This is a genomic window from Aliarcobacter vitoriensis (assembly GCF_048320235.1).
Classification (GTDB): domain Bacteria; phylum Campylobacterota; class Campylobacteria; order Campylobacterales; family Arcobacteraceae; genus Aliarcobacter; species Aliarcobacter vitoriensis.
The window spans coordinates 1-461,373 of record NZ_CP182882.1; the positions used below are offsets into that span (position 1 = coordinate 1).

The following is a 461,373-nucleotide window of genomic DNA, read 5'->3' on the forward strand; positions in this document are numbered from 1 at the left end:
ACTAATATTTAATCTTTGACATAAATCACCTTGTTCAAATTCACTTAAAACAGATATTGTTTCATCTATTAGTTTTCTATCTTCTTCTATTCCTGCTTTTGTTTTTATAATATTCTCATTTACTACTTTTGCCATCTGTCCAAATTCATCTTTTGAACTATCTTCTAAAAGTTTTGTTGTATTTGATTCTCTATTTAAGTATGCAAAAAACCCCAATAATCCTTCTTTAAAGTTATTTATTGATCTTATTATTGAGTTTGATATTAACATTGATATTATTACAAATGTTATTATTGAAAATATAGCAAGAATTACTAAATCTATATTAAGTGTTTCATAAGCTTCCTCTCTTAGTTCTACGGCACTTGTATTTATTTCAATAAGTTTATTTTCTAATTCTAAACCTATATTTACCATTTCAGATATTCTATTTTGTATCTCTAATGATTCTTCTAAATTGCCAACCTTAAAGTTTTCTAATCGTTCTTGTGATAAATCATCAAAAAACTTCATATAATTATTTGATAATTTTAAGACTTCTTCACTTAACTGAATATTTTTTTTATCTACTAAAATAGATTTTAGTTTTATAACATCTTCATCCAACTTTTTAAAGTTATTAACAACATTTTGTATATTATTTTCGCTAGGTGTTTTTAAAAACTGATAAACAGAAATTCTACCTTTTAAATTTTGCTGTATAAATTCTTCTGTTGATATTGCAACATTATTTCTTGCATTTGCTATAGAACTAAAGTAGTTATACACAAATCCTGAAAATATAACTATTAATATAAATAGTATTGGAAACAAAAATAGTTTCCCTCTTGTGTTAAATTTTCCTAACATCTTTTTTATCCTTCATCATTTTTTTTTCTATTCTTATTCTTACATCATGAACTTTTTCAATGCTATCTTTATAAAACATTTTTTTGGATATATCATCGAAATTATATTTATGTATTGAATACTCTTTTTCAAGACATTCTAGTAATTTGATAGTTAGGTTATAAATTTCTAAAGTTTCTTTATTTTCCATATTCCCCACCTTGAGTTTGTTTAAATCTTATCTTATCTTATCTTTCAATTAATGAACCATTTGAATTTAGTAAATATTTTATGTCAAAATATATATTTAGATATAATACAAATTATGAGAAATATTTCGTTTTATATAATAATAAATAAGCTATACAATATAAGTCTTTTTAAATATATCAAATATTTAAAAGAAGAAGTTTTAAATACACAATGGTTTAAAAAAGCGTGTAAAGAGAAAAAGATAGTTGTTAAATATCTATCAAAAGATTATTTTACAAATTTATCATCAAATATATATTTGAAATATGATAATAACAAAAGTTTTTTTTATAAACTATTTTTATTAAAATTTGAATACAAGAATAAATTAGAAGATAATAATCACTTAAAACTATTAAATATAAATATAGTAAATGAAAGTAGATTTTATGTTATAAATTATTTATTAAATTTACAAAAAGGTTTTTTAGATACAAATCACTTTTTTAATATGAAAATAATATGTAAAGAAGAATTTATAAATAATTATAAAAAAATATATAATAGATATTTAGATAAATCTATATTGTCAAGGATTCTGACTAATACATATTTTTTATTCAATAAATCTATTCATAAAATAAGTCATTTAATACCTAAAAATAGATTTATATATTCAATTTATATAAAAGACATAATAAATAATAATTTTGGTGTACTAAAAAGTGATAATGATATAGCTAATATTTTATATGAAAAATATGGTATCAAATTAACAAGAAGAGTTGTATGTGATATAAGAAATCAATACCTGATTCCAAAAATTAGAGAAATAGATGTATTACAAATCTCAAAATTTTTTTCAAGTAAAAAGGTATTAAATAAAAAAAATATATCTTTATTGTCAAATAACATTCAAGGAGTTTATGAAATATCATCAAATAAAGATATTATGTATCCATTTTTAAAAAATAAGGTAATTTACATTGGGTCATCAAAAAATTTAAAAAAAAGACTTAAAACTTATACTACAAAATATGTACATATAGAAGAGATTAAAAATATATTAGAAAAAGGTGATGTTTTATATTTTAGATTTTTTAAAAGTTTTGAATATAGAGATTTTGAAAGAAAAATTATAAATCATTTTATATATTTTTATGGAGATTTACCAAAATTAAATACTCAAAGAATTATTTCTTGATTTTGGCAAATTCTTACTTTATCTATTGAAAAACAATCATTTGATATATTTCTAACACTAGTATCTTTATATAAATTAACTATTTTATGTATAGATCTTAACTCATCTTTTGAGAATATTCCTTCATCAAAATCCTCATCTAATTTTGCAAATCTTAACTCTTTAAAATTGTCTTTTTCTACTATCTCAATATCTAAAAAATCCATAAGTTCTTGTATAAAATATACTCTATCATCATCTTCTTCTAAAATTTCTTCATTTAAAATGATTTCAAAAAGTTCACTTAGAACCAAAGCTTTTACACCTCTTTTATCTTTTATAAATATTTCATTTATGATTTTAGAGTTACAAAAATTAAAATGATTGTATTCCATAAAAAATAGCATAAGTTCTATTTTTTTATTATTTAAAGCTTTTGTTTGTTTGTGTAACATATATAAAATAATATTTGCAACTTTTGTCATATCTATCATATAAAATCCTTAATTTCCATAAGTTTGTACTAGAATATCTCTATATTCATTTAGTTTTTTCATCTTTTCATCATCTCCACCATTCAAATCAGGATGGTATTGCTTTGCTAACTCTTTATATCTTTTTTTTACTTCTTCTTTTGTAGGATTTGTAGTAAACCCAAAAAACTCTTTTGCTTCATCTAATTTTGAACTTTGTGTATAAAAATTCCCTTGAAAATTACTATTATTGAAGCTATTATAGTCAAAATTTTTAAATTCATTGAAGTTAAAACCTTGGTTTGAAAAAGATGAACTATCAAATCTAAATTGATATTGTTGAGCTTTTTTTAGTAATTGTTTTTTTATATAGTAAATCAATAGTGCAATTACCAATATAATTCCACCTATAATCATCAAAAATGTTCCAAAATTTGTAAATATTAAGTATAAAATTCCAAAAAATATTGCTAGTCTTATAACAGAAGCTAAAAAATCCATAAAAATTGCCTTTAAATAAATTTGGGTATTATACAAAAAGAAAATTAATTGAATATTTATGAAATAAAGGATTTTTGTGGATTATAGTGAGTTTGAAAAAGCTGTTGATATGTTTGGTATTTTGACAAGAATGTCAAAAAAAGATTTGAAAAGTAAATATTTGAAATTATCAAAAAAATATCATCCAGATATGAGTGATGGAAGTCATGAAAAATTTACAGAACTAAAAAAGAGTTATGATTTGCTTTGTGAGTATATGGATAATTATAGCTACTCTTTTGAAATAGAAGAGTTTAAACATCAATTCCCATCATTTACAAGCTATAAAAATTGGGTTAAATAGGAGAAAAAATGAGAATTTTTATATTATTGATATTGTTTGTAATGTCAAGTTTTGCACAAGGTTATTCAAAATCTGATATTGAAAGAATGATAGCAAAAATGGTTATTTTAGGATTTAATGGTGAAAATGTAAGTAAAAATAGTCAGATTTACAAAGATATTGAAGCTGGACTAGGTGGAGTTATATTGTTTGATAAAGATCCAAATGATAAGAATAAAGTTAAAAATATACGAAATAAAGAACAACTAAAGAAACTAAATCAAGATTTACAAGCTATATCAAAACAGAAGTTACTTATATCTATTGACCAAGAAGGTGGAGTAGTACAGCGACTTAAAACAGATATGGGATTTGTAAATACTTTAAAAGCTAGTGAAATTGCACAAAAAGGCGAACAATTTGCTAAAAATAGTTATCAAGCAATGGCAAAAGATTTAAAAGATGTTGGTATAAATGTTGATTTTGCACCTGTTGTTGATTTGGCTTTAAATAAAGATAATAAAGTTATTGTTACACGTGGAAGAAGCTTTGGAGAAAGTTCAAGTGAAGTTACAAAATATGCTTCTATTTTTGTAGATGAATTAAAAAAACAAAATGTAATTTCAGTATTAAAACATTTTCCTGGACATGGTTCATCTTTGGCTGATTCACACTTAGGTTTTGTTGATATTACAAAAACGTGGAATAAAAAAGAGCTTGAACCATATAAATATTTTATTAACAATAAGAAAGTAGATATGATAATGACAGCTCATGTTTTTAACGAAAACTTAGATAAAAATTATCCTGCAACTTTGTCATACAATGTAAATACAAAACTTTTAAGAGAACAATTAAAATATGATGGGGTTTTGATAACTGATGATTTACAAATGAGTGCTATAAGCAAACATTATGACTTAAAAACTACTTTGAGATTGTCTATAAATAGTGGTGTGAATTTGCTACTTTTTGCAAATCAACTAGCAAAACCAGTAACTTTAAAAGAGATTGTCGATACTGTTTATAGTGAAATTTTGAGTGAAAATATAAGTTTAGAAAAAATTATAGAGTCAAATAAAAAAATTGATAAATTATTAAATAATATATAAAATACAAGGAAATAAAATGTTTAAAAATGAGATAGAAACATCTATAAAAATAAATTCAAAATCAAATAAAATATGGCAAGAGCTTATAAATTTTGAAGAATATAAAAATTGGAATCCATCTATTATAGATGTTAGTGGAGAATTGGGTGAAAATAAGACTCTAAAAATTGTAGTAAAAATAGATGAAAAAACTATGATTTTTAAACCAACTATTTTAAAATGTGAAGAAAAAAAAGAATTAAGATGGCTTGGAAAACTATTATTTAGTGGAATATTTGATGGTGAACACTATTTTTTAATAAAAGAAAACAGTGATGGAACTTGCACTTTTATTCAAGGTGAAAAGTTTTGTGGAGTTTTAATACCATTTTTTGCAAAAACTATTTTAAATACAAAAAAAGGCTTTGAAGCTATGAATCAAGAATTAAAAAAAAGAGTTGAAAGAGTTTGAAAGTTTAAAATGAAAGAGTTTTTGGAAGAAACACAAATAATTGACTTTAATAACAAAGAAGTTTTTAATCTTGCAAAAGAATTATCAAAAGATTGTAAAACTGATGAAGAAATAGCAAAAAACTGTTTTTTGTATGTAAGAGATAATATCCATCATAGTGGTGATTTTAAAGATGAAATTACAACTTACAAAGCAAGTGATGTTTTGAAATACAAAACTGGTTGGTGTTATGCAAAATCTCATCTTTTGGCTGCACTTTTAAGAGTAAATGGTATTCCAACAGGATTTTGTTATCAAAGATTATCTTGTAATGAATATAAAAAAGATATTTATTGTTTACATGGATTAAATGCAATTTATTTAAAAGAATTTGGTTGGTATAAAATTGATGCAAGAGGAAATAAAAAAGGTGTAAATGCGCAGTTTACTCCACCTTTGGAACAACTTGCTTTTAAACTAAAAAAAGATGAGTTTGATTTACCAAATATTTATTCAAAACCTTTAGATGTTGTAATTGAAGCTTTGAAAAAAAATAAAACTTATGATGAAATGATAGATGTTTTTCCTGATATTTCATTTTTAATAGTTGATTATTATAAAAAATATTTAAAACAAATAGTTGAGTTATTTACAAATACAGTTCATCATATAAATAAAAAAGATTACACAAAAGAGCAGTTAAATTCTTGGGCAAATCTAAAATATGATTTAGAAATTTGGGAAAAAAGATTTGAAAAATCAAAACCATATATTTGCATTTTAGAAGATCAAGTTGTTGGATTTTGTGAGTATTATGATGGATATATTGATTGTTTTTATGTACATTATGAATATCAAAATTGTGGTGTTGGGAAACTACTTTTAAATCATGTATTTAAAATAGTAAAAGAAGAAAATATAGATAAAATCAAAGTAGATGTAAGTATCACTGCAAAACCATTTTTTGAGAAATTTGGATTTAAAGAAGTTAGAAAAAATTTAGTGCTAAAAGAAAATGTTGAGCTAGTAAATTTTAGTATGGAGTTAAAATGGAAATAAAAACAGAAAGATTAACTATAAGAACTCTTCAAAATAGCGATTTGAATGATATTTTTGATATTTATAAAGATGAAGAAACTTGTAAATATTTACTTCATAATGCTTGGAATGAAAATAATAAAAATGAAGAATTCAAAGAAAAATTATCAAAACAAAGCCTAGAAAAAGATTCTGCTATAAATTTAGCTTGTACTTTAGATGATGTTGTAATTGGTGAGATAAATATTTGGAAACTTGATATGAAAGATAGTATTGAAATAGGATATGCTTTCAGTCCTAAATATAGTAACAAAGGTTATGCAACAGAAACTTTAAAAACTATTGTAAAATATCTATTTAAAAACAAAAATATTCATAGAATACAGGCAAATATGGATGCCAGAAATTTAGTATCTGCAAAAATTTGTGAAAAAATAGGAATGCGAAGAGAAGCTTATTTTATAAAAGATTTTTGGAATAAAAATGAGTGGACAGATAGTTTTATATATGGAATGCTAATTTCTGATTTAAAATAAACTGGTAAATGTATAAAAAAATATATGAAAACTATTTATATAATTCGGCATTTCAAAGTAAAAGATATTACAAATAAAAGATTAAATTCAAACGAATTTGCACATTGGATAGAAAAGTATGATAACTTTGATTTAGAATATTTAAACCTAAATCTACCAAAATTTGATAAAATTTATGTTAGTTCACAAAATAGGGCTATTAAAACAGCAAATTATTTAAATCTTGATTATGAAATAAGTGATTTGTTAGTTGAAGTTGAAGCTTTTGCTTTTACAAAAACAAAACTAAGATTTTCAAAATCTTTTTGGTTAGTTATATCAAGAATACTTTGGTTTTTTAACTTTACTAAAAATGAAACCAAAAAAGATACAAAAAATAGAGTAATGAAATTTGTATCTAAAATAGAAAATGAAAAGAATGAAACTATTTTAATAGTATCACATGGATTGTATTTAAAAGTATTGATTGGACTGTTAAAAAAGTTGGATTATAAGTGCAATGATGATTTTAATATAAGAAATGGAAAATTATACAAGTTATATAAATGATTTTTAAAGGATAAAATATGGCATTTTCAAAAGAAGAAAAAGAAGAACTTTTAAAAGTAAAGTTTGTAGGTGAAACTGTAATAAAAAGATTTGAGCAAATAGGAATTGACTCTTTAGAAAAGCTTTCAAATAGTAGTGTAGAAGAGATAACAGATATAGTTTCAGATATTTTAGGAAGTTCTTGCTGGAAAAACTCTCCACAAGCAAAAAAAGCTGTTTCTAATGCTATTCTTTTTGCGAAAAAACAAGAAATAAGATAATTATATTTAATATATGTAAATTTTGATAGAATAAATTTAAAACAAATAAAAGAGAAGGAAATCATATATGGACTTTTCAGAAGCTAAAATTAATTATTTAATTATTCACGAAATAGGAAATAAATTAAGAGATGAAAAGCTTTTTTTATCATCTGAATTACAAGACTTAGATGATAATTTAGAAATGATATTATTAAATTATTTTCTTAAACCTTTTATGGTAAATCAGGAGTTATTTAGTTTTTTTCATAATACTAATTTGAACTTAAATGAAGTTTATTCTTATTCAAGCAAATTTTTTAATGATAAAAATGCTGATATATTTATTAAAAATTCAAAAAATATTGCTTTACATCTTTATGAGTATACATTACATCCTAAGATTACAAGAGGTGAATTAATTATTACAGAAATTACAGATGTAAAATATAATGATGAAATAATTAATTTAATAGGTATCTTTAAATCAGAGAATAAAGATTCTTTTCTAAAAGTAATGAAAAATAATAATAAGATTAATCTATCAAGTGATAAAGGTATTAATATTTCAAAAATAGAAAAAGGTTGTTTAATTTTAAATAGTGATATTAATAATGGTTTGAGAGTTTTAAATATTGATAATACTAGTCAATCTACAGAATATTGGACAAATAAGTTTTTAAATATAAGACCTATAAAAAACTCTAGTCACAAAACAAAAGAGTTAATGAAAATATGTAAAGCTTTTTCTAATGAAGTATTATCATCAAAATATGACAATGAAGTAGAGTTTTCTTTTAATAATGACTATATAAATTATTTTGAAGATAATGAGTCTTACGAAATAAATAAGTTTGCAGAAACTATATTTAAAAATGATGACATAAAAAATGAGTTTTTTAGTTTTCATGAAAGGAATAAAGAGTCTTTTGATATAGATTTATTAGATTCTTTTAGTGTATCTCAATCAGATGTTAAAAAAGAAAAAAACAAAATAAAGAACATAATTAAACTTGATACAAATATGGAATTAAAAGTATTACTTAATAAAGAAGATGGAACTAAGAATATTGAAAAAGGATTTGATAAAGAGAAAGGAATGTCTTATTATAAGATATATTTTAATGAAGAAATAAATTAAAAAGGAGTTGATAAATGGGTGAAACATCAAAAAGTTTTGGAGAATTAGGTGAAGAAATAGTTGATAAGTTATTAGATTTAGTTGGTTGGAAAAGTACTCCTATTAATGAAACATTGCCGTGTATTTATTCCAAAAAACATAAACGTCAAAGTGCTAAAGGTGATAGGACAACTCATGGGGAAGATAGTTTTTACATTTACAAGTCACCATTTTTTACGGGACAACTTAACCACATATTGATTTCATCAAAGTACACAGACAAAGCTTATCCTGATGAAAATTCAGCAACGTTAAATACAGATTTTTCTAAACATTTTAAAGATTTAGCCGAAACAATGGAATGTTATAGCCGTTCGACATTAAAAAATGAAAACTCTCAGTTTTTTTCAGGTATTGATTATGAAAGAATATATGGAGTTTTATTTTGGACTTCAGGAGATGAAAATACTTTTCAAAAGTCAATATTCCCAAAACTTAATTCAACATACATACAAGATTTGAAATATAGTGCAATTTATTTAATAGATTCTGCCCGAAGTGCTTTTTTATACAAAACTGTACAAATAATTGAAAATAATTATGTTTCAAAAGGTTATAAACCAAGCTTTTATTATATAGATACTGGTAATAATCCTTCAGATAAAAATAAAAAATATAAGGATAACTTTTTACCATTAGAACTGTTGTTAAGTGATATTCAACTTTTACTTTTAGAAAATGAAAGTGAAAAAATATTAGCAATGATTGTCAAAGATAATTTTTCAATTGAATCATTAAACCGTATATTTGGTTTAGCTCATAATATAACAAAAGGGTTAGCAAAAATTAATATTCATTTTCCAGATTACTCTACAAATAAACATGGAAATGATGTAAAAAGAGTTAAAAGAGGATTTCAAAATTCAAATATAGTTGATAGTATAAATGTCTTTTCATATAATGATAATATATTAAGTTTAGCTAATGATGATACTAGCTTATCTTTGCCTTTAACTATAGCTGATGAAATTGAATTAACACATGAACAAATTTTACCGTATGGTAATGAACTTAGAGATTTATTAAGTCGTTCTGTAATATCAAAAACTGAAATGAATAATTTGTTAAAGGAAAAAGGTGTTTATATTTCAGAACCGTCAAAAGAAAATATTTTACCAATTTTATCATCTATTTTACTTAGTCCTAAAGAGTTTGATAGATTAAAAGAGAATCAAACAACAAGAGAAGATGGAGAAAAAAGAAGATCAAGTCCTCCTTTAAAATTAACTAATGAAGTAAAAGGTAAAACTTTAATTGAAATATTGCCTGAACTATTAAATTTAAATGATATTGCAAAAAAACAGTTTGCAAACTATGATTTTCATAATGCATCAATGAGTTTTGAAATGATTGATAATAATCCTAATAAAGTGCAAGCAAATTATAAAATTACAAAACATGAAACTAACAAAATATGGTTTCAAAGTAGAAATGAATACAAGGGTGGACTAATTTTAGAATTGGTTGAAGATAAAATTGAATTAAAATCTACAATGAAAGATACTTCTAGTGATACTAAGTCTATCAATAACTCTATAAAAAAAGCAATAATTAAAGATTTTAAGAATAAAAAGTTTGTTGATGAAAGTACTGTTGAGAAAAAAATATTGATTAGTGACTTTTCAAATCAAGAAAGAATAGATTTTATTTTAGCATTCACAACTACTGGTTCAATTGAAGTTAGTTTTCAAAATATTTCAAATATAGATATTGAGTTAGATGGTAAAGAAATTCTTCCTAATGATAATAAAATAAAATGGATGGAGAGTAGGGTAAAAAATTTAAGATTTGATGGTAAAAAAATTGAAGAAATAGAGTTAATAACTGAAATAAAAAATAGAAAGTATTTGATTTGTTGGGGTATTGTTGCTGAATATAATTTTGATTATAAGGGAAATGAAGGAAGTTGTAAAATTGATTTGTCATTTCAAAAAAATGGTGATAATGAATTTGAAATTCATATTCTTGAAAATACAATAAAATTTAAAATTGGAATGATGAGTAAGAAAGATTTAGGTAATTATATATTTGATTTATTAGATAAAATAAAACTAGAAAAATATGAATCTATTCTAAATACAAAGAATAATAAATAAAATGCCTCTAACCCTTGAGAATATAGCAATAACTGGAAGAACTTTTGAAGAGTATAGTTCTTTTTTTGATTTAAAACTTGAAGATTTAAAAGGAAAAAAGTTTTAGATTGTCCAAGTGGAGCAAGTTCTTTTGTGCAAACTTTAAAACAAAATGTCATTTTTGTAAAAGGTGTTGATATTATTTATGAATTTTCTAGAGATGAAATAGAAAAACAAGGAATAAAAACTTTAGAAAAAATCTATGAAAACACTTCTTGGATGGATGCATATAAAATGGATTTTTATAAAACAAAAGAAAATCATAAAAAGCATAGAGAAGATGCTTTAAAAGGTTTTTTAGAAGATTATAATTTGGATGATTATATCTATTGTGAACTTCCAAATTTACCTTTTAAAAATAAAGAGTTTGATTTGCTCTTATCTTCTCATTTGTTTTTTGTATATGATGATAGATTAGATTATGATTTTCATAAAAACTCTATTTTAGAGATGATAAGAGTTTCAAAAGAAGTTAGACTTTTTCCACTTGTAGATATGCAAAATAGTAAAGTTTTAGAAGAAAAAAACTTTTCACCATTTATCTATAAAATAATAGAAGAGTTATCAAAAGATTTTAAATGTGAGATTATAAAAACAGATTTTGAGTTTCAAGTAAAAGCAAACTATTATTTGAAAATATTTAAATAAAACAAAAGGAAATACAAAATTGAAATCAATAACATTAAATCTAGCCATTAAAGATATAAAAGAAACTATAAAGTATTATCAAGAAAACTTTGATTTTAAAGTACAAATGTTAGTTGATGAATCAAAAACTATTTTTGATACACAAATCAAAGAAGATTTAAACTATGTTTGGGCGATGATATATAAAGATAATGTTTCTTTAATGCTTCAAAGCATAGAAAGTTTGAAAGAAGATATAGGAAACTTTTTTGAAAATATTGGAGCTTCTTTGACTATGTATATTGAAGTTGAAGATGTAGATGAATTATATTTAAAAATAAAAGACAAAGTAACTATCTATAAAGAAATCGAAACTACTTGGTATGGTAAAAAAGAGTTTTATATAAAAGATATAAACGGGTATATTTTAGGATTTACAAGCAAAAATAGTTGAAAAAAACTATATAATAAATAAAATTTAAAAGGAAAAGACGATGAATACTCTATTTTAATTCAAGGATAAAATCTAAAAATTACAATTATCCTTGATACTCAAACGGCAAAAATCAAGGAATTCTATGCAACATTTACAAATAAACAATCTTACATTTAAATATCAAGATACAGATATTTTTACAAATTTCAATCTCAGTTTTGAACCTTTTTCTTGGAATTGTATAGTTGGAAATAATGGTTCAGGAAAAACAACACTTTTAAAACTTATTGCAAAAAAAATCAAACCAGAAAGTGGAAACATAGTTGGAAATGATTTGGTCTATTATTGCGAACAAAATCTTGATAAAACTCCTGATAGTTTTGAAGAGTTTATCTACACTTTCAATAGTAAAATTTTAGATTAAAAGAGTTATTACATATCCAAGAAGAGTGGTTTTATAGATTGGAAACTTTAAGTTATTGTGAGAAAAAAAGAGTACAAATAGCAATTGCTTTATATCAAGAAATTGATGTTTTACTACTTGATGAGCCTACAAATATATGGATATTGATTCTATTGAAGCTCTTGAAAAAGCTTTATTGGTTTATGATAAGGCTTTGATTGTTGTAAGTCATGATAAAACATTTATTGAAAGACTAGAATTGAAATTGTGGAGTATTACTAAAGAGAATACTCAAAAATTTACTTTGGCTATTTAAAGTATTAAATAACTTATATAAGATAACATAAAATAGATACAAAATAATCTTTTTAAATTGTAAAATCAAATAAAAAAGGTTCTATTATGATTTTGGGAGTTTCATCTTGTTTGTTGGGAAATATGTGTAGATATGATGGGCATGGTGCAAAAGATGATTTTGTATTTACTCATTTAAAAAACTATTTTGAACTTTTACCTTATTGTCCTGAAAACTCTATTTGGAAAGCTCCAAGAGATGCAATTAGGCAAGTTTTGATTGATGATAAAATAAAAATAGTTACATCTACAAAAGAGCAAAAAGATGTTACAAATATACTTGAAGAAGCTTGTAAAAATATGGTTTTAAAGGCACAAAAAGATGATTTATGTGGGTTTATTTTAAAATCATCTTCTCCATCTTGTGGAATGGATAGAGTAAAAGTTTATAAACCTTTTAATGCTCCAAGTGTTAAAAATGGTGTTGGTGTTTTTGCAAAAAAGCTAAAAGAGAAGATGCCATATCTTCCTATTGAAGAAGAGGGAAGATTAAATGATGCGTGGCTTAGAGAAAACTTTTTGATGCAAGTTTACTCTTATGGTGATTTAAAAGATTTTTTTAAGCTTGAGAAAAAAATATCAAATTTAGTAGATTTTCATACTTCATACAAATATTTAATATATTCAAAATCTCAAAACTCTTATAAAATTTTAGGAAATTTAGTAGCAAATCAGCAAAATCAAAATATAGAAGAACTTTACTTTGAGTATGAAAAAGAATTTTTAAAAGCAATAGCTATAAAATCGACTTTAAATAAAACTTTTAATATCTTACTTCATATTTTTGGATACTTTAAAAAACATATCACAAAAGAGGAAAAAGCAGATATTTTAGAAAGTTTATTTGATTTTAAAAATAGAGTAATTCCTTTGATAAGTGTAATAAAAATATTTAATATTTATATAAATAAATTTGATATAGCTTATTTAAAAAATCAGAAATTTCTAAATCCATATCCATCAAAACTTGCTCTTAGAAGTGATTTGGGAGCTTTTAAGTGAACAATTTTGATTTAGCAGTTATTGGAAGTGGAATTGGTGGAAGTTTAATATCTTTGATGAATAAAGATAAAAACCTTGTATTGTTTGAAAAAGATAAAAATTTGGGTGGAACAGCATCAACTTTTAAAAGATTTGGAAACTATTTCAACACAGCAGCTACAACTTTTGTGGGATATGAAGATAACAATATAATAAAAGATATATTCGATAGTGTAGGTTTTATTCCTGATATACAAGAGAGTTCTTGTGCATATAGAACAATTATAAATGGTAAAACAATAGATAGGAAAAGAGATTTTGAAGAGTTTTTGGATAGTTTAAATAGGGTTTTTTATCATAAAAACAATAGATATTTTTGGCAAACTTTAAAAGATATTGATGAAAGATTTTGGAGCTTAAAAGATATATATTTTGCAAAACATAGTGTAAATTCATATTTTAAAACCTTAAAAACTATCGAAACTCTTTTTAAAGAGTATAAATTTTTGATGTTTAAAACAGCAAATAGTTTTATTAAGGATATTTTGGGTGATATTTCAAAAGAGTATGAGGATTTTATAGATGCACAACTTCAAATTACTCTACAATCTACTTCAAAAAATATTCCACTATTATCTTTTGCTATTGCTTTCTCTTACCCATTTCATAAGGTTTTTTATCCAAATGGTGGAATGGGAAAATTTTTTGATGATATGTTAAAAGATATAAATCTTAAAAGAAATGAAGAGATAAAATTTATAAAAAAAGAGAAAAATTTATATAGATTAATCTCTTCAAAAGATGAATATTTAGCTTCAAAAGTTGTGTTAAATATACCTGTTTTTGAATGTAGCAATATTTTTTTAGATGAAGATATAAAAAACTACTATAAGAAATTTAGTTTTTATGATCAAAGTGCTTTTGTAATCTATCTAAAAATAGACTCAAAAGAAGATTTCTTAAATCATTACCAAATAATTTTAAAAGATATTATCCCAAATACTGTATCGAAAAGTTTTTTTGTATCATTTAGTAGTAAAGATGATAAAAAATTGTCTCAAAATGGTTATTCTGTTACAATATCTTGTCATAGCAAAGCAATAGTTTGGAGTGAAATGTCAAAAATTGAGTATGAAAACAAAAAAGAGTTTACAAAAAATTATATTTTAGAAGAGTTTTTAAAAAATTTTCAAAATATCAAAAAAGATGATATAAAAATAGAGTTTTGTGCTACAAGTAAAACTTTTAAAAGGTATATAAATAGATTTAATTGTGGTTCATCTCCTTTAAATTTGAATAATATTTTAAAAATTCCAAGCTGCACAACACCTTTTAAAAATCTATACAATATAGGTGATAGTGTTTTTGCTGGTCAAGGTTGGTCTGGAGTTGCTTTGGGAGTAAAAGTCTTAAACTCAAACCTAATTTAGATAATATTAGAAAAAAGGTTAAAGATGTTAAAAAATGAACTTCAAATATCTTTTAAAGATTGGTTAAATATTATTGTAATTGGAGCTTTTTTTGGCTTTTTCCAATCTTTGATTTTATATTTTTTAAATGAAAAATTACAAAATATTTTTACTGTTATTTTTAGTATTTGCACTGCATTTTTTATAACTATTTTTGCTGTTTTTTTGATAAGTATTTCAAATAGATATTTTCTTCCCAAAATAGATAAAAAATATTGGTACTTTTTTAGTCTATTTTTCTCTTTTTTATCTGGATTTTTTGGATTTTGTTTAAGTTTTTTTATATTTTTTGATGTAGATTTTGAACTGATTTTTTTGATAAAAACTTTTTGGCTTAATATTGCAGTTATTATTGGATTTTTAACTTTATTGATAGCTTTGATTTTACATAAATTTGTATCATTGAAAAATAAAAATATTGAAATCGAAAAAGAGATATTGGAAACAAAACTAAAATCACTCGAAAATGAACTAAATCCACACTTTTTATTTAATGCTCTAAATTCTGTATCAGAGCTTATTTATATAGATAAACTAAAAGCAGAAAATGCAGTTTTACAGCTATCTAAATTCTTAAGAAATGCTATAAATAAAGAGAGTTTAATCACTCTTGAAAGTGAGATTTTTATGGTTCAAACTTATGTAAGTATTGAAAATATAAGATTTGACAATAAAATAATTTTGCATATAGATGATTATGATGAGTTTAAATCTTTTAAAATACCAAAATTCTCAATACAACTTTTGGTTGAAAATAGTATAAAACATGGTTATTTAGGAGATATTTTAAATATTCATATAAAATTTGAAAATAATTATATAAAAGTTTTAAATGATGGAAAAATAAGTGAAAATATTGAGTTTAAAACAGGTTTGAATAACTTAAAAAATAGGTTGAGTTTATTGAATATTGGAGAATTAAAATTTAATACGGATGGAAAATTTATGATTTTTTCTATAATTTTAAAGGATAAATAGTGAAAGCACTAATAGTTGATGATGAAAAATTGGCATTATCAAGATTGAAAAGAGTTTTAAATGAGAATAATATTTTTGATATAGTTGAATTTATTAATCCTCTTGAAGCTATAAAAGAGATATCAAAAACAAAGTTTGATGTTGTATTTTTAGATATTTCTATGCCAAATTTTAGTGGTTTGGAACTAGCAGAACTTATACTAAATATTGAACCAAAAACTTTTATAGTATTTCAAACAGCTTATGAAGATTATGCTTTAGATGCTTTTAAAAAGGGTGGAATTGGATATTTATTAAAGCCAATTGATAGTTTAGAAGTAAAAAAGATATTGGAAAAAATATATCTATATAAAGAAGAGAAAAAAATATCTAAAAAGATATTAGGAAAAGTTTCAAATAAAATATATTTAGTTGAAATAGATGAGATTTTTTATATAAAAGCTGATTTAGATGAGATTATGATACGAACAAAAGATAATTTTATTTATGCAAAAAAGAAAATAAGTGATATTGAAGAACTTTTGCAAGATAGAGATTTTTTTAGAGTTCATAGGTCATATATTGTAAATGTTGATAAGATAAAATCTGTAAAAAGTGTAGAACAATCTAAGTTAGAGATATATTTTGATGATATAGAAGAGTTTATTGTAAGTTCAAAAGATGGTGCAAAAGATTTTAGAGAGTATTTGGATAGAAAAACAATATAAATAGTAGATATATTTCATATATCAATTAACAAAAAGTGGCTACAAAAAAACTTTAATATATTGTAAATTATCAAAAAATAGGAGAGTTTATGAAAAAGAGTTTTAACTTTTTATTGCTTGTATTTGTATCTATATTTTTTGTATCTTGTAGTGCAAAACGAAGTGATTTAAAAACAGTAAATAGTGTTGATTTACAAAGATATATAGGTTCTTGGTATGAAATAGCAAGATATGAACACTACTTTCAAAAAGATTGTAAAAATGTAAAAGCAAATTATACTTTAAGAGATGACAATAAAATAAATGTTGTAAATAGTTGTACAAAAATAGCTACAAATAAATACAAAGAAGCAAAAGCGATAGCTTATAGTATTGATGATACAAATAGCAAATTAAAAGTTAGTTTTTTTAGACCTTTTTATGCAGATTATTGGATTTTAGAACTTGATGAAGATTACAAATATGCTATTATTGGTACTCCTTCAAAAGAGTATTTATGGATAATTTCAAGAGAAAAATATATGAATGATGAAATTTTAAATAAATTGTTGCAAAAAATTACAATTTTAGGTTTTGATAAATCAAAACTTATATATACAATACAAGAATAAAAGGAAAACTTATGAAAACTATCGCAATATCAGGGGCTAGTGGATTTGTAGGGCAAAATTTAACTGAGTTTTTTTCTAAACACAACTATAAAGTAGTATCGATAAAAAGAGAAATTTTAAAGGATAATCAAAAACTAGATGAAATAATACAAAATATCGATATTTTGATAAATTTAAGTGGTGCAAATATCATAAATAGATGGAGTGAAAGTTATAAAAAACTTCTTGTTTCTAGTAGGATTGAAACTACAAAAAATTTAGTTAATTCTATAAATAGAGTATCTAAAAAACCAAAACTATTTATATCAACTTCAGCTGTTGGAATATATGACAATAAAGCAAAATATGATGAAAATGGCTCTTTTTCAAATGATTTTTTATCAAATCTTTGCCAAAATTGGGAAAATGAAGCTTTAAGGGCAAAAAGTGATTTTACAAAAGTAGCTATTTTTAGATTTGGAATAGTTTTAGGAAAAGATGGTGGGGCATTTAAAAAAATGATAACTCCTTTTAAACTAGGACTTGGTGGAGTAATTGGAAGTGGAAAACAGCACTTTTCATATATTCATAAAGAAGATTTGTTAAGAGCTTATGATTTTGTAATAGAAAAAGAGTTTTATGGAGTTTTTAATCTAACTGCCCCAACTCCTACAACAAATGAAGAGTTTACAAAAACTTTAGGAAAAGTTTTAAATAGACCAACAATTTTTACTGTTCCAGAGTTTTTATTGAAACTTATTTTTAGTGAAGGTGCAAAAGTTTTAAGCGATGGACAAAGTGCAATTCCTAAAAAACTTCTTGATTTAGGCTTTGAGTTTAAGTATAAGAATATAGAAGAGACTTTGAAAAGTTTGGCAAAATGAAACAAATTTTATGGTTTAGAAGAGATTTAAGAGTTGAAGATAGTGCAATACTTTCAAATGCCCAAAATGAAGTTTTACCTATATTTATTTTTGATAAAAATATATTGGAAAAGCTTACAAAAGATGATAAAAGAGTAACTTTTATATATCAAAGTGTTTTATGTTTAAAAGAAAAATTACAAAAAATAGGTCTAGATTTAGCAATATTTTATGGAAATCCAAAAGATATTTTTACAAAATTAAAAAATTATGGGTTTGATGAAGTTTTAACTTCAATAGATTTTGATAGTTTCGCAAAAAAAAGAGATGATGAAATATCCAAAATCATCCCTTTAAAAAGATATATTGATTCATTTATTTTAAATCCAAAAGATGTTTTAAAAGCTGATAAAACACCATACAAAGTATTTACAGCTTTTTACAACTCTTTGGATTATCTACATCAATCTAGTAAAATTGAAGAGTTTTCAAATAAGACAAATTTAAAAAAATTAGATTTTGATTATAGTTTTATACCAACTTTGAAAGATTTAGGATTTGATAAGCAAGATTTACCAGATTTTTTATATAAAAATCCTGATAAACTAATAGAAGATTTCTCAAAAAAGATTAAAAACTATCAAGAAAATAGAGACTACTTTTATTTAGATGCTGGGTCAAATTTAAGTGTTCATTTAAGATTTGGATTAATTTCCCCTAAAATGCTTTTTAATAAAATAAAAAAGCTAAATGCCACACAAAAAGAGATAGATTTTTACATAAGAGAACTATTTTGGAGAGAATTTTATAACTATATTTTATACCATTTTCCACACTCTGAATTTGAAAATTTTAGTGATATAAAAGTAAATTGGAATAAAAATGAAGATGATTTTATAAACTGGTGTGATGGGAATACAGGAGTTCCTATCATAGATGCAGCTATGAAATACTTAAATCAAACTGGACTTATGCACAATCGTTTGCGGATGATCGTATCTTCTTATCTTACAAAAAATTTGCTTATTGATTGGAGAAAAGGAGAAAAATATTTTGCTTTGAAACTTCTTGATTATGAAGCTAGCTCAAATATTGGTTCTTGGCAATGGGCTTCAAGCACGGGAGTTGATAGTGTGCCTTATTTTAGGATTTTTAATCCATATTTACAATCAGAAAAATTTGATAAAGAAGCAATTTTTATAAAAAGTTTTTTAACACAATTAAAAGATATTCCAGCAAAATCAATACATAAAGAAAATGAAGTTCAATCAAATCTATTTTTAGATTATCCAAAACAAATAGTAGGAATTTCTTATTCAAGAAATAGGGCTATTGAAGAGTTTAAAAGAGCAAAAAATTAACTTAATTGTTGATTTACAAACTGTTTATAATGCCCATTTATCTTCTCTAACTCTTCATGTGTTCCACTTTGCACAAGCTTACCATCATCAAGCATATAAACAAAAGATGCATTTTTAACTGTACTTAATCTATGTGCTATTGTTATAACAGTTTTATTTTTTAAAAACTCTTCTAAATCATTAAATAACTTTGTTTCTGTTTGTACATCAAGTGCAGAAGTTGATTCATCGAATATTACAACACTAGGATTTGCTATTATCATTCTAGCAATAGATAATCTTTGTCTTTGACCACCACTAAGCCTAATTCCTAATTTACCTACAATAGTATCAAGTTTTTTAGGCATATTTTCTACAGTTTCTAAAAGTTGAGCTATTTTTAGTGCTTCATAAATTTTTTCATCACTTATATTTTCTTCACCCATTGTTATGTTAAATCTTAAAGTGTTATTAAATAAAATTGGCATTTGTAAAACTAGGAAAATATTCTCTCTAAGGCTATGTTTATCGATATTATCGATACTTATATTGTTATATAAAATATCTCCACTCTCTTTTGCATAAAATCCAGCAATGATTTGTGAAATTGTAGTTTTTCCACTTCCACTTGCTCCAATAATTGCTACTTTTTCTCCTGATTTTATATCAAAACTTATATTATTTAGAGTCTTTTTCTCCTTTGTATATGAAAAACAAAGGTTTTGTATAGAAATATCTATTTTTTGTGAATTTCCTAGTTTTATATTTCCATTATTTTCACATTCTAAATCTAATACTTTATTTATTCTTCCAATAGCTGCTTTTGCACTTGCAAGTGAGTATTGAATAGATAAGATATCTTGAACAGGAGTCATAACAAACCAAATATATCCAAACATAGCGAACATTAGTCCAATAGATAAATCACTATAAGCTACTAGTAAAAGACCAGTTGCTCTAAAAATTTCAAAGGCAAAAAGAAAAATTGTATATGAAAACTTTTCATAAGCAACACTTTTATAATTGTATTCATTTGAAGCTATTTTTATTGCATTTGCTTTTGAAATTGATTCTTTGAAAAATTGTTGTTCTTTATTACTTGCTTTTATTTGAGAAAATAGATCTAAAGTTTCATTTATATTGCTTTGGAAAGCTTCTATTGAAGCATTTTCTTCTTTTTTTAATTCGCCTGTTTTTTGTGCAATTTTTTTAGAAATTATTGCTAATATTGGTTGTATTAAAAGTATCATAAGCCCTAAGATTAAATCTATTTTTATAATTACAATGGCAACTGCAATAAGTGTTAAAACAGAAGTTACAAGTTTACTAGCTATTGAAACTATAAAATTATCCAAAGTATTTACATCTGTGATTAAATTTGCAGCTATTTTTCCACTTCCTAAAGACTCGTATTCATTCATAGTTACTTTTTCCAAGTGGTTTAATAATCTTTTTCTTATATCAAAAATAACTATTTTTGATATTTTTGTAAATATTTTTGTTGTAATAACACTGAAAACAAAGTGTAAAAATCTCAAAATTATAACTACAACTGTAACAAGAGCAACGTAGTAAAAAGCATCACCACTACCTAGAAATCTATCTATATTGTTTACAAAAAAATCTGGTTTATCTAGTAAAACTTCATCGACTAAAAGAGGTAAAAGTAAAGGTATAGGAACACTTATTAAAATTGCAATTACTGTAAAAAATTGTCCGATAAGTAAATATTTTTTATTTCTAATAAGAAGTTTGTATATATATTTTAAAGATATTTGTTCATTCATAATCTTATTATACTATTTTTAGATATAATCTATCTACAATTATTATACAGTTCTTATTTACAATAAAAATAAAAATCGGGGATTTATGAAAAGGCTTTTTATTTTATTTGTTTTATTGACAAGCTTTTTATTTGCAAAAGAGAACTTTAGCCAGATGAGTACTCAAGAGCTCATTGAAATTATTGGGTTTGTTAGTGAAAAAGACAAGGCATCTTTTCTAAAAGAGTTAGAATTAAGAGTTCCAAAGATGAATATTAATGAAAAGGCTCAATATGAAAAGAGATTACAAGAAATACCAGAAAGTAAGCCAATAGAAGATGAAGAGTAGAATTTTATTACTTGAAGATGATTATAATTTAAGTGAAACTATTGAAGAGTATTTTGAAGAACAAGGCTTTGAAGTAGTTTGTGTATTTGATGGTGAAGAAGCTGTTTTTAAAGCTTATGAAGAGAATTTTGATTTATATCTATTTGATGTAAATGTTCCTAAGAAAAGAGGCTTTGAAGTCTTAAAAGAGTTAAGAGATGAAGGAAAAAAAACTCCAGCCATATTTATAACTTCTTTAAACTCTATGGATTCTTTAGAAGAGGGCTTTTTAAGTGGTTGTGATGATTATATAAGAAAACCTTTTGAATTAAAAGAGTTACTTTTAAGAGTACAAACATTGATAAAAAAAGAGTTTTCAAAGAAAAACGAAGTTATACAAATTTTGCCAAATGTAACTTTTAACTCTATTTCAAATGAGTTAAGATGTGATGATGAAGAGGTAAAATTAAATTTAAAAGAGTTAAAACTTTTGAAACTATTTTTGCAAAATCCAAATGAACTTTTATCACATGAGAGGATTTATGATTTTGTTTGGGATTATGATGAAGAGTACAGTGATAACTCTTTAAGAACTTATATTAAAAATCTTAGAAAATTTTTAGGAAGAGATAAAATTGTTAGCCTTAAAAAGCTCGGGTATAGATTTAACCAAGAGTGAAGCTAGAACCCTTTTGGGTTTTAGTCTTTTATACTCTTTTTTAGTTTTAGTTATATTAGGTGTAATTACTTTTTTATATTATAAATTTCAAAAAGATTTAATGCTTCAAGAAAAAAGACAGATTCTTCAGAATTATTCAAATAATCTTATCTCACATTTAAAAGAACTACATATAAATATAGATAAATCAAAAATTTATCCACGAGATGAAAGATTTAACTCAGCTATTTTTGATAGTTCAAAAAAAGAGATTTTTTCAATTTTAGACCTAAAACATATTAATTTTAATGAAGTCATTTATTTAAAAGATGATTATATTCATTTTATAAATGAACCTGAATCTTACTATTTAGGAAGTAAATATGTGGTTGTTGAAATACTTGATGATAATGTTTGGTTTGAAAATATTAAATACAAGATGATAAGTTCATTTTTCATATCTTTTTTATTTATGATGATTATTGGTTACTATATAGCAAAAATGTTTTTAAAACCAATGAGAGATGCTTTGCATCTACTTGATAGATTTATAAAAGATACAACTCATGAATTGAATACACCTATTGCAGCAATTATTTCAAATATTCAAATGATAGATAAAAATAGTTTAGATGAAAAACTAGCTAAAAAGATTAATAGAATAGAAATTGGAGCAAAAACTATTTCTAATATTTATGAGGATTTAACATTTATTTCTTTAAATAATCAGATAATTTCAAATAATGTAGAACTAAACTTAAGTGAACTTTTGAAACAAAGAATAGAGTTTTTTTCTAGTATTGCAGGTTCTAAAAAAATATCTTTTAAGTTAAATATTAAAGATAATATTCTTATTATTTGTGATCAAAAAAAACTATCAAAATTAATAGACAACCTTCTTTCAAATGCTATAAAATACAATAAATTCCAAGGATTTATAAAAGTCACATTAAAAGATAGAATTTTAATTATTGAAGATAGTGGAAAAGGTATGAGTAAAGATAATATAAAAAATTTATTTATACGATATAAAAGATTTGATACAAGTGTTGGTGGATTTGGAATAGGGTTAAATATTGTATCTATGATTGCTAAAGAATATGATTTTAAAATAGATGTTATATCTAAAATTGAAGTTGGAACAAGGATAAAAATAAGATGGTAAAAATTGCTTTTTCTTTAATGTTAATATTTACTTTTTCATTTTCAAACCCAAAAAATATATATGAACGAAACTGTGTAACTTGCCATAATAGAATATCTGTAACAATAGATAAATATTTTTATAGATATTTACTAGAATATAGTAGTGAAGAAGAAGTTAAGAAGGCTATGTTTGAATTCATAAAAAATCCTACTAAAGAAAAAAGTTTGATGTCTGAAGCACTTATCAAAAGATTTGGATTAAAAAAGAAAACTAGATTAAGTGATAAAGAGCTAAAAGAAGCTTTAGATATTTACTGGGATGAGTACAATTTGATTGGAAAGCTAAAATAAGTTTTAGGTTTTTCCTAAACTTATTTCTCTTTTTCTTTTAACTCTTTATATAGTTTAGTATACGTTATTATTTCTTCTTCACTAGCTTTTCTTCTACAAGATAAAAAACCTTTTGTTCCTTCACTAGTTGTTGTAGGAAAAATTGTAGCATATACCCAATAGTAATCTCCACCTTTTGTGGCATTTTTAACATATCCTGTCCAAACTTCACCTTTTCTTATTGTTTCCCATAAATCTTTAAATGCAGCTTTTGGCATATCAGGATGCCTTACAATATTATGTGGATGACCTATTAACTCATCTACGCTATATCCAGCTATTGTGCAGAAATCATCATTTGCAAATAAAATAATTCCTTTTTCATTAGTCTCACTTACTAAGAAAGCGTATTCATCTAAAATTATCTCTTTTGACATTTTTAATAATCCCTTTAATTTATTTTTTTTGTTTTAGCATCTTGTACTAAGACTTGAGCCATTTGAAGAGTTTCATTTGCTATAGATGCTACATTATTTGCCTCAGAAGCATTTTCTTGAGTTACTCTATCCAATATAGAAACAGTATCATTAATTTGTTCAATTCCTTTTAACTGTTCATTTGAAGCCTGACTAACATCTTGAATAATAGTTATTGTTTCACCAATTAAGCTATTTAAATTGTTATATCCATCTCTCATTTCATCAGATATCTTTTTACCTTCATTTGTTTTAGAAGTTGCATTTTCAACTAAATCTTTTATTTCTTTTGCAGCTTGAGCACTTCTACCCGCTAAGTTTCTTACTTCTTGAGCAACAACAGCAAATCCTTTTCCAGCTTCTCCAGCTGTTGCTGCTTCAACAGCTGCATTAAGAGATAAAATATTTGTTTGAAAAGCTATTTGATCTATTACTTCAATGGCTTCATTAATAGATTCAACTTTAGAGTTGATTTCATCCATAGAAAGAGCAGTTTTATTTGCTAGATTTTCGCCCAAAATCACAGAATTTTTTACATCTTTACTTAAATTTGCCATTTTGAAAGCATTTTGAGTATTGTTTTTTGTAATTGAAGTGATTTCTTCAAGTGCAGCAGCAGTTTCTTCTAAAGAAGCAGCTTGAGAGTTTGCCTTTGAAGCCAAACTTTCAACACTCTTATTCATAATTAAAGAATTCTTCTCTAAGAGATTCCCATTAGTAAGGTTTAATTTCGCATTGTTATTTAATTCAACACCAAGTTGATTAATTTGTTCCATTGCAAGCTTCATTTCACCTTTGAGAATAGGATTAATATTTACTGATTTTCTATAATCGTGTTCAGCATAAAGTCCAACAATTTCAACTAAATCTGTCATATTTTGATTTGATCTTTTTAACATATTGTTTACAATATTCTTTAATGTATGTACCATAAAGTTATTTGTATTAGAGTGAATTTGAGTTGCATATATACCTTGTGCTACTTTATCCAAAGCAATAACCATTTCCCCAAGTACATGCATATCATCTTTTCGCATTTTATCATACTTATCAAAATACTGATTTAATTCTCTTAAAATATCACCAATATCATCATCTTTTATATATTCTGCTTTTCTAATATGGTTTGTTCTGAAAAATACGAAGTCCATTAAATCTTCAATATATTCTTTTATTCTATTGATTCCTCCAACAACTCTTTTCATAGAGTTATAACTAATATATCCAACAATAAGCGCAAAAATTAGATTTACTACTATTATAGAAGTAATAGTATGATCACTTAAAATAGCAACAACACTTATAATAGTGAAACCTAATTGAGCAAGAATCATATTTAAAAGGAATCTTTTTTTTGTATGTAAATTGGGAAACATTTTGTAGCCTTAATGTTATAAAGTAATTTCGGAATAATATCACAAAAATTATTTAATTTATATAAACACTTTATAAATAATTATTTAAGTTGTTACAATTCATTGTAAGTGTTATTTTTTAAATAAAGTTGAACCAACTCTAATCATATTAGAACCACATGCAATTGCCAATTCAAAATCGCTACTCATCCCCATAGAACAATATTTTGCTCCAAATGGAGCTAATTCATCGAAGATTTTTTTTGTAATATTAAATGATTCTTTTATAAGTTTTGTATCAGTTGAATTTGCTCCAATACACATAACACCTTTTAATATTATGTTTGGACAAGTTTCCAAAATCTCTTTATATATTTTTACTGCATCTTTTACTTCAACTCCTGATTTTGTATCTTCATTTGCAGAATTTATTTGAAGTAGAGCTGATAGTTTTTTATTCTTTAGTACTAATTTTTTATTTAACTCTTGAGCTAAATCTAAAGAGTCTAAAGAGTGAACTAAAGTAGGGTTTAAATCTATAAGGTTATTGATTTTGTTTTTTTGTAAAGTTCCTACAAAATGCCATTCGATAGGAAGTTCTTCTAACTCTTCACTTTTTTGTTTTAAATCTTGAACTTTGTTTTCTCCAAAAGCTCTTTGTCCTGCTTCATAAAGTGTTTTTATATCTTGTGTTGTCGAGTATTTTGAAATACCAATAATTTTTACAATGTGGTGCTCAGATATTTTTAATCTTGCCCCTTCAACTTTAGTTATTAAATTATCTAAATTTTTTGTTGCTGTTTTTTTATCCATCTTACCCTCTAATCATTCAAAAATATTCTATTAATATTGTAAATAAATACTAGACATATCCTATATAATAGTATTTATTAGTTTAAATTAATCCCTACTAAATTAAATATTTTAAATAAAAAGTAGGGATAATATTGCATGTTGTACAATATTATCTAACATCAAATTAAATGTACATAATTATATAAAATATACTTTATTAATAGGATATGATTTTTATTGTAATCAATTTCAAGAAATATTTAAATACAAAATAAGTGAAGTAAAATATAGTTTTGTTAATGAACTTAGAACTTATGAAAAAAGTTTTGATCTATATTTTTATGTTTTAAATTTTTAATAAAACTCATTTCTTCTTTTTATATAAACTAATCACATATTGTATATAACTTTCTACTTGACTCCTTTTTTTAATTAGAAAGTTTTACGTATATTAATTATTAAAATTTAAAGTATATATCTACAATTAGTATAAAATAAATTATTAAATTCTATTAATAATTATATAAATAGTATTTTATTATTTAAAATTAATAATTATTAAATTTAATTAGTATTTTTAATAAAATAATTAGTATAATATAAGTATATAAAATTATAATAATCACTACAAAAAGGCTATAAAAGGAAATATATTGAGGAATATAAAGTTAATTTTAACGGATAATCTAAATAATACTACTATTTCTGGAAATGGAAATGAGGTATACAAATTCGATGTACTTGAATCAGATGAAGAAAAATTAAAAAAAATTGTTATTGATATAAATAAAAGTCAAAATGAAATGGTTTATTTAATAACTAATAAAAAAGATTTATTTGAATTTTTTAATAGAAATATTACTTGTGAATATTTTGATTCTGATAATGATGGCAAAAATTCAATTCCACAAAGAGAAATCAAAATAAATATTAATTCGTGGTTTCCTGGAATATTCCAAAATGTTAGAAATATTTTTTTTAATAATGCAAATGAAGTATTATTTAATTATGGAGATATTTTTCAAATTGATATAGAAAAACTAGTTAAAGGTACAACATACAATGTTAGTAATAGGAATGATCTTTCTAATTTACTTATTGAAGATTTAAATTTGATAAACTTCAAAGGAATTGTTACTTCAAGATTATGTGTTATTTTCTATAGATTGACATATTTTGATTTAAACGCATCAAAAGCTTCTATTGGTAGATTCTTTGCTAACCATTTTGAAAAGAGCAAATCATTTAAAATGAATTTGAATGGAAATCCTAATGGTTGGTTTTTTACAGAATTAAACAATAAAATTTTTAGAGGTTATAAAATAAAACCTTTAAAACTTGAAATACCAGATTCTACATTTGATTTAAAAATCAAAATAGCAAAGAATTTACTTCGTAATGATGTAAAACTTAAAATAGTTGCTGAATCCTTAGAAATCTCAGAAGAAGAACTTAAAGATGTTATTTATAACCAAACTAAAGCTTTATTCCCCATCTTATGATCCTTATACATATAAACGATAAAATTTGATTGGAGTAATCTGATTACTCCAAACCTTCTTTACTATCAAAAGCTCCAATAGTATTAGCAACTAAAAATCTAATAAGTTCAGTTCTACTTATATGGATTTTCTTTCCAATTTTTACAACTTCTAATTCGTTATTGTAAATCAACTTCTTAGCCATATCACTTTTTATAATCTTCATTTCTTCTATTTCTTTAAGATTAAAGATTACTCCTTGAGGTATTAACATATCGTATTTTTCAAACATTTTAAACTCCTGTGAATATTTTTTCACTAAAGAGGTCTGTAAATATTTTTTATAAATTTTTTAATTCCAATTTTTTTCAATCACATATCATAAGAGTAGACAAGGATAAGAATAAGTCCTTGTAAATAAAAATCTTAGGAGATGAAATGCAAATAGGAAAAAATCTAAAAAAGTGTAAAGAGGAAAATGGTTTGGTATTAAATATTCCTTCAAATTTAAACCAAAAACTAATTGATGGCTATAGAGTTAAACTCTTTTCAAAAATGAAAGATAGTTTGGAGAAGAAAAAATTATCTTTAGAAAAAGAAGAATTAGAGTTAAAAAAATTGGTAAGAGAAAATAGGGTTATAGATATAAAAAACCTATCCATAAATAATAGTTTTTATACTCCAATCTTAGGAGCTTAAAATGTCTCCTATGACAATACTATCTGTTGTAATTGCTATTGCAACTGCAATAAAAGAAGTCTTAAAAGATGAAGATAAAAAATAAGTTCAAAATGTTATGTATTTAAGTTGGTTAATTTACTTACAAATAGTAATTAAAAGATAAACCTAACAATTTAAAATCAAAAAATAAATAAGGAAAAATCCATGTCAAAAAATATAAAACCACTAACAAATGAAGAGTTAATTAGTGTTGCTCCATCAATTTTTAGTGAAAATCCAATTGAAGGTGTTAGTGATAAATATGCTTTTGTTCCAACATATAAACTTCTTGATACTTTTAGAGATGCTGGATACTATCCAATAATGGCTAGTGAAAGTAAAGTAAGAGATGAAGAAAATCAAGGTTATCAAAAACATATAATCCAATTTAGAAGTTTAGAAAATCTTCTTAGACCAAATGCAAAAGATGAATATGAAGATATTGTTTTAACAAACTCTCATAATAGAACATCTAGCTTTATTGTTGATTTGGCAATTTTTAGAATAGTTTGTTCTAATATGCTTGTTGTTCCATCTAAAAGCTTTATTCATACCTCTATTGTTCATGTTGGCTTTACTCAAGAAAAAGTAAAAAATGCAATTGAGGAAGTAACAAGCTATATTCCAAAAATAAAAGAGCAAGTGTCAACCTTTAAATCAATATATCTAACAAATGCAGAGATGCAAATGTTAGCTAATGCTGCAATAGATATTAGATTTGATACAAATACACACTATATTAAAGCTGATGAACTTTTAAAAGTAAACTATGAAGAAGATGAAGTAAATACTCTTTGGAGTGCTTATAATAGAATCCAAGAATCAATGATTAGAGGTGGTGTAAAGATGAAAAATCTAGTAACTAATAAAAACTTCACTTCAAAAGCTATCAATGGAATTGATGCAACTATTAAGTTTAATAAAGAACTCTTTAGTGCAGTTGAACAAGTTGCACAACTTAAATGTGATGGTTATTTAGTAGCTTAAAGGATTGTGTATGAGATTAGTAAATTATAAACTTCAAACACAAATGGAGAATTTAAATGAAAATAGTGATAATAAATACTTTAAAGAGTATTTAAAATCTATTTTAGAAGATCCAAATATACCTTACTTTCAAAAAGCTGATTATATTGGATTGTGCTTACAAGAGATAAACTCAAAAGTAGAGTATATAGCTAATGATATAAAAGAGCTACAAGCTTATAAAAAGAGACTTCAAACTGCACTAACTCTAGCAAAAGAGTTAGTTGCAGATGTTTTAATTCAAAATGGTGTAGATAGAGTTGATGGAAATGTAATATCTTCAATAACCTTACAAAGTGAATCAATAACTACTAAACAAGAGATTGTTGTTCTTGATGAAAATGCTGTTATGACTTTGGGATATGTAAAGTTTGAACCGGATATTGAAGCAATAAAAGTAGCACTAGAAACCCCAAAAGGGAAAAAAGAGTTAAAAGATATTGTAACAACGATTACAGAAACTTCAACAAATAAAGCAAAAGTTAAAGTAAATGCTAAAAAGAAGAGTTCATCTAATGAAGCTATAACTATTGAACTTCTAAGTAATGACATAGATGACGGCTCTTTAAAAGATGTTGCTTAATTAATATTCCTCTCAAATAAGCAATAACTAAAAACTTTAACTATTTTCAAAAACACATAATCATATAAAACGCATAAACAAAAATCAATATAAAAAAAATATATAAAGGAGAATAAAATGTTCACAAAAGAACAAATAGAGTCTTTAAATAAAGAACTTGATAGTAAAAGAGTTAAAAATAGAAGTAAAGGAAATATCAACCTTTCATATTTAGAAGGATTTGATATATTTGAAACTGCAAACTCTATATTTGGATTTGGTAATTGGAGTTATACAATTACTAAATTAGAACAAGTAAGCCAAGAGTATAATCAAAATGAAAATGTAGTCTTGTGCTATAAAGCAATAGTAAATTTAAAAATTTATAACCAAACTCATACAACTTTTATAGAAAAAGAGGATGTAGGATTTGGTACAGGAATTTCAAAAACTTTAGCAGATGCAAATGAATCAGCCTCAAAAGAAGCTGTAACAGATGCAATTAAAAGAGCTTTTAGAAGCTTTGGTAATCAGTTTGGAAACTCTTTGTATGATAAGAGTAGAAATCTAAATCAAAGTGATACATCATCTACTTATCAACAAGAATCAAACCATAATCAAAGCCAACAAAGAAATAATCAATACTCTCATCCAAATATAAAACAAAATCAATCAACTTCATTTAACCAATATGAGTATCAATCACTTTATAATCTTGGATTAAATATTGTTGAACAAAATGGATTTTTAATTGTAACAGGTGATGATATATACTCTAAGAAAGATTCAATTAAAGCTTGTGGATTTAGATTTGATAGTAAATCAAAGAGTTGGTATAAAGCCATAGAAAATGTTGCTTAAAGTGGAGCTTTCATGAAAAACTATATATTTTACACTCAAGAGGGATTTACTTATGATAAATCCCATAAGCTTACACATAATATGCAACTGTTAGGAACTGGAAAAGGAAATAATATTGATGAAGCATTTAAGAATTTCAAAGAGGAGCAATCTTATTTATTACATCAAGATTATGACAAAGTAATAGCTGTACAAATAGTTTCTAGTTCAATAATGAATTTAAGATTAAAAGGAGACAAATAAATGAGTTTAATACTACAACATATAATTAATAAAATTCCAAATCTATATGAAACTGAAAATGAAGAAGAAAAAATATGTTATGTAAAATTATTTTTGCCAAGCTCTAACTGGACTTGGTACATAATAGAAATTGATAAATCAGATAATAATACTTGCTATGCTTTAGTAGATGGCTTTGAACAAGAACTAGGATATTTCACAATTCGTGAGCTTGAAAATCTAAAAGGTCTATTTGGATTAAAAGTTGAGTTAGATACAAGCTTTAACACCACAAAATTATCAAAGATTAAAGGAGCTAAAATGTTGGCATTTGACTATTACATAATCAAAGAGAGTAAAAATAAATTCAAAGATTGGACTAAAGCAGGACTTGGGAATTTACAAAAACAGTACAAAAAACTTCAAGATAAAAAAGAGAGAAAAAGAGTTAAAAAAATATTGGATGATTTTAATAAGATAGGAGATAAAAATGAGTACAGATTATAATTTAATAATCCCAAATAAAATACTTTTTAATTTAAAAGAGATTGAAGAAATTGGGTTAATAAAAACGGATATGGCAAAAAAGCTAGTTTACAATGGATATTTAGAAGTTGTAAAAATTGGAAATAAACTTCATATTTCAAGAGAGCAGCTTATTAATTATCTAGAATTAAATACACATTCTTCCAATAAAATAGCCTAAGCCTTAAATGGTTTAGGCTATATAAATATAATTTATTTTTTCATGATGTCTTTTAATTGGAAAAGATTTTATTGAAAAATATTAGAAAAATTAAAATATTTTAAATTTATAAAAAGCCAAATATTACAAATATTTTATATGTGTTTATAATAGCTGGTATCTATAACCAAATATTATAAATATTCTGATACTGATTACATATTATCTTCTATCTTATATTAGAGGTCATATTATGATTAGTGTTAATAATTACAAAGCATCTTATAATGTTGTAACAGGGTTAGATAGAATAAAGTTAAGAGTGGAGTTCTTTGATTTAAAGGAACAAAGTGAAATTATTACTGCTCTAAAAAGTTTATTATCAGATGGTATAGAGAAAATGTATTTTAAAGATACTTTTAACAATAATTCCTTGTTTATAAATGGATATTATCAAAAAAATAAGTATTTATCAATTATTGGTAGTTCTTATAACAAAAGTATATTTATAAAGAAGAAAAAAAATATAGTCCCTATATTTTCAGTTACAGTAGAGTTCGCAGGACTTAAAAGTTATAATTACAAAAAAGATAATCTTATGAATAAATATCTAATGAAGGTTATTAGTTATTTAAATTTAAATTTTATTAATTTTGAAGTAATAGGACTTGATTTGTTTGTGGATGTGGATAAACCATTTAAAAATATGTTTGCATTTTGTAATAAAAAAGTAGGTAAAGTAAAATATTACAAAACATTAGAAAAACAGTATAACATAGGAACTCACTACATAGAGAAATTTAATAATACACATAAAAATGTAATGAAAAGAGCATATCTGTATGATAAAAGCTTAAAAGAGAATCTATTGTTACCAATAACTAGATTTGAACTTAAAATTCAAACTCGATTTTTTAATAGAAATAAGATTGATGATCTTTTTGATAAGAAGATATTTTATACTAACTTGCTAAATAGATTAATAGAAAGCTATCATATCTTATATTTCAGAAGTATAATTGTAAAAAATATAGAACTTGATTCATATGCATTTTTTGAAGATACTATGAGAAGAAGAGATATATATAAGTTATTTTTAAATAATTATAGAATTATTCCAGATATTAGCAATGTAGTTGATGATTTAATTAATCTTCTTGTTTATTGTAATCGAGACTTACACATATGAAAATTTTAGTAAATTGGTTTTACTTAGGTTATTTTTTTGTTAAAACAAATAAATATTTAGTTGATTTTATTTTTTTCATAAAATATTGATACATAAAACAAATATTTATTAAATCAAAATTAATAATAAAGTTATTTAAAACATATTTTAGATAGGATTAAGGTATAAATTGTTTAGGAGACTTTGAATATATGGTAAAAGAAAATGAAATTTTATAGAAAAATTAAAAGAAGTTTTACTCTAAAAAATAGCCACTATTGAGTGATAAAATGGCATATATAAACTCTAATTTAATTTCTGCTGGAAAACCTATATTACCAATTGATAGAATAAAGTTAATGTCTCCTGATGATTGGGAATCATTAATTGAAGAATGGCTTGAAACGAAAGATACATATTATTTAAAAAATATAGAACGACTTGGAGGTGCAGGAGATTTAGGAGTAGATGTTATAGCCTATATTTCTGATCCAAAAACAAATCCAAATAATTATGAGTGGGACTGTTATCAATGTAAAAGATATTCAGCTCCACTAAGTCCTAGTAATATGTGGGTTGAGTTTGGCAAAGTTATTTATTATTCTTATAATAAAGATTATCCTGTACCAAATAATTATTATTTAATTGGAACAAATGGAATTGGAACTAAATTAAAAAAGTATTTGCAAGATTCTAAAAAATTAAAAGATGAATTAAAAAAACAGTGGAATTCTAAATGTAAAAATGAAATTACTGATACAAAGTCAATTCCACTAGAAGGAAAATTACTCGAATATTTTGAAAAGTTCAATTTTAATATTTTTAGTAAAATTGAACCCAAAATAATAGTTGAAGAACATAGCAAACATAAAAATCATTTGATGCGGTTTGGAGGAAACTTTCCTAAAAGAGAAGTATTGTCTATACCTGAAATTAAACAAGATGAAGAGCTAAGATATATTCAACAATTATTAAAAGCTTATAACACAGAAATAAAAGATAAAATAGAAACAATTCAAGACATAGTCACTACAAAATATAACAGACATTTTAATGATACAAGGAAAAGTTTTTATAAAGCAGAAGAATTAAGGGTATTAACAAGGGATAATTTACCTGATGAAATTTTTGATAATTTAAAAGAAGATGTTTATGATGGAATAATAAATACTTACGAAGATGAACACGATAATTCTTTTAAAAAAGTTAAATCAGTTGAAAACGAAGCAAGTAAGCTTGTTATAGATTCAAATCCCTTAAAAGAAATTTGTAGACCAATAGATAAAAAAGGGCTTTGTCACCATCTAGTTAATGATAATAAAATTAGTTGGGTTGAAAATGAATAATAAAATAAAATTATTTAATAATGAAATTGAAATGAGTTTAAGAATTTTGATCATATTAGAAAATATATATCCACAAAGTTTTGATATAGAAATGATAAATTATTTTGATTATTTTACTTTACATACAAAAGATATTGGAGGAGAAGAAAGTATTCATCCTGAACTACCAAATCGTTTTGGTGAATTATTAATCAAAAGAGATTTGATTCATTCTAGTTTGAAGCTTCTTATTTCTAGAGGTTTAGTAGAAATTAATTATACAGATAAAGGTATAGAGTATTTAGCAAGTGAACTTACAAGCCCATTTTTAGATAATCTAAATGAAGAATATACAAAAAACTTATCTAACAAAGTTAAATGGGTATGCGAAAAATTTAAAGATTCAACATATGAAAATATCAAACAATTTGTTGCAGAAAATAAATCAAAATGGGGTAGTGAAATATCATATTGCACGATAGGATTAATAAATGAGTAAATATGGATTTTTTATAAAGAGATTAGAATTAAGCGGTTCAGCTGTTGAAACAAAATCTATTCAGTTTGAAAAGGGGTTAAATGTAATTTTTGGCTCATCAGATACTGGAAAAACTTTTATATTTCAATGTATTAATTATATGTTAGGTGGAAGTACTCCCCCTAAATCTATACCTGAATCAGAAAACTATAATCTTGTAAGCTTAATAATTGAAACTTATGATGGTAAAGAATATAAATTAGAACGAAGTTTACACGGTGGAAATTTTAATTTATTTGATAACTCTACCAATAGTAGTAGAGTTATTGAAGCTTCAAATCAAAGTAATAATGAGACAATTTCTAGTTTTTTATTGAATATTTGTAATATTAATGGCAAAAAAGTAGGAAAAAATAAAAAGGGTACAACTCAAAATTTATATTTTCAAAATTTAAAAAAATATTTTGCAATTGATGAAGTTGCTATAGTTACTGAAAATTCTTTACTTACGACAGGACAATATATAGAAAAAACTTTTGATAAAAATACTTTAAAATTTTTGCTTACAGAAGAAGATGATAGTTCAATCGTATCAAGTCAAGAAAATAATAGTATTGATTTCAAAAAAGGAAAACTCGAACTATATAATGAGCTTATAATCCAACTTAATGAAGATTTGAAAGATTCTGAGTATGAAAAAATTGATGAACAAATTGAAAAGTTAGATGATTCTATTAAAAATTATAAAGAAATATATCTAAGTTCAAAAAGTGAATTAAATAAATATGACAATGAAAAAGATAGTTTAGTTAAAGCTATACATTTACAGGAAAATAAGTTAATAAATAAACAAGAAATACTTACAAGAGCTCAGTTGCTCAAAAAACAATACATTAGTGATATTGGTAGATTAAGAGCAACATTAGAGGCTGGACAGTATCTTGATGACACAAAAAACAAAAATTGCCCTGTATGTGATTCTGATATAAAAGAGATTGTCAATATCCCAGAACTTACAATAGCAACAAATGCAGAAATTTTGAAGATAAATTTATTATTAAAAGAGCTAGAAGAGAGCCAAAAAATTTTTATATTTGAAAAAGATGAAATTGAGACTAGCCTAGGGTCAAATAAAAAACGTTTAAACGAAGTAATTATTAAGATTCAAGAGGAAATAAAAGTTTTTTTAGAGGATTTATCCAAAAATATCAAGATATATTCTGATAAAAAACAAGAATTGTCTAGGGTGAAAACATTAAAAGAAAAACTAGATGAATATGTTCAAAAAAGAGATGCAATAAATGTTACTGATAAGAAAAAAGATGCTTCAAAAGTTGTTTTTCAAGAATTAACAAGTGCTTTGATGGTTCCTATTATTCAAGAGATAGAAGATATATTAAAAGCAATTAGTTTTGATAATCCAAAAGACCCAAAAATTGGATTTTCTGAAACATTACTTGATTTTGTAATTGATACAAAAAATAGAAAAGATTATGGTAAAGGATATAGAGCAATTTTATATGCCTCTTTTGTAATTGCTTTGTTGCAATATTTTAGAAATAAATCTTTTCAAATTGGATTTGTTTTAATTGATTCCCCATTGAATCCTTATAAAGGAGATGAAACAAAAGATGATGGTCCAGTACCAAATAATCTAGCAGATAATTTTTATAAATATCTTTATGAAAATGTTAAAAATGAACAAGTAATTATAATAGAGAATACACCATTATCACCAGAGTTGAAAAAATTGGTAAATCATTATGAGTTTACAAGAGAAAATGGATTTTTACCGAAACTTTCAAGTGGAGAGGCGAAAGTATAAATATGAGTAATAAGTTAGAAAAAATTGAAATAACAAACATTAAAGGTATTTCTAATAAACAGTTTAATGTTGATTTACATCCCAATAAACCAGCAATTTTTGTTGCACCAAATGGATTTGGAAAAAGTTCAATAGCATGTGCATTTGAATCATTAAAACCATCAAAATTAGAACTTGAAGAAAAGAATTTTCATCTAAAAAACGCAAGTTTACAGCCAGAACTAAAAGTTACATTTGACTCATCAAGTTTTATGGCAACTAATACTACAAATAGTATCACTAATAAATTTGATTATTATGTAATCAATAGTCCTTTATATGCAAAATGTACTAAGAGAAATACAGGAAGATTTACCGCAGTTTCTTCATCATTAGAATCAGAAAATATAGAATTAATATCAACAATACCTGATAGAATTGAATTTGAATATGCTATAAGTACAATGAGTGGTAAATTTGGAGTTAATGGGAAAATATTACCGAATATAAAATCAACATTGATGACTAACTTCGAATTTTGGTATTTATTTAGTAAAAAAGTAGATATAAAAGATTTTACTAAAAAAACAACTTTTGAAAATCCTTTAAATTCAATTATTGAAAGAATTAATACTCAGACAGGAACTTCTGAAGTTGTAAAAGATTTTATAGTTACTAATGAATTATCTAATTTATCAAATACAGTGCCATTAAAAAATTTAGCTGATATAATTAAAAAATTTGTAGATATTGAAATTGATTCATATTTAATGGCAATTGAAATTGTTTGGCTATCTCAAACAGGAACTTTTAAAAAGGCATTAGAATATTTATTATATACAAGAGAGAAAAAGTTATATAATGAACTTTTGAGTACTATTGATACAACAAGACATAAAATATCTGTTACTGAAAAGAAAAAAACTGCAAGTGCTTCTAAAAAAAGCTTGATTATAGAATTTCCTAGTGCAGACCAAATGTCAAATGGACAAAGAGATATTTTATCGTTTATTGCTCAAATTCAAAAAGCAAGAAGAGATTTTAAAAAGCAATATTGTATTTTAGTTATAGATGAAGTTTTTGATTATCTAGATGATGCCAATTTGGTGGCTTTTCAATATTATGTTACAAAATTAATAGAGGAATTTAAAGTACAGGATAGATATTTATATCCAATACTCTTAACCCATCTTGATCCAGTTCATTTTCAGCATTTTAGTTTTAATAAACATAAACTTCAGATAAGATATTTAGCTAGTAACACATCTAGAATATCTTCTGTCTTTTTAAATATAGTAAAGCATAGAAAACACCCTTCAATACAAGAAATAGTAAGTAAACATCATTTTCATTTTCATCCAGATGAAGTAAATTTAGAAAATGAATTTCAAACTTTAGCTCTAAAAAAATCATGGGGAAAATCACATAGTTTTTATACCATGGTTAAAAATGAGGTTGGTAAATATTTATCTTCCCATGATTATGATTCAATCGCAGTATTACTTGGAGTTAGAATTGAAATAGAAAAATTAGCATATGAAAAGCTATCAACACAGTTACTAAAAGATAAATTTATAGCTACACATAAAACAAAATTAAAATTAGAATTTTGTGAAGAAAGTGGAATTTCTATCCCTGAAATACATTATCTTTTAGGGTTAATTTATAATGATGATTTACATTGGCATGATCATAGAGATTATGAAACACCTTTAATTTCAAAGCTTGAAAATATGACTATTAAAAAAATGATACAAGAAATTTTTTTATGAAATTAGATTTTATATATTTTTATTCAAGCAAATTTTATAAAGGCATAATATGGGTTCATATACAGAATTAAGAATAGATGGTTATCCAGTTTATTCATCAAAAAGTTACTCAAGATATTAATATTTTAAATATATTGTACAAAAAATTAATATTAAATTAAATATTAAGGCTTATAATAATCTCAAATAATGAAGCAAACACTTTTATAAGTAAATAGTATCATGAATTATATTTTAAAGAATAAAGTTAATAAAATTTAAATGGCAAGGGTTGTAAGTGGCAAAAATGTATCCAAATAATATTACTATTTGTAATTCTCCAGCAGAAAAAAAATTATTTAATATATTTAAAAACTTTTCAGATGATTATCATATTATTCATAGTTTAGCATGGTTATCAAAAGAGATGATTAATACTACTAGATATTCTCCTGAAGGAGAAATTGATTTTGTGATAATAAATAAAGAATTTGGTATTTTGTGTATAGAGGTTAAAGGCGGTATAATCACATATAAAGAACATGCTTATTTCACTTCTAATAATACTCAAATAAAGAATCCATATCATCAAGTGAGAACTAATACACATTTTGTTAGGGAAAACATTACTACTATATTAAAAAATTATCTTATTGGTTATGCTGTTGGATTTCCTGATTGTATTGCTTCAAAATTAAATGACGATCATCCATTTATAACTTTTGATTTAAATGATCTTTCTAATTTAGAAAAGAAAATAGAAAATATTTTCTTTTATTGGAAAAAATCTTTTCCATATAAGAGTGCAATTAATGAATTAGATATGAAAAATCTTATTTCTTATCTTATGCCAACATCAATTGATGAATTAAATAATAAAATCATTTATGATAATAAAACTTGGCTAAGTTTATCTGAGCAACAAACTGATTCTTTAGATATTGCACTTAATAATGATAGGTTTTTTATTTCAGGAAGAGCAGGAACAGGAAAAACAATTATTGCAATTATATTAGCTAGATTATTATCTGAAAAATATAAAATTTTATTTTTAACATTTAATAAAATAATTAGTGAAAAAATATCAGGTGAATTGTCAGAAACAAGAAATGTGGAATGTAGTACTTTTCATAAATTTTTGATGAATTATAATACATTAGAGGATATAACAAATTCAGTAAATAATGAGAATAAAATATTTAAGCATATTATTGAATCGCAAGAAAATAATTTTGATGTTTTAATTATTGATGAAGCTCAGTCATTTAGTGCAGTATGGCTTACTTATTTATATAAATATTTTGAAAATAGAAAAATATATATATTTTCAGATGAATTACAATCTTTTACTCATGAAGGTAGAATCGATAATAATCAAATGAAAAAGATTTTATCTATTGAAAAAGAAATTACATTAACGCTAAATTATAGATCACCTTACAAAGTGTATAAAAGGTTACTTGAAATGTTTGATTCTTCTATTCAACAAGTTACACCTAGAAATCAAGATATTCTTGATTTAATAGAAATAGTTACTGATAATCCAAGACAAACAGTTCTAGATTGTATAAAAAATCTTGAAGAAAAAAATATTATAAAAGATAATATTACAATTTTAGTTTCTTCTATAGAAAGAAATAATTTAAAAAGTTTTAATTATGGTATAGAAGTACAAACTGTTCAAAAATATAGAGGAATGGAAAAACCAATAATTATTTATATTATGACATCGGGAAGTGAAAAAGATTTACATGAATTGTATGTCGCTTATTCACGTTCTACAACACAAACAATTGTAATTATTCCTGAACATATTTTTGCAAAGGGAAAATCTATATTTGAAGAAATTTTATTAAAATCAAATTTAACAGATGATAGTTTAAAAAATGAATTATCAAATAGAGGAAAAGTTTTTATTGATAAATTATTATCAAATTATAAAGAAAATAAGTTTAAAAATTTTTCAGTTTATTATAATGATAAATATTTCTTTTTTCCTAAAGAAAATCTTAATTTTTTGCAATCACTTTTAATAGATTATGTAAATTATAAATCAATATTAGCTGTAAAAGTAAGTGATTATAGTTTAAATAATGCTTATTTAATATTTGATAATAAAAGATATAATTTAGATTATGATTATTGTAAAACATGTAATACTCAAACATATAAATCAAAAGATTTTTGTTTTGGTTGTGATGAAAATCAATTTAGAAATATAGATATTGAACCAATAATTGATAATTTAAATAGTATTTATAATATAAAAGAAAGAAAAGAAAGAATAAAAGATTCTGAAATGAATGATTCTTTTAGAAGTTTAGGCAGACTCATTTTTACTGAGATAATTAATAAATTAAGTGATAAGACAATACTAATGCTTAATGAACAAAATAATTTAAAGTATATTAGCTGTATCATAGAATTTCTAATATATATTTATTATGAAAAAAATAGTAGTAATTTTTTTGATTTAGATGAATTAAGAATTTCAAGTAGAATAAAAATGTTAAATGGAATGGATGAAAATTGGGAAGTAACCTCAGGTTATTGTATAAATATATTTTTGTTACATAAATTATTTAAGAAAGCTGAAAAGAAGAAAAAATATTTTTTTAAATTTGATGAACTATTCAAAATATAAAAGATTTTTCTAATTTAAATAAGAGTTCTATTTATAGTAAGATGAGGTAAAAAAGTAAAAGTTATGATATATAGAATTCAAAATATTTTAGAATTAGAATAATTTAAATCTATTTTTAGTAGATATTATAAAAGTAAAAATAAGTTTTACTATATCCCTTCCTTAAAAAACTCACAAACATCAACTTCTAGAACATATGCTATTTTTAGTATATGTTCTATATTAAAATGGTTATTTTTATGATTTATCTCTGCACATGATATGATACTTACAGATTTATGTCCAATTTTATGGGCTAAATCTAATTGACTTATTCCTTTTTCTTTTCTGATTCTTTTTACATTTTGTCCAATAATCTTATGAAAATTATTTATATAAGTATCACTCATCTCATCAATATGTTTCAATTTAAACCTTTTTTTGACTTGTAATAGCAAGTTTTAAGTTTAATAAGATAGAATTTTTTATACAACTTGTAGTAACAAGAGAAATGCTAATAGAGATAAAATGAGGATTACTAATTTTAGTATTTAGAATTGTAGATATATACTGTAGCTATGACTTTTTAATAAACGTGCTAGTGTGTAGATTATAATGTAATGACAAAAGCTAGTAATACCTGTAAAATGAATCCTTATTGTAGTATCAGAGAATTATCTTTTAATTGCTAATGGTTTATATTTACCAAAAATGTATAGAAGTGATATAAAAGAACATTTGATAAAGTTTTTAGATTTAAAAAATAGGTGGATTGTATGTTTAGATGGATAAGTTATTTTTTTAACCACCTTTTTAATAGTGGAAAAGGTTTCTGTATTGGACCACCTGCGTCTGGAAAAACGACTTTAGTTAATTTTATACATAATAAAAAATTGATTGAAAGTCATATTCCTACAAATCAGGCTACAGAAGTTGGTAAAATGCTTGAATTAGGTGGAGATGAAACATTTGTTAAAAATCATTGGGAAAGATTAATGAATGATGATAAATATAAATATGTAGTTTATGTTTTTAGTACAGCAGATTATATTAAAAATTATATTATTGATGCAGATAATCAAAAAACATATCAAAAAATAGTCTATTTGCATTTATATTTTTTAAAAAATATTAATAAAGCTAAGAAGAAAATTATTATAGTTGGTACACATGTTGATAAATTGCCAAATGAAAAGGAAATTATTCAGAAAATATCAAAAGATTTAAATAATGTTATAGATGTCACTTTAACAAAAATATTTTTTGGTAGTTTTAAAGATATTGATGATGCAAAAATAATAACAAGTGATGTAGAAAAAACAACAAGTAATATATAAAGGAGTTTTTATGAGTGTTATAGCTTTTGTTCAGAGTAAAAATAATGATGGTATATTAATAGCAAAAGATGCTACTTTAGTATCAAAAGATGAAAAAGCAAAATTAAAATTAGATATTGAAGAGATATTTTTAAGATATAAAAACGTTAAAACTAGACCATTTTTTTCTACATATAAAAATAAGTATATATTTTTGGGAAAACATAAAATCATAGATACAGTTGGAAGAACTAGAGATTTTCTAATTTATTGGGATAAAAATGTAGATAAAGAATTAATAAATAAAACTGCAAATTTAATAGAAATTAGTGATGAATTTGATGTAAATAATTTACCAAAGCAAAAAAATATTAATTTTAAATTTATAATAGTAATCTCAATTATTATTATAATTATGTTGTTAATAAAATTATAAGAGGGGCGAATATATGATACTACCACTAAACGAAGAAAAATTATATTTAATGGAAATGACAGAGGATGGTAAAAGACTAAAAGAAAGTGGAATAGTTCCAATACTAAAAGAAAATAGTAATTTAGAAGAGGGTGTTGTGTATATAAAGTCACCATTTCAAGATAATGAATATTTTGATGTAATGAATTTTGATATATCTTCTTTTGAAAATTGGAAAAATATTTTATTTAAATTAGTTTCAAAATTGGGTGCTACAAAAATTAAAACAACTTTGGCTGTTGAATATAAATCTGTAGAAAATATTAATAGTAAAAATAATTTGGATTTAAAAGTTGATGGTAAAAAAAAGCTTATTTCAGGTCAAGCAACTTCAGAATATGAAAAAGAAAAAAATGAATTAAATACAAAAGAGATTAAACATATTCTTGAAGATGAAAAAGAAACTAATGGTGTTAAATCTTCACTAGAAAATCTTGAAACTTGGATATTGACTGAAAAAATAAATTTGAAAGCTCATCCGTTGCTTTTAGAACTTTATGAAGATTTTAAAGATGGAAGAACAATAAAAAGAACTAGTACAATTGAAATTAAAAGTATTATAACTGGTATAAATGATGTAAATAACGTATTAAAAGTTATGGCTGATGTATCAATACCATTATTTAAAGCTGGAGTAACTGCAAAATTATCTAATCTTGAAACAAGAAAATTTGAGAAATATGAAAATAAGAATTTAATGATAGAAATTATTTGTTAGGTTAATTAATATTTTGGTTTAAATAAATGCAATTAGGATTCATAATTTTTATATCATTAGGCTTTATATTAAGATTTACTATGTACAAAGAATATGAAGCCCTAATACTAGTTTCTACAATTTTTGTATTATGGAGTGAATTTACTAATTATGTTTGGGGAAGTTTGGCACTCTTTTCAATGATGATTGGTTATTTTATTGCAAGAATTTTTAAAAGAAGATAATTGATGTTCAAATTTATAATATTTTTCCATATTTAAATCTTTGAGTCGAATAATTAATATAATAGTGTCATAGAATGAGCCGATTAATGATTGTACTTGAGGGGGTATTCAATTTATCTAAGTTTATATGTATAAAATATTTGACAAAGATTAATATAAATAGTATTATTGACTAATATATTATACAAAAGGTTTTTCATGGATTTTTATGAATTAGGAAAAGAACTAGCAACTTTACGAAAAAGTAAAAATATATCTCAACAAACTCTAGCAAAAGATTTACATATTTCAAGAGCAACTATAAGCAATTTTGAAACAGGAAATAGTGTTGATATTGGTTTAAAAAAAGTATTACAAATTATAGATTATTTGGGCTATGAAATAAACATAAAAGAAAAACCACCATTTCCAGTTTTTGAAGATATTGTAAATGTAAAAACCTTATTTTAAATTAATTTCATACCTAACATTTCGACCAGCAGTACCATCTATTTGTTTTATACAACCAAATTCTACAAGGGCAGTTATATCTCTAACTGCTGTAGCTTTACTAACTTTTGTTAAAGATATATATTTTTTGGTATTTAATCCACCCTCAAAATTTTCATTTCCCACATCAAGTATTTTATTTAAAACTTTTATTTGTCTTTCATTTAGTCCTTTGCCTCTATGTTTATCCCAAAATTTTGTTTTTATTATAAGATACTCTATATTTTTTAGGGATTGTTTGATTGCTTCATTTAAAATATTTAAATGCCAAACAATCCAAGAAGTCAAATCAAACTCTTTATTTAAAAATAAATTTGTAGTTCTATCTAAAATGTCGTAATACCCTTTTCTATCCTTATTTATTGCTGTAGAAATAGAGTATAACTTAAATTGCATATTTGAGTTATTTTGTGAAAGAATATAATCTGTAATTGCTCTTGCAATTCTTCCATTACCATCATCATAAGGATGTATTATTACAAACCAAATATGAGCAAGTGCGGCTTTTATATAGATATTTTCAGAATTTTCATTACAATATTTTAAAAATTTTTTAATATCTTCATCAATTTTTTCAAGTGGAATTGCTTTATAGTGAACTTTTTCATGTCCTATTGCACCTGATACTACTTCCATATTACTATGACTTCTAAATTTTGCAATGTCAATTTTCTTTAGTTTACTATATTGTGTATGTTCAAATAGACAGTTATGCCAACCATGTAGTCTATCCAAATTTAAATCACTTTTATTTAAATTTGAATCAATTAAAATTTCTACTAAATTATCAGTTGCAATAGTTGAATACTTATCATTTTTTATATCAAAATCTTTATCTAGTTTTTTCTTAAAAGAAGAATGAACGCTTTGTCTTTTTAAAATCTCGCCCTCTATTAAAGATGTATTAATAGCTTCATCTGTTAATGTTTCAATTTCAATCTTTACTATATCATCACCACTAAATAGTTTTGAAATACCATCAAGTATTCCTCTATTGTACTCAATTTGAGTAAGTAAATCTGTTAGCTTTGATTTATCATATTTAAAATTCGGATAATCTTTATGTTGCCATATCCATTTTATAATAGTATTTTCCATTTTTTAACCTTTGAGCCGAATAATTAATATAATAGTATCATAAAATGAACCGATTATGAAGTCTAATCGTATCATTTTAAAAAATTATTAAACTAATTTTGTTCTAATATAATAATTGCTTGATTAATTTGTTCTTCTGTTGCGTTAGGATAAAGTTTTTTTATAGCCAAAAATTTATTATCTTCAATTTCAACATCAATTATATTTTCATTATTAGAGTTAATTAACATTTCAATAGTAGTTTGAGCTCCTAGAGCTAATTCAGAACCATCTGTTAGATAAGAACGCTGAGTTGTACTTAAATTTGTATGTGATAACATTTTTGAGACTGAAAATATATCTGCACCATTTCTTAGTGAAACTACTCCTACCATACTTCTTAAATCATGCATAACCATATTATGTATATCAATACTTCTCATACATTTTTTAAAATGATAAATTGCATTATCTCTTCCCATAGGAAAAATTTTACCAGTTGTTGTTTTTTGTTCTTTAATTGCATTTAATAAAATTGGCAGTAGTTTAAAAGTATGTTCTTTTTTATTTTTTGAATTTTCAGCAACTATTGTAAAAGCATTATTTTTGTAGTTTATATGTTCATGTTTTAATTGTAGGACTTCATTAATTCTTCTTCCTGTAAGTAAAAATGCAAATATTCCTCTCATAATTGGATGTTCATATGATAGTAGAGCTTTTGAGATTTTAATTGCATCTTCATCACTTCCTTTAAATTTTCTTTCACTTGTATGCTTAGGAAATACAATCTTTTTCCAATTTAACATTACATCATTAAGTTCAAGAATAGGCTGCATTACTAATTTAATTGTTTTTATTGTTGTAGGTTTTTTCTTTTTCTCTATAGCTTCATTTATTAAATTTTGTATATGAGTTTCTGTTATATCATCAATAAGCATTTTGTCAAAAGCTTTCGACAAATAGTTTTTATAACAAACTTCATAAACTCTTATTGTGTTAGCTCTTTTATCAATTTTTTTAACATTTATCCAAGCTTGATATACATTTTCAAAACTTCTATCTTTGGGATTTATTTTGGGCAATTTTATACTTTCTGTTTTTAAAGTACCTTTTTCTTTTAATATCGTAATCATTTCATTTCGTTTTGAAATCATACTTTCAATAGCTCTTATAATAGATGTTCCTTTGGTAATATTAAAAACTTTCTTACCTCTACATCTTTTATTTTTGTATATTGCTTCAACTGCTATTTCAATTTTATAATTTCTATTTGGTGTAGATGTTACACCTTTAGATGTATATTTTTCTTCACTAGGTTTTAAAAGAATATACATTCCTTGAGCTCTTTTATCACCAGCTTCTAATTTAATTTTAAATGGTAAGATTTTTTCTTCTAAAGTAGCCATATTTACGCCTTTGGAGTTCAATCCCTACTTTTTTATGATTTTTTATAAAAAAGTAGGGATAATTGTAAATAATTGTATTTTAATATAGCTTAATGTATCTTTGTTAGAAACTACAAAAGCCTAAAAATAGGTATTTGTAGTTAGTTGTAATTATTTGTATTAGTTATTTAAGAATATTCTATTGATATCATTGTAAATTCCAAGAATCATCAAACATCCTAAAATTATCCATCCCATAATTGTTAAAAACATAAAAACTTGTTCACTCGGTTTTTTTCTAGTAATCATTTCATAAAGATTGAACATAATATGACCACCATCAAGTGCTGGAATTGGAAGAAGATTTAAAACTCCTAAATTTACAGAAATTAAAGCGGTAATTGTAAGTAAAGCTATAAATGAACTTTCGCTAGCATCACTTATAACCTTTCCAATAGTTATCACACCACCAATTTCACTAGATGGAATAATCCCTGAAATCAATTTTTGAATACCCTGAAAAATCATAGTAGAAGCAAAAATAGTTTTTTCATAAGCATATACTAAAGCTTGAGGAATAGTCAATTCTAGTGTTATTACTTTTCCTGAAGGAGCTATTCCTATCATCCTTTTTTGAATTTTTTCATTAAATATATTTTGGCTATCACTAATTTGCGGAGCTATTGTTTTTACTAAAATTTGATTATTTCTTTTTACAAAAAATTGTAAAGCACCTTGTGTTGTTGTTATGATTTTTCCTATTTCATCCCAAGATTTTATTTCTGATTCATTTATTCTTATTATCTCGTCATTTGCCATTAAACCAGCATAAAAAGCAGGAGAATGTTCTTGAACATTCCCTATTTGAGCTGCCCATGTGTTTGCTCCCATTAGTGCAATAGTAAAGTAAAGAATAGCAGCTAAAATAAAGTTTGCAAAAGGTCCTGCAAATAAAATTATAATTCTTTGCCAAGGTTTTTTAGTGTTGTATGAATCATTCCCAGTTTCAACCAAAGTTGGTTTTGAATCATCTTGACCTTTCATTTGAACATAACCACCAAGAGGAATCATTGCAAATTGCCAAGTTGTTCCAGCCCAATATTTAGAATATATTGCTTTTCCAAAACCTATTGAAAACTTTTCAACTTTTACTCCAAAATATCTTGCAGCTAAAAAGTGTCCTAATTCATGAAAAAAAACTAAAAAAGATAAAACTAATATAAAAGTTATAGTTCCCAAAAAAAGCCCTTAATGTTTGAAATAATCTCTTGTATATTCATATCCTGAATATATAGTTAAAATAACAGCTAACCATAAAATATACGTTGCATAAGGCCAGTTCATAGTTAAAAATCCAATAGCAATCATTTGTACAACAGTTTTTATTTTTCCAGCCATTGTTGAAGCTACATCTTTTCCTTCACTAACTGCAACAACTCTAAGTCCAGTTATGAAAAATTCTCTTGAAAGTATTAAAAATACAGCCCAAGCACTTGCTCTATCAATTACCATAAGTCCTAAAAAACCAGCTAAGACTAACATTTTATCTGCAAGTGGGTCTAAAATACCACCCAATTTTGTCATTTGATTCCAAGCTCTTGCTATATAGCCATCAAAAAAGTCTGTAATAGAAGCTATTACAAAAATTAAACCTGCAAAATAATCAAACCAAGATATATGCCAAGATGAAAAAATAGGATTTTGTCTATCAATAAAAAACCATAGCATTAGCGGAGCTAATGCTATTCTAAAAAGTGCTAAAGTATTTGGAAGATTTAATGATTTTCTCATTACCTAAAAGTTGTCCCACCATCAACGATCAATGTATGTCCTGTTATCCAAGAAGCATCACTTGTACATAAAAAATAACAAGATTGTGCTAAATCTTCTGGCTGACCAATTCTATTTAAAGGAGAGTATTCAGCAGTCTTTGCTTTTACTTCTTCATAGTTTGTAAATGCTTTAAGTGCATCAGTATCTATTGGACCTCCTGAAACTGCATTTACTCTAATATTAAATTCACCTAATTCATTTGCAGCATATCTAACCATTGCTTCAACAGCTGCTTTATTTGTTCCATGACCTGCATAATTTTCAATATAAACTAAATTCCCAGTAGAACTTAAACTTACTATTGCTCCACCACCAATTTTTTGCATTCTTTTTGCTGCTTGTTGTGCTCCACATACAAAAGCGTTTACTGTTGCAGTATAAATATTGTTTAATCCTCTAGGTTTTAATTTCATAAATTTACCATAACCACCAACAACTGCTCTTCCATAAATCATAGCATTTGATATGAAAAAATCTACTCTATCAAAATCTTTATCTATTTCCTCAAATAGTTCTGCATATTTTTCAGGTTCTAAGATATTAAAAGGATATGCACAACATTTTACACCAAATTTATCTTCAACATCTTTACAGATTTCTTTGGCTATTTCGCCATTTGAATTGTAAGTAAATGCTACATTTATACCATTACTTGCGAATTTATAAACACACTCTTTACCAATACCTTTTGTTCCACCAGAAATTACTAAAGTTTTCCCTTGCATGTTATTACTCATTATTTAATTACCTCATATTTTATTAAAATCTTTTCTAAGTTTTTTATAGTTTCAGAACTTGGTTGTGTCAATGGAAGTCTAAATTCTAAAGTATCTAATAATCCAGATAAATACATTGCTGCTTTTATTGGTATTGGATTACTCTCACAAAATAGAATTTTATTTAATGGATAAAGTTCATTATGAATTGCTAAAGCAGTTTTAAAATCTCCTGATAATGCACTACTTACAAGTTTTGATTTTAAATTTGGAAGTAGATTTGATGTTACAGAAATTATCCCTTTTGCACCACTTGCAAGCATTGGGAAATCTACACTATCATCACCAGAAATTACTACAAAATCTTCTCTTTGAGAGATTATTGAAGTTGCTCTTTCTAAAGAACCAGTTGCTTCTTTTATACCTTTGATATTATCTATATCATCAAAAAGTCTAATGGCTGTTTCAGGAAGTAAATCAACTCCTGTTCTTCCAGGAACATTGTATAAAACAAAAGGAATATCTACAGAATTTGCTATTGCTTTGTAGTGTTGATATAGTCCTTCTTGTGTAGGCTTATTGTAATATGGGGCAATTGATAAAATAGCGTCTGCTCCAATATCTTGTGCAAATTTAGCAATATCACATGCTTCATGAGTTGCATTTGAACCAGCACCAGCAACAACTCTAACACCACTATTTTTACATGTCGCAACCGCAACTTCAATACACTCTTTATGCTCTTTGTGTGATAAAGTTGCACTTTCTCCTGTTGTTCCAACTGGAGAAACAGCATCTATTCCTTGTGCTATTTGTCTTTTAATTAATTGTTCATATTTTACTAAATCTACTTTACCATTTTTAAATGGGGTAACAAGTGCGGTCATCGAACCAATAACTGTTTCCATACTTTTCCTTTATTTATTTTCTTTTTTTAAAATAAGAGTTGTTGAATTTGATTTTACTAAATATTTTTTAGCAACTTCAACAATATCTTCAACTTTTAAATTTTCAAGTTTTTTTTCATAATCTAAAAGGGGTTTTATATTATCTCTTACAAGATAAGTTCCGTATAAAGATGCTACTTCACTTGAGCTTTCTAGTGAGAAGATAAAATCTGCTTTTGTATTTATTTTGATTTTATCTAAATCTTTTTGTGAAATTTCACCTTTTTGAATTTTTGCAATTATATCTAAAATCTCTTTTTCTATTTTTAAAGCATCAATATTTTCATTTGCAACAGCTAAAAACATAAATACACCAGGGTCTTTTAACTCCATATTATAAGCATAAACTGTATTTACTAATCTTTTTTCATCAACTAAATTTTTTTGTAAAATAGAGCTTTTACCACTACTTAGAAGTTGAGATAAAGCTGAAAGAGCTACTTGATCTTCATGTTCAAAATTTGGAATATGATAAGTCATAGCCAACATTTCAACTTCTGAATCTTTATATATAGTTACTTTTTTTTCTCCATCTTGCTTTGGTTCATTAGTATGAATAGCGTTTGGAATCTCTTTTGTATTTTTTATATTCTTAAAATGTTTTTCAACAAGTTCAAAAACTTCATCTTTTTTTATATCACCTGCAACAACTACAATCGCATTTTTTGGTTGATAGTAAGTTGAATGAAAATCTCTTATATCTTCTATTGTCCAGTTTTGAATATCACTCATAAATCCAATTGGAGTCCAGTGATATGGATGATAAATATAAGTGTTATTGAATAATCTAAATTGTAGATAACCCATTGGATTATTGTCTGTTCTCCAACGTCTTTCTTCAGCTACAACATCACGTTCTGGTTGAAATTCTTCATCTTTTAGAGTTAAATTTTGCATAAGTTCTGCAAATAACTCCAAAGATTTATCAGCATTTTTTGAAGATGATTTGATAAAATAGTGTGTATAATCAAAACTTGTTCCAGCATTGTTTACTCCGCCAAAACCTTTTACTATTTCATCAAATTCTCCTGATTTTAGATTTTTTGTAGATTTAAAGTTTAGGTGTTCTAGCATATGTGCTATTCCACTTTTTCCCATAACTTCATTTCTACTTCCAACTTTATAAAAAACATCAGTTGAAATTACATTCGAGCCATTCTCCATTGGAATTGCTACTATTTGTAAACCATTTTCCAAAGTTTTTGTGTAATATTTTGGCAAACTATTTGCACTCATTAATTCTCCCATAAAAATAAAAAATATAAAAAATTTAAAAACAAAATTCATTATCTTAAATTTGCTCCAATTGCTTCACTAACTGTTTCAAAACCATCTTCTTTTAAAAGTTCTAAAATCTCTTGATTTATTTTTCTTACCATTGAAGGTCCTTCAAACACAAGTCCAGAGTAAACTTGAACTAAAGATGCACCGTCTTTTATTCTTTCATATGCTTGTTTGCCATTTGAAATTCCACCAACACTTATTAAAATAGCTTTTCCAAACAATTCACGTGCAATTTCTTTAAAAAGTTTAGAAGATTTCTGTGTTAAACAAGCACCACTTAATCCACCAAAATCTTTACAATTTGGAACTAAACTATAATCAATAGTTGTATTTGTAGCAATTATTCCAGCTGCTCCACTTGAAATCGCAGTTTTACATAACTCAATTGCCTGATTTGCTTCCATATCAGGAGCAATTTTTAGTAAAATTGGTTTAGATGTCAAAATTTTTGCCATAGTGAAAAGTTCACTTATAAATTTTTCGTTTTGTAAATCTCTCAAATTTGGAGTATTTGGGCTAGATATATTTATAACCAAATAGTCATTATATTTTTCAAATTTTTTAATTAAACTTTTATAATCACTTAATGCAAACTCTTCAGGTGTATTTTTGTTTTTACCAATATTTACACCAATTGGTATAGAAAACGGATAAACTTTTTTCAAATTTTTTAAAACAGCATGAGAACCTAAATTATTAAATCCCATTGCATTTTGAACAGATTTTTGTTCAGGATATCTAAACATTCTTGGTTTTGGATTTCCATCTTGTGGCATTGGTGTCATTGTCCCAATTTCAGTAAAACCAAATCCCATACTTTTCATAGCTTTTATCATTGTTGCATTTTTATCAAAACCAGCTGCAAGTCCTACTGGATTTTCAAATTTTAAACCAAAAATTTCTTGATGAAGTTTTTCATCATTAATATAGTTTTTTTTCTCCATATAAGATTTTAAAATCTTGCAAGAGCCAACTGTCTTTAAACCACACTCTGCAATATGATGAGCTTTTTCTGGGTCAAATAAAAATAGTATTTTTTTTAGTGTTTCATAGCTAAACAAAATCTTTCCTTTGTAAAAAATTGAATTATATTATCAAAAATTTGCTGAATTATATAGTCTTTGATACTCTTGGCTACTTTTTAAAAGTTCTTCTTGAGTTCCAATATCTACTATTTCTCCTGCTTTAAATACAGCAATTTTTGAAGCATTTTTTATTGTACTTAGTCTATGTGCTATAACAATAGTTATCCTATTTGGACTTACTTCATTTATCACTTCACTAATAATTGATTCACTTTTATTATCAAGTGCTGAAGTTGCTTCATCTAAAATTAAAATTTTTGGTTCTTTATATAAAGCCCTAGCAATAGCAATTCTTTGTCTTTGACCACCACTTAAATTTGTTCCAAATTCGTCTAAAGTAGTATGAATACCTTTTTTCATTTTTGACACAAAGTCATAAGCATGAGCTTTTTTTAATGCTTCTATAACTTTTATCTCATCTAATTCTTGTCCATAAGCAACATTTGAAGCGATTGTATCATTGAAAATATAAACTCTTTGAGTAACTATTGAAACACAATCCCTTAATGCTTGTAAATCAAAATCTTTTATATTTTTATTATCGATTTTTATTTCGCCACTATTTACATCATAAAATCTTATAAGTAAATTTATAAGTGAAGATTTTCCACCACCACTATCTCCAACTAAAGCAAGTATTTCGCCTTTCTTTACTTCAAGATGTATATTTTTAAGTGCTACTAAATCATCATATTTTAAACTTACATTTAAAAAATTTATATTTTTAATATCTTCTATTTGAGTGATATTTCCAGATGTAATATTTGGTTTTATTGCAAAAATATTATTGATTCTTTCATTTGCAGCAAAGGCATCTTGCATTTTGTTGTATAAAGAAGATATTCTTTTTATTGGAGTATATAGCATAAAAAGTGCTGCAATAAATGAACTAAATTCTCCTGTTGATAGCTCTCCACTTACAACTTTACTTCCACCTACTAAAATAACAGCACCAAAAGCAATAGCTCCTAATGTTTCCATAACTGGAGAAGTTAAGGCGTTTGTTTTTACAGCTTTCATATTATATTTAAAAAATATCATATTAAAAACTGAGAATTTTTTTGTTTCCATATTTTCTGTTGAGTTTGCTTTTATAATTTCAATATTATTAAAAGATTCTGTTAAAGATGAAGTGATATCAGAGTTACTTTCTTGAGATTTAAAAGATAGTTTTTTCATCCTTTTTGCTAAACGAGTAAGCGGATAAACAGCAAGAGGAAGAACAACTAGACCATAAAAAGCAAGTTCAGGAGAACGATAAATTACTAAAGACACCAAAGCAACAATTGTCAAACTTTCTCTTAGAATCTCTGCTAAATTATTTGAAACAGCTGCTTGAATTCTATTTATATCATTGATTATTCTACTTACAAGTTCTCCACCATGTGTTTTTTGAAAAAATGAAATATCAAGTTTTAAAACATGAGAAAAGAGATTATCTCTTACAATTCTTGTAATATCTTGACCTATATATGAAATAAAATATGTTTGAATATATCCACCAAAGCCTTTTGTTGCATATAAAGCTATAACTATAAAAGGCATTATATAAAGCATTTGCTGGTCTTTATTTATAAAAATATCATCTAAAAGTGGTTGTATTGCATAAGCTGTCCCAGCTGTTGCCAAAGCAACCATCAATATTCCTAAAATTGAGTAAAATATTTCTAATTTATAATTTTTATAAAATGGTGAGTATTGTTTAAAAAAATCTTTCATATATATCCTAAGTAAATTGCATAAAAAAAGTCATAGATTTTAACAAAAATTAGCTAAATTAAGACTTTTTAAACATTTTAATAAACTTATCAAAGCCAAAAGCTTTGATAGTAAGATAAAAAAGAATAAAACCACTAAGAGTACTTGCAAACGCCAACCCAGCTGCTTCATAAGGATATATTAAAGCCAATGAAAATATGATATTCCAAAGTAAACTTTGCATAGATATTTTGGCACTTAACATTTGTTGTTCTTTTGCATAAAGCCAAAGTGAAAATATTTTTGCTAAACCAAATGGTAAGAGACCTATTAAATACATAGTCAATATTAAAGCTGTATTTTTACTATCTTCACTTGTAAAAGCACCTCTTTCAAATAGAAGTTTTATTATAAAATTATCAAATAATATTCCTACAATCATAGATATAGTTAAAACACCAAATAAAATAAAAGATGATTTTTTCATCAATTTTAAAGCTTGATTTTCATCTTTATTTTTTATTGCACGTGCGACCATTGGAAATAGGGCTATTGAAGTTGCTATTGCAAAAATAGCAAGTGGTAATTGAAAAACTCTATTTGCATAATACAAATAAGATATTGAACCACTTACTAAAAAAGATGCCAACCAAGTATCAATAAAAGCCGAAATATGTAAAGTTGAAGAACCAAATGTTGCAGCTAAAAAGTTTTTATAAAATTTGCTTTCTTCTTTTTTCTTATGTTTTTTAAAAGTGAATATTTTACATAAATTTGCTCTTTTTATCGCTATTAAATGCACTAATACTTGTAAAATTCCACCAATTATAACTCCAAAAGATAGATAAAAAGTGATTGTATAACTATCCATTCCTTGTGCAATAATCAAACTAGCAATCATCGAAAGATTTAAAAGAGCAGTTGAGTATGCAGTTGTTGCAAAATGGTGTTTATATTGAAGCAATGCTCCCATAAAAGTAACTATAAATATTAAAGGTAGATAGTAAAAATTTATAGCAAAAAGTGGAGCTGCTAAATCAATAGTTTCTGCACTAAATCCAATAGCAAAAGCTTTTGCTACAATATGGGAAAAAAGTGTTACAAACAAAGATAAAACAAGCAAAAAAGCAATCAACTGTAAAAATATGATAGATGAAAATCTAACTTTATGCTTCGATTTTGCATAAGATGGTATAAAAGCTTGTGTGAAAGCTCCATCTGCAAATATACTTCTAAACAGATTTGGGAATTTAAAAGCAATAAAAAATATATCAGAGTATATATTTGCTCCTAGTATTGAAGCAGTCATCAAATCTCTTACAAATCCAGTAATTCTTGAAACTAAAATCCCACTACTATTTGTAAAAATAGATTTTAATAATTTTATATTTTTCATTTTTCTACTTTATAATCTGTTTTTTTATGAAAAATTATTTGCATATTTCCTTTAAATGAACCCAACTGTGCTTCTAAAATATTTATTTTTTCACCATCTTTAGGAAGAATTGATTTATCTTTTGCAAAAAGGTTTATAGTTTTGTTATTGAAAAACAACTTTCCTTTTCGTATTTCACCACTTAGATTTGTTATAACTTCATTTTCATATTTAAAGTCAAAAATATCAATCTTTGAAGCATCTAAAAATAAAGTTTTATAATCATTTACTTGATTCTTTTCTTTTAAAATGACAAACTCTTTTATCTCTTTTAATCCATAAAAATCATATATTTCATTTACTTGAATATCATAATAATAACCTAGTTTTAAATCTTTTGCATCTTTAAAAATATATATTGCACGACTATTTTTTTGTTTGATTATAGCTTGATTTTCATTTTTATAAATTACTACAATATCATCTAAAAATGCAGGTAAAATAAGTTTATTTTTATCATATAAAGTTGCAATATCTGTGATTTTTTTATCTAAATTTAGGCTATTTATAGGATTTGTATCATTTTCTTTTAAAGAAAAGTTTGCAAATATTGGAAGATGGTCTGAATATCCTTCCCCTTTATGGATTTTGTTTTTTATCCCTTGGCTCATTTGCCATCTTACTATTTGACCATTTTTATAAAGATAATCTGGCTTAAAAATAGTAAAACTATTTGGAATATATGATAGTTTTTTATTATCAAAAAGTGCAGGAGCAACTATGATATTATCAGGAGTATTATTTTGATTTTTAAATTTTGTTGAAAATCTTTCAAAATTTTTTACTTCAAGCCATAAATTATAATGAACTCTTTTTTTATTTCCTAAAATATCATCTAAAGTTACAAATTTATCTTCAATAGTTGTGTTTAAAATATGATTTATTCCAGTTATTCCATTTGTTTGGTTTAGTTTTAAGTTTTTCTTAAAAGTTTGAAATTCATTGTAATCAGAGTTAAAATCTCCAACTAAAATATAGTCATAGTCATTTGGTAAATCTTTTAGTCTATCTTGCAAAGTTTTTGCATATTTTACTCTATAAGTTTCACTTGCTCTTTTTGATGGCCAATGATTGTTAAATATCTTGAATTCAATATCATTTTTTACAAAAGTTGTTTCTAAAATAGGGCGATAAATTGCATTTGTAAATTTTACATCAATTGAAGCAGAATTCTTTATCTCTACTTTTGACAAAATTCCCAAACCAACAGAAGATTTTGGATATTTTATAAAACTATAATAACTATATTTTGGAAGTTTTTGTTTTAAAAGTTTCATTAAACTTTCATTCTCTATCTCTTGTAAAGCTATGATATCAGCATCAATATCTTCAATAACTTTTATAATATTGTTTAGTTTTATATTAAAATTTCTTTGATTCCATAAAAAATTGCTATTTGGTATAAACTCATCATACTCTGTTTTATCATAATTTAAATCAAAGAAATTCTCAACATTGTATGAAGCAACTTTTATATTTTGGGCATTTAAAACTATACTAAAAATAAAAATAATCAAATATTTATACAAAACTTATTCCTAATTTTTTTGAAATATTAGCTAAATAAAGTTTTTTAAGAGTTAAAAATTGGATATTTAATTAAATATTTTTTAATAAGATTTATTTGTAAATTAAAGAAAGGTAAAAAATGTTATACTAGTAAAACAATTAATTAAATGAATATAATTTATTAAAAATTTAAAGGAAAATAATGACAAATTTTGCAAATTTGCTAAAAGAATATGATTTGAAAGTAACACCTCAAAGAGTGGCTATTGTAGAAGAACTTTATAAAAATGGACATATGAATATAGATGATTTATATAAAAAATTATTAGATAGATTTCCATCTGTTTCATTAGCAACAATTTATAAAAATATCAATTCAATGGTTGAAAAAGTTTTTTTAAGTGAAGTTAAGATTCCAAATTCAAGAACTGTTTATGAGCTAGTAAAAGCTGAACATGCACACTTAGTTTGTTCTAACTGTGGGTACATTGAAGATATAATACTTGATTCAAGCGATGTTCTTGAGCAAGTTTCAAAAATAAGTTCTTTTAAAATTGAGACTACAAATATAGTTTTAAATGGTATTTGTACAAAATGTTCTAAATAGTCTAATTTTAGACTATTTATGAATTTCTAATTATCAGGCTATCTGGAAGATTAAACTCTTTTATCAACTCTTCTTCTTTTTGTCTATGTTCACCCTTATCAACTTCATGGTCATATCCTAAAAGATGTAAAATTCCATGAATAAATAGTAAACTCAACTCTTCAATTTCACTATGTCCATACTCTTTGGCCTTGTCTTTTACAAAATCTATTGAAATTATTATTGTTCCTAAAGGAATATGTGAAAAATCTCCTTCAAAAGGAAAACTTAAAACATCAGTCGGTTTATCTTTTTGTCTATATTCTTTATTTATTTCTTGTATTGTTAAGTTATCTACTATTAAAAGTTCTATATCTTTTTGTGTAAGCTTTGAAGATATATTTTCTATTATTGCTATATCAAATTCAAAATCTGTTTGATTGTCTAAATCTATCAATTATTTATCCTATTTTAAAACTTTTTTTGTAGTATATACTTTTTACTATAAATCTAAGGAGAAATGATGATTTTAGAAGTAGGAACAAAAGCGAATATAGAGTACAAAGTATTGAAAAAAGATTTAGCTGCAAATCTTGAAATTTCAAAAGATGATGGTTTTCCAGAAGTTTTTGCAACTGCTAGAATGGTTGCATTGATGGAGTGTAGTGCTGCAAAGATGATGATACCTCTTTTAAAAGAAGGTGAATTAAGTGTTGGAGTAGAAGTTGATATAAAACATCTTGCCCCAACTTTGGAAAATGATATAGCTATTTCAACTGCAACTTTTATAGGAATGGAAGGAAAACTTTATAAGTTTGAAATAGAAGTTATTGATAGTGGAGGAATTTGTGGAATAGGTACTCATACAAGAGCGATAGTTTCAAATGAAAGACTTATGAATGGTGCTAAAAAAAGACTTGAAAAGTAGGGCTTTATGATAGAGTTAAAATAACTCTATCATTTTAGATACTTCATCAACTTCAAAAGTTTTGATATCTAGTTTTAAATTTGTTTTTTGAGCAATTACAGCTTTTTTTATACCTTGTGCTTGAGCTTCTTTTAGTCTTAAATCTATACTATAAACATCTTTTATTTCACCAGTTAAACTAACTTCACCTATAAAAACTGACTCTTTTGAAATAGGTCTATCTCTAAAGCTAGAAATTATCGCAGCAATCACAGCTAAATCAGCACTACTCTCCTTTATCTTTATTCCACCGCTAATATTTATAAAAACATCATAGTGATTAAAAGGTAAATCAAGTTTTTTTTCTAAAAGTGCTAAAAGCATAGTTAATCTATTTGTATCAAATCCTGTTGCACTTCGTTTTGGATTAGGGAAAGTTGTCTCGCTTACAAGTGCTTGAACTTCTAGTATTATCGCACGACTTCCTTCCATAGATACAGTTAAACTTGAACCACTTTGTGATTTACTTTTATCAAAGAATTTTGAAGCTATATCTTTTGCACTTATTAGTCCTTCAGCAGTCATCTCAAAAATACCAATTTCACTCGTACTTCCAAAACGATTTTTAAAGCCACGAAGCATTCGCAGTTCTCTACTTGCTTCCCCTTCAAAATATAAAACTGTATCAACCATATGTTCTAAAACTCTTGGACCTGCAATACTTCCATCTTTTGTAATATGTCCAATTATAAACATAGCAATATTTGACTCTTTTGCTTTACGCATTAGTTCAAAAGTTATCTCTCGAACTTGACTTACACTTCCAGGAGCTGATGTTAAATTTGAAGAATAAATAGTTTGAATAGAGTCAATAATACAAACTTCATAATCAACTCTAAGAAGTTCATCCATAATCTCTTCAAGTTTTATCTCACTTAATAAAAATAGATTTTCACTATTTGCTTCAAGTCTATTAGCTCTTAGTTTTATCTGACCAGCACTCTCTTCTCCTGATACATAAAGGACTTTTTTACCACTGATTGCGATACTTCCAGCAACTTTTAGTAAAAGTGTAGATTTACCAACGCCAGGGCTTCCACCTATCAAAGTTAAACTTCCAGGAACTATACCTCCACCTAAAACTAAATCAAATTCATAATTAAATGAAGAAAATCTTGTAACATCATCTTGTAAAATTTCAGTTATTGGTTTTGCTTTTGAAGTTGAACTTGAAACTTTTATAGATTGTTTTAAAACTTCTTGTTGTTCTTGATTTAACTCTATAAAACTATCCCAAGAGCCACAATTTGGACATTTACCAAGCCATTTTGTAGATTGTTCTCCACAATGCTGACACTCAAAAAGTGTAATTTTCTTTTTTGCCATAAAAAAACCTTTTAAAATTTAATGGATTCTAACATAATAAGTTTATATCTTTTAAAAATATTACAAATTGTAATAAATTTATCAATATAAATTTTACTTCTTTAGAAACTAAATTAAAATTATAGATGTAATAATTTACTCATTTTTGTTACCAAAAGTAACTCTAACTAACAAATTTCAAAATTCTTTTGTAAAAATTGTCCATTTTTTTCATTTAAATCGTCTTACTATATAGAGAAACAAATTCTCAAAATTAATACAAAGGATATAAGATGAAAAGAAGAGTTTTCATGTCAGTTGTAACATCTTTGATGTTAGGAAGTTCTTTTGCAAATGCAAAAGAGATAAGTTTGCAAGAAGCAGTAGAGAATATAGTAAAGAAATATAATGTAACGTATATTTCAAAATCAAAAGATTTGAAGAATAAAATAGTAGATTCGGAAAAGTTAGGTTTCGGGGGGGGGTACGGTATTAGATAGTTTAAATAGGGTACTAAATCCAAATGAATTAAAAGCAATTCAAGAAGATGGTGTAATATATATAATAGAAAAACCAAAATATCAAAACTTTGGTAATACTACTGTTTTAGATGAAATATCTGTTTCTAGTTCTAATTATAAAAATGGTTCTGCTGATTCAGGCTATCTTGTAGAAGATGTTAAAACTCTAGGAGTTTGGGGAAATTTATCTCTTCAAGATACTCCATATTCAATGAGTATTATGTCAAGTGATTTTATAGAAAATACGATTTCAAATACTGCGGATAAAATAACAAAAATAAATCCCATATTAAAAAATACCGCAGATAATTCAAGAGATGGAACATTAGCTACTCAAATAAGAGGATTTGGTATTAGTTCAGCTTTAATAGATGGAATACCACTTGCAAACTCATATTTTGGAGTGGGTACAAATGAAGTTGATAGAATAGAAGTTATAAGTGGGCTTAGTGGGTTTTTATATGGAAGTGGAAATGTAGGTGGAACTATAAACTATGCTTTAAAATATCCTACAAATAAGCCAATTACGAAAATATCAGTAGGGAATAATGGTGGAGAAAACTACTATACTTCAGTTGATACTTCTCAAAATATCACTGATAAATTAAGTGTTAGAGTATTTGGTAATTATCAAGGTGGAGATACAGCAATAGAAAATCACGAAGATGAAGAAAAACTTATAGGAGTATCTTTTGCCTATAAACCAACTGATAATCTTGATTTAGGACTATACTATGCTCATAGAGAATCAAAAATAGGAACTACACCTTTATGGATTATAACAGGGAAAATGCCAAATGCAAAAGATTTTGATACTTCAAAAAGTTATGCTCCTGATTGGGCAAATTCTGAAGTAGATTCGGATAAAATTGAACTAAAAGCAAACTATAATTTTAGTGATAATTTAAGATTTAGAACAGCATATATTTATAAGGAAGCAAAAAGAGAAGCTCCATATTTTTATAACTATCTAAATACAAGTACAGGAAGTGTAAAAAATGCTTTATATTGGTTTTATAAAGAAACAGCCAAAAATGATGGTGCTTATGCTTACTTAGATGGAGATTTTAATACAGGTTCTATTCATCACTCTTTAACTTTTGGTGGTTCTTTTGGAACTGAAAAATATTATCTTGGACAAAGTTATGATGATTGGAATATTCCTGCGAATAGTATAAATGATTTTAACAACTGGAACTATACAGTTCCAAATCAGACAAAATCTCCAACTTTGAATAGAAAAAATCTTAATACAAATGTAGTTTTAGGAGATAATATAACTTTCTCTGAACAGTGGAGTGCTTTAGTTGGAGTAAATTATGCTTCAATGGAAAATAAAAATGGACAAGGAGTTACTCAATATGATAAATCAGAATTAACACCTACATTATCACTTATATATAAACCAATAGAAGATTTAACGACTTATGCTACTTATATTGAAGCTTTACAAAATGGTACTGTTGTAGGAAATCAGTTTATAAATGCAGGAGAAGTTTTTGATCCACTTAAAAGCACTCAATATGAAGTTGGAACAAAATGGAGTATAAATCCAGATTTACTTTTAAGTACTGCACTTTTTAGAATAGAAAAAGCAAATGATTATCAAGTAGATACTCCAACTGGAAAAAAATTAACTCAAGATGGTGAACAAATAAATCAAGGCGTTGAAGTTTTAGTAACAGGAAAAGCAACAGATAGTTTAACTTTAATGGGTGGCATTACTTATCTTAGTCCAAAAGTAGAAAAAACTACAAATAAAGCACTTGAAGGGAAAGAATCAACAAATGTAGCAAAATATCAAGCAAAAATGTATGCAGAATATAGACTACCAATAGAGCCTAAAATATATCTAAATGGTGGAGTTTATTATACAGGAACTCAATGGAGAGATGGTGCAAACACTGAAAAACTTGATGCTTATACAACTGTTGATTTTGGTGCTAGATATGAAACAAAACTAGATGGTTATGATACAACATTTAGAATTTATGCTTCAAATTTAACTAATGAAAAATATTGGGCAAATACTACAACTTTAAGTGACCCAAGAAGTGTTGCTTTTAATGTAACATTAAAATTTTAAGCTATAAATTTTTATGAAAAATAGTTTTAATACAAGTATGAGTAAAACTCATACTTGGGTTTCTTTGATAGTTGGTTGGGCGATATTTTTTATACTTGTAACTGGAACTCTATCTTTTTTTATGTATGATATTACAAGATGGTTAGAACCTGAACGACCACTTGAAGTAAATCTAGTGCAAAAACCACAAGATGAACAGTTAAATGCTATGTTTGATTTTTTAAGTAAAGAATCACCTGAAGCTAAAACTTGGATGATAAAACTTCCCCATATAAAAAATCAAACTCCAAATGGAGCTAGTAGAACACAAATAGTTATAAGAAATTCTTTAAATTGGGGTAAATATTGGTATTTTAATCCTTTAACTTTAGAAGAGATAAAACCAACACAAGTTAGGCAAACACATGGTGGAGAACTTTTTATAACATTACATCATCAGTTTTTTTATATAGATAAATATTTAGGGATTATCCTTACTGGAATTTTGGCTTTTTTGGCTTTAGTTACTGTTGTTAGTGGAGTTATAATCCATAAAAGAATCTTTAAAGATTTTTTTACTTTTAGAAGTAATCGTAATAAACGCTCTTGGCTTGATATTCATAATATTTCTGGAGTTTTAACTCTTCCTTTTGTAGTGATGATACTTTATACTGGACTTGTATATTATAGTCCTTATTATGTGACTATTCCATATAAGATGATAGCTGATAAAAAAGAAGAAAGAAAAGAAACAAAAAAAGCTTTAGAGGATAGTAGTTCTTTGACTATTTTGGAGCGACCAACAGCAAATATAAAAGATATGCTAGTTGAAGCTGAAAAAAAATTTGGAGTTGGAAATATAGCTTATATAGAAGTTGGTAAAAATATAACACAAGGTTTATTTATAGATTTAAAACCACCTTTTGGAAGTGAACTTACAAGAAGTCAATCATCAGATACAACTATGAGATTTGATGCAATTACGGGTGAAAAATTAGAAATTATTGATAGTTATAGTACAGGAACAAAACTTTTTAGAAGTTTAGTTTCACTTCATGAAGCTTGGTTTGCTTCATATCCTTTAAGATGGTTATTGTTTATCTGTGGAGTTATGTCTTGTATTATGGTAGCAACTGGCTTAAATCTTTGGGTATTAAAAAGAAAAGAGAAAAATATCTCTTTTGGTTTTAAAGTTGTAGAAAAACTAAATATTGGTGTTTTTGTAGGACTTTTAGTTGGAGTTGCAGGATTTTTTATAGCAAATAGAGTTTTGCCAACTATTATGTTTGAAAGAGCTAATTGGGAAGTTCATATTCTATTTTTAGTTTGGCTTTGGTTTATTCTTTATTCTTTTGTGCGACCAGTTAAAAAAGCTTGGGTTGAGAGTTTTTATATAGCTAGTTTTGCTTTTGCAATGATTCCAATCATAAACTTTTTAACTACAAATAGACATTTAGGAGTTACTTTAAAAGAGGGTGATTTTGTACTAGCAATGCTAGATATAACTATGATTTTATTTGCTTTATGTTTTGCACTTTTTGGATATAGACTTCAAAAAAAATGGCAAAGAGTTGAAAAGGAGCAGTTATGAAAAATATGGATATGTTTTTTAGAGTTTTAGCTGCTACTTTTGGAACTTATTTTTTATCTTCTGCAATTACTACTTTTATTTTAGTTCTTTTAGAAATAAATCCAAATATTCAAGAGATAGTTGAAGCTTTTAAAATAGAGTTTTTAATAGGCATTGCAGTTATACTTTGGGTTTTTTATACAAAAAATATAATTAAAACTTGGATTTATATAGTTGTTTGGACTTTGGTATTTTTTGCTTTGAGTTTTTATTTACTTAAAGGAGGTGTTTTATGATGCCTAATGTTTCTATCTTTGGATATTTATTTATAATAATTTTGGCAATTTTAGGCTTTTTATTTTTGGCAATGGCAAGAAAAAGAGAGAGTGAAATTTTGCTAAATAGAGAAGTTTTAGAGAAAGAAAAAATGTTATTTAAAACTTTTGCTTGGGCTTTTTTAGTAGTTACTTTTTTTATTTGTGTTTATCTTTGGAGTTTTTCTTATGGAATGTTTTTGTATTTAGCAGTTTTGATTTTTGCTTCACTTTTGGTGATAGTTTTTATAGGATTTAAAGCTTATAAAAAAGAAAAAAATAACTTTGAAAATATAAGTTCTAAAGAGCAAAATAAGAGTTTAGAAAAGTTTAGTTTTGCAAAAATTGTAGGAATAATAGCTTTAGTTTTATTGCCTTTAGGTGTTGCTTATAGTTTATATACACTTCCTAAATATCCACTTCAAAGTGAAAATGCAATAAAAGATAAAATAGGTGAATTTGAGTTTGTGTTAGCTGAACATATAAGTGGAAAAGGATTTGTAACTGTTCAAGGTATGCCTATGCAAACTTTTCATTTGAGATTTTGCCAAGAATGCGATTTGAAAATAAAATATGCCTATTTAAGAATAAATAAACCAAGAAATTTAAGTAATGTAGGAATAGTTTTTGATTCACCATATTGGGATAGGACAAGTACAATTCAACTAAATAATCTAAATGAAAATAGTGAACTATATCTTACAGTTGTAAGTAGCAATGGAGAAGTTTATCAAAAATCTTGGAGTGTAAAAGAGACTTTTCCAAAAACTTTGGAATGGCTAGAAAAATATAAAATGGAGAATATGAAATGATAAAGATGATAAAAAGATTTATGTTTTTAGGTTTGTTTGCAGTTTTACCAAATGTTGCTTTGGCTCATTCACCTTTTTTTATGTGTGAATATGATGGTGAGAAAATCACTTGTGAAGGTGGATATTCAGATGGAAGTAGTGCAAGTGGAGTAAAAATAAAGCTAATGAGTGATGATGGTAAGGTTTTAGAAGAAAAAAAGCTTGATAAACTTTCAAGTATTTCTTTTGATAAACCAAAAGGTGATTTTTATATCTTGTTTGATGGTGGAACTGGACATAGTGTAGAAGTTGAAATGGGCGATATTTCGGGATTGTAAAAGTTAGCGAAAAAGAGAAAAGAGAGTTTAGGCTCTCTTTTTATTACTTATTTTGCCATTTAAAAATATCAAGAATAACTATAATAGATAAATTTTCATCTATATAATAAGGTATGGTATAACCTTTGAAGATTAAATCTCTTGTATTTTGATCATCAAAATGAAATGATTTTCTAGCTTTAAAAGGCATATTTGGAATATTTCTTATTTTGTTATCTATTTGGATTTTGAAGTTTTTTGCTCTTGAGGGAGAATCTTTTGCAATATACTTTAAGATTGAAAAAAGACTATCATTGAAAGTTATGTTCTTTTCTATTTTGAACATTAGACAGTTTTGAGCCAATTATCTATTTTATCCATACCATCTTCATAAGGTACAGTTTTTAATTCACCTTTTTTATATGCTAAAACAGATTCAGATACTCTTTTGTGAGCCTCTTCTTTTGAAATACTTGGATAACCATCATCAAATAAATCATATAAAAACTCTTCAAATTGTGATTGAACATCTATTTTACTATTTACTAATTTTGGATATAAATTATCAGGAATATTTAATTTTATAGTGTGCACAATAAACTCCTAAATGTTTTTTAATATTATATATTTTAATTATTAAATAAAACTAATACTGAATCTTTTACAAAAAGTATTTCTGACTAATCGTAAGCTTTGTATATTAACAAATTTTTTGATAATCTAAAGAAAATATAAATTTTTAAAATATTTTTTAGTAATATTTAAAATTAATAATAAATTATGGGAAATAATAAGATGATAATATATATTCACGGGTTTGCAAGTTCTGGTTTTGGAGGAAAAGCACAAAAATTTAAAGAGTATTTTGAAGATGAAATTATAACTATTTCTCTTCCAACTATTCCAAATTTGGCTATTGATACATTAGAGCAAATAATAGAATTTTCTTTAAATAAAGAAGAGAAAGTTTTTTTAATAGGCTCATCTTTAGGTGGATTTTATAGTTTATATTTAGCAAATAAATATGATTTAAAAGCTGTTTTGATAAACCCAGCAGTTAATCCTTGGGGAACTTTGCATCGATATGAAGGTGTAGAGTTTGTAACAAATTATTATGATAATTCAAGATTTGAATTTACTCAAAATCATATAAAGTCTTTGAAAAATTATGAAGTGAATTTTATAGAAAATCCCAAAAACTTTATAACTTTATTACAAAAAGATGATGAAGTGTTGGATTTTAGTGAAGCTGCAAATAAGCTAGAGAATTCAGAACTTATAATAGAAGAGGGTGGAAACCACTCTTTTGATGGAATTGAGAGATATTTTAGAAAAATAAATAGTTTCTTTTATAATTAAAACTCTATTTTCATTCTATAATATCTTGGAAAATTGATTTTTAAAGAATCATCTATAGTTAAAGGGAATACTTGATCTATAGAGTTTCTTATTTTGTTAAAATAGTCTTGGTTTCCATCAACAAAAGTAAGTTGCTCATATCTTCCATCTTTCAAAATAGTAACTCTGATATTTATAAATTCTCCTTTTTGTAAAGTAGATTTATCAATATTTTTTTCTATATTCGAGTTTACTTTTCTTTCAAAATCTTGAAAAAAAAGATCTATATCCCTAATAGATACAGAGTGGCTAGTTTCATTGTCATCATTGTTCTCATCAGTTTTTACTTCTATTAGTGGTTTTGTTTGAGTAACTTCTTCTTGAGTGTTATTAATTGTTTGTTGTGTTGTAGAAGGTTGAATTACATTTTCAGTTTTATTTTCTACTTGTTCAGTTTTTTGTTCTTCATTTTTATCAAAATTGTCACTTTCTATAACATCATTTGTTTGTGAATTTTCTTCATCATTTTGATTTAAATGTTGTATTCTATTTTCAGCTCTTTGTAGATGAATATTTGTTTGATTATCTTCAAATTTATTCTCTACTTTTTCTAAATCTTGATTTTGAGTTACAATAGCTTCTTTTTGTTCTTCTTCCTCAAATAATTTTTCTTTCAAATCTTCATATACAGATAATAAAAAGCTTTTTTCAGTTTCTGTTGAATTTGTAGAAAGTACAGTGTTATCTGTTGTATTAGTTATTTCTAAAGTATCGGAGTCATTATTTTTAGAAAATATAAAAAAATAGAGTAAATATATCGCAAATAATACGATTATAACAATAATTGCATCTTCAATAAAATTTTTTGTTCTTCTTTTCATATTCTCCCCTTAACCTTACTCTTTTATATAAATTTCATCTAATAAACTATCTACAAAATTATCTGGACTAAACTCTATTAAATCATTTTCTTTCTCACCAATACCAATGTAAAAAATAGGTAATTCAAGTTGATTTGATATAGAAAATAAAGCTCCACCCTTTGCTGTTCCGTCAAGTTTTGTTACAATTATACCATCTATTCCAACAATTTCATTAAAAGCTTTTGCTTGAGCTATTGCACTATTTCCTTGAGTTCCATCTAATATCATAAGTTTTTGATGAGGAGCATCAGGAAGTGCTTTTGAACAAACTTTTACAATTTTTTTTAATTCATTATTTAAGTTTGTTTGAGTCTGTAATCTTCCTGCTGTATCAATTATGACATTGTCTATATTTCTTGATATTGCAGCACTGATTGTATCAAATGCAACAGCACTTGCATCATGTCCTTGTTTTGTTTTAATAATAGGAATATTTAGTTTTTCTGCCCAAGTTGAAAGTTGTTCTATGGCTGCTGCTCTAAATGTATCTCCAGCTCCTAAAATAACACTTTGCCCATTTCTTTTTAAATTATTTGCAAGTTTTGCAATAGTTGTTGTTTTTCCTGCACCATTTACACCAATTATAAGTCTTACAAATGGTTTAGTATTTTGTAAATTTACTTCAGGAGCATGTTCGAAAAGCATTACAAGTCTATGTCTTAATTGCTTTCTTGTAATCATATCTGGCAAGCCATTCATAGCTTTTTCTATAATTTCATACTCAACATCTGATTCGATTAATAGTTCTTCAATTTCATCAAAAGATATTTTCTCTTTTTTTTGAGGAACAACATTTTTTATTGATGAAAATGTCTTACTAAGAGCTTTTGATAGAAAGTTTTTACTCTCTTCTTGAGTTTCTAAAGTTTTATTTTCTTCATTTTTATCTTTTTTTAAAAAGCTAAACATATATTTATCCTATTTTTCTAAGAGCTTTTTTATATCTATTTCTAGCATTTCATTTGGAACAATTCCTACATATTTTTGGAAAATATTTCCTTCTTTATCGACTAAAAATGAAGTTGGAATAGATTTTAGTCCACCTAAAGTTTTTGCTAAATCAAATCCTTCAACAGCATTTGTAACTGAATAATTTACATTATATTCTTTTAAAGCACTTAGTATCTCTTCATTTGATTTAAATTCTTCTAACAATATCCCAACAACTACTAAATCATTTTGAAAATCATCTTGTAGTTTTACTAAATTTGGTATTTGTACTTTACAAGCAGGACACCAAGTTGCAAAAAAATTAACTAAAACTAATTTATTATTTGAATCTTTTAAAATCAATTTATTGTCATTGAAACCAATTTCTATTGGAATATTTTTTAAAGTATTTAAATTAAACTGAGATTGAGAGTTGTTTGAAGGTTGAATATCTTGTTTCTTATCATCTTTTGAGTCACATCCAGCAAAAAATAAAATTGAAAAAATTGAAAAAAACACCAAAGTTTTAAACTTCATTTTAATTCCTTTAGGTAAAATTATTAATTAGGTAGAGATTTTACCTAAGTGAGGCTTAAATGAACACAAATCACAAAAGTGATTTTCGAAAATTGTGTATGAAAAGATTGAGATCTACTGCACTTTATTCAAAGTATTACAAAAATAAAATAGTTGTTAAGAATTTAAAAGAGTTTATTTTAAAAAATGAGTTCCAAAATATACTTTTATATATACCTTTAGATATTGAAGTTGATACAAAACCATTGATTAATAGTCTAAGAAAGATGAAAAAGAATATTTATGTTCCATATATGAAAGGTGATAGTTTTAAAATAGTAAAATACAGACTACCACTAAAAAAGAAGAAATTTGGTATATATGAACCAAATAACTCATTTTTGAACCCAAGTAGAATTGATATTGCAATAGTTCCAGTTGTTGGAATAGATGCTTTAAATAAACGAATTGGATATGGAAAAGGAATGTATGATAGATTTTTTTATAGGCTAAAATATAAACCAGTTATAGTTTTTACACAATTAATACTTTGTAAAAGTAAAGAGATTTTAAGTGATAATTACGATATTAAAGCAGATTTTATAATTACGGGATAGGAAATAAATGGAAAATATAATAATAGCTTTAGTTGCTGGATTTTTTAGTTCAGTAATTACTGTTTTTGTTACAAAGAAGATAAACAAGGCAAAGTTTGAAGTGTTTATCGAACAAGCAAAAGCAAAAGCAAAAGTGATAGAGCATGAAGCAGAAGTTGCTTTAAAAGATGCTCAGTTAAAAGCAAAATTTGAGTGTGATAGAGAGTTTAAAAGTGCTAGAAAAGAGTATGAAACAATGCTCTTTAAAATAGAAAAAAAAGAAAAAGATTTAAATGAACATTTAGAGAATGAATTAAAGCTTATAAAAAAAGAAAAAGAGCAAATAGAAGATAATAATAGAAGAATCACTATTCTAAAAGATGGTATTGAAGAGCAAAAAAGAACTTATGAGCAAAAAACTTTAGAAGCTATAAAAATACTTGAAAATGCAAGTGGTTTAACTCAAAGTGAAGCAAAAGAACTTATGCTTGAAAAAGTAAAAGAGGATTCAAGAGCTCAAATAGCTTCAATTTTTAGAAAAAAATATAAATTAGCTGAACAAAATTCAAAACAAGAAGTTAATAATCTTTTATCTCAAGCTGTTACAAGATATGCAGGAGAGTTTGCAGCTGAAAGGCTTATAAATAATATTCCTTTAAATGATGAAGAGACAAAAGGAAAAATTATAGGAAAAGAGGGAAGAAATATAAAAGCATTAGAGATGCTTTTAGGAGTTGATATTATAATTGATGATACTCCAAATACAATTACTGTTTCATCTTTTAATTTATATAGAAGAGCGATTGCTACAAAGACTATTCAAGAATTATTAGAGGATGGAAGAATACAACCAGCAAGAATTGAAGAGATTTATAAAAAAGTAAAATCAGAATTCGATAAAAACATCCAAAAAGAGGGTGAAGATGTTATTATGGAATTAGGAATAAAATCTATGCATCCAGAACTTATTAAACTTGTTGGAAGATTAAGATATAGAGCTAGTTATGGTCAAAATGCACTTGCACACACACTTGAAGTTGCACATTTAGCTGGGCTTATTGCTGCTCAAATGGGTGGAGATGCTATTTTGGCAAGACGGGCTGGAATTATGCACGATATTGGAAAGGCTTTAACACATGAAGCACCAGGTAGTCATGTTGATTTAGGTGCAGAGATTTGTAAAAGATATGGGGAGTGTGAAACTGTTATAAATGCAATTTATGCTCACCATGGTCATGAAGAACCTATAAATGTAGAAAGTGCTGCTGTATGTGCTTCAGATGCTTTAAGTGCAGCTAGACCAGGGGCAAGAAGAGAAGTTTTAGAAAGCTTCCTAAAAAGAGTTGAAGAAGTTGAAAATATATCTACAAGTAAAGTTGGAGTTACAAATGCCTATGCTATAAATGCAGGACGTGAAGTAAGAGTTATTGTGAGTGCAGAACTTATAAATGACGATGAAGCAATACTTTTAGCTACAGAAATAGCAAAAGATATAGAAGAAAAAGTTCAATATCCTGGGGAAATAAAAGTTAATGTTATAAGAGAAATAAGAGCTGAAAGTTATGCTAGATAGAAAGGTCTAATATGAAAAATGACAAACCAACAACAAAAATAATAGCTGGTAAATATAAAGGTAAAGTTTTAGAATTGCCATCGCTTGATGTTACTAGAAGTTCAAAAGCCATGCTTAAAGAGTCAGTTTTTAATGTTTTACAGTTTGATATAATTGATAAAATATTTATTGAATCTTTTGCTGGAAGTGGTTCTATTGGACTTGAAGCAATTAGTCGTGGAGCAAAAAGGGCTTATTTTATAGAGCTTGATAAAAACTCTTATTCTATTTTAATTAAAAATTGTAAATCAGTAGATATTGAAAAGTGTCAAACTATCCAAGGGAATGCTTTTGTACAAACACCACTTATTTTAGATTTTATGAAAAACTCTAAAGATGAAGTTATTTTATATGTTGATCCACCTTTTGATTTTAGGGATGGAATGGAAGATGTTTATGAAAAATCATTTAGAATGATTGCAAATATAGAAGTTGATAATATATTTAAAGTAATAGTTGAACATCTTTCAAATATTGAGATACCAGAAGTTTTAGGTAAATTTTCTTTGGAAAAAACTAGAAAATTTGGTAAAAGTTCAATATCTTATTATAGCTATACGGTTTGATGTTTAAATTTTCTCTTTATTTACTTATATTTACAATTTTGGCAATATTTTTATTGCCATTTTTTTATACTGTATCTGCTTATGAATTAAATCCTCAAAAAATACTTTTATCACCTTCATTTGAACATATTATGGGAACAGATAGATTAGGACGAGATGTTTTTGCAAGAATTTTAGTTGGGGGTCAAACTTCACTTATTATTGGATTTTTAGCTGCTAGTTTTTCTTCTTTTTTAGGGCTTATTATTGGTATTACAGCAGGGTATTTTAAAGGAAATATAGATAAAACTATTACAATAATAATTGATTTATTTTTAACTTTTCCAACATTTTTCCTTCTTTTGGCTTTAGTATCTTATATTGAAGCAAATGCTGTTATTTTAATATTTGTTATTTCTATAACTGGTTGGATGGGAATGTCAAGAATGATAAGAAGTGAAAGTTTTGCAATAGGAAATAAGCCATATATAAAAGCTTTAAAATTAGCAAATGTTAGTAATATAAAGATTGTTTTAAAATATTTTGCACCACTTTTAGCTCCTATTTTTTTGATCTCTTTCTCTTTTGGAGTTGCTGGAGCAATATTAGCTGAATCTGGATTGTCATTTTTAGGACTTGGAGTAAATCCACCACAGATGAGTTGGGGAAGTTTATTAAGCGATGGAAAATCTGTAATGGATATAGCTTGGTGGGTTAGCTTTTTTGCAGGACTTATGATATTTATAATAACTTTTTGCTTGATACAAATAAGTGATTATTTACAACATATTGCAAATAAAAAAGAAGTTTTAAAATAGAGTAGAAAAAATTCACTCTATTTTATATAATTTAAAATTTATAAATTGCACCAATTCCAAATTTTCGTGGTTCATTAAAGCCTATCCAAGCATTACCATCTCTTTCCATAAATGAAGTTACATAATCTTCATTTGTAATATTTTTAATATATCCATAAATATCCCAATATTTAAATTTATAACCAATCTTTGCATTTGCAGTAATTCCACCATCTGTTTTTATTATTTTCCCTTCTCCACTATTGTATGATGAGTTGAAAAAATTATTTGAACCTTGTGCATATAAATCCATTCTTCCATAAATTCCACTATTAGTTAAATATGAAACTCCTAAATTTGCAGTATACTTTGGAGTTTCTTGTATTCTTTCTCCATTAAATTTTCTTTTTCCATTATCAAAATCATCATATTTTGCTTGAATTAATCCTAAACTTCCAAAAATACTCCAATTATCAGTTAAAAAATAAGTTCCATCAACCTCTATTCCTTGTGAATGACCTTTTTTAGCATTATCAACAAAGAAATTACCAATATTATCAACATAATAAGCATGAACATCTTTTATATCCATTCTAAAAATAGCACTGTTTAAAGCAAAATTATCTCCTATATATTTTGCTCCTATTTCATAGTTTATAGATTTTTGAGGTTCAAAAGTGTTTTCTTTACTTAAATTTGTTGTAGCATTTGAAGGTGTATAGTTTAGTCCACCAGGTAAATAACCTTTTGAGATTGATACGTAAGTTGTTAGATTATCATTTATTTTATATGTAAGAGCAGCTTTTGGTAAAAAATAATTCCAAGTTTTTTCATCTTTATATGAAAGCTCTCCTATTGGATTGCCACCCCAAATTCTTTTTACATCAGCATCAACTTCTTTTTTAATTCTTTGATATCTTCCTCCCAATGTTAAATCAACTTTTTCTATAATAGGGATTATAACTTGTCCAAAAACTGCTTGAGTTTTACTTTTTGCAGAAGATTTATAGTTTGCTTGATATACAGAACCATAATAATCACTTTCATAGCCATATGGTCCTTGCTCTCTATCTTCTTTATCTAAATATAGTCCAGTCACCCATTTTATATTTTGATTCTTACTTGAAAGTTTAAATTCTTGAGTTGTTGTTTCAAAATCTGTAACATTCCATTGTTTTAATCCATCAAAAGAGTTTCCAGACATATTATCCACATCATAATCTCCATCAACTTTTACTTTTTTATGAGTTGTAGTTGAGTTAAATTTTACTTTTTCTGTTTCATAAGATAGATTGAAAGCTTGTGAATTTAGTTTTGTTTTTTCCGAAGTTGGCATTTCAAAACTCACATTTTCTGCATCTTTTCTTTTTAGGCTATTAAGAGATGTGTTTGGGTTATCTACAACCATACCATTTACGCCATAATTTTTTTCGTAGTTATTTGTTATAGTTAATTTTGTTGATAAATTATCTGTTGGTTTGTATAGTAAAAATCCACTTGCTTTTCTATCATTATATTTATTAGCATGTTTATTCATATTTGGGTAATGATTTTCTATCCATCCATCGCTATGATCAAATGAACCATTTATTCCTGCAAATAATTTATTATCAATTATAGCTCCACTTGTATTTAGCTTTGTATTAAAAGTATTGTCATTGCCATATTCTGCTCCTATACTTCCACTCCACTCATTTTTAGGAACTTTTGTAACTATATTTATAACAGCACCAATTGCATCTTTTCCATAAAGTGTTCCTTGAGGTCCTCTTAAAACTTCTATTTGTTCTACATCTGCTAAAGATGGATTATAATCAAATTTATCATAATATGGTACTCCATCAACATAAATAACAACTGGATTGCTATGAGTGAATTGAGAAGTATTTAATCCCCTAAAAGATGTGTTACTTCCTATTGTGTTTTGATTATACATATTTGGAATTTCTTTTACAACATCTCGAATAGTCTTAATTCCTTTTTGTTCAATATCTTCTTCAGATATTACAGATATACTTTGAGGAACATCTTTTATATTTTCCTCCATTTTATTTGCACTAACTGTTATCTCATCTAATTTTGTAGTTTCATTTGCATATAACAGTGAACTTACAAATAGTGATGCAAGTATTAACTTTCTTTCCATTTTTATTCCTTTCACCCGATTTTAAATAAGTTTGAATTATAATGATAAACACTATTTGTTTCAAGGAATATTTTAGTAATTTAGAATTTTGTTTGAGTATAAAAGGATAAAAATGTCAAGTAATTTTATGTTAAATGATATAAATAGTTTTTATGATACTAGTTTTATAAAAAATTATTCTATAACTTTTCCTAAAAATAGTGGGATAATGATGTGTGAAAAAAATATTTTAAATGATGATATTCTTATTTATAAAACTGAAGTTAAGGCTAATGAAGAATTATCAATTTCATCTCATTCTAAAATTGATAGTTTAATTATAAATATTGTACTTGATGGTAAAATTTCATACATAGATAATAATCTTGATAAAATCGAAACTCTTAATAAAAATGAAACATATATAAAATATATAGATGATTATAAATCAACTACTATTGTTGATAAAAATAGTTTCTCAAAAGGATTAGCAATATCTATAAAAAATAGTTTTTTAGAAAAAAATCTTTCTTCAAATAAATCTTTATTAGAAGAGCTACAAAATCATCAAAAATCCACAATTATTCATAAACAAGATAATCAAATAAATATAAAACTTGCAAATGAACTTTTCCATTCTCCATTTTATAGTGATTTACATAATATTTATATACAAAGTAAGGTTTTAGAATTGATTTATAATCAATTTAGTTCTTTATTAGATGATAAAAATAAATTATTATTTTATGATAGAGTAAAACTTTCAAGTGAAGATATAGATGCTTTACATAAAGCAAGAGATATTATTTTGGTAAATCAAGAGTTTTATGATTTAACAACATTGGCTAGAAAAGTTGCAATAAATGAGTTTAAACTCAAATATGGTTTTAGACAACTTTTTAATACAAGTCCTGGTCAAATGATATTAGAACAAAAAATGATTTATGCTAAAGAATTACTTGAAAAAAGCGAGTATTCTATTTATGAAATTTCACATTTTATAGGATACAAACACCAAACAAGTTTTACAAATGCTTTTATTAAGTTTTTTGGTGTACGACCAAAAGATATTATGCTTAAGAGAAAATATTACTTTAAGTAATATTTTATATCTTAGTAAGTATTTTATCAAGCCAATTTTGGCTCAAAACTCTTTTTGCAAAGCCCAATATGTAAGTAGCTTTTGTTACATAGTATCTTGGTTTGGGTTTTTTACTATTTAGTATTTTTAGAACAATGTTTGCAACACTTGTAGCTGGAAGGTTGAAAGTTGATTTGTCTTCTGTACTTTCAAGTCTAGACTTTACTTCATTTTTGTAAGTATTTTCCCAAAAACTTCCTTCGATTTTAATATTCTTTATAAAACTATTTAAAGAATTCTGTCTAAATTTTGAAGTAACTGGTCCAGTATTGATTGTACTTATAAAAATATCACTATTTGAAGTTTCAAGCCTTAACGTATCACAAAGCCCTTCAATGGCATATTTACTAGCATTATATGCTCCTCTAAATTTTAAAGCTATTATTCCTAAAACAGAACTATGTTGTATGAGTTTTCCATATCCTTGATTTCTAAAGATTTTCATTGTTTGAATAGTTAGTTCATGAAGCCCAAAAACGTTTGTATCAAACTGTTCTTTTAAAACTTCAACACTTATATCTTCAACGGCCCCTGGTTGCCCATAACCAGCATTGTTAAATACAGCATCTATTTTTTTATCAGTTTCTAAAATTGTTTTTAAAGCATAACTTATCTCATTTTTATTTCTAACATCAATTTTAAAAGTTTTAAAACCTAAATCTTCAAGCATTTTCACATCTTTTTCATCTCTTGCACTTGCATAAACTTTTATACCATTATCTTTTAGTGTTATTGCAGTTTGAAGACCAATTCCGCTTGAACAACCAGTAATTAATATATTTTGCATAATATTCCTAATAAAATTTTGGCTATTATATCAAAAAATAGATTTTAGGATAAAAATGACACAAGAAGATATAGAGCTAAAAGAACTTTTAGATATAGAATCAAATAGCAGAAATACAGATTTTGAGTTAAGTTATGAAAAACCAGATCCATTGTTGATAGCAAAAAGACAAAGTGATGATGAAGCAATACTATTATGTGCTTTATTTGCTTATGGAAATGCTAAATTGATAGTAAAATTCTTGGATAGTTTGGATTTCTCACTTTTAAATGAAAGTGAAGAAAAAATAGAAAAAGGGCTAAAAAATCACTACTATAGATTTCAAAATAGTCAAGATGTAATAATGGCTTTTAAAAGTTTTAGAAGATTAAAACAAGAAAGTAGTTTAGAAGAGTTATTTTATCAAGGATATAAAAAAGAAAATAGCGTTTTAGAAGGGATAGATTTTGTTATACAAAAGATAAAAGAAAAAGCAAATTACTCTTCACAAGGTTTTGATTTTTTAGTTGGAAATTCACTAAAAAGAGATAAAAATGGATTTATAAAAGAGATGGGAAATGCTCCATATAAAAGATGGAATATGTTTTTAAGATGGATGGTAAGAAAAGATAGCCTTGATTTAGGGCTTTGGCAAAAAATAGATAAAAAAGATTTAATATTACCATTAGATACTCATACTTTCAATGTATCACTAAAACTTGGTTTATTGTCAAGAAAAACTTATGATTTAAAATCAGCACTTTTGATAACAGAAAAATTGAAAGAGTTTGATAAAAATGATCCTATAAAATATGATTTTGCTATTTATAGATTAGGGCAAGAAAAAATGATATAAATATTAAAAGTACCAAAATGGTACTTTTAATTATCTTTTATCAAGACTTATTTTTCCAGCACCTAGGAACATCAAAGCAACAGCTCCAAACATAAATAGTAGTTGTAGTTCGATAATTAATCCACCAGTTTTTTCATTTAATGCGAAAATTTGTGATGAATGAGCTAAGTAAATAGCAAATACCATAGTTGATGCATATATAAAACTACTTATTCTTGTATAAAAACCAATGATAATTAAAATAGGAACAATAATTTCTCCTAAGTAAACTCCATAAGCCAAAAATTGTGGTAAACCATTACTTGCAATTAAAGATTTAATACCATCAATGCCATTTAATTTATTAAGTCCATGGAAAATCATTAAAATCCCAAGAGTTAATCGTAATATTAATTTACCTATATCATCACCTAAAACTCTAGCCAAAAAGTTTTCTAAACTTCTCATATCTTTTACTCCTGTACAAATATATTTGCTTGGAATTGTATCAAAATGAAAATAAAAAAGGTTTTTAATAACATTTTGTTAGAATAATTGATAAATAAAAATAAAAGCAAAGGGGGTGTAAATTAGTGAATAATGATTTAAAAAATTTGTCAATATGTAAATATATACAATATCAAGAACAACAAAAAAAAGAAGTTTTTATTTCTACAAATATTTTAATTTTTGTTATAAAAGGTACAAAAATTTTACATTTTAATGATCAAAAAATAGTTGTAAATCCTAATGAAGTAATATTTCTAAAAAGTGGATATTATGTAATGAGTGAAATATTAGATCAATATTTTGAGTCAATACTTTTTATGTATGATGATACTATTCTTTTGGATTTTATTCAAAAATATGATTTAAATTTTGAAAATATATTCTCATTCGATGATAAATATTTTAAGATTAAAAAAACATCTATTTTTGAGATATTTCAAGCGTCAGTTTTATCTTATTTAGTTGAAAATTCATCAAATAAAGATTACTTAATTAAATTAAAACTAGAAGAAGTTTTTTTTAATATACTAGAATCAGATTCTAAAGAGTACTTTAAAATATTTTTATCTTCAATTTATAATGAATATTTTTTTAAAATAAAAATAGAAAAAGAGTTTAATATAAATGAAAATATTTTACTATTTGCAAAAAAATTTAATATGACAGATTTAGCATTTAGAAAAAAATTTAAAACTATTTTTGGAACAACACCAAAGAAATGGCAAATTGAGAAAAGGTTTGAAAAAGCTAAACTTTTACTAGAAACAACCAATTACAATGTAACTGAAGTTTGTTATAAAAGTGGATTTGAAAATATATCTTGGTTTATACAAACATTTAAAAAGAGATACAATATTACTCCAAAACAGATAAAAAACAATAAAAATTAACTATTTTCTAATAGAATTGAATTTTATATTTGTATATAATTATAAAAATAAAAAGGATAATAAATGATTAAAAAAATATTATTAGGAGTATTTTGTTGTGCAAGTTTTATATTTGCAGATAATTTTACTTTAAAAAGTAGTGATTTAAAAGGACAATTGACATCTAAAGAAGTTTTTAATGGTTTTGGATGTGTAGGAGAAAATATATCTCCTCAATTATCTTGGGAAAATGCTCCAAAAGGTACAAAATCATTTGCGATTACAGTTTATGATCCAGATGCACCAACTGGTTCAGGTTGGTGGCATTGGATTGTTTTTAATATTCCAAAAGATAAAACTTCAATTCTATCTGGATTTGGAAATAGTGATTCAAAAGATGCTATTCAAAGTGTAACTGATTATGGAAAAAGTGGATTTGGTGGTGCTTGTCCGCCTGTTGGAGATAAAGCTCATAAATATATTTTTACAGTTCATGCACTTGATGTTGAAACTTTAGGTTTAGATAAAACTGCAACTCCTGCTCTTGTAGGATTTATGTTAAATTCTCATACAATTTCTAAAGCTTCTTTAATTTCATATTACGGAAGATAGAATTCCTAAAATCTACTTTTTATAAAATCTTTAAAGGTTTCAAAGAGTAGATTTTTTGATTTTTCTTTATGATATATAAGATAAAATTCTCTTTGAATTTCTAAATTTTTTAGTTTTATTTGAAAAAGCTTTTTTTCTTCTAACTCTTTTTTTACCACAACTTTTGATATAGTTGTAACTGTTTCTTTGTTGCTTAAAACAATAGATTTTATGTCTTCAAAATCATGTAGTTGCATAAAGATATTAAGTTCTTTTGAAATATTACCAATTTTATTCATAAATATCTCTCTTGTTCCACTACCAATTTCTCTTAAAATCCATCTTTTTTTAATACTATCTATAAAAGCAATTTTAGGATGTTTATCATCGCTTGTTACTACTATTAACTCATCATCTGCTAATTTCTCTTTTATTAAATTACTATTTTGAGTATCCACTTCAATAAGCCCAATATCAAGTTCACCTTTTAAAACTTTATCTATGATTTCACTTGAATTTATAGTTAATATATCAAGTTTTACATCTTTATATTTTGATAAAAAATCATAATAAATATTTGGCATTATGTAGTTCGATATAGTTTTACTTGATGCTATACTTACATTTCCTGCTAATTTATTTTCTTGAAAAATATTTTGTGCGTCAATAAGTGCTAAATAGTGTGAAAAAGTTTTTTCTTTAAAATATTTTCCTTTTTCATTTAATATTAGTTTTTTCCCAATTCTATCAAAAAGCTGTTCATTTAGACTATTTTCAAGTGATTTTATAGCAAGTGAGATAGCTGATTGGCTTATATTTAATTCACTTGCAACTTGAGTAACTTGTGGATTTTCACTTAGTTTATAAAAAAAATTTAATTCTTTTAAAGTCATATATTTTACCTTATTAAAAATATTTATTATTATATTGAAAATAATATATTTTACAAATTAAATAAATGAAGTTATACTTACAAAATCAAAGGAGTAATATTATGAAAACAAATAATAAAAATATCATTAATACCTTTTATGGAGTTCTATTTGTATCTATTTTTACTTTGATTGCTATGTTTTTAGGTGAAATGAAGTTTTTTAAAGAATTAGGAGTAAGTCCACTTATAATTGGAATAATTTTAGGAATAATTTATGCAAATAGTTTGAAAGAAAGATTTAATTTTTTTCAAAGAGGAATAAACTTTTCTACAAAATATATTTTAAGATTAGGAATTATTTTATATGGATTTAGGCTTACTTTTCAAAATCTTGTAGAAGTAGGGGTTAGTGGAGTTTTTATAGCTCTTTGTATAGTTTTTTTTACTTTTATATTTGGATATATTATTGGAACAAAAGTTTTAAAAATGGATAAGGAACTAACTATTTTATGTAGTGCAGGAAGTTCTATTTGTGGAGCAGCAGCAGTATTAGCAACACAAAGCGTTTTAAAAAATGAAGCATATAAAAGTGCAATTGCTGTATCTTTTGTAGTAATTTTTGGAACAATTGGGATGTTCTTATATCCATTTATGGACAAACTTGGGATTTTTGGTTTTACAAATAATGAAATAGGTATTTTTTTAGGTGCAACACTTCATGAAGTAGCTCATGTTGTAGGTGCAAGTAATGCTTTGGGTGAAGTAGTATCAAATAGTGCAATTATAGAAAAGATGATAAGAGTTATATTTTTAGTTCCATTTTTGATTGTATTATCTATTTTTTTAATAAAAAGTGGTTTTCACAATAAAAAAGAGAAATCAAAAGTAGTTATTCCTTGGTTTGCAATATTTTTTATTGTTGTTGTAGCATTGAACTCTTTTGAATTCTTAAATAAAAGTACAATAGAAACTATAAATTTTATTGATACTTTTGCTTTGACTATGGCTATGAGTGCTTTGGGAATGGAAACGAGTTTTGATAAGTTTAGAAATACAGGCATGAAACCTTTTTATATATCTTTGATACTGTTTATTTGGTTAAGTGTGGTTGGATATTTTTTAGTTGAGTTTTTCTTTTGAAAATAAGTATCTTTTTAAAGATACCTATTTTCTACCAGTTATTTTTGATTAAATCTTGCTCTTTCATAGCTTGAGTTAAAACTTCATAACCTTTTAGTTCTTCATTTGTAGTTACAACCCATTTGTTTAAACCTTCAAGAAGCATCATTTTTTTGATGATTGGATCATTTGGATCTTGGCTTAAAAGCATATCAACAAAAGTTTTTTTGATATTTTCATCTAAAGAGTTTAAAGCTGTGAAGTTACAATGGCAATAACCTTCACTTGTATAAAAAGACTCTATTTCACCTGCTGGAAATAGACCTTCTTCTAAAACTCTAACCCAAGTGCTAATCCCAATAGCACCAGCATCAAGCTTACCATTTTTTATATCTTCAAGTACATCAAACTCACTTCTTCCTGTATCTCCATGTTTACCTAAATCTGAGTTATATCTGATTATTTCAACATCTTTTATATTTTCACCTAACTCATTTTCTAAATATTTTAAAGGTAAAATAGCTGCTTGTGCAGAATCAGCACTTCCTAATCCAAACTTTTTACCTTTTAAATCTTGAATTGATTTGATACCACTTTTTGCTTTTGCAATAAATACAGATTTAAAATCAATATCTGTATCTCTCATCAAAAGTGCTTGAGCTTTGCGATTACTTAATTCATAGGCTCTAACCCACGCAACATTTGTATTCCAAGCAATATCAATTTTTCCACTTAATAAATATTCAATTTGTGCTTCATAATTTGAAAAAAGCATATAATCAAGTCTTACACCATTGTCATTAAAATAATCTCTGATAATATCCCAAATTGTTACGATTTTTGGGTCATAAGCAACTGAACCTACTACTATTGGTTTTTGCATTTTTTCTCCTTAAATTATCTCTTGATTTGTTAAAGCTTTTCCAAGCCAAGTTGTAAGAACATCTGTACTTGGAGCCATAACTTGTGCTGCTAAAGAGTCTCTTAAAAGTCTTTCAATTGTTAATCTTTTTGCATAAGCTGTTCCACCACCAATTTTCATAGCTTTTGTACAAACATCAACTGCAAGTTGTGAAGCATTTAATCTTGCTGCAATTACATTTGCTAAAGCAGCAGGGTCTGCTTCAACTACACTTTTTGCAGCACTAAGAGTGAAGAATTTTGCACTTGTAGCTTTTGTATAAATATCTGCTATATGGTTTTGAACTGTTGGAATATTGCAAAGTGCTGATTCATCACTATATTTTCTATTAATTGAATATTCAATAATTGTATTACTTGCATTTAATGCAACACCACTATAAACAGCAGCTAATCCCATAATAAAAAATGGACCAACAGTATTCATAATCTGTTCTAATCCTGAACCACTAGCACCAATTCTATATTTATCATCTATACTTACATCTTTTAATATCATAGGACAAGAAGCATTTCCTCTCATTCCAAGTCCATTCCAAGCACTATGTTCAAAAGTAATACCCACTAAATCTTTTGAAACTATCCAATTATCTAATCCTTCATTATCAAAAGAGTTTGCATCAATTAAATAATAATCAGCATATTGTGCAGAAGTAACAAAACTTTTTCTTCCATTCATTTTTAATGAGTTTGATTCTTTTGTAACTTTTATTTCTGGAATATAAAAATGTGTTCCTGTCCCACTTTCACTATATGCCAAAGCTAACATAATTTCACCATTTGCAATTTTTGGTAAGATTTCTTTTTTTAATTCATCACTTCCATGAGTTGCTAAACAATTTGTAGCAACATTGTGCATCATATAACATAAAGCAGTTGTTGCACAATAATTTGCAAAAGCTAATATCGTTTGTGTGTGTTCATAAAATCCAAGACCCATTCCACCAAACTCTTTTGGTACAAGTAAACCAGTAAGTTTTTTATCTTTTATAGCTTTAAAACTATCCATTGGAAATTTAGCTTCATCATCAATTTCCTTAGTAAAGGGTGCAATATTCTCTTTTGCAAAACCCAACATTTCATCATATAAATTTGACATTCTTTCTCCTACATAAAATTTGGTGTATGAACTTTAGAAATATCATTTGCTAAATCTTCATCCATACCTATATTTACTAATCTTTTTACTCTATTTTCATTCATTTTTTGTTTTAATTCTTCAACTAAATCAAATCCTTTTTTATAATCATCTGGCTCATTGCTACCTCCTGCTAAAATAGCTAAAGATTCAATTAATAAAGATGATTCACTATTTATTTCATCCATAAATTCTTTTCTTCTATATGCAGTATTTTTTAAAGCATTTATTCTATTTGGATTTTGTTCGATTGCTGATTTTACGTGTTCTATTCCATAAGCAACATGTCGCATTTCATCTCTTTTTGCTAGTCTTATAATCTTTTTTGTAGCTTCATCGGGCATATATTTTTCTAAGAAGCTTAATAAATCAACAAAAGTTCCTTCTCCCATAACATGAAGTAAAAAAGAACTTTTTATATAATCATCTTCTTTAAATAATGAAAAAAGTGAACGTTGAGTAACTTCACTAGAGTATTGGAATCCTCCACCATTTGCATTAGCTCTTTTTGTAAATACTTCTATATGTCTTGCTTCATCGTTCATTAAAGATGATAAAAATAGTGGAACTTCCATATAATAAGGATTTATTTTACTTATAAATTTTCCAGGAATATATAAAGCTGAAAACTCATTTTCAACTAAATAAGTCATTATTTGACAAATTGCTTTTTCTAAAACTGGATTTAAATCTGGAATCTCATTCCAAGCTATATCTGTTGTTGCATTCCATTGAAGATTTTTCCCTTCTTCATATAAAACTGATATTGGATTCGACCAAACTTGTTCTTTAAAAGATAGCTCAAAATCATAAATGGGACTATTTTCTTGAGTTATTATTCCTCTTGTTAAAAGACCATTACTCTCTGGTGCTTTTGTAAGAATTTCTTCGCTTAGATTCAAATCTTTTAGTTTTGGATTAGAAGTTTCTATCCCTTGCATCTTTTTACCCCAAGATGCCTTTTGTGAAAAACTATTTTTAGATATCTTTTGAATTTTATAAGAGTATTGATTTTTTAGACTTTCTCTACCTAAATATAAATGTCCTCTTAATTTTGCCCATCCACGAAGTTCAGTTTCGATATTTGCTTTTTGTGAAATAATTTCTATTATTTCATAAGTATTTGCTAGTAAGAAAGTATTTTCTAATTTTAAAAATAGAGATTTTGATGGTGGAATATCACCTGTAAATATAGATATACAGTGATTTAAATTGTCCAAATGAATCTCCAAAATTATATTTTAATTTTGACTACACATTGAGTTTATAACTAACGTGTAGAATATCAACCTGATATCTTAGATCGAAATTCTAACACAAAGAGATAAAAAAGTAATTAAAAATTTACCTTTTAGTTTACTTCAATTCCATATCTATTTAGTAATTCAACCCAAATAACACTATTTCCATTTTTATCAAATAATGCTGGAGTTCCTTGCACATTTAGAGTTTGTCCTAAATTTATATGCTCTTGAAGTTTATTTTCTAGTTTATTAAGTTCAGATTTTGAATATTTTGCATTTTTAACTTTACTTAAATCATCTCCAATATTAAACTCAAACATAGCATCTGTTTTTTCCTGAGTTGTTTTTTTACTCAAAATGTATAAAGATAAATCTTTTGCATTTTCATGAAAATCTAAAGGATATAAAAATACTTTTATTTTAACTTTATCTTTTATTTGTGGTAAATAAGATTCAAACTTTTTACAATAAACACACTCTGGATCAGTAAATAGAATAAACTCGTCTTTTCCATTACCATAAGTAAAAGCTTCTTTATCTTTTGTTATAGATAAATCAACAGGAATAGCAAGTTGAGAACCTGTTTTTGCATTGATAACAGCACCAGAAATTATATAATTTTTGTCTTTTGTTAAAAATATCTCATCTTTTTGACCTTTTACTTGGATACTTAATATGTATAAATCTCCAATTTCAAAGCCTTTTAGAACTTTTATATCATTTCTTTTTAAAAGTTCTAGTTGTTCTATTTTTGATATTTCAGATTTTGAAATCTCTTTTAAATTTGCAAACATAAAGCTTGATAGTAGTAAACAAGCTATTAAAATTTTGAACATAAATTTTCCTTTAAAATTTTTTCGTATTGTATCTATTTAATATTAAAAAATGTAAAGTTATTTTAACTTTACATTATAAGAATACTGAATATATAAGTTGTAGCAAAAGATATTATGATTCCATACCCCACAATAGCTGAACTAAGTCTTGGTGCAAGACCAGCCATAGCAGCAATTGCACCTGCATTTATCATAGGAGCCATAGCTGCTTCAAGTATTGATACTGTTCCTGCTAGATTGTTCCAACCAAATATTTTACATACAATAATGGCAACTATTGGAGCAAAAATAAGTTTTATACCTAATCCAATACCAAATGGTTTTATATCTTCTTTTGGAAGTTTTAATTGTAGTTGAAGACCAGCAGCAACTAGTGCTACAGGAACAGTTGTAAGAGCAAAAGCTTGTAAAACTTTGGTAATAGTTGGATTGAATTCAACTCCAACTAAAAATAAAGCTATTATTAAACATAAAAATGGTGGAAAGATTAAAACTTTTACAATCATCAATTTAAATGTAACTTTTGTTTTACTTGTATAAATAGATACTATAAAAGTTCCATATATTGCAAAAGCTAAGAAAGTTCCTAGTTGATCATATACAAGTAAATAAGGCATAAAATTTTCATTTGGTAAGTATGTATCAAGAAGAGGAATACCTAAGAATGAACTATTTGTCAAAACTGCAACAAGCATCAAAGCACCTGTCACTTCTTTTGTGAAATTGAAAACTTTAGATAATATGATAACTAAAAAAGCACTCAATGTCATAACGATCCATGCAACAATGGCTGGTATCATCAAATCAAGTGAAAAGTTTATTTTAGGAATTTGTAAAAATATGATTGCTGGATATGATACATAAAGTACAAATTGATTTAAAGCAACTGAACCATCTCTTTGCATAATCCCTAAACGATTCAACATATAACCTAAAAAAAGAGCTAATAAAATTAAAATAATATTTTCCATTTTTTACTCACATAAGTTATTTTGACAGGCATCGTCTGAAGTTATTTTTCCAAACTCTTGTACATAGTCTATTCCCCATTTATGCATATTTTCTAAAACTGGACGCAATCTTTCTCCACTAGAAGTTAGACTATAAACTACTTTGGGTGGAATTTGTGGAAAACATTCTCTATGAATAATATTTTTTTCTTCTAATTCTTTTAATTTTATTGTTAGAGTTTTTTGAGTTATTTCACTAATTTCTTCATGTAACTCTTTAAATCTTTTTTCACCATCTAGTAGATGCCAAATTATTGATAATTTCCATCTATCATTAAAAATATCAAGAGTTACAGATACACTGCATTTGTACTCTTTATCATTTATATAATACATAATTTAAATCCTTTTATCTCGAAAAGATTATAACATAGAAAAAATTAAATTCTTTTACTTACCTAAAGTAAAGTAAGAGAAATTTAAGTTTATGATATATATAATTTTCAAATATTTTAAGGAGTAATAAATGAAAAAAGTTTTAATTTTAAATGGACATCAGTATTATGATGTAGTTGCACTTGGTGAATTAACAAAAAGCTATATAAATAAAGCAACAAAGTTTTTTTTAGAAAATGGTTTTGAAGTGAAACACACTGATATTGAAAAAGGTTATAATGTAGAAGAAGAGACTGAAAAATTTGAATGGGCTGATTATGTGTTATTTCAATATCCAGTTTATTGGATGGGTGTTCCATGGATTGCAAAAAAATATTTTGATGAAACTTTTACTCAAGGAAGACACTATGCAAATGATGGAAGAAGTAGAAGTGATGCAAGTAAGACTTATGGAAGTGGTGGATTATTGAAAGGTAAAAAATATATGTTAAGTGTAACTTACAATTGTCCAATAAGTGAATTTGACAATCCAAAAGGTTTTTTTGATGGTTTATCTTTAGATCAAGCTCATGTTGCAACTCATAAAACTTTTGAATTTTGTGGTTTAAAACCATTAAAAACTTATTCAGTACACGATATTTTTAAAGGTGATTTAGATTTAACAAAAGAGTTAGAAAAATTTGAATCAGTTTTAAAAGAGAATTTTTTATAGGAAAAAAATATGAAAAATATTGTAATAGTTGCAAGTATAAAAGTAAAAGAAGCTTTTAAAGATGAAGTTTATAATGAACTTTTAAAACTTCATAAAGCAACCCATGAATTTGATGAAGGTTGTATTCAATACGATTTACATAAAGATTTAAGTGATGATTTTAGTTTTACTTTTGTAGAAACTTGGGAAAATGCTGAATTTTTATCAAAACATGAAGAAAAAGAGCATTTTAAAACTTTTGTTTCAAATATTGATGGAAAGATAGAGAATTTAAATATTCAAAAATTGGAAAAATTAGATATTTAAAAGGATTTTTTTATGAGCCTATTATTAAAAAGTGGAAACATAGGAAAGATTGAATTAAAAAATAGAGTTATTATGCCTCCTATGTGTATGTATAAAAGTGATAACAGTGGAGAACTTAAAGATTTTCATTTTTATCACTATATTTCAAGAGCTTTAGGTGGAGTTGGTTTGATTGTAGTTGAAGCAACTGCAGTTGAACCAAAAGGACGAGTTACTAATAGTGATTTAGGTCTTTGGGATGATTTATTTATTGAAAAGCATAAAATTTTAAATGAAAAATTACATTATTTTGGTGCAAAAACAGCAATTCAAATAACTCATGCAGGAAGAAAATCTGAAACAGATGAAATTTGTGTGGCTCCTAGTGCAATATCTTTTAGTAAGAAAAACCCAAGAATTCCTAAAGAACTAAATATTGATGAAATAGAGTATATAAAAGAATTATTTTTAAAAGCAGCTTTTAGAGCAAAAGAAGCAGATTATGATTTTATTGAAGTTCATTCTACACATGGTTGTTTATTAAATCAATTTTTATCACCTTTAACAAATAATAGAATAGATATTTATGGTGGAACTTTAGAAAATAGATGTAGATTAATTTTAGAAATAGCCAATGAGATTAAACAAAAAGTAAATCTGCCGTTAATTTTAAGAATTGGTGCAGATGAGTGGATGAAAAATGGTTGGAATATAGAAGACGCAATTTATTTATCAAAAGAGTTAGAAAAAGTTGGTGTTGATTGTATAGATGTATCAAGTGGAGGAAATATAGAAAATCCAGATAATGCACCAAAAATTGAACCTTTATATCAAGCTTCTTGGGCAAAAAAAATAAAAGAAAATTTAAATATTCCAGTAATTGCAGTTGGATTGATAACTACACCAAAAGAGGGTGAATATTTACTTGAAAATCAATTTTGTGATTTTGTGGCTTATGGAAGAGAATTACTTAGAAATCCAAATTTTGTATTTTATGTAGCAAAAGAGTTTGATAAAAAAGATACAATAAATATTGCATATCAAAGAGCATTTTTATAATAAATTTAATTTAAAAAAGGAGAAAATTATGGAAAAAACTTTTATGGAAGCTATGGATTTTAGACATGCTTGCAAAATTTTTGATGAGACAAAAAAAATTAGCGATGAAGATATAAAATATATCTTAGAAGTTGGAAGAAAAAGTCCAAGTTCATTTGGTCAAGAAGGATGGAAATTTTTAGTTATTACAAATGAAGAGTTAAAATCTAAATTACGTCCACATTGTTGGAATCAAGTACAGATAACTTCTTGCTCACATTTAGTTATAGTTTTAGTTGCAGTTGATAATTTAAAACCAGAGAGTAAAGTTCCTGCAAAAAGATTCTCAAGAAGGGAACTACCTCAAGATAAAATAGATGCTTATGTTGAACTTTATGGAAATCATTTAAAAGCTACTGGTGTTTTAGATAGTGATAAAACTTTATATTCTTGGGGAGCAAGACAAACTTATATTGCAATGGCTAATATGATGACAGCAGCAGCAACAAAAGGTATAGATTCTTGTCCTATTGAAGGATTTGATAAATCTGAAGTAGAAAAAGTTTTAGCTTTGGATACAAAAGAGTATCAAGTAAGTGTTATTTTACCTTTTGGATATAGAATAAATCCACAATCAACTCAAATGAGATTAGCTCTTGAAGAAGTAGTAGAATTTATAAAATAATTTATAAAAGAAGAAAATTTTATTTTCTTCTTTTTCTTCAAACCATACAATTAATAAACTAAGTAAAAATATAGTAGAATAGCCAACATTTCACAGTATAAAAGGTAAAAAATGTTTAGTATTAGTGATATTGAAAATTGGCTAAGAGATTATGGAATAAACAATTATCATATATCAGAAGATTTTTATGTTTCTGTTCAAGGAAATGTTAATTTAAATGAAAAGTTAAAAGGTGAAAAACTTCCAGTTAAGTTTGATAGAATTGATGGATATTTTGACATAAGCAATAATGATTTACCAAGTTTAGAGGGATGTCCAAAAATTGTTATGAAAGATTTTAATTGCTCATACAATAAATTGACTTCATTATTTGATTGTCCTGTTGAAGTAGGTGATTTTGATTGTTCTCATAATAATTTAAAAAATCTATCTTATGGTCCAAAGGAAGTAAAAGGATTTTATGATTGCTCTTACAATGAGTTATCATCTATAAAAGCAAGTCCTAGAACAGTAAAAGGGCATTTTAAATGTAATAATAATCGTTTAACAAGCTTAGAAGGTGGACCAAAGACTATTGATACATATTTTGATTGTTCTAATAATATTGTTGAAGGATTAGTTGGTGGACCAATTACTGTTAAACAAGACTATATTTGTAATTCAAATAGACTAAGTGATTTAGATGGTGTTGCAGATGAAATAGGTGGAGATTTAGTAACTGATGTAAAGTTAAATATCAGTTCAAAGTTTGATGATGAAGGACAATATTATCGATATAAGGGAAGTGAAGCAGTTTCACATATATACAGACCTATTGTTGCTTTAACAAATACTGAAGATATACAAGCTTGGCTTGATAAATTTGATATAAAATCAACTACAATTTTACCAGATAACTCTGTTGATGTTCATGGAGATGTAAAATTATCAAACAGATTACCAAACTTGTCAAAATTGCCAATTAATTTTAACTATGTAGATGGAGATTTTGATATAAGTGAAAATGAACTTGTATCTCTTGAAGGAAGCCCTACAAAAGTTGGTGGAAGTTTTTTTGCTTATAAAAATGAACTAAATTCGCTAAGAGGTGGTCCTAAAGAAGTAAAAGGAAGTTTTGTAATTTTACACAACAATATAACTTCATTGCAAAATTCTCCAACAATAGTTAAAGATGATTATATATGTTCTCATAATCCTTTAAGAACTTTAGAAGGGATAAATACAGTTTTAGGATATTTGTTTACTGGAGTTTATGTTCCAAGATTGAAGTGTCAAAAATATAATTATAAGGGCATTACAACATATAAATATCCTGGTGATGCAGTTATGAAATATCTTGATGAAGAGTATATTTCTTTAACAGATGAAGAGAAAGCTTTTGAAAGTACTAAGAAAAATCTAGAGAAAGTTATCAAAAAAATGTTAAATGCAAATACTTTAACAAAAGAGATGATAACTGATCAATTAATTAAAAACCTTACAAAATATCAACTTGACCAATTGAAAACTAAAGTTTTATGGATAAAGAATCCACCAAATGAAGACAATAGTGATATTATAAGTGAAGATGATATTATGAAACTGGCTTTTGAAAAAGAGTTATAGGCTCTTTTTAAGCCATAAAACTTAATTTTTTGCTATAATCGAGCAAATTTTACAAAATAAATAATTTAAAAAATGGAGAAATTTATAATATGGTACAAACTGTAAATCTTAAAAAAGCTTTTGGTGCAAGAGTTTTATTTCAAGATATAAATTTAAAATTAGACACTGGGAAAAGATATGGTCTTATTGGAGCAAATGGTGCTGGAAAAACAACTTTCCTAAAAATTCTTTCAGGGCAAGAAGATGCAACTGAGGGAGAAGTACAAATTCAAAATGGTAAAAAAGTAGGTGTTTTATCACAAAATCAATTTGCTTTTGAAAATTTCACTTTATTTGATACAGTTTTAATGGGAAATAAAAGACTTTATGATGCAGTAAAGGAAAAAGAAGAACTTTATATGAGTCCAGAATTTACTGATGAAGTAAATAACAGACTTGCTGAATTAGAGATAATTTGTTGTGAAGAAGACCCCACTTATGAGTATGATATTAAAGTTACAAAGATTTTAGAAGATTTGGGATTCTCTTCATCAATTCATCAAAATTTGATGAATACTTTAACTGGAGGAGATAAAGTTAAAATTCTTTTAGCTCAAGTTTTATATCCAAAACCTGATATTTTATTCCTTGATGAGCCTACAAATAACTTGGATATTGAAACTATTGGTTGGCTTGAAAATCAGCTTCAACACCACGATGGTACAATGGTTGTAATATCTCACGATAGACACTTCCTAAATGCTGTTTGTACAAATATTTTAGATGTTGATTTCAAAAAAATAAGAGAGTTTAGTGGAACTTATGATGATTGGTATATCGCTTCAACGCTTATAGCAAAACAACAACAAGCAGATGTAAATAAAAAACAAAAAGAGAAAGAAGAACTTGAAAAATTTATTGCTAGATTTAGTGCAAATGCTTCAAAAGCAAAACAAGCAACTTCAAGACAAAAACAACTTGATAAACTTGATATTCAAGCTATTGAAGTATCAAGTAGAAGAGATCCTTCTATCATTTTTAGACAAAAAAGAGAAGTTGGAAAAGAACTTTTAACTGTTAAAAATATATCAAAAGCTTATGGTGATAAAGTTGTATTAAAAGATGTTTCCTTTACATTAGAAAAAGGCGATAAAATTGCACTTATTGGACCAAATGGTATAGGAAAAACTACATTATGTGAAATCTTAATGGGTAATATAATTGCTGATAGTGGAGAAGTTTTATGGGGAGCAACTATTCAAAATTCATATTTTCCACAAAATACAACAGATATTATAAATGGTGATTTTACACTTTATGATTGGTTAAGAGGTTTTGATAGAGATGCTGATATAGCTGAAATTAGAAACTGCTTAGGAAGAATGTTATTTAATGGTCAAGAGCAAGAGAAAAAAGTAAATTCTTGTTCAGGTGGAGAAAAACATAGAATGATGTTATCTAAAATTATGTTAGAACAAGGAAATTTTTTAGTTTTAGATGAACCTACAAACCACTTAGATTTAGAGGCTATTATTGCTTTAGGAGAAGGATTACTTGAGTATGCTGGTTCTGTTATATGTGTTTCTCATGATAGAGAGTTACTTGATGCATATGCAAATAGAATTATAGAAATTCAACCAGATGGAACAATAATTGATTTTAAAGGTTCTTATGAAGAGTTTATGGAGTCAAAAGTATCTTAATATTTTAGATATATCGTTCTTTATAAAAAGAACGATATTCTCATTGATTAATTACTGTTTTGCATGTCTTGATGACATTCTAATTTCTCTTCTTTGTAACGCGTCGTTATATCTTCTTTTATCATCTTCAGTTATTAGTTCAAGTTTTGGAACAGGTACTGGTGTACCATTTTCATCAACGGCCACCATTGTAAAATAACATACATTAGTATTTTTTATTGAATTATCTTTTATATCTTCAGATATTACTTTTATACCTATTTCCATAGATGTTCTTCCTGTGTAGTTTACAGAAGCATGAAAAGTTACAAGTGAACCTATTTTTATAGGATTTTTAAATAATACCATATCAACAGATAGTGTAACAGCATAATGACCTGTATATCTAGCAGCACAAGCATAAGCTACTTGATCTAACATTTTTAAAATCTCACCACCATGTACATTTTTACCAGAAAAATTTGCTTTCTCTGGAGTCATAAGCATTGTCATTGTAAGTGATTTTTCTCTTTTTAAATTTTCCATATTTATATACCTTATTAAAATTATTCAAAGATTATAGACTAACTTTATAAAAAAAACTTTTAGTTAATATACTTTTACCAAAATTAATTACTAAATAATTAAGAAAAGTAACAATAATACTAATTTTTGATTAGTTCATACATTTCATTTTCAGTTAATATCTTTATATTTAGTTCTATTGCTTTATCATATTTACTTCCAGCATCTTCTCCAAATATAACAAAATCTGTTTTTTTTGATACACTTGAAGATATTTTTGCTCCAAGATTTTCTAAAAGTTCTTTTATTTCATTTCTATTTTTACTCATAGTTCCTGTTACAACTACAGTTTTATTTTTAAATATATTTTCTTTTGCTTCTATTTTTTGTGTAACAGTTGGTTGAATAATTTTAAATAATTTTAAAACTATTTCTTTATTTACTCTCATAAATTCTAAGAATGAATTTGCCATTTGTTCACCAATTCCATCAAGAGTTATTAACTCTTCAAATGTTACATTTATTAAATCCAAGCCAAATTCAAAGCATAGTTGTTTTGATGCAACTTCTCCAATATGTTCTATTCCTAAAGCATTTATAACTCTATGAAGTTCACTTCCTTTTGTATTTTTTATTGCATCTATAAGATTTTGTGCTTTTTTTTCTCTAAAACCATCTAAAATATTTAAATCTTCAAATTTTAAAGAGTATAAGTCCAAAATATCAAATATTTTTTGTTCACGAACCAATTGTTCTACTATTTTATCTCCAAGTCCATCTATATTCATACAATTTTTGCTTGCAAAGTATATTATTGAACTTACAACTCTTGCTGAACAATCAAGATTTTGACACTTTATCATAATATCTTCGATTAAAAGTTCGCTAGAACAAACAGGGCAAAGTGTAGGTTTTATTATCTCTTTTTCATCACCTGTTCTTCTATCTTTTAAAACTTTTGTAATCTTTGGAATTACATCTCCACTTCTTATTATAATTACACTATCATTTATTTTTAAATCAAGCCTATTTATCTCATCAAAGTTATGTAAACTTGCTCTTTCTACGTTAGCACCTTCTATTGAAACTGGCTCAACAATAGCAACTGGTGTTACTACACCTGTTCTTCCAACTTGTAATATAATATCTTTTAATTTTGTAGTTTTTTCTAATGCTGGAAATTTATATGCACAACTCCATCTAGGAAATTTTTGAGTAAAACCTAAATCCTCTTGTGTATGAATATCATCTATTTTTATAACCATACCATCTAAAAGCATAGGAAAACTATCTCTTTTACTTACCATATTATTATAAATATTTTCTATCTCTTCAATAGATTTTGCCAAAGTTTGCATAGGAGCTTCTATAAATCCTAATGAAAATATGTATTTCATCATCTTGGAAGTTTTTTGTAAATTTAGACTATTTTGTCCTACTCCCCAAACATTAAAAAATAGTTTTCTTTTTGCTGTGATATTTGAATCAAGTTGTCTTAAACTTCCTGCACTTGCATTTCTTGGGTTTGAAAAAGGTGTTTCACCATTTTTTATTCTATCTTTGTTTATATTTTCAAAATCACTTTTTTTGATTACAACTTCACCTCGGATTTCAATCAAAGATTTTTCATCAATTTTTAATGGAATAGATTGAATGGTATAGGCATTTTGTGTAACATCTTCTCCTATTTCACCATCTCCTCTAGTGATTGCTTGTTTTAATATACCATTTTCATAGATAAGATTCAAAGATACCCCATCGAACTTTGGCTGACAAAAAAACTCCAAATTATCACCAACTTTTGAAGCTCTTTTTATCCAATCTTCAAGCTCTTTTGTGTTAAAAATATCTTCTTGTGACCACATACGGCTTAAATGATTTGCTTTTGAAAAACCATCTAAAATAACTCCACCAACTCTTTTATTTGGAGAGTTTTGGTGTGTGAGTTCTGGGTTTTTATTTTCAAAATCTAAACACAACCTTGCTAATTTATCATACTCTTCATCACTTGCAATTGGTTCATCATAAACATAATATGCCTTTGCCCAAGTTATCAATATTTCTATATTTTTATCATACTCTTCTTTTGTCATACTTTTCAACTTTTATAAAATTATTTTATGATATGCCCTACAAATTTTGACATATTATTCAAAATCTTTCCACCTCTTCTAAATCCTAAAGCACAAGCTTCATAAGCATAAAAAATTCCAGCTTGATAAAAATTTCCTTTTTCATCTTTTGGAAACTCTACATATTCTTGATATATAGCCTTATGTCCTTCGTATTCTCCACTTGTTTGTTCATCTATGCTACCATCAGCATTTACTATTTTTGTATTTGCTCCTTCTCTTCCAAAAGCTCTTTTTTCTACGTATTTCTTACCTTCTAAAGGTTCAAAAGATGTTTCAAGTAAAAGTGGGTGATTTGGGTATAAATCCCATAAAATTTTCATAAATGCTTTTGATTGAAATATCAAAGTATATGCAGGATTAAAAACAATAGCTTTTTTCTCTTTTATAATTTCAGTTAAAATAAGTGCTAATTGACTCTCTTCAATAGCTATATCTTCCCAAGGAATAAGTTTGAACCAAAATTCAAATAGTTCATCATCTTTAAATATTCCATCATCACTAAACTGCACATTTTCTATAAATTCAAAATCAGTGTTAAATCCAGCTTCAGAAGCAATATGTTGTAAAAGTTTTGTAGTATTTATATCTTCATTTGAACTTGAAATACTAGAAAATAGTATTTTCCAACCAAGTTTTGAGTAGTACTCATCAAATTTTTCTATATCACTATTTAAAGTTATAATTCTTTTAAAATTATTTTTCAAAGCTTCATAAAGATTGTTAAATTGGCTCTCTTCATCTAAGCCATTTTTCTTTAACATTGCCCATTGTATGATAGCTGTTTCAAAAAGTGATGTTGGTGTATCAGCATTGAATTCAATCAATTTTATAGGTTTACCATCAATTCCACCTGCTAAATCAAATCTTGAATACAAATGCCAATGAACATCATTTTCCCAAGACTCTTTTATAATATCAACCAAATTAAAAGGAATATTTAGTTCGTGAAACAGGTCATTGTCTATTACAAATTGACCAGCCTCAGAGAACATATCATAAAGTTCATTTGTTGCTTCATAATACCTTTCTGCTTCTTCTTCTGAAATAACTACTAATTCATCACTGATATATGAACTATTATCGCTATCTGTATGCCAAACGAAACCGATACTTTCTAAATAATCATTTGTTAAAGGGCTTAATTTTTCTAATTTCATTATCATCCACCTGTTGAACTTGAACTATTTGATGAACCAGCAGTTGAAGACTTGTTCCCAAAGAAACCACCTTGTTTTGAAGCTCCACTTTTTCCAGTTGTTCCTGCTGGTTTATTGAATGAACTTTGAGATTTACTATACGTTTGTGGAGATTTGTATTGAGCTGCTTTTTGATTTTGGAAATTTTGGTTATTAAAAAGTTTATTCCCAAGCCAAGAACCAATCATTGCCCCTGCAATAGAAGATAGTAAAACTCCACCAAGTCCCATTCCCCCACTACTTAATTGTGAGTCTGGATTTGTAAGAGGAGATGTACCAGCATCTATTTTTGCTTCTTCTTCTTTTACCAATTTATCAATCTCTTCTTGAGATAATATTCTTTCGCTTCCATCGGGGCTTCTTAAAACAATAGTAGTTTTACTAGCTGGAAATTCATCAGCAATTTTGTAACTACCATCTGTTGCTTGTTCTATTACTACAAAAGCACCTTGTTGTTGAGAAGCATTTGTTAATGTTCCACTAGATTGATTTTGTTGTTGATTTGTATCATTACACCCAACTAATCCAAGCACTAAAACAGCACCTAAACCACCAACCATTGAGTAGTCTGAAATCTTTTTAATATAATTTCTCTTTTTCAATTTTAAATCCTTTAGGTTAAAAGTCATAGATTATACCAAAATAGATATGAAATTTCATAAATCGATGATTTTGTACGGCTTTCAATAACAAATAAAGAAATTCCAAAATTTCTTTTAAAAAAATCAAAAAATTTTACATTTTATTACACTCTTTGATTAAAATGTTCAAAAATGAATATGAAAAGATTAAAAATGTATAAAAACAATGAATATAAGAATAGGTTTAGAATACTAAAAGGTGGATTTATTTACCTTGTATTTGCTTCAAACTTGTATTCTTCTCCAAGTGGTGGAGTTGTAACAAGTTGAACAGCAAATATTTCTCAAAATGGAATATAACAAATATAAATCAATCAACCAAATGTAAATAGTATAACTTTAAATAGAGTTGTAGGAACTGAAAAGTCTATTTGGGCGACATTCTACTATAAATATTTTTTTGCAAAAGTACAAATGGCATTGAATTTAAACTCAAAACCAATTGAAAGTGAAAATAGTTCACATAAAAATTCTAAATTACTCTTTCAAGCTGGCTGGGTGTTTTAGGGATAAATAATAAATAATGAAAAATTATCACAATTTTTATATATAATTATGTTTTAGCAAACAAAATAATAGGAGGTTATTATGTTGGCGAATAATATAGATGGTGGAAAAGAAATAATTTTGGATGAATATACATTTATTGTCAGTGAAACTGATGAAAAAGGTAATATTTTATTTGCAAATGAGGAGTTTTGTAAAGTTGCTGGATATAGTGTAGATGAACTAATAGGAAAACCACACAATATTGTAAGACATTATGATATGCCTAAAATAGCTTTTAAAGAGTTATGGGAAACTATAAAGAAAGGTGAAACTTGGAGTGGACTTGTAAAAAATACTTCAAAAAGTGGTGATTATTATTGGGTATATGCTACTATTTTTCCTACAATTACAAGTGAAGGAACAAAAGGTTTTTTATCTTGCAGAAAAAAAGCTACTGATGAAGAGATAGAAATACATAAAAATCTTTATAAAGAGTTAAAAGATAAAGAATAGTTGCGGGAATTTCCCGCAAAAAATTAGATTTATCTTTCTTATAATATAATCCCCTAAAAAATATGGAAAATTGTATAAAATGAGTTCTTTAATTCTTAGTTTAATATCATCTTTATTGGTTGGCTTTTATATAAAATATCTCAAAATAGCTACAAAAAAAAATCTTTTTTTATTTATTTTATCAAATTATATAATGGCTAGTTTTCTTACATATTATATTTTCAATTTATCAATTTTAACTATAGATTTTAAAGTATTTGATTATAAATTAGTTATTTGTTTAGCGATTTTACTTCCTACTGTTTTTTATTTTTTACATAAATCATTAGAATTTTCTGGACTTGCAAAAACTGATATTTTTCAAAGATTATCTTTAATTATCCCAATAATTTTTAGTTTTTTATTATTCAATGAAGAATTTTCTTATATAAAAGCTTTTGTGATCATTTTAACTTTTGTTAGTATTTTTTTGATTTTAGGCAAAAAATCTACTAATAAATCAATAAATATTTTTTATTTAATAGCTGTGTTCTTGGGCTATGGGATTATTGATACTTTATTTAAATTAATTGCAACAAATAAAGATATAAATTTTTTAGAATTACTTTTTGTGATTTTTATATTAGCTTCTTTTATATCATTTATATATATTCTTATTTTTAAAGGTAAAATAGATAGAAAATATTTTTTATATGGACTTTTATTTGGAGTTTTAAACTTTTCAAATATCTATTTTTATATCAATGCACATAAAATATTTTCGCAAACACCAACTTTGGTATTTGTTACTATGAATTTGGGAGTTATAATTGGCGGAGTATTTATTGGAAAATATTATTTTAAAGAAATTCTATCAAAACAAGTTATATTAGGAGTTTTACTGGCTATTTCATGCATAGTTTTACTAGCTTTAATCCAATTAAAAATAATATAAAAAGTTAATATTCGTTAATATTTTGTAAACGAAAAATAAAATAGGAATAAAATGCTTACACAAAGTAAATTTTTCAAAGATGCATTGATATTGGGATTTGCAATATTTTCTATGTATTTTGGTGCTGGAAATATCATATTTCCACCATATTTAGGGCTTACATCTTCAAGTAACTGGGATTTGGCATTTATGTCATATTTTATAGCTGATATTGGTTTTGCAACTTTAACTATGTTTGCACTACTTAAAGCTGGTGGTAGAGTTGAAAATCTGACTCATAAAATAGGAACTATTGCAGGGATATTTTTAACTTCAGCAATTATTTTGTGTATAGGACCACTTATAGCACTTCCTAGAACTGGTGCTACAACTTATGAGATGTTGATTGTACCATTTTTCGGTGCTTCTTTTTCAAATTCTCTTATAACTTCAATTATTTATTATAGTTTAATTTTGATTTTTACACTAAAACCAACAACAATGATAGAAATTTTGGGTAGATTTTTAACTCCTGCACTTTTTATAGGTTTACTTATTTTAATAATTAAAGGTGTGTTTTTCCCTATTGCTGATGGTGAAATTGCACAAAGTGAAGCTACTACAAGTAATATTATATTTGATGGAATGTTAGCTGGATATCAAACTTTAGATGTTTTAGCAGCTCTTGCTTTTGGAATTATTATTTTAAAAGCAGTTTCAGATAAAGGAGTTTATACAGAACATAATCAACAAATAAAACTTGTAGCTTATGCTTCTATTGTAGCGGCAATTTGTATATTTATAATATATTTTGGACTTACATATTTGGGAGCTACAACTTCGACAGTTTATGAAAGTAATATCGATAGAGCAACTTTGTTGAATAATATTATTTTCTCACTATTTGGAAGTGGTGGGAATTTGCTTTTAGGAATAGTGGTATTTTTAGCTTGTTTTACAACAGGAGCAGCACTTGTAAGTGTAACATCTGAATATTTTTCAAGATTGTCGCATAGAAGAGTATCTTATAAAACTTTGGTTGTAGTTGTGACAATATTTAGTATAATTCTTACAAATTTTGGTTTAGAATTTATTATATCTATTGCTTTTCCGATTTTAACTGTTGTTTATCCTGCTGCGATTATTTTGGTTGTTTTATCATTTTTCGATAATTTTATAAAAAATGACAATGTTTATAAATTAGCAAGTTTTGCTGCTATGATATATTGCGTTGTAGAAGTTATTTCTAAAAATATACATGAGATTTCATTTTTAAAGATTATTCCATTTTATGAAATAGGGTTTGCTTGGATTATCCCTGCAACTGTTTTTGGGATAATAGGATATTTTGTAAAACCTAAAAAAGAGGATTGATTATCCTCTTTTTGTTGTTTTTCTAAATTTATTTGTTTTTTTTACTTTTTCTTGTTTTTGAGTTTGTTTTCTCGCTTCTGGTTTTTTTTGGGAAAGTGGTTTTGGCTTTGGTTTTCTATTTCTTGGTTTTTTCTCAGTTGTTTCAAAACCATCAAGTTCTACTCTTGGGATATTTATTTTTAACTCTTTTTCTATCTCAGCCATAAGTTTATAATCTTTTACACTTAATAGAGTTATAGCAAGACCTTCTTTTCCAGCTCTTCCAGTTCTTCCAACTCTATGTGTGAAATCTATTATTGTTTCAGGTAAAGCATAGTTTATTACAACTGGTAAATCTTCTATATCTATTCCACGACCTGCAATATCAGTAGCTACTAATACTCTAAGCTCTTTTTCTTTAAATTTTCTCAAAGCCAAGGCACGACTACTTTGTCTTATATCTCCGTGAATACAAGCTGATTTTAATCCATCAAGTTCTAAATTTTCAACTAAACTATCTGCTTGAGCTTTTTGATTTACAAAAACTAAAGATTGAGAAAAGTTTTTTGAACCAATAAGATATGATAGAAGTTCTTGTTTTTTATCTTCATCTACTAATATTATTTGTTGTTCTATAAGTTTTACACTACTTCTTTGATTTGTTACTTCTATTACAACTGGGTCATTTAAAAACTCTTTTGCTAGTTTTTTTACTGTTGGGTTGATAGTTGCACTAAACATCATAATTTGTCTATTTATACCTATATTTGGCAAGATTTTTTCAATCTCTTCTAAAAATCCCATATCAAGCATAGTGTCAAGTTCATCTATTACGACATTTGTAACACTATTTAGATTTATTGTTCCATTTTTTAAATGCTCTAACAATCTTCCAGTTGTGCAAACAGCTATATCTATACCATTTGTTATTTTTTTTTCTTGATCTTTTGCACTTACTCCTCCAAAAATAGCAACTCTTTTTATTGGGATATATTTCGAGTAGTCATCTATTGCTTTTATGATCTGTTTTGCTAGTTCTCTTGTTGGAACAAGTATTAATCCTCTTAATACACTATTTGGATTATTTTCTTTCTCTTTTATAATTTCTTCTAAAATAGGTAATATAAAAGCACAACTTTTTCCAGTTCCACTTTGAGATATTCCTATAATATCCCGTTTTTTTAAAGCTACAGGAATAGCTTTTTCTTGAATAGCAGTTGGGGTTTCATATCCTAAATCATCTATTGCTTTTAATATATTATCACTTAAGTTTAAGTCTGAAAAAGTTTTTATAAGAAGTCCTTTTTTTGGTAAAATAATGTAAAAATTGTATCCAAATTGAAATTAGAGATAAATTTTTATAAAAAAACTTATTTTTTCTAAAATTATTATTTTCTAAATAATACTAATTTTAGGTAGAATTAACAGTTATCACTAAAAAATAATAAAAAAATAATAAAAAGTGTTATAAAAATAAGTTTTTTATGTTACAATTACATAATCAAAATTACAAATAAGGTAGAAAATAATGGTTAAGTTAAGAACTAAAAGAAATTTACTTAGTATAGTTGCAAGCAGTTTTTGTTTAATAGGTGTAAACTTAAATGCTTTAACTTTACAAGAAACTTTAGTTGAAGTTATGAACACTAACCCAGTAGTTCAGGAGAGATTAAAAAACTTCAATGAAACACAACAAGATTTAGAAATTGTAAAATCTGAATGGTTGCCTTCTTTAGATTATAGAGGAAGTTTTGGAAGAAATAACGGTGGAGATATCAAAGATAATGGTAACTCAAAATATGATTATACAGCAAGAGATTCTACTTATAATCACTATACGAACTCTTTAAAACTTACTCAAAACCTTTTTAATGGTTTTAGTACAACAGAAAAGATAAACTATCAAGAAGCTAGAGTTCTAGGAGCAGCACATCACTATTTAGAAAATGCAAATGATATATCTTTTCAAATGACTGGAGCATATATAGACTTATTAAGAAGTTATCAATTATTACAAAATGCAAAAGATAATGTTACTATAAATAAAAAGATTTATGAAGATGTACAGTCTTTATATGATCAAGGATTAACAACAAAATCTGAGATGACAAAAATTTATGCTTCATTGTCATTAGCAAACTCTAATTTAACAGTTCAACAAAATAATACTATGGATAAAGAGTTTAAATTCAAAAGATTATATGGAAGAACTGTAAATGTTGGTACTTTAGAAGTTCCAAATTTAAATTTAGCAATGCCTGAAAGTATCCAAAGAGCTACAATGGTTGCTATACAAAATAATCCATCTATGATTGTAAGTAACTTTAACATAAAAGGTGCTCAAGCTTTATATAGAGAGAAAAAAAGTAAATTTTATCCAACATTAGATATTGAAGCAGAACAAATTTTTAATGATGTTTCTCGTGATAACAATGGATATGATAATCCAGATGATAGACAAAAAATATATGCTGTAATTAATTGGAATCTATTTAAAGGTGGAGCTCATGTTGCTGATTTACAAAAAAGTAGAAGTACAATAAATAAAGAAATAGAATTGCAAAGAGATTTAAAAAGACAAACTATTGAAAGTTTAGAACTTTCTTGGTCTGCTTACTCAATGCTTGGTAAACAACTTGAAGATTTATATAAATATTATGAATATTCTGAAGAGACACTTTCTAGTTATCAAAGTGAATATGAAATGGGAAGAAGAACACTTCTTGATTTATTATCAGCTCAAAATGATTTAGTGAGTTCTAAAGCACAAATTATAAATGCACAAATGGATAAGCTTTTTGCACAATATAGAATCTTAGATGCTATGGGAATGTTAGTTAGTTCAGTTTTAGATGAAAAAGATTATGCAAATGTTATTAAAGTAACTACAAATCCATTTGATGTATTAGAAGATGAATTGCCTGTTTATCTTGATGTTGATAAAGATGGAATTGTTGATCATTTAGATATTTGTGATAATTCTGTTGTTGGGAATGATGATATAACTCCTTATGGATGTAACGCAGAACAAAAAGATAGTGATTTTGATGGAATTCCAGATAGTAAAGATAAATGTCCAGATACTCCATTTGGTGCTGTTGTAGATGCATCTGGTTGTCCTGTTGGAAATGAACAAAAGTTCAATATGACAAGTGGAGATTATATAAATAATATATTAGCTTACAATGAAGAAAGTCCGAAAAAAGCTCCAAAATTAGGAATTTATGATTATGAATTCAATGTGGCAGCAAATAAAAATATTGCATCAACTTCTTTAGATAAGCATTTAATGTATGATGATTTTGCAATGATTAAAAGATTTGAATTCTTAAATATGGATGATTTAAATTCAAATGACTTAGATAATATAGCAAAAACGTTAAAAGATTATAATGGTACAAATGCTGTTGTAACTTTAATTGGAAATACAAAAATTACAAAAGATAAAGAAGCTAGTTTCAATAAAGGACTAGAATATGCAAATAGCGTAAAAGATGAATTAGTAAATAGAGGTGTTGATGAGAAAATATTAGTTACTCAATCAAGAGTTGATTATGATAAAACATTCTTACAAACGGTTATGGGAGATGGAAAATTAAATAATATTGTTTATGCTTCTTTATATGTTCCAAAATCTACAAGTCTAGCTAATGATGATGACAATGATGGTGTAATAAATGATTTAGATGAGTGTCCAAATACTCCAGCAGGGCAAACTGTAGATGAAAAAGGTTGTCCAAGCGTTATAAATCTTGAAGTTTTATTTGAAAATGACTCTGCTAAAATATTACCAGCTACTTTAAGTAAAGTTGTAGCATTTGCAAAATATTTAGTTGCTAATCCAGAGTTCAATACACAAATTATTGGACATGCAAGTGATCTTCCTTCTAGTACAACAGTTAGAACGAAGAAAAATTCAGCAGAATATAATATAATGTTATCACAAAAAAGAGCAGATGCTATAAAAGATGTTTTAGTGAGTAATGGTGTAGAAAAATCAAGAGTTTCATCTGTAGGTAAAGGGTTCTCTGAACCAATCGTTACAAATGAAACTGCAGATGGAAGAGCACAAAACAGAAGGATAGAAGCTGTTCTTATAAAAAAATAATATAAGGACACATAATGATAAATAAAAGTTTAAGAAAGAATGATACATTACTTGATTCATTAGTTCTTTATACAAGACTTTTCCACAAGCCATTTTCAGCTGAGTCTTTGCTTCAAGGTCTTCCATTAGGAGACAATGAAGCAGACCAGCTTCTTTTTTCTAAAAATAGTTCAAAGTCAATGTTTAGTAGGGCTGCTGCTAGAGCAGGGCTTAAAACAACAATTATTGAAAAATCAATAAAAGATATTTTGAATCTTCAACTTCCTGTTATATTACTTTTATCAAATGAAAATAGTTGTATTTTAGACTCATTTAATGAAGATAGAACAAAAGCTAAGATTATATTTTCTGGTATTGATGATCCACTAGAAGAGTGGGTAGATGTTGAAAAACTAGAAGATGAGTATTTAGGTTATTCTTTTATGCTTAAAAAGGTTTATGAATATGAGCATGATAATGGTAAAAAAACATTATCAATTGATAATCAAAAACATTGGTTTTGGAGTACTTTAGGCTTTTCTAAAAAAATTTATATTGATTGTATCATAGCTTCTATATTGATAAATTTATTTGTTTTAGCAACACCACTTTTTACAATGAATGTATATGATAGAGTTATACCAAATAATGCTCAAGAGACATTATTAGTATTTACAATAGGTATAGTCGTTGTATTTTTCCTTGATGCTACTTTAAAATTTGTTAGAACATATTTTTTAGAAATGGCAGGAAAAAAAAGCGATATTATTATGTCTTCTATAATTTTTGAAAGAGTTTTAGATATGCAAATGAGTGAACATCCAAAATCTGTTGGTTCTTTTGCAAATAATCTTAAAAGCTTTGATAGTGTTAGAGGATTTTTAACAAGTGCTACTTTGAGCGTACTCATAGATTTTCCATTTGCAATACTATTTTTGATGGTAATTGCTTATCTTGGAGGATTTTTAGTAATTGTGCCTATTTTTATAATAATCTTAATTATAATTTATGCAAAAATTATTAAAGACCCACTTAAAAAAAGTATTGAAGAAACTTACGAAGCAAGTGCTAAGAAAAATGGAATTTTGATTGAGTCTTTACAAAATATTGAAACAATAAAAGCACAAGGTATGGCTGGAAATGTTCAATATTCTTGGGAGGAATCAACAGGAGAAATAGCAAATAAAGGTTTGAAATCTAAACTTATATCTGCTTCAATTCCAACTGTAACTGGACTTTTAGTTGGACTAAACACTGTTTTAATAGTTGTTTTTGGAGTTTATTTAATCCAAGATTTTCAACTTACTATGGGAGGATTGATAGCAACTATGATACTTTCAGGTAGAGCTATTGCTCCTATGGGACAAATTGTTTCTTTAATTACAAATTATGAAGATACAAAACAATCTTTTAAAATGTTAGATGATATTGTAAATAAACCACAAGAACGTCCATTTGCAAAAGAGTTTGTAAAAATGCCTTCTATTAGTGGAAATATTGAGTTTAGAAATGTTAGTTTTAAATATCCACAAAGTGATGCTTATGCTTTAAAAGACGTAAGTTTTAAAATAAAAGAGGGTGAAAAAGTTGCATTTATTGGAAGAATAGGAAGTGGTAAATCAACAATTGCAAAATTGATTTTAAAACTTTATGAACCAGATGAAGGTTCAATTCTAATTGATGGTATAGACATCTCTCAAATAGATCCTGCTGATTTAAGAAAAGGTATTAGTTATGTACCTCAAGATATTCATTTATTTAGAGGCACTATTAAACAAAATATACTAGGTATTCATAAGTTTATTGATGATAGATGGATGTTAGAGTGTTCTCAAACAAGTGGAACTGATGAGTTTGTAAGATTGCATCCAGCAGGATATGATATGCCAATAGGTGAAAGAGGTCAAGGATTAAGTGGAGGTCAAAGACAAAGTGTTGGAATAGCAAGAGCTTTAGTAAATAATTCTGATATTTGGATGTTTGATGAACCAACAAATGCTATGGATCAAACAAGTGAATCTATTGTTCTTAATAATTTGGGTGAAAAAATAGATGGTAAAACATTGCTTTTAGTTACTCAAAAGATGAATATGATTGATTTAGTTGATAGAATTATTGTTATGAATTTTGGTGAAAAAGTTTTAGATGGTTTAAAAGAAGAAGTTATAAAAAAATTAGGTGGTGAAAAATGAGTAAAATAAAAGATTTTCTTAACAGTCCACAAGTTAAAAAATATAAAGATATTTATAAAACTTTTATGGATAAAGATAATATAGCTCTTCCAAAAACTCCATTAAATCAAAATGATTATGAATATATGAAGTCTTTAAGTGCAGCAGTTGTTTTTAGCTCTTCAAAAAAGCTTCATTGGGTTTTAATTTCATTTTGTGTAACAATGTTTTTATTTATAGTTTGGGCTGCATTTGCTGAAATTGATGAGATTGCAAGAGGAACAGGAAAAGTAGTTCCAAGTGGGCAAAATCAAATTGTTCAAAACTTAGAAGGTGGAATAGTTCAAGAAATTTTAGTAAAAGAAGGAGATACTGTTGAAAGAGATGAAATTCTTATTAGAATTTCAAATGAAAAAGGTACTTCAACTGCTATGTCAAATGAACTTAAATCTTACTATTTACAGGCTCAAATACAAAGATTAAACGCAGAATTATCTCGAATTCCTTTTGAATATAAAAAAGGTGATAATCAAGAATTAAATGAGTTTTTAGACAATGAAAATGAGTTGTATATAACAAATCAAAAACAATTAGAATCAAAGATATCTATTTTAAAAGAGCAGATAAAACAAAAAGAAAATGATTTAAAAGATGCTCAACAAACAATTTCTCATATGAAGTTTTCTGTAAATGCTATATCAAAAGAAGTATCTATGACTAAACCAATGGTTGAAAGAGGAATCAGATCTCAAGTTGATTTCTTAAAGCTTCAAAGAGAAGAAAGCGATGCTAAAAATAAACTTCAAAGTGTTACATTATCTGTTGATAAAATTACTTCTGAAATTGCAGAATTAAATAGAAAAATTGATGAAACAAATGAAGTAAATGATGCACAAGTTAGAGAAAAATTAAATGAAGCTGTAAATCAACTAAAAGATGTTGAAGCCAATAAACTAGCTTCAAGTGATCAAGTTGCAAGAACAGTTGTTAAATCACCATCAAATGGAATAGTTCAAAAACTACATATAAATACTATTGGTGGAAGTATAAAACCAGCTCAAGATTTGTTAGAAATAGTTCCAACAGACCATAAACTAATAGTTGAAGTAAAAATATTGCCAAAAGATATAGCATTTATCTATCAAGGGCAAAAAGCTATTGTAAAATTTTCAGCTTTTGATTTCTCTATTTTTGGTGGACTAGATGGGCATGTTATAAATATAAGTCCAGATACCGTAGTAGAAAAAGATGAAAAAACATTTTATATTGTGAGAATAGAAACAGAGAAAAATTATATTGGTGAAGGTGATAAACAAAAGCATATTATACCTGGTATGATAGCAGATGTTGATATTTTAACAGGTAAAAAGACTGTACTTGATTATATTTTAAAACCAATATTAAAAACAAAAACATATACGATGACTGAAAGATAATTAAATAAGGAGAGAATTTTATGAAGAAAATATTTTTATCTACATTTGTAGCCGGTTCATTACTTTTTGGTGCTACTATTAAAGATGGACATTTGGCAATAGATAATCAAAATTATGGACAGGCTGTGACAATTTTCCATGATTTGGCTACAAAAGGTGATGTAGAAGCAATGTTCAATTTAGGGCTTCTTTATTTAGGTGGAGATGGAGTTAATCAAAATTATTCTGAAGCAAAAAAGTGGTTTGAAATGGCAGCCAAACAAAATGATACTATGTCTTTATATAATTTAGGAGTTATTTATAATAAAGGTTTAGGTGTAAAAGAGGATAAAAAAGAAGCTTTCAAATATTATGATTTATCAGCAAAACAAGGTTATTCACAAGCACAGTATATGGCTGGAACTATGTTAGAAAAAGGTGAGGGTACTAAAAAAGATCTAAAAGAGGCTTTTAACTATTTTCTAAAAGCTGCAAATCAAGAACATGCAAATGCGGCTTATAAAGTTGGAAAAATGTATAGATTAGGTGAAGGTGTTACAAAAAATGATAATGAAGCCTTTAAATGGTATGAAGTTTCATCTAAAAAGGATAATTCTTTTGCTCAAGCTAATTTAGGACTTATGTATAAAAATGGTATATCAGTTCCACAAAATTATAATGAAGCTTTAAAATGGTTTGAGAAATCTGCAAATAGTAAAAACACTTTAGGACAATTAAACCTTGCAAGTATGTATCATAATGGTTTAGGAGTTCAAAAAGACTTAGTAGAGGCTTTTAGATTATATAAAATGGCTGCAGATGATGGAAATAATTCAAATGCACAATTTAACGTGGGTCTAATGTACTTAAAAGGTGAAGGCGTAACTCAAAATAATGAAAAAGGATTTGAATATTGGACAAAATCTTCAAATCAAGGAAACGAGGTAGCTAAAAAGAATTTAGATATTCTTTGTAAAGAGTCACCAACTGTTTGTAAAAAATAAGATAATTTATAATTATTTTATAAAGTATTTATATAAATTATTTTATAATCAAAAACTAAAATTAGGGGAGGAGTAGTGATTTATGAAAAAATTGGCACTATTTACAAGTTCTGAACATATTTTAAATAGATGGAAAACGAATCTTAGTGATTATGATTACATGGTTATTAGTAGTTTGGATGAACTATTGAAAATTAAAGATGTATTGGTTGTTTTTAGCACTTGTGTGAAATTAAAAAGTGAAGATATAGCTATATATAATTTATTGAAAAATAATAATAAAGTTTTAGTTTTAGATAGTTCTCCAAAATTAGAAAATGCTCAAAAATGGTTATCTCTTGGTATAAATGGATACGGAAATAGTTTTATGAGTAAGATTTATCTAAATTCAGCTGTTGAATCTATATTTAATGATTTGATTTGGATAGTTCCTGAAGTTACTATGCAACTTTTAAAAGAGTTTTCTAAAACAGCAGTAAATAACGATGATACAATACTTAAAGATTTGACAAAAACAGAGTATCAAATTGCTATTTTGTTAAAAAATGGATATTCAAACTCTGAAATTGCTGATGAATTGAGAAGTTCTATAAATACAGTAAAAACTCATATTAAAAATATATATTTTAAGTTAGACGTAAATGATAGAGTATCATTTATAAATCTTTTTACAAATAAAAGCTAGGAAAGAGTTTCCTACTTTTATTATTGCTTTTCACAGCTTCAATTATAGATAGTTTAGCTTTGTTATTTGTGATTAATTAAATAGCCAAAATTTAATCTAGCAAAATTTTAAGACTTTTTACACTAAAGAGTCTTAAACTCTCATTCTTTAAAGTTTTTAGTTCATTTGTAAAGCCATTTTTTGCAAAAAGAACTACAATATCAAAAACTATATCTGCATTTTTACAATCATCTAAAAGTTTATTTAGTTCACTTTTTTTAATCTTTGCTTCTGTATATTTACAAGTTCCAACTATGATTTTTCCAGAAACTGTTTTTGCAACTATTGGAATTTGTATTTTTTCGTCCCAATATTGTCCATATTGTTTTATAGAGTCTTCAATAAAACTATCTTTTAAAGATGCTAAAGCTAACTCTTCAAATATAAAATCACTAAAATCAGATTCTCTACTTTCAAATTTTTTCTTAAACTCTTCATAGTTTCCATCTTTGATTCCTTTATAAATAGGAGATATAAAAGCAAACCAAAATCGAATAAAAGGATTTGTAAAGATTAGTTTTTTTGCTACTTTTGAGTCACTTCTTTTTCCTAAAAGAAAGTTTTGAGAAGAATCTATTTCTATAATATCTTTTTCACAAAGAGAATCTACACATTTCATACCCTCTTCAAAACTTACATAAGCCCTTTTAAAAGCATTTGTTGTTTTTCTATCTCCTAGTGCTATTCCTGAAAGAATTGCACTATCTACATGGTATCCTCCTGTTAGATAGTTTATTTCACTTTTGTAGTAGTTGTAATTATTTAAAATATTTTTTTCTATTAGTTCTACAATAGGTTTTGTTGTATCAATTTTTATATCAAGTCCACCAAATACAGTAAAATATTTTATTGCTATTTGCATATATTCTATATTATTTGCTTTACAAAAAATTTTGAACTGCTCTTTTATACTTTTATCTAATATAATCATTCGTTTTAGCCTTTTTATTTTTTATATTTGAATGCTACATAGTAGACTTTTTCAATTACTTAACACACTTCAGGTTGACTAACATCTCATTGTATCTTTTTTCAAATTCATTTGGATTTAGTATTTTTTCTTTTTGGAATTTTTCAATATGTTTAACCATATTAAAATCATGATTCTTTTCTAAAGCATTACTATATGTTTTTTCAATAATTTCAATTGAGTTATACTATCAAATTATTGTTTAATTGATGTTATCTTATTATTTTTATCAAAGAAATATTCAAAATCCAATAGATTTGTATAGAACTATATCCTAATAATTATTCTATATTTATTGTGTAATTTTAACCATTGATATGTAAATATAATTAAAAAACAATAAATGTAATAAGAATGTAATTATATTAATGTATAATGCTTAAATAATTAATTACACAAGAATTTGAATATGAAGATTTTACATACATCAGATTGGCACTTAGGTCAAAACTTTATGGGGAAAAGTAGGGTAGAAGAGCATCAAGCTTTTCTTTCTTGGCTTTTAGAAATTATAAAAGAAAAAGAGATAGAAGTATTACTTGTATCTGGAGATATTTTTGATACAGGAACTCCTCCCAATTATGCATTAGAGCTTTATTATAATTTTTTAAAAGAACTATCAAGTATAAAAACACTTATTACTACCATTATAACTGCTGGAAATCATGATTCAGTATCAACTCTAAAAGCACCAAAACAACTTTTAGAAGTTTTAAATGTTCATGTTATTACAACTGGTGATGAAGATGAAAATGTAATTATTCCTATAAATAAAAATGATGATTTAATATCTATTGTTTGTGCTGTTCCATATTTAAGAGATAGTGTTATTAGAGAATCTTTAAGTGGAAAAACAATAAGTGAAAAAGAAAAATTAGCAAATAGTGGTATTAAAGCTTATTATGAAAACTGCTACTCAAAAGCGCTTGAACTAAAAGAAGATAAAAATATCCCAATAATTGCAATGGGACACTTAACAACAGTTGGAAGTAGAAGTTCTCAGAGTGAAAGAGATATTTATATTGGTGGAACTATTGATATTGGAGGAGATTATTTAGCTAGTATGTTTGATTATGTTGCTTTAGGGCATCTTCATATAAATCAAGTTGTTGGAAATAATGAACATGTTAGATATTCAGGTTCTCCAATACCTCTTAGTTTTTCTGAATCAAAAAACAGTCAAAAAGTAAATCTTGTATCTTTTACTCAAAATGAAATGAGTATAGAAGAAATAGAAGTTCCACTTTCTAGAAAACTACTTGTCATCAAAGGCAATTATGAAACTATAAAAAATGAACTTACTAAAATAGAAGATAAAAACTCTTGGATAGAAGTTCATATATCTGATGATAATGCAATGTATGCAAATAATGAAATTAGACAAGTTGCTTCAAAACTTGAACTAACACTACTTGCAGTAAAAATAGATAAAAGTGAAAAACAATTAAAAGCTAATGAATTAAAAGTTATAAGTTTAGATGAATTGTCAGTTGAACAAGTATTTGAAAAGAGATTAGAACTTGAAAAGTTAGAGGATAAAGAGTTTGAAAAAGAACTACTTTTAAACTTTAAAGAAATAGTTTCTAAGGTGCAAAGCCTATGAAAATATTAAAAATAAAATCATTAAATATTAACTCACTAAAAGGTGAGTTTGAAGTAGATTTTGAAAAGTTTTTAAAAGATGAATCATTATTTGCTATTACTGGACCAACTGGTGCTGGGAAAAGTACTATTTTAGATGTTATTACTTGTGCATTATATGGAAGAACAGCAAGACTTACAAATCCAAATGAACTTATGAGTAGGCATACTGGTGAGTGTTTATGTGAAGTTGAATTTGAAGTAAAAGGAAAAGTTTATAGAAGTTCTTGGAGTCAAAAAAGAGCTAGAAAAAGTTCTGATGGAGCTTTTCAAAGTGCTAAGATGGAAATTAGTGAAGTTGAATCGGGAAAAGTTTTAGAATCATATCTTTCAAAAGTTCCAAAATATATAGAAGAGTTATCTGGACTTGATTTTGATAGGTTTATTCAATCTATGATGTTAGCTCAAGGAAGTTTTGATGCATTTTTAAAAGCAAAAGAAAATGAGCGTTCAAGTTTACTTGAAAAAATTACTGGAACACAAATCTATAAACAAATATCTCAAGAGATATTTAAAACTTATACTAGTAAAAATGATGAAATTAAATTAGATGAAAATTTATTAGGAAATATTGAATTATTATCTAATGAAGTGGTTGCAGAAAAGACTTTAACTTTAAATAATTCAAAAGCTCAGAAACTTGAACTTGATACTAAAGGAAATGAGCTAAAAAAAGTAATTAATTGGCTTGAAAACTTACAAAAATTAGAAGCTGATAATACTAAGTATATACAAGAGTTTGAGAAAATTACTCTTGAAAAAGAGAATAAAAAAGAAGACTTTATTAAATTAGATTTAGCAAATAAAGCTTTAAATGTTCAACCAATTTATCAAGAAAAGAACTCTTTAACTCAAATAATAAATCAAGATAAAGAAAAACTAGAAAAACTTCAAAAAGAGTTAGAAAATTTAAAACAACTCTTACAATCAAAAACAAATGAATCATTAAAAATAAAAGATGAATTAGATAAAGAAAAAATTTTATTTGATAGGAACTCTAAAAAGCTTCAAGAAGTGAGAATACTACAAACTAAAATAGAATCAAAACTTCAAAATATTAAAGAGTTAGAAAATAAAATAAGCTCTCAAAATGAACAAAAAACTAAACTAAATGAAGATTTAAAAGTACTAAAAATAAATCAAGAAAAAATTGAAAATGATTTAAAAACTATAAATGATTATCTAATTAAAAATAAAAATGATGAATCATTAAAAGAAGAGATATCTTTAATCTCAAAAAATGTAAATGATTATAAAGATGTAGTAAAACTTTTAAAACAAATAGAAGAAAAACTTCAAAATAATAGTTTAAATGAAAAGACTTTACAAGATAGTTTTACTAAGGCAAAAAAAGAGTTTGATGAGATAAAAGTATTATTTGATTCTAAAGATAAAGAGTATAAAGAGTTAGAAATTCAAACTTCAAATTTCAATCAAAAAGAATCAAATAATAGAAATAGATTAAAAAGTATTGAAAAACTAATTACTTCTATAGATGAGTATAAAAGATTGTTGGAATCTATTTTAAAAGAAGAAAATATCATATCTTCTTCAAAAGATGAATCAAAAACTATAAAAACAAATATAGAAGAAAAAACAAAACTAATAAATGAAATTCAAACACATATTCAAACTCTAAATGATAAAAGAGAAGCAGAACTTTTAATAGCAAAATACGAAAGTGATAGAGTAAATCTAAAAGAAGGTGAAGAGTGTTTTTTATGTGGTTCAAAAGAACATCCATTTGTAGATCATAAAATAAGTGTAAATGCTGATGAAACAACTTCAATAATCGCTCAAAAGAAGCAGATATTTGATGAAGAAAATAAAGCTTTACGTACTATTGAATTAAACTTATCAAAATTAGAAACTAAAGTAGAAAATTCTACTTTAGAACTAAACAAATTATTAAAAAATAAAGAAGATATAGAACAAGTATTTAGGTCATTAAATTTCATTTTAACAAATGATTCTAAAACAAACTTAGAAGAAGAAAAGCAACTTTTAGAAGAAGAGTTAAAAAATATAATAAAAACAAGAGATGAAAAAGAAAAAGTTTTAATTCAAAGGGATAATCTTCAAAAAGAGTTAAATACTAAACAAACTTTAGTTTCTCAAAATGAACAAGAACTTTATAAACTAAAAAGTTCAATAGAACAATTACAAAATGAACAAACTCAAAACATATCTAAAAAGCAAAGTTTAGAGGAAGAACTTTCAAAAGTATATAGTAAATATGAACTTATATTTGATGAAAAATTTGAAGAAAATTTTAGAACAATAGTCTCAAAAAAAGATAGTTTTATTAAAAATGAAACATCAAAAAAAGAGCTTGATACAAAGCTTCAAAGCTTAGTAGTACAATTAAAAGAGCTTGATACAAAAATCATATCAATAGAGTCAAGTCTAAAAACAGATGCTGAACAACTTTCTAAAATCTCTAATGAAACAACAGAATTACAAACTCAAAGCAAAGCTATTTTAGATGTATCTGATTTAAATATTTTTGAAAAAGAGATAACAGCTAAATTTGACACTATTAATGAAAAATATAACTCTTTATCAAAAGAGTTAGTAAATCTAAATTCAAAAAATGAATCAGTTAATACTCAAATAGTAGAGTTAAATCAAAAACTTATAGATAATAGTACAAAACTAGAAGAGATAAAACAAAATTTCAATAATGCTTTACTAGAAAACAATTTTAGTTCAAAAGAAGAGTTTGAAAAAGCACTTTTAAGTAAAGAGCAAAGAGAAGAGTTAGCTTTGATGTGTAAAGCACTAGAAGAAAAATATACTCAAATCCAAACTCTAAAAATAGATATAGCAAAAAAACTATCTGAACAAAAAGAGTTAAACCTAACAGATAAAGAACTTCAAACTTTAAATGATGAATTAAAAGAGTTGCAAACTATTATTGATGAACTTCAAAAATCAATAGGTAGTTTAGAAAAAGAGCTTGAAATCAATGCTTCAAATATGAAAAAACATGAAGATAAAATCATAGAGTTAGAAAAGAAAAAAGAAGCCTTTAAAGTATGGATAAAACTAAATGAAATGGTAGGTTCTGCAAGTGGTGATAAATTTGCCAAATTTGCACAAGGTATCACACTAGACCAACTAATCTATCTAGCAAATAAACATCTACAAATATTAAGTCCTAGATATGAACTTCAAAGAAGTAGTGATTCAAATAAGCTATTAGAAATAGAAATAATAGATGGTTTCCAAGGGGATGTAGTAAGACCTGTAAGTACACTTTCAGGTGGTGAAAGCTTTATAGTAAGTCTTTCACTAGCACTTGGACTTTCAGCCCTTGCAAGTCAAAAGATAAGTATAGATTCACTTTTTTTAGATGAAGGGTTTGGAACACTAGATAGTGATAGTTTAGAGTTAGCACTAAATGCACTAAATCAACTTCAAAGTTCAGGAAAGATGGTAGGTGTGATTTCCCATGTGGAAGCACTAAAAGAGAGAATTCCATTGCAGATTAGGGTTATGCCTAAGGGTGATGGGACGAGTTGTTTAGATCTGGATGAGAAGGAGTTAAATGCCTAAATATTTTGATGCAACATTTTCTTGGAGTGGTTATTCTTATCAAGGTAAAGTAGGAATATTTGTTACTTTAAAAGAATTAAATAAATATACGGATAATAATATAGAAACATTTTTTAATGATTGGTCTCTGGAGTTTGAATGGCTAGAAGATTTTTCAATTAGGCAAGGAAGAATTTATAAATCATTACATCAAGTAAAGACTTTAAAAAGTAGAAATATTGATTCTTATACTAAAGCGATTAATCAAATACTTGAAAATGCATGGTCAGAATATACCTATTATATAAAACCATATTTCCATGTTTCTAGTAATGTGAATAATCCTCATAATATTTTTTACCAATATACAATTGATAATACTAATAAAAAATATTGCCCTTTAGATAAAATAGATAATTTACTTAAAGATGAAGTTAAATTGTTTTTACAAAGACATAATGTTCCTGATTATAATGGACATTCTGAAGATTTACATTTTTTTAAATTGTTATCAATTATAGATAATCATGTAAAAAGAAGACATCAGAATATACAGCGTGTTGGTAGAAATACTTTTCCTGAACAATTGGAATTTATAACTATTATAAATTCTTTAAAAACAGATAGTAGACAATTTACAAATGAGAGAATGATATATGAAAAAAAAGCCTATTTTTCATTAGTATTGGATAAGTTTCTACAAAATAAGAATGACGATACAGTTAATAAACTAAAACTTTTTGCAAGAGAGTCTTTTGATTTAGATTCTGATTTTGTAAAATACTCTAAGTCTATTTCTCCTCATATTCTAGCAATATATGATAATGAAATAACTATAGTTAATTTTCAAGATATATTAAATGCTGAGTCTTTGAAAGGAGTTTTTTTTAAAATAGTCGAGCAGGTAGATAGTAACTATTTATGGCAAGGACATAAAGTTATTTATGAAAAAATAATTGAAGAAGAAAATAGAAAGTTTTTACCTACTACTATAAATAGAGATCAAGATGATTGTGATGAAGTTTCTGCTGATATTTTAACGAATCCATATGCAATAGAAGATTTATATGAAATGGATTATTTTATTACAGGAAGAATAAACTGCGAATCTATAGAGGAAGAGGCAAATAACTATACTGAAATTAGAGATGAAGATTTGCCTAATGTAGAAAATAAGGAATATAAAATAAATGAATTAAAAAAAGTACAAATGATTGATAGAATTAGTGCAGAAAGGATATTAAATGATTGATAGATTAAGTGGAATTTTTCAAGATAATGGTTTTCAAATTTTTGAGAACAATGATGATTTAAAGATTTTAAAGAGAAATGATAATAAAAAATTTGAATATTTTTTATTGGTTCAACTAACTAATCTTACAAATATACTGGAAGAAAAACAACTTCAATATTTAAAAACTTTAAAAGATAAGATTAAAGATAAAGAAGTTGATAAAAACACTACATTGGTTATATGTTTTAAGTCAGAAACTTTGCCTTTAAATTCTGAAATATATAAACAGATTTTAAAAATAGAGGAAGATCCTTATTTTTTTAGAAAACTTGTACTTCCATATACTCAACAACAAGTAGGTTTTCTTGATAATCCTGACACGTTTAAAGATGTAATAAAAGATACAAATAGTTTTGAAAGATTTAAAGTTGCTTGTAAAAATAAAGATTTAACTAGTTCACAATATGAAATAGTTTCTCAATTATATATTAAATTGCCATTTTTTAAATTACCTATAATATCTGATGTAAAAAATATTGTTTTAGATGATTATAAAAGGTCTCTAGATGATATTCAGAAAAAGACTTTGAGTTTTTTAGAAGAAGTAAAATTAGATGAAATAGTTGATAATGAAAATTTTTTTAAAAGTCTTGAGGATTTAAAATGAATGGATATAAACTAAAAAAACTGTATATAGAAAATTTTAAATTAATTACAAAAAGAGAGATTGACTTTAATTCTTTAGACCTTTTGATACTAGATGGTCCAAATGGTTATGGTAAAACAACTATTTATGATAGTTTAGAGTTGTTATTTAGTAAAAAAATATCTAGAATTAATGATAATGATGTAGAAGATAATAAAAATAAGCATGAAGATTCATTATTTGCCAAAGATAAAACTAAACCTATAATAATAAAAGCTGAATTAGAGAAAGAGAACCAAGGTAGTTTATATTTAAGTATATATTTGCCAGCAAATGTAAATTCTAAGAAATGGGAAAATTACCAACAATATCAATTAAATTCATACGAACAAAATATTTTAGATGGTATTAAATTTAATACTTTTGATGAGTTATTAGGTTTAAATATTGATAAAATAGTGTTATCGGATGATTTTAAAAATTTTTATTATATTCAGCAAGAAAATAATACTCAATTTTTTAAGAAAAGTGAAAAAGAAAGAATAAAGTTACTATCAAAGTTTTTTGGGACAGAAGATGCTGAAGAACTTAAAGACGACCTATCAAAAAAACTTAAAAAAATAAAAGAATTAAAAACATTCATAATAGAAAGTCTCAAAACAAAAAAAGAAGATTATAAAAAACTAGAAGAACAAAGTGTATCTGTAGTAAATAAAGATGCTAAATATATTTCTTTATCTACTGATAAATCATGGGATAAAGAAGAATTCATACCACCTAATAATGAAAAATTAAAAGAGATAATTGAAGAAGTTTCAGAAATAGAAAATTTAATTAAATATTTTAGTACTCTTGAGATATATATTAAAAATGAAGAGATTAAAGGGATTAAAAGTCTAGAAGATGATTTAAAAAGATTTATAGTTTTTGCTAACTTCAAGGATAAGTTTGATGATATAAAAGAATTATATGAAAAAGAAAAAAGATATAGAACTATAAAAAAAATCATTGAAGAACAAGATTATGAGAATTTAAAAAAACAAAAATTAAAACAATTATTTAAATCATTTAGTATTGAAGAATGTGAAAAAAAAATAGAAGATATATACAAGATAATAGATAATATTGATCAATACATAAAAGAATCAGGTGAAATGTCAGATGTATCTAGATTAATTAATGAGGCAAGAGATTCTTTATTTGAAGAATATAAGAAGTTTGATGATACTACTAAAGTCAATGGAGAGTGTCCTTTATGTGGTTATGATAAATGGACTTCTTTTGAAAAATTTGAAGAAGAATTTAAAAAGAAAAAAGTCTTTTTTGAAGAGTTTCAAGATGAAAAAACAAAGTTAGCTAAAGACTTAATAGAAGATTTATTTAAAGCTAAACTAAAAGAAATACTTGAAAAAACTAATCAATACTTAGCAGTAGAAGAAAATTTAGTAAATAAAGAATTCTATCTTCAAGTTAGTGAATATTATGATGAAACTAAATATGCTTTATTCTTAAATAAAATTATGAAATTAGAGATTTATGAAGAACTATTAAAGTTTGCAAATAGTGAACAAAAAGAAGTAGAAGACTTTGAAAGTATTTTGCAGAAAATATTTGAAGTAATTAATTCTAAAATTATTATGATAACTGAAGAAGAATTTATTGAAAAGAAAGAGAGTGTTTTTAGAGGATTTAAAGCCTATAATATAGCTCTAGAAAAAATTAAAGAGTTTAATTTAACAGATGAAAAAGTTAAACAGAAAAAAGAATGGCTGGAATTTAAATATTATTCAAATGAAGAAGAGAAAAAAAACAATCTAAAAAAGGAAATAGATAAATTAGAAAAGAAAAAAGAGTTATTGAATAAATTAATGACTTCTTCAACAAAAGGTATCACTAAAGATTTACATGACAAGTTAGATAATAAGATAAAAAAACAATGGAAAGATGTTATTAAACAAATTGAAATACCACTTTATATTTATTCTGGAAAGATTTTACAAGATACACAAAGAGGAAATGGAATATTTATTGACTACGATACTAAGAAAAAAGAAAGTCCTTTGAAGTTTTTATCTGCTCTTGATAGTGATTATGATGCAACTTATTCAATGAGTACGGGTCAGCTATCTGCATTAGTCGTTTCTTTAACTCTTGCTCTAAATAAAGTATATGGGAAAAATGATAATGGGGGATTACTACTTATTGATGATCCTATGCAAAGTATGGATGAAATGAATGTTACATCATTTATTGAATTAATAAGAAATGATTTTGAAAATACACAATTTATTTTATCTACTCATGAATCTAAAATTTCAAGGTTACTACATTATAAATATTTGAAATATAATAAACAAGTTAAGTCTTATTCTGTTAAAGATGAATTTTTTAAAGAAGGAATTTAAAATGGGTATTACATCAAAAACTCGTAAAATGCTTTGGGGTAAATCAGGTAATAGATGTGCAATGCCAGATTGTAAAAAAGAATTAGTTGTAAATATTTCAGAAATAAATAATCATTCGATAATTGGTGAAGAGTGTCATATCATTGCTCAAAGTCCTGATGGTCCAAGGGGTAATAAAAATTTTGATATTAATAAAATTGATGATTATGATAATCTTATTTTGATGTGTGGAGATCATCATACTATTATAGATGATAAATCCAATTTAGCTCTTTTTACAGTTGAAAAACTACAAAATATGAAAAAAGAACATGAAAACTGGGTTTTTTCAAAGTTTACATTTGAAGATAAAAAAAAGTTAGATGATGATTTATTTTATTCTGAATATATTGATAATTGGACAAAGTTTATATATCTTAACCATTGGAAGGAGTGGACTTATTATTTATTGAATACAGATTCTCCTTCTCTTTATCTTGAAGTAAATAATAGTTTAGAATTATTAAATGAATATAATTTTACACGGTTTTGGCCTCAAAGATATATTGAGTTGGAAAATTCTTTCTTTAATTTTGATTTAATATTAAAAGACTTTATAACTCAATTTCATAGGCACTCCATACATTTGCATTCTTATTATAATACAGAGAAATTTCATAAAAAAGAATGGCATGAAGATCAAAGAGTTTTTAATAAGTTATATGAAGAGTATCAATTTCATGTTTTGTTGGTTCAAGACTTAGTTTTAGAATTAACTCGAGCTGTAAATTATATTTGCGATTTAATTAGACGTGATATTGATCCAAGGTTTAGGATACAAGAAGGGAAAGTAATTGTCCAAACAAGAGACTTTTTAGATGAAAACATACAATTATGTGCACAAATACTTTATCCTACTTATGGTTTTAAACAATTATATCGTGGTCTAAAAAACTTTAAAATGGATAGAATAATAAGAGATTTCTATTTTGGAATAGGCAATAGTCCTAAAGATGAAACACATTTACGAAAAATATATAAGCATAATTATGCATTTATACAATGAACCTATCTAAATCTCTCTACACAAAAGGCATTCAATGCCCCAAAGCACTTTGGCTTAAAAAATATAAGCCAAGTGTATTAACACCACCAGATGAATCAGCTCTTGCCGTATTTGATACTGGAAACATAGTAGGAGATTTTGCTTGTCAGCTTTTTCCAAATGGAAAAGAAGTCTCATATTCAAAAAACTATGATGAGATGATAGCTACCACAAAACAGTGGCTTGATGAGAAAGTAGAAACTATCTATGAAGCTACATTTAATTTCTTTGGTATTTTAGTAATGGTAGATATTTTAACTATTCAAAATAATGAAGTATCTATTTATGAAGTCAAAAGCTCTACAGAAGTAAAAGATATATATTTACATGATGTATCTATTCAATATTATGTGCTTAAAAACTTAGGTTTTAAAATAAAAAGTGCAAATGTAATTCATATAAATAATGAATATACAAGAGGTGATGAATTAGATATAAATCAACTTTTTAAAATAGTTGATGTTACAAATAATGTTAAATCAATGCAATCAAATATTCCAAATATTTTAAAAGAGTTTGAAACATATTTAGAAGATAAAGAAAATGAACCAAATATAGATATAGGTAAACATTGTAATAATCCTTATGAATGTGATGCAAAAGAGTATTGTTGGAAAGTTCAAAGACAAATACCTGATTATTCTATATTTAATATTTTCAATCTTGGAAGTAAAAAACAAATTGAACTTTATAGTAGAGGTATTATAAATATAGCTGATGTTCCACATGACTTTGATATGACTTCTATTCAAGCTCAAGCAGTTGAAAACTATAAATCAAAAATTACATATATAGATATAGAAAATATCAAATTATTTTTGCAAAATCTAACTTATCCAATATATCATTTAGACTTTGAAACCTATCAACAAGCAATACCTTTATACAAAGGCCTAAAAGCTTACGAACAAATACCATTTCAATACTCACTTCATATTGAGTATGAAGATAGAAGATTGGAACATAAAGAATATTTAGCACAAGATAGTCTTGATAGTAGATATGAACTTGCTCTTAGACTATGTGAAGATATTCCAAGTGATGTAACTGTATTAGCTTATAACATGAGTTTTGAAAAAGGTGTTATAAAAAGACTCTCATCACTATTTGAAGAGTTTGGTGAACATCTTTTAAGTATAAATGATAATATGCAAGACTTAATGATTCCATTTCAAAAGAAATGGTATGTAACCCCTCGTATGAATGGAAGCTACTCTATAAAATATGTTTTACCAGTACTTGTACCTGAGTTTGAAAAAGCATATAAAGAACTTGATGGTGTTCAAAATGGAAGTCAAGCTATGAATACTTTTGTAAGGCTTGCTTTTCTTGAAGAAGCTGAAAAACAAAAACTTAGAAACTCACTTTTAGAGTATTGCAAACTCGATACTTTGGCGATGGTTAAGATTCTAAATAAATTAAGAAATGTAATAAAATTAAATTATTAAGGTAGCTATAGGGTATATAAGAAAAGAATTTATTCTCCTCTTAGCCCTTTTCTCATTGCTTCAACTACCGTATTATTAGCCTTTGTATTTGTAAATAATTCAAATGCTAAAACACCTTGATACAAAAGCATGTCCTCTCCGTCTTTTATTTTATTATCTAAACTTTTAGCAAGAGCCAAAAATGGAGTAGTTTTTCCATAAATACAATCAAATGCAAAAGAACTTTTATTTAGTATCTCATCTAAGATTTCTTTTGGTGCTGGTAACAAATCATCTTTTAGTCCTGCACTTGTAGAGTTTACAATCAAATCAAATTTATCTACTTTAAAATTTTCAAAATTAAAAGCTTTTATATTGTGATTTTTAAAAAACTCTAGTTTCCCTTGGCTTCTATTTAAAACTGTTACATCAATGTTTTTTTCTTGTAAAGCTAAAGCTATTGCCTTTGCTGTTCCTCCAGCACCTAATATTAGCACCTTATTTATTTGTCCAAAATTTTCAATAGCTTTTAAAAATCCAGGTGCATCTGTATTATATGCTACAACTTTATCATTTTCTAAAATATAAGTATTTACAGCTTCTATTTTTTGTGCTATTCCTTTTACAATATCAGCATTTTTAAAAGCTTTTTCTTTGTGAGGAACAGTAATATTTGCTCCACTATAAGCATTTTTTAGAAACTCTTCTTTTATTAAATCACCATTTTCTAAGTGGTGTTTTTCATAAAGAGCATCAAAGTTTAGATGTTTAAAACCTGCATTTTGCATTTGAGGTGATTTTGAGTGAGAAACTGGGTTACCAAAGATACAGAACTTTTTCATTATTCACCTTTCTTTGCATAAAAATTAAATAGTGGAAAATCTCCATAATCTCTTTTATAAATAAAAACTCTCTCATATAAGAACTCTTTAAATCCTACTTTTAAAGATTCTTGTTCTAACTCTTCTTGTGTAAATCCAAAGTGATAAACTCCAGCATTATTATGTTTTTTATGAAAAGTTCCATCCTCTTTTTCTAAGTCATTTATGCAAAGATATCCACCATTTTTTAGTGCTTTAAAACTTTTCTCAAAAAATATTTCAAGATTTTCTATATGGTGAAGTGACATAGAAATAACTATCAAATCAAAACTATATTCTTCTAAGTTATCATTTAAAATATCGTGTTTTAGTGCTTTGATATTTGATAGATTTTTATTTTTTGCTTTTTTATTAAACTCTTCTACCATTCCAGTTGAACTATCAAGCCCTAAAACTTCATTTGAATTATTTACTAATTCAAAAGCTATAAGCCCAGTTCCACAACCATAATCGAGTATTTTTTTTATTTTTGTAAAATCTAAAATGTCTTTTAAATGATTCAAACAAGCTTCACTTTTATCATGACTTAGCTGTTTTTTATCCCAATCTTTTGCTCTTTCGTCAAATCTACTCAAAATCCTATCCTTAAACAAATTTTGGCTAAATTATATCAAAAGCAAATAAAAAGAAGAAAAAATGAAAATAATTTATGATTTCACAACATCAAAAGATGGAAATTTAGCTTTTCATACTGGTGATGATAAAAACAATGTTATAAATAATAGGCAAAAATTATCTTTAAAAATGGGTTATGACTATGAAAAATTAGTTTATATGAATCAAACTCATGGAAATAATGTAGTAAAAGTTGATGAAAACTCTCCAAAATTGATAGAAGATTGTGATGCTATCATCACAAATTGTAAAAATCTACCTCTTATGGTAATGGTTGCTGATTGTATTCCTATTTTAATGTTTGATGTTAAAAAAGGAGTTGTTTGTGCTATTCATTCTGGAAGAAATTCTACTTTTCTAAAAATAGCTCAAATTTCAGCAAAAAAGATGATAGAAAAGTTTGCTTGTAATAAAGATGATATAAAAGTTATTTTAGGACCAAGTATTCAAAAATGTTGTTATGAAGTAAGTTCTGAATTAGCTTTGATTGTAAAAAATTCTTTTGGAAATGAGTTCGTAAATAATAGAAATATCGATTTACAAGGAATAAACAAAAAACTTTTATCTGAAATTGGAGTAACAAATATAGAAATATCCGATATTTGTACAAAATGTTCAAATAAGTCATATTTTTCATATCGAAAAGACAAAAACACAGGAAGATTTGCAGGAATTATAATGATAAAGGATTAATCTTTAAAATGTTAAAATCCAAACTTTATGTAAACAAAATGGGATAAAAATGGAACAATATATACTTTTAATATCTACACAAGATGCGAAAGGTTTGATTTATAATATTTCAAAAATTCTTTTTGCAAATAGTATAAATATTGAGCAAAATGCTGAATATGTAGATCCTGAAACAAAAAACTTTTTTATGAGAAGTGTTTTGAGTGGAAAAATCTCTGAAAATATATTATTAAAAGAACTAAAAGAGGTTTTACCTGAAGGTTCATTGATAAAACTAAATAAAAAAACAAAAAAAGATGTTGTTTTATTGGCTACAAAAGAGAGCCATGTTTTAGGTGATTTGCTTATTCGTTATGTATCAGGTGAATTAAATGCAAATATAAAAGCAGTTATTGCAAATCACAATACTTTAAAAAGTTTGGTTGAAAAGTTTGATATTCCTTTTATTTGTGTAAGTGCTGAGAATATAAGCCGTGATGAACACGAAAATAAAATGATAGAACAAATATCTCAATTTAATCCAGATATTATAGTTTTAGCAAAATATATGAGAATTCTAACATCAAATTTTGTAGAAAAATTTAGTGGAAAAGTTTTAAATATTCATCACTCATTTTTACCAGCGTTTATTGGAGCAAATCCCTATAAACAAGCATATGAAAGAGGGGTTAAAATCATAGGAGCAACAGCTCATTATGTAACAAATGATTTAGATGAAGGACCAATTATTTATCAAGATGTTGTAAGAGTTGATCATAGTTATTCTTGGGAAGATATGAGAAATGCTGGTCGAAATGTAGAAAAAGTTGTATTATCAAATGCTTTTGAACTTCTTTTAAATGATAGGGTTTTTGTTCACAGAAATAAAACGGTGATTTTATAATGTTTAATATCGTACTTCATGAACCAAGAATTCCAGGAAATGTAGGCACTATTGGAAGGTTGTGTTTTGCACTAAATTGTAAACTTCATTTGATAAAACCTTATGGTTTTGGTGAAATAACTGAAAAAGAGGTTCGTCGAGCTGGACTTGATTATTGGTTTGATTTAGAAGTTTATGAATATGAAAATATAGAAGAATTTTGGGATAAGAATCCATTTTCTTTAAGACATTTTTTTGCTACAACTAAAACAACAAAAGTATATTTTGAAGAAAAATTTGAAGTAGGGGATTACTTTTATTTTGGAAGAGAAGATGCAGGATTGCCACAAAGTATTTTAAATAAAAGCCAAGAATCTTGTATAACTATACCTATGACAAATAATGCAAGAAGTTTGAATATGGCGAATTCTGTATCGATAATAGCTTACGAAGCTTTAAGACAAAACTTCGCAAACTTTAAATAATCAAATAAGAGCTTCACTTTTTTTGATTAGTTTAGCAATAGCTTGAAGTTTTTTTTCAAGCTCATCTTTTTTATTTATCTCTTTTATATCTAAAGATTTTATCTCTTCTTTGATCTTTGATCTTTTTTCTTTTAACTCTTCAATTATTTTTAAAACTTTTTCTTCTTGAGACTTTTTTAAATCATCTTTTTTTAGGTATTTTTTGATTTTTTCTACTATTTTACTTAGTTTCATTTGTTTCTCCTATTTGTTTTAATAAGTCGTTGTGCATAAACAGAATATTTGCAACTTCAACAAGTTTTTTCTGTATAGAGTAACCTGTTGCACTATCATTCATATATGATGTTGCCATTGTTGCTTTTATCTTATCTTCTCTAATCAATGCATCTATTTCTTCACTACTTGCTAAGTCATTTTGCGCTAATTCATTTTTTATAACTTCAAGTTGAGTCAATTTATCAGCATCATTTTCTAAAATTGATAATGTATTGATATCTATTAAAATTTCAGCAATTTCTCTTCTTAGGATATTATACTCTTCTTTTATATATTCGTTTTTACTTTTTAGATAAAAATTAACATTTTTTTGAATATCTCTTGTATCTTTTAAAACTTCAACTATCAAAGAAGCACTTCTTTTTAATTCACCAATTTCTGTATGTTGAAACTCAAACATATTTTCTTGAGCAAAAGAAGAATACTGAATAATTTCACTATAAAGAGATTTTAAATTTGTTTGATAAATCTCATCTAAATTTGTATCAATTATTGTAAAATCTTTTGAAATTTGTTCTTGTAAACTACTTTTTGTAAGATTTGTTGTATGAAAACTTAGAGCATGAAGCATAGCTTTTTGGCAGTTTTCATATAGATTTATGATCTCTTTTCTAATAGAAACTAAAGCAGCATCAGGATTTTGCATAGCTGATGTATTAAGATATTTTGGTTTTGAAGCTGAAGATACTTTTTTCTTGATAAGTTTTTCAGATAATTTTACTAACAATGGAATAAATGGAGTTAAAAGTAAAATTCCAATTGCACTAAAAATAGTGTGGAATAGGGCTAGTTTCATACCATAGTTTTTATCACTAATTCCTAAATATGGAGCTAAGAAATCTACTAAATCTTTAAAGTTAAATATAAAGATAGTTATAAATATAGCAGACACAATATTGAAAATAAAGTGAACTAATGCAACTCTTTTCCCATTTTCATTTGAAGTAAATGATGCTAATATAGCTGTTAAAGTTGTACCAACATTTGCTCCAATAGCTAAAGCTAAAGCATTTATATAAGTTATACTATCAGCATTTAAAGCTGTAATAACAATAGCTAAAGTTGCTGCACTTGATTGAATTACTACTGTTACAACGATACCTATTAAAATATATATTACTATCCCTAAATATCCATCCATTGCATAAGAAGCTAAATCGATAGAGTTTTTCATCACATCGAAACCATCTTTCATATATGCAATACCTAAAAAGATAAAACCTAAACCTAAAAGTACATTTCCCGTACCTTTTGATGCATTTGTTTTAAAAAATCTTAATATTACTCCAAATACAATCATAGGAAAAGCATAAGCAGAAATTTTAACATCAACTCCTAAACTTGAAACAATCCAAGCTGTTGTTGTACTACCTAAATTAGAACCAAAGATAATCCCTATACCTTGAACTAAAGTTAGTAGTTCAGCACTTAAAAAAGATATTACAACTAAAGATATAATAGTTGAACTTTGAACTATTGAAGTTGATAAAAATCCAGTTAAAATAGCATATAAAGTATTGCTAGTAAACTTTTGTAAAAGTTTTTCTAAAATACCACCTGAAAGTTGTTTAAATCCATCTTGCATAAAAAACATACCTATTATAAAAATGGCAATACCACTTAAAATAACAGTAAAGTTTTCATAAACAACAACTACATACCCTAAAAGTATTAAAAGCAAAGATATAGAAATATTTTTTACCAAATCTGTTTCCTTAAAATTATTTGTAAAATGCGAAGATTATATCTAAAAATCAATTAATATTAATAAGCAATATTTTGTTAGAATTATAGGCAAAATTATATTTTTTAAGAAAGCAATAAAACTATGTATAAAAAGTATCAAATTGAGATAAATTTGGCAAAAGAGAAATTATCAACTATTAATTTTATTTTAGAAAAAGATGATGATTATAAAGCAACTTTTGGAGATGGCTCTATGTGGAAAATAGAGTTAAATGGAAAATGGTATGATAACTACTGTTATATAAGTATTAGAAATGAACTTGAAAAATATGAAATTTCAGCTAAAAAAGGTGTACCTTTATGGATGTTTATGAAAATATTTGGAGTTGAAACACAAAATAAAACTACTCAAGAAAAACTAGATTTTATTATTGAGTATAAAGATAAAATTTTTGATGATAATTTTAAGTATAAACAGATATTTGATGATATAAAAAAGCGTAAAGGGTTGGAATGAATACAACTGATACTTACATCATAATAATCTCTATTTTTGTTATGCTTTTTGTTATAAAAAAGTTTAATATTTTAAGAACAATATCTTATGGTGGAAGGGTGGAGCATGATTTTAGCGAGTGTTATATTATAAGTTATCCAAAGAAAGATGAACTTCATAATAAGGGTGAAGTTTTTGACATAGATGTAGAAGAATTTTTTAAATTAAATCCTAAATTAAAAGGTAAAATTCCAATCGAAAAAAGAGAAGGGATAAAAAGTACAGACTCTTTAGATGTTCAAATGGAAATCAAAGAAAGAAAAAAAATCAAACAAAAATATTCAAAATTAACTAGACAAAAAGGTAAAAAGAAAGAGAAAGAAAATGCCTAATATTTTAGTATTAGAAGATGATATCCTTTTTGCAAATACTTTAGAAGATATCTTAACAGAGCAGAATTATGTTGTTGATTTAGCAAGAAGTGCAAAAGAAGCATTGGATTTTAACTATGAAAAAAATTATGATTTATATTTGTTTGATATAAATCTTCCTGGACAAAATGGAATAGAACTTTTAAAAGATTTAAGAGATAGCCAAGATTTGACACCTACAATATTTATAAGTTCATATAAAGATAAAGATGTAATTAAAGATGCGTATATAAATGGTTGTGATGACTATATAAAAAAACCAGTTGATTTAGATGAACTTCTTTTTAAAATAAGAGCTATTGTAAATAGATTTAGTAAAAATTTAAAAGTTATAAAACTTAAAAATAATATTCAAATTGACCCCGTAGAAAAAAGAGTTTATAAAGATGAAGTAGATTTAGAAATACCACAAAAAATAGTTGAATTACTTTTGATATTTTTAGAAAATAAAGGCAAAATTGTAACAAAAGAGATGATTATACAAAGACTTTGGAATGTATCAGAACATTATAGTGAAGGTTCTATTCGAGTATATGTAGCAAAAATAAAAAAAATACTTGATTGTAAAGATTGTATAAAAAATATTAAATCTATTGGCTATAAATTTGAACTTTAAAAAAATATATTTTTTTATTTCAATATCTTTAGTTTTTTTTATATCACAAGTTATCACTTTTGGTTTGTACTATTTTTTAATTCTTGAAATAGAGTTATTTTCACAAAATATATTGGTTTATCTATTTTTTATATTATTTGAACTTATACTTTTTCTACTATTATCCAAAGAGATTTTAGAACCAATTTTTAAAAGTGAAGAAAAGATAAAGAAAACTATTAAAAATACTCTTCACGAACTAAATATTCCTGTTTCTACTATAAAATTGAATTTAGATTTATTGAGAAATCTAAAAGATGAAAAAAATGTCAAAAGAGTTGAACGAATAAAACAAGCAAATGAAAATCTAATAAAATTGTATAACAATATGGAATATGAGTTAAAAAAAGAGTTAGAAAAAGTTGATTTAGAAGAGTTCTATTTTGAAGATGCACTTAAAAATTCTCTTGAAAAATTTGAAGAACAACTTGAGAAGATAACTTTGGATATAAATATAGAAAATCCTACTATTTATTGCGATTATTATGGTTTTATAATAGTGTTAGATAACTTGATATCAAATGCTATAAAATACAATTCTAAAGAAAAACCATATATAAGAATAGAGCAAAAAGGAGAAATTCTATCTGTTTATAATGATGGTGTTGCTATCTTGCCTGAAAATATTATGTTAGTTTTTGAGCGATATTTTCAAGAAAATTCTTTGAATAAAGGTTATGGAATAGGGCTAACAGTTGTAAAAGAATTTTGTGATAAGTATAAAATTTCTATAAATATTAATTCAAAAGAGAGTGGAAATATCATAATACTAAATTTAAAAAATATTATAAAAAATTAAAAATATAGAAATTATTTAAATAACTAAAAAAATCTATCCAGAAAACTAAAATATTAGTTTTATCTGGATAGTTTAATTTAAAATTTAGTTTTTAGTTCAAACCAAATATTTCTACCTGGTTCATATATTCTTTCTTGAGCCATAAAAGTTGTAGCACTTGAAATATCTGAATTACTTAAATGTTCCATATAGGCTGTATCAAAAATATTGTCTATTCCAAAAGAAAGTGAAACATTTTTATTATATTTATACCCACCATTTATAGAGAAAATTGCTGCACCAGGAGTTTCTCCTTTATCAACTCCATTCATAACTATACTTCCTGCTCCAATGTCGTATCTATCTTGTTTTGAGATAAATCTTGCAAGTATACCAGCTGAATATTCTCCATTGTCATAAATAGCAGATAGTTTGGCTTCTAGTGGTGGTTGTTGTGCTAAAGGTTTATCATCTGTATCATTTTTCCCAATAACATGTGTTAATGATCCTATAATTTTATAATCGCTTGTTATTTGATAACTTGCACTTAATTCTCCACCATAAATAGTTGCATCGATATTAGATACTGTTGTGTATGATGTTGTTCCCATCATATAAGGAACAGTCATTGGATTTCCATTTTTATCAAACCATCTATTTAATATATAATCATCAACTTTACTATAAAACATAGAAGCTGAAGCTGTTAAATCTCCATTTGTCCAACTAGCCCCAATATCAATTTGATTTGTTTTTTCAGGTTCTGGAATATCGATTGATGTTATCGCATTTGGATTTGCTTTATTTGAATTATTTATACCTTCAAGGTTATATTTTGTTCTTTCCCAATAATCAGGAAATCTTTCAGAGTGTCCAAATCCAATATATGTTTTTAAACCATAATCTGGGATGTCTTTTTCATATCTTAAAAATCCACTTATGAGATTTTCTTTATCTTTTTGATTATAATTTGGGTTGTTATAAATCAACATTCCAAATTTTGTTCTTTTATCAATTGCTTCATGTTTATCTAATCTAAGCCCAGCAATGATTCTATTATCTTCATTTATATCAAGTGTAGATTCATTAAAAAATCCAATTTGAGAAAAATCAAAGTCAGTTTGTCTTGATGCAGAACTCATACCGCTATTTGCTAAAGAAGAAGATGCTTGTCCCATAGAACTTCTTGCTGTGTGTTCATCTTCTTTAAAATCTATACCAGATACATTTGTTAATAAAAGAGATGGTATTTCAGTAGTAACTTTTATATTTCCACCAATTGTTGTTCTATCTGGATTCATTCCAGAATATGCTTTTTTACCTGTCATAGGACTAATAGGAGCTTCTCTTAGTGAATAATTATCCATGATATGATCTACATAGTTTCTATAAACTTGCATTTCAACTTTACCTATATTTTTTGCAATGTTATATTTTATTACTTTTAAAGAAATATTTTCTCTAAGTAATTTTGAAGCATCCATTGTTCTATCGGCATATTTCGCTTCTCCATCCCCTTTTGAACCTGAAATCTCAATAGTAGTATCATCTGTTGGTGTCCATCCTAATGCAAGGCTTGTATTCCATCTTGTATATTCAGAATCTACAATATTACCTTTACCATCTTTGTAATTATTTGAATGAGAACGAGTTGCAATTATTTGAGCATATCCTAAAGGACCTCCTCCACTAATATCAATAAATTGGTCACTTCGTCCAAAACTTCCTTGTTTTAAAGAAGAATATATATCATAATCAGGAGTAGAATAATATTTAGGTTTTTTTTCAAATTGGACTATACCAGCGGAAAAACCAGAACCTGCTAACACAGTTTGAGGACCTTTTGTAATAACTACACTATCATAAGACTCAGGAAAAATATATGCTGTAGGTGGATCCATTCTTCCTCCACATCCTCCATATACTTCTTGCCCATCAGAAAATATTCCAAGTTTAGAACCAGACATTCCTCTAAATATTGGATCTCCATCTGTTCCACCTTTTCTTTTAACAGAAAAACCTGGAATGTTTTTCAAAAAATCAGCTCCATCACTAGCTGGAATTGGTTGAATTGGATTTTTAGGATCCGTTATAATTTTTAATGGATTGTCAGATTCAACAATAGAAACAACTTCTATTTTTTCTAAAATGGTAGTTCCCTTTTTGTCAGTAGTCGTCTCTTCTGATAAGAGTAAACTTGTACATAAAGCCAGACATAAAACAATTCTCTTTTTTTTCACAATAAATTCCTTTACTAAAAATTTGATTTATTATATAAACGAAGTGTTAATTTTTTATTAATTAATATAATAATTTAAAATATAGCTTAAAAACTATATTTTAAATTTACATATCCATATCGACCAGGGTCATTGAATAAGATTTGATCTTGTCCAATTTTTACATAATTTACATCTTGATAAGTATTTGTTGAATTATAAACTTTATCAAATAAGTTATCAACTCCTAAAGTTAATTCAAAGTTTTTAAATAACTCTTGAGAATATTTCAAATTTACAACAGAATATCCAGCTAACTCTTGCTCTTTTGCACTTTCATCAAAATCTTTCCATCTATCAACAGCTATTACTTCTGCTTTAAATTTTGCTTGTTGGTATTGGTAGTTTAAAGCTAGATTTGCTTTTAGTGGTGGAATTTCTGCTAAATCTTTATCATTTCCACTATAATTTCCATCTTTTTTACCCTTTAAGTAAGCAAGACCAAAATCAAATGAAAAATCATCTGTAAAGTAGTAATATCCACTAATATCTGCTCCATATATTTTTGCATCAATATTTTCAAATTTGCCACTATTATAAATATAATCTTTTAGCTCTGAGTAGAAAATCTTTGGTTTTATATTTAAGTTTCCAATATTTGCTTCATATCCAAAATCTATTTCATAGTTTTTTGTTTGATCTAAATTTGGGTTTGAAGATGCAGTTTGCTGATATAGTTCTCTAGCATCTGGAACTCTTGAAGATTTACCAATACCTGCAAAGATTTTGTTTTGTTCATTTATATTGTATGTACCAAAAATATATCCATTTAAAGCTATAAATTTTTTATCATCTATGTTTGGTCTTTGAGTTTCTATATCTGTATAATCATATCTAAGTCCTGATTCTATATCTAAATTTCCAAATGATTTTTCAGCTTTTACAAAAATTGCTTTATTTGTAGTATCTGTATCATACATTTTATTCATAGTTGGATTTGGAGTAATTACACCAGTGTTCCTATTTGTAGAGTACATTCCTCCTTCCCAATTTCTTTTACTTGTATCAAGTCCAAAAGTTATTAAAGAGTCACCAACTTCTAAAGAGTTTTTAACCGTTGCTCCCCAAATTGAAGTTTTTAAGTGGTTTGTCATATAAGTTGGCATTGTTCCACCGTTTCTTAATTGACCACTCATAGGATGATCAACTTTTGAGTAGTAATAATCTAAATTAAGCTCTTTTGAAAATAACCCTAAATCTCTAATAGTATATCCAATAGTATAAATATCGCTATCATCATAATCTGCATCCATAGGTCCTGCTGGATATAATATACCATCACTTCTATTTGCTGTATATGATAGTTTTAAATCTTGATTATCTGTTAGATTAAATTGAAGTTTTGATAAAACACTTTTTTTCTCAAAAGCATCAATATTTCCATCTCTATATTGATTAGCCGTTGGTACACCTTTTTTTATCTGTTGTTCTAAAAAATTATCACCATTTCCATCTTTATATGCTTTACTTTTTTCAATAGAAGCCGAAATCAAAGCTTTTACTTTGTCATTACCCCCACTAACAGTTGCATTTACTTTTTTATATCCAAAATTTCCAGTATTTAGGTTTATTTCACCATTTATTTCCTCTTTTGGTTCAATCGTTTTAACTTGCACTAATCCACTTAAAGTTCCAAAATTTTCAACATCATAAGGACCTTCAATTATTTTTACACTTTCAATATTGTTTGTAACAATATGAGAAGTTGGTGGATCCATTCTATTTGGACAAGCTCCATATATTTTTGTACCATCGATTAAAACATTTATATTGTCTTTTTTTTGTCCTCTTAAAATAATATCATTTGCTATACCATTTCTTCTTACAATTGAAATATTTGGAGAACTTTTCATCAAAGCTTCTGATAAATCTGCACTTTTTAACTCTTCATTGCTAATATCTTTTATAAGCTTTGAATTTGACTTTTCAACTACACTTACAGTATTTAAAGTTGTAGTTTCATTTGAAAACAAAGACCCACAAAGTATTATTGAATAACATAATTTTTGTTTCATAATGTTCCTTTTTTTGAAATTTGTAAAATTATTTCAAATAAGTGTTAATTATCTATAAATTTATAATAAAAACTATTTTTAATTCTTACTAAACTATAATATATAAATTTATAAAAAAGGGCTAAAGATGGAAGAGAGCATAATATTTGCTATTACAATAATATTTTTTGCGATAGTAATAATATCAAAAGGTGTAAAAATAGTATCTCAAGCAGATTTATATGTTGTTGAAAGACTTGGAAAATTTCACAAGGTTTTACACGGTGGATTTCACCTGATAATCCCTGTTATTGATAAAGTAAGAATAACATTGACTTCAAGAGAACAATTAGTTGATATTGAAAGACAATCTGTTATTACAAAAGATAATGTAAATATATCTATTGATGGAATAGTTTTTTGTAAAGTTGATGATGCTGTTCAGGCAACTTACAATGTTATGAACTTTAAACATGCGATTGCAAATCTTGCTATGACAACTTTAAGAGCAGAAATTGGTGGAATGGATTTAGATGATACTTTGTCAAATAGAGAAACATTAAATGCAAAACTTCAAACAGAACTAGGAAGTGCAGCATCAAACTGGGGAATAAAAGTAACAAGAGTTGAAATAGCTGATATTTCAGTTCCTCCATCGATTGAAAAGGCTATGAATATGCAAATGGAAGCTGAAAGAGAAAAAAGAGCTATTCAAACAAGAGCCGAAGCACAAAAAGAAGCACAAATAAGAGAAGCAGAAGCATATAAACAAAGTGAAATTTTAAAAGCAGAAGCAATAGAAAGAATGGCAGATGCAAAAAAATATGAGCAAGAAAAAGTGGCAGCTGGTCAGCAAGAAGCTATGAGATTGATAAATATATCAATGAGTGAAAATGAAAAAGCGGCTGAGTTTTTATTGGCAAAAGATAGAGTTGCTGCATTTAAAGCTTTGGCTGAAAGTAACTCAACAGATAAGATGATTTTGCCTTATGATGTAACTTCTATGATTGGTTCAACATCTGTTTTAGGAGATTCATTTTTCAAAGGAATAAGCAATGCAAACACTAATAACTCTTAGTGCATTTGATTTTTATATACTTTTTGCAATAGCTATTGCTTTAATCACTTTAGAGATATTTTTATACTCTTTTGTAGTTATCTGGTTTGGTTTAGGATTTATAATAGTTGGAGTTTTAAGCTTTTTTTATCCATTTGAGAGTGCTATTTGGCAAATAGCATTAGTTTCTATTTTGTCTTTGATTTTTCTATTTTTATTTAGAAAAAAACTTTTAGCTAGATTTTCAAAGTCACAAAGAGAAGTAAAAGACAATTTTTTTGATGAGAGTGGTTTTGGAGAGTTTAAACAAGGAAAGATATTTTTCAAAGGTACATTTTGGGAACTTGAACCAAATTTTGATGATAAAACTTTGAAAGATGGAGAAAAAATAAAAGTTTTAAAAGTAAAGAATAATTTTGCTTTTATAGAAAAAATATCATAAATAGTGGATTTACAATCCACTATTTAGATTAATAACTTAAAGTTTGATACTATTTTTTTTAATATTTTTTATTTTAAAGTAGCTTTTAAATCATTTACCAGTTGTGCAGATTCAACATCACCTAAAGCTGCGGCTTTTGAGTACCATTTTATAGCTTCAGGAATATCTTTTCTAGTTCCTTTTCCTACTTCATACACTAAACCTATATTATAAAGTGCATCAATAAAATCTTGTTCAGCAGCTTTTAAATACCAATTCATCGCTATTGAATAGTTTTGTTCGACTCCATGACCTTCATCATACATACTACCTATGTTAAATTGGCATTGTGCATCATCTAAATCGGCACATTTTTTATACCATTCATAAGCTAATTTTAAATTTGGAGTTATACCTTGGTGAACTTGTACATTATCGTATATAAATCCTAATTGATTCATTGCATCAAGTTTTGTAACTAAATCTGTACTATTTGTCGCTTTTGTGTAGTATTCAATAGCTGTTTTATAATCTTGCTTTTCATAAGCTTCATCAGCTTTTTCAATATCATTAGCAAAAATATTTAAACTGATTAATAACACAAATGCTATAATTTTTTTCATAAATATCCTTTTTGTTGAGATTTTGCTGGGATTATACAATAAAATTTGAAAGATTATAATGATAAAAAAAGATAAAATAGTTATATATTATGATAAAGACTGCCCATTTTGTGATAATTATGTAAATTTTTTGAAATTAAAAGATAGATATGAGCTTATATTAAAAAATGCAAGAGAAGAAAGAAATGATACAAATTTTGATATAAATGATGGATTTATAGTTATTTCGAACGATAAAGTGTATCAAGGTTCAAAAGCTTTAGAGTTTTTAAATAGTATTGTAAATAAAAATACAATTTTAGGAAAATTGCATTTTTTCTTCAAATATGACAATATTTTTTCAAAAATATTATATAAAATACTATTTTTATTGAGAAAAATATCACTTATTTTAATTGGTAAAAAATCAAATATTTAAGATTTTAAAATCTTAAAATACTCTTTACGGCTTATCTCATAAGCTCCAAGGCTTTCCAAATGTGGATTATAAACTTGACAATCTATCATTTTTATACCATTTTGTTGTGCTTGTTGGCAAAGATGATAAAAAGCTACTTTTGAAGCATCACTTACAATAGAAAACATACTTTCACCACAAAATATATCATTTATCAAAAGCCCATAAAGTCCACCTACAAGTTCATTATCTAAATATGTTTCAATTGAGAAAGCAATACCCAGTTCATGTAAATTTGTATATGTTTTAATAAAGTTATCATCTATCCAAGAACTATCTTCATGCTTTCTTTTTACTTTAGCACAATAGTTTATAACTCTTTCAAAATTTTCATTTGATTTTACTACAAAACCTTTATTTAGTATCGATTTTTTAAGACTTTTTGACACTTTCATATCATTTGGATATAGAACCATTCTTTTATTTGGGCTATACCAGTTTATATATCCATAATCATCTATAAACCAAGGGAATAAGCCATTTTCATAAGCATTTATAACTCTTTGAGGGTGAAAATCTCCACCAATAGCAACTAAATCATCATTCATCATATCTAAAGTTGGAAAATCAAAGTTGTTTTCATCTAAAAGCCAAATTTTATGTTTTTTATCTAGTAGTTTCATATTTGTATTTTATATCAATAATGCTAATATCCAAATTTTAAAGGAAAAGTTATGAAAAGAATAGATGCATATTTATCAAGTTTGGGGTATTGTTCACGAAGTGAAGCAAAAAAGTTTTTAAAAATGAATGATGTTTGTATAAACCAAAGTAGGGTTTTTAATACTTCAATAAAAGCAAATCATAGTGAAATCAGTGTAAATGGTGAAAAATTAGATGATGAAAAATTGCTTATTTTACTTCATAAACCAGATGGATATATTTGTTCTCATAATGATGCTGGAAAATTGATATATTCACTTTTACCACAAAGATGGCAAAACAGAAATCCAAAAATATCAACTATTGGAAGATTGGATATTGATACAACAGGAGCTATTTTATTAACTGATGATGGAGAATTAAATCATAAACTATCAAGCCCTAAAAATAGTGTTCCAAAAATATATGAAGCAAATTTAGAAAAACTTTTAACTCAAGATATTATAGATATATTTTCAAGTGGAGATATGATTTTAAAAGGTGAAGAAAAAGCACTTAAACCAGCAAAACTAGAAATTATAAATCCAAATTTAGCAAGATTAGAAATAGTAGAAGGTAAATATCATCAAGTAAAAAGAATGTTTGCTTATGTAGGAAATAAAGTCTTAAAGCTACATAGGGTAAGTTTTTATGATTTTAAAGTTGATGATTTAAAAGAGGGTGAATACAAGCTAATTTCTATTTAAAGAATTTAGCTTTTATTCTATCTTCTAGTTCATAAACTGTTTCGATAGCTTCATCTACATAATTAGAAAAACCCCAATTTACTAGTATAGAATCAACTCCAGCATTGTTTGCAGCCATAATATCTTTTTTTGAATCACCAACCAACTGAGCATTTTCTTTTTTGATATTATGTATATCTAAAATTTTATTTATCATATCTGGATTTGGTTTTGGTTTTTCTACATCGTTGTAACCCAAAATAGATGAAAAATAGTGATTTATTTCAAGATGATTTAGCATTTTATTTGCATAAACTGAATTTGCATTTGTAGCAACTGCAAATTTAAACTCACCTTTTAGATTGTCTAAAAGATTTTTAATTCCGTCATATAATACTAAATCAGTCAAACAGTTTTTGTTATAATAATCTTTAAAAAGCTCTTCTTGATGTTTTGTAAACTCTTTTGTTCCATAAAAAAATTCTGCACTATTTATGTTTGGATCATTTACATTTTCTAAAATATAATTTTTATGCATTGGTTCAAATCCCAAATTTTCTCTTACATAATTCACTGTATTAGCAATAGAATAACCACTATCTAAAAGTGTTCCATCCATATCAAAAATTATTAACTTCATAAAATTTTCCTAAAATATTTAATAAAACATTATAATATTTATATGATAAACAGAAAGTTAAAACATTTTTTTCAAAATAGGACAAATTTTATCTTATTTTAATATTAGAAGTATTATAATTCTTTCATAGGATATTTGTATTGAATCCTCCTACTACTAAATACAATGTTTTTTAGTATCCTATACTTTTTTTGAAATGAATTGAATAATATATCGGGCTTTACAGTTTTCCCTCTGTAAAGCCTTTTTTTATGCCAAAATCTATATAATCACAGATTATTTTTAAATTTCTAAGGGCTTATATATGGAAACATTTAGCTTAATATCTATTATTAGCATTGCACTTTTAGGTTCTTTCGGACATTGTATTGGAATGTGTGGTGGAATAGTAGTAGCATATTCAAGCTCGAAAATAAAAGATGATTATACAAAAGTAAGACAAATTATTGCACATTTAATGTATGGATTTGGAAGAGTTACATCTTATAGTTTTTTAGGTGCTATTTTTGGATTTTTAGGTTCAATTGTAGCTTTTTCTTCTATAACAAAAGGTTTTTTATTTTTTTTAACAGGAATTTTACTTGTCATTGTAGGATTTTCTCTTTTAGGAAAGTTAAAATTTCTTACAAAAATTGAACACTCTTTTTCAAAATCTGTAACTTATCAAAAAATATTTAGAAAAGTAATATCTAGTGATTCATTTTTTAGTTTTTATTTAGTAGGAATATTGAATGGATTTTTACCATGTGGATTTGTATATGTTTTTGCAATAACAGCTGCTAGTACTGCGAGTGCTTTACAAGGTGCTTTTATTATGTTTATATTTGGGCTTTGTACTATTCCTGCACTATTTGTATTAGGATTTTTTGTAGGAATTTTTAAACAATCAAATTTAAGAAATATTTTTATGAAACTAGCTTCTATTTTAGTAATAGTTTTTGGACTTTTTACTATGTATAAGGGATTTATATTTATCGTAAATCCAGATTCTACAATGATTAATCATATGAATATAAGTGAAGATAAAAATCACAATATGCAACATCATTAATATAAAAATTTTATAAAGGAGGAAAAAATGGTTAAGAATATAAAAAAATATTTTAGTTTTTTTGGGATTTTATTTGCAACTGTAAGTAGAAAACTCTTAAGTAGTTGCTGTAAAATAGACTCGGTTTTGTCTAAAATACCAAAAATAACTAAAGAGTTATTAGAAAAACAACTAAAACCAATAAAACTTTATTCAACAAACAATATATAAAAATAGGAAGAAAAATGAAAAACAAAATATCTACAAGCTTAGTTGCTGGGCTACTTATAGCAACAAATCTTTACTCAACAGACACTTTAGAAACAATAACTGTTACATCAAATGCAATAGAAACTGATGAAAAAAAAGCAACATTTTCTACTGAAATATATACAAAAAAAGATATAGAAATATCAAAATCTAAAGATATATATGATTTTTTAGCTTCTCAAACTTCGGTTAATGTTATGCCAAATTTTGGAAACAAATTTTCTCAAAGTTTAGATATAAGAGGGTATGGATTAGAAAATGGAAATCAAAACTTGATTGTTAATGTAAATGGAAGAAGATTAAATAATATTGATAATTCTCCACAACTTTTGGCTTCAATTCCATTAGAAAGTATTGAAAAAATTGAGATATTAAAAGGTAGTGGTTCGGTTGTTTATGGAGATGGAGCAAATGCTGGTGTTATAAACATTATAACAGATAAAAAAAATAGTAACTATATAAAAACATATTTAGGGAATAACACTTCAAAAGGTGGAGTTGTAAGTTTAGGATATGGAAATGAATATATAATAGCAAATGCCTATGTGGATTATAGTTCTACAGATGGAAGTATTGAAGATATAAATGAAAATAAAGATGAGAACTATATAAAAAATAAAAATTTTAGTTTAGTTTTTACTCCAACTGAAAGTTTAGAATTAAGTTTAGGAAGAACTTATTCTAATATGAATACAAAATATGGAAATCCAATAACTTTAAAACAGTTTAATGAAAATCCAAATAAAACTTCATCTCTTACAGAGCAATATTTTAGTTCTTATGTAACTACTGTTGGAGCAAGATATGATTTTAATCCAAATTTTTGGATAGATGCAAATTTTAGTGATGAAGATAAAAAAAGTAAATTTGTAAATTTTAATAGTGAATCAAAATACAATTATAAAACTCTTTCATCAACTATAAATTATAAAGATAATATGTTTAAAGTTGTTGCTGGTATAGATGGATTTGATGGTGATAAAAAGGAAAATGGCAATATAACTACAAAGAAAAATAAAGCAGCTTTTACATCTGTTGAACTTAATGCAACTGAAGATTTGACATTTTCAACAGGATTTAGAAGAGAAAATATAGAGTATGAATATAAACCTCAAGGTAATACAAACTTAAAAAAAGACCATTATATAAATGCATATGATTTTGGTGTAAACTATGTTTTAACTGAAAATCAATCAATTTTTGCAAATTATAATAGAAGTTTTCAATCACCAAATATTGATATGTTCTTTTCAAAGGATTATTCTAATTTTCCTTTAGTTTCTATAAAATTCAATGATTTTATTGAGCCATCAAAAGTTCAAAATTATACAGTTGGATATAACAATTTTCAAGAAAACAATAAATTAAAAGTTTCATTATTTAGAGCTAATTTAACAAATGAAATGTTTACAGACCCAAATACTTGGGAAAGCACAAATATAGATAAATCATATAAATATGGATTTGAACTATACGATAAGTTTTTAATCAATGAAAATTTATTTACATCTTTGAATTATTCTTATATTATCTCAAAAATTGATAGAGAAAATGAAGGTAATGGTGCTTATAATGGTAAAAAATTACCAGGGGTTTCTAAACATAATTTAACAGTAGGTTTGGGATATGATTTCTATAAATTTTCAACTTTTGTATCTCACTCATACAAAAGTAGTGCATATGCTTTAAATGACTTTGAAAATAGATTTAGTCAAAAACAAAAACATTATCATTCAACAGATTTATCTTTGACTTTTACTCATAAAAATTTAGAAATATTTGGAAAAATTCAAAATCTATTTGACCAGAATAATGGTATTTGGGTTCAAGATGATGGGATTTATCCAGTTAATTTTGAAAGAACATTTTATGCTGGTATGAAAGTAAGTTTCTAATATGAAAAAGCTACTTTTATCTTTTTTATTTTGCACTTCATTGTTCTCTTATGAGAGAATTATAACTTTAAGTCCATCAGTAAATGAGATAGTTTATGCCCTAAATTTAGGGCATAAAGTAGTTGCAAATACAGAATTTTGTGATTATCCACTAGAATCAAAAAATATACAAAAAGTTGGTGGATATGGTAATGTTTCACTAGAAAAGATAGTTTTATTAAATCCAGATATTATAATAACTCACGATTTTGATGAAAAGTTAAACTCGAATTTAAGAAAATTAGGCTTTGACACTAAAGTATATACTACAAAAACTATGAAAGATATACAATATACTATTACAAATCTAGGAGAAGTTTTTGAAGAAACAAAAAAAGCAAAAGAGTTAAATCAAAAAATAAATGATTCTTTAAAATCTTTAGAAAACATAGTAACTAATCAAAAAATCTTAATAGTAATAAGCCCGCAAAACACTCTATCAAATCAGATTTATGTAGCTGGAAATTATGTGTATTTTGAAGATATCATAAAAAATAGTCAAAATAAAAATGCATATTTTTCAAATTCAAAAGCACAACCTGTTTTAAATACGGAGAAGATAATAAAATTAAATCCAGATATAATAGTTTTATTAGCACCATTTTTAGAAGATAAAAAAGACGAAGAATCAAAAATAATAAAGCTTTGGGAAACTTTACCTATTAATGCAAGTAAAAATAAAAATATATATTCGATTTCAAAGGAATATGCAGGTATTCCAAGCCATAGAGTAGAGTATTTTATAAAAGATTTTAAAAAGATATTAGAAGATGTTAGAGATAAAAAACTACAATAATTTTATATTAAAAAATATATCATTTTGTCTAGAAAATGGTGAGAATTTACTAATTCTAGGAGAAAATGGAGCTGGAAAATCAACTTTAGCAAAAGTTTTATCAAATTTAATACCAAATGACAATGTAAAAATATTTCAAGAGAGTTTATCAAAAATTTCAAATAGTAAAAGAGCTGAATATATAAATTATATACCACCAAAGTTTGAGATTTTTGATGAATTTATGACAGTTTTAGAGTTTTTAGAAAGCTCTTTTATTAAAGATTTTGATGAAAAAAAGTTAAATGAAGTCTTAAATATATTAAAATTAGATAAATTTTCACAAAAATCTTGTAAAAACTTAAGTTCTGGAGAAAAACAGCTTTTGCTAATGGCTAGTTCTATATTACATAATGCAAAAATTACAATTTTTGATGAATTAACAGCAAATTTGGATATAAGTAGGATAAAAGATATTTTTTTACTTCTTAAATCTGATTTGTTAAATCAAAAAATTATCATAACCCACAATCTTGATTTTGCTTTTGCACTTAAATATAAAGTTTTGTTTTTAAAAGAAGGAGAAATTGAGTTTTTTGGTGAGAGTGAAGAGTTTTTTAATGATGAAAATTTAGAAAAATTTTACAATAAAACTATAAAAAAATTGCAAAATCACTTGGTGGTGGATTTATGAAAATACTACTATATATTTTCTCTATAATTTTAATCTTTATATCGCCATTTATGGGTGAAATCTCTCTAAATATTCAAAATATAGTTGATTTTACACACAAAGAAAATATTATATTTTGGGAATTAAGAGTTCCAAGAGTAATTTTAGCCTTTTTTGTTGGAGGAATTTTAGCTTTGGGTGGGCTTGTTTTTCAATCAATTTTTAAAAATGAACTTATTACCCCATATACTTTAGGAATAGCTAGTGGAACTACTCTTTTTACTGCTTTTACAATAGTTTTTTTGCCATTTTTACCATTGCTTTTAGGTTCTGTTTTTGGTTCATTCTTTACAATAATAATTTTATTTTTTATCTCAAAAATATTAAACAATAACATAATATCAAGTTCTACAAACTCTATTTTACTCATTGGAATTGCTTTATCATATTTTTATGGCTCGGCTTTGATGATGATTTTTTATATGAGTAATTTACAAGAAAATTACTCAATAGTTAGGTTTACTCTAGGAAGCTTAGATATAGTTGGATTTGAAGATAGTTTTATTGTTATGTTTGTTGCATTTATTTTTTTAATTTTTATCAAATATTTCCAAAAAAGTATAAAATTGATACTTATTTCAAATGAAACTGCATTTTTGAAAGGTCTAAATGTTGATAAAACGAACTTATTAATATTGATTTTTGTATCTTTATGTATTGGAATAACTATAAGTTTTGTAGGACCAATAGGTTTTATTGGGCTTGTTATTCCACATATTGTAAAAATAATTTATAAAAAAAGTGCAGAAAAACTATTTTTTCCTACTTTCTTTTTTGGTGGAATTTTTTTACTTTTTTGTGATTTAATTTCAAGAAACTTAAATACAGATTCAACTCTTCCTATTGGTGTTGTTACTGCTTTTATTGGTGCTCCATTTTTTGTTTATCTTTTAATAAAAAAGAATAAAAAAAGATAATTTTTTACAAAAGAATTAAATTCTTAAATAAAAAATTAATTTAAATTTTTAATATTATTTTAATATGGTACACTTCAACTTACAAGTAAAAATTGAGTTTTTAATGATTTAAAAACACTTATTATCAATCAATTTCATCACCCATTAGCTCTTCTTTTAACTCAAATTATTGTTATTATGATAGCAACTAGGATTTTTGGTTTTATCGCAACAAAAGTTTTATTACCAATTGTTGTTGGAGAGATTATTGCAGGTATTATTTTAGGACCATCTTTTTTAAGCTCTATGCTTCCAGCTTTTTCAGAAACATTATTCCCTAAATCATCTTTGGGTAATTTAAGTATGATTAGTCAGCTTGGATTAGTATTCTTTATGTTTGTTATAGGAATGGAACTTGATTGGGATAGTTTGAAAAGTAAAATAAAAGAGTCGGTTGTTATAAGTCATTCTAGTATTCTTTTTCCGTTTTTTTTAGGATTAGGATTATCACTATTTTTATATAATGAATTTGCTCCTAAAAATATTTCTTTTATTCCATTTGCATTATTTATGGGAATTGCTATGAGTATTACGGCATTTCCAGTATTGGCTAAAATAGTAAAAGAGAGAAATATTTCAAATACTTCTTATGGAGCGATGTCTTTAACTTGTGCAGCAGCAGATGATGCAACAGGATGGTATATTTTAGCAATAATTATAGCTATATCTTCATCTACATCTTTAGGAGATTCAGCTTTATCATTGGGATTAATAATTGCTTATATGTTGATTATGATTTATTTAATTAAGCCATTTTTAGCTTGGTTTGCTTCTAAATATCAAGATGATACGACACTTAATATGAGTATGGTTGCAATTATTTTAATAGTTTTATTATTATCTTCTTTAGCTACTGAAATTATAGGAATTCATGCACTTTTTGGAGCATTTATTGCTGGAGTTATTATGCCATCAAATAAAGATTCAAAATTAAGAGAAAAGTTAATTCCAAAAATTGAATATGTAAGTGTTCTTGTACTTTTACCACTATTTTTTGCATTAACAGGTCTTAGAACACAAATTGGATTGATGGAAACATCATATCACTGGTATATTTGTGGAATTATTATATTAGTTGCAGTTGCAGGAAAGCTTTTAGGAGCTGCTTTGTCATCTAAATTTATGGGATTTTCTTGGTCTGATTCTTTTAGAATTGGTGCTTTGATGAATACTAGAGGTTTGATGGAACTTATTGTTTTAAATATCGGATATGAGTTAGGAATTCTTAGTGCTGAATTATTTGCTATGTTTGTAATCATGGCTTTAGTTACAACAGCTATGACAGGACCGCTTTTACATCTAATAGATAAAATAAAAAAATAGCTTAGCTATACTTTTTAGGGAACTCAAAGCATATTAATTTTGAGTTCTCTTTTGAAATATCTTTCCAAAATTCTATATCAAAATCTATTTCTAATATTCCACAAGTTGGAATATTTTCTTTAAAGTCATTCAATACAAAGTTACTTAAATCATTAAGTCCAGGATTATGTCCTATTAAAAATATAGTTTTATATTTATCATCTGTGTTACTTAAAATTCTTAATAAGTTCTCAAAAGGAGCTTCATATATAGATTCTTCAAAAACTATACTTTCTTTGTATTTAAACTCTTTTATAAAATATTCTGAAGTTAGTTTTGTTCTTATAGATGGAGAAGATATTATTAAGTCTGGATTTAAGCATTTTTTATTCAATATCTTTGCCATAAAAGGAGCATCTTTTAAACCTCTTTTATTTAAAGGTCTATCAAAATCATTTAAAAGAGGATTTGTCCAATCAGATTTTGCATGTCTAATTAAAACTAATTTTTTCATATTCATCCTATATCATTTTTTTAATTTTAACATAAATACAAAAAAAGATAAAAAAGTGATATTTTAGATATAATAGACTTATGAAAATTTTTATAAGTATAATTTTTCTACTCTTTTTCACTTTGAATGCAGATTTTGTTGGCACATCTTTACTTGATAAAGTGGAAGCTAAATATGGTAAATTTGCAAAAAATAGGTTTGTAGCCTTAAATAACTTATTAGAAAAAAACAAAAGTGTTGATGTAAACATTAAACTTGAGAAAGTTAATGATTTTTTTAATAGTGTAAAATATGCAAGTGATCAAAGTATATATGGGGTGAGCGATTATTGGGCGAATCCTTATGAGATGCTAGCTAAAGATAAGGCTGATTGTGAAGATTATGTTATTGCTAAATATTTTGCATTAGAGTATTTAGGAGTACCAACTTCAAAAATGTTTTTAACGTATGTTAGAGTAAAGGCTTCTAATGAAGCACATATGGTATTAACATACTTTGAAACACCAAATTCTGAACCATTGATTTTAGATAATTTGCGAAAATCTATTCAACCTGCATCAAAAAGAACTGATTTAGTTCCAGTTTTCAACTTTAATCCAAATATTTTAAAGGGTGAAAAAACGGCTGCACATAAAAAGTGGGATACTTTAATTCAAAATTATAAAGGGCAAAAAATATGAGTTTATTTAAACAAGTTGCTATAGTTTTAAGTTTTATTTTTTTAATACTATTTGTATTAATCATTGGTTTATCTTTTAATATAATAAAAGATTCAGCTTCAAAATCTTTGTATGATAATGTACAAAATAGTGTTACAAGTACAAGTTTGTCTATTACAAATGCGGGAGTAGATGAAGGTTCTATAAAAACTGTTATGAATGCCAGTTTTGACAATGGTAATTATGCAAAAATTGTATTCAAAAATACAAATGAAGATATTGTTTATGAAAGACAAAAAGAACAGATTTCTAATGAATATAGAGATGTTCCTCATTGGTTCATAGAAATTGTTGATATTGGTGAAATTTCAGCTCTTGCTAGTGTATCAGAAGGATGGAATGTTTTAGGTGTTTTAGAAATATATGGAGATAAAGAGATATTTTATGAGCAAACATATTCAATGTTTATTAAGCTTGTACAGTCTTTATTGATTAGTTTTGTTGTGTTAATGATAGTTTTATTTTTGCTATTTACTTATATTTTAAAACCTTTAAAAATAATAGATAAACAAGCAAAAGCAGTTATGGAAAATGAGTTTATATTATCTAATCAAATTCCATTTACGCAAGAGTTTAAATCTCTTACTTTTGGAATAAATAGTATGGTTAAAAAGTTTGAAGGTATGTTTAAAAATACAAATGAAGTATTAAAAACGAATAAAGAACTTTTATATTTTGATGAACACTCAAAAATGAACAATAGAAAATATTTTATATTAAAAGCAAATGAATATTTAGATAAAGATAGCACAAATAATAAGGGTTTTTTAGTACTTATTAATATAAACATTCAAGATATAAATAAAACTTATGGCTTTGCAAAAACAGATAAATTATTACAAAATTTAGGTAAAACTATGAAAGAACATTTTTGTGATGATATGAATGTTGTTGTAAGACTTAATGGTCCTGATTTTGTAGTTCTTATTCCAAATTCAAATGAAGATATTGTAAAAGAAAATTTAATAAAATTAATAAATTCTTTAAAAGATATCGAAGAGTTTAAAAATAATATATGTTTTGGTATGTTGAAATATGAGAATGAAGATGGAATGAGAGAGTTATTTACAAAAATAGATTATACATTTTCTCAAGCAAAAATACATACAGAAAAAGATTATTTTTATGCAAAAAATATTGAGAATTTTAAAACAAAAGAAGAGTGGATTAATATTTTAAATCTATCTTTAAAACAAGAGTACTTTAAGTTAATTCATAGAGATATTGTTGATATAAATTCTAAAGAACAATTTTTAAAAACAGTTAGTTTTGAACTTGATTTTCAAGGCGAAACTATAAGATATGGAGAGTTTATAGCTCCTGTTTTAGAACAAAATAGATTAGATGAAGTATATTTACATATTATTGAAAAAGTTTTCAAAAATAGTAAGGAAAATGAACTTGTATCTATACAATTACCAACAATGTTTATAGAAAAGTTGAGTAGCTATGCTAAATTAAAAGATATTTTAACAAGATATAAAAATCTTTCAAAAAATGTTATTTTTGAAATAGAAGAAGAAGCATTTAACAAAAATTTAAATAGTACATTGATGTATGTAGAGTTATTTAAAGAGTACAATTTCAAATTTGCTATATTTAACTTTATTGCAAATAGCGATGATTATAACTACTTAAAAGAGTTAAAACCACTATACATTAAAGCTTCAAAATTCTTCTTACTTGAATCAAGACAAAGTTTGAATATGCTAAAAATATTAACGCAGTCTTTGGATATTAAACTTGTTGCTACTTCAGTAGATGAAGTTGCAGAGATAAAAACTTTAGAAGAGATAGGAATAAACGCTATTTCTGGTTCAGTTATGGCAAAACTTTAAAACTTGCGTCATGTCAAGAAAGGCTTTTTTTAGCTTTTTTTGGCTATTATCTAGCATTATATACAAAGATAATGGAAAATAGATAATGACTGTACAAATAAACCTTTCAGAAGAAAATTCATATAAAATTTACATAGAGAAGCTAGAAGAACTAAACTTTGATAGAAAAGTTGTAGTTGTTACAAATCCAACTGTTAGCTCGTATCACCTTGAATATTTAAAATCAAAAATAAAAGCACGTGAATTTACGATTTGTACAATTCCAGATGGAGAAGAGTATAAAAATATGCAAACTTTAGAGATGATTTTATCATCTTGTTTTGAAGCAAGACTCGATAGAAAATCTTTACTTATTGCATTTGGTGGTGGAGTTATTGGTGATATGACAGGATTTGCTGCTTCAATATATCAAAGAGGTATTGATTTTATTCAAATTCCAACAACACTTCTTTCTCAAGTTGATGCAAGTGTTGGTGGTAAAACAGGAATAAATAATAAATATGGAAAAAATTTAATAGGGACTTTTCATCAACCAAAAGCTGTTTATATAGATTCATCGATGCTTAAAACTTTGCCAAAAAGAGAGTTTGGTGCTGGAGTTGCTGAGATTGTAAAAATGGCAGTTACATTTAATAAAGATTTTTTTATTTGGCTTGAAAATAATGATTTAAATAAAGAAAACAATATTGATATAGCTATTCAAAAATCTGTTAAAACAAAAGCTTGGGTAGTTTCTCAAGATGAAAAAGAACAAGGTTTAAGAGCTGCATTAAATTATGGACATACTTTTGGACATGTAATAGAAAATGAAACAAATTATAAAATGTATTTACACGGTGAAGCTGTTGGAATAGGTATGTGTATGGCAAATGCTTTAGCTGTTAAGTTAAATCTTATGAGTAGTGAAGATGCTAGAAGAGTTGAAGATTTATTAAAAAAATATGATATCCCAACAACTTATAAAATAAAAGATGTTGAAGATTTTTATGAGCATTTTTTCTTAGATAAAAAATCTTCAAACAATAAAATAAAATTTATTGTTCCTGTTGGTATAGGTGATTGTAAAATCACGGATGATATTAGTAAAAATGATGTTATTGAAGTTTTAGAAGGATTTTAATTGTTAAAAAAAATATTTTTAGCTTTTGTACTAATAAGTTTCTCTTTTTCAAGTGTATTTAGCTTAAGTGCCAATGAAAAAGTAGAAAAAAAAGAGCAAAAAACAAATACAAAAAATACAAATAAAGATGATAGTGTTTTAGAGATTGAAAATATGGTTGAGATAAATATTTTATTGGAGAAAATCAATAAAATAGAATCAACATTTAAAGATAATATTTTATTAAAAAGATACTCTAATTATTTATCATATAGCAAAATTTCAGCCGAATTGGATCAATTAAAAGATAGTTTAAAGAAAAAAAACAATTTAGCTGAGGAGTTGGAGTATCAACTTCTAAATAAAATTAGAGTAAAAGAAAATGAGTTAGAATTAATAGCAGAGTATAAAGGTTCTCCTATTGGTTCTTTGATGAATCCTCCTGAAATAGAGAAATTTGAGAATATTACAAACCCATTTGGAATAATAAATGCTCTATCAAATATTAAAAAAATAGAAAATAATAGACAACAATTCAATACTTTAAAAATGCAAATAGAGACTACTTTTCAAGCTTTAGAAGAAGAATTGACTACTTATAGAGAACTTTATGCTCTTGATTCAAAAAGTGAGTATAAAGAGAAAATTACATTTTTAGATAAACAAAAAAGAGATTTTGATATTGTTTTAGATATCGTTACTACAACTCAAGAAGTTTATGGTAAAAAAATAGAACAAGTTATATTAGAGATTAAAAATCAAATAACTCAACAAATACAAAAAATGTTTTTAATATTTGGTATTATTGTTTTCTTATTTGTAATATCATTTTTAGTAAAACTTACTTTGAAAAAGTATTTCTCACAAACTGAAAATTATTATATGGTAAATAAAATCATAAACTTTACCCTAGCTTTTTTAGTTTTGATGGTATTACTTTTCTCGTATATAGATAATGTTTCATATCTTGTAACAATTCTTGGATTTGCATCAGCTGGTATTGCGATTGCTTTAAAAGATTGGTTTATGTCGCTTTTTGGCTGGATGGTTATCGTAACTTCTGGATTTATTCAAGTTGGAGATAGAATTAGAGTTACAAAAGGAAATGTTGAAACAGTTGGAGATGTTTTGGATATTTCGTTATTTAAGATAACTATTAGAGAAGATGTTACTTTAGTTACATATATGCAAAATAGAAGAGCTGGAAGAATATTTTTTATACCAAATAACTATATTTTTTCTGAACTTATAGCAAATTATAGTCATAGTGAACTAAAAACAGTTTGGGATGGAATAGATATAACTTTAACATTTGATTCAAATCATAAAAAAGCACAAAAGATTATAAGAGAAATATTGAAGCACTATTCAAAAGGTTATAGTGATATTACAAGAAAACAGTTATCTAAAATGAGAAATAAATATCAGTTAAGAGCAACTGGAGTAGAACCAAGAGTATTTACTTTTATAGAGCCACATGGAGTTGTGATTTCTGGTTGGTACCTTACAAACTCTTTTGCTGCTTTAGTTTTAAGAAGTACAATAAGTACGGAAATTCTCGAAGCATTTATGAAAGAAAGTGATATAAATATTGCTTATCCAACACAACAAATTAATCTTAATAGAACAAGTAATCCTTATGGTCCAGCAATGAATAGAAAAGTTGTTCCAGAAGAGTTAGAAGAACTAACAAATAAAGTGTAGGATAATATTTTATGAATTTTTCACAAAACAAACCAAAAGTATACTTTAAAACTTTTGGCTGCAGGACTAATCTTTTTGATACACAAGTTATGATTAGTAATTTAAAAGATTTTGAAGTAACACAAGATGAAAAAGATGCAAATATTGTAATAATTAACTCTTGTACAGTTACAAATAGTGCAGATAGTACAGCAAGAAGTTATATAAATAGTTTAAAAAACTTACCAACAAATCCAAGAGTTGTTTTTACAGGTTGTGGAACAAGAACAAAAGGTGAAAAACTATTTAGTGAGAATAAAATTGATTCACTTTTTGGACACTCTGAAAAAGAGAATATCAATGATTTACTTTTAGAAGATAAAAGATTCTTTAAGTTAGGTGATTTAACCCATTTGGATAAAACAATAGTTGAAGAGTTTGTAGGTAAAAGTAGGGCATTTATAAAGATTCAAGAAGGCTGTGATTTTAGATGTTCATACTGTATTATCCCTTATGTAAGGGGAGATGCTAGAAGTTATGAAGAAAAAGTAATTTTAGAACAAATAGAAACTTTAGCACAAAATGGTTTTGGAGAGTTTATTTTAACAGGAACAAATGTTGGTAGTTATGGTAAAAAACAACATACTTCATTAGCAAAACTTCTTAAAAAGATGTCACAAATAAAAGGTGTTAGACGAATAAGAATGGGAAGTATTGAACCAATACAAATAGATGATGAGTTTAAAGAACTTATAAATGAACCATTTATGGCAAAACACTTACATATTGCACTTCAACATACTTCAAAAGATATGTTGAAAATTATGAATAGAAGAAATAAAGTTTTAAGTGATTTGGAACTTTTTGAATTTTTAAAAGATAGTGGATATGCATTAGGAACAGATTTTATAGTGGGGCATCCTGGCGAAACTCCTGAAATTTGGAAAGAAGCTATGCAAAATCTTAAAAGATTTCCTTTAACTCATGTTCATGCTTTCACTTATTCAAAAAGAGATGGAACTCCTAGTGCTACTATGAAGCCTGATATAAAAGGTGATATTGCAAAAGATAGATATATTGAACTTGTAGAAACTATCAAACAAAAAAATTATGAGTTTAGAAGAGATAATAAAACTAAACTTGAAGTATTGGTTGAACAAGAGAAAAATGGAAAATATATAGGACTTGATCAATATTTTAATCAAATTGAGATAAGTAGTGATGAAGATTTAGTTGGAGATTGGTTATATTTAGAAGATTATGAAGTGGAGTTTACTAAAAATGCAACAAGATTCAAATAACAAAAATATAGAAAAAAACTTTAAGTTGATGATTATATCAGCTATTGTACTAATAGTACTATTTTCTTATACTATTTATAAAAGTAGCTCAAATATACAAGGAAGTTCATACTATTTTGGTATTGGATTTTTATTTATATTACTTATTTTATCTCTTGTTTTAAGAGCCAATCAAAATAAATTAAGAAAATATTTAGAAAATAAAAAAGGTATAAAACCTAATATAAACTCTTTTGATATGGAACTTCAAAAAACTACACAAAAAGCTCAAGAAAATTTAGAAAGCAACATAAAACCAGTAACTTCAAATATAACTTTTAAAGATGTTGCAGGAATAAAAGAGATAAAAGAAGAACTTGAAGAAATTGTTGATTTTTTAAATAATCCCATAAAATATAATAAATTTGGTGTAAAACTTCCAAAAGGTGTTTTACTTGTAGGTGTTCCTGGAGTTGGAAAAACTCTAATAGCAAGGGCAGTTGCAGGAGAAGCACAAGTACCATTTTTTTATCAAAGTGGAGCTAGCTTTGTACATATTTATGTTGGAATGGGAGCAAAAAAAGTTAGAGAACTTTTTACTCAAGCAAAATTAAATGCACCTTCAATAGTATTTATAGATGAAATAGATGCAGTTGGAAAGGCAAGAAGTGGAAAATCAAATGATGAAAGAGAATCAACTTTAAATGAACTTTTAACTCAAATGGATGGATTTGATGGAGAAAGTGGAGTTATAGTAATAGCTGCAACAAATAAAATAGAGGTTTTAGATGATGCACTATTAAGAGCAGGGAGATTTGATAGAAGATTGTATGTAGGATTGCCAAATATAGAAGATAGAAAGCAAATTTTAGAGTTATATTTAAAAGATAAAGATAGTAAAATAGATATAGAAAAACTTGTAAATGAAACTGCTGGATTTAGTTCAGCAGCTCTTTCAACACTTGTAAATGAAGCACTTTTAAATATGATAAAAAATAATAAAAAAGTATTAGATTATAGTGATATTGAAGTTGCAAAAAATAAGTTAGAATTTGGAAAAAAACAGATAAAAATTTTAGACAATGAACAAAAAGATATTTTAGCAATTTACCAAGTAAGTAAAGCATTTATTTCAAAAAGTAAGATATCTCTTTTAGATGAAAGTGTCTCAAAACTGAATTCAACTTATCCATCTTATAGTGAATTATGCGAAAATATCAAACGAGATTTAGCTGGTTTTGTTGGACTTGAAGTGATAAAAAAAGAGAAATTTGCTATAAATAGTGAAGACTTAGATAGAGCATATAAATCAGCTGATATAGTTGTAAATAAGTATAAAATGGCAAATAATATAGATGAACTTATATCAAATATTAAAGATGAACTAAGAGTTGAATTATCTTCAAATGTAGCTGAAATAAATAGATTAAAAGAAATTATGCTTAAAAATGAGGTAATAACTATTGGAGATTTGTAAAAACTTTTTTAGTGGATTTTGTTTTGAAAATGAAAGTGAACTTTTCAAAGAGTATTTAGTTTCAAATGATTTTACTGTTAGTGGTTTCTCTTACGGTGCAATAAAAGCCTTTGAATATGTTTTAAATTCAAAAAATAGAGTTGATAAACTTCAACTTTTTTCTCCAGCTTTTTTTCAAACAAAAGATGATAAATTCAAAAGAATGCAACTTATGTTTTTTAAAAAAGATGAAAACTCATATATAAATAGTTTTTTAGGAAATGTAAAATCTCCAATATACAAAGATATAGAAAAATATTTTAAAAAAGGAAGTTTTGAAGAGTTAGAAACACTTTTAAACTATATTTGGATTGAAGGTGATTTAGAAAAACTTATAAAAAATGGTTTAAAAATAGAAGTTTTTTTAGGCGAAAAAGATTTGATAATTGATAGTTTAGTTGCAAAAGACTTTTTTAAAAATTATGCAACGGTTTATTATTTTAAAGATAAAGGACATTTATTATGATAGCAAAGATTGGGATTGTAACAGCAAGTGATAGAGCAAGTGCAGGAATATATGAAGATTTATCAGGAAAAGCTATAATAGATACTTTGAATGAGTATTTAAAATCTCCTTGGGAACCAGTTTATAGATGTATTGAAGATGATAGAAATACTATTGAAAATACTTTAAAAGATTTAGTTGATAATGAAAAATGTTGTTTAGTTGTAACAACAGGTGGAACTGGACCAGCAGTTCGTGATGTAACTCCAGAAGCGACTGAAAATGTTTGTGATAGGATGATGCCTGGTTTTGGGGAACTTATGAGAAGTGTTAGTTTACAATATGTGCCAACTGCGATTTTATCAAGACAAACAGCAGGATTAAGAGGAACTTCTTTGATTGTAAATCTTCCAGGAAAACCAAAATCAATTAGAGAGTGCCTTGATGCAGTTTTTCCAGCAATTCCTTATTGTATAGATTTGATGGATGGAGCATATTTAGAAACAAATGAAGATATTATAAAAGCTTTTAGACCAAAAAAATAGAAATTTTATAAGTTATAAATTTTTATAGTTTGTATTAATATAAGCATAATTCCAATTATGATAGTATTTCTTAAAAAATTATCAAAGGATTAGTTTTCAATGGTACAATATTATCAAGAATTGGTATATTATGTTCAAAAGATGGTAGGAGATAAAGAAAAAGCCAAGGATATAGTACAAGAGTCTTATAGTAGATTATTAGATGCAAATTTAGATATTCCAATAGAAAATCAAAGAGCCTTTTTATACAAATTAGCGAGAAATATCGTTTTTGATTTAGCAAGAAGAGAAAAACACTCAGCTTCGATTGAATATGAAGAAGAATATTCTAGTATTCCTATATCAGAGCAACCAGAAGAGATACTTTTTGAAGAGTGTGAACAAGAGTTGTTAGCTCAAATTTTAGAAACTATCCCTCCAAACAATGCACAAGCTTTTATTTTACATTTGTATGAAGGATTAAGCAGAAAAGAGATAGCTAAAAGAATGGGAATAAGTGTCCCTGCAGTTGAAAAACATATTATTAGAGCAACTGAAAGAATCAAAGAGAAGCTAGAAAGTATTGAAGGATATAATTGATGAAAAGTGTTGATGAACAAGCTATATCTTGGCTTATAAAAGAAAAAGAAGGATTAACTCAAAATGAAGAAGAACAATTAAAACATTGGCTAGAGTCAAATCCTTCACATAAAAAATCTTACAATACAAATAAACTTTTAAGACAAAGATTTTCAAAACTATCAAATAATACAATAGAAAAATTAGTAGAAAATGCGAATAAAGGAGCAAAAAGAACAAAATTTATTCAAAGAACAAAAAAGTTTATGATTGCTGCTTCAGTTTTTCTCTGTATTGGCTTTGGAACAGATTATTATTTTGTTCCAGTATATTCTCAAAATTTTGTTTCAGCTCAAGAATTACAAAATACTATAACTCTTCCTGATGATTCTAAAATAGTTTTAGATGTAAATTCAAATCTAAATGTAGATTATTATAAAAGTAGTAGAAAGATAGATTTTGTAGATGGTAGAGCAATTTTTTATGTTGCAAAGGATAAAGAAAAACCATTTATCATAAAAACAAAAGATGCAGAAATTGAAGTTGTTGGAACAACTTTTGAAGTATCAAATATCAACAATAGTTTTAGTGTAAAAGTAAAAGAAGGAACTGTAAAAGTGACTTCTAATAGAAAATATACTTATTTAAATCAAGGTGATAAAATTGAGATAAATGAAGATAAAAAAATGGATTTTGAAAAAGTAGAAGTTGAAAATATAGCAAGTTGGGAAAATGGTTTTTTAGTGTTTAATAAAACAACTTTAAAGGATAGTTTAGCAGAGTTTTCAAGATATAAAGATTTAAAAATAGAATTTCAAGATGAAAGAGTTGCTAAAATACAAATAACTGGTAAATTTGCTATAAATGATTTTGATAAATTTTTAGTATCTTTACCAAAAATATATTCTATAAAAGTAGATAAAAAAGAGAATATTTTTAAGTTTTCTAAGAAATGATTAATTTCCTATTGAACGGAATAACTAATTTTAATTAAGAATTATATATATTATTTAGATTTTAGAAATTATATTTCGTATATACTATAATTTTACGAAATTTAACATATAATTATGCTATTATTTTATGAAAATAAATATTTTACGAAAACTAATAATATAAAAGGTATTAAATGATCGGTCGAAAAAAAGAGATTGAACTTTTAACAAAAGCATGTGAACAAAATGAAAGTAAACTTATTGCAGTATATGGAAGACGAAGAATAGGAAAAACTTATCTAATCAATAATATGTTTAGTGAGCATAAAAAAGAGTGCATTTTCTTTAGATTTACTGGCTCATATATGCTAGACAGTTCAACACAACTTGGAAACTTTACTGAATCAATATATGACTGGTTTAAAATAGAATCAAAAAAAGAGATTAATAATTGGATGGATGGATTTAATTATTTAAAATATGCAATTACTCAATATCAAAAAGAGAATCAAAAAGTTGTAATTTTCTTGGATGAAGTACCTTGGATAGATAAAAAAAATAATTCTGGATTCATTGGAGCACTTGGATATTTTTGGAATGAGTTTGCACTTAATCATAAGAATATTATTCTAATTCTTTGCGGATCTAATTCATCATGGATAAAAAATAAAATATTTGAAGATAGTAGTGGACCACTTTATCAAAGATTAGATGAAAAAATCCCTCTCAAGCCATTTGATTTAAAAGAAACTAAAGAGTACTTGTTAGATGTTTGTAAATTTAATATAGATGATAAAACAATAGCTGAAACTTATATGGTATTTGGTGGAGTTGCTAAATATCTGAGTTTTCTTGATAGTTCTAAAACAATCTCCCAAAATATAGATGATTTAATATTCAATATAGATGGACATTTAAATAAAGAGTATATAGATGTTTTAAAATCTCTTTTTGATATGAAAGCATCTTTTTATTCATCAATTATCAAAATATTATGTTCTAAACAAAGTGGACTTACTCAAACTGAATTAGCCAATGAACTTGGGCAAAAGAGTGGTTCAGTTATTAAAGATGCAATAGAAGAGCTTTGTGAGGCAGGTTTTATCAAAGGATTAAGCAAACTTAATTCAAAAATTAATACAAAATACATCATATGTGATCCCTTTGTACTTTTTTATAATAAGTGGGTTAGTGAATATAGTAAAAATGAATTAATCTCTCTACAAAAGCCATATTTTAATACTGTAATGGATTCTCAAAAATATGCTATTTGGAGTGGATTTGCATTTGAAGTATTATGCGTTGCAAATATAGATTTATACTTAGAAGCAAGAAAGACTAAAGGATTAGCAAAAAGTTATGGTTATTGGAATTTTATAGGCAATGATGAAGATAGTGGAGCTCAAATAGATTTTATTGTTGAATATGATAATAATGTATATGATATAGTTGAGTGCAAGTTCTATAATAAAGAGTTTCAAATAATAAAAGATTACAAAGATAAACTAATACACAAATTAGAAATGTTTAAAAAATATGGATTAAAAGGTAAGTATGATATTAAGCTAGTAGTGTTATCAAGTTATGGTTGTGAAAGAAATAGCCATTACAACAGTTTAAATATAACAAGTGATATTAAATTATCAGAGCTTCTTAATAGCTAATTTCTAGTACAAGATATAAAATCGAAAAATATACTCTATAAAAGTAGATAAAAAAGAGAATAGTTTTAAGTTTTCTAAGAAATGATATTTTAATAATTTTCTTAGAATATGATATAATTTTCAATTATTTAAATAGGAGTTAAAATGCTTATTACCTTGAATATTAAAAATGAAAGTAAGAAAGATAGTTTTTTAAACTTTTTATCAACATTGGATTATGTAGAGATAAAATCTCAAGAAAAATCAAGTAGTAAAAATAAGTCTAAAAATAGTAAGAATAAATTTGATGGATTCGCAGGTTTATGGGAAAATAGAAATATTGATATAAAAACTATAAGAGAAAAAGCTTGGAAATAATTTTAGATACAAATATATTGATAGAGATTTTAAAGAATAATAGAGAAACTATAAAAGAAGTTGAGAAATATGATATTCATCATATAAGTATTATTACTGTAATGGAACTTTTTTATGGTGCATTAAATAAAAACGAACTTCAAAAATTGAAAAAATTTACAGAACTTTTTAATATTATTCCTATTGATGAACAAATATCGGATTTAGCAAAAGATTTAATATATCAATATGCAAAAAGCCACACTTTAGATATTCCTGATAGTCTTATAGCTTCAACAGCTATAAAATTAAATTTACCATTTTTAAGTTATAACAAAAAAGATTTTAAATTTATAAAAAATATAAATCTTGTTTAAATCTAGTTAAAAATACTCAAAAAATCATCATTTTCCTACAAATTTCAAAATTTCTTCAAAAAAAGTGTATGATTTTTTTATCTCAAACATCTCATTATTTAACGGAATAACGAATTTTTAAGTAAAAATCTTATAGACTTGAGTAAAAATAAACGGTAATCCGTGATATGAATAAAAGTTAAAAGGAGTAAGTATGCAAACAATTAAGCTTAATGTTTCTGATAAGATTTATTCTCAAGTTATGTTTTTTTTAAAAAATTTAAAATCTGATGAAATAGAGATAGTTGAAGAAAAGAATTTACAAAAAGGCGTAAATGATGATATAAAAACTTTAAATACTCTTTTTGAAAAATCTAACAATAAAATAACTCTTACAAAAGATTTATCGATAAATACAAATGAGCAAATAGATGATATATCTTGATACAAATATTCTAATATATGCTTTTTGTAAAAATGTAGATGATTTTGAACAAAAGAAAATGGCTCAATCTATATTAAGAAATACAATAATTTCAGAAGAATTGTTGCTTTCCGAAATTTCTTTATATGAATTTGCTTTTGTATGTAAAAAACAAGAAGAAGATGAAAGTGTAATAAATGAAAATTTGGTTTTTCTTTCAAAATATGTAAAAAGTGCAAATATTTATACAAAAGTAATAGATTTTATAAATAAATCAAAGAGTTATAAACAATCTTTCGATAGTTTTCATATTGTATTTGCTGATTATTTTTCTTGTAGTAAAATTATTACCTTTGATAAAGGATTTAAAAAATACAATAAATTTACAAAATTAAAAATAGAACTACTATAATATACAAATACCTTTTATATTAAAAACAAAAAAAAATCATCATTTTCCTACAAATTTTTACAAATTTCAAAATTTCTTCAAAAAAAGTGTATGATTTTTTAATCTCAAACGTCTTATTATTGAAAGAAACAATTTTAATAGTTGTTCTTATACTATAATAGGAGAAAAAATGACAAAGTTTAAATCAGCGATTATCGCTCCAACATTGGCTTTATTATTAACTACAAGCCTAAATGCAGAGCAATTTTCAGTTTCAAATCTATCACTAAAAGATGCGATAGAAGAGATAAGCAAAAAATCAAATATGCCATATATGGTAGATGGAAAGCTACTAGATGGTAAAAAAGCACCAAATATAAAAAATATTGAGGGTGTACAAAATGCTTTAAATGAGATTTTAAAGAATAGCGGACTTGAAGCAACTATTGAAAATGATACAATCTTGATAATTCCTATACAAGGTTCTGTAAAAGTGATAAATGGTACTTATATTTTAGATGATGTTTCAGTAAAAAGTGGAAAGAATGGAAGTGCTGAAAATGGATATCTAACTGAAAATATAACTGGTGTTGGAATTTGGGGGAAAAGAAGCTTACAAGATACACCTTACTCAATGACAGTAATACCTCAAGAACTTATAGAAAATACTCAAGCCAATGATATGGCTCCTATTTTTAAGATGAATCCTTTAACTCAAGATGGAGGAGATCAACCATCAGGAAATTATAATACAGTTATTCGTGGTTTTTCTTCAAATAATGCAGTTGTAAATGGTATGTCATTAGCAAATTCTTATAGTTTTACAACTATGGAAGATTTAGAAAGAGTTGAAACTATCAGTGGAGCAACTGGATTTTTATATGGTGGTGGAAGAGTTGGAGGAGCAGTAAACTATGTGATGAAAAAACCAACTTTAGAAGATAAAAGAAGTATTTCTTTAGGAAACTATGGAGGCGAACAATACTATGGACATATTGATTTAAGTGGACAAATAGATGACAAAAAAGTATTTGGATATAGAATCAATGCTCTTTATCAAGATGGAGATAGTGTAGCAGATGTAGGAAAAGAGCAAAAATTTGTAAGTTTAGCTTTTGACTATAAACCAACAGATAATTTTACTATGGATTTAAACTATGCACATAGAGAGTTAGAAAGAACAAATCAAAAATTAATATTTGTTATAGGAGCTAATACAATTCGTCCTACTCTTGATGTAAGTAAAAATTATTCACCAGATTGGACATCAGTAGATGAAGAAAATGATAGAGTAATGACAAGCTTAAAATGGGATATAAATAATATTTTTACTCTTAGAAGTTCACTTATTTATGAAACATCAGATAGAGAAATTCTTGGTGATGCTTTTGCTTATACAAGAACAGATGGTTTATATAATGCTTCACTTTATCGAGCTCCAAGAGGTGGACAAGGATTTGATAGTTACGCAGGAAATGTTTATTTAGATAGTAAATTTGAAACTTTTGGAGTAAATCATCTTTTAACTACTGGTTATTCTGAAACTTATATGAAATATAAAAGAGATAGAAATTGGAATGCTGGTGGTGGTTATTGGCTAACTGAAAAAACATTAAATGAAATAAAAAATACTATTATTCCAGCAAATCCAAATCCACATGGAGGAAGAATTCCTCTTTGGAAAACACAATATAAAAATATTCTAATAGGTGATGATATAGTATTTAATGACCAATGGAGTGCTTTAGTTGGAGCAAATTATGCTACTGTAATTGAAACATCTTATAGCGGTGGAGTACAAAGTTCAAAATATGATAAATCAGCATTAACACCTACATTATCTTTAATGTATAAACCTTTTGAAAATTTAACAACTTATGTTACATATATAGAGAGTTTAGAGCAAGGAACTATTGTAGGAGATACTTATTCAAATAGAGGTGAAGTATTAGACCCACTTGTAAGTAAACAGTATGAAGTTGGAGCTAAATATAATATCAATGAAAGTATATTATTAACAAGTGCTTTATTTAGAATAGAAAAAGCAAATCAATATTCAGATTTAGCAACTCCAAAACCAAAATATGTGCAAGATGGTGAACAAATTCATCAAGGAATTGAACTTACAGCAACTGGAAAAGTTACTGATAATCTAACTATTTTTGGTGGTGGAACTTTGATGGATATAGAAGTAGAAAAATCAAACAACCCTGCACTAGAAGGTAAAAAGCCAACAAATGCAGCATCGAAAATGGCAAAACTTTATGTAGAGTATAATATTCCTATGATTCAAGGATTAACTGTAACTGGTGGAGCATATTATACAGGTGAAAAATGGGGAAATACAACAAATACAGATAAAATCCCAAGTTATACTTTATATGATGCAGGTTTAAGATATAAAACAAAACTTGATAAATTCCCAACAACATTTTTATTAAATGTTACAAATCTAACTGGTGAAGATTATTGGGCAAGCAGTAATTATCTAGGTGACCCTAGAAGTGTTGCATTTTCTATGAAAATGGAGTTTTAATAATATTTAAAATAAAGAGAGTTTTTACTCTCTTTGTACTTTTAGGTGTGGGTTTCAAAGTATTTATTTAATTTTGAGATTAAAATTTCGATAAAAAATATACTTTCCTTTTTACTTTGGAACTCATACTTAAAAGATATATTATCTTTCTTTATTATTTTTTATGATTTACAATTTTTTATCTAAAGTTTGATAGAATCAGGCAAAATTTATAAGGTAATTAGATGATTGAAATATTTGTTTTAGCAGTTATTATAGCAGTTTTATTTTTTATAGGTAAAAATTATAAAACAGAAGAGTTTAAAAATATCAATTTAAAGCAAAAAGAGATTTTCCAAGGTGATATGTTAAATCACGAAGCAGGTCTTTTAGTAGCTTTGATGTCAAAAGTTGCAAAAGCAGATGGAAAAGTAGGTGAACTTGAGGCTGAGATATTAAAACATACTTTTACAGATATTTCAAGCCATTTTCATAATTTTGTTGAAGTTAGAGAACAATTAAAAAATTTATATGAAAAAGAGAAAGAAAACTTTTCAAATCTAATTATCATTTGTGATAGATTGTACTCTTTGACAAGAAATGACTACTCTAAAAGATTAAAGTATATGGAGTATTTGTTAAATCTTGCATTTATTGATGGAGATTTTTCACAACAAGAGCAAGAAATAACAGAAGATATCGCTCAAGCACTTAAAATAGAGCAAAAAGATTATTTTAATCTTATTACAAGTTTTGAAAATTTTTATAAATCAAGAGCAAATGAAAAAGCACTAACACTTGAAAAAGCTTATGAAATTTTAGAATCAAATTCAAATGATGATGAACAAACTTTAAAGAAAAATTATAGAAATCTAGTAAAAAAACACCATCCAGATATTTTAGAAGGACGAGGAGAAAGTCGAAATATTATAGATGAAGCTACAAAAAAACTTCAAGAGATAAATGAAGCTTATGAGATTATCAAAAAAGCTAGAGGTGTTTAATGGCTAGAAATTTTCCACACTCTTTTATTGTTTGTGAATGTAAGCAAGTAAGCTTAGGTGAAATAATTTATGCAATAAAAGAAAAAGGTGCAAAAAATTTGGAAGATATAGAAAATATCACTGATGCAGGAAGCTCTTGTGGATGTTGTAGAAGTGCAAAAGATGATATAGGAGAGCAAAAGATGCAACTATATATAGAAGATATTTTAAATAAATTTGTAAAAGAGTAGAAGTGGAAAAACTAAAAGAAGATATAATAAAAGAGATAAAAGAACTTATAAAAACCAATAAAGAAGAAGATATCTTTATAAATCCAAATTATCTAAACTATTTTAATATAGAAGAGTTAGAAGATATAAAAAATACTTTAGAAAATAGAAAAAAAGAGTTTGATAAGACAAATTCAGATTATTTAGATGAAATTTATAATAAAACAAAAAAAGATAAGATATAATCTTAAATTAAGGTTTAAAAATGATAGATTGGAAAAAAGTTAAGCAAAATTTAATAAATTTTTTACAAGAGGAAGTTAGCAAAACTGGTTTAAATAGTGTTACTTTAGGTCTTTCAGGTGGACTTGATTCAGCTATTGTTGCTGTTTTGTGTAAAGAGGCATTTGATGATAATTTAAATTGTGTTTTAATACCATCTCAATTTTCATCAAAAGCTTCAGTTGATGATGCTTTGGAACTTTGTGAAAAATTTGATATAAGATATGAGATTGTAGAACTTGAGCCTATTTTAAACGCTTATTTACAAAATATGCAAAATGATAATTTACGAATAGGAAATTTTTGTGCAAGACTTAGAATGACAATTCTATATGATATTAGTGCAAGAGAAAAATCTTTAGTTGTAGGAACTTCAAATAAAAGTGAAATTTTACTTGGATATGGAACAATATTTGGTGATACAGCTTGTGCTATAAATCCTATTGGAAACATATATAAAAGTGATTTATTTGAATTTGCTAAATTTTTAGGTGTTACACAAAATATTATAGATAAAAAACCTAGTGCCGATTTGTGGGAAGGTCAAAGTGATGAAGATGATTTGGGCTTTAGTTATCTTAAAATAGATAGTTTATTGAAAGTTATGATAGATGAAAATAAAAGTAAAGATGAGTTATTACGCTTAGGTTTTGAAGAGTTATTTATTGAAAAAATATCTAAAAGAGTAAAAATAAATGAGTTTAAAAGGCGACTTCCAACAATAGCTAAAATATAAAAAAGGTAAAAAATGAGTAGAAAAATTGCAATATATAAAGCAACTTTAGATGATGAAGAGTTAAATCAGATAAGATCAGTTCTTGAAGCAAAAGATGATTTATCAAAAGTACTAGAGTTTGAAGAGAGAATTGCTGATTATATAGGAGCAAAATATGCTGTTGCAACAGCTACATCTTCTGCTGCTTTACATCTTGCATTGAGTTCTATGAAACTTAAACGAGGAGATAAGATTCTAATGTCTGTAAACTCTTTTGTAAATTTACCTGAAACAGTAAGACATTTTGATGCAGAACCTATTTTTGTAGATATAGATTTGAGTGATATGAATATTGATATAACAAAATTTGAAGAGGTTTTAATAGCAAATAAATCAAAAAAATTACGAGCAGCTATCATAACTTTTATAGGAGGATTAGCTCCTGATTTGGACAAAATTTATGAAATAGCAAAAAGACATGATATTTTGATAATAGAAGATTGCAGAGCGGCTTTGGGTTCAACTTATAAAGGTAATAAAGTAGGGAATTTAAGTGCTGATATGACGATATTTTCTACTAATCCATCTCCTTCTAAATATGCGATAAGTCGTTCAGGAGTTTTAGTTACAAACAATGAAGATTTAGCAAAAAAAGCAAAACTTTTAAGAACACATGCTATCACAACTACTTATGATAGTTATGGAAACTTAGATTATCTTTATGATGTTGATGATATAGGACATAAGTTTGATTTATCGGAGCTTGATGCTGCTTATGCAATAGCACAGCTTAAAAAAACAGATGCTTTTATAAAAAGAAGACAAGAAATAGCAAAAATATATGAAGAAAGACTAACAAATGTAAAACATATCACTCTTTTGCCATTTAAAGAGGGGCATATTTATACACAATATATTATAAAAATATCAAGAAATCGTGATGCTTTTGCAAGAGCATTGAAAGAACGTGGAGTTTCAACAGCACTAAACTATATTCCACTTCACCTTTTATCATATTATAAAAATAAATATTCTATTAAAATAACAGCATTTCCAAATGCTTTACATAACTATCAACAAATTTTATCATTGCCAATTTATGCTGGGCTTAGCGATGAAGATGTAAATTATATTTGTGATCAGGTTATTGAAGTTGCTTCTGACTGGATTTGATATTTTATGAAGAGAAAGATTAATTTATGGATTGAAGATTATCTTTTTTTTCCAAATAATATTCAAAAAGTTATATCTTTTTTACTTTTACCATTTTCAATTATCTACTTATTTATTATCTTTACAAAAAGATTACTTGCTAAAAAAACAGATTTTAATATCCCAATAATTTCTATTGGGAATTTGATAATTGGTGGAAGTGGTAAAACACCAATTACTATAAAATTAGCTTCAAACTATGAAAAAGCCTTTGTGATTTTAAGGGGTTATGGGCGAGAATCAAAAGGTTTGCAAATAGTTTCTTTAAATGGAAAAATATTAACAGATGTAAAAACAAGTGGTGATGAAGCTATGCTTTTAGCACAAAGTTTAAAAAATGGTTCTGTAATTGTAAGTGAAGATAGAATAAAAGCTATTTTAACAGCAAAAGAATTGGGTGCAAAAATTATATTTTTAGATGATGGTTTTTCAAAATATAATATTTCTAAGTTTGATATTCTTTTAAAGCCAAAAATTGAACCAACAAATAGTTTTTGTATCCCAAGTGGTGGATATAGAGAACCAAAAAGTTTCTATAAATATTCTAATATAGTACTTCAAGAAGAGAAAGATTTTAAAAGAGTTGTTGTAATAAAAAAAGATGATAATATAGTGGAACTTCCTGAAAAAACTATACTTATAACAGCAATTTCAAAACCAAAAAGACTTTTAGAGTTTTTACCAAACGGTTTACAGATGTTAGCATATCCAGATCATTATATTTTTACAAAAAATGATATAGATAAAATTTTGGAACAATATAAAGATTTTTCAATAGTTACAACAAAAAAAGATTTTGTAAAATTAAAAGATTTTAATTTAGAAAATATATATTTAATGGATTTATCAATAGAATTTGATAATAAAATTGATTTTTCTAAACTAAACTCATATATAAAAAAGTATAATTAGTATTATAAATATAAATTCACAATTTATATATAATTTTTATATAGAAATATGCAATTTAAAATTAAGGAAATAATATGAGAACAAAAAAAGGATTATTTATAACTTTTTTGGCTTGTTCGACATTAGTTTTTACAGCTTGTTCTTCAAAGGATGAGCAAGTTATTGAAGTACCAAATTGTGTAATAGCAGGTGCAAAAGCTCCAACTTGGGCTTGTGGAACATATAGTGATGAAAGCAAATTTTTAGCAGTAGGGTCTGCTCCTATGTCAAAACTGGGTTATGATTTTACAAGAAAAGAAGCCTTAGCAAATGCAAGAGCAAGTTTAGTTCAGCAAATAGAAGTGGAAGTTAAGGCAAAAGTAGAAACTTATATGAACACGGCTGGTTTAAAAGAGAATGAATCTGTGCAAAAAGTTACAACAATGGTTTCAAAACAAACTTCTAAACTTACTTTAAAAGAGTCAAATCAATTGAGTTTTTGGGAAAATCCAAATGATAATTACTTATATGTTTTAGTTGGTATGACAAAATCAAATATTGACAAAAAGATTGATGATGAAGTACAAAAAGCACTTGATGAATTAGATTTAATTTAGGAAATATTATGAAAAGAATTTATATATCTTTAATGATTTTATCAATATTTTTTAGTGCTTGTTCTTCAAAAGATAAAACTTTGATAGATACAAATATCCAACAAAAGAATGCAAAAGAGGCATTAAAAGAGCTATGAAAATATTTTTATTATCTATTCTATCGATATTCATTTTAGGTGGTTGTAGCCAAAAGGTTTTAATAACAGCTACTAAACCAGCTATTGTTGATAGAGCTTCAAAAACAAAAAAGATAGCAGTTTTGAAATTTGAAAATGATAATATATCAATGGGATCAAAAATAGAATCAGCGTTATATAAAGTTGAAGTCGATAATAAGCCATATTTTACAGTTATTAGTAAAAATAGAGATGATATTTTAAATGAACAAAAATTTCAATATTCTGGTTTGGCAAATAAAAAGAATAGTGTTGAAATAGGTGAGCTTTTAGGTGCACAAGCTTTGATAACTGGTAAAATAAATAACGCAGATATGCAAAAAGACTACTATTATGAAAGACGATATAGATGTTTAGATGCAAAGTGTATAAGACAACAAGAATATTTAGTTCAGTGTACAAATGCTAGATACTCTTTAAAAGCAAATATCTCAATGATTGATGTAGAAAAAGGTGATGTTATTTATACAAATAACTATTTTGAAAATACAAGTTATAGAACTTGTCTTGATTATGGTGGAGGACTACCATCTAAAAGTGCAGTTTTTGAATCTTTATCGGATAATATTGTAAGAAAATTTTTGCCCAATATATCTCCAACTGTAGAAAAATATTATATAAAAGTTTTTGAAGACCCACAAATAAAATATACAAAAGAACAAGAGTTGATTTTGGAAAATGCTTTATCTTATTTAAAACATAATCATTTGGATAGAGCAGAGGAACTTTTTAGCCAACTCTTAAACTCTACAAATGATAGGTGCTATTTAGCAGCTTATAATTTAGGTGTTATAAAAGAGAGTAAAGGTGAATATGAAAATGCAAAAGAGCTATATAATTTAGCTGATAAGTTAATAGATAAACCAGATAGTACGATTATAGAATCTATAAATAGAATTAACACTCAAATATCAAATCATAATAAATTACAAGAACAGATAAATATAAAAGAATGAAAAAGATATATCTAGTTTTCATAATATTATTATTTACATCTTGTACAAGTAAAGTTGATATAAAAAAAGATGATTTACAATATCCAGATTGGTATTTAAATGTACCTAAAAATAATGATATATCTTTATATGGAGTTGGAATAGGGCAAAATAATAATCAAGCTGTTAAAAATGCTTTAGAAGATCTATCTTCAAGACTTTTAGTAACTATTAGTGCCAATACTACAACTTCATCTAAATCTTATAGAGATTTTAGAGAATATACACAAAAAACGGTAGTGCAAGATATAAAAAGTCAGATAGAAAAGCTTAGCTTTCAAAATTATATAATAGAAAAATCAACTTATTTTGATAAAAGTATTATCGTATTACTAAGTGTTCAAAAATCTAAAGTAGCAAATGATTTAAAAAAAGAGATAGATTTTTTGTATAAAGAGTCCGAATCACTAAAAAATCAAAAGATGGATACTTTAAGTAAGTATTTAAAGTATAAAGATTTATTAGATATTTTTTACAAAAATTACAATAAATCTCAAATTTTATCATCTTTTATTGATGATAATGATAAATATATAAAAACAATAGATGAAATTAAAAATACAAAAAATATTTTAAAAAATCAGATAGATTTTTTTATAAATTCTGATAATAATTCAAGAAAATTTGATAATTTATTTAAAAATAGTTTAGTAAATAAAGGTTTTAAAGTTGTTGAAGCTAGTTTAAAAAATGAAAATAGCTATGAACTTAATATAAACTCACAAAGTTCACAAAATAGGGCTTATGATTTCTATATTATTGAAAATATTTTAAATATAAAAATTATAAATAGTAAAAATAGCCAAATTTTAGGAAAAAGTATTGAATTAAAAGGTGCTTCTTCAAATAGTTTTGATGATGCAAAAATAAATTTAATACAAAAATTAAAAAATGAGCAAGAGAAAGAAGATATTTTACCATTTTAAAGTTTTTTCGATATAATCCAACAAATTTATAATATATAAAAAAGAGTAAAATATGAATGCAATACAAAGAGTACAGGAAGCTATAAAAGAGATTCAAAAAGGTAATATGGTAATTATGCTTGATGATGAAGATAGAGAAAATGAAGGAGATTTAGTTTATTCTGCAGCATTGAGTACACCAGAAATGGTAAACTTTATGGTAACACATGCAAGAGGTTTAGTTTGTTTATCTGTTACAACTGATACAGCAAATAGATTGGAATTAAATCCTATGGTTACATCAAATACTTCATCTTATGAAACAGCATTTACAGTTTCTGTTGATGCAGCTACTGCAGCTACTGGAATAAGTGCAATAGAAAGAGATGATACTATCAAAATATTAGCAAATCCTATTTCAAAAGCTAGTGAGTTAGTAAGACCTGGGCATATATTTCCACTTATTGCAAAAGATGGTGGAGTGTTAGTACGTACAGGGCATACAGAAGGAAGTGTTGATTTATGCAAATTGGCAGGATTAAAAGGTGAAGCAGTTATTTGTGAAATCTTAAAAGATGATGGAACAATGGCTAGACGAGATGATTTAGATATTTTTGCCCAAAAACACAATCTAAAACAAGTTTATATATCTGATTTAGTTGAATATAGATTATCTCATGAAAAACTTGTAGAGGAAATATCTAGTGAAAAGACTAAATTTTTCTCTCAAGAGGTTATAAAAAAAGAGTTTAAAGATCATATAGGAAATATTCATACAGCAATTATATTTGGAGAATTAAATGAAATAAATCACGTGAAGTTTCATACAATTAGACCAGATATAAAGATTTTTTTAAATGATGATAAATTAAGTTCTATGTTAAAAACTATTAACTTTTTACAGAGTAAAGATGGTGTTTTGGTATTTTTAGATAGTCAAGGTAAAAACAAAGAACTAGAAAAAAACTATGGAATAGGTGCTCAGATATTAAACTCACTAAATATTAAAAAAGTTAAATTAATGACAAGTGGGGGAAAACACTTGTTTGTAGGATTACAAGGATTTGGATTAGAAATTATTGAAGAAATTCAAATAGAGGAATAAAATAAATTTTATTCCTTTCTTATTTTTACTTACAGCTGGGGACCAGCTGCAGTAAAGTCATATTCACTCTCTAAAGTTAGATATTTTTTAAAGTTTTCAATATACATTTCTGCTAATTGTTTTTTTGCTTTATCATACTCTAGTGGATCAGACCAAGTATATCTAGGAGTTAGTACATGAGTATCTACCCCTTTTAATGTTTTTGGAATTTGTAAATTAAATATAGTCATATTTTGGAACTCTGATTCATTTATTGAACCATCTAAAATAGCATTTATACAAGCTCTTGTATTTTTAATACTCATTCTTTTTCCAACACCATAAGGACCACCAGTCCATCCAGTATTTACTAAATATACATTTACATTGTGTTTATCTATTTTTTTACCTAAAAGTTCAGCATAAACAGTAGGATTTAAAGGTAAGAATGCTTCTCCAAAACAAGAAGAAAAAGTAGCTATTGGCTCAGTAATCCCTCTTTCTGTTCCAGCAACTTTTGCTGTATAACCACTTAAAAAGTAGTACATAGCTTGTTGTTTATCAAGTTTTGCAACTGGAGGTAGAACACCAAATGCATCAGCACATAAAAATATAATATTTTTTGGATGATCACCTCTCATAGTTGGTGCATGATTTTCAATATGGTCAATTGAATAAGAAACCCTTGTATTTTCAGTTTTTGATTTATCACTATAATCAACCAATCCATTTTCATCAGCAACTACATTTTCTAATATAGCACCTTTTCTAATAGCATTGAAAATTTCAGGTTCACTATCTTTATCAAGGTTTATTACTTTTGCATAACAACCACCTTCAAAGTTGAAAACTCCATTGTCATCCCAACCATGTTCATCATCACCAATTAAAGCTCTATTTGGGTCTGTTGAAAGTGTAGTTTTCCCAGTACCGCTAAGTCCAAAAAATAGTGCTGTATCACCATCTTTACCAATATTAGCAGAACAGTGCATTGGAAGCTTTCCTTCAAGTGGAAGCCAGTAATTCATCATAGAGAATACACCTTTTTTCATTTCACCTGCATACCAAGTTCCACCAATAATAGAAGTATTGTTTTCAACATTAAAAATTACATAAACTTCTGAATGTAAACCATGACTTACATAAGCCATATCAACAGTTTTACAAGCATTGTAAACTGTAAATTCTGGCTTAAAGTTATTTAATTCTTCTTGTGTTGGCAAAATAAACATATTTTGAATAAAATGAGCTTGCCAAGCAACTTCAGTTATAAATCTAACCGCTCTTCTTGAATCAAGCGAAGAACCACAGTAAACATCTGTTATAAAAATATCTTTATTACTTAACTGTTTTTTTGAAAGAGTTAATAAATCTTCATAAACTTCTTTTGAAACCTTTCGGTTTATATCTCCCCAAGCAATATATTTATTTGACGGATCTTGATTTACAAAGAATTTATCTTTTGGACTTCTTCCTGTAAAAATCCCAGTATCAATCATCAACGCACCTGTTGAAGATATCTTAGCACCTTCATTCTTAACTGCAAAATCGATTAAAAAATCAATATCCGAATTTCTAAATACTGTACCAACGTTTTCTAAACCTAATGAGTCTTTGATATTAGACATAATGTAAATTCCTATCCTAATTTTTAATGTTGAATTTTATCTAAAAAAATATAAAACTTTCTGAAACTTAGGCAATAATTGCTAAAGTTTATTCTTGTATAGTTAATAGACATTTTATATATTAACTATTTATTTTATTGTGATGTTGTAATGCTGCAATTATTGCTGCAGTTTTGAGTTTTTTATGGTGTTTGATAGCTGCTATTATAGCTGCCACTTTTAGTTTTTGATGATGTTGTTTAACAGCTGCTGTTATAATTGCTATCTTTTTTGCATCAATGGAAGAGTTACTGTTTTTTTCATTTTTTTCAATACCCACAATTTTCTCCAAATCTAATTTTTGTTACAAGGATAATAATATAAAAAATTAGCTTTATTGAAAGTTACTTATTAGATGAATTTTCAAATTTCTAAATATATAAAATTGTAATATTTATTTACTAAACTTGAAAAATATATCAATTTGTAATATAATTATAAGATTTTTAATTTTGGAGGATGAAATGTTTATGGTTGAAGAGATTATAAGTAAGTTAAAAACTATAATAAGTACAGATGCGAAGAATAAAAAAGTTTTTGATAAAGATGTTGCACAATCTTTGGAATTGTCTCAAGCAAATTTTGCAACTATGAAAAATAGAGGGAAAATCCCATATACAAATATTTTAAATTTTTGTGCAAAGAAAAAAATATCTATAAATTGGCTTTTATTTAATCAAAATCCAGATTCTTTGATAGATAGTACAGATAAATATTGGATTAAATACTATCCTAGTGTTAGTGTTAGCGCTGGTGGAGGAGCATATGAAAGTGAAGATGAGTTTGAATCTTTAGAATTACCAAGTTATTTTGTGAATACTCTTGGAGGAAAAGATAATTTAAAAAATATTGATGCTATAAATGTAGTAGGTGACTCTATGGAACCAACTTTAAATAGCGATAATATAATATTTATTGATAAAACAAAAAATGATATTTCAAGGGATGGAATATATGCTTTTACTACGATTCATGGGCTTTTTGTAAAAAGAATTCAAAAAAGAGTAGATGGAAAACTCGATATTATTTCAGATAATAAAGACTATCCTCTTCAGATTTTAAATAAAGATGAATTGACAATTTTAGGAAAAGTTGTAAGTTCTTTTGGTCTTGTATATTAAAATAGTGTTGAATGATTTTGTGATTTTATAAAATACTCTAAAACTTCTTTATAACTAAAATCTACTAAATAAATACAGTGAAAATCTTTATTTTTTATAGTAGTTTTTAGTTCATTTAGATTATTTATTATTATTTGTTCATTTTTTTTCAGAAAATTAATACCATTTTTTGAAAGAAATAAGGATTTTGCATATTTAAACTTTAACTGTAAATGTTTTATTTCATTTTCAACTAATAAAGTATTATCTTGACAGATTACAAATCTATCACTTTTTCCAAACTCTACTATTTCAAAATTTTTATTAAAAAATATGGCCTTCATATTTAAAAAATTTTTTAATTTAGATAGATCTATCTCTTTTTGTAAGAAATTAAAAACATTTATAAACTCATTTATATATAAACTTGAAATTTTTATTCTTGAGAAAAAGTGTTCTTTATATGAAAAACTTGTTTCAAATAAAGAGTGTTCTATCAAATTTGAAATATCTTTTTGGTCAATAATTTCTTTTAATTCTTTATTTGTTGGATAGATTTTGTCTAAAAATTCTTTGTTTTTAGATATTAAAATATCACTATCTTTTATATCATCTAAATATGAGAAAATTTTTTCTATTTTAGATGGAATAAAAAAAATATCTTTTTTTAAGTTATTTTGATAAATTTTAAGCATATCATATAAAGAACTACTACAATAAAAACTATCTAAATTTAATGTTGATAACTTAAAACGAATAAGTTTTATCATTGCTAGTTGTATATTTTCTACTTTTATCCATGCTATTTCATTATCGCTTATCATAAAATCTTTTTCATATATAATAGCAAAAGCACCATTTTGTATAGCCTCTTGTAATTCCTCTTCATCTTTAGCTATATATAAATCAGACTCTTTGATTTTTTTAGAATTTGTTTTTATTGAGTAGATAAAAGATATTGATGGAGAGTTTAAGAGCTTTCCATCAACAATATCTAAAATAGAAGAGATTTTCACTAGCTTATTTTTGTTCCAGATTTTTTTGGTTTTTCAGGACGAATAAGACTTAAACCATTTTCATCTTTTGCTGCCATTAGCATACCTTCACTTATCATTCCCATAAGTTTTGCAGGTTTTAAGTTAGCAACTACGCAAGCTTGAGTTCCTATTAAATCTTCTGGTTTATAAAATTCTTTTATTCCAGCTAAAATTTGTCTATTTCTTCCTTCTCCTAAATCAACTTGTAATTTCAGAAGTTTTGAAGATTTTGGAACTTCTACTGCTTCAACGATAGTTCCTATTTTTATAGTAGTTTCAAAGAATTTATCAATAGTTATAAGATTGTCATCTTCAACAATTTCTTCATTCTTTATATCTTTTTTAGTTTCCACTTCACTTTTTGATATATCACTAACAACTGGTTGTTCTAGTAAAATATCTTCAATTCTTGGGAATAATTGTTCTACTTTTGTAATTATTGTATCGCTTAATAATTCTTTATTTTTTATTAATTTATTATAATTTGAAGTAGAAATTTCTAAATTTAAACACTTTGAAATATCTTTTATTTTATGTGGCATAACAGAATCTAAAAGTAGGGCTACTTTTGCCATTATATTTGTAATAAGTGATACAAGTGCCATAGCTTCATCATTTTTTCCATCTTTTATTAAATTCCATGGTTCATAATCATTTATCGCTTTATTTGCTATAGTTAAAATTTTCCAAATCTCTTCTAAATATCTATTTATTTGCATATTGAAAATATAGCTTTCTAAAGAATCAATTATATGATTTACTTCATCAAGTTCTTTTTTATGGAATTTCTCAACATTTTGTGAACTAACTTTATAATCAAAGTATTTTCCACTCATTCCCATAATTCTGTTTAGTAAATTTCCTAAATCATTTCCTAAATCAGAATTTATTCTATCCATTAAAGCTTTTTGTGAAAAATCACCATCTTGCCCAAAAGGAACTTCTCTTAAAAGGAAGTATCTAAATGCATCAAGTCCATAGGCATCAGCTACTTCTTTTGGATTTACAACATTACCTTTTGATTTACTCATTTTTTCGCCATCTCTAGTCCACCAACCGTGAGCAGCTATATGTTTTGGTAAAGGTAAGCCTAAACTCATTAAAAATGCTGGCCAATATATCGCATGAAATCTTAAAATATCTTTCCCAACTAAATGAATATTAGCTGGCCAAAAATTCATATTTTTTTCATCACTTCCATATCCAAGTGCTGTTGTATAGTTTAAAAGTGCATCAAGCCAAACGTACATAACATGTTTTGGTTCATTCATAGAAACTGGTAGTTTAACTCCCCAATCAAATGATGTTCTTGAAATTGATAAATCTTTTAATCCATTTTTTACAAAGTTTACTATCTCATTTTTTTTAGCTCTTGGTAAAATACAGTTTTCATTCTCTTCGTACCATTTTAAAAGTTTATCTTCATAATCAGATAATTTGAAAAAATAGCTCTCTTCTTTTACTACAACTGTTGCTCTTCCACATTCTGGACAGAATTGTTCATCAACAAGTTGTGATTCTGGGAAAAAAGTTTCACAAGGTACACAATAATATCCCTCATATTCACCTTTATAAATATCACCTTTTTTGTACATCTCTTCAAAAGCTTTTTGAACTCCAACTTTATGCTCTTCATCTGTTGTTCTTATAAATTTATCATAACTTATATCAAAATCATCCCATAAAGCTCGAAATTTTCCAGATATTTCATCCGCATACTCTTTTGGAGTTTTTCCTCTAGCTTCTGCACTTTGAGCTATTTTTTGTCCATGCTCATCTGTTCCTGTTAAAAGAAAAGTGTTTAATCCAGTTAATCTTGAATATCGAGCTATCATATCAGCTATTATTGTTGTATAAGCATGACCTATATGTGCTATATCATTTACATAGTATATTGGAGTTGTAATATATACATTTTTACAATTCTCTTGCATTTCTTACCTCTTTTTTAAAATTCAAATCCACCACCAGAACCTTTATTCATCGATTCATATACGGCAATAACATATTTTTTTCTTAAACTACATTCAAAAAAAGCACTACAAGGAGTACAAGTTTTTAAGTTTTTTTCACTTTGGCAATTGTTTAATTCAACAATCATTTTCTCAAGTTTTTTTTCCCATTCATCTAATATTTTTGTTTCTTCAGACATTTTTACTATATACTTCTAAAACTCTTTTAATTTCAGTATTTGAACCAAAAAAACAAGCAGTTGTATCATGAATATGATTTGTAGGAACTTCTAAAACTCTTTTTTCTCCATCAATAGCTTGACCACCAGCTTTTTCAAAAGCCAATGCAAAAGGGAATACTTCAAATAGTTGTCTCAATTTTCCTTTTGGTCTATCACTAGTTGCTGGATAAGAAAAAAGTCCACCACCTTTTAATAAAATTTGATGTAAATCAGGAACCATTCCACCACTATATCTTAATCTATATCCATCATTAAAAATATCATCAATTAATTGTTTATGAAAAGATGTCCAACAATTTTGAGTTGAACCAGGAGCATTTAATTTACCTTTTTCATTAAGTTTTATATTTTGTATAAATTTAAATTCGTTATTTAATAATCTATACATTTTAACTTCAGAAGTTGTTACTACCATTTCAACTCTTGGTCCAAATACTACATAAACAGAAGCTACGATATTTTTAGCATTAAACTCATTTTCATAAATACCAAAAATTGAACCAACAGATAAATTTACATCAACTAAAGATGAACCATCAAGAGGATCGTAAGCTATTAGATATTTACCATTTTCATTAATACTTTTTATTTCGTCTTGTTCTTCGCTAACTATTGCTTTTATAGTTGGAATTTTTGCAAAAATTTCTTCTATTATTTTATCGCTTTGGATATCTAATTTTAACTGTGTATCTCCTGTTGAATTTTCAAATTCACTTTTACTTGTATCTCCAGTTTCTATTAAATATTTAATCTTTTTAGCACTCTCTTCAATTGCTTTGATTATATCTTGCATCTATACCCTTTTTGCATTTTTATCTATCCACTCTATTATTTGAAGTGGATCATTTAAATCTAAAATATCTAAACTTTTTGGAACATCTTTTTTATTTATAGTTTCATCGATAGCTAGAGCATCTGTTACACTAAAATAACTCTCATCAAGTTTATTCCTAAAAATAGAAATTCTTGGTAATTCTAAAGTTTTCAATCCTTCTACAAGTAAATAATCAAAATCACCAAAAATATTTATCATTTCATCTACTGATGAAGTTGATTTTTTAAAAACTGTTGTTTTATTTGGGCTTACAACGGCAACATCAGCACCAGTTTGAGAGAATTTAAAGGAGTCTTTTCCTTCTCTATCAAACATTGCTTTATCTTTTGGGTCGTGCTTTATTATGCACACCTTAAAACCACTATCTTGTAAAATAGTTGCAACTCTTACAATAGCTGTTGTTTTACCGCTATTTGACGGACCTGAAAAGGCTACTACTAATCTTTTTTTATTCATAAGGTGGATTTTATCTAAAGAAACGTTAAACTCTATTTATAAAAATATATTTTAAAGTCTAGTTTATGTATAATCCTTCCTTTGCAAAGGGGCTTTTATGAAAAAAATTTTATTTTTATCTGCAATTTCATTTTTAATGATATCTTGTACACCTAAAAACAGTGCTTTTAGATATTTTGATAAAGGTGATATAGAAGCAAATGCTACTAGATATACAAAAAAAGCAGATATTATTAGTAATAACCAAGTAGATATTACATTTATGGCAACTTATTTAAATAAATTAAATCCTAGATTAGATGAAAAAGAGGATAGCTTTTTGGTCTATGTATATTTTTCAAATTTAGAAAATCAAGATATAAAATCTAATAATTACGAGATTTTATTAAACGGTAAAGTTCCAACATATATAGAAAAATTAGAAAAAGATGATGAAAATTACAAAAATATGATGCTTAGAAATTTTTGGGGGACTTACTATTTAGTAAAATTTAATAACCAAGAGCTAGTTTCAAAACTAAATATAGTTTTAAAACCTAAGTCTAATGATGCCACACTAATTTTTGAAAAATACTAGATAGTGAAATTTTATTTTCACTATTTAAATAGTTATTATATATATAAAAGTTTGCTAAAACTTTTTTCCCATATTCTCTTGTTTCCTTATAAGAAATCATCTCCATACTTAAGAATGGTTCAAATTCATTTTTATCTTTAAATAAACCTCTTTTTAGTTGAGTTCTAGTATATCCAGCTCCACCGTTGTAAGCATATGCTATAAAAAGTGGATTACTATCAAATTGTTTGATTAAACTATCAAGATGAAAACTTGCATATTCTATGTTTTTTTCTGGAAGAAATTGATCGTAAATATTGTAATCTTCATTTAATTTTTTTGCTATATCTTTTGATAAAAAAGGCATTATTTGCATAACTCCCATAGCACCTGAAAATGATATAGAAGAGGGTATAAATCTACTCTCTTGTCTTGCAATAGAGTAGATTAAAACCTCTTTATAAATACCATATTTTTTAACTAAATCTTCATAAGGAGTTATGAAGTATTGAACTCTAAATTTATTAAATCTTTCTAAAATAAAAGCTAAATGAGGTTCAGTTGATTTGTTACTGAATAAATTTTTATATTTTGCCAATTTTATTTCATCAAGATTTGTTCTACTATCTTGATTTACTTCCATCCAAGAAAAAACATCATAAATATCATAATAACTATCTTCATTTTTTAAATCTACTTTATGAATAATATTATCAACTTTAACACCTAACATCTCTTTTGCATACAAAGAGTATAAATTTGCATCTAAACTTTTTGATAATTCATCTAAATAACTATTCTCTTTTGTTACCAAATATAGCCAAAAGAGTGCTTTATCTTTGTCTTCTCGTAAATTTGCTATATTATTTGAAGTTGTAAAAAACTCTTTTGCAGCTACTAAATTAGTATGATTTACAGCATTTATACCTAGAAGAAATTGAAGTTCAGCTGTTAAAGTTTTGTTTGTTTGTAGATTATCAAAAGATTTTTGCAAAATTTTTAGGTTTTTATTGTAAATAACTGTTCTTAAAAATTTTTCAAAATCTTTATGAGAACTTATATTTGTTAGAAACTGATTTTCTAATGATTTGTTAAAATATTTATTTCTAAAATCATCACTTACATCAAAGAAAATTCTCAAAAATCTATCTACTCCAGATTTTTTCAATTCTTCAAAAGGATTTTGTGCTATTAAAATCTGTAAATCTTTTTTTAGTGTAGGGTAGGGGTCAAGTTTTGATATAAAAAAGTTTAAATCACTTTTTGATAAATCTGAAGTTTTTTTCAATGATGCAAGTCCCAATGCAATACATTTTGAATCAGCAATTTTAAGCTGTTCAATTGTAGCGTTGTAACAAAATCTATCTTCAGGAGTTAGTTTATCATTAAATTTTTGTTTAAATGCTCTATCTAATAGTGAGTTTCTACCATTTCTCATATCATAGGCTTTTTTTGCATCTTCATAAGAAAGTTCAGTATTTTCCATGTACTGGAGGATAAAAAAGTCTTTTGCTGAAGATTTTGGCTTATTTTCTAACCAATCAAGAGACACTTTAAAATCTTTTTGCATAAAGTCAGTTTTAGGAACATTTGCAAAAAGATTTAAAGACAAAGAGAAAAAAAGTATTACTTTAAATATTTGTAACATATCTTTATAAAAGTACTTTTGAAAGGAATGTTTCTAAAAATATTAAAGCAAAAATCAAAATAATTGGTGCTAAATCAATACCGCCAAAAACGGTAGGTATAAATTGCCTCATTTTTGCATAAACAGGTTCAGTTAATCTTTGTAGCATCTGAACTATTGGATTATAAGGATCAGGTCTAACCCAAGATAAAAGAGCAGAGATTATAACAACCCACTTATACAGAAAAATAATACTAAATAATATAGTTAAAAACGAACTAATTAATGCATCTATCATCTTACAATTTCTCCTAAATAGTTTTTAATAAATGGATAAATATCAGCTAGATTTGGTCCATTTTCAGTTCCCGTTAAAATAAATCTTAATGGTTTAAATAGATTTTTCCCTTTAAGTGCTGTTTTTTCAACTACATAATTTTTTAGTTCATCATAAGTTTCAAAATAAGTGGCATTTTTTAAAGACTCTTTTATAATTTTAAATTCATCTTCAAAACCTTCTAAACTATTTTTTTGGCTAAAAATATCATCTATTTTTGATTTTATCTCTTTTGTAGTGCTTGTTTCTTCTAAATATAGTTTTGCTAATTTACCAATATCAGCATCAGCAAATCCTAAAATCTTAGATAATCTCATATCATCAAGCATTTCTATGTGTTTTCTATTTATAAATCTTAATTTGTCTATATCGAATTTTGCACTACTTTTTGAAACATTTTCTATTTTAAACCAATCTATTGCTTCTTCAAGTGTAAAAATCTCTGTTGGAGTTTTATTACCCATTAAAACTAAATAGTTTGCTATTGCACTTGGTAAAAAACCTTGTTCAATAAGCCATTTTACACTACTTGCATCATCTCTTTTACTCATTTTTTTACCAGTTTGAGCATTTAAAATTATTGGTAAATGAACATATTTTATCTCTTTTGTATATCCTAAACTATTTCTTATATGTATCTGTTTTGGAGTATTTGAAATATGGTCTTCACCACGTATAACAATACTTATATCCATAAGCATATCATCAACAGAACAAGCATAGTTATAAGTTGGAGTTTTATCTTGTCTTAAAATAATAAAACTATCTATATCAAAAGGAGCATAATCAAAATCACCTTTTAAAATATCAGTAAATTTTATATTTTGTTCTGGCTTTTTTAGTCTTACTGTAAATGGAGCATTTGTATTTAAAACTGTTTCATCACTCAAATTCTCACAAAAATTATCATATCTAAAAGGTATTCCCTTTTTTATACTCTCTTCTTTTAGCTCTTCAAGTTTTTCATCACTACAAAAACAGGCAAATGCTTTTTTTTCAGTCATTAATTGAAGAGCCATTTTTTGGTGATACTTTAAGTTGGCACTTTGATAAAATAGGCTTTCATATTCAATAGAAAAAAGATTTAATATCTCTAAAATCTCTTTGTCTTTACCTTCAATATTTCTTTCTTTATCTGTATCTTCTATTCTTATTATTAAACCTTCATTTAGTTGTTTTGCTACAATATAGTTGAAAACTGCAACTCTTAGGTTTCCTATGTGCATATCACCAGTTGGACTTGGGGCAAATCTTAACAAAATTATCTCCTTACTATTGAGAATGTTAAATTATTTATCTCTTTATGAGATCTTATATATTCATTTAAATCTTCAAGTTTTAAATCTTTAATTTTTTCTAACTCAGTTTTAGGATAATCTTGACTTAAATCTCTAAAAAACAACATAAATGCTCTATTCAATCTTTGTGCTAAAGTTTCAGTTCTTAAAGGTTCACTTCCCATTAAAAAGTTTTTAGCTGCATCAAGTTCTTCTTGTGTTACACCATTTTCTACAAACTCTTTAACTAAACTTTTTACAAGCTCTTTTGCTTCATCTGAACTCTCATTTTTTGTTTGTAAATAACCACTAAAATAAGAGTAAGATTTATTTATAGATATATTTCCATAAGCACTATATGCTAATCCTCTTTTAACTCTTATCTCTTCCATAAGTCTTGAACCAAATCCAGAACCACCTAAAATAAATGAAGCAACTTTTGCTTTATAATTATTTTCATCTTTTGAATCTACATCAAAAGAGCTTCCAAAGTATATATAAGCTTGTTCTGTCTCTTTTTTGAATATTTTTTCATCTTTTTTTGATATGAATTCAATTTTTGAAGATTGTGAAACTTCTCCTACTTCTAAAATATTTAAAATAGGTTTTATCAAAGTTTCTAATTCAGAAACTGTAAAATCCCCACCAGCAACGATTATCAAGTTATTTAGAACAAGATATTTTTTTATAAAAGTTTCAATATCTTTTAAGTCGATTTTTGAAATGCTTTCAATACTACCACTAGATGGATTTTCTAATGCTGTTCCTTTAAAAAGTAGGGTGTTTAGCTCTTTTTGTGCTATATAATCAAAGTCATTTTCTTTTCTTTTTAAACTTCCAATTTGTAAAGTTTTTATTTTTTCTAAACTATCTTGAGTTAAATTTGGAGATTTAAGTAAATCTTCTAAAAGTTTAACAGCAGTTTTTGATTTCTCTTTTAAACTTGAAAGTTCTATTACAAAAGTTTCATAACCATTTGAACTATTTATTGTAATAGCATTTTCATCTAAAGTTTGAGAAAATTTTGTAACTCCTAACTCTTTTGTTCCTTCATTTAATATTTTTGAAGATAGATTTGCTAGTCCTATATTACTTTTGTCTTGTCCATATCCAGCATTTTTAAAAACTAATTGTAAATTTAAAATAGGTAAATTTTTTTGTTCTTCAAATATTATAGGTATATTTACACCTTTAATACTTATTTCTTTTATCGTTGCACTCATTAAACTTCCTTGTAAAATAAAAAAAATATATAAAATATAGTTTATTGTTTTCATAAAATTCTAAAATCTCTCTAAAACATTATATGCAGTATCTCTTTTTGCAGGAATTTCACCGATATCTTTTATAAGTCTTATCATCTCATCTTGATTCATTCTATTTGATGCACCTGCTGCTTTTACAACATTTTCTTCCATCATTGTACTTCCCAAGTCATTTGCACCAAACTTTAGTGCCATTTGACCAATATATGAACCTTGAGTAACCCATGAACTTTGAAAATTTTTAAAATTATCTAAATATAGTCTTGAAACGGCTAACAATCTTAAGTATCTATTTGATGATTGTGGTTTTATCTCTGGATGTTCTTCAAGAAGTTGAGTGTTTTCACCTTGAAAACTCCACATAACAAATGCTCTAAATCCACCAGTTTCATCTTGTAATTTTCGTAAGTGTTCCCAGTGTTCAATTATCTCTTCATCAGTTTCAACTGTTCCAAACATCATAGTTGCAGTTGTTTTCATCCCAATAGAGTGAGCAAGTCTATGAACTTCTAGCCATTCATCTGTATCCATTTTTTTAGGAGCAATTATATCTCTTACTCTATCAGATAAAATCTCAGCTCCAGCTCCTGGAATTGAGCTTAACCCTTTTGCTTGAAGTCTTTTTAATACTTCAAGTTTCGATATTCTTGAAACTCTTGCTATAAAATCTATTTCTATTGCTGAAAATCCATGAATTGTAATTTGAGGATATTTTGTATGTATATGTTCTACCAATTCTTCGTAATAATCAATTTTTAAATTTGGATGAACTCCACCTTGAAATAAGATTTGTGTTCCACCAATTTCTAAAAGTTCTTCTATTTTTTTATCTATTTCATCAAATTTTAAAACATAAGAATCATCATCTTTTTTATGTCTATAAAATGCACAAAATTTACAATCAACCCAACAAACATTAGTATAGTTTATGTTTCTATCAACTATAAATGTTGTGATTTTGTCTTTATGAAATTGGGCTTTTTTTTGACTAGCTAATTCACCTAACTCAATTAAAGAAGCATTTTTAATTAAAAATAAGGCTTCTTCATTGCTAATACGTCTTTTTATATCAATCTCTAATTTTTTTACCATTAGAAACTTGCTCCAAATGAGAACTCAAATGATGATGTTTCATCACCTGGTTTTTTACCAATTGGTTTAGCAAATATTAATTGTAGTGGACCCATCGGAGATATCCACTCTAATAAAAGACCAGTCCCTGATCTTTTTATATCACTAAATGAATCTTGACCAATCATACCATAATCATAAAATGCTCCCCATCTCATTTTTGCACTTGGAACTAAAGGAAAGCTAATTTCAGCTGAATTTGACCACATTTTTTTATATGGATCTGTTCTTTCTCCTGTTTCATTATTTGGGAAGGCATAAGATTTGTATCCTCTTAGAGTTCTAGGACCACCTAAATATAGAGAATCTCCTTGATTTATTTGACCATTATCTATTAACATTCTAGCTTGTGTTTTAAATCTTAAAACCCAATCAAGTTCTGTTAAATCTTCTAAAGAGTAAAAATATCTTAAACTTGCACTTGGTTTGATATATTTTGAATCTCCACCAACACCAGCATATTCAGCCGAAACATTCGCTCTGAAACCTTCTGTTGGAAAGTAAAAATCATTTGTATTGTCAAAATTTATATATGGAGTAATAGCACTATTTACATAATCTTGATTTTCAAATGGAAGCTTTTCTCTTTTTTTAATATCATCTAATGTTGCTTGATCATAATCATATTTTTCATCTATAAAGTCAAGACTATATTTAGCTCCAACGTAAGTATTTCTTATCACTTCTTTTCCTACACCAACAGAAAACCCTTTTGTTTTTATATCAGAATCATATTTACTTCTTCTGATTTCATTATCAGTTGAGTGAATTTCAACTTCTCCATTGTAATCACTATCATTGATTGCAGGATTTTTTAGACTTAACTCAAATCTACTTGATCTTTTTGATAAATCAGCACTTAATCCTAAAGCTAATCCAGAACCAAATATATTTGCATCGCTGATAGAACCATTTACCATGAATTTATCATAAGAACCATATCCTCCACCAAGCATTAAGCTTCCAGTTGGAGCTTCTGTTACTTTTACGATGATATCCATCTTATCTTCACTAATTCTTTTTTCTTCAAACTGTACATCATCAAAAAATCTTGAACGCTTAAGTTTGTTTGTAGCATCTTTAATATCAGTAAGATTGTACAAATCACCAGGAGCTAAATATACATCTCTTCTTACAACTCTATCTAAAGTTCTTGTATTTCCAGCTATTTTTACATCATTTATATATACTTGTTTTCCTGGAATTACATTGAAAACAACATCTACAAGATTTTCTTCTTCATTTTTCTTTAAATCAAATCTAACTTCTGCAAAAGCATAACCTTTATCAGCTACTAAAGTTTTTATATATTCTTGATCATCTCTCAATCTTTTAATATTAAAAGTTCTATCTTTTTTTAGTTTTAAATCATCATATATAGTATCTGGATCAACAATAGAAGAGTCTAAAAATATTGTTATATCTTTTGTAGTATATTTTTCTCCTTCTTTTATGAAGAAGTCTAATTTAGCTTGGTTTGAAGCAAAATCAATATCTAAAAATGGCTCTTTAACCTCTGCATCTAAAAAACCTTTTTCAAAATATAAGTCATTTATTCTTCTTGCATCATATTTTAGTTGGTCGATTTTCACTTCACCATCATTTTGTCCAAACCACCAAGAAGCAAACTCTTTTTCTTTATTTGCTGTAACTTTATCAAAATCATCTTGTTCTAAATTGTCAGCACCATGATAATTTGCTTTTTTGATGATAATTTCATCACCTTTGTTTACATTGAAAGTTACTTTTAAAGATTCATCACTTAAGTTTTCAGTTTCCACTTCTACAACAGAGTTTATATAACCTTCACTTTCAAGCATTTTTAAAAGAGTATCTTTTGCTTCTTTTACTCTTTTCTCACTATACATAGAACCTTTATTCAGTTTTATAACTTTTTTAAGTGCATCTACATCTTCACTTCTAGTTTTGTAACCTTTTATATCAACATTTGCAATTGATGGTTTTTCTTTGAAAATAAGTTTGATATTTCCATCGTCATTTAATGCTTGAATATCATCAAAATATCCATAGCTATAAAATTTAATTATTGCATCATTTAATTTATTCTCATCTAAATTATCCCCAGTTTTCATATTCAGTGTTTCATTTAAAACTTGTGGAGAAACTTTACTTACATTTTTATATTCAATTGATTTAATACTACTTGCACTTAGCACGCTAGCACAAGCTAAAGACAAAATAATTGTTCGATTTTTCACAAATATCCTTATTTTCAAAAATAAAACAATAATATATCTAAATATAGTTTACATAAATCTAAAGTAGTGTATAATTTCGCTCGATTTTTAATAAAAGGTATGATTTTGAATATAGGAATTATCGGTTTAGGACTTATGGGAGGTTCTTTAGCAAAAGCTGTAAAAAGATACGGTATTGCTTCAAAAGTTTATGGTTTTACAAATAGTGAAAAAAATAAAAAAGATATTATGGATTTGAATTTAGTTGATGAGTTGGTTGATTTAGAAACTCTTAAAAAAGTATCTGATGTGATTATCTTAGCTATTCCTGTTGATGCGATAATATCTATGTTTCCAAACTTTTTAGATATAGATGAAAATACAACTATTATAGATATGGGTTCTACTAAAGAGTATATTGTAAAAAGTATTCCACCAAAAATAAGAAAAAACTTTATTGCAGCACATCCTATGACAGGAACTGAAAAATCAGGACCGAAAGCTGCTATTGATGATTTGTATGAGGGAAAAACTGTTGTTTTTTGTGATTTAGAAGACAATGCAAATATTCATGTAAATAGAGCTTTTAAGATTTTTCAAGAAATAGGTATGAGAATAGTAGTTATGGATAGCCATATACACGATATAAATGCTTGTTATATCTCTCATTTACCTCATATTATCTCTTTTTCTTTAGCAAATACTGTTATGAGTCATCAAAATCCAAAAGAGATTATCGCTTTGGCGGCTGGTGGATTTAAAGATATGAGTAGAATTGCAAAATCAAGCCCTAGAATGTGGGGAGATATTTTTAAACAGAATAGAGAAAACCTTTTATCTTCTATTGAGTCATTTGAAGAACAGTTAAATAGTGCTAAAAAGTTAATACAAAACGAAAAATATGAAGAACTTGAAGAGTGGATGAAAAAAGCAAATACTTTGCATGAGATTTTGTAAAAGGATTATTTTATGTTTCAAAAGAGTGTTATAGATAGTTTCAAACAAGATGAGAGTTTGGTTGCCACTAGATGGGCAGCTTTTCAAAACTACAAAGCCAAAATAGAAGCGATAAAAGATTTCAAAGAAGAAGAGTATCAAGATGGCTTTTTAAAAGATATTTTTGAGTCTTGTTTGGGATACACTCTAAAAACTACAAATCCAAGCTCTTTTAATCTTGAAAGAGAAAAGAAAAATGAAACAGATAATAAAAAAGCTGATGGAGTTATATATCAAGATAACCAAATCACAGCTGTAATAGAACTAAAAGCACAAGATACTAAAAATCTTGATAAGGTTCAACAACAAGCATTTTATTATCTATCTCAACACTCGAATGCTAAATATGTGATAATCTCAAACTTTGATGAGATAAGGTTTTATATAGAAAAAAGTACAGCTTATGAAAAATTTAGCCTTTTTAATCTTGATTATGAAGAGTTTAAAAAGCTTCATCTTTTACTATCATATGAGAGTATAAAAGAGCAAATTCCACTTAAAATAAAAGAAAAATCAAATCTTTTTGAGCAAAATATTTCAAAAGAACTTTATAAAGATTTTTCACTATTTAGAACAGCACTTTTTGAAAATATTGTAAAAAACAATGAAAATATAGATAAATCAACACTTTTGCGACTTACACAAAAACTATGTGATAGGATAATATTTATACTATTTGCAGAAGATAGAGGACTTTTAAATACAAATACTGTAAAAGAGATAAGAGAAGAGTTTTTAAATCAAAAGTTCACAAACTACTCTTTATATGATATTTATAAGTTTTATTTTGAAGCTATAAATAGTGGAAATGATAGATTACAAATACCAAAATATAATGGTGGATTATTTGCTAAAGATGAACTTCTTGACTCTATTATAATAGATGATGAAATACTAGATGAAAAAGCACAAAAGCTTTCAAACTATGATTTTGCAAGTGAAATATCTGTAAATATTTTAGGACATATTTTTGAGCAAAGTTTAACAGACCTTGAAGAACTCCAAGCAAATATAGAAAATACAAGCTTTGATAAAACAAAATCAAAAAGAAAAAAAGATGGAGTTTTTTATACACCTGAATATATCACTAAATATATTGTAGAAAATACACTTGGAAAACTAATAAAAGAAAAAAGAGAAGAGTTAAATATAGTAGATATAAACTCTCCCAAAAATCTAAAAAAACTATCAAAAGATGAACAACAAATAAAAGATAATCTTGAAATATATAAAAATTGGCTTTTTGAACTAAAAATACTTGACCCTGCTTGTGGAAGTGGAGCATTTTTAAATCAAGCTTTAGAATATCTAATATCTGAACATAAAAATCTACAAAATGATTTGGCTTTGATGGGAGATTTATTTGCTTCATATCAAGTAGAAGAGAGTATTTTAGAACATAATTTATATGGTGTAGATATAAATGAAGATGCTGTTGAAATAGCAAAATTAAGTTTGTGGCTACGAACTGCACAAAAAGGAAGAGTTTTAACAAAACTTAGTGATAAAATAATTTGTGCAAATTCACTTTTAGAGATTCCATTTAGTGAAAATAGTTTTGATGTGGTTATTGGAAATCCGCCTTATGTAAGACAAGAAGCGATAAAAGAGCAAAAAGAAGCTTTGAGTAAAATCTATAAAGTTTATCATGGAAGTGCAGATTTATATGTTTATTTTGTTGAATTAGGATTAAATTTACTTAAAAATAATGGATTGTTTAGTTACATTTTTCCAAATAAGTGGCTAAAAACTTCTTATGGAAAACCTTTAAGACAATTTTTAAAGACCTATAATATTCAATCAATTATTGATTTTGGTGATTTACAAATTTTTGAGGGTGCAACTACATATCCTTTAATTTTAACAATTTCAAATAGTAATCAAAATGAATATTTTAAAAGTTATCAATTAAAAGAAATAAATGAAGACTTACAATCAATTTTAGAAAATAAAGCAGATAATGTAACTTTTAAATCATTATCAGATGATGGTTGGAATATTTTCGATTTTAATCTTTTACAAAAATTACATAGAAATACTATTTTGCTTCATGAATATACAAATGGAGAAATTTTTTATGGAATTAAAACAGGTTTAAATGAAGCTTTTGTAATAGATAAAAATAAAAAAGATGAAATAATTAAAAAAGATAGTAAATCTATTGAAATCATAAAACCTCTTTTAAGAGGAAGAGATATTTCCAAATATGAAATAAATTTTGCAGAACAATATTTAATTTATGCTCATAATAAAATTAATATTGAGGATTATCCAGCAGTAAAAGAACATTTAGAAACATACAAAAATAAATTAGAAAAAAGAGCAGGGAAACAATTATGGTGGCAACTACAAAGTAATAGCTTTAAAGATTTTGATAAACCTAAAATATTATATATGGAAATGCAAACTAGAAATTCATTTTGCTTAGATAATAAAGGTAGCTATGCTGTAAATAATAAAATATATATTTATCCTCAAAAAGATAATTATTTGCTATCAATACTAAATTCAGCAATAACTTGGTACTTAATATCTAAATTTTGTACACAAATACAAAATGGATATCAAATTAGTTATGATTATCTTAAACAAATACCAATCCCAAAAATAGATGAAGAATCACAAAAACCATTTATAAAACTTGTAGATGAGATTTTGGAAGCTAAACAAAAAATAAAAGATTATAAACCTCTTTTAGATGAAGCTATAAAAACCAATAACTTTGATAGAGAAATTGCACTTAAAAAAGAGCTTGAAAATTTAGAAAATATCTGCACTACAAATGAAAAGACTATCGACCAAATGGTTTATAAACTTTATGATTTAACTCCTGATGAGATTAAAATTGTGGAAAATAATTAAAAAACATTACAATTTGTAATAAAATTTCTTATTTCAAAAACTTTATGTTATTATTTAGCAATTTTAGAATAGGAGTTTTTGTGAAAGAATTAAATAAAAATTTAGAAAGCATATTTGATAATTCAGCTCTAAATTTTTTTTATGATAATAATCATAAATTAATAAACTTATATAAGCCAATGCTAAATTATAAATTAGGAATATCATCTGAGTTATTAGAAATTGGAAAAAATTTCCAAGATAATAATAGTGGTTTATTAAAAATATTAAAGCCTTTATCAGATTTTCAAAATACTCTTAATAATTTTTCTAATGTATTTAAAGGAATAACATCAGATTTACAAAAAAATTTTGAAGAATTACCAGAGAAATTAAAATCATCAATTATGATATTGGCAAATGAAGGTTGGTTCGTTTCAAATGATATATCTTTACAATTATTATTAGAAATAAATCACAAACAAATTGATGAAATAGAAGAAGAATTAATTTTATATTATGAAGAAAAATTAGATCTAATTCAAGCAAAATTGATAGAAACATTTCCAAATAGAGCTTCTATTTTGAGTAATGCATTTGATGCACATAAAAATGAAATGTATGAGTTATCAGTTCCTGTATTTTTAATTCAAGCAGATGGAATTTGTCTTGATTTAATCAATCGTAATTTTTTTGGTAAAAGAGATAATGAAAAATATTTTGAAGATTATATAAAATCAAATGTATCTGGTGCAATAACTGAAGAGTTTTTGAGACCACTAAAAGAGAAAATACCACTTGTTCAAAATGAAAAACAAAGAAGTGAAAATTTTAATAAATTAAATAGACATTTAATACTTCATGGTGGATGTACAGATTATGCAAATAAAATAAATAGTTTAAAGTCAATATCGTTTATAAGTTATTTATTTGATAATTTATCTAAACAAAAAAGGTAAAAAAATGGTTAGAAAAATTATTATTAAAATTTTAGAACCTGATTGGTATATTGAAGATAGAGAGCTTCTTGAAAAAGGAGAGTATAAAGGAGATGAGTATTATGCACATTTCGATGTTTTAGATGAAAAAATTACATATTTACATGATTGTATAAGTGTAAAAATTGATGACAAAATCAAAGAAGATAAAAGATTTTTAGAAGTTTGTGAGTTTATATATCTTGTAGATGATAAAGAACAAAAGAGATTTACAGGCACTTTTATAGATGCACTAGAGTTTATAAAAAAAGAGGGTAGCTTTTATGGATAATATATAAAAATCAAAATTTATATATTTTTTATGGTAAATTCACTATAATATTTCATATTAAATTTAGGAGTAAATTATGGTAAGTTATACACAAAATGAACTTTTATCAATTACAGATTTCACAAAACAAATAAGCAAAATCTTAACAGATGTAAAAGAGAGAAGCTTGGAAAAAGTTGGGATTTTAAAAAACAATCGACTTGAAGCAGTAGTTATTTCTATACAAGAGTATGAAAAACTAAAAAAGCTTGAAGAGTTTTTAGAATATTTGGAGCATAAAGAGATTTTTGAAGTTGTAGAACAAAGAAAAAAGGAGCCAAAAGACAGTTATATCTCTTTGAAAGATATGGCAAAGAAGTTTAACATAAATTTGGATAATTTGTAATGTACTCTTTAAAACTTCATGATAAAGTTTATGATAATTCAAAGATTTCTTTAATAAAGGTTAAAAATGAAAGATATAGATAAACAAAGTTTAGAAAAAGCATATCAATTATTTGAAAGTTGTGATATAGATAAAATTGAAGTTGGAACTTTGAAAGGCTTACAACAAATACATAAATATCTTTTTGATGGGCTTTATCTATTTGCTGGAGAATTAAGAGAGTTAAATATCTCAAAAGGTGGATTTAGATTTGCAAATAGCTTATATCTAAAAGAAATATTGCCAAAAATTGAACAAATGCCACAAAGTAATTTTAAAGAGATTATTGAAAAATATGTTGAAATGAATATTGCTCATCCTTTTTTAGAGGGAAATGGAAGAACCATGAGAATATGGCTAGATATGATACTCAAAAAAGAACTTAAAAAAGTAGTAGATTGGCAAAATGTAAGTAAAGAGTTATATCTTCAAGCAATGGAGAGAAGCCCTATAAACGATTTAGAAATAAGAACATTATTAGGTGAAAATTTAACACCTAAAGTAGAAGATAGAGAAGTTATATTTAAAGGTATTGAACAGTCTTATTACTATGAGGGATATAAAAAAGATTAAAAATAATTACAAAGTTTTAAAAAAAGGAACATAAATATGCCACAATCAATAGATTTTAAAATCTCAAACCATGAAATAAAAATCAAATCAGTTTTATTCTCACAAGAAAATATAGATTGGGATGATGAAGGGTTAGAGCAGGGTGTTAGTTTTGGGAAAGGTTATGCTATTTTTGATCCAATTGCTGAGGGTGAATTTTTTGCAAAAATCAATATTTCTTTAAAAAGTAGTTATGAAAAAGACAAAAATGCCTTGAGAGCAATAGTTGTTCCTTTTGAAGTTATTAGTGCAAATAATATTTATCTTTTATCTATGGAAACTTACCATAAAATCGATATTAATTTAGAAAAAGCAGAGTATTCTTTGTATTTTGAAGTTTGTGAACCAGAAGATATAGATGAAGTTTACTACAATATCACATTTGTAAAAGAAAAAACAAAAGCTAGATATTTGATAGACGATATTTTTGGAGCAAAAAAAGAAACTGAAATTTTTTAATTTATATTTTCTATTGCTTCAAAAACTTTTATAGCTTGATAGTGTTCTTTTACATCATGACATCTTATAATTGAAGCACCATATCGTATTGATTCAAGATGAATGGCTATTGTTCCACTAAGTCTATTTTCAATAGCAGTTGGAGTTATCATATCTATCATAGATTTTCTACTTGCACCTATTAGAAGCTCATATCCAAAATGTTTAAAATGTTCTAAGTTTTTAAGTAAAAGTAGATTGTGTTCCAAAGTTTTACCAAAACCAATTCCTACATCTAAAACTATATCATTTACTCCAAAACTCTTTGCTTTTTCTATTCGTTTAGTAAAAAAATCGTCAATTTCAACTACAACATCTTCATAATATGGATTATTTTGCATATTTGTTTGATTATTTTGCATATGCATAATGATTGCAAGGGCATTATATTTTGCTACGAGTTTACAAACTTCATCATTTTCTAAGCCTGTTATATCATTTACTATTTTAAATCCATAATTTAAAACATACTCTATAACTTCTGGCTCAAAAGAGTCAATAGAAAAATCAACCTTTTCAAAATATCTGTTTTTATAAATAGTTTGAACTATATCTTTTAAACGATTAAGCTCTTCATCAGGACTTACAGGTAAACTTCCAGGACGACTTGAAACTGCACCAATATCTATGATATTCGCACCATCTTCTATCATTTTTTCTATTCTTTGACAAGCTTGAGAGTTATCAAATCTACTATTTTTAAAAAAAGAGTCCTCATTTGCATTTAAAACACCCATAATTTTTGTATGATAGTTTTGTTCTTTTACATAATCTTTTAAAGTTTTAGCCAACTCTTTTAGTCCAAAAGGTTGTGCTAACTCTTTTTTACTTAAAATCTCAAAATGCTTAGTTGTCCCTATAAGTAAGGCATTTACATATTTATCACGGGCTACGATAACTCCATTTGGAACAGCTAAATCTGCACCTATTGATAAAGCATCTTGCTTTAAGATATTTGCAGCTCCTACATGTAAATCTTTTATAAAAAGTGTATGTAGTTTTGATTTTTTTGATAATATCGAAATACCACCACTATCACAACCTAATTTTTCAAAAAACTTTTTTGTATCACTTAGTGATACTTTATATGTTTTCATTAATTATTTTCTCTTTCTAGTATTGATAAAAGAAGATATGTTAGGATATTTGAAGGTTTTGAATTAAGTTCTAGTAACTTAATAGATTTAAAAAATACATCTAATTCATCTTTATTTAGCTTTATATTTTCTTTATTTACTTTTAGTAAAATTGACTCAACAATACTTATAGCTTCATATTTTGTAACTCTTTGATTTTCTTTAACAAAGTTATATATATCTTTCAAATCCATTCTTTTTATATCTAAAGCAATCTCATCTTTTACTATTGATTTTTTAAGATTTTTATATGGCAATCTTGAGTAAATGGTAGGTAATAATGAGTTTTTAGATGATACAAGTATTATAAAAACTACATTATGTGGTGGTTCTTCTAAGATTTTTAAAAGAGCATTTTGTGCTTCTACTCTAAAAGTTGCTCCACATAAAAATAGATATTTTATCTCATTTGAAGCTATATAAGCCTCTTTTATAGCTTGATTTGCTTGTGCTATTTGGAATTCATCTTTTTCTTCATTTTTAATAACTCTTATTGAGTGTATTGGATAGTTTGGTAATAGTAGATTTAAACTTTCTTCTATATTATTTACTATTAAAATTGTAGAGTTATTAAAAATATCCAATTTTAACTCTCTACATTAATTTCAGCAAAAAGTGCAGCACTTAGTGTTCTATTATATAATCTAAACATTTGTAAAAGTTTCATATCAAGTCCATCATCATTTGATTTAAGATTGATTGTACCTTGTCTTTCTTCATCAAAAACCCATAAAAACGAACTTTTTGTAATTTTTGCTAAAGTTGCTCTAGTATCTTGGCTTTTCCCAATATACCAAAAACAGTATCCATTTGGAAAAGATATCTTTAACATATCTTGAATATTTGAGATATCATCTTCTGATTTTAAAGAATCTATTTGTTTGTAAAATGAACTAAAATCATAAAATGGTAAAAATGGTCTATTTAATTTATTTGAATTAATATTTGATAAAATATAGCTTAAAAACCAATCTCTATCTTTATCTGTGATTATTAAAACTGAGTAGTTTTTATCCAAAATATTTGTAATATTTTTAGATACAAGTGGTGCCCACTCAAATTTTTTCTCTTCTAACCAAGGAGATATAAGTCTATCTTCCCTGATTGTATCTACTGTCCAATTAAGAAATTCTTGCACTACTATTTATCCAATTCATAAGCATCATGTAAAGCACGAACAGCTAATTCAGCATATTTCTCATCTATAATCATAGAAATTTTAATCTCACTTGTTGAGATAATTCTTATATTTATATTCTCATTTGCTAAAGCTGTAAATGCTTTTGAAGCAACTCCAGTGTGAGATTTCATTCCAACACCTACAATAGAAACTTTACAAATAGCTTCATTGTAATCAATATTTTTTGCTTCAGCAGTAAATTGAGTCATAACTTTTTTACAAATTTCCAGATCTGTTGTAGGAATTGTAAAATCCAAATCTGTTGTTCCGTCCAATCCTCTTGTTTGAACAATCATATCTACATTTATATTTTTATCAGCCAAAGCTGTAAATATAGCACTTGCAACACCTGGTCTATCTATAACTCCATACATTCCAACTCTAACTTGATTTTTATCTAAAGCTATCCCACTTACTATTGGTTTTTCCATAATATTCTCTTCCTTTGTGATTAATGTACCTTCAACTTCTGGTGTAAAGCTACTTCTTGATACTAAATTTACATTTAATTTTTTTGCCATCTCTACTGATCTGTTTTGTAGAACTTTTGCACCTAAACTTGCAAGTTCTAACATCTCATCATAAGATATTTTTTCTAGTTTTTTAGCTTTTGGTTCAATTCTTGGATCTGTTGTATAGATACCATCAACATCTGTATAAATCTCACAAACATCAGCTTTTATAGCTCCTGCAATTGCAACAGCAGATAAATCACTTCCTCCACGTCCTAAAGTTGTAACTCTTGAACCGTCCAATGTTACCCCTTGAAAACCTGCAACTATGATTGTATAACCATCTTTTATTGCATCTTTCATTTTTGATGTATCAATTTTTTCTATTCTAGCTTTTGTATGACAAGAATCTGTTAAAATCCCAGCTTCTCTTCCACTCATAGATATAGTTTTATATCCCATTTCATTCAAAGCAATAGAAAGTAAAGCCGATGTTACTCTTTCACCAGAACTTAATAACATATCCATTTCTTTTAAATCTGGAGTTTTTGTATAATATTGAGCATATTCAATAAGCTTATTTGTTTCTCCACTCATAGCAGAAACAATAGCTATAACATCATCACCATCATCTTTCATTTTTTTAATGATATTTGCAACATTTTGAATTCTATCAAGTGCACCAACACTTGTTCCACCAAACTTCAACACTTTTAACATCTGTTTTTCTTTCCTTTTTTAAATATAACCCTCTTGTTTAAAATACCTCAAAACTTGTTTGTAAACAGTTCTTTTAAAAAAAGTTATATATTCATAAATATCTTTAGTAGGTACAAATTTATATTCGCTAAATTCAGGAATTTCTGTATTTATATCTATTTTAGCACCCTTTTTTAGTTTTACTAAATAATATTTTTGCTTTTGACCATCAAATGGATACATTTTTTGAGCAATAGTAGGTGGAAACTCATAAGAGACCCAATTGGGATACTCTGCAATTATTTCCACATCTTTTGTTCCTATTTCCTCTTCAAGTTCTCTAAATAGAGCTTCTTTTGTAGTTTCACCATCATCAATTCCACCTTGTGGAAACTGCCATGCATTGTCAATATCTACTCTTGAGGCTATAAAAATTTCACATTTTGCTGGATATTTTGCTGATAATATAATAGCTGCAACATTTGGTCTAAAATTCTTTTTCTCTTTTTTAATCTCTTCTTTATCAGTCATAAATATAATTTTCCTTATAATTAGCCCGATATTTTATAAAATATAGGATTAAAAATTGCTTTTATACATACATATTCCTTTTTGTGATAGCAAGTGCTTTTATTGTGCTTTCAACTCATATACAACAAAAAACAAATTAAAAGAGAACTATATAAATGCCTTAAAAATACAACTTAAAGAGAATATTTTAAAGCATTTAAAAAAATCAAATAAACTTTTAAATACGATATTTATAGGTGGAGGAACTCCATCGACAATAGATGCTATTCTTTACAAAGATATTTTTGATATGTTAAAACCATATTTCTCAAAAGATATAGAGATAACTACTGAAGCAAATCCAAATTCAGCAACCTTTGAGTGGCAAAAACAAATGTTTGATTTGGGAGTAAATCGTATAAGTTTTGGAGTACAAAGTTTTAATGATAAAAAACTAAAATTTCTAGGAAGAAATCATAATGAAAATAGTGCTATAAAAGCTATACAAAATGCTAAAAGTATAGGATTTAATAGTATTAATTGTGATATTATTTATGGTGTTATAAATGATGATTTTGAACTTCTTAAAAAAGATTTTGATACCATTTTAACTTTAGGAATAGAACATATTAGTGCTTATTCATTGATAATAGAAGAGGGTACAAAATTTCATTTAAATGAGAAATCTTTAAATAAAACAAAACAGAGCCTAAAAATAGATGATGAAGAGTTATCATATAAGCTTTTTGATTATCTAAAAAGTATTGGTTTTGAACAATATGAAATAGCAAATTTTGCAAAAAATGATAATTTCCAATCAAAACATAATTTTGGTTATTGGGAACATAAAGAGTATTTGGGAGTTGGAGCAGGAGCTGTTGCTTACATAAATAAAAAACGGGAATATAGCCAAAAAAGTGTAGAAGAGTATATTGAAAATCCTACTTATATAGATACAGAAGAGTTAAATGATGAAGATATAAAGAGTGAAAAAGTTTTACTTGGATTTAGAAGTAAAGTTGGAGTAGCTCTAGATATTTTTAGTGATAAAGAACTAAAAAAAATTGATGATTTAGTACAAATAAATAAGATTTGTATAATAGAAAATATAGTTTATAATAATAACTTTCTATTAGCAGATGAAGTTTCTTTATATATCTTAGATTAAAAGTTTAAATAAAAAAGGTGTTAAATGACGATAAAAGATTGCGTTAAAAAGTTTTCTAGTGAATTAAAATTAGTTACGCATATTCCAGCAAAAGAAGTAGAGATACTAATAATGTATCTTTTAGATAAAAACTCTATTTGGCTTCATCTAAACTACAATAATGAGTTTGAAAAGGTGCAAGAACTAGAAAAACTTGTAAAACAAAGAGCTACAAATTATCCTTTAGAGTATATTATTGGTAAAGCATCATTTTATGGAGAACAATTTATTGTTGAGCAAGGAGTTCTTATCCCTCGTCCTGAAACAGAGCTTTTAGTTGATAATTGTTTAGAAATTTTAAAAGATTTAGAAAAACCCGTTAAAATACTAGAAATAGGTGTTGGAAGTGGGATAATATCTGTAATGTTAGCTTTATTAGTAGAAAATATAAAGATAATTGCAGTTGATATAAATCCTAAAGCTTTAGAATTGGCACAAAAAAATGCAAAAAAACATAATGTTTTAGATAAAATTGAGTTTCGTTTGAGTAATTTATATGAAAATGTTTTAGAAGATGATATTTTTATGACAATTTCAAATCCCCCATATATAGCAAATGACTATAAACTACCACAAAATGTAGAATTTGAACCTAAAAATGCACTTTTTGGTGGAATTGTTGGAGATGAGTTATTAAAAAATATAGTAAAAAATACAGCAGATAAAAAAATTTCATATCTTCTTTGTGAAATGGGATATGATCAAAAAGCCTCTTTAGAAAGCTTTTTTAAAAACTTTAATATTGAACAATATAGTTTTTACAAAGATTATGAGAGTTTTGATAGAGGATTTACAATAAAATTTAAAAAGGAAAAAGATGTTTAAAGAGTTTAATTTAGAAAATTTAGAGAAATCTAGTGTTATTTTAGAAGAGTTGTTAAATAGTAATAGAAAAAAAGTTGAAGAACTTTTAAAGATTGAAAATAAAACTTATAAAAATTTTGTTTTACCATTTCAAGAAATAGGGGAGAGTATCAATGAATTTATCACTCCAATATTTCATATTGATTCAGTTAAAAATTCAGAAATAACTTCAAAAGTATATGAAGAGTGCTTACCAATTATATCAAAATATGAAAGTGAGATAAGTCAAAATGAGAATATTTATATATCTTTAAAAGATATACAATATAATGAAAAAAATACTTTAAATAATATACAAAATAAAGTTTTAGAAAATGAGATAAGAGATTTTGAATTATCTGGTTGCAACTTAGATAATAACAAAAAGAAAAGACTTGAAGATATTGATTTATTAAAAAGTGAGTTGTCTCATAAATTTTCTCAAAACCTTTTAAAAGCTACAAATAGTTATGAATTGATTATTGAAGACTTTGAAGATGTAAAAGAGATACCACAATCTGATTTAGAACTAGCAAAATTTGAAGAAGATGGAAAAATAAAATATAAATTTACACTTCAAATGCCCTCTTATATGGCATATATGACTTATGGTTCAAATAGAGATAAAAGAGAAAAGCTATATAAAGCATACACTACAAGAGCTAGTGAAAATGGCAAAATAATAGAAGAACTTTTATCTTTAAAAGATGAAAAATCAAAAATATTAGGATTTGAAAACTTTGCACAATACTCACTAGCCACAAAAATGGCAAAAAATGAAGATGAAGTTGTAAATTTTTTAATTGAACTTGGAAAAAAAGCAAAACCAAAAGCTAAAAAAGAGTTAGAAGAAGTAAAAGAGTTAGCTTTAAAAGATGGAATTACAGATTTTAGACCTTCAGATATGAGTTATTATAGTGAAAAGCTAAAAAAAGCTCAATATGATTTAGATGAAGAGTATTATCGACCATATTTTGAACAAAATTCTGTTTTAAAAGGTTTTTTTGATTTTTTAGAGGCTATGTTTGGAGTTAAATTTACAAAAACTAAAGCAAAAGCTTGGGATGATAAAGTTCAAGTTTATGATTTGAGCGAAAATGGTAAAGTAAGTGCTAGAATTTACATAGATTTAGAGTCAAGAAAAGATAAAAGAGGTGGTGCTTGGATGAATAATTGGCACTCATATTTTAAAAATTCTAATGGAGATATAAATCTTCCAACAGCTTATATAGTAGGTAATTTTCCACAATCTACAAATGAAATACCTTCACTTTTAAGACATAGTGATGTTGTAACTCTTTTTCATGAAATGGGACATGCTCTGCATCATTTGTTAAGTAAAGTTGATGAACCATTTGTAAGTGGTATTTCTGGTGTTACATGGGATACAGTTGAATTTCCATCACAATTTTTAGAGTATTTTTCTTATGATAAAGATGTATTAAAATTGTTTGCAAAACATTATAAAACAGGTGAAGTTTTAGATGATGAAGCAATAAATAAGATAATAAAAGCAAAAAATTTCCAATCATCTATGGCTACTTTAAGACAAATAGAGTTTGCATTGTTTGATTTTAAACTTCATCAAGATTTATACAAAACTGAAGATGAAGTACAAAATTTACTTGATAGAATAAGAGAAGAGTTTGCAGTTATTATTCCACCAAAATATAATAAATTTCAAAATGGATTTTCACATATTTTTGCTGGTGGTTATAGTGCAGGGTATTACTCATATAAATGGGCTGAAGTACTAAGTGCTGATGCTTTTTATATGTTTATAGAGTCTGGAAATATATTTAATAAAGAGTTAGGACAAAAATATAAAGATTGTATTTTAAGTCAAGGAGGTTCATACAATATGGATAAGTTATTTTTTGATTTTGCACAAAGAAATCCAAAAGTTGAATCGTTATTAAAAATTGATGGAATTATTTAGCTAAATTTTGTAATAATACGGTTTTAATATATAACTAATAAGGATTTAATAACTATGACAAATGCAGAAACAATTTCAAAACTAAATAATGCTTTAAGTACCTTAATCAAGGCTTATGAAGAACTTCAAGGAGAGAATGAAGGTTTAAAAACAAGAATAAATGAGTTAGAAGAAGATGTATTTAACCTTGAGTTAGCAAAAGAGGACTTAGAGAAAAGTGTTGATGAGCTTAAGAATAATACAGAAGAAGATAAAACGCATATTTCAACTATGCTTGGACAAATTGAAACTATTTTAAATAAAAGTAGTGTTAATACACAAAATAGCATCTTAAGTGATGTTAATGTTAGCTCTTCAACTACTGAGTCAAATTTACAATCAGTAGATAATCTTTTGGGAATTTCTTATAATGAAACTGAAACAACAAATGAAGATGAAAAAGATGAAGAACCTAATATTTTAAATACATTTAGCAATGAAGAAAAATCTGAAGATGATAATAGAGTTGATTTAACTGATCCGAGATTGAACTCTTTATTGGGAATAAATCAGTAAAATAGAGTTTAAAGTGATATTTTGTATTGATAAAAATTCTATTTTAAATCTTTTTGGAGTTGAAAATTTCAACTTACTAGAAAGTACAATTGATAGTATGTCTCCATCATTAGTAGAGTATCATTTAGCTAATTTTTGTAATATTAGTGATGATATATCTTATTTCAACAAAAGAGATATTGAAAATAGTTTCTCTATCGGAGAATATAGCATTTATTTGGATTATGATGAAAATATATATTTAGAAGTACAAGAGTCAAATTTAGATAATTTGACTCAATCTTTTTGGTAAAAATATTTAAAAAATTTCTGTAGTTTTTTTCAATCTTTCTTTATCAAAATGAGTATAAATTCTACTTGTATTAATATCAGCATGACCTAAAGCTTCTTGTACAAGTATCAAATCATGGTGTTTTGAGTAAAGCAATGTAGCAAAAGAGTGCCGTAACATATGAGCTCCATTTTTTTCTTTTCGTATGCCAGCACTTATTAGTATATTTTCTACAACTCTACTAATATAAGCTTGCGTTAGCCTTTCACCTTTTTGATTACAAACAAGTAAATCATTTTGACAAACTCTCATATTTAACCAGTTTTGTAAGTCATTTTCAATGATATATTTTTTAATCATCACGACTCTTGGTTTATTTCCTTTTCCTCTAATTTGAAGCATATATACATCATCTTCTTTAAATAAATCTTTTATTTTTAAGTTTAAAACTTCACTAACCCTAACACCTGTGTAAATTATGATTTTTAAAATAAGTCTATTTCTATAAGCAGTATTATCTGTAAATTCAAAATTATCAATAGCTTCTAAAAACTTATCAATTTCATCTTTATTCATAAAAGAGGGTAGTTTAGTACCACTTTTACCACTTAAACCACCCCAATTTTTTAACTCAATTTTAAATAAATATGAACTTCCATCTTCATTTTCATTTTGTTTATCTATATATGAAAACAAAGATAGTAGGGCAATTCTATGATTTTTTTTACTTGCATCTGATAATGAACTTGTTTGACTAGCTAAAAAGTCACTAAGTAGTTCTTCATCAATTTCTTTCATAGAAGCTAAACCTAAAGAATTTGTATAGTTGTATAATTTTAAAAGAGGATTAAAATATGTATTTATACCACTTAAGCCAATATTTCTTGCTTCTTTTACTAAAATCTCCAATTCTTCAATAGATTTTGTACCTTTAACTAGGTTTTGAATAATTAAAGCTAACTTATCTTTATTTGTTACTTGTCGATTAGAAAGACTTGTAAGTTTATTTCTTACAAATCGTTCTATCCAAAAAAGTAAAGTACTATTAAAACTGTTTTTAAAATCTAATTCATATCTCACAGAGAACCTTTATAATGGGTTGCATTTAATAAAAAGATTGTATCAAAATATATATTAATATTGGTTTGAAAATTATACTTTTCAATACTAAACTAATACTTCCATGTAATCTTAATAGATTACATAGAATCAATTATAAAATGCCCAAAACTAATTAAGCTTAATACAATTATCTAATTTTACCATTTGAAAAAGAAATTATATAATCAGCAATTTCATCTAAATGAACGATATCTTTAACAGCTCCAGCTTGTATGGCTTTCATTGGCATTCCAAATACAACACAACTAGCTTCATTTTGGGCAATTGTATATGCTCCATTATCAAATAGCTCTTTCATAGCAATAGTTCCATCATCTCCCATTCCTGTCATCATAACAGCCATAGCCGATCCTCCTACACTATTATTTACAGAACGAAAAAGTACATCAACACTAGGTTTATGTTGGCTTACTTTTTTAGTATCCAATAATTTTGTTCTTAGTTCATTACCAATCTTTTCTATTGTTAAGTGCATATTTCCAGGAGCTAAATACCCATGCCCTCTTTCCAAAGTCATACCATCTTTAGCTTCACATACATTTACATTTGAATAGTCATTTAGTCTTTGTGCAAAAGAATTAGAAAATCCATAAGGAATATGTTGAGTTATAACAATTGGTGGTAAATTAGATGGTAATTTACTAAATACTCTTAATAAAGATTCTACTCCACCAGTTGAAGAACCAATAGCTATAACCTTTTGTCCACTAAAAGTTGCAGCACGAAGAGGAATAACTTCATCAGGATGGACTTTATAATCAACATTTTGAGTTTGTATATAACCTTTTTTTTGTGGTTTAGGCTTTTTTAGTGTATATTTTTTAAGTAGAAATGTTAGACTTAAAAGAGTATCTTTTATTCTATCATTAAAAGACTCCATAGACTCGCCCATCTCTGGTTTTGGAATAAATCCAACTGCACCATCATCAAAAATATCACTTCCTCTTACACTCTCTCCAGATATTACAACTGCTGGCATAGGATGAAGTCTATTTAGGTTTCTTAAGAACGTAACTCCATCCATCTTTGGCATATTTATGTCTATCGTTACTAAGTCAGGTTCATATTCTTTTATTTTTTCTCTTGCTTCATAAGCATCATTTGCTACATCTATAACTTCAAATTCATCAATAGAGTTTATCATATCCTTTAAAACTCTTCTCATTGAAGCTGAATCATCTATTATCAATACAGTATACATAAATTTATCCTATAAATATTATTAAAAAAGTTCAATTTCCATTGTTTGTTCAAATTTATTTTTGTCTTTACCAAAAAGTTCAACTCCACCAGTGTATTCTTTAATAACTGGAGCTTTAGTAATTTCAATTTGTAATGATTTTTCATTAGATAAAATTTTATTATCAGTTTCAGATTTTTGAGTAACTTTAATAAATGTTTCAAAATCATTTGCAAGTAGTATTAATCTACCATGCTCTCCTCTTGTGTGTTCAGAGATAACCCTAAATCCCTCTTTATGGCAGAACTCTTTTGCAAAGCTTACATTTCTTTGACCTATTGAACTACTAAGGTTTAAGTTCATAATATCAGCCCCACCAGATATTTTTGCAATAATATCTGATTTAGAGCATCCCATTTTATACATTTCATTTAACATAGCTTCAACAGAATATAACCCATATTTCATATCATTTGTATTATCATTCGTATCTGGTAATAGAAAATGGTTCATACTTTTTATTCTTTTTTTTCTATCATAAAACATTAAAGCAACACAAGATCCTAAAAGAGTTTTAAGTGCTACTTCGTCATCGTCTGATACAACTGCAAACTCTCCACCCAAAACAGTATGGGTACTATATCCTTTTGTTTTCTGTGTAATCTTTGTAGAAGAAATTTTTTCAATATTCCCATCTTTTCTACCTATAGTAATCATATTAAATCTTTCTCTTTTACAAAGATATTTTGTCCTACTCTTCTTACATAATGTATCAAATCTTGAGGATTTTCTGAATGTCCTAGATATAAAGTTCCACCTATTTTAAGATGTTTAAAAATCTTTTTTAGGATATTATTTTGGTCTTCAACAGAAAAATATATTAAAACATTCCTACAAAAAATAACATCAAATTGATTATTTGAGAATGGATAACTATCATCATTTAAATTCATTACATGGAAGGTTATCATTCTTTTTAATTCATCTTTTACTTTTATTAGTATTTCTTCACCTGTAAGATTTTTTTGCACTCTTTTTTTGAAATATTTTTGAGGTTTTATCCAAGAAGGAAATTCTTTTGATGACTTCGAATATCTATATATTCCATCTGCTGCATATTGTAAAACATTTGTATCTATGTCCGTTGCTGTTATTGATGCTTGAATATTATAGTGCAATTCCTCATTTGTTTCTAAAACTGTCATAGCAATAGAATAAGGTTCTTCTCCTGTTGATGAAGCAGAACACCAAATAGAAGCTTTTTGCCCTGCTTTAGATAATTCAGGTAAAACTCTATTTTTTAAATCTATAAAATGAAAATCTTCTCTAAAAAAATGAGTTTTATTTGTAGTGAAAGAGTTTATAAATTCTGTAACATTTTTACCCTGTTCAATTGATATGAGTAACTCCATAATATCACCATAATAGTTACAATTTCTTCTTAATTTATCTATTCTGTTTGAAATCATAATATCTTTATTCTCTGTAAGGGTAATACCTGTTAGAGAATAAAGAAGCTTTTTTATCTTATTATGAACATCTTCTATTGTATATGGCATTTGTATTCTTAAGATGCCTTTCTTACAGAATTCATATCTCTTTCTATTTTAATTTGAGCGTCAATAATTCCTACAACATCAAGAATTAATCCTATACTTCCATCTCCTCGTACTGTTGCTGCACCAATTCCTTGAACACTTCTAAAGTTTTTATCAAGAGGTTTTACAACCACTTGATGCTGATTTAAAAATTCATCGATAGATAATGCAACTTTAGTATTACCTGATTTTACAACAATCAGCATACCATCTTCAAGTTTTTCAAAGCTTTTTTGTAATCCAAATAACTGATGAAGTTTAACAACAGGAATAAATTCTTCTCTTAACATTAATAAATCTTGTGTTCCATCACCAATTTTTTTAATCATATCAGCTGTTGGTTGTAAAGATTCCACAATAGAACTAAGTGGTAAAATATATTTTTGTTCACCTACTCTAATATCAAGTCCATCTAAAATTGCAAGAGTTAATGGAAGCATAATTGTAATTACAGTACCTCTTCCTATTTCAGTATCTAATTTTATAATTCCGCCTAGTTTATGAATATTTGTTTTTACAACATCCATTCCTACACCACGACCAGAAATATCTGTAATTTGGTCTGCTGTTGAAACTCCAGCTCCAAATACCAAAAGTGCTTTTTCATTATGTGACATTGTACTATATTGATTTTCATCAATTTGCCCTTTTTCTAGTGCTTTTTGAGCTACTTTTTCACTATCAATACCTTTTCCATCATCTTCAATAGTAATAATCATCTGACCATTTGCTTGCTCAGCAGAAATACTAATAGTTCCTGTATCATTTTTACCAGATTTTATTCTATCTTCTGGCATTTCTATTCCATGGTCTAAAGAATTTCTAATAATATGCATTAATGGGTCTGTTAATCCCTCAATCATAGCTTTATCAATTTCAACGTTATCACCATAGTGTTTAAATTCCACTTTTTTATTAAGTTTTTTTGATATATCTCTTACAACTTTAGGAAATTTAGAGTAAATTGAATCCATAGGAACCATTCTAATACTCATAATACTATCTTGCATATCCCTAATATGTCTTTCAAGAAGTTCTAATCTTTCTAAAACTGGACCTCTAGTTTTTGTATCTTCTATTGTTGAGGAAAATTGAGTAAGCATAGCATTTGTTATAACTAAATCACCTACATTAGTCATTAGTAAATCGATTTTATCTAAATTTACTCTAATACTATTATTATTGTTTGATATAGATTTTTTAGACTCATCATCACTATTTTTTACTCTTCTTGATTGTGTGATTTGAGTCGTTGAATCATCATTTTCAGAAACAACTTTCTCCTCTTGAGCCCTATTTTCTTCAATATCATTCGATTTCATCACTGAATTAGGTGTCATTTTTGGCATATCATCAAAGAAACCAAAATTATCTTTACTTTCATCAATTTTGAATTTATCATCATCAATAGAATTAGATTTTATTTCTAAATCATCATCATAAAAACCAAAATTTTTATCATCTACATCATCATCAATAAAAATACCAAAAGGTTTATCTGTTCTATCTCTTTGAATATTTAATTCATCACTAAAAAATCCAAAGCTCTCTTTTTGAGAACTTAATTCTTCAGTTTTTGATTGAGATTGAACTATTTTTGCTTGTTTAGTTTCTAAAACAGGTTCAATTTTAACAACTTTAGCACCATTTGAATAAGCTCTAATTTCTTCTAATAAAGAACTAGTCATTTCAGTAAATTTTTCTCTGTTTATTTGTTCTGAAACTTCAAGATCCAAAATTTCTTTCATAACATCTAGCCCATCAATAAGAGTTTCTGCCATTTCTGGAATATACTCTATCTTATGACTTCTAAGTTTATCCATTAAATTTTCTACATCATGAGTAAACTCTGCGAAATATGATAACTCAACAGAAGCCCCACTACCCTTTAATGTATGAACATCTCGGAAAAGTTGTCCCATTTCATCATCTGTTAGCGTCCCGTTATTCTCAGCTTCTAATAACACATTATCTGCTGATTCGAAAAGCTCTGTAGCTTCCTCTAAAAACATTTCTCTATATTTAGAAATATCAAATGACATATCAAGTTCCCCCTATTTATCTACTTAATACTATATTTACAGCCTTTAATAACTGATCAGGTACAAAAGGTTTAACAATCCATCCTGTAGCACCAGCTATTTTACCTTTTGCTTTCATCTCATCACTTCGTTCTGTTGTAAGAACTAAAATTGGTATTTTTGAATAATGAGGAATTTTTCTAAGTTCCCCAATTAGAGTTAATCCATCCATATTTGGCATATTAACATCTGTAATTACTAGATCAAAATTCGTAGTTTTTGCTTTAGCTAGACCATCTACACCATCAACTGCTTCAACAACATCTGTATAACCACCTTCATTTAAAGCATAGTTTAACATATCTCTTAGCATAGTTGAGTCATCTACTATTAAAAGCTTAGCCATATAAACCCCTTAGATTCTTACAATTTAAAATTTTACTATCCTAACATAGAAATTATTAATTTAAAATTATATTTCTCTATGTACATCATAATATTCATATATTATTAACTTATTTCATTCCTAGTTCTATTCTATCTTTTTGAACTTTTAATACTTTAATTTCTATTTCTTGTCCAACTGATAAAACATCACTTGCTTTTTCAACTCTTTTATCAGATATTTTAGAGATGTGTAACAAACCTTCTCCACCTTTAGATAAAAGAATAAATGCTCCAAAATCAACAACTCTTTCAACTCTTCCTGATACGATTTCATCAATACTATATAACTTTTCAAAATCTATATTTTTAGATTGAGGTTTTGAAGAATTTGCATTATTTACAAGTTTTTTTATAAATTCACAAGCATCATTTATTTTTTGTTCATTATCTCCAGTAACTTTTACAATACCATTATCTCTATCTAAATCTATACTCACAGAATATTTCTCAATAATTTCTTTTATAGTTGCTCCACCTTTTCCAATAACTATCATCATCTTTGATGAATCTATTGGAAATTCTTCCACTTTTGGTAAAGCTTTACTTGAAATGATATCTTTTGATGCTTCTTCCATAATAGTTAAAATATGTTCTCTTCCTTCTTTTGCTTGAAGTAAAGCTTCTTCTAAAACTTTTAATTCAATTCCACCAAGTTTTATATCCATTTGCAATGCTGTAATACCATTTTTTGTTCCAGCAACTTTAAAATCCATATCTCCATCATGATCTTCTAATCCCATAATATCAGTTAATATTGCATATTTAGAATTTTCAACAACCATTCCCATAGCAACTCCAGCTACAAGATTTGAAACGGGAACTCTAGCCGCTTTAAGGGCCAATGAACCACCACAAACAGTTGCCATAGATGAAGAACCATTTGACTCTAATATTTCAGATACAATTCTTACAGTATCACTAAACTTTTTATCAATTGTAGACTCCAAAGCTTTTTTAGCTAAGTTTCCATGTCCTAATTCTCTCCTTCCTACACCAAATATTGGTTTTGCTTCTCCAACACTAAAACCTGGAAAGTTATAATGTACCATAAAGTTTTCCATTGAAGCTGATTTATCTGTTAAAACTTCATACATCTGACCATCTTTATGACCAGCAAGTGTACCAATAACAAGTGCTTGTGTTTCACCTCTTGTAAATAAACAAGAAGAGTGAGATGAAGGTAAAATATTTGTTTCAATAGATATTGGTCTTACATCTTTAAGCCCTCTTCCATCCGCTCTTACTCTATCATTTACAATCATAGCTCTTACAAGTTCTCTTTTTACTATACTTACAGCTTCATAAATTGTATTAAATTCTATCTCATTTGATATACAATATTCATTTTTTGAAATTATTTTTGCAACATCTTTTAATTGTGTTGCTCTTTCACTTTTTGCTAATTTTTTTATAGCTTCTTTTATATCATTTGAAAAATTTTCTCTTACATAAGATATCACTTTTTCATCAATAGTAAATTCTACAAGTTCAACAATAGCTTTTTCTTTACAAGCTTTTTCAAAACCATTTTCATAAGAAATATTTGAATTTTTTAAAGCATTTTGTGCAAAAGCTATAGCTTCAACTAGATTTTCTTCAACAATTTCATTTGTTTTGTGATTTTTTTCTTCTAGTGAAGATATACTTTTCATTTCTATCATTAAAAGTTCATCTTTTGAACCAGCAATATATAAATCTAAGGTTGAATTATTTAAATCATTTTGATTTGGATTTACCACAAGTTTACCATCTATTTTTCCAATTCGTACTCCACAAACAGATTTTTTTATAGGTAAATTTGAAGTATAGAGTGCTGCATTAGCTGCATTTAAAGCTACAGTTTGTAAATCAACATTTTTATCTGCACTCAATACCATTACAGTTATTGTTGTTGGATATACAAATCCTTTTGGAAAAAGTGGTCTTAAACTTCTATCTATAACTCTTGAAGTTAAAGTTTCAAAATCACTAGGTTTACCCTCTCTTTTTATAAAACCACCAGGTAATTTTGCTGATGCATAAGTTTTCTCAATGTATTGAACTGTTAATGGTGTAAAATCTTCACTTACTGGATTATCAAATTCGCAAGCAACTGTTGCTAGTATTACTGCATCCCCTACTTTTAATAAAGCAGAACCATTTGCTTGTTTGGCTACTTTATTAAATTCAAATATCTCATTTTTTCCATTTAATTCAAATTCGTATGCTATTGTCATTTTTTTCCTTCATTTTTAATTCTTTCAATATCTTCAAAAGTTAATTCCTCTAAATTTTCATAGTAGTAATCAGCTTCTATATAATGTTCAAGCTTTTTTATATAATACAAATCATCAGTGATTCTATCAACTGTAGAAATACTTGCTGTTGATAAAATAGGAGTTGCAACACTTAAAGATTTTACTTTTTGATTAATAATAGTTTTTATACAAGCCATTACTACCAATCCAACATTTATATCTTCATCTATAATTAAAACATTTTTACCAAGTAAATTTTGTAATTTTTCATTTTGTCTAAATCTATTTGCTAATATTTTAATACTGCTATCATATATATCTTTTGATTTCAAATAAATTGAATCTAAATTTATATCAAAAGCTTTTACCAACTCTTCGTGGATTAAAACCTCTTCAAGTTCGGTAACAACTGCTATTTCACACTCCTCATTATTTGGTGCAAATATTTTTTGACTAAACATAATATCAAAATCTGCATTTAAAGCCTCTGCTATAATTTTAGACATTTCATATCCACCATAAGAACAACCAATCACTATCCACTTTTCTAGCTTCATACTTTCAACTGGTAGAACATCAAGTAATTGTAAAGCAGCTTCTTTTCTATTTTTAAAAAAAATCTTATCTTGGTTCATTATCACTTACTTTATATTTTTGTCTTATTCCTCCAATTGGTTTTAACATTAAAACAGCATAAACTATAGTTTGTTCATGACTATCATATCGAGTTCCACCACTTCTATAGCTACTTCTTGGAGTAATTTCTTTTTCTAACCTTAAGTCTAAATTCCAGCAATCATCATCAATATTTAATCTTACTCCTTGTTTATTTCTTAGCTTTTCTTCTAAGTTATAGTTTTCATAATATCCAACAGAGTAATCTTTTGCTATTTTATATGAAGTATTTAGCCTATATGATTCTAAGTCATCTCTATCGTTAAAATCATTATTTGTTTTTTTTGTTTTATAATATCCAGCACTTAAAGTAAAATTTTCATAAGTAAAACTATTGTCTACACTACTTTCAACAATCTCATTGTCATCCATATTGTAAATAACTTTTCCAGATATAGAACCAAAATCATGATTTATTTTTACATAATTTTCATAATCTTGAAATTTTGGTTCATCTAAGCTATCATAAATAATAGATTGACTCATTTTGTGATTTATAAACTGTTGTAAACTCTCTTTATCATAAATTGATTGATTTAGAGTCAAATTGATAGTTTTATTATCTTGAATTGTTGGAAATGCTGATAATTCACGATATTTTGAAGATTGGTCTTTATCTACTGTTATTCCGTACAAATCACCATCTTTTCTTAAATTTTTTGGTATATCATAACTTGCACCTAAATTTACAGTATGAATATAGTTTTTATATGGCTTTATTAAATCACTTCCCATTTTAAAGGATGTTATATTTTGTATTAAAGTACCATTATCATAATCTAAATTTTTATAAATAGAATTGCTATAGTTAAATTGATTCATGGTAGTTTTATTCTCAACTCCTACATATAAATAGTCATCTAAAATATTTTGACTATAACTAAGTGGTACACTAAGTTCATATATTTGTGCTGTTAAACCTTTTTCTCTTGTAAAGTTTTGATATTTTGCATCAATTGAATAAATCAAATTTTCTAAAAAAAGTTCTTTATTATATGAATGAAGATGGAATTGTGGAATCTCTTGTAGAGTTTGACTATTTGATTTTTGTGAAGCATCTATATAATATTTAGCATATGCTCCAGCATAATATTCAGGAGTATTATAAAAATAGTTAAACTTTGACTCTACCTTTTTATCTGTTCCTACATCATCAGTGCCAGTTTCTGATAAAGTTCTATATTCAATATCATTTAATAATTTAATTGATGTAAAAACTCCATCTTGATGATTTCTACTGTTAGAAAATATATTTCTTCTTTCATAATCTATATCTAAACCAAAATGTTCGCTATTTTCAAGCTTTTCTTTTTCTCTATAATTATTTTTTTCTTTAAAGTACCCAGTTTTAATTTTAAGCATAGAATTAGGTGAATCAGCATATCTAAAATTTACATAACTTCCATATCCTCTTAAAGCTCTAATTTGAGGGATTAATTCTATATCATAATTATCAGCAGGTGCTATAAATATAGGTTGAGAATATAAAAAGCCTTCATTACTTGAATAACCTAAAGTTGGAAGTAATAATCCAGTTCTTCTAGTTGTATCTGTTGGAAACCCAAAATATGGAAGATAAAAAACTGGTATATCTTTTACATAAAGTCTTGCATTATAAGCATTTATCCACATATCTTCCGTATCATAATCAGCACTTGATGTTCTAATACTCCAAATTGGATCAACACAATCGCAAGATGATATAATTGAACCATCGAGGTTTATTATCTCTTTATTTTTATTTGCTTCTTTTGCATTTGTCCATATATTAGAAGGAGAATCAAATAAAAAAACAGGGTCTTGATTTATAATTTCATTATTCAAATCTACATAAGCATAATTACTTTGTGTTTGAACTCTATTGTCTTTTATAATTAAAACATTATCAAAAAGTTCTAAAATCTCTTTTTCTTTATTATAAACAAGTTTATCTGCACTTAAATAATATGTAGGAGAATATGCTACAACATCACCTATTGCTGTAATAATATTTTCTTTTGTATCAACATTTTTTGCAACTAATTGTAATTTTTCACTTTTTAATTCTTCTGCTTGTACTTCGAATAAAACTGAAGCAATAAGTAAAGATGCAACTACTTTACGCATTCACTACCAACGTTTTACCAGTAAAATCATGGAAAGTTTTTCTACCATCATTAAAAAATCCAATTATAAATCCAATATAGTAAAATAATTCAGAGATAACTCTTCCTACAGCTCTTAAAAAAGATTGGAATATTGTAACTCTATCCCAATGGTTTGTATCTATTACTCTGATTTTTACAATTTTCTTACCAATAGTTGCTCCATAATACCAAACAAAAAAAGTGTGATATATAACTTTTAATATCATTAATGGAATTAAAATAGTCTGCATAAGAGAAATCATAGCATCACTATCATCACTTATTGATACGACACTATCCCAGTAAATAAACATCATTAATACACTAACAATCACATCATCTATTACAAAAGCAAATGCTCTTGACCGCATAGAAGCTAATTGTAAATTTCCATTATTTTCTTGCATATTAATTCTTTAAAGCTTGATATGCAATATCAGTTCTAAATTTTTTACCATCAAAATGAACTTCTGAAGATAACATATAAGCTCTATCTCTTGCTTCTTTAATACTTTTTCCTATTCCAACACAAACTAAAACTCTTCCACCTGTTGCTAAAAGTTTACCTTCTTTTTCTTCAACTCCTGCAAAAGAGATATGAGAATTATCCAATAAATCTTTATCTACTATATTATCAATAGTAATAATAGCTGGAGCAGATGAACTATATGGATAATTCTCACTTGCCATTACAACTCCAACGCAATATTCATTTTTTATTTTAATATCTAATTTATCAAGTTGTTTTGTAGCACCATAATAAAATAGTTCAGAAGCTTTTGATTCTAAAAGTGGCATCAAAATTTCACACTCCGGATCTCCAAATCTTACATTATACTCTAATACTATTGGTTCATTATTTACAACCATAATACCTATAAACAAAACACCTTCATAAGGTGCATTTTCTTGTTGCATACCTTTTAATGTTGGTTTTATAACTCTTTCTTCAATTTTTTTGTAAATTTCATCATTTACTAAAGGAGTTGGCGCATAAGCACCCATACCACCAGTATTTGGTCCAGTATCACCATCTCCTACTCTTTTGTGATCTTGAGCTGCTGGTAAAACTTTATAATTTTCTCCATCACAAATAGCAAAAACTGATAATTCATAACCATCTAAAAATTCTTCAACTATAACAGTTGTACCTGCTTCTCCAAAAGAAGTTCCACTTAGCATATCAGTTACAGTTTGTTTTGCTTCATCTTTACTTTGAGCTATAATTACACCCTTTCCAGCACAAAGTCCATCAGCTTTTACAACAATAGGAGTAGAACTCATACTATCTATAAAACTATGTGCTTCATTCTGATTAGATGTTTCTATAAATGCTGCTGTTGGTATATTGTATTTTTTTAAAATATTTTTCATATATGCTTTTGAACCTTCTAATTTTGCAGCTTCTTTTGTAGGTCCAAAAATCACAAGTTCATTTTTTCTAAATATATCAACAACACCATCTACTAAAGGAGCTTCAGGTCCAACTATAGTCAAATCAATACTATTTTCCTTTGCAAAAATTGCTAACTTATCATAATCACTTATATTAATATTTGTTCCTAGATTTGAAGTTGCACCATTTCCAGGCATAAAAAATAGTTTATGAGATTGCTCTTTTTTTAAAGCTAAACCTATAGAGTACTCTCTTCCTCCACTTCCAAGTATTAATATATTCACGATTTTTCCTTTTAAAAATTATAAAATCCAAGTAGCCGTTAATCATAAAATGGCCCTAAAAGCCAGTTGTAATACAAAGAGCGTATTTTAGGAGCAAAAACACAATGAATTGCTACACACTATACGACTACAATTCGTATAAAAATTATATTATCGGACCCGCAAGTAATGAAAATCCCGTACCACTTAGAGTTCAAGATTTTATCTAAAAAAGTTTAAAACTGTGTTTAAGCTATTTTTTTAAAGCTATTTTTACACACTCTTCTACACTTGTAATATCACTTATTTGTAAATTTATATTTTTTGGAAGAAAATTAGCTGTTGTTTTTCCTATTGCTATTGCTTTAAAACTATTATCCCAACTATATTTTTTAAAAAAACACTCTATGCTAGAAGGAGAAGTGAAAATTATTGTTGAATTTTTTTCTAAAATTACTAGTTTATCGTTATTACAAGTTGTTTTATATGATATAACTTCATCCAAATCTATATTATTTTTCTTTAAAATATTTGGCAAATCAGATACCGTTTTTAAAGCTTTTATATATAAAACTTTTTTCTCTTTTAAATGTGGAATTAATTCATAAGCAAAATCATTTCCATGTCCACTTTCACCTATAAAAGCTATATTCGCTCCCAAGTTTTTAGCAATATTTGCAGTTTTTTGTGCAATTAGATAAGATGGAATGTTTTTCCAATCTTTATTGTTTTTATCAAGTGAATAAATTGCATTTTTCGAAGTAAAAACCAAGGCATCATATTTTTTTAAATCTATATCAAAATTTATAAATTCTATATCAAAAACTTCTAAATTCTCTACATTTTCAAATTTTTGTTCATTTAATAAATATATTTTACTCATATTTTAATTTATCTTTTTTATATAATCTGTAGCATCATCAATACTTCTGCAAATCTTAATATTTTTAAATATATCTGATTTATCAATATTTAAAACTCGTTTTTTATGTCTATATTTTAAAACTAAAATTAACTCCACTTTTTTATCTTTAAATGTTTGAATAATTTCTTCAAGTTTGAAAATAGCCGAAATATCAAGAATATGAATATTTTTACAATCAAGAATAACTTTTGAGTGATTTTTTAATTTATCTAAAGTATTATCCAAATTATATGCTGTACCAAAAAACAGTGAACCTTTAACTTTAACTATATTTATATCAAAATGTTTATCATCATCTTCAACAGAAATCTTATAAGTTTTAGTTTTCATTTGAGTGCTTTTTGACATTTGATAAACTGCTAAAACAGATGATATTGTAATCCCTACTCCAACAGCCATTATTAAATCTACAAATACAGTTAAAAAAAACACTGTGAACATAATAAGTAAATCTTGTTTTGATATTTTCGTTATAACTTTTAAAAATCTATAATCAAGTATATCTATACCAACTTTAAACAAAATACCTGCAAGTAAAGCTAATGGTATCTTTGATGCCAAAGGTGCTAATATTAGAACTATAAGCAAAAGTGTAACTGCATGAACCATTCCAGATAAATTTGTAGTTCCACCATTATTCATATTTACAACTGTTCTCATCGTTGCACTACTTCCTGGAATAGCCCCAAATAAAGAACAAAGAGAGTTACCTACCCCTTGACCTATTAACTCTTTTTTTGAGTTATGTTTTATTCTCATCCTTGAATCAACTAAAACAGAAGTGAGTTGTGTATCAATAGAACCTAGAACAGCCAAAGTTATTGCAAAAGTTAATATTTCACTAAGTCTATAAATATCAAATGAAAAAGGTAGATTAAAAGAGGGAAAACTTTGAGGAATTTCTCCAATTGTTAAAACTTCAAAATTAAATATTATAGATATTGTTGTTACTATAAATAGTGCTATTAAAGGAGCTGGAATTAACTTTGATATTTTTTTAGGAGTAAAAAAAACTATGGATATTGTCATAAGACCTATTATGAGAGCTTCATAATTTATATTTTTCAAGGTATCAAAAAGATTAGTTAATATATATATAATTGAACTACTAGATTGAGCCCCTAAAAATGGGTTTATTTGTAAAATTATAATAATAACACCAATTCCACACATAAAACCAGAAATAATTGGATAAGGTATATATTTTACCCATTTCCCTAAATCAATTATTCCAAAAAATATTTGAATAAGTCCAGCACAAAGAACAACCATCATCACAGAAGAAAAATCATTTGGAAAAGATAAAACAACAGCAGCAAAAACAACTGTCATAGGACCAGTAGGACCAGATACTTGAACTGGAACTCCACCTAAAAGTGCTGCAAAGAATCCTAAAATTATAGCACCCCAAAGTCCAGCACTAGCCCCTGCTCCACTTACAACTCCAAAAGCTAAAGCTAGTGGTAGAGCAACAACAGCAACTGTAATTCCTGCTAAAATATCATTTTTTATTCTAACTTTATCCAAAATTATTTTCTCCCTATCTTAAAATAAAACTACCTTTCTAAATACTCTTCATCACCCATTTTATCATTTTTCCCACGAGCTATTATATGAATTGGAGTTCCTTCAAAATTGAACTGCTCTCTTAAAAAATTAACTAAATATCTTTTATATGAATAGTGTAGAAGCTGTGGTTTATTCATAACTAATGCAACTCTTGGTGGACGAGAACTAAATTGTGTAGAATAATATATTCTTAAATATGCCCCATTTGGACTTGGAAGAGAGTGTCTAATAACAGCTTCTTCTATAACTTTATTTAGTTGAGAAGTTGGTATTCTTTGAGTATAGTTTTCAAAAATTTCTATAATTTTATCTTTTAATCTTTCTATACTTCTTCCTGTTTTTGCAGATACTGCAATAATTGGTGCATAAGATAAAAATCTAAATCTTCTTCTTATCTCTTCTTCAATTTTTTGGAATGTATCCATATTCTCATCCCATTTGTTTAAAACTATAATTGTTCCTAAACCATATTCATCAACAAGTCCAGCTATTTTTTCATCTAAATCTGTAAGTTCTCTTGAAGCATCAAGTACAACTAAAGCAACATTTGCACGTTCAAGCATCTCTTTTGTTCTCATTAATGCAAATTTTTCTATTCCTTCAATACTACCTCTTCTTCTTAAACCTGCTGTATCAACAAAAGTAATTTTTTTATCTTTATATTCATACATTTCATCAACTGGGTCAATAGTTGTTCCTGCCACATCTGAAACAACTGAACGCTCTTCTCCTAATAAAGCATTTAAAATAGAAGATTTTCCAACATTTACTCTACCTATAATAGCAACATTTACTAAACTATCATCTACTATTTTTTCATCTTCAATATTTTCTAAAGTTTCAGTTGAAAAATCATCTTCATCATCTATATATCCAAACTCATCTTCAAGCTCTTTTCTTCTTTGTTCTTCTTGAAGTTTTGCTACTGTTTCAGGATTTTCTGGTAAATGATTATAAACCCATTCTATAAGTGATTTTGTACCACGATTGTGTGAAACAGATATTCCAAAAAGATTTTGTTCGTCTATTCCAAACTCAAAAAACTCCCATAACCTTTCTAGCTCTTTATCATTATCTATTTTATTAACAACCAAAGCTAGTTCTTTCCCCAATCTTTGAAGTTCATAAAATAACTCTTTATCTTTATCATCTGGAATGTTTTTTCCATCTACTAGAAATAGTACAATATCTGCATCTTTTGCAGTTGATATAGCTTTTCTTTTTACATTTGAGAATATTGCATCATTTGTTTCATCAATACCACCAGTATCAAGTAACAAAGCACTTCTATCAAGAATCTCTATCTCATTTTTTCTAACATCTCTTGTTGTTCCAGCAATATCTGAAACAATAGCAATCCTTTTATTTGAAAGTCTATTAAAAAGTGATGATTTTCCAACATTTGGTTGCCCAATTAATGCTATTTTTTTTAGTGTATTCATAAATATTTAAATCCTATTTTTTATAAATCAAAAAAGGTATTAGCAAAATTGCTAATACCTTTTATATTTTTTAAACTACATCTTAATATAGTCCAAATTTACCTTCAACTGTAGCTTTATACAATACTCTCATATTATCATCCTTATCGTAAAAAACTTTGAATTGTGCAGTTGAATTTTTAAGTTCTTCAAGTGCTTCTTCAATATCTATTGGTTTATAAGAAGTAAGTCTTTGTGGTATTATTTCATCTTCAAATTTTTCAAGTTCTTTTGCAATTTTATCTTCAATCTCATTTACTTCAACTTCACTAAGTTTTGTTGCTTTGTGAGAAGCTATTTTATCATGATGTCTTCTTAAAACTTTTGATACTCTATCAACAGCAATATCGATTGCTGCATATAAATCTTTATCTTTTTGTTTTACAACAACAGTATCTATATTTGCAATATTTAAAGTAAACTCAAATGTAAACGCTTTTTTACCTTGTTTTTCATCTGCAGAAATAGTAGAAGTAACAGAAATAATATCTAAATTATATTTTTTAAATACTTCAACTGAACTATTTACATAATCTTTTATAGCATCTGTTAAATTTATGTGTCGCCCTACAATACTTGTATTCATAACATACTCCTTTTAAATGATTTATTTATTCTAGCATAAAAAAGGTAAAATAGCCATAATTTGTATTAGTCAAATACATATGGCACCGAGGGTTATTTTGAATTAGATATTGTACAGGAGTTTTAATTTTAAGTGAATGATGTGTAATTTTTGTATTATAATCAATTAGCAATTTTTTCATTATATAAATCTATGTAAATCTTCATTATAATATACAAATTGTTCTTGTGTATGATAAATTTCATGATGAATTAATTCTGTTTTTAAAGTATGAAAAAAACTCTCTGCTACTGCATTCTCACAGATAGTGCAAGCACAAGAAAATATCTCTTTCTTGTTTGAGTATTTTATTCTCTGCTCGTAGTTGTAAGTAATTCTTGTTGTGATAATTTAGATTCATTTTTAGTTTCATCAATAGGAGTTGTTATATATCTTTTGCAATTTGCATTGCTTACTTTTTACTATTCAAAATCAATTGAACAGTTCAATTTCTAAACTCTTTTGTATATTTACTATTTCTATTTTTTTCTACCTCTTTCATACTTATTATTTTAACTTAGAAGTTTTTAAATCCTAAGTATGTTTTAGTGTAGCCAGATCACTGTTTTGTAGTAGCTATCATCTAATCACAGTTTTTTGAATAAGGAACTTCTTTTCCATTAGGAAAAATCTGACAAGCAAAATCTCCAACTATATTTCCTGTTTCAAATATAGCTTGGGCTTGGTGTTAATACCCTTGGCTTATTTTTTAAGCCAAAGTGCTTTGGGCATTGTATGCCTTTTGTGTAAAGGGATTTAGATAGGTTCATTTTTATATTCCTTATGATAAAAATGTTTTTATTTCTTGTTTACATATTTCAGGAATATCAAGATGATTAACATTAATATTTTGTAAAGCTTTAATGCAATTACTAGCAGTGGGATTTTCACAAGTAAAATATTTTGATTTTTTAAGTTTAATACTTGTTAATCTAGATAATCCAATTGAAATCAAATTTATTACTATTGGATCAGCAGAGCCACATTCTAAATATAAAGGCAAGTTTGGAATTTTTTGATATACATCTTCTGTTAAATTCTTTTCTTCTATAATTACCTTTAAAATATCAATATAAGCACTTGTATATAAAACATATTTAAATCTTATATGGCTTTCAATTATATCAAGTGTTTCTCTAATACTTGTATTGATTGTTCTTGTAGGATTTGATTTTAAATAAAAAGAATGATTATCTTCAATTATTTCACTTAATGTATTATCATGTATCCAAGAAGAAGCATATTTAGAATAAAGTCTATGTTGTTCATTATTTCTATTTAAAAAAATATTATCTATTTTTTTAAATATTTTTAATAATCGTTCAAAAGTTCCATCCTCATAAGGTAATTCTTTCTTTTTTTGAAACACATTTTTTGGAATCCATTGCTTTATATCATCTTCATTTCTAAAATATAAATATAAATCATTTAAACTTTTAGGATGGATAGAATAGTGTTTTTGAATAATATTTATAGGTATATCCAAAGTATAATTACTACATTCTTGAATAACTTCTTGTAAATCCACTTTATTTAATATTTTTGCATCTTCTTGTAAATTTGATTCACCTAATAAGAAATCTGCATAAAACTTACCAAAAACAGGTAAAAAATCATAATTCTTACTATTTTTATAGTCTTTTGCTAAATCTAAAATTAAATCTGATTTTTCATTCAGCATTTTAATATAATAAGATTCTATCGTTTGAAGTTTTTCTCCTTCATAACTTTTATTTTTCCAATCACTTGGATCAATACACCATATATTTCCTTGAAACTCATATTTCAACCTACCAGCCCTACCTATTAAGTTCAAAAAATCTCTTCGTTCCATAGGTTGTCTAGAGCCTTTATAAGGATTAAATAGAATAATATTTTTTGTAGGTAAATTAACCCCTTGGAGTAATGTACTAGTGGAGAAGATAAACTTTAGCTTCTTATCAGATGCAAGCTTTTCAATACTTGTTCTTACAGTAGAAGGAACTTTTCCATAGTGATAAGCAACACCTTTTTTTAAACATTTTATCAATGAATACTCTTCATGAATATCTTCTTCTATAAATTTTATTAAAGAAAGAATATCGTCATCATTAGTTTCACTATCAATTGATTCTGCAATTTTTAGAGCAAGTTTTTCAGTATCAGAAGGATTATTACAATATATTAAAGTTAATTCATCTTCCTTTGTAATTTCATTAGCCAAAGTAATCATTCTATCAGTTTCTCTAAATTTACCATCAAAATTTATTTTTCCAAGTTTTAAATACTCATTATTATGAAGTAATTCAATTTTTGCTTGATGTACTTTTTTTGTAATAGATGAAAGAAATATAATATTTTGTCCTACAGGAGAAATATTCTCTGTGAAATGTTTATCTTCATAATTTAGATTTAAAAGTTCATTAAAATATTTAGGATTATTTATTAAAGGACTTGCAAAAAATAGATTTATGTCTGGAAATTTTTTTATAGCTAATTCCAATGTATTTTGAAGAACAACTCCTCTATTACTTTGTATTTCTTGTGCTTCATCAATAAATAATGTATTTATTACGATATCTGTTTCATTTATTAATGTATTTAACCTTTCTTGAGTTAGAATATAAACAATTCCATTATTTATATTATCTTCTTCAACTAAAGGAACTGTTCTTATACTTATCTCATTTGTAAGACTATATTCTTTCAATCCATTTAAAACTTTTTCGCTTAACTCTTTTATTAATGCTCTAGTTGGAACTACTAAAACTATTTTCTCTTTTTTATTTTTCAGAAACCTTTTAATAATTGATAATGTAAAAATAAAAGACTTTCCAGCTGATGTAGGAGCAGAAACACTAAAAAATTTTTCATTTGTTAAAACGTCAAAAAATTGTTTTTGAAAATCTGTTAATAATGTTCTTTTATCTGACAATGAAATACTATTCTCAATTTCTCTAGTCATAGTCTCTATTTTTAGAATTGGTGTTTGATGTAATTGGCTTTCATCAAACCCAAAATCTTTAAGTAATTCTCTATTTGGAAAATTACCTAATCTAGATAAAACGGAATAAGTAATTGAATATAAAAAAGGGTACTTTTCACTAAAATTTTTAAATAATTTTGTAATTATTTCATAAGCTAAAGATTGTTCTTCTGAATCATCACTTAATGATTTTATTGATGCTACTTTACAAAGAAGCTCTATTTCTTCCTTAGATATTTCATAAGTTTGTATTAACTCTAATCCATGATGTAGATTTTGACTAATATCAAAAACTACTAATTTATTTATTAACTCTTTCTCATTCATAATTTATATCCTAAAGTTTTGCATTAAAAGTATTTCGAAGTTCTTGAACACTTTTAAAAGGTAAAAAAAACACATCAAATGCAAATTCTTTTCTTGAAAACCTATCAAATCTTGTTTGAATCAATTTTGTTAACCTTTCCGTTTCTGTTTGATATATAGAAGTAAAATTATCAATAAAATCTTGTTTTTCATTAACATCTGATAATTTCTGATATTCTCCCCAATCATAACCAATCAAACAAGCATGTCTTATTTTTACTTCATCATCACTTATTTGATTAGTTATATAATTATATATTTGATCTTGTTTTTCTTGCTTTAAATGTTTATAATGGGTTGTCACTAAATTATATTCTCTTTTATACATAGCGTCCTCATGAAATTTTTCTATACTTTCAAAAGCACTATCAAGTGCTCCATATATATCATTATAAAATTTTGCTTCACCAAAATATAAATTCAAGATATTATTATCATCAATTTTCACATGAATACCATCAGAACCAAAAACTTCTAATTGAGTATTGGTTTTCAAATCCATTTTTGCCACTATTTGCGGTGCTTTTAAAACAACCTCTGTTAACAGCCATAAAATCATTTCTCCAACTTCGCCAGCCTTAGGCTGATTGTCTGGTGTAATATCTTCTTCTTTCCATTTTCTAAATAATTCTCTCGCTTCATCTTTTAAACTACTTATGAACTGTTCTTTTTCTATTTCATCCATTCCAGCAGAAGACCTTTTTCGAGAGGAAAAGCAATAATGAGTGAAATATGAAAATAAAATTTCTACTAACTTATCAAGTTTAGGAGTACCATTTGGATTAAATTTTAAATATTTAAAATGTAAATCTACATCAACACCATTAATAACATTAGAGTGTTCAACTCTATCAAACACCTTGTCATAATATACTTTTGATGCAATTAAATAATTATCTAGTTCATTCATTATATTAACCAATTTCAATTATAGAATTAGCAACTCTTTTTTCATCACCAATCATTGTCGTATAGTATCGTTGTTCAATTCCAAATAAAACTTGTTTTAAATCTTCTTCTGAATTAACAACAAATCTATCTCCATCTCTAGTTAGATTTATGCAATAAGATTCAGTATAATCACAAATTGTAATTATTTCTTCGTTATTAAAATTATCTAGAGTATCTAAAGCTAATGCTATTCTTCTTCTATTTGCAACTTTTACATTTCTACTAGTAAATTCATTGCCTAAAGAAATAAAATCTCTAGATAAAAAACTATCTACTTCTTCTTGGGTAGCTTCTCTGTATAGTTCTTCTATACCTCTAAACATTTGTTTGATTTTTCCTATATCTTTAAAATATAATATATCTTCTTGTTTGTCATAAATAGCATCTATAATATCACTAATTACAATAATAGGCTTATCTCTATACAAAGTAGGCGAATCTGAAATATTAATCCATTTTTTAGTAAATAATTGATTTGAAGACATTTTTTGAAATAAAAATAAGTTATCTTGTTTACAACATAAGTATTTTATATCACTATATTGAGTTGACATTATTTGATTGTGATCTGTAATAGAAAAAGTATTTTCTATTAATCCATTAGTATATGAACATTCTGAAAAATCATCTATTTTAAACCATTCACCATTATCTAAAAGAGTATTAGGTGAATAATCAACTGTATTATCTAGATTTGGAATTTCTAATATTACTTGTCTAGATGCTATTACTTTAAGAAAACTATTGCTTCTGCCTTTAACTTTTGCCAATAAATAATTCATGTTATATCCTTTTCTACATCAATAAATGTATAATTTGTAATTCGTTTTAACTCTAAGAATTTTGTACAATCTGTCTTTTTTAATTCTTTCTTAGTTATCAATAATATTTTTACATTATTTTTATTTGTTACATAAAAGAAATTAAAACCAAAAAGAAAAAAGATAGGATTAAAGTATGAAATTCTAGAATAATAGATAAGTACCGCAATTAAACCAAATACTAAGAAAAAAACTTCTATATCGGGGATGCTTAAAGCAACAAAAAAATATCCTAAATAAACTGGTAAAAAGGCATCGTTTGCAGGTTCAATATTTGATAAAGTGTTTTCTTCTATCTCATCATCAGATAAAGACTTTATTAGTAATAAACTAATAATTGATAAAATAATGATGATTATAAAATATATTAAATATGAACAAAAATTCAATAACTCAGAAAAATTATTTATAATAAAATCATTTAAAAATCCATTTTCAAATAACTTATTAATTCCTTTGTAATAATGAATATCTATCCATGCCATCGTCATTTCTTTGTTTATTGCAAAAATTAAAAAAGACAAAGATAAAGAATTGATTATTAAAAAAAATCTAAATATAAAACTCATTTTATGAATAAACTCCCCCCCAATCTCTTTTTACTATCCAATTAGGCTCCCATTTAACATAATCTGCAGGGTCAAAAGACTCATCCAATATTTCAACTTTTTTAACTTGTTCGGGTAAAATTGAAAGATTATGTTTTCCATCTGGACTATTTAAATCTAAGAAATGAAATCTATCTTTGCTTCTACTTTCTCCATAATCAAATGGTACACACTTTCTATTTCTTAATAAATTATCTTCTTTTGCAATAAAATCCACAGATAAATACCTTTTCTTATGAATTCCTTCTAAAAAATTCTTTAACATCCTTAACTCTGATGTGTGTAAAATTTTCATATTTAAATTCTTGTGTAATTAATTATTCAATTATTATACATAAATATAATTACATTCTTATTACTTTTATTATTTTTTTATTATATTTATAGATAAAGTATTAAATTTACACAATATATTTAAAAAATTTGATTGATATTAAATAGAGAAATTTAAACTAAAATTTCTCTATTTCCTTTGGCATCAGCTTGTGATAAAACACCTGTTTGTTCAAGTTGTTCTACTATTGTCGCAGCTCTATTGTAGCCAATTCTAAGTCTTCTTTGAATATATGAGATTGATGTTTTTCTATCTGCTAACACTACATCTTTTGCATCTTGATAAAGTTCATCTAAATCTGATAAATCACCATTTGTGTTACTATTTGAAGAGTTTGATAAAGATGAAGTTGCTTTATCTTTTATAAAATTCATATCATATTGAACTTCTCTTTGAGCTTTTAAAAATTCTACAACTTGTTCTATCTCAGTTTCTGTACTCCAAGGAGCATGAATTCTTACAAGACCAGGAGTTCCTGGAGGTGTAAATAACATATCTCCACGTCCAAGAAGTGATTCTGCTCCCATAGAATCTAAAATGATTTTAGAGTCTATTTTTTGTCCTACTTTATAAGATAATCTACTTGGTAAATTTGCTTTAATAAGTCCTGTTACAACATCAACTGATGGTCTTTGAGTTGCAACTATTAAGTGAATTCCACTTGCTCTTGCCATTTGTGCAAGTCTTGCAATAGAATACTCAACATCTTTTCCACTTGTCATCATCAAATCAGCCAACTCATCGATAACAACCACAATATAAGGCATAGTTTCATAACCTTCTTTTTGTGCTTTTTCATTGTAATTTTCGATATTTTTTGTCTTTGTTTTTGACATTAAAGTATATCTTCTTTCCATTTCTCCAACCATATTAGATAAAGCATTTATTGCATCACTTGCTTTTGTAATAACTGGTGTTAAAAGATGAGGAATATCATTGTACATTGAAAACTCAAGCATTTTTGGGTCAATCATAACAAGTCTTAAATTATCTGGTGAATTTTTATATAAAAGCGATAAAATCATAGAGTTAATTCCAACAGATTTTCCACTTCCAGTTGTTCCAGCTATCAATAAATGAGGTAATTTTTTCAAATCAGTTACAAAAGGTTTTCCAACAATATCTTTCCCCAAAATCATTGTAAGTGGTGAAATAGAATTTTGAAAAATTTCACTTTCTAGCATCTCTTTTAAATATATAGTTTGTGTATCTTCATTTGGAACTTCAATTCCTACAACATCTTTTCCTGGAATTGGAGCTTGAATTCTAATAGTTTGAGCTTTTAATGCCATTGCTAAGTCATCTTGGAGACTTAAAATCTTTGAAACTTTTACATTTGGTGCTGGTTTAAACTCAAAAGTTGTAACAACTGGTCCTGTATAAGTTCTCACAACATCACCATCGATTTTAAACATTGCAAGTTTATCAAGTAAGTCTGCTATTTTTTGATCAATCAAAGCTTCATTTATTTTTGACTTATTCTCTTTTGGTGGATTTTGGAAAAATGAAGTTGGAGGTAATTGGAAATTTTTTGGTTTCTCTGCTTTTCCTAGTTCTAAAGTTGCTAAAAGCTTTTTATTCTCTTCTAATTCTTCAACAATTATATTTGAATTAATCTGTTCTTTTTCATCTATTGTTTCAAAGCTTATTTCTTCATCATTAGATGATTTTTCAACAATAGAAGCCTCTAAAATCTCTTCTTCTACATTATCATTAATGATTTGATAGTTTTGTTGAGATTGAATAAATTCTAATTTTTTTTGTTCTTGAACTTGTTCTTTTGATATAGGTTTTCTAGCAACTTTTACTTGATTTGTTTGAGCTTGTTTATTTACTTTTATACTATTTTTTAGTTTTATTTTATTTTTGAACTTTTTTAAATCTTCTATATCATAATCAGATGTTTCAAAAAGTATCAAAACAGATATTACAAGTCCAAAAACAACAAATAAATACAACCCTATTCTTCCAATAACTGGAGCTAAAGTATCTACTAAGATATTTCCAATTTCTCCTCTATCATAAGGATTTTCAATAATTAAAGCTTGAAAAATAAGTAATATAAAAAATAGTAAAAATATAACTACAATATTTAAAACTAAATCTTTTTTATCCAACTTATCTTTAAAATTTATCAAATACAATGGATAGATAAATAAAAGTAGATAAACATATGATAAATAAGAAAAGTATCTATTTGAAAAATTTGCAAATGAAAATCCAACATCTCCTACAACATCTTTAGATATTGCAAATGTTGAAAATTGAAAATATAATAGTGTAAATAGTATGATTAGTGATATTATTTTCTTTGCGATGATATGACCTTTTTATAAAATTATTTCAATAAATTTGATATTTTTCCTTGTAATCTAAGCCATTGTTTATGCTCAAATAAAGGAAATCCAGCCCAAGATTTCTTAGGTTCAGTTATACTCTTTGTAACTCCTCCTCGTGCAGCAATAGTTGTAAAAGGAGCAATCTCAAGATGCCCAGAAGTTGCACTTTGTCCACCCATAACAACATAGTGATGAAGTGTTGTTGAACCAGATAATCCAACTTGAGTAACCAAAATACAACCTTTTCCAATTTTACAATTATGTGCTATATGAACAAGGTTGTCTATTCTTACTCCATCATCAATTATTGTAGATTTAAAAACAGCTCTATCTATTGTACAATTTGCACCAATTTCAACATCAGAACCTATTATAACATTTCCATTTTGATATATTTTTATATATTTTCCATCTTTTGTATTTGCAAAGCCAAATCCATCACTTCCAATAACTGTTCCAGAATGTATAATACAATCATTCCCAACTATACAATCTCTATAAATAGTAACATTTGGATATATAATAGTATTGTTTCCTATTTGTACATTATCTCCGATAAAGCTTCCGTGCATAATAGTACAATTGTCTCCAATAACACTATTTTTACCCAAATAAACATTTTGCATTATTGTAGAGTTTTTACCAATTTTTGATTCATTTCCAGTAGTTTCTATAAGCTTTGGAGCAAAAAGTTTACTAGCTTTAGCTAAAGCCAAATATGGTTCATCACAAATTAATGCTATACAATTTTCTGGAATTTCTTTTGAATTTTCATTAGATACTAAAATAGCACCAGCTTTTGTATTTTTTAAATCATTTATATATTTTTTATTTTCTAAAAATGTAAGTTCATTTTCATTTGAATCATTCAAACTATTTAAACCAGTAATTTCTTTGTCAATTTTACAATCTATTCCTAAAAATTCTGAAATCTCTTTAAGTGTCATTTTTTATCCTTGAATTATAAAAGATAAGAAAATTTCTTATCTTTCCATAGCTACAATACCACTTCTTACAACTTCAAGTGGATTGAATTTTTGCATAACTTTTATAAAGTTCATAATTCTATCACTAGAATCTGTTGCTGAAACGATGATAGCTTCATCTGTAACATTTTGAATACTTCCATGATATGCACGAGCTATTACATCGATATCTGAAAGTTCATTATCTATTGAAAATTTCATCAAAACTGTATCTTTTTCAATAACATTTTTGTGTTCATTTACCTTTAAAACAGGAATTAATTTATTTAATTGTTTTACAATTTGATCAATTACTCGTTTATCTCCTGTTGTAACTATAGTCATTCTTGAATATGGACTATCTTCCATTGGAGCAACTGTTAAAGAGTCTATATTAAAACCACGAGCTGAAAATAATCCTACTATTCTTGATAAGACATTGTGTTCATTTAAAACAACTATTGAGATAACTTGTCTAGTTGTTTGACTATCATAATAATGGTTAAAATTACTCATTATTTATCTCCTTTTAATAAAGTCATTTCATTTAAAGAATGTCCGTTTGGAACCATTGGTAATACCTCTTCTAATCTTGCAACAATTACTTCAATCATTGCTGGTTTTCTTTTTTCAACTGCATCTTTTAAAGCTTTATCAAATTCATCTTTTGTACTTACTCGATATCCTATTCCACCAAAAGCTTCTACAAGCATTTTAAAATCTGGTTGAGCTGTTAAATCAGTTTCAGCTAATCTATTTTCATAAAAAAGTGTTTGCCATTGTCTTACCATTCCTAAATAGTTGTTATTTAAAACAATATTTATAACTGGTAAATCATATTCAACACAAGTCATAAGTTCTTGGATATTCATCAATATAGAACCATCTCCAGTAAAATTTATAACTACTCTATTTGTATCTTTGAATGCTCTTGCAACTCCTAAAGCTGCTGGAAGTCCAAATCCCATTGTTCCTAATCCACCACTTGTAATCCACTGTCTTGGATATGAAAATGGGAAAAATTGTGCCGTCCACATTTGATGTTGTCCAACATCTGTTGAAATAATTGCATTATCTCCTAATATTTGTCCAACTCTTTGAATTGGCCATTGTGGTTTTATAACTTCATTATTATCAATATATCTTAATGGTTCTTTTTCTCTATAATCTTTTAGTAAATCAACCCAATTTGTATAATCATTGAATTCATAGTTTTCTATATCTTCAAGCATAGCTTTTACAGTCAATTTTAAATCACCAACGATTGGATAATCTGGAACAACTAATTTTGCAATTGAAGTTGGATCAATATCAATATGAATAACTTTTGCTTTTGAAGCAAATTCATCAAGTCTTCCTGTAACCCTATCATCAAATCTAGCTCCAAGAGAGATTAACAAATCTGTTTCATGAGCAGCCATATTTGCAGCATATTCTCCATGCATTCCTAACATTCCAAAGAAAAGTGGATTTTCATCTCCCATAACTCCCCTTGCCATAAGCGTTTCAACTGCTGGAATATTTAGTTTTTTTGCTAAATCTCTTATTTCATAAGCACAATTTGATAAAATTGCTCCACCTCCAATGTATAAAAGTGGTTTCTTAGCACAACTTATAGCTTCCATAGCCTTTTTTAATTGTCTTTTATTATAGTTAATTGTTGGCTTATAAGTTGGCATATTTACCTCTTCAGGATATATAAAATCTCCAACTTGAGCTGTAATGTCTTTTGGTATATCAACATGAACAGGACCTGGTCTTCCAGTACTTGCTAGATGGAATGCCTCTTTTAAAATTCTTGGTAAATCTTCAATTTTATTTACTAAATAGTTATGTTTTGTACATGGTCTTGAAATACCAACTGCATCAATTTCTTGAAAACCATCTGTTCCTATAATAGTTGTTGGAACTTGTCCAGAAATTACAACAAGAGGAGTTGAATCCATATAAGCATCAGCAATTCCAGTAATTGCATTTGTAAACCCTGGACCAGAAGTTACTATTGCAACCCCTACTTTCCCAGTTGCTCTTGCATAACCTTCAGCAGCTATAATCGAAGCTTGTTCATGTCTATTTAAAATGTGTTGAAAATAGTTTTGTTTATATATTTCATCATAGACGTTCATAATAGCGCCTCCAGGGTATCCAAATACTACTTCAACCCCTTCTTGATGTAATGATTCAATAACCATTTTTGCGCCAGTCATTTTCATAATAATTCTCCATTTTTTTAAAAGTAAGGTTTTATTTTACTCAATTTTCAATTAAACTACCTTTTTATAAGAAATTAAATTTTAAAATTACTAAAAAAGACTAAATATTAATATTTTTGTGATATAATAATCCAATTTAAGCTATTTTTGAGGATAATATTATGGATATAAACGCGATAAACAGTGCAAACAATATACAAAATTTAAATCACTTAAATAATAATTCTAATGTTTCAATAAATAAAGCTCAACTAAAATATAGTGTTGAAGACTTCAATAATGTTTCATCTGAAAATTTAAATGTTAGTAGAAGTTCAATATTAAAAAGTGAATTTTCTCAAGATATTCAATCACTAAATGATGGAATAGCAAAATCTCAAATAGCACAAAATTCTATGGATAAACTTCAAGGATTTCTAAAAAACATTGAAAATAAACTTGAAAATAGTCAAAATGTTGATGATAAAAATGAATTAAAAAAATCTATAAATCAAGATTTAAGAGAATTCAACCAAATAGCATTTGATACAAAATATAAGGGTGAAAATTTAATAGCAAATAGATTTAATGACAATCAAGAATCAATAGAAGTGAGTTCAAATAACAATATTTATTCTATTGAAAAACCGAATATTGCAAATTTTACAAATAAAATATTTGATGTTGTGAATAATGGTAACTTGAATAATGAACAAGATGTGCAAAATGCTTTAAATACTATTTCTAATACATCAAATCAATTAGAAAGTTTATCTAATCAATTTGTAGAATTTTCAAAACAACTTCAAAGCGATGCAAAAAGCCAAATTATTGAACAAAATTTTAATCAAATTATCAACTTTGGAAGAGAGTCTAGTGATTTTTCAAAATCAAATATTAATGTAAACGCAGGTTATTTGGCTGCAGCTCAAGCAAATATTATACAAGAGCAAAGTGTAAGGCTTTTATCTTAAGTCTTACACTTTAATGCAAAATCAATAGCTACACCTTCTCTTAAACCATCATCAAAAACTATAGATTCATTTTTATTTAAAACTTCAAAAAATATTTTATAAATATATGTTCCAACTTCCATAAATTCGACTCTACCTTTTCCAACAAGCTTAGTTATTTCTTCAATAGATTTTGTTTTTAGGATACTTAAGCTCTTTTCTAAATCTTCATAGTATATTTTTGTTCCATTTACTAAATTTCTATCATAATTAAAATAATCGATACCTAGTTTTATTGCTGCTAAAGTTGTAGGAGTTCCAGCTGTTGCTACAAAAGAAAAATCTTGTAAATTAAAATCTATACTTTTTAAAAACTCTTTTATTTCAGCTTTTCTGATATCTAAATCATTTTTTAAAGAATTGTTTTCACTATTTTTTTGTGTCATAGTAACTATTCCAAAATCAAAGCTTCTACTAAAAAATTCTTTATCTTTATTGATTATTAATTCTGTTGAACCACCGCCAATATCTAAAAGTATAAAATTCTTTGAATCTATTTTTTCTCTTTGTAGCGCATATTTTACTGCTAGAAGAGTTAGTCTTGCTTCTTCATCAGAATTAATTATGTTGAAATTTACACCAGTTTGTTTTTTAAAATATTCTAAAACTTCTTTAGAGTTTTTAGCTTTTCTCATAGCTGCTGTTGTAACACAAACTGCATCTTCTAGATTAAAGTTTAAATTAGAAGAAGCTATTTTTAGTGCATTCACAACTCTTTCTTGAGCTTCTTTTGATATTAATCCAGTTGTTATTAATCCATCTGCAAGTCCTACAACTTGATGATATTCATCTAAAATTTTATGATTTTCTCCATCATATTTTAAAACTCTAAAAGAGTTAGAACCTAAATCTATTGATATAATATCTTTCATTATAAATGTTTAATTTTTATTTTAGAGTTTAATAAATATCCAATTACAATCATCATAGATAATACAAAATATTCATTTATAAAACCAGTTAAAAATATAAGATAAACAACCCAAAGAAGTATAGCTCCTAAAGGAGTTGGAATACCAGTAAAATATTTCTCAATTTCACCTTCATCAGCATCTATGTTAAACTGAATCAATCTTCTAAGTCCAGAAATAATATAGTAAATAAATGCAGCTGAAACAAAAGCCATATTTAAAAAATCTTCTTTTGTATCAATAACTGCAAAATATATAAACATTGCAGGAACTATGACAAAAGATAAAAAATCAGCATAAGAATCAAGTTGAATACCAAATTGTGAAGAAAGATTATACTTTCTTGCTATTTTACCATCGAAGATATCAAAAGCTCCAGCAAGCCAAGCAAATAAAGCTGCTGCAAAAAAATTATTATGCGTTAAAAAATATATTGCAAAAACTCCACAGGCGATATTAAAAAATGTTACAATATTTGCTAAATTAAAATGACTATATTTATTGAATAAAAAACTCATAGTTTTCCTCTTTATATTTAAAAAATCTTGGTAATTCTACTATAAAGTTTCTCAATTTTAAGTTTAGCTATTCTGTGTTATAATCAAAAAGTTTATAAAAAGGAGGCAAGTATGGAAATAAATGACTATTTGAGTACATCTCTCATATATTCACAACTTGCTTTAAAAAATAGTGAATTAGCTAATTTAGATAGAAAAGAGTTTCAAAAATCTATTAAAAACAATGATGATGCTATAAATAGTTTAGATAAAGATTATGACGAAAAAGATTATCAAAGGGTTTTAAGTAGATTCCAAAATAGAGATAACGAAGTAAAAAATCATGAGCAATTACATGCTAGTTTAGGTACTACAACTACACCGATAAACTATGATTATCAAGTTGGACCAGATGGAAAACTTTATGCAATTGGTGGAAGTGTCAGATTTGATACCTCTATACCAAAAAATGAAGAGGCCGCTATACAAAAATTAGATGAACTTTCTAAGGCTGCATCTGCTCCTGAAGGTTTAAGTCAAGCTGATAGTTCAATTGCACAAAGAGCAAATTTAAATAAATTACTTTTACAAAGTTTACAAGAAGGAGTGGAATATGAGAATAGATAATAATCTTGGTGCTATGTTAGGTGCTGGTTTACAAATACAAGAACAAGCATCAAATATCGCTCAAGTTGCAAATACAGTTGCTGATAGTGATTTTTCTGGTGCTGCTTCTGATATAGCAAGTGAACTGGTAGAGCAAATACCAGAAATTATAGCTTATAGTGCAAATGCTAAAGCGATTGAAGTTCAAGAAGTTGCTATGCAAAGGCTTTTAGATATAAAAGCTTAGTTTAAAGTAGAGTTTTTATATTAAACTCTACTTTTTATAAATTTTTTTAAATTATCTAGTTCATTTTCATTAAAAACTTTTATACCATTTTCTTCCAATAATCTTGCTGTTAAACCCCTTTCGTTTATCAAGTTTCCATTAAATGTTCCATCATAAACTTCATTGTTCCCACAAGATGGAGATTTTGATTTAAAAAGGGCAACTTTTATATCATTTTCTTGACAAATATCCAAGGCCTTTTTTGCACCTAAAAGAAAATTAATAGTTACATCATTATTTAATTCATCTGCAACTACAAATGGTTTACTATGATTTTTAATTTCTGCTTTATTTCTTGGAATTCCTAATCCACCAGCAACTTCAGGACAAATAGAGTAAATTTCATTTTCACACATAATATCCATAAAAAGTTCTTTATAATAAAATTTGAATTTTGGATTTAAAGCAATATTTGAGTTGTTCCCATCATATCGTACATCTTCTCCTAAAAGACAAGAAGATACTAAAATTTTCATATATTATTCCTAATCATTTTTGTGGGATTGTAACAAGTTTTATATTGTTTTTTTATTTAATTTTATAAGTTTTAGCAACTTTTACAGTAAAAATAGCACCTTTATCATTATTTCTTACATTTATATATCCATTCATATTTCTCTCAATAATATTTTTTGCCATATAAAGACCTATTCCTGTTCCTTGAGTTTTATGTCTTGTCGTAAAATATGGATCAAATATTTTATCAATAATATTTTCATCTATTCCACCAGCATTATCTTGTATTTTTACAATAGCAAATTTTTTTCCACTTTTTATCTCAATATTTATTAATGGATCTTTTACTTTTCTTTCTAAGATAATATCTTTTGCATTACTTATAAGATTTAAAATAACTTGAGAATATTCATTTTTATATCCTAAAATATTTATATTATCTTTAATATCAAAATTCAATTCAATTCCATGATATTTTAATGAAGAAGAAACTATAAAATAAGAGTCTTTACAAGCCTTTTCAACAGAAAAAAACTCTTTTTCTCCTTGTGGCTTAAAAAAATTTTGGAAATCATCTATTGTTTGAGACATATATGATGTTAGTTGATTTGCTTCTTTTATTTTTATATTTAAATACTCTTTTGTAAAATTATCAAAATCATATGTTACTTTCATATTCATATGAATTGCAGAAATTTGTGCAAGTGGTTGTCTCCATTGATGAGCAATATTCCCAATCATTTCTCCCATTGCTGCTAATTTGCTTTGTTGAATTAATATTTGTTCTTGCTTTAATCTTTGTTTTATCTCTCTTTGTATCTTATCTTCAAGATTTTCTATTACATTATTAATCATATTTTTTAATTCATTTAATGAAATATCATTTGTATTTTGAGTGAGTCTAGTACCTAAATTTCCTCTTTGAATATTTTCTAAAACCCTTGTTGCATTTTTTATTAAAGCTTCATTTTGTTCTAAATTTGTTCTAATATAAGATACATTATTGTTTATAATTTTAGCCATTTGTCCAAATTCATCTTTTCCATCAATATCAATATGTGTAACTTTAGTTGTTTTATCATTTAAATATTTAAAAAAATTATTTAATCCATTTTGTACCTTATAAATAGATTTTAAAATATCATTAACTATAAATAATCCAGTTAAAATAGCAAAAAATAAAATCAAAACTATACTTATAATAACTTCTATTTTGACATCTGTTAATTTATGTGAAGCTTCATCATAAGCACTTGTTACATCACTTAAAGATTGTTCTTGTAAATAAAATAATTTATTTAATAAAATATCAAATTGCCTTTTACTAACAGTTGTTACATTTATGTATGCACCTTCTTCAAAACCTTCATCTAAATATTTTTTTGTTTGAAAAATATGTTTTTTGTAGTTTTCCCAAATGTCACGAAGTTGCTCTTTGCATATTTCACTATTTTGAAAAAGATGATCTAATTTTTCTAAAACTAAAATCAAATCTTTATCAATATTATCTCTTATTGATTTATTTGGAGCCATTACTAAAGATTGATAAAGTTCTCTTAAAATATATAAAGGAGTAATTATTTCATTTTGAAGATATAAAAATGTTTGAGATTTGCTATGTACAATACCAAGCGTATCTTTATTATATTGACTAACTTGAACTGATTTATATCCTAAGACTATGATAGATATACATAAAATTAAAAATAATATTCCCAATTTTGATTTTATATTTATATTTCTTATTAAATTCATAAATTACTCTATTCTTTTAGGTTTTATAGCTTTTTCAAGCTCTTTATCATAAGTTTTATCTTCTCTTATTGACCAATGATTCTTACTTAATTCTATTCTCCATAAAGGAATAATTCCTCCTTTATATGGCTTATATATTACCTCTTTATTTACAGCCATCACTCTATTTGATGAAGGAACTCTTAAAGTATAAGCTTTTTGTCTTTCACGATGTAAAATATTTTTTACAACTTCTTTGTATTCAGGTGTAAGAGGTTTTGTTATAAAAAATTTTTCTATATAATCTTGCATTATTTCATCTCTTGGAATAACACTCCAAGCACTTCCATAGTGATATATAAAAAATACTGTCCAAGGATTTTGATAATACCAGTCATCATTTCCCCAAATCAATAAATCCCAATTTTTTTCATTTTGATTTTTATTTGTTGTTAAAAGCTCTTTATATATATCTTTTTCACTTGTTGTAATATGATAATTTAGTTTAACACCATATTTTTGTAGTTGAAACTCTATTCCTTTAAATAAAAATATAAATCTATCTTGAGTAAAAACATTTAGTTCTAAACCATTTAGTAATATTTGAAGTTCTTCAACTGAAAATATTTTTTCATCTATTTTATACTCTTTTGCTACTTGTTCTACTATATCGTAGTTTATTGAAGCAGTAAAAGGAGATATCCGTCCCTCTTTTTTATATACAAAATTTAGTAAAAATTCTTGGTCTAAAGCTTGATTTAGTGCTATTCTAATATCATCATTTAAAAGTTTTTCATTTCCATTTATAAGATTAAAGAAGATTATAAAATTGTCTGTGGATTTGGATATCACAAGCTTTGAATATTTTGATAAAATTACTTCAAACTTTTTATTAAAAGGAATTGGCATCAAATCCAATTTTCCTTCTTTTTTTGTAATATCTTCTATTGCTTCATTTATATCTAGTTGTGTATATACTGTAATTCTTGATATCTTAGGAAAATCTTTATTCCAATAATATGGATTTGCTACAAGTTCTAATTTATCCGTTTGTTTATGACCTATTGCAAATCCCTCTTTTAAAATATATGGTCCCATTGCAAAAGGACCTTCTACTTTATTTGCTGTTCCTGTCTCTTTTCCAACTGGATTATATTTTTCAATATACTCTTTTGTATAAAAATATACATCAGCCAAATCTTTTAAAAACATTTCATATTTCTGTTTTAATACAATTTTTACCCGTTTTTTATCAAGTTTTATAATATCAAAATCTATTTTATGAATATTTGTATATAAAAATGGGTTTTTTCTAAAATACTCTAAATTATAAATAACATCATCAATAGTAAATTTTTCTCCATTTTGAAACTTCAAATTATCTCTTAATGTAAAAATATAGGTAAAATCATCTAATCTTTCATGAGTTTTAGCTAAATCATACTCCCAACCTTGTTCATTATCAAAAGCACGAATTAGTCCAGAGTTTGTAGCTTTTGCAATGTATGTATATGGAATAGATGGAAGAAAAATATTTATATGAGAATTTGGATGAAGAGATTGTGCTTTATTTAATTCGCTTGTATCTTCTCTAAATTCAAGTTTTTCTACAAAATTTGAACTAAATAAAGAACAAGATATAAAACTACAAAATAATAATTTTTTAAACAAAACGATATCCAATACCTGATAAATTTAATATTATATCTGTTGGAAGTTTTTTTCTTAAATTTCTTACTAATGATCTTAATGCACTATCAGTCATAATATCATCTTGCCAAACCTTAATTTGTAACTCTTCATATGTTGTAATTCTATTTTGATTTGATATTAAAACTTCAAAAAACATTAACTCTTTTTTGTTTAGATTTATCACTTCTTCTTCATATCTTAACTCTTTTTTATCATAATCAAAACTATATTTTTCATCTATTTCCAAATATACTTTTTTATTTAATCCAAGACAAAATACACATTTTTCCAAAGATTCAAGTAAAGAGTCTAATTCAATGGGTTTAATAATATATTTTTCCATATGAAGTTCAACAGCTTCAAGTAAATATTTTTTATCAGTATAAGCTGTAATCATAACAATTGGTATATCTCTATTTGTTTCTCTTACTTTTTTTACAAATTCAATACCATTTAAAATAGGCATATGAATATCACTTAATATAATATCTGGATTTGTTTCACAATAGAGATTATAGGCTTCTTCTCCATTTGAAGCCTCTATAACCTCTTTTACATAATATCCTAAACTATTGGAAATATTTTTTCTTATTCCATCTTCATCTTCAGCATAAAGTATTGTTAAATCTTTTAATTTTTCAATCAGCTCTTTTTTCATAAAATCCATCTTTTGAATTTGCTTTTAAATATCTTAGAATATAATTTTCCTCTTTGTCATTTAATTGAGCGAAACCTTTCATTGTTTGTAAAATTGCTTCCCATTCTAACATTGTATGAGTTACAGCTCTATGTCCTGCATGACATGATGTACACATATCATAGTAAAACTCTTCGTACTCTTCCCAAACTTCTTTTACATTTTTTGTTAAATAAGATTTTTCAATTTTAGCTTCTACTTTCACAAATCCTAATTCAGAAGCTTTATTTTTTTCTACAAAACTTCCATCTTTTTTTGCTACTAGTAAAGCTTTCCCTTTTGATGAATATAATTCATCTCCAAAAGAAACTCCACTTATCTCAACTAAAACCATTTTATCATCTATATCTTTAATAATTTTGATTGGAGTTCCTATAAATATTTCCCCATTTTTTCCATCAAAATCAGCTTTTGCATTTTCCAACAAAAACATATTGCTTGAACTTGCAAGGGAAAAACTCCCTAAAACAAGTAAAGATATTAATATTTTTTTTATAACTTTCATCTTAAGCTCCTATAATTACTGGTGGTTTATAAGCTAAATTAGGTCTTATAGCTTCTACTTTTTTTATGCTAACAAGAACAGAGTTTGCAGATGTTGCATTTGTCATTTGAGATGTTGGTTTTGATGATGTTAAAACATTTACTTGTCCTGAATTACATCTTGGTTTATCTTCTTTCATATTTTCAGGAGAATACCAAGCCCCCTCTTCAATAGCAACAACTCCATCACGAATAGTATTTGTTACAACAACTCCAGCTAAAACTCTTCCTCTATCATTGTAAACTTCAACAACTTCTCCATCTTTAATTCCAAATTTATTTGCATCATTTGGAGATATTCTTATAGGTTCTCTACCTTGTACTTTATGTACATTTTGTACCCAAGTATTATCAAGTTGAGAGTGAATTCTATAAGTTGGATGTGGACTTAATAGATGAAGTGGATATTTTTTTATCAATTTATCATTTCCTAACCACTCTGTTGGTTCAATCCAAACTGGATGTCCTTTAAAATCTTTATAATTATATGAAGCTAATTTTTCTGAATAAATTTGAATTTTACCTGTTTCTGTTTTTAATGGACTATTTACAGGGTCTTTTCTAAATTCTTCATGTCTTACATATTTTTTTGCTTCTTCTGGAATATCATAAGCAATTACACCCTTTTCCCAGAAATCTTCAAAAGATATACCCATTTCTCTATTAGCTGTTGATCTATCATATAGTCTTTCTAACCAATCTTTAATAGTTCTATCTCTAGTATAAGATTTCTCTTTTCCAAATCTTTTTGCTAATTCAGTAAAAATCCAATAATCATCTTTTGATTCATATTTTGGTTCAACTATTTTTTTCATAGCATAAATTCTATCATTTGAATATGACATTGCACTTGCTATATCATCTCTTTCCATAGTTGTTGTTGCAGGAAGTACAATATCAGCCATTTTTGCTGTTGGAGTCCACCAAGGTTCAACCACAACAACAGTATCAAGTTTTCTCATAGCTTCAATAAGCTCATTTATATTCGGTTGATGTCCAATTGGAGAACCTCCTGCACTTAACATAAATTCAACTTTAGGGTAAGTTATAGTTTCACCTTTGTAAGTTACTGTTTCACCAGCTTTATTTATTAAATCACTCATTCTTGAAGCTGGAATTGAAATATGAACTTCATCTCCACTACCTTGACTTAATCCTCCAACTGTAACTTTTCCAGAAGCAGCATCTCCTCCACCTTCATAGTGCATTGAAAATCCAAAACCTCCACCAGCAGTACCAATTTGTCCTACCATAGATGCTAATGTTATTAAAGCCCAATGAACTTGTTCTCCATGTTCAGCTCTTTGCATAGCCCAATTTCCAGCAATAAATGTCTTTTTAGAAACCATAATATCTGCTAGTTTTTCAATAGTTTTAGCAGGTATTTCAGTTAATTTTTCAGCCCATTTTGTTGTTTTTTCAACTCCATCTATTTTTCCAAGTAAATAAGGTAAAAACTTATCAAAACCATAAGTATATTTTTCTATAAAATCTTTATCATATTTTTTATTTTTATATAAATAGTTCATCATACCAAGCATCATAGCAACATCAGAACCAGGTCTTATTTTTATCCATTCAGCTTTGAATTCTTGTGCTGAAACTGTATAAATAGGATCAATAGAGATTACTTTAATACCAGCTTTTTTATACTCTTCATAAGCATCATAACATCTATGATTTGGAACTGAATAACCAGCTTTATTTGTTTTATAAACATCTGCACCCCATAAAATCATAACTTGTGTATTTGCAATAATTTGTTCATGAGATGTTTGTATAGAGTAAACTTCCATATCTCCAACAATTGATGGATTAACTGGACCTGCAGCTCCATTTGAATACTCTCCAGCAGTTCCAACTGCACCACCAATTTGATTAAAAAATCTTCCAGCTAAAACATTTGGCTTAAAAGCACCAGGATGTGACCAACCACCATAAGATGCATTATAAAGTGCTTTATTACCACCTTTTGCTTGAGCTTTTTTTATAGCTTCTGAGACTAAATCAAGTGCTTTTTCCCAAGAAACTCTAACAAACTCTTCTTTACCTCTAAGTTCCCCTTTGCCTTTACCTTCTAAATAACTTTTTCTCACTACTGGATATTTAACTCTTGAATCTGTACTATTTCTATCAGCCAATGCTTTTACTAAAACAGTAGGATTCGCATCTGAATCAAGTTGAGAAGTAATATCTACAATCTCACCATCCATCACATGAGCATAAAATGCACCATAATGAGAAGCACTAGGTATTTTTACAGTTCTTCTTGAAAACTCTTTAGCAAATGCACCGCTTACTGTACCACTTCCAGCTAATACTGCTGCACTAGCTGCTGAAATTTTAAGAAAATCTCTTCTTGAATTGCTCATATTAATCCTTTTTATAATATTTACTCAAGAAGTCTAACAATAAAAAATCGAAAAAAAATCGAAAAAACAAATCTATTATTCGATTTTTTTTCTATTTTATTTTTATATGCTTATGCAATTTTAGTTAAAAGGGAGAAAAAATGAGAAAATTAAAATTAAGTTTAGTAACTACAATGGCAATATCTTCTATTTGTATAGCAAATGCCAATACACTACAAGAAGCATTAACAAATGGTAAAGTAAGTGGAGAAGTAGCAGTAACTTATGAAGGTAGATATTTTGACAAAGACTATGGTGACTATTATAGAGATAGTGGATATGGTGTTGGTTCTTTTGCATTAGGATATGAAACAGGTGTTTGGAATAATTTAAGTGTAAAAAGTAAATTTAGAGCATATGGAACAATTTGGGAAGATAGTAGTTCTAAGTCCACTGGAACAGGTAAAGGTGATGCAACTGGAAGGTTCTATGAAAAAAGAGGAGGAGATGGTTTTGCTTATAATGGAGGAACAAGAAGTGTTGATATTGAAGAGTTATATTTAAAATATACTCAATTAAATAATATATCTGTAATAGCTGGAAGACAAGTTTTAAAAACAGACTGGATGAGCAAAACTCATGATGCAGTAAAAATTGATGCAACTTTTGGAAGCACTGATATAGAAGCTATTTGGTCTTTAAGAGATGGTAGAGTTTATGCAAGAGATTATAGACCTTTAGAAAAAATGAATGGAAATAAAGGTGTTTATAAATTGAGCTTAACTCAAAACTTCAATGACAATATTTCTGCAACTGCTTATGGAGTTATTTTCCCTGATTCAAAAGAGATTTATGGAGCAAGAGTAAACCTTAATTACGAAGAAACATCAGCAAGATTACATTATGCTTGGAGTGATGAAGGTAAATCTTTAGATAGTGAAAATGTAAAAGATGTAAAATCTGGTATTTTAGATATTATGCTAAGTACATCTATTTATGGTTTATCTCCTTATATTGGATATGTTAAAGTTGATGATGAACTAGCATTCCCAGGATATACTACAAACAATAAAAGTAGAGAAGCTGGTGAGATATTAGTTCCTTTTGAAGAAGGTGATTATATATTCTCAAGAGGAGCTTCTACAATATATGCTGGAATCACTAAAACTTTTGGTGATTTTGATGCAACTTTGCTTTATGGAAATACAAGATATTATGCAGATGCAACAGGAAATGAAAAAAGAGATGTAGATGAAACAACTTTATGGTTGGGATATAAAATAACAAGTGAATTAAAAACTAACTTAGGATTTACATATGTTAATGAAGATAAAAAATCTCCTGTAAGTGATTATAGTCAGTTAAACCTAACGATGGTTTACTCTTTTTAATATAGTGATACTAGAAAATTTCTAGTATCATTAATCTTTAATATCTAATTTTATATCTTTTAAATCTTTATAGAAAAATGTTGGTAATTGTATATTACTAAATGCACTTTTCATAGATACAAATATTTTTGGATTTTCTTCTTCTAGTTTTGCTAAAAGTTCTTTTGTTGTAGCTCTTGCATGTGGCATTTTAACATCAAATCTTAGCCCTGGACAAGCTTCATCACCGATTACTCTTATTTCATTTGTATTGGCAAATGCTCTTAATTGTCTCTCTCTACAAAAAATTAAAGGTCTTATAACTTCTAAACCATTATCTGCTGTATATTTTGGTGGCATTGTTCTCATTGTACCATTGTAAAAAAAGTTCATAAAAAATGACTCCATAGCATCATCTAAATGATGTCCAAGAGCAACTTTATTGTAGCCTTGTTCTAATGCAGTTGTATATAAATACCCTCTTCTCATTCTTGAAAAAAATGAGCAAAAAGACGAATTTTTTCTTATTTTTTCTCCAGCTAAATCAAAAATTTGAGTATCAATAATCTCATGTTCAATTCCATATTCTTTACAGTGATTACTTAAAAACTCGATTTGTTCACCCATTCCATAAGTTACAGTTACAGCTTTAAAATCAAATTTATATGGGGCTACTTTTTTTATTCTATTTAGTGCATGAATTAGTGTAAGAGAGTCTTTCCCCCCACTAAATCCAACTAAAATTCTATCACCATCTTTTATCAAACCATATTCTGCATTTGTTCTTCCAATAATAGTTGATATTTTTTTACTTAATTCTATCAATTTTATTCCTAATTATTTTTTTGGGATTATATCCAACAAAGTTTTAATAAACTATTTTAGATAAAAAATATATAATTTCGGTTTATTAGCCTATTCTAAAGGGAAACAATGACAAATGAAGAAGAATTAATATTTATTGATAAGATAAAAGAGACTATTTTACCAATTGCGATATATTTAAGTGATGAAGAGATAAAAAAAATTATTGATCAAGTAGAAAAATCAAACGATACTTTACCCGAAGGCTTTGGAAATATGCTTTTTGAACAAGTTATTATAATGAAATACAATAGATTAGGTAAATAAAAATGAGAGATTTTATAAGTTATAAAAAATCTTTAGAAATTTTAAATAATATAAAAATTCCAAAATCTGTAACTAAAAGAGTATTTATTTCAGATGCAATTGGTCAAGTTTTAGCAAAAGATATAGTTGCAGACCATAATAGCCCAGAGTTTCCAACTTCTGGTATGGATGGATATGCTATAAAATTTGAAGACATAAATAGCGATTTTTTAGAGATTATCGATAAAAACCCAGCTGGATTTGTGGTAGAAAAAAGTGTTGAAAGCAAAACTTGTATTAAAACTTTTACAGGTTCACTTATGCCTCAAGGAAGTGATACTTTAGTTCCTATTGAGAATGTTGAAGTTGTAAACAATAAAATAAAAATCACAAAACCTGTTTCTTTTGGTTTTGCAGTTAGAAATATAGGTGAAAACTACAAAAAAGATGAAATTTTAATCAAAGCTGGGACAATAATAGGATTTAGTGAAATTGGTGTTTTAGCTTCACTAAATATTCCTCAAATAGATATTTTTATCAAACCTTTAATAGCGGTTGCTAGTACTGGAAGTGAAATTTTAGATTTAGGTGTTGAAAAGACAAATGACGCACAAATAAGAAGTTCAAATCACCTAACATTAGAGGCTTTGTTTAAAAGTAATGGAGCAGATATTTTACAAATGGGTCCAGTTGAAGATGATATAAAAACTATTACAGATTTTTTTGAAACAGCTTTACAAAAAGCTGATATTATAGTAACAACTGGTGGAGTTTCAGTTGGAGATTATGATTTTGTACAAGATGTTATAAAAGATAAATTAAAAGCAGAAGTTTTATTTCATGGAGTTAGTATAAAACCTGGTATGCATATACTCGTAGCTTTAAAAGATGAAAAAATCATCATAGCACTTCCTGGATTTGCTTATTCTTCTACAATTACAGCAATTTTGTATGTTTTACCTTTGATTTATAGATTTAGAAAAGCAAATGAAAGATTACCTATAATAAAAGCTAAAATAAATCAAGATTTCAAAAAAACTCAAAATAAAACTATTTTTACTGCCTGTAATGTTGAATATAAAAATAGTGAATATATTATAGATTTTGTAGGTAAAAAGCAAGGAACAAGTGCTATTTTGACAAATATGCTAGGTAATCCTGCACTTTTAATACAAGATGAAAATAGTGAAGATATAAAAGCTGGTGATTTAGTAGATATATTGTTGTTAAACAACCTTAAATAATGAATAAAAACTTTTTTTATATTTTAATAGTTCTTGCTATGATATTTTGGGGTGCTTCTTGGATAAGCACCAAAGTTTTAACTACCTATATAAATGCCTATGAAATGGTATTTTTACGAATGGGAATTTGTTTTATTTCTATGATTCCCATTGTATATTTTTTAAAAATGCCATATAAAATGGATTTAAAAACTTTTATCTTAGTAGTAATTGCTTCTATTTTATTGGTTTTATATTCTGTTTTTATGTTTTTTGGAGTTGATCATGGAACAGGGAGTTTTGGTGGAGCATTAGTTCCTACTTTAATACCAATAGCAACATATCTTCTTGTAGCAATACTTTCTAAAAAAACAATTTCATTAAAGCACTCTTTTGCTTTAGTTTTGGGTGCTTTTGGAGTTTTAAATATGTTAAATGTTTGGAATTTTCAAGCAGATGAGATATTTTCAAAAGACAATATTTACTTTGTAACTATCTCATTTTTATGGGCAATTATCACGATAATAACAGCAAAAGCTACAAAAATAAACGCTTTTGTATTTACTTTTTATACTTATGTTATCTCAACTTTTATTATTTATATTTTATATATTGATAACTCTATTTTCCAAACAGTGATAAATTATGACTTTAATTTTTGGTTCAATGTATTTGTAATCACAATCCTAAGCACAACATTTGGAACTTCTATATATTTTTTAGGTGCTACAAAACTTGGAGCAAAAGAAGTTTCTAGTTTTGTATTTTTAGTACCTATAAGTGCTATTTTTTTAGGAGCTATTTTTTTAGGAGAAGAAGTTGGAGTAAATACTATAATTGGAGTAGTTTTTGCGATGATTTCAATATATATTTTAAATAATCTTAAATTTCCAAAAATATTCAAAAAAAGAGTTTAGAAACTACAAGTTTCTAAATCTCCAGTTTTAAATCCTTTTTTAAAAGCTTCCATTCTTTGTTTTGAAGTTCCATGAGTAAAAGAATCTGGAACTACATAACCTTGAGCTTGTTTTTGTAAAGTATCATCCCCTATTGCATTTGCAGCATTTAAAGCCTCTTGTAAATCACCATCTTCTAAAGAGTTAAATATAGCTTGTGAATGATGAGCCCAAATACCAGAATAACAATCAGCTTGTAGTTCTACTTGAACTTGAAGAGCATTTTGTTTTGTAGTTGAAAGGCTACTTTTTGCTTGTTGGACTTTGTTTAAAGTTCCTAAAAGGTTTTGTATATGATGCCCTATTTCATGAGCTATTACATAAGCTTGTGCGAAATCTCCAGAAGCATTATATTTTTTTGCTAATTCATCAAAAAAAGATAAATCAAGATAAACTTTACTATCAACAGGACAGTAAAATGGTCCAACTTGTGAAGATGCAAATCCACAAGCACTTTTAACTCCACCTCTAAAAAGTACAAGTTTTGGCTCTTGATATCTCAATCCATTCTCTTTAAAAATATTTGCCCAAATATCTTCAGTTTGGGCTAAAACAGCACTCACAAACATAGCACTTTTATCATCTTGTGCTTGATTTACTACTTTATTTGTTTGATTACTTTGAGTTCCTCCATCAAGTAAAGCTAAAGGATTTATCCCAAAAATAAAATATGCGACAACACCAACAATTAAGATAATTCTTCCTATTTTTGTACCTAAAAGTGCCTTTATCAAAGGTAATAAAGCTAGCATAGAAGAACCACTTGTTCTGCTTCCAAAATTTTGAGTTTCGCCTCTTCTATCTTCTACATTTGAACTTCTTCTATTATCTTCCCACTTCATCTATATCCTTAATATTTAAAAAAATTATTATATATTATCTTTAAATTAATATTGCTGAAAGATTTTTAATTCGTTCCCAAGCTCTAGCTTAGAAATGGATATCTTTTCTAAATAATATTATCATTTCATTTTAATTTTCATCTGCATTCACAATGATGATGTTTGGAATGAGAAATGCCGCCATAGTATTTATTCTCCTTGTGATATATTGTATAAATATAAATCATTATTAAGTGTATAAAAAACAACTTTTTTAAAATCTCTACTTAGTGTAAAATTTTCTACTTCATTAAACTCTTGAACTATTTTCATATCTTTTTTATCAAAAATATAAATGGTTGAATACCATGCCCATATCATATATCTATTATTTAAGTTATAAATTCCTTTATTTATAGAACATATTTTTTTCTCATGACAAAAAAAACTCTTTTTTTCATTTGTAACAAGATTTACAATCCCTAGATTTCTTTTAGAGCCAATTTCACCATTTTCACCGTATTCGAAAAGGAAAGTATCTTTATCTATAAAAGCTTCCCCTCTACCATATACAGTAAATGGCGAATCAAAACTATGAATAAATTTATCATTTTTTAAATCATATACTATATATTTTTTATTTGTAATATGTTCTTTGCTATCTATAATAACTTTTTCAAAAAGTACATATTGTCCGTTTTCACTTATAACTACTACTTTAAATTGAGTATCTAGTCTATTATCTGCTGTAATAATTTTTTTTGTTTTAAAACTATCTTTATCATATAGGGCTATTCCCTCTCCACCTTTTTTATTTAATCTATCTATATACTTATATTTTCTAAAATTTTTCATTGCTGTAGTATCATAACAAAAAACTTCTACTCCTTCCTTATTTTTGTATTCTTGTGATATAAAATTATCACAATTATAGTAATTATGAACTAGATTATTTGTTTCTAAATCTAATATAGTAAATTTATCTTTAGTACGCTCTTTTATAATAATATCTTCAATTTTTGTACAATCTTTATTACTATTTTTTCCATATTCAAAAATATGAGTAGTACCACCACCATTTTTACCTCTAACATCACACCTTGTTTTAAGTACCTCTTCGTAAATACCACTTATATATATTTTTTTACCATCTTCTGCGTATTTAAAATTTGAAGTATAAAGAGCATTTGTTTTATCAAGCTTTATATCTTTTTTTAATTTTCCACTTTTTAAATCTATAAGCATAAAATGGTCAGTTTGAAATAAATCATATTTTCTAGTATCTCTTAATGATATAGCTATTTCATCTTTATTTGTTGGAGAAAATTGCATATTGGATATATATGAGCTTGTAGGTAAACTAATAGTTTTGTCATAAACTAATACTTGTTTTTCTGAATATGTTTCCTTAAGGTCATATTTTGATAACTTTATCGCACCACACCCACTAAAAATAGATACTATTAAAAGTGCTAAAAAAAATATTTTAATATAAGTTTTCATTCTATATTTCTCTCCTTGTGTAATTTTAATTTGAAATAAATTATCTTTTTAATATAAAATCATAACAAAAACTTGCCACTTTCTTGTTATGGTAATATTTATAAATTATTATTCTTTATTTAAAAGATATTTTTCTGATATTTTTTTATTTGGTTTTACTCCCAAATCCAAGAATTTCTCTGCTCTTGAGATAAGATTTCCTCTTCCAGAACTTAGTTTATTCATAGCTTTTTCATATGAATCTTGGCTTTTATTTAGATAGTTTCCAATAGATTCTACATCTTCAACAAAAGCTACAAATTTATCATATAAATCACCTGCTTGTTTTGATATCTCTTTTGCATTTTCATTTTGTCTTTCATCTGCCCAAATATTTTCAATAGTTCGTAAAGTAATATATAAAGTCGATGGAGAAACTAGCATAATATTATTTTTTAAAGCTAGTTCAAAAATATTTTGATTTGTTTGGTTTAGCAAGATAAAAGCCCCTTCAATAGGGATAAACATCAAAACAAAATCTAAACTTCTTAAATCACTCAAATTTTCATATTTTTTTGAACTCAAATCTTTAATATGACTATTTATAGAACTTACAAGTTTGTTTAAAGCATCTTTTTTATCATTTTCATCTTCACTATTTGTATAGTCAATATATGAATTTAAAGATAGTTTTGAATCAATGATAATATCTTTGTTTGTTGGAAGATGAACTATCACATCAGGACGAAATAGTTTTCCACTATCATCTTTAAAAGAGTTTTGAACTTTGTATTCTAAGCCTTTTCTAAGTCCAGTTTGCTCCAATATTGAAGATAAAATCATTTCTCCCCAATCACCTTGAAGTTTATTTTGTCCTTTTAAAGCTTTTGTAAGATTTATAGCATCTTGTGAAATTTGATTGTTTAACTCTTTTAGATTTTTTATCTCTGTTATAAGAGAACTTCTTTGTTTTGTATCTTCATTGAAGATCTCATTTACTCTTGTTCCAAATAGAGTTAATTGCTCTTTAAAAGGTGTTAAAACTTGATTTATATTTTGGTTTGATTTTTTTTGAGTATCATCAAAAAGTCTATTTGCAAGGTTTTCAAACTCTAGTTTCATCTGTTGTTTATTATTTTCTAAAAAAGCAATTTTTTCTTTTAAACTCTCTTTTTCAATCCTGAAAAGTTCTTCAATATTTGCAAGTTTTAACTCATAAGAGTTTATGATATTTTGATATTTTTGTCGTATAAAAAATCTAGTAGCCAAAAAGATTACTAAAACCAATCCTACAAAGGCTACTAAAATAAAATAGTCAATATTTATCATATCTTATCACTAAATTTTTTTGTATGTACATCATATCCAAGCTCTTTAAATCTCTCAATCAAAGGTGGATGAGAGTAGTAAAAGAAAATATATAAAGGATGAGATAATGGAAATGATTTATTTTCATTTGCAAGTTTTAATAAAGCATTTACTAAATCCTCTTTTGTAGCTAAATTTGAGCCAAATTCATCTGCTTTATACTCATTGTGTCTTGAAATAAGAGATATTAAAGGCATCAAGAAAAATGACAATATTGGAGAAAATATCAAAAATACCGTTATTATCGCATAAGGCTCGTTGTTTAAAGATAATCCTAAAAATAGTTCATCATTTAAATTTCCAAATATAGCAAAGAAAACAAACATAACAAATCCCATAATACCTATATTTTTTAAAATATCACCATTTTTAAAGTGTCCTAATTCATGCCCTAAAACAGCCAATAATTCATTGTGAGTTAATTTTTCAACTAAAGTATCAAATAAAACAACTCTTTTTGTGCTTCCAAGTCCACCAAAATAAGCATTTAATCTATTATCTCTTTTACTTGCATCAACACTGTAAACACCACTACTTTTAAACCCTACTTCATCTAAAAGTTTTTCTATTTTTTCTTCAAGTTCTTTATCTTTTAGATTTTCAAATTTATCGAACATTTTATCTCTAATAACTGGATAAAGCATATTTATAAGTATAATTACAGCAAAAATAAAAATAAATCCAAAAATCCACCAAGCTGGGAAGTTTTGAATGATAAATGCAATTGCTGCAATCACAAGTGAGCCAAAAACTAAAAATAAAATACCAGTTTTAATAGTATCTTTTATAAAAAGTGCTGGTGTAATGTTTGAAAATTCATATTTTTTATTTAGTTTAAAAGTTGAATATAGTTCAAATGGTAAACCTAAAAACCAATTTATAATGATAAATAAATCTACAAAAATAATAGCTTTTAGCCAATATTCATCAATTTGTATAAAAGAATCTAAAGTTTTTAATCCAAAACCAATCCATATAATAAATAGAACAAAATCATAAAAAGTTGAAGCAAGATTTAACTTCTCTTTTTCTATTGAATAGTTCGAAGCTTCCAGATATTTTGATGGTTCTAAAATAATAGCTTCCAATTTTCTTGCATCTTGTATAAAACCTATTTGCATAAATGAAGTGTAAATATTAACAGCAAAATAGATACAAAATGCGATAACAAATATCTCTAACACATATAATCCTTTATAATATATTTTAAAGATTATATTTTATTCAAATTTTGCTCTAAACTCTTTTAATTTAGATATTAACTTCTCATCTTTTGAGATATAAATCAAATCATAGTTTTCTTCAAATGATTTTTTTGTAAAATTCGTACTACCTATAAGAGCTAAATTGTCATCTATTAACATAGCTTTTATGTGCATTTTATTTTTATCTTTATTTACAATAGTTTTTATTTTGCTATCTTTAAATAGTTTTAAAACATCATCATCTTTTGAAACTTTCTCACCATCAAATAAAACAGTTATATCTGTACCATTTTTTGAAGCTTCTAGTAAATCTTTTGCTATTTTTTTATACGAAAAATTGTACATAGCAATAAAAATAGAAGATTTTGCTTCTTTTATTAAAGATTTGATTTTTTCTTGTGCAATTTTCGACTCATCAGGAAGTAAAAATACCTCATTTGCAAAAATATTCAAAGAAAAAAGTAAAATTAGTATTAGTTTTTTCATATTTTACTCCAATATAGAAAATATATATTCAGGGATTTTTGCTGGTTTGAAGTTTTTTAAGAAAGCTAGTTTAAAAGTTGCTTCAAATATCTTTTCATTTTCTCTAAAAATCTCTTGCTTCATTAAAATTGAAGCAGATTTTTTCTCTATAAGCTTTGTTTTAACTTCTAAAATATCAGCAAAAACTGCTGATTTTATCCAGTTTGCTTCACAAGATTTTACTACAAAAAATTCATCTCCATTGTGTGGAGACAAACCTTTTTGAAAAAACAATTCACTTCTGGCTCTTTCACAAAACTTTAAATAGTTTGAATGATAAACTATCCCTCCACAATCTGTATCGTCGTAGTAAACTCTTATTTGCATTAGATAGTAATCTCTTTAATATCAGCTATTTTTCTAAATCCTTGATAAACAAGACCTATAAGATTTTTTCTATTTGTTCTTATTTTTTCATCTTCGTGATTTACAAATACATTCTCAAAAAAGTTATCTAATTGTGGTTTTAAAGCAAAAAGTGCTTCAAGTTCTTCTTCAAAAGTTTCAAAATTTGTAGTTATAACTTTGTTAAATAGGCTATAAAGCTCTTTTTCTTCATTTACTTCAAATAAACTTTCATTTATAGTTAAATCTTTTAAATCAACATCTTTTATGATATTTGCAACTCTTTTAAATGTAGTTACATAATCTTTGAAATTATCACTTTGAACTATTGGATTTAAAGCTTCAACTTTTAAAGAGATTTTATAAATATCACTTTCACCACTTGATAATACTGCTTTTAAAACAGTTGGATTTACACTATCAAATATTTTAAACAATCTTTCATTGAAAAATTCAATTAAAATTTTTTTATCTAAATTTTTATAATTTCCTGACAATTCATCAACTATTTTTGTAAAATCAATAGCAAGTTTATGTTTTATAGCTATTCTTACTATTCCAAGTGCCGCTCTTCTAAGTCCAAATGGATCTTTTGAACCAGTTGGAATTTTTCCTACACTAAATAAAGCCATAAGATTATCTATTTTATTTGATAAAGCTACAATACTTGAAAAAACTGTTGAAGGAAGTTCAGACTCTTCTCCTGTTGGTAAATACTGTTCTTTTAAAGCCAATGCTAAAATTTCAGGTTCATTCGCTATTTTTGCATAGTAATATCCCATCAATCCTTGAAGTTCCGTAAATTCATAAACCATTTCACTCATCAAATCAGCTTTTGAAAGCATAACAGCTTTATTTACTAACTCTTTTTCATTTAAATTTAAAGTATTTGCTAAATAAGAAGCTATTTTAGCTTCTCTTTCACATTTATCATACATAGAACCTAAACCTTCGACAAAAACAAGTTTTTTAAGCCCTTCATTTGATAAACCATTTTTTATATCATTTTTATAAAAAAACATAGCATCAGCTAGTCTTGGTCTTAAAACTTTTTCATTTCCTTGTATGATATATCCAAAATCATCTGTTTTAGCATTTGAAACAACAATAAAATTATTTGTTAATTTATCATCTTTATAAACTGCAAAATATCTTTGATTTTCTTTCATAGAAGTTACTATAACTTCTGGTGGAAGAGTTAAAAATTCTTCATCAAACTTCCCAATAAGTGCAGTTGGATACTCTGTAATAGCAACAACTTCATCTAAAAGTTCACCATCTATTTCTATTTTGATATTGTGTCTTTGTTCAATATTTTTCATCTGTTCTAAGATGATTTTTCTTCTTTCATCTGGATACAGTATAACTGCATTTTTATCAAGTTTACAAAAATAATCTCCAGCAAAATCAAAACTAAAAGGTTCATAAGATACCATTCTGTGAGCAAAAGAAAAATTAGAAGATTTAACTCCAAAAAGTTCTGCTTCAACTATTTCATCACCTAAAACAACACTTAAACTTCTAATTGGTCTTATAAAACTATCACTTCTACTTGCCCATCTCATAGACTTTCCAAAGTTTAAAGAAGATATAAATTCATTTATCATACTGTTTAAAAGATTTTTAGATTCTTCACCTTTTAACTCTTGTTTAAAATATAAAACTTCACCTTTTCCTAAATCTTTTGTTTGAAGTTGAGAAACTTCCACTCCTAATTTTGAAGCAAAACTAACAGCTGCACCTGTGGGAACTCCATCTTTAAATGCTATTTTAACTGGTGCTCCAAATTGCTCAACAACACTATCTTCTTGTTTTACTTGAAATTCTCTATGCCATAAAACTAACCTTCTTGGAGTATAAAAAAAGTCAAAATCACATAAAAGTCTATTTTTTTCTAAAATATTGCTCCATTTTTTCTCAATATTTGGTAATTCATTTAAAAATGGAATAGCTGGTAATTCTTCAACACCAATCTCAATTAAAAGTGGTTTATTCATCTATATTTTCCTTTTTAGAAGTTGTATTTTTTTCATTCTCTTTGATTTTATCTGTATGTTTTTTTATCTGCTGTCGGTTGAAGTTTATAATAAACATAGCAACCATAAAAACAAATAAAATTATAACTATTGTATCTAGTATCTCTTTCAATTTAAATCCTATTTTAATTTTAAGATAGTAATTTATTGTAAATTACACCATCTATCTCTTTTTTAGCAACTTTTTCTAGTTCATCATTTGAGTAAATAATAGCTAAATTTTTAGAATCAAACATATAATTCTCTGCTATTTTTTGTATTTTTTTAGCTAATTTTATTTTAGAAATTATATATCTTGAATTTAAACTATTTGCATATATTGCTTCTTTCAAATTTTCTACAATCACAGCAAAATTTAAAGAGTTTTCATAACAATATTTGGCTATTTTTTCATCATAATTAAATAGCAAAATAGAGTTTGGTTTTGTAGTTTTTATATCTTCAATACTTCTTATAAAATAAGGTTTTTCATAAGGTACTAAGTTATCACCTATTATTAACATATATTTACCTTTTATTTAAACAATCATTTGAACAATAAAATTTCCCACTACTAACAATCCCCTCTTTTTGAGAAATAAAAGTTTTACAAGTTGGACACTCTACCATTTCATCAGAGATTAATTTATCATCTTTTTTTATATCATTTTTTCTTGATTTTTTAAAAAAAATAAGGTAAATCAAAAAACCAATAATTATTAATCCTAAAATTTTAAGTAACATAATTAAGCCTTTATATATAAGTAATTTCTATCATGTTTTGAAACAATTTTATAGTTGTTTATTTTCGCAATTTCTAGTTCACTTTCAAGCATACTTCCCTTATAGAAAAGATAAGAGGTATCAGATTTTTGCATATTTGCTGTGATTTCCAATAAAAGTTTTGTATTTGTTACAGCTCTACTTGTAATTAAATCTACTTTAATATCTTCCACATCTTCAGCTCTTTTTTGAATAATAGTAAGATTTTTTAATCCTAAACTAGCTTTTACAAAGTTTAAAAAAGCTACTCTTTTTACTCTTGGTTCTACTAAAAAAGCTTTTATATCTTTTTTTGCAATAGCTAAAATAAGCCCTGGATAACCTGCTCCCGTTCCAATATCTGCAAAACTTGAAAAACTTTCTATAAATTTTAATGGATAGAGTGAATCTAAAATATTTTCATTTATATCTTCAACACTTAATCTTCCACTTAAATTGTGAACTTTGCCCCATTTTTGTAAAAGTTCTATAAAAATTTTACAATCTTCATAAAAACTATCTTCAAAATCTAAGTTATTTCTTTCAAGTAAACTTTTTAAACTCAAATTAGATGTCCCATTTTCTCTTTTTTAGTAGATAAATAAGCTTCGTTATATTTGTTTGATTTGATAATAGCTGGTATTCTTTCAACTATTTCAACACCCAAACTTTCAACATATTTTAGTTTTTCAGGGTTATTTGTGATAAGTTTTAGCTTTTCTATTTTCAAGTTCTCAAAAATATACCCAACAACTCGATAATCTCGTTCATCTTCAGCAAATCCAAGTTCTAAATTTGCCTCAATAGTATTTCTTCCATTATCTTGAAGTGCATAAGCATTTACTTTGTTTACTAAACCTATATTTCGACCTTCTTGTCTATGGTATATTACCAAACCACCATTTTGTGCAATAAATTTTAAAGATAAGTCCAATTGACTTTGGCAGTCACATTTTAGACTTCCTAAAGTATCTCCTGTAAGGCATTCTGAGTGAATTCTTACATATGGAGCTTCTAAATTCTCAAAATCTTGACTCATTATTGCTAAATGTTCTTGATATCCATCTTTGTATGCTTTTATCTTAAATTTTCCATATCTTGTAGGTAAATTTGCTATATTTGATTCGATTATATTCATTTGTATTTAAACCTTAAACTGTTAAAATCGCAAAGATTATAACCAAAAGAGGTAAATATTATGTTTAAACGATTTAGAAGATTAAGATTAAATGAAACTTTAAGAAATTTAGTTCAAGAAACAACTTTAAGTAAAGATGATTTTATATATCCACTTTTTGTGAAAGAAGGAAAAGGTATAAAAACTGAAATTTCTTCAATGCCAGGAGTTTTTCAAATGAGTATTGATGAGATTTTAAAAGAGTGTGAATATTTACAAAAAATAGGACTAAACTCTATTATACTTTTTGCCATTCCTGATACAAAAGATTCTGTGGGAAGTGAATGTTTGTGTGATGAAAGTATCATTGCAAGAACAATAAAAGCTATAAAAGATAAATTTCCAAATATGTTTATAGTTACAGATTTATGTTTTTGTGAATATACAGACCACGGACATTGTGGAATACTTGACCCAAAAACACAAAGTGTTCACAATGATAAAACACTTGAAATATCAGCACAACAAGCTTTAGTTCATGCACGTGCAGGTGCAGATATGATAGCACCAAGTGGAATGATGGATGGAATTATCACAACACTTAGAAATGCTTTAGATGAAAATGGTTTCAAAGATTTACCTATTATGGCATATTCTACTAAATTTGCTAGTGGATATTATGGTCCATTTAGAGATGTGGCTGAATCAACTCCTAGTTTTGGAGATAGAAGAACATATCAGATGAATTCTGCAAATAGACTAGAAGCTATTAATGAATCACTTGAAGATGAAAAAGAAGGTGCAGATATACTTATGGTTAAACCAGCACTTGCTTTTTTAGATATTGTTAGAGATATACGAAATGAGACAAAACTTCCACTTTGTGTTTATAATGTAAGTGGTGAATATGCTATGCTAAAACATGCTGGAATTGCTGGACTTATAGATTATGAAAGAGTTATGATGGAAACTATGATAGCTTTTAAAAGAGCTGGAGCAAATATCATCATAAGTTATCATGCAAAAGAAGTTTGTGAGATATTAAATAAAAAATAAGATGAATAACTACCAAAAAGCAATAGAAAACTCAAATATAGTTTCAAAAACTGATATAAATGGAATTATCACATTTGTAAATGATGAGTTTTGTAATCTTTTTGGTTTTACAAAAGATGAACTTATAGGTAGAAATCACAATATAGTAAGACATCCTGATACGCCAAAAGAGAATTTTCAAACTCTTTGGAATTCAATTTTAGATAAAAAAGTATATAAAGCAACAGTAAAAAATCTCTCAAAAAATAAAAAAGATTTATATTTAAATACGACAATTATTCCTATTTTAGATGAGTTTGAAAATATTATTGAGTTTATTGCAATCAGATATGATATTACAAATGAAGTGATGTTGCAACAAGAACTAGAAGAAAAACAAAAAATCATCTTTTTACAATCAAGAATGGCAAGTTTAGGACAGATGTTGGCAAATATTGCCCATCAATGGAGACAACCTTTAACTGAACTAAATTTAAGCCTATATAATCTAAAAAAAGCTTTTGAAAAAGAAGATAAAAAAGAGCTTGAAAAACTTTATGATAGTAGTAAAAACCTTATTTCAAATATGTCAAATACAATTGAAGATTTTACAGACTTTTTTACTCCACAAAAACATAAAAGTACTTTTTTATTAAATCTTGCAATAAATGAAGCCTTGAAAATAATATCAAGAATAGTAGAAGATGAAAAAATAAATATCAAATTTAATATAAAAGAAGATTTAGAAATTCTTGGTATAAGAAATGAACTTGTACAAGTTATATTAAATCTCATTTCAAACTCAAAAGATGCTTTTAATGAAAAACAAATCTCACAAAAAGAGATTGATATTAAAAGTTTTGAAGATAATGAATTTATCTATTTAGAGATTATTGATAATGCTTTAGGTATTCCAAAAGAGATAGAAAATCATATATATGAACCTTATTTTACAACAAAATATCAAAGTAGTGGAACAGGACTTGGGTTATTTATATCTAAAATAATAATAGAAAATAGTTTTAATGGTAATATCTTTTATGAAAAAATACCTAATGGCTCAAAATTCACTATTAAATTCCCAATTTTAGGTTAATTTTATGAAAAATTTAAAAATTTTAATAGTAGAAGATGAACAAAAACTAGCAAATCTCATAAAATCATCAATCAAAGAACTATTTTTCAAAATAAGTATCGCAAAAGATGGAGAAGAAGGTTTAAAAAAATTTAAAAGTTTTAAACCAGATATAATAATAAGCGATATTATGATGCCTAAATTAACAGGCTTAGAGATGAGCCAAAAGATAAAAGAACAAAACAGCTCAATACCTATCATAATTTTAAGTGCTTATAGTCAAAAAGAGATGCTTTTAAAAGCTATAGATTTGGGAATATCTAAATATTTTATAAAACCATTCGATATTGAAAGCTTTATTGAATATTTAAAAGAGATATCAAATAAAATCATAAAAAGTAAATCAATAGTTTTAAAAGATAGTTTTGTATTTCATAATAATAGTTTAAGCTTATACAAAGATGATATTTTAGTTAATATTACAAAAAGAGAAAGAGAATTTTTATATATTTTAATCAAAAATAAAAACTCCCTTGTAAGAATAGAAGATATTAAAAAAAATCTTTGGGAAGATGAAGTTAGTAATGAAAGAGTAAGAACTTTTATAAAAAGATTAAGAGTCAAAACATCAAAAGATTTAATAGAGAATGTATCTTCACAAGGATATTTAATTTCTGTACTTGATAGCTAATTTCGAATTATCTATTAAATCCTTATTTAATAGCTTGTTTTGAGTAATATTTCCTATATTTGATGAGGTTTGTAAGAAATTCTGTACATAATAAACATTACGATATCCCAAACAATAAATAGTGTTTATCATCTCATTTATATCATTTTCATCAATAAAATTCCTATTTACAGTTGTTCTAAGTTCAAAAGGAAAATCTATTTTTAAAAGATATTTAATTGTATTTAACATATCATCATAACTATCTTTTTTTGTTATCAATTTATATTTATATTTTGGGGCTTTAAAATCTATTGCTATAAAATCAATAAGATTTTTAGATAATAGCTTTTTTATTGCCTTTAAATTTGTTCCATTTGTGTCAAGTTTTATTTTAAAACCTAGCTTTTTAACTTTCTCACAAAAAAATACCAAATTATGTATAGTAGCTTCTCCACCAGATAGTACAACAGCTGTTAAAAGAGTTCTTCTTTTACTTAAAAAATCCAAAATATCATTGTGAGTATATAAACCTTGTTTAGCAAAAACTATATTATCATTATAACAATAGTTACATCTAAGATTACAAGATATATGCCAAACTATGCAGGATATTTCACCTACATAATCTGTTGTTGTAAATCTTGTAAAATCATAAACAATTTTTTGGTTCAGTAAATTTAACTCTTTGTTTATGTTCACCTTTTTTTCCTATATTAAAACTTTCAACTGGTCTATGATAACCCATAACCCTAGTATATACTATACATTTAGTTCTTTTTTCCATATTTTTTTGTTGAGATAAACTCAAATTGACATCAAGCAATTTTATTTTTTCCATTCTCTAACTCCTTTTTTATAATTTCATCATCACATTTTGGACAATACTCATATTCTCCAGTTAAATAACCGTGTTTAGGGCAAACTGAAAATAGTGGTGTTATCGTGATATATGGTAATCTAAAATTTGTTATTACATTTTTTACCAATTTTTTACAAGCTTCACTATTTGAAATTTGTTCTTTCATATATAAATGAAGAACCGTTCCTCCAGTATATTTACACTGTAAATCATCTTGTAACTCCAAAGCTTCAAATGGATCATCTGTAAAATCTACTGGTAATTGAGAAGAGTTTGTATAATAAATATTTTTATCAAGTCCTGATTGTATAATATCTTTATATCGTTTTTTATCCTCTTTTGCAAACCTATAAGTTGTTCCTTCTGCTGGAGTTGCTTCAAGATTGTATAAATTTCCAGTTTGTTCTTGATATTCAACCATTTTTGCTCTCATAAAATCTAATAATTCTAAAGTAAAATCAATACCTTTTTTAGTAGATAAATCTACATTTTCTTCTTCAAAAAAGTTTTTTAACATCTCATTCATACCGTTTATACCAATAGTTGAAAAATGATTATTAAAATGTGGTAAATATCTTTTTGTATAAGGATAAAGACCTCTATCATACATCTCTTGTACAAAAACTCTTTTCTTCTCTAAACTATCTTTTGCTAAATCCATAAGCTCTTCAATTCTACTGTATAGCCCTTTAACATCATTTTTATATAAATATCCAAGCCTTGCCATATTTATAGTTACAACTCCAATACTTCCCGTCATTTCAGCACTTCCAAATAAACCTCCCCCACGTTTCAAAAGTTCTCTTAAATCAAGTTGCAATCTACAACACATACTTCTTACATGCCCTGGTTTATAAGCTTCAGCATTTGCTACTAAATTTCCATTTTCATCTTTTTTATATTGACTTCCTACAAAATTCTGAAAATAACTACTTCCTATTTTTGCTGTATTTTCAAATAAAATATCTATATTTTCACTTTCCCAATCAAAATCTTCAGTTATATTGACTGTTGGTATTGGAAAAGTAAAAGGTTGCCCTGTTTTATCACCTTCAGTCATAATCTCATAATATGCTTTATTTATTTGATTCATCTCTTTTTGAAAATGTTTATAAGTAAGCTCTTCTAAGCTATTAACTCCCCTATTTTTAGCTTCTTCTAAAAGGTTTGTATCTTTTAAATCTAAAAAAAGATGTTTTTGATTACGAGTTGGGATTTGTTCTTTTAAATCACTTGGAACTGTCCAATCAATAGTGATATTTGTAAAAGGACTTTGTCCCCACCTTGCTGGAACATTAAGATTATAAATAAAACTTCTAATTGCTTTTTTTATCTCTTTAAATTCAAGTTTATCTTTAAAAATATAAGGTGCTAAATAAGTATCAAAACTGCTAAAAGCTTGAGCTCCAGCCCATTCACTTTGAAGTATTCCCAAAAAATTTGCCATTTGTCCCAAAGCTTCTCTAAAATGATTTGGAGCAAAACTCTCAACTCTTCCTCTTACTTCATTAAATCCTTCATCAAGAAGTACTCTTAAACTCCAACCTGCACAATAAGCACTCAAGCAATCTAAATCATGAATATGAATATCTGCATTTCTATGAGCATAGCCTTGCTCTTTTGTATAAATCTTATCAAGCCAATAGTTTGCTATTATTTTCCCTGCACTATTATTTATAAGTCCTGCGTGAGAGTATCCTGTATTTGAATTTGCTTTTATTCTCCAATCTTCTCCATTTATATACTCTTGTATTGTTTGAGTTGAATTTACATAAGTTGTATCATCATTTAATCCTAATATTTGTTCTCTTTGAATTTTATGAAGATGTCTATATAGTATAAAACTCTTCATAACATCGAAATATCCACTTTTATAAAGCTCTTTTTCTATTAAATCTTGTATAGTTTCTACTTCTTTGATACTTTTTGACTTTATTTGAAATAACACAGAAAAAAAAGCCTCTTTATCATATTTTATATTTACACTTTTAAAAGCTTTTTTTATTGCATCTTCGATTTTATAGACTTCAAACTTTTGTTTTGTTCCATCTCTTTTTAAAATATAATCTATCATTTTTTATCCTTTCTCAACTTTGAAAGTTTATGTAAGAAAGTCTTAATAGCAAATAACTATTTTTGTCACAAAAGTGTCATTTTATGATACTTTTAAAATTGATTCAATGTTGTTTTTAAGTGTTTATAAAAGATAAATTAAATAAAATGTTTGCTTTCAATCAATATAAGGAAATCATTATGCGACACTTCTTAAGCTTAATTGACTACACAAAAGATGAGATTTTAGAGATACTTTCTTTAGCTCAACAAATAAAAGATGAAACAAAAAAAAGAGAATTTAAAGATTATATGCCTAAAAAAGTTTTAGGAATGATATTTGAAAAAAGTTCTACAAGAACACGAGTATCTTTTGAAACTGGTATTTATCAACTAGGTGGAATTGGACTATTTCTTTCATCAAATGATATTCAACTAGGTCGTGGTGAACCTATGAGTGATACAGCTAGAGTTATTTCAAGAATGGTTGATATGGTTATGATTAGAACTTTTGAGCAAGAAAAACTTGAAGAGTTTGCTAAATATTCTAAAGTTCCAGTTATGAACGGGCTTACTGATAAATTTCATCCTGTTCAATTACTTGCAGATTATCTTACAATTATGGAAGAAGGTTTAGATAAAGATTTAGTTGTTGCTTATATTGGAGATGGTAATAATATGGCTCATTCATGGTTAAATCTCGCAGCTAAACTTGGGTTTGAGCTAAGAATTGCAACTCCAAAAGATTATCAAGTTGATAGTGAAGTTTTAAAAAATGCTCTAAATGAAGCTAAAAAAAGTGGTGCAAAAATATCTGTTGGATTTGACCCAAATGAGGCTGTAAAAGACTCAACAGTTGTTACAACTGATACTTGGATTTCAATGGGACAAGAAGATGAAAAAGATAAAAGAGTAAAAGATTTTGCTGGATATATGGTTGATGAAAAAATGATGAATTTAGCAAAAGAAAATGCAATATTCTTACACTGTTTACCAGCATATAGAGAGTATGAAGTGAGTACATCTGTACTTGAGGGAAATCAAAGCAGAATTTTTGAAGAGGCAGAAAACAGACTTCATGCACAAAAAGCTGTTATGGTTTGGTTAGATAGAAAAAGAGATGAGAAATAATTAAATGATAGATTTTGCAAAATTTGTAAAATATTCAAAACCAGGACCAAGATATACTTCGTATCCAACTGCTCCAGAGTTTAGTGAAAGTTTTACACAAGAAGAATTAAAAGAGTTTTATAAAAATCAAAGTGATGATAGAGCCTTATCTCTTTATATTCATATGCCTTTTTGTAGAAGTGCCTGTTATTTTTGTGGATGTAATACAATATTTACTTCAAAAGAAGATAAAAAAGAAAAATATATAACATATTTAAAAAAAGAGTTAAATATTTTAAAAAATCATCTAAATACTTCAAGAACTGTTACTCAAATGCACTTTGGGGGAGGAACTCCAACATTCTTTTCGCCTTCACAACTAGAAGAGGTTATTATTGCTATAAAAGAAGTCTTCCCAAATTTTAGTAATGATGCAGAGATTTCTTGTGAAGTTGATCCAAGATATTTTACAGTAGAACATATGAATGTTTTAAAAGCTGGTGGCTGTAACCGACTTAGTTTTGGAGTACAAGACTTAGATGAAGATGTGCAAAAAACTATTCATAGAATTCAACCTTTTGAATTAACTCAAAATGTTATAAAAATTGCACGTGAAGCTGGTATAACTTCAGTAAATACTGACTTAATATATGGTTTACCATATCAAACGAGAGAGAGCTTTAAAAAGACTTTAGAACAGATGATTACACTTAATACAGATAGATTTGCAGTGTTTAATTATGCTCATGTTCCTTGGCTTATGAAAACTATGAGAAAGTTTGATGAAACAACATTTCCAACTCCTGAAATTAAGCTTGAAATGTTAAAAGATACAATAGACTTTTTTACATCAAATGGTTATAAAATGGTTGGAATGGATCACTTTGCAAAACCAGAAGATGAACTATTTAAAGCTATTGAAAAAGGTGAATTACACAGAAATTTCCAAGGATATACAACTAAAGGTGGTGCTGATTTAATTGGAATTGGGCTAACTTCTATTGGAAATGGAGTAGATTATTATGCACAAAACTTTAAAGAGTTAGAACCTTGGGAAAATGCTATTGATAATGGTGATTTACCTGTATTTAAAGGTTATAAACTTTCATATGATGATATGCTTAGACAATTTGTCATAATGGAACTTATGAGTAATTTTTCTTTAAATATACAAAGAGTTGAAGAAGAGTTCAGAATAAACTTTAAAGAGTATTTTAAGGATGCCTTAATTGCATTAAAAGAGTTTAAAGATGCAGAACTTTTAAATATAAATGACGAAAAAATTGAAGTTTCTCAAACTGGTTCTATGCTAATAAGAAATATTTGTATGCCATTTGATGCATATCTAAATAAAATACCTGAAGAGAAAAGAAGATTTTCTAAAACTATCTAAAATATAAAGTAAAGATTATATCTTTACTTTATCCACTTAAAATTAAGATTTATCCTAATTATTTTTTTAAAATTAAGCAAACTTTTAAGAAAGTTTGAGTTAAAATAATTTCACACAAATAGTGCTATTTAGCACCATAGAAAAACAACAAGGAATAATTATGGGAAAAGCGTCTTTTAGTGTTGAAAGATTAACACAAAATACAGATATTCATACTCAAAGATTAAATGGTTTTAGTTGTGCAATTGTAGGAGATTGTAGCAATAACTATTTTAAAGAATTTTATAACTATGATGATTTTTTAATAAAATCTCAAAATAAATATAAAGAAACTATCAAACAAAATATGCAACAAAGTGCTATATTAAATCTATTTCAAGAAGCAATTATATCAATAGATGAACATCACAAAGAAGATGATATTATAGATCTATTTTTTGAATTAAAACAAAAATTTGGTGGACATGAACTAATAAATCTAACAATTCACAAAGATGAAGGTTATTTCAAAAAAGATGGTAAAAACTACTATCCACATAAGAATATTCTAAAAAAAGGAAATGATTGGTTTATTACTTCTGATTTAAGTAATAGCAAAAATGAAGAAGATTTTAATGTATTAGTAAATATAAATGAATTTCATACAATATTGACCCCTCATGCTCATGCTATTTTTTCAATGTTTGATTTCAAACTTGGAAGAAATGCAAGAATGCAAAAAAAAGACATGGTTGAAAGGCTTAAATTTGTAGCTCAAATTTTAAAAATGGATTATGCTCCTCAAAAAATATATAAAGTTATTTCTAATCAAAATATTTCGGGTTCACAAGATGATTTACAAAATTTAGATAATCAAATAAATATTAGAACACAAATTTTATGTGATATAAATACACAAGTTGCTTCAAAAGAGATTGAGCTGGAAGATTTAAGTCTGAAATTGGCTGAACAATACCATATATTGAATGATATTTTAAATAAAATCAGACAAAAAGATAATGATTTAAATGATTTAATTTCTCAAATCATAATTAAAGAAGATATTTTAGATAGCCTAAGTAACACGATTTTGGTAAAAAGTACAAATATTACTAGTCTTGAAGTACAAATAAAACAAAAAGAGTTTAGATTAGATGAAATAAACAATAAAATAGATATAAAAGCTCAAGGTATAGCAATATAAAATCTAAGGCAAAAGCCTTAGTTTAAAACAAGATTATAAAAGTTCTTTTATTAAATCTTGTGAAGATTTTGGTGATAAAAGTACTGGGGCAACATCAAATACTGTTTTTGCTCCAAACTCACCTTTTTTAGACATTCTAAATGTAGCTCTTGCATAAGCAACAAGTACACTAGCAGTAAATTCTGGATTACTATCAAGTTTTAAAGCATACTCTATTACTTGATTTACTCCATCACTTGATTTACCACTTCTTATTACAAATCCACCATGTGGCATAGTATTGTGGTTTTTATCAAACTCCTCTTGGCTTATGAAATTTACAGTTGTATCATAAGGTTCAAAGTAATTTGGCATAGTTTTGATTTCGTTTTCAATTCTTTTAGAATCAGCTCCATCTTTTAATACAATAAAACACTCTCTTGTATGTTTTTGTTTTGTAGTTAAACTTGGTCTGCTTCCACTTCTTACTTTATCAATAGCTTCTGTTGATGGAATTGTATATTGAACTCCATTTTTTACACCTTCAACTCTTCTAATTGCATCAGAATGTCCTTGGCTTAATCCTTTACCCCAAAATGTATATGTATCACCATCTGGTAAAAGTGATTCTCCATAAATTCTATTTATTGAGAACATTCCAGGATCCCAACCAATAGAAATCATTCCTATTGTTTTGTTTTTTTGGCAAGATTTATCAACACTTGCAAAGTATGCTGGAATTTCAGCATGATTATCATAGCTATCAACTACATTAAAATGCTCTGCATATTTTGGACCTTGTATAGGTAAATCATCTTTTGAACCACCACATAAAATTAAAACATCTATCTTTTCTTTAAATTCTAAAATATTATCTAAAGAATATACAGGAGTGTTTATAGTAGTTACACTTTTAGGGTCTCTTCTTGAAAAAACCGCTACTAAACTCATATCAGGATTTTTTAAAACAGAAAGCTCAACACCTCTTCCTAAATTACCATATCCAACAATTGCAACTTTAATCTGATTATTCATGCTAAACGCTCCTTTTGTAAGTAGTAAGTTTTTTTGTATGTAGATCAAACAAAAAAATTTCGGCAATATTGTACTATTAAAATGCTTAATTAAATAGTTAGTTTATTTATTATAAAATAGACAAGCCCCTAAATAAGGATACAAAATGTATATAATAGAGTTTGAAAATATAGATGTTGGATATGATGAAAAAATTATTTTAAAAGATTTAAACTTAAAAATTAAAGAAAAAGAACATTTTGCAATATTAGGCTCAAACGGAAGTGGTAAATCAACTTTGATGAAGTTAATACAATCACAAATACATCCAAGACACACAAAAGAGTTTAAAAAAGAGATATTTGGGAAAAGTAGATATTCTATATTTGAATTAAGAAAAGAATTAGGAGTTATTACAAATGACTTACATAACCATTTTGAAAAGGAAGCTGGATATTTGAGTGGTTTTGAAGTTGTACTAAGTGGGCATTATAGTTCAATTGGTATTTTTACTCATCAAGATTTTACGAATGAACAAATTAAAAAAGCAAAAGATGTTATGGAATTTTTAGAAATTGAAGATTTAAGATATAAAAAAGTATCTGCTATGAGTACAGGACAATTAAGAAAATGTATAGTAGGACGTGCTTTAATACACAATCCAAAAGCATTTATTTTAGATGAACCAACAGTTGGACTTGATATAAAAGCACAAATGAATTTTATAAAAATGCTTAAGAAGTTATCTAAGAATTCAACTATTATTTTAGTAACTCATCATCTTGAAGAGATTTTTGAAGAGATAAAAAAGGTTGCTTTAATATATAATAATACAATTTATAAAATAGGAAACAAAGAAGATATATTAACAAGTGAAAACTTAAGTAAAATATTTGATACAAATCTTACGATAAAAGAGAAAAATGAACGATATTTTATAGAGGAGATTTTATGAAAACTTTAAAAATTATTTTATATACATTTATATCACTTATAGTGATTTATACTCTTGCTGGTTTTTTTCTAGTTCCTTATATAGCTAAAAAAGAAATTATAAAAAATTTAGATGAAATTCTCACAACTAAAACTAAAATAGAAAAGATATATTTTAATCCCCTAACTTTATATATAGAAGTAAATAATTTTGCATTAGTTGATGAAGAAATAGATGAATATGTAGTATCTTTTGATACCTTTTCTTTACAATTTGCACCATTTAAATCGATTGAAAAAAGATATTTAAGTATAAAGAATGTTTCTCTTGATGGTATTTATGCAAATATTGTAGAAAAAGAAAAAGGTATCTTTAATATTTTACAATTATTAAAGAATCAAGATAAAGAGTTAAAAGATGAAGAGATTGAAGAAGTTACAAAAGTAGAAGAAGAAAGTTCTTCAATACAATATCTAATTTCAAAAATCGTTTTAAAAAATGCATATATTGACTATAAAAGCTTGGTTGATGAGCAAAAATATGCATTAAATCTAAAAGATATCAACTATACGATTTATGATTTGGGAACATATAAAAACTCTCTTTCATCAAATAATCTAGAATTTATTTTAAATGAGAATAGCTTTGTTAAAATTGGTGGAGGATTAAAATTAGATCCATTTGAAGCTTATGGACAAATAAATATAAAAGATTTAAAAATAAAAGAGATTTTAGATTTTGATAAAACTCTTTTTAACTTTGAACTAAATAAGGAAGCAAATTTAAATCTTATTTTAAACTACAATATAGAATTAAAAAATGGCTTTAATATGCAATTAAGTAGTGATTTATTGGATATAAGTAATGTAAAACTTAATCAAAACAAAAAAGAGATTGCTTCTTTAAACAATCTTTATATTAAAAAAGTATATTTTGATTTAAATGCTCAAACAATAAATTTATATGATATTTTCATAAAAGATTTAACAGCAAAAATGAATTTGGATAAAAATGGAATAAATTTTGCAAATTTAGTAAATAGTTCTAATGATACAAAAGAAACAAATATAGATGAAAATCTACAACCATGGATTGTAAATCTTTCAAACATATCTTTAAATAATGGAAATTATAATTTTACAGATAATATAAACAATACCAATGTATCAGTAAAAAATATAAATTTAAATGCCAATAAACTTAATATTGTTGATAGTTTGGTACTTTTAGATAGTGCAAATTTATTAACATCAAATGTAAAATATCAAGACAATACAAACAAATTTGATGTAAGTTCAAATAAAACAAATCTAACAGTAACTAATCTAAAAGTAGAAAATAGTAAAACAAATATAGGAAATATAGCTATTTTAAAAGATGGTTTCGAGTTCAATGAAAATAACTCAAAAATAAAATTGACTTCTAAAAATATTGATTTAAATTTAGCAAAATTAAATATTTTTGATGATATTTCATTTGATAATGCACATTTAAAAACTACTAACTTTAATTTTCAAGAACTAAACTCAAAATTATCAGTGAGTTCAAAAAATATAAATTTAAAAACAAATATCTTTTTATTTGATAAAAATCAAAATATATCTTTAAAAAATAGTGAATTATCAAAAACAGATATAAATTTATTTGATGCATCAAGTAATATTCAAATAGATACAAATAATTCAAATTTAAAATTATCAAATTTGAACTATAAAAAAGATACTTTAGTAATTGGTGAAATGCAATATAAAGATCCAAATATTAAAATGAATAATTTAGAATCAAATCTTAAAATTGAAGCAAAAAATATAGACTTAAATTTAAAAAAGATTATTAGTAAAAATACATTTTTTAAAATAGAAAAAACAGCTTTACAAAATCCTCATATATCTATAATTTTACCTAAAAAAACTCAAACAAAAATTGAACAAAATAAAGAAGATGATAAAGGTGCTAATATAGAAGATAAAAACCCTTTTAGATTTGTTTTAGGTCCAGTTGATATTAAAAATATGACTTTTGATTTTGAAGATAAAAATTTACCAATTCCATTTAAAACAACAATTTCAAAACTAAATGGAACAGTTTCAGAAGTAAAAAATAAAGCAAATAGTACTTCAAATCTTGAAGTAAAAGGTGTTGTTGATGAATATGGAATTGCAACAATAACTGGAGTTGTAAATCCAAATAATATTAAGATTTTAACAGATGTTAATATGAAATTTAAAAATATAGCTATGAAAAGTTTTACACCCTATACAGCAAAATTTGTAGGTCGTGAGATAAAAGATGGAAAACTAGAGCTAGATTTAAATTACAATATTACGCAATCAAATTTAAAAGCAAAAAATAATATCCTTATTAAAAAGATAGTATTAGGAGAAAAAATTGAAAGCCCTGATGCTATAAGCTTACCACTTGATTTAGCTATTGCTCTTTTAGAAGATTCTTCAAATACAATAGATATAAATCTTCCTGTTTCAGGAAATGTTGATGATCCTCAGTTTTCAATTGGTTCTATTGTATGGAAAGCATTTCTAAATCTTATGACAAAAGCTGTTACATCACCATTTTCTCTTATTGGCTCGCTATTTAACTTTAGTGAAGAAGAGATAAAAAGTGTAAATTTTGAATTAAATGAAAGTGAAATAACTCCAATTCAACAAGAAACTTTAGACAAAATAGCAATTATTTTAAAAGAAAAAGATGAATTTGCGATAAAAATATCTGCAACTTTTAATGAAAAAAAAGAAAAAGAGAGTGTTGGGAAAAAAAGAGTTGAAAATATAAAAGAGTATTTAATAAAAGATAAATCAATAAATGAAAAACAAGTTATTATTGACTCAAATATAAAAAAATCAAATCAAAATATTGATTTAAATATTGAAAAAATAAAGTAATGAAGCTTATATTAAGTTTTTATAGCTTATATTTCTAGTTAAATTATAATTTTATTAAAAAGGAATTTTTTTGGATCCCGATATACAGTCCGTATTGATGTTGGTTGTTGCACTATTTTTAGTGTTTTTAAATGGTTTTTTCGTTCTTTCTGAGTTTGCTATTGTAAAAGTTAGAAAAACAAAATTAGAAGAATTTGTTAAACAAGGCAGAAGAGGTGCACCTTTGGCACTGAAAATGTCTAACTCTCTTGATACTTATCTAAGTGCTACTCAACTTGGAATTACTTTTTCTTCTCTTGCTTTAGGTTGGATAGGTGAACCTGCTCTTGCTAGACTTATAGAATCAAATGTTACATTTTTAGCAAATAATCCAGTTTTATTACATACTATTAGTTTTGTGATTGCTTTTGCTATTGTTACATTTTTACACGTTGTTTTTGGAGAGATTGTTCCAAAATCTATTGCTATTGCAAAAGCTGAAGTTATGGCACTATATATAGCGCGTCCTTTATATATTTTTTGGTTAGTATTCTATCCATTAATTCGTTTCTTTGATATAGTTGCAGCATCTATTCTTAGAATGCTTGGTGTTAGACCTGCAACAGAGCATGAGTTATCTCACTCTGAAGAAGAACTTAGAATTATTGTAAATGAAAGTTTTAAAGGTGGACATATTGATTCTATTGAGAGTGAAATCATCAAAAATGCAGTCGATTTTTCTGAAACAGTTGCAAAAGAGATTATGACTCCAAGAAAAGATATGATTTGTATTAATTCTGAAAAAAGTATCGAAGAAAATATGCAAAGATTAACTTCAACAAGACATACAAGATATCCATATTGTCATGGTGGAAAAGACAATATAACAGGAATGATTCATACTAGAGATTTATTAAACAACTCTTTAGAAGGAAAAACTGTTGATTTCTCAAAGTTTGTAAGACCTATTATAATGGTTCCAGAAAATACTTCTATTTCAAACATTTTAACAAGAATGAATAAAAGTAGAATTCATTTAGCTTTAGTTATTGATGAATACGGTGGAACTTCTGGACTTATAACTATGGATGATATTTTAGAAGAACTTATCGGAGAAACAACAGATGAACATGATCCAAAACAAGAAACTATTAAAAAAATAGATGAAAATATTTACGAATTTGATGGAATGGTAAATATAGAAAAAGTTGAAGAGATTTTAGATATCAGCTTTGATGAAACAGAAATTTCTGTAACTATTGGTGGAAGAATTATAAATATTGTAGGAAGATTACCTATTGTTGGAGAAGTGATTGAAGATACTTATTGTACTTATAAAATATTAGAGATAGAAAACAATCGTATCAAAAAGCTTTTATGTACAAAAATAGTATCAGAGGAAGAGTCTAAAGTTTTATAACTTTAGCTCCAAATCCTCCACTACTTGGATGAGCATCTTCAAAACTCTTTACTCTTGGATGTTTCTTTAAAAATTCTTTTACTGCAAAGGCTAGTTTCCCAGTTCCAATTCCATGATAAACTAATACTTCTTCAAATCCAGCTAAAAGAGCATCACTTAAAAATTTGTCAAGATTTTCAATAGCCTCGTCAGCTCTTTGTCCATGTAAATCTAGTTTTATACTTCCAGTTTCTGATTTTTGTATAGTTACAATAGCTTTTTTTGAAGGAATTTTTGGTGGTGGATTTCCACTTCTACTTAAATCACTAAGCTGAACTTGTACTTTCATGCCCATATCATTTTCAATAAAAGCTTTATTTCCTTTGATTGAAAATATAGCTCCTTTTGTATTTCGATATTTTACTCTATCCCCTACTTTAAACTCTATTTCTTCTTGAACTTTCTCAACTTGTATCTCTTTTGCCATTTTGTGAGAAATATTTAAGTGTTGATGAGACTCTTTTACCATTTTAGCTTTAATAGCTTTTTTAGCTTCATCTCTTGCATCTTTATACTCTTTATGAAGTTTTGATTTTTCACTATAAATATGCTCATCAAGTTGCTCTTTTTGATCTTTTAAATTATTTGATATTCTTTGCATATTAGCTATTTCTATATCAAGTTTCTCTATTTTTTGCTTATATTCTCGTTCTAAATCACTACTTCGTTCAATTAATTCATTTAATCTATCTTTATCTTCTCCATAAACTTCTTTTGCTCTTTTTACAACTCCTAGCGGTATTTTATATCTTAAAGCTGTTTCAAAAGCATAAGATTTTCCAATAGTTCCTTGTAAAAAATCATACGTTGGTCTTTGATTTTCTTCATCATATAAAGCAGCTATCAATTCAACATCTGGATTTGAAGCCATAAGTGCTGCTAGTCTTTTATGGTGAGTTGTGATGATGATTTTTATATCATTTTTGATTAAATCTTCTATTATTACTTTAAATAAACTTGCAGCTTCATCTGAATCTGTTCCAAGTTCTATTTCATCAACTCCAACTATTGCATTTTTAACTTCAAAAAGTTTAGAAAATTCTAACATTCTTCCAGCAAAAGTTGAAATGTCATTTTTTACACTTTGAGGATCATCTAAAACTGCATTTATAGATTTAAAATTGCTTACTACTGTACTTTTATGTGCATTATATGGAAGAAGATATTTTGATAGAAAAATTGAGCTTAAAATTGATTTTAACATCATAGTTTTTCCACCAGCATTAACTCCAGTTATCATAATAACACTTTTTGAAAAATCAATCGTTATTGGTTTTGGATTACTCAAAGCTGGATGACAAAAATCTACAAGTCTATTTTCACCATTTTTAGAAGGTAATATGAAGTTTTTATCTCCAATTTTTGAAAAAAATATCCTAGCTTGATAATGGTCGAATTTATCAAATTCTTTGTTTATAAACTTCAAAAATAGTAGATTTTTTTCAAAAATATGTGAGATTTCTTTACAAAGTTTAAATAAAATCTCTTCTTGTTTATTTTTTAAATCACTTTGCTTTTGTTTTAAATCACTAACACTATGAGGAACCACATAAAAAAACCCAGCATTTGATCTATCAATTACACTTCCACTTAAAACATGATTAAATCCACCTCGAACCAATAAACACTCTTCACTATTTATAAAATGTACTTGCATATCAACCAAATATGGTTTTATTTTAGAAGAGTTGATGATTTTATAAAGGCTTTGTTTTATCTCCTCTTTATTTTTATAAAGTGCTTGTTTTATGTTGTCATAATCTTCATCTATTCCATCTTTTAGATTTGCTTTATCATCAAAATATTCACAAATCTTTAAGATATCAGCTGGAATGATAATTTTATCCATCATCTCAAGAAGTTTTCCTTCAAAATTGAATTTTTTTAAATATAAAAAATAGTTGATAATTTTTATAAATTCATATATTTCATAAACTCTTAAAACACCTTGTTTTTGTATGTGCATAAGTTGTGAATCAAGATTTTCTACATTCAATGGTTGATTGATATTATATTTTGATAGTTCACTTATGATTTTATAGTGAATATTTATATCACCCTCTAAAATTATAGATTTTTCTCTAGCAAAAAGCTTTGAAAAGCTTGTTATATAGTCACTTAAGTCTAGTTTTTTAATTAAATTTTCCATAAGTGCGATTGTATCTAAAAGGGCTTGATAATTTTATGAAAAAAGAGTTTTAATAACTCTTTTTAAAAGATAATAAATAAGAAGATAAAATATCCATTACATCAAGATAATCATCTACATTTCCGCTAGCTTTTGCAGATAAAATAGCACCTTCTAATGTTGAAGCTATATATAAACTAAGTTTTTTTGTATCACACTCTTTAATTTCATCTTTTTCAACTGCTTTATCCAAAATATTTTTTATATTATTTTTTAAAGCTTCATAAATCTCTTTCATCAAAACTTTAAAATCTTCGTCAATATTTGACATCTCTTGAATAATATTCGCTATTGGGCAGCCTTTTTCAAAATCTCTCGAAGAAGTATCTTTTAAACTTTTTATAAAAGCTTCCAAATAATCTTTTTCTAATTCTAAGATTAAATAATATCTTTGCACAAATTTTTCATAAATTTTCTCTTTTATTGAAGATACTGCCATATCTTTTTTATTTTCAAAAAAGTGATACATAGAACCTTTGTGTACTTTTGCATTTTTTAAAATATCTGTTAAAGAAGCACCTTGATAACCTTTTTGGTAAATCTCTTCAAATGTACTATTTATAAGTTCTTGTCTTGTATTTTTTTCCATTTTGTATTGTAACATTTTTTAACTTGACTTCTTGGTCAAATTTTATTAAAATTTTATTTGACTGAAAGGTCAAATAATTAGGAGATAATATGCAAAAAAGTATAAATATCGATGAAATAAATATTTCATATAGTATAGAAGGACAAGGTGAAACTATAGTTTTACTTCATGGTTGGCCACAAACTTCTTATATGTGGAGAAAAATAACTCCTGTCTTATCTAAAAAATTTAATGTTATAACTTTAGATTTGCCAGGACTTGGAAATAGTAGTGTTGCAAAAAGTTATGATACAAAAAATATAGCTACAATTTTAAACGAATTTATAAAAAAGCTTAAAATAGAAAAATTTCATTTAGTTGGACATGATATTGGAGCTTGGATTGCAACGACTTATTGTATATATTTTAAAGAAAATTTAAAAAGTTTGACTATCATAGATGCAGGAATTCCTGGACTTATACCAGATGAACTTTTTTGTTTAGAAAATACAAATAAAATCTGGCAATTTTTCTTTCATAGTGTTGAAGAAATACCTGAATTTTTAGTAAAAGATAGAGAAAAAGAGTATATTTCTTGGTATTTTGAGAAAAAATCTTATATAAAAAATGCAATAAAGGAAGAAGATATACAAAACTACTATTTAGCATATAAAGATAAAATGAAAAATGGCTTTGAATATTATCGATATTTTCAAGAAAGTGCTAAACAAAATAGAGTTTTAACTTCAAAACTAGACATAAAAATATTAGCTATTGGTGGAGAATTTGCACTAAAAGAGCAAGTTGGAGTTGCTATGCAAAAAATCTCAAATAATGTTACAACAAAAGTTATAGAAAATTGCGGACACTATATAGCTGAAGAACAACCTGAAAAACTAACTAAAATCCTAATAGATTTTTTATACAAGTTTTATTGACAAAGAGATAATACTCTTTTGTCAATTATTTTGTTAAATTTTTTATATAAGATAGATATTCTTTTGCTGTTTCTTGTAATTTTTCATCACTTATTACAAAAGTTTCATAAGTAATAAATGGATTTTTATAGTCCATTTTTACATAATTTGCTGTTGCTTCAAATGAGTTTAAAAACTCTTCAACTGTGAATTTGTTACTTCCATTTGAATTGTATTGAGCTGTTCCGCTTCCTACACTTGTAGCTATTGCTAAAGTTTTATTTTCTAATTTATAGTTTTCACCATAAGCAAAGTTATACTCTAAAACTACATCTAACCACTCTTTTAAAAGTGCTGGTGAACTTAGCCAATACATTGGAAATTGGAAGATTATAACGTCATTTTCAAGTAATAACTCTTGCTCTTTTTTTGCATCTATTTTAAAATCTGGATATTTTTTATAAAGATTATTTACTGTTACATTTGACTCTTTACTTGCAAATTCAACTAAAGCTTTATTTACTCTTGATTCAGTATCCAAATTTGGATGAACTACATTGATTAAAACTTTTTTCATTTTTATTACCTTTTTTTTGATTTGTAAAATATTATCCATTTATGACATTTTTGTCAAGTATAGACTTTTATGTCTAATTTGTATTGTTATGCTTTTTTAGTTATACTTCAAAAAAGGATTACAATGATTGAACTAAATGGAAAAGAGTATGAATGCCCAAGTAAAATTCCAATGGACTTAGTCGATGATAAATGGAAATTTTTAATACTTTGGAATTTAGCTACAAAACCACTAAGAGTTAGTGAATTAACTCAAAAGATGCCCGATATTTCACAAAGAACTTTAAGTAGAAAATTAAAAGCACTAGAAGAAGTTTCACTTGTAAATAGAGTAGTTTTCCCCGAAGTTCCTCCAAAAGTAGAATATTCTTTAACAATTCATGGTGAAAGATTACTCGAAGTATTTGAAATAATGAGTAAATGGGGAGAAAAATATGCAAAAGAAATGGGAGCAAAAATATACTAATCCTCTTCCATTCCCATTCTTAAAAATCCTGTAAATCCTGCATTATCAGATGTTAGTTTTTTTGAAACTTGCTTTTTCATCTCATTTAAAACTTTTTTGTATGAACTATAAAATTCAAAAGTCGGTTTTGGTTTATATACTAAATTTTCTATTTCAAAATATTTTAAAACATTTTTTGTAGTTGTTGGTTTGATAAAAAATTCTTTGTTTATAGTAAAATAGTATGGAATAAGAGTTATTATAGACCATTTTGCTAGATTCTTTTGAGTTAATATCTCAATCATATCACCAAATCCATCTTTAAAGTTTACATAAAGAAGTTCATCTAAAGCAATACAAAACATATCTTTTTCATAAATATTCATTGACTTTATCATATCTCTTACTTTTGGTTTTTCAAATAGAGAAATTAGGGGTGATTTAGAGATAATCTTTGCAAAATTATCACAAATAAGTTCTGGTTGGGAAAAGTTTTCTTTTTTAAAAAGTTCTTTTGTCTCTTGATGAAATTTTGTAGAATTAAATCTTTTAATAATAGCTAAAAGCTTATCATCTTCAAAGCCTTTTGGTTAATACTCAAAAAAGTTATCTTCAAGCTCTTTTAGTTTTTTTGTATTCATCATTTTTCCTTTTATTCTAAATTTATTTTAGCAAAAATGACTATTAAATTAACTTATTACAATATATAAACTTAGGTATGAGTTCCAAGGTAAAAGAAAGGACAATTTTTTAACTTTAGCTCCTAATCTAAATTGATGTTAAAAAATCTGAAAATACAAAAAAACCTTGAAACCCACACCTAAGTCTATTTTTAAAAGAGAATTTTAACTCTCTTTTAATTGATTTAATATTCTATTTGTATTTTTATTACTAAAATAAATTGTCATTAAAAATAATATTATACATATACTAAAAAATACTATAGTTACACTACTCCATTCATGTGATACATTCTGTGGTACTGTTACTTGTTTACTTTGTGCTTTTAACTCTTCACTATATCCTTCTATTGGTGCAATACCTTCTTTTACCAAAGTATGTCCACTCCCTCCATCAAGAACTACTTGATATGGCTCTTTTGGAATATCAATAGTTATCTCACTCTCTTTTGGAAGTCTTTGTTGAAACAATACATTTCCACTAACCAAAGACTCTATTTTTACTAATGCTCCTGCTGCATCATCTCCTGTATCAAACTCTCCTGCAACTGTTATAGTATTATCTTTATTATCTTCTACAAACAGCATTAATTCATGAGAATACAAACCAAAGCTCAAACTTAACATTAATATTAATTTTTTTATCATTTTATTTATCCTTAAACATTATAAAGTATTATCAAAGCTATTCCAAATATTAAAGTTGGAACAACACATCTTAAAAGTGCAATATATTTTGATTTAGATAAGCTTATCCAAAGAGCAACACTAGCCCAAGCAAAAGTATTAAACAACAACGGTACTATAATAGATTCTCCAGCAGTTCCTGGAATAATAAATATTAGCAAAGTCATTCCTAAATATGCAACTATTAATCCACCAACAATAGAACAAATTGTTCTAAACAATCCTATTTTTTTACCACTACTTTCTACTACTTTTAAACTATTTAAATAATTTATCATTTAACACCTCTTCTTGTCCAAAACTCTTGTATCTTTTGTCTATCTACTGGAAGTTTATAAGCAACATAAAGCAAAATCAATCCAAAAACAAACAAACCAATATCAACAGCTAAAACTGTATATATTTCTTCATTCCAAAGTCTAATAGGACTAAATCCACTAAATATAAAATGTATTATTGGACTTAAAGCAAACAATACTCCACCAAGATATAAAAACTCTTTAGCTGTTTGATAAGAGTTTAGTTTATAGAAACTATAAGTCAAAGTTCCTATCCAAGAAACAGCAAACAAACCTTTTTGAATTAAAACTCTATTTTCCATATCAAAAGGAAGTAACCATTGTAAAACAAACAACAAGGCTGTTGCTGGAATAACTCCTATCATAACTGCCAAAGATAACTTACCAAAGCCTTGATATACTGGAATATTATCTCCAAACTTTCTGGCTTTCTTCTCTAAATAAAGTAGATTCCCAAAGCCTATGGCTAGAGTTGTTATTATCATTAAAAATAAAACAACCAATCTTGTAAATGTATCAACATCATTTAGATAGTGCAAAAAGAAAAAGCCATCATAAACAATAGAAGCCCAATGTTTATCTAAAACTTTTTTCTCTTCTACTAAGCCTCCATCAACTCCATCTAGTAGAATATATGGTCTATTTGAAACACCATTTAAAAATGGCATATATGGATTGTAAGCAGTAAGTTTTACTCTTACAGTTTCATCACCATAATTTGTAATTTTTATAGATTGAAAAGATAAATTTGGGTTTATCTCTTGAGCATTTTTTACAAGTTCATTTAAACTTAACATAGAAGCTTTTATTCCACTTACATTTATCTCTTCATCTTTTGGAAATAAAATTTCACCTCTTACTTTCCAAGTTTCACTTGTTTCACCTTTTGTAGCAATATATGTCATCAAACTCGAACCTTGATTTCCTATATTTAGTAAGGCTCCAGTTAAAACTATAGGGAAAAAAACAATCAAAGTCCAAATTAGAATCTTTCTATGCCAATTTGAGAATTTACTTGCCACACTTTTTGCACCATTCTGGTACTTTATAATCAATATTTGGATTAATCCACCAATCATTAAAAACAATCCAGCAACCGCCATAATCCCAAAACTATACCAACCTAAATCACCAAGAGGTCTTCCATAGTGCATAGAGTTTAAAAACCAAGCTAGTTCTGATAAATCACCTTCTCTTTGAATTTCTTCATTTGTATTTGGATTGAAAGTTTTTGTATCCATAAAATTTGTAGATACACTCAATGTAGGAATTTCAAAAGCCCCAGGAAGCCTTACAAAAATAGGATTTACTTTTGGATAGTCTTCATCATCTATAACCTTATTTACCATCTTGTCAAAATCAATATCTTTAATATCTGCTATTTTTATATGAGTTGATGGTTTCTCCCAATTTTCTATATATGGAAGTAATATCGCAAATACTCCAAAAAAAAGTGCAATATACATCAAAAATGAAAAACTCATCCCTATTGCAATATGTACTCTTTGGAGTCTTTGTTTGAAGAGTTTTTCATCTTCTTTTTTATCTAATTGTTTTACAGTCATTTTTATTCTTTATTTCCTTTCATCAACTCAAAGTTATTTTAATAATTGTTACATTCATATTAATCGAAATTAACAAAAAAATGTTTCTCTATAGTATAAGACGAAAAAAGGGGTCAAAAGTGGACAAAAAATCTTAATTTTTTTCAAAATTCTTTTTTCAATGTTACTATTAGTTACAAAATGATGATATTTTTATAAATCAAGTTAAAAAAAGCATCTAATCATTTCATAAAAAATGTCTTTAAATCTTTTATAAAAATATTATTTTTCATACATTAATTTAATAAAATAAATTAAAAAAAGCTATCCCAACTCTTGAAATCTTTCTCTTATACTTTTAGTTATAAAGAGAGAAAAAGACTCTCTTTATACTATATGTTTTAAAACTTCATCTGAACAGAAGCATGAATAGTTCTTCTATCTCCTAAATAATTACCACTTATCCAGTATTCTTCATCTGTTAAGTTATTTACATTTAATCTAAAAGTCAAAGGATAAATAGTAGCTTTTGTAGTATATCTAGCACCTAAATCAAATGTTGTATAGCTATCTATTTTATCAGTATTTAGATTATCTCCATAAAAACTTCCAGTATAGTTTACTCCACCATTTACTGCAAAATCTATACTTTCAATTGGAGTATATTCTAAATATAGTTTTACAAAATTATCTGCAACATTTTGAGGTCTTTTACCTTCTAAAGCTGGATTACTTTTATTCTCTTTTACTTTTGCATCAAGAATTGTAAATCCACCAAGAGCTGTTAGCTTATCTGTTAATTTTCCAGTTGCTGTAAACTCAAATCCTTTATGAACTTGTCTTCCATCTTGTACATATTTTGGTTTTGTTATATCACTTACATCATAGTATTGTAAACCTCTATCTATTTCAAAATATGCAGCTGTAAGTAAAGTATTACCTAAAGTAAGTTTTGCTCCAACTTCTATTTGGTCACTCATAAGTGGATCCATCTGTTGTAATGCATTGACTACATTATATCCATTATATTGTTCATTGGCTTTTCCACCTTGTTCAAGTGCTTCCATATAACTAGTATATAATGATAAATTTTCTATTGGTTTATATACAAGAGATACTGATGGTGTGATTTCATCTGTTTTTACTCCTTTTGTAGTTTCCAGTTCAACATAACTAACACCAGCAATTAAACTCCACTCTTCATTGAAAGTTATACTATCACCAATAGAATAATTTCTAGTTTTAGTTTTTGGGTCTTTATATTTACTTCCTAAAATACTTGCTTTTGGAGCAGATATATAAGTTGGTGAATCTAAAGAAAGACCTATTTGAGTAATAACCCCTGAATAATCACTACTTTGATAAGTCCAATAATTTTCACTCATTTGTACACCAGTAGTAAGTTGATGATTTATACTTCCTGTATCAAAATCAAAATCAAAAAAAGCATAAGCACTATTTGAAGTTAAACCTTCTTCATTATCATCATTATTAGATCTTTGGTTATAGGTTCCATTTGATTGTATAGTATTAGTAGTATTCTTATATAGTTTCATTGTAATTTCTTCTCTTAAAAATGCTGTTCTAAAATCAATATTATCATTTATATTCCATAAAGCATTTACATTATATCTTCTAGCTTCTGTTTCATTAGAATTCCATTTTTGTCCCCAAAGTTTATTACTATCTATTGTTGAAGCATCTGGTCTTTTTACACCAGTTGCCAAAGTCCAACGAGCTTGTCTTCCATCAAGTCTATAATCACTATCTGATACTAATGCTTGAAGAAGTAGATTATCTGTTGGTTTATAATCAAATGCTAAATTTATAACTTTTCTTTCTATACTTTGATTTTCTATATGAGTATCGTGGTCTTCACTAACGACATTTAGTCTATATCCTAGTTTTCCATCTTGTGTTAATGGTCCACTCGAATCAATATGTGTATAATATCCACTATCTCCTCCACCATTTCCAACAGTGATACTATTTTGTGCTTTTGAAGTTGGACGTTTTGGAATATAATTCATAACTCCACCTACATTATTTGCACCATATAAAAATCCTGATAATCCAGTAATAGTTTCTAATCTTTCATACTCTTCAACATCTAAATTATGAGAGAATGCAGGTTTTGTCATTCCATCAAATGTAGCTGCTCTTGTTGCAAAGCCCCTCAAAAAAACTGCTGATTGTAATGCCTGAGAATAAGGTTGATTTTGTTGGATTGTTGGATTTATATTAAAAACTTTGTCTGTTGATGTAGCTTGTAAATTTTCAAATAAATCTGATGTCATTACATTTATTGATACTGGAGTATCTTGAAGAGATTTTCCTTTCCAAGGACCTATATCTGAAGTTTCTTCTACTAAATATCCATTTTGGGCACTTCCATTTCTATAATTAGAACTAGAAACAGATATTTCATCTAAAACAGTAGTATTACCAAAGTTTTGATATTTTGGTTTTTCTATTATATATATTACACCATCTTCTTGAATTGCTTTTAAATCATTTGGATTTAGTACACTATTTAAATTATCTAATACCGTACCCCCCCCCGAAACCTAACTTTTCTGAATTTATACTTTTATCTTTCAAGTTATTAGCTTTTGAAATATATGTTACATTATATTTCTTTACTATATTCTCTACTGCTTCTTGCAAACTTATCTCTTTTGCATTTGCAAAAGAACTTCCTAACATCATTGATGTTAATACTGAAATGAAAACTCTATTTTTCATCTTAAATCCTTTGTATTAATTTTGAGAATTTGTTTCTCTATATAGTAAGACGATTTAATTGAAAAAAATGGACAATTTTTACAAAAGAATTTTCAAATTTGTAGTTTGGAGTTACTTTTTGTAACAAAAATAGATAAAATTTAATTTTCTAAATAATTAAAATTGCTATATAAATTAAATTTTTACTCTCCTACTTTATAAAATATTTAATATGTATTTGAGTTGGAATTAGGTAAAATCCTTACCCTATATAAATTACGGAGTGAAATATGTTTGGTATGGGTATCACAGAAATTTTACTTATTGCAATAGTTGCTGTAATTGCACTTGGACCAGATAAACTTCCAGATGCAATGGTTAAAATAGCAAAACTTTTTAATTCAGTAAAAAAAGGTCTAAATGATGCAAAAACAACTTTAGATAATGAATTGAATATTAGTGAATTAAAAAATGAAGCAAATAAATTTAAAGCACAAATAGAAGATACAAAAAACTCTTTAATGTCTGAAACAAAGCTAGATTTAGGCTTAGATGAAATTTTAAAAGATGATTTAGAAAGTTCAAAATCTACAACTGAAAAAGATTTTATTGAGAGAAAAAGAGAAATTGATGAAGCTAAACAAGAGAAAAAGAACTCTGTAAGTGAGGAAAAATAATAATGTTTGATGATTTAAAACCACATATTGCTGATTTAAGAAAAAGATTGGTTTTCTCAAGTATCTGTGTTGTGGCTATGTTTTTTGTATGCTTTGCATTTTACGAGCCTATTTTAGATTTTATGACACTTCCTGTAAAAGAAGCTTTACCTGATGGCACAAATATGATCGCAGTATCTATTGAAGAGACATTTTTTACAGCTATGAAAGTTGCATTTTTCGCTGGATTTATAGCTTCACTTCCAGTTATATTTTGGCAAATGTGGTTGTTTTTAGCTCCTGGACTTTATGACCATGAAAAAAAACTTGTAATTCCTTTTGTATTTTTTGCTACATTGATGTTTTTAACAGGAGCTGGATTTGCTTACTATGTTGTTGTTCCTTTAGGATTTCAATTTTTAATTGCTTTTGGTTCAACTGTTGTAACAGTAATGCCTAGTATTGGAACTTATGTAGGTTTTTTCACAAAAATCATGATTGGTTTTGGAGTGGCATTTGAATTGCCAGTTGTTACATTTTTTCTTGCAAAAATTGGAGTTGTTGATGACAAAATGCTAAAAGATTTTTTCAGATATGCAATAGTTCTTATTTTTATAGTTGCAGCTATTTTAACTCCACCAGATGTTATAAGTCAGCTTTTAATGGCAGCACCATTGATACTATTGTATGGTGTTTCGATATATATTGCAAAAGTATTCAATCCTGCACAAAAAGATGATGAAGAGGAAGAAGAATAAATTGAAAGATGTTTTAAAAACTTCAAGTTATGATTTTACTCTTCCACAAAATCAAATTGCAACCCATCCAGTAACTCCAGCTGATAGTGCAAAACTTTTAGTTTTTAATAGAGAGAAAAATGAAATTTTTCACTCTACCTTTAAAGATATTTTAGAGTTTTTACCACAAGATTTATCAATATTTTTAAATGATACAAAAGTTATAAAAGCTAGAATTTTTGGCAAAAAAGATACAGGTGCTAATATAGAACTTCTTTTAAATAAACCTCTTTTTATGGATAGATATTTAGTAATGATTAGAGGAAAAGTAAAAGTTGGAACAAAAATCTATTTTGATGAAAGTTTAATTGCTGAAGTTTTAGAACTCAATGTTGATGGAAGTCGAATAGTGAAATTTTTTCAAGAAGATAAGAAACTAGATTTTATATCTTTGGTTGATATTTTAAATAAAATAGGACATATTCCTCTTCCTCCATATATGCAAAGAGATGATGAAAAAGAAGATGAAACAAACTATCAAACTTTATTTGCAAAAAACTATGGAGCAGTTGCAGCCCCAACTGCATCACTTCACTTTACGGAAGAACTTTTACAAGATTTGGAAGAAAAATATGGTTTAAATTATCTTACCCTTCATGTAGGAGCAGGAACTTTTAAGCCTGTTGATGTAGAAGATATACTATTTCATCCAATGCACAGTGAATATTTTGAAATAGGAATTGATGCTAAAAAAAACTTAGATAAAGCAAATAAAGTTTTAGCAGTTGGAACAACGGTAACAAGAACCATAGAATACTATGCAAGAACAAATAAAATTCAAGGTGAATGTGATTTGTTTTTAAATCCAGCAAATAAACCTATAAAAGTTGATTATTTACTTACAAATTTTCACTTACCAAAATCAACTTTAATTATGTTGGTTGCTTCGTTTATTGGACTTGAAAAGACCTTAGAACTTTATGAAATTGCTATAAAAGAAAATTATAGATTTTACTCTTATGGTGATGGAATGTTAATTATTTAAAGGATATTTATATTATGGCTTATTATGTATTATTTGACACAGAAACAACAGGAGCTTCACAAGAAGATAGAATCATTCAATTTGGTGCTATGATTGTTGATCAAAAAGGTCAAATTGAAACTTTTGATGAATTATGTTCAAGTGATGTTGAAATAAAGCTTGAAGCTATGGAAGTTCATAATATAACACCTGATTTACTAGAAAATAAACCAAAAGCAGTTGAAACAAACTTTTATAAAAGATTAATTGAGTTAAATACAAATGAAAACTATCTAATAGCTCACAATATAAATTTTGACTTAGATATGGTAAAAAAAGAAGGCTTCGAAAACAGCTATAAATTAATAGATACTTTAAGATGTGCAAAACATCTATTTGATGATTTACCTTATCATAGACTTCAATATTTAAGATATGCTTTAGAGTTATATAAACTAGAAGTTAATGAAGCTTCAAAATATAATATAACTATAAAAGCACACGATGCAATCGGTGATGTACTTGTGATGAAGCTATTTTTATCAAAACTCGTAGCAAAATGTAGAGAAATCTATCCAAATTCAAATCCTATGGAAAAACTTGCAGAACTTACACAAACTCCAGTATTTATAAATACTTTTAAATTTGGGAAATACAAAGGGCAAAATATCCAAGAAGTTGCAAAAATAGATGCAAACTATCTAAACTGGATGAGAACTTCTATGAGTGATTTAGATGAAGATATGAAGTTTACTTTGGATAAGGTTTTAAATCAATAAATACATATATAAATTAAACACTATCATTAAAATATTCAATCCAATAAAAGCTTTTTTACTCCAAATCGATAAAAATGAAACTAAAATATATAAAATATAAAAGTAAAGTGGAGTAAAAACTTCATAAACATTGATTTTATACTCTATAAATATTTTTATATACTTATCAAAGTAACTAGATACTTCAAAAATATGAGCTACAATTTGTGCTGGATAGAAGATATTAAAAAATATTGTAATTGGTATTGAATAAAACTGTTCATAAGAAGTTTGAGGAAAATAGTAGTGAACTATTGGGTTAAATATCAAAAACATCCAAATATTAAAAAAGACAAATAAAAACCATTTATTATAATCTTTAAAATATTGTATAAACAAATAGATATAAAAAACTGCAAAAATAGAGAACCAAAAACCAATAGAAAAAATATATTGTGGAAAAAATGCAATTACAATCAAAAAAGTATAAAACAAAGTCATATATGAAAGAATTCTTATATTACTTCTAAGAAGATAAATTCCCAAACAATACATAACAAAAGCTCTTAATAAAGAAGGTACAATATCTGTTAAAATAAGATAATAAAACAATATTGCCAATGTTATAAGCAAAATATCAAATTTTCTGTTACGGTAGGGGAAATATCTATCTTGAAAAAATTTATAAGGAAAATATAAAAGCCAATAAATCACAAAAGATAAAACAACCAAGTGAAACCCTGAAAGAGCAACAACGTGCGTTATTGCATAATTTACAAATACATCTCTTAACTCTTTTGATACATTTACAGCTAAAAAAAGAGCATTGTATAACTCTATTATCCTTTCATCTTCATGATTTGCTTCAATATTTTTTATTATTTTATCTTTAAAAGTTATCTGTCTATCTTGTTTATCAAAATACAAAATAGGAGTATAAAATCCCTTTAAATAGTCTATAAAATCTATTTTTCTACTATCAATAAGTACATTTAAGATATCAAATTTTTTTAAATCTTCATCTTTATTTATATTTGCAAAAAACTCAAAATCTGGAGTTTTTAATTTTAAAATATCATAATTATCTTTTCTATAAATATTGCTAATCTCTGCTTTTGTTTCAAAGACATTTTCATATTTAAATTCTAAATATTTACTATATTGATAAGCCAAATTTGACAATAAAACAAAGATTAATATTGAAATAAATATTAGCTGTCTATTGTTTATATTTAGGCTTATCATAAAGCTACTCTAAAAATTTAATTTTATCTATTTTTGCATCTTTTATAAACTCTTCATAAATATTTTTTATCTGTTCATATTCACTTTTAGATAAGTTTAAAATACTATTTTCAAGTTTTAAAACAGTATCTTTATAATCAAGTTTGAGTAAACTTTTTGCAATATAATTTTCAATTAAAACCATTCCTAATCTTTTAATAGATTTTGTTTCAGTTAAAATTTCTAAAGCTTCATTTGTTACTTCTAAAACTTGTTTACAAAGTATTTCATCATAAGATTTTGATATTTTATATAAAATATTTAAAGCAAAATTATGTAAAACAATAGGCATTTCATCTCTATCACCCACAGATTCTTTTAAAACTACTCCTAATTTTCCTAAACTTATAGCTTTATTTATAGTTTCATCATCTTTTTTTATTTCTAAGATATATTTAAATCTATATGAAATTGCCATATTTACAAAGCTTGCTCCATATTCAAATGCACCTAAAGCTGGGATTGCTAAACATTTTTGATAAAAGATTATTGCTTCATCATAATTTTCTTCCCATTCACAAAGATTTGCTTTTAAGTTATAAAAATGCCATAACCACAAAGGATTATTATCTTCATTGTGAGAGAAAAGTAGTTCTTCTAGCTTTTTTAAAGAATTTATTGCTTCATCTTTTAAACTTTCATTTCTCTGAGAAATTATTATAAAAGCTGCTTTTCTTTGATAATATCGTACTTCAATATCTGATGGTTTTTCAGCTTTTCCTAAATTTAGCTCTTTTGGCAAAGTTCTATATGCAAGTTCAAATTGCCCTAATCTTTCATATAAAGAAGATATATTTAAAATATATTTATTTGGGTTTATCTCATATAAATATTGATTTATTAGTATTGCTTGTTCAAAATATCCACTTCTTTCAAATAAAAATGCTAAGTCATTTAAAGCCAAAATTGAAATCTTTCTATAATAAGATTTTGTTGAATTTTCAAAACTATTTATATCATGAGGGTCAAACATAAATCCAGCAATATCAAACCAATAGTCATTTATTAACTCATATTGTTGTTTTTCTTTTATTGAACTTATAAATTTTTCCAAAATTTTAACAACTCTTTTTTCATCTAAAACTAAATCCTTTACATAATAATATAGAATCAAAAGAGAAATAGGATTTTCAAATTTCAAAACACAATCTTCAAGGTGATTTCTCAAGTATTGAGACAACTCGTTTTTTTGAGTATTTAAACCTTTTAGTTTTATATTTTGTGTAAAAAATATTTGTAGAGATTTTTCTTGGGCTAAAAAATTAAAATCTTCAAAACTTCTATTTATAAAACTTTGAAAACCAAAACTTAACTTATTTTGTTCATCTGATTTTATAAAATTTTTTCCACAATACTCAAAAAGTTCTAAAGAAATGAAAACTTTTTTTTCTTTACTTTTTGCCATAAATGTTGAACAAAGTTGCATCAAAGAGTAGAAATTTTGCTCTTTTTGTGATAATAAAATTTCTAAATTTGAACTATTTTGTACTTTTGAATTTTTTACAATTTTTATATTTTCAACACCTAGACTATTTAAATTTTTTTCTATACTTTCTATTTTATCATTTCTAGTATAGAAATAAATATTTGTAAATTTAGTTAAAACTATTTTTATAAAAATGCTCCAAAGCCAATGTCTTTCATCTTCTAAATCAAAATTATATAGATGAATTTCCATATTTTTATCAAAGTTAGAATATGCAAGTTTCAATCTTTTTGCTTTTCTAATATCTTTATTAAACCAAGAAGTAATAAGATTTTTCAAATCACTTCCTTGAGCATCTAAAATCTTTGGCATAAAAAGTAAAGACAAAAATAAAAATCCAACAAAAAAGAAAGATATGTAATCTTTCAAATCAAAACTTGTTGGTAATTCAAGCACAACTTTTTTTAGAATATCTTCATAAATAGATATAGTCAAAAGTGCAACTAATATTACTAAAACAGAACAAATAGAGATAATCAAAGGAATAAATCTTTTATTTAAAAAATATAAAAAAGTTCTATTTTTACCTAAAGCTAAATTTATATCTTCTTCAAACTTATCTAAAGTATCACCTTCACAATATGTTATATGCAAGGTATTATTATCTTTAAAAAGTGAACTATTTTGCTTTTTATCTCTTTTTTTATTTGATAATTTTGAAGTATAAATACAACAATTAGTTTGATTCATTATGATTTTTTCTCTCTTGCAGCTTGATTTTGAATTGGGTCATTAAAACTATAATTTTCACTTTTCAAAGGAAATGGAAAATCTTTTAAAATATCATCAAAATCACTTTGAAACTCTTTTGAAAAATTCTTTATTCCTTCTTGTATAATTTCTATATATTTTGATGGAATAAAAGTATTAATATCCCCTACTTTTGCTATTTTCTCTTTATTTGTTGTCATAAAAGCAAATACATCATCTTCAATTTGTAAATTCAAAATATCTTCTTTTTTTATTCTAATACAACTATAATTTTTTTCTCTTTTCTTTAAAACTTCAAACTCTTCATCAGTTACTTTTATCATAACTCCAAATATAGTAGAGTTTTCATCTTTTTGTATATTTAGAAATACTCCATTTACTTCTATATTCTCAAAATTTATAGATTCAAGTGCATTCCAAGCTCTTTTATAACCTTTTATTTTTATAGGTATTAAATCATCTTTTTTTAATTCTCTATTTTTAAATGAATTTTGAGCACTTTTTATATTTATTAAGGAACCAAAGCCAAATATATACATAAAAACTCCTATTTATAAGATAATAAATTCTATCCTTTTTTGCTTTAATATAGGACAAAATGCCAATTTAACAACTTTTAACTAAATTTTTTGTATATTAAATCTTTATTATAGATTTTATAAGGCTTTTTTTAAATGGAAAAATTTGACTATACGAAAATATCTGATGATTGTGTTAAATGTGGAAAATGTAAACCAGTTTGTACAATTTTTAATATAAATCAAGATGAAGCAACAAGCCCAAGAGGTTTTATAGATTTACTTGGAGCTTACAAAAGAGATGAATTAGAACTAGATGAAAATGCAAAAAATATATTTGAATCATGTTTTTTGTGTACAAACTGTGTTGAAGTATGCCCAAATGACTTACCAACAGATATGATAATAGAACAAGTAAGAAGTGATATTGCAAAAAAATATGGGATAGCTTGGTATAAAAGACTTTTTTTCTTTCTTTTAAGACATAGAAAAATTATGGATTTGATGTCAAAATTAGGATATATGTTTCAAACATGTGCTATTAAAATTGATGAAGCAAAAAAGAGTGCTGTTCCTCGATTTTCACTTCCAATAGTTAAAAAAAATCGTGCTTTACCTTATGCAGATAGTGTAAGCTTTTTAAATAAATATCCAGAAAATATATCTTCAAAAGAACAAAAAAAAGGTAAAGTTGCTATATTTATAGGCTGTATGAGTAACTATACATATACAAATACTGGTGATAGTTTAGTAAAAATATTAAAAAAACTAGAGCTTGACATTTTTATACCTAAAAAACAACTTTGCTGTGGAGCACCTGCATATTTTACAGGAGCATTTGATACTGTTGATTACCTAACTAAAAAAAATATTGAATATTTTGAAAGTTGGATAGATGATGTTGATGCTGTTATTATTCCTGAAGCTACATGTAGTGCAATGATAAACAAAGATTGGGAACACTATTTACATAACCAACCTGAGTGGCAAGAAAGAGCTATAAAATTATCTAAAAAAATATTTTTAGCTACAAAATGGCTAGAAAATAACACTGAATTAAAAGAGTTACTTGCAAAAAGTGGTAAAAAGTTTGACCAAATGGTAACATACCATGATCCATGTCATGCTAAAAAAATGCAAGGAGTTTGGAAAGAACCAAGAGAACTTTTAAAACAGAACTATGTTCTAAAAGAAATGAGTGATTCAAACAGATGCTGTGGTTTTGGTGGAGTTACTATGCAAACTGAAAAATATGAGTTTTCAAAAGCTGCTGGAGCTCCAAAAGCTGCTATGATTAGAGATACAAAAGCACAAATTGTAAGTGCAGAATGTAGTGCCTGTAGAATGCAAATAACAAACTCTTTATATTTAGCAGATGTTGATGTGGTATTTAAAAACCCAATAGAATTAATAGCTGAAGCTTTGGAGGATTAAAATATGGAATTTTGGCAAAATATATACTCTCACTTTAATCCTGTAGCTTTTAATATTGGAGAAATTGCTGTTCATTGGTATGGGATTATGTATGCTCTGGCACTTTTAAGTGCTATATTTATAGCAAAGTGGTTTATAAAATATGATAATATCAATATTTCTGATGATATTTTTGATTCATATATCTGGTGGGCTGAAATTGGTGTAATTTTAGGAGCAAGAATTGGTTATGTATTATTTTATGATACTCAAACAATGTATTATCTTTCACATCCTTGGCAAATATTTAATCCTTATGTAAATGGTACTTATGTTGGAATATCTGGTATGAGTTATCATGGAGCATTTTTAGGATTTATTATAGCTTCATATCTATTCTCTATTAGAAAAAAAGTATCTTTTTGGTTTATAACTGATATTGCAGTTCTTGGGATTAGTGCTGCATATATATTTGGAAGAATTGGAAACTTTTTCAATCAAGAATTAGTAGGTCGTGTTACTGATGTTCCTTGGGGAATTTATGTTGATGGAGTTTTAAGACACCCTTCACAAATTTATGAAGCAATTTTAGAAGGTTTAGTAGTATTTGCCATACTAGTTTATCTTAGAAAAAGAAAGACTTTTGATGGACAATTAGCTTTAATGTATGGAATTTTATATGCAATTACTAGAATTATTGCAGAGTTTTATAGACAGCCAGATTCTCAACTTGGATTTTTAGCTGGTAATTGGCTAACAATGGGAATTTTACAATCGTTAGTAATTTTAATAATTTGCTTAAGTTTATATTATTTAAGAAGAAAAAAACAAGTAGTTTAAAACTACTTGTTAAATTTAAAAGGTTTATTTTTTTTTAAAATCTTATAAAGTTTTGCATTTGCAATATCTTGAAGAAATTTTGGTTCAATTTCGTGAAGAGCAATAATATCAATAAAACCATTATCCATGTACCAACCTTTACCAGTATCAACAATCCTTTCAGATTCAAATAGTTCTATTAACTCATCTTTTGAAACAATAATTTCTTCCAATTTACACACCTATTAAAAAATTAATTCTTTACAATATCTATAGTATAACCTCTACCAGAGTGGTTCTTTATAATCTCATAATACGTCTTTTGTCTAATTTTATTTACAATATTTCTCATAGTGTAAATACTCATTTCTTTACCTTTCCATACAACTTCTTTTATCATATAGTAATCAGTAACTTCGTCTTTTCTATCTATTAAAAGTTTTAAGAATGATTTTTCTAATCTTGTGAAATCAATAATAGCTCCACCTTTTTTGAAAAATTGATCTCTATACTCATCGAAATAGATTCCATTACTTAACTCTATTTTATCAGACCTTTTTGTCTGATTAACACACATAAGTATTGCCATTCTTAGATTTATTAAATCGAATGGTTTAAGTAAAAAAGTATATGCTTGAATATTAATTGCACTGAAAACTTTACTTTCAATATCATCTGAAGATATTACTATTTTTGGAACAAAAGAAGCTACACTTTGAATTTTTAAAGAAATATCTTCAAAAACACTCTCTTTAATGTCTAAATCAACTACAATAATATCCGCATTAGAGATGCTTTTTGTATTTATATCATCACTACTTGATATAATTTTAATATCTTTAAATTCAGTGCCAAAGTTTGTTTTAATTTGCTCTTTAGTACTCATATCATCACTAATAACAAATACTTTTATATTACTTACTTTTCTAATATTTTTTATACTCTTTTCCATGTTCTCTCTTTATATAAATAATTTAATATGTAGAATAATAACAAAAAAATGACTATTTTGTCAAAGTATTTTATTATTTTTCTTTGTTACAATTAATTTCTCTGATACAATCTAAAGACTTAAAAACTTTAGTAGTATTAGCTTCTATACTATTTGAAAGTTCTAAAATCTTGTCATTTGAACTATTTTCAGAGTATAAATCAATAGTTTTTTGAACAAAACTATGTACATTATCATGAGCTATTTTCAATTCTTCCCACTCTTGTGTTTTTGCAAACTCATGATTTTCATGAGCATTTAACCATTTACCAAGATTACACTCTTTTGAATTTGTTACCGTAAAACTATGCCCCATTTTACACTGTGCAAAATTTTTATTTTTAAAATTTATATGGTCTGATTTTAATCTATTTATCTCAACAATCATACTAGTATCACAAATTCTTTTAATTGCTGATTTATCAAAACTTGTTTGATTTATAGCTTCATTTAATTCATCTGCAAGTTCCAAAGTTTTTGATGCCATTTCATTGATTGTTGAAGCTAAAGATGCATTTTTTTGGGTAGCTTGATCTAAACTATTTACAGTTGAACTTATTTGACTCATAGCTAATTGTTGTTCTTTTGAAGCATTTGAAACATCTTCAATTAGTTTTATTGTAATATCAATATTTTCATTTAATTCATTAAACCCTTCTATCATATTAGAAGTAATCTCTTTTCCTTCATTTGCTTTTTTTGTTGCATGTTCTACTAAATCTTTTATTTCCTTAGCAGCCTCTGCACTTCTACTTGCAAGATTTCTAACTTCTGCTGCAACAACAGCAAATCCTTTTCCAGCTTCGCCTGCTGTTGCAGCTTCTACAGCAGCATTTAATGATAATATATTAGTTTGAAAAGCAATGTTATCAATAACAGAAATAGCCTCATTGATAAGATTTACTTGATTATTTATTTCATCCATAGAAGTTGACGTTTTATACGCTAAATCTTTACCTATTTTTGTAGATTTTATAACATTTTGAGCATATTTTGACATATTTATAGCATTTTGCGTACTTCTAGTAATCGTTGCACTAATTTCTTCAATTGCAGCCGCTGTTTCTTCAAGACTTGCAGCTTGAATATTTGAGGAGTTACTTAAATTTGATGAAGCTTTTGCCAATTCTTTTGAACTAGAAGTTAATTCTACACTTGATTTATCAATTAAACACATAATTTCATTAATTGTTGATTGAGTTACTAAAATTCCATTTAATAAAGATGCTATTAATCCTGTAATATTATCTATTTTAGGAGCTTCATAATCAAACTTTGCATTTGATAATGCAACTAAAGCTTCACTCACAATCAAAAGATTATTACCCATTCTATCTATCATACTGTTAATTTCTATAATCAAAGAATTCACACTATTTGAATTAGCTTTAAGTTTTATTTTATCGTTAAATAAACCAGCATTAACTTTCTCTATAATATCTTTCGCTTCTTGTATTACTAAGTTATCCTTTTGTAATCCAATTTCAATAGAATCTAAATATTTATTAAAACTTGTAACAACATCTCCTATTTCATCATTTGATAAAACTTTTATTCTTTTATTTTGTCCACCAGAATTAACTTCTACTTCATCTATAGATTTTTTTAAATTGTAAATTGGCTTTATAATTCCATTTCGCATATTTAATAAAGATATAAGCATAGTTATTAAAAGAGATGCGACTAGAATAAATAAAGCTACAAATATTATTTTTGAAGCTTGTTCTATTTCATTTGTAACATCTGATATTGGCTCTGCAATCAAAGAAATACCTATATTCTTACCAGAGAAATCTTTAACCTCTGAATATGTATAAAAATATTTTTCAGTTATAAGATATTTATCTTGTAAAAGTTTATTAAAATTTATTTTTTTAGTATCTGCTAAAAAATCTTCGTTTATAAATTTTTGTGATATCACATATCTATCAAGTCTATTTTCATCTTTTATTTTAGATGTTGCCAAGCTTGCATCCATCAAAAGTAGAAATGATTTATTCTCTTCATCAAAAGATTTTGCAACTGAATTGAGCCCTTGCATAAACTCCATAGAACCAACATGATTGTTTTGTTCATCAAAAATAGGAACAACTGAACGAATACTCAATCCATCATTTCCTATTTCAAATCCATTTATTGCTTTCTTTTGGCTATTTACTTTTACAACACTTGCTCTAAAAGAGCTTAAATCATCACCAAAATCTGCTGGTTTCCATGAACGTAAGAAAGATTTATTATCTTTTGTATGAAGGTGAATCTGAATATTTTGGAATGGTGTTGATTCTTTCATTTTAGAAGATAGTTGAGCTAAAGTTTTTATAGCTTGCTCTCGATTATTCGTAGCTAAAGACTCTTTTATTGATGAATCATTTGCTATTGAAATTGCATTAGAAATACCAACATCTAATTTTGCTTCAATTTTTAAATCACTTAAAGAGTTTAAAGAACTAGTAACTTTTTTGTAAACTTCTGAAGTCAAATCATTTTTGTATTTATTTAAAATTAAATATCCAAATACTAAAACCAATATAGTAACAGATATATTGATAATAGTAAATTTCCAACTAATAGTTAAATTTTTCATTATGCCCCTTTTATCTAAATTGAAGCATTTTAGTTTATAATTATTTAAATATTAATAAAAATTATATTTTATTATCCCATGGGATATAAAATATCTCTTTGAATAGCCTCTATTTTACATAATAGTTCACTATCAATTTTAAAATCAAAAGCTTTTAAACTATCATCTAATTGTTCTATTTTTCTAGCTCCAATTATAGTTGAAGCTATAAAATCAAAGTGTTTAGAGTATGAAATTGCTAAAGTAACTGGACTAACTTCATACTCTGTTGCTAATTGTAAATATTTTTGTGTTGCTTCCAAAGTTTTGTCATTTACAAATCTATGTGCCATAGCCTGAACTCTTTTATTTTTTTCTTTTAAATATATAGAAAATCTTATATCAGGAGCTATAAAATCACTATTATATTTTCCACTTAAAACTCCACCAGCCATAGGAGAATATGGTAAAAGAGATATATTTTCTCTTTTACAAACATTTGCTAATTCATCAAAAAATCTTGGATTTAATAGTGAGAAATTATTTTGAATAGATTCAAATCTTGCAAAACCTTTAAATTTACTAGTTTCATTTGCTTTTGTAAGTCCGTAAGCACTATCATTTGAAGTTCCAATATATCGAACTTTTCCCTCTTTTACTAAATCATCAAAAGCTTTTAAACTCTCTTCTATTGGAACAATAGTATCAGGCCAATGCATTTGATATAAATCTATATAATCAGTTTGAAGTCTTTTTAAACTACCTTCAACAGCTCTTTTTATATGAAAACTATCAATGGCAGTAAATCCATGTCGTACTGGTGGCACAAACCAACCAGAAGCAGCTCCAGCTATTTTTGTAGCTAATATAACGCTATCTCTAGGCTTTGTTTGAAGCCATTCTCCAACAATAAGTTCTGTATTCCCAATAGTCTCTTTTGTAGGAGTTACTGGATAAAGTTCTGCTGTGTCAAAAAAATTTATACCTTTATCATAAGCCTTATCCAAAATCTTAAATGCTTCATCTTTTGAGGTACTACTTCCAAAAGTCATAGTTCCTAAACAAATTGAACTAACTCTTAAACCACTTTTACCAATATATCGATATTCCATAATCTTACTCCATAATACAAATTTCTTTTTTTAATATATGCTCTATAGTTTTAAAAGTAACTAAAAGCACTATAATAGTTGTCATTGCACTTAATATATAAGCCAAAATTTCATAAAAAGAATTTCTTGTTAAATCATACATTAAAATAGTGCTTAAACTAACTGCTGCCATAGGAAAAGTAAATGCCCACCATGATATAAAAAACTTAATTTTTAAAAAATTTTTATACATAAAAAATAGCAAAATAACAAAAAATATAGCTAAACTAAATAGCATTTGCGAAAAAAAGTCTAAAGTTTGATTTAATTTTATATATGAAATAAAACCAATTGCTGGTGGTGCTATTAATATAAACATTGTTGGCATAAATTTTGCTACAAAAGACTTATGAAAGATAACTCTATTTAAAATAATAGCAAATAGAATAATCCAAAAAAATATCCCTATTGAAAAATAAAAAATCAATACTTGACTATCTACAAAACCCATTCCAGCTATAGGAACAATCAAATTTCCAACAATTGGAATAAACCAAGCTGGATTTGAGTGAACTATTTCAAAATCACTATTTATCCAAAACCTAATTGTATAAAAAGTAAAAAATATATGTAAAATGGCTCCTACATAAAAAAACATTTCTGAAGCTTCCATATAATAATCTCTATAAGTTGCTGATAATATAAGCATTGATATTGAACTTGCTGCAAAAAAGTTTATTCTTACTGGATGATTTAACTCTTTTATAACCTCTTCTTTATATTTTATAATTTTTAAAAGATATGTAAATACTAAAGTAAAAAATAAAATAGTTGTTATACTTATTAAAGTTGTAGCAAAGATTTTTGGAAAATTAAAAGTTGCATATAATCTTTCAAAAACCAGTGTCAACCCACCAAGTCCCATAACTGTTGCAAACATCATAATTGGGAAAAACTGCAATCTATTTGAAGGAATTGCTTTTATACTCTCTTGTTGCATTTTTAAATCCTATTTTTGTAAAATTATTTATATTAAATTTTGGAGTTAATTTGGCAAAAAGTAAAAAATTAGTAGATTTAAAACATGGAAATTTTACATTTACACAAAAAGATGAGACTATAAAACTACTAAACTTTAATCAAAACTCTATGGATGTAGAAGTTGCTATTTTTAAAAATGATAAATTTGTTAAAAATAGCAAAATGGCTTTTGCTCACTTACCCAAAAATCTAAAAATAAAATTAAATCCTAAGGCATAAGCTTAACATAAGTTAATATTATGCTATCTTAATTAGTTCTTTTTATATTCAACTTCTAGTTGTTCATATAGATGTACAAAACTTACATCTTCCATTTTTTCTAGTAAACTTACCATTACTACATTATCTTCATTACCATTCCAAACTTTTATATAAGTTCCTTCTTTATAGCCATTATCTTGTCTAAATTGATTTAAGCAATTTTTACCAATATATAATTTTTGAAGCCAAGTAAAAGACAATCCAGCTACTTTACAAGTTCTAAAGAACTGTTCTATAAATCTTTCTATTCCACTAAAAGATGGCATATTTTTTGTATCAATTGCTAAAGAAATATATGATAATTTTTCAGCTTCTTTAACAACAGCTTTTATATCTATTTCACTTGATGCTTCATATATACAATGAGTATTTACTAAAGATACTGCTTTTGGAACATTTGTTTCTTGTAAAATATAGCTCATTAAAAAATGCCAAATATCAACCAATTCAACATGAATATTGTTCATATCTGGACTTGAATTTATATTTTTCCAATGTTTCCATGGAGTTGAATCTATGAGTTCAGCAACCTCCATATGAATACATCTAAGCCAATTTATCTCTTTTCCAAATTTATTTATTCCTAACTCCCAATGATTCCCATTTGTTGAGTCATTTAACTGTTTTTGTAATAAAAACATCTCTTCAAGTTTTGATGGAAAAGATGAAGCTTCTTCTAGTAATGTTGCAAGAGGTAAACACTCTTCAACAATATTTTCTAAAGATATACTAGCAGGTAAAACATCTTTATCACCTTTTAAAGTATGAATAAGTAGTGATACCAAATATGGAACTTCATCATTTTCTATCCAAACTAAAACTTCATCTGAGCTTATTTTTGCATAAGTTATAAACTCATCTACAGAGTTAAAACCTACACTTTTTATTGCTTCTTTAAAATCTTTATATAACAAACTAACTCCTATTTTCAAATTTTTTTTCTATAAAAAGTTTACAATCTTCACCACTACTATTTTTAACAACAATAGAAGGAAGAGTTCTTGATTTAAATCCATAAGATTTACATCCATGAGGTTTATTTACTTCCCAAGTTACAAAATAGTGCATACATTTTTGGCATACAACTCTTTTTTGCATTTCACACCACAACTTTACTTTGAATAGCTTTTGATAAAGATAATAAATCAACATTTTCAAGGCTTACTCCTGTTGGAACACCTTGGGCAATTTTTGTAAAAGTTATATCAAAATCTTTTAGTTTATCTTCAATAAATAGTATAAAAGCATCATTTGCAATAGATGGAGTTATAGCAAAAAGTATATTTTTAACTTCATTATTTTTTATAAAACCTTGAAGCTTAATAATCTCATCAATAACTAACTCATCTATTACAAAATATCGTCCATCAAACTCTTTTGATTCTTCAATAATAAATATGTCTTTTGCACTTTGAACAATACAAAGCTTTGTTTTATCTCTACTTTCATCTAAACAATATTCGCAAATCTCATTTTCACTCATAGAACCGCATCTTTTACATTTTTTTATGCTTTTTAATGCATTTTCTATACTATGAGCTATTTTTATACCGCAATAGTTATCATTCATTACAATATGATAAGCAAGCCTTAAAGCTGATTTTTTACCAATAGTTGGTAGAGATTCAAAAGCTTCAACTAATTCATAAAATTTTTCTAATCCTCTATTCATTTTGGGATTATATCGAAATAAAAATTAATCAGCTTAATAAGAAATTATTTACTTTTTAGTTAAAATGCACGCTTTATAAAATTTTATTATATTTTTGGAGATTTAAAATTGCTTGAAATTGATTATTACGAATTATTGGAAGTAAATAAAACTTCGGACAAATCTACTATTAAAAAAGCTTACAGAAAGTTAGCTATGCAGTATCATCCAGATAAAAATCCTGATGACAAAGAGGCTGAAGAAAAATTCAAAGCTATAAATGAAGCTTATCAAGTTCTAAGTGATGATGATAAAAGAGCTTTATATGATAGATATGGAAAGTCTGGACTTGAAGGACATTCAAATAGAGGTGGATTTAGTGGTTTCGATGATTTAGGTTCAATGTTTGAAGAGATGTTTGGATTTGGAACAAATTCAAGAAGAAAAGAGAGAAAAACATATAATTACAATCTTGATACAACTGTAGATGTAACTTTAGAGTTCAATGAAGCTGTTTTTGGGTGCAAAAAAGAGATAAATTACAAATACAAAACTGCTTGTAAACCTTGTAGTGGAACTGGTGCAAAAGATGGAAAACTTTCTACTTGTAAAACTTGTGGTGGAGTAGGACAAGTACATTCAAGACAAGGTTTTATGACTTTTGCACAAACATGTCCAAACTGTTCTGGAAGTGGTCAAGCTAAAGTAGATTCTTGTAGTTCTTGTAAAGGTTCTGGTTATGAAGAATTAAAAGATAGCTTCAAAGTTGATATTCCAGAAGGTGTAAATGATGGAATGAGAATAAGAGTTTCAAATAAAGGAAATATTGCACCAAATGGACAAAGAGGAGATTTATACCTTCAAGTAAATGTAAAAGAAGATTCTCTTTTTGTAAGACATGATGATGATATTTATTTTGAAGCACCTATTTTCTTTACGCAAGTTGCATTAGGAACAAAAATAAAAATACCAAGTTTAAGAGGTGAATTAGAACTTAATATTCCAAAAGGAGTACAAGATAAACAACAATTTACTTTTAGAAATGAAGGTGTAAAATCTGTTCAGGGATATGGTAAAGGTAACTTAATTGTTCAAATTAAAATAGAATATCCACAAAGTCTAAACAGTGAACAAAAAGAGCTTTTAGAAAAACTTCAAGAAAGTTTTGGATTAGAAAGTACTCCTCATGAAGCAAAATTCGAAGGAGTATTTGACAAGGTTAAGAAATGGTTTTCTTAAAAATATAAATTATAAAAAAGGGGAAATATAAAATGAAATTAGATTATGTAGGGTTTAGACCTATCATAAGCCAACATGGAATTGCATTTAAACAAGGGAAAGATGATAAATTTATCTATTTACCTTATGTATATGAAATCATAAATGCTTTAAAAAACAACTATGAATCACATAAGAATCACTCATATAATATAAAAATAAGTAAAGAAAATATTAGTAAACTACACAATAATATGATAGATTTTTTTCCATCTTTGGACAAGGAAATTGAAAATAAAATAGCTGCTTATGAAAAACATTTGGATTTAGAGCTTGAAGATATCGAAAAAAGAACTCACTTAAGTGACATAGAAAAAGATATTTATAAAACAAATCTAAGTTTAATGAAAGACTATAGAATTAAAAGAGCAAAAAATAAAATTTTCTATTACTATAGTGTTCGAACAATTGCTGAAATTATAAAAGAAAATAGAATAAAAGAGATTAATATTCCTTTTAATGAAAAATTTTGGCATGTTTTTAAAACTTTGCAAGGTGTTTTAGCATCAGAAAAAATTAATAGTAATATAAAAGTAGAATATATTGATTCTACTCTTAAGCTAAAGTTTTTAACTTCAATTTACTAAAATTACTTAAAATATCAAGATTATTCATACTATAAATCTTGATATTTTATACAATAATCTAAAAACAATCTTCTTGTTTTGATAATTTCTTTAGTTCACTACAAGAAAAACCAGCTTCTTTTCTAGCACTAAAATTTAAGTCCATTTTCCTTTTTGAACTACCAGGAAAAACTTTTTCTATTAAATCTAAATATGTACTTTCTGGATCTAAATTGAGTCTATTGCACTCATATTTAAACCAAATATCGCCTTTTCTTACATGATCAACTTCCTCTTTTAATATAACTTCCAAAGCTTTAATAAATTTTATATTAAATTCATCTTTATTAGAATTTAATTTTTGCATAATTTTTGGATTTTGATCAAGACCATTTGCCTCCAAATATCTTGGAACACAGGCCATACGACTTAAAAAATCATTTGTTTGTTCCATAGCTTCAAAAAGATTTTTATGTACAGGGAAATCACCATATTTACCACCTAATTGATGCATCAAATCTTCAAGCATTAAAAAATGTCTTATTTCATCATTAGCAACTTCAAGCCAATCTTGATAATATTGTAGAGGCATATTTTTAAATCTTAAAGCAGCATCTAACGCCAAATCTACTGCACTATACTCAATATGCAAAATAGTATGTACTAGATATTTTTTTCCTTCAATAGTTCTAAAATTCTTTATTTCTGGTAAAGATGTAGGTTTTACAATATTTAAGAATGTTGAATAAGAAGGTAATTGTATAATTGGTGGTATATAGTCATCATTAAAATATACACTATTAGTCAAAAATTTTTCATAAAAATATATAAATTTTTCAATCTTATCTTTTGGTAAATCAGTAAGTAAAATATCTTCTAGAACTTCATAATAATCCATATAAATTAACCTTTTTTTAGATATAATTGAGTAATTTTAGCTAATTAAGGTTTAAGATGTATATTAAAGTTCATCCTATGGGTGATTATCAAACAAATTGCTATATAGTAACTATAAATGATAAAGATATTATTATTGACCCAGGAGTAAATGCAACTGCTTGGATAAAGCAAAACAGTACGAATCCTATTGCTTTATTGAATACACATGGACATTTTGATCATGTTTGGTCAAATCAAGAAGTAAAAGAACTCTTTAATATCAAATTATATACTCCAGTAGATGATGAATTTATGCTTACTCTAAATCCTTATAATCTTGGTATGCCACCATCTAGTGCAGATGTTTTAGTAAAACCAGATGAGGAAATTGAAATTGAAGGAATAAAAATAAAATTTCACCATTTTTCAGGTCATACACCTGGTTGTAGTGTGATACAAATAGATGATACATTATTTAGTGGAGATTTTATTTTTAAAGGAACGATAGGAAGATTTGATTTCCCAAATTCAAATGCACAAGATATGAAAAAAAGTTTAAAAAAGATTTTAAAATGGGATAAAAACTTTCATATCTATCCAGGACATGGAGATAAAACAACACTTTACGATGAAGTTGATAATCTAAAACAATGGGAAAGACATATAAGATGAGTAATTTTTTTGAAAATTTAACAAAATTATCTCATAAATTAACTTTAACTGAACAAAATGAAATTTTTTTGGAAATTTTTGAATTCTTAAAAATAAATTTTCAAATCTCATATCTAAAAATATTTCTCAAAAAGAATGATATATCTAGCCTTATTTTTGATAATTCAATAGAAGATGAAGAATCTTTTTTTTATACATACAAACTCAAAGTATCAAAAAACCTTGAATTAACTTTTGGATTAATTTTTAATGATAAAAGCATACTTAATAATGTAAAACAAAATAATACAAATATTAATATATCTCTTGAAATTTTATCTATCAATATTTATGCTAAATATTTGGAAAATACTATATCAGATATTTTAATTATTGATACATTAACAGGGTGCTACAATAGAACTTATCTAAATCATTATATAAGATCAATATTTAGCCTAGCGTTAAGAGAAAGAAAAAAAATAGCATTTTTAAAAGTTGGAATAGATCATTTCAAAGCTGTTTTAGATGAATTTAACTATGAAATTGGTGATAAAGTAATAAAAAGATTATCAAAAGTATTAAAAGAAGGTGTAAGAGATTCTGATTTAGTTGTAAGAGTATCTAATGATGCTTTTTTAGTACTTTTACAAAATATAAATGAAGAAGAAAATGCCTTACTTGTTGCAAATAAATTAATAGATTCTTTTAAAAAAGAAAAAATAGTTGTAGATAGCTATACTCAGCAGGTTTTAATGAAAACTATTTGTATTGGAATTGCACTTTATCCAAAAGATGGTGAAGATTTAGATACAATTATAAAGAAAGCAGATATTGCAATAAGAGAAGCAAAAAATAGTGGTAGAAGTAAAGCGTTTATATTTAGTGAAGAAGAAACATCAAAAATAGAGCTTTTTTAGGTAGATTTATGAAAAATAGTATTTTAGATTTGGTAAAGCAGTCAGCAAAAGATCAAAAAGCTTTTGAGGCGATAGAGAGCATTTTTAAATTATATGAACAATTGCAATATTCTTCAAATATAAATCAATTAGCTATTGATATTTTTGATTGGTTAGAACGAGAATTTAATGTAAAAAATATAGTATTTTCTTTATTTGATATAAATAACAATGATAAAATAAATATTTTATCAAGAGGAAAAGAGTTTTTTTTAGATGATGATTTATCACATTTTTTTATAGTAAATACACATACGAATATGAATGCTACAATATCTTTTTGTGCATCTTCAATTGAGCATTCCAATTTTTTAGAAGAAAATTACAATACTATTGATTCTGCATTTTTTATTATATCTACTATAGTTCAAAACTCTATTTTAAAGAAAAATTTTATAGAATCAGCTTCTTTAGACTCAGTTACTAATGTTTTAACTAGACATTATATTATTGATAATTTATCATCTTATTTAAAATTATCAAATAATAAACAAGATAAAATTTATTTATTAATGATAGGAATTGATAGATTTAAATCTGTTATCGATGAATTTGATTATGAAGTATCTGATAAAGTATTAGTTCAACTTGCAAGAGTTATACACTCAAATATAAATGAGTTTGATTTAGTTGGAAGATTAGAATCTGATACTTTTTTAGTTTCAATTTTGAGTAATGAAGATGAGCATCAAGCTTGTGAAATAGCAAAAAAGATAATCTCTGATTTCTCTGAAATTGAAGTTATTGTAGATGAAAAAAGTGGACAAACTTTGAAAAAAAGTGTAAGTATAGGTTTTGAAAGATTTGAGCTTGATTCAAATAAATCAATAAACGATGCAATAAAAAATGCAGATATTGCTTTATATGAAGCAAAAAACAAAGGTAGAGGACAATTTTTTAAATACTCTCAAATCTCTACAATTGAAAGTATTGAACTTTTTTGACTATAAAATTTTTCTAGCTTTTACATATACTCTTTTAGGTGCAGGATAACCTTCAACTGTTTTACTATCATCATTTGGGTCTAAAAAATCTTCTAAGCTTTCATCAAAAGACCAAATTGTTTTTCTTTGTTCTTGCGAAGTTGTAATTGTTGTAGCTAGTATTTCTATATTTTCAAATCCAGCTCGTTCAAGCCAATTTATAAGTGCAGAAATTGTAGGAATAAAATAAATATTTGGTATTTTAGAATATCTTTTATTTGGGGTCAAGCAAAGTTCTTCTTCTCCATCTATCATAAAAGTATCAATTATTATTTCACCTTTACTATTCAAGCCTCGTGCTAATGATTTTAAAGTTCCAACAGGATCAGCTCTATGATATAAAACTCCAAGCATAAAGATAAAATCAAACTTATGATTATAAAATTCCAAATGCTCAACTCCAAGCATCTCATAAACAATAGACGATTTTACAAAATGATTTATAAATTCAAATTGATGTAAAGTAAGTGGACTTGGATCAAATCCAACTAATCTTTTGGGACCATCTTCTAGCATTCTAAACATATAATATCCATTATTACAGCCAATGTCTGCAACAATCTTATCTTTTAAATTAAAATATGGACGTATTAGATTATATTTTATATTACTTTGCCATTCACTATCAATTTCTAAATCAAAGATTTTAAAAGGACCTTTTCTCCAAGGAATAAGTTTTTGAGCGGTTTTTAAAATAATTTCATACTCTTCTTGGCTTAAATCTGCCCTATTTCCTATGCTAAACCAATCACCATAATCTATTTCTAGATTTGATTTTTCTATTTTACATGATTCTTGTAGTTGCAAAAACCAAGGTTCAACATTTTTCCAATTTCTACAATCGTCTTTTTTCTTTTTAAGTTCTTCTAAATTCATAAGTGCAATTATAAGTAGTTTAGCTTAAATTTATTCAAAAATTTCAACTCTATCTCTTCCACTTTCTTTTGCTACATATAGTGCTTTATCTGCATTTGAAATTATCTCATTATAAGTTAAAATTCCTTGCTTATATGAAGAACAACCTATACTCATAGTTACAATATTTGGATAAGTTCTAAATGAATACTCTTTTATAACTTTATTAAGTTTTAATGCAAGTTCTTTAGCACCACTTAAAGGTGTTTCTGGACAAATAATTAAAAACTCTTCTCCACCCCATCTTCCAAGTATATCAACATTTCTTATATTGTTTTTTAAAATTTCTGCACTCTCTTTTAAGACATCATCCCCTACTTGATGCCCAAAATTATCATTTATATTTTTAAAAAAATCTATATCCATAATAATTACAGAAAATATAGTGTTATATCTTAAAAATCTATCCATATTTTCTTGTAAAACTTTGTCTAACTTGACTCTATTATACAATCCAGTCAATTTATCTGTAATTGATAGTTTGAAAAGTTCTTCATTTTTCAAAGATAATTCTCTTGTTCTATCCTCAACTTTTTGTTCCAATGAGTCTTGATACTCATAAATAGATTTTGCCATACATAAAAAAGAGTTGGACAAAATAGAAACCTCGACAATAGAACTATCTACTTTAGCAATAGAATCATATTTTCTATTTTTAATTTTTATACTCTCTTTTACCAATTGGATGATTGGTTTAACAATCATTTTTGAAAAATATAATATCACTGGTATCATCAATAATCCAATTATTACCAAAGTCATCATAAGTTTTAGAGTTTGAATATGATATGGTTGAATAATCTTTTTATAATCAGCAAATAAAATAATATATTCATCTTGACTACTATTTTTTATAGGTGCAATTTGCACAATATAACTTTTATTTTTTATCTCAACTATTTTTATCTCTTTAAAATATAAAATATTTTCATAAGATTTAAAAAATTCTTCAAGTAAACTATCATCTTTTGTGATAGAAGATATAGATTGTTTATCACTATTTCTAAATAAAAACAAATCCATACTATCTTGATCAATATTATCTATAAATATATTTTTAAAGTCTTCCATTAAAAAATCAATAGAAACAACATTTTTAGTATCATCTAATTCTCTTGAGTATGTCATACCATAAGTGTCTATATGTGAGTACTTGTAAGGAGGTGTTTTTATAGACTTTCCTCTATTTTCCAAGGCTAGTTTATACCAAGGTCGTTTTGTAGGATTATAACTATTATCTAATTCAACCTTTTTTGATGTTTCATTTAAATTTTCATCATATAAAAGAAGTTCTCTTTTTGCTATATTTTCACCATCAATTTTTATAAGCAACCATTTATCTGTTTCTTTTGCGTTATAAAGTTTTCTTAAATTTTCATCTATATCAAGACTTATGATTTCATAAAAGCTTCCATCTTCATATCCAGTATATACTGCATAAAAGTTTTTTTGTAATTTTAAGATCTCTATATAAGCTTTAAAATTTTCATCTTGTTCATTTTTATATTTTTTATTTATAAGACTTAACATTTCAATTGTGCTGAAATTTATATGCTCTACACTTTTTATTGAAGATTCAACATTATAAGATAGGCTATTAAGCTTTGTATTTATACTTTTTTTTGCTAGTTGATTATCTATATAGAGTAGTTGTATTCCAAAAATAACTATTATTAAAAATATTACAAATCCAAAAAGAGATAGAACTGTTGTTTTTAGAGATTTTTCCCTATTAAAAAAATTCATATAGTTATCCTTGACTAATTAACTTAAAAGCAGTTAATATAGCTAAACTAACAGAATTATTTAATTAAATATACTAAAGATTTATTTATATTTATAAAAATCTTAAAATTCGTTTCTTATATAAACAGTTTTGTAAATGATATCCTATCATGTACATCTAATTTATTGTAAATATTTTTAATATGTTTTTTAACTGTATTAATAGAGATATTCAATTCATCTCCTATTTCTTGGTTTTTATACCCTACTTTTAAAAATTCAGCTACTTTTTTTTCAGATATTGTAAGCTTATTTAATACATTATCATCAGTTTTTGAATATTTAATTTGTGCAATATCTCTTATCAAACCTTGAGTTATGTTTGGTAAAACCCAAATATAATTATTTTCTACAGATTCTATAGCAGATTTAAAAAATGATGAACTCATCAAAGAATTTCCATATCCATCTATACCTAAATCAAAATACCTTTTAGCATTTAATATATTTGGTTCTCTTTCTAAAATAATAATTTTATTATTGTTAGATTTTAATTTTTTAATTTTTTGTATTTTATTACTAATTTTTATGCAACTACTTAAAACTAAAATTGAATTTTCTATATATAAAAGTTCTTCTTCACTATTTAAAGTAGAAAATTCATAATTTTCTAAGAGTTTTTCCCATCTTGTAATAAGTGCAATATCGCTACTAAAAAGTTTGATTTTCATACTGTTTCCAACTATATCCTATATTCATAATTTAAAATATTATCTAAAAAATAATTAAAAAAGACATAAAAAGGGATTAATCCCCTTTTTATTTATAATATTGGTTGTTCTATCTCTTGTTGAACTTTTACTTTAACTGAAGGATCTGTTGTATTTGTATATTCATAATATCCATCAGTAGCTTGTTCTGATTTATTCCATTGATTTATATCTTTAAAAGTAACTTTATCTTTATTAGATCCAGTTCCACCACCGTAGATAGTAAGATTAATCTCTCCATTTTCACTTTTACCCATATCTAATACATCTTCTAGTGTAAGATTTAAAAGCTCATTTTTTGCTCCATTACCTGAACCTAAATTTATAGAAGTTATATCTTTTAATCCGATATTATAAGTTTCCCCCGTTTTTATTTCACCAATCTTATCAAAATCCAAACTCAGCTCTTTACCAAATGTAAAGTTGCCAGAAATATTGTCTATTTTAGCTAAATCTGTAATAGTAGTTTCAGTTGATTGTTCATCAGTACCATTTAAAGGATTTCCATTTGAATCTAGTTCTTGTGTCCAAGCTTTTGCAGTTACACTAGTAGTAGATTTTGTATCCATAAATTGGATTTTATTTATATCATCTACTTTTATACCTGAAATTGTCCATTTACTAGAAGCTACATCCCAAACTGCAGGTTTTGTTAAGCTTCCATCTTTTAGTTTAAACTGTGCATTTGCACTAAGTCCACTTAGTTCTAAGTTCATAACCTCACTACCATCTACATCTTTCATATTTGCATTTAGTTGTAAATCTGCCCACTGGAATACATTTTTAGTTATTTTTGTTCCACTTGCTGTTAGACCATCTGCCACTGGTGTTATTGTTCCAGTAGAATTTATAGTTTTTTCAATAGGAGTTGATAAATTTTGCTCATATACTGATAATTTAACATCAAAGGCAAAAGTTCCTGCCCAGTTTTCTGGTGCATTTACATATATTTCTGGTATTACATTGCTTCCAACTGTTGGGATTAGCCATTTATTTACACCTACATCTTTATTATCCCCATTTGGATTTAAAGTATAGCTTCCAGTTGAAGTTCCAATATTTGTAGCCATTTTAAGAGTTGTGCCATCCATATACCAAACTGTCATTCCATTTGGAATTTTATCTAGTACAATATTTCCTAAAGTTTCAGATTTATCTGTTATTACTAGAGGATTTGTACCATTAGCATCAGCAGTAATTGTTACTTTTAATGGATTAGCAAGTCCAAGTCCTGCAATAGCTAAATCTTCTGTTCCTGTTGCTACAACTGTACTAACATCTAATTTTGTATCAATAACAGGAGCAACTGTTATAGTTTTATCTCCTTTTGAGTCTAAAGTTACAGTACTTCCTGTTTCGTTATTTTGTACACTAACTTCAAACTTCACTTCTCCATCTCTATTATTTGCTGATTGATATGTTAATCCATTTATATCTCCAACTGAAAAAACAGAGCCATCGTTCTTTTTGATACTATACACAGTATTGCCATTTGAATCAGTAGATGTAGATGAAATTATATACCCAGCTGGTACAGTAAATGTTCCATTAGTCGCACCACCAGCTACTATATCTTTCCAATTTTCAACCACAGTTATATTAATAGTATCTCCTAGCACTGTTTTAGTACCATCACTTGGATTTGATAGATTTATATTTATAATACTTGTTCCATCTTCATTTATATTACCTGCTGTAATAGTTACAGTCATAGGGTCTGTTACAGGTGTAATATCATTTTCATGACTATTTATAGCCGTTCCTTCTTTAAATACTCCACCAGCAAATGTAGAAATAGTTGCACTAAATGTCATTTTACCATCTTTAACTCCACCTGTATTCATATCTTTTGGTGGTGTTACTATAACTTCTGATAATTTCTTCATAGCATCTGCTGCATTTCCTTCTCCTACAACTACATAGAAAGTTTTTCCACCTTCAACATACGAGTAATTATGTCCAGTTACAGTTGTTCCATCAGGGAAATCTGTGATAGTAATAGCATAATTTCCATTGTCTGGATGTCCATTTTCAGCAGTTACAACTATTGATTTTCCTAGATTATATTCATCTTGTTTTCCATCAGTTTTTGGATCACTATCATTGTCTTCATAGATAGTTGTTAGTTGTGTACTTAAATTAAATAGTGGTGGAGTTCCAGTTCCAGTTCCTGGAGTATAATCGTTTCCTTTTTCAATTCTTATAGTTTGTGAAGCACTCTCTACTTTTGCATCTCCACTATCCTTTGTATAAGTTGTGATTTTTATATCTCTGCTTTCAAAGTTTGAACCAGGATGTACTTTAAAAGTAATTTCTGATGAAGCACCATTTGTATCAAGTGCTTTGTCAGTTGGATTTTTTATAACCCAAATACCATTGTGTGGGCTTCCGTTGTATCCATAATATGTAGCACCAACAACCTCTACACCTTGTGGTACACCACTTATAACTATTTCTTGTACAGTTTCGCTACCATCTTTGTCATTGCTTTTAGTAGTAAAAGGTACTTTAAAATCTGCACTAGGTTCTTTTATAGTTACAGTTTTATCTACTATAGTTACTTTTGAATCAGTAGTTGTAGTTATAGCACCTAAATCTAAATTTGGTTGGTCTGTTACAGCTTTAATATTTATCTCATAATCAAAGTTTGATGTTTTTGTATCAGATACTCCATTCACTGTATCTTTTACGATATATTTTACATCAAATTTGTAGTTTCCATGAGTATGTTCTGCTGTATTTTTTGCATAAACATTTTCCCATTGTGCTTGTATAAGTTTATAATATCCATCTTCTTTTGTAGCAATATCAATTAATTTTGTCCCTGTACCATTTCCAATATATAGAGTAAAATCTTTATTTTCTATATCACTAGCTTTTATCATAATACTCTCTAAAGTTTCATTAGTATCACCATCTTTATGTGCAATACTAAAATCAACTTTAAATATACTATCTTCATCTCCTGTTGTAGATTTATAAATTTCAGCCTCTGCCACTGGATTTACAAACAATTTAACATTTTGCTCAAAGTGTGTTTTACTACTATTTTCTTTTTCTGTTTCTGTTGTGATATATTTTAGTTTAATATCTCCTAATGTTCCACTAAAATTTTTACCAAATTGTAATTTAATATTGTCTAAGTCTGTAGATTTTATAACATACTCATTTCCATCTATATGATATTTTTTACCATCTACCATAGTAACACCATTTGGAAGAGTGATTTTTATAGATAAAACTTCTGAGCCATCTTTATCAAAAGAGCTAGGAGTTCCATTTTTGTAAATATCTTTTAGATAGAAGTCTGTATCCTCTACTGCTTTTATATATGTTTCTCCACCAATAGTTACAATTTTATCTCCACTATCTACAAGTTCTGTATTTATAGGCTCATCTGCCACATTTTTAACAATTACACTCATATCAAGAGGAGTTCCATTATTATATTGTTCTTTTACAGTTACAATTTTTTCATCTATAATAGCACTTGATACCTTTTCGCCTGAAATTTTGAAAATATAATCACTATCATCATTGTGTGGCGGTATAAATTTTGGTTTATTAGAGTTTTGATAATCTAATATCTCTACTTTATAAGTATCATCACCATTTTTTGTTATAGATATATTTCCAGTTTTTCCACTTGTTAGCTCTTTTTTTGTAGTATATTCTGTGCCACTTTTTGAATACTCATAGATTTTTCCATCTGCTTCAACACCAACTAATTTATAAGTTTTTGTACTATTATCATATATATACAGACTTCCACCAACAGGTACTTTATCTATCCAAATAGTTGCTGTTTCACCTTTTACTCCTAAATTTGAACCTTTTGGTTCAATATTTAATGTTAAACCATTTTCTGGATTTGTGATATTTCCACTACTTGAAACAGTTGCCCCATTTGAATTTAAGATATTATTTTTACCTCTTCCTGCATCTTCATTTCCAATAGCTTGAGCTATTTGGATAGTCATATCTGAAGAATTTTTATCTATAATACTTGGCATAACATTTATTTTGAAATTTACACTATCTGTTTTTTCTACTCCCCATTTAGTGCTATCCCCTTTCTCTTCAACTCCTTTATCTACTACTTTTAGAGTGATAGTTCCTTTTACAGTTCCCGCATAGTATTGTGGAAGTTTTATACTAAAATTAGGGTCAGCATCTTGATTGTTTGTATTATTAAATTCTATTGTAGCTTTTCCATCATCACCAACAGTAACTTCTTGTTTGTTACCGTCTTTTCCAATAGTTACAACTGTGCCTTTTGGTAAACCTGTGATTTCATAAGTTCTTATTTCACTTCCATCTAAATCAAGATTTGTATCAGTACCTGCTCCACTTGTAGAAGACATAATAGCTTTTATATCCAATGTATTATTTTGTGCTTTATTTATAGATGTAAAAGTATATGTTTTATCACCATTACTTATAGTTCCTTTAGAAGTATCATCCCATTTTATAGAGATATTATCAGTTACAGGTAAAATATTTACTTCCATGTCTGCATATACTGTTTTTAAATAATCAGAATTTCCAGTTAATGGTACTCCACTATCATCGAGCTCATACGATGTTACACCTATATTTATTGTTATATCTGTATCATTATCTTCTGAATGTTGGATTTTTAGGTTTTCATACTCTGTTTTTGTAAGATATAAAACATTTCCACCTTTTGTCGGTAAAGTTCCTTTATGATGATAATCTGTATCTATTTCTGTTCCACCTGAAGTTTTTACTATCACAACTTTTATCTCTTGATTGTTTGAGTTTATAGTTGCTACATCTATAGTTCCATTAAATAGTTTTGCTCCTGTTACACTTAAACCATTTGTAAATTTAAGAGTAATCTCCCCATTTCTTTCAGGAGTATCTCCAGCTCCACCATTTTTATCTGTTTGGTCTTTTGAAAGTGATGGAAATATAAGGCTTAAAGGTATTTTATTTGTCCCTTCTGCTTTGTTTCCATCTGATTTTATATTGTAATTTGAAGCATCTTCATAAGCTATTACATTATTTACATTTACAGTTGGAACATCTGCTACAGGAGTTACTGTAACTTTAACATTTTTGAACTCTGTTGTATTATCATTATTTACAGCATAGTATAAAAATTTAACATCTCCAGATTTTGTATAATCACTATAATCATCATATGGTTTAAAGGTAAATTGACTATTACCTTTATCATAAGTGATAGTTCCTATTGGTTTATCATTGTCATATAATATAACTTGTCCATTTTCAGGAACTTTTACAAAACCTTTTCCATTATCTACAAACATATCTTTAATATTATTTGATATAGTTAAATTGTTTGATGTATCTTCTTTTGTCTCTATTTTTACATCATCAGGATTTGTATCATATATAGAACCTGTTACACTGTTTTCTGTTGGGTGTTTTGCCACATTTTCAAATGGATTTCCATTTTGAGTGATTTTAGAAATAGTTAGTTCATAAATCTCTAAATTCTCTGTAGAGTTATCAAATATTGCAGGATTTTTTATCTCTAATATATAAAAACCATTTGCATCTTTTGGTGTATTACTATCTATTGCGATAATTGTTTTATTTTTAAAATCTCCACCATCTTTAAAATCACCCTCTACTACAGCTCCTAAAATATCTTTATATTCTAACTCTATAGTGATACTTTTTCCTGAAGGGATTTCCACAGGTTTTCCATCTTTATCTACAAGTTGTAAATAATGTTTTAAAGTTGAATTATCTAAATTTGCATTAACATCAACACCTTCTTTTACAGTAGCACTATTTATTAATTTTACATATACTGTATCTTCTTGTCCATATCCTCCATCTTCTTTCCCTGGATTTATTGGGTTTGAATTATCTAAAATAGTTGTTGTAATATCTTTTTGATTTCCATTTTTATCACCTATTACTATATTCTCAAACTCATTTGTTGTTTCCACTTGTGTTATTTCTAGCTTAAAATTTTCTCCATTATCAGCTAAATAATCATCTTTTGTTTGTACATCAAAAATTTCTGATTTTGAAGTTCCTGCTTTGATAATAATATCTTTTTTTATATAGTCACCATCTTTATATTCTGTATCATCGTTTGATGTTGAAATATTTTTATATATAACTGTTACTTTTGTATCTTTTGTTACAACTACAGGATTTCCATCTTTATCTATGATTTGAACTGTATAATTAGCTTTATCTCCTTCATTTACAGTTTTATCTCCAGTGATTACTACAAATACTGTATCTTCTTCTCCATAAGTTCCAGTTTCACTATCAGGTTTATTTGGATCTAGTGGATTATTATTTGCTGGTGGATTATCTAAAATCGTTCCTACACCTTCTGGTTTTGAAACTACTACATTTCCTATTGGATTTGAAATAGTGATCTTCATATTTTCACCGTTGTCAGATACATAATCATCTACTACTGGAACTTTTATCTGTACACTTGTACTTCCAGAAGGGATTGTTATATTTCCTTCAACATCATGATAATCTTTTCCACTTTCTGCTGTATTTTGTGAAGTTTTATAGTTAAATGATATATTTTCTCTTGTTGGTTGATCTATAGTCACTGTGAATATCAAAAAACCTTCACTTTCATAAACTGTTACATCATCTACACCTAAAGTTACTAAAGGAAGTGGTTCTTCAGGAATTACAGGTACAACTGGAGTGGGAATTGGTGTTACTGTTGGTGGAGTAACATTTTCTATTGGAGTTGAAGTTGGTCTATCTATTGGAATTGTAACGATTGGAGTTATGTTACCTAAAGGTTTTGAGTTTAATTTATCATAATCATCACCTTTTTCTACCTCTTTATAAGTTTGAGTTTTTACCCATGATTTTTTTCTCAAATCACTTATAACATCTACAATATCTCCATTTCTAGAAGCAAAAGTACCTATACTTCCTTCAGTAACTTCTTCCTCTTCTTCCCCTGCTGTTGTTTCTTCTTCTGTAATATCTATAAAATCATCAAAATCAGCATCTCTTAAATCACTCCATACATTAGCAATCTCATTGTGAGCGTCTAAAACTTGTTCCATTGCTTCTCTTGTAAAAAATAGCTCCTCATTTCCAAATGCTGTTTCAATCAAAGAACTATCTATAAGTTGTTTTTGTCCTTGCATTAAAACAATTACATCATTTCCATCTAAAAGAATCTCTATTTTAGAAGAGTTTGAATTCGAAATATCACCATATACCGTGTCATTTTCAAAAACTATATCTCCCTCTTTTAACTCTTTTATATTTCCATTGTGATCTTTTACTAAAAACTTTCCATTTTCTATTGATTGTACTTTTCCAGCTTGAGTTGCCATAAATATCCTTTTAATATTTAGATTTTTAATGATGGTATCTTATTTTATTTTCTAAAAACAGTACCCCTTCGGGTACTATTTAGTGTTTTTAAATTTCTAAACCTTTTATAATTAATATCTTATTAGATAATATTTCATTAACTAAGAATTAATCTATTAGTTATAGAATCTCGTAAAAATCTAATAAAGGATACTTTTTGAATTTAAAAAATATTATGTTTTCTTTTAAAACCACCCTACTTTTATTTGCTATTTTGGGTATTGGTGCTGGAGTTGCAACATTTATAGAGAATGACTATGGTACTTCATCAGCTAGAGTTTTAGTATATAATAGTATTTGGTATGAAGTTATTATGGTTTTAACTACAATAAATTTGTTAGGAATAATCTATAAATTTAAAATGTGGAAAAATCTTCCAAGATTTTTATTTCACTTCTCTTTTGTAGTTATTTTAATAGGTGCAATTATTACTAGATATATAGGCTATGAAGGTGTTATGCAAATACCTGAAGGTGCTACAACAAATCAAATGATTTCATTAGAACCATATCTTCAAATAACAGTAAAAGAAGGTGAAAAAGTAGTAGCTTATGAAGAGTATCAAAAAGAGTTTACTTCACTTCTTCCTGAAATAAATAACTTTTCTCATACAATATCTTTTGAGAACAATAATTTAGTTTTAGATTATAAAAATTTTCAATTTGAAAAAAAAGAACAAGCCAGTATGGGATTATTGAGCCTTGAAGTTAGTTTAAATGATAAAAAAGAATTAATAAGAATTCCAGGGCAAAGAGGACAAATGGGAATGCCAAGAGAACTAACATTTGATAAATATAGTGTTACTTTAGAATATGGCTCAAAATTTATTGAACTACCTTTTGCTATCAGATTAAATGAGTTCCAATTAGATAGATATCCTGGAAGTATGGCTCCATCATCTTATGCTAGTGAAGTTACAGTTATAAAAGATGATAAAACTTACGATTATAGAATTTTTATGAATAGAACACTAAGTGAAGGTAATTTCTTATTCTTTCAAAGTTCATATTTTCCTGATGAAACAGGAACTGTTCTATCTGTAAACAATGACCCAGGTAAATGGCCAACATATTTTGGATATTTTTTACTTACATTGGGGCTTGCTTTAAACTTCTTTGATAAAAAATCAAGATTTAGAAAACTTATAAAATATGTTGGAGATAAAAATCTAGCTAGTTTTGTATTAGCACTCTGTATTAGCGTAGCGATCCCGCTACATGCCGTTGAGCCAAAAACTGAAAAAAGTACAGAAGAAACAATATCTATCACTGTTGATTATCTAAATAAACTAAAAGATGAATCTGCTATAACAGCTGACAAATTTGGACATTTAATCGTTCAAAGTAGTGGTGGAAGAATGAAACCATTGGCTACTTTAAATAGAGAAATAATTCAAAAATTAAGCGGAAGATCAACTTTTTTAGGAATGGATGCAAACCAAATAATTCTAGGAATGTTATCGCGTCCTGATGTATGGAAAGATGTAAAAATCATAAAAATACAAACTCCAAAGCTAAAAAAATTTTTAGGTATTGATGAAAGTGAAAAATATATATCTTTTTCAGAAGCATTTAATGAAAAAGGTGAATATATATTAACACAAGAATCAGAAAAAGCATTTCAAACAAAGCCAATAGAAAGAGGAACTTATGAAAAAGATATCATAAAAGTTGAAGAAAAATTAAATATCATATATTCAGTTTTTAATGGTGCTTTATTAAACATATTTCCTAGAGTTTATGATGAACATAGCCCAGATGATAATTTCAAATGGTATTCTCCAATAGAGGCTATGCAAGAGTTTACAGGACAAAATCAAGCAGCAATAAACTCTGTTATTCGTGGATTAATGAACTCTTTAGTTGAAGAAGATTGGGAAAGTTCAAATAACTATATTGATATGATATCTTTATATCAAGATAAAGTTGGAGATGATATAAAACCATCAAAATCAAAAGTTAATGCAGAAATAATTTTTAACAAAATAGATATATTCTTTAATTTAACTTTTGCTTATATGATTTTAGGTTTTATTATGGTTGTATTAGCTTTTGTTATTATTTTTAAACCAGAATTTAAAGTACAAAAAACAACAAAAATAATATTTATAATACTATCTATTTTATTTGCAATTCAAACATTTGGTATGGGATACAGATGGTATTTATCAGGACATGCTCCATGGAGTGATATTTACGAAACATTAGTTTATATATCTTGGTCAGCTATTTTTGCTGGAGTAATATTCTTTAGAAAATCATTACTAGCTTTAGGAGCAGCTGTTATAATTGCAGGAATTTTTATGTTTACTGCTCACTTAACAGATGTTGATCCACAAATTACAACTTTAGTTCCAGTTTTAAAATCTTACTGGCTAACTATTCACGTATCTATTTTAACTGCTTCTTATGGATTCTTTGGACTAAGTGCAATATTAGGATTTCTAACTTTAATTATGTTTATTTTTAGAAAAAACAAACCTCACTTAGATGATATTATCAAACATATTAGTGCAATCAATGAAATCTCTTTAATTATTGGTTTAGCTTGTATAACAATAGGAAATTTCCTTGGTGGAGTTTGGGCAAATGAATCTTGGGGAAGATACTGGGGATGGGATCCAAAAGAGACTTGGGCTTATGTTTCAATCATAGTTTATGCATTTGTTATTCACTTAAGATTTGTAAAATCTCTAAATACTCCTTATGTTTTGGCTTCTGCATCACTTTTAGCATTTAGTTCAATTATGATGACATATTTAGGAGTAAACTTCTATCTTTCAGGGATGCACTCTTATGCAACAGGAGATCCTGTACCTATCCCAACTTGGGCTTATGTGACAGTTATAACAGCATTCTTAGCTATAATTTTAGCTTATAAGAATAGAAGCTTAAAAAGTATAGAATAAAATTTAATAAAACAAAAATAAAAAGGGCTTAATCGCCCTTTTTTATTTTATACCATATAAAAAAGGAAAAATATGTCAAAAATAATAGATATATTTAAAGAAATTACTAGTATTCCTAGATGTTCAGGAACTCATGAGCCATTTATAAAATATATTCAAAAGTTAGCAAAAGAGTTTGATTATATTTGCTTAGTTGATGAAGAAAAAAATATTTTATGCAAAAAACTAAACTCAAAAGCTAAAATAGTTTTTCAATCTCACTATGATATTGTTTGTTTAAAAGAGCATTGTGTTCCACAAATAGTTGAAGAAAATGATATTTTGAAAGCAGCAGACTCCACTTTAGGAGCAGATAATGGAATTGGTTGTTCTTATATGATAGCTTTAATGTCTGAAAACTTTGATGGAGAGTTTTTATTTACAAGTGATGAAGAAATAGGACTAATAGGTGCAAATAGTTTAAATTTACCTATAAATGCACAATATATGCTAAATCTTGATAGTGAAGAAGAAGCTGAAATTTGCATAGGTTGTGCTGGTGGAGTTGATATTATTGCTAAGAATTCAAATAAAAAAATTGTTCCAAATAGCGAAAATCTTAAACTTTATGAAATAAGTATTTTCAATCTTCAGGGTGGTCATAGTGGAGTTGATATAGATAAAAATATACCAAATGCTATAAAACTGCTTGTACAAAGTATAAAAGAGTGTGAAGGAAAACTTCTTGATATAAATGGTGGTGAAAGAATAAACTCTATTCCTGCAAATGCAAAAGCAATTATTGCTTCAAAAAATATTCCACACAAAACACATCAAAATATGAATATTATAGAAATAGATACAAAAAGTGATCATCTTAATATCTATGATGATAGAGTAGTAGATTTTATTTATAACTTTTCAAATGGAGTTAGAGAGTTTAATAATGAACTAAATGTAGTTCAAGACTCTATAAATTTAGCTATTATAAATACTTCAATAGATGAAATTACTATTGAAATAAGTGCTAGATCAATGTCAAATGAAAACTTAGAAAATCTAAAAAATAGAACAAAAGGAGAACTTGAAAATCTTGGATTTAGTGTAGAAACTTTTGGAAAATATCCAGCTTGGAAGCCAGATATAAATGACTTCACGAAAAAGGTTTTAGATATTTATCAAACATTTAATAAAAATGCTTCATTACGAGCAATCCATGCTGGTTTAGAGTGTGCTATTTTCAAAGATAAGCTACCAAATCTTAAAATTGCATCTATTGGTCCAACTATAGAATTTCCTCACTCAAAAAAAGAGTTTGTATATAAAAAATCTATTGAAAATGTTTATGAAGTAGTTAAAAAAATCTCTGCTAGTGTATAGTTTGAGAACTAGGATTTATTCCTAGTTCTTAAGTATATTTAATTTAGAAGCTTTCCCATTCGTTATCATCAGGTGATATCTCTTTGTGTATCTCTTTTTTATTTTTATCAGTTCTTATTTTTTTTTGAACTTGGCTATTATTCAAAACCATAGTTTTTGTTTCAAACTCTTTTGCTTTAGCACTATCTTTCCCTATGAAATCTTTTGAATTTGCCTCATTTACTATCTCTTTTGCTATATTATCTGTAACCATAGAAATATCATGTGTTTGTGAAGCAATCATAGCATTTTGTTGTGTTTGACGGTCAAGTTGATTAACTGCATCATTTATTTGTTCTATTCCAACTAACTGCTCTTTACTTGACATCTCTATATCTGATATTAAAGTTGTTGTTTGAGTTATTGAATCATTTAATCCTTTATAACCTTCAATCATAGTCGTTGCTATATTTTTACCTTCATTTGCTTTTAATGTTGCAAGTTCAACTATATCTTTTATCTCTTTAGCTGCTTCTGCACTTCTTGAAGCTAAATTTCTTACTTCTTGAGCTACAACTGCGAACCCTTTTCCTGCTTCACCTGCTGTTGCTGCTTCTACTGCTGCATTTAAAGATAATATATTTGTTTGGAATGCTATATTATCTATTACACTTATTGCATCATTCACCAGATTTACTTGTGTATTTATTTCATCCATTGCTATTGTTGTTTTATTTGCCAATTCTTCACCAATTTTTGAAGAATTTGTTACTTCATTTGAAAGATTTGACATCTTTGCAATATTTTGTGTTGTATTTCTTATATTTGAAGTTATCTCTTCAAGTGCTGCTGCTGTCTCTTCCAAAGAGGCTGCTGCTTCATTTGAACTTATATTTAAGTTATTTACATTAGATAGAAGAATTTTTGAACTCTCTTCAAGTGTAAGTCCATTCACTTTATTTTCTAAAAGAAGATGATTGATAGTTTCCGCTAATTCATTTATCTCTTTTGCTACTTCTCCAACTGGATTTTCAATTCTAGCTCTAAAATCCATTTTTTCATATTTTTTTAAAACTTCATCAATTACCACTAAGTCATTATTTACTTTTTTAGATATAAGTTCTAACATCTCGTTTAGAATATTTTTAAGTTCTTCTAAACTCTCATTTCCAGTAGTTTTTTCTATTCTATTTCTTAAATTTCCTTTGTTTATTTCGTTAATAACTTCTTTAACATTTTTAATTAAATCATCATCTTCTTTCAATAATCTACTTGTTTTGATAATATTTTCATTAACGACTTTTGCCATAACACCTATTTCATCTTCGGCTATTATATCTATTGATTGAACATCTTTATTTTCTTTATTTAAATATTTAAAGAATCCTAAAAGACCATTTTCAAATTTTTCTAATGGAGAAATAATATTTTTTGTAATAAGAAATGATATAAGTGCTATTAAAACAATAGAAACAATAGCAGCAATAATTACAATTCCAAAAATAATTGAAGCAATTTTTTGATTTGAATGTTCTTGCATAATCGCTACATTTTTATCAATATTATCAGTATAAATACCTGTTCCAATCATCCATTGCCACTCTTGTAAACCATCTGCGTATCCAATTTTATCATATAATTTTGGATCATCTTTAGTTTTTGTGAAATCAAATATAACTGTTCCTCCACCCTTTTTAGCAACTTCTATTAAATCTTTTATATAATAAATACCTTTTTGACTTTTATTATCTATTAGATTTTTACCAACTAAAGCAGGATTTATTGGATGCATTATATTTGTACCGTCATAGTTATATACAAAGAAATAACCATCTTCTCCAAATCTAATTTTAGAAATATCTTCTAAAGCTTTTTTCTTTAACTCTTGTTCTTCATTATCTATATAAACACCTGTTCCAACAACCCAACCATACGGAGCAAACAATCTAACATTAGACAATTTTGCACGTGGTTGTTTTCCAGGGATTACTTGATCATAAGGTACAAAGCCTTCCCCTTTTTCAAAAGCAGTTCTAATAAATTCTAAAATATGTTTTCCATTATTTTTAGTTCCTTCTCTTTCAGGTGTTAAAGGAAGCTTTAAAATAGTAGAATTTTTATCATATACAAAAAAATAATCATTTTCTTCACCATATCTTACAGAACCAATAGCATCTAAAATCAATTTTTTTAGTTCAGCTTCAGAAAGATGATTTTTTTGCTTCTCGTATATTTCTGTAATCATTGCAAATAAAAAATCAGTTTGAGATTTTAAATAAGCCCCTTTTCTCTCTTTTACATTCTCAATTTTCGCTTTTTCATAAGCATCTTTTGCAATATTTAATGCAAATTCAGTATAGTTTTTCATCTCATCTATACCTGAATTTAATGCTCTATTTTTATATTCTTCAATATTTTGAGCAGTTAAATTATTAACTTCATAGATAGATTTTGTAGCTATTATAGTAGACACTAATATAATTGTAACAATTACAATCGCTAAAAGCTTAAATCTTATAGATAAGTTTTTCATATATACTCCTAATGTATTAATGTTTGGGTAATAATAATTTTACTAAAAGATTTATTAAGTCTTGGTTTAAGTTAGAATAAAAGGTAGATTATAAGCCGTGTTCTGTATTTGACAATAATTTATCTAGGTATTAAATTACTTTAATACTCTTGCGAAGACGAGAAAAATGTGAAGCTTATACCATGTCTTCTTGCTACAAGTTGGGTTTACATAGCCAAAAAGATTACTCAATTTGCTGGTAGGCTCTTACTCTACCGTTTCACCATCACCAAAACTGGCTGTTTACTTTCTGTTGCACTATCCCTTAGATTACTCTAGCCATCCGTTAGATGGAACCTTGCTTCACTGTAGCACGGACTTTCCTCTTGAAATCAAGCTATCGTCTAATCTACCTTTGCTGAAATTGTATCTATTTTCTTATTAAATCATAATTGCTAGGGATTGAAAATATAAAAATAGAGTCTGATATATCTTCATCTTGGATAATATTTGAAAAATTTATTTCTACACTATTTTCCAAATTATCTTCGTAACTAATTTTTTCTATTTTATTATTTTTTGTAAAAATCAGATATTGAACACTATCTATTTTAGAAGAATATTTATTGTTATCTATTTTTTTAGCATCTTTTAAAAGTTGTATAATATTTATCTCATTTTCAAGTTTTGTAAAAATGGCTTGTTCAAGTTCAGGTTCATCGACTATTGCTGAATTATTGTCTATATATACATTTTTTTCAACTGGTGTTTTATATTTCCACAAAATCTTTCCACTACTTTTTATAAAAACTTGTCCTTTATAGAGTATCACATCACTTGAATTTGATGTTATAGTTTGAGTGAATTGCGCTTGAAAAGTTTTTAGATTTTTAATATCACTTGCTGCAAAAGCAAAAATTGATAGCACAACCGTAGCAAATATATATTTATAAAACATTTTTTAACCTTTTTTTTTATATAATCTTTCTCATTATAACGAAAAGGAACTAATTTTATGTTAAATGTTTTTTCAAAAGTTTTTGGTACAAAAAATGATAGAGTTGTAAAAAAATATAGAAAACGAGCAAGTGAGATAACTGCATTAGAAAAAAATTATGAAAATTTAAGTGATGAAGAACTTAAAAATGGATTTAATAAATTAAAACAAATTGTACAAAATGAAGGAAAATCATTAGATGATGTTTTAAAAGAAGCTTTTGCAATAACTAGAGAAGCTAGTAAAAGAGTTTTAGGTATGCGACCTTATGATGTTCAATTAATCGGTGCTATGGTTTTAAATGAGGGAAGAATAGCAGAGATGAAAACAGGAGAAGGAAAAACTCTAGTTGGAAGTATAGCTGTATGTTTAAATGCTTTAAGTGGAAAAGGTGTACATGTTGTAACAGTAAATGACTATTTGGCAAGTCGTGATGCAAATGAATTAAAACCACTTTATGAATTTTTAGGTTTTAGTGTTGGTGCTTTAACAGATGGTATAAAAGATGATGTAGAGAGAAGAAATCAATACAATTGCGATATTACTTATGCTACAAATAGCTCTTTAGGATTTGATTTTTTAAGAGACAATATGGTTTACGATATAAAAGATAAAGTTCAAAGAGGTCATAACTTTGTAATAGTTGATGAAGTAGATTCTATTTTAATTGATGAAGCTAGAACTCCTTTAATCATTTCTGGACCAACAAATCATAAAAATTCAAACTATGTAAAAGCAAATGAAATAGCATTAAAACTACAAAAAGGTGAACTGATAGAGCCAAAAAGTGCTGCAGAAAAACCTACAACTACTGGAGATTTTGTAGTTGATGAAAAAAATAGAACTGTAAGTTTAACTGAACAAGGACATATAAAAGCTGAAGAACTTTTTGGAGTTGATAACTTATACTCTATTGAAAATGCTATGCTTTCACACTCTCTTGATCAAGCATTAAAAGCGAATTATATTTTCCAAAAAGATGTTGATTATGTTGTAAAAGAAGATCAAATCATAATTGTTGATGAGTTCACGGGAAGATTAAGTGAAGGAAGAAGATTTAGTGAAGGTTTACATCAAGCACTTGAAGCAAAAGAAAAAGTTACTATTCAGGATGAGAGTCAAACTTTAGCTGATACAACTTACCAAAACTACTTTAGAATGTATAAAAAACTCGCTGGTATGACAGGAACTGCTCAAACAGAAGCAACAGAATTTGCACAAATTTATAAGCTTGATGTTGTATCTATACCTACAAATGTTCCAATCAAAAGAGTTGATAAAAGTGATTTAATATATAAAAGTGAAAGAGAGAAATTTGAAGCAGTTTGTCTTAAAATAAAAGAGTATCATGAAAAAGGACAACCAGTACTTGTGGGAACTGCAAGTATTGAAAAAAGTGAAAAACTTCATAAGATTTTAGTTGATAAAAAAATACCACACACTGTATTAAATGCAAAACAGCACGAAAAAGAAGGTAAAATTATCGCTGATGCTGGTCAAAAAGGGGCAGTTACTATTGCTACAAATATGGCTGGAAGAGGAGTTGATATTAAACTAACTCATGAAATTTTAGCTTTAGGTGGATTAGCTATCATTGGTACAGAAAGACATGAAAGTAGAAGAATAGACAATCAGCTAAGAGGAAGAAGTGGTAGACAAGGAGATGTTGGAGAATCACAATTTTATCTAAGTTTAGAAGATAATCTTTTAAGAATTTTTGGAAGCGATAGAATAAAAAATATCATGGAAAGACTTGGTATTCAAGAAGGTGAATTTATAGAGTCAAAAATGGTAACAAGAGCTGTTGAAAATGCACAAAAGAAAGTTGAGTCTATGCACTTTGAAAGTAGAAAACACTTACTTGAATATGATGATGTTGCAAATGAACAAAGAAAAGTAATCTATAACTTTAGAAATGATTTATTGAGTGAAAATTTTGATATTACTTCAAAAATAGATGAAAATAGAGTTGAATATGTACTAAACTTATTATCTGATGCAAACATTACTCACTCAACTTCTCCTGAAGATTTTGACTATGAATTTATAATTGCAAAATTAAAAGAAGATTTACACTTTATAATTGAATCTGACGATATAAAAAGTGAGAATTATCAAGATTTAGAAGAAAAACTTATATCTATTTTAAAAGATACTTATGAAAACAAAATGAATGCTGTTGATTTAAAACAAAAAAATGAGATAGAAAAAGTTTTATATCTTCAGATTTTAGATAATGCTTATAGAGAACACTTATATGCTATGGATACTTTAAAAACTGGTATTGGATTAAGAGGTTACAATCAAAAAGATCCGCTTGTTGAATACAAAAAAGAGTCTTATAATATGTTTATTGAATTAATCTCAAATATAAAATTAGAGATTATAAAAATTTTATTTGCTGTACAACTTCAAAGTAAAGATGATAGACAAAAAGAGCAAGAAGCTTTACAAAGAATGAAAGAATCTATGGAAAAAGCAAATGAACATATAACTACAAACTTAGCCCAAGAAGCTGTAAAAAGTAGCGAAAAGAAAATAGCTAGAAATGAACCTTGTCCTTGTGGAAGCGGATTGAAATATAAACAATGTTGTGGAAAGAGTGGACCTAAAAAAGGTTTAGTTGCAGGAAACTAATTTGAATAAGCAATTAGTTAATTTTATAGTTAAAAAATACCTAAGATTTGATAAAAAAAATCCATTTATTTCAATAAGTGCTATTTTGGCATTTATTGGAGTTGCTATTGGAGTTATGGTACTTATCCTGTCTATGGCAATTATGAATGGAACTGCAAAAGAGTTTGAAAGAAAACTTTTTACTATGAATTATCCTCTTACAATTTATGCTAAAACATCAAATAGTGTAAATGAAAACCTTTTAGTTGAATTACAAAATGAATTTAAAGATTTAAAATTTTCTGCATTTATATCTACTCAAGCTATTATTCAAAATGGAAGTAATATGAGCGGAGGTATGATTTTTGGAGTAAATGCACAAAATGAATCAGAAATAAATCCTATTTTCAAAGAAGCCTTAAATGACTTTGAACTAAATAAATTTGATTTGATAACTGGTATAGGAATAAGTGATAAACTTCTTTTATCAAATGATAGCAAAGTAACTTTGTATTTTACAGAGCTAAATCCAGCTGGTTTTTCTTTGATGCCAAAAATGAAAAGATTTAACTATCTTACATCTTTTTCTTCTGGTCTTAGTGCTTATGATAAAGCTTATATGTACACTTCAATAGAAGCTTTGCAAACTCTACTACAAAAAGATGAAAATATTTATGATGGCATACATATTCATTCAAACAATGCTTTTGAAGATATAGAAAAATTAAGAGTCTTTTTAAAAGATAAAAATGTTGGTGTTGTTGGTTGGTGGCAACAAAATGGAAACTTCTTTGCCGCTATGAAGATGGAAAAAACAGCTCTATTTATAGTTTTAATGCTTATTATTTTAGTTGCATCTTTAAATATAATATCATCTTTACTTATGACAGTTATGAGTAGAAGAAAAGAAATAGCCCTACTTTTATCTATGGGAGCAACAACAAAAGAGATAAAATCAATATTTTTAAGAGTTGGTACTATCATTGGATTTAGTGGAATTATTACTGGGATTATTCTAGGATTTATTGGTTATTGGTTTTTAGATACTTTTGATATTGTATCTTTACCAGCTGATGTTTATGGAAGTGCAAAATTACCACTTGATTTAGCTATGAGTGATTTTATATCTATTGTTATTGGAGCAGTTATTATAGTTCTTTTATCATCTTTTTATCCAGCAAGTCGTGCTACAAAAATAGATGTTATTGATGTATTAAGAAATGAATAAAATTTAAAATAGATATTCCAAGACTTTTTTAGTTTTGGAATAAAGTAACCTAATTGTTTTTAGTATTAAAATTATTTATAAAATTTGATGGGGTTTTAAATATTCTTTTAAATATATTTACTGGCGCATTGAATCCATCTTTTAATAGATTTGTATTAATAACTGGATTATTTAAATCTCCACTTATATTTATTTGTGTTTCAACTCTATTGTCTTCACCCAATAAAATATAGTTTACAAGTGGAATATACTCAACAATAGAACTATAACTTTTTAAAAATATGAGTTTTAATTTAGAATTAATCTGATTCGTATCAAGATTTACAATTCCACTACCTTCAAAATCTATTCCATTTCCAGCAGTGTGTAAACTTTTTATATCCAAGATGTTACTCTTATTGTTGTACTCAAAATCTAAAACACCTTCTTTTATCTGATAAGCTCCTAGTTGATTTATTCCAAAAACAGACGGTATAGCTAAAAACGGATTTAGTAAAGCTGGAGAGCTTTCTAAAAAGAACATAATATTACTTAAAATTGATAAATTTTTTATATTACTTTGTCGTATTAACATCTTTCCTTTTAAGCTATCAAGAGTTCCATTTGCGTAAAAATCTAGTTTTCCTCCACTCATAATATCTTGATTAAATAGTGCATTTATAAAATTTTCTTTTGCTTTTGCAATATATATATTTATATGATCACTATTTTGTGTAAAACTCATCTTACTATCTTCATATTCCAAATATGCAAATTTCCTATTTTTATCCAAATCTATTTCGTAAAAATCGGATAAAACTCTATTTTTATGGTTTAAAACTATTTTAGAATTTACTCCTATTATATTTATAGTCTCTAATTTACTATATTTATCACTATTTTTTGTATCATAATATATATCATATCCATCTAGTTTTATACTATAATTTTCATCTTGAATTGTCAAAAATAGATTTTTATCTTCTGAATGTAAATTTAAAACTCCATTTTCATATTTTCCAATAATTTTTATATCTTTTATGTTTTTATCATCTTTTTTTATAGGTAAATCTAACTCTTTTATCATAGCTTCAAAAGATATTAAATCTTTTTTTACATCAATTTTTGCATCTTTGATTTTATATATTTCCCCACTTACATTTAGATTTGTATTTTTTAAATATATATGTAAGTTTTGAGAAATATTCATATTTTGCTTATTATTCGTATCATAAAATATATCATACTCATCTAAATATATAGATATTTCATCTTTTATTTCAAGTTGTATAGAGTTGTCTTTTGAAGCTATAAAAACAGTATCATCTTTAATATTTCCTACAATATCCAACATCGTTACATCTTTTGTATCTTTCTTTATTGGTAAATCAAAACCTTTCAAAGAGCCTTCAAAATCTATTTCTTTATCATCAATGATTTTTAAACTTAAGTTTCCATTTTTGATAGAATTTGACTTTAAAGTATCTGAATAATTATAAATTTTAGATATATCGTCAATTTTTATAGTAAGTAACTCATCATAATTAACTGTCGTTTTTAAATCATCCAAATATATAAGTACATTTTTATTAAAATCCATAAAAATTTGTGTTGATTTATCTTTTATATTTAAAATTTCTTCATCTTTATTGCTTTTTATTAATAGTTTATTTATTTTTATATTGCCATTGGCTTTTAAACTATCTAAATCAAGATTTATATTTCCATTTGCATCTATCATATTTTCATATAGAAAACTAGCATCATTTATATAAAGTTGATTATTATCTAAAATTACATTTGCACTATTTGTTTTAAAATGAAAATCATCTATAAAAATATCTGATTTAAGAACTTCAAAGTTACCTTTTGTCGTCATTGGTAAATGTGCAGAATAAGGAATATCTAAAAGGAGTTTTGCATTTGTTTGCCCGTTTTTTTGTAAGATAGGTAAAGAGATATTATAAGCTTTTAAAATATCTAAAATATCTTTATCTAAAGCAGTTTTTGCTTCAATATTTACTAAAACTTTTCCATTATCTTCATCTGTTAAATTTTCTATTTTAACAAAACTATTTTCTAAGTTTTTATTTTTATATTTTGCTTCAATCAAATCAAAACTCAAAGTATCATTTTTATAATTTACTTTTACATTATTTGTCATAATTTCTTCTAAAGTTGGCTCAAATTTTATCTTTGCATTTTTTATATGGGCATCACCTTTTAAAGTTTTAGATATTAGCTCTTGTTTTTCTAAATCAAACTCTCCATATAACCAATCTACTTTAAAATCCCCTATTACATTATCATATATCCACTCATTTGCAACTTCATATAAATCTAAAAAAGGTTTTAAAAAATGTAGATTTTCAAAATATTCACTTCTTGTAAAAAATGAAAGTTTTTTTCTTGTAATATCAATATTTGTTTTTGTAGCAATATTTTTATAAAAAACATCTCCAAAGTATTTTAATTCTTCATCAAAATAATTAATTATGGCTTTACCTTTAAATAAAACTTCATAATCTTTTAAATATAAAGATGAAATATCAAAATTTACAGTTTTTGAGGAAATATCAATTTTAGAATTTAAGGTTATAAATTTATTATCTATTTTAAACTCTTCATCATCAAACAATATTTTAAAACTATTTCCATTTATATTTAAGTTTTTTATATCTATTTTCTCGAAATATTTTAAGAAAGTTGGTAAAAGTTCAATATTATTCTTTATATCTTCAAAAGAAGAACTCACTTCACTCTTTTTTGATTTATACTCTATGTCTTCAACACTAACAATCAGTTTTTTATCCAATTTTATATAGAATTGCGAAACTTTAAAATTAAAAATATGAAAAGAGTTTATTTTGATACCAGAAAATAGAATAGAAAACATTAAAAATATTAAAAGAAAAAATGATACAAATATTAAGATTTTGATGTTTTTTAACACTATATATTTTTTCCTTATAGCTTTTATTATGGTACTTTATTATCTAACTTTGCCAGTTGTATCTACAAAAATTCTGTATATACCAAAAGGTAGCACTAGCAATATTATAACACACTTAAATAAAAATGGTTACGAAATGAATATAATTGATGAAATTATTTTAAAAACTGGTGGATTTATACAAAGTGGTTGGATTGATATTGAACAAAATAGATTAACAAAAATGGATTTTCTAATAAAATTACTAACTTCTAAAGCTGCTTTAAAAACTGTTACTTTAATTCCTGGAGAAACTTCTTATTTTTTCTTAAAAAAAATAGCAAATGAGTTTAATTTAGATGAGGAAAAATTAACAAAAATATACAATGAACATTCATATAAACTAGATGGAAATATACTTGCTGATACTTATTCTTTACCAGTTGGAATGAATGAAGAGTATATAATTTTCTACCTATTCTCACAAACAAACAGAAAATATGAAGAGTTCTCAAAAAAAATATTTGGAATTTATGATAAAGATAAATGGTTTAACTATATAACTTTAGCTTCAGTTATACAAAAAGAAGCAGCAACAAGAAATGAAATGCCAATAGTTGCAAGTGTTATCCACAATCGTCTTAAAAGAGGAATGCCACTTCAAATGGATGGAACATTAAACTATGGGAAATATTCAAATAGTGTTGTAACAGCCGATAGAATAAGAAATGACAATAGTTCATACAATACCTATAAAAATAAAGGTTTACCTAAAAATCCAGTTTGTGCAGTAAGCCTTGACTCTATAAAAGCTGCTATTTTCCCTGTAAAAAGTAGCTACTTGTACTTTGTAAGAGATAATAAAACAGGTCTTCATAAATTTGCAAATAGTTATGAAGAACATCAAACAAATATTCAGGCAAATGTTGGTGTTGAAAAAACATATACAAAAGTTAATGATACTCCTAATGATATAGATAATGAAGCAATAGATATTATGAAAAATGATATAACAAATCAAAAAGCCCCATCAATAAAAGATTTATTCAACAGTGTAAATTAGATGTGAATATTTGAAACAATCAAATATTCACACTAAGAAATATAAGCAAATTCAATATTCTTAAATATAAATATAGTTAAAATCACGACATATCAAATTTACAATTTAGGATAAAACATGGCACAAATCATTTACACAAAAGTTGATGAAGCACCAGCTTTAGCAACTTACTCTTTTTTACCAATTATTAAAGCTTTCACAAAAAGCTCTGGTATTGAAATGGTACAAAAAGATATTTCACTTGCAGGAAGAATTATCGCAACTTTCCCTGAAAAATTAAAACCTGAACAAAAAATTGGTGATGCATTAGCAGAACTTGGTGATATGACTCAAGATCCAAATGCAAATATTATAAAGTTACCAAATGTTTCAGCTTCAATTCCTCAATTAAAAGCTGCTATTGCTGAATTACAATCAAAAGGTTATGATATTCCAAATTATGACTCTAGTGAAGAAGTAAATGCAAAATATTCAAAAATTTTAGGAAGTGCTGTTAATCCAGTATTAAGAGAAGGAAATTCAGATAGAAGAGCTCCTGGTGCTGTTAAAAATTATGCTAAAAATAACCCGCATAGAATGGGTGAGTGGAAAAAAGATTCAAAAACTGATGTTGCTCATATGAATGCAAACGATTTTTTTGGAACAGAAGTTTCTACAACTTTAAATAAAGAAGATAACTTTAAAATTGCATTTATTGATAAATCTGGAAATGAAACAGTTTTAAAAGCATCTTTACCTTTAGAAAATGGTGAAGTTGTTGATGCTACTAAAATGTCTGCAAAAGCTTTACAAGAGTTCTATCAAAAAGGAATTGATGAAGCTAAAAAAAGAGATGTATTACTGTCTTTACACTTAAAAGCTACAATGATGAAAGTTTCTGATCCAATTATGTTTGGATTTGCTGTAAAAGTTTATTTCAAAGATTTAATTGCTAAACATGGTGAAACTTTTGATAAAATCGGTGTAAATTTCAACAATGGTTTAGGTGATTTATACTCAAAATTAGACAAAGTTGATGATGCAAAAAGAGCTGAAATTTTAGCTGATATTGATGCTGTTTATGCTGTTCAACCAAGACTTGCAATGGTAAACTCTGCAAAAGGTATCACAAATTTACACGTACCTTCTGATGTAATTATAGATGCTTCTATGCCTGCTATGATTAGAGGTGGTGGAAAAATGTGGAATAAAGAAGATAAAGAAGAAGATACTTTAGCAATGATTCCAGATAGATGCTATGCTACAACTTATCAAGTTGTTATTGAAGATTGCAAAAAACATGGTGCATTAGATCCAAAAACTATGGGTTCAGTTCCAAATGTTGGACTTATGGCTAAAAAAGCTGAAGAGTATGGAAGCCATGATAAAACTTTCCAAGCTAAAGCTGATGGAAAAATTGTAGTTACAAATAAAGAGGGTGTTACTGTATTTAGTTTTGATGTAGATAACGGTGATATTTTCAGAATGTGCCAAACTAAAGATGAACCAATTAAAGATTGGGTAAAACTTGCAGTTAATAGAGCAAAATTATCAAATACTCCTGCAGTATTTTGGCTAGATAAAGCTAGAGGTCATGATGCACAAATGATAGCTAAAGTTGAAAAATATTTAAAAGATTATGATTTAAGTGGTCTTGAAATATCTATTAAAGCTCCAGATGATGCCATTCAATACTCTTTAGATAGAATGAGAAAAGGTCTTGATACTATTTCAGTTACTGGAAATGTATTTAGAGATTATAATACTGACCTATTCCCTATTTTAGAGCTTGGAACATCTGCTAAAATGTTATCTATTGTTCCTTTAATGCAAGGTGGTGGATTATTTGAAACAGGTGCTGGTGGATCTGCTCCTAAACACGTACAACAACTTCAAGAAGAAAACTACTTAAGATGGGATAGTTTAGGTGAATTTATGGCACTTGCTGCTTCGTTTGATCACTTAGCTAATACTCAAAACAATAAAAAAGCTGCTGTTTTAGCTAAAACTTTAGATGATGCAACAGGAACTTTCCTTTTAAATGACAAATCTCCAGCTAGAAAAATTGGAAGTATCGATAATAGAGGAAGCCATTTCTATTTAGCAATGTATTGGGCAAATGAGTTAGCTTCACAAAATGATGATGCTGAACTTAAAGCTGAATTTACTCCAATTGCAAAAACTATGAATGACAATGAAGCACAAATTTTAAAAGAGCTTACTGAAGTTCAAGGAAAATCTGTTGATACTGGTGGATACTATCTATTTGATGATGAAAAAACTTCAAATGTTATGAGACCATCTACTACATTAAACAAAATTATTGGTTAATAATTAAAAAGAGAAGATAAATCTTCTCTTTTTAAATTTTCAAAACTCTCTTTTAACACTATAAATAAACTTAAAATATTATTTTATATCTCATATACTGCCTCTAAAATAGGATTTAAGGAAAATTATATAATAATACTAGCCACTTCAAAAAGCCTATAAGGAAATCATGAAAAAATTATTTATACTTTCATTTATACTACTTATAACTTTTTTTATATCTGCTTGTAATGAAAACAATACAAATAAAAAAAAAGAGTTAGTTTATGCAAGTACAAAAGATATTAGAATTATAAATCCTCATTTATATAGTGGTGAAATGTCTGCACAAAATATGGTATTTGAACCTTTAGTTATAAACACAGCTGGAGATATAAAACCATGGTTAGCTTCAAGTTGGGAAATATTAGATGAAGGGAAAACTTATATTTTTCATCTAAGAGATGATGTAAAATTTACTGATGGAACAAAATTTAATGCATATATTGTAAAACAAAATATCGATGCAATATTAGAAAATCGTTCAAGACATGCTTGGTTAGAACTTGTAAATCAAATATCAAAAAGTGAAGTTGTAGATGAATTTACATATAAATTATCATTAAAAAATCCATATTATCCAACATTAATAGAACTAGCTTTAACAAGACCATTTAGATTTATTGCTCCACAATATTTTATCAATGGTGGAACAAAAGATGGAGTTACAAAATATATAGGAACAGGTCCTTTTATATTAAGTGAACATAAAAAAAATGAATTTGCAATATTTAAGAAAAATGAAAATTACTGGGGAGAAAAAGCAAAATTAGATAGTGTAAAATGGAAAGTATTACCTGATCATCAAACAATTCTTTTAGCACTTCAAAAAGGCGAAATAGATTTAATTTTTGGAGCAGATGGAGATATGATAAATATTGATGCTTTTAATGTTTTACAAAAACAAAATAAATTTAATACTATTTTAAGCAATCCAACTGCTTCACGAGCAATACTTTTGAATACAAAACAAGAGATATTAAATGATAATAAAATAAGACTTGCTTTACAATATGCAATAAATAAAGAAGATATTATTTCTGGTATTTTAAATAACTCTGAAACTATTGCACATACACTTTTTTCACCAACAGTTGAGTATTGTGATATACCTTTAGAATTAAAAACTTTTGATTTAGAAAAATCAAAAAAACTTTTAGATGAAAGTGGTTGGATTTTAGATGAAAAAATTGCTTTAAGAAAAAAAGATGATAAAACTCTTACTTTAAAACTATATTTTAATATCAATAATGCTCAAGAAAAAATTATCAGTGAATATATTCAGAGTAATTTAAAAAATATTGGAATTGATTTAAAAATCATAGGAGAAGAAAAACAAGCATTTTTAGATAGACAAAAAAGTGGAGATTTTGATTTACAATACTCTCTTTCTTGGGGAGTACCTTCTGATCCACAATCATATATTTCATCTTTTAGACTACCAGCACATGGAGATTACCAAGCACAATTAGGATTAGATAAAAAATCTTGGCTAGATGAAAATATACAAAAAGTCTTAATCGAATCAAATATCAAAAAAAGAAAGTCTATGTATGCGGATATTTTTAGATATATTCATAATGAAAATGTATATATTCCTTTAAGTTATTCAAGAACTAAAGCTGTATTTTCTAAAAATTTGAAAGGCGTAGAATTTAATATATCTCAATATGAAATTCCATTTGAAAAGATGTTTTTTGAATAAGGTAAATTGGTGAAATTCTATCTTTTAAAAAGACTTATTATCTTTATTCCTTTAATTTTTATAATATCTTTTATCACTTTTTCATTGATGAATTTAAGTTCTAGTGATCCAGCTGAAGTAACACTTAGAATAAATAATGTATCAATAACGCAAGAGGCAATAGAAGAAGTTAGAATAGAATTAGGATTAGATAAACCTTTTTTACAAAGATATATAATATGGCTAGAAAATGCTGTTAAAGGAGATTTTGGAATAAGTTATAGTCTAAAATCTCCTGTTATAGATGAAATACTATATGCTCTACCTACAACTTTAACTTTAGCTTTTTTTACTCTAATACTTATTTTGTTAGTAGGATTTGGCTTAGGAATAATTTGTGGTTTAAATGAAGGAAAAGTATTAGATAAAATATTAAGATTTTTTCTATTTTTTTCAACTGCAATGCCTAATTTTTGGTTAGGATTACTTCTTATATACTTATTTTCATTATACTTTAATCTACTCCCAACTAGTGGATTTGATAATTACAAAAGTATGATTTTACCTTCTATTACACTATCTTTTGCATATATTTCTACTTACGCTAGATTACTTAGAAATAGGATAATTCAGACAAAAGAAGAACCTTTTGTAATATTTGCAAAAGCTAGAGGTTTAAAAAATAGCACTATAAATTACCATATAATAAAAAATGCAATCATTCCTTGTATTATAGCCTTAGGAATGTCTATTCCAAAGCTTATAGCAGGAACAGTTGTAATAGAAAATATATTTGGATTACCTGGACTTGGAAGTCTTTGTTTACATGCTATTTTTGGCAGAGATTTACCAATAATTCAAGCTTATATTCTTTTTATGTCTTGTTTATTTATATTTTTCAACCTATTTGCAGATATTATAGCTAGATATATTGACCCTAGACTAAAAAAGGTCATTTGATGATAAAAAAACTTTTAAAAGATAAACTAGCTATCGTATCTTTAAGTATTATTTTTTTAGTAATCATTTTAGGAATTTTTGCTCCATTTGTTGCAATAAATGATCCTTTAGAACCAAATTTAGCAAATAAATTTGCATCTTACAGCCTAGAATATCCTTTAGGAACAGACCACTTAGGAAGATGTGTATTTTCAAGGCTTATTTATGGTATTCATCCAACAATATTTCTAGCTTTTTTGACAATGTTTATAACAATCTTCTTGGGAGTTATATTTGGGCTAATTGCTGGTTATTTTGAAAAAGTTGAGAATTTTATATTAAGAGTATGTGATATTATGTTATCTTTTCCAAATGAACTTTTAATAATCGCTATTGTTGGAATTTTGGGAGTAGGAATAGAAAATATAATAATAGCCACAATAATAGCTAAATTTGCTTGGTACACAAGAATGACTTATAGTTTCGTACTAGAATACAAAAATAAAAATTATGTTTTATTTTCAAAAACAATAGGTATTCCTTCAAATAAAATTTTAAGAAAACACCTTCTACCTTCAATATCTAGTGATATAGTTGTATTAGCTACAATTGATACTGGTTGGGTTATTTTGAGTATTTCTGCATTATCTTTTTTGGGATTGGGAATACAAGCCCCTACTCCTGAATGGGGAATGATGTTAAATGAAGCAAAAAATATGCTAAGCATGGAACCATCTTTAATGTTTCCTGCAGGGCTTTCTATCTTAATTGTAGTTGCATCTTTTAATTTTTTAGGAGATAGTTTAAGAGATGCTTTTGATATAAAACATAATAAAAGGTTTGATAAATGAATACTATTTTAGAAATTTCAAATCTTTGTATTTATAATAAAAAAGAGGAAAAAAATCTTTTAGAAAATATTAATTTAAAAATAACTCAAGGTGAAATGTTGGGGATAATTGGAGAAAGTGGAAGTGGAAAATCTATACTTTGTAAATCAATTTTAGACTTAAATCCAAACTATTTCAAAATTACTGGAAATATATTTTTTGATGAACTAGATATTTTAAAAGCTTCACCAAAACAGATTCAACAAATATGTGGTAAAAAAATATCTATGATAATGCAAGATTCAGTGAATGCTTTTAATCCAATAGAAAAAATAAAAACTCAATTCATTGAGAGTTTGATTGATAAAAAAGATTTAAAAAATGCAAAAAATGATAGCTATTTTTGGCTTGAGAAAGTTGGTTTAACTGATATAGAAAAAGTTTTAAACTCTTACCCTTTTGAGCTTAGTGGTGGAATGTTACAAAGAGTTATGATTGCTCTTGCTTTTGCTCAAGATTCAAAAATAATAATAGCAGATGAACCAACTTCATCTCTTGATATGATAAATCAAAAAGAGATTTTAAATATTTTTAAAAATCTTCAAGAAAAAGAGAAAAAAACAGTTATTTTTGTATCTCATGATTTAGGAATTATTTCACATTTAGCCAACAATATAGCTGTTATGAAAAATGGTAAAATAGTTGAATACAACGATACAAAATCTATTTTATTAAATCCACAAAATGAATACTCAAAATATTTAATAGAGGCTCATAAAAAATTGTTCAATAGGTTCAATGAATGTTTAAAATAATCAATATATCAAAAACTTACAAAGATAAAAAAGTCTTAGAAAATATAAATTTTGATATACAAAAAGGTTCTTGCCTAGGGATAATTGGTGAAAGTGGAAGTGGCAAAAGTACACTAGCAAAAATCATTCTAGGAATAGAAAAAGCTAGTTCTGGAGAGATTTTAAAAAACAATAAACCAACTGCATCTATTGTTTTTCAAGATTATAATAGTTCAGTAAATCCAAAACTTACAGTTTATGAAATACTTAATGAACCATTTTGGAATAGTTATGAAAAACTTGATATTAAAAATGCTATTTTACTTTTAAAAAGTGTTGAACTTGAAATGAATATTTTAAAAAAATATCCTCATGAACTTAGTGGTGGACAGTTACAAAGAGTTTGTATAGCAAGAGCCATAGCAAATAAACCAAATTTTTTAGTTTTAGATGAAATTTTAAGTTCACTTGATATTTTAAATCAAATAGAAATTATAAACTTACTAAAAAAAATAAAAGAACAAAATAATATAACTTATCTTTTTATAACACACAATTTAGAGTCTATTTTTAGTTTATGTGATAGATTTTTAGTCATAAAAGATGGAAAGATTTTAGATGATATTTTAGTAAATAATTTTTTACAAAAAGATGTAAGCCCCTATACAAAGCAACTTTTTAATGCTATTATTCCAATCAAATTTTAAAAAGGTACAAAATATTTGTGATTATTCAAAGAGTAAAAGAAAATACACAAAAAACTACAGAAGAATTTTTGTGGAAACAATACAAACTCCATTATGGTGATAAAATAGACCCAAAAAGATATGAAGAGTTAAAAGAAAAACTATTCAAAGAGTGTGAAAATCCACAAAATGCAATGTTTATAGCCTTGAATAAAGATAAAATAATAGCTTGTATATCTATTTTTAAATATGATTTTAGAATAAAAAACTTACAATACAAAGAAGATGAAAATATAGCAGAAGTTAGTCGTTGTTATGTAGAAGAAAAATACAGACGACAAGGAATAGGAACCAAACTATTTAAAGAAGCTATAAATTTTGCAAAAAAGCAAAAATATGAAATACTATATTTGCATACTCACTATTTTTTATCAGGTGGTTTTGATTTCTGGAAAAGAATGCAATTTAAAATAATTTTAGATGAAAAAGATAGTTGGCAAACAGTTCATATGGAAAAATATATAAATTAGATAAAGGTATTATTTTGAATAAAAAAATTGGAATTGTTGGTGTTGGAAATGTTGGTTCAAGTTTGGCTTATAGTATTGCTACAAATTCTCTTTGTGATGAAGTTTTATTAAAAGATATTAGAGATGATTTCATACAAGCTTTATCTTTGGATATTACACAAGCAAGTTTAAATACAAATAGTAAAACAAAAGTAAAAGCTTGTATCAAAAATGAAGATTTCAACTCTTGTGATATAGTAGTAATTACTGCTGGAATAGCAAGAAAACCAAATATGAGTAGAGAAGATTTACTTTTTACAAATGCAAAAATTATGAACTCTATTCTAGATGATATCTTACCTCTAAATCCAAATGCAATTTTTATAATAGTATCAAACCCATTGGATGCTATGGTTTATAGTGCTTTACAAAAATCAAAGCTTCCAAGAAACAGAGTTTTTGGTATGGCAGGAGCATTGGATAGTGCAAGATTTAAATATTATATTTCTCAAAAACTAAATTTTGATTATATAAAAATAGATGCTATTGTGATTGGTTCTCACTCAAATAGTATGCTTCCATTGATAAAAAGAGTAAAAGTTGATGATAAAAATTTAGTAGATATTTTAAATCAAAAAGAATTAGATGAAATTTTAGAAAATACAAAAAATGGTGGAGCAAAAATAGTAGAACTTTTAAAAACTGGTTCAGCATATTTTGCTCCAGCATTTAATACATATTTGATGTGTAAAGCTATATTAAATGACGAAAAAAAGATTTTTTCTTGTAGTGTAAAACTTGAAGGAGAATATGGATACAACGATATTTCTATTGGTGTTCCAGTTATTTTAGGAAAGAATGGAATAGATGAAATATTAGAATTAACTTTAGACGATGAAGAAAAAGATTTATTTGAAAAATCTATCCAAACAGTAAAATCAAGTATAAATATTTTAAATAAATAAATTTGATTAAAGTCAATTAAATTTAATCAATAATATATTAGAATGGTATCACTTCAATAAAAAGGGATATTTATGAAAAAAATCATTTTAGCAACAACTGTTTTGACAGCCTGTATTAGCTTTGCAAGTCCTTATGCAAAGTGTGTAGTTTGTCATGGAGCAAATGGAGAAAAAGTAGCTTTAGGAAAATCTAAAATCATAAAAGATATGTCTAAAGAGGATTTCATAGCGTCATTAAAAGGATATCAAGATGGAACTTATGGTGGAGCACAAAAAGCTTTAATGCTTCCTCAAGTAAAGGGAATGGATGAAGCAACTATGAAAGAGCTTGCTGATTTAATCATAAAATAAAAAATAGGTTTGAATTTCAAACCTATTTTAAATATAACTTATTAAAAATCCATTTTCAAAGATATTGCAACACTTCTAGGATCTCCTAAATAATCACCACTAGCCCAATAATCTTTTCCAGTTAAATTTGAAACATTTAATAAAAATATTGTAGGATATTTATCTAACTTCGTTTTATATCGTAAACCTGCATCATAAAGTGTATATGATGGCATTTTATCGTTATTAAATCTATCTCCATATTTTTCACCAGTATAATATGCTCCACCAGTTACAGTTAAACCTTGAATCATAGGAATATCATATTCTGCATAAAGTTTTGCCATTTTTGATGCTGCATTTGTTGGTTTTTTATTTTCTAATGCTTTATCATTTGATTTTACAACTTCTATATCCATCAAAGTTCCACCACCTAAAATAGTTAGATTATCAGTAACCTTTCCAGTAATTGTAAGTTCAATTCCTTGATGTACTTGTTCTCCATCTTGTACAAATTTTGGCATTGGAGTTGCATTATCTGAGTATTGATTTGCTTTTTCTATTCTAAATAAAGCACTTGTTAATAATAATGATTCATCTAATATACTATATTTTGCTCCAACTTCATATTGTTTACTTACAAGTGGGTCTAATACTTCTCCTGCATTTGAATAAATATTTCCTACAATAATCCCTTGTTCTAAACTCTCTATATAAGTAACATAAGTAGTTAAATCTTCAAAAGGTTTATACATAAAAGATAAAGTTGGAGTTAATTCTGATTTATCATATTTTGAACTTTTCATTCCACTACTATATGCTGTTTGAAGAGCTGTTGCGTAATTAAATCCAACTAAAGCACTCCAATTAGCATTAAATACTATATCATCTCCTACTAAAACATTTTTATATTGTGTTTTTGAAGCAGGTAATACTTGACCATTTGGTACTGTATTTTTCGGGATAGTTGTACTTTTTATTTGGTCTAAAGGTCTAACAAAAATTTCACTAACACTTCCTCTTGTAGTTGAATATTTATGATAATTTTCAGAATAACCAACAGTTAAAATATGATTTATTCCCAAAGTTTCAAATTTACTATCTAAATAAACATTTCCAGCATAACTTTCAAATTTATCAGGTAAAGCTGAATATCTATAATTAAAAACATCATATAAACCATCTGTTCTTGTAAAAATTCTTTGAAAAGTAGGTGTTTTTCTATCAGAATCTTCATAAAGAAATGAACTTCTTACTGTAAAAATATCATTGATATCCCATTTTAAACTTGTCATAACTCTATCATTTTCTTCTTCTATTTTATTCCAATCTTCAGTATAACTTTTACTTACATCAAGTATAGGACGAACAGTATTTGTTCTTATACTAAAAGCTGGTTTTTGATTAGTTTTTATTAATTTTCTATGTGCATAGTTTATATCCATAGTAAAATTATCTGTTGGTTTATAGTCAAAAGCTAAGCTAACAAATTTTTGTTCTTTTCCAACATCTGCTACACTATCACCATCTTGATATAAAGCATTTATTCTATATCCAAAAATATTTTTTTCATCTATTTGCCCACTTAAATCAATATGTCCATAGTATTGCTCACCACCATAATTTCCTAAAGTAATACTTCTTTTATCTTCTAAAGTTGGTTTTTTAGTTACATAATTTACAGCTCCACCAACTCTTCCTCCACCATATAAAAATCCAGTTGCTCCACTTATAACTTCAACTCTTTCTAAATCTTCCATAGTTGTAAAACTATACCAAGATGCCAATGGTATACCATTTATAATAGCATTACTTGAGCCACCTGAATTACTAGAACTAAATCCTCTAATAGTAGTATAATAATTTCCACCAAGTGAATCTCCACTATCTTGAGTAAGAGGGTTCATTTTAAAGATTTGTGCCATATCATTGGCTTGTACATTTTCAATAAGTTCTTGAGGTATTACATTCATAGAATAAGGAGTATCTTGTAAGCTTCTTTTTCCCCATAGTCCAACGCCAGTTATATTTTCAGTCAAGTATCCATCTTGTGCCATTCCTGTTTTATTTTCACTTTCATTGATAGAAATTGTTTCTAATATTGTTTTTTTATCTTTATTGTTGTCAATTATTGTTTCATTTGAAAAAAGCAATGTACTTACAAATAAAGAAGCAAATATTTTCTTTTTAGCCATTTTTATTCCTTTTTTATATTATTTTGCGACTAAGTTGCATAAATTATTTTGGATTTTAATATGTTAATTCTTATTTGCAACTTAGTTGCATTGTATATTTAGTATGTATTTATTATTCATAATAATAAAAAGTTATAATATTTTTATTTTTAATTTGTTCCTTAAGTATGAGTTCCAAAGTATATAAGGAAAGGAGAAAATATATTTTTATCGAAATTTTAATCTCAAAATTAAATAAAAATACTTTGAAACCCATACTTAAAAATATTTGTTGGAACTGGGAACTTTACTCCCAGTTTCAAAAGTTTAAAACTTATATTTTAAAGTAGCCATCCAATTTCTCCCTTCTCCATAAGTGTGTCTATAAAAATTATTTGAATATTTTTCATTTAGAGCATTATTTAGGTTTACCAATAAACTTAAGTTTTTATTGAATTCATAATTTGCCATTAAATCCACTACAAAATAATCATTTTGTGTGGCATTACCCGCTAATTCAGCATGACCTATTGAGATATAACCACTTTTTACATGATCATTCCAAGTTTCACTTTGCCATCTTAAACCACCACCTACTGTTAGTGAAGGCGTAGCTTTATAAGTTGTAAATAATTTTACAGTCCTAATAGGTACAGTACCACTATTTAATCTTTTTTCATCTTTATCTTTCAAAATGGATTGTGAAAAACCAAATTGAGCTTGCCAAGATGGAGTGATTTCTCCTGCAACTTCAAACTCCCAACCTTTATTTTTTGTATCATTCAAGGCTTTAGATGCACAACTACCATCTGGACCTCTATGACAATCTCCACTTTCTCCATTAATATAATCTGTTACGGCAAGATTATCTTTACCTGATTGAAATAGTGCAATACTAGAGTTTAATCTTTCATCAAACCATTCACCTTTTAGCCCAACTTCATAGTTAAATCCAGTTTCTGGGTCAAGATAATCACCACTTCTATCTTTTTTACTTTGTGGATTAAATATTTCGGTATAACTTACATAAGTTGTAAGATTTTCTGTAATATCATAGCTTAAAGCTAAGTATGGTAAGAAATTATCTGTTTTACTAGTGATTTTATCATTTTTCTTATTTTCATATTTACTATAACGACCACCAAGAATTGCTGATAAATCTTCAGTAAAATTTATACGTGTAGATAGAAATCCACCATATTGTATCGTATCTGTATCATTTTTACTTTTTACTCCAGTCCAAGTTGGTTCAGCTATAACTAATCTATTGTTAATTATTTTGAAATCATCACCACTTACACTGGTTCTATCAAATGAAATCTCTGTTGAGTTGCTTTTTACTCCATTAAATCCCATCACTAAATCATGAGATTGTCCCAAAAGTTCAAAGTTACCATTGAGTTTGGCATCTAATGTATGTCCTTTATGCTCATATTGAATATTATCCGTGTAATTGTCTAGACAAGAACCATCATATACCCAAGCCACACAAATAGAATATCTTCTTTTATTATCATCATTTATATAGCTATAATTTGTACTTATTTTCCAAGAATCATTGATATGATGATCTAAAGCTAAAGTGAATTTATCTCGTGTCTGTTCTCTTTTTGTCCAATCTGCTGTTTCCCAAGTATATTCATCAAAAGGAGTTAATGAATGAAATCCCCAAGATTGATTTCTATAAAATATACTGCCATTTATACCTTCATCGAGAGTATTACCCTGTAAGTTATTTCTCTCCCAAGAACCAGAAATGGTAGTTGAATTACCCAAATCGGCTTCAACTATACCATACAAAGTACTTGCTTCTCTCTCTACTGGCTGACGGTATCCGCCTTGATCATGAGTTGCTATAAATCTTCCTCTTATACTTCCATCTTCATTAAATCCTCCACTAATATCTACAACACCTCTATATTTATCCAGACTTCCAGCTTGAGCTTCTAAAGATGTTTGCAAATCTTTTGTTGGCTTTTTTCGCACTAAATTGATACTTCCACTTGGATCTCCAGCACCAGTTAAAAGTCCTGTTGCTCCTCGTACTACACTCACAGAGTCATAGATAGCACTATCGATATTCTCTCTACCAGAATTATTACTATCAAAATAAGCACTGGTTGCGCCATCTACTTGGAAATTTGTGATCATATAACCACGAGAGTAAAAGTGAGTGAAACCCGAATTTCCAGGTCCAGAGTTTGCGTAAACTCCATTTGTATTTCTCATGACATCAATAAGGGTGTTTAATTGTTGATCTTCAATTCTTTTTGAAGTGATTACTGAAACTGATTGTGGTGTTTCTTTAAGTGATAAGTTCATACCAGTTGCAGAATTGTCTTGAGTTCTTGTATAACTATCTTCTTTATTATCTTTTACAGAAACTTCATCTAGTATATAAGTTTTACCTACTTTTTGATATGATGATTTGGGATTTTCTATTATATAGATTATGCTATCTTCTTCGATAGCTTTGAGATTATGTTCTTCTAGTACACTATTTAGATTACTTAATACCGTACCCCCCCCCGAAACTTAACTTTTCTGAATCAACTATTTTATTTTTTAAATCTTTTGATTTTGAAATATATGTTACATTATATTTCTTTACTATATTCTCTACTGCTTCTTGCAAACTTATCTCTTTTGCATTTAACATTGTTCCACTTAACATCATTGATGCTAAAACTGAAATGAAAACTTTATTTTTCATCTTAAATCCTTTGTATTAATTTTGAGAATTTGTTTCTCTATATAGTAAGACGATTTAATTGAAAAAAATGGACAATTTTTACAAAAGAATTTTGAAATTTGTTAGTTGGAGTTACTTTTGGTAACAAAAACTAGATAAAATTAGTTATTTTTATTTTATACTTTTTTTTAGATTTTCTAATATTTTGATTAATTCATTTTTATCATTTAATAACTCTTTTATCAAAATATCTTTTTCATCTTGAAAATCATCAATATTTTTTTGTTCTAAAATCTTTCCTAAATGAAATCTAAAAATGGATTTATCTTTTATATATTCTATATTTAAACATTCAACTATGATTTTTGGTTTATCTTCACCTAAACCATTTACCAAAATCAAATTTTCACTCTTTTTGATATCAAAGAAAATAGAATCATCAATAATCTTTGGAATTAAAATCTCTTTTTTCCAATAACTTGTAGCTTCTTTTTCCAAAATAGTTATTTTTTTTAATAATATATCTTCAAATAACTCTTTTTTTATTGAAAATTTATACACAAATATCAACCTTTAATAAGAAATAGTTTAGAGATTCCAAAATTTAATTATAAAATGTTACAATAAAATAAAAAAGGAGAATTATGACTAATTATTTCAAAAATATTATCCTAATTTTAGCAACATCTTTGTTATTTATTGCTTGTAGTACAAAAGACAAAATACAACAACCAACTATAATAGAAGCAAAACAAGATGAAATATTACAACTATCAAATCTTGTAAATGACTTGCATTTTAATCAAGAAGAAAATACAAATGAGTTTTTTACAAAGTTCTTTAAACCTTGGAAACAAACAAAACTATCATATCCTAAAAATGAAGCTATGTGGGGTTTGTCTTATAGAAATAAACAAGTATATTTAGAAAATCATCGCCTTGCAACAAAAGAGTGGTTTGACAAACAAATAGATAATACAAATTTTGAACAATACAATTTAGAAGTAAAGAAAGCTATATCTTTAAAAAATACAAATGTAAGAGTAATCCCTACAAACTCTCCAATGTTTTACAATCCCCTACTTCCAGGTGAAGGTTTTCCATTTGATTACAATCAAAACTCTCTTTTAAAAATAAATACTCCTATAATAGTTTCACATTTATCAAAAGATAGAGCTTGGGCTTACATAGAATCTCACTTTGTAGGTGGTTGGGTAGAGATAAATAGTATTGCATTTGTAGATGAAAACTTTATTCAAGAGTTTGAAAAATCAAACTTTTTTATAAGTACAAAAGAAAAATTTCCTATTTATGAAAATAGTTTTAGAGAATATATCAAAGTAGGCACAATATTCCCTAAAAAAGAAAATTCATTTATAATTGCAAAAGCCGATGAAAAACAAAATGTAGTAATATCTTATATAAATTTAAATCCAAATGAAGTAGAACAAATGCCTTTAAAATACACTTCAGAAAATAGAACTAGAGTTTTAAAAGAGTTTTTAAATGAACCTTATGGTTGGGGTGGATTACTAAATAATAGGGATTGTTCTAGTTTTACTCAAGATTACTTTAGCGTGTTTGGGAAATATCTTAATAGAAACTCTAAAGCTCAAACAATAAATGGAAAATATCTTGATATGTCAAACCTTACTTTAGAAGAAAAAAAAGAGTTTATAAAACAAAATGGTGTTCCTTTTTCAACTTTGGTTTATCTCAAAGGACATATTATGTTGTATATTGGAATAAAAGACAATGAACCTTTAGTTGTACATAATATTTGGAGTGTAAGAATGAAAGACAATAACAATAAAGAATTTAGACACATTATCGGAAAAGCAACTATTACAACACTAGAACCAGCAAAAGAGATAGAAGGATTTACAGAAGATAGCAATATCTTAAAAAGGGTTTTGGGTATAACTATACTTTAATTAGAGCTTATTTTTGCTCTAATTGTATCAAAGGATTGAAAAGTAAAGAATCTATAACTTGGTTTTTAAATTTCATATCCTCTAACTGTTTTGAAAGAAAAGTATTCTCTTCATTTAATGAAATATAGTGAGAGTATAGTCTATTTATATCCTTACTTGTATAATAGATATTATTACTTACATAAATCTTTGGAATATACATAAAAAGCCCTACAAATAGTATTATCAAAACAAATGTTAATGAATTTCTTGCATTTAAACTAAACAAATCTAAAAATCCTTAATTTTGAACTTCTACTTCTTGGATTTTGTTTTATCTCAAAATCTGTTGCAATTATAGGTTTTTTTGTAATAATCTTTCCTAAAGCATGATTATTTCCGCACTCACATCTAAATACATTTGGTGGACAAGTACAGTTTTGACTCCATTTTTTAAAGTAATTTTTCACAATTCTATCTTCAAGTGAGTGAAAAGATATTATAGAAACTATACAATCTTTCAATTTTGCTTCTTCAAGTGATTTAAAAAGTCTTTCTAGAACTCCTAATTCATCATTTACTTCTATTCTTATTGCTTGGAAAATCAAAGTTGCTGGATGTATTTTTCCTTTTGAAAGCTTTTTATAAAAAAATTCGGCTAACTCTTTTGAACTATAAAATGGGCGATTTTCAACTATCAAAGAAGCAACTTTTTTATACTCTCTAACTTCTCCATACTCTTTTAATATTTTTTCTAATTCTATTTGAGAATAAGTATTTACAACTGTTGCAGCATCTAAACTTTTAGTTTGATCCATTCTCATATCTAAAGTTTGACTATTGAAACCAAAACCTCTTTCTTCTTTATCAAGTTGTAAAGATGAAACTCCAATATCAGCTAAAATACCTTTTATAGGATAATCTTTGAATTTTTCAATAACATTTTCAAAATTTCCTTTATTAAAAACAACCCTATTTTCAAACTCTTTTAATCTATTTTGGGAAAAAGATAAAGCCTCATCATCTTGATCATTGCAAATTAGTCTAATATCATTATTTTGTTTTAATAAACCACTACTATGCCCAGCAAATCCTGTTGTACAATCAATAATATAACCAGATTCTATATCCTTAAAACTGTTCAAAACTTCATCATATAAAACTGGAATATGAGGGATTTGCATAAACTATCCTTTTATTTAAAGTCGTTATAATAGCGAAATTTTATTTAAGGCTTAAAATGATAAACCAAGATACAGTAAAACTACTTTCCGAACTGTCTTTATCTATGTTTACAAAAAATTTTTTTGGAATTTATCAAGGTGCAATTTCAGCAAAACTTGATCACGAACATTTTATGATAAATACAAGAGATGCCGTATTTGATAGGCTTGACGAACAATCATTTTCTACATTAAATATGAATAATCAAGATTATAGATGGAATATTGCAAGTGTAGATGCTCATATTCACTCTTCAATATATACAAATATTCACGAAGCAAAATATGTAGCTTTTGGAATGCCAATATATACAACTGCCTATACATTAGTACATGAAAAAATAGTATTTGAAGATTACCTAGGAAAAACAAAATTTGGTGAAATTCCAATATATGATGCTGGTGATTTTTCTACTTGGGGGAAAAGAAGTGCCTTAGAGATAACAAAACATATAAAAAATACAGAACATAATCTTCTAATTATTAAAGGTGTTGGAACATATATTTACGATAGAGATATCCATCAACTTGTGAAGAAAATAGCAATTTTGGAGAATTCTTGTAGGCTTTTAAGTATAAAATCAACTTTCAAATAAGAAAATTATAAAATTTTTTGTTTTAGTTGTATATTTTTTAGCTAAATTAAAGTTTAATTAGATTAAAGTTTTCTCAATTTATTTTATATGAGGAGTTATCCATGAACAAGGCTGAATTTATTGATGCAGTTGCTGCAAAAGCAGGTTTATCTAAAAAAGATGCAAAAGGTGCAGTTGATGCTGTGTTAGAAACTATTACTGAAGCTTTAGTTAAAAAAGATTCTGTAAGTTTTATAGGATTTGGTACATTTGCTACAGCTGAAAGAGCTGCTAGAGTTGCAAAAGTTCCAGGTACAACAAAAACTGTTAATGTTCCTGCTACAACTGTTGCTAAATTCAAAGTTGGAAAAGCTTTAAAAGAAGCTGTTGCTAAATAATCTTAGTTTGATTTAATTAAAAGAGTTTATCTTAAGATAAACTCTTTTTTTGTGCCGCTGTGGTGAAATTGGTAGACACAAGGGATTCAAAATCCCTCGCTTTCGGGCATGTCGGTTCGAGTCCGACTAGCGGTACCATTAAATTTTTATTAATAATTTATTATCTAGTTTATAAATAGTATTTGTTAAATTTCCAATAAAAGTTTTATGATGAGATACGATAATCATAGATTTGTCTAAAGAGTTCAAAATATTTAAAATCTTTTTTTCACTCTCTTCATCTAAGGCATTGGTTGGTTCATCTAAAAGAAGAATTTTAGGCTCAGTTACCAAAATAGAAGATAATGCTACAAGTTTTTGTTCTCCTCCACTTAATTCAAATATTACTCTGTTTTCTAAATGTAAAATATCTAATTTTTTTAATATTTCAATACTTTTTGTATAAGCTTCATCTTTATTTAAACCTTTTACTCTAAGTGAAAACATAATATCTTCAATAACTGTAATAGATAAGAAAAAACTACCTACATCTTGAGGTAAATATCCTATATCATTTCTATATTTTGCATAGTCTTTTTTATCTTTTACTAAATTATGGAAAAGATATATTTCTCCTTTATTTGGTCTTTCTAATCCAACAATCAATTTTAAAAGAGTAGATTTACCACAACCATTTGCACCAACTATTGCTATTTTTTCTTCATGTCTTAAATCAAATGTTATATCTTCAAATAAAACTTTATCATCTTTTTTATATGAAATATTTTTTAAATTTAATGTACAACTCACATAAATACCTTTAAAATTGCAATTATAGAAATAAAAAAGATTAAAATAATATCATATTTACAAACTATAAAATTATCATTTAGGAAAATATCCCCTTGAAAATGTCGTAATTCAAAAGTTGATTTCAAATTCATAGCTCTAGAAATACTTTTTACAAATAAAAGTCCAAAAATATTTCCAAAAGTTTTATAAGTAAACATATTGGTTTTCGCTTTAAAATTTCTTGTTATTAAAGAATTTTTTATATTCTGTATATCTAAACTTAATTCAAAAATCATCTTTATAGTAAAATACAAAGTTGATACAAATTTCTTTGGAAATTTTAAAATATAAAACCCTCTTACAATATCAAATCCCTTTGAATTGGAAAATAGTAAAAGATTAAATAAAATTATCAGATTTACTCTAATAAATAGATTTATAGCTTCATAAAAGTTTGATTCTATATATAAAAATAACGATAAAATAAATATGAAAATATTTAAAAAAAATAGTCTCTTTAATATTTTAAAAAGATTATTAAAATTTATAAAAGACAAAAAAATAATTGGAATTAAAAAATATATTTCAATATCTGAGAAACTTAAAAGTAAACTATATAAAAAAGCTAAAATCAAAGATATTGCAGGATTAAGATTCAAGATTTTATTCTTTTTACAAATAAAAAAATTAAAAATATAAGTACTAAACCAAAAATCACTTTAAAGATTTCAAAATAGTTTAATTGTTCTTCTAAAACTATAATTTTATGTTTTAAAGCAATATTTTCTTCTTTTAAGATATTTATCTCTAAATTCACATCATTATCTGATAATAAACTATTGTTTAAAGTATTATCATTTTTTATCTCTTTTGATACAATATGACCTACTCCAGCATCAATTATAACTTTTAACTCTTTTAAATCTGTTTTAAAATTGTACTCTCCTTGTCTATCTAAAGTTCCATCAAAAATAATATTATTTTGATTATCTTCTATTTTAAATTGACAATTTATACAAGGCTTTGCATTTGCAAAATATGAATTTATATAAAGATTATTATCTTGTAAATCTAAAAAAAGATTTATTTTGTGTGCAAATAAAATAATAGGAAATAAAAGTATAAAAAATCTTAACATATATTTGTACCTCTTAATAAATTTGGCATAACTTTTTTAATATATATAAATAAAAACAGTGTAATTACACCTTCTAATATCATTGTTGGAATATTTATAAGAAGTATAGAATATGCTACTTTTTCATACTCTTGTTTTGAAAATATAAGAAGTAAGAAAAGACTCAATGAAGCTATAAAAACTCCTAAAAATCCAACTAAAAAAAACCTTATTTTTTCATTTACTCTTTTAAAAATTTCTAATTTGAAAAGTAAATATACAACATACGAAGATACACCCATAATCAGAATATTTGCTCCAAGTGAACTAATACCTCCGTATCCTAAAAGAAGTGCTTGTAAAATTAAAGCCAATGATATTGAAAATATTGATAAGTTACCTAAAAAGATTCCAATAAATCCTATAAGCATTAAATGTATTTGAGTAAATCCAAAAGGAATATGTATAAAAGAGGCAACAAAAAATAAAGCACTGAAAGCTGCACTTAAAGATATTTTTTCATTTGTGAGATTTTTAAAAGAATAAATTAAAAATCCAAAAGAAACAATAGCAGAAACTATTGTTACTTCCAGACTTAAAACACCATCACTTATATGCATTTTTATCCTAATATGCTTTTATCCAAAGTAAAGCACCATTTTCAATTGGATATTTTTTACCTTTATACTCTTTTTCACCTTCTTCAATTAGTGCTGCAAATCCCCACCAACCTTTGTGATTCATAACAAAAGAAAAAACACCATTATCATCAGTTTTTACACTTTGAGTAATATGATTTTCGGTTGGAGCTTTTAATCCAAATTCATTGTATAACTCAACTTCTACTTGTACATTTGGCATAGCTTTTCCATCTTTTAGAACTTTTCCTTGAAAAATATTTCCAGAATATAAAGCAAAAGGTTTTGTAAGAGGAACAATTTCATAATCTAAACCAATTGGTTCATCCCAACCATCTTCAACTCCAAAGGCACTTACAATTACTTTTGGGACATGACTTATAAATACTTCTTCAGCTTGTTCAAAATATGGTTCTGGTTGTACAAAAAACTGATAAACTCCTGGCTTTTTTATATCAAAATTTGTATTCCAAGCTTTCTCTCCAAATTTTTTTATTTCAGTAATATTCAAAGAATTTTTTATATCATTTACATAAAAACCTTTTGGCTTTTCCATATTCATTCCACTTTGTTCAAAAGGATGAATAAACATAGTTTCAATTTTTAAATTTGAATCTTTTTTATCAACAATATTATCTGTAGCTGGAATTAATGCTAAAAAATGGGCATTTGCATACATTGCAAAACATAGAGCTAATAAGCTTTTCTTCATATGTATCCTTTTATTTTTTAAAAATTATATCTTCCAATTATTTATGTAAAGTAAATTTTAGTATTTCTTATGTATTTTTAGAACAATATTATTCTAGTTCTAAACTCATAAGATACATATCTTCTCCATCAGTTACTTTTAAATTTGTGCTTTGGCACTTTGGACAAGAAAATTCATGCTTTTCTAAAGTTGATTTTGTTTGGCAATCATGACATAAAATCTCAATTTTCTGGACATTTATCAAAAATTGTGCATCATGACAAATGGTTTGTTCTTTAAAAGTATCAAAAGCAGTTTGAAGAAGCTCTGGCTCAACTCCACTTAAAACTCCAATTTTCACAACTACTTTTGTAACTTTTTTTGCTTCATTTTGTCTTGCGTGTTCTTCACAGCTTTCTAATAGTGATTGAACGATTGAATACTCGTGCATTAGCAAATCCTTGGAAGTAATTCACCAGTTGGAGTATCTAAAAATCTTTTTGTTCCCCAAGAACTATTTAATATAACTTTTTGTGAATATTGTTGTGTTACTTTTCCAATAATACAGGCATTTTTTGCCTCTTCAAACTTATGTAAAATTCCTATTGCTTTTAAAGCATCATCTTTATGAATTGCTAAAACAAAAGTTCCTTCATTTGCTAAATTTGTTGCTTCAAAACCCAACATTTCACAAACTCCTTTTACCTCATCACTTATTGGAATACTCTCTTCTTCTACTTCTATACAAATATTTGACTGTTTTGCCCACTCATTTAAAACAGCACTTACTCCACCTCTTGTTGCATCTCTTAAAGCAGTTATTTTAACACCACTATCAATAAGTGCTTTTACTTGTGGATATAAAGAGTTGCAATCACTTTTTAAATTTGAGTTTAGTTCTATTCCCTCTCGTGCTGTAAATATAGTAGCCCCATGAGATCCAATATCACGGCTTACAAGTATCAAGTCATCTTCACTAATTTTGTTTGAACTAATACCACTATAAAGAACTTCTCCAATTCCAGTTGTATTTATAAATATTTTATCAACTGCACCCCTTGGCACTACTTTTGTATCACCACTTACAATAATTGCTTCATTTTTAGCTAACTCTTCTTTCATAGAATTTACTATAATTTCAAGTTGCTCTACTTCAAAACCTTCTTCAATTATAACTGAACAAGTAAGATATTTTGGCTTTGCACCCATCATTGCTAAATCATTGCAAGTTCCACAAATGGCAAGTTTTCCTATATTTGCTCCACTAAAAAAAAGAGGACTTACTGTAAAAGAATCTGTACTAAAAGCAAGTTTTCCATTTTCTATAATTGCAGCATCTTCACTTTTTTCTAAAATATCATTTTTAAAGGCTTTATAAAACACTTTAGATATAAGTTCATTGTTTTCAAGTCCACCATTTCCATGTGCTAAAGTAACTGTTTTCGTCATCTATTTATCTTCTCTACTTTTACTATATTTTTTACTTCCACCTTGCGAAGTTTCAGCTGGATATTTAGCTTCATTTTTTGTCATTTTATTTAATATAGCATCTTCTAAATCTATATTTAATTTCATACAAATTCGTATAAGATAAATAGCAATATCTGCAACTTCTTCTTTTGTATGAGTTAAAACATCTTGGGGTAAGTTCTGTGATTCTTCAAAATTTAGCCATTGAAAAATCTCATTTAGCTCTCCCACTTCACCATTTAGTGCCATAACTAGATTTTTTGGATTGTGAAAACTTTCCCAATTTCTATCATCACTAAATTTTTGAATTCTTGCTTTTATTTTTTCTATGTCCATAAAAATCCTTTATTCATAATATTTACAAAGAGCTTGTGTTCCTAAATCACCATCACCATTTTCTTCCAAAGTTTCGTACATCTCCAAAACATCATTTAATACTTTTAGATTTGGAACTTCACTTGTGGCAATTTTTAAATCTTTTACCATATGTTTTATATAAAATCCTGGTTCAAACTCTTTGTTTAACATCTTAGGAGCATTATTTGTAAGATGAAAACTCTGAGCTGCACCATTACTTATACTTTTTAGCATTGTAGGTAAATCAAGCCCTACTTTTTTACCATAAACTATGGCTTCACTAACTCCTGCCATAACTCCTGCTATTGCTATTTGATTTGCCATTTTTGTATGTTGCCCACTTCCTGAACTTCCAGCATAAACAATAGTTGTTCCTAAACTTTCAAAAATCTCTTTGCATGATTCAAAATCTTTTTGCTCTCCGCCAACCATTATAGATAAAGTTGCATTTTTTGCTCCAATATCTCCACCTGAAACTGGAGCATCTAAAGCTTTTAACCCTTTTTGTTTTGCAACTTCGTGAATTTTTACAGATAGACTTGGAGTTGTAGTTGTCATATCTATCAAATAAGCCCCTTTTGAGGCACTATTTATAATACCATCTGACGATAAATATACCTCTTCCACATCTTTTGGATAACCAACTATTGTAATAACTGCATCTTTATTTCCTACACACTCTTTTATAGTTTCACAAAAAATAGCACCCTCTTTTATACTATCTTCTACTTTTTGTCTGTTTCTTGCATAAATACTTACTTCAAAACCTTTTTTTAGCAAATTTGAAACCATAAATTTTCCCATAACACCAACACCAATAAATGCTATTTTTTTACCTGCAAGCAGGATTTCGCTTTGCTTTATCATAAGTTATCCTTTCCATTTAAAATATCTAAAGCTTTTTTATGATTTTCATCATCTCCATAAAAATACTCTTCAAGTAAAGGTTTAATTTTGTACTCTTTTACAAATTCTAAATCACTTTCATTTTCTATTTTCATAAAATAGCTATGCCCTAGTTGGTAATCTTCTCCACGACTTTCTTTTATAAATTCATTTAATTTTGAAAATAATTCTTTTGCAATATTTGGAACTAAATCTATATTTGGTTTCATTTTTAAAAATGTGAATCTTCTTCTTAAAGCTATATCAATAGTTGCAATAGATTTATCTGTACTATTCATAGTAGCTATGATATATAAGTTTGAAGGAATTTTAAATTTCTCTTTAGAGTATGGAAGTGTTACTTCATAAGCATCTCTTTTATCTTCTTCTATAAGAGTTATTAGTTCTCCAAAGATTTTAGAAATATTTCCTCTATTTATTTCATCTATTACTATATAGAAGTTTTTTAACTCACTCTTTTCTACTTTAAATTTATTTTTTAATTTTAACAATTCTTCTAATAACGGATTATAATATGGAGCTAATCCACCATTTATAATATTGTTTGTACCTTCATAATACATTTTTTCTAAAGTTTTTAAAGATAATGTGTGTGATTTATCACCATTTTGTTTTTCAAAATAAATAGTTTTATCATTATAATCATAAATATAAAAATAGCTATTTTCTCTTTTTAAATTAATTTTTATATTTTCTTGATTTTCTATTTTATCTTTTAGTAATAGATTAATTGCATCTATAAATAATATTTCTTTTTTATTTATAGATTTTAATAAATTAATTTTTGCATCATCACAAAGCTTTTTAAATATTCCATCCTCAAGTCTTATGGTTCCATCATCTTGTGGTCTAAATCCTTCAATAAAATCTTCATAAGAGTAACTTTGATGGAAAGTTATAAACTCTATTCTTTTTTCGTTTTTTATCATTTCAAAAATTGAATCATCAAAATCTTTTGTATCATCATTTTTTGAGATTGTATCAAATATAGTTTTTTCATAATTACCACTTTCTATCATAGTAATTAATCTTTTATAATTATGAGTTTTACCAACACCTGGAGCACCATAAAGCATTATATTTTTTGTTTTTAATTCTATTTTCATATTTTCTTCTTTTGGCATATTCTTACTCCCTTTATTAAAGATCAATTCAAATTCAGAAATATTTTCATTTAATTTATTAATCAATAAATCAATTTCATTTGTAGAAAAACTTGTAAAAGGGAATTCATCTATTTCTTTTATTATATCTATATCAATTTCTGGAGTATTATCTCGTGAAACACCAAGTCCAGTTATCAGTTCATTTTCTTCATAACTAATATAAGGATAAACACCCTTACTTGTTTTTTGATTATATTTTAAAAATGTAATATATGGATATTTTGGAGGCTTTACTCTATTACCCATACCAAATGATATTTTTAAATCAAATCCTTTATATGTTAAATATAAATTAGAAATAAATTCTTTATTCCATATTCCTTCTGTATTATCCCACTTATCAACAAAAATTTTTATTACAGATTTTAAATTATCTTCATCATTCATTTAATTTTCCTATCCTATTTTGAATTTCATCAATATACTCTTTATAATTATTCCCACCAAAATCTAAATCAATAGTTTTTATCTTTAAATTTATTTCTCCAAAATCTTTACCCAAAGTCATATCAAAACTAAAAATACTTTCATATTTTGGATATAAAAGCATTACATTTTTAACTCCATAATTTATTCCATAAGCAAAAGCTTGAAGTTTATCACTTTGTTTTATATCTTCTATTGATCTGATTTTTTTATATTTTGTATCTATTATTTGATTTTCTAGTATTATATCTGGCTTTAAAGTTAAAACTCCAAAATTATCTTGATTTTGTATTTTTGCATTACTATCTAATTCTTTTACCATTCTAGCTATAAACTTCTCAAACAATACATTCATATCAAATAAAAATGCAAATGATTTTTTATCTTGATTAAATAGTGGAATAGATTGTCTCAAAAGTAAAAGAGCTATTTCAAAACTTGTTTTAAATCGTAGATTTAATCTATCAAAATGAATGTTTAATTTATTTATATCTACTGACTTATATTCAACCTCATCAAAGATTAGTTCGCACTGTTTTAGAAGTTTCTTATCATTTACAAATTTTTGCAGATATTTTATAGCATATAAAAAAAATTGATTTAAACTATTATTTTCACTAAATTCATCATATTCACAATAGATTTTATTTTTTATGAAATTATATTTCAAATTTTCATTTATTAGATATTTCCCTTTTAAAACTGGAAGATTATCTTGTTTAGTTAAATACTCTTTATATAAACCTTTTTTAAGTTCTTGTAAAAGTCCATTTGCAAACATTTGCACAAAAACTTCTAAGATATTATTTGATTTTAGATTTTCACTAAAAGAGGTGTTTTCATTTAGAAGTTTTACATCATAAGCATACATCAACATATAAATAAATATATTTAGATTTTTTTCATCATTGCGATTTGCAATTTTAGGCAAGATATAAAAATCTTGATTGTTAAAATTTAAAATCCCACAATATTGCTTTGCTTTTAAATCTTTCCAATCAAGAGTAAAATATTTATGTAATTCTGTTGTGTTAATTATATAACTTTTTAATTTTTTATAATCTTCTGAATCTTCTTTTATTTCTTCATATTCATATATTGTATTTTGCATTTACTATTTTACAACAAATTCCCATATTTATAATAAGCACTACAAGCACCCTCGCTACTCACCATACAAGAACCAATAGGATTTGTCGGAGTACATACAGTTCCAAAGATTTTGCAATCAGTTGGTTTTGCAACTCCTTTTAAAATCTCAGGACATTTACAAGCTTTATTTTCTTTTACTTCTTGTGTAGGCAATATATCTTTATAAACTATTTTTGCATTATATTTATCAAACTCATCTTTTAGTTCATAACCACTATTTTCAACTTCTCCAATTCCTCTAAATTTAAAAGGAACTTTTTTGAAGTATTTATTTATAAGTTCTTGAGCTTTTAGATTTCCCTCATAAGATACAAGTCTTTTATACTCTATTTCTAAATTGGCTCTTTTTTCTTTGAACTGTTTTACTATCATTGAGATACTTTGCATAACATCTACTGGTTCAAATCCACTTACAACAACTGGTTTATTATAATCTCGTGGAAACTCTTCATATATTTTACTTCCACTTATAACGCTAACATGTGATGGTCCTAAAAAAGCATCGATTTTACAGTTCTCATCTTGAACTAATACTTGCATTACTTCAGGAACTGTTATATGATTTATATGAAACAGAATATTTTTTATATCTTGTTTTATTACTTGCTCCATTAAAGCACAAGTCATTGGAGTTGTTGTTTCAAATCCTATTGCAAAAAAGACTACTGTTTTATCTTTGTTCTCATCTGCTATTTTTAAACAATCCATAGGAGAATAAACAAATCTTACATCAGCACCTTCACTTCTTGCTTTTTGTAAACTCCCTTTACTTCCTGGAACTTTTATCATATCTCCAAGTGTTACAAGTATTACATCTTTTTGTAAACTTAACTCATAAGCACTATCTATTCTATCTTTTGGCATAACACAAACAGGACAGCCAGGTCCATGAATAAAATTTATTTTTTTATTCAAAAGTTGTGGTATTCCATACTTCATAATAGTATGAGTATGCCCTCCACAAACTTCCATAATATTTATAGTTTTATCATAATCTTTTAAATCTTCGTCTATTAATTTTTTATATGCTTTTATAACTTTTGAATCTCTAAAACCATCATATAAATCTTTTAGTTGTAACTCTTTTTCCATAATATTTTACACTTTATCTATTTGGACAGTTTTGCGATTCTTCAATAGCTGCTAAGCGGTCATCTTCTTCCATCTTATCTATAATTTCTTGATAAACTTTTAGTGATTCTAAAGCATATTCTTCATCTATTTTATTCATAGCAAAACCTATATGAATTAAAACATAATCTCCTACTTTTACCTCTTGATCTATCAAATCTAAACTAGCACTTCTTTCAACTCCCATAGTATCAACTACGCAAGTATTCATCTCAGGGTCTATACTTTTTATTTTCGATGGTATTGATAAACACATCTTTATATTCTCCTTTTATTTGTAAAACAATTTTATGAATGATTCTGCAACAAATGGGTAAAAATCTTTGATTTTTGGGTACCCACCGTGAAGCCTAAATGAATAAAATTCGTTTTAGAAATTTATCGCATCTTTCTTTTGAAATTAATCCAATCAATTACGTTTTGTAAAGATTGTTTATCTTTAATATTTACTTCTAAAATATCTACATTTGGTTTTAGTTTTCTAGCTTCTGCTTTCTCTTTTTCAATATCATAATCAAAATATGGAAGTAAATCTGTTTTTGTAATAAGTATTAAATCAGCACTTCTAAACATAACTGGATATTTTGCTATTTTATCTTCCCCTTCAGGAACTGAAACAAGTACAATATTTAAATGAGTTCCCACATCATAAGATGCTGGACAAACTAAATTTCCAACATTTTCCACAAAACAAACATCAATACCATCTAAAGAGATATCATGTAAACCTTTATGAACCATAAACGCATCTAAGTGACAAGCACTTCCTGTTTGTATCTGAACTGCATTTATTCCTTTTGCTTTAAGTCTATCTGCATCTCTTGAAGTTTCTAAATCACCTTCAACAACTGCAAATTTAAAATCAACCATATCAGCAATATTTTCTAAAAATGTAGTTTTTCCACTTCCTGGACTTGACATCAGATTTATTCCTAAAACTTTGTGATTATCAAAATGAGCTCTATTATGAGCTGCTTCATGGTCATTTTTATCTAAAATTTTTTGAATAACTGAAATTGTTTTTGCATCATTTAATTGTGGATTATGATGTAGTGTTTCGTGCGCTGCTTGATGAGAGGCACTATCATGTGAATGATGATGAGAATGTCCATGACTATGGTCATGGTCGTGATGATGATCATCATGATGATGGTGATGTTCGCTTCCTGCTATTGTACAACCGCAATCTTTACACATATTTTTTCCTTTTAACTCTATTTTGATGAAGTTTAACCCAAAAACTCTAAATTTTATATAATAATTTTTAAGCACTTATATACTTTTAGAACAAATTTGATAAAATATTTTATGAATTGTCCAAATTGTGAAAATAATACCTTTTATATACTAGCAAATGACTATATTAAGTGCAAAAAATGTGCAAAGAAGCTATCTTTGAAAAAACTTGAAAAAGATAAATTAATCATTGAAAAATTTTGCGAAGATAAAAATGCACTTGAAACTGCAAAAGAGTTAGATTTAAACTACAAAACTGTAAAAGATAGATTTGATTTACTTAGAAGAAAAATAGCCATTTTTCTTGAAGAAGAGTACCAAAATTCTATAAAAGATTACAGTGAATATGAAGAGTTTTATTATATAAAAGAGAGAGAAAAACATAAAAAGAAAAAATCTCTAAGTGAAGCTATAAATATAATAGGATTTTACTCAAATGGAAAAGTTTATACTCTACTTATGCCAAAGATTGGAAATCGTGCTTTTGATATAGAAGATGGATTTATTCAATATCTAAATTGGTATAAAATTCACTCACAAAATTCTCACCAAACAAAACTAAATGAATTTTGGAAATTTTTAGAATCAAACTTGAGAAAATATAAAGGGGTAAATGAAGATAACTTTTTCTACTATTTAAAAGAACAAGAGTTTAAGTTTAACTATATTAAGAGTGAACAATCAGAAATATTAAATACTATTGTTTAAATGATATATCTGTCCAAGACTTATACATTCATCATTTGGACTATATTTTTCATTGATATAAAACTCTATATTTTCATCTTCAAATCTTTCTATAATTAACTCTAACAAAGTTTTATTTTGAAAAACTCCACCACTTAATACAACAGGTAAAGAGTAAGATTTTGTAATATCAAATACAATATTTACCAAAGTATTTATAAATTTTGAAGCTATTTTTATTTTGTCATTATCAAAAATAATCTCTTTTATCATAAGTTTTATATCTATTTCATCTTCTAAAATCTCATAATTGTAAAAATCTTTTATATTTTTATCATAAAGACTTTCAATCAAAAGCCCACTTTCTCCTTCATACTCTTGATTATGTAAAATATTTCCTAGTGATGCAACTGCATCAAATAATCTTCCAATAGAACTACAAAATGGAGAATTTAAACCTTTTTTCCACATTGTATATAAGACTTTTATATCATTACTATTATACAAATTTATTATTGGATTGTCTAAATTTAATACTTCATCTAAAGAATATATTTCAAAAAGTAAAGATAAAGCAATTCTTTTAGGCTCTTTTATAGCTATTTCTCCACCTAAAAGTTTAAAATATTTTAGATGTTTAACTCTTTCATACTTTTTAGCATTTGCTATAAAAAATTCTCCACCCCAAATATTTCCATCATCTCCATACCCAGTTCCATCAAAAGCAATTCCTAAAACATCTTTCGTCAGTGAATATTCAGCCATTACAGATAAAATATGTGCATAATGATGTTGAATCTGTACACATTGTATTGATTGATTTTCTTCTTTTAATTTCATAGCATATTTTGTACTTTCATAATTTGGATGTTTATCACAAACCACAATGTCAGGTTTAAATTCATAAAAATTCTCAAAATTTTCAATAGTATTTTTATAATTATCTATTGTTAAGATTGAGTTTAAATCACCTAAATATGGAGAAGTTACAATATTGTTCCCAAAAGCTAAACTAATGGTAGATTTTTGATTTGCTCCTAAAGCTAAGATATTTTTATTAAAACTTTTTTCAACACTTTTTAAAATTGGAGCATATCCTCTTGAAGTTCTAAGTTTTACCAATCTATTGCCAATACTTTGAACAATAGAATCATCACAACTATTTACAATATCTCTATTATAATCTAGCACAAAATCAACCAAACCATAAAGTTTTAAAAAAATTTCTTCTTTATTTGTCAGAATAGGCTCATTTTTCAAATTTGCACTTGTTGCAATAATGGGATTTCTTAAGTTTTTAAAAATTAAATATTGCAATCCTGTATTTGGTAAAAAACAACCTATTTTATCTATATTTGGAGCTATAAATTGTGATAAATTTGTATTCTTTTTTTTTCTTAAAAGAACGATTGGTTTTTCTTTAGAAGTTAAAATCTCTTCTTCTTTAAAAGATATATTTGTATATTCTTTAATACTATTTAAACTATTAAACATAACTGCAAATGGTTTAGTATATCTTTTTTTAAATTCTCTTAATTTTTTTATAGCTTTATCACATGTTGCATCACAAACTATATGAAATCCTCCTATTCCTTTTACTGCAACAATGTATCCTTCATTGATTAAACTAGCTGTTTGCTCTATTGCTTTAATATTGTTAGACAATATATCATTATTTATATTATACAAAATGGTATCTGGACCACATTTTTCACAAGAAATTGCTTGAGTATGATATCTTCTATTTAAAGGATCTTTATATTCATCTTCACATTTTTTACATAATTTGAAGTTACTCATAGAAGTATTAGCTCGATCATAAGGAATTGTTTTTATGATTGAATATCTTGGACCACAATTTGTACAGTTTGTTAAACTATAACTATATCTAAAGTTATCAATATCATCTATATCTTTGATACAATCATCACAAATTGCTATATCAGGAGAGATAATAGTAGTTTTATTTTTTGAACTTGAACTTTGAATAATTTCAAAGTTTTTGTATTCTTTTATTTGATTATTTTTTTTTATTTTTATACTAGTGATTTTTGCTAAAGCTGGAGGATTTGATTTGATTTCATTTATAAAACTTTCTATATTTTCTTGTGTTGAATAAGCTTTTATTTCTACTCCATTTTCATCATTTTTAACCCAACCTTTTATATTATGTTTAATAGCTAGATTATAAATAAATGGACGAAAACCAACACCTTGAACAATTCCAAAAATAGATATTTTCTTGTTTATCATCACTCTTCTTTTTTATATAAGTTTAAAACTATACCTATTTTTGAATGACAAACTCTTTATTGTAGTAGATTTTGAAGTTTTTTGTTATACTTTTTTCAACAAGTTGATTAAATCTAATATTTGCAAACATATCACCACATAAACTAATACCATCAAGTTCATAGCTATTATGTAAAGTATCAACTTCATTGGCTATAAAGTGTGCAAAACTCTCCATAAATCCTAAGCTAATAGTTTCTTCATCAACACCTGCAAGTTTAAAACTCATGGCTGTTTTTATAAGTGGTAAATAGTCAAATTTTCTATTAAATACCTTTTTACTATCAAAAATTTTATAGTCAATTCTAGGTCCTTTTTCAAGTAGTGAATTTGAAGCATTTAAAACTATATCATTTTCAAAATTTAGCGCTATTTTTGTTATTTGCCAATATGTAAAAAATGATTTTTTTGAAAAATCTATCTTTGTATTTAGTGCTTTTTCATAATCATTTTTAAACTTTTCTTCATAGTTTTTTAGAAGTTTTTGTCCTTTTACGTCTTTTTTTATACTTTCAAAAACTTCATTTATTGAAGTTGGAATATATAAATCTTCTAAAATATCAACTAAACCATTTTGTGAGTAATAAGAGATTTTATCATCATTTAAAGAACTCATATAAAAGTTCAAAATAGACTTCTCAAATAATTCATTTTCAGCTAAAACAGTCATGAATTGGGCTTTATCTTTTTCTTTAAACTTACTAAAAATAGTATCCAGTTTTTTTGGATAATGATTTGAATTTAAAATTAACTTTTTATTATCAAAACATACTATTTTAGGAATATCTAAAAAGATATTATTACTACTTTTTACATCTAAAAAATAGTCAAATTTAGCATTTTCATCTTCAATATTTAAAAAATCAATCTTTAGCTTTTTAAGCTCTAAGCATAGTAGATATAAAGTCAAATCATTTGCAAATCGTAAACTAATTTTCTCTTTTTTTATATTATGTTTTAGTTTATATATCTCATTTATTTTAAACTCAATTTGTGGCTTTTCTATACTTGCAAGTGCTACAATAGAAGTTGCATTTTCTACAACCAAAGTATTGATATTTTCTAAATTTGTAACCAATAACTCTTTATGATTTTCTATATCTTTAACTTTAGAAAAAACAAAAACTCCACTTAAAGTTTTTATTTTGATTTTTTTATCTTCATTTATTAGTTGGCTTAAGTTTTCAAAAAGATTTTTATGTGATTTTATCTCTTTATTATCAAAGATAAAAGTTGCATTTTCGAAGCCTTTACAAACTTCACAAGATTTAAAAGCATTATAATAATCCAAACTTTTTTCATCTTCAACTTCTTTTAGACAAGTTGGACAAAAAGATATGATTTTATCATCATAAATAGTAGTTGAATCCTCTTTTGGTAAATTTTCAACTACTTCAACTTCAATACCATAATAAAAAATTGATATAGGAATATATAAAGATAAAGTTGAAGAAAACTCTTCTAAAATCTGTTCATTTGCTTGCATATATAAACAAATAAAATCAAGTTCCTGATATATTTTATAGCTACAATCGAACTTCTTTGAAGCAAAATCCAAAAACTTTACTAAAGTTTTATCACTTGATTTATAGGTAAATTTAAACTTTAGGACCATTTATAATATCTCTTTTAAAAGAAACCAAAGCTATGTTTCTTATATCAACTTCTTTTATTTGTTTTACTGTAACTTCAAGTTTTAAAAGATGCTCAACTATGACTTTTTCCATAGTTTTTGAAGCTTCTATAATTTCACTGCTTAACTCAAAAGTAGTATCATCTGCAACTCTTTTAGGAATTACTCCTAAAATATGCGTTGTAGGTAAATCTTTATTCATATCAATCATATTTAGTGTTTGAAGCATCTCAACTTCATGAGCACTTCCTTGCCAGTTTATATTTGAAGGAACTTTTTTAAAATCAAAGAAAAAAACATCTCCAGCTTTTGAATTTATTGCATCAATACAATCAATAATCAAAACTTCATCATACTTTACAATTTCTGGAATCAATCTTTGAGCTAAAGTTCCACCATCCACTAAACTTACACTATTTTTTTGCGATATAAACTCATACTTTTCATCTAAATAGTGAATAAAATGTGCACCAATCCCTTCATCTTGAAATAGGATATTTCCTATTCCTAAAATCAAGATATTCATTATTTATGGTCTTCCCATTTATATCCAGAGATAATAGAGTCCATATCTCCTTTTTTTCCATAAACAGAGTTAAAAACAACCAAATATATATGAATAGGTAAAAATATTATAAAAACCCACATACAAATATGATGAATTTCTCTAACCATAGCTAATCCACCCATTAAAACCTCTATTGGTCTTAAAACATCATACAAAAGCCCACCTAATCCTTCATGGTAAACATGAATATGTAAAATCAATCCAGTCAAAGAAATAAGTATCAAAGATATATAAATTCCAGAATATGCCATAAATTGTAGTGGATTATAAACACCTTTTATATGAGTGTGTTCACCTATTAAAATATAATACTTTATCTGTTTTATCCACATTTTTGGTGAAATAAAATCAAAAAAAGATATTCTTTCTTTTTTACTTTCTCTATCAAAAAAGAATAAATACATTTTTCCAATAGTTACACAAATCAATAAAAATCCAAAAATAATATGCCAACTTCTCATCAAAGCATTTAAAAAGTTTGTTGGCTCACCTCCATTTAAAGAAGGAGATATAAATGGATATGCTAAATAAAATCCAGTAAAAGTCAAAACTGTAATAGCAAGCATTCTAAGCCAGTGAGTAATCCTTAGCCATAAAGAGTATTCATAATGTTTTTTTATCATATTATATGCTCCAATTTATATTAGCAAGAAAAACCGTATAATGGATCTACTTTGTATGTTCCTAAGTCATTACCTTTTTTATCCATAACATGAACTGCACAAGCAATACAAGGGTCAAAACTGTGTATTATTCTGATAATTTCAAGAGGTTGAGAAATATCTTGAACTTTTAAACCAACTAAATTTGCTTCATAAGGTCCCATTTGTCCTTTTGCATCTATTGGTCCTGCATTCCAAGTTGAAGGAACAACAGCTTGATAGTTTTCAACAACTCCATTTTTTATTCTAATCCAGTGAGATAACATTCCTCTTGGAACATCTCCTATAAATCTTCCTTTATACTCTTTATCTTTATCAATATTATAAGAAGTAAAAGTTGTCTCATCTACTTTTAGATTTTCTATTAAAGTATGAAAAGCTTCTAATCCATGTTTAGCAACAGCTTTTACTTGTAACATTCTAGCTGCTGTTCTTCCTAATGTAGTAAATAATGCACTTTTTGGTAAACCAGTTTTTTGTAGAAACTCATCTACTATTGGAACTATTTTTTTATTTCCTTTTGCATAAGATATTAAAATACATGCAAGAGGTCCAACTTCCATAGCATTTCCATCATATCTTGGAGATTTAATCCAAGTATATTTTCCTTTTTCATCTACAACTTTAGAATGAACTACTTCGTTATTCATTCCAATAGTATCCATATCTCTTAATCCTGTATATAAAGGATTTGTTTTACCATCATAAGGATGAAGTGCTTCATTGTTTTCATACCAAGAGTGAGTTGCTTCTTCTGTTATCAAATTTTCATTTATATCGTAAACTTTTGATAAATCTCCATCAAAAATAATTCCAGAATCAAATAAAAATTCCGTTTTATTTAATCTCATCTCTTGATGAGCCATAAAATTCATAACTCCAGCTGGTCTTGTAACAGATAACTCATCTTTAAATACGCTTGCTGCCATTATGATATCTGCTTGATAAGCATTTTCTATAAACTCTGCACCAACTTTAAATAAAGTTAAATATTCTCCCATTCTTGAAGGGTCTAATAAATCCATAACACAAGTTACTCCACCAACTGTTAAACTTTGTGGATGTGGTTGTTTTCCCCCAAAAATAGCCATAAGTTTTGCTAAATCTCTTTGAACTTCTAAAGCTTTTAAATAGTGACTTAATAAAATTAAGTTTTGTTCAGGACTTAATCTATAAGTTTTATGTCCCCAATAAGCATTTGCAAACGGTCCTAATTGTCCTTTTTCTACAAACTCTTTAACTCTTGTTTTTACTTTTTTTAAGTCATTTTCTCCAGTTGCTATTGGGAAATCACTATATTTAAATGCCTCTTTTGAAGCTTTTTGTTCATCTGCATCAAGAGCAGATACAACATCAACCCAATCAAGACCATGTAAATGGTAAAAATGTACTATATGGTCATGCATAAACAAAGCCATATTCATCAAACTTCTTGTAAGTTTTGCATTTATTGGTGGAACTATTCCTAAAGCATCTTCAACTGCTTCAATTCCTGCTCTATAATGAGAAAATGTACAAACACCACAGATTCTTTGCATTAAAAACCCAGCATCTCTTGGGTCTCTATTTTTTACTATTGTTTCTAAACCTCTCCATAATGTCGAAGATGAATACGCTTTTTGAATCACATTATTTTCATCAACTTCAACTTCTATTCGCAAGTGCCCTTCAATTCTTGTAATTGGGTCTATTATTACTCTTTTATTCGGCATCATGTTCTCCTTCTTGCGAATCTTTTGGATTTTTAAATTTTGAAATAGCTGCATGTGCTGCAATACCAATTCCTGTAAGAGTTAGTAATCCAACTCCTATTTTATCAGCTGTTGCATCAGCTCCTAAACCTTTGAATACTGTACTATAAAGTCTATTTGCAATTGGTTCTTCAAAAGGTCCCATAGTGTCCCAAAAATTTGGTTCACTACACCCAATACAGCCATGCCCTGCTTGAATAGGCCAAGAAGTATGAGAATTAAATTTATTTTTTGAACAGTTATTAAAAGTATATGGCCCTTTACAACCTACTTTATATAAACAATATCCTTTTTTTGCACCTTCATCTCCAAACTCTTCTACAAACTCACCTGCGTCAAAATGCCCTCTTCTTTCACATAAATCGTGAATTCTTAATCCATAAGCCCATTTTGGTCTATTGTAAACATCAAGAGATGGTAAAGTTCCATAAAGAATATAATGAAGTAAAGTTCCAACTATATTTTTTTCACTTGGAGGACAGCCAGGAACATTTATTACTAATTTATCTGTAACTTTCGATAAAGCTTTTGCTCCAGTTGGATTTGGAATTGCTGCTTGAACTCCACCAAAAGATGAACAAGTTCCTATTGCAAATATTGCTAAAGCATTGTTTGAAGCATCAATTGCTGATTGTTCTCCTGTTTTTCCATGGCCACCAATAGTTAAGAAAGTAGCATTTTCTCCAGTTGGAATCCCACCTTCAACCATTAAAATATATCTTCCTTTATATTTTTCAATAGCTGATTCAAGATTGTGTTCAGCTTGCCATCCAGCTGCTGCCATCAAAGTTTCATGATACTCTAAAGATATATAATCGAAAATTAATGAATCAATAGTTGGAGCATCTGTTCTAAGTAATGATTCACTACATCCTGTACATTCAGCCATATGAAGCCAAATAATAGGTAGTCTATCACTTAAAGAGGCTGCTTTTGCAACTAAAGGAGTAAAAGTTGCAGGAAGTGCTAGCATAGCAGTCATTGCTGTAGCCCATTTCATAAAATCTCTTCTTGAGATACCTTTTTCCTCCAAATGAGAATCAATAGATTTTTCTTCTTTAAATCTTGGTAGTTTTTCTAAATCTAATAACCTATTAGATAATTTTTCATAGAGTTTTTTATTTTTCAAGTGCGACCTTTTTAAATAATATAGGGTTTATTCTATCATATTTATCTTATATACTCTCTTGTTTGTGGATTTCTAATAATCTAAAGGATACTCTTTTGGTAAAATTAGATTGTGATTTTTACTTAACTCTTTTAAAACTTTATTTAAAATTAATCTGTTTGCAAAAATATCTCCACAAAGAACTATATCTTTTGCTTTTATTTGTCTTGCTATCTCTTTTGAATATTCAACAATAAATTCCCCTAAAAATTCATAAAATGAGTAAGCTAATGTTTCATTATCAACATCGGCCATTTTATATGACATTATTGATTGAATAATTTTTCTATAATCTAAATAATTTTTATCTTCAACTTTATTAATTTTCATATCAATTTGAACACCATTAGAATAGCTACTACTCAATACCAACTCTTCAAATTCAAGAATATTATTTAAACCTAAAACTTTTGCACAAATTTCGATGATAGAACCAAATGAATTTAAGTTTGATAATTTTTGATTTAAAATATCAGGGTATTTTTTTATAAAATTATCTATCAATCTTTTAGAATTTTCATCAATAAATGAAATATCTTCAAAAACTTTATCAATAGAATTGTCTATTTCTGGAACATATATAACTCTTTTTTCTTTTCCATTTGAAATATTTATATCTACAAAACTATTTTTTGAGCTTTGTGAAAAATATACTCCAATAGTTGAAATATTCTCTTTTAATTCATAAGAAATAATTGACTTATATATATTTGGAAAAGAGTTAAAATACTCTTCTTTTGTATTAAAAACTTTTTTTAAAGCAAAATCATATTTAGGGAAAAGTGTTTTTTCATCACTTATAACAATATTTTTATCATTATTATTTATAGCTTTTAACTCTTTTTCATCACTTGTATATAAAATATAATCTATATTTTGTTTAGTTAAAGCTTGTGAGAGAAGTAACATATCTTTATTATTTGGTAATCTTGTATAAATATATTTTGAATTTGAAATATTTAAGTATTCATCTTGAAGCTTTAATCTTACAAGAGGTCTTTCAATAGAACATAACAAAGCTAAATCAGAGTCATCGATTTTTACAATATTACTTATTTTATTACTATTGCAAATTAAAAGTTTAATCTCTTCATTATTTATTTTCAATTCTTCTAAAATCTTTTTATTTGGTAAAAATATTTTTATATTTTTATATTCAACAACTTCATTTTTAGATAATTTTATTATATTATCTAAAAAATCAAAGTAATTATCTTCTAAAATTTCATTTATTTTTTTTAGTGTTAAAATCTCAAAATTTGGTTTGATATTAAAATCTTTTATCTCTTCCAAATTTTCATCAAAAGTATCAATAACATAAGATTTTGATATAAACATAGAAATAGGAAGTTTTTTTTCTAAAGTAGTAAAGAATTCTTCTATTTTGTCACTACTATCTTCAAAAATTATAAGAATAAATCCAAAATATTGTTTTGTGAATGCTTTTATATTATCTTCAACTATTAATTCATCAATTAATTTTTTAAAATATAAAGCTGTTGAATTAAATTCAATTTTATAGATTAATTTCATGAGTAAAATCCTCTTCATTTGGAATTCTACTTAAATGTGTACCATTGTAGCTTCCTATCATACTTTTTACTATATCACTAACACCTATCTCATCTTTTTTTGAATATGAAAAACCTAAATCTTCAATTTCTTTCAATGCAGTTTTTATAAAAAGAGGAAAAAATTCTTCCATTTTTTGAGTAAGACCTATTTCTACACTCTGTATATCTTGAGGAACTATACCTATGATTGTTACATTTGCATGAGAATCTAATACAGAAACTATCTCTAACATTTCAATAATTTCTACTTCATGGGCAGTTTTTCTATATTTTCCAAGTCCTAATAAAACATCACTAGGAAGTCTAAAAATAGATCCAACTTCATCTTCAATAGATACAGTATCTAAGATAATGACATTATCATAATCTTGAAAATATGCCATTAGCTTAAATCCTAATGTTCCACCATCAATTATCTCTAAATCACTACTAATATTATAGTTTTGCTTTATATATTCACTTGCATAAATACCTATGCCCTCATCTTTAAAGAGCATATTACCAACACCAATTACAATAGATTTTTTCATATAAAGTTTAAGAATCAAGCTTTCGCTTAACTCTTATTTCTCCTCTTCTTTTACAAATTTACTTCCACCAAAAACAATAGCAATATCACCTTCTTTCCAGAATATTGTTCTCCAAACTTGATAGTAAATATGAAACATAACCCATACTAAAATAAAATACATAGTATAATGATGAGCTATTCTAACTCCCATATTTCCACCAAAAACATATAAAGTCCAATCTGTAACTAAGTGTAGCATTGCTGGCCACCAAGTACCAATAGAACTTTCTCCAGAAGCCAATCCATGTACATACAGTTGAAGTCCTGTAAATAACATAAACCCTAACAATAGATGGAATATTGTAAAAAATACAATATTAAAGCTATCACTATGGGCTGAATTAAATTTTTTTCTTCTATTTAATGTAATTAAATTTAAAAATACCTCAAAAAATTCAACAAGATTTGTTTTTGTTGGAATTAGCTTTTTATATGGTTTTTCAAACCTAGAAAAAAAGTATAAATATCCAACTAAAACAGCTGTTACATCAAAGATAATAGCAACTATAAAGTGTGACCATCTATTCCAAGCCATTACATATTTATCTACAGCTGGGTCAGCTATAAATGTTTGATAATATGGATGTCCAATATACAGTCCAGTAACTACTGCAATTATCATACTAAAGAATGTTACCCAATGCACTATTCTCATAGTTTTAGTCATTCTTTTTACTTCTATATTTTTTGCCATAAGTTACTCCTTAAATTGGATTTACTTTATATACACCAAGTTCTTTACCATTTGTATCTATGATATGAACAGCACAAGCAATACACGGATCAAAACTATGAATAGTTCTTAAAATTTCTAAAGGTTGATCAGGATTTGCTACCTTTGTACCAATCAATGATGATTCATAAGCACCTAATTTTCCTTTATAATCCCTAGGAGCTGCATTCCACGTTGAGGGAACAACTGCTTGATAATTTTCTACTTTTCCATCTTTTATTTTTACCCAATGTCCTAATGCACCTCTAGGAGCCTCTTCAAGTCCTATTCCTTTTGCATCTTTCGCAACATTATTAAAATCAAACTCCGTCCAAGTTGATAAATCTCCATGTGCAACATTTAAAGCTAACTCATCTACCCATTCCATCATAATATCAGCCATAAGCTCGCTTTCTATTGCACGTGCTGCTGTTCTTCCAACTGTTGAAAATAATACATTTGCAGGAAGATTTGCATTTGTTAAAAAATTTGTAACATATTTTTTGATTCTTTCATCATTACTTGCATATCCTACAATCATTCTAGCAAGAGGACCAACTTCCATTCTCTCATCGTCATAAAGAGGTGATTTAATCCAAGAATATTTATTTTTTGTATCTAAATATGCAATATTATCTTCTTTCTTACCAAAACCTGTATAATTTGGCTTAGTAACTCCATCATATGGATGTAAATTTGTATTACCTTCATACCAAGCATGAGTTACATCTTCTGTTATTTTAGTTTCATCTACTTCAAAAACTTTAGTTAAATCTCTATTTTTTACAATTCCTGATGGAAAAAGTTTTGAAGAGTTATAAAATGGTAAATCATCTAATCTAAACCCACCATAAGACATATAGTTTCCTACACCTCCACCAATTCCTTCTAAAGCTTCATCAGCATACATAGTTCCAGCCATATAAACATCACTTAAATATGCTTCCTTTGTAAATTTCTGACCTCTTTTTAAAATTTGTTTAAATTCTGCAATTCTTGCAGGATTTTTAATATCTTGAACACATGTAACTCCACCAACAACAAAAGATTGTGGATGTGGGTTTTTACCACCAAAAATAGCCATCATTTTTGCTAAATCTCTTTGTAATTCAAGTGCATCAAGATAATGAGATAGTCCAATTAAGTTTTGTTCAGGAGTAAGTTTAAACCCTTTTGAACCCCAGTAAGCATTTCCAAAAATCCCTAGTCTTCCTTGTTTTACATATTTTGTAACCCTTTCTTGAACTTGAGCATATACATCTTCATTTGCATTCCATGGTCTTTGCCCTGATATTTTTGCCCACTTTTGAGCTTCAACAACAGTTGCCTTAGGATCAGCTTTAAGTGCTTCAGTTATATCAACCCAATCAAGTGCATGTAAATGGTAAAAATGAACAATATGATCATGAAGGTATAAAGCACCTTGTATAAGGTTTCTAACTAACCTTGCATTTTTTGGAATAGTTACATTAAAAGCATGTTCAACTGCTTCAATACTTCTTTGATAATGTGTTCCTGTACAAACTCCACAAATTCTCATTGCAAGTAATCCACAATCTCTTGGATCTCTTCCTTTTAGTATTTCTTCAATTCCTCTAAACATTGTTGAAGAAGAATAAGCATCTGTTACAACATTGTTTTCATCTATAATTGCTTCAATTCTAAGATGTCCTTCAATTCTTGTAATTGGATCAATTACTAAATGTTTTTTTGCCATTATTTTTCTTCTCCTTCATTTGATTTTTTACCAGCAATGATACTTGCAACAGCATGAACTCCAATACCAACAGCAGTTGCTGTTAATAATCCTAGTCCAAATTCATCAACAGTTTTTTCAACTCCACCTGTTGGAGCTTTTATTCGTGCAGTTGCCATTGGTCTTTCATAAGCATATTTATCCCAAAAATCTGGCTCACTACACCCAATACAGCCTCTACCAACACCTATAGGCCAATTTATACCATCATTATATCTTATGATTGAGCAGTTATTAAATGTCATAGGTCCTTTACAACCGACTTTATATAGACACCAATTATTTTTAGCCCCTTCATCTCCCCACTCTTCAACAAACTCGCCAGCATCAAAATGAGCTCTTCTTTCACAGTTATCATGAATTCTATAACCAAATGCAAACTTAGGTCGTAAAAGTGAATCAAGTTCTGGAATTTGTCCAGTTAAAACATAATGTAAGATTACTCCAACCATATTTGCTGGATTTGCAGGACAAGCTGGAATATTTACTATTGGTTTTCCCTTTACTAAATCCATAACACCAACAGCACCTGTTGGATTAGGAGCAGCAGCTGGAACTCCACCAAAGGTAGCACATGTACCAACAGCAACAATAGCTGCTGCATCTTTTGATATTCTCATTAGATGTTCATGGAAAGTTTCTCCCATAGCACCAATCGTACCATATTGACCATTCATAGCCATAGGAATTGAACCTTCTACAAAAAGTAAATATTTACCTTTAAAGTGTTCAACTGCTTCTTCAAGTTGTTTATCAGCATCATGTCCAGCAGCTGCTTGTAATGCTTCATGAAATTCCAAACTTAAAACATCAAACAGCAAATCATCAACTGTTGGAGCAGAACTTCTTAAAAGTGCTTCAGAATTTCCAGCACAGTCTTGTAACTCTAGCCAAAGAACAGGTACTCTATTCATAAGCTCAGTAGCTTCTGCTACAAGTGGAGCAAACATAGGAGGAAGCATAAGAGTAGCAGTTGTTGCACTCACCCACTTCATAAAATCCCTTCTATTTATTCCTTCACTCTCTATAATATCTAGCATATCAATATTTTTAAGTGGTGTTTCTTCTCTTAAAGCTTTTAATCTATTTTTTGATTTTTCAAATAATAAGTTATAATACTCATCACCTTTATTTGTATTTACTCTTGTTGATTTTTGAGTAAATACTTCCCTTACTCTATCCATTGAATCAGTCATATCTGTTCCTCCTACAAATAAATATCTGTATCTAAAAGATAATCCTTTAATACTTATACAATACTTAATGTTTTTTTGGGAAAAGAGTGAAAATTTAATATATTAAAGATTTTTTAATTTTTGGTAAAAAAATATTTCCGATTTTATCGAATACGAATATTTATCTTGTTCTAATTTTATATAAGAAATATTAAAATTAAGTTTTTTTTTAGTTTTGTTACAGTTTTACTCAAACTTGTTTAAGTTTTTAAAAAACTCATCCAAATTTATATCTATTTCATCATTCGTTATTCCATCTTGCAATGCACCTTTTTTTACACTACTTTTAAAAAGCCTTTCTATACTACCATCTTCAAAAATAGTATATACAAAATAGCTATTTTGTGAATTATCATCTAATCTTAAAGCTTTTATAAAAGAACCATCAGAATCATTTATTAAAGGAATTTTTGAAGTTTGATACATTTTTTCAAGTTCACCATTTATAGCTATTTGTTTAATCAACCAAGGAGTATTTGATATATTTGCAACTAAAACTATATTTTTATTTGTTTTTTTATACAAATCTTTAAAAATAGCTAAAGAATCATGATTTAATACAATTATGTAACTTTGTTCACTATTTTTAAAAAGTTCATCTTTTTTTGTATATGGATTTTTACCTATAACATCAAAAAAATTAGGAATATCATTTAAACTTAACTCTTGTTTTATCTCATCTTCATTACTGAAATCTGGAATTGTCAAATAAACTAACAACGCAAATCCTACTAAACCTAAAAAAACTACTTTTATTGTATTTTTCATTTTAATCCTTATATTTTTTTGCCCATCGTGAAAATAATCTATAGTTTGTAATATTATCATCTAATATCTTATTATTTATTACAAACTCTACCAAATTTGAAGCCAAATACAACGAAAGTACAAAGCCTCTTCCTCCTACACCATTTAAAGTGTAAATATTTTCATAAAGTACTAAATTTTCATTTTTAATGTGTGTACCATTTTTGATATGAGGATATTTTTCAAAACTTTTTTTGCTATCAACTAAAGTTCCAACCATAGGAAAATAATCTATGCTAGAAGCTCTTGAGCCTATTTTTATATCAATAACTTCAATATCTTCTAGCTTTTTTATATCATTTGCTTTTTTTAAAAGTTCCTCTGTATCATTGTTTATTATTTCTAAAGTTTTTTTATTATGTTTTATATTATTTATATTTTTAAGTTTCAAATTATATGAAGTATCTTCCATATTTTCTTTGAATCTGTGGTGTGTTGCTCCAATAGAGATAAAATTTTTACCATTTTTAGGAATATTTTTTGATAATGAACACTCTTTATGATAATTTATATCTATTTTTGTAGAACTCAAAATATCTATTTTTTGTCCCCAAACTGCTCTTATATCAAAATATTCTTCATTTATTAAAGATATATCTGCACCTGTAGATAAAAATAACTTTTTTGCTTCAATTTCATCATTTATTATCCATAAATCATCTTTTTTTTCTATTTTTAAAACATCATAATTGAATAATTTTTCTACATCTTTAGATAATTTTTTACATATTTCATAAGAGCTAACAACACTTCCAATATCAAAAAAATAGCCATCTTCAAAAGCCTTAAAATCAAAATCCATATGAGGAATATAACTTTTAAATTTATCAAAATCTTCTTGATTCTTTGGAATTCTACAAGTTCCAAAATTTTGAAAATATTCGGCAAAATCTTTTTTATAAATTTCCAAAGAGAATTTTAAAGCTTTTGTAACCAAAGATTTAAACTCATTTGGTTTTCCTAAAAGTGGAGATAAAAATGCTCCAGCAGCTCCACTTGCTCCAAAAGCAACATCACTATTTTTATCTATCAATAAAATATTTTTTGAATATTGTTTTAAAAAATAAGATAAAGAGCATCCACAAATTCCTGCTCCAATAATTATATAGTCATACTTTTTCATAAAAAAGAGTATATCTAAATTTCATAAAGTAATTTTTAAATATTACTCGATAAAATACAATATTATTTTAAAAGGTAGTTTATGAAAATTTTGGTAACTGATGATTCAAAAATAGCAAGAAAAATGGTTATAAGGACTATAGAAGAAGCTCTAGGTCAAGAATATCAAATTCTTGAAGCACAAAATGGACAAGAAGCATTGGATTTATATAAAGAACATAAACCAAATATAACTTTTATGGATTTAACAATGCCTATTATGAATGGTTTTGATTCTTTAAAATATATAAAAGAGTTTGATAAAGAGGCAAAAGTTATAATAATTTCAGCAGATATTCAAAAACAAGCTATCGATAGAGCTATAGAACTTGGTGCATTTAATTTTATAAAAAAACCTATTGATATTACAAAAATGCAACAAATATTAAATAAACTAGTATTTTAGGCTAAAAATGGAATCAAATATAATACTAACAGAAGACGAAATAGATTGCCTTCAAGAACTTATGAATGTTGCTTATGGTAGTGCGACAGCTGCAATTACTGAAATTTTAGATGCTTTTGCAAGATTAAGTATTCCAAAAATAAAAATTATAGATGCTTCAAAATTACAAGAGCATTTATCAAATGAGTTAAATCTTGAAAATGAGCATCTAATTGCTCTTCAACAAATAAATGGTCGTTTAAGTGGTGAAAATATGTTTTTAATTGATAAAAAATCTGCAATTAATATGGCATATAAATTTGGATTAAATGAAGATGAAATAACAGATGAAGATATTTGTGATATAACTTTAGAAATAACAAATGTTCTATCATCATCAACTATTAGTAAACTAGCTGAAGATATAGAAACAAATGTTTCCTTTTCAGCACCAACAATAAAAGTTGTAAATTCAATGAAACAATTGAATAATCTTTTTATAAATAACTATGAAAAAGTTATTATAATATCTACAAAATTAGAGTTTGAAGATTTAAATATTCATGGAGAACTATTTATATTAACAACTGATAACTCTATTCTTTTTATAAAAGATAAACTAAATAAAATTTTGGATGAACTTTGAAAATAAAAGATACTAGATGTGATATCATCACAAATACAGTTGATAATGGAATTATAGTACTAAACAAAGATTTAACTGTTATATTTTGGAATAAATGGCTTGAACTAAGAACAGGAATTAGTAGTTCAGCAATTGTAGATAAAAATATTTTATCTTTTTATTCAAATATAGATGAAAAAAGATTAAAAAGAAAAATAATTACTTCTCTAAAACTTAATTCACCTACTTTTTATACTCCTCAGACAAATGATTATCTTATAAACATAGAGTTAAAAAATGTTGCTGATAAAGTATTTAACCAAATGCAACAAAGCATAACAATAGCACCTTTAGATATTGAAAATGAGTTAGTTGTTTTGTATATTTATGATGTAACACTATTGAGTGAAATCAACTTTAAATTAAAAGTTGCAAAAGAAGAACTGAATGAGAAAAATGAAGAGCTAAGACTTATTTTAGATGCTACAATGGAAGCTATTATTATTTTTAAAGATGACAAAGTAGTTGATTGCAATAAAATTGCAGTTGAACTTTTGAATAAGGATATTAAATTTGATTTAATAAATAAAAATTTCAATGAAATAATTTTTGATAAATATATCTGCGAAAAATCAAATAAAAATAGTATTGAAACTGTAATAATTAGAGATGATGGTAGTAAATTCAGTGCAGTTATAAATGTAAAAGATGCTTTTATAAATAAGCAAATTTTTAAAATTCTGACTATTATTGATATAGAAGATATAAAAAGAAAAGAAAATCTCATGGCTGAACAATCAAAATTAGCAGCGATGGGCGAAATGATAGCAAATATTGCACACCAATGGAGGCAACCTTTAAATATTATATCTATTACTGCATCAAATATTAAACTTAAAAATGATTTGGATAATTTGGATAGTGATAGTTTAAAAGATTCATTAAAACTTATTTTAAAGACAACTGAACACCTTTCAAATACAATTGATACTTTTAATGATTTTCTTAAAATACATAAAGATAAATCTTTATTTAATGTAAATGAAAATATTAAAAATAGTATAACTTTAGTAGAAGATTTTTTTAGAAACTTCAATATAGAAATAATCTTAGATTTAGAAGATAATATCTATGTTTATAATGTAGAAAATGAATTTTCTCAAGCAATAATAAATATTCTTAATAATGCAAAAGATGCCTTAAACTTAAATATAAAAGAAGATGATACTAGAATCATCAAAGTTAGTACAAAAAAAGTTGGAAATTTTGTTGAAATTTCAATTTTAGATAATGCATCTGGAATAAAAGCTGATATTATTGATAAAATTTTTGAACCTTACTTCACAACAAAACATCAATATCAAGGAACAGGACTTGGTTTATATATGACTAGAAAGATTATAAATCAGAGTATGGGTGGAGATATTAGTGTTAAAAATATTAAATTTATGCATAATAATATTGTATGTAAAGGTGCTATATTTAAAATAACTCTTCCTTATAAAGTTGATTGACATTGACTCAACCTTTTTGATATAATTAAATTCTAAAATTTGAATAATTTATTAGAATAGGAAGAAAATATGGCAAAAAGTTTATATGAAACATTAGAAGTTAGTGAAAATGCAACTCCTGAAGAGATAAAAAAAGCTTATAGAAAACTTGCAAGAAAATATCATCCAGATGTAAATAAAGACCCAAAAGCTGAAGACAAATTTAAAGAGATAAATGCAGCTTATGAAGTTTTAAGTAATCCAGAAAAAAAACAACAATATGACCAATATGGTGATTCTATGTTTGGTGGACAAAATTTTAGTGATTTTGCACGAAGCCAAGGACAAGGTGTTGATTTAGATGAGATTCTAAGACAGATGTTTGGTGGAGCTGGTGGGTTTGGTGGTGGTTTTAGTAGAGGTGGATTTGGAAATTTTGGTTTTGATGAACCAGATTTAGATACAAATGCTCAAGTTACAATACCTTTTGATATATCAATTCTTGGTGGTAAACAACATATATCTTTAAGCAATGACTCTTTTGATGTAAAAATACCAGAAGGAATTGAAAGTGGTCAAAAGATACGAGCTAAAGGGAAAGGGAAATCATATCAAGGACAAAAAGGTGATTTAATCCTTAAAATAAATGTATCTCCAAGCAACGAATACTCAAGAGAAGGTGATACATTGACAAAATATTTTGATGTTCCTTTAAAAACTGCACTTTTTGGTGGTAAAATTGATATAAAAACAATTCATAAAGATATTACCTTAAAAGTCCCTCAAAATACTAAGCAAAATCAAAAATTTAGAGTAAAAGAGCTTGGCGTTTTAAATAGAAAAAGTGGAATAAAAGGAGATTTATATCTCAAAGCAAATATTGTTTTACCAAAACTTGAAGAGTTAGATGAAAGTTTAGTAAAAATAATGGAAGAGAAACTTCCAAATAACTAAAAGGAGTTTTGAGAAATGGAAAAGAATAGTTATATAGAACCTGTATATTTAATATCAGCTGTTGCAGAAATTTTAAATATTCATCCACAAACCCTAAGACAATATGAGAGAGAAGGTCTAATAAAACCGAGCCGTACAAATGGTAAAATAAGACTTTATTCACAAAAAGATATAAATCACATAAAATATGTTTTAACTTTAACAAGAGAATTAGGAGTAAATATTGCTGGTGTTGATATTATCTTACAATTAAACAAAAAAATAGAAGATTTAGAAAATGAAGTTGAAATATATAAAAATAAAATACAAAATATCAACTCTCTAAGTGTAGTACCTGATAAAAAAGCTTTAGTTGTACAGAAAAGTTCTTTTGAAATGGTGATTATAAAAAATAGTAAGTAATTTTTACTTACTATTTCCCATCTAAAATAAATTGTCTATTTTTATAGATTGAGTGAATGAATGCCAATGTTATAGGAACAATAGCAAAAGTTGTTATAAGCATTGGGGGTAAATGGTAAAAAATTTGAATCAACATAGATAAAGCTAAAAGTCCAATACTCCACATAGCTCCATGTTCTAAATAGATATATTTTGAAACAACTTCTCGTTCAACCATATATATTGTAAGACTTCTAACTGCCATTGCTCCAACACCAAGACCTAACATTATAATAACAATATTTTGAGTAATAGCAAATGCTCCTAAAACTCCATCAAGAGAAAAACTCATATCGATAAGTTCAAGATACATAAAAGATACAAAGCCACCACTTAATTTTGTAACATCTGCTCCTGATTCCTCATCTTCATTTCTACTTTCAATAACACCTTTTAAAAGTTCTATTAAATAAAAAGCAATAACTCCAATAATCATTGGAACCAAAATTTCTAACTTATTTACAGTTACCATTTTATCACCCATCACGACTTCATTTGGGGCAATATACGTGATACCTAACATTAAAAACATTATAAAAAGTGCCTTTATATCACCTACTTTTGAAAGTTTAACTGCAAAATTTTCGATACTTTTTATCCAGTGAATATCTTTATTTTCATCAAATAAAAACTTTAAAAATAGCATCAAAAGGAACATTCCACCAAAAGACATAATAACGTGATGAGAATTTTGTATAATCTTTTCATATTCAACTGGATTATTCACTGCAAGATCAAAAGAATCAATAAATCCCATAGAAGTTGAAAAATATACTATTAAAATAGGAAATACAAATCTAACACCAAAAACTGCTATTAGCATTCCCCAAATAAGAAATCTTCTTCTCCAAACAAGAGCCATTGTAGCCAAAATAGTAGCATTTACAACAGCATTATCAAATGATAAACTCAATTCCAAAACTGAAAGTATCGTCCCTTGATAAACTGCAAAGAATCCACCATACAAAAATAATAGAATAGTTGCTACAAACCAAACTGCAAAGAAACCATAAAAATATGAAATAATTGGTTTTTGTTTCAAATTAATCCCTTAAAATTTTTTTGCTATTGTATCTAAAATTTTTAAATTTAATGATTGCATTCAAATTTTTCTAGAAAAAAACATATAAACACCAATAATAAGAATTTGAAATGTCACTATAAAGAATGTCGCTTCCATAATTAATCACCTTATAATATTTATGTTATATATGAATTATATATTACTAATTGATAAAAGATACTTAAACAAATAGTATTCAAATTTTATTGAGGTAATTATGAAAAGTATTTTTCCAGATATTGACAAAAGTAAATTAGATGATTTTTATATTCTAATTGGTAATAATGTAAAAAGAATTAGGAAAGAAAAAGGTTTAAGCCAATTAGAATTAGCAATAATGATTGGTCAAAAAAGTACATCTTTTTATTCAAATTGTGAGAATTATAAAAATAAAGAACATTTTAATCTTGAACATCTATTTTTAATATCAAATATTCTAAACATAGATATAAATGAATTTTTTAAAAAGAACGATTAAAAGTCAACCATAATCACTTATTAACATATTTTTAGATACTATAATCTCTTTAAATATATAGGAAAACAATTATAATATGGCACTAATCGACCTTCAAAATATTTCAAAACAATATGATATAAAAGTTATTTTAAAAGATGCAAATTTTACTTTAAATAGTGGGCAAAGAGTTGCAGTTATTGGACAAAATGGACAAGGAAAATCAACACTTTTTAAGATTATTATGAAAACCGTTGAACCAGATAGTGGAGAAATGGCTATTGATAAATCTATAAAAATAGAGATGCTTGACCAACAACCAAAATTTGCTTCAAATTTATCTGTAAGAGATGCAATTGAAAATCAACTTGTTGAGCTTAAAAGTGCAAAAAATGAGTATGAAAATATCACAAATAAGTTGATTACAGAGTATGAGAATGAAGACCTTTTGAGAAAACAAAGTGATTTAGCATCATTCTTAGAGTTTCACAATGCTTGGGATTTAGATAATATGATAGAACGAGTTTTAGTTGAATTTCAACTAAAACAGTATGAGTTTAAAGATGTAAATATGCTAAGTGGTGGAGAACAGCGTCGAGTTAGCTTGGCTGGATTGATACTAAAAAAACCTGATGTTTTACTTCTTGATGAACCTACAAACCACCTTGATGTTTATATGGTTGAGTTTTTAGAACAACTTTTATTAAAAAACAACTTCACTTTACTTTTCATCTCTCACGATAGATATTTTATAGACAATATTGCAACAAGTGTAGTAGAAGTTGATAGTGGAGAACTAAGACGTTTTAATGGTGGATACTCTTCATATTTGGAGCAAAAAGCACAAATTTTATCAAATATGCAAAAAGAGCATGAAAATCTTTTGCGAATGGTAAAACAAGAAGCTCACTGGATGCAGCACGGAGTAACTGCAAGAAGAAAAAGGAATGAAAGAAGAAAAGCAGAATATTTTGATTTAAAACAAAAAGCAAAATCAAATCCAGCAGCAATAAGAAAAATGAGTTTGGAACTTCAAAGAGAGCAAAAAAGTTTTAATAGTGAAGAAAAACAACAAAATAGAAAAAAAATGCTTTACGAACTAGACAATGTTTATAAAACTTTGGGTGAAAAAGAGTTAATCAAAGATTTTACAACTAGAATCTTACAAAAGGATACTATTGCAATAGTTGGTCCAAATGGTACTGGAAAATCAACACTTCTTAAAATATTTATGGAAAAACTAAAAGTCGATAAAGGAAGCTTCAAAAAAGGTGATTTTCAAATAGGTTATTTTGACCAACAAAGGGAGATGCTTGATGATAATAAAACTATTATGGAGATTTTTTGCCCAAATGGTGGAGATAGAGTAATTCTTGATGATGGAAGGAATATGCATGTTTTTGGCTACTTAAAAAACTTTTTATTTCCAAAAGAATATTTAGATAAGAAAGTTGGAGTTTTAAGTGGTGGAGAAAAAAATCGTGTTGCTTTGGCACTTCTTTTTACTAAAAGAGTTGATTGTATGATTTTAGATGAACCTACAAATGATTTAGATATTCCTACAATAAATATTTTAGAAGAGTATTTGCAAAACTTTCAAGGTGCTTTGATATTTGTTTCTCATGATAGATATTTTGTAGATAAAATTGCAAAAAAACTTTTTGTATTTACTGGAAATGGACATATTATGGAAAGCTTTCAACCATATAGTGAATATTTAGAAATTGAAAAAGAGTTAAAGGAACTTGATTCTTTAGAGGTTGAAATCGCAAAAGAAAAGAATAGTATAAAAACTGTAACTGAAACAAAAAAACAAACAAAATTATCATATAAAGACCAAAGAGAATATGATAATCTACCAAAAGAAATAGAAGATTTGGAAAAAATAATAAAAGAATTAAATGATTGCTTAGCCAATCCAAAATGTTATGAACAAAAAGGAATCATTACTCTATCGACTGAGCTTGAAAAAACTAAAGAAATTTATGAACAAAAAGTAGATAGATTTTTAGAAATTGAAGAGATAATAGAAAGTTTTAACTAAAAAATAATATAATCAAATCTTTAAAAAAGGAAAAAAATATGAGTTTAAAAGAAAAATTAAGTGAAGATTTAAAACAAGCAATGAGAGATAAAGAAGTTGTGAAAAGAGATTCAATTCGTGCAATTAACACAATGATAAAGCAAATTGAAGTTGATGAAAGAAGAGTTTTAGACGATAGTGAAGTTATAAAACTTATTCAAAAGGGAATTAAACAAAGAGAAGAAGCAATAGCTCAATATAGTGCAGCTTCAAGAGATGATTTAGTTCAAAAAGAGCAAGAACAAGTTGATGTTTTTATACAATACTTACCAAAACAACTAAGTGATACTGAACTTGAAATTGGAATGAAAGAGATTATCAGTGAAGTTGGAGCAACAAATATAAAAGATATGGGTAAAGTTATGGGTGCAGCTTCAAAAAAATTTGCTGGTGTTGCTGATGGAAAAAGAATAAATGAGATGGTTAAAAAACTTTTAGCTTAATGCTATTTATCTAAAGTTTTAAAGGGGAAACCAGTGGATAAATATGCAAATAAGTATATAACATTTACAATAAATGATGACAATGGTATAAAACAATTAAAGATAAAAAGAAAACCTTTTTTTTATACTCTATATACTATTCTCATCAGTTCTGTACTCTTGATTTGCTCTTTTATTTTTGTGAATATAATATTGGTTCAAGTGGATAAAGATAGACTTTCAATAGAACTTGAGTTAGTTGAATTTCAAAGAATAAATGAAGAACTTAATACTCTTATAAATCAGACTCAAATGGAGCTTCACGAGAAAAAAGAAGAAATTAGTGAAGCAACAGATTATCTTACTAAGATAGAGTCAATTATTGGTTTATCAACAGAAAATGAACTCCCTTTAAAACAAAGAGTTGATATAGCAAGACTTGATTCAGAACAAAGAACAACTCTCTTACAATTAATTCCTAGTGGTTCTCCTATGGAAAAAATAGAAATTTCTAGCTATTTTGGATATAGACATCACCCAATTTTAAATAAAAAAGCTTTACATTTAGGAATTGATTTAAGAGCACCTATTGGAACTCCTGTTTATGCTACAGCAGATGGGATAGTAGAAAATGCTACATTTGATAAATATAATGGAAATTTAATAACACTTCAGCATATTTATGGTTTTAAGTCTTATTATGCTCATTTAAATAAAACTGTAGTAGAATCAGGAACTTTTGTTAAAAAAGGTGATTTAATAGCATACTCAGGCAATACAGGAATGAGTAGTGGACCTCATTTACACTATGAGGTACGTTTTTTATCAAAATCATTAAACCCACTTACATTTGTAAAATGGGATATAACAAATTATACAGAAATATTTGAAAAGGAAACAGAAATATCATGGGAATCTTTAGTAACAGCAATCAATCATATCAAAATACAAGATCCGACTCCTCAACTACAATTATCACTGCAGGAACCCAAATAAAAGGTGATATAAAATTAGCTTGTAATTTATATATAGATGGCTATTTTGAAGGAAACATTATCTCTGAACAAGAGATAAATATAGGTAAAGAAGGTAAAATAAAAGGCGAAATAACAGCTTTAAGAGTTGTAGTACAAGGCTTAGCCGAAGGTTCAATAAATGCTTCAAGAGTTGATATAAAACCTGATGGAAAAGTAATAGGATCTGTTGTTTCAGAAGAATTTGTGATAGAAGCAAAAGGTCTTTTTGAAGGAAATAGTTCTGTTAAAAAATCATCTATAAATAACCTTAATGAAAAAGAAAATTCTAAAATAGAAAAAGATTTAGAAGAAGCTAATAATGCGTCAATAGATATAAATTCAGAGAATAAAATTTAATTAAATTTATATTTTTATTATTTTAGATATAATTTCAAGCTTAGATTAGTATATAATCTGAGATTGAAATAAATTATTATTTTTTAAGGTAAAATATGAAAAACTTTTTAAGTCAATTAAATGAAATAGAATACAATGAAGCTATTACAAATAATATTGACTCTTTAGAAAAACTTATTCAACTTCTTTTAAAAAGAATTCACCCGCATAATATAGATGTTATAGTAGATATTTTAAAACAATCAATTACTCCATCAATCAGTCAAGACAATGATAATAGCATAGATATTTTATTTGATGAAATAAAAAAGAATCCAAAACTTATTTTTGAAAAAAATATACAAATAAAAATAGAAAAACTTATTATTCAAAGATTTGAAAAAGATAAAAAACTAGTTATTCAAAAAACAGAAGATATATCAAAACTTGTTTTACTTATGGAAGAGTATTTTAATGAAGCTATTTTTAGTAGTGGAACTGGTTCTAAAAATGTTTTAAATATAAAAGAAAAAATAGTATCAATGAATATTAAAAATGGTGGTATTGAAGTTTTAGAACAATTAAAAAAAGAACTTGTCTCAGCTGCTACATCTATAGAACAAGAGATGAATAATGTAACAAATAAACTCGAAAGTGGAAAGTCTAAAATAGAAGAACTTGAAGAAAAAATAAGTAGTTTAGAAAATGAATTAAATAGAACTAAAGCTGAAAATAGAAAAGATTTTTTAACTCAAGTTCTTACAAGAAAATCTTTTAACGAAGAGATAATAAAAATAGAAAGTTCATATAATAGATTAAAAACTCAATATGCGGTAGTATTTTTTGACATTGATTTTTTTAAAAAAGTAAATGATACTTATGGTCATGAATGTGGAGATGTAGTTCTTTCAACTTTTGGAAAAATCTTAGATAAAAGTATAAGAGATCATGACTTAGTAGGTCGTTATGGTGGAGAAGAATTTATTGCTGTTGTACATTTTAATCTTGATAGAGAACTTTTAATGTTCTTAAAAAGAATAAAAACTATTGTTACAGAAAATAGTTTTATATACCAAGATAAAAAAATAAAACTTACATTCTCAGCTGGAGTTGCTGTAAGAAATAAATATCCAACTTATGAAAATACAGTACAAAAAGCTGATAATTTGCTTTATAGAGCGAAACAAAGTGGTAGAAATAAAATTTTATTAGATAATGGAGTTGAGATTTAAAAAAGATTCATCTTTTTTAAAATCTCATAAGTTTTTGTAACATCATAAGTTGCACTATGGTATTTTGAAGAATCAAATTCGATACCATAATAATTACAAACTTCATCTAATTTTGGATTTTTTAGCCGTCCTATTTTATCATATACTTTTATTATATTTTTATTTTCTTTCATAGTACAAATATGTTTTTTGAAATTCACTCTTTTATCTATATGCCTCAATTCAAAGTCTATATTATGAGCTATTAACACTTCACTATTTTTACAAAATTCTTCAAAATCCAAATCTTGAGTAAAATATGAACTATAACTTTTATCTTTTCTATAATCTAAAATAAGCTCTGGAGTTAATCTATGAACGGCATAAGAATGTATATTTAATGGATACCTAGAAAGATAATATCTATGAAATTTATCTAATATATTAAATTTTGTATCTATTTTTACTGCTGCAATTTCAAAAATATCACCAATATTATGTGTATTCGTCTCAAAATCCAAAATTATCATTTTATTTTTTGTTCTTCTCTTATTTTTGTAACAGATTTTCCACCAATATAATAATTGTCTGTACTATGTTCTTCTATTAAAACAATAGCATTTGAAGATGGACGATTGAATATTTTACTAAAAGCTTCACTTATACTTTTTGCCAACTCCTCTTTTTGTTCTAATGTTGCTCCACCATCTTCTTTTGTCATTTTTACACTGATTATAGGCATTTAATCTCCTTTTTAATTTTAATTATAATATCATTAAAAATGATACTATGTCAAATATAAAATTACGATTTATAATATAAGGAAAAGTGATATGGACTCAAATTTATTAAAAATTTTTGTAGAAGTTACAAATGAAAAAAGTATATCTAAAGCTGCTATAAATCTAGGTTTTGCACAATCAAATGTAACTTCAAGAATAAAACAATTAGAGAAAGTAATAGGAAGTTCTTTATTTCACAGAGTTCCAAAAGGTGTAATCTTGACGAAAGAAGGTGAGAAATTATACTCTTATGCAGTAGAAATTGTAAAAAAAATTGAACTTGCAAACTTTGAGATGCAAAATATTCACAATCAAAAACATTTAATTATTGGTTCAACAGAATCAAATGCAAGTACAAGATTAATACCTTTTTTACTTCAATTAAATAAAGATTTTCCAAATATGAGTTTAGAACTCATAACAAATACAACAAAAGATACTATAAAAAATCTTTTAGAATATAAGGTTGATATTGCATTTATAAGTGGTAAACCACAAAATGATGAGATAATTATTATAAATAAAATTGAGGAAAATATAGTTTTAGTTGAACCAAAGGATAAAAAATGCCCTAATGTGTTTTTATCGTTTAAAAATGGTTGTGCATATAATGATTTTGGGAAAAACTACTTAAAAGAATTTTTAAGTCAAGAATATAAACATTTAGAATTTGGAAATTATGAAACAATTTTAGGCTGTGTAAAAGCTGGTATGGGTAAAAGTATTTTACCACTTAGTATAATAGAAAAACTAAATTATAAAAATGATTTAAATATTAAAAAGATTCCCAAAAATGTATTAAATATCCCTACTTTCTTAGTTTGTAGAAAAGATTATATTCCTAGAATTAAAAAGTATTTAGAAGACTTTAAATTCTAGGATACTTATTTATTTCCAAGAGTTTTTAAACTTTAAAAGTTCATTTTTTATAGAAGGAACTCTCATAAAATGTTCTCCAATTAAAAAAGAATCTGCCCCGATACCATGAAGTCTTTTTATAACTTCAATATCACTTACACCAGACTCTGCAACAATAATTTTGTCTTTTGGGATAAGTGGGATTAATTTATCACAAAGAGTCATATCCATCTCAAAAGTTTTAAGATTTCTATGATTTATTCCTATAATATCTGCACCACATTTTAAAGATTTCTCTAAATCTTCTAAGTCATGAATTTCAACTAAAACTTCTAAATCCAAACTTCTTGCATAGCTATATAAAGAGTTTAATTCATCTTGATTTAAAGCTTTTGCTATAAGTAGCACAAAATCTGCTCCATAAACCAAAGCTTCAGCGATTTGATATTTATCAACTATAAAATCTTTTCTAAGTAAAGGGATATTCGTAAATTTCTTAATCTCTTTTAAATAATTTAAATCACCTAAAAAAAAGTGTGGCTCAGTCAATACTGAAATAGCATTTGCTCCATTATCATTATATTCTTTTGCAATTGAAATTGGGTCAAAATTTTCTTTTATGATACCTTTACTTGGACTTGCTTTTTTTACTTCAGCAATTATCCTTATAGGTTCATCTTTTGAAGACTTTAAAAAACCCTTAACATCTTTTGTTTTATATGAACCTTCTTTTATTTTTAATTCAAGTTCTTCTAAACTTATAGTTTGTTTTCTTAAATTCAAATCTTCTATTGTTTTATTTATAATTTTTTCTAAAATCACTTCTTACACTCCTTTATTTTTTCCCAATGAAATTTTATCTCTTCATCTTCCAAACCTATTTCATCAACTATTTGTTTCATATTTTTAAAAGATTCTTTACAATTTTTAATTTTATATTCACCCCATGCTAAAGTATCTATAAAAGCAATATTTGTTGGATCTTGTTCCAAGGCTTTCTTCACTAAAATTAACCCCTTATTTATATCAATATCATAATCAATCAACAAATATGCTAAATAATTTTGATATATCGGGTTAGTTGAAGTTTCTAAAGTTGTATCAAACTTTTTAATTACACTATTAAGTGAATTTTTTTTATCTTCCGCTAACTCAAACTCAATTATTGCTTGTTGTCCTAAATAATCAATATTTGAACTACTTTTATACAGCTTATCTAATAACTCATAAGCTTTTTGTATTTGATTTGTTCTTTTATAAAGTTCTAAAAGTAAATCATCTTCAATATTATTTTGTTCTAAAAATAATATTAATTCATTCACCTCAAAATTTTGAAACATAAATCCAACAGTTTTATTTAATTGTAAAGCATCTTCACTATTTTTATAATATAAAAACATATCTTTTAAAAGATTTTTTATATTATCTTTTTGTCCTAAACTATCATAAAAAGCCAACAACTGCAAAGCTATATTTAAGTTATATTCACTTTTTGGAAGATAATACTTCAAGTTCTTTATAGCCTCTTCTTTTTTATTTAAATTAAAAAATTCCAAACTTGTTATTGTTTGCATAACAGTAACAGATGCTTCATATTTTAAAGCCTCTTGTAAAGCACTATAAGAATTATTAAATTCTCCTTTTGAAGCATAAATAGCTCCTAAAAGTTCGTAATTTATACTACTTTTATAAAGATTTGTTAATTTTAAAGCCTCTTCTAAAGCTTTATCATAATCTTCAAGTCTAAGTAGTGCAAAACCATAAAGTCGTATTAATAATTCTTCTTCTTTTATATTTGGAAGTAAATATTTTTCTATCTGTTCTTTTACAGCTTCATAATCTTGAAATTGAGTCGCAATAGTGGTGTATTGTGCTAAATACTCATATTTATTTGTATTTTCAAAAAGCTTAAGATATATATCTCTTGCTGTTTCATACATTCTGATATTTTCCATTTCTAAAGCATACATAACATAATAATCTTCAAAATCAAAGGGTTTTGATTCAACTTGTGTAAACTCTTTTACTTTTTTCTCTTCAGTAATAGTTTGCTCTTTTAAACTACAAGATGCAAAAAAACTTATTATAAAAAAAGATACTAAATATCTCTTATAGCTGGGCACTCTTTGTATACCTCTTCAATATTATTTTTAAAATAGTCCCAAAAAGGGAAAGTCCTACACTGCACTGGGCGATATTCATAAATCGAGCATTGTCGTTTACTTAAATCAAAAAAACAACAAGCAAAACTATTTTTGCCTAATTTTACCTCTTTTATACTATATTTATACCCTTCTTTAAAAAGGTATTTCTCTTTTAATTCTTCAACATCCATTTTTAAATAATTTGATAAATTTTCAATTTCAATTTTATTTATCCAAATATATCCGCTTTCTCCTATACAGCAATTTCCTTGACAAACACCACAAACAGAAGGTTTAAAAGCAAAATCATATCCATCTTTTTTTATTAAATTACTCAAAATCAACCTTTATACTATGTGTTCTTATATGTTTATAAATATCTTCAACTTCTTTTGTAAAATTTGAATTTTCATCAAAAACTATTAATGGCTTTAAAATTTTCAATAAAGATTTAGAATTCTTTTTTGCATAAACTAGTACTAAACTAGCCTCTTTTTTAGCTTTTGGATACACAAATTGTAAAGCTTCTATATTAAAATTAAACTCATTTAAAAATAAAATAATCTCATTTAATTGTTTACTATCATAACAAAAAAACAATTTTCCATCATTTTTTAAAATATTAGAACTTCTATATATAAAATTTCTTAATGGCATTGAACTATTGTATCTTGCAATTTTTAAAGACTCATTTTCACTTTTTATTACATTTTGATGATAAAATGGCGGATTTGAAACACAAAAATCGAATTTTTTATCAAATTCTAAATCTAAAAAAGATCCTTTATACAAATTTGCATAAATTTTATTTGTTTTTGCATTTTTTTGTGAGAAAAACTGAAAGCTTTTTTGTATTTCACACTGATTTAGAATCAATTTTTTATAATTATTAGCAAGTAAAAGCCCTAAAATACCACTTCCACTTCCAATATCTAAAATATCACCATTAATATTTTTATATTTTTCTAAACATTTACAAATAAAATTAAACAAAAAATGTGTATCGCTGTTATAACAGTATCCATTTCTAGGTTGATATAAAACCAAAAAGCGTCCTTTTTTAAAATCTTTAGATTATATCTAAAATATTCAAATAATCTCTTTTAGTAAAATAAGGAAAGTTATAGTATTATACACGCTAAATTATATATTTTATAAAATTTAATTATATTTCAATTAAGGAAAATTATGTCAAATATTGAAGCTCCTTTAAATATCCCTGTTTGGGTAGATGAAAGTAGATGTAAGGCTTGTGATAGATGTGTATCAGTATGCCCTGCTGGAGTTTTAGGAATGCGACAAGATATTCATTCAACATTGGGTTCTATGGCAACAGTTGTACATCCAGAAGCATGTATAGGTTGTAATGATTGTGAATTATCTTGTCCAGATTTTGCAATCTTTGTATCAGATAAAAAAGAGTTTAAATTTGCAAAATTATCTTCTGAAGCAAAAGAAAGACAAGAAAAAATCATAAGTAACAATTATAAAATTTTAGATGAAGATAAAAAGGTTTAATAATGGCAAGAGAGCTAATATCAACAGGAAATGAGTTAGCAGCATTAGCGGCTGTTGACTCGAAATGTGAGTTTTTTGGTGGATATCCTATAACTCCATCAAGTGAAATAATGCACGAACTATCATCAGCTTTACCAGCAAATGGTGGAGTATCTATACAAATGGAAGATGAAATATCTGGTATTTGTACAGCATTAGGTGCATCAATGTCAGGTAAAAGAGCTATGACTGCATCATCAGGACCTGGAATTTCTTTAAAATCTGAAAACTTAGGTCTTGGTTATATAGCTGAAGTTCCTTTAGTAGTTGTAAACGTTATGAGAGGAGGACCATCAACAGGTCTTCCTACTAGGGTTGCCCAAGGTGATATTTTACAAGCAAAAAATCCAACTCATGGAGATGTAAAATCTATCACTTTAGTACCTGGTAATTTATCAGAATGTTACACTGAAATTGCAAGAGCTTTTAATCTTGCAGATAGATTTATGCAACCTGTATTTGTATTACTTGATGAAACTATAGGACATATGGCTGGTAAAGCTACAATTCCTGATTTAGAAGAAATACAAAAAAATATAGTTTTTAGAAAAAGATTTGATGGTGATAAGAAAGACTACAAACCTTACGGTGTAGGGGCTGATGAACCAGCTGTTTTAAATCCTATGTTTGAAGGGTACAGATACCATTTTACAGGACTTCACCATGGACCAACAGGGCACCCAACGGAAGATGCTGATGTTTGTGCTGCTTTGATGAACAGACTATTTACAAAAGTAGATGCTCATCTTGATGAATTAGAGTTAAATGAAGAATATCTATTAGATGATGCTGAGATTATGATTATTGCTTATGGCTCTGTTTCATTAGCTGTAAAAGAGGCTATAAATAGACTAAGACGTGAAGGAATAAAAATTGGTATGTTCAGACCAAAAACAATTTGGCCAAGCCCAGCAAAAAGGCTAGATGAACTTGTAAATAAATTTGATAAAGTTTTAGTAACTGAACTTAATATGGGACAATATACTCAAGAAATACAAAGAGTTTCTGGAAGAAGAGAGTTTGATACACTTTTAAAAGCAAATGGAAGACCACTTTCTCCGCTAGAAATTATTGAAAAAGTAAAAGGAATGTAATATGGCGTTTAATTATGATGAATATTTAAGAACTGATAAAATGCCAACTTTATGGTGTTGGGGCTGTGGTGATGGAGTTATTTTAAAATCTTTAATTAGAGCTATAGATAAACTTGGTTGGAATATGGATGATGTTTGTGTTGTTTCTGGAATTGGTTGTTCTGGAAGATTTAGTTCATATATAAACTGTAATACTGTTCATACAACACATGGAAGAACTTTAGCTTATGCAACTGGAATAAAACTAGCAAACCCAAATAAAAAAGTAATTGTGGTTGGTGGAGATGGAGATGGTTTAGCTATTGGTGGAAATCATACGATTCATGCAAGTAGAAGAAATATAGATTTAACATATTTAGTAATCAATAACTTTATTTATGGTCTAACAAATTCTCAAACAAGCCCAACAACTCCAAAAGGTATGTGGACTGTAACTATGGATAAAGGAAATATAGACCCAACTTTTGATGCTTGTAAATTAGTTGAAGCAGCAGGAGCTAGTTTTATTGCTAGAGAAACTATGATTGATCCAAAAAAACTAGAAAAGTCTTTAGTAAAAGCTATGGAACATAAAGGTTTTTCATTTGTTGAAGTTTTCTCAAATTGCCATGTTAATCTAGGTAGAAAAAATAAAATGGCAAGTGCTATGGCTAATTTAGAGTGGATTGACTCTATTTCAATTGCTAAAACAAAATTTGAAATGCTTGATGATGAGCAAAAAATAGGAAAATTTCCAACAGGAGTCTTAAAACAAGATGAAACTGCATTGGAATATTGTGAAGCTTATGAAAAAGTTAAAGAAGCACAAAGAACAAAAACTATGGTAAAACTATAAGGATAATGTATTATGGCAAATAACAGAACTTTAATGAGATTTACAGGAGTTGGAGGACAAGGAGTTTTACTTGCAGGAGAGATTTTTGCTGCTGCTAAAATAAATAATGGTGGATTTGGACTAAAAACTGCAACTTATACTTCGCAAGTAAGAGGTGGTCCAACAGTTGTTGATATAACACTTCAAGATGAAGAAATAATATATCCTTATGCAAATGATGGAGAGATAGATTTTATGCTCTCTGTTGCACAAATTTCTTTTGATTTATTTAAAAATGGTGTAAAAGATGGTGCAACAATTGTAATAGAACCAAACCTAGTTAGACCAAATGAAGAAGATAAAAAAAGATGGAATATTATAGAAATTCCTATCATAACTGTTGCAAAAGAAGAGGTTGGAAATGTAATCACACAATCTATATTAGCTTTAGCAATAGCAAACTACTTTACTGGAGAAACTATTCCAAAAGAAGTATTAAGACAGACTATGCTTTCTAAGATTCCTGCAAAACTTCATGATATGAACAATAAGGCTTATGATTTAGGTTATAAGTATGCAAAAGAGATAGATAATAGAGCTTAAAGGCTCTATTTATTTACTTTTCTAATAATATTATCACTTTTAGAAAAAGTTATTAAATCTTCTACATTTTCTATGTTCTTAAGGTCTAAACTCTGTAAACATTTCTCAAAAATAATTTTTGTTGTGAGTGCATCAAAATAAGCCCTATGGTGATTTTCTACATCTATATTCAAAAGTTCTTTTAAAGTACTAAGTCCATATTTATCAGATTGTATAGTTCTTTTTGACAAATCAATAGTACAAATCTTTCTATTTAAAAGTTTTCCTAAATTATATTTTTCAAAACTATCAGATATAAAAGTATAGTCGAATTTTATATCATGAGCAACAAAAACATCATCACCTAAAAACTCTTTAAAATCTTTTAAAACTTTTTCTATTGTAGGAGCTGTTTCAAGCATAGCAAGAGTAATTTTTGTAACTTCTTGAATATAAGGTGGTATATCTTTTGCAAAAACTAAAGAATCAAATTTATCTATAATTTCTCCATTTTTGTATTTGACAGCTCCAAGTTCAATTATTTGAAAACCTTTTTTGGGAGTCCCACCATTTGTTTCTATATCTACAAAACAAAATGTTTGTTCATTTATAGAAGTTTGTGTAGTTTTTAAAAATACAAAATCATTTTTTATATCAAGTGGAAAACCATTTATAAGTAAAAGTTCAAACTCTAATTCACTATTTTCATAAAATTTATCACTAGATTCTTCTAAAAGTAATAAAAAATCTTCGTATGGTATAGGCTCTTTTTTAAGTCTCCTTATAATATCCAAAAACGTAATTTTTGTTGGTTTAAGTATATATTTTCTTTTATAAGATTTCATAAGCTGCTTTTACAAATTTTATCATTTTTTGTATATCTTTTTTGCCTTTTTCTTTTTCAACAGAACTACTTACATCAACTCCAAAAAAACCAAACCCATCTAACTCTTTTAGATTATCACTACTTAGTCCACCAGCTAAAATAAACTTAGAACAATTAATATCTTTAAATAAATCTAAACAAAGTCGCTTTCCTTTACCACCAAAACCATCTACAAAGGCATCAATCAAATAGTAATTTTCATCTAAATTTTGTAAATCATCTTTATTTTTTACTCTTAAAACTTTTATATATTTTACTTTTAATTTTGTACAATCTAAAATATTTTCATCATCTATAATTTGTGCTAAGTGCATTTTTGATTTTTCACAAACTTCATTTATAAAATCTACACTTTCATTTACAAAAAGACCAACAGTTTGTATAAATGGTGGTAATTTTTCAACAATATATAGTGCATTTTCTGGTGTTACATACCTAGGAGATGGCTTGTAAAAAACAAATCCTAAAGCACTTGCACCAGCCTTTACAGCATCAATAGAATCAGTTACATTTGTAATTCCACAAATCTTTACTCTCATATTTGAAGACTCTTTATTGCTTTTGTATAATCATCACTTCCAAAAACGTAACTTCCAGCAACAACTACATCAACTCCAGCATTTTTAAGTTCATAAATATTTTTATCACTCACTCCACCATCAACTTCAATTAAACAGGCTGGATTTCTTTTATTTATAAGCTCTTTTAATTTTTTTGCTTTTTCAAGAACAGTTGGAATAAACTTTTGTCCACCAAAACCTGGATTAACAGACATCAATAAAACCATATCTAAATCTTCTAATAAATACTCTATATCCTCAACTCTTGTATGTGGATTTAGAGTTATAGCTGGACATATACCTAAACTTCTAATTTTTTGTATAAGTCTATGTGGATGTTTTTCACTTTCAATATGAAAAGATAGATATTTTGGTTTTAATGGAGCAAATAAATCTACAAAAAAATTGTTATTTTCAACCATCAAATGAATATCAAGTGGTTTTGTAGCAACCTTTGAGACTGGTTCTACAACGACTGGTCCAATAGTCAAATTTGGTACATAATGCCCATCCATAACATCAATATGAACTAAATCACATCCAGCATCACAAATAGCTTTTATATCTCTTGCTAAATTAACAAAATCAGCAGATAAAATTGATGGAGCAACAAGCATTTATAACCTTTTTTTTCTAAATTTTGGTGATTATATCATTTAATCTCTTTTATAAAGTATAAACCAAAATTTAAGTAAAATCTAGAAAAACTTAAAGAAATAATATGAAAAAAATGCTATTTACATTAATTTTTACTATTTGTTATGCAAATAATGTGGAACTTCTTGAAAAAGCTCAAGAGCTTGAGGAAGCAAAAGATTATAAAGGTGCTATGCTAATCTATAAGCAAATTGCAAAAGAAAATAGTCAAAAAGTTTTGGAAAAAAATATCTTAGAAACTAATAATTTAGAAAATTTCAAAAAAGAGATTTTTGTAGAAAATATAGATAAAACAGAAGACAAAGAAACAAATGATAATTTAGAACAATTAGTTACAAAAGATTTTGGAATTTATCCATATAAAAAGAATTATTTTTTACCAGCAACTTATACTTTTAACGATATTAATGGAAGAGATAAATTTGAAACTTCTTTTCAAATAAGTTTAGAAAAACCTATTTCACATAATTTCTTTGGATTTGGAGAAATTTTTAGTTTAGCCTATACTCAAAAATCTTTTTGGCAAACAGCAGAAGATTCAGCTCCATTTAGAGAATCAAATTATGAACCAGAATTTTTTGTTCAAGTTCCAATTAATAACAAATATTTAAAGTTATCTAAACTTTCAATTATGCACTCTTCAAATGGCAAAAGTGGAGATGAATCTCGTTCATTAAATAGAATATATCTTCAAAATATTTTACAGTTTGGGAATATTTTTATAACACCAAGAGTTTGGTATAGAATCCCAGAAAATTCAAAAAATGATGATAACAAAGACTTTTATAAATATTATGGTTATGGTGATTTAAATATTCTATATGCCCATAAAAAACATACTTTTGAATTGCTTTTAAGAGATAATTTAAGATTTGATAGTTCAAACAAAGGTGCGGTTGAATTTAATTGGAGCTTTCCTTTGCCAGAATTTATTGCTTCAAAGAATACTTTTGGTATTTTCCAAGTATTTCATGGATATGGTCAAAGTTTAATGGATTACGATAGAGAAGTTACAAATATTGGTTTAGGTTTAGTATTTTCAAGGTAATTAAAACCTAATTTTAAGTAAAACAAAACTTGTTTTACTTAAAAATCTTATACGTGATAGTTTGGAGCTTCATTTGTGATTGTTACATCATGAACATGAGACTCTCTTAATCCTGCACTAGTTATTTCTACAAATTCCGCATTTTCTTGGAAAGTTTTAATATCTTTACTTCCTAAATATCCCATAGAACTTCTTAATCCACCAACAAATTGGTGAATAATATCAGAAATACTTCCTCTATAAGCGACTCTTCCTTCTATTCCTTCAGGTACAAGTTTATCAGCAGCTGTTCCTTCTTGGAAATATCTATCCGTACTTCCTTTTGTCATCGCTCCAATACTTCCCATTCCTCTATAAGTTTTAAATTTTCTTCCTTGGAAAAGTACAACTTCACCTGGACTTTCATCTGTTCCAGCCAATGCACTTCCCATCATAACACAACTCGCACCTACTGCTAAAGCTTTTGCTACATCACCAGAGTATTTTATACCACCATCAGCAATTATTGGCGTTCCAGTTTTAGCCCCTTCAATAGCACACTCATCAATAGCACTCATTTGAGGAACTCCAACACCAGCAACAATTCTCGTTGTACAAATACTTCCTGGTCCAATTCCTACTTTAACTCCATCAGCTCCAGAGGCAATTAAATCTCTTGTTGCTTCAGCAGTTGCTACATTTCCAGCTATTAATTGAACATCCATTTCAGCTTTTATTGTTTTAACTGTATCTAGAATACCTTTTGAGTGCCCATGTGCTGAATCTAAAACTAAAACATCAACTCCAACTGCAACTAAAGCTCTAGCTCTATCTAATTGATTAACACCAATTGCAGCACCTACTCTTAATCTTCCAAACTCATCTTTACAAGCATTTGGATATTCTCTTTTTTTATTTATATCTTTGATTGTAATAAGTCCAATTAGTTTATTCTCATCATTTACAATTGGTAACTTCTCTATTTTATTTTGGTGCATAATTTCAGCAGCTTCATCTAAAGTTGTACCCTCTTTTGCAGTAACTAGAGGCATTTTAGTCATTTTTTCACTTGCTTTGAATCTGTAATCTTTAGTAAATCGCATATCTCTATTTGTTAAAATACCAACTAAAATTCCATTATCATCAACAACAGGAACACCAGAAATTTTATATGTTGCCATAATATCTTCTGCATCTTGAAGTGTTTGATTTGGTTTTATTGTAATTGGATCTATTATCATACCTGATTCAGATTTTTTCACTTTTTGGCATTGTAAAACTTGTGAATCAATATCCATATTTTTATGAATTATTCCAATTCCACCAAGTCTTGCCATAGCAATAGCTGCTTGATACTCTGTTACTGTATCCATAGCAGCACTTACAAAAGGAACATTTAATTCTATTTTTTTAGTAAGTTGTGTTTTTGTACAAACTTCTTTTGGTAAAACTTCTGATTTAGCAGGAACTAACAATACATCTTCAAAAGTCAAAGCTCTTTTTCTTATTCTCATTTTAAAATCCTATTTTATTTATTTAGTATAATTTACAGCTTTTTCCATAGATAAAGCACCATCAAATAAAGTTTGTTCTTCAAAACTATTAGCTATTAATTGTAATCCTATTGGTAAATTTTCTTTATCTTTTGCAACAGGTAAACTAATAGCTGGTAATCCAGCAAGATTTATAGCTATTGTATATAAATCAGTTAAATACATATCTAAAGCTGAACTATAAGCTCCAAATTTTGGAGCAGTTGTTGGAGCAACAGGAGATAAAATCAAATCTGCATTTTCAAATATCTTATCAAACTCAGATTTTATAAGACTTCTAATCTTTTGTGCTTTTATATAATAAGCATCATAATACCCTGAACTTAATACAAATGAACCAACCATAATTCTTTTTTGTACTTCATATCCAAAACCTTGTGATTTTGTTTCTACATACATATCTTTTAGTCCAGTATCACCTTTTCTAGTTCCAAATCGAACTCCATCAAATCTAGCTAAATTTGCACTAGCTTCTGCACTTGCAATAATATAATATGTTGAAATAATTTTATTTGTATCTATCATATTTGTGTGAATAATTCTATGCCCTTGCTCTTCTAAAAGTTTAACTGTTTTATTAAAAGCATCTTTTATATCATCACTTGCTTGTTCAACAAAATTATCAATTACAGCTATTGTAAATTTTTTATTTGAATCTAATTTTGAAGTAACTTTTTCATAAGATATATTTGCACTTGTAGAATCTTTTTCATCATATCCAGCAATAATATCATATAAGATTGCTGCATCCTCAACATTTTGAGTTATTGGACCACATTGATCTAAAGATGAAGAGTATGCAACTATTCCATATCTTGAAACTCTTCCATAAGTTGGCTTCATACCAACACAACCACAATAAGCAGCTGGTTGTCTAATACTTCCACCAGTATCAGTACCTAATGCAGCAATAGCCAATCCACCAGCAACAGCAGCAGCACTTCCTCCACTACTTCCTCCTGGGATTCTTGAGTTATCAATAGGATTTAAAGTTTTTCCATGACAAGAACTTTCTGTTGAACTTCCCATTGCAAATTCATCCATATTTGTAAATCCAAATGGACTTAATCCAGCATTTTTTAATTTTTCAATCACTGTAGCATTATATGGAGCAATGTAATTTTTTAAAATATTACTTGAACACGTTAGCTCCCAATCTTTAACATTTATATTATTTTTAATTGCTATTGGAATACCTGAACCACTTTTATTAATATCTTTATTCTCTAATTGCTCAACATAAGCACCTATATTACTATTTTTGATTTTTGAAGCTAAATCTTCTCTTAATTTTTCTATTTCATCACTTTGTAAACTTAGTGCTTCTTTCAATGTCATATATTGGTTCTCCTATGGTTTTTAGGTGTAGTAAACGGCTGATTATATCAAATAATGTATAAAAAAAAGGTAAATAAAAATTTTTGTGATAATTTGAAAATTTAGGAATAAAAAAAGGGATAGAAAACCTATCCCTTAAAAGAAATATATTTTTATATATTATATAAAAGAGATAAATGCCATAGCAGTAGCATCACCTTTTCTAATTCTAGTTTTAATTATAGAAGTATATCCACCATTTCTACCTACGTATTTTGGTGCAATTTCATTAATTAATTTTTTAGTAGCTTCTTTTGATTGTAACTCAGCAAATACATATCTGTGTGTATTTAAATCTGCATTTCTTGCAGTAGTTACTAATTTTTCAATATATCTTTTTAATTCTTTTGCTTTTGGAACAGTTGTTTCGATTTTCTCTCTTTCAATAATAGCAATTGCTAAATTCTTTAACAATGCTTTTCTATGAGCAGAAGTTCTATTTAACTTTCTATATCCGTGCTTATGTCTCATATTAAACCCTTATTTTATGCTTTTAGTTGCTCTAATTTTCTTCTTAAAGAAGACGCAACATTCTCTGGAAGTGTATTTTCTACTGGATATCCTAATGATTCAAGCTTTTCAGCTATTTCATTATAAGATTTTGTACCAAGATTTTTAATATTTCTTACTTCAACTTCACTCATAAGTACTAACTCACCTAAGTATTTAAGTCCATTTCTATCTAAAGCATTAAAGCTTCTAGCAGTTAAATTAAGCTCATCTATTCTTAAAACTAAATCTTTTAATTCAACTGTATCTTCGTTTGAATCACTCATAGCCAATTCTGATAAATCAAAAACTTTATTAAATACTGACATTTGTGAATACATAACAGAAACTGCTTCTCTAAATGCAACAATTGGAGAAATCTGCCCATTTGTTATAATATTAAATACAGCTTTTTCAAAGTTAGGATTATCTTCAACTAACATCTTTTCAATATTGTAAACTACTTTCTTAACTGGTGTAAAGAACGCATCAATTGGAATATAATCTGGTCCAACAATATCTCTAATATCTTCAGATGGCATATATCCAATACCTTTTTGGATAATAACTGTAAATGTTAAATTACAATCACTATTTATAGTTGCTAAATGTTCATCTGTTGAAACAATATCAACCTCAGAATTTACTAAATCTTCACCTTTAATATCTCTAGGTCCATTAAATGAGTACTCAACTGTAACTTGATTTTTATCACTATTTATTTTAAATCTCATATTTTTAAGATTTATAACAAACATTGCAACATCTTCAAGCATTCCTCTTAAAGAATCAAACTCATGAGTAACACCTTCAATTTTCACAGCAATTGGTGCATAACCAACTGAAGAGCTTAAAAGTAGTCTTCTCAACGGATGAGCTAAAGTGATAGCAAATCCATCTTCAAATGGATAAGCTATTATCTTAGCTTCATTAGCACTAATAGCCTCAATTTCAACTTCAGTTGGTAAAAACGGAGTTTCTGCAAACTTTTTCATTGGCTACCTTTTTTATTTTTTATTTAGAATATAACTCTACTATTAATCTCTCTTCAACAGGAATAACAATCTCTTCTCTTGAAGGTATTCTTGTGAAAATCCCAAATACTTTATCTTTATCTACATTAACCCAATCAACCATTCCTGTTTGATTTGTTAATTCTAATGCTCTAACTACTTGAGGATTAGATTTTGATTTTTCTTTAATTTCAATTTTTTGTCCAGCTTTAACTAGGTAAGAAGGAATATCAACTTTTTTACCATCAACTAAAACATGTCCATGAGTTGTAATTTGTCTAGCAAATGCTCTTGTTGTAGCAAATCCCATTCTATATACAACATTATCTAATCTTTGTTCAATTAATGAAATAAGAATAGCTCCTGTGTTTCCTTCTCTTCTAACCGCTTCTTTGAAGTAGTTACTAAATTGTTTTTCAGAAACACCATACATAAATTTAACTTTTTGTTTCTCTCTTAATTGTAATCCATACTCAGAAACTTTAGCTCTTCTTTGTCCGTGTTGTCCTGGAGCAAATGGTCTTTTTTCTAAAGCACTTTTACCTGAAAGTCTTCTCTCACCTTTTAAACCAAGATCTGCTTCAAGTCTTCTTTCGATTTTTTCTACTGGTCCTCTATATCTTGCCATTATTTACTCCTTACACTCTTCTTCTTTTAGGAGGTCTACAACCATTATGTGGTAATGGTGTAACATCTTTTAACCAAGTAACTCTAATTCCGTTGATTGAACCAACTGATTTAACAGCAGTATCTCTTCCAGAACCTGGTCCTTGAATTTTAATTCCTACATTTTTAATTCCATGCTCCATAGCTTTGTTTAAAGCATCTTCAACTGCAGCTTGTGCAGCAAATGGAGTTGATTTTTTAGAACCTTTAAATCCTAAGTTTCCAGCACTTGACCATGCAATTGCATTTCCAGCATTATCTGTAACTGTAACCATTGTGTTATTAAAACTAGCAGCTATATGAACTATTCCATCAGCAATGTTTTTTCTTACAATTTTTTTTCTAGTAACTTTTCTTTTTGCCATCTATAATTCCTTATTTAGTTGCTGCACCAACAGTTTTCTTTTTACCTTTTCTTGTTCTAGCATTAGTTTTAGTCTTTTGCCCTCTACAAGGTAAACCTTTTCTATGTCTTAATCCTCTGTATGAACCTAAGTCCATTAAAGATTTAATATCCATAGCAACTTTTTTTCTTAAATCCCCTTCTACTAGGTAGTTTTCTTGGATCTCTTTTCTAATTAAAGCTGCTTCATCTTCTGTTAATTCAAATGCTCTTTTATTAAAATCAATTCCAGTAGCATTTAAAATAAGTCTTGAATTATGTAATCCAATTCCAAAGATGTATGTTAAAGCATACTCCATTCTTTTTTTGTTTGGTAAATCAACACCCGCGATTCTTGCCATGTGTCTTATCCTTGTCTTTGTTTATGTTTTTTGTTTTCGCAGATAACTCTTACGATACCTCTTCTTTTGATAACTTTACATTTATCACACATTGTTTTCACTGAAGCTCTTACTTTCATAAGCTGTATCCTTCTTTATTTGTGTTTAAATTTCCACTATTCAACAGGAAAAGTTCTTAAAAAACTTTTCCAACTCTCTATAAAATAGTTAGTATATTTTATAAAAACTTCTTCAATGGTTGAAAAAATGGAATTGGATTATATTTAATTATTACTTAAAGCTCGTTGAATATTAAAATCTTCTTTAATTTAAATTATAGTAACATTCTCCATATATAAAATAAGGATATAAATGTCAGTAATATTTAAAAATGAATTTATAAATATACAAATTGAAGATAGCGAAATTCCTTGGCTTAAGATATTTACAAATGAACAAATAAAAGAGTTTTCACAGTGTAATAAACAAACAAAAGAAGAGATATGGAAATATCTCGATATTATAGAAAAAATTATGATCAAATACTTTAACCCAGATAAAATAAATATTGTATCATTTGGAAATTATGTACCTCATGTACATTTTCATATTATGGCAAGATTTAAAGAAGATTCTTTTTTTCCTGAACCAATGTGGGGTAAAAAACAAAGAGAGTCAAAATTAAATTTACCATCTTTTGAAAAGTTTTATGAAGAGTTAAAAAATAATTTTTAACTCTTATCCATCTTGATTAATTTTTGATATTAGCTCTTCTAAAATCTGTTCTGATTTATCATTATATATTTGACACGCTCCAGCTTTTTTGTGTCCACCGCCACCATATTTAAGCATTAATTCACCAATATTTGTATTTGATGTTTTATTTATAATAGATTTTCCTGTACTAAAAACTGTTTTTTCTTTGTCTTTTGCCCAAAATATATGAATAGAAATATTTTGTTCAGGGAAAAGTGTATATACCATAAATCTATTCCCAGGATATATAATTTCTTCATATCTATAATCAATAATTAAAAGATTTCCAAAAACTTTAGTACATTTTTTAAGTTGCTTTTTAAACTGCTCTTCATATTGAAAATATAAATCAACTCTTTCTTTTACATCAGGTAATTCTAAAATTTCATCAATATTATGTCTTGAACAATAATCAATTAAATCCATCATTAGCTGATAGTTTGATATCCTAAAATTTCTAAATCTTCCTAAACCTGTTCTACTATCCATTAAAAAACTAAGTAACGCCCAAGCTCTAGGTTCAACTATATCTTCATAAGTAAAATCTGCACTATCAGCCTTATTTGCTCCTAACATCATACCAGTAAAATATCCTGGAAATATCTCATCTCCATCATAATAGTCATAAACAACTTGTGCAGCACTTGCTGCATTTGGATCTATGATATGATTATCTTTTTTCTCATTTCTTAATGTTTCACTAAAATGGTGATCAAAAGCCAAATAAACACCTTCAACATAAGGAAGATTTGTTGTTATATCATTTGAAGTTATCTCAATTTTACCATCTTGCATATCTTTAGGGTGAACAAATGTAATTTCATCAATAATGTCAAGATATTTTAATAATGTCCCACAAACAAGTCCATCCATATCGCTTCTAGTAACTAATCTATACTTTTTATCACTCATATAATTTTCCTAAAATTATCTATTTATGTACTCTACTATTTTATCACCCATTGCACTACAATTTAAAACTTCTTTTGCATCATATGACGCTAAATCTTTTGTTCTATATCCATCTTTTAGTACAATTTTTATTGTATCTTCTATCAAATTTGCAGCTTTTTCTTCATTTAGAGAATATCTTAGCATCATTGAAGCACTTAAAATTGTGGCTAATGGATTTGCAATTCCAAGTCCTGCAATATCTGGTGCTGAACCATGAATTGGCTCATAAATAGCTGTTTTATCTCCTGTAGAAGCTGAAGGTAAAAGTCCAATAGAACCAACAACCATAGAAGCAGTATCACTTAAAATATCTCCAAAGATATTTCCTGTAACTATTACATCAAATTGTTTTGGATTTCTAACTAACTGCATTGCAGCATTATCTACATACATATGAGAAACTTCAACTTCTGGATAGTTTTTAGCAACTTCATTTACTGTATCTCTCCAAAGTTGCGAAACTTCTAAAACATTTGCTTTATCAACAGAACAAACTCTTTTATCTCTTTTCATAGCTAATTCAAATGCTGTTTTTGAAATTCTTTCAATTTCAGGCTTTGTATATACCATAGTATTGAATGCTTTAAATCCATCATTCTCTCTAGGTTTTCCAAAGTAAATACCACCAATAAGTTCACGAACAACCATAATATCGCAACCTGTTATAACTTCAGGTTTAAGTGTTGATGCATTTACTAGTTCATCATAAACTATCGCTGGTCTTAAATTTGCATAAACTCCCATTTTTTCTCTAAATTGTAAAAGTCCTGTTTCTGGTCTTAATTCTCTTGGTAAAGTATCCCATTTTTCTCCACCAATTGCACCAAACAAACAAGCATCACTATTTAAAACACCATCAACTGTATCTTGAGGAAGAGGAACACCAGTTGTATCAATAGCAATTCCTCCCATTAAATACTCTTTATAACCTAAAGAGAATCCACATTTTTTAGAAGCTGCATCTAAAACTTTTATAGCTTCAGCTACAATTTCAGGACCAATTCCATCACCTTTTATTATAGAAATATTATAATTTTTCATTAGTTTGCCTTTTTCATTTCATCTATTGCATAGTTTATTAAACCACCACTTGATATCAACTCTTGCATAAATGGAGGTATTGCTATAAATTTATAAGTTTTTTTTGTAGTATTATTTGTAATCTCACCATTATTTAAATCAATACTAATCTCTTCACCCTCTTTTATCTCTAAAGATTCAGGTAATTCAAAAATAGGTAATCCCATATTAAAAGCATTTCTATAGAAAATTCTAGCAAATGATGGAGCTACAACAGCAGCTATTCCAGCGGCTTTTAAAGCTATTGGAGCATGTTCTCTACTTGAACCACATCCAAAATTTTCTCCAGCAACTATAATATCACCTTTTTTTAATTTTTTTGGAAAATCTGGATCAGCATCTTCCATAACATACTTTGCTAAATGTTCTGGATCTGAACTATTCAAATAACGAGCTGCTATGATAACGTCAGTATCAATATTTGCTCCAAAATTCCAAACTTTACCTGTAATTTTACTCATACTTTGTCCTTATATTATTAAACACTAAATTCATTGAAGTAAAAATTTTATCCAATATTTTAGTAAACTTTGTTTAAATAAGTAATCCTTAATACGATATTCAAATTATTTGGGTATAATGTTTGACTATTTCATAATATAAAGAAGGATTTTCTAAAACTATGAGTGCAAAAGATATAAACAAAATTATTGAGCAATTAATTAAAGAGTATAAAGATTCAGTATTAACTTACGAAAAAATCATTAAAATCTTTCCAAAAGCACCAACAGGTGCAACGATAAAAAAGATTTTAGCATTAATTCAGTTATACAACGTAACAGTTATTAGTTCTCAAGAACAAGCTAAACTTCTAAATGATGAAGAAGCTAAAAAAAGAAGAGAACAAAGAGAAAAACTAATTGAAAATGAAGATGATGAGTTTGACTTATTAAAAAATAAAGAACTAATGGAATGGTCAAGATCAGATTCTCCTGTAAGAATGTATTTAAGAGAAATGGGACAAATTCCACTTTTAACAAAAGATGAAGAGGTTGAAATATCTAAAAAAATTGAAACTGGAGAGGATATTATCCTTGATGCTATATGCTACGTTCCATATTTGATTGATTTTATTTTAGAATACAAAGAACCATTAGTTAATAGAGAAAGAAAAGTAAAAGAGTTATTTAAAAACTTTGATGATGACAATGAAGAAGAAGAGGAAGAAGAAGATTTAGAAACTGATGAGTATGAAGATGATGAATACTCAGAAGATGATGATAAAAAAACTTCTGGAACAAAACAAAGAAAGTTAGATAAAAGAGCTCAAACTATTATAGAAGCTTTTAAAGAACTTGAAAAAGCTAAAAAAGAGTGGTTAAAATTTCAAGCAAAAGAAACAGCTAAATCTGATGATGAAGCAGATATGATGACTTTCAATCTTGCAACTTCTTTTAAAAAGAAGTTATTAAAAGAAGCTTTATTAGATTTAGGACCAACTTCAAAACTTATAACTGAAATTGTAAAAGCTATGGAAACATCATTAAAATCTGAATCAGGTTTTGATAGTGAATTAAAAAGATTAGAGTATAAATTACCACTTTTTAATGAAAATTTACAAAAAAATCACCAAAAGATATTAGAAAATATTGTAAATTTATCAAAAGCACAAATTACTGCAATGGTTCCAGAAGCTACAATGGTTTCAACTTATATGGAAATCAAAAAATTATTCCAAACAGCTGAAGCTTCTAAAGGAGGATTTGATTTAACTCCTGAAGAATTAAAAGCAGTTTTAGAACAAATAAAAAGAGGAAAAAGAATAACTGACACTTCTAAAACAAGAATGGCTCAATCAAACTTAAGACTTGTTGTATCTATTGCAAAAAGATACACAAATAGAGGTTTAGCTTTCTTAGATTTAATTCAAGAAGGAAATATCGGACTTATGAAAGCTGTTGATAAGTTTGAATATAAAAAAGGTTATAAATTCTCAACTTATGCAACTTGGTGGATAAGACAAGCAATAAGTAGAGCAATAGCTGATCAAGCAAGAACTATTAGAATACCTATTCATATGATTGAAACAATCAATAGAATCAATAAAATAATAAGAAAAGGTGTTCAAGAAAATGGTAAAGAGCCAGATGTTGAAGAAATTGCAAAAGAAGTTGGATTACCTGTTGATAAAGTAAAACAAGTAATTAAAATAACAAAAGAACCAGTTTCTCTTGAAGCTCCTATTGGAAGTGATGATGATGGTAAATTTGGAGATTTTGTACCAGATGAAAAAGCTCCAACTCCAATGGACAATATTATGAAAGAGGATTTACAAGGTCAAATTGACCAAATTCTTGGACAATTAAATGAAAGAGAACAAGCTGTTATCAGAATGAGATTTGGTCTGATGGAAGATGCAAGTGATAGAACATTAGAGGAAATTGGAAAAGAACTTTCAGTTACAAGAGAGAGAGTTAGACAAATTGAATCAAGTGCTATTAAAAAATTAAAACACCCAAAAGTAGGTAAAAATCTTAAAAATTATGTAGAGAGTTAATCTCTACATAATCGTTCTAAAATACCCATCCAGTTTGAAACAATATCTTACTATTTTGATGAGAAGTTTTTTCACTTGAAATTGGGTCAGAGTTTAAGGTCCATGCCACTTTTACTTTTGCAAAAAAATCTTTATAGTTTACATAGTATCCAAACCCTACATCTTGAAGTGTTCTTCTTTGAAATGTAATATCTTGATTTTTCTCTTGATATACATTTCCCATATCATAAAATGTTCCTATTTTATGATTATAAAAAGACATACTAGGAAGTTTTGAAAATAGCTCTACATTTATCATATATCCATTTTCAGCACTTTGTTCATTAGAAGGATAGACTTTTACTCCATAAGCTCCACCCAAACTTAAATCTTCACTTCCATCTAGGTTTTTATTTCCTAGTACTTTCTGAGCTATTAGATTTGTATTTAGTGAAAATATTTCAGAAAAAGCTATCTCATTTGAGATATAAGTATCTACTTTATTATAGTTTCCACTATTTAGATTATTATATTTTGAGCTCAAATCTCCTGTTGTAAAATTTAGATTTGCAAATATTCTTGATGGGAACTCTCCAATACTATAATATTTTTCAAAATCAAGCGAAACCACAAAAGAATCTATAGTTTTATCTTCATATTTACTACCAGTTATATAGTCATTAAACTCTTTATGATAATATTTTCCTTTTAACCAAAATGATTGGTTTGTACTTCTTTGTAATGGATAGCTTAATCCTGCCTCATATATATTTGCATTACCTTTTGCATCTAAATCTTTATACTCTTTAACTAAATTATAGTTTGTTCTAGTATATGCAACATCTGCTTTTAAACCATAAGAATTTAAAGGTATTTCATAAGCAAATCTTCCATTTTTCAAATCAGCACCATTTGAAACAAGTCCTGAAACTGACAGTTTATCTCCCAAAGTTGCAATACTATTTATATTTACTAAAGATTGAGTTCTATACAAACCTGTATATCTACTTCCAAAGTTATCAGCAACTACATAACCATCTACTCTTGGAGTTGCAGTAGTTTCAATATTAAAGTTACTTGTTCCAACATCAGCTCCTGGGCTAATTTCAGCTTTAGATACTTTAACACCTGCTCTATCATTTATAAGCAACATAGCTTTTTGGATTACATTTGTATCAATAACAGAAGAGAATTTTGTATTATCAAAAATATCTTGAACTATACTATTTCTAACTAAAGAGTTATTAGTTATTTTAAACTCACCATAGTTTCCCTCTAAAATAGAGATATTTAAAATATTTTTATTTTGTTCAAGGTTTTGAGCAGGTAAATATGCTCTTGCAACAAAGTAACCTTTATCTTGATATAGTTTAGAGATAATAGAAGACAAAGTTTGAATTTGAGTAAAAGTCAAATCTTTGTTTTCAAACTCTTTAATAAAGTTTAAAATCTCATTTGTAGAGATTTTTGTATTCCCCTCTATTTTAAAACCTTTAATTAAAATAGTTTTACTATCTGAAATATCTTTTAAGCTATCTTGTTGTACACCCTCTATTTTTACAATATCTTTTAGTTTCATAGGAATATCTTTTGGGGCTTGTATCTCTCTTTCTATACTTGAGCTATTTGGTACATTTGCTCCTAAAAGTAAGCTAGAGCTTAACACTGAAAGAATTATTATTTGATTTAGTTTTATCATCTTTTTTCCTACTTATTTATCATATTTTGGAAGTTTCTAGCTTCTTCTTCTTTTGTTGGAGCATTTATCCCACCATTTATAATCTCTACACCATATCTTTTATTAAAGCTTACAGTTTGAGTATTCTGATTTATATTTAATATTTGATTATCTATTTGAGACTCTACTTGTATAGTTTGTGCAATCTGATGAGATATACTATCTACTACATCTTGCACTCTAGTTGGTTCAACTGGTTTTGGAGTTTCAGGCTTAGCCTCAACTATTAATTTACCCTTTTTAAAATCTATCTCATAATTTGGGTTATCCAAACTACCTTTTTCTATATCATAACTCCCTACTTCACTATTTTGTGTAGCATTTGTATATAAATTCCCACTTAGAGTATCATCTCCTATTAATCCATTTGCTACATAGGTTAAACTTGGATTATTTTCCCCTTGTTTTTTACTTTTATCATTAGCAGTTACTGTTAGATTGGCTTTATTTATAGTCAAAGTTCCTTTTTTACCAACTACTGCAAATGTAAATTCATCTGTTCCAGTTAAAACAACACCTATATTAGAATATGTTCCTGCATTTTTATATGCTGTTATATCATTATTATCAACATCTACAAATTTGAAATTTACTCCAGCTTTACCAAAGATAGCTTGTGAAGTGTAGATAGAACTTAAATTTTGAAGTAAACCATTGTAATTAGTTGATTGATTTCCTAAATTTGCAGTAAAAGTTTTTGGAGCAATAGCCCAAACATATTTATTATTTACACTATCAAATTTTATAACTGGAGTTCCTTCTACCAAAGTGCTATCTGCAACTATATCCCAACCAGCAGTTTTATATACAGTTCCGTGTTTCATCTCTTCTGTTGATAGTCCTGCAACTCCAGTTTGTGAACCAGCTCCTACACCATCTCCACTATATTTAGTTTTATCATAAAAAGATTTTGAAATTGTTCCAGATGACTTGTCTCCAACCAATCCGCCTACATTAGAATCACCTCCACTGTCACCCACTGAACCAAGAGCATATGAGTTTTCTATGCTTCCACCATTCCATCCAACCAAACCGCCTACAGTAGAGGAATTACCATTACCAAATACAGTTCCACTTGCATATGAGTTTGAGATTGTTCCACCATTATTCCATCCAACCAATCCACCTACAGTAGAAAAAATACCATTACCAATTACAGTTCCACTTGCATATGAGTTTAAGATTTTTCCAGAGTTCTTGTCTCCAACCAATCCACCTACATAATTTTTTCCACTAATACTCAGATTTTCTAAGCCAATATTTTTTATAGTTGCTTTTTCTGTATAGCCGAATAGTCCAATAAAATCTTGTGTAGGTCTATTTATATATAAATCTGAAATAGTATGTCCTAAGCCATCAAATGTTCCTATAAATCCATTCGAACCTATTATTGGATTCCATCCTTCTCCATCTCCAATATATCCACTACTTAAAGAGTTTAGATTATTTAAAAGATTAAAGTAGTAACTACTACTTACAATATTTGAGTTATTAATATTTTGCAACTGTGTCCAGTTTGTAATTGTATATGGATTTGCTTCTGTTCCAAAACCACCATTAAATAGTATAGATTTAGATTTATATTCATCTTTTGTAACACCTAGTAAATAAGGAAGAAGAACTACTTCATATCCACTTACACTGGCTCCACCTCCAGTTGTTCCCCAGCCACTAATATTTGAAAATGAAAATAAAATTTCTGCTTTTGTTTTTCCATGATAAGTTTTATCTCGCATATCAGCTTGATTTGTTTCTTTATCATAATATGAGTTTGTAATGATTCCACCATTATTCCATCCAATCAATCCTCCTGCGAAAGAACTTTCACTAACTACTATTCCACTTGCATATGAGTTTGAAATTATTCCAATATTTTGTCCAACAAAACCGCCTACATAAGAAAAATCACCATTACCAAGTACAGTTCCACTTGCATATGAGTTTGAAATTTTTCCAAAAGCAAAATTACCCCCAACCAATCCACCTACAATATTATTTCCACTTACAGTTCCACTTGCATATGAGTTTTCAATTGTTCCAGAAGCAAAATTACCCCCAACCAATCCACCTACAATATTATTTCCCCTAATATTCAGATTTTCTAATCCAATATTTTTTATAGTTGCACTATTATTTATATATCCAAACAACCCAATATAATCTTGAGTTGGTCTATTTATATATAAATCTGAAATAGTAAAACCTTTACCATCAAATGTTCCTACGAAAATATTTGGAAAATTTCCTATTGGATTCCATCCTTCTCCACTATTTCCCATATATCCACTACTTGAAGAGTTTAGATTATTTAAAAGATTAAAATAGTAATTTTTAGTTAGTATATTTGAGTTATTAATATTTTGCAACTGTGTCCAGTTTGTAATTGTATATGGGTTTAATGCTGTTCCATGACCATCTTCAAATAATCTGTTTAAAAGTTTTGTAACATTTTTTAAAAATGGTAAATCTGTAGTTCCACTTGTACCATACCCTCTACCTTTTGATAAATCAGTTTCCCATTCACTACTTGCACTTTTTAAAGCAGTTGCAATTTCTGCTTTTGTTTTTCCATAAACACTATCATCCATAGAGTTTATATTCGTTTCTTTATCATAAAAAGAGTTTGTAATTGTTCCAGAACTATTGTATCCTACCAATCCACCCATATTAGTAACACCACCTTTTACAGTTCCACTTGCATATGAGTTTTCAATTGTTCCTCTATTAACTCCAACCAATCCGCCTATATAAGAATTAGTACCACTACTTACAGTTCCACTTGCATATGAGTTTGAAATTTTTCCATAAACATTATCTCCAACCAATCCTCCTACATAATTATTTCCACTTACAGTTCCACTTGCATATGAGTTTGAAATTGTTCCATAAGTATTATCTCCAACCAATCCTCCTACCTTACTTTGTCCAGTAATACTCAGATTTTCTAATCCAATATTTTTTATAGTTGCACTATTTGTATATCCAAATAGTCCAATATAATCTTGAGTTGGTCTATTTATATATAAATCTGAAATAGTAAAACCTTTGCCATCAAATGTTCCTTTAAAAATATTTGTAGCATTCCCTATTGGATTAAATCCAGTTGTTCCCCATTTTGCTGTATCTGTTTTTGTAGCACCTGCATCTATATTACTTCCTAGTTCATATTTTCCATTTAGTGCTGTTTCTATCCATTGCATTTGATTTATATTATTTACAATTACTTTTCCATTTGTATCAAATACTACTTTATCTGTTGTATTGGCTGCTTGAAAATATACTCCACCGTTTGTAGAGTTTGTATTATTTATTGTTGCATTTACATTTATACTATCTGCTGTTAATTTTAGTTGTTTATCTGTACTCCAAACTATATTTTGATTTACAGTTATATTATTATCTGCTTGTAGTTCTAGATTTGTCCCAGATAAAGCATTTTGTATAGCAGTTGCACTTACACTTCCACTATTAAAATCACTTCCACCGTTTGCTTCAATTGTCATATTAACTGGGTCAAGTAGCCATTTATTTGCAGTGATTTTAAAACTATCTTTTACAGATAAGTTTTCTCCACTTGTTTCCACAAATGAGTTTTTAGCTTTTATTTCCCCATCTATATTTGCTGTTCCACCGTGAGCAAAAAGTATTACTTCACTTTGTAGGTCATCTAAAGAAGCAGCTTCTATAATTCCTGTATTATTTACTACACCTTTTAGAAGTTCATTTTTTGCATTTGTTGTAAGATATACATTTCCACCATTTGCAACTATTAGGTTATTGTTTTCAACAAGTGAGTTTAGTGTTCCTTTTGTTACTTTTAGTGAGATATTTTGATTTTCATTTAAAGTTATAGAGAACTCATCTGCTCCAACTAAATGCACATTTCCTTTATGCACTTTTATCTCACCATTGTTTATTACACTATTTGCAACAAACACTGTATAGGCTTTATCGTTTAGGTTTATATCACCTTGATTTTCAATACTCTCTTTTGAGTTACCTTTAAAAGAGTAGTTACCTTTTTGAAAGTCATCATCTGATAGCTCTTTAGTTGTTACAAGAAGTCCAGAAGTATTTACTTTTGCATTTTTACCAAAGAGTGTACCATTTGAGTTTAGTATCCATACTTGTCCATTTGCGTTTAATGCTCCATCTATAATAGATTTTTCATTTCCTATTACTCTGTTTAGAGTTATTGAGTTTGCATTTGGTTGATTAAAGTTTACTGTTTCATTTTTAGAGATACTAAAATCTTGCCAATTTATAGAGGCTTTTTGGCTACTTTGGTTTATATTTGTTGTATTTCCATTTTGGTTTATTGTTGCATTTCCGCTTACTACTGTTCCACCACTTGGAGCTGAGTATAGATTTGAAGCAACAACAAGTGAAATCAATCCACCTTTTAGTATTCTAAATCGGTTTTTATATTCATGATTTTGATACATCTTTATCTCCTTTATTTTTAATTTACATTTCTTAATTATAGATAAAGAGTGTGATGAAGTGTGATGTTTTTTGCTTTTTTAAAATAAATTTTTAAATTTATAGTTAGATTTGATTAAAGTAGCTATAAAATGGAGATATTAGAAATAAAGAAATTTTTAGAATTTTAAATAGAGTTAAAAAATAGCATAAAATACTTCACTTTTTTACTATTTTATAAAATTTAGCATTTGCAATATTTTGGAGAAACTTAGGTTCAACCTCATGTAAGGCAATAATATTTACAAAATTACTATCCATATACCAACCTTTACCAGTATCTTTAATTTTTTCTATTTCAAATAGTTCTATTAGCTCATCTTTTGAAACAATAATTTCTTCCAAAACAACTCCTAAATATATAATTAGATCTTAATCCAACTATCTTCATCATCTATTTCAAACTCTTCTTCTATTTCACATATAATAAAATTGCAAATCCCCTTATTTGCAATTTCAATGTTTTGATAGTTATGATTTATATAATTATTTAACATGTAATATCCTATAAATTGTTTCCTAGAAATTGAATTATAGAAAAAGAGTGTGATGAAGTGTGAAGTTTTTAATAAAGAATAGTTAAATTAAAGACTTTAACTATTTTTTAAAATGTAACCAACACCATAAACATTTACAAGAGTATTTTTAGGAAGTTTTTTTCGTAGATTACTAACCAAAGATTTGACACTATCAAGTGATATTTCAATAAAAATATCACTCCAGCAATGAGACATAATATCTTCAATAGTTATATCTTTATTTCTATTTATTATAAAAAGTTCTAGCAAAGAGAGCTCTTTTTTACTTAATTTTATTTCAATATCTTTATTAAATAGTTTTTTACTAGATAGATTAAAATATATATATTCATCAAGTCTTATGATTTTTTCTGAACTTCTTAATAAATCAATAGAGATTTTATTCAACATATCTTTAACTTTTTTTAAAGTTGCAGGTTTTATTAAATAGTAATTTACATCTATATTGATTGATTCTAAAAGTAAACTATCATTTGAATGCGCAGTTATTAACACTATCTTTGTCTTATAGTCATTTTCTCTCAAAATCTTTGTTAGTTCAATTCCTGTTAAATGTGGCATATAAATATCAAGTATGAGAACATCTGGTTTATGTTGTTTATAAAGTTCTAAAGCCTCATTCCCATCATCTGCAGTAAAAACCTCTTTAAAATAGCTAGAAAAGTATTCCAACATCTCTTTTTGAATAGCTTTATCATCCTCTGCATAAAGTAGAGTAAAATGCTTTAAACTATCTTTATTGCCCATTTTTATCTCCTATTTTTTGTGAAATATTTAAAATAAATTTTGCCCCAATAGAACTATTTTCAACTTTTATATCACCAAAACTATTTAACATAATAATTTTTGCAATATAAAGTCCCATTCCAGTTCCACCAGTTTTATGTTTTGTTGTGAAATAAGGATCAAAAATTTTATCTAAATTCTCACTTTTTATCCCACCTGCATTATCTTGTATTTCTATATAAATATTTATTTCATCTTCATAAATATTTATATTTATCTCTTTTTCTTTTATATCTCTTTGTTCAAATATATCTATGGAATTTGATAAAATAGAAAAAATAACTTGCATAAATTCACTCTCATAAGCACATATAACACTATCTTGTTTATTTAGATTTACTTTTATATTTTTTAATGAAGGACTTAAAACTTTTATACTTTTTTCTATTGCTTGATCAATTTTAAAATTTTGTTTATCTTTATTTGGATTTAAAAAATCTCTAAATGTGTCTATTGTACTTGACATAAAATATATAGTATTTGATATATCTTCTAATCTTTGTTGTAGATACTCCTCATCATAATTTTTAAGTTCTATATTTCTATCTGTATTTAATAATATTGCATTTATTTTCATCAAAGGTTGTCTCCATTGATGAGCAATATTATCAATCATCTCTCCCATAGAAGCAAGACGATTTTTTTGCATGATATTTTTTTCATAAATAATTCTTTTTTCAACCTCTTCCTCTATCTTTTTTATCATTTTATATGCACTATTGTTTATAACAGAAATTTCATTTTTAAAACACTCTTCTTCAAAGCTTATTTTATCATTTAAACTATAATTGAGCATTTTATCTTTTAGTTGCATTAGAGATTTTAGATTATATTTAATAAGAAATGATGAGATAAATAAAGATACTATAAAAAATATAGCTATAAATACTATAAATTTATTAAATTCATTTAAAAGTTTTGAGTAAATAGATGAAAATGTATAATAAACCTTTAACTCTCCAATTTTCTCTTTTAAAATAGTATCTTCCAAAAGCACATGGTATATTCTTGATTTTTTAATATCTTTTTTTATATTTTCATAAATTACTTTATTATCAAGGTCTAAAATATCAATTCCAATTATTTCACTATGTGCTTGCATACTTTCACTAATTAGCTCTTTTATATTTTCTTCCAAACCTAAAGTAAGATTTATAGAGATTATTGGTGATATAGTTTTTACTATTGAATCTATTTTTTCATTCTCAAGTAAAATTAACTGATTAGAAACTATTGTATAATTTTTATAAATAAACACAGCTATAAAAAAGCTCATAACTACAGTATTTATAATAATGATTTGTGTGATAATATTTAAATTTTTCATTTTAATATCACTACATTAAAAATAGAATTTTGTAGTTCAATTCCGCTATCTTTTAAATTCTGAAGCTTTAAAAATATATTTACTTTTGAACTAATCTTTAATCCAAAAATGACTCCAAAGTCTAAATAACTATCATCATAAGCAAAACTCAATCTACCATTTTTAGATAAAAGTTCTGTTATCTGAACAATTTTATCTTTTTTACCAAGCAAAAAAAAGTAAGCTGTTGAAATATTACTACTTATAAAATCATTATATCTTATAAGATTTACTTCAAAAGTAAAATCTTTTAAAGTTATATAATTTTTTTCTAACATTTCTTTTAAGATTTGTGCAGAGTTTAAATCTATATCATCATATAAAATAGTTAAAAGTATTTTATTATTTATAAGTTTATTCTCTAAATTATTATCAGCAATTATTATTTTTGGAAATACTTTTGCTTGAAAATCTAAAAGATTTATATTGTAAACTCCATTTGCAAAAGTAAATATTGACAGATATAAAATAAGTAAAAGTTTATTAAAAATCATAGCTAAAACTTACAAACCAAGTTGTACCCTCTCTTAGCATTTTCTCATCTTTTGTATTGTATCCATAGTAAAAATACTCTTTATCTAAGATATTTTTTGCTCCAAAATATAGTTTTGCATCTTTTGAAATATTATGAGTAAGAGTTAAATCAAGTAAAGCAACATCACCTATTTTATTACCATTTAAAAGATTTTTAGAACCATAATATCTAATCAATGGGCTAATAGTAAATTTAGAATTTATTGGATAAATATATCCTAAAATTGTAGTTATTTTTGAAACTATTGGTGTATCTATTTTTAAGTTCTCATAACTATTTTTATAAGCAAAACTATTAAAACTAGCATTTAAAATTACTTTTGAACGATTCTCAAAATTTTTACTATACTCTAGCTCTGCTCCATAGTTATATTCATCTTGATTTTTATTGTAGTATTGTAAAGAATCTTTATACCTATAACCATCAATAGAATTTATATACTTTTGATAGTATAAATTTAACTTTAATTTCTCATCATTTTGTTGATAAATATACATCAATTCAACACTTTGTAGTTTTTCCGCTTCTAAAGCTTGGTCTTGAGAGTTTATTATATGCCCTACAAAATAATCTTCTATTAAAGATGGATTTCTATTCGCTTGAGAAATAGAGAATTTATATATATTTATATCATCACTAGAGTAAACAGAACCTAATCTAAAGTTTAAAAGCTTTTTATAATCTTGATAGTCATCAATTCCAAGATTTGCTAAAAGAGTTAAATTCTCATTTACACTATAAGTATCTGCTAAAAAATATGACATATTAGTTTTTGAACTCTCATCACTTATAAATCCTTGCTTTCCTGAAAACTCTTTTAACTCCTTTTGTATTGGGAAATAGGCATCATATTTTGGAATGTATTGTCCTAAACCTGTTAGATAATCTACATTTGTATAGTATTTATTTTTTGGAATTTGGATTAAAGAACCATAAACTCCATATTCGATTTTATTATTTGTAAATCTAGTATTTTTTACTAAAAGTGATATATAACTCTCTCTTTGAGTATAATCAACTTTAAAATGTGGGTCATAGATTCCAACATTATTTGGTTCAAATTTATACATATAAGTATTCATTTTATAATTACTTTGTACACTTCCTATCTTCATTTCCAAAATATTGTTTGTATTTAAGAAAGTATCATAAGTTATTTCATTTGAAAACATCTCATATTTTGAGTAACCATCATCACTCCAATCTAATAATCCCGTAGTACCATAATTGTTTTGTCTATTATTTTTTATATAATTTGAAGATATTTTAAAGTTTTTATTTTCTAAAGAAGCACCAATTAAAATATCTTCAATTCCTTCTAAAGATTCTTGTTTTCTATCAAAATTTATTCCAAAATCTATAGAATTAGTCAAAATAGCACTAGGGGCATCTACTTTTTTATTGTGTTTCAAGTAACTTGTAGATAATTTTAGTTTCCAATTATCATTTAATTTTTCATTTAAAAGTAAAGAGAAATTCTTATTATCAAAGCTTCCTGTTCCAAAAGCAATATTACTTTTATTTTTTGTGATAATATCAATAACAGCTACAAAACCACCTTGATCATAAATAGTTGAAGCATTTCCTTTTGATATTTCTATTCTATCAATTAGACTAATTGGGAAATTTTCAAAATAGTTTGAAGATACACTAACTCCATTTATTCTATATTTTATTTTCTCTTGAAAACTATTTAAAGGTTGAGTATATCCTCTTACAGATAAAATAGAGTTAACAGAAGTTGTTTTAAAAGCTTGAATTCCAGCAACAAAATTTAAAGCTTCAGACAAAGTATTTATTCCTAATGTTTGTAGGTCATTAGCATATAAAACTGTCATTGCTGTTGGTTTATAATCAATATTTAAGTTAGATTTATCACTATATTTATTTAAATCATCTAATATATTTTCTAGTTCTTGAGAAAATAAAATTATAGGAAATAATAAAAATATAAACACTATTTTAAAAAACATTTTCTTCTCATTTTCATAAAATTCTAACATTATAGTTAAAAAGTGTGATGAAGTGTAATATTTTTTCTAAAATAATTAAATTTATATTTTTTACTTATATTTCAACTTTGTTAATAAATTTGGTAAACAATACTCCTATAGGTACAATCCCTAAACCAATTATAAAAGCAAGTGGTATAAAAACTTCATTGTTATTTAAAGCAAAAAATCCAAAAATTAAAACAACATATCCTAAAATCCTATAAATAGATAAAAATCCACCTGTACTAAAAAGTGTATTTTTAAAGGTATTTTGTTTTACCCTACTTTTCTCTTCATCTATTATCTCTTTTATCTTTTGTGGAGTTAGTTCATCTTCTGGAATTTCTTTGTATTCACTATATAAATCATACGGGTCATCTATCTCATCTATTTTATCTCTATCTTCACTTAAAATAGTAGAATTATCATCTATATTTGCTAATCTATTTTGAATATTTTTTCTATATGACAAAAATGATGCAATAGTTATAAACAATGATGAGAAAAATGCAACTTGTATATTTAAAAGCCATAAAGTATTTTGAAAAAATATTGCATAAAGGCTAAGGCAAAGGTTTAAAAATATAAAAACCTTTGCAAAATTTAGAATTTTACTATTTATCTTCGTCATCTAAAGATTTATCACCATATTTTGCTCTATGAGCATATCGTGGGTCATTCTCCATACCTTCATAAACTTTTTGAGCTCTTTTATAAGCTCTATATACATTAAGACCAGCTGCGGCTATTCCCCAAAAAACTCCCAACCAAAGAGTCCAAGTATAACCCGTCAAGTGTTTTAAACCTAATCCAATAGCAACTCCAATAACAACTGCAGCAACCATAGAAATACCTACTGATAAACTATCTAAAGCTTCTATTTTATCTCTATGTTTTGGTTTTTGTTCTTTTAAATCTTCCATATTTTTCCAATCTATTTTATATAACTACAACAGTAATCGCTTATTGTTTTTACTTTTATATCAAAGCTAGAATTTGCAGGAACACTAAAAGAACTTCCACTTTTGTAAGTTTTCCACTCATTTTCACCTTTCAATCGTACTTCAACATCACCTTCAATTATCTCCATAATTTCAGCTTCTGCTGTTCCAAAAAGATACTCTCCAACCATCATAATCCCTAAAGATTTTTTACTTCCATCAGTATCTATAAATGTTCTACTAGTAACATTTCCATCAAAATATATATTAGCTTTTTTTATCAATTCTACATTTTTAAAACTTTGCATTTTTTACCTTATAAATCTTTCATTACTTCTTTTGCTGCTTTTATACAATCATCTATCTCTTTATTTGTAATTTTTGTACAAATAAATCCAGCTTCATATTGGCTACAAGCAAAATAAAAACCTCTTTTCAACATTTCTTGATGAAATTTAGCAAATCTTTCAAAATTGCAATTTCCTACTTCTTTAAAATTTTTTGGCTCATTTTCACAAAAGAAAAATCCAAACATACTTCCTCTTGTGTTTACTTGCAATGAAATATTACACTCTTTTGCAACTTTTTTTAATCCATTTACAAGTCTTAAAGCTTTTTTAGATAAATCATCATATATCTTTGGATTTGCTTTTAATTTCTTTAAACTTTCAAGTCCAGCTGCCATAGCCACTGGATTTCCACTTAATGTTCCTGCTTGGTAAATTTTACCTTCAGGAGAAAGATAACTCATAATCTCTTTATTTGAAGCAAATGCACCAACAGGCATTCCAGCACCTATTACTTTTCCAAAAGTCAAAATATCAGCTTGTACTTTTAAAATTCCACTTGCTCCTTTTAAACTTGCTCTAAATCCACTCATAACTTCATCAAAAATTAGTAACGCTCCATGTTTATCACAAAGCTCTCTACAAGCAACTAAAAACTCTTCTGTTGCAGGAACTAATCCCATATTACCAGCAATTGGTTCGATTATAATACAAGCAATATCAGAACTCTCTTCAAAGCATTTTTCTAATTGTGCTATATTGTTATATTCGCACAAAAGTGTATGTTTTGTTAAATCAGAAGGAACTCCAGGACTACTTGGACTTCCAAAAGTTGCCATTCCACTTCCTGCTTGAACTAGTAGTGAATCACTATGTCCGTGATAACAACCCTCAAATTTTATAATATCATTTTTATTTGTAACACCTCTTGCTAATCTTATAGCACTCATAGTAGCTTCTGTTCCAGAACTTACAAATCTAACTTTATCGATATTGTCATACATATCAACAATTTCATTAGCTAATTTTGTTTCTAAATTTGTAGGTGCTCCAAATGAAAGACCTTCTTTTGCAGTTTTTATAACAACCTTTTCAATATCTTTATCACAATGTCCAAAAATCAGTGGTCCCCAACTTTGTACAAAATCTAAATATTTATTTCCATCTATATCATAGATATATGCACCTTTCCCTTTTTTTATAAAAGGCGGTGTTCCTCCAACACTTTTAAATGCACGAACAGGAGAATCAACACCTCCAGGTATTACTTTACAAGCTTTTTCATAAGCTTTAATAGATTTTTTAAACATATATATTCCTAAATAATTATTTATTTTCATTTTACTATAAGTTATATAAGCAATTGGTTATTTAAATATTTAAACAATTTTTGGTACAACAATTTGAACTAAAAACATATAAAAAACAGTTGAACCAATGATGCTTAAAAGTACATTATTAAACCTTATATGAAGAAAAATTGTTATAAAGATAGATAAAATTTCAGCTATTCCAAAAGGAACTTCTAAAAAATCTACACTTTTTATTGTATAAAAAACTAAAATAACCATTATTGCCAATGGCATTGCTTTTTCAAAAATGAGTAAAATTTGTGATTGTTTTTCTTGTTTTCTAAAAATTATAAAAGGTAAAAAACGAGTCAGCATAGTAGCAATCATTGCAACTAGAATAACTAAAATTATTTCTAAATTACTCAAATTTTTATCCTTCCTCTAAATAAAATAATAAAAATTGTACAAATAGTTAAACAAACAATCAACATATATTCATTTGGTAAAAATAGTCCAAAAATCCCTACTATACAAGATATTAAAAGAACTATTTTTGATTTCAATTTTTTATATAACTCTATTGCTAAAACAACAAAAAGTGATGTTAGCATAAACCCTATTCCTGTTGAATCAAAATTTAAAAATTGTCCAAAATAAGAACCTAAAAATACACCAAAAACCCAATATATTTGACTCAAAAGTGTTATAAAAAAATATACTTTTTGTTTTTCATCATTTTTTATATCTATTAGTTTAAAAAGTGCAAAAGTTTCATCTGTAAGCGAAAATATAGAGTATTTTTTAACTAATCCTTTTAGGTTTTTAAAATCATTTAACATCGAAATACCATAGAAAAAGTGTCTAAAATTTACCAAAAATATTGTTATAAAAACCTCAAATAAAGATGCAAAAGACAATATAAAAGCGACAAGTAGGAATTCAGCACTTCCAGCGTAAACTAAAGCACTCATAAGGGTAGCAAAATACCAAGGAATATCAGAGCTTACAGCAAATATACCAAATGCCATACCTAAAGGAATATATCCAAAAAAAATAGGAGATGTGATTTTTATGATTTGTACGAGTTTCAAGAATGCCTTTTCAAAAAACAAAATTATATCTTTAAAAAGTTTATATCTATTTTATACTATGCCAAAATTTCAAGAAAATTTAATATAATTCGCCTATGAGAATTATTGCTATATCTTTTATCATTTCAATATTAATTCATCTTCTCTTATTTATAGAGTACAAAAAGATTGATGATACAAAAAAAGATGTACCAAAAGAGCATGTAGAAAAAACTGAGGTTAAGATGGTAAAACTTCAAGAAAAAAAAGCCTTACCAGAACCAATACCAACGCCACCAACTCAAAAAGTAGAGAAAATAGAACCTATACAAAAACAAGAAATACAAAAGAAGCAAGAAACTGTAAAACAAATACAACCTAAACCAAAAGATATAAAAAAAGCAAAAGAGTTTCAAGATAAAATTTTAAAAGAGCAAAATGTAAAAAATAAAAAGACCATACAAGAAAAAACTTTAGAAGACTTTTTAAGCCAAAAAGAACCGATAAATAAAGAAGTTTTAAATGAACTTCAAAAGCTTTATGGAAAAGAGTATGATAATTTTACTAAAGTTCAAAAAGCATATTTAGAGAAAAATATAAATAACTTTCAAGTTATTACTCAAAGAGTTTTAAATCGTATAGGTTATCCAAAATTATCAGCATATTTAAGAATTGGTGGAATAAATGTTGTAGAATTTATGTTTCATCCAAATGGAGATATTAGTGATTTAAAAATAATTGGACCTTCTGGATACTCTGATTTAGATAAACATTCTATTGAATTAATAGAAATTGCGTATAAAGAATATCCAAAGCCTAGTGAACCAACAAAAATAAGATTTAAAGTTCACTACATAGCACATTAAAATATTTACATTTTTCTTTCATAATTATAAATATCCATATACCTAAATGCTATTAAATTTTCCAATATTGCAAAAGTTACTATAAAATTCAAAAATGAGCTTCCTCCATAGGAGAATAGTGGTAAAGGTATCCCAACAACAGGTGCAAAACCTATAACCATCAAAATATTTACACTCATATTTAAAAATATAAGTAAGGCTAGTCCAGAAGCAAAAGCTTTGACTACGAAATCATTTTTAAAAAAATAGTTTATTGTAAATAGATGAAATATTATTAATAAATATAAAAATATAAGTCCTAAAGCACCTAAAAAGCCATGTCTTTCAACCAAATATGCAAAAATAAAATCACTTGTTGCTATTGGCAAAAATTTTAGCTGAGTTTGTGTAGCTTCGTTACTATCCTTTCCAGTAAGCCCACCTGAACCAATTGCTATAATACTTTGTTGTACATGGTAACTAGGTTTTTCAGCAACTATAAAATCATGAACTCTCTTTTTTTGATAATCTTTCATTATATAATTATAGGATAATGGTATAAATACAGATAAAATAGCAACTATACCTAGCCATATTTTCCAATTTACTCCTATTATGAAAAGTATTCCATAACCAACAAGTAGCATTACTAAAGCAGTTCCCAAATCTGGCTCTTTTGCTATAAGGAAAAATGGAATCATAATGTATATAGAAAAATATCCGAAATCTTTTAAACCATATCCTCCTATTGGTGGTGGACGATGGTGTATTAAATATCCAAGCATTAAAATGTATATTGGTTTTATAATTTCTGATGGTTGAATAGTTGTATCAACTATTGGTATATGTATCCATCTTTTAGCTCCAAGTTTTGTAACTCCTATAAACTCAACAGCTAATAAAAGTATAATTCCTATCCAGTACAAAATAGGCACTAATCTTAGGTTTCTTCTTATGGGTAACATAAAAACTAAAAAAAATATAAACAAAGATACACTATAATAAAAAATCTGTTTATTAGCTAATGCTTCATTTACATCTTCAATTAATACATAAGATAGTATTATCAAAGGTGAAATAAATAGTAATATTAAATAATCAAAATGTGAAATAATTCTTTTATCAAGTAATCGCATAACAAAAGAGTAGCATAAAATGTATAAAAATTTTATTGTAGAAGAAGAGACAAGATTAGATAAATTCTTAAGCTCTAAAATAGAAGCTTCAAGAAATCAAATTGAACAATTAATCAAAAAAGAGTTTGTAAAAGTTGATGGGAAAACCACTATTAAAAATGGATTGAAATTAAAATTAAATCAAAATGTTGAAGTTTTTTTCCCAGAAAATGAATTATCAAATATAAAAGATATAGATTTTATAAAAAATTCATTGAAAGATAAAGAAATACCAATTATATACGAAGATGATTCAATTTTAATAGTAAATAAACCCATAAATTTAACAATACATGATGCCCCAAGTGTAAAAGATGCAACTTTAGTTGATTGGCTAAAACTTAAAAATATCTCACTTTCTACAATAAGTGGAGAAGAAAGACACGGTATTGTACATAGACTTGATAAAGGAACAAGCGGAATAATTATCATTGCAAAAACAAATCAAGCTCACTTAGAACTATCAAAACAACTTGAAACTAGAGAAGCAGGAAGATACTATTTAGCATTGATTGATTTACCTTTAAAAGATAATATTGTTGTGGAAGAACCAATAGCTAGAAATCCTAATAATCGCTTAAAAATGGCTATTGTAAAAGATGGAAGATATTCAAAAACTGCATTTTGTAAACTTGAAACAAGTAAAAATGAAAAATTTGAGTTAATTGCTTGTAAACTATCAACTGGAAGAACTCATCAAATAAGAGTACATTTAAATTCGTTAAATAGGCATATCATTGGAGATAATTTATATGGATTTAAGAGCGAATTAAGTAAAATAGATGGATTTTTTTTACACGCTTATTGTTTAGTATTTACTCATCCTGTCACAAAAGAGAAGATGAGTTTCACAGCTAATATTCCTAAACATATGGTAGATTTTTTAGATAATAATTTTAATATGGAGAGAATTTATGAAAGAATTGAAACATCTAGTATCTTTAATTGCTTTAATTTTTCTAATTAGTGGTTGTGCAAATATTTTTAATACAACAACTACACCAAAAGTTAATAATTCATTTCAAACTGTAAACTACAGTTCAATCAAATCAATTCCAGATATGGCTTCTATTGGTTTTGAATGGCAAAGAATCGATGACCATAGAGTTGTTGGATATAATTTTTATAGAACAGAACTAAGTAAAGGTGAAAAAACTTTAAAACTTATAAAAGCTACTGATAGTAGATATGTAACACACTATGTTGATAAAGGTTTAGAACCAAAAACTAAATACGCTTATCAAATTTCAGCAAGATTGAGTGATGGAAGTGAATCACCAACAACAAATGCTTATATAGTAGAAACTCTACCTAGGATAAAACCCGTTGAATTTGCACAAGCTATATCAAATCTACCAAGAAAAATAAAACTTATTTGGCATCCACATTCAGACCCTAGAGTTAGTTATTATAGAGTTGAAAAATATAACACTTTGATAAATGAATGGATTTTTCAATCAAAAATAACACAAAGATTATCAGCTGAATATATAGAAACTGGATTAAAAGACAATACAACTTATAAATACAGAGTTAAAGCCTTCTCTTTTGAAGATGTAGAATCAGCACCAAGCCCAATTTTGGAAGCAAAAACAAAACCTGTACCTTTGCCTCCAAGAAATATAATAGCATCAAACAATATACCACAAAGTGTATTTTTAACTTGGGAAAAATCTCCTACTTCTGATGTTGTAGAATATAATATTTACAGAAGTAGTTATAAACTTTTAGGTTATAGTAAAATTGCAACAGTAAATGCAAACTCAACTGAATATACAGATAAAATCAGTAGTTCAGGAAAAGAGTATTTTTATAAGGTAACTGCTGTGGATAAAGATGGTCTTGAAAGTAGCGAAGATGTAGATTCTATAAGAGGTATTACTCTAGCTCCACCATTAAAACCAACTATAACTTTAGCTCAAATTCAAGGTAATAAAGCTATTTTAAACTGGCAAAGTGGAGATAACAGAGCAGTTTCTTATAATGTAAACAAAAAAGTAAAAAAATATCTGATTTTTTCTGATACAACAAAATTTGAAAATATTAGTGGACTTAGATTTGAAGATAATGATATTGTTGATGGAGTTGAATATCGTTACTCAGTTCAAGCTGTAGATGAATTTGGTATAGTATCAGCAAATAGTGATGAAGCTAAATTAACACTTTCTAATTCAAGATTATAATTATGCCTCATATAGTTTTTGAAAAAAATAGCTTAATCAAAACTCCTGTAAAAGATAAAAATATAGAGTTTTTGTTTACAGCTGTTTCATATCATACAGAAGAACAAAATAGAAAAATAGAATATAAAATTGCTGTAAAAAATGAAGATAAAGAATTTTTACTTACAATAAAAAACAAAGATGAAGACTTTTTAATAAAATCAGATAAAACTACAAGAATATCACCTGTTACTTTTATAAAAGATGCTTTAAATAGTTATGTAAATTTAAATAATTCAAAAACTATATTTTCAAATACAAATAATCTAAAGCAAAAAAAAGAACAAGAACATAAATATTTAAAAGATATAAACTACTTTGTAGATGAATTTAAAACTTCAAAAGAGATTCAAATTGAAATAGGATTTGGAAGTGGAAGACATCTTTTGTATCAAGCAAAAAACAATCCCAATATACAATTTATAGGGCTTGAGATTCATTATCCATCAATAGAGCAGCTTTTAAGACAATTGGAACTACAAAATATTACAAATGTTTTAGTTGTAAACTATGATGCAAGACTTTTTATGGAGTTTATAGAATCAAATCAAGTAGGAAAAATATTTGTTCATTTTCCTGTTCCTTGGGATAAGAAACCACATAGAAGAATATACTCAAATGAGTTTATTAGTGAAGCATTAAGAGTTTTAAAAGTAGGAGGAACACTCGAACTTAGAACAGATAGTAGAAAATATTTTGATTTTTCACTAGAACTTCTTACAAATCTTAATAAAGCAAATATATCTATAGATATAAATAAAGATTTAGAAGTAACAAGTAAATATGAAGATAGATGGAAAAAGCAAGGTAAAAATATTTATGATGTAGTTTTAACTTCAAAAAATGAAGATAATATGACAGATTTAAATTATGATTTTAGCTTTGATTTTAAAATATCTTTTGAAAGATTTTTAAACCATATTCCATATAAAGCTATTATTTTAAAAAACTTTTTTGTTCATATAGAAGAGTTTTATACAATAATAGATGAAGAAAATTCAGGTTTGATAAAAGTTACAATGGGGAATTTTGATAGACCAGTTACTAAATATCTTTTAGTAAAAAATGGTGTAATTTCATACTATCAAGGAAACCCTCTTCCTACAAGTTCAAATATTCAAGCACATAAAAAATTAAAAGAGATTGTGTCTATATGATCGTAGCAAGAGATTTATATCTAACTTATGATAATAATAAGTATATTATTAAAAGAGGTAATTTCAGTATAAAACCAAAAGAGTTCGTATTCATTGGTGGAACTTCTGGGAGTGGTAAATCAACATTATTGAAATCTTTTTATGGAGATATTCCTATAAAACACGGTAGTTTAAAAATCTCTGGTCAAGAAGTTTTTGGAATAAAAGGTAAACATCTAAGACTTCTAAGAAAAGATATTGGAGTAATTTTTCAAGATTATAAACTAATTAATGAGTTTACAATAGAAGAAAATATTATGATTCCTCTTAGAATAAATAATTACTCAGAAGAAGTTTCAAAACTTCAAGCTGATAATTTATTAAAGCATGTAAAATTATCACATAGAAAAGGCTACTATCCAAATCAACTAAGTGGTGGAGAGCAACAACGAGTTGCAGTAGCTCGTGCTTTAGCACACAATCCTAAAATAATAATTGCAGATGAACCTACTGGTAATTTAGATGATTTTAGTGCTGATGTTGTATGGAACTTATTAAAAGGAGCAAATGAACAACTTGGAATTACAGTTGTTGTTGTAACACATAGAGTTCCTAAAAATTTAGGTATAAATTTTAGACAATTATCAATAGAAGATGGGATAATATATGAAGTCTCTTAAAGCTATTTTTGCATTTCTAATCCCCCTACTATCAATGTTAATAACTTTTTGTATATTTTTAATAATAGACAATATTGTTGACAATTACAAAACTAAAATTTCAAGAGATTACTCTATTGTTATAGTTGCTACAAATCCTATAAATAAAGAATCTCTAAATGAATTAGCTGGAATAAAAGTAGAGAATATTCAAGTTTTACCAAATGATAAAATTATTGAAAATATAAAAGCAAATTTATCTTCTAATTCTATTGAATTATTAAGACAAAAATTACCATATTTTTATCAAATTTATTTAGAAATTTTTCCTACAAGTAGCGATTTAGAAGTTATCAAAAAAACATTACTTTCAAATAAAGATATAAAGAATGTAGAAGTTTTCTATAAAAACCATAATCAAGTATATTTACTACTACTAATTTTAAATAGTGTATCTTTTATACTATTTTTTATAATTACAATTTTTGCAATAATAATAATTGCAAAACAAATAAAACTTTGGTTTCATGAACATCATATAAAAATATCAATATTAAGACTTCATGGAGCATCAATACTTTACAGTGCATCTTCTGTTTTAAAATATGCACTAATTAGTTCTCTTTTAGCATTTTTAATCGCAACAGGATTTTTAACTTATATTTCTCAAAATATAGACCTACTATTTCCTTTAGAACTTCAAGATATTGTTGATATCAAAATAGATATTATTAAAGAGATAATAAAAATATTTATCTTATCTTTTTGTATATCTATTTTTACAATTCTTGGAGTTCTTCTAAAATATAAGATAAACAATGATTAAAATAGTTTTTCTAATATTTGCATCATCTTTTTTACTTTTTTCATCAACTATTGATAAAAAAATTCAACAAAACCAAAAGATTTTAGATTCTAGTAAAAAAAGTAAAGAGGATACAACTTTAAAAGTAAAAGAATTAGCTGATAAAATAGAGACTCAAAATAATAATATTTCAAAATTAGAAGAAGATATTATAAAAATAAATGAAGATATAGAGCAACATCAAAAACTTCTTGAGAATTCTCAACTTAAATTAAATGAATTGCAATCAAAATCAGAAGATTTATTAAAAGAAAAGAATAGTAGTGAAGAAGAGATAATAAACACAATTGTTGAAGAATTCTCTATATCTATGGCTTTAAAATTGGCTTCAATAAACTCTTTTCAAGAACTTATTGACAATGAAATTTTTAATCTTTTATCTCAAAACTCTCAAAAAAAAGTTTTACAATTAAATGAAAACTACAATAAAATATCTGAAAACACAAAAGCAAATCAGCAAGAAATAAATAAGCTAAACACTTATATAAAAGATAGATTAAAAACAAAAGAACAATTTACAGCTTTAAAAACAAAACATGCTAGTTCTTTAGTAAATCTTGAAAAAGAACATAAACTATATCAAGAAGAATTAAAAAAAGTAGCTCTTCAACAAGAATCTTTAAATAAAATTTTATCTGATTTAAAAATTGTAAAACAACAAGAGATAAAAAAAGCACAACAAGAAGAAAAAGATAAAGTTAGTCAATCTAGCGAAATACAAACAACAAATGTAAGAAATCAAAAATTTGCAAAAGATTTAGATTTAGATGTTAGAAAAATAGGTTCTTCAACGGATGGAGTTAAAATAGCAAAATATACTGGAGCAAAAACAATAGCTCCTTTAAAATCTTTTAAAGTTGTAAAAAACTTTGGAACATATTATGATCCAGTTTACAAAATAAAGTTATTTAATGAATCTATTGTCTTACAGTCAAATGATAAAGATTCAAAAGTTGTTTCAGTTTTAAATGGAAAAGTTGTATATGCTAAAAAGAATGCTGGAATGCTTGATAATGTTGTAATAATCCAACACGAAGCTGGAATACACACTATTTACTCACATTTAGATGATATAGCTCCAAATATAGTTGTAGGGAAATGGGTTCAAAAAGGTTCAGTTGTAGGAAGAGTAAACTCTAATCTTACATTTCAAGTTACAAAAGATTCAGCTCATATAGATCCAAAAGATCTATTTAAAATTTAGGCTTATTTATGGTAAGAAATAGTTTAGATAATCCAGTTTTTATATTTTTTTTACTAGTTTTTGCTGTTAGCATAAATTTTTTAGCTTCAATTCATTTTTTAGTTATAATCTTTGCTGGTATTATCTCAACTGCATTTTATAGAACTTTAAAACAAAGATACTATTACTCTTTTGCACTTGTAATTATTGCATTTTTATTTATTGAATTAAATATGGGATTAAAACCATTTTCTTTATCTTTATTATCATTTTTTGTATATTTATTTATTATTCCAAGATATGAACAAAGCCATGTAAACGGATTTTTATATATAATCTTTTTCTATATTGGTTTAGCAATTATGTGGTATATATTTTTCAATTTTGATACTATTTTTAGTTATATTCTTATAGTAAATCTAATCATAGATCTTATTATATTTGGGATATTTTTATGAATTGGAGATTAAATCTTATATATATTTTTGTAACTCTTATTTGTATTATGATTCTTTCAAGAGTATATTTTTTAAGTATTAAATCTAATACATATTATGAAGAGTTATCACAAAACAACTATATAAAGAAAACTTATAAAGCACCTACAAGAGGAGTTATTGAAGATAGAAATGGAGAACCATTGGCTCTAAATCAAATGGGATTTTCTATACTAATAAAACCTCATTTAAGAGCAAAGAAACATCAAGAAAAATTAGAAAATATAATCGATATAATAGTAGAGCAATTTCCACAATATGAAAAAGATAAATTAATTAAAGATTATATGAGGAATGACTCACCTTATAATCATGAATTTATAAAAATAATTGATTATGTACCATATGAAGATATCTTCTCAAAATACACATTTTTAGCAACACAAGAAGATATAAAAATAGAATCTTCATCAAAACGGTACTATCCACATAAAGAACTAGCCGCTCACATTATTGGATATGTTGGAAAAGCTTCAAAACTTGATATAGTAAATAACGAAATAGCAAAATATAGTGGAATTGTAGGTAAAAGTGGTATAGAAAGATTTTACAATGAAAAACTTCAAGGAAAACTCGGATATAAAGATACAAAAGTTAATGCTTTAAATAAAGAAATAGAAGTAATAGATGAAAAAGAACCATCAAATGATAATAATGTAAGAATTACAATTGATGTAAATTTACAAAAATATCTTCAAGAATTATTTATTGATAAAAGTGGTTCAATTGTTGTAATGGATGCACAAAACGGTGAAATACTTGCGGCTGGTTCATTTCCTGAATATGATAGTAATATATTTGCAAGAGGAATTTCACAAGCTGAGTGGAATGAAATGAGAAATGATTTTAATCACCCTTTTACAAATAAAATAATAAATGGTCTTTATCCTCCTGGTTCTGTTATAAAGATGGGAGTTGCACTATCATTTTTAGAAAATGGAATCAGTGATAAATTTACTGTTGATTGCTCTGGTTCATTACCTATTGGAAATAGAAATTTTAGATGTTGGAAAACAACAGGACATGGACATATCAATTTTAGAAGTGCCATAGCACAAAGTTGTGATGACTTTTTTTATAAAGGTAGTTTAAAAATTGGTATAAATAAAATATCTGCTACTTTAGATAAATTAGGAATTGGTCAAAAAACAGGAATTGATTTAGACAATGAATTTATAGGAATAAATCCAAATAAAGAGTGGAAAGAGAAAAGACTAAAAAAACCTTGGTACATAGGAGAAACTGTAATTACTTCTATTGGTCAAGGAAATATGCTTACAACACCTTTACAAATTGCTAGATATACAGCATTCTTTGCTTCTGGAAAATTACCTAAACCACACTTGACAAGTGAATCTTATGAAGAACCTATAGAATTAGATTTTAAAAAAGAGTATGTAAAATTGATGCAAGAAGGTATGTTTGATGTTTCAAATGCTCCATCAGGAACAGCAAAAAGATATACAACTTCAAAAGTAACAATTGCTTCAAAAACAGGTACAGCACAAGTTGTATCTATTCCACAATCTGAAAAAGTAAGGATGAAGGAAAGTGAACTTGAGTATTATCAAAGATCTCATGCTTGGATTACAGCTTATGGACCATATAAAAATCCAAAATATGTTGTAACAGTAGTACAAGAACACGGTGGAGGTGGTGGTAGTGCCACAGGTGGAGTTGCTAGTAGAATTTTTGATAAACTATATGAGTTAGGTTATATTACAGAACTTGAATAGTTTTACTTTAAGAATTTTTAGTTAGAATTACAACTCATTTTATATAGGATATTTATTTGAGAATATTTTTATTCATACTTTTTTTAACAAGTTTCTCTTTTGCACAAGATCCATTACCAATGGTAAATCTTTCAATAGCTGCCATAGAAGAACCTGTTCAATTTGTAAAAACTATAAATATAGCTATTATACTAGCTTTAATGGTTCTTGCACCATCATTACTACTTATGGTTACTTCATTTACAAGAATTGTTATTGTTCTAGCTCTTTTAAGACAGGCTCTAGGTTTACAACAATCTCCGCCAACACAAATTATTATATCGCTATCACTAATATTAACTATTTTTATAATGGAACCTTATGGTAAAAAAGCTTGGGATGAATCAATAGTTCCATATATGGATGAAAAAATATCATATCAAGAAGCATTTACTAAAGGTGTTGCACCTTTTAAAGATTTTATGATAAAAAATACAAGAGAATCTGATTTAGCTTTATTTTATAGAATAAAAAAAGAGTCAAATCCAAAAAATATTGATGATGTAGCTTTAACTTTATTAGTTCCAGCTTTTATTGTAAGTGAATTAAGAACTGCTTTTGAAATAGGGTTTTTAATATTCTTACCATTTTTAATTATTGATATAATAGTAGCTTCAATCTTAATGAGTTTAGGTATGATGATGTTACCACCTGTTATGATATCCTTACCTATAAAAATAATATTCTTTATTGTTGTTGATGGTTGGCTATTAATTATTGGAAATCTCGCACAATCCTTTAAATGACAATTTTTTAATCTCTAGGTTTTTATATCAATGAAAAAAATTTTATATTTTAGTACAATATTTATTTCTTTACTATTCTTTTCACATTTTTTTTACTATTTACCAAATATTAATAATCTAACAGTTAATACTTATTTAGAAAAAAGTAAACTTATGAGAGAAATGTTTTTGGAAGAAGTAAAAAAAGAACAAGAAAAAACAACAATTTTTACATATCTTATAGGTCAAGATTCAAGAATTATAGAATCTTTAAAAACAAATCAAACAGAAAATTTAAACTATGATATTGTTATGGATTTTTTGCATAATAATGGAGATTATAAAGATATTTGGTTTCAAATAATATCTAAAGAAGGTAATATTGTTTATAGAAGTTGGTCAAAAACAAAAAATGATAATATTTTAAGTTTTAGAGAGGATTTAAAAGAATTAGTAAAAAACCCAAAACCAATACAATCTATTACTTCTGGAATTTCTGATTTAGTTTTTGTAACTACACAACCAGTATATGATAGAGCTGGAGTATTTATAGGTTTTATTGAACTTATATCGCATTTTAATTCTGTTGCAAATACTTTAAAAGAAAATAAAATTGAACCGTTATTCATATTGAGTGAAGAAAAAAGTGCAATAATAACTGAACCTTTTACGAATATATTTTTAGGAAATAACTACATTGCTAATTTAAATGCTTCAAAAGATATTTTAAATTTGGTTCAAGAGCATAAAATAAATAATTTTATTGAGATTGAAAACTTTATTAGTATTAGTCAATATTTAGCAACAAATATAGAGATAAAAGATGTTGAAGGAAAAAGTTTAGGTCTATTCTTAATGTTTTTAGATAAAAAAAATATTGATTACTCAAATATATCAAATTTTCAAACTCAATATCTAACATTTATTATTTTTTCTATGATTATTTATGCTTTTATATTTTTATACCTTTTAAAAGTTTCTTATACAAAAGAACTAAAAGCAGAAGTAAGTAAAAAAACTCAAAAAATAAATGATCAACAAAGAAAACTAAAATCTTTAATAACCATATATGATAAAAATGTAATATTCTCAAAAACAGATTTACAAGGCTTTATAACACATGCAAGTTCAGCTTTTTGTGATATTAGTGGATATACAAAAGAAGAACTTATTGGAAAACCTCACAATATAGTAAGGCATCCTGATATGCCAAAAGAGTTTTTTAAAGATATGTGGAAAAACTTAAAAGAAGAAAAAAGAGTAACAGTTGAGATAAAAAATATTAGAAAAGATGGTTCGTATTATTGGGTAATTGCTGATTTAGAACCCGAATATGATGAAAAAGGGACTCATATTGGATATTTTTCTGTAAGAGAGGATATTACTGCAAATAAAGAGATAGAAGAACTACAAAGAGATATTATTTTTACTATGGGAAGTATTGCTGAAGTAAAATCAAAAGAGACAAGTGAGCATGTAAAAAGGGTAGCTAAATACTCAAGAGTTTTAGCAAATGCACTTGGATTAAGTGAAAAAGATATAAAAATGCTTGAACTTGCAAGTCCAATGCACGATATAGGTAAAATTGCTATTCCAGATGAAATTTTACATAAACCAGCAAAACTAACTTTTGAAGAGTTTGAAATTATGAAAACTCATGCACAAAAAGGCTATGAAATGTTACATATTTCAAATAGACCATTATTTAAAGTAGCTTCACAAATTGCTCTAACTCATCATGAAAAATATGATGGAACTGGATATCCAAATGGATTAAAAGGTGAAGATATACCAATTTTTGGAAGAATTACAGCAATTGTAGATGTATTTGATGCAATTGCTAGTGATAGATGCTATAAAAAAGCTTGGGAAATGCCTAAAGTTTTAGAATATATAAAAAGTGAAAGCGGAAAACAATTTGATCCCAAATTAGTTGATTTACTGTTTGAAAATATTGATAAATTATTAGAAATAAAAGAATTACACAAAGATGGATAATAAATTCAAGTTATAATATAATAAATATTTATTTATAACTATAATATTTTTTTATAATTCTTAAGAAAATATATTAATTTTTAGGTTATAATTCTAAGAAAAATATTTAGGAATTAATTATGAAAAAAATTTATATATCTTTTTTTCTATCAACAATCCTTTGTTATGCACAAAGTATAACTTTTCAAGAAGTTTTAAATCAATCATTAGAAAATAGTAAAGATTTAAAAAAACAAGAACTAAATATAGATCTAGCAAGACAAGATAGAAAAATAGTTGATAGTTTTTCATATGGAAAATTAGAGATAAATTCACAAATAAGTAGAACAAATCACTCTGGATATGTCTTTAATTCTAAATTATCAAGTAGAGAAGCAACTTTTAAAGACTTTGGATTTTCTCAAATGAATGAAGGATTAAATACTACTCCAAAAGATTTAAACTATCCAGATGATAGAACAAATATAAACTCTTATGTATCTTATGATATTCCACTTTTTATGGGATTTAAACTACAAAATCTAAAAGATATTACAAAACTTCAAGAAAAAGCAAATGAATATTTATACAATCTTGACAAAAAAAATTTAGAGTTTGAAGTGTTAAAAGCTTATAACGGTGCGGTAGTTGCTAAAGAGTTTGTAAAAGCTTTAGAAAAAGCAAAAAAAACTATAAACTTTATATCAAACGCAGCATCAGAATTTCATAAAAATGGACTTGTTACGAAAATAGATGTAAATGAGGCTAAAGTTTATGAACTCAATATAAATTCTAGTTTTATTGAAGCTCAAAATAACTTCAATCTAGCCTTAGCTTACCTAAAATTTTTAACTTCAAATGAAGATATAAAAGATGTTGAGGATTTAGAAAATATATATTTTGACTTAAGTAATTTTGATGAATTATACAAAAAAGCCTTACATCAAAGAGATGAAGTAAAGATGCAAAATATAAGTATTGAAGCAAATAAAAAAAATATAGATGCACAAAAAGCATCATATTATCCAACTGTTTTCTCTCATTTGGAATATGGTTTCAATGACAATGATTTTACATCTTCTAAAGACAAAGATTACTATATGGCACTTTTAGGAGTAAAACTAACACTTTTTGATAGTTCAATAAGTGCAAATGTTCAAAAAAGTAAAATTGAACACTTGAAAGCAAATCTTGATTTTGAAAAACTAAAAGATGGTATAAAACTAGAACTTGAAAAAGCCATTTTAGAGTTTCATACAAAGCAAGAGATTTTAAAAGAAAAAATAGAAGCTAAAAATCTTGCACTTGAAGTATTAAAGCAATCACAACTTCAATATAAAAATAGACTTGTACCTATGACAACTTTGCTTTTACAAGAGGCAAATTATAGAAAGGCTGAAGCTATGTTAATCAATGCAAGATACGAAAATTCATTGGCTTTAGCCAATTTGAACCTTGTTTTAGGACAAAATTTAAAAAAGGATAATCAATGAAAAAATTTTTAATCGCTAGTTTATGTTTTATAAATATTTTTGCAAACTCTTTAGAGTTAGATGGAATAGTACAATCACAAAATGAAAAAATTATCTCAAGTAAAATGATGGGATATATAACAAAAATATATGTTCACGAAGGAGATAGTGTAACAAAAGGTGATATTTTATATGAAATAGATGCTTCTGATATTGTTTACAATGCTGAAATCTTACAAAATCAAGTAAAAAATCTTGAAGTAAATTTGAACAGATATAAAAATCTTTTAGAACAAGATTTAGTTTCAAAGTTTGATTATGAACAATTAGCTCTAAATCTAGCAACTGCAAAAGCAAAACAAAAAGAGTTAAATTCACAATACAACTATTTAAAAATCAAAGCTTCAAACAATGCGTTGGTAATTAAAAAAAATATTAAAGAAGGTGAGATGGCAATGCCTGGTATGCCACATCTTATTTTAACTGATTTAGATGATTTAATAATAAAATCAAACATAGCAGAATCAAATCTAAAAGATATATCATTAAATCAAGAAGTAAATATAAAAATACCTTCTCAAAACTTTGAAACTATTGGAAAAATAACTGCAATTTTCCCAAATCTAGCTTCAAATACACACTCTTTTGCTATAAAAATAGCTTTTGATAAAAAAGATTTTACAATTTATCCCAATATGTATGCAAAAATTTTTATAAATTTAGGGCAAAAAGATGAACAATGAAAATAGCACTAAAAAACTAAATATTGCAGGAAGAACTGCAAAAATTTTTATAAATCATCCTTTAACTGCAATTTTGGGTATATTCATCTTGATTTTAGGATATTTTTCACTTTTAATAATGCCCAAAGAGGAAAATCCACAAATAAAAGTGAGTGGAGGAGTTGTAATTGTAGCTCTTCCTGATGCAAAAGCTAGTGAAGTTCAAAAAGTCATAATAGAACCTTTGGAGAAGAAAATAAGAGAAATTCAAGGGGTTGAACATATCTACTCTTTTGCAAGAGATAGTGTTGGTATAGTACAAGTTCAATTTTTCATTGGAGAAGATAAAGAGATATCAAATCTAAAATTATATGATCAAGTTATGAGAAATATGGATTTAATGCCTAAAAATGCTATGCAACCAATTATAAAAACTATGGATATTGATACAGGTATTCCAATAGCAACTATTGCCTTTTACAGTGCAAAAAAAGATGGAAAAGATTTGGTATCAAATACAGAACTTTTCAATGAAGTAAACAAACTATCAAAAGAGATAAATAAGATAAAAAATGTTGCTTCAGTTGATTTAAAAGGAGATAAAAAAGAGCAATTTAATATTTTGGTTGATACAAATAAATTAAGTTCATACAATCTAGCACTTGCTCAAGTTATGAAACAAATTCAATCTTTGAACTTCAATACACCAAATATTTCAACAAATACAAAAGATAATGAAACTGTAGTTTTTTCTATAAAACAAGCAATACAAAATGAAAAAGATTTGGAAAATCTTATAGTTTCTTACAATTTTCAAACACCTATTTATCTAAAAGATATAGCAATAATTACAAAATCTTATGAGATACAAAATAAAAAAGATGCCTATATTTACCAAAAAAATGAAAATGGAAATATGCAAAAAAGCAGTCAAATAACACTTAGTGCTTCAAAGCTAAAAGGCTCAAACTCTGTAAAAATAAATGAAGAAATATTTAGTTTTATGGAGTCAATAAAAGATGAATTATTGGCAAAAAATATAAAATATACAATAACAAGAGATGATGGATACACAGCAAACAATGCAGTAAATGCTTTGGTTACAGATTTACTTGTTTCTATTGTAATAATCTCTATTTTACTTATTTTTACTTTAGGATTTAAAGAAGCTATGATAGTTTCTCTTACAGTTCCTATGATTTTATCTTTAACACTTTTTATAGGATTTATGCTTGGAGAAACAGTAAATCGCATAACACTTTTTGCTTTAATTGTATCTTTAGGGATGTTGGTTGATGCAGCTATTATAGTAATAGAAAATATTCACCGACACAAAAAAGAAAATCCAAATATGGACTTGGAAACTCTAAGTATTCAAGCTACAAATGAGATAGGAAATCCTACAAATATTGCAACAATTGCTATTATTATGGTGTTTATTCCTATGTTTTTTGTTGGTGGAATGATGGGAGAATTTATGCACCCTCTTCCTGTTTTTGTACCTATTTCACTTGCTGTTTCACTCTTTATAGCTTATGCTTTTACTCCATATTTAGTTAAAAAGTTTTTAGGAGCTAAAAAATGAGATTAGAAAAAATAATATTAGATATTTTGAACTCTAGTTCAAAGATAAAAATGGTTTATTTAATAACAATAATTTTGTTTATATTATCAATTTTAACTTTTCCAACAAAAATAGTAAAAGCAAAAATGCTTCCTAGCAAAGATTCTGATAGCTTCTCAATTTATATAGATTTAAAAGATGGTTCAAGTTTAAATCAAATAAAAGAGGTAGTTGATTGTATTGTAAGAAATATTCAAGATGATGAAAATATCACCAATATTTCAGCATTTTTAGCACAAGGGCAACCAATAGATTTTGCTGGACTTGTAAAACAAAGCTCTTTAAAATACAAAGATAGTCAAGCTGAACTTATGGTAAATATAAAAAGAGCAAAAGAGAGAAACATATCTAGCTATAATTTAGTAAACTCTCTTCGTCCTCAAGTGCAACAAAATTGCCAAATGTATGAAGCAAATATAAAATTTATAGAACTTCCTGCTGGTCCTCCTGTACTTGCTTCATTGGTTGCTGAAATATATGGTGGAGAAAATTTTGAAAATAGAAGAAATTTTGCAATAAAAATAGCAAATATTTTCAAAAATCAAACAACTCTGGTTGATATTGATATTCTTGCTGATGAAGATTTTATAACTTATGATTTGGAGATTTTAAACAACAAAACTATTATGAGTCAAGTTGATTTGGAACATCTAAAAGCTACTTTATATTTAGCTTTTGAAGGTATGCAAATAGGAGTTATAAATGATAAAAATGCACAAAGTCAAATTCCTATATTTTTAAGACTTGATGATTCAAGAAATTTGCAAAACAAATCAAGAGAAGCTTTAAATTCTAAGTTAAATAGCCTAAAAATTATGAATAATATAGGACAAATGATAAATATTTCTGAACTTGTAAATATAAAACAAAGTATAAAAGAGCCAGAAATCACTTCAAAAAATCTAAATCCAATTATAAATGTGATAGCTGAAACTTCAAATGATAGCCAGATTTATCCACTTTTAAACTCAAGAGATGAAATGATAGAAACTTTATCAAATGAGTATGAAATTATTAAAACAGATATGTTAAATCTATCTTTTATTGATAAAAAAACAGATGAAAGATTTGATTTAGTATTTGATGGAGAGCTAAAAGTTACAATAGATACTTTTATAGACTTAGGAACAGCATTTATCATAGCTTTAATTTTGATATTTTTACTTATGGTAGTTTATTATAAAAATTTTGCTTTAAGTGGTGCAATAGTTCTATCTAGTTTTATATCTATTATTGGAGTTATTTTGGCACATATTGTTATGGATATATTTACAAGTGATACTTTTTATCTAACAGCAACTTCTCTGATAGGATTTATTGGTCTTATAGGGATAAATTCAAGAAACTCAACTTTGATTATAGATTTTGCAAAACAGTTAGTACAAGAAAATGGTTTAGGAATAAATGAAGCAATAGCAAAAGCAGCAGCAACACGGTCAAAACCTATTATTTTAACAGTTTTGGTACTTGTTTTTGCAAGTTCTTTAATAGCAAATGATGCTGTGTTTGGTGGGCTTGGAGTTGCACTTATAGGTGGGACTTTAATCTCTTATGTGGTTTCTATGTTTTTTGTTCCTATTGTGATAAGAAATAGCCTTAAAGAAATAGTATAGAAGAGATTCATATATGAACGAAAAACTAAAAAAATATATTAAAAGTATCATAAAATACACTATTCTATTTGTAATAGTTTTAAATATTATAAGTTATTACAAAAGTACTGATCTAAACAAAGAAAAGCTTGATATAAAAAGTTTTACTCTTTTAGATGGCTCTATTTATGAAATAAAAAATGACAAACCTCTTCTAGTACATTTTTGGGCATCTTGGTGCCCTATTTGTTCTCTTGAAGAGCAAAATATTGAAAAGATTTCAAAAGATTATGAAGTTTTAACAATAGCAACTCAATCAGGAAACAACAAAGAAATCGAAGAGTATTTAAAAAATAACTCTTTAACTTTCAAGGTTGTAAATGACGAAGATGGGATTTTAAGTAAGAAATTCAATATAAAAGCATTTCCAACAACCTTTATATATGATGAAAACCAAAATCAAAAATTTACTGAAGTTGGCTATACATCGACTTTTGGACTATATTTAAGAATGTGGTGGAGTAAATAGAAAGTTCAAAACAAGTGATTTTTGGATAAACTTCCACAAAAATAATATTTATAATTGGGGTAAAAAATGAAATTTAAAGTATTTGTTGATGGGCAACATGGAACAACTGGATTAAAAATCCATGAAATGTTAGAAAATAGAGATGAAATTGAACTTTTAACAATAGATGAAAAAGATAAAAAAAATACAGAAAAAAGAAAAGAACTTCTAAATAGTGCTGATTTAGTGTTTTTATGTCTTCCAGATGATGCTGCGATTGAGTCTGTGAGTTTAATAACAAATGAAAATGTAAAAGTAATAGATGCAAGTACAGCTCATAGAACAAATAAAGATTGGACTTATGGGATACCAGAACTTACAATTAAACAAAGAGATAAAATAAAAAATTCTAAAAGAGTTTGTGTTCCAGGTTGCCATGCAAGTGGTTTGATAATGGCTATGAAACCTCTAATAAAAGAGAAAGTTTTAAACAAAAACCATAAAATAATTTGCCACTCAATAACTGGATATAGTGGTGGTGGAAGTTCTATGATAAGTGAGTATGAAAATGGTGAATTTGAAGTATTTGGAGCTCAAAGACCTTATTCACTAGCTTTAAATCATAAACATTTACCTGAAATGAAATATATTTTAAAACTAAAAAATGCTCCATTGTTTACTCCAAGTGTTGGAAATTTTAAACAAGGGATGCTTGTGATGTCTTATTTAGCTAAAAAAGATTTAAATAAAAAACTAAATAAAGATAAAATTATAAAATTGTATAAAGAGTACTATAAAGATGAACTTTTTATAAAAATAATTGAAAACAATGATGAATATTTGGAAAGCGGTTTTTTAAATCCTATGAGATGTAACAATACAAATAGCTTAGAAATTTCTGTTTATGAAAATCAAACTGATTTAGTAGTTATATCAAGACTTGATAATTTAGGAAAAGGTGCTAGTGGTGCTGCTGTTCAGTGTATGAATATCATGCTAGGGCTGGAAGAAAGAAAAGGTTTAGAGATAAAAATCTGATATTTGAGATAGATTAAAATCTATATTTTTAAGAATGAGTTACAAGGTAAAAGAAAGGACAATTTCTTAACTTTAGCTCCTAATCTAAATTGATGTTAAAAAATCTGAAAATATAAAAAAACCTTGAAACCCATACTTAAAAATACAAAGAGAAAAATCTCTTTGTATTTAGTTAAAACTATTTATTATTGAACTTGAAAAGTTAAAGTTGAAGAGTAGAATAGTTCATCTACTTTATCTTGCATATCTTTTGGAGATTTTACATTATGTTCAACTTGTAAAAGCCAATATCCAGAATGATTTAATTTTATATTTGCAACTCCTTCTTTATTTGTAGTTGTTGCAAGTGCAAAATCTCCTTTATTTGAAAATCCAGCATAAGTTCCAACGATATTTGAAGATGCTAAAGGTTCATTATTAAATAGTACTTTTACAGTTAAATATTCACCATTTCCTTTTAATTTATTTGGATTTTGCATAGGAATTATCTCTAAAGTTTGTCCTAAAGCTTTTGAATAATTTTCATCTTTCGCTTCACCAACACTTATAATTGCTTTAGCAAACCTATTAAATTGTTTACTAGAAATTACATTATCTAAACCCTCTTTTGTTCCAGCTTTCCAAGTTTTATTACCTTTATTATCAAGATATTGAGTATAAAAAGCTGGATTTGTTTTACCTAAAACCAGATAATTTCCATCATTTTTCAATACTGCTTTATAGCCTAAAAGTTTATCATCAAGATTACTTTGTTTATCTCCTTCAACTATTTTGAATTCTGCTTTTGCCTCATAAACTTCATCTATTGGATAGATATGTCCACTTCCTGTATATAGATTTGTTATTGCACCTAATTTGTTCAATTGTGGAGTATAACTTGAAGAGTGTATCCAAAAATCATGAGCCAAACCTTGAACTGTTGATAATGTAGTAAAAAGAACTACAAAGCCTATTTTTTTAATCATTTTTTATCCTTTATTTTTAAAATTTATAATTTATACCAAACTCAAAACTTCTTGCATCACCTAAAAATACTTGTGTATCTCTTCTTGCTGTTGTAGCGAACATCTCATCTGTTAAGTTTTTAAGTAAAAATGAAAACGTTGTATTTTTATTGTATGTATAATCAAGTGTTAAATCAACAGTTGTGTAACTTGGTAATTTTACTGAATTTGCAAAACCTATGTTGTCTGTATAAAAAGAATCTACATATTTAACCCAAGTTCCAATACCTAAATTTGAAATAGGCATATATCTAATTCCTAAATTTGCCACATATTTTGGAATAGAACTTGGTGTTTTTCCAGCATAATCAACACCATTATGAACAAAATCATCATATTTTGAATCTGTATAAGATAGATTTGCATCTATTTGAATTTGTTCTATTGGTTGAATACCTAAAGCTATTTCAAAACCTTTTGAACTTTGTTTTCCGACATTTAACAATCCAGTTCCTGGCATTGGATTATTTACAAACATATTCTTTTTAGTTATTTTATATGCACTTGCAGTAAACTCTGCTTTATCATCTAAAAATGATTGTCTTAATCCAACCTCAAATTGTTCAGCTTTAGTTAAATCTAATTTTGTTTGTGCAGCACTCATTGTAAGAAAACTAGCACTTGCATCTCCTGATTCAAAAGATGAAGCATAAGAAGTATAAAGAGTTGTTGTATCTGTTAAATCATAAACCAAACCACCTCTATATGAAAATTTATTATGTGTTTTATCAATTTTTTGGGCAATAGGACTGCTAAGCCCTGCTTTAAAATCATATTTTATATCATAAGTATCATGTCTAATCCCTGCTACAAGTTTTAAATTATCCATTATACTTAACTGGTCTTCTACATAAACGCCAATTTGATTTAATTTTATATCAACATCAGGTTTTTTATAATCATCTGTTGTTGGTTTAAAAAAATCCTTATAATACATTTTTGTTAGATTATACATAGGAGTATTTATTATATTTCCAGCATATGTTGATTGTTCTCTATTTAGTTCTAATCTACTTATATCAAGACCTACAAGAAATCTATTTTCAAGCCCAAAAAAATTACCTTTATGGATTAAATCCAACCTATTTCCTATTAAATCTTGTTTTTGACTAGAGTCATAACCTCTTCTTTGAACCATAGTTGGATTTGCTTTATCTTGTACAGCCAAATATAATCTTCTAATATCAGAATCTGCATTTTGATAATATATTTGATTTTTTAACTCTATATTTTGTGTTGGATACCATTCAAGATTATTTTTTATCCATAAACTATCACCTTTATCTATACCATCTTCTAAATTATTATAATTTATTTTTCTAACACTTTTATCCAATTTACCATTTACTAAAGGTGTTCCTTGATAGTCATGCTTTCCATCATCTTTAGATTTTTCAATAGATAATGTTGTAAGTAAATTATGATTTAATTTATAAAGCAATGAAGCACTCAAAGAGTCAATATCTCTTTTTTCTCCATCATAATTTGAACCTAATTGTCTAGTAAGTACATCCACTCTGTAAGCCAATTTATCTTCAACAGCTACACCACCTGTTCCAAAATTAAATCTATAACTATCATAACTTCCAGCTTTAAATCCTAATTCTGTTTCTTGTTTTGTAAAACTTGGTTTTTTTGTGATTAAATTTACAGTAGCTCCTATCGAGCCTTCACCATTTAATACTGAGCTTGCTCCTCTTATAACTTCTATTCTATCAAGATTTGAAACATCTAAAGTTCTTTTTGAAAAAATTGTCCCATTTAATTTTATTCCATCTTGTAAAAAATCAATTCCAGGATAACCACTAAATCCTCTTACAGAATAATTCCCAGTTGTTCCATGACCAGAACTTCCACCAGTTATACCAGTTGCTTTTGTAACAGCTCTTATTACTGTACTATCCCCTCTTTGCTCCATTGTTTTTGAATTTATCACTTCTACACTTGCGGGAGTTTCTTTGATAGTTAAGCCAAGCCTTGAACCAGTTGATGTTTCTTGTTTTAATTGATTTGTGTATCCAGTAGAGTTATTATAAGATTCTTCTGTAACTTTTATAGTATCTAATTTTGTAGTTTCATTCGCACTTAAATATGTACTTGATATTAAAAGTGTAGCAACAGAAACTGCTAATTTTATTTTCATATTTTCTCCTATTTTATTTATGCAACTAGGTTGCAATTATTTTGTGATTCTAATATTTTTTATCTTATTTGCAACTTAGTTGCATAAATGTTTCGTAAAAGTAAGTTTAAAAAGAAGCATTTTATATATAGAATTTAAATAAGAAAATTTGTGATTTTTGTAAAATAAGAGTTTAAAGAAGTTGAATATTTTTATAAAATAGTTATTTTACTTCCGAGGTCAGACATTCCACAAGAGTACATAGCACTCGTAACAATAGCATCTATACCTAAAGAAGCATACTCTTTAGCATTGTTTATATTTATTCCTCCACTACATATTATTTTTACATATTTATAGTTTTGATTTCGTAATTGTACAACTCTTTTTATATCTTCTTTTGACATTTTATCTAACTGTAAAACATCAACTCCATATTCTAAAAGATATTTGCTATCTTTAAAAGTTGAACTTTCGACTACTATTTTCTTTTCTGGCATTTTTATTTTAAAAGTTTCAATATCTTTATAAAATTCTAAATCATCTTTATATACAACACGGTGATTTGGAAAAAATAGCAAACTTTCACTAAGATTCAATCTATGAACAAATGCTCCACCATTTAAAATAGATTTTATACAAAATTTTTTTGCAAAAGGATAAGTTTTTCTTGTAGTTAATAATTGACAATTAGGATTTACCTCAGCAATATTTTGCTTCATTGTTGCTGTATATGTAGCTATTTTAGAACTATATTCAACTATTAGTTGTGTTGTTCTCCAAATTTTATGGATATTTTCATAAGTTCCAATAAAACTTAAGACTAAATCACCTTTGGAAGCTTTTGTTTTTGAACTTAGATAATGCACAACTTCACAATTCATAAGTTTTGCTATTTGACAAGACTCTTCACTACAAGATACAACAATATCTTCTCTTGTAAAAATATCCAATTTAGCTTTTAGATTTGATTTTTCTTGTAAAGATGTAGTTAGATCTAAATATGGTAAATCATCACTTAAAAGTTCTAAAAGTTCATTATCAGAAAACAATATCATTTTATGCGATATTTGGAACTAAGAAATCAGTCTTTTTAAGAAGTTTAGAGCCTTTTTTATTAAACTCACTCTCTAATTTACCTCTATTCTTACAAATATACTCTAAAACAAGTGGTTCTTGCTTTTGAATAAGATTTAAAATTGCAAGTTTCATAGAAGTATAAAACTCTTCTTCACTATAAATAGATTCTGCAATCTTTTCTATTATAACTTTATTTGAATTCTCTTCAAAACTCTCTTCTAATAGTATTGTAACTTTTTTTGCAACTTTATAGTTTGTGATATGACGAAGAAGCTTATAAAATTTTAGTGATAAATCTAAAAGATAATCTTGACTTCCCATATCTTCAATACGACTTATCTTTCCTGTTTTTAAAAATTCTACTAACTCTTCATCAGTAAAAGCATACTCTATAAGAGAAATTATCTTCCTTTTATCTTGCTTCTTCCATTTATAATATGTTGGGGCAGAAAACTCAAAAAGCTTCGTCATAATCATCTCTTTAGTCATATCTTTCCTTTTTTTAAATTATGTCATTATATACTTAAATAAATAATGATTTTATTAAGCTATTTTAAATCTTGCCAAGAGTCACCAACTGCAACAGATACTTTAAGTGGTATATTTAAAACAAAGATATTTTCCATAATATCTTTTATATCTTCTTTAACTTCATCTACATACTCATCTTTGATTTCAAATATAAGTTCATCGTGGATTTGTAAAAGCATTCTTACATTTTCATTATCTTTATATTTTAGATGTATTTTTATCATAGCAAGTTTTATCAAATCAGCTGCACTTCCTTGAAATAGAGTATTTACTGCTTCTCTTAAAATTCCAGCTTGTAAAATAGGACTTGCTCCTTGAAAATCAAAAAGCCTTTTTCTATTTAACAAAGTTTTTACATAGCCTTTTTGTATTACTCCATCTTCTATAGATTTTAAATACTCTTTTACACTTTTAAATGCTTCAAAGTATGAATTAATATATATTTTTGCTTCTTTTATACTAATACCCAAGGTATGTGCTAATTTCTTACTTCCCATTCCATACAAAAGACCAAAATTGATAGTTTTTGCAATAGCTCTTTTACTTTTTGCCTCATCTTCTCCAAAAATTTTTACAGCTGTTTGTAAGTGAATATCTAAATCTTCTTTAAATGCTTTAACCAAAGCTTCATCTTGACTAAAGTGTGCAAGTAATCTTAGTTCAATTTGAGAATAATCTACTCCTACAAGTTTATATCCATCTTTTGCTACAAAAGCTTTTCGTATTTGTATCTCGCTTTGAGATCCAACTGGAACATTTTGTAAATTTGGAGTTTTTGAACTCAATCTTCCAGTTGCTGTTCCTGTTTGTAAAAATGAACTAAATATTCTATGCTCTTTATCTCTTAATCCAAATTCTAAAAGTGGCTCGATATATGTAAATTGGATTTTAAAAGCCTCTCTATATTTTAATACCAATGGTACAACTATATGTTTATCTTTTAAACTTTCTAAAACAGATTCATCTGTAGCATATCCTCTTTTAGTATTTTTATAAGATGTAAATCCTAGTTTTTCAAATAATATGATACCCAACTGCTTTGGAGAATTTATATTAAAATTCTCATCAACTGCTTGATGTATTTGAGAAGTTAATTCAATCAAATATTGAGAAATCATCTCTTTATATTTTCTTAAAAGATTAACATCTATTTTTATACCTTTTTGCTCCATTGATGCTAATACATATATAAAATTAAACTCCAACTCAAAAGCTATATTTAAAAGTTCTTCTTCTTTTCGTTCTTTGAAAATATCAAGTTGTCTATTAAACAATTTTAAAGTCCATAAAGCATCTTCTGCTGCATATTCACAAGCTTCTGCTAGTTCAATTGATGAGAAATCTTCACCTTTTTTAACAATATCATCAAAAGCTATCATTTTATGTCCAAACTGCTTTTCAACTTGATAATCTAGTCCTATTTTTTCACTTGTATTTAATAACCAAGATAATATCATAGTATCGGCATATAGTTTTAAATCTAAGCCAAAGTTATTTTTGATTATTTGCCAATCATATTTAAAGTTTTGAAAAATTAATTTATATCTATTTAAAATTTCAATAGTTTTTCTAGCAACATCATGTGAAATTTGATTTCCCACACCTAAATAACTATGAGCTATTGGAACATAATATGCTTTATTCTCTTCATAGCAAAAAGAGAAACCTATAATTTTTGCTTTTGCTGTATCAAGATTTGTAGTTTCTGTATCAAAAGATATATAACTATCTCTTGGTATTTTATTTATAGCTAGACTTAAATCATTTTCATTGTCAAGTAAAATGTATTCTATTTTTTCACTTGATTTCTTTTGTGGTGCTTGAGGAATCTCGGTTTTATAGCTAAGCCCATTTTTGTTTACTCTTTCTAAAATTTTAGTCATATCATATTTGATTAACTCATCAGAAATTTTAAGTATTGGATTTTCTAAGGGTAAAGTAAATTCATCAAGATTTGATATTACATGACAATCATTTTTTAAAGTTACAAGCTTTTTAGATAAAAAGGCATTATCTTTACTTTCAAGTAAAAGTTCTTTTGTTCGTTTTTTTTCAATATTTTCTATATTAGAATATATATTTTCAAGACTTCCAAATTGTTCAATTAAACTTTGTGCTGTTTTTGCTCCAACACCTCTAACTCCAGGTATATTATCAGCCGTATCCCCAACAAGAGATTGATAGTCTGTAAATTGTTTTGGTGTAACTCCATATTTTTCTATACATTTTGCTTCATTAATAACTTGCTTTTTTGTAGGGTCAAACAAATAAACATTGTTGTCATCATCTATTAGCTGATATAAATCTTTGTCATGCGATACTATTCGTACTTCCAAACCTTTTTCTTTTGCATCTTTTGCTATACTTGCAACAATATCATCTGCTTCATATCCCGTTCTTATGGCTATTTTAAAACCCATTTTTTCTACCCAAGATATTGCTATTGGAAGTTGAGTTAATAAATCCTCTGGAACATCTGGACGCTGTGCTTTGTAGTTTTCAAATAATTCTGTTCTAAAAGTATCACCTTTGGAATCAAGTGCAAAAACAATATAATCTGTTTGAAAATCTTTTCCAATACCAGCAATAAAATTTGTAAATCCAGTCAAAAGACCTGTTGGTAAACCCTCATTTGAACGCAATGGTGGTAATGCAAAATAACTTCTAAATAAAAATCCAAATGTATCTATAATCGTAATACTTTTTTTCATAACTCTTCTTTCAATATTGGCTTAAGGACTTATAATATAATAAAATCTTTTAAAAATGGGTTATTATAAAAAGATTACAATTTGTAATGTTTTTTGATGTTTTGATTTTTTTTTGATAATATTCAAAAAACAGCAAAAGTAATTTGTTGAAAATAATAAAATTTTGGAGGTCTTAAATGAGTGAAACATTTATCATTGCAAGTAGTTTATTTGCTTTTATCAGTTTTTTTACTTGTGTATAGTCTTTTTATAAATTTATAGAGTTTATAATATAATAAATCTTTCTAAACAAAGGATAGAATATATGATAATAATTCCAGCAAGACTAAATTCAAGCAGATTTGAAAATAAGATTTTAGTAGATATTTTGGGCCTTCCAATGGTTATAAAAACGGCAAAACAAGTGAGTTCTTTGGACAAAGTAGTAATAGCAACTGATAGCCAAAAAGTCATTGATTTAGCTTACAAATATGGTTTTGATGCAGTATTAACATCAACTGAACACAATAGTGGAACAGATAGAATAAATGAAGCTGTAAATAGACTAAATTTAAGTGATGATGAAATAATTGTAAATGTTCAAGCAGATGAACCTTTTATTGAAGAGAGTGTCGTAAAAAGCGTTATGCAAAAAGTACAAGAGATAAAAAATCAAGAAGATATTTTGATAACTTCTTGCTATAAAGAGATAAATAGTGAAGCAGCTGATGATCCAAATTTAGTAAAAGTTGTATTAAATGAAAAAGAAAATGCAATATATTTTTCAAGAGCAAAAATCCCATATCATAGAGACCACAAAGAGAATTCTAGCTATTTTGGACATTTAGGAATATATGGATTTACAAAAAAATCTCTAAATAAGTTTTGTAGCTTGAACTCTTCAAAATTGGAAGATATAGAAAAGCTTGAACAATTAAGAGCAATAGATAATGGCTTTAAAATAGCAATGGTAAAAGTTGAATCAAAATCATTTGGGATAGATACAAAAGAAGATTTAGCAAGAGCTTTAAAATTATTTAAGTAAAAAGGAAGATTAAAATCTTTCTTTTTTAGAAACTAAAATCTTCTCCCAAATAGTGTTCTTTTACTTTTGCATCATTTTTTATCTCTTCTGAAGTTCCACTACTCAACAAACTACCAGATTTCATAACATAAGCTCTATCACAAATTTGTAGTGTTTCTCTAACATTGTGGTCTGTTATTAAAACGCCTATATCTATCTTTGTTAATTGATGAATTATCTCTTGAATATCTTTAACTGCAATTGGATCAACTCCAGCAAAAGGCTCATCTAAAAGTAAAAATTTTGGTTTTGAAACCAAAGCTCTTGCTATTTCTGTTCTTCTTCTTTCTCCTCCTGAAAGGGAAACTCCTTTTCTTTGTCTTATTGGTTCAATATTAAAAAGCTCCAAAAGTTCTTCAACTCTTCTTTTTTGTTCATCTTCATCATCATATATAATCTCAGCTGCCAAAAGTAGATTGTCTTCAACACTTAAATCTTTAAAAATAGATGACTCTTGTGGTAAATAACCTATTCCTTTTAATGCTCTTTTATGAAGTGGTAGTTTTGTTATGTCTTCTTTATCAAAAAACACTGTTCCGCTACTTGGTTTTACAAGTCCACAAACTGTATAAAATGTTGTTGTTTTACCTGCTCCATTTGGTCCTAAAAGTCCAACTATTTCTCCACTTTTAACCTCAAGAGAAATTCCATGTAAAATCTCTGTTTTTTTAATACTTTTTTTAATATCAACTATTTCTAACTTATGCATCTATTTTATACAACCTTTTATCATTTTCTTTAAAAATATTTATAATAACAACTTCATAACCATAGTTTTTTAAAAGTTCTTCTAGTTTTTCATCGCCCCATTCAACAAAATGTATGCCATTTTTTTCAAACTCTTCAAGCATTCCTAAACTTATAAATTCATCTAAGGTTTTATTATACAAATCATAATGAAATATTTTATCCGAATATATAGCTTGTAAAGAAAAAGTCGGTGATGTTACTAAATCATCAAATCCTAAAGAATGAACAAAACTTTTAACCAAAGTTGTTTTGCCACTTGCTAAATCACCTCTTAAAATAGCTACACAATCTTCAGATAAAATATTTTTTAAATTATCAATTAAAATACCTATTTCATCCAAGCCCAATAAAAAATCTTTTTTCAAAAATCAACCTTTTAACAACTCAATTTTTGTGAAATTTTAATAATCTGTTCCAATTTCTCTTTTGCTTTTCTACTATCGATTATCTCTTTAGCTATTTGTATACCATCTTGAAAATCTCTTGCTTTACCATCTACAATTAAAGCTGCTGCTGAATTCAATAAAACAATATCTCTTTTTGCTCCATCTAAATCACCATTTAAAATATCTCTTGTAATTTGGGCATTAACTTCTGGACCAGCACCAACAATATCATCTTTTGAACTTAATTTTATTCCATAGTTTTCTGGGTTTATCTCTAACTCTTCAATTTTCCCATTTAATAAAAGTGTTGCATAAGTAATATCTGAAACAGATATTTCATCCATTCCATCATTTGAAGATACAACCATAGCTCTTTTGCACTCCAACAAATCCAAAGCTGTTGCTATTTTATTGATATAATCTTTATGAAATACTCCAATAACTTGTTTTTCAACACTAGCTGGATTACATAAAGGGCCTATTATATTCATAATTGTTCTATGTGGAATCGTTTTTCTAACAGGAGTTATAAATTTCATAGCAGGATGGTGATTTGCTGCAAACATAAAAGCAAACCCAGTATCTTCAAGCATTTTAGCAGTATCTTCTAAACTCAAACTCAAATTTATTCCCAAGGCTTCTAGCATATCAGCACTTCCACTTTTACTTGTAACACTTCTATTACCATGTTTTGCTACATAACAACCACCAGCTGCTAACAAAATAGAAACTGTACTAGAGATATTGAAACTATAACTTTTATCTCCACCTGTTCCAACAATATCGATTGATTTTTCTTGTAAATCTTTTGAAATTGGAAGTGGTATAACATAATCCCTCATAGCACTTGCAGCTCCTGCAAGTTCAGAAGCAGTTTCTCCTCTTTCATATAAAGCTAAAAAATAATCTTTAATCTCATCATGACTCAAATTATTTTGAAAAATCTCATCAAATCTTGCTTTTGTTTCAATAAACATTCTAATCTATCCTTTGTACATATTCATCTATTTTTGATTTTGGTGTTGATTTTGTAGTTGGTATTTGTAAAATCTTGAATTTTTCACTACTTTCAAGGTATTTTATTTCGATAATATCCCCTATTTTTACCTCTTTTGCTTTTTTCACAGCTATATTATTTAAAAACACAACTTTGTGTTCTAACATATCTTCAGCAACGGCTCTTCTTTTTGTTATATTAACGGCATTTAAAAATTTATCTATTCTCATAGAAAATATTATAACTAAAATAAACTAAAATATTTTTAACCTATTTTTGATTAAAAATTGTGTATTATAGAATAATCTTTATCTTTGGAGTTTTATGATTTTTAGATATATTATTTTATCATTTTTATTGATATTCAATTCCTTTTTAAATGCAAATGAATACAAATTTGACTTAATGGATGATATATTTGATTTAGACTTAGAACAACTTAAAACTATGAAACTAACTACAGCTTCAAAATCAATTCAAGTTTTAGATGTTGCTCCTACAAAAATCATAATAATTACAAAAGAGCAAATAGAACAAAGAGGTTACAGAGGACTTGATGATTTATTAAATGATTTACCTGCAATTCAAATATTAAGACATGCAGATAGTGGAATAATAAATCAAATTGGTATTCGTGGAATTATGGGTAACAACTACTTCAAAATTCTTCAAGATGGTATAGAAATAGACCAAACAGATGGAGAATTTATGAGTGTTTCTATGCAATATCCACTCATTGGAATAGAAAAAGTAGAAATACTTTATGGTGCAGCTTCTGTTATTTATGGAGCGGATGCTATGAGTGGAGTTATCAATCTTGTAACTTCTTCTAAAGAAAATGGACAAATAGGAGTTTGGGCAGGAAAAGATAGATATAAATATTTTTATGCAAATCAAAGTATAAAAATAAACGATGGACTTCTTTCATATAAAGCTCATTTACATACAGATCAAGACTATAATTTTGACAAAGAATATCCAGATAACTTTAAAAATACAAATCAATCTAATAATTTTCAACCACATGAAACAAAATCTGCTTCTTTAAAATATTTAAAAGGTGGCTTTGATATTGGAGCAAATTATAGTTATTCTTCTGAATCTACACTTATTTCAATGAATGGAGATAATGCAAATAAAAATAGAAATATTTTTGATAAGAATGCAAACTTAAATACTCAAAAAATCAATACTTATTTAAGATATGAAACTGATATTTTTTGGGATATGTCATCAACAACAACTCTAAGTTATAGCCAAACTGAATTTTTAAATGATAGTTATTTTAGAAACAGATATACAGGATGTGATGCAGACTATAACTGTTTCAAAGGCTACCAATATTCAAAATCTAAAAAATATAGTCTAGAAGAAACTTTAAATAAACAAATAAAAAACCATGATATAACTATTGGAACAAATTTTGATTGGTATGATGTAACACCTATTGGTTATCAAGGTATAAAAAAAGGAAAAGATAAATACTATTTGATTCAAGATGGAAATAATGCTTATCTTTCAAATATTAAAGCTCCAAATTATGAACAAAAATGGCATAATATTGCATTTTATATCCAAGATCAAATAACATTAAATGATAATTTTGAAATAGCTTTAGCAGCAAGATATGATGAAAATTCAAACTATGAATCTTCTTTTAATCCAAGAATTGCCTTAATACATAAAAATAATTCTTTAACACAAAAGTTTATATATTCTCAAGCTTTTTTAGCACCTTCCAATAATGTTAAATATAAATCTTATGGTGCATTAAACAAAGATTCTAATGGAGAATTATATTTTAATGAAGCAAGAGTAGGAAATTCAGATTTACAACCAGAGAAAAGTAAAACTTATGAATACAATCTATTTTTACATCTTTCAAGTAATGACCAAATAGTTTTTTCTACTTACTATACAAATATAAAAGATATTATTCTAATAGAAGAACCTCTTCCTAGTGGAAAATATAATGACATTCAAATAAATAATCCCAAAAGTGCTCAAAATGCAGCAGACTCTCACATATATGGTGGAGATATATCATATATGGGACACTCTTACTTTTCTGGATATGATATAAACTATTGGGCAAATTACAGTTATATAAATGGAAAAATAGACTATGAATACGACTATAATTTACCATTTCTTGCATCACATGTATTTAAAGCTGGAAGTACTTTTAGATACAAAGATTTTACATTTTCACCATCACTTAGATGGTTAAGCCCAATAAAAGTTGCACCTTTTGATGATATTACGGATAGAACTACAAATGGTTATTTCATAGCAAATTTGTATGCTAGTTATAATATTACAAAATCACAAAAAATAGCACTTAGAGTAGATAATATTTTTGATGAACACTATTTTACTCCAAGATATAATTCATCAAAAAGATATGTTTCACCACAAGATACCAGAATGACTTATATTTCATATACAATTAATTTTTAGGAAAAACTATGAAGATCTATATATCAATACTTATTTTTTTATTATCAATAAATAATACATTTTCAGATGAGATAAAAGAAGAACAAATAAAAGTTGCGTATGTTTACAATTTTTTAAAAAACATCTCTTGGAAAAATGATGAGAATATAAAAAGCTATAAATTGATGATAGTTTCTCAAAATCAAACATTAAACAATATGTTTAAGATGTTAGCTTCAAGAAAACAATTAAACGATAAAAATATAGAAGTAATTATTTATAATAATACTAAAGTAGATAACATTCAAGCCATTTTTATAGATAAATCATCAGAAGTTGAATATGAAAAATTATATTATGAATATGAAAAAAACAATACTCTATTAATAAGCGATAATTATGCAAACAAAAAACAAGTTATGATAAATCTACTTCAAAATGATTCAAAAATAACTTTTGAGATAAATAAAGCAAATATTTTAAATAGAGATTTGACTGTGTCGCCAGATATTATTCTTTTAGGTGGAACAGAAATTGATGTAGCTCAATTATATAAATCTTCTCAAGTTCAATTAAAAGAGCAAAAAGAGACTATTACATCTTTAAATAAAAATATTGAAGACAAAAACAAAGAATTAAAAGAACAATTAAAAGCAATAGACCAACAAAAAACAATAATTAGTGATCAAATAAAAAATATAAAAGTTCAAAATGAACAATTAACTTTACAAAAAAAAGAATTATCACAAATTTACAATAGCATAGAAGAACAAAAAGAGAAACTTTTTATTGCTCAAAATGAAGCAATAAAAAAAGAAAAAGATATAAAAAATTTAATAAATTTACAATTAGAGCAAGAAAAAACTTTTGAAGATGCAAAAAACAACCTAGATCTTCTAATGAAAAAAATAGATGAACAAAATAGTAGTATCTTAGTAAAAGAAGAAATTATTACAAATCAAAAAAATATAATTCTTGTATTCTTTATTTTATTAATTATTATCTTAGCCCTTGGATTAAATGTTTTACGACAAAATAGACTTCTAAAAAATTTATCTGAAACTGACACTTTAAGTGGATTATACAATAGAAGATATACTCTAAAAAGACTAGAAGAAGAAGTTTCAAGATTTAAAAGATATAAAACGCCATTTTCAATAATCCTTTTGGATATAGATTTCTTTAAAAAGATCAATGACACATATGGTCACGATAAAGGAGATTTTGTAATAAAACAAATATCTGAAATCTTTAAACAACATACTAGAAAAACCGATATATGTGCAAGATGGGGAGGCGAAGAATTTTTAATACTAGCTTCAAATAGTGATATCCAATCGGCAACAAAATTAGCTGAAATCTTAAGAAAAGTTGTAGAAAATAGTGATTTTGGAATAAATCAAAAAGTGACAATAAGTCTAGGAGTTGCAACTTTGAGTGAAAACTCAGATCAAGATGTAGTTTTAAAACTTGCTGATGAATTACTGTATAAAGCAAAAAGTTCAGGAAGAAACAAAGTTATTGCTGCTTAAATCGTTTTATATTAAATTTTAGATAAAATCAGCGAAATTTAATAACCAAAAATAGGATATGTTTATGAGTAAAAAAGATATAAAAAAAGTTGTTCTTGCATATAGTGGAGGTTTAGATACTTCTATTATTTTAAAATGGCTTCAAGATGAATACAATGCTGAAGTTATCACTTTTACAGCTGATTTAGGACAAGGTGAAGAAGTTGAACCTGCAAGACAAAAAGCTATTGCTTGTGGAATAAAACCTGAAAATGTTTTTATTTTAGATATTAAAGAAGAGTTTGTTAAAGATTATGTTTTTCCAATGTTTAGAGCAAATGCTATTTATGAAGGTGAATATCTTTTAGGAACTTCTATTGCAAGACCATTAATTGCTAAAAAACTTGTAGAAATTGCAAACCAAAAAGGTGCAGAAGCAGTAAGTCATGGAGCAACAGGAAAAGGAAATGACCAAGTAAGATTTGAACTTGGAGCATTAGCTTTAAATCCAGATTTAAAAGTTATTGCACCTTGGAGAGAGTGGACTTTAAATTCAAGAGAAAGTTTACTTGAATATGCTAAAAAAAATGGAATTGAAATATCACAAAAACATGTTGATGAAAATGGAAATCCAAAAATCAGCCCATATTCTATGGATGCAAATTTACTTCACATCTCTTATGAAGGTTTACACTTAGAAAATCCAGCAAATGAACCAGAAGAATCAATGTGGTTATGGACAAATTCTCCTGAACAAGCACCTGATGAAGCTGAATATATCACTATTGGATATAAAAATGGAGACCCTATTTCTATAAATGGAAAAGAGTTATCACCAGCAACTTTACTTAAAACTTTAAATGATTATGGAAATAAACATGGAATTGGAAGAGTTGATATTGTTGAAAACAGATATGTTGGTATGAAAGCTCGTGGTTGTTATGAAACTCCAGGTGGAACAATTATGTTAAAAGCTCATAGAGCAATAGAGTCTTTAACACTAGATAGAGAAGCAGCACATTTAAAAGATGAATTAATGCCAAGATATGCAAAACTAATTTATCAAGGATATTGGTTCTCACCAGAAAGAGAAATGCTTCAAGCTGCTATTGATGCAACTCAAAAAAATGTAGAAGGGATTGTTAAACTAAAACTTTATAAAGGAAATGTAACAGTTGTAGGAAGAGAATCAAATAAATCACTTTATGATGATGCTTACTCAACTTTTGAAAAAGATGAAGTTTACAATCAAAAAGATGCAGAAG

General features: G+C 26.4%; 457 protein-coding genes, 1 tRNA gene and 1 other RNA gene (1 of these 459 only partly in view). 233 read left to right on the plus strand and 226 right to left on the minus strand.

The window, feature by feature from the left end; translation table 11 throughout:
- Positions 1–832 precede the first annotated feature (832 nt).
- Positions 833–1,039: a hypothetical protein gene (locus ACNSOS_RS00005; protein WP_113894867.1), complete on the minus strand. Its 207-nt coding sequence runs from the start codon at positions 1,037–1,039 to the stop codon at positions 833–835.
- A 60-nt stretch (positions 1,040–1,099) separates the two neighbouring features.
- On the opposite strand from ACNSOS_RS00005, the gene ACNSOS_RS00010 reads away from it, so the two are divergent.
- Positions 1,100–2,224 carry a GIY-YIG nuclease family protein gene (locus ACNSOS_RS00010; RefSeq protein ID WP_418185432.1) on the plus strand — a complete coding sequence of 375 codons (1,125 nt, stop codon included), beginning with the start codon at positions 1,100–1,102 and terminating at the stop codon, positions 2,222–2,224.
- Here the strand turns inward: ACNSOS_RS00010 and ACNSOS_RS00015 are convergent.
- Both ACNSOS_RS00015 and ACNSOS_RS00020 read right to left on the minus strand, forming a co-directional pair.
- Complete coding sequence (locus ACNSOS_RS00015) at positions 2,206–2,697, minus strand: DUF4065 domain-containing protein (RefSeq protein WP_418185433.1); 492 nt, start codon at positions 2,695–2,697, stop codon at positions 2,206–2,208. The genes ACNSOS_RS00010 and ACNSOS_RS00015 overlap by 19 nt on opposite strands.
- Before the next feature lie 9 nt (positions 2,698–2,706).
- Positions 2,707–3,177, minus strand: a complete 471-nt coding sequence (locus ACNSOS_RS00020; RefSeq protein WP_418185434.1) for a J domain-containing protein — start codon at positions 3,175–3,177, stop codon at positions 2,707–2,709.
- A gap of 76 nt (positions 3,178–3,253) precedes the next feature.
- On the opposite strand from ACNSOS_RS00020, the gene ACNSOS_RS00025 reads away from it, so the two are divergent.
- The 21 genes from ACNSOS_RS00025 to ACNSOS_RS00125 all read left to right on the plus strand — a co-directional run bounded on the left by ACNSOS_RS00025 (position 3,254) and on the right by ACNSOS_RS00125 (position 19,487).
- The gene (locus tag ACNSOS_RS00025) at positions 3,254–3,520 is read left to right on the plus strand and encodes a DnaJ domain-containing protein (RefSeq protein WP_113894875.1); all 267 of its coding nucleotides are present in this window, start codon (positions 3,254–3,256) and stop codon (positions 3,518–3,520) included.
- A gap of 8 nt (positions 3,521–3,528) precedes the next feature.
- The gene (locus ACNSOS_RS00030; RefSeq protein ID WP_418185435.1) at positions 3,529–4,611 is read left to right on the plus strand and encodes a glycoside hydrolase family 3 N-terminal domain-containing protein; all 1,083 of its coding nucleotides are present in this window, start codon (positions 3,529–3,531) and stop codon (positions 4,609–4,611) included.
- 16 nt (positions 4,612–4,627) lie between these two features.
- Positions 4,628–5,062, plus strand: a complete 435-nt coding sequence (locus ACNSOS_RS00035) for a hypothetical protein (RefSeq protein WP_418185436.1) — start codon at positions 4,628–4,630, stop codon at positions 5,060–5,062.
- Positions 5,063–5,071: 9 nt separating this feature from the next.
- Positions 5,072–6,100 carry a GNAT family N-acetyltransferase gene (locus ACNSOS_RS00040; protein ID WP_418185437.1) on the plus strand — a complete coding sequence of 343 codons (1,029 nt, stop codon included), beginning with the start codon at positions 5,072–5,074 and terminating at the stop codon, positions 6,098–6,100.
- On the plus strand, positions 6,091–6,615 hold the full coding sequence (locus ACNSOS_RS00045; protein ID WP_418185438.1) for a GNAT family N-acetyltransferase: 525 nt from the start codon (positions 6,091–6,093) through the stop codon (positions 6,613–6,615). The genes ACNSOS_RS00040 and ACNSOS_RS00045 overlap by 10 nt, the downstream gene beginning before the upstream one ends.
- Positions 6,616–6,639: 24 nt before the next feature.
- The gene (locus ACNSOS_RS00050) at positions 6,640–7,164 is read left to right on the plus strand and encodes a phosphoglycerate mutase family protein (RefSeq protein WP_418185439.1); all 525 of its coding nucleotides are present in this window, start codon (positions 6,640–6,642) and stop codon (positions 7,162–7,164) included.
- 17 nt (positions 7,165–7,181) lie between these two features.
- Positions 7,182–7,424, plus strand: coding sequence for a helix-hairpin-helix domain-containing protein (locus ACNSOS_RS00055; RefSeq protein ID WP_418185440.1), 243 nt, complete (start codon positions 7,182–7,184; stop codon positions 7,422–7,424).
- A gap of 67 nt (positions 7,425–7,491) precedes the next feature.
- On the plus strand, positions 7,492–8,544 hold the full coding sequence (locus tag ACNSOS_RS00060) for a nucleoid-associated protein (RefSeq protein WP_418185441.1): 1,053 nt from the start codon (positions 7,492–7,494) through the stop codon (positions 8,542–8,544).
- A gap of 14 nt (positions 8,545–8,558) precedes the next feature.
- Positions 8,559–10,679: a hypothetical protein gene (locus ACNSOS_RS00065; RefSeq protein ID WP_418185442.1), complete on the plus strand. Its 2,121-nt coding sequence runs from the start codon at positions 8,559–8,561 to the stop codon at positions 10,677–10,679.
- A gap of 132 nt (positions 10,680–10,811) precedes the next feature.
- A complete protein-coding gene (locus tag ACNSOS_RS00070; protein ID WP_418185443.1) occupies positions 10,812–11,366 on the plus strand; it encodes a hypothetical protein in 555 nt (184 codons plus the stop codon).
- A 19-nt stretch (positions 11,367–11,385) separates the two neighbouring features.
- Positions 11,386–11,799, plus strand: a complete 414-nt coding sequence (locus ACNSOS_RS00075; RefSeq protein WP_418185444.1) for a VOC family protein — start codon at positions 11,386–11,388, stop codon at positions 11,797–11,799.
- 124 nt (positions 11,800–11,923) lie between these two features.
- Positions 11,924–12,205 (plus strand): ATP-binding cassette domain-containing protein, encoded by a 282-nt coding sequence (locus ACNSOS_RS00080; RefSeq protein WP_418185445.1) that lies wholly within the window; start codon positions 11,924–11,926, stop codon positions 12,203–12,205.
- Positions 12,206–12,243: 38 nt separating this feature from the next.
- Positions 12,244–12,402, plus strand: a complete 159-nt coding sequence (locus ACNSOS_RS00085; protein ID WP_418185446.1) for an ATP-binding cassette domain-containing protein — start codon at positions 12,244–12,246, stop codon at positions 12,400–12,402.
- Positions 12,342–12,500 (plus strand): hypothetical protein, encoded by a 159-nt coding sequence (locus tag ACNSOS_RS00090; protein WP_418186324.1) that lies wholly within the window; start codon positions 12,342–12,344, stop codon positions 12,498–12,500. Before ACNSOS_RS00085 ends, ACNSOS_RS00090 begins: the two co-directional genes overlap by 61 nt.
- An 86-nt stretch (positions 12,501–12,586) precedes the next feature.
- Positions 12,587–13,540 (plus strand): YbgA family protein, encoded by a 954-nt coding sequence (locus ACNSOS_RS00095; protein ID WP_418185447.1) that lies wholly within the window; start codon positions 12,587–12,589, stop codon positions 13,538–13,540.
- Positions 13,537–14,949, plus strand: a complete 1,413-nt coding sequence (locus ACNSOS_RS00100; RefSeq protein ID WP_418185448.1) for an NAD(P)-binding protein — start codon at positions 13,537–13,539, stop codon at positions 14,947–14,949. Before ACNSOS_RS00095 ends, ACNSOS_RS00100 begins: the two co-directional genes overlap by 4 nt.
- Positions 14,950–14,973: 24 nt before the next feature.
- Positions 14,974–15,966, plus strand: a complete 993-nt coding sequence (locus ACNSOS_RS00105) for a sensor histidine kinase (protein WP_418185449.1) — start codon at positions 14,974–14,976, stop codon at positions 15,964–15,966.
- Positions 15,966–16,673, plus strand: coding sequence for a LytR/AlgR family response regulator transcription factor (locus tag ACNSOS_RS00110; protein WP_418185450.1), 708 nt, complete (start codon positions 15,966–15,968; stop codon positions 16,671–16,673). Before ACNSOS_RS00105 ends, ACNSOS_RS00110 begins: the two co-directional genes overlap by 1 nt.
- 89 nt (positions 16,674–16,762) lie before the next feature.
- Positions 16,763–17,284 carry a lipocalin family protein gene (locus ACNSOS_RS00115; RefSeq protein WP_418185451.1) on the plus strand — a complete coding sequence of 174 codons (522 nt, stop codon included), beginning with the start codon at positions 16,763–16,765 and terminating at the stop codon, positions 17,282–17,284.
- Between the two features lie 11 nt (positions 17,285–17,295).
- Entirely contained in the window at positions 17,296–18,147 is an 852-nt protein-coding gene (locus ACNSOS_RS00120; RefSeq protein WP_418185452.1) for a TIGR01777 family oxidoreductase, read from the plus strand.
- A complete protein-coding gene (locus tag ACNSOS_RS00125; protein ID WP_418185453.1) occupies positions 18,144–19,487 on the plus strand; it encodes a cryptochrome/photolyase family protein in 1,344 nt (447 codons plus the stop codon). The genes ACNSOS_RS00120 and ACNSOS_RS00125 overlap by 4 nt, the downstream gene beginning before the upstream one ends.
- Here the strand turns inward: ACNSOS_RS00125 and ACNSOS_RS00130 are convergent.
- Positions 19,484–21,253, minus strand: a complete 1,770-nt coding sequence (locus ACNSOS_RS00130) for an ABC transporter ATP-binding protein (protein WP_418185454.1) — start codon at positions 21,251–21,253, stop codon at positions 19,484–19,486. The genes ACNSOS_RS00125 and ACNSOS_RS00130 overlap by 4 nt on opposite strands.
- 85 nt (positions 21,254–21,338) lie before the next feature.
- Between ACNSOS_RS00130 and ACNSOS_RS00135 the strand changes: the two genes are divergently transcribed.
- The 4 genes from ACNSOS_RS00135 to ACNSOS_RS00150 are packed head-to-tail and all read left to right on the plus strand — an operon-like array spanning position 21,339 to position 23,715.
- On the plus strand, positions 21,339–21,581 hold the full coding sequence (locus ACNSOS_RS00135; RefSeq protein ID WP_113894889.1) for a DUF1104 domain-containing protein: 243 nt from the start codon (positions 21,339–21,341) through the stop codon (positions 21,579–21,581).
- Positions 21,571–22,239: a response regulator transcription factor gene (locus ACNSOS_RS00140; RefSeq protein ID WP_113894890.1), complete on the plus strand. Its 669-nt coding sequence runs from the start codon at positions 21,571–21,573 to the stop codon at positions 22,237–22,239. Before ACNSOS_RS00135 ends, ACNSOS_RS00140 begins: the two co-directional genes overlap by 11 nt.
- Positions 22,240–22,252: 13 nt before the next feature.
- Positions 22,253–23,383, plus strand: coding sequence for a sensor histidine kinase (locus ACNSOS_RS00145; protein ID WP_418185455.1), 1,131 nt, complete (start codon positions 22,253–22,255; stop codon positions 23,381–23,383).
- Positions 23,377–23,715: a hypothetical protein gene (locus ACNSOS_RS00150; RefSeq protein WP_418185456.1), complete on the plus strand. Its 339-nt coding sequence runs from the start codon at positions 23,377–23,379 to the stop codon at positions 23,713–23,715. Before ACNSOS_RS00145 ends, ACNSOS_RS00150 begins: the two co-directional genes overlap by 7 nt.
- 20 nt (positions 23,716–23,735) lie before the next feature.
- Here the strand turns inward: ACNSOS_RS00150 and ACNSOS_RS00155 are convergent, their stop codons facing one another.
- The 3 genes from ACNSOS_RS00155 to ACNSOS_RS00165 all read right to left on the minus strand — a co-directional run bounded on the left by ACNSOS_RS00155 (position 23,736) and on the right by ACNSOS_RS00165 (position 26,338).
- Entirely contained in the window at positions 23,736–24,131 is a 396-nt protein-coding gene (locus ACNSOS_RS00155; protein WP_418185457.1) for a PAS domain-containing protein, read from the minus strand.
- A 14-nt stretch (positions 24,132–24,145) separates the two neighbouring features.
- The gene (locus ACNSOS_RS00160; protein WP_418185458.1) at positions 24,146–25,546 is read right to left on the minus strand and encodes a methyl-accepting chemotaxis protein; all 1,401 of its coding nucleotides are present in this window, start codon (positions 25,544–25,546) and stop codon (positions 24,146–24,148) included.
- 111 nt (positions 25,547–25,657) lie between these two features.
- Positions 25,658–26,338, minus strand: a complete 681-nt coding sequence (locus tag ACNSOS_RS00165; RefSeq protein ID WP_418185459.1) for a YggS family pyridoxal phosphate-dependent enzyme — start codon at positions 26,336–26,338, stop codon at positions 25,658–25,660.
- A gap of 635 nt (positions 26,339–26,973) precedes the next feature.
- Here ACNSOS_RS00165 and ACNSOS_RS00170 point away from each other — a divergent pair.
- A complete protein-coding gene (locus ACNSOS_RS00170) occupies positions 26,974–27,822 on the plus strand; it encodes a hypothetical protein (protein WP_418185460.1) in 849 nt (282 codons plus the stop codon).
- A 43-nt stretch (positions 27,823–27,865) separates the two neighbouring features.
- On the opposite strand, the gene ACNSOS_RS00175 is transcribed toward ACNSOS_RS00170, so the two are convergent.
- Complete coding sequence (locus ACNSOS_RS00175; protein WP_418185461.1) at positions 27,866–28,093, minus strand: DNA-binding protein; 228 nt, start codon at positions 28,091–28,093, stop codon at positions 27,866–27,868.
- Between the two features lie 146 nt (positions 28,094–28,239).
- On the opposite strand from ACNSOS_RS00175, the gene ACNSOS_RS00180 reads away from it, so the two are divergent.
- The 13 genes from ACNSOS_RS00180 to ACNSOS_RS00240 all read left to right on the plus strand — a co-directional run bounded on the left by ACNSOS_RS00180 (position 28,240) and on the right by ACNSOS_RS00240 (position 41,047).
- Positions 28,240–28,500 (plus strand): hypothetical protein, encoded by a 261-nt coding sequence (locus tag ACNSOS_RS00180; protein ID WP_418179005.1) that lies wholly within the window; start codon positions 28,240–28,242, stop codon positions 28,498–28,500.
- Between the two features lie 186 nt (positions 28,501–28,686).
- On the plus strand, positions 28,687–29,508 hold the full coding sequence (locus ACNSOS_RS00185) for a DUF932 domain-containing protein (RefSeq protein WP_418185462.1): 822 nt from the start codon (positions 28,687–28,689) through the stop codon (positions 29,506–29,508).
- Between the two features lie 10 nt (positions 29,509–29,518).
- Entirely contained in the window at positions 29,519–30,130 is a 612-nt protein-coding gene (locus ACNSOS_RS00190; protein ID WP_418185463.1) for a siphovirus Gp157 family protein, read from the plus strand.
- A gap of 117 nt (positions 30,131–30,247) precedes the next feature.
- The gene (locus ACNSOS_RS00195; protein WP_152059515.1) at positions 30,248–30,970 is read left to right on the plus strand and encodes a Rad52/Rad22 family DNA repair protein; all 723 of its coding nucleotides are present in this window, start codon (positions 30,248–30,250) and stop codon (positions 30,968–30,970) included.
- A 12-nt stretch (positions 30,971–30,982) separates the two neighbouring features.
- Positions 30,983–31,213: a hypothetical protein gene (locus ACNSOS_RS00200; protein WP_418185464.1), complete on the plus strand. Its 231-nt coding sequence runs from the start codon at positions 30,983–30,985 to the stop codon at positions 31,211–31,213.
- A complete protein-coding gene (locus tag ACNSOS_RS00205; RefSeq protein ID WP_418185465.1) occupies positions 31,214–31,699 on the plus strand; it encodes a DUF2958 domain-containing protein in 486 nt (161 codons plus the stop codon).
- Positions 31,683–31,898, plus strand: coding sequence for a DNA-binding protein (locus ACNSOS_RS00210; RefSeq protein WP_418185466.1), 216 nt, complete (start codon positions 31,683–31,685; stop codon positions 31,896–31,898). Before ACNSOS_RS00205 ends, ACNSOS_RS00210 begins: the two co-directional genes overlap by 17 nt.
- Before the next feature lie 232 nt (positions 31,899–32,130).
- Positions 32,131–33,066 (plus strand): hypothetical protein, encoded by a 936-nt coding sequence (locus ACNSOS_RS00215; protein ID WP_418185467.1) that lies wholly within the window; start codon positions 32,131–32,133, stop codon positions 33,064–33,066.
- A 257-nt stretch (positions 33,067–33,323) separates the two neighbouring features.
- On the plus strand, positions 33,324–34,391 hold the full coding sequence (locus ACNSOS_RS00220; RefSeq protein ID WP_418185468.1) for an ABC-three component system protein: 1,068 nt from the start codon (positions 33,324–33,326) through the stop codon (positions 34,389–34,391).
- Positions 34,384–34,869, plus strand: a complete 486-nt coding sequence (locus ACNSOS_RS00225; RefSeq protein WP_418185469.1) for an ABC-three component system middle component 2 — start codon at positions 34,384–34,386, stop codon at positions 34,867–34,869. Before ACNSOS_RS00220 ends, ACNSOS_RS00225 begins: the two co-directional genes overlap by 8 nt.
- Positions 34,862–36,673, plus strand: coding sequence for an AAA family ATPase (locus ACNSOS_RS00230; RefSeq protein ID WP_418185470.1), 1,812 nt, complete (start codon positions 34,862–34,864; stop codon positions 36,671–36,673). The genes ACNSOS_RS00225 and ACNSOS_RS00230 overlap by 8 nt, the downstream gene beginning before the upstream one ends.
- Positions 36,674–36,675: 2 nt before the next feature.
- Positions 36,676–38,424: a hypothetical protein gene (locus tag ACNSOS_RS00235; RefSeq protein ID WP_418185471.1), complete on the plus strand. Its 1,749-nt coding sequence runs from the start codon at positions 36,676–36,678 to the stop codon at positions 38,422–38,424.
- A 286-nt stretch (positions 38,425–38,710) separates the two neighbouring features.
- Complete coding sequence (locus ACNSOS_RS00240; protein ID WP_418186318.1) at positions 38,711–41,047, plus strand: NERD domain-containing protein; 2,337 nt, start codon at positions 38,711–38,713, stop codon at positions 41,045–41,047.
- A gap of 149 nt (positions 41,048–41,196) precedes the next feature.
- Here the strand turns inward: ACNSOS_RS00240 and ACNSOS_RS00245 are convergent, their stop codons facing one another.
- Positions 41,197–41,454, minus strand: a complete 258-nt coding sequence (locus ACNSOS_RS00245; RefSeq protein WP_418185472.1) for a helix-turn-helix domain-containing protein — start codon at positions 41,452–41,454, stop codon at positions 41,197–41,199.
- Between the two features lie 348 nt (positions 41,455–41,802).
- Here ACNSOS_RS00245 and ACNSOS_RS00250 point away from each other — a divergent pair, with 348 nt between their 5' ends.
- The 5 genes from ACNSOS_RS00250 to ACNSOS_RS00270 all read left to right on the plus strand — a co-directional run bounded on the left by ACNSOS_RS00250 (position 41,803) and on the right by ACNSOS_RS00270 (position 44,209).
- Positions 41,803–42,363, plus strand: coding sequence for a hypothetical protein (locus tag ACNSOS_RS00250; RefSeq protein ID WP_418185473.1), 561 nt, complete (start codon positions 41,803–41,805; stop codon positions 42,361–42,363).
- A 10-nt stretch (positions 42,364–42,373) separates the two neighbouring features.
- Entirely contained in the window at positions 42,374–42,778 is a 405-nt protein-coding gene (locus ACNSOS_RS00255; protein ID WP_418185474.1) for a hypothetical protein, read from the plus strand.
- A 13-nt stretch (positions 42,779–42,791) separates the two neighbouring features.
- Positions 42,792–43,535, plus strand: coding sequence for a hypothetical protein (locus tag ACNSOS_RS00260; protein ID WP_418185475.1), 744 nt, complete (start codon positions 42,792–42,794; stop codon positions 43,533–43,535).
- A gap of 80 nt (positions 43,536–43,615) precedes the next feature.
- Entirely contained in the window at positions 43,616–43,759 is a 144-nt protein-coding gene (locus ACNSOS_RS00265; protein ID WP_418185476.1) for a hypothetical protein, read from the plus strand.
- A gap of 198 nt (positions 43,760–43,957) precedes the next feature.
- Positions 43,958–44,209 (plus strand): helix-turn-helix domain-containing protein, encoded by a 252-nt coding sequence (locus tag ACNSOS_RS00270; RefSeq protein ID WP_418185477.1) that lies wholly within the window; start codon positions 43,958–43,960, stop codon positions 44,207–44,209.
- Here ACNSOS_RS00270 and ACNSOS_RS00275 read toward each other — a convergent pair.
- The 11 genes from ACNSOS_RS00275 to ACNSOS_RS00325 form a co-directional block, all read right to left on the minus strand.
- On the minus strand, positions 44,201–45,346 hold the full coding sequence (locus ACNSOS_RS00275; protein ID WP_418185478.1) for a Fic family protein: 1,146 nt from the start codon (positions 45,344–45,346) through the stop codon (positions 44,201–44,203). The two genes, ACNSOS_RS00270 and ACNSOS_RS00275, sit on opposite strands and share 9 nt — an antisense overlap.
- Positions 45,347–45,438: 92 nt before the next feature.
- The gene (locus ACNSOS_RS00280; protein WP_418185479.1) at positions 45,439–46,731 is read right to left on the minus strand and encodes a tyrosine-type recombinase/integrase; all 1,293 of its coding nucleotides are present in this window, start codon (positions 46,729–46,731) and stop codon (positions 45,439–45,441) included.
- A 159-nt stretch (positions 46,732–46,890) separates the two neighbouring features.
- On the minus strand, positions 46,891–47,949 hold the full coding sequence (rseP, locus tag ACNSOS_RS00285; RefSeq protein ID WP_418185480.1) for an RIP metalloprotease RseP: 1,059 nt from the start codon (positions 47,947–47,949) through the stop codon (positions 46,891–46,893).
- Positions 47,950–47,958: 9 nt separating this feature from the next.
- Positions 47,959–48,501, minus strand: coding sequence for a CDP-diacylglycerol--glycerol-3-phosphate 3-phosphatidyltransferase (pgsA, locus tag ACNSOS_RS00290; protein ID WP_418185481.1), 543 nt, complete (start codon positions 48,499–48,501; stop codon positions 47,959–47,961).
- Positions 48,501–49,280, minus strand: coding sequence for an enoyl-ACP reductase (locus tag ACNSOS_RS00295; protein WP_418185482.1), 780 nt, complete (start codon positions 49,278–49,280; stop codon positions 48,501–48,503). Before ACNSOS_RS00295 ends, pgsA begins: the two co-directional genes overlap by 1 nt.
- Entirely contained in the window at positions 49,280–50,167 is an 888-nt protein-coding gene (dapA, locus tag ACNSOS_RS00300) for a 4-hydroxy-tetrahydrodipicolinate synthase (protein ID WP_113909132.1), read from the minus strand. Before dapA ends, ACNSOS_RS00295 begins: the two co-directional genes overlap by 1 nt.
- 9 nt (positions 50,168–50,176) lie before the next feature.
- A complete protein-coding gene (locus ACNSOS_RS00305; RefSeq protein ID WP_418185483.1) occupies positions 50,177–51,442 on the minus strand; it encodes a M16 family metallopeptidase in 1,266 nt (421 codons plus the stop codon).
- Positions 51,443–51,492: 50 nt separating this feature from the next.
- Positions 51,493–52,551: a quinone-dependent dihydroorotate dehydrogenase gene (locus ACNSOS_RS00310; RefSeq protein ID WP_418185484.1), complete on the minus strand. Its 1,059-nt coding sequence runs from the start codon at positions 52,549–52,551 to the stop codon at positions 51,493–51,495.
- Between the two features lie 33 nt (positions 52,552–52,584).
- On the minus strand, positions 52,585–54,294 hold the full coding sequence (locus ACNSOS_RS00315) for an ABC transporter ATP-binding protein (RefSeq protein ID WP_418185485.1): 1,710 nt from the start codon (positions 54,292–54,294) through the stop codon (positions 52,585–52,587).
- 58 nt (positions 54,295–54,352) lie between these two features.
- Entirely contained in the window at positions 54,353–55,669 is a 1,317-nt protein-coding gene (murJ, locus tag ACNSOS_RS00320) for a murein biosynthesis integral membrane protein MurJ (protein WP_418185486.1), read from the minus strand.
- Entirely contained in the window at positions 55,666–57,237 is a 1,572-nt protein-coding gene (locus ACNSOS_RS00325; protein WP_418185487.1) for an endonuclease/exonuclease/phosphatase family protein, read from the minus strand. The genes murJ and ACNSOS_RS00325 overlap by 4 nt, the downstream gene beginning before the upstream one ends.
- 182 nt (positions 57,238–57,419) lie before the next feature.
- Here ACNSOS_RS00325 and ACNSOS_RS00330 point away from each other — a divergent pair, with 182 nt between their 5' ends.
- The gene (locus ACNSOS_RS00330) at positions 57,420–57,824 is read left to right on the plus strand and encodes a Fur family transcriptional regulator (RefSeq protein ID WP_113909128.1); all 405 of its coding nucleotides are present in this window, start codon (positions 57,420–57,422) and stop codon (positions 57,822–57,824) included.
- A 16-nt stretch (positions 57,825–57,840) separates the two neighbouring features.
- Here ACNSOS_RS00330 and ybeY read toward each other — a convergent pair whose 3' ends face one another.
- The gene (gene ybeY / locus ACNSOS_RS00335; protein ID WP_418185488.1) at positions 57,841–58,260 is read right to left on the minus strand and encodes an rRNA maturation RNase YbeY; all 420 of its coding nucleotides are present in this window, start codon (positions 58,258–58,260) and stop codon (positions 57,841–57,843) included.
- A 66-nt stretch (positions 58,261–58,326) separates the two neighbouring features.
- On the opposite strand from ybeY, the gene ACNSOS_RS00340 reads away from it, so the two are divergent.
- The gene (locus ACNSOS_RS00340; RefSeq protein WP_418185489.1) at positions 58,327–58,731 is read left to right on the plus strand and encodes a thioesterase family protein; all 405 of its coding nucleotides are present in this window, start codon (positions 58,327–58,329) and stop codon (positions 58,729–58,731) included.
- A gap of 15 nt (positions 58,732–58,746) precedes the next feature.
- Here ACNSOS_RS00340 and radA read toward each other — a convergent pair whose 3' ends face one another.
- Positions 58,747–60,096 (minus strand): DNA repair protein RadA, encoded by a 1,350-nt coding sequence (gene radA / locus ACNSOS_RS00345; protein WP_113894912.1) that lies wholly within the window; start codon positions 60,094–60,096, stop codon positions 58,747–58,749.
- Between the two features lie 272 nt (positions 60,097–60,368).
- On the opposite strand from radA, the gene ACNSOS_RS00350 reads away from it, so the two are divergent.
- The 6 genes from ACNSOS_RS00350 to ACNSOS_RS00375 all read left to right on the plus strand — a co-directional run bounded on the left by ACNSOS_RS00350 (position 60,369) and on the right by ACNSOS_RS00375 (position 65,674).
- Positions 60,369–60,575, plus strand: coding sequence for a hypothetical protein (locus tag ACNSOS_RS00350; RefSeq protein ID WP_418185490.1), 207 nt, complete (start codon positions 60,369–60,371; stop codon positions 60,573–60,575).
- Between the two features lie 241 nt (positions 60,576–60,816).
- Positions 60,817–62,682 (plus strand): TonB-dependent receptor, encoded by a 1,866-nt coding sequence (locus ACNSOS_RS00355; RefSeq protein WP_418185491.1) that lies wholly within the window; start codon positions 60,817–60,819, stop codon positions 62,680–62,682.
- A 13-nt stretch (positions 62,683–62,695) separates the two neighbouring features.
- Positions 62,696–64,252 carry a PepSY-associated TM helix domain-containing protein gene (locus ACNSOS_RS00360; protein WP_418185492.1) on the plus strand — a complete coding sequence of 519 codons (1,557 nt, stop codon included), beginning with the start codon at positions 62,696–62,698 and terminating at the stop codon, positions 64,250–64,252.
- Positions 64,249–64,527, plus strand: a complete 279-nt coding sequence (locus tag ACNSOS_RS00365; RefSeq protein WP_418185493.1) for a hypothetical protein — start codon at positions 64,249–64,251, stop codon at positions 64,525–64,527. The genes ACNSOS_RS00360 and ACNSOS_RS00365 overlap by 4 nt, the downstream gene beginning before the upstream one ends.
- Positions 64,524–65,357, plus strand: a complete 834-nt coding sequence (locus ACNSOS_RS00370; protein ID WP_418185494.1) for a DUF3325 domain-containing protein — start codon at positions 64,524–64,526, stop codon at positions 65,355–65,357. The genes ACNSOS_RS00365 and ACNSOS_RS00370 overlap by 4 nt, the downstream gene beginning before the upstream one ends.
- Positions 65,354–65,674 carry a hypothetical protein gene (locus tag ACNSOS_RS00375; RefSeq protein WP_418185495.1) on the plus strand — a complete coding sequence of 107 codons (321 nt, stop codon included), beginning with the start codon at positions 65,354–65,356 and terminating at the stop codon, positions 65,672–65,674. Before ACNSOS_RS00370 ends, ACNSOS_RS00375 begins: the two co-directional genes overlap by 4 nt.
- 43 nt (positions 65,675–65,717) lie before the next feature.
- On the opposite strand, the gene ACNSOS_RS00380 is transcribed toward ACNSOS_RS00375, so the two are convergent.
- Both ACNSOS_RS00380 and ACNSOS_RS00385 read right to left on the minus strand, forming a co-directional pair.
- Complete coding sequence (locus ACNSOS_RS00380) at positions 65,718–65,999, minus strand: type II toxin-antitoxin system RelE/ParE family toxin (RefSeq protein WP_418185496.1); 282 nt, start codon at positions 65,997–65,999, stop codon at positions 65,718–65,720.
- On the minus strand, positions 65,999–66,247 hold the full coding sequence (locus ACNSOS_RS00385; protein WP_113894919.1) for a hypothetical protein: 249 nt from the start codon (positions 66,245–66,247) through the stop codon (positions 65,999–66,001). Before ACNSOS_RS00385 ends, ACNSOS_RS00380 begins: the two co-directional genes overlap by 1 nt.
- Before the next feature lie 201 nt (positions 66,248–66,448).
- Here ACNSOS_RS00385 and ACNSOS_RS00390 point away from each other — a divergent pair, with 201 nt between their 5' ends.
- Positions 66,449–67,012 carry a YqiA/YcfP family alpha/beta fold hydrolase gene (locus ACNSOS_RS00390; protein ID WP_113894920.1) on the plus strand — a complete coding sequence of 188 codons (564 nt, stop codon included), beginning with the start codon at positions 66,449–66,451 and terminating at the stop codon, positions 67,010–67,012.
- On the opposite strand, the gene ACNSOS_RS00395 is transcribed toward ACNSOS_RS00390, so the two are convergent.
- From ACNSOS_RS00395 to ACNSOS_RS00405, 3 genes are read right to left on the minus strand one after another with little or no spacing between them, the layout of a single operon-like run.
- Entirely contained in the window at positions 67,009–67,872 is an 864-nt protein-coding gene (locus ACNSOS_RS00395; protein ID WP_418185497.1) for a hypothetical protein, read from the minus strand. The genes ACNSOS_RS00390 and ACNSOS_RS00395 overlap by 4 nt on opposite strands.
- Positions 67,873–67,887: 15 nt before the next feature.
- Complete coding sequence (ftsY, locus tag ACNSOS_RS00400) at positions 67,888–68,823, minus strand: signal recognition particle-docking protein FtsY (RefSeq protein ID WP_113894922.1); 936 nt, start codon at positions 68,821–68,823, stop codon at positions 67,888–67,890.
- 9 nt (positions 68,824–68,832) lie between these two features.
- The gene (locus ACNSOS_RS00405) at positions 68,833–69,381 is read right to left on the minus strand and encodes a TlpA family protein disulfide reductase (RefSeq protein WP_418185498.1); all 549 of its coding nucleotides are present in this window, start codon (positions 69,379–69,381) and stop codon (positions 68,833–68,835) included.
- Positions 69,382–69,479: 98 nt separating this feature from the next.
- Here ACNSOS_RS00405 and ACNSOS_RS00410 point away from each other — a divergent pair, with 98 nt between their 5' ends.
- The 4 genes from ACNSOS_RS00410 to ACNSOS_RS00425 are packed head-to-tail and all read left to right on the plus strand — an operon-like array spanning position 69,480 to position 72,931.
- Positions 69,480–69,977, plus strand: coding sequence for a 5-formyltetrahydrofolate cyclo-ligase (locus ACNSOS_RS00410; RefSeq protein ID WP_418185499.1), 498 nt, complete (start codon positions 69,480–69,482; stop codon positions 69,975–69,977).
- 7 nt (positions 69,978–69,984) lie between these two features.
- Complete coding sequence (rny, locus tag ACNSOS_RS00415; protein ID WP_113894925.1) at positions 69,985–71,529, plus strand: ribonuclease Y; 1,545 nt, start codon at positions 69,985–69,987, stop codon at positions 71,527–71,529.
- A gap of 11 nt (positions 71,530–71,540) precedes the next feature.
- Complete coding sequence (rsmD, locus tag ACNSOS_RS00420; RefSeq protein ID WP_113909114.1) at positions 71,541–72,134, plus strand: 16S rRNA (guanine(966)-N(2))-methyltransferase RsmD; 594 nt, start codon at positions 71,541–71,543, stop codon at positions 72,132–72,134.
- The gene (locus ACNSOS_RS00425; RefSeq protein ID WP_113894927.1) at positions 72,134–72,931 is read left to right on the plus strand and encodes an ABC transporter permease; all 798 of its coding nucleotides are present in this window, start codon (positions 72,134–72,136) and stop codon (positions 72,929–72,931) included. The genes rsmD and ACNSOS_RS00425 overlap by 1 nt, the downstream gene beginning before the upstream one ends.
- A gap of 31 nt (positions 72,932–72,962) precedes the next feature.
- Here ACNSOS_RS00425 and ACNSOS_RS00430 read toward each other — a convergent pair whose 3' ends face one another.
- Entirely contained in the window at positions 72,963–75,056 is a 2,094-nt protein-coding gene (locus ACNSOS_RS00430; RefSeq protein WP_418185500.1) for a TonB-dependent receptor, read from the minus strand.
- Between the two features lie 112 nt (positions 75,057–75,168).
- Here ACNSOS_RS00430 and ACNSOS_RS00435 point away from each other — a divergent pair, with 112 nt between their 5' ends.
- Positions 75,169–76,137, plus strand: a complete 969-nt coding sequence (locus tag ACNSOS_RS00435; protein WP_418185501.1) for a helix-turn-helix domain-containing protein — start codon at positions 75,169–75,171, stop codon at positions 76,135–76,137.
- Positions 76,138–76,141: 4 nt separating this feature from the next.
- Here ACNSOS_RS00435 and ACNSOS_RS00440 read toward each other — a convergent pair whose 3' ends face one another.
- Positions 76,142–76,963: an SDR family NAD(P)-dependent oxidoreductase gene (locus tag ACNSOS_RS00440; protein ID WP_418185502.1), complete on the minus strand. Its 822-nt coding sequence runs from the start codon at positions 76,961–76,963 to the stop codon at positions 76,142–76,144.
- A 55-nt stretch (positions 76,964–77,018) separates the two neighbouring features.
- Here ACNSOS_RS00440 and ACNSOS_RS00445 point away from each other — a divergent pair, with 55 nt between their 5' ends.
- The gene (locus ACNSOS_RS00445) at positions 77,019–77,798 is read left to right on the plus strand and encodes a TIGR02757 family protein (protein WP_418185503.1); all 780 of its coding nucleotides are present in this window, start codon (positions 77,019–77,021) and stop codon (positions 77,796–77,798) included.
- 30 nt (positions 77,799–77,828) lie between these two features.
- Here ACNSOS_RS00445 and ACNSOS_RS00450 read toward each other — a convergent pair whose 3' ends face one another.
- Positions 77,829–78,245: a DoxX family protein gene (locus ACNSOS_RS00450; RefSeq protein ID WP_113892810.1), complete on the minus strand. Its 417-nt coding sequence runs from the start codon at positions 78,243–78,245 to the stop codon at positions 77,829–77,831.
- A gap of 125 nt (positions 78,246–78,370) precedes the next feature.
- On the opposite strand from ACNSOS_RS00450, the gene ACNSOS_RS00455 reads away from it, so the two are divergent.
- Both ACNSOS_RS00455 and ACNSOS_RS00460 read left to right on the plus strand, forming a co-directional pair.
- The gene (locus tag ACNSOS_RS00455; RefSeq protein ID WP_418185504.1) at positions 78,371–79,177 is read left to right on the plus strand and encodes a helix-turn-helix transcriptional regulator; all 807 of its coding nucleotides are present in this window, start codon (positions 78,371–78,373) and stop codon (positions 79,175–79,177) included.
- Between the two features lie 66 nt (positions 79,178–79,243).
- On the plus strand, positions 79,244–79,768 hold the full coding sequence (locus tag ACNSOS_RS00460) for a YbhB/YbcL family Raf kinase inhibitor-like protein (protein ID WP_418186319.1): 525 nt from the start codon (positions 79,244–79,246) through the stop codon (positions 79,766–79,768).
- 5 nt (positions 79,769–79,773) lie between these two features.
- On the opposite strand, the gene ACNSOS_RS00465 is transcribed toward ACNSOS_RS00460, so the two are convergent.
- A complete protein-coding gene (locus tag ACNSOS_RS00465) occupies positions 79,774–80,640 on the minus strand; it encodes a LysR substrate-binding domain-containing protein (protein WP_418185505.1) in 867 nt (288 codons plus the stop codon).
- A 101-nt stretch (positions 80,641–80,741) separates the two neighbouring features.
- On the opposite strand from ACNSOS_RS00465, the gene ACNSOS_RS00470 reads away from it, so the two are divergent.
- Positions 80,742–81,761, plus strand: coding sequence for a YeiH family protein (locus tag ACNSOS_RS00470; protein WP_418185506.1), 1,020 nt, complete (start codon positions 80,742–80,744; stop codon positions 81,759–81,761).
- Between the two features lie 31 nt (positions 81,762–81,792).
- On the opposite strand, the gene ACNSOS_RS00475 is transcribed toward ACNSOS_RS00470, so the two are convergent.
- From ACNSOS_RS00475 to ACNSOS_RS00500, 6 genes are all read right to left on the minus strand, one after another.
- The gene (locus tag ACNSOS_RS00475) at positions 81,793–82,623 is read right to left on the minus strand and encodes a phosphate/phosphite/phosphonate ABC transporter substrate-binding protein (RefSeq protein WP_418185507.1); all 831 of its coding nucleotides are present in this window, start codon (positions 82,621–82,623) and stop codon (positions 81,793–81,795) included.
- A 9-nt stretch (positions 82,624–82,632) separates the two neighbouring features.
- Positions 82,633–83,760, minus strand: coding sequence for an acyl-CoA dehydrogenase family protein (locus ACNSOS_RS00480; protein ID WP_418185508.1), 1,128 nt, complete (start codon positions 83,758–83,760; stop codon positions 82,633–82,635).
- An 8-nt stretch (positions 83,761–83,768) separates the two neighbouring features.
- Positions 83,769–85,019 carry a ferritin-like domain-containing protein gene (locus ACNSOS_RS00485; RefSeq protein ID WP_418185509.1) on the minus strand — a complete coding sequence of 417 codons (1,251 nt, stop codon included), beginning with the start codon at positions 85,017–85,019 and terminating at the stop codon, positions 83,769–83,771.
- 131 nt (positions 85,020–85,150) lie between these two features.
- A complete protein-coding gene (locus ACNSOS_RS00490) occupies positions 85,151–85,879 on the minus strand; it encodes a thioredoxin fold domain-containing protein (protein WP_418185510.1) in 729 nt (242 codons plus the stop codon).
- A gap of 68 nt (positions 85,880–85,947) precedes the next feature.
- On the minus strand, positions 85,948–86,850 hold the full coding sequence (locus ACNSOS_RS00495) for an AEC family transporter (RefSeq protein WP_418185511.1): 903 nt from the start codon (positions 86,848–86,850) through the stop codon (positions 85,948–85,950).
- Between the two features lie 3 nt (positions 86,851–86,853).
- Complete coding sequence (locus ACNSOS_RS00500) at positions 86,854–87,225, minus strand: winged helix-turn-helix transcriptional regulator (protein WP_418185512.1); 372 nt, start codon at positions 87,223–87,225, stop codon at positions 86,854–86,856.
- 130 nt (positions 87,226–87,355) lie between these two features.
- Here ACNSOS_RS00500 and ACNSOS_RS00505 point away from each other — a divergent pair, with 130 nt between their 5' ends.
- The 6 genes from ACNSOS_RS00505 (at position 87,356) to ACNSOS_RS00530 (ending at position 93,232) form a co-directional block, all read left to right on the plus strand.
- Positions 87,356–87,937, plus strand: coding sequence for an NAD(P)H-dependent oxidoreductase (locus ACNSOS_RS00505; protein WP_418185513.1), 582 nt, complete (start codon positions 87,356–87,358; stop codon positions 87,935–87,937).
- Positions 87,938–87,946: 9 nt separating this feature from the next.
- A complete protein-coding gene (locus tag ACNSOS_RS00510; RefSeq protein WP_323586674.1) occupies positions 87,947–88,243 on the plus strand; it encodes a putative quinol monooxygenase in 297 nt (98 codons plus the stop codon).
- A 12-nt stretch (positions 88,244–88,255) separates the two neighbouring features.
- Positions 88,256–89,281, plus strand: a complete 1,026-nt coding sequence (locus tag ACNSOS_RS00515; RefSeq protein ID WP_418185514.1) for a tRNA-dihydrouridine synthase — start codon at positions 88,256–88,258, stop codon at positions 89,279–89,281.
- 28 nt (positions 89,282–89,309) lie between these two features.
- Positions 89,310–89,945 (plus strand): NAD(P)H-dependent oxidoreductase, encoded by a 636-nt coding sequence (locus tag ACNSOS_RS00520; protein ID WP_418185515.1) that lies wholly within the window; start codon positions 89,310–89,312, stop codon positions 89,943–89,945.
- A 111-nt stretch (positions 89,946–90,056) separates the two neighbouring features.
- Positions 90,057–91,550 carry a hypothetical protein gene (locus ACNSOS_RS00525; protein ID WP_113892786.1) on the plus strand — a complete coding sequence of 498 codons (1,494 nt, stop codon included), beginning with the start codon at positions 90,057–90,059 and terminating at the stop codon, positions 91,548–91,550.
- An 89-nt stretch (positions 91,551–91,639) separates the two neighbouring features.
- Positions 91,640–93,232 carry an ABC-F family ATP-binding cassette domain-containing protein gene (locus tag ACNSOS_RS00530; protein ID WP_418185516.1) on the plus strand — a complete coding sequence of 531 codons (1,593 nt, stop codon included), beginning with the start codon at positions 91,640–91,642 and terminating at the stop codon, positions 93,230–93,232.
- Positions 93,233–93,283: 51 nt separating this feature from the next.
- Here the strand turns inward: ACNSOS_RS00530 and ACNSOS_RS00535 are convergent, their stop codons facing one another.
- The 4 genes from ACNSOS_RS00535 to ACNSOS_RS00550 form a co-directional block, all read right to left on the minus strand.
- Positions 93,284–93,757, minus strand: a complete 474-nt coding sequence (locus ACNSOS_RS00535) for an acyl-CoA thioesterase (RefSeq protein ID WP_113892782.1) — start codon at positions 93,755–93,757, stop codon at positions 93,284–93,286.
- A gap of 119 nt (positions 93,758–93,876) precedes the next feature.
- Positions 93,877–95,829, minus strand: coding sequence for an NAD-dependent DNA ligase LigA (ligA, locus tag ACNSOS_RS00540; protein WP_418185517.1), 1,953 nt, complete (start codon positions 95,827–95,829; stop codon positions 93,877–93,879).
- A 20-nt stretch (positions 95,830–95,849) separates the two neighbouring features.
- The gene (locus ACNSOS_RS00545) at positions 95,850–97,028 is read right to left on the minus strand and encodes a glutathionylspermidine synthase family protein (protein WP_418185518.1); all 1,179 of its coding nucleotides are present in this window, start codon (positions 97,026–97,028) and stop codon (positions 95,850–95,852) included.
- A gap of 2 nt (positions 97,029–97,030) precedes the next feature.
- On the minus strand, positions 97,031–97,669 hold the full coding sequence (locus ACNSOS_RS00550) for a UPF0323 family lipoprotein (protein ID WP_418185519.1): 639 nt from the start codon (positions 97,667–97,669) through the stop codon (positions 97,031–97,033).
- Between the two features lie 177 nt (positions 97,670–97,846).
- Here ACNSOS_RS00550 and ACNSOS_RS00555 point away from each other — a divergent pair, with 177 nt between their 5' ends.
- The 4 genes from ACNSOS_RS00555 (at position 97,847) to brnQ (ending at position 100,997) form a co-directional block, all read left to right on the plus strand.
- A complete protein-coding gene (locus ACNSOS_RS00555) occupies positions 97,847–97,978 on the plus strand; it encodes a hypothetical protein (protein ID WP_418185520.1) in 132 nt (43 codons plus the stop codon).
- A gap of 318 nt (positions 97,979–98,296) precedes the next feature.
- Complete coding sequence (locus ACNSOS_RS00560; protein WP_418185521.1) at positions 98,297–98,710, plus strand: PAS domain-containing protein; 414 nt, start codon at positions 98,297–98,299, stop codon at positions 98,708–98,710.
- Between the two features lie 79 nt (positions 98,711–98,789).
- On the plus strand, positions 98,790–99,644 hold the full coding sequence (locus ACNSOS_RS00565) for an EamA family transporter (protein WP_418185522.1): 855 nt from the start codon (positions 98,790–98,792) through the stop codon (positions 99,642–99,644).
- Positions 99,645–99,695: 51 nt separating this feature from the next.
- A complete protein-coding gene (gene brnQ, locus ACNSOS_RS00570) occupies positions 99,696–100,997 on the plus strand; it encodes a branched-chain amino acid transport system II carrier protein (protein WP_418185523.1) in 1,302 nt (433 codons plus the stop codon).
- Here the strand turns inward: brnQ and ACNSOS_RS00575 are convergent, their stop codons facing one another.
- Positions 100,998–102,296 (minus strand): DEAD/DEAH box helicase, encoded by a 1,299-nt coding sequence (locus ACNSOS_RS00575; protein ID WP_418186320.1) that lies wholly within the window; start codon positions 102,294–102,296, stop codon positions 100,998–101,000.
- 208 nt (positions 102,297–102,504) lie between these two features.
- On the opposite strand from ACNSOS_RS00575, the gene ACNSOS_RS00580 reads away from it, so the two are divergent.
- From ACNSOS_RS00580 to ACNSOS_RS00600, 5 genes are all read left to right on the plus strand, one after another.
- A complete protein-coding gene (locus tag ACNSOS_RS00580) occupies positions 102,505–105,084 on the plus strand; it encodes a TolC family protein (RefSeq protein ID WP_418185524.1) in 2,580 nt (859 codons plus the stop codon).
- Between the two features lie 14 nt (positions 105,085–105,098).
- Positions 105,099–107,255, plus strand: coding sequence for a type I secretion system permease/ATPase (locus tag ACNSOS_RS00585; protein WP_418185525.1), 2,157 nt, complete (start codon positions 105,099–105,101; stop codon positions 107,253–107,255).
- Complete coding sequence (locus ACNSOS_RS00590) at positions 107,252–108,670, plus strand: HlyD family type I secretion periplasmic adaptor subunit (protein WP_418185526.1); 1,419 nt, start codon at positions 107,252–107,254, stop codon at positions 108,668–108,670. Before ACNSOS_RS00585 ends, ACNSOS_RS00590 begins: the two co-directional genes overlap by 4 nt.
- A gap of 20 nt (positions 108,671–108,690) precedes the next feature.
- The gene (locus ACNSOS_RS00595; RefSeq protein ID WP_418185527.1) at positions 108,691–109,653 is read left to right on the plus strand and encodes an SEL1-like repeat protein; all 963 of its coding nucleotides are present in this window, start codon (positions 108,691–108,693) and stop codon (positions 109,651–109,653) included.
- Positions 109,654–109,735: 82 nt separating this feature from the next.
- Positions 109,736–110,338, plus strand: a complete 603-nt coding sequence (locus ACNSOS_RS00600) for a response regulator transcription factor (RefSeq protein ID WP_418185528.1) — start codon at positions 109,736–109,738, stop codon at positions 110,336–110,338.
- Between the two features lie 91 nt (positions 110,339–110,429).
- On the opposite strand, the gene ACNSOS_RS00605 is transcribed toward ACNSOS_RS00600, so the two are convergent.
- Positions 110,430–111,308, minus strand: coding sequence for a DUF234 domain-containing protein (locus tag ACNSOS_RS00605; RefSeq protein WP_418185529.1), 879 nt, complete (start codon positions 111,306–111,308; stop codon positions 110,430–110,432).
- Between the two features lie 448 nt (positions 111,309–111,756).
- Between ACNSOS_RS00605 and ACNSOS_RS00610 the strand changes: the two genes are divergently transcribed.
- From ACNSOS_RS00610 to ACNSOS_RS00640, 7 genes are read left to right on the plus strand one after another with little or no spacing between them, the layout of a single operon-like run.
- On the plus strand, positions 111,757–112,950 hold the full coding sequence (locus tag ACNSOS_RS00610; RefSeq protein ID WP_418185530.1) for an exonuclease SbcCD subunit D C-terminal domain-containing protein: 1,194 nt from the start codon (positions 111,757–111,759) through the stop codon (positions 112,948–112,950).
- Positions 112,947–116,546 carry an SbcC/MukB-like Walker B domain-containing protein gene (locus ACNSOS_RS00615; protein ID WP_418185531.1) on the plus strand — a complete coding sequence of 1,200 codons (3,600 nt, stop codon included), beginning with the start codon at positions 112,947–112,949 and terminating at the stop codon, positions 116,544–116,546. The genes ACNSOS_RS00610 and ACNSOS_RS00615 overlap by 4 nt, the downstream gene beginning before the upstream one ends.
- Positions 116,539–117,777: an ABC-three component system protein gene (locus tag ACNSOS_RS00620; protein WP_418185532.1), complete on the plus strand. Its 1,239-nt coding sequence runs from the start codon at positions 116,539–116,541 to the stop codon at positions 117,775–117,777. Before ACNSOS_RS00615 ends, ACNSOS_RS00620 begins: the two co-directional genes overlap by 8 nt.
- The gene (locus tag ACNSOS_RS00625) at positions 117,770–118,426 is read left to right on the plus strand and encodes an ABC-three component system middle component 1 (protein ID WP_418185533.1); all 657 of its coding nucleotides are present in this window, start codon (positions 117,770–117,772) and stop codon (positions 118,424–118,426) included. Before ACNSOS_RS00620 ends, ACNSOS_RS00625 begins: the two co-directional genes overlap by 8 nt.
- Positions 118,423–120,810, plus strand: coding sequence for an AAA family ATPase (locus tag ACNSOS_RS00630; protein WP_418185534.1), 2,388 nt, complete (start codon positions 118,423–118,425; stop codon positions 120,808–120,810). Before ACNSOS_RS00625 ends, ACNSOS_RS00630 begins: the two co-directional genes overlap by 4 nt.
- A 1-nt stretch (position 120,811) precedes the next feature.
- Positions 120,812–121,855, plus strand: coding sequence for an HNH endonuclease (locus tag ACNSOS_RS00635; protein ID WP_418185535.1), 1,044 nt, complete (start codon positions 120,812–120,814; stop codon positions 121,853–121,855).
- Positions 121,852–123,342, plus strand: coding sequence for a DUF2779 domain-containing protein (locus ACNSOS_RS00640; protein WP_418185536.1), 1,491 nt, complete (start codon positions 121,852–121,854; stop codon positions 123,340–123,342). The genes ACNSOS_RS00635 and ACNSOS_RS00640 overlap by 4 nt, the downstream gene beginning before the upstream one ends.
- A 29-nt stretch (positions 123,343–123,371) precedes the next feature.
- On the opposite strand, the gene ACNSOS_RS00645 is transcribed toward ACNSOS_RS00640, so the two are convergent.
- Together ACNSOS_RS00645 and ACNSOS_RS00650 are read right to left on the minus strand one after the other, a co-directional pair.
- The gene (locus tag ACNSOS_RS00645; protein ID WP_418185537.1) at positions 123,372–124,163 is read right to left on the minus strand and encodes a shikimate dehydrogenase; all 792 of its coding nucleotides are present in this window, start codon (positions 124,161–124,163) and stop codon (positions 123,372–123,374) included.
- On the minus strand, positions 124,163–124,777 hold the full coding sequence (locus ACNSOS_RS00650) for a class I SAM-dependent methyltransferase (RefSeq protein ID WP_418185538.1): 615 nt from the start codon (positions 124,775–124,777) through the stop codon (positions 124,163–124,165). The genes ACNSOS_RS00645 and ACNSOS_RS00650 overlap by 1 nt, the downstream gene beginning before the upstream one ends.
- Before the next feature lie 61 nt (positions 124,778–124,838).
- Between ACNSOS_RS00650 and pgeF the strand changes: the two genes are divergently transcribed.
- From pgeF to ACNSOS_RS00665, 3 genes are read left to right on the plus strand one after another with little or no spacing between them, the layout of a single operon-like run.
- Positions 124,839–125,510, plus strand: a complete 672-nt coding sequence (pgeF, locus tag ACNSOS_RS00655) for a peptidoglycan editing factor PgeF (protein WP_418185539.1) — start codon at positions 124,839–124,841, stop codon at positions 125,508–125,510.
- Between the two features lie 49 nt (positions 125,511–125,559).
- A complete protein-coding gene (gene purU / locus ACNSOS_RS00660; RefSeq protein WP_113892749.1) occupies positions 125,560–126,393 on the plus strand; it encodes a formyltetrahydrofolate deformylase in 834 nt (277 codons plus the stop codon).
- Positions 126,393–126,857 carry a tRNA (cytidine(34)-2'-O)-methyltransferase gene (locus ACNSOS_RS00665; RefSeq protein ID WP_113892748.1) on the plus strand — a complete coding sequence of 155 codons (465 nt, stop codon included), beginning with the start codon at positions 126,393–126,395 and terminating at the stop codon, positions 126,855–126,857. Before purU ends, ACNSOS_RS00665 begins: the two co-directional genes overlap by 1 nt.
- Here the strand turns inward: ACNSOS_RS00665 and ACNSOS_RS00670 are convergent, their stop codons facing one another.
- Positions 126,858–127,091, minus strand: a complete 234-nt coding sequence (locus ACNSOS_RS00670; RefSeq protein ID WP_113909074.1) for a hypothetical protein — start codon at positions 127,089–127,091, stop codon at positions 126,858–126,860. It abuts the gene before it with no gap.
- Positions 127,078–128,838 (minus strand): Na/Pi cotransporter family protein, encoded by a 1,761-nt coding sequence (locus ACNSOS_RS00675; protein ID WP_418185540.1) that lies wholly within the window; start codon positions 128,836–128,838, stop codon positions 127,078–127,080. The genes ACNSOS_RS00670 and ACNSOS_RS00675 overlap by 14 nt, the downstream gene beginning before the upstream one ends.
- 123 nt (positions 128,839–128,961) lie before the next feature.
- Here ACNSOS_RS00675 and ACNSOS_RS00680 point away from each other — a divergent pair, with 123 nt between their 5' ends.
- From ACNSOS_RS00680 to ACNSOS_RS00695, 4 genes are read left to right on the plus strand one after another with little or no spacing between them, the layout of a single operon-like run.
- Positions 128,962–129,336 (plus strand): hypothetical protein, encoded by a 375-nt coding sequence (locus tag ACNSOS_RS00680; protein WP_113892741.1) that lies wholly within the window; start codon positions 128,962–128,964, stop codon positions 129,334–129,336.
- Positions 129,333–129,707, plus strand: a complete 375-nt coding sequence (locus tag ACNSOS_RS00685; RefSeq protein ID WP_113892738.1) for a hypothetical protein — start codon at positions 129,333–129,335, stop codon at positions 129,705–129,707. Before ACNSOS_RS00680 ends, ACNSOS_RS00685 begins: the two co-directional genes overlap by 4 nt.
- Positions 129,700–130,362: a response regulator transcription factor gene (locus ACNSOS_RS00690; RefSeq protein ID WP_418185541.1), complete on the plus strand. Its 663-nt coding sequence runs from the start codon at positions 129,700–129,702 to the stop codon at positions 130,360–130,362. The genes ACNSOS_RS00685 and ACNSOS_RS00690 overlap by 8 nt, the downstream gene beginning before the upstream one ends.
- Complete coding sequence (locus ACNSOS_RS00695) at positions 130,352–131,200, plus strand: sensor histidine kinase (RefSeq protein ID WP_418185542.1); 849 nt, start codon at positions 130,352–130,354, stop codon at positions 131,198–131,200. The genes ACNSOS_RS00690 and ACNSOS_RS00695 overlap by 11 nt, the downstream gene beginning before the upstream one ends.
- A 77-nt stretch (positions 131,201–131,277) precedes the next feature.
- Here the strand turns inward: ACNSOS_RS00695 and ACNSOS_RS00700 are convergent, their stop codons facing one another.
- Entirely contained in the window at positions 131,278–133,419 is a 2,142-nt protein-coding gene (locus ACNSOS_RS00700; protein ID WP_418185543.1) for a TonB-dependent copper receptor, read from the minus strand.
- Between the two features lie 86 nt (positions 133,420–133,505).
- Positions 133,506–135,473, minus strand: a complete 1,968-nt coding sequence (locus ACNSOS_RS00705; RefSeq protein WP_418185544.1) for a TonB-dependent receptor — start codon at positions 135,471–135,473, stop codon at positions 133,506–133,508.
- A 127-nt stretch (positions 135,474–135,600) separates the two neighbouring features.
- Here ACNSOS_RS00705 and ACNSOS_RS00710 point away from each other — a divergent pair, with 127 nt between their 5' ends.
- On the plus strand, positions 135,601–136,530 hold the full coding sequence (locus ACNSOS_RS00710) for an SPFH domain-containing protein (protein WP_418185545.1): 930 nt from the start codon (positions 135,601–135,603) through the stop codon (positions 136,528–136,530).
- Positions 136,508–136,951, plus strand: coding sequence for an NfeD family protein (locus tag ACNSOS_RS00715; protein ID WP_418185546.1), 444 nt, complete (start codon positions 136,508–136,510; stop codon positions 136,949–136,951). The genes ACNSOS_RS00710 and ACNSOS_RS00715 overlap by 23 nt, the downstream gene beginning before the upstream one ends.
- 68 nt (positions 136,952–137,019) lie before the next feature.
- Here ACNSOS_RS00715 and ACNSOS_RS00720 read toward each other — a convergent pair whose 3' ends face one another.
- Complete coding sequence (locus tag ACNSOS_RS00720; RefSeq protein ID WP_418185547.1) at positions 137,020–137,553, minus strand: tetratricopeptide repeat protein; 534 nt, start codon at positions 137,551–137,553, stop codon at positions 137,020–137,022.
- Positions 137,554–137,611: 58 nt separating this feature from the next.
- Between ACNSOS_RS00720 and ACNSOS_RS00725 the strand changes: the two genes are divergently transcribed.
- Entirely contained in the window at positions 137,612–137,971 is a 360-nt protein-coding gene (locus ACNSOS_RS00725; protein ID WP_418185548.1) for a DCC1-like thiol-disulfide oxidoreductase family protein, read from the plus strand.
- Here ACNSOS_RS00725 and aat read toward each other — a convergent pair.
- Complete coding sequence (gene aat / locus ACNSOS_RS00730) at positions 137,968–138,633, minus strand: leucyl/phenylalanyl-tRNA--protein transferase (RefSeq protein ID WP_418185549.1); 666 nt, start codon at positions 138,631–138,633, stop codon at positions 137,968–137,970. The genes ACNSOS_RS00725 and aat overlap by 4 nt on opposite strands.
- A gap of 51 nt (positions 138,634–138,684) precedes the next feature.
- On the opposite strand from aat, the gene ACNSOS_RS00735 reads away from it, so the two are divergent.
- Positions 138,685–139,359: a pseudouridine synthase gene (locus tag ACNSOS_RS00735; RefSeq protein ID WP_418185550.1), complete on the plus strand. Its 675-nt coding sequence runs from the start codon at positions 138,685–138,687 to the stop codon at positions 139,357–139,359.
- Here ACNSOS_RS00735 and ACNSOS_RS00740 read toward each other — a convergent pair.
- Entirely contained in the window at positions 139,352–139,978 is a 627-nt protein-coding gene (locus ACNSOS_RS00740) for an HAD family hydrolase (RefSeq protein WP_418185551.1), read from the minus strand. The genes ACNSOS_RS00735 and ACNSOS_RS00740 overlap by 8 nt on opposite strands.
- A gap of 304 nt (positions 139,979–140,282) precedes the next feature.
- On the opposite strand from ACNSOS_RS00740, the gene ACNSOS_RS00745 reads away from it, so the two are divergent.
- From ACNSOS_RS00745 to ACNSOS_RS00775, 7 genes are all read left to right on the plus strand, one after another.
- Positions 140,283–141,029 carry a sulfite exporter TauE/SafE family protein gene (locus ACNSOS_RS00745; protein ID WP_418185552.1) on the plus strand — a complete coding sequence of 249 codons (747 nt, stop codon included), beginning with the start codon at positions 140,283–140,285 and terminating at the stop codon, positions 141,027–141,029.
- A gap of 27 nt (positions 141,030–141,056) precedes the next feature.
- A complete protein-coding gene (locus tag ACNSOS_RS00750; RefSeq protein WP_418185553.1) occupies positions 141,057–141,239 on the plus strand; it encodes a hypothetical protein in 183 nt (60 codons plus the stop codon).
- Between the two features lie 14 nt (positions 141,240–141,253).
- Positions 141,254–143,173 carry a TonB-dependent receptor gene (locus ACNSOS_RS00755; protein WP_418185554.1) on the plus strand — a complete coding sequence of 640 codons (1,920 nt, stop codon included), beginning with the start codon at positions 141,254–141,256 and terminating at the stop codon, positions 143,171–143,173.
- A gap of 1 nt (position 143,174) precedes the next feature.
- A complete protein-coding gene (locus ACNSOS_RS00760) occupies positions 143,175–144,008 on the plus strand; it encodes an ABC transporter substrate-binding protein (protein WP_418185555.1) in 834 nt (277 codons plus the stop codon).
- Positions 143,983–144,681 carry an ATP-binding cassette domain-containing protein gene (locus ACNSOS_RS00765; protein ID WP_418185556.1) on the plus strand — a complete coding sequence of 233 codons (699 nt, stop codon included), beginning with the start codon at positions 143,983–143,985 and terminating at the stop codon, positions 144,679–144,681. Before ACNSOS_RS00760 ends, ACNSOS_RS00765 begins: the two co-directional genes overlap by 26 nt.
- Positions 144,678–145,637, plus strand: a complete 960-nt coding sequence (locus tag ACNSOS_RS00770; protein ID WP_418185557.1) for a FecCD family ABC transporter permease — start codon at positions 144,678–144,680, stop codon at positions 145,635–145,637. The genes ACNSOS_RS00765 and ACNSOS_RS00770 overlap by 4 nt, the downstream gene beginning before the upstream one ends.
- Positions 145,638–145,814: 177 nt before the next feature.
- Positions 145,815–146,999, plus strand: a complete 1,185-nt coding sequence (locus tag ACNSOS_RS00775; RefSeq protein WP_418185558.1) for a cation:proton antiporter — start codon at positions 145,815–145,817, stop codon at positions 146,997–146,999.
- Between the two features lies 1 nt (position 147,000).
- Here ACNSOS_RS00775 and ACNSOS_RS00780 read toward each other — a convergent pair whose 3' ends face one another.
- Positions 147,001–147,492 (minus strand): SixA phosphatase family protein, encoded by a 492-nt coding sequence (locus tag ACNSOS_RS00780; RefSeq protein ID WP_418185559.1) that lies wholly within the window; start codon positions 147,490–147,492, stop codon positions 147,001–147,003.
- Between the two features lie 80 nt (positions 147,493–147,572).
- On the opposite strand from ACNSOS_RS00780, the gene ACNSOS_RS00785 reads away from it, so the two are divergent.
- From ACNSOS_RS00785 to ACNSOS_RS00915, 27 genes are all read left to right on the plus strand, one after another.
- Positions 147,573–148,172 (plus strand): transglutaminase-like cysteine peptidase, encoded by a 600-nt coding sequence (locus ACNSOS_RS00785; protein ID WP_418185560.1) that lies wholly within the window; start codon positions 147,573–147,575, stop codon positions 148,170–148,172.
- Entirely contained in the window at positions 148,169–150,049 is a 1,881-nt protein-coding gene (locus ACNSOS_RS00790; protein ID WP_418185561.1) for a LapD/MoxY N-terminal periplasmic domain-containing protein, read from the plus strand. Before ACNSOS_RS00785 ends, ACNSOS_RS00790 begins: the two co-directional genes overlap by 4 nt.
- 85 nt (positions 150,050–150,134) lie before the next feature.
- Positions 150,135–151,169: a 3-dehydroquinate synthase gene (aroB, locus tag ACNSOS_RS00795; protein WP_418185562.1), complete on the plus strand. Its 1,035-nt coding sequence runs from the start codon at positions 150,135–150,137 to the stop codon at positions 151,167–151,169.
- Complete coding sequence (locus ACNSOS_RS00800) at positions 151,170–152,852, plus strand: mechanosensitive ion channel domain-containing protein (protein WP_418185563.1); 1,683 nt, start codon at positions 151,170–151,172, stop codon at positions 152,850–152,852.
- 11 nt (positions 152,853–152,863) lie between these two features.
- Positions 152,864–154,132, plus strand: a complete 1,269-nt coding sequence (gene mtaB, locus ACNSOS_RS00805) for a tRNA (N(6)-L-threonylcarbamoyladenosine(37)-C(2))-methylthiotransferase MtaB (RefSeq protein ID WP_113892687.1) — start codon at positions 152,864–152,866, stop codon at positions 154,130–154,132.
- On the plus strand, positions 154,092–155,588 hold the full coding sequence (locus ACNSOS_RS00810) for an AAA family ATPase (RefSeq protein WP_418185564.1): 1,497 nt from the start codon (positions 154,092–154,094) through the stop codon (positions 155,586–155,588). Before mtaB ends, ACNSOS_RS00810 begins: the two co-directional genes overlap by 41 nt.
- Positions 155,575–156,093, plus strand: coding sequence for a pimelyl-ACP methyl ester esterase BioV (gene bioV, locus ACNSOS_RS00815; RefSeq protein ID WP_418185565.1), 519 nt, complete (start codon positions 155,575–155,577; stop codon positions 156,091–156,093). The genes ACNSOS_RS00810 and bioV overlap by 14 nt, the downstream gene beginning before the upstream one ends.
- The gene (gene mog / locus ACNSOS_RS00820; protein ID WP_418185566.1) at positions 156,090–156,617 is read left to right on the plus strand and encodes a molybdopterin adenylyltransferase; all 528 of its coding nucleotides are present in this window, start codon (positions 156,090–156,092) and stop codon (positions 156,615–156,617) included. The genes bioV and mog overlap by 4 nt, the downstream gene beginning before the upstream one ends.
- Positions 156,618–156,716: 99 nt before the next feature.
- Complete coding sequence (locus tag ACNSOS_RS00825; RefSeq protein ID WP_113892682.1) at positions 156,717–157,196, plus strand: RNA polymerase sigma factor; 480 nt, start codon at positions 156,717–156,719, stop codon at positions 157,194–157,196.
- Positions 157,196–158,131, plus strand: coding sequence for a FecR family protein (locus tag ACNSOS_RS00830; RefSeq protein ID WP_418185567.1), 936 nt, complete (start codon positions 157,196–157,198; stop codon positions 158,129–158,131). Before ACNSOS_RS00825 ends, ACNSOS_RS00830 begins: the two co-directional genes overlap by 1 nt.
- A 173-nt stretch (positions 158,132–158,304) precedes the next feature.
- The gene (locus ACNSOS_RS00835; protein WP_418185568.1) at positions 158,305–159,774 is read left to right on the plus strand and encodes an AAA family ATPase; all 1,470 of its coding nucleotides are present in this window, start codon (positions 158,305–158,307) and stop codon (positions 159,772–159,774) included.
- Positions 159,775–159,918: 144 nt separating this feature from the next.
- A complete protein-coding gene (locus tag ACNSOS_RS00840) occupies positions 159,919–160,131 on the plus strand; it encodes a hypothetical protein (RefSeq protein WP_418185569.1) in 213 nt (70 codons plus the stop codon).
- Complete coding sequence (locus ACNSOS_RS00845) at positions 160,122–160,487, plus strand: type II toxin-antitoxin system VapC family toxin (protein WP_418185570.1); 366 nt, start codon at positions 160,122–160,124, stop codon at positions 160,485–160,487. The genes ACNSOS_RS00840 and ACNSOS_RS00845 overlap by 10 nt, the downstream gene beginning before the upstream one ends.
- A 193-nt stretch (positions 160,488–160,680) precedes the next feature.
- Entirely contained in the window at positions 160,681–160,911 is a 231-nt protein-coding gene (locus ACNSOS_RS00850; RefSeq protein WP_418185571.1) for a hypothetical protein, read from the plus strand.
- Positions 160,898–161,302: a type II toxin-antitoxin system VapC family toxin gene (locus ACNSOS_RS00855; protein ID WP_418185572.1), complete on the plus strand. Its 405-nt coding sequence runs from the start codon at positions 160,898–160,900 to the stop codon at positions 161,300–161,302. The genes ACNSOS_RS00850 and ACNSOS_RS00855 overlap by 14 nt, the downstream gene beginning before the upstream one ends.
- A 169-nt stretch (positions 161,303–161,471) precedes the next feature.
- Positions 161,472–163,817, plus strand: coding sequence for a TonB-dependent siderophore receptor (locus ACNSOS_RS00860; protein WP_418185573.1), 2,346 nt, complete (start codon positions 161,472–161,474; stop codon positions 163,815–163,817).
- Between the two features lie 224 nt (positions 163,818–164,041).
- The gene (locus ACNSOS_RS00865; protein WP_418185574.1) at positions 164,042–164,800 is read left to right on the plus strand and encodes a TerB family tellurite resistance protein; all 759 of its coding nucleotides are present in this window, start codon (positions 164,042–164,044) and stop codon (positions 164,798–164,800) included.
- Positions 164,800–165,030 (plus strand): (2Fe-2S)-binding protein, encoded by a 231-nt coding sequence (locus ACNSOS_RS00870; RefSeq protein ID WP_113892668.1) that lies wholly within the window; start codon positions 164,800–164,802, stop codon positions 165,028–165,030. Before ACNSOS_RS00865 ends, ACNSOS_RS00870 begins: the two co-directional genes overlap by 1 nt.
- A 2-nt stretch (positions 165,031–165,032) precedes the next feature.
- Entirely contained in the window at positions 165,033–165,254 is a 222-nt protein-coding gene (locus ACNSOS_RS00875) for a hypothetical protein (RefSeq protein ID WP_113892666.1), read from the plus strand.
- A gap of 20 nt (positions 165,255–165,274) precedes the next feature.
- A complete protein-coding gene (locus tag ACNSOS_RS00880) occupies positions 165,275–166,027 on the plus strand; it encodes an NAD+ synthase (RefSeq protein WP_418185575.1) in 753 nt (250 codons plus the stop codon).
- A 12-nt stretch (positions 166,028–166,039) separates the two neighbouring features.
- Complete coding sequence (locus tag ACNSOS_RS00885; RefSeq protein WP_418185576.1) at positions 166,040–167,179, plus strand: DegT/DnrJ/EryC1/StrS family aminotransferase; 1,140 nt, start codon at positions 166,040–166,042, stop codon at positions 167,177–167,179.
- Between the two features lie 6 nt (positions 167,180–167,185).
- Complete coding sequence (locus tag ACNSOS_RS00890) at positions 167,186–168,130, plus strand: tetraacyldisaccharide 4'-kinase (protein WP_418185577.1); 945 nt, start codon at positions 167,186–167,188, stop codon at positions 168,128–168,130.
- Between the two features lie 74 nt (positions 168,131–168,204).
- Positions 168,205–168,726, plus strand: coding sequence for an LPP20 family lipoprotein (locus ACNSOS_RS00895; RefSeq protein ID WP_418185578.1), 522 nt, complete (start codon positions 168,205–168,207; stop codon positions 168,724–168,726).
- Between the two features lie 8 nt (positions 168,727–168,734).
- Entirely contained in the window at positions 168,735–168,863 is a 129-nt protein-coding gene (locus ACNSOS_RS00900) for a hypothetical protein (protein ID WP_257118598.1), read from the plus strand.
- Entirely contained in the window at positions 168,860–169,858 is a 999-nt protein-coding gene (locus ACNSOS_RS00905) for a hypothetical protein (RefSeq protein ID WP_418185579.1), read from the plus strand. Before ACNSOS_RS00900 ends, ACNSOS_RS00905 begins: the two co-directional genes overlap by 4 nt.
- The gene (locus ACNSOS_RS00910; RefSeq protein ID WP_418185580.1) at positions 169,855–170,823 is read left to right on the plus strand and encodes an LPP20 family lipoprotein; all 969 of its coding nucleotides are present in this window, start codon (positions 169,855–169,857) and stop codon (positions 170,821–170,823) included. Before ACNSOS_RS00905 ends, ACNSOS_RS00910 begins: the two co-directional genes overlap by 4 nt.
- A gap of 52 nt (positions 170,824–170,875) precedes the next feature.
- Complete coding sequence (locus ACNSOS_RS00915) at positions 170,876–171,907, plus strand: bifunctional 3,4-dihydroxy-2-butanone 4-phosphate synthase/GTP cyclohydrolase II (RefSeq protein WP_418185581.1); 1,032 nt, start codon at positions 170,876–170,878, stop codon at positions 171,905–171,907.
- Positions 171,908–171,936: 29 nt separating this feature from the next.
- On the opposite strand, the gene pckA is transcribed toward ACNSOS_RS00915, so the two are convergent.
- On the minus strand, positions 171,937–173,514 hold the full coding sequence (gene pckA / locus ACNSOS_RS00920) for a phosphoenolpyruvate carboxykinase (ATP) (protein ID WP_418185582.1): 1,578 nt from the start codon (positions 173,512–173,514) through the stop codon (positions 171,937–171,939).
- A gap of 121 nt (positions 173,515–173,635) precedes the next feature.
- Positions 173,636–173,845, minus strand: coding sequence for a hypothetical protein (locus ACNSOS_RS00925; protein WP_146951586.1), 210 nt, complete (start codon positions 173,843–173,845; stop codon positions 173,636–173,638).
- Between the two features lie 172 nt (positions 173,846–174,017).
- Here ACNSOS_RS00925 and ACNSOS_RS00930 point away from each other — a divergent pair, with 172 nt between their 5' ends.
- Positions 174,018–174,674: a S24 family peptidase gene (locus ACNSOS_RS00930; RefSeq protein ID WP_113892646.1), complete on the plus strand. Its 657-nt coding sequence runs from the start codon at positions 174,018–174,020 to the stop codon at positions 174,672–174,674.
- Here ACNSOS_RS00930 and ACNSOS_RS00935 read toward each other — a convergent pair.
- From ACNSOS_RS00935 to mobB, 5 genes are read right to left on the minus strand one after another with little or no spacing between them, the layout of a single operon-like run.
- Positions 174,671–175,669 (minus strand): peptidoglycan synthetase, encoded by a 999-nt coding sequence (locus ACNSOS_RS00935; RefSeq protein WP_418185583.1) that lies wholly within the window; start codon positions 175,667–175,669, stop codon positions 174,671–174,673. The genes ACNSOS_RS00930 and ACNSOS_RS00935 overlap by 4 nt on opposite strands.
- On the minus strand, positions 175,669–177,624 hold the full coding sequence (metG, locus tag ACNSOS_RS00940) for a methionine--tRNA ligase (RefSeq protein ID WP_113909038.1): 1,956 nt from the start codon (positions 177,622–177,624) through the stop codon (positions 175,669–175,671). The genes ACNSOS_RS00935 and metG overlap by 1 nt, the downstream gene beginning before the upstream one ends.
- A 14-nt stretch (positions 177,625–177,638) precedes the next feature.
- Entirely contained in the window at positions 177,639–177,842 is a 204-nt protein-coding gene (locus ACNSOS_RS00945; RefSeq protein ID WP_418185584.1) for a hypothetical protein, read from the minus strand.
- The gene (locus tag ACNSOS_RS00950; RefSeq protein ID WP_418185585.1) at positions 177,835–178,677 is read right to left on the minus strand and encodes a class 1 fructose-bisphosphatase; all 843 of its coding nucleotides are present in this window, start codon (positions 178,675–178,677) and stop codon (positions 177,835–177,837) included. Before ACNSOS_RS00950 ends, ACNSOS_RS00945 begins: the two co-directional genes overlap by 8 nt.
- Complete coding sequence (gene mobB, locus ACNSOS_RS00955; protein WP_418185586.1) at positions 178,678–179,175, minus strand: molybdopterin-guanine dinucleotide biosynthesis protein B; 498 nt, start codon at positions 179,173–179,175, stop codon at positions 178,678–178,680. It lies immediately after the preceding gene.
- A gap of 97 nt (positions 179,176–179,272) precedes the next feature.
- Between mobB and ACNSOS_RS00960 the strand changes: the two genes are divergently transcribed.
- A complete protein-coding gene (locus ACNSOS_RS00960) occupies positions 179,273–179,752 on the plus strand; it encodes a hypothetical protein (RefSeq protein WP_418185587.1) in 480 nt (159 codons plus the stop codon).
- Here ACNSOS_RS00960 and ACNSOS_RS00965 read toward each other — a convergent pair.
- Genes ACNSOS_RS00965 through bamA form a run of 6 tightly spaced genes read right to left on the minus strand, consistent with a single transcriptional unit; the run spans position 179,718 to position 187,587 of the window.
- Positions 179,718–181,379 (minus strand): lytic transglycosylase domain-containing protein, encoded by a 1,662-nt coding sequence (locus ACNSOS_RS00965; RefSeq protein WP_418185588.1) that lies wholly within the window; start codon positions 181,377–181,379, stop codon positions 179,718–179,720. The genes ACNSOS_RS00960 and ACNSOS_RS00965 overlap by 35 nt on opposite strands.
- A gap of 4 nt (positions 181,380–181,383) precedes the next feature.
- Positions 181,384–181,656: a YggT family protein gene (locus tag ACNSOS_RS00970; RefSeq protein ID WP_113892630.1), complete on the minus strand. Its 273-nt coding sequence runs from the start codon at positions 181,654–181,656 to the stop codon at positions 181,384–181,386.
- Positions 181,653–182,954 (minus strand): glutamate--tRNA ligase, encoded by a 1,302-nt coding sequence (gene gltX, locus ACNSOS_RS00975; RefSeq protein WP_418185589.1) that lies wholly within the window; start codon positions 182,952–182,954, stop codon positions 181,653–181,655. The genes ACNSOS_RS00970 and gltX overlap by 4 nt, the downstream gene beginning before the upstream one ends.
- A gap of 2 nt (positions 182,955–182,956) precedes the next feature.
- Positions 182,957–184,195: a M16 family metallopeptidase gene (locus ACNSOS_RS00980; protein WP_418185590.1), complete on the minus strand. Its 1,239-nt coding sequence runs from the start codon at positions 184,193–184,195 to the stop codon at positions 182,957–182,959.
- A gap of 60 nt (positions 184,196–184,255) precedes the next feature.
- Complete coding sequence (locus tag ACNSOS_RS00985) at positions 184,256–185,329, minus strand: dehypoxanthine futalosine cyclase (protein WP_418185591.1); 1,074 nt, start codon at positions 185,327–185,329, stop codon at positions 184,256–184,258.
- Positions 185,329–187,587: an outer membrane protein assembly factor BamA gene (gene bamA / locus ACNSOS_RS00990; RefSeq protein ID WP_418185592.1), complete on the minus strand. Its 2,259-nt coding sequence runs from the start codon at positions 187,585–187,587 to the stop codon at positions 185,329–185,331. The genes ACNSOS_RS00985 and bamA overlap by 1 nt, the downstream gene beginning before the upstream one ends.
- A gap of 99 nt (positions 187,588–187,686) precedes the next feature.
- Here bamA and ACNSOS_RS00995 point away from each other — a divergent pair, with 99 nt between their 5' ends.
- The 7 genes from ACNSOS_RS00995 to comJ all read left to right on the plus strand — a co-directional run bounded on the left by ACNSOS_RS00995 (position 187,687) and on the right by comJ (position 194,167).
- The gene (locus tag ACNSOS_RS00995; protein WP_418185593.1) at positions 187,687–188,523 is read left to right on the plus strand and encodes a prephenate dehydrogenase; all 837 of its coding nucleotides are present in this window, start codon (positions 187,687–187,689) and stop codon (positions 188,521–188,523) included.
- 12 nt (positions 188,524–188,535) lie between these two features.
- Positions 188,536–191,424: an Eco57I restriction-modification methylase domain-containing protein gene (locus ACNSOS_RS01000; protein ID WP_418185594.1), complete on the plus strand. Its 2,889-nt coding sequence runs from the start codon at positions 188,536–188,538 to the stop codon at positions 191,422–191,424.
- A gap of 80 nt (positions 191,425–191,504) precedes the next feature.
- Positions 191,505–192,362, plus strand: a complete 858-nt coding sequence (locus tag ACNSOS_RS01005) for a hypothetical protein (RefSeq protein WP_418185595.1) — start codon at positions 191,505–191,507, stop codon at positions 192,360–192,362.
- Between the two features lie 4 nt (positions 192,363–192,366).
- Positions 192,367–192,672 carry a hypothetical protein gene (locus ACNSOS_RS01010; RefSeq protein ID WP_418185596.1) on the plus strand — a complete coding sequence of 102 codons (306 nt, stop codon included), beginning with the start codon at positions 192,367–192,369 and terminating at the stop codon, positions 192,670–192,672.
- A 76-nt stretch (positions 192,673–192,748) separates the two neighbouring features.
- A complete protein-coding gene (locus ACNSOS_RS01015) occupies positions 192,749–193,057 on the plus strand; it encodes a hypothetical protein (protein ID WP_418185597.1) in 309 nt (102 codons plus the stop codon).
- 66 nt (positions 193,058–193,123) lie between these two features.
- Positions 193,124–193,669: a protein adenylyltransferase Fic gene (gene fic / locus ACNSOS_RS01020; RefSeq protein WP_418185598.1), complete on the plus strand. Its 546-nt coding sequence runs from the start codon at positions 193,124–193,126 to the stop codon at positions 193,667–193,669.
- A gap of 36 nt (positions 193,670–193,705) precedes the next feature.
- Positions 193,706–194,167, plus strand: a complete 462-nt coding sequence (gene comJ, locus ACNSOS_RS01025) for a competence protein ComJ (RefSeq protein WP_418185599.1) — start codon at positions 193,706–193,708, stop codon at positions 194,165–194,167.
- Here comJ and folP read toward each other — a convergent pair.
- From folP to ACNSOS_RS01050, 5 genes are read right to left on the minus strand one after another with little or no spacing between them, the layout of a single operon-like run.
- Positions 194,164–195,303 (minus strand): dihydropteroate synthase, encoded by a 1,140-nt coding sequence (gene folP / locus ACNSOS_RS01030; RefSeq protein ID WP_418185600.1) that lies wholly within the window; start codon positions 195,301–195,303, stop codon positions 194,164–194,166. The genes comJ and folP overlap by 4 nt on opposite strands.
- Positions 195,303–195,926 carry a DNA polymerase III subunit delta' gene (locus tag ACNSOS_RS01035; RefSeq protein ID WP_418185601.1) on the minus strand — a complete coding sequence of 208 codons (624 nt, stop codon included), beginning with the start codon at positions 195,924–195,926 and terminating at the stop codon, positions 195,303–195,305. The genes folP and ACNSOS_RS01035 overlap by 1 nt, the downstream gene beginning before the upstream one ends.
- 2 nt (positions 195,927–195,928) lie before the next feature.
- On the minus strand, positions 195,929–196,480 hold the full coding sequence (locus ACNSOS_RS01040; RefSeq protein ID WP_113892607.1) for a HobA family DNA replication regulator: 552 nt from the start codon (positions 196,478–196,480) through the stop codon (positions 195,929–195,931).
- A gap of 2 nt (positions 196,481–196,482) precedes the next feature.
- Entirely contained in the window at positions 196,483–197,694 is a 1,212-nt protein-coding gene (locus ACNSOS_RS01045) for an aspartate kinase (RefSeq protein WP_113892605.1), read from the minus strand.
- Between the two features lie 18 nt (positions 197,695–197,712).
- Positions 197,713–198,204, minus strand: coding sequence for an RNA pyrophosphohydrolase (locus ACNSOS_RS01050; RefSeq protein WP_113892603.1), 492 nt, complete (start codon positions 198,202–198,204; stop codon positions 197,713–197,715).
- A 55-nt stretch (positions 198,205–198,259) separates the two neighbouring features.
- Between ACNSOS_RS01050 and hemW the strand changes: the two genes are divergently transcribed.
- From hemW to ACNSOS_RS01075, 5 genes are read left to right on the plus strand one after another with little or no spacing between them, the layout of a single operon-like run.
- A complete protein-coding gene (hemW, locus tag ACNSOS_RS01055; protein ID WP_418185602.1) occupies positions 198,260–199,351 on the plus strand; it encodes a radical SAM family heme chaperone HemW in 1,092 nt (363 codons plus the stop codon).
- A 24-nt stretch (positions 199,352–199,375) separates the two neighbouring features.
- Positions 199,376–200,215: a peptide chain release factor N(5)-glutamine methyltransferase gene (prmC, locus tag ACNSOS_RS01060; protein ID WP_418185603.1), complete on the plus strand. Its 840-nt coding sequence runs from the start codon at positions 199,376–199,378 to the stop codon at positions 200,213–200,215.
- Entirely contained in the window at positions 200,208–202,172 is a 1,965-nt protein-coding gene (locus tag ACNSOS_RS01065) for a M3 family metallopeptidase (protein WP_418185604.1), read from the plus strand. The genes prmC and ACNSOS_RS01065 overlap by 8 nt, the downstream gene beginning before the upstream one ends.
- Before the next feature lie 54 nt (positions 202,173–202,226).
- Positions 202,227–202,727: a hypothetical protein gene (locus ACNSOS_RS01070; protein ID WP_418185605.1), complete on the plus strand. Its 501-nt coding sequence runs from the start codon at positions 202,227–202,229 to the stop codon at positions 202,725–202,727.
- A gap of 13 nt (positions 202,728–202,740) precedes the next feature.
- Positions 202,741–203,019 carry a hypothetical protein gene (locus ACNSOS_RS01075; RefSeq protein ID WP_418185606.1) on the plus strand — a complete coding sequence of 93 codons (279 nt, stop codon included), beginning with the start codon at positions 202,741–202,743 and terminating at the stop codon, positions 203,017–203,019.
- Positions 203,020–203,025: 6 nt separating this feature from the next.
- Here the strand turns inward: ACNSOS_RS01075 and ACNSOS_RS01080 are convergent, their stop codons facing one another.
- The 24 genes from ACNSOS_RS01080 to ACNSOS_RS01195 all read right to left on the minus strand — a co-directional run bounded on the left by ACNSOS_RS01080 (position 203,026) and on the right by ACNSOS_RS01195 (position 232,225).
- Complete coding sequence (locus ACNSOS_RS01080) at positions 203,026–204,078, minus strand: tyrosine-type recombinase/integrase (RefSeq protein ID WP_418185607.1); 1,053 nt, start codon at positions 204,076–204,078, stop codon at positions 203,026–203,028.
- A 169-nt stretch (positions 204,079–204,247) separates the two neighbouring features.
- Positions 204,248–205,321 carry a protein-glutamate methylesterase/protein-glutamine glutaminase gene (locus ACNSOS_RS01085; protein ID WP_418185608.1) on the minus strand — a complete coding sequence of 358 codons (1,074 nt, stop codon included), beginning with the start codon at positions 205,319–205,321 and terminating at the stop codon, positions 204,248–204,250.
- Positions 205,322–205,342: 21 nt separating this feature from the next.
- Positions 205,343–206,017, minus strand: coding sequence for a chemotaxis protein CheD (locus ACNSOS_RS01090; RefSeq protein ID WP_113892587.1), 675 nt, complete (start codon positions 206,015–206,017; stop codon positions 205,343–205,345).
- Positions 206,014–206,859, minus strand: a complete 846-nt coding sequence (locus ACNSOS_RS01095; RefSeq protein ID WP_418185609.1) for a CheR family methyltransferase — start codon at positions 206,857–206,859, stop codon at positions 206,014–206,016. Before ACNSOS_RS01095 ends, ACNSOS_RS01090 begins: the two co-directional genes overlap by 4 nt.
- Before the next feature lie 8 nt (positions 206,860–206,867).
- Positions 206,868–208,940, minus strand: coding sequence for a chemotaxis protein CheA (locus tag ACNSOS_RS01100; RefSeq protein WP_113908977.1), 2,073 nt, complete (start codon positions 208,938–208,940; stop codon positions 206,868–206,870).
- A 16-nt stretch (positions 208,941–208,956) separates the two neighbouring features.
- Positions 208,957–209,325: a response regulator gene (locus ACNSOS_RS01105; protein ID WP_113908976.1), complete on the minus strand. Its 369-nt coding sequence runs from the start codon at positions 209,323–209,325 to the stop codon at positions 208,957–208,959.
- Positions 209,326–209,434: 109 nt separating this feature from the next.
- Complete coding sequence (locus ACNSOS_RS01110) at positions 209,435–211,582, minus strand: polyribonucleotide nucleotidyltransferase (RefSeq protein WP_418185610.1); 2,148 nt, start codon at positions 211,580–211,582, stop codon at positions 209,435–209,437.
- Positions 211,579–212,238, minus strand: a complete 660-nt coding sequence (locus tag ACNSOS_RS01115) for an ABC transporter (protein ID WP_418185611.1) — start codon at positions 212,236–212,238, stop codon at positions 211,579–211,581. The genes ACNSOS_RS01110 and ACNSOS_RS01115 overlap by 4 nt, the downstream gene beginning before the upstream one ends.
- Positions 212,225–214,384 carry an LPS-assembly protein LptD gene (locus ACNSOS_RS01120; protein ID WP_418185612.1) on the minus strand — a complete coding sequence of 720 codons (2,160 nt, stop codon included), beginning with the start codon at positions 214,382–214,384 and terminating at the stop codon, positions 212,225–212,227. The genes ACNSOS_RS01115 and ACNSOS_RS01120 overlap by 14 nt, the downstream gene beginning before the upstream one ends.
- Positions 214,377–214,811: an RDD family protein gene (locus ACNSOS_RS01125; protein ID WP_418185613.1), complete on the minus strand. Its 435-nt coding sequence runs from the start codon at positions 214,809–214,811 to the stop codon at positions 214,377–214,379. The genes ACNSOS_RS01120 and ACNSOS_RS01125 overlap by 8 nt, the downstream gene beginning before the upstream one ends.
- Before the next feature lies 1 nt (position 214,812).
- The gene (gene purD / locus ACNSOS_RS01130) at positions 214,813–216,084 is read right to left on the minus strand and encodes a phosphoribosylamine--glycine ligase (RefSeq protein ID WP_418185614.1); all 1,272 of its coding nucleotides are present in this window, start codon (positions 216,082–216,084) and stop codon (positions 214,813–214,815) included.
- Positions 216,085–216,316: 232 nt separating this feature from the next.
- The gene (locus ACNSOS_RS01135; RefSeq protein WP_418185615.1) at positions 216,317–216,946 is read right to left on the minus strand and encodes a uroporphyrinogen-III synthase; all 630 of its coding nucleotides are present in this window, start codon (positions 216,944–216,946) and stop codon (positions 216,317–216,319) included.
- 3 nt (positions 216,947–216,949) lie between these two features.
- Positions 216,950–218,515, minus strand: a complete 1,566-nt coding sequence (locus ACNSOS_RS01140) for a SulP family inorganic anion transporter (RefSeq protein ID WP_418185616.1) — start codon at positions 218,513–218,515, stop codon at positions 216,950–216,952.
- Between the two features lie 29 nt (positions 218,516–218,544).
- The gene (der, locus tag ACNSOS_RS01145; protein ID WP_113892566.1) at positions 218,545–219,999 is read right to left on the minus strand and encodes a ribosome biogenesis GTPase Der; all 1,455 of its coding nucleotides are present in this window, start codon (positions 219,997–219,999) and stop codon (positions 218,545–218,547) included.
- 82 nt (positions 220,000–220,081) lie between these two features.
- Positions 220,082–220,624 carry a ribosome hibernation-promoting factor, HPF/YfiA family gene (gene hpf, locus ACNSOS_RS01150; RefSeq protein ID WP_418185617.1) on the minus strand — a complete coding sequence of 181 codons (543 nt, stop codon included), beginning with the start codon at positions 220,622–220,624 and terminating at the stop codon, positions 220,082–220,084.
- A gap of 820 nt (positions 220,625–221,444) precedes the next feature.
- Positions 221,445–223,955, minus strand: a complete 2,511-nt coding sequence (locus ACNSOS_RS01155; protein ID WP_418185618.1) for a DEAD/DEAH box helicase — start codon at positions 223,953–223,955, stop codon at positions 221,445–221,447.
- 10 nt (positions 223,956–223,965) lie between these two features.
- Positions 223,966–224,904: a DUF1837 domain-containing protein gene (locus ACNSOS_RS01160; RefSeq protein ID WP_418185619.1), complete on the minus strand. Its 939-nt coding sequence runs from the start codon at positions 224,902–224,904 to the stop codon at positions 223,966–223,968.
- 4 nt (positions 224,905–224,908) lie between these two features.
- Positions 224,909–225,727, minus strand: a complete 819-nt coding sequence (locus tag ACNSOS_RS01165; protein WP_418185620.1) for a hypothetical protein — start codon at positions 225,725–225,727, stop codon at positions 224,909–224,911.
- A complete protein-coding gene (locus ACNSOS_RS01170) occupies positions 225,724–226,251 on the minus strand; it encodes a hypothetical protein (RefSeq protein WP_418185621.1) in 528 nt (175 codons plus the stop codon). The genes ACNSOS_RS01165 and ACNSOS_RS01170 overlap by 4 nt, the downstream gene beginning before the upstream one ends.
- Positions 226,252–226,336: 85 nt before the next feature.
- Positions 226,337–226,669, minus strand: coding sequence for a hypothetical protein (locus ACNSOS_RS01175; RefSeq protein WP_418185622.1), 333 nt, complete (start codon positions 226,667–226,669; stop codon positions 226,337–226,339).
- A gap of 152 nt (positions 226,670–226,821) precedes the next feature.
- Positions 226,822–228,825, minus strand: coding sequence for a DNA translocase FtsK (locus ACNSOS_RS01180; protein WP_418185623.1), 2,004 nt, complete (start codon positions 228,823–228,825; stop codon positions 226,822–226,824).
- Positions 228,826–229,046: 221 nt separating this feature from the next.
- Positions 229,047–229,994: a UDP-3-O-(3-hydroxymyristoyl)glucosamine N-acyltransferase gene (lpxD, locus tag ACNSOS_RS01185; protein ID WP_418185624.1), complete on the minus strand. Its 948-nt coding sequence runs from the start codon at positions 229,992–229,994 to the stop codon at positions 229,047–229,049.
- Between the two features lie 36 nt (positions 229,995–230,030).
- Positions 230,031–230,528: an acetolactate synthase small subunit gene (ilvN, locus tag ACNSOS_RS01190; protein WP_113892558.1), complete on the minus strand. Its 498-nt coding sequence runs from the start codon at positions 230,526–230,528 to the stop codon at positions 230,031–230,033.
- Complete coding sequence (locus tag ACNSOS_RS01195) at positions 230,528–232,225, minus strand: acetolactate synthase large subunit (protein ID WP_418185625.1); 1,698 nt, start codon at positions 232,223–232,225, stop codon at positions 230,528–230,530. Before ACNSOS_RS01195 ends, ilvN begins: the two co-directional genes overlap by 1 nt.
- Before the next feature lie 161 nt (positions 232,226–232,386).
- Here ACNSOS_RS01195 and ACNSOS_RS01200 point away from each other — a divergent pair, with 161 nt between their 5' ends.
- A complete protein-coding gene (locus ACNSOS_RS01200) occupies positions 232,387–233,178 on the plus strand; it encodes a hypothetical protein (protein ID WP_418185626.1) in 792 nt (263 codons plus the stop codon).
- Here the strand turns inward: ACNSOS_RS01200 and ACNSOS_RS01205 are convergent.
- Together ACNSOS_RS01205 and ACNSOS_RS01210 are read right to left on the minus strand one after the other, a co-directional pair.
- Positions 233,175–234,089, minus strand: coding sequence for an exopolyphosphatase (locus ACNSOS_RS01205; RefSeq protein WP_418185627.1), 915 nt, complete (start codon positions 234,087–234,089; stop codon positions 233,175–233,177). The two genes, ACNSOS_RS01200 and ACNSOS_RS01205, sit on opposite strands and share 4 nt — an antisense overlap.
- Positions 234,089–234,646 (minus strand): CDP-alcohol phosphatidyltransferase family protein, encoded by a 558-nt coding sequence (locus ACNSOS_RS01210; RefSeq protein ID WP_418185628.1) that lies wholly within the window; start codon positions 234,644–234,646, stop codon positions 234,089–234,091. The genes ACNSOS_RS01205 and ACNSOS_RS01210 overlap by 1 nt, the downstream gene beginning before the upstream one ends.
- Before the next feature lie 111 nt (positions 234,647–234,757).
- Between ACNSOS_RS01210 and ACNSOS_RS01215 the strand changes: the two genes are divergently transcribed.
- Positions 234,758–235,252: a putative metalloprotease CJM1_0395 family protein gene (locus ACNSOS_RS01215; RefSeq protein ID WP_418185629.1), complete on the plus strand. Its 495-nt coding sequence runs from the start codon at positions 234,758–234,760 to the stop codon at positions 235,250–235,252.
- The gene (locus ACNSOS_RS01220) at positions 235,239–235,478 is read left to right on the plus strand and encodes a hypothetical protein (protein ID WP_418185630.1); all 240 of its coding nucleotides are present in this window, start codon (positions 235,239–235,241) and stop codon (positions 235,476–235,478) included. Before ACNSOS_RS01215 ends, ACNSOS_RS01220 begins: the two co-directional genes overlap by 14 nt.
- Positions 235,479–235,498: 20 nt before the next feature.
- Here the strand turns inward: ACNSOS_RS01220 and ACNSOS_RS01225 are convergent, their stop codons facing one another.
- The 6 genes from ACNSOS_RS01225 to ACNSOS_RS01250 are packed head-to-tail and all read right to left on the minus strand — an operon-like array spanning position 235,499 to position 243,011.
- Positions 235,499–235,993 (minus strand): DUF523 domain-containing protein, encoded by a 495-nt coding sequence (locus tag ACNSOS_RS01225; RefSeq protein ID WP_418185631.1) that lies wholly within the window; start codon positions 235,991–235,993, stop codon positions 235,499–235,501.
- Between the two features lie 52 nt (positions 235,994–236,045).
- Positions 236,046–237,728 carry an ATP-binding protein gene (locus tag ACNSOS_RS01230; protein ID WP_418185632.1) on the minus strand — a complete coding sequence of 561 codons (1,683 nt, stop codon included), beginning with the start codon at positions 237,726–237,728 and terminating at the stop codon, positions 236,046–236,048.
- Positions 237,729–237,731: 3 nt separating this feature from the next.
- The gene (locus ACNSOS_RS01235; protein ID WP_418185633.1) at positions 237,732–239,378 is read right to left on the minus strand and encodes an ABC transporter substrate-binding protein; all 1,647 of its coding nucleotides are present in this window, start codon (positions 239,376–239,378) and stop codon (positions 237,732–237,734) included.
- The gene (locus ACNSOS_RS01240) at positions 239,371–240,057 is read right to left on the minus strand and encodes a response regulator transcription factor (RefSeq protein WP_418185634.1); all 687 of its coding nucleotides are present in this window, start codon (positions 240,055–240,057) and stop codon (positions 239,371–239,373) included. The genes ACNSOS_RS01235 and ACNSOS_RS01240 overlap by 8 nt, the downstream gene beginning before the upstream one ends.
- A complete protein-coding gene (locus ACNSOS_RS01245; RefSeq protein WP_418185635.1) occupies positions 240,038–240,601 on the minus strand; it encodes a hypothetical protein in 564 nt (187 codons plus the stop codon). Before ACNSOS_RS01245 ends, ACNSOS_RS01240 begins: the two co-directional genes overlap by 20 nt.
- Position 240,602: 1 nt before the next feature.
- Entirely contained in the window at positions 240,603–243,011 is a 2,409-nt protein-coding gene (locus ACNSOS_RS01250; protein ID WP_418185636.1) for a molybdopterin-dependent oxidoreductase, read from the minus strand.
- A 140-nt stretch (positions 243,012–243,151) separates the two neighbouring features.
- Here ACNSOS_RS01250 and ACNSOS_RS01255 point away from each other — a divergent pair, with 140 nt between their 5' ends.
- Positions 243,152–244,381, plus strand: a complete 1,230-nt coding sequence (locus ACNSOS_RS01255) for an Opr family porin (RefSeq protein ID WP_418185637.1) — start codon at positions 243,152–243,154, stop codon at positions 244,379–244,381.
- A gap of 30 nt (positions 244,382–244,411) precedes the next feature.
- Here ACNSOS_RS01255 and ACNSOS_RS01260 read toward each other — a convergent pair whose 3' ends face one another.
- Positions 244,412–245,185, minus strand: a complete 774-nt coding sequence (locus tag ACNSOS_RS01260) for a tRNA 2-thiocytidine biosynthesis TtcA family protein (RefSeq protein WP_418185638.1) — start codon at positions 245,183–245,185, stop codon at positions 244,412–244,414.
- A 108-nt stretch (positions 245,186–245,293) separates the two neighbouring features.
- Here ACNSOS_RS01260 and ACNSOS_RS01265 point away from each other — a divergent pair, with 108 nt between their 5' ends.
- The 3 genes from ACNSOS_RS01265 to ACNSOS_RS01275 are packed head-to-tail and all read left to right on the plus strand — an operon-like array spanning position 245,294 to position 247,610.
- A complete protein-coding gene (locus tag ACNSOS_RS01265; protein WP_113892538.1) occupies positions 245,294–245,491 on the plus strand; it encodes a hypothetical protein in 198 nt (65 codons plus the stop codon).
- A 2-nt stretch (positions 245,492–245,493) separates the two neighbouring features.
- Positions 245,494–246,714 (plus strand): molybdopterin molybdotransferase MoeA, encoded by a 1,221-nt coding sequence (locus ACNSOS_RS01270; protein WP_418185639.1) that lies wholly within the window; start codon positions 245,494–245,496, stop codon positions 246,712–246,714.
- Positions 246,714–247,610 (plus strand): DMT family transporter, encoded by an 897-nt coding sequence (locus tag ACNSOS_RS01275; RefSeq protein ID WP_418185640.1) that lies wholly within the window; start codon positions 246,714–246,716, stop codon positions 247,608–247,610. Before ACNSOS_RS01270 ends, ACNSOS_RS01275 begins: the two co-directional genes overlap by 1 nt.
- On the opposite strand, the gene ACNSOS_RS01280 is transcribed toward ACNSOS_RS01275, so the two are convergent.
- The 12 genes from ACNSOS_RS01280 to ribA all read right to left on the minus strand — a co-directional run bounded on the left by ACNSOS_RS01280 (position 247,607) and on the right by ribA (position 257,310).
- On the minus strand, positions 247,607–248,491 hold the full coding sequence (locus tag ACNSOS_RS01280) for a neutral zinc metallopeptidase (protein ID WP_418185641.1): 885 nt from the start codon (positions 248,489–248,491) through the stop codon (positions 247,607–247,609). The two genes, ACNSOS_RS01275 and ACNSOS_RS01280, sit on opposite strands and share 4 nt — an antisense overlap.
- Before the next feature lie 189 nt (positions 248,492–248,680).
- Positions 248,681–249,973 carry a hypothetical protein gene (locus ACNSOS_RS01285; protein ID WP_418185642.1) on the minus strand — a complete coding sequence of 431 codons (1,293 nt, stop codon included), beginning with the start codon at positions 249,971–249,973 and terminating at the stop codon, positions 248,681–248,683.
- Between the two features lie 108 nt (positions 249,974–250,081).
- On the minus strand, positions 250,082–251,281 hold the full coding sequence (locus tag ACNSOS_RS01290; RefSeq protein ID WP_418185643.1) for a DNA recombination protein RmuC: 1,200 nt from the start codon (positions 251,279–251,281) through the stop codon (positions 250,082–250,084).
- Positions 251,278–252,504: a M48 family metallopeptidase gene (locus tag ACNSOS_RS01295; RefSeq protein WP_418185644.1), complete on the minus strand. Its 1,227-nt coding sequence runs from the start codon at positions 252,502–252,504 to the stop codon at positions 251,278–251,280. The genes ACNSOS_RS01290 and ACNSOS_RS01295 overlap by 4 nt, the downstream gene beginning before the upstream one ends.
- Positions 252,505–252,540: 36 nt before the next feature.
- Positions 252,541–253,011, minus strand: coding sequence for a phospholipase D-like domain-containing protein (locus ACNSOS_RS01300; protein ID WP_418185645.1), 471 nt, complete (start codon positions 253,009–253,011; stop codon positions 252,541–252,543).
- A gap of 3 nt (positions 253,012–253,014) precedes the next feature.
- Positions 253,015–253,377: a YbgC/FadM family acyl-CoA thioesterase gene (locus tag ACNSOS_RS01305; RefSeq protein ID WP_418185646.1), complete on the minus strand. Its 363-nt coding sequence runs from the start codon at positions 253,375–253,377 to the stop codon at positions 253,015–253,017.
- Positions 253,377–255,392, minus strand: coding sequence for a glycine--tRNA ligase subunit beta (gene glyS / locus ACNSOS_RS01310; RefSeq protein ID WP_418185647.1), 2,016 nt, complete (start codon positions 255,390–255,392; stop codon positions 253,377–253,379). The genes ACNSOS_RS01305 and glyS overlap by 1 nt, the downstream gene beginning before the upstream one ends.
- The gene (locus ACNSOS_RS01315; RefSeq protein ID WP_418185648.1) at positions 255,385–255,543 is read right to left on the minus strand and encodes a hypothetical protein; all 159 of its coding nucleotides are present in this window, start codon (positions 255,541–255,543) and stop codon (positions 255,385–255,387) included. The genes glyS and ACNSOS_RS01315 overlap by 8 nt, the downstream gene beginning before the upstream one ends.
- A gap of 19 nt (positions 255,544–255,562) precedes the next feature.
- A complete protein-coding gene (locus ACNSOS_RS01320; RefSeq protein ID WP_418185649.1) occupies positions 255,563–255,934 on the minus strand; it encodes a hypothetical protein in 372 nt (123 codons plus the stop codon).
- A 4-nt stretch (positions 255,935–255,938) separates the two neighbouring features.
- Entirely contained in the window at positions 255,939–256,154 is a 216-nt protein-coding gene (locus ACNSOS_RS01325; RefSeq protein ID WP_113892525.1) for a PP0621 family protein, read from the minus strand.
- Positions 256,155–256,156: 2 nt separating this feature from the next.
- Entirely contained in the window at positions 256,157–256,738 is a 582-nt protein-coding gene (rsmG, locus tag ACNSOS_RS01330) for a 16S rRNA (guanine(527)-N(7))-methyltransferase RsmG (RefSeq protein WP_418185650.1), read from the minus strand.
- Positions 256,735–257,310, minus strand: a complete 576-nt coding sequence (gene ribA / locus ACNSOS_RS01335) for a GTP cyclohydrolase II (RefSeq protein WP_418185651.1) — start codon at positions 257,308–257,310, stop codon at positions 256,735–256,737. Before ribA ends, rsmG begins: the two co-directional genes overlap by 4 nt.
- A gap of 60 nt (positions 257,311–257,370) precedes the next feature.
- On the opposite strand from ribA, the gene hemB reads away from it, so the two are divergent.
- From hemB to ACNSOS_RS01350, 3 genes are read left to right on the plus strand one after another with little or no spacing between them, the layout of a single operon-like run.
- The gene (gene hemB / locus ACNSOS_RS01340; protein WP_418185652.1) at positions 257,371–258,345 is read left to right on the plus strand and encodes a porphobilinogen synthase; all 975 of its coding nucleotides are present in this window, start codon (positions 257,371–257,373) and stop codon (positions 258,343–258,345) included.
- A 1-nt stretch (position 258,346) separates the two neighbouring features.
- Entirely contained in the window at positions 258,347–259,420 is a 1,074-nt protein-coding gene (locus tag ACNSOS_RS01345) for a PAS domain-containing sensor histidine kinase (RefSeq protein ID WP_418185653.1), read from the plus strand.
- Positions 259,421–259,424: 4 nt separating this feature from the next.
- Positions 259,425–260,090, plus strand: coding sequence for a response regulator transcription factor (locus ACNSOS_RS01350; RefSeq protein WP_418185654.1), 666 nt, complete (start codon positions 259,425–259,427; stop codon positions 260,088–260,090).
- Here the strand turns inward: ACNSOS_RS01350 and ACNSOS_RS01355 are convergent.
- The 3 genes from ACNSOS_RS01355 to ACNSOS_RS01365 are packed head-to-tail and all read right to left on the minus strand — an operon-like array spanning position 260,067 to position 263,005.
- Positions 260,067–260,771: an anaerobic ribonucleoside-triphosphate reductase activating protein gene (locus ACNSOS_RS01355; RefSeq protein ID WP_418185655.1), complete on the minus strand. Its 705-nt coding sequence runs from the start codon at positions 260,769–260,771 to the stop codon at positions 260,067–260,069. The genes ACNSOS_RS01350 and ACNSOS_RS01355 overlap by 24 nt on opposite strands.
- Positions 260,722–260,856 carry an anaerobic ribonucleoside-triphosphate reductase gene (gene nrdD / locus ACNSOS_RS01360; RefSeq protein WP_418186321.1) on the minus strand — a complete coding sequence of 45 codons (135 nt, stop codon included), beginning with the start codon at positions 260,854–260,856 and terminating at the stop codon, positions 260,722–260,724. Before nrdD ends, ACNSOS_RS01355 begins: the two co-directional genes overlap by 50 nt.
- 31 nt (positions 260,857–260,887) lie before the next feature.
- A complete protein-coding gene (locus ACNSOS_RS01365; RefSeq protein WP_418185656.1) occupies positions 260,888–263,005 on the minus strand; it encodes a ribonucleoside triphosphate reductase in 2,118 nt (705 codons plus the stop codon).
- Between the two features lie 179 nt (positions 263,006–263,184).
- Here ACNSOS_RS01365 and argF point away from each other — a divergent pair, with 179 nt between their 5' ends.
- From argF to ACNSOS_RS01380, 3 genes are all read left to right on the plus strand, one after another.
- Positions 263,185–264,114, plus strand: a complete 930-nt coding sequence (gene argF, locus ACNSOS_RS01370; protein WP_418185657.1) for an ornithine carbamoyltransferase — start codon at positions 263,185–263,187, stop codon at positions 264,112–264,114.
- Between the two features lie 4 nt (positions 264,115–264,118).
- The gene (gene hemN, locus ACNSOS_RS01375) at positions 264,119–265,486 is read left to right on the plus strand and encodes an oxygen-independent coproporphyrinogen III oxidase (protein ID WP_418185658.1); all 1,368 of its coding nucleotides are present in this window, start codon (positions 264,119–264,121) and stop codon (positions 265,484–265,486) included.
- 160 nt (positions 265,487–265,646) lie between these two features.
- On the plus strand, positions 265,647–266,669 hold the full coding sequence (locus ACNSOS_RS01380; protein WP_418185659.1) for a hypothetical protein: 1,023 nt from the start codon (positions 265,647–265,649) through the stop codon (positions 266,667–266,669).
- Between the two features lie 33 nt (positions 266,670–266,702).
- Here the strand turns inward: ACNSOS_RS01380 and ACNSOS_RS01385 are convergent, their stop codons facing one another.
- Positions 266,703–267,683 carry a diaminopimelate dehydrogenase gene (locus tag ACNSOS_RS01385; protein WP_418185660.1) on the minus strand — a complete coding sequence of 327 codons (981 nt, stop codon included), beginning with the start codon at positions 267,681–267,683 and terminating at the stop codon, positions 266,703–266,705.
- Between the two features lie 145 nt (positions 267,684–267,828).
- Here ACNSOS_RS01385 and ACNSOS_RS01390 point away from each other — a divergent pair, with 145 nt between their 5' ends.
- The 3 genes from ACNSOS_RS01390 (at position 267,829) to ACNSOS_RS01400 (ending at position 272,895) form a co-directional block, all read left to right on the plus strand.
- Positions 267,829–268,617: an ABC transporter ATP-binding protein gene (locus ACNSOS_RS01390; RefSeq protein ID WP_418185661.1), complete on the plus strand. Its 789-nt coding sequence runs from the start codon at positions 267,829–267,831 to the stop codon at positions 268,615–268,617.
- On the plus strand, positions 268,614–271,496 hold the full coding sequence (locus tag ACNSOS_RS01395) for a DUF748 domain-containing protein (protein ID WP_418185662.1): 2,883 nt from the start codon (positions 268,614–268,616) through the stop codon (positions 271,494–271,496). The genes ACNSOS_RS01390 and ACNSOS_RS01395 overlap by 4 nt, the downstream gene beginning before the upstream one ends.
- Before the next feature lie 97 nt (positions 271,497–271,593).
- On the plus strand, positions 271,594–272,895 hold the full coding sequence (locus ACNSOS_RS01400; protein ID WP_418186322.1) for a hemolysin family protein: 1,302 nt from the start codon (positions 271,594–271,596) through the stop codon (positions 272,893–272,895).
- On the opposite strand, the gene ACNSOS_RS01405 is transcribed toward ACNSOS_RS01400, so the two are convergent.
- Together ACNSOS_RS01405 and ACNSOS_RS01410 are read right to left on the minus strand one after the other, a co-directional pair.
- Positions 272,882–275,083 (minus strand): endonuclease MutS2, encoded by a 2,202-nt coding sequence (locus ACNSOS_RS01405; RefSeq protein ID WP_418185663.1) that lies wholly within the window; start codon positions 275,081–275,083, stop codon positions 272,882–272,884. The genes ACNSOS_RS01400 and ACNSOS_RS01405 overlap by 14 nt on opposite strands.
- A 49-nt stretch (positions 275,084–275,132) precedes the next feature.
- Positions 275,133–275,711 (minus strand): TetR/AcrR family transcriptional regulator, encoded by a 579-nt coding sequence (locus ACNSOS_RS01410; RefSeq protein WP_418185664.1) that lies wholly within the window; start codon positions 275,709–275,711, stop codon positions 275,133–275,135.
- 89 nt (positions 275,712–275,800) lie between these two features.
- On the opposite strand from ACNSOS_RS01410, the gene ACNSOS_RS01415 reads away from it, so the two are divergent.
- On the plus strand, positions 275,801–276,628 hold the full coding sequence (locus tag ACNSOS_RS01415) for an alpha/beta fold hydrolase (RefSeq protein ID WP_418185665.1): 828 nt from the start codon (positions 275,801–275,803) through the stop codon (positions 276,626–276,628).
- A gap of 25 nt (positions 276,629–276,653) precedes the next feature.
- On the opposite strand, the gene ACNSOS_RS01420 is transcribed toward ACNSOS_RS01415, so the two are convergent.
- Positions 276,654–277,184 carry an NAD(P)H-dependent oxidoreductase gene (locus ACNSOS_RS01420; RefSeq protein WP_418185666.1) on the minus strand — a complete coding sequence of 177 codons (531 nt, stop codon included), beginning with the start codon at positions 277,182–277,184 and terminating at the stop codon, positions 276,654–276,656.
- 123 nt (positions 277,185–277,307) lie between these two features.
- Here ACNSOS_RS01420 and ACNSOS_RS01425 point away from each other — a divergent pair, with 123 nt between their 5' ends.
- On the plus strand, positions 277,308–277,649 hold the full coding sequence (locus ACNSOS_RS01425; protein WP_113908926.1) for a winged helix-turn-helix transcriptional regulator: 342 nt from the start codon (positions 277,308–277,310) through the stop codon (positions 277,647–277,649).
- Here the strand turns inward: ACNSOS_RS01425 and ACNSOS_RS01430 are convergent.
- From ACNSOS_RS01430 to ACNSOS_RS01455, 6 genes are all read right to left on the minus strand, one after another.
- On the minus strand, positions 277,646–278,026 hold the full coding sequence (locus tag ACNSOS_RS01430) for a hypothetical protein (protein WP_418185667.1): 381 nt from the start codon (positions 278,024–278,026) through the stop codon (positions 277,646–277,648). The two genes, ACNSOS_RS01425 and ACNSOS_RS01430, sit on opposite strands and share 4 nt — an antisense overlap.
- 447 nt (positions 278,027–278,473) lie before the next feature.
- Positions 278,474–278,956 (minus strand): hypothetical protein, encoded by a 483-nt coding sequence (locus ACNSOS_RS01435; RefSeq protein ID WP_418185668.1) that lies wholly within the window; start codon positions 278,954–278,956, stop codon positions 278,474–278,476.
- Between the two features lie 11 nt (positions 278,957–278,967).
- On the minus strand, positions 278,968–279,273 hold the full coding sequence (locus tag ACNSOS_RS01440; RefSeq protein WP_418185669.1) for a hypothetical protein: 306 nt from the start codon (positions 279,271–279,273) through the stop codon (positions 278,968–278,970).
- The gene (locus tag ACNSOS_RS01445; protein ID WP_418185670.1) at positions 279,270–280,859 is read right to left on the minus strand and encodes a PepSY-associated TM helix domain-containing protein; all 1,590 of its coding nucleotides are present in this window, start codon (positions 280,857–280,859) and stop codon (positions 279,270–279,272) included. Before ACNSOS_RS01445 ends, ACNSOS_RS01440 begins: the two co-directional genes overlap by 4 nt.
- Positions 280,860–281,239: 380 nt before the next feature.
- Positions 281,240–283,135 (minus strand): TonB-dependent siderophore receptor, encoded by a 1,896-nt coding sequence (locus ACNSOS_RS01450; RefSeq protein ID WP_418185671.1) that lies wholly within the window; start codon positions 283,133–283,135, stop codon positions 281,240–281,242.
- A 241-nt stretch (positions 283,136–283,376) separates the two neighbouring features.
- Positions 283,377–283,583 carry a hypothetical protein gene (locus ACNSOS_RS01455; protein WP_418185672.1) on the minus strand — a complete coding sequence of 69 codons (207 nt, stop codon included), beginning with the start codon at positions 283,581–283,583 and terminating at the stop codon, positions 283,377–283,379.
- 269 nt (positions 283,584–283,852) lie between these two features.
- Between ACNSOS_RS01455 and tatB the strand changes: the two genes are divergently transcribed.
- Genes tatB through ACNSOS_RS01475 form a run of 4 tightly spaced genes read left to right on the plus strand, consistent with a single transcriptional unit; the run spans position 283,853 to position 286,758 of the window.
- Positions 283,853–284,239, plus strand: coding sequence for a Sec-independent protein translocase protein TatB (gene tatB / locus ACNSOS_RS01460; protein ID WP_113910106.1), 387 nt, complete (start codon positions 283,853–283,855; stop codon positions 284,237–284,239).
- A 2-nt stretch (positions 284,240–284,241) separates the two neighbouring features.
- Positions 284,242–284,976, plus strand: coding sequence for a twin-arginine translocase subunit TatC (tatC, locus tag ACNSOS_RS01465; RefSeq protein WP_113894629.1), 735 nt, complete (start codon positions 284,242–284,244; stop codon positions 284,974–284,976).
- Between the two features lies 1 nt (position 284,977).
- A complete protein-coding gene (gene queA, locus ACNSOS_RS01470) occupies positions 284,978–286,000 on the plus strand; it encodes a tRNA preQ1(34) S-adenosylmethionine ribosyltransferase-isomerase QueA (RefSeq protein ID WP_418185673.1) in 1,023 nt (340 codons plus the stop codon).
- Between the two features lie 14 nt (positions 286,001–286,014).
- Complete coding sequence (locus ACNSOS_RS01475) at positions 286,015–286,758, plus strand: exonuclease domain-containing protein (protein WP_418185674.1); 744 nt, start codon at positions 286,015–286,017, stop codon at positions 286,756–286,758.
- Here ACNSOS_RS01475 and ACNSOS_RS01480 read toward each other — a convergent pair.
- From ACNSOS_RS01480 to ACNSOS_RS01490, 3 genes are read right to left on the minus strand one after another with little or no spacing between them, the layout of a single operon-like run.
- The gene (locus ACNSOS_RS01480) at positions 286,747–287,982 is read right to left on the minus strand and encodes a ComEC/Rec2 family competence protein (protein ID WP_418185675.1); all 1,236 of its coding nucleotides are present in this window, start codon (positions 287,980–287,982) and stop codon (positions 286,747–286,749) included. The genes ACNSOS_RS01475 and ACNSOS_RS01480 overlap by 12 nt on opposite strands.
- 4 nt (positions 287,983–287,986) lie before the next feature.
- Positions 287,987–290,197: a hypothetical protein gene (locus tag ACNSOS_RS01485; RefSeq protein WP_418185676.1), complete on the minus strand. Its 2,211-nt coding sequence runs from the start codon at positions 290,195–290,197 to the stop codon at positions 287,987–287,989.
- Positions 290,197–290,757 carry a hypothetical protein gene (locus tag ACNSOS_RS01490; protein ID WP_418185677.1) on the minus strand — a complete coding sequence of 187 codons (561 nt, stop codon included), beginning with the start codon at positions 290,755–290,757 and terminating at the stop codon, positions 290,197–290,199. Before ACNSOS_RS01490 ends, ACNSOS_RS01485 begins: the two co-directional genes overlap by 1 nt.
- Before the next feature lie 135 nt (positions 290,758–290,892).
- Here ACNSOS_RS01490 and ACNSOS_RS01495 point away from each other — a divergent pair, with 135 nt between their 5' ends.
- Complete coding sequence (locus ACNSOS_RS01495) at positions 290,893–292,170, plus strand: (Fe-S)-binding protein (protein ID WP_418185678.1); 1,278 nt, start codon at positions 290,893–290,895, stop codon at positions 292,168–292,170.
- 3 nt (positions 292,171–292,173) lie between these two features.
- Positions 292,174–292,989 (plus strand): prolipoprotein diacylglyceryl transferase, encoded by an 816-nt coding sequence (gene lgt, locus ACNSOS_RS01500; protein WP_418185679.1) that lies wholly within the window; start codon positions 292,174–292,176, stop codon positions 292,987–292,989.
- A gap of 2 nt (positions 292,990–292,991) precedes the next feature.
- Here lgt and ACNSOS_RS01505 read toward each other — a convergent pair whose 3' ends face one another.
- The 5 genes from ACNSOS_RS01505 to ACNSOS_RS01525 all read right to left on the minus strand — a co-directional run bounded on the left by ACNSOS_RS01505 (position 292,992) and on the right by ACNSOS_RS01525 (position 298,613).
- Entirely contained in the window at positions 292,992–293,201 is a 210-nt protein-coding gene (locus ACNSOS_RS01505; protein ID WP_418185680.1) for a hypothetical protein, read from the minus strand.
- 20 nt (positions 293,202–293,221) lie between these two features.
- Positions 293,222–293,920, minus strand: a complete 699-nt coding sequence (locus tag ACNSOS_RS01510) for a response regulator transcription factor (protein ID WP_113910094.1) — start codon at positions 293,918–293,920, stop codon at positions 293,222–293,224.
- Between the two features lie 73 nt (positions 293,921–293,993).
- A complete protein-coding gene (locus ACNSOS_RS01515) occupies positions 293,994–296,543 on the minus strand; it encodes a methyl-accepting chemotaxis protein (protein ID WP_418185681.1) in 2,550 nt (849 codons plus the stop codon).
- Between the two features lie 71 nt (positions 296,544–296,614).
- A complete protein-coding gene (locus tag ACNSOS_RS01520; RefSeq protein ID WP_418185682.1) occupies positions 296,615–297,634 on the minus strand; it encodes an aldo/keto reductase in 1,020 nt (339 codons plus the stop codon).
- A 4-nt stretch (positions 297,635–297,638) separates the two neighbouring features.
- Positions 297,639–298,613 carry an SLAC1 anion channel family protein gene (locus ACNSOS_RS01525; RefSeq protein WP_418185683.1) on the minus strand — a complete coding sequence of 325 codons (975 nt, stop codon included), beginning with the start codon at positions 298,611–298,613 and terminating at the stop codon, positions 297,639–297,641.
- Positions 298,614–298,663: 50 nt separating this feature from the next.
- Between ACNSOS_RS01525 and ACNSOS_RS01530 the strand changes: the two genes are divergently transcribed.
- Complete coding sequence (locus ACNSOS_RS01530) at positions 298,664–298,873, plus strand: malate dehydrogenase (protein WP_418185684.1); 210 nt, start codon at positions 298,664–298,666, stop codon at positions 298,871–298,873.
- A 32-nt stretch (positions 298,874–298,905) separates the two neighbouring features.
- Here ACNSOS_RS01530 and ACNSOS_RS01535 read toward each other — a convergent pair whose 3' ends face one another.
- From ACNSOS_RS01535 to recR, 3 genes are read right to left on the minus strand one after another with little or no spacing between them, the layout of a single operon-like run.
- Positions 298,906–299,829: a dUTP diphosphatase gene (locus ACNSOS_RS01535; protein ID WP_418185685.1), complete on the minus strand. Its 924-nt coding sequence runs from the start codon at positions 299,827–299,829 to the stop codon at positions 298,906–298,908.
- Position 299,830: 1 nt separating this feature from the next.
- Positions 299,831–300,013, minus strand: coding sequence for a uracil-DNA glycosylase (locus ACNSOS_RS01540; RefSeq protein WP_113894645.1), 183 nt, complete (start codon positions 300,011–300,013; stop codon positions 299,831–299,833).
- A 1-nt stretch (position 300,014) separates the two neighbouring features.
- A complete protein-coding gene (gene recR, locus ACNSOS_RS01545; protein WP_418185686.1) occupies positions 300,015–300,587 on the minus strand; it encodes a recombination mediator RecR in 573 nt (190 codons plus the stop codon).
- A 108-nt stretch (positions 300,588–300,695) separates the two neighbouring features.
- Between recR and dnaJ the strand changes: the two genes are divergently transcribed.
- Entirely contained in the window at positions 300,696–301,805 is a 1,110-nt protein-coding gene (gene dnaJ, locus ACNSOS_RS01550) for a molecular chaperone DnaJ (RefSeq protein WP_418185687.1), read from the plus strand.
- A gap of 32 nt (positions 301,806–301,837) precedes the next feature.
- A complete protein-coding gene (locus tag ACNSOS_RS01555) occupies positions 301,838–302,431 on the plus strand; it encodes a hypothetical protein (RefSeq protein ID WP_418185688.1) in 594 nt (197 codons plus the stop codon).
- Between the two features lie 58 nt (positions 302,432–302,489).
- Here the strand turns inward: ACNSOS_RS01555 and ACNSOS_RS01560 are convergent, their stop codons facing one another.
- Positions 302,490–303,308 carry a ferritin-like domain-containing protein gene (locus ACNSOS_RS01560; protein ID WP_418185689.1) on the minus strand — a complete coding sequence of 273 codons (819 nt, stop codon included), beginning with the start codon at positions 303,306–303,308 and terminating at the stop codon, positions 302,490–302,492.
- 56 nt (positions 303,309–303,364) lie between these two features.
- Between ACNSOS_RS01560 and ACNSOS_RS01565 the strand changes: the two genes are divergently transcribed.
- The 3 genes from ACNSOS_RS01565 to ACNSOS_RS01575 are packed head-to-tail and all read left to right on the plus strand — an operon-like array spanning position 303,365 to position 305,843.
- Entirely contained in the window at positions 303,365–303,961 is a 597-nt protein-coding gene (locus ACNSOS_RS01565) for an MBL fold metallo-hydrolase (protein ID WP_418185690.1), read from the plus strand.
- Positions 303,958–304,860 (plus strand): GGDEF domain-containing protein, encoded by a 903-nt coding sequence (locus ACNSOS_RS01570; protein WP_222718426.1) that lies wholly within the window; start codon positions 303,958–303,960, stop codon positions 304,858–304,860. The genes ACNSOS_RS01565 and ACNSOS_RS01570 overlap by 4 nt, the downstream gene beginning before the upstream one ends.
- 8 nt (positions 304,861–304,868) lie before the next feature.
- Complete coding sequence (locus ACNSOS_RS01575; RefSeq protein WP_418185691.1) at positions 304,869–305,843, plus strand: GGDEF domain-containing protein; 975 nt, start codon at positions 304,869–304,871, stop codon at positions 305,841–305,843.
- Here ACNSOS_RS01575 and cmoB read toward each other — a convergent pair whose 3' ends face one another.
- From cmoB to ACNSOS_RS01595, 4 genes are all read right to left on the minus strand, one after another.
- Positions 305,844–306,758 carry a tRNA 5-methoxyuridine(34)/uridine 5-oxyacetic acid(34) synthase CmoB gene (cmoB, locus tag ACNSOS_RS01580; RefSeq protein ID WP_418185692.1) on the minus strand — a complete coding sequence of 305 codons (915 nt, stop codon included), beginning with the start codon at positions 306,756–306,758 and terminating at the stop codon, positions 305,844–305,846.
- Positions 306,759–306,788: 30 nt separating this feature from the next.
- Positions 306,789–308,543 (minus strand): diguanylate cyclase, encoded by a 1,755-nt coding sequence (locus tag ACNSOS_RS01585; protein ID WP_418185693.1) that lies wholly within the window; start codon positions 308,541–308,543, stop codon positions 306,789–306,791.
- Between the two features lie 116 nt (positions 308,544–308,659).
- Positions 308,660–309,253, minus strand: a complete 594-nt coding sequence (locus tag ACNSOS_RS01590) for a helix-turn-helix transcriptional regulator (protein WP_418185694.1) — start codon at positions 309,251–309,253, stop codon at positions 308,660–308,662.
- A gap of 92 nt (positions 309,254–309,345) precedes the next feature.
- On the minus strand, positions 309,346–316,623 hold the full coding sequence (locus tag ACNSOS_RS01595; protein WP_418185695.1) for a Calx-beta domain-containing protein: 7,278 nt from the start codon (positions 316,621–316,623) through the stop codon (positions 309,346–309,348).
- 215 nt (positions 316,624–316,838) lie between these two features.
- Here ACNSOS_RS01595 and ccsA point away from each other — a divergent pair, with 215 nt between their 5' ends.
- Positions 316,839–319,571, plus strand: a complete 2,733-nt coding sequence (gene ccsA / locus ACNSOS_RS01600) for a cytochrome c biogenesis protein CcsA (protein WP_418186323.1) — start codon at positions 316,839–316,841, stop codon at positions 319,569–319,571.
- Between the two features lie 72 nt (positions 319,572–319,643).
- Positions 319,644–320,930 carry an aminoacyl-histidine dipeptidase gene (locus tag ACNSOS_RS01605; RefSeq protein WP_418185696.1) on the plus strand — a complete coding sequence of 429 codons (1,287 nt, stop codon included), beginning with the start codon at positions 319,644–319,646 and terminating at the stop codon, positions 320,928–320,930.
- 43 nt (positions 320,931–320,973) lie between these two features.
- On the opposite strand, the gene ACNSOS_RS01610 is transcribed toward ACNSOS_RS01605, so the two are convergent.
- From ACNSOS_RS01610 to lolA, 3 genes are all read right to left on the minus strand, one after another.
- Positions 320,974–323,442, minus strand: a complete 2,469-nt coding sequence (locus ACNSOS_RS01610) for a methyl-accepting chemotaxis protein (protein WP_418185697.1) — start codon at positions 323,440–323,442, stop codon at positions 320,974–320,976.
- A 76-nt stretch (positions 323,443–323,518) separates the two neighbouring features.
- Positions 323,519–323,837: RNase P RNA component class A (gene rnpB, locus ACNSOS_RS01615), an RNA gene on the minus strand.
- Positions 323,838–323,851: 14 nt separating this feature from the next.
- Positions 323,852–324,379, minus strand: a complete 528-nt coding sequence (lolA, locus tag ACNSOS_RS01620) for a LolA-like outer membrane lipoprotein chaperone (protein ID WP_113894660.1) — start codon at positions 324,377–324,379, stop codon at positions 323,852–323,854.
- A gap of 57 nt (positions 324,380–324,436) precedes the next feature.
- On the opposite strand from lolA, the gene secA reads away from it, so the two are divergent.
- Together secA and ACNSOS_RS01630 are read left to right on the plus strand one after the other, a co-directional pair.
- Positions 324,437–327,055 (plus strand): preprotein translocase subunit SecA, encoded by a 2,619-nt coding sequence (secA, locus tag ACNSOS_RS01625; protein WP_418185698.1) that lies wholly within the window; start codon positions 324,437–324,439, stop codon positions 327,053–327,055.
- A 1-nt stretch (position 327,056) separates the two neighbouring features.
- A complete protein-coding gene (locus tag ACNSOS_RS01630) occupies positions 327,057–328,262 on the plus strand; it encodes an ABC transporter permease (protein WP_418185699.1) in 1,206 nt (401 codons plus the stop codon).
- A 49-nt stretch (positions 328,263–328,311) separates the two neighbouring features.
- Here ACNSOS_RS01630 and ACNSOS_RS01635 read toward each other — a convergent pair whose 3' ends face one another.
- The gene (locus tag ACNSOS_RS01635) at positions 328,312–331,194 is read right to left on the minus strand and encodes an AsmA-like C-terminal domain-containing protein (protein WP_418185700.1); all 2,883 of its coding nucleotides are present in this window, start codon (positions 331,192–331,194) and stop codon (positions 328,312–328,314) included.
- A gap of 28 nt (positions 331,195–331,222) precedes the next feature.
- Between ACNSOS_RS01635 and mltG the strand changes: the two genes are divergently transcribed.
- From mltG to ACNSOS_RS01685, 10 genes are all read left to right on the plus strand, one after another.
- A complete protein-coding gene (gene mltG / locus ACNSOS_RS01640) occupies positions 331,223–332,236 on the plus strand; it encodes an endolytic transglycosylase MltG (RefSeq protein WP_235826975.1) in 1,014 nt (337 codons plus the stop codon).
- A 117-nt stretch (positions 332,237–332,353) separates the two neighbouring features.
- Complete coding sequence (locus tag ACNSOS_RS01645) at positions 332,354–334,546, plus strand: NADP-dependent isocitrate dehydrogenase (protein ID WP_418185701.1); 2,193 nt, start codon at positions 332,354–332,356, stop codon at positions 334,544–334,546.
- Positions 334,547–334,715: 169 nt separating this feature from the next.
- Positions 334,716–336,290, plus strand: coding sequence for a nickel ABC transporter substrate-binding protein (nikA, locus tag ACNSOS_RS01650; RefSeq protein WP_418185702.1), 1,575 nt, complete (start codon positions 334,716–334,718; stop codon positions 336,288–336,290).
- A gap of 9 nt (positions 336,291–336,299) precedes the next feature.
- Positions 336,300–337,229 carry a nickel/cobalt ABC transporter permease gene (gene opp1B / locus ACNSOS_RS01655; protein WP_418185703.1) on the plus strand — a complete coding sequence of 310 codons (930 nt, stop codon included), beginning with the start codon at positions 336,300–336,302 and terminating at the stop codon, positions 337,227–337,229.
- Positions 337,229–338,059: a nickel/cobalt ABC transporter permease gene (gene opp1C, locus ACNSOS_RS01660; protein ID WP_418185704.1), complete on the plus strand. Its 831-nt coding sequence runs from the start codon at positions 337,229–337,231 to the stop codon at positions 338,057–338,059. The genes opp1B and opp1C overlap by 1 nt, the downstream gene beginning before the upstream one ends.
- Positions 338,056–338,853 (plus strand): ABC transporter ATP-binding protein, encoded by a 798-nt coding sequence (locus tag ACNSOS_RS01665; protein WP_418185705.1) that lies wholly within the window; start codon positions 338,056–338,058, stop codon positions 338,851–338,853. The genes opp1C and ACNSOS_RS01665 overlap by 4 nt, the downstream gene beginning before the upstream one ends.
- Entirely contained in the window at positions 338,841–339,539 is a 699-nt protein-coding gene (locus tag ACNSOS_RS01670) for an ABC transporter ATP-binding protein (RefSeq protein ID WP_418185706.1), read from the plus strand. Before ACNSOS_RS01665 ends, ACNSOS_RS01670 begins: the two co-directional genes overlap by 13 nt.
- Positions 339,540–339,556: 17 nt before the next feature.
- On the plus strand, positions 339,557–340,048 hold the full coding sequence (locus ACNSOS_RS01675) for a GNAT family N-acetyltransferase (RefSeq protein ID WP_418185707.1): 492 nt from the start codon (positions 339,557–339,559) through the stop codon (positions 340,046–340,048).
- 11 nt (positions 340,049–340,059) lie between these two features.
- The gene (locus tag ACNSOS_RS01680; RefSeq protein WP_418186301.1) at positions 340,060–340,992 is read left to right on the plus strand and encodes a malate dehydrogenase; all 933 of its coding nucleotides are present in this window, start codon (positions 340,060–340,062) and stop codon (positions 340,990–340,992) included.
- Between the two features lie 72 nt (positions 340,993–341,064).
- Positions 341,065–341,343 (plus strand): c-type cytochrome, encoded by a 279-nt coding sequence (locus tag ACNSOS_RS01685; protein ID WP_418185708.1) that lies wholly within the window; start codon positions 341,065–341,067, stop codon positions 341,341–341,343.
- 41 nt (positions 341,344–341,384) lie between these two features.
- Here ACNSOS_RS01685 and ACNSOS_RS01690 read toward each other — a convergent pair whose 3' ends face one another.
- The 4 genes from ACNSOS_RS01690 to ACNSOS_RS01705 all read right to left on the minus strand — a co-directional run bounded on the left by ACNSOS_RS01690 (position 341,385) and on the right by ACNSOS_RS01705 (position 346,749).
- The gene (locus tag ACNSOS_RS01690) at positions 341,385–343,517 is read right to left on the minus strand and encodes a TonB-dependent siderophore receptor (protein ID WP_418185709.1); all 2,133 of its coding nucleotides are present in this window, start codon (positions 343,515–343,517) and stop codon (positions 341,385–341,387) included.
- Between the two features lie 306 nt (positions 343,518–343,823).
- Entirely contained in the window at positions 343,824–345,818 is a 1,995-nt protein-coding gene (locus ACNSOS_RS01695) for a TonB-dependent siderophore receptor (protein WP_418185710.1), read from the minus strand.
- A 184-nt stretch (positions 345,819–346,002) separates the two neighbouring features.
- Positions 346,003–346,209 carry a hypothetical protein gene (locus ACNSOS_RS01700; RefSeq protein WP_418185711.1) on the minus strand — a complete coding sequence of 69 codons (207 nt, stop codon included), beginning with the start codon at positions 346,207–346,209 and terminating at the stop codon, positions 346,003–346,005.
- Between the two features lie 150 nt (positions 346,210–346,359).
- On the minus strand, positions 346,360–346,749 hold the full coding sequence (locus ACNSOS_RS01705; RefSeq protein ID WP_418185712.1) for a hypothetical protein: 390 nt from the start codon (positions 346,747–346,749) through the stop codon (positions 346,360–346,362).
- An 83-nt stretch (positions 346,750–346,832) separates the two neighbouring features.
- Here ACNSOS_RS01705 and ACNSOS_RS01710 point away from each other — a divergent pair, with 83 nt between their 5' ends.
- A complete protein-coding gene (locus ACNSOS_RS01710) occupies positions 346,833–348,122 on the plus strand; it encodes an SH3 domain-containing protein (protein WP_418185713.1) in 1,290 nt (429 codons plus the stop codon).
- A 7-nt stretch (positions 348,123–348,129) separates the two neighbouring features.
- On the opposite strand, the gene ACNSOS_RS01715 is transcribed toward ACNSOS_RS01710, so the two are convergent.
- Together ACNSOS_RS01715 and rsmH are read right to left on the minus strand one after the other, a co-directional pair.
- Positions 348,130–348,390, minus strand: a complete 261-nt coding sequence (locus ACNSOS_RS01715) for a hypothetical protein (protein WP_418185714.1) — start codon at positions 348,388–348,390, stop codon at positions 348,130–348,132.
- Positions 348,383–349,285 (minus strand): 16S rRNA (cytosine(1402)-N(4))-methyltransferase RsmH, encoded by a 903-nt coding sequence (gene rsmH / locus ACNSOS_RS01720; RefSeq protein ID WP_418185715.1) that lies wholly within the window; start codon positions 349,283–349,285, stop codon positions 348,383–348,385. Before rsmH ends, ACNSOS_RS01715 begins: the two co-directional genes overlap by 8 nt.
- A 56-nt stretch (positions 349,286–349,341) precedes the next feature.
- Here rsmH and ACNSOS_RS01725 point away from each other — a divergent pair, with 56 nt between their 5' ends.
- From ACNSOS_RS01725 to ACNSOS_RS01735, 3 genes are all read left to right on the plus strand, one after another.
- The gene (locus tag ACNSOS_RS01725; RefSeq protein WP_113894679.1) at positions 349,342–349,920 is read left to right on the plus strand and encodes a class II aldolase and adducin N-terminal domain-containing protein; all 579 of its coding nucleotides are present in this window, start codon (positions 349,342–349,344) and stop codon (positions 349,918–349,920) included.
- Positions 349,921–350,021: 101 nt separating this feature from the next.
- A complete protein-coding gene (locus tag ACNSOS_RS01730; RefSeq protein ID WP_418185716.1) occupies positions 350,022–350,297 on the plus strand; it encodes an HU family DNA-binding protein in 276 nt (91 codons plus the stop codon).
- Between the two features lie 53 nt (positions 350,298–350,350).
- Positions 350,351–350,435 (plus strand) — tRNA-Leu (locus ACNSOS_RS01735).
- Here the strand turns inward: ACNSOS_RS01735 and ACNSOS_RS01740 are convergent.
- The 14 genes from ACNSOS_RS01740 to hypB form a co-directional block, all read right to left on the minus strand.
- Positions 350,436–351,086, minus strand: a complete 651-nt coding sequence (locus tag ACNSOS_RS01740; protein ID WP_418185717.1) for an energy-coupling factor ABC transporter ATP-binding protein — start codon at positions 351,084–351,086, stop codon at positions 350,436–350,438.
- The gene (locus ACNSOS_RS01745; protein WP_418185718.1) at positions 351,083–351,727 is read right to left on the minus strand and encodes a CbiQ family ECF transporter T component; all 645 of its coding nucleotides are present in this window, start codon (positions 351,725–351,727) and stop codon (positions 351,083–351,085) included. The genes ACNSOS_RS01740 and ACNSOS_RS01745 overlap by 4 nt, the downstream gene beginning before the upstream one ends.
- Entirely contained in the window at positions 351,724–352,206 is a 483-nt protein-coding gene (locus tag ACNSOS_RS01750) for a hypothetical protein (RefSeq protein ID WP_418185719.1), read from the minus strand. The genes ACNSOS_RS01745 and ACNSOS_RS01750 overlap by 4 nt, the downstream gene beginning before the upstream one ends.
- Positions 352,200–352,805 carry a CbiM family transporter gene (locus tag ACNSOS_RS01755; RefSeq protein WP_418185720.1) on the minus strand — a complete coding sequence of 202 codons (606 nt, stop codon included), beginning with the start codon at positions 352,803–352,805 and terminating at the stop codon, positions 352,200–352,202. Before ACNSOS_RS01755 ends, ACNSOS_RS01750 begins: the two co-directional genes overlap by 7 nt.
- 7 nt (positions 352,806–352,812) lie before the next feature.
- Positions 352,813–353,535, minus strand: a complete 723-nt coding sequence (locus tag ACNSOS_RS01760) for a DUF4198 domain-containing protein (RefSeq protein WP_418185721.1) — start codon at positions 353,533–353,535, stop codon at positions 352,813–352,815.
- Positions 353,536–353,623: 88 nt separating this feature from the next.
- Positions 353,624–353,965: a hydrogenase/urease nickel incorporation protein HypA gene (gene hypA / locus ACNSOS_RS01765; protein WP_418185722.1), complete on the minus strand. Its 342-nt coding sequence runs from the start codon at positions 353,963–353,965 to the stop codon at positions 353,624–353,626.
- The gene (gene hypE, locus ACNSOS_RS01770; RefSeq protein WP_418185723.1) at positions 353,965–354,963 is read right to left on the minus strand and encodes a hydrogenase expression/formation protein HypE; all 999 of its coding nucleotides are present in this window, start codon (positions 354,961–354,963) and stop codon (positions 353,965–353,967) included. The genes hypA and hypE overlap by 1 nt, the downstream gene beginning before the upstream one ends.
- The gene (locus ACNSOS_RS01775) at positions 354,964–355,320 is read right to left on the minus strand and encodes a nucleotide pyrophosphohydrolase (RefSeq protein WP_418185724.1); all 357 of its coding nucleotides are present in this window, start codon (positions 355,318–355,320) and stop codon (positions 354,964–354,966) included.
- A gap of 9 nt (positions 355,321–355,329) precedes the next feature.
- Positions 355,330–356,208 (minus strand): NAD(P)-dependent oxidoreductase, encoded by an 879-nt coding sequence (locus tag ACNSOS_RS01780; protein WP_418185725.1) that lies wholly within the window; start codon positions 356,206–356,208, stop codon positions 355,330–355,332.
- On the minus strand, positions 356,205–357,800 hold the full coding sequence (locus ACNSOS_RS01785) for an McrB family protein (protein ID WP_418185726.1): 1,596 nt from the start codon (positions 357,798–357,800) through the stop codon (positions 356,205–356,207). The genes ACNSOS_RS01780 and ACNSOS_RS01785 overlap by 4 nt, the downstream gene beginning before the upstream one ends.
- Positions 357,793–358,950: an McrC family protein gene (locus ACNSOS_RS01790; protein WP_418185727.1), complete on the minus strand. Its 1,158-nt coding sequence runs from the start codon at positions 358,948–358,950 to the stop codon at positions 357,793–357,795. Before ACNSOS_RS01790 ends, ACNSOS_RS01785 begins: the two co-directional genes overlap by 8 nt.
- Positions 358,951–358,958: 8 nt before the next feature.
- Complete coding sequence (gene hypD / locus ACNSOS_RS01795; protein WP_237939564.1) at positions 358,959–360,083, minus strand: hydrogenase formation protein HypD; 1,125 nt, start codon at positions 360,081–360,083, stop codon at positions 358,959–358,961.
- Between the two features lie 13 nt (positions 360,084–360,096).
- Positions 360,097–360,378 (minus strand): HypC/HybG/HupF family hydrogenase formation chaperone, encoded by a 282-nt coding sequence (locus tag ACNSOS_RS01800; protein WP_046993563.1) that lies wholly within the window; start codon positions 360,376–360,378, stop codon positions 360,097–360,099.
- 122 nt (positions 360,379–360,500) lie between these two features.
- Positions 360,501–361,319, minus strand: coding sequence for a hydrogenase nickel incorporation protein HypB (gene hypB, locus ACNSOS_RS01805; RefSeq protein ID WP_046997446.1), 819 nt, complete (start codon positions 361,317–361,319; stop codon positions 360,501–360,503).
- Between the two features lie 198 nt (positions 361,320–361,517).
- Here hypB and ACNSOS_RS01810 point away from each other — a divergent pair, with 198 nt between their 5' ends.
- The gene (locus tag ACNSOS_RS01810) at positions 361,518–362,066 is read left to right on the plus strand and encodes a hypothetical protein (protein ID WP_418185728.1); all 549 of its coding nucleotides are present in this window, start codon (positions 361,518–361,520) and stop codon (positions 362,064–362,066) included.
- On the opposite strand, the gene hypF is transcribed toward ACNSOS_RS01810, so the two are convergent.
- From hypF to ACNSOS_RS01875, 13 genes are all read right to left on the minus strand, one after another.
- Positions 362,049–364,298: a carbamoyltransferase HypF gene (gene hypF / locus ACNSOS_RS01815; RefSeq protein ID WP_418185729.1), complete on the minus strand. Its 2,250-nt coding sequence runs from the start codon at positions 364,296–364,298 to the stop codon at positions 362,049–362,051. The genes ACNSOS_RS01810 and hypF overlap by 18 nt on opposite strands.
- A 34-nt stretch (positions 364,299–364,332) precedes the next feature.
- Positions 364,333–365,952 carry a hypothetical protein gene (locus ACNSOS_RS01820; RefSeq protein ID WP_418185730.1) on the minus strand — a complete coding sequence of 540 codons (1,620 nt, stop codon included), beginning with the start codon at positions 365,950–365,952 and terminating at the stop codon, positions 364,333–364,335.
- The gene (locus ACNSOS_RS01825) at positions 365,936–366,496 is read right to left on the minus strand and encodes a HyaD/HybD family hydrogenase maturation endopeptidase (protein ID WP_418185731.1); all 561 of its coding nucleotides are present in this window, start codon (positions 366,494–366,496) and stop codon (positions 365,936–365,938) included. Before ACNSOS_RS01825 ends, ACNSOS_RS01820 begins: the two co-directional genes overlap by 17 nt.
- A complete protein-coding gene (gene cybH, locus ACNSOS_RS01830) occupies positions 366,496–367,161 on the minus strand; it encodes a Ni/Fe-hydrogenase, b-type cytochrome subunit (protein ID WP_418185732.1) in 666 nt (221 codons plus the stop codon). The genes ACNSOS_RS01825 and cybH overlap by 1 nt, the downstream gene beginning before the upstream one ends.
- A gap of 20 nt (positions 367,162–367,181) precedes the next feature.
- Complete coding sequence (locus tag ACNSOS_RS01835; RefSeq protein ID WP_418185733.1) at positions 367,182–368,912, minus strand: nickel-dependent hydrogenase large subunit; 1,731 nt, start codon at positions 368,910–368,912, stop codon at positions 367,182–367,184.
- Positions 368,902–370,080, minus strand: a complete 1,179-nt coding sequence (locus ACNSOS_RS01840) for a hydrogenase small subunit (protein ID WP_418185734.1) — start codon at positions 370,078–370,080, stop codon at positions 368,902–368,904. The genes ACNSOS_RS01835 and ACNSOS_RS01840 overlap by 11 nt, the downstream gene beginning before the upstream one ends.
- Before the next feature lie 72 nt (positions 370,081–370,152).
- A complete protein-coding gene (locus ACNSOS_RS01845) occupies positions 370,153–371,652 on the minus strand; it encodes a hypothetical protein (RefSeq protein ID WP_418185735.1) in 1,500 nt (499 codons plus the stop codon).
- A complete protein-coding gene (locus ACNSOS_RS01850; RefSeq protein ID WP_418185736.1) occupies positions 371,636–372,241 on the minus strand; it encodes a HyaD/HybD family hydrogenase maturation endopeptidase in 606 nt (201 codons plus the stop codon). Before ACNSOS_RS01850 ends, ACNSOS_RS01845 begins: the two co-directional genes overlap by 17 nt.
- Before the next feature lie 15 nt (positions 372,242–372,256).
- Positions 372,257–372,958, minus strand: coding sequence for a cytochrome b/b6 domain-containing protein (locus tag ACNSOS_RS01855; protein ID WP_418185737.1), 702 nt, complete (start codon positions 372,956–372,958; stop codon positions 372,257–372,259).
- A gap of 10 nt (positions 372,959–372,968) precedes the next feature.
- Positions 372,969–374,693, minus strand: a complete 1,725-nt coding sequence (locus tag ACNSOS_RS01860) for a nickel-dependent hydrogenase large subunit (RefSeq protein WP_418185738.1) — start codon at positions 374,691–374,693, stop codon at positions 372,969–372,971.
- A complete protein-coding gene (locus ACNSOS_RS01865; RefSeq protein WP_418185739.1) occupies positions 374,693–375,928 on the minus strand; it encodes a hydrogenase small subunit in 1,236 nt (411 codons plus the stop codon). The genes ACNSOS_RS01860 and ACNSOS_RS01865 overlap by 1 nt, the downstream gene beginning before the upstream one ends.
- Before the next feature lie 225 nt (positions 375,929–376,153).
- The gene (locus ACNSOS_RS01870) at positions 376,154–376,735 is read right to left on the minus strand and encodes a hypothetical protein (protein WP_113909448.1); all 582 of its coding nucleotides are present in this window, start codon (positions 376,733–376,735) and stop codon (positions 376,154–376,156) included.
- Between the two features lies 1 nt (position 376,736).
- The gene (locus ACNSOS_RS01875; protein WP_418185740.1) at positions 376,737–377,897 is read right to left on the minus strand and encodes an FAD-dependent oxidoreductase; all 1,161 of its coding nucleotides are present in this window, start codon (positions 377,895–377,897) and stop codon (positions 376,737–376,739) included.
- A gap of 81 nt (positions 377,898–377,978) precedes the next feature.
- On the opposite strand from ACNSOS_RS01875, the gene ACNSOS_RS01880 reads away from it, so the two are divergent.
- The 5 genes from ACNSOS_RS01880 (at position 377,979) to ACNSOS_RS01900 (ending at position 381,794) form a co-directional block, all read left to right on the plus strand.
- Complete coding sequence (locus tag ACNSOS_RS01880) at positions 377,979–378,341, plus strand: response regulator (protein WP_113893842.1); 363 nt, start codon at positions 377,979–377,981, stop codon at positions 378,339–378,341.
- A 7-nt stretch (positions 378,342–378,348) separates the two neighbouring features.
- Entirely contained in the window at positions 378,349–378,966 is a 618-nt protein-coding gene (locus tag ACNSOS_RS01885) for a chemotaxis protein CheX (RefSeq protein ID WP_113893844.1), read from the plus strand.
- Positions 378,963–380,459 (plus strand): PAS domain-containing sensor histidine kinase, encoded by a 1,497-nt coding sequence (locus ACNSOS_RS01890; RefSeq protein WP_113893845.1) that lies wholly within the window; start codon positions 378,963–378,965, stop codon positions 380,457–380,459. The genes ACNSOS_RS01885 and ACNSOS_RS01890 overlap by 4 nt, the downstream gene beginning before the upstream one ends.
- A gap of 69 nt (positions 380,460–380,528) precedes the next feature.
- On the plus strand, positions 380,529–381,392 hold the full coding sequence (locus ACNSOS_RS01895; RefSeq protein WP_418185741.1) for a DnaJ C-terminal domain-containing protein: 864 nt from the start codon (positions 380,529–380,531) through the stop codon (positions 381,390–381,392).
- A gap of 15 nt (positions 381,393–381,407) precedes the next feature.
- Positions 381,408–381,794 (plus strand): heat shock protein transcriptional repressor HspR, encoded by a 387-nt coding sequence (locus ACNSOS_RS01900; protein WP_113893847.1) that lies wholly within the window; start codon positions 381,408–381,410, stop codon positions 381,792–381,794.
- Between the two features lie 10 nt (positions 381,795–381,804).
- Here the strand turns inward: ACNSOS_RS01900 and ACNSOS_RS01905 are convergent, their stop codons facing one another.
- Positions 381,805–382,875 (minus strand): DUF475 domain-containing protein, encoded by a 1,071-nt coding sequence (locus ACNSOS_RS01905; protein ID WP_418185742.1) that lies wholly within the window; start codon positions 382,873–382,875, stop codon positions 381,805–381,807.
- A gap of 238 nt (positions 382,876–383,113) precedes the next feature.
- Here ACNSOS_RS01905 and ACNSOS_RS01910 point away from each other — a divergent pair, with 238 nt between their 5' ends.
- From ACNSOS_RS01910 to ACNSOS_RS01935, 6 genes are all read left to right on the plus strand, one after another.
- A complete protein-coding gene (locus ACNSOS_RS01910; protein ID WP_418185743.1) occupies positions 383,114–383,374 on the plus strand; it encodes a helix-turn-helix domain-containing protein in 261 nt (86 codons plus the stop codon).
- A gap of 76 nt (positions 383,375–383,450) precedes the next feature.
- Positions 383,451–385,397: a ribosomal protection-like ABC-F family protein gene (gene abc-f, locus ACNSOS_RS01915; RefSeq protein WP_418185744.1), complete on the plus strand. Its 1,947-nt coding sequence runs from the start codon at positions 383,451–383,453 to the stop codon at positions 385,395–385,397.
- Positions 385,398–385,435: 38 nt separating this feature from the next.
- The gene (locus ACNSOS_RS01920; RefSeq protein WP_418185745.1) at positions 385,436–385,879 is read left to right on the plus strand and encodes a GatB/YqeY domain-containing protein; all 444 of its coding nucleotides are present in this window, start codon (positions 385,436–385,438) and stop codon (positions 385,877–385,879) included.
- A 33-nt stretch (positions 385,880–385,912) separates the two neighbouring features.
- Positions 385,913–386,854 carry a M23 family metallopeptidase gene (locus ACNSOS_RS01925; RefSeq protein WP_418185746.1) on the plus strand — a complete coding sequence of 314 codons (942 nt, stop codon included), beginning with the start codon at positions 385,913–385,915 and terminating at the stop codon, positions 386,852–386,854.
- Positions 386,767–387,231 carry a bactofilin family protein gene (locus ACNSOS_RS01930; RefSeq protein ID WP_418185747.1) on the plus strand — a complete coding sequence of 155 codons (465 nt, stop codon included), beginning with the start codon at positions 386,767–386,769 and terminating at the stop codon, positions 387,229–387,231. Before ACNSOS_RS01925 ends, ACNSOS_RS01930 begins: the two co-directional genes overlap by 88 nt.
- 95 nt (positions 387,232–387,326) lie before the next feature.
- Positions 387,327–388,442: a diguanylate cyclase gene (locus ACNSOS_RS01935; protein ID WP_418185748.1), complete on the plus strand. Its 1,116-nt coding sequence runs from the start codon at positions 387,327–387,329 to the stop codon at positions 388,440–388,442.
- Here the strand turns inward: ACNSOS_RS01935 and ACNSOS_RS01940 are convergent.
- Both ACNSOS_RS01940 and ACNSOS_RS01945 read right to left on the minus strand, forming a co-directional pair.
- Positions 388,439–388,951 carry an exonuclease domain-containing protein gene (locus ACNSOS_RS01940; RefSeq protein WP_418185749.1) on the minus strand — a complete coding sequence of 171 codons (513 nt, stop codon included), beginning with the start codon at positions 388,949–388,951 and terminating at the stop codon, positions 388,439–388,441. The genes ACNSOS_RS01935 and ACNSOS_RS01940 overlap by 4 nt on opposite strands.
- On the minus strand, positions 388,948–389,163 hold the full coding sequence (locus ACNSOS_RS01945; protein ID WP_418185750.1) for a tautomerase family protein: 216 nt from the start codon (positions 389,161–389,163) through the stop codon (positions 388,948–388,950). The genes ACNSOS_RS01940 and ACNSOS_RS01945 overlap by 4 nt, the downstream gene beginning before the upstream one ends.
- A 91-nt stretch (positions 389,164–389,254) precedes the next feature.
- On the opposite strand from ACNSOS_RS01945, the gene ACNSOS_RS01950 reads away from it, so the two are divergent.
- Positions 389,255–390,082 carry a LysR family transcriptional regulator gene (locus tag ACNSOS_RS01950; RefSeq protein ID WP_418185751.1) on the plus strand — a complete coding sequence of 276 codons (828 nt, stop codon included), beginning with the start codon at positions 389,255–389,257 and terminating at the stop codon, positions 390,080–390,082.
- 9 nt (positions 390,083–390,091) lie between these two features.
- Here ACNSOS_RS01950 and trpC read toward each other — a convergent pair whose 3' ends face one another.
- From trpC to ACNSOS_RS01970, 4 genes are read right to left on the minus strand one after another with little or no spacing between them, the layout of a single operon-like run.
- On the minus strand, positions 390,092–390,883 hold the full coding sequence (gene trpC / locus ACNSOS_RS01955; protein ID WP_418185752.1) for an indole-3-glycerol phosphate synthase TrpC: 792 nt from the start codon (positions 390,881–390,883) through the stop codon (positions 390,092–390,094).
- The gene (locus tag ACNSOS_RS01960; protein ID WP_418185753.1) at positions 390,880–392,184 is read right to left on the minus strand and encodes a hypothetical protein; all 1,305 of its coding nucleotides are present in this window, start codon (positions 392,182–392,184) and stop codon (positions 390,880–390,882) included. Before ACNSOS_RS01960 ends, trpC begins: the two co-directional genes overlap by 4 nt.
- Positions 392,160–392,543 (minus strand): YkgJ family cysteine cluster protein, encoded by a 384-nt coding sequence (locus ACNSOS_RS01965; protein ID WP_418185754.1) that lies wholly within the window; start codon positions 392,541–392,543, stop codon positions 392,160–392,162. The genes ACNSOS_RS01960 and ACNSOS_RS01965 overlap by 25 nt, the downstream gene beginning before the upstream one ends.
- Positions 392,536–393,252, minus strand: coding sequence for a tRNA1(Val) (adenine(37)-N6)-methyltransferase (locus ACNSOS_RS01970; protein WP_418185755.1), 717 nt, complete (start codon positions 393,250–393,252; stop codon positions 392,536–392,538). Before ACNSOS_RS01970 ends, ACNSOS_RS01965 begins: the two co-directional genes overlap by 8 nt.
- A gap of 141 nt (positions 393,253–393,393) precedes the next feature.
- Between ACNSOS_RS01970 and ACNSOS_RS01975 the strand changes: the two genes are divergently transcribed.
- Genes ACNSOS_RS01975 through ACNSOS_RS01990 form a run of 4 tightly spaced genes read left to right on the plus strand, consistent with a single transcriptional unit; the run spans position 393,394 to position 396,273 of the window.
- Entirely contained in the window at positions 393,394–393,723 is a 330-nt protein-coding gene (locus ACNSOS_RS01975; RefSeq protein ID WP_113893862.1) for a 4Fe-4S binding protein, read from the plus strand.
- A 2-nt stretch (positions 393,724–393,725) separates the two neighbouring features.
- On the plus strand, positions 393,726–394,856 hold the full coding sequence (locus ACNSOS_RS01980) for a 2-oxoglutarate synthase subunit alpha (protein WP_113893863.1): 1,131 nt from the start codon (positions 393,726–393,728) through the stop codon (positions 394,854–394,856).
- A 1-nt stretch (position 394,857) separates the two neighbouring features.
- Positions 394,858–395,691: a 2-oxoglutarate ferredoxin oxidoreductase subunit beta gene (locus tag ACNSOS_RS01985; RefSeq protein ID WP_113893864.1), complete on the plus strand. Its 834-nt coding sequence runs from the start codon at positions 394,858–394,860 to the stop codon at positions 395,689–395,691.
- 12 nt (positions 395,692–395,703) lie between these two features.
- The gene (locus ACNSOS_RS01990) at positions 395,704–396,273 is read left to right on the plus strand and encodes a 2-oxoacid:acceptor oxidoreductase family protein (protein ID WP_113893865.1); all 570 of its coding nucleotides are present in this window, start codon (positions 395,704–395,706) and stop codon (positions 396,271–396,273) included.
- 5 nt (positions 396,274–396,278) lie between these two features.
- Here the strand turns inward: ACNSOS_RS01990 and ACNSOS_RS01995 are convergent, their stop codons facing one another.
- The 3 genes from ACNSOS_RS01995 to rpe are packed head-to-tail and all read right to left on the minus strand — an operon-like array spanning position 396,279 to position 398,315.
- A complete protein-coding gene (locus ACNSOS_RS01995) occupies positions 396,279–397,097 on the minus strand; it encodes a 3'-5' exonuclease (RefSeq protein WP_418185756.1) in 819 nt (272 codons plus the stop codon).
- Entirely contained in the window at positions 397,084–397,677 is a 594-nt protein-coding gene (locus ACNSOS_RS02000; protein WP_418185757.1) for a phosphoribosylanthranilate isomerase, read from the minus strand. The genes ACNSOS_RS01995 and ACNSOS_RS02000 overlap by 14 nt, the downstream gene beginning before the upstream one ends.
- On the minus strand, positions 397,674–398,315 hold the full coding sequence (rpe, locus tag ACNSOS_RS02005) for a ribulose-phosphate 3-epimerase (protein WP_418185758.1): 642 nt from the start codon (positions 398,313–398,315) through the stop codon (positions 397,674–397,676). Before rpe ends, ACNSOS_RS02000 begins: the two co-directional genes overlap by 4 nt.
- 104 nt (positions 398,316–398,419) lie before the next feature.
- Here rpe and ACNSOS_RS02010 point away from each other — a divergent pair, with 104 nt between their 5' ends.
- Positions 398,420–399,403 (plus strand): phospholipase A, encoded by a 984-nt coding sequence (locus ACNSOS_RS02010; protein ID WP_418185759.1) that lies wholly within the window; start codon positions 398,420–398,422, stop codon positions 399,401–399,403.
- A gap of 47 nt (positions 399,404–399,450) precedes the next feature.
- On the opposite strand, the gene guaB is transcribed toward ACNSOS_RS02010, so the two are convergent.
- From guaB to rpmJ, 8 genes are all read right to left on the minus strand, one after another.
- Entirely contained in the window at positions 399,451–400,896 is a 1,446-nt protein-coding gene (gene guaB / locus ACNSOS_RS02015) for an IMP dehydrogenase (protein ID WP_418185760.1), read from the minus strand.
- A gap of 18 nt (positions 400,897–400,914) precedes the next feature.
- On the minus strand, positions 400,915–402,273 hold the full coding sequence (gene gatA / locus ACNSOS_RS02020) for an Asp-tRNA(Asn)/Glu-tRNA(Gln) amidotransferase subunit GatA (protein ID WP_418185761.1): 1,359 nt from the start codon (positions 402,271–402,273) through the stop codon (positions 400,915–400,917).
- Positions 402,274–402,432: 159 nt separating this feature from the next.
- Positions 402,433–402,783, minus strand: a complete 351-nt coding sequence (rplQ, locus tag ACNSOS_RS02025; RefSeq protein ID WP_113893872.1) for a 50S ribosomal protein L17 — start codon at positions 402,781–402,783, stop codon at positions 402,433–402,435.
- 14 nt (positions 402,784–402,797) lie between these two features.
- Entirely contained in the window at positions 402,798–403,796 is a 999-nt protein-coding gene (locus ACNSOS_RS02030) for a DNA-directed RNA polymerase subunit alpha (RefSeq protein ID WP_418185762.1), read from the minus strand.
- Between the two features lie 19 nt (positions 403,797–403,815).
- The gene (rpsD, locus tag ACNSOS_RS02035) at positions 403,816–404,442 is read right to left on the minus strand and encodes a 30S ribosomal protein S4 (RefSeq protein WP_113893874.1); all 627 of its coding nucleotides are present in this window, start codon (positions 404,440–404,442) and stop codon (positions 403,816–403,818) included.
- A gap of 10 nt (positions 404,443–404,452) precedes the next feature.
- The gene (rpsK, locus tag ACNSOS_RS02040; RefSeq protein WP_113893875.1) at positions 404,453–404,845 is read right to left on the minus strand and encodes a 30S ribosomal protein S11; all 393 of its coding nucleotides are present in this window, start codon (positions 404,843–404,845) and stop codon (positions 404,453–404,455) included.
- A 10-nt stretch (positions 404,846–404,855) separates the two neighbouring features.
- On the minus strand, positions 404,856–405,224 hold the full coding sequence (gene rpsM / locus ACNSOS_RS02045; RefSeq protein WP_026804485.1) for a 30S ribosomal protein S13: 369 nt from the start codon (positions 405,222–405,224) through the stop codon (positions 404,856–404,858).
- A gap of 5 nt (positions 405,225–405,229) precedes the next feature.
- Positions 405,230–405,343, minus strand: a complete 114-nt coding sequence (rpmJ, locus tag ACNSOS_RS02050; RefSeq protein WP_113893876.1) for a 50S ribosomal protein L36 — start codon at positions 405,341–405,343, stop codon at positions 405,230–405,232.
- A gap of 232 nt (positions 405,344–405,575) precedes the next feature.
- Between rpmJ and ACNSOS_RS02055 the strand changes: the two genes are divergently transcribed.
- A complete protein-coding gene (locus ACNSOS_RS02055; RefSeq protein WP_418185763.1) occupies positions 405,576–405,938 on the plus strand; it encodes an HIT family protein in 363 nt (120 codons plus the stop codon).
- Positions 405,939–405,941: 3 nt separating this feature from the next.
- Here the strand turns inward: ACNSOS_RS02055 and ACNSOS_RS02060 are convergent, their stop codons facing one another.
- Genes ACNSOS_RS02060 through ACNSOS_RS02070 form a run of 3 tightly spaced genes read right to left on the minus strand, consistent with a single transcriptional unit; the run spans position 405,942 to position 408,454 of the window.
- Positions 405,942–406,871 (minus strand): exopolyphosphatase, encoded by a 930-nt coding sequence (locus ACNSOS_RS02060; RefSeq protein WP_418185764.1) that lies wholly within the window; start codon positions 406,869–406,871, stop codon positions 405,942–405,944.
- A 15-nt stretch (positions 406,872–406,886) separates the two neighbouring features.
- Positions 406,887–407,954 (minus strand): 3-isopropylmalate dehydrogenase, encoded by a 1,068-nt coding sequence (gene leuB / locus ACNSOS_RS02065; protein ID WP_418185765.1) that lies wholly within the window; start codon positions 407,952–407,954, stop codon positions 406,887–406,889.
- Positions 407,954–408,454, minus strand: coding sequence for a 3-isopropylmalate dehydratase small subunit (locus tag ACNSOS_RS02070; protein WP_418185766.1), 501 nt, complete (start codon positions 408,452–408,454; stop codon positions 407,954–407,956). The genes leuB and ACNSOS_RS02070 overlap by 1 nt, the downstream gene beginning before the upstream one ends.
- Positions 408,455–408,615: 161 nt before the next feature.
- On the opposite strand from ACNSOS_RS02070, the gene rpoD reads away from it, so the two are divergent.
- On the plus strand, positions 408,616–410,490 hold the full coding sequence (rpoD, locus tag ACNSOS_RS02075; protein ID WP_418185767.1) for an RNA polymerase sigma factor RpoD: 1,875 nt from the start codon (positions 408,616–408,618) through the stop codon (positions 410,488–410,490).
- A gap of 16 nt (positions 410,491–410,506) precedes the next feature.
- Here the strand turns inward: rpoD and ACNSOS_RS02080 are convergent, their stop codons facing one another.
- The 13 genes from ACNSOS_RS02080 to ACNSOS_RS02140 all read right to left on the minus strand — a co-directional run bounded on the left by ACNSOS_RS02080 (position 410,507) and on the right by ACNSOS_RS02140 (position 425,541).
- Positions 410,507–412,168: a ShlB/FhaC/HecB family hemolysin secretion/activation protein gene (locus ACNSOS_RS02080; protein WP_418185768.1), complete on the minus strand. Its 1,662-nt coding sequence runs from the start codon at positions 412,166–412,168 to the stop codon at positions 410,507–410,509.
- 8 nt (positions 412,169–412,176) lie between these two features.
- Positions 412,177–416,652, minus strand: a complete 4,476-nt coding sequence (locus ACNSOS_RS02085; RefSeq protein WP_418185769.1) for a GLUG motif-containing protein — start codon at positions 416,650–416,652, stop codon at positions 412,177–412,179.
- 196 nt (positions 416,653–416,848) lie between these two features.
- The gene (locus tag ACNSOS_RS02090) at positions 416,849–417,034 is read right to left on the minus strand and encodes a hypothetical protein (protein WP_418178794.1); all 186 of its coding nucleotides are present in this window, start codon (positions 417,032–417,034) and stop codon (positions 416,849–416,851) included.
- 248 nt (positions 417,035–417,282) lie between these two features.
- Positions 417,283–417,975: a response regulator transcription factor gene (locus tag ACNSOS_RS02095; RefSeq protein WP_418185770.1), complete on the minus strand. Its 693-nt coding sequence runs from the start codon at positions 417,973–417,975 to the stop codon at positions 417,283–417,285.
- Positions 417,965–419,341: a sensor histidine kinase gene (locus ACNSOS_RS02100; RefSeq protein ID WP_026804495.1), complete on the minus strand. Its 1,377-nt coding sequence runs from the start codon at positions 419,339–419,341 to the stop codon at positions 417,965–417,967. The genes ACNSOS_RS02095 and ACNSOS_RS02100 overlap by 11 nt, the downstream gene beginning before the upstream one ends.
- Positions 419,338–419,874: a hypothetical protein gene (locus tag ACNSOS_RS02105; protein WP_026804496.1), complete on the minus strand. Its 537-nt coding sequence runs from the start codon at positions 419,872–419,874 to the stop codon at positions 419,338–419,340. Before ACNSOS_RS02105 ends, ACNSOS_RS02100 begins: the two co-directional genes overlap by 4 nt.
- Positions 419,864–421,888, minus strand: coding sequence for a TonB-dependent receptor (locus tag ACNSOS_RS02110; protein ID WP_418185771.1), 2,025 nt, complete (start codon positions 421,886–421,888; stop codon positions 419,864–419,866). Before ACNSOS_RS02110 ends, ACNSOS_RS02105 begins: the two co-directional genes overlap by 11 nt.
- A 94-nt stretch (positions 421,889–421,982) precedes the next feature.
- Positions 421,983–422,540, minus strand: coding sequence for a hypothetical protein (locus tag ACNSOS_RS02115; RefSeq protein ID WP_418185772.1), 558 nt, complete (start codon positions 422,538–422,540; stop codon positions 421,983–421,985).
- Complete coding sequence (locus tag ACNSOS_RS02120) at positions 422,524–422,832, minus strand: AtpZ/AtpI family protein (RefSeq protein ID WP_113893889.1); 309 nt, start codon at positions 422,830–422,832, stop codon at positions 422,524–422,526. Before ACNSOS_RS02120 ends, ACNSOS_RS02115 begins: the two co-directional genes overlap by 17 nt.
- Before the next feature lie 11 nt (positions 422,833–422,843).
- Positions 422,844–423,158, minus strand: a complete 315-nt coding sequence (locus tag ACNSOS_RS02125) for a pyrimidine/purine nucleoside phosphorylase (protein WP_113909481.1) — start codon at positions 423,156–423,158, stop codon at positions 422,844–422,846.
- Positions 423,159–423,166: 8 nt separating this feature from the next.
- Positions 423,167–424,447: a glutamate-1-semialdehyde 2,1-aminomutase gene (gene hemL, locus ACNSOS_RS02130; protein ID WP_113893891.1), complete on the minus strand. Its 1,281-nt coding sequence runs from the start codon at positions 424,445–424,447 to the stop codon at positions 423,167–423,169.
- A 69-nt stretch (positions 424,448–424,516) separates the two neighbouring features.
- Positions 424,517–424,855, minus strand: coding sequence for a branched-chain amino acid transporter permease (locus ACNSOS_RS02135; RefSeq protein WP_113893892.1), 339 nt, complete (start codon positions 424,853–424,855; stop codon positions 424,517–424,519).
- The gene (locus ACNSOS_RS02140) at positions 424,852–425,541 is read right to left on the minus strand and encodes an AzlC family ABC transporter permease (RefSeq protein ID WP_418185773.1); all 690 of its coding nucleotides are present in this window, start codon (positions 425,539–425,541) and stop codon (positions 424,852–424,854) included. Before ACNSOS_RS02140 ends, ACNSOS_RS02135 begins: the two co-directional genes overlap by 4 nt.
- Positions 425,542–425,615: 74 nt before the next feature.
- Between ACNSOS_RS02140 and ACNSOS_RS02145 the strand changes: the two genes are divergently transcribed.
- A complete protein-coding gene (locus tag ACNSOS_RS02145; RefSeq protein WP_418185774.1) occupies positions 425,616–426,365 on the plus strand; it encodes a TonB family protein in 750 nt (249 codons plus the stop codon).
- A 5-nt stretch (positions 426,366–426,370) separates the two neighbouring features.
- On the opposite strand, the gene ACNSOS_RS02150 is transcribed toward ACNSOS_RS02145, so the two are convergent.
- Positions 426,371–427,480 carry an FtsW/RodA/SpoVE family cell cycle protein gene (locus ACNSOS_RS02150; RefSeq protein WP_418185775.1) on the minus strand — a complete coding sequence of 370 codons (1,110 nt, stop codon included), beginning with the start codon at positions 427,478–427,480 and terminating at the stop codon, positions 426,371–426,373.
- A 19-nt stretch (positions 427,481–427,499) separates the two neighbouring features.
- Between ACNSOS_RS02150 and ACNSOS_RS02155 the strand changes: the two genes are divergently transcribed.
- The 16 genes from ACNSOS_RS02155 to argC all read left to right on the plus strand — a co-directional run bounded on the left by ACNSOS_RS02155 (position 427,500) and on the right by argC (position 445,514).
- Positions 427,500–428,486 (plus strand): RluA family pseudouridine synthase, encoded by a 987-nt coding sequence (locus ACNSOS_RS02155; protein WP_418185776.1) that lies wholly within the window; start codon positions 427,500–427,502, stop codon positions 428,484–428,486.
- A complete protein-coding gene (locus ACNSOS_RS02160; protein WP_418185777.1) occupies positions 428,434–429,702 on the plus strand; it encodes a fibronectin type III domain-containing protein in 1,269 nt (422 codons plus the stop codon). Before ACNSOS_RS02155 ends, ACNSOS_RS02160 begins: the two co-directional genes overlap by 53 nt.
- Positions 429,703–429,704: 2 nt before the next feature.
- Positions 429,705–430,898, plus strand: coding sequence for a tRNA (guanosine(46)-N7)-methyltransferase TrmB (gene trmB / locus ACNSOS_RS02165; protein WP_418185778.1), 1,194 nt, complete (start codon positions 429,705–429,707; stop codon positions 430,896–430,898).
- Complete coding sequence (locus ACNSOS_RS02170) at positions 430,895–431,557, plus strand: cell division ATP-binding protein FtsE (protein ID WP_113893899.1); 663 nt, start codon at positions 430,895–430,897, stop codon at positions 431,555–431,557. The genes trmB and ACNSOS_RS02170 overlap by 4 nt, the downstream gene beginning before the upstream one ends.
- On the plus strand, positions 431,544–432,362 hold the full coding sequence (locus ACNSOS_RS02175) for an FtsX-like permease family protein (RefSeq protein WP_113893900.1): 819 nt from the start codon (positions 431,544–431,546) through the stop codon (positions 432,360–432,362). The genes ACNSOS_RS02170 and ACNSOS_RS02175 overlap by 14 nt, the downstream gene beginning before the upstream one ends.
- The gene (locus ACNSOS_RS02180; protein WP_418185779.1) at positions 432,355–433,605 is read left to right on the plus strand and encodes a murein hydrolase activator EnvC family protein; all 1,251 of its coding nucleotides are present in this window, start codon (positions 432,355–432,357) and stop codon (positions 433,603–433,605) included. Before ACNSOS_RS02175 ends, ACNSOS_RS02180 begins: the two co-directional genes overlap by 8 nt.
- An 8-nt stretch (positions 433,606–433,613) precedes the next feature.
- Entirely contained in the window at positions 433,614–434,042 is a 429-nt protein-coding gene (locus ACNSOS_RS02185; protein ID WP_113909488.1) for a hypothetical protein, read from the plus strand.
- Positions 434,039–435,817: a penicillin-binding protein 2 gene (mrdA, locus tag ACNSOS_RS02190; RefSeq protein WP_418185780.1), complete on the plus strand. Its 1,779-nt coding sequence runs from the start codon at positions 434,039–434,041 to the stop codon at positions 435,815–435,817. Before ACNSOS_RS02185 ends, mrdA begins: the two co-directional genes overlap by 4 nt.
- Before the next feature lie 119 nt (positions 435,818–435,936).
- Positions 435,937–436,602, plus strand: coding sequence for a flagellar type III secretion system pore protein FliP (gene fliP, locus ACNSOS_RS02195; RefSeq protein WP_113893973.1), 666 nt, complete (start codon positions 435,937–435,939; stop codon positions 436,600–436,602).
- A gap of 30 nt (positions 436,603–436,632) precedes the next feature.
- The gene (locus ACNSOS_RS02200; protein WP_418185781.1) at positions 436,633–438,579 is read left to right on the plus strand and encodes an HD domain-containing phosphohydrolase; all 1,947 of its coding nucleotides are present in this window, start codon (positions 436,633–436,635) and stop codon (positions 438,577–438,579) included.
- Between the two features lie 119 nt (positions 438,580–438,698).
- Complete coding sequence (locus ACNSOS_RS02205) at positions 438,699–440,051, plus strand: TolC family protein (RefSeq protein ID WP_418185782.1); 1,353 nt, start codon at positions 438,699–438,701, stop codon at positions 440,049–440,051.
- Positions 440,048–440,773 carry an efflux RND transporter periplasmic adaptor subunit gene (locus ACNSOS_RS02210; protein ID WP_418185783.1) on the plus strand — a complete coding sequence of 242 codons (726 nt, stop codon included), beginning with the start codon at positions 440,048–440,050 and terminating at the stop codon, positions 440,771–440,773. Before ACNSOS_RS02205 ends, ACNSOS_RS02210 begins: the two co-directional genes overlap by 4 nt.
- Entirely contained in the window at positions 440,763–442,337 is a 1,575-nt protein-coding gene (locus ACNSOS_RS02215; RefSeq protein ID WP_418185784.1) for an efflux RND transporter permease subunit, read from the plus strand. The genes ACNSOS_RS02210 and ACNSOS_RS02215 overlap by 11 nt, the downstream gene beginning before the upstream one ends.
- Complete coding sequence (locus tag ACNSOS_RS02220) at positions 442,334–443,989, plus strand: efflux RND transporter permease subunit (RefSeq protein ID WP_418185785.1); 1,656 nt, start codon at positions 442,334–442,336, stop codon at positions 443,987–443,989. The genes ACNSOS_RS02215 and ACNSOS_RS02220 overlap by 4 nt, the downstream gene beginning before the upstream one ends.
- Positions 443,990–444,002: 13 nt before the next feature.
- The gene (locus ACNSOS_RS02225) at positions 444,003–444,497 is read left to right on the plus strand and encodes a redoxin domain-containing protein (protein ID WP_418185786.1); all 495 of its coding nucleotides are present in this window, start codon (positions 444,003–444,005) and stop codon (positions 444,495–444,497) included.
- A gap of 66 nt (positions 444,498–444,563) precedes the next feature.
- Positions 444,564–445,514 carry an N-acetyl-gamma-glutamyl-phosphate reductase gene (gene argC, locus ACNSOS_RS02230; RefSeq protein ID WP_418185787.1) on the plus strand — a complete coding sequence of 317 codons (951 nt, stop codon included), beginning with the start codon at positions 444,564–444,566 and terminating at the stop codon, positions 445,512–445,514.
- 185 nt (positions 445,515–445,699) lie between these two features.
- Here argC and ACNSOS_RS02235 read toward each other — a convergent pair whose 3' ends face one another.
- The 5 genes from ACNSOS_RS02235 to polA form a co-directional block, all read right to left on the minus strand.
- Entirely contained in the window at positions 445,700–446,479 is a 780-nt protein-coding gene (locus ACNSOS_RS02235) for a DUF4198 domain-containing protein (protein ID WP_113909497.1), read from the minus strand.
- 16 nt (positions 446,480–446,495) lie between these two features.
- Entirely contained in the window at positions 446,496–448,661 is a 2,166-nt protein-coding gene (locus tag ACNSOS_RS02240) for a TonB-dependent receptor (RefSeq protein WP_418185788.1), read from the minus strand.
- Positions 448,662–448,852: 191 nt separating this feature from the next.
- Entirely contained in the window at positions 448,853–449,698 is an 846-nt protein-coding gene (modD, locus tag ACNSOS_RS02245; protein WP_418185789.1) for a ModD protein, read from the minus strand.
- A gap of 1 nt (position 449,699) precedes the next feature.
- On the minus strand, positions 449,700–450,209 hold the full coding sequence (locus ACNSOS_RS02250) for a hypothetical protein (RefSeq protein WP_113893923.1): 510 nt from the start codon (positions 450,207–450,209) through the stop codon (positions 449,700–449,702).
- A 59-nt stretch (positions 450,210–450,268) separates the two neighbouring features.
- Positions 450,269–452,962 carry a DNA polymerase I gene (polA, locus tag ACNSOS_RS02255; protein WP_418185790.1) on the minus strand — a complete coding sequence of 898 codons (2,694 nt, stop codon included), beginning with the start codon at positions 452,960–452,962 and terminating at the stop codon, positions 450,269–450,271.
- 304 nt (positions 452,963–453,266) lie between these two features.
- On the opposite strand from polA, the gene kdsB reads away from it, so the two are divergent.
- The gene (gene kdsB / locus ACNSOS_RS02260; protein WP_418185791.1) at positions 453,267–453,986 is read left to right on the plus strand and encodes a 3-deoxy-manno-octulosonate cytidylyltransferase; all 720 of its coding nucleotides are present in this window, start codon (positions 453,267–453,269) and stop codon (positions 453,984–453,986) included.
- A 25-nt stretch (positions 453,987–454,011) separates the two neighbouring features.
- Here the strand turns inward: kdsB and lptB are convergent, their stop codons facing one another.
- The 4 genes from lptB to ACNSOS_RS02280 are packed head-to-tail and all read right to left on the minus strand — an operon-like array spanning position 454,012 to position 456,388.
- A complete protein-coding gene (lptB, locus tag ACNSOS_RS02265) occupies positions 454,012–454,734 on the minus strand; it encodes an LPS export ABC transporter ATP-binding protein (RefSeq protein ID WP_113909503.1) in 723 nt (240 codons plus the stop codon).
- Positions 454,727–455,140 carry a tRNA (adenosine(37)-N6)-threonylcarbamoyltransferase complex ATPase subunit type 1 TsaE gene (gene tsaE / locus ACNSOS_RS02270; protein ID WP_418185792.1) on the minus strand — a complete coding sequence of 138 codons (414 nt, stop codon included), beginning with the start codon at positions 455,138–455,140 and terminating at the stop codon, positions 454,727–454,729. Before tsaE ends, lptB begins: the two co-directional genes overlap by 8 nt.
- Before the next feature lie 11 nt (positions 455,141–455,151).
- Entirely contained in the window at positions 455,152–456,138 is a 987-nt protein-coding gene (gene trpD, locus ACNSOS_RS02275) for an anthranilate phosphoribosyltransferase (protein ID WP_418185793.1), read from the minus strand.
- A 1-nt stretch (position 456,139) separates the two neighbouring features.
- Complete coding sequence (locus ACNSOS_RS02280) at positions 456,140–456,388, minus strand: S4 domain-containing protein (RefSeq protein WP_113893941.1); 249 nt, start codon at positions 456,386–456,388, stop codon at positions 456,140–456,142.
- A 94-nt stretch (positions 456,389–456,482) separates the two neighbouring features.
- Here ACNSOS_RS02280 and ACNSOS_RS02285 point away from each other — a divergent pair, with 94 nt between their 5' ends.
- The 3 genes from ACNSOS_RS02285 to ACNSOS_RS02295 form a co-directional block, all read left to right on the plus strand.
- Entirely contained in the window at positions 456,483–458,618 is a 2,136-nt protein-coding gene (locus tag ACNSOS_RS02285; RefSeq protein WP_418185794.1) for a TonB-dependent receptor plug domain-containing protein, read from the plus strand.
- 8 nt (positions 458,619–458,626) lie between these two features.
- Entirely contained in the window at positions 458,627–460,129 is a 1,503-nt protein-coding gene (locus ACNSOS_RS02290; RefSeq protein ID WP_418185795.1) for a YfiR/HmsC family protein, read from the plus strand.
- 64 nt (positions 460,130–460,193) lie between these two features.
- A protein-coding gene (locus ACNSOS_RS02295) for an argininosuccinate synthase (RefSeq protein WP_418185796.1) crosses the window boundary here: on the plus strand, positions 460,194–461,373 show its 5' portion. It continues 56 nt past the right edge of the window; only the first 1,180 of its 1,236 coding nucleotides appear in the window; its start codon is at positions 460,194–460,196; its stop codon lies beyond the right edge, outside the window.

Coding starts and splice junctions, on each gene's coding strand:
- ACNSOS_RS00005 (WP_113894867.1), bottom strand. CDS start 1,039: ATGGAAAATAAAGAAACTTTAGAAATTTATAACCTAACTATCAAATTA.
- ACNSOS_RS00015 (WP_418185433.1), bottom strand. CDS start 2,697: ATGATAGATATGACAAAAGTTGCAAATATTATTTTATATATGTTACAC.
- ACNSOS_RS00020 (WP_418185434.1), bottom strand. CDS start 3,177: ATGGATTTTTTAGCTTCTGTTATAAGACTAGCAATATTTTTTGGAATT.
- ACNSOS_RS00030 (WP_418185435.1), top strand. CDS start 3,529: ATGAGAATTTTTATATTATTGATATTGTTTGTAATGTCAAGTTTTGCA.
- ACNSOS_RS00035 (WP_418185436.1), top strand. CDS start 4,628: ATGTTTAAAAATGAGATAGAAACATCTATAAAAATAAATTCAAAATCA.
- ACNSOS_RS00040 (WP_418185437.1), top strand. CDS start 5,072: ATGAAAGAGTTTTTGGAAGAAACACAAATAATTGACTTTAATAACAAA.
- ACNSOS_RS00045 (WP_418185438.1), top strand. CDS start 6,091: ATGGAAATAAAAACAGAAAGATTAACTATAAGAACTCTTCAAAATAGC.
- ACNSOS_RS00050 (WP_418185439.1), top strand. CDS start 6,640: ATGAAAACTATTTATATAATTCGGCATTTCAAAGTAAAAGATATTACA.
- ACNSOS_RS00055 (WP_418185440.1), top strand. CDS start 7,182: ATGGCATTTTCAAAAGAAGAAAAAGAAGAACTTTTAAAAGTAAAGTTT.
- ACNSOS_RS00060 (WP_418185441.1), top strand. CDS start 7,492: ATGGACTTTTCAGAAGCTAAAATTAATTATTTAATTATTCACGAAATA.
- ACNSOS_RS00065 (WP_418185442.1), top strand. CDS start 8,559: ATGGGTGAAACATCAAAAAGTTTTGGAGAATTAGGTGAAGAAATAGTT.
- ACNSOS_RS00080 (WP_418185445.1), top strand. CDS start 11,924: ATGCAACATTTACAAATAAACAATCTTACATTTAAATATCAAGATACA.
- ACNSOS_RS00090 (WP_418186324.1), top strand. CDS start 12,342: ATGGATATTGATTCTATTGAAGCTCTTGAAAAAGCTTTATTGGTTTAT.
- ACNSOS_RS00095 (WP_418185447.1), top strand. CDS start 12,587: ATGATTTTGGGAGTTTCATCTTGTTTGTTGGGAAATATGTGTAGATAT.
- ACNSOS_RS00105 (WP_418185449.1), top strand. CDS start 14,974: ATGTTAAAAAATGAACTTCAAATATCTTTTAAAGATTGGTTAAATATT.
- ACNSOS_RS00115 (WP_418185451.1), top strand. CDS start 16,763: ATGAAAAAGAGTTTTAACTTTTTATTGCTTGTATTTGTATCTATATTT.
- ACNSOS_RS00120 (WP_418185452.1), top strand. CDS start 17,296: ATGAAAACTATCGCAATATCAGGGGCTAGTGGATTTGTAGGGCAAAAT.
- ACNSOS_RS00125 (WP_418185453.1), top strand. CDS start 18,144: ATGAAACAAATTTTATGGTTTAGAAGAGATTTAAGAGTTGAAGATAGT.
- ACNSOS_RS00130 (WP_418185454.1), bottom strand. CDS start 21,253: ATGAATGAACAAATATCTTTAAAATATATATACAAACTTCTTATTAGA.
- ACNSOS_RS00135 (WP_113894889.1), top strand. CDS start 21,339: ATGAAAAGGCTTTTTATTTTATTTGTTTTATTGACAAGCTTTTTATTT.
- ACNSOS_RS00140 (WP_113894890.1), top strand. CDS start 21,571: ATGAAGAGTAGAATTTTATTACTTGAAGATGATTATAATTTAAGTGAA.
- ACNSOS_RS00150 (WP_418185456.1), top strand. CDS start 23,377: ATGGTAAAAATTGCTTTTTCTTTAATGTTAATATTTACTTTTTCATTT.
- ACNSOS_RS00155 (WP_418185457.1), bottom strand. CDS start 24,131: ATGTCAAAAGAGATAATTTTAGATGAATACGCTTTCTTAGTAAGTGAG.
- ACNSOS_RS00160 (WP_418185458.1), bottom strand. CDS start 25,546: ATGTTTCCCAATTTACATACAAAAAAAAGATTCCTTTTAAATATGATT.
- ACNSOS_RS00165 (WP_418185459.1), bottom strand. CDS start 26,338: ATGGATAAAAAAACAGCAACAAAAAATTTAGATAATTTAATAACTAAA.
- ACNSOS_RS00175 (WP_418185461.1), bottom strand. CDS start 28,093: ATGTTTGAAAAATACGATATGTTAATACCTCAAGGAGTAATCTTTAAT.
- ACNSOS_RS00180 (WP_418179005.1), top strand. CDS start 28,240: ATGCAAATAGGAAAAAATCTAAAAAAGTGTAAAGAGGAAAATGGTTTG.
- ACNSOS_RS00185 (WP_418185462.1), top strand. CDS start 28,687: ATGTCAAAAAATATAAAACCACTAACAAATGAAGAGTTAATTAGTGTT.
- ACNSOS_RS00190 (WP_418185463.1), top strand. CDS start 29,519: ATGAGATTAGTAAATTATAAACTTCAAACACAAATGGAGAATTTAAAT.
- ACNSOS_RS00195 (WP_152059515.1), top strand. CDS start 30,248: ATGTTCACAAAAGAACAAATAGAGTCTTTAAATAAAGAACTTGATAGT.
- ACNSOS_RS00200 (WP_418185464.1), top strand. CDS start 30,983: ATGAAAAACTATATATTTTACACTCAAGAGGGATTTACTTATGATAAA.
- ACNSOS_RS00205 (WP_418185465.1), top strand. CDS start 31,214: ATGAGTTTAATACTACAACATATAATTAATAAAATTCCAAATCTATAT.
- ACNSOS_RS00210 (WP_418185466.1), top strand. CDS start 31,683: ATGAGTACAGATTATAATTTAATAATCCCAAATAAAATACTTTTTAAT.
- ACNSOS_RS00215 (WP_418185467.1), top strand. CDS start 32,131: ATGATTAGTGTTAATAATTACAAAGCATCTTATAATGTTGTAACAGGG.
- ACNSOS_RS00225 (WP_418185469.1), top strand. CDS start 34,384: ATGAATAATAAAATAAAATTATTTAATAATGAAATTGAAATGAGTTTA.
- ACNSOS_RS00230 (WP_418185470.1), top strand. CDS start 34,862: ATGAGTAAATATGGATTTTTTATAAAGAGATTAGAATTAAGCGGTTCA.
- ACNSOS_RS00235 (WP_418185471.1), top strand. CDS start 36,676: ATGAGTAATAAGTTAGAAAAAATTGAAATAACAAACATTAAAGGTATT.
- ACNSOS_RS00240 (WP_418186318.1), top strand. CDS start 38,711: ATGTATCCAAATAATATTACTATTTGTAATTCTCCAGCAGAAAAAAAA.
- ACNSOS_RS00250 (WP_418185473.1), top strand. CDS start 41,803: ATGTTTAGATGGATAAGTTATTTTTTTAACCACCTTTTTAATAGTGGA.
- ACNSOS_RS00255 (WP_418185474.1), top strand. CDS start 42,374: ATGAGTGTTATAGCTTTTGTTCAGAGTAAAAATAATGATGGTATATTA.
- ACNSOS_RS00260 (WP_418185475.1), top strand. CDS start 42,792: ATGATACTACCACTAAACGAAGAAAAATTATATTTAATGGAAATGACA.
- ACNSOS_RS00265 (WP_418185476.1), top strand. CDS start 43,616: ATGTACAAAGAATATGAAGCCCTAATACTAGTTTCTACAATTTTTGTA.
- ACNSOS_RS00270 (WP_418185477.1), top strand. CDS start 43,958: ATGGATTTTTATGAATTAGGAAAAGAACTAGCAACTTTACGAAAAAGT.
- ACNSOS_RS00275 (WP_418185478.1), bottom strand. CDS start 45,346: ATGGAAAATACTATTATAAAATGGATATGGCAACATAAAGATTATCCG.
- ACNSOS_RS00280 (WP_418185479.1), bottom strand. CDS start 46,731: ATGGCTACTTTAGAAGAAAAAATCTTACCATTTAAAATTAAATTAGAA.
- pgsA (WP_418185481.1), bottom strand. CDS start 48,501: ATGAGAAAATCATTAAATCTTCCAAATACTTTAGCACTTTTTAGAATA.
- ACNSOS_RS00295 (WP_418185482.1), bottom strand. CDS start 49,280: ATGAGTAATAACATGCAAGGGAAAACTTTAGTAATTTCTGGTGGAACA.
- dapA (WP_113909132.1), bottom strand. CDS start 50,167: ATGGAAACAGTTATTGGTTCGATGACCGCACTTGTTACCCCATTTAAA.
- ACNSOS_RS00305 (WP_418185483.1), bottom strand. CDS start 51,442: ATGAGTGCAAATAGTTTGCCAAAATATTACACAAAAACTTTGGAAAAT.
- ACNSOS_RS00315 (WP_418185485.1), bottom strand. CDS start 54,294: ATGAAAGATTTTTTTAAACAATACTCACCATTTTATAAAAATTATAAA.
- murJ (WP_418185486.1), bottom strand. CDS start 55,669: ATGAAAAATATAAAATTATTAAAATCTATTTTTACAAATAGTAGTGGG.
- ACNSOS_RS00330 (WP_113909128.1), top strand. CDS start 57,420: ATGACAAATTTTGCAAATTTGCTAAAAGAATATGATTTGAAAGTAACA.
- ACNSOS_RS00340 (WP_418185489.1), top strand. CDS start 58,327: ATGATTTTAGAAGTAGGAACAAAAGCGAATATAGAGTACAAAGTATTG.
- radA (WP_113894912.1), bottom strand. CDS start 60,096: ATGGCAAAAAAGAAAATTACACTTTTTGAGTGTCAGCATTGTGGAGAA.
- ACNSOS_RS00350 (WP_418185490.1), top strand. CDS start 60,369: ATGAAAAGAAGAGTTTTCATGTCAGTTGTAACATCTTTGATGTTAGGA.
- ACNSOS_RS00355 (WP_418185491.1), top strand. CDS start 60,817: ATGTCAAGTGATTTTATAGAAAATACGATTTCAAATACTGCGGATAAA.
- ACNSOS_RS00360 (WP_418185492.1), top strand. CDS start 62,696: ATGAAAAATAGTTTTAATACAAGTATGAGTAAAACTCATACTTGGGTT.
- ACNSOS_RS00365 (WP_418185493.1), top strand. CDS start 64,249: ATGAAAAATATGGATATGTTTTTTAGAGTTTTAGCTGCTACTTTTGGA.
- ACNSOS_RS00370 (WP_418185494.1), top strand. CDS start 64,524: ATGATGCCTAATGTTTCTATCTTTGGATATTTATTTATAATAATTTTG.
- ACNSOS_RS00375 (WP_418185495.1), top strand. CDS start 65,354: ATGATAAAGATGATAAAAAGATTTATGTTTTTAGGTTTGTTTGCAGTT.
- ACNSOS_RS00380 (WP_418185496.1), bottom strand. CDS start 65,999: ATGTTCAAAATAGAAAAGAACATAACTTTCAATGATAGTCTTTTTTCA.
- ACNSOS_RS00390 (WP_113894920.1), top strand. CDS start 66,449: ATGATAATATATATTCACGGGTTTGCAAGTTCTGGTTTTGGAGGAAAA.
- ACNSOS_RS00395 (WP_418185497.1), bottom strand. CDS start 67,872: ATGAAAAGAAGAACAAAAAATTTTATTGAAGATGCAATTATTGTTATA.
- ftsY (WP_113894922.1), bottom strand. CDS start 68,823: ATGTTTAGCTTTTTAAAAAAAGATAAAAATGAAGAAAATAAAACTTTA.
- ACNSOS_RS00405 (WP_418185498.1), bottom strand. CDS start 69,381: ATGAAGTTTAAAACTTTGGTGTTTTTTTCAATTTTTTCAATTTTATTT.
- ACNSOS_RS00410 (WP_418185499.1), top strand. CDS start 69,480: ATGAAAAGATTGAGATCTACTGCACTTTATTCAAAGTATTACAAAAAT.
- rny (WP_113894925.1), top strand. CDS start 69,985: ATGGAAAATATAATAATAGCTTTAGTTGCTGGATTTTTTAGTTCAGTA.
- rsmD (WP_113909114.1), top strand. CDS start 71,541: ATGAAAAATGACAAACCAACAACAAAAATAATAGCTGGTAAATATAAA.
- ACNSOS_RS00425 (WP_113894927.1), top strand. CDS start 72,134: ATGTTTAAATTTTCTCTTTATTTACTTATATTTACAATTTTGGCAATA.
- ACNSOS_RS00430 (WP_418185500.1), bottom strand. CDS start 75,056: ATGGAAAGAAAGTTAATACTTGCATCACTATTTGTAAGTTCACTGTTA.
- ACNSOS_RS00435 (WP_418185501.1), top strand. CDS start 75,169: ATGTCAAGTAATTTTATGTTAAATGATATAAATAGTTTTTATGATACT.
- ACNSOS_RS00440 (WP_418185502.1), bottom strand. CDS start 76,963: ATGCAAAATATATTAATTACTGGTTGTTCAAGCGGAATTGGTCTTCAA.
- ACNSOS_RS00445 (WP_418185503.1), top strand. CDS start 77,019: ATGACACAAGAAGATATAGAGCTAAAAGAACTTTTAGATATAGAATCA.
- ACNSOS_RS00450 (WP_113892810.1), bottom strand. CDS start 78,245: ATGAGAAGTTTAGAAAACTTTTTGGCTAGAGTTTTAGGTGATGATATA.
- ACNSOS_RS00465 (WP_418185505.1), bottom strand. CDS start 80,640: ATGACTTTAAAAGAATTAAATTTTTTTTATAAACTAAGTGAAAATCCA.
- ACNSOS_RS00470 (WP_418185506.1), top strand. CDS start 80,742: ATGAAAACAAATAATAAAAATATCATTAATACCTTTTATGGAGTTCTA.
- ACNSOS_RS00475 (WP_418185507.1), bottom strand. CDS start 82,623: ATGCAAAAACCAATAGTAGTAGGTTCAGTTGCTTATGACCCAAAAATC.
- ACNSOS_RS00480 (WP_418185508.1), bottom strand. CDS start 83,760: ATGTCAAATTTATATGATGAAATGTTGGGTTTTGCAAAAGAGAATATT.
- ACNSOS_RS00490 (WP_418185510.1), bottom strand. CDS start 85,879: ATGTTCAAAATTTTAATAGCTTGTTTACTACTATCAAGCTTTATGTTT.
- ACNSOS_RS00495 (WP_418185511.1), bottom strand. CDS start 86,850: ATGGAAAATATTATTTTAATTTTATTAGCTCTTTTTTTAGGTTATATG.
- ACNSOS_RS00500 (WP_418185512.1), bottom strand. CDS start 87,225: ATGTATTATATAAATGATAAAGAGTACAAATGCAGTGTATCTGTAACT.
- ACNSOS_RS00505 (WP_418185513.1), top strand. CDS start 87,356: ATGAAAAAAGTTTTAATTTTAAATGGACATCAGTATTATGATGTAGTT.
- ACNSOS_RS00510 (WP_323586674.1), top strand. CDS start 87,947: ATGAAAAATATTGTAATAGTTGCAAGTATAAAAGTAAAAGAAGCTTTT.
- ACNSOS_RS00515 (WP_418185514.1), top strand. CDS start 88,256: ATGAGCCTATTATTAAAAAGTGGAAACATAGGAAAGATTGAATTAAAA.
- ACNSOS_RS00520 (WP_418185515.1), top strand. CDS start 89,310: ATGGAAAAAACTTTTATGGAAGCTATGGATTTTAGACATGCTTGCAAA.
- ACNSOS_RS00525 (WP_113892786.1), top strand. CDS start 90,057: ATGTTTAGTATTAGTGATATTGAAAATTGGCTAAGAGATTATGGAATA.
- ACNSOS_RS00530 (WP_418185516.1), top strand. CDS start 91,640: ATGGTACAAACTGTAAATCTTAAAAAAGCTTTTGGTGCAAGAGTTTTA.
- ACNSOS_RS00535 (WP_113892782.1), bottom strand. CDS start 93,757: ATGGAAAATTTAAAAAGAGAAAAATCACTTACAATGACAATGCTTATG.
- ligA (WP_418185517.1), bottom strand. CDS start 95,829: ATGACAAAAGAAGAGTATGATAAAAATATAGAAATATTGATAACTTGG.
- ACNSOS_RS00545 (WP_418185518.1), bottom strand. CDS start 97,028: ATGAAATTAGAAAAATTAAGCCCTTTAACAAATGATTATTTAGAAAGT.
- ACNSOS_RS00555 (WP_418185520.1), top strand. CDS start 97,847: ATGAAAAGATTAAAAATGTATAAAAACAATGAATATAAGAATAGGTTT.
- ACNSOS_RS00560 (WP_418185521.1), top strand. CDS start 98,297: ATGTTGGCGAATAATATAGATGGTGGAAAAGAAATAATTTTGGATGAA.
- ACNSOS_RS00565 (WP_418185522.1), top strand. CDS start 98,790: ATGAGTTCTTTAATTCTTAGTTTAATATCATCTTTATTGGTTGGCTTT.
- brnQ (WP_418185523.1), top strand. CDS start 99,696: ATGCTTACACAAAGTAAATTTTTCAAAGATGCATTGATATTGGGATTT.
- ACNSOS_RS00580 (WP_418185524.1), top strand. CDS start 102,505: ATGGTTAAGTTAAGAACTAAAAGAAATTTACTTAGTATAGTTGCAAGC.
- ACNSOS_RS00585 (WP_418185525.1), top strand. CDS start 105,099: ATGATAAATAAAAGTTTAAGAAAGAATGATACATTACTTGATTCATTA.
- ACNSOS_RS00590 (WP_418185526.1), top strand. CDS start 107,252: ATGAGTAAAATAAAAGATTTTCTTAACAGTCCACAAGTTAAAAAATAT.
- ACNSOS_RS00595 (WP_418185527.1), top strand. CDS start 108,691: ATGAAGAAAATATTTTTATCTACATTTGTAGCCGGTTCATTACTTTTT.
- ACNSOS_RS00600 (WP_418185528.1), top strand. CDS start 109,736: ATGAAAAAATTGGCACTATTTACAAGTTCTGAACATATTTTAAATAGA.
- ACNSOS_RS00605 (WP_418185529.1), bottom strand. CDS start 111,308: ATGATTATATTAGATAAAAGTATAAAAGAGCAGTTCAAAATTTTTTGT.
- ACNSOS_RS00610 (WP_418185530.1), top strand. CDS start 111,757: ATGAAGATTTTACATACATCAGATTGGCACTTAGGTCAAAACTTTATG.
- ACNSOS_RS00615 (WP_418185531.1), top strand. CDS start 112,947: ATGAAAATATTAAAAATAAAATCATTAAATATTAACTCACTAAAAGGT.
- ACNSOS_RS00620 (WP_418185532.1), top strand. CDS start 116,539: ATGCCTAAATATTTTGATGCAACATTTTCTTGGAGTGGTTATTCTTAT.
- ACNSOS_RS00625 (WP_418185533.1), top strand. CDS start 117,770: ATGATTGATAGATTAAGTGGAATTTTTCAAGATAATGGTTTTCAAATT.
- ACNSOS_RS00630 (WP_418185534.1), top strand. CDS start 118,423: ATGAATGGATATAAACTAAAAAAACTGTATATAGAAAATTTTAAATTA.
- ACNSOS_RS00635 (WP_418185535.1), top strand. CDS start 120,812: ATGGGTATTACATCAAAAACTCGTAAAATGCTTTGGGGTAAATCAGGT.
- ACNSOS_RS00640 (WP_418185536.1), top strand. CDS start 121,852: ATGAACCTATCTAAATCTCTCTACACAAAAGGCATTCAATGCCCCAAA.
- ACNSOS_RS00645 (WP_418185537.1), bottom strand. CDS start 124,163: ATGAAAAAGTTCTGTATCTTTGGTAACCCAGTTTCTCACTCAAAATCA.
- pgeF (WP_418185539.1), top strand. CDS start 124,839: ATGAAAATAATTTATGATTTCACAACATCAAAAGATGGAAATTTAGCT.
- purU (WP_113892749.1), top strand. CDS start 125,560: ATGGAACAATATATACTTTTAATATCTACACAAGATGCGAAAGGTTTG.
- ACNSOS_RS00665 (WP_113892748.1), top strand. CDS start 126,393: ATGTTTAATATCGTACTTCATGAACCAAGAATTCCAGGAAATGTAGGC.
- ACNSOS_RS00670 (WP_113909074.1), bottom strand. CDS start 127,091: ATGAAACTAAGTAAAATAGTAGAAAAAATCAAAAAATACCTAAAAAAA.
- ACNSOS_RS00680 (WP_113892741.1), top strand. CDS start 128,962: ATGTATAAAAAGTATCAAATTGAGATAAATTTGGCAAAAGAGAAATTA.
- ACNSOS_RS00685 (WP_113892738.1), top strand. CDS start 129,333: ATGAATACAACTGATACTTACATCATAATAATCTCTATTTTTGTTATG.
- ACNSOS_RS00690 (WP_418185541.1), top strand. CDS start 129,700: ATGCCTAATATTTTAGTATTAGAAGATGATATCCTTTTTGCAAATACT.
- ACNSOS_RS00705 (WP_418185544.1), bottom strand. CDS start 135,473: ATGAAACAAAAATTATGTTATTCAATAATACTTTGTGGGTCTTTGTTT.
- ACNSOS_RS00710 (WP_418185545.1), top strand. CDS start 135,601: ATGGAAGAGAGCATAATATTTGCTATTACAATAATATTTTTTGCGATA.
- ACNSOS_RS00715 (WP_418185546.1), top strand. CDS start 136,508: ATGCAAACACTAATAACTCTTAGTGCATTTGATTTTTATATACTTTTT.
- ACNSOS_RS00720 (WP_418185547.1), bottom strand. CDS start 137,553: ATGAAAAAAATTATAGCATTTGTGTTATTAATCAGTTTAAATATTTTT.
- ACNSOS_RS00725 (WP_418185548.1), top strand. CDS start 137,612: ATGATAAAAAAAGATAAAATAGTTATATATTATGATAAAGACTGCCCA.
- aat (WP_418185549.1), bottom strand. CDS start 138,633: ATGAAACTACTAGATAAAAAACATAAAATTTGGCTTTTAGATGAAAAC.
- ACNSOS_RS00735 (WP_418185550.1), top strand. CDS start 138,685: ATGAAAAGAATAGATGCATATTTATCAAGTTTGGGGTATTGTTCACGA.
- ACNSOS_RS00740 (WP_418185551.1), bottom strand. CDS start 139,978: ATGAAGTTAATAATTTTTGATATGGATGGAACACTTTTAGATAGTGGT.
- ACNSOS_RS00745 (WP_418185552.1), top strand. CDS start 140,283: ATGGAAACATTTAGCTTAATATCTATTATTAGCATTGCACTTTTAGGT.
- ACNSOS_RS00750 (WP_418185553.1), top strand. CDS start 141,057: ATGGTTAAGAATATAAAAAAATATTTTAGTTTTTTTGGGATTTTATTT.
- ACNSOS_RS00755 (WP_418185554.1), top strand. CDS start 141,254: ATGAAAAACAAAATATCTACAAGCTTAGTTGCTGGGCTACTTATAGCA.
- ACNSOS_RS00760 (WP_418185555.1), top strand. CDS start 143,175: ATGAAAAAGCTACTTTTATCTTTTTTATTTTGCACTTCATTGTTCTCT.
- ACNSOS_RS00765 (WP_418185556.1), top strand. CDS start 143,983: ATGTTAGAGATAAAAAACTACAATAATTTTATATTAAAAAATATATCA.
- ACNSOS_RS00770 (WP_418185557.1), top strand. CDS start 144,678: ATGAAAATACTACTATATATTTTCTCTATAATTTTAATCTTTATATCG.
- ACNSOS_RS00775 (WP_418185558.1), top strand. CDS start 145,815: ATGATAGCAACTAGGATTTTTGGTTTTATCGCAACAAAAGTTTTATTA.
- ACNSOS_RS00780 (WP_418185559.1), bottom strand. CDS start 147,492: ATGAAAAAATTAGTTTTAATTAGACATGCAAAATCTGATTGGACAAAT.
- ACNSOS_RS00785 (WP_418185560.1), top strand. CDS start 147,573: ATGAAAATTTTTATAAGTATAATTTTTCTACTCTTTTTCACTTTGAAT.
- ACNSOS_RS00790 (WP_418185561.1), top strand. CDS start 148,169: ATGAGTTTATTTAAACAAGTTGCTATAGTTTTAAGTTTTATTTTTTTA.
- aroB (WP_418185562.1), top strand. CDS start 150,135: ATGACTGTACAAATAAACCTTTCAGAAGAAAATTCATATAAAATTTAC.
- mtaB (WP_113892687.1), top strand. CDS start 152,864: ATGAATTTTTCACAAAACAAACCAAAAGTATACTTTAAAACTTTTGGC.
- ACNSOS_RS00810 (WP_418185564.1), top strand. CDS start 154,092: ATGAAGTGGAGTTTACTAAAAATGCAACAAGATTCAAATAACAAAAAT.
- mog (WP_418185566.1), top strand. CDS start 156,090: ATGATAGCAAAGATTGGGATTGTAACAGCAAGTGATAGAGCAAGTGCA.
- ACNSOS_RS00825 (WP_113892682.1), top strand. CDS start 156,717: ATGGTACAATATTATCAAGAATTGGTATATTATGTTCAAAAGATGGTA.
- ACNSOS_RS00830 (WP_418185567.1), top strand. CDS start 157,196: ATGAAAAGTGTTGATGAACAAGCTATATCTTGGCTTATAAAAGAAAAA.
- ACNSOS_RS00835 (WP_418185568.1), top strand. CDS start 158,305: ATGATCGGTCGAAAAAAAGAGATTGAACTTTTAACAAAAGCATGTGAA.
- ACNSOS_RS00840 (WP_418185569.1), top strand. CDS start 159,919: ATGCTTATTACCTTGAATATTAAAAATGAAAGTAAGAAAGATAGTTTT.
- ACNSOS_RS00850 (WP_418185571.1), top strand. CDS start 160,681: ATGCAAACAATTAAGCTTAATGTTTCTGATAAGATTTATTCTCAAGTT.
- ACNSOS_RS00855 (WP_418185572.1), top strand. CDS start 160,898: ATGATATATCTTGATACAAATATTCTAATATATGCTTTTTGTAAAAAT.
- ACNSOS_RS00860 (WP_418185573.1), top strand. CDS start 161,472: ATGACAAAGTTTAAATCAGCGATTATCGCTCCAACATTGGCTTTATTA.
- ACNSOS_RS00865 (WP_418185574.1), top strand. CDS start 164,042: ATGATTGAAATATTTGTTTTAGCAGTTATTATAGCAGTTTTATTTTTT.
- ACNSOS_RS00870 (WP_113892668.1), top strand. CDS start 164,800: ATGGCTAGAAATTTTCCACACTCTTTTATTGTTTGTGAATGTAAGCAA.
- ACNSOS_RS00880 (WP_418185575.1), top strand. CDS start 165,275: ATGATAGATTGGAAAAAAGTTAAGCAAAATTTAATAAATTTTTTACAA.
- ACNSOS_RS00885 (WP_418185576.1), top strand. CDS start 166,040: ATGAGTAGAAAAATTGCAATATATAAAGCAACTTTAGATGATGAAGAG.
- ACNSOS_RS00890 (WP_418185577.1), top strand. CDS start 167,186: ATGAAGAGAAAGATTAATTTATGGATTGAAGATTATCTTTTTTTTCCA.
- ACNSOS_RS00895 (WP_418185578.1), top strand. CDS start 168,205: ATGAGAACAAAAAAAGGATTATTTATAACTTTTTTGGCTTGTTCGACA.
- ACNSOS_RS00900 (WP_257118598.1), top strand. CDS start 168,735: ATGAAAAGAATTTATATATCTTTAATGATTTTATCAATATTTTTTAGT.
- ACNSOS_RS00905 (WP_418185579.1), top strand. CDS start 168,860: ATGAAAATATTTTTATTATCTATTCTATCGATATTCATTTTAGGTGGT.
- ACNSOS_RS00910 (WP_418185580.1), top strand. CDS start 169,855: ATGAAAAAGATATATCTAGTTTTCATAATATTATTATTTACATCTTGT.
- ACNSOS_RS00915 (WP_418185581.1), top strand. CDS start 170,876: ATGAATGCAATACAAAGAGTACAGGAAGCTATAAAAGAGATTCAAAAA.
- pckA (WP_418185582.1), bottom strand. CDS start 173,514: ATGTCTAATATCAAAGACTCATTAGGTTTAGAAAACGTTGGTACAGTA.
- ACNSOS_RS00930 (WP_113892646.1), top strand. CDS start 174,018: ATGTTTATGGTTGAAGAGATTATAAGTAAGTTAAAAACTATAATAAGT.
- metG (WP_113909038.1), bottom strand. CDS start 177,624: ATGCAAGAGAATTGTAAAAATGTATATATTACAACTCCAATATACTAT.
- ACNSOS_RS00945 (WP_418185584.1), bottom strand. CDS start 177,842: ATGTCTGAAGAAACAAAAATATTAGATGAATGGGAAAAAAAACTTGAG.
- ACNSOS_RS00950 (WP_418185585.1), bottom strand. CDS start 178,677: ATGCAAGATATAATCAAAGCAATTGAAGAGAGTGCTAAAAAGATTAAA.
- mobB (WP_418185586.1), bottom strand. CDS start 179,175: ATGAATAAAAAAAGATTAGTAGTAGCCTTTTCAGGTCCGTCAAATAGC.
- ACNSOS_RS00960 (WP_418185587.1), top strand. CDS start 179,273: ATGAAAAAAATTTTATTTTTATCTGCAATTTCATTTTTAATGATATCT.
- ACNSOS_RS00965 (WP_418185588.1), bottom strand. CDS start 181,379: ATGTTACAAATATTTAAAGTAATACTTTTTTTCTCTTTGTCTTTAAAT.
- ACNSOS_RS00970 (WP_113892630.1), bottom strand. CDS start 181,656: ATGATAGATGCATTAATTAGTTCGTTTTTAACTATATTATTTAGTATT.
- ACNSOS_RS00980 (WP_418185590.1), bottom strand. CDS start 184,195: ATGAGTGCAACGATAAAAGAAATAAGTATTAAAGGTGTAAATATACCT.
- ACNSOS_RS00985 (WP_418185591.1), bottom strand. CDS start 185,329: ATGGTAAAAAAATTAGAGATTGATATAAAAAGACGTATTAGCAATGAA.
- ACNSOS_RS00995 (WP_418185593.1), top strand. CDS start 187,687: ATGATTTTGAATATAGGAATTATCGGTTTAGGACTTATGGGAGGTTCT.
- ACNSOS_RS01000 (WP_418185594.1), top strand. CDS start 188,536: ATGTTTCAAAAGAGTGTTATAGATAGTTTCAAACAAGATGAGAGTTTG.
- ACNSOS_RS01010 (WP_418185596.1), top strand. CDS start 192,367: ATGGTTAGAAAAATTATTATTAAAATTTTAGAACCTGATTGGTATATT.
- ACNSOS_RS01015 (WP_418185597.1), top strand. CDS start 192,749: ATGGTAAGTTATACACAAAATGAACTTTTATCAATTACAGATTTCACA.
- fic (WP_418185598.1), top strand. CDS start 193,124: ATGAAAGATATAGATAAACAAAGTTTAGAAAAAGCATATCAATTATTT.
- comJ (WP_418185599.1), top strand. CDS start 193,706: ATGCCACAATCAATAGATTTTAAAATCTCAAACCATGAAATAAAAATC.
- folP (WP_418185600.1), bottom strand. CDS start 195,303: ATGAAAACATATAAAGTATCACTAAGTGATACAAAAAAGTTTTTTGAA.
- ACNSOS_RS01045 (WP_113892605.1), bottom strand. CDS start 197,694: ATGTTAAAAGTGTTGAAGTTTGGTGGAACAAGTGTTGGTGCACTTGAT.
- ACNSOS_RS01050 (WP_113892603.1), bottom strand. CDS start 198,204: ATGACTGATAAAGAAGAGATTAAAAAAGAGAAAAAGAATTTTAGACCA.
- prmC (WP_418185603.1), top strand. CDS start 199,376: ATGACGATAAAAGATTGCGTTAAAAAGTTTTCTAGTGAATTAAAATTA.
- ACNSOS_RS01065 (WP_418185604.1), top strand. CDS start 200,208: ATGTTTAAAGAGTTTAATTTAGAAAATTTAGAGAAATCTAGTGTTATT.
- ACNSOS_RS01070 (WP_418185605.1), top strand. CDS start 202,227: ATGACAAATGCAGAAACAATTTCAAAACTAAATAATGCTTTAAGTACC.
- ACNSOS_RS01085 (WP_418185608.1), bottom strand. CDS start 205,321: ATGTATACTGTATTGATAATAGATGATTCAGCTTCAATGAGAAGAGTT.
- ACNSOS_RS01090 (WP_113892587.1), bottom strand. CDS start 206,017: ATGATTACTATAGGTAGAAAAGATGGGAATATTGAAAAAATTTCTTCT.
- ACNSOS_RS01095 (WP_418185609.1), bottom strand. CDS start 206,859: ATGCCATATACAATAGAAGATGTTCATAATAAGATAAAAAAGCTTCTT.
- ACNSOS_RS01100 (WP_113908977.1), bottom strand. CDS start 208,940: ATGTCATTTGATATTTCTAAATATAGAGAAATGTTTTTAGAGGAAGCT.
- ACNSOS_RS01105 (WP_113908976.1), bottom strand. CDS start 209,325: ATGGCTAAGCTTTTAATAGTAGATGACTCAACTATGCTAAGAGATATG.
- ACNSOS_RS01110 (WP_418185610.1), bottom strand. CDS start 211,582: ATGACAATAGCATACGAATTTGAATTAAATGGAAAAAATGAGATATTT.
- ACNSOS_RS01115 (WP_418185611.1), bottom strand. CDS start 212,238: ATGAACCAAGATAAGATTTTTTTTAAAAATAGAAAAGAAGCTGCTTTA.
- ACNSOS_RS01120 (WP_418185612.1), bottom strand. CDS start 214,384: ATGCGTAAAGTAGTTGCATCTTTACTTATTGCTTCAGTTTTATTCGAA.
- ACNSOS_RS01125 (WP_418185613.1), bottom strand. CDS start 214,811: ATGCAAGAAAATAATGGAAATTTACAATTAGCTTCTATGCGGTCAAGA.
- ACNSOS_RS01135 (WP_418185615.1), bottom strand. CDS start 216,946: ATGAGTAAAATATATTTATTAAATGAACAAAAATTTGAAAATGTAGAG.
- der (WP_113892566.1), bottom strand. CDS start 219,999: ATGAATACACTAAAAAAAATAGCATTAATTGGGCAACCAAATGTTGGA.
- hpf (WP_418185617.1), bottom strand. CDS start 220,624: ATGAATACAAGTATTGTAGGGCGACACATAAATTTAACAGATGCTATA.
- ACNSOS_RS01155 (WP_418185618.1), bottom strand. CDS start 223,955: ATGAATGAGAAAGAGTTAATAAATAAATTAGTAGTTTTTGATATTAGT.
- ACNSOS_RS01160 (WP_418185619.1), bottom strand. CDS start 224,904: ATGAATGAACTAGATAATTATTTAATTGCATCAAAAGTATATTATGAC.
- ACNSOS_RS01165 (WP_418185620.1), bottom strand. CDS start 225,727: ATGAATTATTTATTGGCAAAAGTTAAAGGCAGAAGCAATAGTTTTCTT.
- ACNSOS_RS01170 (WP_418185621.1), bottom strand. CDS start 226,251: ATGGCATGGATAGATATTCATTATTACAAAGGAATTAATAAGTTATTT.
- ACNSOS_RS01175 (WP_418185622.1), bottom strand. CDS start 226,669: ATGAAAATTTTACACACATCAGAGTTAAGGATGTTAAAGAATTTTTTA.
- lpxD (WP_418185624.1), bottom strand. CDS start 229,994: ATGACACTTAAAGAGATTTCAGAATTTTTAGGAATAGATTGTAAAATT.
- ilvN (WP_113892558.1), bottom strand. CDS start 230,528: ATGAGTAATTTTAACCATTATTATGATAGTCAAACAACTAGACAAGTT.
- ACNSOS_RS01195 (WP_418185625.1), bottom strand. CDS start 232,225: ATGAAAATGACTGGCGCAAAAATGGTTATTGAATCATTACATCAAGAA.
- ACNSOS_RS01200 (WP_418185626.1), top strand. CDS start 232,387: ATGGATATAAACGCGATAAACAGTGCAAACAATATACAAAATTTAAAT.
- ACNSOS_RS01205 (WP_418185627.1), bottom strand. CDS start 234,089: ATGAAAGATATTATATCAATAGATTTAGGTTCTAACTCTTTTAGAGTT.
- ACNSOS_RS01210 (WP_418185628.1), bottom strand. CDS start 234,646: ATGAGTTTTTTATTCAATAAATATAGTCATTTTAATTTAGCAAATATT.
- ACNSOS_RS01215 (WP_418185629.1), top strand. CDS start 234,758: ATGGAAATAAATGACTATTTGAGTACATCTCTCATATATTCACAACTT.
- ACNSOS_RS01220 (WP_418185630.1), top strand. CDS start 235,239: ATGAGAATAGATAATAATCTTGGTGCTATGTTAGGTGCTGGTTTACAA.
- ACNSOS_RS01225 (WP_418185631.1), bottom strand. CDS start 235,993: ATGAAAATTTTAGTATCTTCTTGTCTTTTAGGAGAAGATGTACGATAT.
- ACNSOS_RS01230 (WP_418185632.1), bottom strand. CDS start 237,728: ATGAATTTAATAAGAAATATAAATATAAAATCAAAATTGGGAATATTA.
- ACNSOS_RS01240 (WP_418185634.1), bottom strand. CDS start 240,057: ATGAAAAAAGAGCTGATTGAAAAATTAAAAGATTTAACAATACTTTAT.
- ACNSOS_RS01245 (WP_418185635.1), bottom strand. CDS start 240,601: ATGAAAGTTATAAAAAAAATATTAATATCTTTACTTGTTTTAGGGAGT.
- ACNSOS_RS01250 (WP_418185636.1), bottom strand. CDS start 243,011: ATGAGCAATTCAAGAAGAGATTTTCTTAAAATTTCAGCAGCTAGTGCA.
- ACNSOS_RS01255 (WP_418185637.1), top strand. CDS start 243,152: ATGAGAAAATTAAAATTAAGTTTAGTAACTACAATGGCAATATCTTCT.
- ACNSOS_RS01265 (WP_113892538.1), top strand. CDS start 245,294: ATGACAAATGAAGAAGAATTAATATTTATTGATAAGATAAAAGAGACT.
- ACNSOS_RS01270 (WP_418185639.1), top strand. CDS start 245,494: ATGAGAGATTTTATAAGTTATAAAAAATCTTTAGAAATTTTAAATAAT.
- ACNSOS_RS01275 (WP_418185640.1), top strand. CDS start 246,714: ATGAATAAAAACTTTTTTTATATTTTAATAGTTCTTGCTATGATATTT.
- ACNSOS_RS01280 (WP_418185641.1), bottom strand. CDS start 248,491: ATGAAGTGGGAAGATAATAGAAGAAGTTCAAATGTAGAAGATAGAAGA.
- ACNSOS_RS01285 (WP_418185642.1), bottom strand. CDS start 249,973: ATGAAAACTTATATTAAAATATTTTTTTTAGCACTTTTAATAGTATCT.
- ACNSOS_RS01290 (WP_418185643.1), bottom strand. CDS start 251,281: ATGATAAATATTGACTATTTTATTTTAGTAGCCTTTGTAGGATTGGTT.
- ACNSOS_RS01300 (WP_418185645.1), bottom strand. CDS start 253,011: ATGAAAAAACTAATACTAATTTTACTTTTTTCTTTGAATATTTTTGCA.
- ACNSOS_RS01305 (WP_418185646.1), bottom strand. CDS start 253,377: ATGCAAATAAGAGTTTACTACGACGATACAGATTGTGGAGGGATAGTT.
- glyS (WP_418185647.1), bottom strand. CDS start 255,392: ATGAATAAACCACTTTTAATTGAGATTGGTGTTGAAGAATTACCAGCT.
- ACNSOS_RS01320 (WP_418185649.1), bottom strand. CDS start 255,934: ATGTTAATAATAGGTGATAACTTAGTACCTTATGAAAAACCTTATTTT.
- ACNSOS_RS01325 (WP_113892525.1), bottom strand. CDS start 256,154: ATGTTACTTAAAATTTTAGGATTAATAATTATTGGTTTTTTGATTTAC.
- ribA (WP_418185651.1), bottom strand. CDS start 257,310: ATGAATATAATCGAATCAAATATAGCAAATTTACCTACAAGATATGGA.
- hemB (WP_418185652.1), top strand. CDS start 257,371: ATGTTTAAACGATTTAGAAGATTAAGATTAAATGAAACTTTAAGAAAT.
- ACNSOS_RS01345 (WP_418185653.1), top strand. CDS start 258,347: ATGAATAACTACCAAAAAGCAATAGAAAACTCAAATATAGTTTCAAAA.
- ACNSOS_RS01350 (WP_418185654.1), top strand. CDS start 259,425: ATGAAAAATTTAAAAATTTTAATAGTAGAAGATGAACAAAAACTAGCA.
- nrdD (WP_418186321.1), bottom strand. CDS start 260,856: ATGGAAAAAAGAACTAAATGTATAGTATATACTAGGGTTATGGGTTAT.
- ACNSOS_RS01365 (WP_418185656.1), bottom strand. CDS start 263,005: ATGATAGATTATATTTTAAAAAGAGATGGAACAAAACAAAAGTTTGAA.
- argF (WP_418185657.1), top strand. CDS start 263,185: ATGCGACACTTCTTAAGCTTAATTGACTACACAAAAGATGAGATTTTA.
- hemN (WP_418185658.1), top strand. CDS start 264,119: ATGATAGATTTTGCAAAATTTGTAAAATATTCAAAACCAGGACCAAGA.
- ACNSOS_RS01380 (WP_418185659.1), top strand. CDS start 265,647: ATGGGAAAAGCGTCTTTTAGTGTTGAAAGATTAACACAAAATACAGAT.
- ACNSOS_RS01385 (WP_418185660.1), bottom strand. CDS start 267,683: ATGAATAATCAGATTAAAGTTGCAATTGTTGGATATGGTAATTTAGGA.
- ACNSOS_RS01390 (WP_418185661.1), top strand. CDS start 267,829: ATGTATATAATAGAGTTTGAAAATATAGATGTTGGATATGATGAAAAA.
- ACNSOS_RS01395 (WP_418185662.1), top strand. CDS start 268,614: ATGAAAACTTTAAAAATTATTTTATATACATTTATATCACTTATAGTG.
- ACNSOS_RS01400 (WP_418186322.1), top strand. CDS start 271,594: ATGTTGGTTGTTGCACTATTTTTAGTGTTTTTAAATGGTTTTTTCGTT.
- ACNSOS_RS01405 (WP_418185663.1), bottom strand. CDS start 275,083: ATGGAAAATTTAATTAAAAAACTAGACTTAAGTGACTATATAACAAGC.
- ACNSOS_RS01410 (WP_418185664.1), bottom strand. CDS start 275,711: ATGGAAAAAAATACAAGACAAGAACTTATAAATAGTACATTTGAAGAG.
- ACNSOS_RS01415 (WP_418185665.1), top strand. CDS start 275,801: ATGCAAAAAAGTATAAATATCGATGAAATAAATATTTCATATAGTATA.
- ACNSOS_RS01420 (WP_418185666.1), bottom strand. CDS start 277,184: ATGAAAAAAGTTTTAATCAATGTAGTTCATCCAAATTTGGATACTGAA.
- ACNSOS_RS01425 (WP_113908926.1), top strand. CDS start 277,308: ATGATTGAACTAAATGGAAAAGAGTATGAATGCCCAAGTAAAATTCCA.
- ACNSOS_RS01430 (WP_418185667.1), bottom strand. CDS start 278,026: ATGATAAAGTCAATGAATATTTATGAAAAAGATATGTTTTGTATTGCT.
- ACNSOS_RS01435 (WP_418185668.1), bottom strand. CDS start 278,956: ATGATAAAAAAATTAATATTAATGTTAAGTTTGAGCTTTGGTTTGTAT.
- ACNSOS_RS01440 (WP_418185669.1), bottom strand. CDS start 279,273: ATGATAAATTATTTAAATAGTTTAAAAGTAGTAGAAAGTAGTGGTAAA.
- ACNSOS_RS01445 (WP_418185670.1), bottom strand. CDS start 280,859: ATGACTGTAAAACAATTAGATAAAAAAGAAGATGAAAAACTCTTCAAA.
- ACNSOS_RS01450 (WP_418185671.1), bottom strand. CDS start 283,135: ATGACATCAGATTTATTTGAAAATTTACAAGCTACATCAACAGACAAA.
- ACNSOS_RS01455 (WP_418185672.1), bottom strand. CDS start 283,583: ATGAAAAATAGAGTTTTCATTTCAGTATTAACATCAATGATGTTAGGA.
- tatB (WP_113910106.1), top strand. CDS start 283,853: ATGTTTGGTATGGGTATCACAGAAATTTTACTTATTGCAATAGTTGCT.
- tatC (WP_113894629.1), top strand. CDS start 284,242: ATGTTTGATGATTTAAAACCACATATTGCTGATTTAAGAAAAAGATTG.
- ACNSOS_RS01475 (WP_418185674.1), top strand. CDS start 286,015: ATGGCTTATTATGTATTATTTGACACAGAAACAACAGGAGCTTCACAA.
- ACNSOS_RS01480 (WP_418185675.1), bottom strand. CDS start 287,982: ATGATAAGCCTAAATATAAACAATAGACAGCTAATATTTATTTCAATA.
- ACNSOS_RS01485 (WP_418185676.1), bottom strand. CDS start 290,197: ATGAATCAAACTAATTGTTGTATTTATACTTCAAAATTATCAAATAAA.
- ACNSOS_RS01490 (WP_418185677.1), bottom strand. CDS start 290,757: ATGTATATATTTGGCTTTGGTTCCTTAATAAATATAAAAAGTGCTCAA.
- ACNSOS_RS01495 (WP_418185678.1), top strand. CDS start 290,893: ATGGAAAAATTTGACTATACGAAAATATCTGATGATTGTGTTAAATGT.
- lgt (WP_418185679.1), top strand. CDS start 292,174: ATGGAATTTTGGCAAAATATATACTCTCACTTTAATCCTGTAGCTTTT.
- ACNSOS_RS01510 (WP_113910094.1), bottom strand. CDS start 293,920: ATGGAAAAGAGTATAAAAAATATTAGAAAAGTAAGTAATATAAAAGTA.
- ACNSOS_RS01515 (WP_418185681.1), bottom strand. CDS start 296,543: ATGAAAAATTTAACTATTAGTTGGAAATTTACTATTATCAATATATCT.
- ACNSOS_RS01520 (WP_418185682.1), bottom strand. CDS start 297,634: ATGGAATATCGATATATTGGTAAAAGTGGTTTAAGAGTTAGTTCAATT.
- ACNSOS_RS01525 (WP_418185683.1), bottom strand. CDS start 298,613: ATGCAACAAGAGAGTATAAAAGCAATTCCTTCAAATAGATTGCAGTTT.
- ACNSOS_RS01540 (WP_113894645.1), bottom strand. CDS start 300,013: ATGCAAAAAAGAGTTGTATGCCAAAAATGTATGCACTATTTTGTAACT.
- recR (WP_418185686.1), bottom strand. CDS start 300,587: ATGAATAGAGGATTAGAAAAATTTTATGAATTAGTTGAAGCTTTTGAA.
- ACNSOS_RS01555 (WP_418185688.1), top strand. CDS start 301,838: ATGAAATTAGATTATGTAGGGTTTAGACCTATCATAAGCCAACATGGA.
- ACNSOS_RS01560 (WP_418185689.1), bottom strand. CDS start 303,308: ATGGATTATTATGAAGTTCTAGAAGATATTTTACTTACTGATTTACCA.
- ACNSOS_RS01565 (WP_418185690.1), top strand. CDS start 303,365: ATGTATATTAAAGTTCATCCTATGGGTGATTATCAAACAAATTGCTAT.
- ACNSOS_RS01570 (WP_222718426.1), top strand. CDS start 303,958: ATGAGTAATTTTTTTGAAAATTTAACAAAATTATCTCATAAATTAACT.
- ACNSOS_RS01575 (WP_418185691.1), top strand. CDS start 304,869: ATGAAAAATAGTATTTTAGATTTGGTAAAGCAGTCAGCAAAAGATCAA.
- cmoB (WP_418185692.1), bottom strand. CDS start 306,758: ATGAATTTAGAAGAACTTAAAAAGAAAAAAGACGATTGTAGAAATTGG.
- ACNSOS_RS01585 (WP_418185693.1), bottom strand. CDS start 308,543: ATGAATTTTTTTAATAGGGAAAAATCTCTAAAAACAACAGTTCTATCT.
- ACNSOS_RS01590 (WP_418185694.1), bottom strand. CDS start 309,253: ATGAAAATCAAACTTTTTAGTAGCGATATTGCACTTATTACAAGATGG.
- ACNSOS_RS01595 (WP_418185695.1), bottom strand. CDS start 316,623: ATGGCAACTCAAGCTGGAAAAGTACAATCAATAGAAAATGGAAAGTTT.
- ccsA (WP_418186323.1), top strand. CDS start 316,839: ATGTTTTCTTTTAAAACCACCCTACTTTTATTTGCTATTTTGGGTATT.
- ACNSOS_RS01605 (WP_418185696.1), top strand. CDS start 319,644: ATGTCAAAAATAATAGATATATTTAAAGAAATTACTAGTATTCCTAGA.
- ACNSOS_RS01610 (WP_418185697.1), bottom strand. CDS start 323,442: ATGAAAAACTTATCTATAAGATTTAAGCTTTTAGCGATTGTAATTGTT.
- lolA (WP_113894660.1), bottom strand. CDS start 324,379: ATGTTTTATAAATATATATTTGCTACGGTTGTGCTATCAATTTTTGCT.
- secA (WP_418185698.1), top strand. CDS start 324,437: ATGTTAAATGTTTTTTCAAAAGTTTTTGGTACAAAAAATGATAGAGTT.
- mltG (WP_235826975.1), top strand. CDS start 331,223: ATGGTACTTTATTATCTAACTTTGCCAGTTGTATCTACAAAAATTCTG.
- ACNSOS_RS01645 (WP_418185701.1), top strand. CDS start 332,354: ATGGCACAAATCATTTACACAAAAGTTGATGAAGCACCAGCTTTAGCA.
- nikA (WP_418185702.1), top strand. CDS start 334,716: ATGAAAAAATTATTTATACTTTCATTTATACTACTTATAACTTTTTTT.
- opp1C (WP_418185704.1), top strand. CDS start 337,229: ATGATAAAAAAACTTTTAAAAGATAAACTAGCTATCGTATCTTTAAGT.
- ACNSOS_RS01665 (WP_418185705.1), top strand. CDS start 338,056: ATGAATACTATTTTAGAAATTTCAAATCTTTGTATTTATAATAAAAAA.
- ACNSOS_RS01670 (WP_418185706.1), top strand. CDS start 338,841: ATGTTTAAAATAATCAATATATCAAAAACTTACAAAGATAAAAAAGTC.
- ACNSOS_RS01685 (WP_418185708.1), top strand. CDS start 341,065: ATGAAAAAAATCATTTTAGCAACAACTGTTTTGACAGCCTGTATTAGC.
- ACNSOS_RS01690 (WP_418185709.1), bottom strand. CDS start 343,517: ATGGCTAAAAAGAAAATATTTGCTTCTTTATTTGTAAGTACATTGCTT.
- ACNSOS_RS01695 (WP_418185710.1), bottom strand. CDS start 345,818: ATGAACTTATCACTTAAAGAAACACCACAATCAGTTTCAGTAATCACT.
- ACNSOS_RS01700 (WP_418185711.1), bottom strand. CDS start 346,209: ATGAAAAATAAAGTTTTCATTTCAGTTTTAGCATCAATGATGTTAAGT.
- ACNSOS_RS01710 (WP_418185713.1), top strand. CDS start 346,833: ATGACTAATTATTTCAAAAATATTATCCTAATTTTAGCAACATCTTTG.
- rsmH (WP_418185715.1), bottom strand. CDS start 349,285: ATGCAAATCCCTCATATTCCAGTTTTATATGATGAAGTTTTGAACAGT.
- ACNSOS_RS01725 (WP_113894679.1), top strand. CDS start 349,342: ATGATAAACCAAGATACAGTAAAACTACTTTCCGAACTGTCTTTATCT.
- ACNSOS_RS01730 (WP_418185716.1), top strand. CDS start 350,022: ATGAACAAGGCTGAATTTATTGATGCAGTTGCTGCAAAAGCAGGTTTA.
- ACNSOS_RS01750 (WP_418185719.1), bottom strand. CDS start 352,206: ATGTTAAGATTTTTTATACTTTTATTTCCTATTATTTTATTTGCACAC.
- ACNSOS_RS01755 (WP_418185720.1), bottom strand. CDS start 352,805: ATGCATATAAGTGATGGTGTTTTAAGTCTGGAAGTAACAATAGTTTCT.
- ACNSOS_RS01760 (WP_418185721.1), bottom strand. CDS start 353,535: ATGAAGAAAAGCTTATTAGCTCTATGTTTTGCAATGTATGCAAATGCC.
- hypA (WP_418185722.1), bottom strand. CDS start 353,965: ATGCACGAGTATTCAATCGTTCAATCACTATTAGAAAGCTGTGAAGAA.
- hypE (WP_418185723.1), bottom strand. CDS start 354,963: ATGACGAAAACAGTTACTTTAGCACATGGAAATGGTGGACTTGAAAAC.
- ACNSOS_RS01775 (WP_418185724.1), bottom strand. CDS start 355,320: ATGGACATAGAAAAAATAAAAGCAAGAATTCAAAAATTTAGTGATGAT.
- ACNSOS_RS01780 (WP_418185725.1), bottom strand. CDS start 356,208: ATGATAAAGCAAAGCGAAATCCTGCTTGCAGGTAAAAAAATAGCATTT.
- ACNSOS_RS01785 (WP_418185726.1), bottom strand. CDS start 357,800: ATGAATGATGAAGATAATTTAAAATCTGTAATAAAAATTTTTGTTGAT.
- ACNSOS_RS01790 (WP_418185727.1), bottom strand. CDS start 358,950: ATGCAAAATACAATATATGAATATGAAGAAATAAAAGAAGATTCAGAA.
- hypD (WP_237939564.1), bottom strand. CDS start 360,083: ATGGAAAAAGAGTTACAACTAAAAGATTTATATGATGGTTTTAGAGAT.
- ACNSOS_RS01800 (WP_046993563.1), bottom strand. CDS start 360,378: ATGTGTTTATCAATACCATCGAAAATAAAAAGTATAGACCCTGAGATG.
- hypB (WP_046997446.1), bottom strand. CDS start 361,319: ATGTGTAAAGATTGCGGTTGTACAATAGCAGGAAGCGAACATCACCAT.
- hypF (WP_418185729.1), bottom strand. CDS start 364,298: ATGATAAACAAGAAAATATCTATTTTTGGAATTGTTCAAGGTGTTGGT.
- ACNSOS_RS01820 (WP_418185730.1), bottom strand. CDS start 365,952: ATGGTCCTAAAGTTTAAATTTACCTATAAATCAAGTGATAAAACTTTA.
- ACNSOS_RS01825 (WP_418185731.1), bottom strand. CDS start 366,496: ATGAATATCTTGATTTTAGGAATAGGAAATATCCTATTTCAAGATGAA.
- cybH (WP_418185732.1), bottom strand. CDS start 367,161: ATGATAAAAAAACATTATGAATACTCTTTATGGCTAAGGATTACTCAC.
- ACNSOS_RS01835 (WP_418185733.1), bottom strand. CDS start 368,912: ATGCCGAATAAAAGAGTAATAATAGACCCAATTACAAGAATTGAAGGG.
- ACNSOS_RS01845 (WP_418185735.1), bottom strand. CDS start 371,652: ATGAAATTAATCTATAAAATTGAATTTAATTCAACAGCTTTATATTTT.
- ACNSOS_RS01855 (WP_418185737.1), bottom strand. CDS start 372,958: ATGGCAAAAAATATAGAAGTAAAAAGAATGACTAAAACTATGAGAATA.
- ACNSOS_RS01860 (WP_418185738.1), bottom strand. CDS start 374,693: ATGGCAAAAAAACATTTAGTAATTGATCCAATTACAAGAATTGAAGGA.
- ACNSOS_RS01865 (WP_418185739.1), bottom strand. CDS start 375,928: ATGACTGATTCAATGGATAGAGTAAGGGAAGTATTTACTCAAAAATCA.
- ACNSOS_RS01870 (WP_113909448.1), bottom strand. CDS start 376,735: ATGAAAAATACAATAAAAGTAGTTTTTTTAGGTTTAGTAGGATTTGCG.
- ACNSOS_RS01875 (WP_418185740.1), bottom strand. CDS start 377,897: ATGAAAAAGTATGACTATATAATTATTGGAGCAGGAATTTGTGGATGC.
- ACNSOS_RS01880 (WP_113893842.1), top strand. CDS start 377,979: ATGAAAATTTTGGTAACTGATGATTCAAAAATAGCAAGAAAAATGGTT.
- ACNSOS_RS01885 (WP_113893844.1), top strand. CDS start 378,349: ATGGAATCAAATATAATACTAACAGAAGACGAAATAGATTGCCTTCAA.
- ACNSOS_RS01895 (WP_418185741.1), top strand. CDS start 380,529: ATGGCAAAAAGTTTATATGAAACATTAGAAGTTAGTGAAAATGCAACT.
- ACNSOS_RS01900 (WP_113893847.1), top strand. CDS start 381,408: ATGGAAAAGAATAGTTATATAGAACCTGTATATTTAATATCAGCTGTT.
- ACNSOS_RS01910 (WP_418185743.1), top strand. CDS start 383,114: ATGAAAAGTATTTTTCCAGATATTGACAAAAGTAAATTAGATGATTTT.
- abc-f (WP_418185744.1), top strand. CDS start 383,451: ATGGCACTAATCGACCTTCAAAATATTTCAAAACAATATGATATAAAA.
- ACNSOS_RS01920 (WP_418185745.1), top strand. CDS start 385,436: ATGAGTTTAAAAGAAAAATTAAGTGAAGATTTAAAACAAGCAATGAGA.
- ACNSOS_RS01930 (WP_418185747.1), top strand. CDS start 386,767: ATGGGAATCTTTAGTAACAGCAATCAATCATATCAAAATACAAGATCC.
- ACNSOS_RS01935 (WP_418185748.1), top strand. CDS start 387,327: ATGAAAAACTTTTTAAGTCAATTAAATGAAATAGAATACAATGAAGCT.
- ACNSOS_RS01940 (WP_418185749.1), bottom strand. CDS start 388,951: ATGATAATTTTGGATTTTGAGACGAATACACATAATATTGGTGATATT.
- ACNSOS_RS01945 (WP_418185750.1), bottom strand. CDS start 389,163: ATGCCTATAATCAGTGTAAAAATGACAAAAGAAGATGGTGGAGCAACA.
- ACNSOS_RS01950 (WP_418185751.1), top strand. CDS start 389,255: ATGGACTCAAATTTATTAAAAATTTTTGTAGAAGTTACAAATGAAAAA.
- ACNSOS_RS01975 (WP_113893862.1), top strand. CDS start 393,394: ATGTCAAATATTGAAGCTCCTTTAAATATCCCTGTTTGGGTAGATGAA.
- ACNSOS_RS01980 (WP_113893863.1), top strand. CDS start 393,726: ATGGCAAGAGAGCTAATATCAACAGGAAATGAGTTAGCAGCATTAGCG.
- ACNSOS_RS01985 (WP_113893864.1), top strand. CDS start 394,858: ATGGCGTTTAATTATGATGAATATTTAAGAACTGATAAAATGCCAACT.
- ACNSOS_RS01990 (WP_113893865.1), top strand. CDS start 395,704: ATGGCAAATAACAGAACTTTAATGAGATTTACAGGAGTTGGAGGACAA.
- ACNSOS_RS01995 (WP_418185756.1), bottom strand. CDS start 397,097: ATGAAATCTTATAAAAGAAAATATATACTTAAACCAACAAAAATTACG.
- ACNSOS_RS02000 (WP_418185757.1), bottom strand. CDS start 397,677: ATGAGAGTAAAGATTTGTGGAATTACAAATGTAACTGATTCTATTGAT.
- rpe (WP_418185758.1), bottom strand. CDS start 398,315: ATGCTTGTTGCTCCATCAATTTTATCTGCTGATTTTGTTAATTTAGCA.
- ACNSOS_RS02010 (WP_418185759.1), top strand. CDS start 398,420: ATGAAAAAAATGCTATTTACATTAATTTTTACTATTTGTTATGCAAAT.
- guaB (WP_418185760.1), bottom strand. CDS start 400,896: ATGAGAATAAGAAAAAGAGCTTTGACTTTTGAAGATGTATTGTTAGTT.
- gatA (WP_418185761.1), bottom strand. CDS start 402,273: ATGACATTGAAAGAAGCACTAAGTTTACAAAGTGATGAAATAGAAAAA.
- rplQ (WP_113893872.1), bottom strand. CDS start 402,783: ATGAGACATAAGCACGGATATAGAAAGTTAAATAGAACTTCTGCTCAT.
- ACNSOS_RS02030 (WP_418185762.1), bottom strand. CDS start 403,796: ATGAAAAAGTTTGCAGAAACTCCGTTTTTACCAACTGAAGTTGAAATT.
- rpsD (WP_113893874.1), bottom strand. CDS start 404,442: ATGGCAAGATATAGAGGACCAGTAGAAAAAATCGAAAGAAGACTTGAA.
- rpsK (WP_113893875.1), bottom strand. CDS start 404,845: ATGGCAAAAAGAAAAGTTACTAGAAAAAAAATTGTAAGAAAAAACATT.
- rpsM (WP_026804485.1), bottom strand. CDS start 405,224: ATGGCAAGAATCGCGGGTGTTGATTTACCAAACAAAAAAAGAATGGAG.
- rpmJ (WP_113893876.1), bottom strand. CDS start 405,343: ATGAAAGTAAGAGCTTCAGTGAAAACAATGTGTGATAAATGTAAAGTT.
- ACNSOS_RS02055 (WP_418185763.1), top strand. CDS start 405,576: ATGTCAGTAATATTTAAAAATGAATTTATAAATATACAAATTGAAGAT.
- ACNSOS_RS02060 (WP_418185764.1), bottom strand. CDS start 406,871: ATGAGTGATAAAAAGTATAGATTAGTTACTAGAAGCGATATGGATGGA.
- leuB (WP_418185765.1), bottom strand. CDS start 407,954: ATGAAAAATTATAATATTTCTATAATAAAAGGTGATGGAATTGGTCCT.
- ACNSOS_RS02070 (WP_418185766.1), bottom strand. CDS start 408,454: ATGAGTAAAATTACAGGTAAAGTTTGGAATTTTGGAGCAAATATTGAT.
- rpoD (WP_418185767.1), top strand. CDS start 408,616: ATGAGTGCAAAAGATATAAACAAAATTATTGAGCAATTAATTAAAGAG.
- ACNSOS_RS02080 (WP_418185768.1), bottom strand. CDS start 412,168: ATGATAAAACTAAATCAAATAATAATTCTTTCAGTGTTAAGCTCTAGC.
- ACNSOS_RS02085 (WP_418185769.1), bottom strand. CDS start 416,652: ATGTATCAAAATCATGAATATAAAAACCGATTTAGAATACTAAAAGGT.
- ACNSOS_RS02095 (WP_418185770.1), bottom strand. CDS start 417,975: ATGGGCAATAAAGATAGTTTAAAGCATTTTACTCTACTTTATGCAGAG.
- ACNSOS_RS02100 (WP_026804495.1), bottom strand. CDS start 419,341: ATGAAAAATTTAAATATTATCACACAAATCATTATTATAAATACTGTA.
- ACNSOS_RS02105 (WP_026804496.1), bottom strand. CDS start 419,874: ATGATTTTTAATAAACTTTTACTTATTTTATATCTGTCAATATTTACT.
- ACNSOS_RS02110 (WP_418185771.1), bottom strand. CDS start 421,888: ATGTTTTTTAAAATAGTGTTTATATTTTTATTATTTCCTATAATTTTA.
- ACNSOS_RS02115 (WP_418185772.1), bottom strand. CDS start 422,540: ATGACGAAGATAAATAGTAAAATTCTAAATTTTGCAAAGGTTTTTATA.
- ACNSOS_RS02120 (WP_113893889.1), bottom strand. CDS start 422,832: ATGGAAGATTTAAAAGAACAAAAACCAAAACATAGAGATAAAATAGAA.
- ACNSOS_RS02125 (WP_113909481.1), bottom strand. CDS start 423,158: ATGCAAAGTTTTAAAAATGTAGAATTGATAAAAAAAGCTAATATATAT.
- hemL (WP_113893891.1), bottom strand. CDS start 424,447: ATGTTTAAAAAATCTATTAAAGCTTATGAAAAAGCTTGTAAAGTAATA.
- ACNSOS_RS02145 (WP_418185774.1), top strand. CDS start 425,616: ATGAGAATTATTGCTATATCTTTTATCATTTCAATATTAATTCATCTT.
- ACNSOS_RS02150 (WP_418185775.1), bottom strand. CDS start 427,480: ATGCGATTACTTGATAAAAGAATTATTTCACATTTTGATTATTTAATA.
- ACNSOS_RS02155 (WP_418185776.1), top strand. CDS start 427,500: ATGTATAAAAATTTTATTGTAGAAGAAGAGACAAGATTAGATAAATTC.
- ACNSOS_RS02160 (WP_418185777.1), top strand. CDS start 428,434: ATGAAAGAATTGAAACATCTAGTATCTTTAATTGCTTTAATTTTTCTA.
- trmB (WP_418185778.1), top strand. CDS start 429,705: ATGCCTCATATAGTTTTTGAAAAAAATAGCTTAATCAAAACTCCTGTA.
- ACNSOS_RS02170 (WP_113893899.1), top strand. CDS start 430,895: ATGATCGTAGCAAGAGATTTATATCTAACTTATGATAATAATAAGTAT.
- ACNSOS_RS02175 (WP_113893900.1), top strand. CDS start 431,544: ATGAAGTCTCTTAAAGCTATTTTTGCATTTCTAATCCCCCTACTATCA.
- ACNSOS_RS02180 (WP_418185779.1), top strand. CDS start 432,355: ATGATTAAAATAGTTTTTCTAATATTTGCATCATCTTTTTTACTTTTT.
- ACNSOS_RS02185 (WP_113909488.1), top strand. CDS start 433,614: ATGGTAAGAAATAGTTTAGATAATCCAGTTTTTATATTTTTTTTACTA.
- mrdA (WP_418185780.1), top strand. CDS start 434,039: ATGAATTGGAGATTAAATCTTATATATATTTTTGTAACTCTTATTTGT.
- fliP (WP_113893973.1), top strand. CDS start 435,937: ATGGTAAATCTTTCAATAGCTGCCATAGAAGAACCTGTTCAATTTGTA.
- ACNSOS_RS02200 (WP_418185781.1), top strand. CDS start 436,633: ATGAAAAAAATTTTATATTTTAGTACAATATTTATTTCTTTACTATTC.
- ACNSOS_RS02205 (WP_418185782.1), top strand. CDS start 438,699: ATGAAAAAAATTTATATATCTTTTTTTCTATCAACAATCCTTTGTTAT.
- ACNSOS_RS02210 (WP_418185783.1), top strand. CDS start 440,048: ATGAAAAAATTTTTAATCGCTAGTTTATGTTTTATAAATATTTTTGCA.
- ACNSOS_RS02215 (WP_418185784.1), top strand. CDS start 440,763: ATGAACAATGAAAATAGCACTAAAAAACTAAATATTGCAGGAAGAACT.
- ACNSOS_RS02220 (WP_418185785.1), top strand. CDS start 442,334: ATGAGATTAGAAAAAATAATATTAGATATTTTGAACTCTAGTTCAAAG.
- ACNSOS_RS02225 (WP_418185786.1), top strand. CDS start 444,003: ATGAACGAAAAACTAAAAAAATATATTAAAAGTATCATAAAATACACT.
- argC (WP_418185787.1), top strand. CDS start 444,564: ATGAAATTTAAAGTATTTGTTGATGGGCAACATGGAACAACTGGATTA.
- ACNSOS_RS02235 (WP_113909497.1), bottom strand. CDS start 446,479: ATGATTAAAAAAATAGGCTTTGTAGTTCTTTTTACTACATTATCAACA.
- ACNSOS_RS02240 (WP_418185788.1), bottom strand. CDS start 448,661: ATGAAAATAAAATTAGCAGTTTCTGTTGCTACACTTTTAATATCAAGT.
- modD (WP_418185789.1), bottom strand. CDS start 449,698: ATGATATTGTTTTCTGATAATGAACTTTTAGAACTTTTAAGTGATGAT.
- ACNSOS_RS02250 (WP_113893923.1), bottom strand. CDS start 450,209: ATGACTAAAGAGATGATTATGACGAAGCTTTTTGAGTTTTCTGCCCCA.
- polA (WP_418185790.1), bottom strand. CDS start 452,962: ATGAAAAAAAGTATTACGATTATAGATACATTTGGATTTTTATTTAGA.
- kdsB (WP_418185791.1), top strand. CDS start 453,267: ATGATAATAATTCCAGCAAGACTAAATTCAAGCAGATTTGAAAATAAG.
- lptB (WP_113909503.1), bottom strand. CDS start 454,734: ATGCATAAGTTAGAAATAGTTGATATTAAAAAAAGTATTAAAAAAACA.
- trpD (WP_418185793.1), bottom strand. CDS start 456,138: ATGTTTATTGAAACAAAAGCAAGATTTGATGAGATTTTTCAAAATAAT.
- ACNSOS_RS02280 (WP_113893941.1), bottom strand. CDS start 456,388: ATGAGAATAGATAAATTTTTAAATGCCGTTAATATAACAAAAAGAAGA.
- ACNSOS_RS02285 (WP_418185794.1), top strand. CDS start 456,483: ATGATTTTTAGATATATTATTTTATCATTTTTATTGATATTCAATTCC.
- ACNSOS_RS02290 (WP_418185795.1), top strand. CDS start 458,627: ATGAAGATCTATATATCAATACTTATTTTTTTATTATCAATAAATAAT.